Genomic DNA, 449,521 nt, shown 5'->3' with positions numbered 1-449,521 from the left:
CCGCAGGCGTACAGGCCAGGGATCGGTGCGTTGTCGGCATCCAGCACGCGGGCGTGCGTGTCGGTGACCAGGCCGCAGGTCGTGCTGCTGTCCCCCGGGTAGAGGCGCACCGCGTAGAACGGCCCCTGCGCGATCTCGCCCAGGCAGGGGTTGGGGCCGTGCGCCGGATCGCCGTCGCCCCGGCTGTAGATGTCCGCACCCTTGCGGAACTCGAGGTCGACGCCAGTGCGCGCATAGCCGTTGAGCCGCTCGACCGAGGCCTGCAGGCCGGCGGCGTCGATGCCCAATTTTTCGGCCAGCGCGGCCAGCGTGGGCGCCTGCACGAGGTAGCCCTCGCGGACGAAGGAGCGGTAGGGAAACGGGAACGGCCGCACCAGGCCTATGCCGTACTTGCGCAGAAATCGTTGGTCGCCGATCAGGTAGGCCGGCACCGCGCCGGCCGCGTGCATGGCGATCACGAAGTCGTGGTACGAGCAAGCCTCGTTGACGAAGCGCCGGCCGTGGGCGTCCACCACGATGGCGCCCGGCTTGCAGCGGTCCAGCCGGAAGTGCGGGTGCTTGACCACCTCGCCGTTCTTGCGGCGCAGCACGGAGACCGGTGCGCGGCAGTAGTCCGACACATTGCCCTGGGCCATGCGCCCACCCACGTCCATGGCGCGGCGCAGGCCGTCGCCCACGTTGCTCTCGGGCGGCAGGCCGATGTGCTCGGCGGCGTAGGCGGTGTGTGCCGCGCGCATCACCGGATCGCCCGAAAACCCACCCGAGGCCAGCACCACCGCGCCGGCGCGCACTTCCTGACGCACACCGTTCTCCTCGAAGACCACGCCGCTCACGCGGCCTGCGTCCTGGATCAGCCGGATGAACGGCGCGTTCACGCGCAGGTCCACGCCACTGTCCAGCGCCGACTTCAGCAGCATGCCGATCAGCGCGTTGCCGCGCTGGCGGCGCGTGGAGCGGCCGTACAGCAAAAGGTCCGAGTAGTGCTTGAACAGCCGCCGGGCGCTGTAGAGGAAGGCGCCGGGCGACTGCAGCGCCGCGCTCAGCTGCGCGAGGTCGCGGCTGTCGGTCTGCATGCCGTGGAACACGGTGATGGCGGGCAGCGGGTTCTTGATGAGCTTGTAGGCCTTGCCGAGTTGGCGGTCATCGAAGGGCTCGGGGTAGACCGTGCGCCCCTTGATGCCGGCGCCGGGCACGTCGGTGCGGTAGTCGGCGCCGCCGTAGAGGCGAAAGCGCACGCTGCTGTGCTGTTCGAGGAAGTCGACCGCCTCGATGCCGCCTTCCAGCCAGGCGCGCACCTGCGCGGCATCCATGCGCTCGCCCACGAGGTGGGCGAGGTAGGTCATGGGCGCCTCGGGGTCGGTTTCGGCCGGCACGTGGCGGTTGCCAGGCAGCCAGGCCGCGCCGCCGGAGGTGGCGCTGGTGCCGCCCACCTGGGCGGTTTTTTCCAGCAACAGCACACGGCGGCCCAGCGCGCGCGCCACGACGGCGGCCGTCAGGCCCGCGATGCCGGAGCCGACGACGACCACGTCGACGTTGGCGGAGAGATTCGGAAAGGTGGAGGCTTGCATGGGCGGGCCCTAGGTGGGGAAGGATTCGCGCCACAGGTCCAGCGCCTGCTGGACGGGCCGATCGGAATAGCTGAACAGCACGGTGTCTTCGTCGGCCTCCAGCTGGTACGGCATCCACGAAGGGCACACGAACACGTCGCGCGGCCCGAAGGCCATCTCGTGATCGCCCACGGTGCAACGCCCCCGGCCATCGACGACCGCGTAGACCGTGGAATCGGTGGCGCGGTAGGCGGCACCGCGAAAACCGCCGGGCAGCAGCTGCATGAAGGTGCCGATGGTGGGCATGGCCCAGCCGCCGGTCAATGGGTTGGTGTACTGCAACTTGTGGCCCCAGCAGGCGTGCGGGTCTTCGGCGCGCGCGAGCGTGTGCAGCGCCTCGCGCGTGCGGTCGTAGGGGTACCAGAACAGCGGCGAGGTGCGCGAGCGGCTCACGTGCTCGACCGGCTTGAGCGTCTGGCCGAAACGCGCGAGGTTGCTGCCCGCGTGGGCGTGCGGCACCTGGGTCTCCTGCGCCCCGTCCTCGCGGAACTGGGCGTCGAGCAACTCGACGATGGGCAGGTCCAGCCCGTCGAGCCAGACCATGGGCTCGCTGGAGAGGTTGCCATGGTCGTGGAAGGTCCAGGAGGGCGTGATGACGAAATCACCCACGTGCATGGTGACGCGCTCGCCGTCGACCGTGGTGTAGGCGCCATCGCCCTGCAGGATGAAGCGCAGCGCCGATTGCGAATGCCGGTGCGAGGGCGCGACTTCGCCGGGCAGGATCAGTTGCAGGCCCGCATAGAGGCTGTGCGTGACACGCGTCTGCCCGCGCAGGCCGGGGTTTTCCAGCACGATGACGCGGCGCTCGGCTTCGCGCGCGGTGATCAGGCGCCCGCTCTCCTGCAGCCAGGGCCACACCGTGTCCCACGACCACAGGTGGGGCAGGCAGGGCGTCTTGGGCGTGCGGGTCACCACGCCGTGCAGCACCTCCCACAGGGGCGCGCAATGCCCCGCATCGATGCGGCCGTAGAAGGCCGCGCGGTCGGCCTGGGCCGATGGGGCCACGCCCCGCACCACGGCGGCCGTCATGCCACGCACTCCGGCTGCGGCTGGGCGGCGCGCACCTGCACGCTGATCTGCCCCACGCCGTCGAAAGCACAATCGATGCGGTCGCCGGGCAGCACCGGGCCGACGCCCTCGGGCGTGCCGGTGAGCAGCACGTCGCCCGGGTGCAGCGTGTAGAACGAAGACGCGAACTCGATCAGTGTGCCGATGTCCAGCACCATGTCGCGGGTGTTGGCCGACTGGCGGGGTTCGCCGTTGACGGTGAGCCAGAAATCGATGTTTGACGGGTCGGCGATTTCATCGGCGGTGACCAGCCAGGGCCCGAGCACGGTGAAGCTGTCCACCGACTTGCGCAGGCTGCGCTCCTCGGGGCCACGCGCTGTCATGTCCAGACCCACCGCGTAACCGGCCACATGAGACAGCGCCTGCGCGCGAGTGATGTTGCGCCCGGCCTTGCCGATGACCACCGCCAGCTCCGCCTCGTGGTCGTTGCGCCGATCCAGGTGCTGCAGCGCCACGCCCTCATGGGGCCCGACCACGGAGCTGGTGGCCTTGAGGAACAGGCCGATCTGGCGGATCTCCTTCACCTGCTGGTGGTGGTGGATGTCGGCCTGGGCGCGCGCCTCGTCGAGGTGTCTGGCGTAGTTGACGGGTGCGGCCACGATCTTGCCGGGGTTGCGCCACCGGGCTGAGCAGGCGCGCGCCCGCCAGCGGGCGCGCCTTCGCGGTGGGGAGCAGGCGCTCGATCGCTTCGCGCACCTGCGCGAGATGGGCGATCAGCGGGTCCACGCGCGGCAGTGGGTAGCGCACCTGCGGCAGCACATCGAGTGCGGCCGTCACGTCGTACAGCGTCTGCTCGCGCACCACGCCCAGGCGGTCGTCGTCGTATCGACAGAGTTTCATGAGGGAACCTTGAATCGTTGCGAAAAAAGAAGTGCACTCGCTCAGTACTGCGAAGCCGGCACGCGCAGCACCAGCCCGTCGATGGCCCGGCTGACGGCCAGCTGGCAGGCCAGGCGGCTGCCGTCCTCCACGCCCACGGCGAAGGCGAGCATCTTGAGCTCCTGCTCGCCGCGCGGAGGCAGCCGGGCCATGCCCTCGGCATCCACGTACACGTGGCAGGTGGCGCAGGCGCAGGCGCCGCCGCAGTCGGCGTCGATGCCGGGCACGTTGTGCGCCACGGCGACCTCCATCACCGAGGCGCCTTCGTCGCCCTGGCAACGCAGCTGTTCGCCATCGGCGGTCTGAAATTCAATGTGGATCATGAAAAGCGGTTCCTGAAAACATCACACGGGTGCCGCCACGAGCGCCGACGCGGACGCGGACGCGGGTTGCAGCGGAAACAAGGGATCGGCCAGTTGCGCCGGGTTCACCGGCGTGCCGGTGCGGATGAGCGCGCGGCCGGCCATGAAATCGCCGGCCGCATCGAGCGCCTCGACGCACAGCACGCGGTCGCCACGCAGGTACCACACGGACTGCGCCACCGCGCGCTCGCCCGCGCCCTGGCGCAGCACCACGGCGTCGTGCCCCTGGGGCAGGCCCGCGACCTGGAGCCGGTGCGTGTACTGGTCCGACCAGAACCAGGGCACGGCGGGCGGTGGCGGCGCGCGGCCGGCGATTGCGGCGGCCGCCGCCTTGGCCTGGTCGATCGCGCCTTGCACGGACTCCAGCCGTGGCCGCGCACCGTCGCGCGACTCGGTGCAGTCGCCGATCGCGAACACACCGCTCGCGCTGGTCCGGCCCTGCTCGTCCACCACGATGCCCCGAGCACACTCGATGCCCGCGGCCTGCGCCAACTCGATGCGCGGCAACGCCCCGATGCCCACCACCAGCGCGTCGAAGGCCTCGGTCTGGCCGCCGGATGCCAGCCACACGCCCTCCTCCGAAGCCCGCACGCCGTCGAGCGACACGCCCAGGCGCAAGCGCACACCCTGGTCCTCGTGGACGCGCTGCACACGCCGCGACGTGGCCTCGCCCACCGAACGCTGCATCACGCGCAGCGCGGCCTCGAACACCGTCACGTCGATGCCTTGTGCCCGGGCCGCGGCAGCAACCTCCAACCCGACGTAGCCACCTCCCACGACGGCCAGCCGGCGGCAGCCGCCCAGGCCGGCGCGCAGCGCCTGCGCATGGGCCAGCGAGCGCAGCACGTGCACGCGCGGTGCATCCGCGGCCAGCCCTGGCAGGCGCCGCGCGCGCGCGCCGGTGCGCAGCACCAGCGCGGCATAGGGCAGGCGTTCGCCGTCGGCCAGCAACACCTCGGCCGCCTGGACATCGATGCCTTGCACGCGTGTGTCCAGGCGCAGCTCGCAGCGCGCGGTGTCGAAGAACGACAGGGGGCGCAGCAACAGTGCCGATGCGTCGCCATCGCGCAGGAAGGCCTTGCTCAGCGGCGGGCGCTGGTACGGCGGCGACGCTTCCTGCCCCAGCACCACCAAGGGACCTTGATGCCCGCCCTGCCGCAGCGATGCCACGAACTGGCAGGCCGCCTGCCCGGCCCCCACCACGACCACCGGAGCGCTCATGACAGGGCCACCGGCATGCGGCGGATGCCGCGAAAGCGCGCATTGGGGTTGAAAGCCAGGCCGGCGCGCAGGTCCATCTTCGGGAAGCGCCGCGTGATCGCCGGCAACGCGATCGCCGCTTCCAGCCGCGCCAGCGGCCGGCCCAGGCAGACGTGGATGCCGGCACCGAACGCCAGGTGCGGGTTGGGACGGCGGCCGAGGTCGAAGCGCTCCGGCTCGGTGAACACGCGCTCGTCCCGGTTGGCGGAGGCCTGCGCGATGACCACTTCGACACCGGCGGCGATGCGCGCGCCCGAGGGCAGCTCGATCTCGCGCGTGGTGCGCCGGCCCTGCAGCTGCAGCGGGCTGGTGTAGCGCAGGCATTCTTCGATGCCGGTGCCGACGATGACCTCGTCGCCGGCCATGCGTTCGAACTGGTCGCGGTTGCGCAGCAGCGCCAACGTGGACAGGCCAATCAGGTTGGTGGTGGTCTCGTGGCCGCCGTTGAGCAGCAGGATGCACATGTGCACCATCTCGTTTTCGCTGATGGACTGCCCGCTCTTCTCGGCCTTGACGAGCGCGCTGATGACGTTGCTCGGCGTCTCTTCCACCGGCCGCGCGCGCCAGGCGTTGATGTGCTCCAGCAGGTAGGCCTTGAAGCCGGCGGCGGCCTGGTGGCCGTCGGCGATGGCCTGTGGTGTCACGCGCGGGTTGAGCGGGAACAGCACCTGGGCCCCGAGGTCGCGGATGCGCGGACCGTCCGAGCGCGGCACGCCAAAGATGTCGCAGATCACCTGCACCGGAATCTGCGAGGCGAAGTCGGCCACGTAGTCGATTTCGCCGCGCCCATCGAGTTCGTCGAGCAGCTGGTCCACGATCTCGCGCACGCTCTGGCGCAGCCGCTCGATGCCCGTGGGCGTGAAAAAAGGATTGACGATGTCACGCAGGCGGTCGTGGTCGGGCGGATCGCGGAACAGCATGCTGGTGGTGTGGTGCTCCAGCAGCGGGCCTTCGCCGAACTTCTCGCGGTAGGCCGCGTCGCGGCTGACCACGCCCGAGAGGTCGCGCCAGACGGCCTTCACGTCGGCGTAGCGCGTCACCAGCACAGAACCATCGCTGTTGGCATGCACCGGCGTCTCGTCGCGCAAGGCGCGGAAGTACGGGTAGGGATCTTCGTAATACGCCGTTGGGAGCTGGAACAGGTCGAACGGCGCGGCCTGCTCGCGGGGGGCGGCCGGTGCCAAGAGAGAGGAATTCATGGAAAAGTCCTTGTCATGCGAGATGGGCGGGTGCGGGGTGGCGGGTGTGGAGAGGGCCGGCACGCGCCACCTGACTGTGGATCGCGTGGCCGACCAGCTCGGGCAGGCGGCGCGAGACGGGCAGCAGCCGCGCGAGGTCCACGCCGGTGTCCAGCCCCATGGCCGCGAACATGTGGACCGCGTCTTCCGTGCACGCGTTGCCACTGGCGCCGGGCGCGTAGGGGCAGCCACCCAGCCCGCCGAGCGCGGCGTCGAAGCGCGTCACACCGGCCTGCAGGCCGGCCAGCATGTTCGGCCAGCGCCATGCCACGGGTGTCGTGGAAATGCAGCGTCAGCGCCAGTTGCGGCAGCCGCGCGCGCAGCAGGGCCACCAGCTGCGTCACCTGCGCGGGATGCGCCATGCCGGTGGTGTCGCACAGGGTGAGCGCGCGCACCGCGCCCGCACCCAACCCGGCGATGCGCGCGGCCAGGCGCAGCACCTCCTGCGCATCGACCGCGCCTTCCATGGGGCAGCCGAAGGCGGTGGAGATCGACACCTGCACCTCGGCCTGCCCGGCGGTCACCGCCAGCACCTCGGCCAGCGCGGCCAGGCTGCGTTCGCGTGGCATGCGCAGGTTGCTCTGGTTGTGCGACTCCGAGGCCGACATCACGAAGTTGAGCGCATCGGCGCGCGCTTCCAGTGCGCGCGCCGCGCCCCTGGCGTTGGGCACCAGCACGGCGTAGCACACGCCAGTCTGGCGGCGGATGCCTTGCATGACCTCCTGCGCATCGGCCAGCGGCGGGATCGCCTTGGGCGAGACGAAGGCGGTCACCTCGATGCGCGCGAAGCCGCAGTCGCTCAGCGCATCGACGAGCGCGATCTTGTCGGCCGTGGGCACGAAGCGGGCTTCGTTCTGCAGGCCATCGCGCGCGACGACCTCGTTGAAATGCACCCGCGAGGGCAACGCAGTCATGCGCCCTCCTCCCGCTGGACCACACCGGCGCGGCACAGGGCCTCGATGCGCTGCGCGTTCATGCCCAATTCGCTCAGCACTGCTTCGGTGTCCTGGCCGTGGCGCGGCGCGTTGCGGCGATGGCCGCCCGGCGTGCGCAGGAGCTTGGGCACGATGCCGGGCACGTCGATGCGGGTGCCGTCGTCCATGCGCAGCGTCTCGATCATGCCGCGCGCGCGGGTAGTGCGGGTCGTCCGTGATGTCGGCCACGGTGTAGACGTGGCCGGCCGGTACCTGCGCCGCGTCCAGCGCGGCCAGCGCCTCGGCCCGGGTCAGTCGCGCGGTCCACGTGCCGATGGCGGCGTCGAGTTCCGGCGCCCGGGCCACGCGCCCGGCGTTGTCGGCCAGCGTGGCGTCCTCCGCCAGGTCGGGGCGGCCGATGACGGCCATCAGGCGGCGGAAGATGCTGTCCCCATTGCCGGCGATCAGCACATGACCACCATCGGCGCAGAGGTAGGCGTTGCTGGGCGCGATGCCCGGCAGAGCGCTGCCAGCCGGCTGGCGGACTTCGTTGAACAGGCTGTATTCGGGCAGCAGGCTTTCCATGCAGTTGAACACCGCCTCGTAGAGCGCCACATCCACCACCTGGCCCTGGCCGCTGCGGGCGCGTTCGTGCAAGGCCATGAGGACGCCCACCACCGCGTGCAGGGCAGCCAGCGTGTCGCCGATGCTCACGCCCACGCGCACCGGCACGCGGCCCGGCTCGGCCGTCAGGTGGCGCAGGCCGCCCATGGCCTCGCCGATCACACCGAAGCCCGGCTTGTCCTTGTACGGGCCGCTCTGGCCGTAGCCGCTCACGCGGGCCACGATCAGGCGCGGGTTGCGCGCCAGCAGCTGGACCGGGTCCAGGCCCCAGGCCTCCAGCACGCCAGGGCGGAAGTTCTCGATCAGCACATCGGCCGCGGCCGCGAGTTCGCGCACGATGGCCTGGCCTTCGGGCGAGCGCAGGTCCAGCGCGAGCGAGCGCTTGTTGCGCGACTGCACCTGCCACCACACCGAGGTGCCGTCCTTGAGCAGGCGCCACTTGCGCAGCGGATCGCCCGCGCCGGTGGGCTCGACCTTCACCACCTCGGCGCCGAAGTCGGCCAGGGTCTTGGCGGCGAAGGGGCCGGCGATGATCTGCCCGAGCTCGAGCACCTTGAGGCCGGCGAGCGCGCCGCCGGCAGGGGCATCGGCCGCGTCGGCGATCGGCTCGCCGTGGGGGAAAGAAGCTGTGTGGTTCATGGCGTCGGCAGTGTGTCCGCGCACCCTCACACTGTCCATTTGCGAATGGCCCCTTCGGTCTTCGCATTCCGCGAAGCGGCCGCCAGGTGCTCGACGAAATCCGCGAGGTCGGCATCGTCCTCGCGCGGCGCGCAGGCGATCAGCATCTGGCGCTGGGCCCACGGATCGGCCAGCGGTCGGACGCGCAACGGCATCGCGCGCACCATGGGCTCGGTCGCGCCCTGCGGCAGCACCGCGATGCCCAGGCCCGACGCCACCAGGTGGCAGGCGGCGTCGAAGCTGCGTACCTGCATGCGCAGGCGCAGCGGCTTGCCCGCTCCGAGCGCGGTCTGCTGCTGCTTGAGCAGGATGGCCGCACCGGTGTTCAGGCCGATCAGGTCCTCGTCCAGCACGTCGGCGAAGGCGATGGGCCCCGCGTCATGAGCCAGGCGGTGGTGGGCGGGCAGCAGCAGCACCAGCTCGTCCCGCCGGAAGGGCAGCACCTGCAGGCCATCGACGTTCGGCCCCTCGACCAGGATGCCCACGTCGGCCCGGCCCTGGCGCAGGGCGGCGACCACCGCCTCCGAAACCTGCTCCTCCAGGTCCACGCGCACGTGCGGCCGCAGCCGGCCGTACGCCGCCAGCGGTGTGGGCAGGAACTGGGTGATGGCGGCGGTGCTCGCGCACAGGCGGATGTGCCGCGTGATGCCCGAACGCCGATCGGCCAGCTCGGAGCGCAGCAGGTCCAGCGTCTGCAACAGCGCCATGCCGTGGCGCGCGAACACACGGCCCGCTTCGGTGGCCGACAGGCCCTTGGCATGTCGCTCGAACAGCGGCTCGCCAAACGCGCCTTCGAGTTCGCGGATGCGCCGGCTGGCCGCGGCCAGCGCCAGGTGCGCGCCCTGCGCCGCCGCGGTCAGGCTGCCGCCGTTGACGCAGTCCACCGCGAGCCGGACCGAGATGAGGTCGAAGCGCGCGAGGTTGCACATCGGCAGGGAAAACGCCGACTCGGACCACAGGACCGGCGATGTCGAAGGGCTGGTCATAACAACAAAGAAACAGTCAGGATGGTTTGTATCATACGTGGACAAGCGGCCTGAAGCACCCCGATCCGACTAGGGAAAACGCGGAAATACCTCGATAGAATGCCTCGATCAGGAAGCGGTAATGGGCCCGACGGGGGTCACCTTCCAAACAGACGTGTTTATTTCTTCCTTCCATGAGCACTCCCGACACGCCCTCCTCCACCCCGTCGCCGCGGCACCGGCGCACACAGGCCGAGCGCACGCAACTGACGCAGCAGAAGCTCGTCAAGGGCGCCATCGCGCTGCTCAGGCAGAAGCGCTATGCGGGCTTTCGCATCGCCGAAGCCGCCAAGGTGTCCGGCGTCTCGCGCGGTGCGCAGACGCATCACTTTCCGTCGAAGGATGCGCTGGTGCTGCAGGCCCTGGAGGCGACACTGATCGAGAGCCAGCGCAAGGCGCTCGAACGCATCGCGCGCGCGCGCACCAAGCCGACCCGGCTGATGCAGGCGCTGATCGAGGACAGCGAGGACTTCTTCCTGGGCGAGGACTTTTACGTCGCGCTCGATCTGATGATGGTCGGCGGCGATCAACCGCTGGGCGTGGAGGTCAAACGGTTGCTGCGCCAGTACCGCATCTCGGTGGAGCGGGCCTGGCTGGAGGTTTTCGTCGAGGCAGGGCATCCGGCCGCACAGGCCGAGGACGTCATCTTCCTGACTTTCGCCATGGCGCGTGGCTTGAGCGTGCGCAAGCTGATGAGCGGGGAAGCGGCGCACTTCCCGCGCCTGTTCTCGCGCTGGGAGCTGCTGGCCAGCGACATGCTCGAGCCCCCACCTGCGCCCAGGCGCAAGGCCTCCTGAAGACCCGCGGGCTCAAGAGGCCGGGTGCGGAAGCAAGGTCACTCCTCGCGGATCGCCGCGCCGCGCAGCCGCAAGGCGTTGCCGATCACCGAGGCCGAGCTCAGGCTCATGGCCAGCGCGGCGATCATGGGCGACAGCAACCAGCCCGTGAACGGGTACAGCAGGCCCGCGGCCAGCGGAATGCCCAGGGCGTTGTAGAGGAAGGCGAACGCCAGGTTCTGCTTCATGTTGGCCACGGTCGCGACCGAGAGCGAGCGGGCCGTGGCGATGCCGCGCAGGTCACCCTTGACCAGGGTGAGCTGGGCGCTGTTCATCGCCACGTCGGTGCCCGTGCCCATGGCGATGCCCACATCGGCGCGGGCCAGGGCCGGCGCGTCGTTGAAGCCGTCGCCGGCCATCGCCGACCACGCGGCCTTGCGCCTGGAGCTGCTCCACCAGCTGGAGCTTGTCGGCGGGTTTCACTTCGCCGTGGATCTCATCGATGCCCAGGCGCTGTCCCACCGCGCGCGCGGTGGTCAGCCCGTCGCCCGTGGCGATGATCACGCGCACATTCGCCCGACGCAGCGACTTCAGCGCATCCGCCGTGGTGGCCTTGACCGGGTCGGACACGGCCAGCAGGCCAGCCAGCGCCTGGTCCACCGCCAGGTGCATGACGCTGGCGCCCTGCGCGCGCAGCGCTTCGGCCTCGGCGGCCAGGGGCGAGGCGTCCACGCCCAGCTGTTGCATCAGCGCGGTGTTGCCCAGGGCCAGGCCCTTGCCGCCCACCACACCCCGCACCCCGATGCCGGACTCGGAGTCGAACTGCTCGGGCTTGTCCAGCACCAGGCCCTGTTGTTTCGCGGCGGCCACGATGGCGTGGGCCAGCGGGTGTTCGCTGCCCTGGTCCAGGCTGGCGGCGAGGCGCAGCACCTCGTCCTCGGAGAAGCCGCCATGGCCCACGGCGCGTTCGAAGCTCGGGCGGCCTTCCGTGAGGGTGCCGGTCTTGTCGACGATCAACGTGTCCACCTTGCGCAGGTTCTCGATGGCGGCGGCGTCGCGGAACAGCACCCCGTGGGTGGCGCCGCGCCCGGTCGCCACCATGATGGACATGGGCGTGCGCCAGGCCCAGCGCACAGGGGCAGGCAATGATGAGCACGGCCACCGCATTGATGAGGGCATAGACCCAGCTCGGCTCGGGGCCGAACAGGCCCCAGCCGAAGAAGGTGAGCAGCGCCGCCGCCACGACGCCCATCACGAAGTAGCCCGCCACCTGGTCCGCCATGCGCTGCATGGGCGCGCGCGAGCGCTGAGCCAGGGCGACCATCTGCACGATCTGCGAGAGCACGGTGTCCGAGCCCACGTGCTCGGAGCGCATCACCAGGGCACCGCTGGTGTTGAGCGTGGCGCCGATCAGCTTGTCGCCGGCCTGCTTGCTCACCGGCAAGGGCTCGCCGGTGAGCATGGATTCATCGACCGAGCTGCGGCCCTCGACCACGGTGCCGTCGGTGGGCACCTTCTCGCCGGGGCGCACGCGCAACAGGTCGCCCACGTGCACGTGGGCCAGCGGCACGTCTTCCTCCTGCCCTTCGGCCGTGATGCGCCGCGCGGTCTTGGGCGCCAGGCCCAGCAGCGCGCGGATGGCGGCCGAGGTCTGTGACCGCGCCTTGAGTTCCAGCAGCTGGCCCAGCAGGGTCAGCGAGATGATCACCGCCGCCGCCTCAAAGTAGACCGCGACGCGCCCCATCGACACAAAGGAGTCGGGGAACACCTGCGGCGCCACCGTTGCGCACCACGCTGTAGACGAACGCCGCGCCGGTGCCCAGCGCGATCAGCGTCCACATGTTGGGGCTGCGGTTCATCACCGACTGCGCGCCGCGCACGAAGAACGGCCAGCCGGCCCACAGCACGATCGGGATGCTCAGCACCAGTTCGATCCAGCTCTGCGTGGCGATGTCGAACCAGCCGAGGTTGTGGCCGAACATCGCCAGCACGGCGACCACCACCGTGAGGGGCAAGGTCCACCAGAACCGCCGCTGGAAATCCACCAGCTCCGGGTTCTCGTCGTCGTCCAGTTCGGGCAGGACGGGTTCCAGCGACATGCCGCACTTAGGGCAGTTGCCCGGGTGGTCCTGCCGGATCTCCGGGTGCATGGGGCAGGTGTAGACCGTGCCCGGCTTGCCTTGCGGCGCGGGCGCGGGCGCCGCGGGGTGGTGGTGATGGTGGTGATGTGCGTGCTGGTCCATGTCGGTTCCTCCTGAAAATTCGAATCCCTGGTGTTGGTCCTGTGCTCAGCGCTCGGGCTGGCCGGCCTGGTGCACCTGGACACCGCGCATCCAGGCCATGAGGTCGATGGGGCTGGAAGAACGTTCGCCGGCGGCCTCGTCGCGCGGCAGGCGCCCCTTCCGGAGTTGGGGCTTGTGCTCTGGCTGGTGCTGGGCCGGGCTGTGCAGCGAGAGCTTGTCGAGAATGGCGCAATGGGGCTGGTCGTTGCCATGGCAAGCCTGCACCAGCACCGACAGCCCGTCCATCATCTGCTCGATCTCGTGCCGCTTTTCTTCCAGGTCGGCCAGGTGACGTTGGGCCACGGCCTTGACCTCGCGGCTGCTTCGCCGCGAATCGCTCCACAGGCCGATGAGCTCGGCGATCTGCGCCACCGAAAAACCCAGCCGGCGCGACTGCCGGATGAACCGCAGCACCGAGACCTCGCGCTCACCGTACAGGCGGTAACCCGATTCGCTGCGCTCGGCCGCGGGCAGCAGGCCGATCTGTTCGTAATGGCGGACCATCTTGGCCGACACGCCGGCCGCGGCGGCCGCTTCGCCAATGTTCATCAAGGGGGTCATGGTGTGTTCCGTGAGGTCGGGTGGGGAATGGAATGTGGAATGAAGGGAGGATGCAGCTTGACACCGTGGGAAGGTCAAGGCCCCCACCGAGGGCCTTGACGAACGGTCGTCAGGCCGGTGGGTAGCCGGCTTCGCTGAGGGCGTCGATCAGCGCGGCGCGGTCTTCGTCGCTGCGCACCTGGACCTTGCGCTGCGGCAGATCGAGCTGGATGTCACAGGCCGCGTCGAGGCGCTTGAGGGCGATGCTCACCTTGGAGGCGCAGTGGCCGCAGGTCATTTCGGGGAGGTGGAACTCGTGCATGGAAGACTCCGTGAAAGTTGAGGGAATCCGCACTCTGGGCATTGCCACGGAGGCAAGGTCAAGTGGCGCCGGTGGTTGACCTGACCACCGTGTCAAGGCTGAGCATCCGAGGTCTCAACCTACCGGAGACCCCCTTGAACACCACCACCCTTGCGCTCACCGAGCACCAATTTCCCATCGAAGGCATGACCTGCGCCTCGTGCGTGACCCGCGTGGAGAAGGCCTTGAAGGCCGTTGCCGGCGTCAGCGAAGTCAGCGTCAACCTGGCCACCGAACGGGCCACCGTGAACGCCACCGCCACCACCACGGGCGCCAGCCTGGCGGCTGCGGTGCAAAAAGCCGGGTACAGCATGGGCGCTGAAACCTTTGAATTGACGATTGAAGGCATGACCTGCGCTTCGTGCGTGGGCCGCGTCGAAAAAGCCCTGAAGGCGGTGCCCGGCGTGCAGGCCGCCGAAGTCAACCTGGCCACCGAACGGGCCACCGTGAGAGCGGTGGGGACGTCACCCAATGCCCTGGTCGCCGCGGTGGACGCGGCCGGCTACCACGCCACACCGTTCGAGGAAGGCGCCGCCGCACCACCCGCGGCCCGCCCAGGCGAACCCTGGTGGCCCGTGGCGCTGGCCGCCGCGCTCTCGTTGCCCCTGGTGCTGCCCATGGTCGGCATGCTGTTCGGCGCCGACTGGATGATCAATGGCTGGCTGCAACTCGCGCTGCGCACGCCCGTGCAGTTCTGGCTGGGCGCGCGCTTCTACAAGGCGGGCTGGAAGGCCGTGCGCGCCGGTGCCGGCAACATGGACCTGCTGGTCGCCCTGGGCACCAGCGCGGGCTATGGTTTGAGCCTGTACCTGCTGTTCAAGCACGCCGAGCACGGCACCCCACACCTGTACTTCGAAGCTTCGGCCGTGATCATCACGCTGGTGTTGCTGGGCAAGTGGCTAGAGGCCCGCGCCAAGCGCCAGACCACCGCCGCCATCGCGGCCCTCAACGCCCTCAAGCCCGACGTGGCGCGGGTGCGCATGCCTTACGGCGATGTGGACGTGCCCATGGCGCGCGTGAAACTCGGGGACATCGTGGTCATCCGCCCGGGTGAACGCATCCCGGTGGACGGGATCGTCACCATTGGTTCCAGCCAGGTGGACGAATCGCTGATCACCGGCGAGAGCCTGCCGGTCGCGCAACACGCGGGCGACAAGGTCACCGGTGGCGCGGTCAATGCCGAGGGCCTGTTGCTGGTGGAGACCACGGCCGTGGGCGCCGAGTCCACGCTCTCGCGGATCGTGCGCATGGTCGAATCGGCCCAGGCGAAGAAGGCCCCGATCCAGCGCATCGTGGACCGCGTGAGCGCGGTCTTCGTGCCGGTGGTGCTGGTGATCGCCACGATCACCCTGCTGGGCTGGGGCCTGGCCACGGGCCAGTGGGAGCAAGCCATCCTGAACGCGGTGGCGGTGCTGGTGATCGCCTGTCCTTGTGCGCTGGGTCTCGCCACGCCCACCGCCATCATGGCCGGCACCGGGGTGGCCGCGCGCCACGGCATCCTGATCAAGGACGCCGAGGCACTGGAGGTGGCGCACCGCATCGACACGGTGGCCTTCGACAAGACCGGCACGCTGACCGAAGGCAAGCCGCAGCTGGTGTCGGCCCTGCCGGCAGCCGGCCATGAGGCGGCGCTGCTGTCGTGGAGCGCGGCCATCCAGGCCGGCAGCGAACACCCGCTGGCGCGCGCCGTGATGGACGCCGCGAAAGCGGCCGGCGTGCCCACGCTCTCGGCCGCCAAGGTGAGTGCCGTGCCCGGGCGCGGCATGTCGGCCGAGGTGCAGGGCCGCGCACTGCGCCTGGGCAGCCCGCGTTACATGCAGGAGCTCGGCGTGGACACCACCGCGCTGGCCGGGCCCTCGCAGCAACTCCAGGAAGAGGGCCGCACGGTGTCCTGGCTGGCCGACGTGACGGAGTCGCCGGTGCTGGTGGGCCTGCTGGCGTTTGGCGATGCCCCCAAGGTCAGCGCCATCACCGCGGTGAAGAGCCTTCAGGCCATGGGCGTGCGCACGGTGATGCTCACGGGCGACAACCGGGGCAGCGCGGCGGCGGTGGGCGGTGCGCTGGGCATCGACCACATCGAGGCCGAGGTGCTGCCGGCGGACAAGGCAGCGATCGTGAACCGGCTCAAGGCCGGCGGCCGGTCGGTGCGATGGTCGGCGACGGCATCAACGATGCGCCGGCCCTGGCGGCAGCCGATGTGGGCATCGCCATGTCCACCGGCACCGACGTTGCGCATGCACGCGGCCGGCATCACGCTCATGCGCGGCGACCCGGCGCTGGTGGCCGATGCGATCGACATCTCGCGCCGCACCTACCGCAAGATCCGCCAGAACCTGTTCTGGGCCTTCGCGTACAACGTCATCGGCATCCCGCTGGCCGCGGCGGGTTTGCTCAATCCGGTGGTGGCGGGTGCGGCCATGGCGCTCAGCAGCGTGAGCGTGGTGAGCAACGCGCTCCTGCTGCGAGGCTGGCGCGCGGGCAACGATCACGCTTCGTCTGTGCGTTGACCATGGAAGTCGGGGCGCACCGTGCGGTGCCACCGACTTCGCTCAAAGCCTCGACAGAAACAAAAAAGCCCACGTTACCGTGGGCTTCAATGACAAGCAAACGCTTGGTTTTTTGGTTGCGGAGGCAAGATTTGAACTTGCGACCTTTGGGTTATGAGCCCAACGAGCTACCAGGCTGCTCCACTCCGCGTCAAGCCTTGTATTCTATCACGCTTTGTCAGCGTCGGCCGCCGGGGCGGCATCTTCTGCACGATCCACCAGTTCGACCAGTGCCATCGGCGCGTTGTCGCCCACGCGGAAACCCATCTTCAGGATGCGGGTGTAGCCACCGGGACGGGCCTTGAAGCGCGGGCCCAGTTCGTTGAACAGCTTCACGACCACATCGCGGTCGCGCAGGCGGTCGAACGCCAGGCGGCGGTTGGCCAGCGTGGGTTCCTTGGCCAGGGTGATCATGGGCTCGACCACGCGGCGCAGCTCTTTGGCCTTGGGCACCGTGGTCTTGATGGCTTCGTGCGTGAGCAGCGAATTCATCATGTTGCGCAGCATGGCGAGGCGGTGCTCGCTGGTGCGGTTGAGTTTGCGAAGTCCGTGTCCGTGACGCATTTTTTCATCCTTTCAGTGTTTTGCCCCCAGCCGTATCAGGTACTGGGAGTTGGTCCGGGTCTGGCCTCCTTGGCCAGACGCTGCGGTCTTTAGTGCTTGTCCAGGCCGGCAGGCGGCCAGTTTTCAAGCTTCATGCCCAAGGTCAGGCCGCGCGAGGCAAGCACTTCCTTGATTTCGTTGAGCGACTTGCGACCCAGGTTGGGGGTCTTGAGCAGCTCGTTCTCGGTGCGCTGGATCAGATCACCGATGTAATAGATGTTCTCGGCCTTGAGGCAGTTGGCCGAGCGCACGGTCAGTTCCAGCTCGTCCACAGGACGCAGCAGGATCGGGTCGAATTGCTGCGAGCTGCGCTGTGCCGGGGCATCGAACGCCGAGAGCTCCACGCCTTCGAGCTGCGCGAACACCGCGAGCTGTTCGACCAGGATCTTGGCCGAGGCGCGAACCGCTTCTTCCGGACCGATGGAGCCATTGGTCTCGATCTCGAGCACCAGCTTGTCCAGGTCGGTGCGCTGCTCGACGCGGGCGCTTTCCACCGTGTAGCTCACGCGCTTGACGGGCGAGAACGAGGCGTCGAGCACGATGCGGCCGATCGAACGCGTCTGGTCGTCGTTGCGGCGCAGGCTGCCCGGCACATAGCCACGGCCCTTTTCCACCTTGATCTGCATGTCCAGCTTGGCGCCGGCAGACAGGGTGGCAATCACGTGCCCGGGGTTGACAATCTCGACGTCGTGCGGCGTCTGGATGTCGGCAGCCGTCACGACACCTTCACCATCCTTGCGCAGACTCAGCGTGACTTCGTCGCGGTTGTGCAGCTTGAACACCACGCCCTTGAGGTTCAAGAGCATGTTGACAACATCTTCCTGCACGCCGTCGATCGACGAGTACTCGTGCACGACACCCGCGATGGTGACTTCGGTCGGCGCGTGGCCGGTCATGGACGACAGCAGAACCCGGCGCAGGGCGTTGCCCAGCGTGCTGGCCATAACCACGCTCGAAGGGCTCGAGCGTGACTTTGGCGCGATTGGTCGAGACTTGCTCGACGTTGATGGTCTTGGGCTTCAGCAGATTGTTCAGCATTCAAACTTCCTTCAGGACCCTCGGCTCGTTACACCGATAAGGCAGACGGAGCATGGCCCGACCGCACCACGAGGATGCCGGCCGGGAACGGAATTAACGGGAATACAGTTCGACGATCAGCGATTCGTTGATGTCAGAGCCGAACTCATCGCGGTCGGGCGACTTCTTGAACACGCCTTCGACCTTGTCGGTCGACACATCGACCCAAGCCGGGAAGCCAATCTGCTTGGCCAACTCGAGGGCTTCGATGACGCGGCCTTGTTTCTTCGACTTCTCGCGCACCGCGATCACGTCACCGGCCTTCACCGAGTACGACGGGATGTTGACCGACTGGCCGTTCACCGTGATCGCCTTGTGCGACACGATCTGGCGGGCTTCGGCGCGGGTGGAGGCAAAGCCCATGCGGAACACCACGTTGTCCAGGCGCGCTTCGAGCAGGAACAACAGGTTCGCGCCGGTGTTGCCACGGCGGCGATCGGCTTCGGCGAAGTAGCGGCGGAACTGGCGCTCCAGCACGCCATAGGTGCGCTTGACCTTCTGCTTCTCGCGCAGCTGCACGCCGAAATCGGAGGTGCGCTGGCCCGAGGTGCGGCCGTGCTGGCCGGGCTTGGAGTCGAACTTGGCCTTGTCGCTGATCGAGCGGCGGGCGCTCTTGAGCAACAGGTCGGCGCCTTCACGGCGGGAAAGTTTGGCCTTGGGGCCGAGGTAACGTGCCACGTTGGTTTCCTTGGTTTCACTGCCGCAACCGGTTGTTGCGGGAGCCATCCCTCAGGGGAGATGGCGGTGGGCTTAGCAAAAATGCCACCGCAGGCGACTGCGGTGGCGCTCGAAAAAAGCCTTCAATTATACCGCGATCAGCGCGGTCGTGCCTCAGATGCGGCGGCGCTTCTGCGGGCGGCAGCCGTTGTGCGGCACCGGGGTCACGTCGGAGATCGAGTTGATGCGGATGCCCAGGGCGCCGAGGGCGCGCACCGAGGATTCGCGGCCAGGGCCGGGGCCCTTGATCTCGACGTCCAGGTTCTTGATGCCTTGTTCAATGGCGGCGCGGCCAGCCACTTCCGAAGCCACCTGGGCAGCGAAAGGCGTGGATTTGCGCGAGCCCTTGAAGCCCTGGCGACCCCGACGAAGCCCAGGACAGTGCGTTGCCCTGGCGGTCGGTGATGGTGATGATCGTGTTGTTGAACGAGGCGTGCACGTGTGCAATGCCGTCGGCAACGTTCTTGCGGACTTTCTTGCGAACGCGGGCGGATGCGCTGCTGGAGGGAGACTTGGCCATGAGGGTCCTTCTAACCGTTTATTTTTTCAGCGACTGGGCGGCCTTGCGGGGACCCTTGCGCGTACGGGCGTTGGTCTTGGTGCGCTGACCACGCAGCGGCAGACCACGGCGGTGGCGGAAGCCACGGTAGCAACCGATGTCCATCAAACGCTTGATGTTCATCGTGGTTTCACGACGCAGGTCACCCTCGATCGTGAACGTACCGACCTGGTCGCGCACTTTTTCGAGTTCCGCGTCGCTCAGATCCTTGATCTTCTTGGCGTAGTCGATGCCGCAGGCTTCGCAGATCTTGCGAGCGCGGGTGCGGCCAATGCCGAAGATTGCCGTCAAGCCGATTTCGGCGTGCTTGTGCGGCGGAATGTTGATGCCTGCAATACGAGCCATGTTGGGTCCTCTTAACTAACCGGTCAGCCTTGACGCTGCTTGTGACGCGGATCGGTGCAAATGACTCGCACGACGCCATGCCGTTTGATGATCTTACAGTTGCGGCACATTTTCTTGACCGAAGCCGAAACTCTCATAGTCTTCTCCTAGATATTCCTAAAACATTCAACAACTGACCATTCACTTCGAGCGGAACACGATTCGCGCTCGGGTGAGGTCGTAGGGCGTGAGCTCTACCTTGACCTTGTCCCCCGGCAGGATCCGGATGTAATGCATCCGCATCTTGCCGCTGATATGCCCCAGCACCACATGACCGTTTTCGAGCTTGACCCTGAAGGTCGCGTTGGGGAGGTTTTCAATCACCTCACCCTGCATCTCGATCACATCGTCCTTGGCCATAAGCGAAGTTCAAGGGGAGGTTTTGAAACTGGCCTTCTTGAGCAGCGATTCGTATTGCTGCGACATCATGTAATTCTGAACCTGGGCCATGAAGTCCATGGTGACCACCACGATGATCAACAGGGAGGTGCCGCCGAAATAGAACGGCACGTTGTACTTCAGGATCAGGAACTCGGGCAGCAGACACACGGCGGTGATGTACACAGCGCCAGCCAGTGTCAGCCTCAACAAAATTTTGTCGATGTAGCGGGCGGTCTGGTCACCCGGGCGGATGCCTGGAATGAACGCGCCACTCTTCTTCAGGTTGTCGGCCGTCTCGCGGCTGTTGAACACCAGTGCGGTGTAGAAGAAGCAGAAGAAAACGATGGCCGCGGCGTACAGCGCCACGTAGATCGGTTGACCGGGTGACAGCGCCGCCGCGATGTCGCGCAACCAGCGGGTCGAGTCACCGGTGCTCACCCAGCTCACCACCGTGGTGGGCAGCAGGATGATGGACGACGCGAAGATCGGCGGAATCACGCCAGCCATGTTCAGCTTGAGCGGCAGGTGCGAGGACTGGCCTCCGTACACCTTGTTGCCCACCTGACGGCGTGCGTAGTTCACCAGGATCTTGCGCTGGCCGCGTTCCACGAACACCACGAAGTAGGTGACCAGGATCACCAGCGCGATGATGAAGATCGACACCAGGATGTTCATGGCACCGGTGCGCACCAGCTCCAGCAGACCACCAATGGCGCTCGGCAAACCGGCCGCGATACCCGCGAAGATCAGGATCGAGATGCCGTTGCCCAGACCGCGCTCGGTGATCTGCTCACCCAGCCACATCAGGAACATGGTGCCGGCCACCAGGCTGACCACGGCCGTCAGGCGGAAGCCCATGCCAGGATCGATCACCAGACCAGGCGAACCTTCCAGGGCCAGGGCAATGCCCATGGCTTGGAAAATCGCCAGGGCCAGCGTGCCGTAGCGCGTGTACTGCGTGATCTTGCGGCGTCCGGCCTCGCCCTCTTTCTTCAGCTGCTCGAACGTGGGCACCACGTAGGTCATGAGCTGCATGATGATCGAGGCCGAGATGTACGGCATGATCCCCAACGCGAACACGGTGAAGCGCGAGAGCGCACCGCCCGAGAACATGTTGAACAGGCTCAGAATGCCGCCCTGCTGCCCCTGGAACAATTGCGCCAGTTGCGCGGGGTCGATGCCGGGCACAGGAATGTGTGCACCGATGCGGTAGACCACCAGCGCCAGCAACAGGAACACCAGCCGGCGACGCAGGTCGCCGAACTTTCCGGTTTTGGCCAGGGACGTGGATCCAGTTGCCACAGGAATCTTCCGTTCGAGTCCGATCAGGCCGCCAGGGAGCCGCCAGCGGCTTCGATGGCCTGCTTGGCACCCGCGGTCGCGGCGATGTCCTTGAGGGTCACGGCACGCGTGATCTCGCCGGTCTTGATCACCTTGACGCGCTTGGCCAGGTGAGGCACCAGGCCAGCCTGCTTGAGCACGAGCACATCGACCTCGCTCACGTCGAGGGCGTTGAGGTCGGCCAGCGTGACTTCAGCGTTGAACTGCAGTTGCGCCGACTTGAAGCCGCGCTTGGGCAGACGGCGCTGCAGCGGCATCTGACCGCCTTCGAAACCGACCTTGTGGTAGCCACCCGAACGGGACTTCTGGCCCTCTGGCCACGACCTGCCGTTTTGCCCAGGCCCGAACCGATGCCGCGGCCGACACGGCGCTTGGCATGCTTGGCGCCTTCGGAAGGCTTGATGGTATTGAGTTGCATGTCAGTGACTCCGATCAGACGATTTTGACCAGGTAGCTGATCTTGTTGATCATGCCGCGCACGGCGGGCGTGTCCTGCAGCTCGCTGACGCTGTTGAGCTTGCGCAGGCCCAGGCCACGGACGGTGTCGCGGTGGGATTGCTTGGTTCCAATGGGGCTGCGCACCAGTTGAACCTTGACGGTGTTTTGAGTGGTCATGATCGCTCCAATCAACCCAGGATCTCTTCGACGGACTTGCCACGCTTGGCAGCCACGTCGGCAGGGGTCGTCGAATTCTTCAGTGCGTCCAGCGTGGCGCGCACCAGGTTGTAGGGGTTGCTCGAGCCATGGCTCTTGGCCACGACATCGGTGATGCCCAACACTTCGAACACCGCGCGCATCGGGCCGCCAGCGATGATGCCGGTACCCTTGGAAGCCGGCAGCATCATGACGTTGGAAGCGCCGTGCTCGCCGTGCACGCTGTGGTGCAGCGAGCCGTTCTTGAGCGACACCTTGATCATGTTGCGACGGGCCTGTTCCATGGCCTTCTGCACGGCCACCGGCACTTCACGCGCCTTGCCCTTGCCCATGCCCACGCGGCCATCGCCATCACCGACCACGGTCAGCGCTGCGAAACCGAGAATGCGACCGCCCTTGACCACCTTGGTCACGCGGTTGATCGCGATCATCTTCTCGCGCAGACCGTCTTCGTTCGCTTCTTTGTTGATGTTTGCCGTAAATTTAGCCATTTTGTGTATTCCGTTTGATCAGAACTGCAGACCGGCTTCACGAGCCGCGTCTGCCAGGGCTTTCACCCGGCCGTGGTAAGCAAAACCGGAACGGTCAAACGCCACCTTCTCGATGCCGGCGGCCTTCGCCTTTTCGGCGATGCGCTTGCCCACCAAGGCAGCGGCAGCGGTGTTGCCACCCTTGCCAGCGCCACCGATCTGGGCACGCACTTCGGCTTCGGCGGTCGATGCAGCAGCCAGCACGCGGCCGCCGTCGTCGGAGATGACGCTGGCGTAGATGTGCAGGTTGGTGCGGTTCACGCTCAGGCGCACGGCGCCTTGTTGCGCAATGCGGATGCGCGTTTGGCGGGCGCGGCGGAGACGTTGCTCTTTTTTGGTCAACATGATCCTGGTCCTTATTTCTTCTTGGTTTCCTTGATCACGACCTTTTCATCCGCATAACGGATGCCCTTGCCCTTGTAAGGCTCGGGGGGGCGAACGGCTCGCACCTCGGAAGCGATCTGGCCCACGCGCTGGCGGTCGGAACCCTTGATCAGGATTTCGGTCGGCGTCGGGGTTTCCACCTTGATGCCGGCGGGCATGTCCATCACCACGGGGTGGGAGTAGCCAACCGTCAGGTTGAGCTTGGCACCCTGTGCCTGGGCCTTGTAGCCCACGCCCAGCAGCGTCAGCTTCTTCTCGAAGCCCTTGCTCACACCATTGACCATGTTGTTGACCAGCTGGCGCATGGTGCCGGACATGGCATTGGCTTCGCGCGATTCGTCCACGGGGACGAAGGTCAGCGTGCCGGCCTTGTTCTCAACCTTGACCAGCGTGTTCAGCGTCAGCGCCAGGGCACCCAGGGCACCCTTGACATTGATCTGGTTGTCCTTGACGGCGACTTCCACCCCGGCTGGGACGGTGACCGGCAGTTTTCCAATACGTGACATTAATTTCTCCTCAATGCCCGCATCAGGCGACGTAACACAGGACTTCGCCACCGACACCGGTAGCGCGTGCCTTGCGGTCGGTCATCACGCCTTGCGGCGTGGTGACGATCGGCCACGCCCAGACCGTTCTGAACCTGGGGGATGGCGTTGCGGCCACGGTAGACGCGCAGGCCGGGACGGCTCACGCGCTCGATGCGCTCGATCACGGGACGACCGGCGTAGTACTTGAGAGCGATCTCAAGTTCGTTCTTGCCGTCGGTGCTCTTGACCTGGAACCCGTCGATGTAACCCTCGTCCTTCAGGACCTGGGCGATCGCGGCCTTGACCTTGGAAGCCGGCATCGTCACAACGGCCTTCTCGACCATCTGTGCGTTGCGGATGCGGGTCAACATGTCAGCAATAGGATCACTCATGCTCATTTGTGGTTCTCCTAATGCTTACCAGCTGGCTTTGGTGATGCCGGGGATTTCACCGGCAAACGCCATTTCACGGACCTTGGCACGGGCCAGGCCGAAGTGGGCGAAGGTGCCACGCGGACGACCGGTGATCTCGCAGCGGTTGCGCTGACGGGTCGGGTTCGCGTTGCGGGGCAGCTTCTGCAGCGCCAGGCGGGCTGCATCGCGTTCTTCTTCGCTCTTCTTGGCGTCGTTGGACGTCGCCTTGAGTTCGGTGTATTTCTTGGCGAACTTGGCGGCGAGCTTCTCGCGCTTGAGTTCACGTTGGAGTAGTGCTTGTTTAGCCACGCGCCACCTCAGTTCTTGAACGGGAAACGGAAACCGGCCAGAAGAGCCTTGCACTCTTCGTCGTTCTTGGCGGTCGTCGTGATGCTGATGTTGAGACCGCGCAAGGCATCGACCTTGTCGTACTCGATCTCAGGGAAAATGATCTGTTCCTTGACGCCGACGTTGTAGTTGCCGCGGCCGTCGAACGAACGGCCGGAGATGCCACGGAAGTCGCGCACGCGGGGCAGCGCCACGGTGACGAAACGGTCCAGGAATTCGTACATGCGCGCGCCACGCAGGGTGACCATGCAGCCAATGGCCTGCTGTTCACGGATCTTGAAACCCGCGATGGCCTTGCGGGCCTTGGTCACGACCGGCTTCTGGCCAGCGATCTTGGTCAGGTCGCCGACGGCGTTGTCCATGACCTTCTTGTCGGCCACGGCCTCGCTCACACCCATGTTGAGCGTGATCTTGGTGATGCGCGGCACTTCCATCGTCGACTTGTAGCCGAACTTCTTCATGAGGTCCGGGGCGATGGTGTCGCGGAAAACTTCTTGCAAACGTGCCATGGTCATGCCACCTTGATTTCTTCGCCGCTGGACTTGAAGACGCGCACTTTCTTGCCGTCGGCCAGGAGCTTGATGCCCACGCGATCCGCCTTGCCGGTGGCGCCATTGAAGATGGCGACGTTGGACTGGTGGATGGGCATGGTCTTTTCGATGATGCCGCCGGTGATGCCCTTCATGGGGTTCGGCTTGGCATGCTTCTTGACGAGGTTCACGCCTTCGACAACCAGGCGGCTGTCGTCGCTGCGCTGCAGCACCTTGCCGCGCTTGCCCTTGTCGCGACCGGCAATCACGATGACTTCATCGCCACTACGAATCTTGTTCATGATGAGTCCTCAGAGAACCTCGGGCGCCAGCGACACGATCTTCATGAACTTCTCGGTGCGCAGTTCGCGCGTGACCGGTCCGAAGATGCGGGTGCCGATGGGCTCCAGCTTGGCGTTGAGCAACACTGCTGCGTTGCCGTCGAATTTGATCAGGGCGCCGTCCTGACGACGGATGCCCTTGGCGGTGCGGACCACCACAGCGTTGTAAACCTCGCCTTTTTTGACGCGGCCACGGGGCGCTGCTTCCTTGATGCTGACTTTGATGACGTCGCCCACACTGGCGTAACGACGCTTGGAGCCGCCGAGCACCTTGATGCACATCACGGACTTCGCGCCCGTGTTGTCAGCAACATCGAGTCGAGATTGCGTTTGAATCATTTGATTTAAGTCCCAACTTGAATCCCCCCCGCCACCACGGCCGGGAGTGATCAGTCTTGGGCCCGTCGTTGAAGGCTTGCCGGGCATTGCACCCGGCTCACCCCCTTCGGTGGGCAGATAGCTCTTCGCCTTTTCAAGCGAAGCCGCGAATTATGGCATGGATGCGGCCGGCGCGTCAACTGGGGATGCAGAAACCGGCAGATACCGGGCGCACAGGGCCTGGAAAGCCGCCAGTTCCGGGTCGCCGGACAGCTCTTCGGCCAGGATCGCCGCCACGGCGGGCGCCAGGCGGGCGGCCTCGGCGGCATCCAGGAACAGGACGCGCCAGCGCCGGGCCAGCACATCCTCCACGGTCTGGGCGTACTCGAAGCGGGCGGCATAGCGCACCATGGCCTCGGTCAATCCGGCACCCAGCAGGTTCGCCTGCCCCGGGCAGGCCCCCACCTGCGGGGCTTCGGTCCCATATAAGTGAAGACCGGGTGGCGCATACAGCGGCGTGACCGGGCTGGCGGTGGCCCCGGCGCCCAGCAGCACGTGGCCGGCGCTCTGACCACCGGCGCGGTGCGGCAGCAGGCGGCTGGCGAAGCAGCGCTCCAGCACGTCCTCGGCCATGGCGCGGTAGGTGGTCCATTTGCCGCCGGTGACGGTGACCAGGCCATTGGCATCCACCACGATGGTGTGTTCGCGCGACAACACCTTGGTGCCGCCCGCGGCCGCCTCGGGCGCCGCCACCAGGGGCCGCAGGCCGACCCAGAGGCTTCGGATGTCCGCGCGGCGCACCGGCCGGCTCAGCGCCTGGCTGGCTTCGCTGAGGATGAATTCCAGTTCTTCGGCGAAGGCGTCCGGTTCGCGCGGCAGGTCGCGGCGGGGGGTGTCGGTCGTGCCCAGCACCAGCTTGCCCAGCCAGGGCACGGCGAACAGCACCCGGCCATCGCGGGTCTTGGGCACCAGCAGGGCGTGGCCGCCGGGCAGGAAGTCGCGGTCCACCACCACATGCACGCCCTGGCTGGGACTGACCATGTGCGAGGGCGCCCCGCCCTGGTTCACCGCCGGCTGGGTGCGGTCACGCAGAGCGTCGACCCAGACACCCGTGGCGTTGACCACGCAGCGGGCCTGCAACGGGAAAGTGGCACCGCCGCGCCGGTCGGTCACGTCCAGCACCGACATCGGCTGATCGGCGCCCTGGACCTGGCGCACCGCCGTGACCTCGGCGTAGTTCAGCACACGGGCGCCCGCGGCTTCGGCGCTGCGCGCCAGCGCGAGCGCCAGACGGGCGTCGTCGAACTGGCCGTCCCAGTACTTCACGCCACCCCGCAGGCCGCTGGGCTTGACGCCAGGCAGGGCCTGCAGCGCCTGTTCCCGGTTGAGGAATTCGGTGCGCCCCAGGCCCGCGCCGCCGGCCAGCAGGTCGTACAGCTTGAGGCCGAGGCCGTAAAAAGGCGTCTGCCACCAGCGGTAGGACGGCATGACAAAGGGCAACGGCTGCGCCAGGTGCGGCGCGATGCGCAGCACCGTGGCGCGCTCGGCCAGGGCTTCGCGCACCAGGGCCAGGTTGCCCTGCGCGAGGTAACGCACACCACCGTGCAGCAGCTTGGTGGATCGCGAGGAGGTGCCACCCGCGAAGTCGTGCGACTCCAGCAGCACCACGGAGAAACCGCGCAGCGCCGCATCGAGCGCCACCCCCAGGCCCGTGGCCCCGCCACCGATCACGGCCAGGTCGTACACGCCATGGCGGGACAGCGATTCAAGCAGTTCTGCGCGTTTCATGGGAGAGTGAATGGTCCTCCGCACCAGGCGGCACGGAGGACGGTTGCTACAAAAGCCGATGCATCACATCAGCGGACCTTGCCATTCTTCCATGCGTTGAGCAGCTGGTCGTAGGCGATGGTCTCTCCCTTGGGCTTTTCATTGGCCAGCTTCTTCCAGGGCGCGGCCTTGTCGCTCAGGTACTTGTTGGGATCGCCCTTGGGGTTGAGCTTGGGCGCGCAGCGCTCCATGCCGGCGCGCTCCAGGCGGCTCATGACCTGGTCCATCTGCTCGGCCAGGTTGTCCATCGCGGCCTGGGGCGTCTTCTCGCCGGTCACGGCCTGGGCCACGTTCTGCCACCAGAGCTGCGCGAGCTTGGGGTAGTCGGGCACGTTGGTGCCGGTGGGCGTCCAGGCCACGCGGGCCGGGCTGCGGTAGAACTCGACCAGGCCGCCCAGCTTGGGCGCGAGGTCGGTCATGGCCTTGCTCTGGATGTCGCTCTCGCGGATCGGGGTCAGGCCCACGATGGTCTTCTTCAGCGAGGTGGTCTTGGCGGTCACGAACTGCGCGTACAGCCAGGCCGCCGCGGTCTTGTTCTCGTCGTGGCCGTTGAAGAACGACCAGGAGCCCACGTCCTGGTAGCCGTTCTGCATGCCCTGCTTCCAGTAGGGGCCGTTCGGGCCGGGCGCCATGCGCCACTTGGGCGTGCCGTCGGCATTCACCACCGGCAGGCCGGGCTTGGTCATGTCGGCGGTGAAGGCGGTGTACCAGAAGATCTGTTGCGCGATCTGGCCCTGCGCGGGCACCGGCCCGGCTTCGCCGAAGGTCATGCCGGTGGCTTCCTTGGGCGCGTACTTCTTCATCCAGTCGATGTACTTGGTGAGGGCGTAAACAGCGGCCGGCGAGTTGGTGGCGCCACCGCGCGAGACGCTCGCGCCCTGCGGGTTGCAGCCATCGGCCGAGGCGCGGATGCCCCATTCGTCCACCGGCTTGCCGTTGGGGATGCCGATGTCGGCGGTGCCGGCCATGGACAGCCAGGCGTCGGTGAAGCGCCAGCCCAGCGACGGGTCCTTCTTGCCGTAGTCCATGTGGCCGTAGATCGGCTTGCCGTCGATGGTCTTGACGTCGTTGGTGAAGAACTCGGCGATGTCTTCGTAGGCGCTCCAGTTCAGCGGCACACCCAGGTCGTAGCCGTACTTGGCCTTGAACTTGTCCTTCAGGTCCTGGCGCGCGAACAGGTCGGCGCGGAACCAGTAGAGGTTGGCGAACTGCTGGTCGGGCAGCTGGTAGAGCTTCTTGTCGGGCGCGGTGGTGAAGCTGGTGCCGATGAAGTCCTTGATGTCCAGGCCGGGGTTGGTGTACTCCTTGCCCTTGCCGGCCATGTAGTCGGTCAGGTTCATCATCTTGCCGTAGCGGTAGTGCGTGCCGATCAGGTCGGAGTCGCTGATCCAGCCGTCGTAGATCGATTTGCCCGACTGCATGGAGGTCTGCAGCTTCTCGACCACGTCGCCTTCCTGGATCAGGTCGTGCTTGACGGTGATGCCGGTGATCTCGGCGAAGGCCTTGGCCAGCGTCTTGCTCTCGTACTCGTGCGTGGTGATGGTCTCGGACACCACCGAAATCTCTTTCACGCCTTTGGCCTTGAGCTTGGCGGCCGCGTCGATGAACCACTTCATCTCGGCCGCCTGCTGGGCCTTGGTGAGGGTGGAGGGCTGGAACTCGCTGTCGATCCACTTCTTGGCGGCGGCCTCGTCGGCCCACGCGGGCAAGGCACCCATGGCCAGCAACGCGGCCAGGGCCAGGGTGGTGTGTCGCAATTTCATGTCGTCTCCTCTAGCGGTGTGCTTCCCCGGTGTGTGAGAGATCTCGGCCCCGGGGAAGCATTGGGCCGAATCCACAAAGAAAACCGGCTCGCTCAGCCCTTGCGCATCACCAGCAGCAGCCAGCCCATGGAGAGCACGAAGGCGATCCAGATGCTGGGCTCCTGCTCCAGCGAGAACCACTGGGCGAACCAGCCCGCCAGGCCGATGAAGGCCAGGTTGATGTAGGCCGCGCCGAGCAGGCCGATGAACAGGCGGTCGCCGCGCGAGGTGACCATGGGCAGGAAGCCCTTGCGCTCGACGGTGGGCGCCTTGACTTCCCACAGCGTCATGCCGGCGAGCATGAGCGCGATGCAGGTGAAGAACACGGCCACGGGTGTGGTCCAGACCATCCACTGAAACATGGTGAAGCTCCTCAGACGCGGCCCATCGCGAAGCCCTTCGCGATGTAGTGCCGCACAAACCAGATGACGATGGCGCCCGGCACGATGGTGAGCACGCCGGCCGCGGCCAGCGTGGCCCAGTCCATGCCGCTGGCGCTCACGGTGCGCGTCATCGTCGCCACGATGGGCTTGGCGTTCACGCTGGTGAGCGTGCGCGCCAGCAGCAGCTCGACCCAGCTGAACATGAAGCAGAAGAACGCCGCCACCCCCACGCCGGCCTTGATCAGCGGCAGGAAGATGGTGAAGAAGAAGCGCGGGAAGCTGTAGCCGTCGATGTAGGCCGTCTCGTCGATCTCGCGCGGGATGCCGCTCATGAAGCCTTCCAGGATCCACACCGCCAGCGGCACGTTGAACAGCAGGTGCGCCATCGCCACGGCGATGTGCGTGTCCATCAGGCCCAGCGTGGTGTAGAGCTGGAAGAAGGGCAGCAGGAACACGGCCGGCGGCGTCATGCGGTTGGTGAGCAGCCAGAAGAACACGTGCTTGTCGCCCAGGAAGCGGTAGCGCGAGAACGCGTAGGCCGCCGGCAGCGCCACGGTGAGCGAGATCACGGTGTTGATGCCGACGTAGATCAGGCTGTTGATGTAGCCCGAGTACCAGGACGGGTCGGTGAAGATGGTCCGGTAGTTGGCCCAGGTGAACTCGGCCGGCCACAGGGTGAAGGACGAGAGGATTTCCTGGTTGGTCTTGAAGCTCATGTTGACCATCCAGTAGATGGGCAGGAGCGCGAAGACCAGGTAGGCGATGAGGAAGAGCGTCCTCTTCCTGAAACGGCGCTTATCCATGACCCTGCTCCTTCTCCGACGTGCCCAGGCTCTGCATCCAGTTGTAGAGCACGAAGCAGAACAGCAGGATGATGAGGAAATAGATCAGCGAGAACGCCGCCGCCGGGCCGAGGTCGAACTGGCCGACCGCCTTGGTGGTGAGGTACTGCGAGAGGAAGGTGGTGGCGTTGCCGGGGCCGCCGCCGGTGAGCACGAAGGGCTCGGTGTAGATCATGAAGCTGTCCATGAAGCGCAGCAGCACCGCGATCATCAGCACGCCGCGCATCTTGGGCAGCTGGATGTAGCGGAACACGGCCCACTTGCTCGCGCCGTCGATGCTGGCGGCCTGGTAGTAGGCGTCGGGGATGCTGCGCAGGCCCGCGAAGGCCAGCAGCGCGACCAGCGGTGTCCAGTGCCACACGTCCATGATCAGCACCGTCCACCAGGCGTGCACCGGGTTGCCGGTGTAGCTGTAGTCCATGCCGGCCCACTGCAGGAAGTAGCCCATGAGGCCGATGTCGGCGCGGCCGAAGATCTGCCAGATGGTGCCGACCACGTTCCACGGGATCAGCAGCGACAGCGCCACCAGCACCAGCACGGCCGAGGACTTCCAGCCCTGCGCCGGCATGGACAGCGCCAGCGCGATGCCCAGCGGGATCTCCACCAGCAGCACCGCCAGCGAGAACTGGATCTGCCGCCACAGCGCCAGGTGCAGCTCTTCATCGCGCATCACGGCGGCGAACCATTCGGTGCCCACGAACACGCGGCGGTCGGGCGAAAGCACGTCCTGCACCGAGTAGTTCACCACCGTCATCAGCGGCAGCACGGCCGAGAAGGCCACGCAGAGGATCACCGGCAGCACCAGCCACCAGGCCTTCTGGTTCACGGGTTTGGTTGTATTGCTCATGCCACCAGCACCTCGTCCTTGTAAAAGCAGGTATGCCGCCCGAGCACGCGCAGGTGCACGGTCTCGCCCACCCCGGGCGCGCTGGCTTCGGGCGCCAGCCGGCACTTGAGGCGGTGTTCGCCCGCCTCGCAGGTCACCATCACGTAGGTGCCGATGTCCTGCACGCGCGTCACCGTCGCGGGCAGCGTGTCGGGCTCGCCCGCTTGGCCGATCGCCAGGTACTCGGGGCGGATGCCAAGCTTGACCGGCCCTTCGGGCAGCACCTGGCCGTTGGTGAGCGCCAGCGGGTGCTCCAGCACCACCACACCGCCGCGCACGCTGGTCGCGGGCAGGAAGTTCATGCCGGGCGAGCCGATGAAGTGGCCCACGAAGGTGTGCGCCGGCCGCTCGAACAGCGCCGCCGCCGCGCCCACCTGCACCGCCCGACCGCGCGTCATCACCACCACCTCGTCGGCGAAGGTCAGCGCCTCCACCTGGTCGTGCGTCACGTAGATCAGCGTGAGCTTGAGTTCGTGATGGATCTGCTTGAGCTTGCGCCGCAGCTGCCATTTCAGGTGCGGGTCGATCACGGTCAACGGCTCGTCGAACAGCACGGCCGACACGTCCGAGCGCACCAGGCCCCGGCCCAGCGAGATCTTCTGCTTCTGGTCGGCGGACAGGCCGGCCGCGCGCTGGTCGAGTTGGTGGCTCATCTCCAGCATCTCCGCGATGCGGCCCACGCGGTCTTTGATCTCGGGCTCGGGCACCTTGCGGTTGCGCAAGGGGAACGCGAGGTTCTGCGCCACGGTCATGGTGTCGTAGATCACCGGGAACTGGAACACCTGGGCGATGTTGCGTTGCTGCGGGCTCTGGCGCGTCACGTCCACGCCGTTGAAGCGCACCGTGCCTTGCGACGGCGCGAGCAGGCCCGAGATGATGTTGAGCATGGTGGTCTTGCCACAACCGGAGGGGCCGAGCAGCGCGTAGGCGCCGCCGTCCTCGAAAGTCATCTGCAGCGGCAGCAGCGCGTAATCCTCGTCCGCCTTGGGATGGGGCCGGTAGGCGTGCGCCAGGTCGAGTTCGATGCGTGCCATCAGCCCGCCCTCCCCGCGCGCGCCGGGGCCTGCACCAGCGGGCCCTCGGCATCGAAGACGAACAGCTGATCGGGCCGCAGGTACAGCGTGATGGGATCGCCCAGCGGGCAGTCATGCACGCCGGTGAGCTGGGCCACCAGCTCGCCCACGGCCGTGTGCACGTGCACAAACGTGTCCGACCCCGCGATCTCGGCCAGCTCCACGCGCCCGGGCACCGCCACGTCGCCGGGCCGCTGCACCACCCGCAGGCCACCGGCGCGCAGGCCGAGCGTGAGCCGCGCGGGCGCGTCGGCCGGCAAGGCCAGGGGCCAGACCTCGCCACCGGCCACGCGCACACCGCCCGCGACCGCCTCGGCGGCCATCAGGTTCATCGGCGGGTCGCTGAAGGCGCGCGCCACGCGAATGCTCCTGGGCGCATGAAACACCTCGGCCGTGGGGCCGTACTGCAGCAGCTCACCCGCGTCCATCACCGCCGTGTGGCCCCCGAGCAGCAGGGCCTCGCCCGGCTCGGTGGTGGCGTAGACCACGGTGGAGTCGCTGGTGGCGAACAGGTGGGTGAGCTCCTCGCGCAGTTCCTCGCGCAGCTTGTAGTCCAGGTTCACCAGGGGTTCGTCGAACAGCATCAGCGGCGCCTGCTTGCGCAGGGCCCGCGCCAGCGCCACGCGCTGCTGCTGGCCGCCCGAGAGCTCGGCCGGCAGGCGGTCGAGGAAGGGTTCGATGTGCAGGCGCGCGGCCAGCTCGCGCACGCGCTGGTCCACGCCGCGCTCGCCGCGCAGGCGCATGGGCGAGGCGATGTTCTGCGCCACTGTCATGGAGGGGTAGTTGACGAACTGCTGGTAGACCATGGCCACGTTGCGCTGGCGCACCGGCACCCGCGTCACGTCCACCCCGTCGGCCAGCACCCGGCCGATGGTGGCCGTGTCCAGCCCGGCCATCACGCGCATCAGGCTGGTCTTGCCGGCCTGGGTCGCGCCCAGCAACACCGTCACCTCCCGCGGGGCCAGGTTCAGGCTCAGGGGATAGAGGTGGGCCGTTGGCCCGACGGTCTTGCCCACGTGCTCCAGTGACAGCTGCATTCGAGTCCCAGTGTGAAAAAGCGCACACCCGAAAGCAGGTGGCGATTCGTTTTGCCGATTATGTTGTTCGTTTATGTTCCTTTTTATTCGGTACTTACCCTGAGGAGGGCCCAAAAGAATTCCGTTATGTTCGGGTGGCCTTTTCACCCACGACCGCCCGCCCCGATGAACCTCAACCCCCGCCACACCCAGCTGCTCGACGAAGTGCGCGCCCACGGTCCCCAGACCATCGAAGCCCTGGCCGAGCGCTTCGGCGTCACGCTGCAGACCGTGCGCCGCGACGTGCAGCGCCTGGCCGAGGCCGGCCTGCTGTCGCGTTTTCACGGCGGGGTGCGGCAACCGGGTTCGACCACCGAGAACATCGCCTACCGCCAGCGCCAGGCCATGCAGGCGGACGCCAAGACGCGCATCGCCCGCGCCGTGGCCCGGCGCGTGCCCAACGGCTGCTCGCTGATCATGAACATCGGCACCACCATCGAGGCCGTGGCGCGCGAGCTGCAGCACCACCGGGGGTTGCGCGTGATCACCAACAACCTGCACATCGCCTCGCTCATGAGCACCAACCCCGACTGCGAGGTGATCGTGGCCGGCGGCCTGGTGCGCGGCGCCGATCAGGGCATCGTGGGCGAGGCCACGGTGGACTTCATGCGCCAGTTCCGGGTCGACATCGGCTTGATCGGCATCAGCGGCATCGAGGCCGACGGCACGCTGCGCGACTTCGACTACCGCGAAGTGAAGGTGGCGCGCGCCATCGTCGAGCAGTCGCGCGAGGTCTGGCTGGCCGCCGACCACAGCAAGTTCAACCGCCCCGCCATGGTCGAGCTCGCGCGGCTGGACGACATCGACGTGGTCTTCACCGACGTGGCGCCGCCGCCACCGTTCGACGAGCTGCTCGCCCAGGCCAACGTCGAGTGCGTGCGCGCCGGCATCGGCACCGACAACGCCTGACCAACACTGTTCTCCCGGAAGACGCCATGACCTACCTGCTCGCCCTCGACCAGGGCACCTCCAGCTCGCGCAGCATCGTGTTCGACCGCCAGGGCCGCGTGGTCACCATGGCGCAGCGCGAGTTCCGCCAGATCTACCCGCAGCCGGGCTGGGTGGAGCACGACCCGCGCGACCTCTGGCAGACGCAGCTGGAGACCGCGCGCGAGGCCTTGAAGCAGGCGAAGCTGCGCGCCGACCAGATCCAGGCCGTGGGCATCACCAACCAGCGCGAGACCACACTGGTGTGGAACCGCCAGACCGGCGAGCCGGTGTACAACGCCATCGTCTGGCAGGACCGTCGCGCCGAGAACACCTGCGCCGAATTGCGCGAGCGCGGCGCGAGCGACACCGTGCTGCAGAAGACCGGCCTGCGCATCGACGCCTACTTCTCCGGCACCAAGCTCAAGTGGATCCTGGACCACGTGCCCGGGGCGCGCGAGCAGGCCGAGCGCGGCGAGCTCGCCTTCGGCACCGTGGACAGCTGGCTGATCTGGCAGCTCACCGGCGGCGAACGCCACGTGACCGACGTGAGCAATGCCTCGCGCACCATGCTCTTCAACGTGCATACGCGCGAGTGGGACGACGAGCTGCTGGCCCTGCTCGACATCCCGAAGCGCCTGATGCCCGAGGCCCTGCCCTCCAGCGCGCACTTCGGCCGCATGAAGGCCGAGTGGCTGGGCGCGCCGCTGGAGATCGGCGGCGTGGCCGGCGACCAGCAGAGCGCGCTCTTCGGCCAGGCCTGCTTCACCGCCGGCATGGCCAAGAACACCTACGGCACCGGCTGCTTCATGCTGATGCACACCGGCGAACGTTTCCAGGTCAGCGAGAACGGTCTCATCACCACCGCCACCGCCCAACCACCCGGGCCACAGCAGTACGCGCTGGAGGGCAGCGTGTTCATCGGCGGCGCCGTGGTGCAGTGGCTGCGCGACGGCCTGAAGGCGATCCCCTCCAGCAGCGAAGTGCAGTCGCTCGCCGAGAGCGTGCCCGACGCGGGCGGCGTGGTGCTGGTGCCCGCCTTCACCGGCCTGGGCGCGCCCTACTGGCAACCCGAGGCGCGCGGCAGCATCACCGGCCTCACGCGCGGCACCACCATGGCCCACATCGCGCGCGCCGCGCTGGAGAGCATCGCCTTCCAGAGCGCGGCCCTGCTCGACGCCATGAGCCGCGACGCGCTGGCCGCCGGCGGTGTGCCGGTGAGCGAACTGCGCGTGGACGGAGGCGCCTGCGCGAACAATTTGCTGATGCAGATCCAGGCCGACCTGCTAGGCATTCCGGTGGTGCGGCCGGCGGTGATCGAAACCACCGCGCTCGGCGCGGCCTACCTGGCCGGCCTGCACAGCGGCATCTACGGTGGGCTGGACGAACTCTCGAAACAATGGCGCGCCGAACGCACCTTCCACCCCACGCTCTCGCGCGAGCGCGCGGCCGAGAAGATGGCGCAGTGGGAACACGCCGTGCGCCAGACCGTCGCGCCCTGATGCGACGCGCGACAATGGCGCGATGAGCAACACCTCCACCCACCCCACCATCACCTTCATCGGCGGCGGCAACATGCCAGCGCCATCGTCGGCGGCCTGGTCCGCCAGGGCCATCCCGCCAGCGCCTTGCAGATCGTCGAGCCTTGGGACGAACAGCGCGCGAAGCTGGCGCAGCAGTTTCCCGGCGTCAGCGTGCTGCCGGCGGCCGGCCCCGCGCTCCAGCCCTCGGGCCTGGTGGTCTGGGCCGTGAAGCCGCAGACCTTCAAGGAAGCCGCGCTGGCCAGCGCGCCGCACCTGAAGGAGGCGTTGCACCTGAGCGTGGCCGCCGGCATCACCAGCGAGAGCATGGCCGGCTGGTTGCAGACGCAGCGCATCGTGCGCGCCATGCCCAACACCCCGGCCCTGGTCGGTCTGGGCATGACCGGCCTGTTCGCCCGCGCGGGCGCCAGCGACGCCGACCGCGCGCTGGTGGAGGCCGTGGTGAAGACCACTGGCGACCTGGTGTGGGTGGCCGAGGAGGCCCAGCTGGACGCCGTGACCGCGCTCTCGGGCTCGGGTCCGGCCTACGTGTTCTATTTCCTCGAAGCCATGCGCGACGCGGGTGCCCGCATGGGCCTGCCGCCCGAGGTGGCCTACCAGCTCGCGGTGGGCACCTTCGTCGGCGCGGCCACGCTGGCCCAGCGCTCGGACGACCCGCCGCAGACGCTGCGCGAGCGCGTGACGTCGAAGGGGGGCACGACCTACGCCGCGCTCACGTCTCTGGATGCCGCCGGCGTGAAGACGAAGTTCGAGGAGGCGCTGTTCGCGGCACAGACACGCGCCGAGGAGCTTGGTCGCGAGTTCGGGAAGTAAACGCTACGTTGTTTCTCTCGCTGCTCGCGGACGCGGCGCACTCTGCTCCGCGGCTGTCCTCCGGCCGGCTGCGCCGGCCTCCCCCTTTACGCCGCTGCGCAGAGCACGCCGCATCCGCGAGCGGGTGTCACAAACGAGAAAGCCGCTCCTGCGCCGGTGGGTGTGATGTGTTCTGCGCAGCGGCGTAAAGGAGGAGGCGGCACCAGCCGCCGGGGGACAGCCGCGGAGCAGAGCACATCACGCCCACCGGCACGCGAGGTCCAACGATCGAAACTCAAAGCAACCCGAGCACCACCCCCACGAACACCGTGAAGCCCAGCCAGTGGTTGAGCCGGAAGGCCTTGAAGCAGCCCTCGCGCGTGCGCTCCTTGATCAAGGTGAAGTGCCAGACCACCTGGGCCAGCGCCACCACCAGCATGGCGCCCCAGACCCAGGGATTCACCACCGCCCAGAGCGCGGCCGTCCAGATCGCCAGGAACATCAGGTAGAAACCCGTGACAGCGGGCACGTCCGCCCGGCCCAGCGTGATCGCCGAGGTCTTCATGCCGATGCGCAGGTCGTCGTCGCGGTCCACCATCGCGTACTCGGTGTCGTAGGCCAGCACCCAGAACAGGTTGCCCACCATCAGCACCCAGGCCAGCAGCGGCACCTGCGACTGCACCGCCGCGAACGCCATCGGCACGCCGAAGCTGAAAGCCACACCCAGCACCGCCTGCGGCATGGACACATAGCGCTTGGCATAGGGGTAGATCAACGTGATCGCCAGCGCGGCGAACGACATCAGCACCGTGAGCGTGTTGGTCGTGAGCACCAGCCCGAAGGCCGCCAGCGCCAGCACCGCGCCCACCGCAAGCGCCTCACGCGTCGAGACCTTGCCCGAGGTGACCGGGCGCTGCGCGGTGCGCTTGACGTGCTTGTCGAAGTCGCGGTCGGCCACGTCGTTCACACAGCAGCCCGCACTGCGCATGAGGATGGTGCCCAGCACGAACACCGCCAGCAGGTGCCAGCCCGGGAAACCGCCCGCGGCCACCCACAGCGCGGCCAGCGAAGGCCAGAGCAGCAGCAGCCAGCCCGCGGGCCGGTTCCAGCGGATCAGGTCGAGGTACAGCGACAGGCGCGACGGCGCGGGCGAGGTGGCGGCAACCATGGCAGGCGAATCACTCCTCGAGCAGCGAACGCAGCATCCAGGCGGTCTGCTCGTGCACCGTCAGGCGCTGCGTCAGCAGGTCGGCGGTGGGCTCGTCGCCCGCCTTTTCCACCACGGGGAACAGCTGGCGCGCGGTGCGCGCCACCGCCTCGTGGCCCTGCACCAGGATGCGCACCATCTCCAGCGCCTTGGGCGGCGTGGCCGGCACATCGGGCACCGAACTGAGCTTGCCGAACTGCGCGTAGCTGCCCGGCGCCGCGTGACCCAGCGAGCGGATGCGCTCGGCCACCGGATCGACCGCGTTCCACAGCTCGGTGTACTGCGTCATGAACATGGTGTGCAACGACGTGAACATCGGACCGGTCACGTTCCAGTGGAAGTTGTGCGTGGTCAGGTACAGCGTGTAGGTGTCGGCCAGCAGCTGCGACAGGCCCTTGGCGATGGCGGCGCGGTCCTTCTCGCCGATGCCGATGTTGATCGCGGGGGCGGTGACGGTGCCTCGGGGTTTTGGCGATGGTGTGCTCCTTGGGATGGTGAATGGAAAGGAAAAACTAGGACAGGCGTTTGACGCCCGGCAGCTCGCAGGCGTAGATGGCGTTGCGCAGTTCGGCGATGGCCTCGTAGCGCGTGAAGCTGCGCCGCCAGGCCAGCACCACGCGCCGCGTGGGCGCCTCGCCCTGGAACGGCAGGTAACGCACGTAGGACGAATCGCCGAAGTCCTGGCCCGGCGCGCTCGCGCCGTCCAGCGCCGAGGACGGCACCGACAGGCGCGGCACCAGCGTCACGCCCATGCCGGCGGCGACCATGTGTTTGATCGTCTCCAGCGAGGAACCTTCGAAGCTCTTGCGGATGCCTTCGGCGTCGTTCGAGAAGCGCGCGAACTCGGGGCAGACCTCCAGCACGTGGTCGCGGAAGCAGTGGCCCGTGCCCAGCAGCAGCATGGTCTCGCGCTTGAGCTCTTCGTTGGTGATGTGCTCCTGCTTCGCCAGCGGATGGGTGTGCGGCACGGCGGCCAGGAAGGGCTCGTCGTACAGCGGCGCGATGGCGAGGTTGGTGTCGGGAAAGGGCTCGGCCAGGATGGCGCAGTCGATCTCGCCCAGGCGCAGCTGTTCCAGCAGCTTGACGGTGAAGTTCTCCTGCAGCATCAGCGGCATCTGCGGCGTGCGGTCGATGACGTGGCGCACCAGGTCGGGCAGCAGGTAGGGGCCGATGGTGTAGATCACGCCCAGCCGCAGCGGCCCGGCCAGCGGGTCCTTGCCGCGCTTGGCGATCTCCTTGATGGCGGCGGCCTGCTCCAGCACGGTCTGCGCCTGGCGCACGATCTCCTCGCCCAGCGGCGTCACCGCGATCTCGGTGGCGTTGCGCTCGAAGATCTTGAGCTCGAGTTCCTCTTCCAGCTTCTTGATGCGCCACCGACAGCGTGGGCTGCGACACATAGCAGGCCTCGGCGGCCTTGCCAAAGTGCTTCTCCCTCGCCACGGCCACGATGTACTTGAGTTCGGTGAGCGTCATGGGGTGCTATTTTGCGCCCGTGGCCCGCGGCGTGCAGGGCGCCTCAGCCATTCACTCAGGCTTTCAGGTACTCGGCCTTGCCGCCGAGCCAGCGCGCGATGTGTTTTTCCGCCGCCGCCGGGTACTGGGTGAGCATCACCGGCGCGGCCTCGCGCGCCCAGTCGAGCAGGTGGGTGTCGGTCGCCAGATCGGCAAAGCGCAACAGCGGCGCACCCGACTGGCGCGCGCCGAGGAACTCGCCCGGGCCCCGGATCTCCAGGTCGCGGCGCGCGATCTCGAAGCCGTCGCTGGTGTCGGCCATGGCCTTCAGGCGCTCGCGCGCGGTCTCGCCCAGGCGCCCGCCATCGGGCGGCGTGTACATCAGCACACAGGCCGAGGCCGCCGCGCCGCGCCCCACGCGCCCACGCAGCTGGTGCAGTTGCGACAGGCCGAAGCGCTCGGCGTGTTCGATCACCATCAGCGAGGCGTTGGGCACGTCCACCCCGACTTCGATCACGGTGGTGGAAACCAGCACGCCCATCTGCCCACCGGTGAACAGCGACATCACGGCCTTCTTCTCGGCCACCGGCATGCGCGAATGCAACAGGCCGACCAGCACGCCGGGCAGGGCCTGCGACAGCTCGGCGTGCGTGGCTGTGGCGTTCGAGAGGTCGATCGCCTCGCTCTCCTCGATCAGCGGACAGACCCAGTAGACCTGCCGGCCCTGCCCGAGCTGGCCGCGGATGCGCTCGATCACCTCGGCGCGGCGACTGTCGGCCACCACCTTGGTGACGATGGGCGTGCGCCCGGGCGGCAGTTCGTCGATGGTCGACACGTCGAGGTCGGCGTAATAGCTCATCGCGAGCGTGCGCGGAATCGGTGTGGCCGTCATCATCAGCAGGTGCGGCTCCTGCTCGGTGCCGTCTTCCGCCACGCCCACCTTGCTGCGCAGCGCCAGTCGCTGCGCCACGCCGAAGCGGTGCTGCTCGTCGATGATGGCCAGCGCGAGGTGCTTGAACACCACCTGGTCCTGGATGACGGCGTGCGTGCCCACCACCAGCGCGGCCTCGCCGCTGGCGATCAGGGCCAGCATCTCGCCGCGCTGCTTTTTCTTCTGGCTGCCGGTGAGCCAGGCCACGCGCTTGCCCTGCGGCGCGAGCAAGGGCTCCAGCCAGCCGATGAGCTTGGCGAAGTGCTGCTCGGCCAGGATCTCGGTCGGCGCCATCAGCGCGCACTGCCAGCCCGCGTCGATGGCGATGGCGGCGGCCAGCGCGGCCACCACCGTCTTGCCCGAACCCACGTCGCCCTGCAGCAGGCGGTGCATGGGCACCTGGCGCAGCAGGTCGCGCGCGATCTCCTCGCCCACGAGGCGCTGCGCGGCGGTGAGCGCGAACGGCAGCGCGCCCAGCAGCTGCTCGTGCAGCCCGCCCGGCGCGGCACGCAGGGCCGGCGCGCGCAAGGCGGCGCGCTCCTGCTTGGCCGTGAACTGCGAGAGCTGCTGCGCCAGCAATTCCTCGGCCTTGAGGCGCTGCCAGGCCGGGTGGCTGCGGTCTTCCAGCGCGTCGAGCGACACGTCCGGCCCCGGGTGGTGCAGGTACTGCAGCGCGTCGCGCAGCGTCCAGGTGCCGCGCACCACGGCCTGCAGACCGCCCAGCAGCGCGGGCGGCAAGGTCTCGCTCAGGTCGGCGCGCTTGAGGCCGCTGCGCCACGGCCTTGCGCAGGTAGGCCTGCGGCAGCTGCGCGCTGGTGGGGTAGACGGGGGTGAGCGCGTCGGGCAGCTCGCCACCGGCCGCGTGGAACGCCGGGTGCACCATGGTCCAGCCCAGGAAGCCGCCGCGCAGTTCGCCGCGCACGCGCACCCGCTCACCCACCGCCAGCGTCTTCTGGTGCGCCGGGTAGAAGGTGAAGAAGCGCAGCGTGCAGGTGTCGGTGCCGTCGTCCAGCGTCACCAGCAGCTGGCGGCGCGGGCGAAAACTGATCTCGCTGTTCGTCACCGTGCCCTCGATCTGCGCCAGCTGGCCGTCGCGCGCGCCGCGCAGGCTCACGATGCGGGTCTCGTCCTCGTAGCGCAGGGGCAGGTGCAGGGCCAGGTCGATGTCGCGCACCAACCCGAGCTTGTGCAAGGCCTTCTGAGGGGCAGACAGGGGCTTGCGGGCAGGGGTGGCGTCGGGCATGGGACAATTCTGCCCGGTTCCCAACCCCTCCTTTTCACTTGGCACGGGCCTTGTTCGGCCCTCAAGCAGCATGACCGCTTCTTCTTTCCCCGACACCGTCGCGCGCCCCTTCACCGTCGCCGACTTCGACTTCCACCTCCCCCCCGAGCTGATCGCCCAGCACCCCGCCCCCGAGCGCAGCGCCTCGCGCCTGCTCGACGGCACCGGCTCCGCGCCGGTGGACCGCGTGTTCCGCGAGCTGCCCGCCCTGTTGAACGACGGCGACCTGCTGGTGTTCAACGACACCCAGGTCGTCAAGGCGCGCCTCTTTGGCCAGAAGGCCAGCGGCGGCCAGCTGGAAATGCTGATCGAGCGCGTGCTGCTGCCCCACGAGGCCAGCGACGGCACGGCGCACGAGGTGGTGGCCCACCTGCGCGTGAGCAAGAAGCCCCAGCCCGGCGGCCGCCTGCACATGGCCGGCGGCCTGAAGGGCGGCGGGTTCGACGCGGTCTTTCTCGGTCGCTGGCCCGACGAGCAGGGCCAGCTGTTCCGTTTCCGCCTGCACGGCCTGGCCGGTGACACGCCCTACGACCTGATGGCGCGCCACGGCCACGTGCCCCTGCCGCCTTACATCACCCACGCCGACGAGGCCGACGACGAGCGCCGCTACCAGACGGTGTTCGCGCGCGTGCCGGGCGCGGTGGCCGCGCCCACCGCCGCCCTGCACTTCGACGAGGCCGTGCTGGCCGCGCTCGACGCGCGCGGTGTGCGCCGCGCCAGCGTCACCCTGCACGTGGGCGCGGGCACCTTCGCGCCCATGAAGGCCGGGCGCATCGAAGACCACGTGATGCACCACGAGCGCTACGCCATTCCCCCAGAGACGCTGCAAGCCATCGCCGACTGCCGCGCGCGCGGCGGCCGCGTGGTGGCGGTCGGCACCACCACCGTGCGCACGCTGGAGAGCTGGGCGCGCTCGGGCGAGACCCAGGGCGACACCAACATCTTCATCACCCCGGGCTTCGGCTTCCGCGTGGTGGACCTGATGGTGACCAACTTCCACCTGCCGCAGTCCACGCTGATGATGCTGGTGAGCGCCTTCGCCGGCTACGACCGCATCCGCGCGCTGTACGACCACGCCATCGCCGGGCGCTACCGCTTCTTCAGCTATGGCGACGCCATGCTGCTGCGCCGCGCCTGAGGCACCCACCATGCGCCCCCTCCTCCTGGCCCTGCTCGCCCTGCTGCTGCCCCCCGCCGCGCCGGCCGCCCAGCCCCTGTACGCGGCCAAGGGCCGCTGCGACGGCCACCCGGGCATCGCGTTGAAGGTGCCCGATGGCTGGTGCGCGGGCCTGGTGGCCGATGCGCGCGATGGCCTGCGCATGCCGCGCCGCCTGCTGGCCGTGGCGCCGCACCGGTTCTGGATCATCGACATGGGCAACTGGGAGCCGCGCCGAGGCCGCCTGCTGGAGCTGCGCACCGACCTCGCGCGCGGCGAGGCCGGGCGCGTGCGCGTGCTCGCCAGCGGCCTGGACCGCCCGCACGGCCTGGCCCTGGGGCCGGACGGCCGCGTCTACATCGGCGAAGCCGGCACCGTGTGGCGCACGCCGGTGGGCGAGGCGCTGCAGCGGCAGGACGTGATCACCGGCCTGCCCACCGGCGGCGCGCACCCGCTCAAGGAACTGGCCTTCACGCCCGATGGCCGCCTGCTGGTCAACCTGGGCTCGGTCACCGACGCCTGCCGGGGCGACGACCAGCAGCAGCCTCAACCCTGCCCCGAACTCACCGGCCCGCAGCCGCGCGCCGCGGTCTACGTGGCCCGCTTCGGCGGCGCGGACTTCGCGCTGCAGAGCTTCCAGCCCCTGGCCACCGGCCTGCGCAACTCGCTCGGCCTGGCCAGCACGAGCGCGCGCGACGGCACGGTGCGCCTGTGGCAGGCCGAGAACTCGGTGGACTACACCGACGCGGCACTGCCCGCCGAGGAACTCAACGAACTGAAAGAAGGCGCGTCCTACGGCTGGCCCTACTGCGTGAGCGATGCGCGCGGCAAGGCCGTGCCGGCGCGCGGCTACGAAGGCCGGGCACGCTGCGCCACGCACACGGCGGCCCACGCGGCCTGGCCGGCGCACGTGGCCCCGCTGCAACTGCTCAGCGCGCCCCAGACCCTCACCACCGGTCCGTTCGCCGGTCGCCTGCTCGCCGTCTGGCATGGCTACCGCACGGGCGGCCACCGCGTCGTGGCCTGGCGGCTCGACGAACACGGCCGCCCCGGCGGTGCGCGCGAAGACCTGGTGAGCGGCTGGCACGCCCAGGTGGGCGTGCGCCCGCTGGGCACCCCCGCCGGCATCACCCTCGACGCCGAGGGCCGCCTGTGGATCGTCGAAGACCGCAACCGCAGCGTGATCGTGATCGCGCCCAGCCCACCCTGAACACCCGTCCCCCAAGAGACCCACCATGCTCCAGTTCGACCTGCTCACCACCGACCCGAACAGCCACGCGCGCCGCGGCCGCCTCACGCTCAACCACGGCGTGGTGCAGACCCCCATCTTCATGCCCGTGGGCACCTACGGCACCGTCAAGGGCGTGATGCCACAAAGCCTGCACGACATGGGCGCGCAGATCATCCTGGGCAACACCTTCCACCTCTGGATGCGCCCGGGCCGCGAGGTGATGCAAAGCTTCGGCGGCCTGCACGCCTTCGAGCAATGGCACAAACCCATCCTCACCGACTCGGGCGGCTTCCAGGTCTGGTCGCTCGGCGCGATGCGCAAGATCACCGAAGAAGGCGTGACCTTCGCCTCGCCGGTCAACGGCGACAAGCTGTTCATGTCGCCCGAGGTCAGCATGCAGATCCAGACCGGGCTGAACAGCGACATCGTGATGCAGCTCGACGAGTGCACGCCCTACGAGACCAACGGCCACCTCACCACCGAGGCCGAGGCGCGCAAGAGCATGGAGATGAGCCTGCGCTGGGCCAAGCGCTCGCAGGACGAATTCGCGCGGCTGGAGAACCCCAACGCGCTGTTCGGCATCGTGCAGGGCGGCATGTTCGAGCACCTGCGCCAGGAGTCGCTGGACGCACTGGTCGAGATGGACTTCCCTGGTTACGCCATCGGCGGCGTGAGCGTGGGCGAGCCCAAGGAACAGATGCTGCAGATCATGGCGCACACGCCGCACCGACTGCCAGCGCACAAGCCGCGTTACCTCATGGGCGTGGGCACGCCCGAAGACCTGGTGCAGGGCGTGGCCGACGGCGTGGACATGTTCGACTGCGTCATGCCCACGCGCAACGCGCGCAACGGCACGCTGTTCACGCGCTTTGGCGACCTGAAGATCCGCAACGCGCGCCACAAGACCGACCACCAGCCGCTGGACGCCACCTGCACCTGCCACGCCTGCGCCGGGAAAAGCGGCGTGAGCTGGGCCGACGGCGGGCGCGACGGCTTCAGCCGCGCCTACCTGCACCACCTGGACCGCTGCGGCGAAATGCTCGGCCCCATGCTGACCACCATCCACAACCTGCACTACTACCTGAACCTCATGCGCGAGGTGCGCGAGGCGCTGGACGCCGGCACCTTCAGCGCCTTCCAGGCGAAGTTCAAGACCGATCGCGCGCGCGGGGTCTAGCTCTCGACCTTCGCCGCCGGTTCACCACACGAGTAGCAGTACCGCGCGAACGCGCTCTTGCGCGCCTGGCAGGCCGTGCAGTGGTTGTGCAGGCCCATGCCACAGTGCGGGCAGAAGTCGTTCTTCGGGTCCTTCAGGTCCACCGCGCGCTCGCAGCCCGGGCACACGCCCTTGGCCAGGCGGGTCTGCGCGAGGTCGTAGTCCAGCTCCTGGCGGCGCTGCCGATCGGGCAGCGCCTCGGTCTGCTGCTGGCGCTCGAGGTAACGCTGCAGCGCCTGGATCGCGTAGCGCCCCCCAATCACCGTGAGCACGATGCCCACGATGTAGCGCACATAACCGCCGTAGCTCGGCAGGTAAGGCACGAGCTCGACGAAAAACGCGAACAGCGCGAAGAAGATGAAGCCCCAGACGAAGGGCCAGTAGGTGCTCTTGCGCTGCTTCGCGAACAGCCAGCCCGCCACCACCAGCAGGGGCAGCGTGAGCGCCAGCCGGTAGAGGAACACGCGCAGCTCCTGCGCGCGCTGGGCCGATTCGTAGGACTGGCGCGCGTCTTCCTGCATCTGCTGCAGTTCATCCTGGGCGCGCTGCTGCACCTGCCGCGCGTCAAGCGCTGCCTGACGTTGTGACTCCACCGCCGCAAGCGCCTCGCGCTCGGCCTGGCGGTAACCGTCGAGCTGCCGCGTGCGCTCGATCAGTTCCGGGTCCTGCTCGGGCCGCTGCGTGGCCTGGCGGGTATTCAACCAGTTGCCGAAGGTGTCGCGTGCCGCGCGGTGGTTGGCCTGCGCGGCCTGGTGCTGAAGCTGCGCCTGATCGAGCGCGTCCTGGGCCTCGCGCGCCCTGCGTTGCGCGGTCTCGATGACCTGCCGAACCTGCGGCGCACGCTGCGGGTCCAGAAAGTCGTCGAGCGTGCGCTGCTGCTCGACCTGCGGCAGGTCGCCCACGATGGTGCTGCCCAGCCCCACCAGGAACCACGCGAACACGAAGGCCACCAGCCAGAGGCCTCGGTGGAACCACTTCTCCGACCAACGCAATGCCTTGCCCATGTTCAGTCCTCCAGAAAGTTGCACCGTTTTACAACGCCAGCGCCTGCGGCGCGGACGCCATGCCGCTGCGAGAGAGCCATTCGAACACCGAATCCACCGTCACGGTCTCGATGCGGTCGGCAAACCGCTTCTCGTTCGGGTGGTCGTCGAAGGCCACGTTGGCCGTGCCGGCGCGCGCGCCGAGCCGCGTGAACGCGCCCAGCTTGAGCGTGGTCGGCTGGTAGCCCTTGAAACGCAGCCAGGCCTGGGCCTGTTCGCGCGTGCCGACACCGCTTTCGGCCGCCATCGCGAGGGTTTCGATCGCCCACTGGTTGGACTGCTGGTAACGCTGGCCCCAGGCGTAGCTCACCAGGTTGTAGGGCCGCGCGTGCAGGGCCACCGAGCGCCGGGGGTCGTTCAACAGCTCGAACAGCGGCGCCTGCAGGGCCGGGGCCGGCACCACCCACGCGGCTTCCTGGCGCCACAGGTCGTCCAGGAAAAACTCGCCCAGGCCCTGGCGGTACAGGTCGCCGGTGGCGGTGCCGCACTGGTTGAGCTTGTGCAGCACGCGCCAGGGCCCTTGCGCCGTCTTGTAGGCCCAGCCCAGGTGCGAGTAGCGCAGCTGGTACTTGCTCAGGTCCTGCCCGGCGCGGCCCAGCACCACCACGCGCGCGCCGCTGCGGGCGTGCTCGGCGTCCAGCGCCTGCGCGGTCCTCTGCGCCAGCGCCATGCCCTGCTCGATGGTGTGCGCGGTGAGCGGCTTCTGTTCGCAGGATCGGCCGGCGTGGGCCACCGCCGTGAACATCAACGCGGCAGCGCATCCGCAAGCGAAACGCAGCGCGGCCTTCATTGCGTCACCCGTTCGTTGTGCAGCAGGGCGCGGCCCAGCTCGTTGGGGATGAAGGCCAGCACCTCGCCCGCCGCCGAGAGCAGCACGCCGGTGCCGATCACGCTGACCGCCACGACGGTGCCCACGCCGACCACCACACCCGAGGCCGCGCGCCCGGCGACCTCCACGCTGGCGCGGGCGCCGTCGGAAGCGCGTTCCAGCACATAGACCGTGCCGCGCGCGGTGCTCTCCACCGTTTTCACCACCAGCACCGCACCGGCGGTGGAGAAGGCCACCGGCAGCACGCTGACGGCCGCCGCGCCCGCCGAGGCGGTGACGACGACGGACGCCACGGGCAACAGGGACAACGCGGCCGAGGCCTCGCTCTGCGCCCGGGCCGGGGCGCTGGCCAGGGACAAGGCCAGGCAGACGCTGGCGAGCAGCGACATCGATTTCAGTTTGAACGTGTTCATGGAAGACTCCGGCTGAAAAAGAAAAGAAGGGGTGGGTCGGTTCATTCGGCGGTGCCGGCGGCGCGTTCCTGCATCGCCTGCTGACGGCCGCGAATCTGGGCCTCGCTCAGGTCGGCCTCGTGGCGGTCGCGCAGGGTCTTGGCCAGCGTGAACGCCGAGGTGACGAGGTAGAGCCAGCTCACGCCCAGGTAGGCGCGGTAGGTGTCGTTGATCTCCATGCGCATCAGGCCCCAGCCGGTCAGGCCCATGGCGACGGCAAAACCGCCCCAGACCACGATGCGCCACATCGGCGTTTCGGCCTCGCCACTGAGCGCGGCCTTCTGGCCATCGCGCACCGCCTTGGACAACACGAACACGGTCGAGAGACAGAACACGTAGCCCATCACCATGAACGCGCGGTCCAGCGACTGCCCCGGCAGCCAGGCCAGGCCGGTGGCGCACAGGAAGACGGCGACACCGAACGAGACCCACACCTGCAGTTGCCAGGCACGGGTGTCGCGCATCACGATGAGGGAAGAACGGTTCGAGGCCATGTGAAAACCCTTGGGGTTGTTGAGGAGCCGCGATGGTGCCGCTGGCGCGCCTCGAAAGACCCGGGAAACTCGACCTGTATCGAAAAATGGCTGATCGGGTATCGATTTGCGATACCCGATCAGCCATCAGTGCAGCAGCTGGGCGACGCGCGCCTGCAAGGCCTCGGGCGTCACGGCCGAAGACGGCATCGGTTCGCCCACGTTCAGCCCGACGCGGTTGAACAGGCCGCGCCGGAACGGACGGACCATGGCGGTCTTCTCGCCGTGGCGCACCTCGACCCTACTGAAGAAGGAACCCCAGAGGTTGGTCAGCGCCATCGGGATCACCGGCACCTGCAGGCCATCGGCCTCGGCGCGTTCGAGGATCTTCATCACGCCACCCTTGAACGGCTGCAGCTGACCGTCGGCCGTGATGCCGCCTTCGGGGAAGATGGCCAGCAGCTCGCCCTCGCGCAGCACGGCGGCGGCGGCGTCGAACGCGGCCTCGTAGGCCGCCGCGTCTTCCTTCTGCGGCGCGATCGGAATCGCCTTGGCCAGCCGGAACAGCGCGCCCAGCACCGGCACGCGGAAGATGCGGTGGTCCATCAGGAAGCGGATCGGGCGCGGGCTCGCGGCCATGAGCAGCACCGCGTCGACAAAGCTCACGTGGTTGCAGACGATCACGGCCGCGCCGTCGGTGGGGATGTGCGCGTCGCCCGTGACCTTGAAGCGGTACACGCAGCGCGAGGCCACCCAGGCCACGAAACGCAGCAGGTACTCGGGCACCAGCATGAAGATGTAGAACGCCACCACCGCATTGGCCAGGCCCACCAGCAGGAACATCTGCGGGATCGTGAAACCCGCGCCGAGCAGGGCGCCCGCGATGAGCGCGCTGGCGATCATGAAGAGCGCGTTGAGGATGTTGTTGGCCGCGATGATGCGCGCGCGGTGCGTGGGCTGGCTGCGCATCTGGATCAGCGCGTACATGGGCACGCTGTACAAGCCGGCGAACAGGCTGAGCAGGGTCAGGTCGGCCAGCACGCGCCAGTGGCCCGACACCGCCATGAACTCGGCCACGCCCTGGCTGGCCACCGGCGGCAGGCCGCGCGAGGCGAAGTACAGGTCGATGGCGAACACGCTCATGCCGATGGCGCCCAGCGGCACGAGGCCGATTTCCACGTGCCGGCGCGAGAGCACCTCGCACAGCAGCGAGCCGGTGCCGATGCCGACCGAGAACACGATGAGCAGCAGCGAGGCCACCTGCTCGTTGCCGTGCAGCACCTCCTTGGCGAAGCTGGGGAACTGGCTCAGGAAGACCGCGCCGAAGAACCACATCCAGCTGATGCCCAGCACCGAGCGGAACACCACCGTGTTGCCGTGCGCGAGTTTCAGGTTGCGCCAGGTCTCGGTGAAGGGGTTCCAGTTGATCTTCAGGCCCGGGTCGGTGGCGGGCGTGGCGGGCACGTAATGCGCCGTCACCCGGCCGAGCACGGCCAGCGCCACGCAGCTGAAGCCCACATGGTGCGCGCCGATCTCGGGCACGGCGATGATCAGGCCGCCGGCCAGGTTGCCCAGCAGGATGCGCAGCGAAGGTGCCCATCTCCACCATGCCGTTGCCGCCGGTGAGCTCGCGCTCGCCCAGGTGGTGCGGCAGGTAGGCGAACTTCACCGGGCCGAACAGCGTGGAATGCAGACCCATGAGGAAGGTGCAGGCCAGCAGCAGCACGATGTTCGTGCTGAAGAAGGCCCACGCGGCCAGGGCCATGATGAGCACCTCCAGCCGCTTCACGAAGACGATCAGCGTCTTCTTGTCGTACTTGTCGGCGAGCTGGCCGCTGGTGGCCGAGAACAGCAGGAAAGGCAGGATGAACAGGGCGCCGATCACCAGCCCGGCCAGGGTGGGGGGCAGCCAGGCCACCTGCAGCTGGTAGGTCACCAGCACGGTGAAGGCGAACTTGAACAGGTTGTCGTTCGCCGCGCCGAGGAACTGCGTCCAGAAAAACGGCGCAAAGCGGCGCTGGCCCAGCAGCGCGAACTGGCCGCCTTCGTGGGCCGGGGCGTGAGACGGATGGGCCACGGCGGACGTGGCGGTGGATGGGCTCATGTGCATCTCCTCCTGTTGGGCTTGTGCGGCGGATTCTGCCGCACGGCGCAGTGTCATGCTCCCCACCCCATCGGGCATCGTCTTCCGATACAGTCGATCCAGACCAAACCCCAAGTACCGCATCTCGATACCGGACACCCCATGAGCACCACCGCCGACCTCGTTCTCGCGCTCAAGAAGGAACTGAAGGCCGCGCAGATGACCTACGCCGACCTGGCGCAGGCCATCGGCATGGCGGAGTCCAGCGTCAAGCGCATGCTGGCCGGCGGCGACATGTCGCTCTCGCGCGTGGACGAGATCTGCCGCGCCCTGAAGCTGGATTTCGCGGAGCTGTCGCGGCGCGTGGCCGACACCCAGCCCCTGCTGCGCGAGATGTCGCAGGACCAGGAACGCGCGGTGGTGGCCGACAAGAAGCTGCTGCTCGTCGCCATCTGCGTGCTCAGCCAGTGGACGCTGGAGCAGATGACCGCGCAGTACCGGCTGAGCGAGGCCGAGTGCGTGAAGTACCTGGTGCAGCTCGACCGCATCGGCATCATCGAGCTGCGCCCGCTCAACCGCTACCGCCTCAAGCTGGCCAAGACCTTCCGCTGGCGCCCTCATGGCCCGGTGATGAACTACTTCCGCGAGCACGCGCTGCTGGACTATTTCGCCGGCGGCTTCGACGGCAGCGGCGAAGGCGTGATGCTGGTGCACGGCTCGGTCAGCCGCACGCTGGCGCCGGCCTTCCTGGAGCGCCTGCAGCGCGTCGCGCAGGACTTCGCGCAACAGCACCAGACCGACCAGAAGCTCAGCGAGAAGGACCGCGAGGGCTACACGCTGGTGCTGGCCATGCGCAGCTGGGAGTTCGAGGCTTTCACACAGCTGCGGCGCTGAGGCCGGCATGAACACCTCCGTGCCCCGCCACATCCTGCCCGTGCTGGTGCTGGCCCAGTTCCTGGGCACCTCGCTCTGGTTCGCGGTCAACGCCGTCATGCCCGACCTGCAGCGCGAGCTGGGCTGGCCCACCAGCGCGGTGGGCACACTCACCTCGGCGCTGCAGTTCGGCTTCATCGCCGGCACGCTGGTGTTCGCGCTGCTGGCCATCGCCGATCGGTTCGCGCCGCGCCTCGTGTTCCTGGTGTGCTCGCTGGCCGGTGCGGCCTGCACCGTGGGGGCCTGGTGGATGGTTCGCGACCACACCGCCTTGCTGGCCTGGCGCTTCGCCACCGGTTTTTTCCTGGCCGGGATCTACCCGGTGGGCATGAAGATCGCGGCGCAGTGGTACACGCGCGGCCTGGGCGGTGCGCTGGGCCTGCTCATCGGGGCGCTGGTACTGGGCTCGGCCAGCGCGCACGCGCTGCGCGCGCTCAGCGGCGCCCTGCCCTGGCCCACGCTCATGCTGGGCGTGGCGGCGCTGGCCGCCGCGGGCGGCCTGCTGCTGTTCTTCGGCACCAGCGACCCGCCCGGCGCAGCCCAGCGCGTGACCACGCTGCAATGGCGCGCCCTGGCGACGCTGTGGACGGATGCGCGCGTGCGCAGCTCGGTGCTCGGTTACTTCGGCCACATGTGGGAGCTCTACACCATGTGGGTGATGGTGCCGCTGGTGCTGCGCAGCGCGCTTCGAGGGCACGGGGCTTTCCTGGACCGCGTTCCTCGTGCTGGGCGCGGGCGCCATCGGCTGCGCGGGCGGGGGCTGGCTCGCGCCGCGCTGGGGCAGCGCGCGGGTGGCGGGCACGCAACTCGCGCTCAGCGGCGCCTGCTGCCTCGCCGCGCCCTGGGCCCTGGGCGCGCCGACCCCGCTGTTCATCGGCTGGCTGCTGCTCTGGGGCATCACCGTTTCGGGCGACTCGCCGCAGTTCTCCACGCTGACCGCTCGCAATGCACCACCGCAGGCCGTGGGCAGCGTGCTCACGCTCACCAACAGCATCGGCTTCGCGATCTCCATCGCGAGCATCCTGCTGTTCGTGTCCCTGGCCGAACACGTGCCGCTGGGCGCGCTGCTGCCCTGGCTGGCGGTCGGGCCCGCGCTGGGGCTGTGGGCCTTGCGCCCGCTCTGGCGGGAGGACGCCCGCGCGCGCTGAGCACGGCGCGTGCGCTGGCGAACAGACCGGGCCGGGCACAGGTCCTACCGTGGAAACCCACCCGCCACGAAGAACCCCATGCCCCGGCCCCACCTGCTTCCTCCGCCGAACTGGCGCGCCCGCACCGCCGTGGGCCTGACCGCGCTGCTGGCGCTCGGCGCCTGCGCCGAATCGGCCCGCCACAGCGTGGCCGAGGGCACGGGCCCGAACCCGGTCCTGCCGGCACCGAACAAGACCCTGATCCCCACGGTGAACGTGGCGCCCGTCGTCGGCTGGCCCAGTGGTGCGGCGCCCACCCCCGCGCTGGGCACGCGCGTGACGGCCTTCGCGCGCGACCTGGCGCACCCGCGCTGGCTGCTGGTGCTGCCCAACGGCGACGTGCTGGTGGCCGAGTCCGCCGCGCCCCCCAAGCCGGAAGGCAGCGGGGGCGGTTTCAAGGCCTGGGTCACCGGCCTGTTCATGAAGCGCGCGGGCGCGGCCGTGCCCAGCGCGAACCGCATCACCTTGCTGCGCGATGCCGACGGCGACGGCGTGGCCGAGTTCCGCTCGGTGCTGCTCAGCGGACTGCACTCACCCTTCGGCATGGCCCTGGTGGGCGAGCGCCTGTTCGTGGCGAACGCCGACGCGGTGCTCGGCTTTCCATACCGCACGGGCGACACCACCATCGGCGCGCCCGGCACCCCGCTGGTGGCCCTGCCGGCCGGCATCAACCACCACTGGACCAAGGGCCTGATCGCCAGCCCCGACGGGCAGCGGCTCTACGTGAGCGTGGGCTCCAACAGCAACGTGGGCGAGCGCGGCATGGCCGCCGAAGAAGGCCGCGCCGCGATCTGGCAGGTGGATGTGGCCACGGGCGCGCACCGCCTCTTCGCCACCGGCCTGCGCAACCCCGTGGGCATGGCCTGGGACGCCTCGGGCCGCACGCTGTGGACGGTGGTGAACGAGCGCGACGAGCTCGGCAGCGACCTGGTGCCCGACTACCTCACCTCGGTGCGCGACGGCGGCTTCTACGGCTGGCCCTACAGCTACCATGGCCAGCATGTGGACGCGCGCGTGCAGCCGCCGCAACCCGCGCTGGTGGCGCCACGGCGATCGCACCCGACTATGCGCTGGGCCCGCACACCGCGTCGCTCGGCCTGGCCTCGTCCCGTGGCAGCGCCTTGCCCGCGCCGTTCGTGGGCGAGGGCATGTTCATCGGCCAGCACGGCTCGTGGAACCGCCAGCCGCACAGCGGCTACAAGGTGATCTTCGTGCCCTTTCAGGCGGGCCGCCCCGCCGGCATGCCGGTCGATGTGCTGACCGGCTTCCTGAATGCGGATGGCAAGGCCCAGGGCCGGCCGGTGGGCGTGGCGATCGACCGGCGCGGCGGCTTGCTCGTGGCCGACGACGCGGGCAATGTGGTCTGGCGGGTGAGCAACGAACGCTGACGCCAAAAAACGAGGGCCCGACCGGCAGACACCGGTCGGGCCCTCGTCGCGGTGAAGCGAGCGGAATGGCTCGTCAGCGCTTGCGGATCAGGCCGACCACGATCGAGACCAGGGCCATGACCAGGAAGACCACGAAAAGCAGCTTGGCGATGCCGGCCGCGCTGGCGGCGATGCCGCCGAAGCCCAGCACAGCGGCAATCAGGGCGATGACAAAGAAAACCACGGCGTAGTGCAGCATGGTGGGCTCCTGTGTGAGGCCGGTGGTCCGGCCTTTTGGTGGGTTCACAACGACCACCGTTGTGATGCCTTCACTGTAGGGACACCGGTGCTCGAAAGCTGCAAGCCCGAGCGCCGTTGTCTCGTAGGACGGCACCGACACTTCGCGCGCACGCCGCCTACTGGATCAGGCCGTTCTTCAGCGCGTAGTAGGTGAGGTCGCTGTTGCTCGTGAGCTTGAGCTTTTCGAGCACCCGCGTGCGGTAGGTGCTCACGGTCTTGATGCTCAGGAACATGGACTCGGCCATGTTGCCGATGGTCTCGCCCTTGGCCAGGCGCAGGAACACCTGCAGCTCGCGCTCGGACAGCAGCTCGTGCGGCGGGCGCTCGGCATCGCCCGCGGCGTTGTCGGCCAGCAGCTCGGCCACGGCCGGGCTGATGTAGCGCCGGCCGCGCGCCACGGTGCGGATGGCGGTGACGATGTCGTCGGGCGCGCAGTCCTTGTTCAGGTAGCCGCTGGCGCCGTAGCGCAGCAACGTGGTCGCGTACTGCGCTTCGGGAAAGCCGCTGAGAATGAGCACCGGCAGATCCGGAAAACGCGCCTTGATGGCCTGCAGCGCGTCCACGCCGCTGTGGTCGGGCATGGAGATGTCCATCAGCAGCACGTCCACCTCGCCGCCGCGCACGAGTTCGAGGGCCTCACGACCGTTGTTGGCCTCGCCCGTCACTTTCAGGTCCACGTGTTCGCTCAGGAACTGGCGCAGGCCCGACCGCACGATGGCGTGGTCGTCAACGATTCCGACTTTGATCATGGTGTCCTTGATGCTCTTTTGTGGGGGCCGCAAGCAATTTAACAGGCCGGCTCCCCGGGGGCAGTCAGACGGCTCCTACAACCCCGCCCCGCGCATCGGCCATGTCCTACACACGCTCGGCCCGCCGCCCGACATCCGGCAGCCGGCGGATTTCCTACAGTGACTCCACGGTCTTCTGACCGGTACCTGCAACCCAACCACAAGGAGTCGCCATGAACTGGGATCGCATCGAAGGCAACTGGAAACAAGTCAAGGGAAAGATGGTCGAGCAGTGGGGCAAGCTCACCGACGACGATTTCGACGTCGTGGCCGGCCGCCGTGAACAGCTCACCGGCAAGATCCAGGAGCGCTACGGCGTTGCGCAAGGACGAAGCCGAACGCCAGGTGGCGGACTGGGAACGCCGCGTCAGCGACGACTGGTTCGAAAACCCCAACGACCGCAAGCCGCACTGACCTGCGAATTTGCTTCATTCACCTTCGTCGGCCTGACCGGCGATCTGAAAGGACAACATCATGAAACGCAACACCCGACTCGCGGCCCTCGCGGCCGCCGCCATGCGCCACCAGCCTGATCGTGGCCTGTGCGCAGAAGGAAGACGAAACCGTGGGCCAGCGCATGGACAGCACGGTGGAGCAAACCCAGGCAGCGGGCGCTGAACTGCGCGCCGATGCCAACAACGCCGCTCAGGACGTGAAGGCCGCCGGCAACGAAGCCGCCGACAAGATCGCCATGGGCGCCGCCGACGTGGCCATCACCGCCAAGGTGAATGCCGCCCTGGCCGGCGACTCGCAACTGAGTGCGCTCAAGATCAACGTGGACACCACCAATGGCCACGTGGAACTCAAGGGCACCGCACCCGACCCCGCCGCCCGAGATCGCGCGACCGTCCTGGCCGCTGCCGTCGAAGGCGTGGTGAAGGTGGAAAACCGCCTGACCGTCGAGGCCAAGGGCTGACCAGCCCCCAGACCCATCTCTCTCTCTCTGAATTTCAAATGACCACCACCGCCACCGGCGGGCCCCGTCCACAGGGGCTCGCCGGTCGCTCCAAGAACCCAACCCCGAGGAGAATCCCATGAAACTGTCACACACCCTGCTGCGCCATTGCCGCCGCCACCGCCGTCGTTCAGATCACCGGCTGTGCCGTGGCCCGCGATCAACAGACCGTCGGCGCCTACGTCGACGACGCCACCATCACCACCCGGGTGAAGGCCGCCTACGCCAAGGATCCGGTCGTGGCCGCCACCTCCATCCATGTGGAGACCCTCAACGGCACGGTGCAGCTCTCGGGCTTTGCCAAGTCCGCCGGTGAAAAGAGCGCGGCCGAGCGCCTGGCGCGTGAAGTCAACGGGGTGAAATCCGTCAAGAACGACATCGCGGTCCGCTGACCGCGAGCGACGGCCGCCGCGTGTAGGATTCCGCCTACACGAAAATCAGCGGCCGTGAAGGCGCGGGAACGCACAGGCGCGGCAAGATGGCCGCGTTTGTGCGTGAAGGCATCCTGGATGCCATTCGCCCGCACCGGATATCCTTGGAACGCTCACGCCCGCCTGCCCCATGTCGCCGCTCAGAACCTACATCGTCGAGGACAACAAGGTCATCTATGAGAACCTGGTGTCCACGCTGGAAGAGCTGGCCAATGTGGAAGTGGTCGGGCACGCCAGCGACGAAGAGACGGCCGTGCACTGGCTGCAACAGGGTGATCGGTTCGACCTCATGATCATCGACATCTTCCTGGTCACCGGCTCGGGCCTGGGTGTGCTGAAAGCCGCCCAGGAGTCGAATGTGCCGGCGCGCCGGGTGGTGCTCACCAACTACGCCACACCCGATATCCGCAAGCGCTGCGCGCTGCTGGGGGCGGACCGGGTGTTCGACAAGTCGTGCGAACTGGACGACTTGATCGCCTATTGCGAACGCATTTCCGACGGCTCGGCCACCGCGCCCGGCGGTCTTCAGTAGGTCCGGCCCGCCCCTCCAATGCCCTCCCCCCCTCCCATCCCTGGGCGCCGCGCACCCTGGCGAACCCCGCTGGCCATCGCGCTGGCGGTGTTGCTGGCGCTGGGGGTGTTGGCCGGGGCGGAGTGGACCTACCAGCGTGCCCTGGACTCCCTGGCCAGCCTGGGCGCGCGCGACACCGCGCGCAACGCCATCCAGACCGTGATGCGCCGCCTGCTGGACATGGAAACCGCCCAGCGCGGCTACCTGCTCACCGGCCGACCCCAGTACCTCGACCCCTACCAGGCCGCCGAAACCGACATCGCGCATGCCATCAGTCGCTTGCGCGAGCACTACCGCAGCGACCCCGATCTGCTGCGCCTGGTGGACAGCCTGCAGGAGCGCGCGCGCGAAAAAACCTCGGAGGTCACCGAGACCATCGCCCTGTACAACGCCGGCTCCCACGCCGCCTGGCACGGGCTGATGCTCACCGACATCGGCCGCGAGAAGATGGAAGGGGTGCGCCGGGTGGCCGACGTGCTGATGGTCACGGAAGAGCGCCGCCTGGGCATCGAGCGCGCGGCCATCTACCGCACGCTGGCGGTGGGCCACATCGGCGTGTACGTTCTGACGCTGTTGAGTCTGCTGGCCTACGTGTTCTTCCTGCGCAAGAACGCCGCCCTGCAGACCAGCCAGATCGAACATGCCCGCCATCTGCAGATGGAGCGCGATTCGCTGGAGAGCCAGGTGCGGCTGCGCACGGAAGAACTCGCGCAGCTCAACCTCGGCCTGCAGGAGATGCGCGACGGCGAGCGCAGCGGCCTGGCGCGCGCGCTGCACGACGACCTGGGCGCCCTGCTCACCACCGCCAAGCTCGACCTCACGCGGTTGCGCCACTCGCTGCACACCACCGACCCGGAGGTGACCGAGCGGCTGCGGCACCTGAGCTCCTCGCTGGACGAAGGCATCGGGATGAAGCGGCGCATGATGGAAGAGCTGATGCCATCGGCCCTGCACAACCTGGGCCTGCAGGCCGCGATCGAGCACCGCGCCACCGAGTTCGAGCAGCAGACGGGCATGACCATCGACCTCGCCTTCATGCCCGTGACGCTGGACGTGCCGTCCGAACAGGCGCTGTTCGCGGTGGTGCAGGGCGCGCTGTCCAATGTGGAGCGGCACGCCAGCGCCACGATCGTTTCGCTGCGCCTGGCCCAGGAAGGCATCCACGCGGTGGTGGAGGTGCAGGACAACGGACTGGGCTTTGCCGACCGCCAGGGCACCACCTCGGCCAGTGGACTGAGGAACCTGCGCCACCGCATCGAGTCGCTCGGCGGGCAGTTCAGCGTGCACTCCGTGCCGGGCTCGGGCACCCGCGTCATGGCGCGCCTGCCCTTGCGCCAGCGCGATCCGGCCCCGCCCGGTGCCCCACGTGCTACAACCTCGGGATGATGATCAAGTCCTCCATCGAACGTGTGGCGCGCAACCGCTTCGGGATGCCCATCATCCTGGCGCTGGCGCTGATCATGCTGGTGGTCAACGAAGCCAGCTACCAGCATTCGCGTTCGACGCTGATGCAGGGCATCACGCTGAGCGATGCGCGCCAGCAGGCCGCCCGCACCCTGCAGGCCCTCACCGACGCCGAGGTCGCGGTGCGCGCCTTCATGCTCAGCGCCCAGCAGGCCGACCTGAGCAACTACCGCGAGGCCATCAACGAGATGGAGGGGGTTCAGCAGGATGCGTTCAAGCGGCTGGAAGAGCTGGACCCCAAGCGCACCGTGTCGGTGGTGAACGTGCGCAAGCGGATCGAGGAGCGCACGGCCACCTTGAACCAGTGGGTGAGCATGACTGAGCAGGGCCGGCGCATGGATGCCCAGACACTCGCCGTGAGCGACCAGGGCCGCCTGCGTTATGCCGAACTGCGCCAGGAGTTCGAATTCGTGCTCGAACGCGCCGCCGCGATCCAGAAGACGGCGCGGGTATCGCTCTACGACGCGATGATGATCAACCGGCTGGCGATCCACCTGCTGGTGCTGGTGGCCTGGGTGGCGCTGATCCTGTTCATGCGCCAGTTGCGCGACAACGACCGGCGCCAGTCCGAGGAACACCAGCGGCTGGCGCACGCAGGTGGCCTTGCGCACCACCGCACTGCGCAACCTGGCCGGCCACCACGTCAACGCCCGGGAAGACGAGCGCGGGCGGGTGGCGCGCGAGCTGCACGACGAGATGGGCGGCCTGCTCACCGCGATGAAGCTCGACATCGCGCGCCTGCGCCGCGTGCCCGCCCTGCCGCCCCCGGCGCTGGAGCGCCTGGCCAGCATCGAACAGCGCCTGACCGAGGGCATTGCCGTGAAGCGGCGCATCATCGAACACCTGCGGCCGTCCTCGCTGGACCAGCTGGGCCTGATCCCCGCGCTGGAAATGCTCTGCCAGGACGCGGCCGGCCGCATGGGCATCGAGGTGGAGATGCACCTCTCGCCGGTCGAACTCGGCAAGGACGCGGAACTCACCGTGTACCGGCTGGTGCAGGAGTCCCTGACCAACGTCCAGAAGTACGCGCGGGCCCACCGCGTGTGGGTGGGACTGGCCCAGGAGGACAGCACGGTGCGCGTCTCGGTGCGCGACGACGGCCAGGGATTCGACATCGACAGCGTGCCGGCGGGCCACCACGGCCTGCTGGGCATGCGGGTGCGGGTGGAGTCGCACAGCGGCCAGCTGCACGTCCACAGCGAGCCGCGCCAGGGCACCCTGGTCGAGGCCGAGCTGCCGGCGAAGACCGTGGACACCCCCGCCGCAGATCCGGCCTGAACGCGCCGCCCTGCCCGCCGGCCCATGTCCCGCTCACGGCCCACCCACCCGCTGCCGCACCGGCTGACCCACCTCACGGCCTGGGAGCGGCAGGCGGTGGCCTTGCTGCCGGCGGTGCTCGTGGGCGCCGCCAGCGCCACCTGGGCCTCCCTCCCCGGCCCCGCCCCCTGGCTCATGGCCTGGATCGTGTACTGCGCCACCTACGTGGGTCTGGTCTGGCACCTCGCCGCGCGGCTGGACGCAACCGCCACCCAGCAGCGCGCGCAACGCGAAGACCCGGGTGCCGCGATGCTGTTCGTGCTGGTCACCGCCGCGGCTTGCGCGAGCCTCGTGGCGGTGGCGATGAACGTACAGGCCACACAGGCGCTGCAAGGCTGGCAGCGCGCGTCCAGCCTCGGGCTCATGGCCTTGTCGCTGGCCGGGGCCTGGCTGCTGATCCAGGGCGTGTTCACGCTGCACTACGCGCGGGTGTATTACCGCAGCCAGGGCAGTGCAGACACGCCGGACCGGGGGCTCGGCTTTCCCGACGGCAAGGACCCGGACTACCTCGACCTGCTGTACTACAGCGCGGTGATCGGCATGACTTCTCAGGTGTCCGACGTGAGCATCCGCAGCCGCGGCATGCGGCACCTCACGCTGGTGCACGCCCTGCTGTCGTTCGCGTTCAATCTGATCGTGCTGGCCACGGCGGTCAACGTGTTCGCCAGCGCCGGGCGCTGAGAGCCGCCCGGCTCAAGGCGTGAGCGTGGTGGCCAGGGCCGAGACGGCGGTGTTCATGCCCGCCACGGCCCGCACGAAATGGGCCTCGACGTCGAACCAGGGATGGACCGCTGCCGCCGACACGGCGATCACCAGGGTCGCGAGGTAACCCACGATGGCAGGTGCGGGCATGTGCATGAGGTCCTCCGTGAATGGCTTCGGCGTTCCAGAGGGCATCCTTCGCGCGTGGTTCCACTGTAGGGACGGCTGGCCCGCCGCCCCACCGGACAACGGCGGCTTGGGGTGTCGGACGTGTCCTACAAAAGCGACAGGCGGCGGCCTGTAACCAGCGTGTAACTGGTTTCACGGATAATTGAAACCAAATTACAAACCGGCCTCGCGGCCCCTTCTGGAGACAGCTTCCATCATGTCCATGCGCGCCACCAAGATCGTTGCCACCCTGGGTCCTGCCTCCAGCGACCCCGACCTGCTGGAGCGGATGATCCGCGCCGGTGTCAACGTGGTCCGGCTCAACTTCTCGCACGGCACCGCCCAGGACCACATCGACCGCGCCGAACTGGTGCGCGCGGCGGCCCAGCGCGCGGGCCGCGAGGTCGGCATCATGGCCGACCTGCAGGGGCCCAAGATCCGCGTCGGCAAGTTCGCCCAGGGCAAGGTCATGCTGGAGCCGGGCATGCCCTTCGTGCTCGATGCCTCGCGCACCGAACCCGGCGACATCGAGGGCGTGGGCCTGGACTACAAGGAGCTGCCGCGCGACGTGAAGGCCGGCGACACCCTGCTGCTCAACGACGGCCTGATCGTGCTCACCATCAACAAGGTGGTCGGCCCGGCGGTGCACACCACCGTCAAGCTCGGCGGCGAGCTGTCCAACAACAAGGGCATCAACAAGCAGGGCGGCGGCCTGACCGCCCCCGCGCTGACCGCCAAGGACATGGACGACATCAAGACCGCCATGGGCCTGAAGGCCGACTACGTGGCGGTGAGTTTCCCCAAGAACGCGACCGACATGGAACTGGCCCGCCAGCTCTGCAATGTGGCTGGCGCCGCCCTGGCCCACAAACCGGCGCTGATCGCCAAGATCGAACGCGCCGAGGCGATCCCCGAACTGGCCGCGATCCTCAAGGTGTCCGACGGCATCATGGTCGCGCGCGGCGACCTCGCGGTGGAAGTGGGCAACGCGGCGGTGCCCGGCCTGCAGAAGCACATGATCCGCCTTGCGCGCGAAATGGACAAGGTGGTCATCACCGCCACGCAGATGATGGAGAGCATGATCGTCAACCCGGTGCCCACGCGCGCCGAGGTGAGCGACGTGGCCAACGCGGTGCTCGACGGCACCGATGCGGTGATGCTCAGCGCCGAGACCGCCGCCGGCCGCTTCCCGCTGGAAACCGTGATGGAGATGGCCAACATCTGCTCGGAAGCCGAAAAGGCCGAGTACCGCGAACTGTCTGCCGACTTCCAGGGCAAGACCTTCAAGCGCATCGACCAGTCCATCGCCATGGGCGCGCTGTTCACCGCCCACCACCTGGGTGCCAAGGCCATCGTGGCGCTGACCGACTCGGGCTCCACCGCGCTGTGGATGAGCCGGCACAACGTGCGCATGCCGATCTACGCCATGACGCCCAACCTCTCGACCCAACGCCGCATGACGCTCTATCGCAATGTGCGACCGCTGCTCATGGACAACAGCACCGATCGCGACTCCGCGCTGCTGGACGCCGAGGCGCACCTGAAGAAGCGCGGCATCGTGCAGACCGGCGATGTCTACGCCATCACCGTGGGCGAACCCATGGGCCAGCCCGGCGGCACCAACACGCTCAAGATCTGCCGCGCGGCTTAAGCGAGCCCCCCCGCCGCGCTGCGCGCGTCCCCCTCAAGGGGGGCGCACCCTGGGACCGGCAAAGCCGGATCCTCGTGTGCCCTGGCCGAAAGGCAGCGCCTACTCAGTCAAACCGAAGCGAGACGCCGGTCACGAACATCGTGTCGGCCTTCTTGAGGTTGGTCCCGGGGTCGCTGTCGTAGCGGTAGCTCAGCCCCGCCGACAGGTTGAGCGTCTGTGTCATCGCGACCGTGAGGCCCGTGTCCAGCACGGCGCGGTATTTGCCCGAATCCCGCAAGTCCGGGTACAGCGAGAACTTCTGGCGCAGGCTGGTGGTCTCGGTGAGCTTGTGGCTGGACTCCTCCGCCAGCACCAGCTCCAGGCGGCCGTACCGGTCGCGCATGGCGCCAGCGATGTCGGTGGACCGGATGTAGCGGTCGTAGGTGTAGCCCAGACCGACCGACACGTCGAAGAAGCCCCGCTCCTCCTGCCACACGTGCCGGCCCACACCACTGCGCACCGAGGTCCGGCTGGAGATGTTGGCCAGCCGGTCGCGCAGCAGCTCGCCCGAACCGAAGCCGAACCAGTCCACCGAGAAGTCGCGGTTGTACTGGGTGCGCAGGCCGTAGCGCTCGGTGGTGTCCACGCCCGAACTGCGCGCGCGGTCGGCCTTGGCGGCCCAGGTCCACTTGTCGTCGTCGGTCTCGCGCGCGCCCTCGGCCGCGAGGTTGAGCGTGCCGGCGTTGTTGTTGCCCGAGGAGATGTTGGCGCCGGCGGTCAGCAGGTAGCGCCATTGGCGATCGGGTTTGAGCGTGACCTGGGCCTGCGAGAGCGCTGGCGCGAGCAGGGCCGAGACGGCGGTCAGTGTCGCGATCAGGGGGCGGCAGGGCATGGCGAGTCCTTTCTTGTTGTTCCGGAATGGCAAAGTGATCCTTAAGAGGGTTCGCCTTGGCGGGGCCGCAGTTCCCCGTGTTTTGTGACGAAAGGTTTCGATTCGCCTTGAATCCACCCACCGCCCGGCCGCGTAAAACCCGAATGACCACCCATTCACCGATCCCCACGCCACGCCGTCGCCTGCTGGCAACGCTCGCGCTGCTGCCGTGGCTGCAGGCTTGCTCGCCGCTGCGCCTCATCAATGCCACCGTCAGCAGCGACACGCACACGGTGCTGCGCGACCAGGCCTACGGCAGCCACGCGCGCCAACGGGCCGACGTGTACATCCCCGCCCCTGCCATCACCGCCGCGCCCCTCGCCGTGTTCTTCTATGGCGGCAGTTGGAGCAGCGGCGACCGGGCGGACTACCGGTTCGTCGGCGAGGCCCTGGCCTCGCGCGGCATCGTCACCGTGGTGGCCGACTACCGTCTGAGCCCCGATGTGCGCTACCCGGTGTTCCTGGAGGACGGCGCCGACGCGGTGCGCTGGGCCGCCGACCACGCGGCGTCGTTCGGCGCCTCGCGCGAACACGTCTTCGTGGTGGGCCACAGCGCGGGCGCCTACAACGCGGCCATGCTGGCGCTCGACCCTCGCTGGCTGGCGCGCGTGGACCTGGCCCCGCGCCAGTTGGCCGGCTGGGTGGGCCTGGCCGGGCCCTACGATTTCCTGCCCATCGGCAATCCCCAGGTGCAGGTGGCCTTCGAATGGCCCCACACGCCGGCCGACTCGCAGCCCCTGTTCCACGCCAACGCGGGCCATGCCACGCCCCGGCGCGTGCTCCTGCTGGCCGCCCGGAAAGACACCCTGGTGAACCCGCAGCGCAACACGCTCGCCATGGCTCGGGCGCTGGAAAGGCGAGGCACGCCGGTGGACGTCGAGCTGTTGGACCGCGTCAACCACACGACGTTGATCGGTGCGATGGCACGCCCGCTGCGCGGACTGGCGCCGGTGCTGGATCGCGTCAGCGGTTTCCTGAACCGGCCACCGGCCTGACCGGCCAGGCGGCGCGGCACCGCGCCAGCCACGCGAAGCCCTGCCGGGCCGTCACCGCGCATGCCGCCCCCAGCAGCAGGCCCACGGCGATGTCCGACACGAAGTGCAGGCCCAGGAACACCCGGCTCCAGGCGATCGCCAGCGCCACCCCGCCCGCCACGGCCAGCCAGCGGCGTGGGCGCGACGGTGCGAACAGCGTGAGCGCCAGGGCCCAGGCGCCCGCCACCGCCGCATGAAAGCTGGGAAAACTCGCCGTCGCCGCATGTTCGAGCCACTGCCCGCCCAGGCCCAGTTCGAAGGGCCGGGCCACGTGCACCGTTTCGCGGATGCCGCGCACCGCCAGCCAGGCCAGCACCATCGCCAGGCACATGCCGAGGAACTGCCGGCGCCCGGTTGGACCGAACAGCAGCAGGGGCACCAGGCCCAGCACCGCCAGGGCGGGCAGGTCGGTGGACACCCAGCGCGCCAGCGCGAGCAGCCAGGCCGGCGTGTCGGCCGTGGCGTTGATCCAGAGGAAAAGCAGGGTGTCGAGTTGGGTCATGGCAGGGTGGAAAGTTCGACCCAGTCTGGCCGGCGCACATTAAGGGCGTGTGAAATGACACAAGTCCGTCACCTCCGGCCAACAGGTCGAAAGTTAAAATGCCGGGTTACACCACGGTTACCAACTGATTAAGGGGAATCTCATGGCGCTCGTTTCCATGCGCGAACTGCTCGACCACGCCGCCGCCAACGGCTACGGCATTCCGGCTTTCAACGTCAACAACCTCGAACAGGTGCAGGCCGTGATGGCCGCCGCCGACGAAGTCGGCGCGCCGGTGATCCTGCAAGCCAGCGCCGGCGCCCGCAAATACGCCGGCGAGCCCTTCATCAAGCACCTGATCCAGGCCGCGATGGAGGCCTACCCGCACATCCCCCTGGTGATGCACCAGGACCACGGCACCTCGCCCAAGATCTGCGAAGGCGCGATCAACCTGGGCTTCGGCTCGGTGATGATGGACGGTTCGCTGATGGAAGACGGCAAGACCCCGGCCTCGTTCGACTACAACGTGGACGTGACCCGCAAGGTGGTGGACATGGCGCACAAGGTCGGCGTCACCGTGGAAGGTGAGCTCGGCTGCCTGGGCAACCTGGAAACCGGCGAAGCCGGCGAGGAAGACGGCATCGGCGCCGAAGGCAAGCTGGACCACAGCCAGATGCTGACCGACCCCGAGGAAGCCGCCGTCTTCGTCAAGGCCACCCAGCTCGACGCCCTGGCCATCGCCATCGGCACCAGCCACGGCGCCTACAAGTTCAGCCGCAAGCCCACCGGCGACATCCTGGCGATCAGCCGCGTGAAGGAAATCCACAAGCGCATTCCCAACACCCACCTGGTGATGCACGGTTCCTCGTCCGTGCCGGCCGAGCTGCTGGCCATCATCAACCAGTACGGCGGCAAGATGAAGGAGACCTACGGCGTGCCGGTCGAGGAGATCCAGGAAGCCATCAAGCACGGCGTGCGCAAGATCAACATCGACACCGACATCCGCCTGGCGATGACCGGCGCGGTGCGCAAGTTCCTGGCCGAGAACCCCGACAAGTTCGACGCCCGCGAGTGGCTCAAGCCCGCGCGCGAAGCCGCCAAGCAGGTCTGCAAGGCCCGTTACCTGGAGTTCGGCTGCGAAGGCCAGGGCAGCAAGATCAAGGGCGAGAGCCTGCAGGTCGTCGCGGCGAAGTACGCCAAGGGCGAACTCGCCCAGCTCGTGAACTGAGCGTCCACCGCTCCCTCGAAAACGCCACCACCGCCGGTGGCGTTTTTCATGGCGCTCAATCCTCCCATGCAGCGGCCTGGATGGCCGCCACGATCTCGCGGCCCGAGCGCACCAGCGCAGGCCCGAAGTTCTCGTGCAGCAAGGCCCCCTGCAGGCGCGAGGCCGGCCCGCCCACGGTGAGCGCCAGCGGCTCGCGGCCGTCGCCCAGGTCGATGCCCACGCCGATCGCGGCGATCTCGCTCTCCCATTCGGATTCCGACGTCACGCAGCCGCGCTCGGCGTGGTCGGCCTCGGCGCGCCGCAGCCCGGCTTCGCGCACCGGCCACAGCGCCGCGTTTTCCGCCTGCAGCCGGCCGGCGATCAGCGCCCGCATGCCCGGTGGTGTGGCGCACCAGATCGCACGCCCCATCGCGGTCTCGGCGAACGGCAGGCGCGTGCCCACGTCCAGCCCGAGGATGAGGCGCGCCGTGCTGCGGCAGTGCGCTACATAGACCACCGAGGTGCCATGCCGCACACCCAAGGAGATCGCGGCCTGGGTGTGCTCGGCCAACGTCTCCATGAACGGCCGCGCGATGCGCCCGACCTGGAAGTTGGACAACACGCTGAAGCCCAGCGAGAGCACCGCCGGGCTCAGCGCGTACTCGCCAGTGGCCGCGCGGTGCCGCAGGTAGCCCAGGCTGGTCAGCGTGAACGTGAGGCGCGAGACGGTAGCCTGCGGCAACCCGGTGCGGCGCGCGAGTTCCTGGTGCGCGAGCCAGCGGTCCGACGGGCCGAAGCTGCGCAGCACCGTGAGCCCGCGCGCCAGGGCGGTGACGAAACGGCGGTCCTCGGCGGGATCGATGTCGGCCAGCGGGGTCGCTGGCGTGTGGCGCTGGCGCCCCATGGGATGTCTCCTTTTTCTGCAGATCGGAATACGGCACCTCCCGTATTCCGCGCATCGGAATTCTGAGGCTCTTTCGTCGGATGCCGGATGCTCGGTTTCCCTGAATGGCATTTACACGGCCAAGGCGTGGACCGTATATTGATCTTCATCTTCTTGTTTTCCGCCAAGCGGAATCAAACACCATGCCCTCGCAAACGGCCCACTGGCCGCCCGGCCTGCCCCGGCAACTCACGCTGCCGCAGACCAACCTCTTCTACAACCTCGAGGTCTCGGCCACGCGGTTTCCCGACAAGCCCTTCATCGTCTTCTACGACACGCCGCTGAGCTACGCGCGCTTCCTGCGCGAGGCCGAGCACATCGCCGGGCACCTGCAACAGGTGTGCGGCGTGAAGCCGGGCGACCGCGTGCTGCTGTGCATGCAGAACAGCCCGCAATGGGCCCTGGCCTTCTACGGCATCCTGCGCGCCAACGCGGTGGTGGTGCCGGTGAACCCGATGAACCGCGAGGAAGAGCTGCGCCATTGCCTCAGCGACAGCGGCGCGCAGGCGGCCTTCGTGGCGCAGGACCTGTTGCCGCAGCTGCGACCGCTGCTCACCACCGAGGCCGAGGGCGAAGGCCTGCGCCACCTCGTGGTCGCCACCTACAGCGACCACCTGCGCGTGCCCACCGAACTGCGCGTGCCCGACTTCGTGGTCGCGCCGCGCTCACCCATCGAAGGCCCCGGCCTCGTGGCCTGGGCCGACATGGTGGCCGCCGCCCGCGCGCCCGGGCCGCTGACCACCGGGCCCGACGACCTCTGCGCCATGCCCTACACCTCGGGCACCACCGGCCTGCCCAAGGGCTGCATGCACACCCACCGCAGCGTGATGAGCACGCTGGTCGGCGGCGTGCGCTGGTTCGGCACCTCGCAGGACGCGGTCTGTCTCTCGGTGCTGCCCTTCTTCCACGTCACCGGCCTCTCCGGCAGCCTGAACGGCCCGCTGTACGCGGGCGCGACCCTGGTGGTGCTCTCGCGCTGGGACCGCGAGGTCGCCGCGATCTGCATGCAGCGCTACCGCGTCACGATGTGGCAGGCGATCTCCACCATGGTGATCGACTTCCTCGCGCACCCGCAGCTCGACCAGTTCGACCTGGCCAGCCTGGCCTGCGTGCGCGGCGGCGGCGCGGCCATGCCCGACGCGGTGGCCGCGCGCCTCAAGGCGCTCACCGGGCAGGACTACATCGAGGGCTACGGCATGTCCGAGACCATGGCCGCCACCCACATCAACCCCACGCACCGGCCCAAGCCCCAGTGCCTGGGCCTGCCGGTGTTCGACGTGGACGCGCGCGGTGCTCGACCCCGACACCCTGACCGAACGCCCCGCCGGCGAGACCGGCGAGATCGTGGTGCACGGGCCGCAGCTCATGCAGGGCTACTGGCGCAACCCGCAGGCCACCAGCGAGGCCTTCATCGAGATCGACGGCCAGCGCTTCCTGCGCACCGGCGACCTCGGCCACGTCGACGAAGAAGGCTACTTTTTCATGACCGACCGGCTCAAACGCATGATCAACGCGAGCGGCTTCAAGGTCTGGCCGGCCGAGGTGGAGGCGCTCATGTACCACCACCCGGCGATCCAGGAAGCCTGCGTGATCGGCGTGCGCGACGCGCGCCGCGGCGAGACCGTCAAGGCCCTGGTGGTGCTGCGGCCTGGACAGCGGGGCCAGGTCAGCGAACAGGACGTGATCGACTGGGCGCACGGCCACATGGCCGCCTACAAGAGCCCGCGCATCGTGGAATTCGTGGAAACGCTGCCCCGCTCGGGCAGCGGCAAGGTGATGTGGCGCGAACTGCAGGCGCAGCAGGCCGCGCGCGACGCACAGACACCCCATCCCTCCTGAGCAACCGCCCACCCGGCATCACCACAGAAGGAGACAAGGCATGCAACACCCCTCATCACCCCCCTCGAAGCGCCGCCGCGCGCTGCTGCTGGCCAGCGCCGCCAGCGCGGGCCTGGCCCCGTTCGGCCTCGCGCAGGCGCAATCGCCCGCGTACCCGAACCGCCCCGTGACCATGATCATTCCCTGGCCCGCCGGCGGCTCGACCGACCGCCACCTGCGTGCGCTCGCCGAGATCGCCAGCAAACACCTGGGCCAGCCCATCGTGATCGAGAACCGCCCCGGTGCCGGCGGCACCCTGGGCCCCAGCACCATGGCGCAAACCGCCAAGCCCGATGGCTACACCATCGCCCAGTTCCCGCTCGGCCTGCTGCGCATGCCGCACATGCAGAAGACCAACTGGGACCCGCTGACCGACTTCACCTACATCATCGGCGTCTCGGGCTACACCTTCGGCCTCACCGTCAAGGCCGACTCGCCCTACAAGACCTTCAAGGACTACATCGAGGCCGCGCGCAAGCAGCCCGGCGCCATCAACTACGGCTCCACCGGCACCGGCAGCAGCCCGCACCTGCTGATGGAAGAGCTGGCCGGCAACGCCAAGGTGCAGCTCACGCACGTGCCCTTCAAGGGCAACGCCGACCTGCAGGCCGCCCTGCTCGGCGGCCATGTGATGGCGCAGAGCGACGCCAGCGGCTGGGACAAGTACGTGGACGGCGGCCAGATGCGCCTGCTGGTCACCTTCGGCGAACAGCGCACCCAGCGCTGGCCCGAGGTGCCCACCGCGCAGGAGCTCGGCTACGGCGTGGTGTCCACCTCGCCCTATGGCCTGGCCGGCCCCAAGGGCATGGACCCGGCCGTCACCAAGGTGCTGCACGATGCGTTCAAGAAGGCCATGGAGGACCCCAGGCACATCGAGGTGCTGGGCCAGCTCAACCAGGCCATGTGGTACCGCAGCGGCGACGACTACCGCAAGTGGGCGGCCGAGACCTACGCCAAGGACAAGACCCTGATCGAGCGCCTGGGGCTCGCCGCCAAATAGGCGCCGCACCGGCGGACTCGACTTTCGGCCCCATCCCGCCGCCAACTTGCGATAATCTCCCGGAATGGTTCAAAGCCCGTTGGCTGTTCAACGGGCTTTTTTCTTGTCCTGCTTTTTTCCGATCCGATCATGACCTCTGCCTTGCACACCTCGGCCCTGACCTCCCTGCCCCTGCTGGCGCGCGGCAAGGTGCGCGACAACTACGCCGTGGGCGACGACCGCATTCTGATGGTGGCGAGCGACCGCATCAGCGCGTTCGACGTGATCATGGGCGAACCGATCCCCGGCAAGGGCGAGCTGCTCACCCGGCTCTCGCTGTTCTGGTTCGACCAGCTCGGCCCCAAGGGTTTGAACATCTGCCCGATCCACCTCACCGGCGACGCACCCGAGAGCGTGGTCTCGCCCGCCGAGGTGCCGCAGGTCACCGGCCGCTCGATGCTGGTGCAGCGCCTCAAGCCGATCCCGGTGGAAGCCGTGGTGCGCGGCTACCTGGCCGGCAGCGGCTGGAAGGAGTACCAGGAAAGCCGCTCGGTCTGCGGCGTGAAGCTGCCCGAGGGCCTGCAGAACGCCTCGCAATTGCCCGAGCCCATCTACACGCCCGCGGCCAAGGCGGCCATGGGCGAGCACGACGAGAACATCACCTTCGAGCGCACGGTCGAGATGATCGGCCCCGAACTCGCCGCGCAGATTCGCGACGTGTCGATCGCGCTCTACAAGGCGGCCGCGGCGATCGCGCTGAAGAAGGGCATCATCATTGCCGACACCAAGTTCGAGTTCGGCCTGGACAAGGCCGGCAAGCTGGTGCTCATGGACGAGGTGCTCACGCCCGACAGCTCGCGCTACTGGCCGGCCGAGAGCTACGTGGTGGGCCAGAACCCGCCCAGCTACGACAAGCAGTTCCTGCGCGACTGGCTGGAGACCGCGCAGGTCAGCGGCAAGCCCTGGGACAAGACCCCGCCCGCGCCGCGCCTGCCGCGCGAGGTGATCGAGAAGACCGCCGCCAAATACCAGGAGGCGCTCACGCGCCTCATGAACTGATCAGCTGAGAACCACGCTGGAGAGGCGGCGGCGGTAGGTCGCCACCGTCGGGTCTTCCGGCGGCACCTGGCCTTCGGCCACCTTGGGCTTGGGTGGGTCGATCACGTCGAGGATGGCGATGAAGGTCTTGCGCGCCAGCTCCTCTTTCCAGGCCTTGTCGCGCATCAGGATCTCCAGCAGTTCGTCCATGGCCGCCGTCCACTGGCCGTAGGCCATGAGCAGTTGCGCGAGCGCGAAGCGCGATTCGAAGTCGCGCTTGTTGGCGGCGATGGCGGCCTGCAGCTCCGCCGCGCGGGCATCGGGGTCGGCCACCTCGGCCTGCGCATCGCGCGCGGCCATCCAGCGCTGCAGCGAGTCGAGCCGGCGCACGCCCGCGGCCTTGGCGATCACCGGGGCGAACGCCACCTTGGCGTCGTCGTCCTGCCCCATCTCCAGCAGCAGCTTCACGAGGTCGAAGCGCGCGTCGTCGTTGTCCGGTGCCGCCTGCACCGCCTCGCGCATCTTCTCCAGCGCGCCGTCCAGATCGCCCTGGGCGAGCGCGTCCTGCGCATCGGGCTCCACCGCCTCGGCCTCGGCTTCGTCGCCGCCGGGGGGCAGGTGCTTGTCGAGGAAGGCCTTGATCTGGCCCTCGGGCATCGCGCCCATGAAACCATCGACCGGCTGACCGTTCATGAGCAGCACGCAGGTGGGAATGCTGCGGATGCCGAAGGCGGCGGCGAGCTGCTGCTCCTGGTCGGAATCGATCTTGACCAGCTTGAAGCGGCCGGCGTAATCGGCCTCCAGCTTCTCCAGCAGCGGGCCGATCACCTTGCAGGGGCCGCACCACGGGGCCCAGAAATCCACCAGCACGGGGGTGTGCATCGAAGCCTCGATGACCTCGGCTTCAAAGTTGGCGACGGTGACGTTGATCATGGGAGCGGCCTGGGCAAACGTAAAATCCACACTTTACCGGAGACGCCATGCCCTGCCATGCGCGCGACCGCTCCAGCCCCCCGCGGGGGGCGCACCGGCCAGAGGCACCGTCATGAACTCCATCCAAGTGGGTGTGCTCATGGGCTCCAGCAGCGACTGGGACACCATGCAGCACGCCGTGCAGATCCTGCAGGACTTCGGCATCGCGCACGAGGCGCGCGTGGTCTCGGCGCACCGCATGCCCGACGACATGTTCACCTACGCCGAGGCGGCCGCCGGGCGCGGGCTCAAGGCGATCATCGCCGGGGCCGGCGGCGCGGCGCACCTGCCGGGCATGCTGGCGGCCAAGACCGTGGTGCCGGTGCTCGGCGTGCCGGTGGCGCAGCAAACACCTCAGTGGCGTGGACTCGCTGCACAGCATCGTGCAGATGCCCAAGGGCATTCCCGTGCGCAGCCTTCGCCATCGGCGCGGCCGGCGCGGCCAACGCGGCGCTGTTCGCCGTGGCCCTGCTGGCCAGCCACGACCCCGAGCTGCGCCACAAGCTCGACACCTTCCGCGCCCAACAGACCGCCGCCGCCCGCGCGATGACCCTGCCCGCATGAGCCTCAAGACCCTTCTCCCCGGCAACCCTTCCGTGCACAGCGGCCAGCAGACCACGCTGGGCGTGATGGGTGGCGGCCAGCTCGGCCGCATGTTCGTGCAGGCGGCGCAGGCCATGGGCTATTTCACCGTGGTGCTCGACCCCGATCCGGCCAGCCCCGCCGGCCTGGTCAGCCACCACCACATCAAGACCGCCTACGACGACGAGCAGGGCCTGGCCCAGCTGATGCAGCGCTGCGACGCCATCACCACCGAATTCGAGAACGTGCCGGCGCACGCCCTGCTCACGCTCGCGGCCCAGCGGCCGGTCGCCCCGTCCGCCGCCTGCGTGGCCGTGGCGCAGGACCGCGTGAAGGAGAAGGCCCACTTCGAGCACTGCGCGCCCATCAGCGGCGTGGCACCGGCGCCGCACGCCGTCATCACCACCGACGCCTCGCTCAAGGCCGTGCCGGCCGATCTGCTGCCCGGCATCCTGAAGACCGCGCGCATGGGCTACGACGGCAAGGGCCAGGTGCGCGTGTCCACGCGCGAGGAACTCGCCGCCGCCTGGGACGACCTGGACAAGGTGCCCTGCGTGCTGGAGAAGCTGCTCCAGCTGCGCGCCGAATGCTCGGTGATCGTGGCGCGCGGCGCCGACGGCCAGGTCGTGAGCTTCCCGGTGCAGAAGAACACGCACCACGACGGCATCCTCGCCCTCACCGAGGTCTTCGACGGCGCGCTCGATCCCACCCTGGCACAGCGCGCGCAGGCCAGCACGGTGGCGATCGCGAACCACCTGCAGTACGTGGGCGTGCTGTGCGTCGAGTACTTCGTGGTGCAGAACGCCGATGGCGCGCTCGACCTTGTGGTCAACGAAATGGCGCCGCGCCCGCACAACAGCGGCCACTACACGCAGAACGCCTGCGACCTGTCGCAGTTCGAAGCCCAGGTGCGCGCGCTTGCCGGCCTGCCGCTGCCCACGCCGCGCCAGCACAGCCCGGCCATCATGGTCAACCTGCTGGGCGATCTCTGGTTCGCGCCCAATGCCGTGCGCGCGCAAGCCAGCAGGACACCCGTGTCGCCGCCCTGGGGCGCGGTGCTGGCCCTGCCCGGCACCCACCTGCACCTCTACGGCAAGCTGGGCGCCCGCCCGGGCCGCAAGATGGGCCACCTCAACATCACCGGCGCCAGCGTGGCCCAGGTGCGCGAGACCACCGCGCAGGTGCTGGCGCTGCTCGGCCTGCCCGCGCTCGGCGCCTGAGGCGCGCCATGCCACCGCCGCTGCTGTCCGCGCAAGACCCCGCCGCCATCGAGCGCGCGGCGCAGCGCCTGGCCGACGGCTCGCTGGTGGGCATGCCCACCGAAACCGTCTACGGCCTCGCGGCCGATGCCGACAACGCCACGGCGGTGCACCGCATCTTCGAGGCCAAGGGCCGCCCGGCCGACCACCCGCTGATCGTGCACCTCGCGCCCGGCCCGGGCGCGCACGGCTGGCGCGCCGGCGTGGACCACTACGCGCGCGAAGTCCCCGCCTTTGCCGCCGCGCTCATGCACGCCTTCTGGCCCGGCCCGCTCACGCTGATCCTGCCGCGCCGCGAGGGCGTGGCTGCGGTCGCCGCCGGCGGGCAGGACTCGGTCGGCCTGCGCTGCCCGGCCCACCCCGTGGCCCAGGCCCTGCTGAGCGCGGCCGCCGCGCGCGGCGTGAGCGGCGTGGCGGCGCCCAGCGCCAACCGCTTCGGCCGCGTGAGCCCCACCACCGCCGCGCACGTGGCCGAGGAGTTCGCCAGCCTGGCGGAAGACGAATTGCTGATCCTCGACGGCGGCGCCTGCCCGGTGGGCATCGAATCCACCATCGTCGACTGCACGCGCGGCCACCCCGTGCTGCTGCGCCCCGGCATGATCACCGTCGCGCAACTTGAAGCGGCCTGCGGCCAGCCCCTGCGCGAGCGCGACGAGGCCGCGCCGCGCGCCTCGGGCACGCTGGAATCGCACTACGCGCCGCGCGCCAAGGTGCGGCTGATGGACGCGCATCAGCTGCGCTCGGCCTTCCAGGTGCTGGGCAACGACGCGAAGCACATCGCGCTCTACGCGCGCAGCCCCGTGGAGCCCGCGCGAAGCGTGCCGCGCCGGCGCATGCCGGACGACGCGGCCGCCGCCGCCCAGGAACTCTTTGCCGTGTTGCGCGAGCTGGACGCCACCGGCGTGCGCCTCATCTGGGTGGAAACGCCACCGGAAGACCCAGCCTGGGACGGCGTGCGCGACCGGCTGAGGCGCGCCGCGGCATGAGGAGGAACACCCCCCTGCGCCGCTTTGCGGCTTCCCCCCTCTGTGGCGCGCCTTCGGCGCTTCGAGGGGGGACGGCATCTCGGGCCGGCGGAGCCGGACCCTTGATGCCCCTGGACGGGGCTGCTTCATCCGATGCGGGTCGCGCTCCGGCGCGGTGAACGCGGGGTTCAGTCCGGCAACGACGCCGTCCACTCCAGCAAGGCATCCAGCGCCGGTCGCGCAGCCGGTGCATTCGGGTGGTTGATGAAACCGACCACCACATAACGCGCGCCATTGGCCGCGTTGACGTAGCCGGCGATGCCGGTGACGTCGCGCAGCGTGCCGGTCTTGACCCAGGCGTTGCCGCGCGCGGCGCTCTGGCCACCGCGCGCCAGCCGCGCCGCGGTGCCGCTGACGCCTGCGATCGAAAGCGACTGCACGAACTGCACGCCCTGCGGGTGGCGCGCGGCGTGGCGCAGCAGGCCCGCCAGCGCCTCGGGCGTGATGCGCTCCTCGCGCGAGAGGCCCGAGCCGTTGTCGAGCACCGGCCCCGGCATGCGGGGGCCGAAGGTGCGTTTCCACCAGTCGGTCACGACCTCGCGCGAGTATTCGAAGCGCGCCGGGCGTGAGGGCACCAGCCGGGCGGCGGCCGAACCCGGGGCCACCATGGCCAGCACGGGCGTGGCCGTCTGCGGCGGCGCCAGCTGGCCCAGCGTGAGGAACACCTGCTGCGCCATCACGTTGTTGCTCCACTGGTTCACGTCCACGATGACCTCGGACAGGGGCAGCGAGCGCGCCTCGTGCAGCAACTGCACCTCGGCCGGCATGGTGCCGTCGCGCACCTGGCCGGTGATGGAGCCGCCGCTGGCGCGCCACAGACCTTCCATCGCGCGCGCGGCGTAGCTCGCGGGCTGCTGGTAGGCCACGGGCCACTTGAGTTCGCCGCAGACCTGCGGGTAGCGGCCCTCGAAGCGGATGCTGTTCGGGTCGTCGAAGCGGGCCTGCACGGTGCCGCGCCAGTCCCCGCAGGCGGTGCCGCGCGAGAGCGGCACGGAGGCGTCGACCGCCAGGCCGGCCATGGGCGGCTCGCTGACCACGCGGGCCACGCCGTTGGCCAGATCGGGCTGGAAGGTCAGGATGACCGACTTGAAGTTGACCAGCAGCGCGTCGGGCGTGGCGTTGTAGGGCCGCAGGGCCTCGCCGTCGAAGGCGCCGGGGTCGATCGCGGGCAGCTCGAACGCGCTGTGATCGAGCACCATGTCGCCCAGGATCACGCGCACGCCCTTGGCCTGCAGGGCCAGGTAGGCCTCCTGGATGCGTTCGAGCACGAACTTGGGATCGCCGCCCCCGCGCACGTACAGGTTGCCGCGCAGCACGCCGTTCTCGACCGTGCCGTCGGTGTAGAAGCGGGTGTTCCAGGTGAAATCGCTGCCCAGCAGGTCGATGGCGGCGTAGGTCGTCACCAGCTTCATCACCGAGGCCGGGTTCACCGGGGTGCTGGCGCGGTGGCGCAGGCGCTCATGGGCGTCGGGATCGACCGAGATCACCAGCGCCGACAGCGCGCTGGCCGGCACCTGGGCCCGGCTCATGGCCCCCAGCACCGCGGGCGGCAGGGGGTCGCTCCGGCCCGCCATCTGGGCGCACGCGGGCAGCGCCAGGCCGGCCAGCAGGCTCAGCACCAGCCCGCGCACCGGGCGCAAGGCGGTCACACGGCGGAGGAAGTCGATATCGAACATGGTGTTTCATTATGAAACGGCACCGGGGGAAGAACCGGCCACGGCTGTGTGAATGGCCGTTGCGGTGGATGGCCGGCGGCGCGCCCCCACCCCGGAAGCGGGGGCACCCGGTGCCCGATAATCCCGGGATGCCTTCCGCCTCGCGCCTGCTCGCCCTTGAAACCAGCACCGACACCCTCTCGGTCGCCCTGGGCAGCGGCGCGCCCGACGGCCCGCTGTGGCAGCACAGCGGCCCGGGCGGCGCGATGGCGTCCACCACCCTGCTGCCGCTGGTGAAACAGCTGCTCGATGCCTCGGGCTGGGCCCTGAACAGCCTGGACGCCGTGGTGTTCGGCCGGGGGCCGGGCTCGTTCACCGGCCTGCGCACCGCCTGTGCTGTGGCCCAGGGCCTGGCCTACGGAGCGCAGGATGCGGCCCGCCCGCGGGGCCTGCCGGTGCTGCCGGTCGACACCCTCCTCGCCCTGGCCGAAGAGGCCCGCTGGAACCACCAGCACGCCGGCCAGACCCCGCCCAAGCGCATCGCCGCCCTGCTCGACGCCCGCATGGGCGAGCTGTACGTTGCGCACCTACGCCTGCGCGCCGGCAGGGCTGTCACCGCTGGCGCCGGCCCGCCTGTGCGCGCCGGCCGACCTGGGCGCACACCTTCAGGCCGATGGCGCCACCCTGCTCGCGGGCAACGTGTTCGACAGCTATGCCAGCGCCCTGGCCGAACTGCCAGGCACCCGCCTGCCGTCCCTGCCCACGGCCGCCGCGCTGCTGCGCCTGGCGCCCGGCCTGCTGGCCGCGGGCGCGGCGGTGGCCGCGCGCGATGCCCTGCCGCTGTACGTGCGCGACAAGGTGGCCCAGACCACCGACGAGCGCGAACGCCTGAGAGCGGCCTTGGCGGCCGTCACGCCCTGAGGCTCACGATGGACACCACCGTGAACGCCCTGCTGCGGGCCATGACCCCCGGCGCCACCCAGCCCCCGCAGGCGGTGCTGCGCACTGCCGGACACCGTGCGCCCCCCGGCCACCCGCGAACGCCGCATCGCCTTCGAGCCCATGACCGAGGCCGACCTGGACGCCGTGCGGGCGGTGGAAGTCACGGCCTACGCCCACCCCTGGTCGCGCAAGCATTTCCACGATTCGCTGCAGGCCGGCTACCCGGCGGTGTTGCTGCTGGGCGAGGCGCTGCCAGGTGAACAGGCGCAGGCCGTGCGCGCCGACGGCCGCGTGCTGCTGGGTTACCTCGTTGGCAGTGCCGGGCGTGGACGAGGTGCACCTGCTCAACATCACCGTGGCGCCGGCCCACCAGCGCCAGGGTTGGGCGCGCTTCATGCTCGACGCGCTGGTGCTGTGGTCGCGCGGCCAGCAGGCCCAGTGGCTCTGGCTGGAGGTGCGCCAGAGCAACGAAGCGGCGCGCCGCCTGTACGAGCGCTACGGTTTCTCGCAGGTCGGCCTGCGCAAGGGCTACTACCCGGACGGCCACCTGCGCCGGGAAGACGCCATCGTCATGAGCCTGAACCTGATGGCGGCGCGGGGCACCCGATGAGCGACGACGTGCTCGACACCTCCTTTGTTCCGCTGCTCGATGCGCGCCAGCGCGCCATGCTGGCCGAGATGGGCGTGCGCGTCTGGGCGCCCAGGCCGGTGCCGCCGGCCGTGGCGGCCCCCGTGGTGGAGGCACCCCAGGCCGCCGCCGGGACGCCCAAGGTCGCGGCGCCACCGGTCACCGCGCCTTCGCGCCCGGTGCCAACCCCAGCCCCGAGCAGCGCGCCGCTCGCGCCCGCCGAAGCCCCTCCCGCCCGCCCCAGCCACGTGGACCGCATGGACTGGTCCGAGCTGCGCGAGACCGTGGCCAACTGCCAGGCCTGTGGCCTGTGCAAGGGCCGAAAGAACACCGTGTTCGGCGTCGGCGACGTGCAGACCGACTGGATGATCGTGGGCGAAGCGCCCGGTGAAAACGAAGACCTGCAGGGTGAACCCTTCGTGGGCGCGGCCGGCCAGCTGCTCGACAACATGCTGCGCGCGGTGGGCCGCAGCCGCCAGGGCGAGGGGGTGCAAGGCGCCTACATCGCCAACGTGCTCAAGTGCCGACCGCCCGCCAACCGCAACCCGCAGCCCGAGGAAGTGGCGCGCTGCGAGCCCTATCTGGTGCGCCAGGTGACGCTGGTCAAGCCCAAGGTCATCGTGGCGATGGGGCGCTTCGCGGTGCAGTCGCTGCTCAAGACCACCGAACCCATCGGCCGCCTGCGCGGCCGGGTGCACCGCTACGAAGGCGTGCCGGTGATCGTGACCTACCACCCGGCCTACCTGCTGCGCACCCCCGGCGACAAGGGCAAGGCCTGGGCCGACCTGTGCCTGGCGATGCACACGCTGGACAACGCCTGAGGAAGGCCACGCGATCCGGTGCCGGGCCGCCCCAAGCCGGATCAGTCCCCTCGGGGGGCAGCGACCCGCGCAGCGGCGGAGCGTGAGGGCCACAACACCGACGCGATCGCCACCATCACCAGCGCGACGGCGGCCCAGTCCTGCCAATGCAGCACCTCGCCAAGCCACCACGCGCCGGTGAAGACGCCCAGCACGGGGATGAACATCACCGACAGCGTGGAGGCGATGGGCGGCAGGTCGCGCGCGAGCGAGAGCCAGGCCACCTGGGCGAAGGCGAACACGCCCAGCGCGTTGAAGACGATGGCCCACCAGATGCCCGGCGTGGGCCAGACCCAGGCCGAGCGCTCGAAGGTCAGCGACAACACGGTCATCCACACCGTGGTGAGCGCCGTGAGCCAGAACGAGATGGTCAGCGTGGGCGTCGGAATCGTCGTGCGGCGCATCATCTGCGTGCCCACCGCCCAGGTGGCGGCGGCCACCAGCATCATCACCACACCCAGCGGCTTGCCCGAGAGCTGCGTGAGTTCGTGCCACAGCAGCAGCAGCACGCCCAGCGCCGCCGCCGCCACGCCGCCCCAGGCCCGGCCCGCCAGCCGCTGGCCGAACCACCAGCTGCCCACCAGCGCCGAGAACACCGGCATGGTGTAACCCAGGATCGCGGCGCGCCCGCTCGACAGCGTCTGGATCGCCAGGATCGCCAGCGTGTGCCAGAACAGCATGTTGAACACCGTGAGCACCGCCAGCTCCCGCCAGTGCTCGCGCGGGATGCGGAAGGGCACGCGCCGCCACCACAGGAACAGGCCCAGCACCGGCAACCCGATCCACATGCAGATGGTGCGGAAGGTCAGGGGTGGAAAACCCGTCACACCGAACTTCATGATGGGCCAGTTGACGCCCCAGACGAGGGTGAGCAGGACGAGCAGGACGAGTTGTTGTCGGGACAGGGCGTGCATGGGCGTGATCTTAGGCGGCGCGGGGGGGCGGTGTCCGTCGCGGGACCGCCAAGACCTCGCGGCAGGCGGCCAACTAAAATCGGCCCATGACCTTTCTCGACATGCTGCGCACCGCCGAGCGCCAGAACCGTTCCCTGCTGTGCGTGGGCCTGGACCCCGATCCCGCCCGTTTCCCCGCGCACCTGAAGAACGACGCCTCCCGCATCTACGACTTCTGCGCCGCCATCGTCGAGGCCACGGCCGACACGGCGATCGCCTTCAAGCCGCAGATCGCCTACTTCGCGGCGCACCGCGCGGAAGAGCAGCTGGAGCGGCTGATGGCGCACATGCGCCGCGTGGCGCCGCAGGTGCCGGTGATCCTGGACGCCAAGCGCGGCGACATCGGCAGCACCGCCGAGCAGTACGCCATCGAGGCCTTCGAGCGCTACGGCGCCGACGCGGTCACGCTCTCGCCCTTCATGGGCTTCGACTCGGTGCAGCCTTACCTGCAGTACCACGGCAAGGGCGCGTTCCTGCTCTGCCGCACCTCCAACCCCGGTGGCGACGACCTGCAGAACCAGCGCTTCGCTTCCATCGACGGCGAACCGCGCCTGTACGAACACGTGGCGCGCCTCGCGCAAGGACCATGGAACCTCAACGGCCAGCTCGGCCTCGTGGTGGGCGCCACCTACCCCGCCGAGATCGAGCGCGTGCGCGAGATCGCGCCCACGCTGCCGTTGCTGATTCCCGGCGTGGGCGCGCAGGGCGGCGATGCCGTGGCGCACCGTGAAGGCTGGCCTGCGCACCCAGGGCGATGAGACCACCGGTCCCATCATCGTGAACTCGTCGCGCGCCATTCTGTATGCGTCGGCCGGTGCGGACTTCGCGGACGCGGCGCGTCGGGTGGCGCAGAAAACACGAGACGAACTGCGCGCCGCGCGCACCTGAATTTCGACGGATGGCCGCCGGGCAAACCCCGGCGGTAGCGCCGTCGGGCGGGTGCCGCGAACGCGCCACACCCACTTGTAACGACTTGAAATTCGGCCTTTTCCGCTGAAGGCGCCTCCCTACACTCGCGCTCGTCGAACCGAGGAGGGATCGTCATGATGGACATCGAAGAAGCGCCTGAACAAGCGGCCGATGCGAGCGCGGCCGACGCACACCAAGAACCAGGTTCTTCGCCGGAGAACCCCACGCCAGCATCCCGGCACGCGCTCACGCCGCTGGCGGCGGCCGCGCTGCTCGCGGCTTGTGGCGGCGGTGGTGGTGGCGGCGGCACCGCCGACGCGGCACCGGCGGTGGGCGTGATCGACTTTCCCATCGCCGGCTACAGCCACATCAACCCCACGAACGACGCCGAGGCCGCGCGTTTCCTTCAGCAGGCGCAGTTTTCCTCCACACCGGCGGAGATGGCCGAGCTGCGTGGCATGGGCTGCGCGCAATGGCTGTCCAACCAGTTCGCGCGCTACCAGGGCATCACCGGCTGGAACTGGCTGGAGGCCCGGGGCTATGGCGCGGTGGACGCCAACAACTACTTCTTCACCTACTACCCGGCCGACTTCATGATCTGGAACCAGCTCCTGAGCGGGCCGGACATGATGCGCAAGCGCGCCGCGCTGGCGCTCTCGGAATTCTTCGTGGCCTCGCTCGCCTCGGCCGAGTTCACCTGGCGCTCGCACGCCTACGCGAGCTGGTGGGACACGCTGGCGCGCAACGCCTTCGGCAACTACCGCGAGCTGCTGGAAGACGTCACGCTGCACCCTGCGATGGGCTACTTCCTCAATACCAAGGGCAACCAGAAAGAGAACGCCAGCACCGGCCGCGTGCCCGACGAGAACTACGCGCGCGAGGTGATGCAGCTCTTCACCATCGGCGTGGTCGAACTCAACCTCGACGGCACGCCCAAGACCAGCGGCGGCGTGCCGCTGGAGAGCTACACCCAGGCCGACGTGACCGGCCTGGCGCGCGTGTTCACCGGCTACAACTTCGACACCTCCGACGGCGTGCGCCATCCGGTGGACAACTACACCATCGAGTCGAAGGCCTTCGCGGGCAAGCGCATGTCGTTCAACGCCAACCGGCACTCCAACCTGGAAGCCCGCTTCCTGGGCACCACGGTGCCGGCCAACACACCGGGACCCACCGCCCTGCGGATGGCGCTGGACACCCTGTTCAACCACCCGAATGCCGGCCCCTTCTTCGCGCGCCAGATGATCCAGCGCCTGGTGACCAGCCACCCCAGCCCGGCCTACGTGGCGCGCGTCGCATCGCGCTTCAACGACAACGGTGCGGGCGTGCGTGGCGACCTGAAGGCGGTGTGGGTGGCGATCCTGCTCGACGACGAGGCGCGCGGTCCGGCCTCGCTGCAAAGCACCACCTTCGGCAAGCTGCGCGAACCCATGCTGCGCTTCATCCAGTGGGCGCGCACCTTCGGCGTCACCTCGGCGGCCGGCAGCTGGAAGATCTTCGAGCTGAACAACACGGCCACCCAGCTCGGCCAGAGCCCGCTGCGCTCGCCCTCGGTGTTCAACTTCTTCCGGCCGGGCTACGTGCCACCAGGCACCGCGCTCTCGGCCGCGGGCGCCACCGCGCCCGAGTTCCAGCTGGTCAACGAGTCCACCGTGGGCGGTTACCTGAACTTCATGCAGGGCGTGATCGAGCGCGGCATCAACTGCCCCGAGCCCGGCGCGCCGCAGGCCGCCTGGACCAACTACGCCTACGACGTGCAGGCCAACTACAGCCGCGAACTCGCGCTGGTGGCCGATGCCACGGCGCTGGTGAACCACATCTGCCTGGTGCTCGCCGCGGGCCAGGTCTCCAGCGCCTCGCGCGCCACCATGGTCTCGGCGCTCAACGCCACGCCGGTGACCACGGCCAGCAGCGACACCGTCAAGCGCCGTCGCATCTGGGCCGCCATCCTGATGGTCATGGCCTGTCCCGAATACCTGATCCAGAAATAAGGGGCCCGACATGCACTTCATCCAGCCCGATCTGCACACCCGCCGCGCCTTCCTGCGCCGCGCCGGCCAGCTGGCCTTCACCGGCGCGGCCCTGCCCACCGCGCTCAACCTCGCGGCCATGGCCGACGCGGCGGCGTTCAACGCCACCGACTACAAGGCCCTGGTCTGCGTGTTCCTCAACGGCGGCAACGATTACGCCAACACCGTCGTCAACTACGACACCGCCAGCTACGACCAGTACAGCGCCATCCGCGGCGGCGGCGCGAACCGCACGGCCGGCGGCATCGCCCTGGCGCAGGCCGCGCTCACGCCCACCGTGCTCAACCCCACCGTGGCCCTGCCCGGTGGCAAGCAGTACGCCTTGCACCCGGCCATGACCGGCTTGGCCGGCCTGTTCAACAGCGGCGTGGCGGCGGTGCAGCTCAACGTCGGCCCGCTGGTGGCGCCGGTCACGCGCCAGCAGTACCACGGCAGCAACCGCGTGGCCTACCCGCTGCCGCCCAAGCTGTTCTCGCACAACGATCAGCAGTCGGTCTGGCAATCGTCGCAGCCCGAAGGCGCCACCACCGGCTGGGGCGGCCACATCGGCGACCTGGCGCTCTCGGCCAACACCAACCGCGTGCTCACCTGCGTCTCGGTCACCGGCAACACGGTGTTCCTCTCCGGCGACCAGGCGCTGTCGTACCAGGTCAGCACCAACGGCGCGGTGAAGATCAGCGCGGTCAACAACAACGTCTACAACTCGGCCGCGGTGCGCGCGGCCATCACCTCGCTGGCGCTGCAGACCCGCACCCACGTGCTGGAGAACGAATACAACCTCGTCACCGCGCGCGCCGTGGGCGCCGAAAGCGCGCTCACCTCGGCGCTGGCCGCCTTCCCGGCCACCGACGCACCGTTCAACGCCTTCCCCACCGCCAACGGCCTGGCCGACCAGCTCAGGATGGTGGCGCGCCTGATCGCCGCGCGCACCCAGCTGGGCAACCAGCGCCAGGTGTTCTTCGTCTCCATCGGCGGCTTCGATCTGCACGACAACCTCATCGGCGGCCAGGCCACGCTGATGGACCGTGTGAGTTCGGCGCTCACCGCGTTCTACAACGCCACGGCGGCGCTCAACGTGGCCGACAAGGTCACCACCTTCACCGCGTCCGACTTCGGCCGCACGCTCAGCTACAACGGCGACGGCTCCGACCACGGCTGGGGCAGCCACCACTTCCTGGTCGGCGGCGCGGTGCGCGGCAAGGCCTTCTACGGCAAGGCGCCACCGGTGAGCGTGGGCAACTCCACCACCGACGCCAACGACCAGTGGCACGTGGGCCAGGGCCGGCTGCTGCCCAGCACCTCGGTGGACCAGTACGCCGGCACCCTGGCCACCTGGTTCGGCGTGCAGGGCGCCGAGATGAGCGGCATCCTGCCCAACCTGGGCAACTTCAACAGCGTCGACTACCCCACCAACCTGGGCTTTATGCTCTAGAGGGCTCCCCCCGCGCCGCGCCTGCGGCGCGTCACCCCTCAGGGGCAACACCTGCGGCCCGGCAAAGCCGGTTCCGCGGTGTTCCCGACCTGACACCGCCCTCCGGTGAAGTGCCCCTAAGATGGCCCGACTTCTTCAGCGAGCCTCTGCATGATCGACCTCTATACCGCCGCCACGCCCAACGGGCACAAGGTGTCCATCGCGCTCGAAGAGCTGGGCCTGCCCTACACGCTGAAGGTGCTCAAGCTGAGCGAAGGCGAACAGCGGCAGCCCGACTACCTGAAGATCAACCCCAATGGCCGCATCCCGGCCCTCGTGGACCACGAGGCCGGCGGTTTCGCGGTGTTCGAGTCCGGCGCCTGCCTGATCTACCTGGCCGAAAAAACCGGCCGACTCATGCCGTCGGACATGAAGGGGCGCTCGCTCGTGATGCAGTGGCTGATGTTCCAGATGGGCGGCATCGGACCCATGATGGGCCAGGCCAATGTGTTCTTCCGCTACTTTCCCGAGAAGATCCCGGCCGCGATCGACCGCTACCAGGGCGAATGCAAGCGCCTGTTCCGCGTGCTCGACGGCCACCTGGCGCAGCACGAGTACCTCGCGGGCGACTACTCCATCGCCGACATCGCCAACTGGGCCTGGGTGCGCACCCACCGCTGGTCCGGGGTGGACATCGGCGACCTGCCCCACCTCAAGCGCTGGCGCGACGCGATCCGTGCGCGCCCGGCGGTGCAGCGCGGCATCGAGCGGCCGGCCTCGACCATGGACCTGGAGCGCGACGGGGAACAGGGCGCGCAGCGCTTCGCCGAGGACGCCCGGCGCCTGATGGAAACCGGCCAGAGCCTGAAGGCGGGCGGGGGTGGTGCATGAAGCTGTACGTGTCGCCGCGCGCCCCCAACCCGCGCCGGGTGCTGATGTTCCTGGTCGAGAAGAACATCAACGGGCTGGAGCTGGTCAACATCGACCTCAACGCCCAGGAGCACAAGACCAGCGGCTACCGCGCCAAGAGCCCGCTGGCGCGCGTACCCGCGCTGGAGTTCGACGACGGGCGCGTGCTCACCGAGACGCGCGCGATCTGCACCTGGATGGAAGGCCGCTACCCCACGCCCAACCTGATGGGGCAGAACGCCGAGGAACGTGCCTTCATCGAGATGGCCGACCGGCGCGTGGAGTGGTACTTCATGCTGCCCATGGCCAACGCCATCCGCCACACGCACCCGGGCCTGGCACCGCTGGAGCAGCCGCAGTTTCCCGATTTCGGCCACTCGCAGGTTGCGCAAGGCCCGCGAGACCGCCGCCTGGCTCAACGCCGAGCTGCAGCGCCAGCCCTGGGTGGCCGGCAACCGCTTCACCATCGCCGACATCACCGCGTTCTGCACCGTCGAGTTCGCGCGGCTGATGCGCTTCAAGCCCGCCGACGAGGGCTTCCACGCGCTGCAGGCCTGGCGCGACCGCGTGCGCACGCGCCCCAGCGCCCTGGTCTGAAGCCCTGGCTCAACCCCAGGGCGTGGGTGTGCGCGCCAGCGCGCGCTCCATGGCCGGCAGGGCCTGCAGGCCCGATGCCAGCTGGTCCCGCAGCGCCGCCTGCCAGCGCTCGACCCAGGGCGTGCGCCAGGCCTTCGGGCACGGTGCCAGCAAGGCCTGCGCGGTGCTCAGGTCGTTGAGCTGCCCCAGCAGCTCCTGCGCATCGGCCAGGGCCTCGGTGCTGCGCTCCAGCCGCCTGGGCGGCAACACGCTGGCCAGGAATTCCTGCGCATACCGCAGCTTCTTCAAGACGATGCGCAGTTCGTGCCTCCCCTCCGGTCCGAGCCGGCGCGCGCGGCGCGCTTCGGCTTGCAGCGCCATGTGGCGCTGGCGCAGCGTGTCGCGCGCCCAGTCGGGCAGGCTCTGCGGAGCTTCGCCACGGGCCTGCAAAGCCAGCACGGCCCGGGTGAATGCCAGCATTCGAAGCGCGTGCTCACATCCACCCAGAGCATCGGCCGCGCGCTGGTGGGCCGCCTGGCGCTGGTCCCGCACCCAATCAAGCAAAGCCTGCTCGGCGGGCGCCATCGCGGCGCCCGGCACGGCCTCGGGTTGCCACGCGGGCAGGCGTTCGGTGGCGAACACATCCCAGTTGCGCGCGTCGCCGAGCTGGCCCGCGAGGGTTTTCCACTCGGCCGCCCAGTGCGCGACGAAACGGCGTGGCAGGTGGGCCCGGAACAGGCGCAGGCCGGTGCGCAGCCGCCGCAGGGCCACCCGCGCCTGGTGCACGAACTCGGGGTCGGGCACGGCGCCATCCGGCCCGGGCGGCCGCACGCCGGCCTCGTTGGCCTGCAGGTGGCTCAGGCAGCTCAGCGCGGCGGCCTGGAAGGCCTGCACCGGCGCCATCTGCGCATCCAGCGCGAGCGGCTCGGCCTTGCTGGGCCGCAGGCGTTCGCCGGTGAAGAGGGCATAGCCCCGCTCGGCCTTGCTGCGCTGGGCCGGCAGCAGGCGCAGTCCCTGGGCGGCCTGCCCGCTCGGGCCCAGGGCCAGCGTGTGCGCCAGGTCCAGCAAGGCATCGACCGGGCCGCTGAGCAACTCCAGCTCCAGTTCCAGAATGGCCTGGCGGTGGTTGCCCTCGGCGTTGCCGGTGGTGATGGCGCCCTGGTCCAGCGCCACCTCCACCACCGCGCCGCCGTGCGACAGGGTCCAGCTGCGGCGCGTGAAGTCGGTGCGGAACACCGGCACCAGCTGCCACGCCACACACAGCAGTTGCTGCGCCAGCGCCTCGTCGTCGACCAGGGCCGCGAAGTCGAAGCGGCCCGGGCGGCAAGCGGCCTCCCATTCGCCGCGGCGCGACAGGCCCCCCACCGAGGTGCCCGCCGTCTTCACCGTGAGCAGGGTGCGGCGGCCCACGCGGCGCTCGCGCACCGCCAGGCGCTGCGCGCGCAGGGTGAGGGTGGAGGTGTCGAAATAGGTGTTGAACAGGCGCTCGCGGCGCGGCGCCTGCCCGCTCAGCAGCGGGTGCGCGAGCAGGCGCGGCAGGTCCTCGGGGTGCAGTTCGAGCTTGAGTTCGGTTTCCTGGGGCATGGGGTCGTTGGGGCACGGGGGGAGCGGCGAGTCTGCCAGCACCGGGGAAATTCATCTACCGCGCCACGCGGCGAGCCCGCCACAGCCTTACGCCTTGTAACGCCGACGGCCACGCGCCACGCCAGAATCGCGACAGGCCGCGCCCCCTCGGACCCGGTCGTTCGACACAACACCCCACAAGCCCACGACATGACTCTCCCACCGCGCACGCGCCTCTCCATCGCCTTCCTGAGCCTGATGCTGCTGGGCAGCCTGCCGGCCCTGGCCGAAAAACCCGAATGGGCCGGCAAGCAGGGTGGCAAACACGACAAGCATGAAAAGCACGAGAAGCACCGCGACGACCACCGCGATGACCGGCGGGACGACCGCCGCGACGGGCCACGCTCGCCCTCGTCCAGCGTGTCGGTGAACATCCAGATCGGCGGCTACTTCGGTGAGCCCCAGCGCCGCATCGCCCACGATTACTACGAGCCCCGGTTCAAGGCCGGCAAATGCCCGCCGGGCCTGGCCAAGAAGCACAACGGCTGCATGCCCCCCGGCCAGGCGAAGAAGTGGCGCATGGGCTATCCGTTGCCGCGCGACGTCGTGTACTACCCCGTGCCCAACAGCGTGTCGGTGCAGATCGGCCTGCCCCCCTCGGGCTACAAGTACGTGCGCGTGGCGGCCGACATCCTGATGATCGCCGTGGGCACGGGCATGGTGGTGGATGCGATCGAAGACCTCGGCCGGTTCTGAACTCGCGATGCGCTGCCCTGTCCTTGCTGCCGCGGCCACGCTGTCCGCGCTGCGCACCGGGGCGGGCGCGGCAGCGCCTCCCACCGACACCGTGGCCCTGGAAGCCAGCCGCGACTACCTCGTGGGCGCCGCCGTGGTGTCGTCCGCGCCGCAACTCGGCAGCGATGTCGAGCAGCGCCTGCGGCTGCGCCCGATCTGGGCCTTTCAACTCGGGCGCTTCCGCTTCGCCACCTCGGGCGCCAGCGCCCTGCTCAGCCAGGGCCGCCAGAGCGTGGACACCGGCGTGAGCACGGTGCTGGCCGGCAACGACCGCTGGTCGCTGAGCACCTCGCTGTCGATCGACGAGGGGCGCTCGTGGGACGACGACGCCGTCTTCCGCGGCCTGCCCGACGTGCGCGCCACGCTGCGCGGCCGCGTCGGCGCCAACGCGGCCCTGAGCCAGCGCTGGACCTACTCGGTGCGGGCCTCGCAAGACCTGCTGGGCCGCGCCGGCGGCCTGCGTGTGGACCATGGCCTGAGCTACCGCCACCCCGTTTCTTCGCAGACCCACTGGGACCTGTCGCTGGGTGCGGGCTGGCCAACGGCACCTACCGGCAGACGCACTACGGCGTGGACCCGGCCCCGGCGGCCGCCACGGGTGTGCCGGCGTTCGCGATCGGCTCGGGCTGGGACACGGTCTCGCTGGGTTGGCGCATCACCTCGGCGCTGAACCGCCACTGGGTGGCCTACGGCGGCGTGGGCGTGTCGCAGCTGCAGGGCGCGGCCGCGCGCAGCCCGCTGGCGGGGCGCCAGACCGCCTACGGCGCCACCGTCGGCCTGGCCTACCGCAACAACTAGGCCTCTAGACCGTCAGCAGGCGGCGCAGGTAGCGCCCGGTGTGGCTGTCGGGGTGCGCCGCGATGGTCTCGGGCGTGCCCTGCGCCACCACCGTGCCACCGCCCGAGCCCCCTTCGGGCCCCATGTCGATGACCCAGTCGGCGGTCTTGATGACGTCGAGGTTGTGTTCGATCACCACGATGGTGTTGCCCGCGTCGCGCAGCTGGTGCAGCACCTTGAGCAGCAGTTCGATGTCGGCGAAGTGCAGGCCGGTGGTGGGTTCGTCCAGGATGTAGAGCGTGCGGCCGGTGTCGCGCTTGGAGAGCTCCAGCGCGAGCTTGACGCGCTGCGCCTCGCCTCCCGAGAGCGTGGTCGCGCTCTGACCGAGCTGGATGTAGGACAGGCCCACGTCGAGCAGGGTCTGCAGCTTGCGGTGCAGCGTGGGCACGGCGCTGAAGAAGGCGTGCGACTGCTCCACCGTCATGTCCAGGATCTGCGCGATGTTGCGGCCCTTGTACTGCACGTCCAGCGTCTCGCGGTTGTAGCGCTGGCCGTGGCAGACCTCGCAGGGCACGTACACGTCGGGCAGGAAGTGCATCTCCACCTTGACCACGCCATCGCCCTGGCAGGCCTCGCAGCGCCCACCGGCCACGTTGAAGCTGAAACGGCCCGGGCCGTAGCCGCGCTCGCGCGCGGTGGGCATCTCGGCCATGAGTTCGCGGATGCCGGTGAACAGGCCGGTGTAGGTCGCCGGGTTGCTGCGCGGCGTGCGACCGATGGGCGACTGGTCGACGTTGATGACCTTGTCGAAGTGTTCGATGCCTTCGATCGCGTCGTGCGCGGCCGGCTCGTCGTGCGATCGGTAGAGCGTGCGCGCCACCGCCGCGTACAGCGTGTCGTTGACCAGGGTGGACTTGCCCGAGCCCGAGACGCCGGTGACGCAGGTCAGCAGGCCGACCGGGAACGCCACGCTCGCGCCCTTGAGGTTGTGCCCGCGCGCGTTGACGACGCGGATTTCCTGCAGCTCGCCCAGCGTGGCCTGGTGCGCGGCCTCGCGCGCGGCGCGGCGCTCGGCCGCCGGGCTGGGCGGGAAACGCGGCTTGGCGGGCGCGGCCTTCGGGGCATCGCCCTTCTTCACCACCGGCAGCCAGGGGGTGCGGCGCGCGGGCACGGCGATCTGGCGCGTGCCGCTGAGGTACTGACCAGTAAGCGAATCGGCCGTGGCCATGACCTGCTCGCAGGTGCCTTGCGCCATCACGCGCCCGCCGTGCACGCCCGCGCCCGGGCCCATGTCGATCACGTGGTCGGCGGTGCGGATCATGTCCTCGTCGTGCTCGACCACCAGCACCGTGTTGCCGAGGTCGCGCAGGTGCTGCAGCGTGGCGATGAGGCGGTCGTTGTCGCGCTGGTGCAGGCCGATGCTGGGCTCGTCGAGCACGTACATCACGCCGGTCAGGCCACTGCCGATCTGGCTGGCCAGGCGGATGCGCTGGGCCTCGCCACCCGAGAGCGTGTCGGCGCTGCGGTCCAGGCTGAGGTAGTTCAGGCCCACGTCGTTCAGGAATTTCAGGCGCTGGCGGATCTCGTTGATCACGCGCGCGGCGATGTCGCCCTTGGCGCCGTGCAGCTCCAGTTGCTGGAAATAGGCCAGCGCCTCGCCCAGCGTGACGTGGCTGATCTTGTAGATGGGCTGCTTCTGTTCACCCTCGCCCACGAACACGTGGCGCGCCTCGCGGCGCAGGCGCGAACCGCCGCACTCCGGGCAGGGCTGCACGGCGCGGTAGCGCGCCAGTTCCTCGCGCACGGCGGCGCTGTCGGTCTCGCGGTAGCGGCGCTCGAAGTTGCGCACGATGCCTTCGAAGGGGTGCTTCTTGCTGATCTTCTTGCCCGCGCGCTCGCCGGATTCGAGCGCGTAGCTGAACTTCACCTCTTCCTCGCCCGAGCCGTAGAGCAGCACCTGCTGCACCGCGTCGGGCAGGCTCTCCCAGGGCGCCTCGGCGTCGAACTTGTAGTGCGCCGCGAGGCTCTCGATCATGGCGAAGTAATAACCGTTGCGCCGATCCCAACCCTTGATGGCACCGCTGGCCAGGCTCAGCGAGGGGAAAGGCGACCACGCGCGCGGGGTCGAAGAATTCGGTGTGGCCCAGGCCGTCGCAGGTCGGGCAGGCGCCCATGGGCGAGTTGAACGAGAACAGGCGCGGCTCGAGTTCGCCCACGGTGTAGTGGCACAGCGGGCAGGCAAAGCGCGCCGAGAAACCGTGCTCGCGCGGCACCGCGCCAGGGGTTTCCGGCGCGTCCATCTCCATCGCGATGGCCCGGCCGTCGGCCAGGCGCAGCGCGGCCTCGAAACTCTCGGCCAGGCGCTGGCGCAAGGGATTCACGCCCTCTTCCTCAACGTCGACGCGCACCTTGATGCGGTCGATCACCACGTCGATGTTGTGCTTCTCGGTTTTCTTCAAGGCCGGCAGCGCCTCGGCCTCCAGCACCGCGCCGTCGACGCGGAAGCGCACATAGCCCTGGGCCTGCATGTCGGCGAAGAGCTCGGTGAACTCGCCTTTTTTCTCGCGCGCCACCGGGGCCAGGATCATCAGGCGCGTGCCCTCGGGCAGCGCGAGCACCGTGTCCACCATCTGCGCCACGCTCTGCGAGGTCAGCGGCAAGCCATGGTCGGGGCAGTGCGGCGTGCCCGCGCGCGCGAACAGCAGGCGCAGGTAGTCGTGGATCTCGGTCACCGTGCCCACGGTGGAGCGCGGGTTGTGGCTGGTGGCCTTCTGCTCGATGGCGATGGCGGGCGACAGGCCTTCGATCAGGTCCACGTCGGGCTTGTCCATCAGTTGCAGGAACTGCCGCGCATAGGCCGACAGGCTCTCCACGTAGCGGCGCTGCCCCTCGGCATAGAGCGTGTCGAACGCCAGGCTGGACTTGCCCGAGCCCGACAGCCCGGTGATCACCACCAAAGCATGCTTGGGGATGTCGAGGTCGATGTTCTTGAGGTTGTGCGTGCGCGCACCGCGCACCGACAGGAACGCGCTGGCATGCCGCAGGGCGGCGCCCAGGTAACGGGGGGATGGCTCGCCCACGGACGGCGGCGTCCCGGGGGTGTCGGCGCCGGTCGATCCAGGCAATTTCAGGTCCGGGGGAAGGTTCTGGTTCAAGGCGCGATGCGGGGTTCAGGGCAACCCGACATGATAAGCCGCCACGCGGTTTTGCGCCCCTCCGCCCGGCGGGCGCCGGCCTTTCGCCGACAATACGCCGTCCCCCTGTCTCCCCTGCCCGCCCTGCCGGCCTCCGCTGCCTTGTCCACCCTGAGCCCCTCCCCCGCCAACGCGGCCACCACGCCGCCCGACGCCGCCCGCATGACCCCCGCCGAGCGCCGCGCCAGCGCCTCCCTGGCCCTGGTGTTCGCGCTGCGCATGTTGGGCCTGTTCATCGTGCTGCCGGTGTTCGCGCTGGAAGCCGCGCGCCTGCCCGGCGGCGAGGACGCGGCCCGGGTGGGCTTCGCCATGGGCCTGTACGGGCTGACGCAGGCCTTTCTGCAGATTCCCCTGGGCCTGGCGTCCGACCGCTTCGGCCGCAAACCCGTGATCGTGGCCGGCCTGCTGCTGTTTGCCCTGGGCAGCGGCATCGCCGCCTGGGCGCCCGACCTCACCTGGCTGGCCATCGGCCGCGCGGTGCAGGGCGCGGGCGCCATCTCCGCCGCCGTGACGGCCTTCCTGGCCGACGTCACGCGCGACAGCGTGCGCACCAAGGCCATGGCCATGGTGGGGGCCAGCATCGCGCTGATGTTCGCGCTCTCCCTGGTGCTGGCGCCCGCGCTGGCGGCCTGGGTCGGCCTCTCGGGCATCTTTGCCCTCACCGGCGCGCTGGCGCTGCTGGCCATCGCCGTGGTGATCTGGGTGGCACCGCCCGAACCGCGCGAACACCGGCCCTCCGACCTGCAGCAGTTGCGCGCCGGCCTGGCCGAGGTGCTGCGCCACCGGGGCCTGCTGCGCCTGAACCTGGGCGTGTTCGTGCTGCACGCGGTGCAGCTGGCGATGTGGATGGCGGTGCCGGCCCTGCTGGTGGCCGCCGGCCTGCCCAAGGCGGACCATGCCCAGGTCTACCTGCCCGCCGTGGTGGCGTCCCTGCTGGTGATGGGCGGCGTGCTCTTTCCCATGGAGCGCCGGGGCCGGCTGCGCGCGGCCTTCCTGATCGCCATCGCCCTGATCGGCGCGGTGCAGCTCGCGTTGTGGGCCCTGGCCGACGCCTCACCCGGCCTGTGGACCCTGGGCGGGCTGCTGTTCGTGTTCTTCATCGGCTTCAACACGCTGGAAGCCAGCCAGCCCAGTCTGGTGTCCAAACTGGCGCCCGCGCACGCCCGGGGGGCGGCGCTGGGCGTCTACAACACCCTGCAGTCCGTCGGCTTCTTCGTCGGCGGCGCGGTGGGCGGCTGGCTGGCGCGCGCGCACGGCGCGCCAGGCCTGTTCGCGGTCTGTGCCGTGGCGATGCTGGTGTGGCTGGTGGTGGCCTGGCCGATGCAGGCGCCGCCGCCCTCAGCGGCCCGGCGCTGAACCCTCGCCGGGCGGCGGCGGCGCAGCCGCCACACCATCGCGCATCGAGCGCATCATCAGCTGCGACATGGTGCTGTAGAGCGGCCGGCTGATCATGCGCGAGATCAGGCTGGCCAGCAGCGCGCAAGCCATCAGGCTGAGCACCATGCTGTGGCCATCGGTCATCTCCATCACGATGATCATGGCGGTGATCGGGGTCTGCGTCACGGCCGCCAGGAAACCGCACATGCCCAGCGCGATCAGGGCCGCGCCGTGCGGAGAATCGAGCAGCCAGGCCACGTCCGCGCCCACACCGGCGCCGATCGACAGGCTGGGCCCGAACAGCCCGCCGGGCACACCCGCCCACGACGACAGCCACGAGGCCACGAACTTCAGGCCCGTGAACACCAGCGGCTGGTGCGACGCGCCCGGTGTGCCGACCTGTTCCAGCATCACCTTGGTGTGTTCGTGGCCCCCGCCCACGGCCGTGCCGTCGCTGATCACGGCGATCACCGCCACCGCGAAGCCGCAGATCGCCGCGAAGGTGACCGGGCGCTTGCGCCGGTAGGCGCAGAAGCGGTCAGGCAGGCCGATGAACGAGGCCAGCATCAGGCGCGACATCAACCCGCCCAGCAGCCCGCAGCCCACGGCCACCAGCGCGCCAGGCAGGAACAGGCTCCACGACAGGGCCTCGGCCCGCACCCGCCCGAAGTACGACAGGTTGCCGAACGCCGAGACCGCCACCAGGCCGGCGATCACGATGGCCGCCAGCATCAGGCCGCTGTTGCGGTCCTGCAGGCGCCGGGACAGCTCTTCGATGGCGAACACGATGCCGCCCAGCGGCGTGTTGAAGGCCGCGGCGATGCCGGCCGCGCCGCCAGCCACCAGCAGTTCGCGGTGGGTGATGCCCGAATTCGGCGACAGCCAGCGGCGCGCGTGCAGCATGACCCCGGCGGCGACCTGCACCGACGGGCCCTGACGGCCGATCGACAGCCCGGCCAGCACACCGCCGGACACCGCCACCATCTTGACCAGGCTCAGCCGCAGCGAGACGAAGCGCGAGCGCTCGCGCAAGGGGGTGGCCGGGTCCAGCGCGGTCAGCACCTGCGGCACACCGGAGCCGGCCGCCCCGGGGGCCCAGCGGCGGATGGCCCAGACCACCAGCGCCGTGAGCGCGGGCGTCCACACCAGCGGCGCCCACCACCAGCCGCTGCGCAAGCCGCTGTACAAGGCATAGGCCCCCTCGGCCAGCAAGGTGAACGCCACCACCGCGAGGCCCGCCAGCACGGCATAGACGATCACCACCGCGCGGTCCAGCCATTGACGCCCCCCGCCCATTTCGTCGCGCAGGTTCTGCAGGAAGTCCGGTTCGCCTTTCATGGGGGGCCAGTGTATCGACCGATACGGGCCGGCGCGCCGGCACTTGCGGCACAATGTCAGGCCGCGTCCCGGCCGCGCCCGGGCCCGCCCTCTCTTCAGGACATCACCACCATGGCATCCGTCAACAAAGTCATCCTCGTCGGCAACTGCGGCCGCGATCCCGAAATCCGCTACCTGCCATCCGGCCAGGCCGTGGCGAACGTCAGCGTGGCGACCTCCAGCCGCCGCAAGGACAAGAACAGCGGCGAGATGATCGAAGACACCCAGTGGCACCGCGTCACCTTCTACGACCGCCTGGCCGAAATCGCCGGCGAGTACGTGAAGAAAGGCCGCCCGATCTACGTCGAAGGCCGCCTCAAGTACGGCAAGTACACCGACCAGTCCGGCGTGGAGAAGAACACGGTGGACATCATCGCCACCGAACTGCAGCTGCTCGGCGGCCGCGAAGGCATGGGCGGTGGCGGCGGTGAAGAAGGCGGTGGTGGCGGCGGCTACTCGCGCCCCGCCGCGGCCCCCCGAGCCCCGGCACCCGCGCCGCGCCAGGCCCCGGCGGCCGCGCCCGCGCGCCAGTCCAGCGGCTTTGACGACATGGACGACGACATCCCGTTCTGACGCCGCCCCGCCAGGTTTCACGATCAGGCCCGCACGCGCCTCGGCGCTGCGGGCCTTTCGCTGGCCCCTCAGCCCACCCCGAAGTGCGCGGGCAACTGCAGGGCCACGGCGTAGAGGGCATGGCGCGTCATGCAGGCATGTGCCTCCCGCATGAGCAGGTTGCTGCGTTGCCATTCCTGGCCGGCCACGGCCTGAGCGAACGCCATCGCGCCTTGAGATCCGGTGTGACACCCGGGCTCGGCCAGTTGGCGCACGCGACCGGCGCGCGCCCATCGGGCTTGCGCCAGCTCCCAATCCATGACCGCCTGCAGGTAGGTCTCCCTGGCTAGGGCAAAACGATCGCTCGCCGAGGTGCGATGCCCATCCGGCGTCTTCGAAATGGCCTCATCCCCTTGCCGTTGCGCTTCGAGCGCCAGCCGGTCAATCTCGGCAGGCGCCGCCGGGATGAAGTTGGTCCCATTCGTGTCCAACTGGGCCGGCAACAGGCGCGTCACCCGCGTGAAGTGCCGGCCCGCCGCCTCCCACATCGCCGTGCGCCATCTCCACCGTGCATCGCAAGTCCGCCAGCATTTCCGTGAGCTTGCGCTGCTCCGTCCCTGGGCCCAACCCAGCGTCCCCCCTTGCCGTGAGGAGGTGGGCCAGGCTTTTCAAGGTCTGCTGGGTGTTCAGGCTGCCCATCAGCCGCCGCCGGGCCGTGTCCACCTCGTGGCACGCGGTCAGCACGCACAGGAGCCGCCCGTTGAGCCGCCGCAGATCGGCGGGCTCGTGCGCATCGCGTTCGGCTTCACGCACGTACACGTGCTGCAGCACGTCCCGAAACGCCATGCCCGTGACGCCGCGCCCGGCCGCACCGCCCATGGCCTCGGGCGCGCCTGCCTCGTGCCGCCCAGGCCTCCCCCACCCCTCTCCCCTGTGGTGGGTGGCACCAAGCCCCCCACCCTCGTCGAATGCATCGAACATGCCGAGGTCTTTCCCGAATCAAGTTGGATTGAAACCAAGGGGCATCACCATCCGGCGCGATCCGACCATCGCCGGCATGAGGTGCCCATCGGCACTTGCTGCGCGGAGCCCGTCTCTGGTGGACCGTTCAAGACACCCGCGCGCGGAAATTTATAACACTGTTTTTCTACAAAACCCATGCTTTTCCGGCATGAAATGAACAAAAAGGTTATCGAAATCCAAAAAGGCCGGCGTGCCATGGACCGTTCCGGCGCCCCATGCATGGACGAAGGTGGCCCGCATCCCAGGCACTGGCATGATGTCGGACTTCGCAGCCCCGCTGCCGGCCCCACTCCCAGCCATGAACACAGCCACCATCCCGCCCGACGCGCCCGCGACCGCCCAACCGGCCCGGGCGCGCCGCGGCGCCCCGCGCAACAAGGCCCCACGCACCGATGCGCGCCCACCCCGCCAGCACCCGGTGCTCGACCAGTTGGCCCAGCTCGCGCCCGGCCTCTTCGGCGAGGTGCTCAAGCCGCTCAAGCGCGGCATCTACCAGGACCTGCTCGACGCCCACCCAGGCGTGCTGGACGCCGAAGGACTCAAGGCCGCGCTGGCCCTGCACACCCGCTCGTCGCGCTACCTGACCGTGGTGGCCTCGGGCCAGCCGCGCCACGACCTCGCCGGCCAGCCGGTGGAGCCCCTGGCGCCCGAGCACGTGCACCATGCGCTGATCGAGGTCTTCCGCCGCCGCCAGGGCCGCTCGCCGGAAGACCTGGTCCCCAAGCTGCGCCAGCGCATCGTGCAGGCCTTCGAGGCCTCGGGCCTGGGCCGTGAGGCCTACGCCACGTTGGTGATGGGGCGCGACGAGACCGTCAACGCCATCACCGCCGACGCCCTGGCCGAAGCGGCCAGCCGCGCCGCGCGCGACGAAGCCCTGCTGCGCGCCTTCGACGCCAGCGGGCAGACGGTGGAGGCCTTCGCCGACATGTACGGCATGCCGGTGCACGAAGCCCGGCGCACGCTGGAGCGCGCCCGCGCCCGCCAGACACCCCGCGCCGCATGAGCCCCGCGACGACCACCGAATCACCCTACGCGTGGTGGCGGCTGGTCGTCTCGCTCGTGCTCATGACGCTGGGCGGCGTGGGCATGTACTCGGTCACCGTGGTGCTGCCTCGCATCCAGGCCGACTTTGGGGTGGATCGCGGCGCCGCCTCGCTGCCCTACACGCTCACCATGGTGGGCTTCGGCGTCGGCGGCATCCTCATGGGCAAGCTGTCCGACCGTTTCGGCGTGATGGTGCCGGTGCTCGGTGGCGCCGTCGGCCTGGGCCTGGGTTTCATCGCCGCCGGTGCGGCCACCACGCTCTGGCAGTTCAGCCTGGCGCAAGGCCTGCTCATCGGCCTGCTCGGCACCTCGGCCACCTTCGCGCCGCTGGTGGCCGACACCTCACGCTGGTTCGACCGGCGCCGCGGCATCGCGCTGGCGATCTGCATGAGCGGCAACTACGTGGCTGGCGCGATCTGGCCGCCGGTGACGCAGCATTTCATCGACCACGGCGGCTGGCGCGAGGCCTACACCTTCATCGGCGTGTTCTGCCTGCTCACCATGCTGCCGCTGGCCCTGGTGCTGCGGCGGCGCCCGCCTCCTGAAGCAGCGCCGGTGCCGGTCGCTGCGCCCGCCAGCGCGACCGTCGCCCAAGGCGATCGGCCGCTCGGCCTGTCGCCCGGCACGCTGCAGGCCCTGCTGTGTGTGGCCGGGGTGTCGTGCTGCGTTGGCCATGTCCATGCCGCAGGTGCACATCGTGGCCTACTGCACCGACCTGGGTTTCGGCGCCGCGCGCGGCGCCGAGATGCTCTCGGTGATGCTGGGCATGGGCGTGGCGAGCCGGCTGATCTCCGGCTGGATCTCCGACCGCATCGGCGGCCTGCGCACGCTGCTGCTGGGTTCGGTGCTGCAGGGCGTGGCGCTGCTGATGTTCCTGCCCTTCGATGGCCTGGTGCCGCTGTACCTGATCTCCGGCCTGTTCGGCCTGTTCCAGGGCGGCATCGTGCCGAGCTACGCCCTGATCGTGCGCGAGCACTTCGCGCCCATGCAGGCCGGCGTGCGCGTGGGCACGGTGCTGATGGCCACGCTGCTGGGCATGGCGCTGGGCGGCTGGATGTCGGGCGCGATCTTCGACCTGACCGGCTCCTACCAGGCCGCCTTCCTCAACGGCATCGGCTTCAACCTGCTCAACGTCAGCATCGTGTTCTTCCTGCTGCGGCGCGCGCGGGCGCGCGGCATCGGCCTGGGCCGGTCGTCTCAGGGCATGGTGAACACGGTGAGCACGCCGGTGTAACCGTAGAGGCTGTGGTGAGCGATCTCGCCACCGGCGAAGAAACCCACCAGCGGCACATCGCCGAGCGCGCGGCGCACCACCTGAAGCTCGGCGCTGGGGCTGCCGAAATGCGGCCCGCCGCGCCCCGAGCAGCTGACGTACACCGCCCCGGCGATGCGACGCGCGGCATGCGGGCCGGCCTCCACGTCGGTGGACGAGAGCGCCGTCGCCATCGACAGGCCCAGCTCTTCGGGTTCGAGCTCTTCACGCACCTCGGCGCACACGCGCACGAGGTCGGCGCGCGCGGCCTCGGCGTTGCGTTCGCAGAAGGCCAGGCGCGTGCCCACCGGCGCCACGTCGGCAATCGCGATGCCGCGCCGCCCCGGGTCCAGGCCGATCAGGTGGCGCACCAGCACCTCGGTGCCGAACTGGCCGCGCACGCGCGGGGCGGGCGCTGAGGACGCGCTGTGCTCGGGCAGCGGCGGCGAGAGCCCCACCAGCGTGGCGCGCAGGCGCGGCATGGCTTCTTCGGGTTGCTCCAGCGAGATCACGCGCTCGCGCAGCAGCACGTCCAGCGCGGGTTCGTCGTCGAGCATCAGCACCAGGTTGCCGTCGGACGCGGTGACCGTGCGCTCGCGGTCCACCGGCTGCGCCCCCTGCGTGACGCGCGAGACCAGGCCCACGTCCGCCCCGAAGGCCACGCCGCTCAGGCCGCCATGGAACACCCCGCTGGCCGCGCCCTGGCCGTCGAGGGTGCCCGCGCTGCTGAGCGAAAACTGCACGCTCTGGTGCCGGCTCGCCGCCAGCCCACCGAACACGTAGCCGCTGCGCGTGCGCTCGGCCATTTCGGCAATGAGTTCGGCCAGCTCGGGCGTGCCGCCGTCGGCATGCACCAGCGCCGTGTGCGCCTCGAAACGGTCGGCGATCGCCGGCCGGCCACTCGTGGAGAGTGGCGCCACCCCGCTGAACACACGGTACTGGCCCGGGTGCAGATCGCACAGCATCACGCACATCGCGGGCTCGTCGAAATACTCCACGTTGTTGGCCGCGATGCCCACGCCCACGGTGCCGGCCCAGTCGATCGCCTCGGACGACAGCTCGGCACTCAGGTGCTTGAGGATGGCCTCGGCTTCGTCGGCGTAGTGGTCGGTGATGTAGAGCAGCCCCAGGCAGGGCGACTTGGCGTATTCGGGCAGCGCCATCTGCGCGCGCAGTTGCGCGAGCACGAGAGCGGCGGCCATCCGCCATTGCGGGTGGGTGGCGTGGGCGTAAGGAAAGAGTTTCATGAGAAAAAAGGCGGCGCGCCGCGAACACGGCGGCGTGGGAGGTTCAACGTCGGCTGGCGGCCTTGCGGGCCGGGGCCTTCCTGGCGGCCGGCTTGGCGGCGGATTTCGCGGCAGGGCGCTGGGCAGAAGGGCTGGCGGCCGGCCGAGCCACCGCCCGCGCGGCAGCGCGGCCCACGCCCCGGGCGGCCTTGCCGGCCATGCCGGTGGCGGTCTTCAGGGCCTGGTCGGTCAGGCCGCTGGCGACTTGCCGCGTGGTATCGAGCGCGGTCTGCTTGGCAGCGTCTTTCATCGCGTTGCTCGCGATCTGCTGGAACTGCTGCGACAGCGCGCCCCACCACTGCATCGGGTCCACCACGCCACCGGCGGCCGGCGCGGCGGTGGCCGCCGTCTTGCGGGCCGGCTTCTTCTTGCGCGGCGCCGGCGCAGGCGCGGCTTCGGGCTCGGCAGGGGTGCCGTAGGTGCGCGGCGGCACTTCCAGGCCGGCGAACGGCGTGGGCGCGGCGGCGGGTGAACCGGTGAAGCCGGCCAGGGTGTCGGCGGCCTTGATCTTGAGCGCGTTCGCCAGCATCGCCCATGCTGAAGTTCATGGTCTTGAGCGTGGACAAGGTCATCTTCTGCACCTCCAGCGCCTGGATGGTGGCCCCCAGCGCCTTGGCGTTCTGGTCCAACCAGAAGTGCACGGCCTTGAGTTCCTCGATGCGTTTCTCGAGGTCTTCCACGTTGAAGGTGGGCGCCACCCAGCTGCCGAGGTTGGGCAACTGCGGGATGTTCTGGCTGATGCCCTGCGCCACCCCGCCGGCCGCCTGGCCCGCGAGGTTCTGCAGGAACTCGAAGCCGGGAACGAATTTGCCGAAACCGCTGCCGGGGGCGTCGCTCATGGAGATCTCCTGTCGTGCCGTCTAGGTCTTGTCTGTCTCAGCCGTCCACGCCGTAGCGGGGTGCGCGGCGCTCACGCAAGGATGCCACACCTTCGCGCACATCGGGCCCGGCAAAACCCATGAATTCGAGCGCCAGGGAGGTGTCGAACGCGGGGCCGGCCTGGCGCAGCCAGTTGTTGAGCGAGTACTTGGTCCAGCGGATCGCGGTCTGGCTGCCACTGGCAAGGCGGTCGGCCACTTCATAGGCCTTGTCGAGCAGGGCCGCGTCCTCCACCGCGAGCGAGACCAGGCCGATGCGCTCGGCCTCCTCGCCGCTGATGGGGTCGCACAACATCAGGTAGTACTTGGCCTTGGCCAGGCCGCACAGCAGGGGCCAGACGATGGCCGCGTGGTCACCGGCCGCCACGCCCAGGCGCGTGTGGCCGTCGACGATCTTGGCGCTCTTGGCCGCGATCGAGATGTCGGCCAGCAGGCCGGCCACCAGGCCCGCGCCCACGGCCGGGCCGTGCATGGCGCTGACGATGGGCTTGTCGCAGTTGATGACGTTGTAGACCAGGTCGCGCGCTTCCTTCCAAACGCGCGTGCGCACCTCGAAGTCGGTCGCCATGTCCTGCACCAGCGCGAGGTCGCCGCCGCCGGAAAAACCCATGCCGCTGCCGCGCAACACGGCGCAGCGCACGCTGTCGTCGCGCCCCACGTCGCGCCAGATCTCGCTGAGCTCCCAGTGGCGATCGTGGCCGGCGGTGGGCAGCTTGCCGTTGCCGCCCGGGCCGTCGGCGCGCATCTGGATGTCGAGCACGGAAGGCACGCCGTCCACGGTGGGGCCGCGGCGGGTGATGGCGAGGGTCTGGTAGCGGCTGTAGTCCACGGGGCTGCTCATGCGGGTCTCCTGAAGGGCTGGGGTTCTGTCGGTCATTGTGCTCGACCGCGCGCCAGCGTCTATGCTGGCGGCCATGAACCCGTCCACCGCTGCGCTGCACACCCGCAGCCTGTTCCATTTCGCCTTCAACGTCACCGACCTGGACGCGGCGCGCCGCTTCTACGGCGGCGTGCTCGGCTGCGCCGAGGGCCGCAGCACCGACACCTGGGTGGACTTCGATTTCTTCAGCCACCAGATCTCGCTGCACCTGGGCGAGCCGCTGAAGACGCAGCGCACCGGCCGCGTGGGCGAGCACCTGGTGCCCATGCCGCACTTCGGCCTGGTGCTGCTGCTGCCGGAGTGGCAAGCGCTGGCCGCGCGGCTGCAGGCCGCGGACGTGGACTTCGTGCTGCCACCCCAGGTGCGCTTCGAGGGGCAGCCCGGGGAGCAGTGGACGATGTTCTTCTGCGACCCCTTCGGCAACCCGATCGAGGTCAAGGGCTTCGCGTCGATCGAGCAGGTCTACGCTGTTTGAACGCTGGCCTCAGGCCAGCGGCGCGATTTTCTGGTCGATCGCGCCGAACACGGACTGGCGTCCTTGCCCTTCATCTCGATGCGGATGGTGTCGCCGAACTTCATGAAGGCGGTCGAGGGCTGGCCGTCCAGGATGGTCTCGATCGCGCGCTTCTCGGCGATGCAGCTGTAGCCCTTGGGCCAGTCCTTGCGGCCGTCCACGTCCGTGCCCTTGTTGCTCACCGTGCCGCTGCCCACGATGGAGCCGGCGCGCACGTTGCGCGTCTTGGTGATGTGGGCCACGAGCTGGCCGAAGTGGAAGGTCATCTCCGGGCCGGCCTCGCACATGCCGACCTTGCGGCCGTTCCAGGTCGACTGCATGGTCAGGTGCACGCGGCCACCCTGCCAGGCGTCGCCGAGCTCGTCGGGCGTGACCGCCACCGGGCTGAACGCGGTGGCCGGCTTGCTCTGGAAGAAACCGAAGCCCTCGGCAGTTCGGCCGGGATCAGGTTGCGCAGCGACACGTCGTTCGCCAGCATCAGCAGGCGCACGCCCTCCAAGGCCTGCTCGGGCGTGGCGCTCATGGGCACGTCGCCGGTGATGACGGCGATCTCGGCCTCGAAGTCGATGCCGAAGTCTTCACTGGCCACCACCACGTCTTCGCAGGGGCCGATGAAGTCGTCGCTGCCGCCCTGGTACATCAGCGGGTCGGTGTAGAACGACGCCGGCACTTCGCTGTTGCGCGCGGCGCGCACCAGTTCCACATGGTTGATGTAGGCCGAGCCGTCGGCCCACTGGTAGGCGCGCGGCAGCGGGGCCATGCACTGGGCGGGGTCGAACGGGAAGGCGTGGCGCGCCTTGCCCTGGTTGAGCGTGACGTACAGGTCGTGCAACTGGGGGCTGATGAAGTTCCAGTCGTCCAGCGCCTGCTGGAGCTTGTGGGCGATGCCGGTCGCATAATGCGCCGTGCTCAGGTCGCGGGAGACCACCACCAGTTGTCCGTCGCGCGAGCCGTCTTTGTAAGTGGCGAGTTTCATGCAAGTCTCCTGCTGTCAGGTTGGGGTCAAAGCGGGCACATTGTCCGCCTGGGGGCGGATCGGTGGCACACTCGGTGGATGTCTTTGAATTACGGATAGTGAAATTGATTCACCTATTCGTAAATACGGGATTCTAGACGAAAGCCCCGTGAACCGCTGCAAGACCCGCCACCGGCCCGGGGAACCCACCGCCCGACCGACCGTCCAACCTTCGTGACCCTGATTCACATGCCTGTTGCCCAACGCCCCGCCATCGACACCGAAACCCGTGACGACGCGGAACCGTTGCGCGCGGGCATCCAGTCGGTGGAAGTGGGCTTCGAGCTGCTCGATGCCCTGTCGCAGGCCGACGGTGCCCTGATGCTGCGCGACCTGGCCGCCGCGGCTGGCATGAGCGCGGCCAAGGCCCATCGCTACCTGGTGAGCTTCCAGCGCATGGGCCTGGTGGTGCAGGACCCGGTGAGCACGCGCTACGACCTCGGCCCCGCCGCGCTGCGCATCGGGCTGGCCAGCCTCGCGCGCCTCGACGCCGTGAAGTTCGCGCGCGAACGCATCGATGGCCTGCTGGCCGAGACCGGCCACACCCTGGCCATCGCGGTGTGGGGCAACCAGGGCCCCACCATGGTGCACTGGATCGAGGCGCCTCAGACGGTGCCCGTCACCCTGCGCCTGGGCGACGTCATGCCGCTGCTGACCTCGGCCACCGGCCGCTGCTTTGCCGCCTTCATGGGCAGTGAAGGCCGCGACGCCCAGCGCATCGCCCCCATGGTGCGCGACGAACTCGCGCGCCTGAAGAAGCTGCCGCAACATGGCGATCTGCCCCTGGTGGACGTGCCCCAGTCGCCGCAGGAGGTGCAGGCCCTGCTCGAAGACACCCGGCGCCGGGGCTTGGCGCGCGTGGTGCACAGCCTGCTGCCCGGCGTGGGCGGCTTCTGCGCCCCGGTGTTCGACGCCCAGGGCCGGCTCGCGCTGGGCCTGGTGGTGCTCGGCTCCGTGCGCAGCGCTGGACACCGACTGGCAGGGCGCCACCGCCACCGCCCTGCTGCGCTGCGCTCGCCAGCTCAGCGCCGACCTGGGGCACCGCCCCGCCCCTTCCAGCCCGTGACCCAAACGCCCTTGTCACCTTCTGCCTCGCCACGCGGGTCGGTGCTCACCGCGCTGGTGGCGCTGGTGCTGGGCCTGCACCTGGTCCTGCTCGCCGGCGGCATCACGCTTCAACTGCCCGACACCGCCCGGGCGCCAGCGCCCCCGGCCACCGGCGCCAGTGCATCCGCCGCGAACGCCGAACCGCCCGCCACCGCCTCCACCCCGGCAGCGCGCCCGCAGCCGGTGCAAGTGAGCACCGTGCGCTGGATCGTGCCCGCCGCCCCGGCGCCCGCGCCGCGCCCCGAACCCGCGCCCCGGCCCAAGCCCGTTCCGAAGGCGGCGCCCACGGCCCGCCCCGCCCCGGTTCCCGAACCCGTCGCCGTGGCCCAGGCAGCGCCCGAACCCGCCGAGGCCGTCGCCCTCGCGCCGGCTGAGACGCCGGCCATCGCTTCGCAGGAAGTGGCCGTGAGCGAGCCTCCGGCGCCGGCACCCGAAGCGCCGGCAGAAGCCGTGGCGGCGCCTGCTGCCACGCCCGAAACACCCCCAATCAGCGAGCCCACCGGCACCACGCCGTCGGCAGCAACCGACGGCAAACCCAGCGCCCCCGTCGCCCTGCCACCCGCCACGCCGCCGCCCAGCACCCGCCTGCACTACGACGTGACCGGCAACGTCAAGGGCATCGGCTACAAGGCCCAGGGCACGCTGGACTGGGCCGTGGCCGACGGCCGCTACGAGGCCCGCATGGAGATGCGCGTGCTGCTGCTGGGCAGCCGCTCGCAGACCAGCATCGGCCGCATCGGCCCCGAAGGCCTGATGCCCGAGCGCTTCGCCGACAAGAGCCGCAGCGAGAAAGCCGCCCATTTCGATGCGGCGCAACAGCGCATCCGCTTCAGCAGCAACGCGCCCGAAGCACCGCTGCAGCCGGGGGCGCAGGACCGCCTGAGCCTGTTCCTGCAGCTCGCCAGCCTGCTGCAGGCACGCCCGCAGGCCTACACCACCGGGCAGACGGTGGACATGCAGGTGGCCGGCACGGGCGACGCCCCCGTCTGGCGCTTCGACGTGGGCGAAGAATCGACGATTTCGCTGCCAGCGGGCGAATTCAAGGTGCGCCACCTGGTGCGCCAGCCGCGCAAGGAATTCGACAGCACGGTCGAAATGTGGCTCGCGCCCAGCCTGCACCACCTGCCCGTGCGCCTGCGGGTGAAACAGTCGAACGGCGATGTGGCCGATCAGCAACTCAGCCAGATGCCGTAAGGCAAACACCTGTAGGACAAACACCCATCTGTGCCAAAAAAGACACGCATCTTGAAGTCCGGGGGAACGTCGCCACGTAAAGCTGCATCTGACCTATAAATCGGCGCGTATTTGCCGATATAAGGTTGTCAGGAACGCAGATTTTTTCTATTCAAGGATTTCAGTCATGCACATGCTTTACGACTCGGATGCCTTCGCTGTGGTCCACATCCTGGCCAATGCGCCCGTCGAGGGCGACAACGAAGTGGCCGACGGCCCGCAGATTCCCCGCCACGGTTTCGAGATCGTGGACAAGCGCTCGGGCAAAGAGGTGTACCTCGACGGCTCCTGGGCCGAGATGTTCCAGCTCCAGATCACCGCCTGGCAGCAGAGCACACCGTCCCAGGAAGAGGTGGAAGACACGCTCGAGGGCTATGCCACGCTGGCCCAGATGCCCGTGGTCATGCACTGAACGAACGCGCTTCCTCTGAAAAAAGGCCGCTGCACCCCAGCGGCCTTTTTCATGTCGGGCCGTGGCGCCAGCGGTACAGCGGCTCGGCCAGCACCAGCACCGCCACCAGCCGGCAGACCTGGAACGCCGTCACCACCGGCACGCCCAGCTGCAGCACCTTGGCGGTGATGGCGATCTCGGCAATGCCGCCGGGCGCGGTGCCCAGCAACAGCGTGACCGGGTGCAAACCCGTCAGCTGCGCCAGCACCCAGCCGAAGCCGGCGCACAGGCCCATCATCACCAGTGTGGCGAAAGCCACCGACGCCAGCCAGCGCGGCGCCGTGTGCACGAAAGTGGGCGTGAAACGCACGCCCAGGCTCACACCGATCACCAGCTGCGCCGCGTTCGACAGGCTCTGCGGGATGGCCGACAGGGTGTGTCCGCTCAAGGTCACCACCATGGTGACCACCAGCGCGCCCATGAACCAGGGGTTGGCGCGGCCCAGGCGCTGCATGGCCAGCGCGCCCAGCAACGTGAGCCCGGCCAGCGCCAGCAGCCCCAGGGCTTGCACGTCCCGCACGCCCTGCGCCCCGGTGTCGAGCCCGCTCACGCCCCCGAACTGCAGGGCAAACGGGATGGTGACCGTCACCAGCAGCACCCGCAGGCTGTGCGCGGCCGCCACCAGATCGGTGCGCGCGCCCTGGCGCTCGGCGATCAGCGTCATCTCGGACGCGCCGCCGATCGCGCCAGCGAAATAGGTGGTGCAGCGCAGCTCCGCCGGCGTCAAGGCCACCAGATGCCCCGCGTGCAGCCAGCGCAGCCAGGCTGCAAAACCCAGACCCAGGGCCAATGCCCACGCGATGCCGAGCGCGATGGCCCACCAGAGGCTGGCGCACGAGCGCGCCCACGGCCGGCGTGAAGTACAGGCCCAGCGCGGTGCCGATCACCCACTGCCCGCTGTTGCGCAAAGGCGTCCAGCTCTCGGTGCGCATGCCCAGCACCGACACCAGCGCCGTCGCCAGCAGCGGGCCGATCATCCAGGGGATGGGCGTGCGCAGCCAGCGGCACAGCAGGGCGGCGGCCAGGGCGATCGTCAGGGTGAGGCAGACGCGCGGCCACGAATCGGGCCGCCAGACAGGCAGAAAGGACACGCGGAAAGGGAAGGTGAAGGGGCCTCGGGTGCGCTTAGTATCCACGCATGACCTGTCGAACCGCTGTCGCCATTGCCCTGGGCCTGTCCTTGCTCGCGGCCTGCGCGCACCGCCCACCCACCACCGTGCCGGCCCTGCTCGACCGCGTGCTGCCCGCGCCGGTGTTGCTGCTCGGCGAGCAACACGACGCCGCCGAACACCAGGCCCTGCAGCGCGACGTGGTGCTGGCCCTGGCCCGGCGCGACCAGCTGGGCGCGGTCGTGATGGAAATGATCGAACAGGGGCGCAGCACGCAAGGCCTGCCCAGCGACGCCGACGAGGCGCGCGTGCGCGAGGCCCTGGGCTGGACCGAGCAGAGCGGCTGGCCCTGGCCGGTGTACGGCCCGGTGGTGATGGCCGCCGTGCGCAGCGGCGTGCCCGTGATCGGCGGCAACCTGCCGCGCGCGCAGATGCGCGGCACCATGGGCCAGGCCGAGCTGGACGGCCTGGTGAGCGAGAGCGTGCTGCAGCGCCAGCGCGACGGCATCCGCGAGAGCCATTGCGGCCTGCTGCCCGAGAGCCAGATCGCGCCCATGACCCGCATCCAGCTCGCGCGCGACCGGTCGATGGCGCAGACGGCCACGCAGGCCCTCATCCCGGGCAAGACGGTGCTGCTGGTGGCCGGCAACGGCCATGTGCGCGAAGACCTCGGCGTGCCCCTGCACCTGCCCGCGTCCGTGGGCCACAAGGTGGTGATGGCGCAGGCCGGCACCTCCAAGGACGCCAGCGCACCGCCGGCCGACGCGGTGTGGCAGACCCCCGCGCTGCCCCCGCGCGACCACTGCGCCGAACTGCGCCAACAGATGAAGCGCTGAATCCAGGGGCACCAAGGGTCCGGCTCCGCCGGCCCCAGGTGCCGTCCCCCCACCGGGGGGAAGCCGCGCCAGCGGCGCAGGGGGGTTACCCCAGCCTTTTGATCGCGTCGGCCAGCGTGCCCACCATGGTCTCGATCTGCGCGCGATCGACGATGTAGGGCGGCGCGAACACCAGGTTGTCGCCCGCGTTGCGCACCAGCACGCCCCGGTGGTAGCAGTCCATGAACACGTCGAACGCGCGCTTGCCGGGCAGGCCCGGCTGCGGCGTGAGCTCCACGGCGGCCGCCAGCCCGAGGCTGCGGATGCCGATCACGTGGGGCAAGCCCTTGAGCGCGCTGTGCATCGCGTCGCCCAGCACCGGCCCCATCTCGCCCGCGCGGGCGAACAGGTTTTCCTCGCGGAACAGGTCCAGCGTGGCGATGGCCGCCGCGCAGGCCACCGGATGGCCCGAGTAGGTGTAGCCATGGAAGAACTCGATGGCGTGGTCCGGCGCGCTGCCGTGCGCGCCCATCATGGCGCCGTAGATGCGGTCGGTGCAGACCACGCCGCCCAGCGGGAACACGCCGTTGGTCACGGCCTTGGCGAAATTCAGCATGTCGGGCTGCACGCCGTAGTAGTCCGACGCGAAAGCCGTGCCCAGGCGGCCGAAACCGGTGATCACCTCGTCGAAGATCAGCAGGATGCCGTGCTTGTCGCAGATCTCCCGCAGGCGCTTGAGGTACCCCTGCGGCGGCACGTACCAGCCCGCGCTGCCGGCGACGGGCTCGACGATCACGGCCGCCACGTTGCTGGGGTCGTGCAACGGCAGGATGCGGTTCTCCAGCTCCAGCAGCAGGTCTTCGTCCCACACCGGTTCGGTGTTGTGCACGTAGGCGTGCTTGACCGGGTCGTGGATGAAGCGCAGGTGGTCCACGCGCGGCAGCAGGGCGGCGCCGTAGACCTTGCGGTTGGCCGGGATGCCGCCCACGCTCATGCCGCCAAAGCCCACGCCGTGGTAACCGCGCTCGCGGCCGATGAAGATGTTGCGGTGGCCTTCGCCGCGCGCGCGGTGGTAGGCCAGCGCCACCTTCATCGAGGTGTCGGCGGCCTCGCTGCCGGAGTTGCAGAACAGCACCTTGTTCAGGTCGCCCGGCGCCATGGCGGCGATCATCTCGGCGGCGCGAAAGGCCTTGTCGTTGCTGACGCTGAAGGCGGTGCTGTAGTCCAGCGTGTCCAGCTGCTGCTTGATGGCTTCGTTGATCGGCTTGCGGTTGTGGCCGGCGCCCACGCACCACAGGCTGGAAATGCCGTCGATGACCTGGCGGCCGTCGTGCGTCGTGAAATACATGCCGTCGGCCGCCACGAAGACCCGGGGGTCTTTCTGGAAACTGCGGTTGGGCGTGAAGGGCAACCACTGGTTGTCCATGCGGAAATCGTTGTAGGCCATGCGGGCGTCTCCTGCGGCAAAAGGACGGGGAAGCGGCATTTTGTCACCGCCTCCCGCCTCCAGGGGCTCCATTGCGCCGGGTTCGGCCAGGCCCACCGCGCCTTGCTGCGACAATTCGCACGCCATGAATCACACCTACGTTCTTACCCTGTCCTGCTCGGACCGCCCGGGCATCGTGCACGCCGTTTCCGGCTTCCTGCTGGAGCACGGGGGCAACATCGAAGAAGCCGCGCAGTACAACGACCACGCCACAGGCCTGTTCTTCATGCGCGTGCAGTTCGCCTGCGGCCAGCTCACCCAGGACGACCTGCGCCTGCACCTGAAGCTGTTCGCCGAACCGTTCGCCATGCAGTGGAGCCTGCACCCGCTGGCCGAGCCGGTGCGCACCGTCATCTTCGTCAGCAAGGAAGGCCACTGCCTCAACGACCTGATGTTCCGCTGGAAGAGCGGCCTGCTGCCGCTGGACATCCGCGCCATCATCAGCAACCACCGCGACTTCTACCAGCTCGCGGCCAGCTACAACGTGCCCTTCCACCACATCCCGGTGACCGCCGCCACCAAGCCGCAGGCCGAGGCCAAGCAGCTGGAGATCATCCAGAACGAAGGCGCCGAGCTGGTGGTGCTGGCGCGCTACATGCAGGTGCTCAGCAACAACCTGTGCCGCGAACTCTCGGGCAAGGCGATCAACATCCACCACAGCTTCCTGCCCAGCTTCAAGGGCGCCAAGCCCTACTACCAGGCGCACGACCGGGGCGTGAAGCTGATCGGGGCCACCGCCCACTACGTGACGGCCGACCTCGACGAAGGCCCCATCATCGAGCAGGACGTGGCCCGGGTGGACCACACCGACGCGGTGGAAGACCTCACCGCGCGCGGCCGCGACACCGAAAGCCAGGTGCTGGCGCGCGCCGTGAAATGGCACAGCGAACACCGCGTGCTGCTCAACGGCCACAAGACCGTGGTGTTCAAGTGAACGCGATGCCGCAGGGCCGCCCCAAGGCCGCTCAGCCCCCTCGGGGGGCAGCGACCACGCGTCAGCGGTGGAGCGTGGGGGCGCCATGACCATCCGGATTCCTCCCATCCAGTGCCTGCTGACCTTCGAGGCGCTGGCGCGCCTGCGCAGCGTGACGCAGACGGGGGAGGAACTGAACGTGACGCCCAGCGCGGTGAGCCACCGCGTGCGCCAGCTGGAGCAGATCCTGGGCACCAAGCTGTTCGGCCGCGCCGATTTCTCGCTCACCACCGAGGGCAGCGAATACCTGGCCCACGTGCGCGAAGGCCTGGGCATCCTGCAGCGTTTTCCGGGCGGCAACACGGCGCCGGGAAAACGCAAGCTCAAGCTGGCCGTCACACCGACTTTCGCGCGCTCGATCCTGATGCCGCGCCTGCGCCAGTTCACCGAGGCCTATCCGGAGATCGACCTGACGCTGCAGGTCTCGATCCCGCTGCTGGACGTGGTCGCCGAGGACGCCGACCTCACGGTGCGCTACGGCACCGGCCGCTACGCCGACGTGGAGCACATCTGCCTGCTCAAAGACGAAGTGACGCCGCTGGCGTCTCCCGCCTACATCCGCGAGAACGGCCCGTTCGACACGGTGGAAGACCTGCAGCGCGCCGCCCTGTTGCGCAGCCCGCTCGAACCCTGGCGCACCTGGTTCGCGGCGCACGAACTCGACTGGCCCGAGCCGGTCGAGGGTTCGTCGTTCAACGACATCGGGCTGATGTGCGATGCCGCGGCTCAAGGCCTGGGCGTCGCCCTGGTGCGCCTCAAGCTGGGCGCGCCCTGGATCGAGAACGGCTCGCTGGAACGCATCTCGGCACGCAACATCCCATCGCCCCATGCGCACTACCTGTGCTGGCAGGCCGGTGCGATGGAGCGGTGGGAATGCGCGGCGTTCGCCGAGTGGCTCAAGAAGAGCGTGAACTGACGAGCCCGGCGGCGGATCGCGGGTTTATTCGATCGCCAGGCGCTGGGCCGCGGCGGCGGTCTTCTTCGGCAGCGTGAGCTGCAGCACACCGTTCTCGTACTTCGCTTTCGCGGCGCTGTTGTCCACGTCGACCGGCAGCTGGAAGCTGCGCGAGACGGCGCCGTAGTAGCGTTCGCTGCGCAGCAGCTTGCCACCCTCGGTCTGGCTGTCCTGCTGCTTGATCTCGGCGCGCAGGGTCACCAGCTTGCCGTCGACGTTGACGTGGATGTCGTCCTTGGACACGCCGGGCACTTCGGCCTGCAAGGTGTAGGCCTCGGGCGTCTCTTTCACATCGACGCGGATCTGCGCCGGCAGGCCGTCGCCGTGCAGCGGCTTGACGTAGAAGGCGGGAGCGACGTCGTTGAAGAAGTCGTCGAGAAAACCACGGCGGGCAATGAGGCTGTTCATGGCAAGAAACTCCTGATGGATGATGAGGTTCCAGGGCGCGACAGGCGTCCTGCGGTGAACACAACTTGATGCCACCGCCCGCCGATTTCAAGGGCCCTTCGTCACCGCCCGCCGAAGCGTTCACAAAGCGCTGCAAGTTTCTTCAATCCGGCACGCAAGCTTTGGCCTAGACTGGAGCGGCCCTTGATCCGACCCGCACCGGCCCCACATGAACGCACCCGCCCGCCCCGCCGAAAACACCTCCCTGCAACGCGCGCAACGGCAGGCCGACGTGGTGCGCGCGCTGCAGGCCGTGGTGCCGGCGCACGCACTGCTCTGGCAGGCCGAGGACACGGTGCCCTACGAATGCGATGGCCTGACCGCGTACCGCGAGCGCCCGCTGGTGGTGGTGCTGCCCGAGACCGAGGGCCAGGTCGCTGCCGTGCTCAAGGCCTGCCACGGCCTGGGCGTGCCGGTGGTGGCGCGCGGCGCGGGCACGGGGCTCTCGGGCGGTGCCATGCCGCACGCGCTGGGCGTCACGCTGTCGCTGGCGAGTTCAACCGCATCCTGCGCATCGATCCGCGCTCGCGCACCGCGGTCGTGCAGGCGGGCGTGCGCAACCTCGCGATCTCCGAAGCCGCCGCCCCGCAGGGCCTGTACTACGCGCCCGACCCCAGCAGCCAGATCGCCTGCACCATCGGCGGCAACGTGGCGGAGAACTCGGGTGGTGTGCACTGCCTCAAGTACGGCCTGACCTTGCACAACGTGCTGGCCGTGCGCGGCTTCACCGTCGAGGGTGAGCCCGTCACTTTCGGGGGCGACGCGCTCGACGCACCCGGCCTGGACCTGCTGCCCCTGGTGATCGGCAGCGAAGGCATGTTGGCCGTCACCACCGAGGTCACGGTCAGGCTGGTGCCCAAGCCGCTGCTGGCGCGCTGCATCATGGCCAGCTTCGACGACATCCGAAAGGCCGGCGACGCGGTGGCCTCGGTGATCGCGGCCGGCATCATCCCGGCCGGCCTCGAAATGATGGACAAGCCCATGACCGCGGCGGTGGAGGACTTCGTGCACGCGGGCTACGACCTGAGCGCTGAAGCCATCCTGCTGTGCGAGAGCGACGGCACGCCGGAGGAGGTGGAAGAAGAGATCGGCCGCATGAGCGCGGTGCTGCGCCAATGCGGCGCCACCGCCATCGCGGTCAGCCGCGACGAAGCCGAGCGCCTGCGTTTCTGGAGCGGGCGCAAGAACGCGTTCCCGGCGAGCGGGCGCATCAGCCCGGACTACATGTGCATGGACTCGACCATTCCGCGCAAGCGCCTGGCCGACATCCTGCTGGCCATCGCCGAGATGGAGAAGAAGCACGGGCTGCGCTGCGCCAACGTGTTCCATGCGGGCGACGGCAACCTGCACCCGCTGATCCTGTTCGACGCCAACGACGCCGACCAGTTGCACCGCTGCGAACTGTTCGGTGCCGAGATCCTGGAGACCAGCGTCGCCATGGGCGGCACGGTCACCGGCGAACATGGCGTGGGCGTGGAAAAGCTCAACAGCATGTGCGTCCAGTTCTCCGCCGAGGAAAACGCCCAGATGTTCGCCGTCAAACGGGCCTTTGATACCAATGGGCTACTGAATCCGGGCAAGGTCATCCCGACCCTGCAACGTTGTGCTGAATACGGTCGGATGCTGGTGCGCGCGGGGGCTTTGGCGCACCCTGAGCTACCGCGTTTCTAGCTGTCAAATATCACGCTGGAGAAAGAGGGCCCTGGGGTACAGTTGTGCCGGATGAGCACCCTTTTTCCCTCGGAGGACAAACGCGTTGACAGCCACAGAACCGAACGCTCGGCTGTGGAGCGTGAGCGTGCGTTGCTTCTGGAGCTGGAAACCCTGCGAGCGGAGAACGAGCACCTGCGCCGCAGCTACGCGCAGCGGCTCAGCGGCCAGCCCGACAGCACCGACCTGAAGCGCCAGGCCGACCTGCCACTGCCTCTGGAAACCGCGCTGGAAGCGGCCGCCTTGGACCGGGCTCCGCACACCGCGCAGATCGAATACGAAGCGCTGTTCTCGGCCCTGGCGCAGCGTCTTTCCCATCGGCGTCTTTCGCACCGACCACGCGGGCGTGCTCACCCACGTGGACGAGCAGCTGCAGGCGATCTTCGCGCTGAAGAAGCAGGACTTCCCCAACTTCGGCTGGTTCAGCCGCGTGCACCCCGACGACCTGGAACGCGTGCAGCAGCACTGGTTTCGGGCGATCTCCGAGGCCGAAACGCTCAGCGTGGAGTTCCGCCTGGTGCGCCCGGGCAACGAGGTGGTCCATGTGCTGGTGCGCAACGCACCCTTGCGCGATGCCAACGGCGCCGTCGTCAACCAGCTCGGTTTCATGCAGGACATCACGCCCATGCGCACGCTGGAAGCCGACGCGCGCATCAAGGACGAGCTGAACCGCCAGATCATCTCCAGCAGCCCCGACTGCACCAAGGTGCTCGATCTGCAAGGCCGCGTGGTGCAGATGACGGCCCAGGGCTGCCGCCTGGTCGAGGTGGACGATTTCGAACAGGTGCGCAACAGCGAATGGGTCACCTGGTGGCCGGACGACGGGGCCTTGCTCTCGCGCGAAGCCCTGGAGAGCGCGCGCCAGGGCAAGAGCGCGCGCTTCGTGGCGTTCGGCAACACCTTCAAGGGCACACCCAAGTGGTGGGACACGGTGGTCACCCCCATCTGCGATGCGCAGAACCGGCCCGTGATGGTGCTGGCCGTCTCGCGCGACATCACCGCGCTGCACCAGCAGCAGGAAGAGATCCAGCGCTTCAACGTCGAGCTGGAAGCCCGCGTGCGGCAACGCACCGACGAACTGGCCGAAGCCAAGGAGCGCATCCACCAGGCCCTGCGCGATGCCCAGGCCCTCTACAACCAGGCGCCCTGCGGCTACCACTCGGTGGACGCCGACGGCGTGTTCGTGCTGATCAACCGCACCGCGCTGGACTGGCTGGGCTACGAGCGCGACGAGGTGGTCGGCAAGCTGCGCTTCCACGACATCGTGCCGCCCGAGCACCAGCACCTGGTCGGCGAGCGCCTGGCGCGCATGACGCGCGGCGAAAAACTGGAGGCCGCCGAGTTCCCGATCCGCCGCCGCGACGGCAGCACCTTCCTGGCCCTGCTCAGCAGCACCGCGGTCGTCGACGAAAACGGCCGTTTCGTCCGCACCAACAACACCCTGGTGGACATCACCGAACGCAAGGGCGCCGAGAACGCCCTCGCGGGACAGCGCAATTTCCTGCAGGCCATCACCAACAGCGTGCCGGTGCAGCTGGCGTTCTTCGACCGCGACCTGATCTGCCGCTTCGCCAACGCCAGCTACGCGCGCTGGGTGCAGGGCGATACCGAGCAGCTGATCGGCATGCACCTGAGCCAGATCGCGCGGCCCCAGGATTTCGAGGCCTCGCGCCTGAACCTGGCCGCCGCGCTGTCCGGCGAAATCCAGCGCTTCGAGGGCAAGCGCGCTTTCCCCGATGGCCACAGCTTCTACGCCGGCATCGAATACACGCCGTACTGGCATGCGGGTCAGGTGCAGGGGATCATCATCCAGATGATCGACCTCTCCCAGCGCAAGGCGTCGGAAGACCTGGTGCGCCAGGCCAACGGCCAGCTCAACAGCGCACTGCGGCAATCGCAGGACCTCTACAACAACGCGCCCTGCGGCTACCACTCGCTCGACGTCAACGGCATCTACGTGTCCATCAACGACACCGAGCTCGACTGGCTGGGCTACCGCCGCGACGAGGTGGTGGGCAAGATGGCCTTCCGCGACATGATGGCGCCGCGGCACACGGATCTGCTGGAGCACCGCATGCAGAAGATCCTGAAGGACGATGCCTTGGAGGCCGTGGAGTACGAGATGCGCCGCCGCGACGGCAGCACCTTCCACGCCCTGCTCTCGTCGTCCGCCGTGCGCGATGCCGACGGCCGCTTCCTGCGCAGCAACACCACGGTGGTGGACATCACGCTGCGCAAGGCAGCCGAGATGGCGCTGCGCGACAACCAGCGCTTCCTTCAGACCATCACCGACCACGTGCCTGGCCTGATCGCCTACCTCGATGCGGGCCTGCATTTCCGGTTCGCCAATGCCGAGCACCTGCGCGTCTATGGCATGGACCCCCAGTACATCATCGGGCGGCACATCGGTGAATGCGTGAAACCCGACGTCTGGGCCGACATCGAGCCTCGCATGCGGATGGCGCTGGCCGGCCAGCCCCACCACTTCGAGACCTGGCGCCCCACCATCGATGGCCAGCAGATCTTCGTGAGCGCGAGCTACCTGCCCGACTTCAATGACGAAGGCAAGGTGCAGGGCCTGTTCGTGCAGATCATCGACATCACCGACCGCAAACGCATCGAAGAGCGCGTCGTCCACCTCAACGAGGAACTGGAGCAACGCATCAGCGAGCGCTCGCTGGAACTGCTGGAGAGCGAACAGCGTTTCCGCCTCATGGTGGACAACCTGCGCGACTACTGCATCTTCTTCATGGATGCCGACGGCATCATCACCGATTGGACCGACAGCGCCCAGCGCATGGACGGCTATTCGCCCACGCAGATGCTGGGCCGCCATTACGGCGTGCTGTTCGATCCGGTCAACCCGGACCATGGCAAGGTCAGCGCCATGCAGATGCTGCGCCTGGCGGCCTCACGTGGGCAGCACGAGCTGCACAACTGGCACACCCGCAAGGACGGCTCGCAGTACTGGTCGCACTCGGTGCTCATTGCCCTGCGCGACGACAGCGGCGAACTCAAGGGCTTCGCCAAGGTCAACCGGGACATGACCGACGCCAAGCGGCTCGACGACCTGATGCGCAACATCAACGACGAGCTGGAGAACCGGGTGGTCGAGCGCACCGAGCAGCTGCTCGCCGCCAACAAGGACCTGGAGTCGTTCTCGTACTCGGTCTCGCACGACCTGCGGTCGCCCCTGCGCCACATCTCCAGTTTCGTCAGCCTGCTGGAGGAACACCTCGGTGGCCAATGCGACGAGGTGAGCGCCCGCTACCTGAGCACGATCGGCAATTCAGCCCGGCACATGAGCCAGCTCATCGACGGCCTGCTCGCGTTCTCGCGCCTGGGGCGTTCGGCCGTGAACCTCACGGCGGTGGACTTCACCCTGCTGGTGGATGCGGTGGTCGGCCAGATCGGGCACGACACCGAAGGCCGGGTGGTCGACTGGGTGGTGGCGCCCGACCTGCCCGTGGTGCAGGGCGACGCCCTGCTGCTGCGCGAGGTCTGGGCCAACCTGTTGGGCAACGCCTACAAATACACCCGTCCGCGTGAAAGAACGCGCATCGAGGTGGGTTGGAGCATGGACCCTGTTGTCGGCTATACCTTCTTTGTTCGTGACAATGGCGTGGGTTTTGACACAAAATACGCCCAGAAGCTGTTTGGCGTTTTCCAACGCCTGCATCGCGCCTCGGAGTTTGAAGGCACTGGCATCGGCCTGGCACTGACGCGGCGCATCATTGAGCGACACGGCGGCACCATCTGGGCTGAAAGCCAGCTCGGAGAGGGCAGTGTGTTCTATTTTTCGCTACCTTTTGAAGGCGCCCATGGGTTCGAGTCTCCTCCCGACTCCATGCCGGCCGCCCTGGAACCATGAGCAAAAACGCCGACGCCATCCTTCTCGTTGAAGACAATCCCGACGATGCCGAGCTGACCAAGCTGGCCTTGGCGCGCCATGGGCTGGACGGGCGGGTGACGCACGTCTCGGATGGCATGCAGGCCCTGGACTACCTGCACCGCCGCAACGGTTTCACCAACCGCTCGGGCAGCAACCCCATGCTGGTGCTGCTGGACCTGAAGATGCCCCTGCTGGATGGCATCGGCGTGCTCCGGGAAATCAAGGGCTCGGACAACCTGCATCACATCCCCGTGGTGGTGCTGACCTCCTCCACCGAGCCGAGCGACCTGCTGCGCGCCTACGATGCGGGCACCAACGCCTACATCGCCAAGCCCACCGAGTTCTCGCAGTTCCTCAGCGCGATGAAGCACGTATGCGAGTTCTGGATCAACATCAACCAGACCGCGCCGCAACTGCCCAGCGCGGGCGTGCGCACCACCGGTTTCGGCGACCTGATCTGATGAACCCGGGGCCCTCCTCGGGCCTCACCAGGTGTCGATGAATCGCCCCGGGCGGGGCTCTGACACCTTCGCCCCCGCCAGTCCCCTGACCAGCCAGTCGCGCGTGAGCGCCGGGTCGATCACGGCATCGATCTCGAGCGTGGTCGCCATCTGCACCGCCGAGCCATTGGCGACCTGCTGCGCCAGCAGCCGGTCGAACAAGGCATCGCGCCGCGGCCCCTCCGGCTCCGCTTCGAGCTCCTTGCGATAGCCCAGGCGCACGGCGCCTTCCAGCCCCATGGCGCCGAATTCGGCCGTGGGCCAGGCCACGGTGAAGGCCGGCGAATGGAACCCACCGGCCGTCATGCCCATGGCGCCCAGGCCGTAGCCCTTGCGCAGCACGACGCTGAAGAAGGGCACACGCAGGTCCGCCGCCATCACGAACAGGCGGCTGACGTGCCGCACCTGCGCCCTCGCTTCGATGTCCGGCCCGACCATGAAGCCGGGCGTATCGACTAGGCTCACGATGGGCAGGCCGTGTGCGTTGCACAGCTGCATGAACCGCGCGGCCTTGTCGGCGGCGTCGGCGTCGATCGCACCGCCCAGATGCAGCGGGTTGTTGGCGATCAGGCCCACCGCGCGCCCTTCGATGCGCGCCAGCGCGGTGTGGATGCCCACGCCGAAGCCGGTGCGCAGCGGCAGCAGGCTGCCGACATCGACCAGCCCTGCCATCGCCGCCTGGGTGTCGTACACACGCAGCCGGTTCTCCGGCACCACGTCGCGCAGGGCCCGGGCATCGGGTGCGCGTCCGCCGTCGACCGGGCCCTGGAAGAACGACAGGTATTGGCGGGCCACCGCCACCGCCTGCGCTTCGTCGTCCACCAGCACGTCGATCACGCCATTGGCGTGCTGCACCGGGCTCGGGCCGATCTGCTCGGGCCGGAACACGCCCAGCCCGCCCCCTCCACCATGGCCGGGCCACCCATGCCGATGTTGCTGCCCCGGGTGGCGATCACCACGTCGCAGCAGCCCAGCAAGGCGGCGTTGCCCGCAAAACAGCGGCCACTGACGACGCCCAGCACCGGCACCTGGCCCGAGAGGCGCGCGAACGCGGCGAAGGTGCCCACATGCAGGCCGGCGACGATGGGCATGTCGGTGTCGCCCGGTCGGCCACCACCGCCTTCCGCGAACAGCACCACCGGCAGGCGCTGCGCCAGCGCAAGGCCCAGCAGCCGATCGGTCTTCTGGTGGTTGCGCATGCCCTGCGTGCCCGCCAGCACCGTGGCGTCGTAGGCCATCACCGCGGTGCGCGACCGCTCGGCGCCGTGTTGGGCGGCATTGACGGAACCGATGCCGGTCACCATGCCGTCGGCCGGGGTGTGGGCGATCAGGTCGTCTTCGCTGCGGCGCTGGCGCTGCGCGGCCACCGCCAGCGCGCCGTACTCGATGAAGCCGCCCTCGTCGCAGAGGTCGGCGATGTTCTCGCGCGCGGTGCGCTGGCCGAGGGCGTGGCGGCGCGCCACCGCCTCGGGCCGGGCCGCGTCGAGCGTGCGGGCCTGGCGGTCGAGCAGGCGCTGCAGGTCGGGCCTGAGCGCGGCCGGCCCGGCCTGGGCGGTCTCCTGCGGTGCGGTGGTGGGCGGGGTGGCGGCGCGGGCGACCGGCTCGGTGCGCAACAGGACGTCGCCCTGCTGCACCGACTCGCCCGGGGCGAACAACAGCTCCAGCACACGGCCAGGCGCTTCGGCACGCAGCTCGTGCTCCATCTTCATGGCTTCGAGGATCACCAGCACGTCGCCCTGGCGCACCGGGTCACCAGGGGCGACCAGCCATTGAACGATCTGAGCGGCCAGGGGAGAGCGCAAGGCATTCATGCGCCGATTCTGCGCGGCGCCAGGGCGCGCAGAGGTCAATCGGGAGACAGGAAAAGAGCCGGAGCGAGGAGCTCCCTTTCCAGAGACACCGAGGGTCCGGCTGTGCCGGCCCGAAGTGTCGCCCCCCTTCAGGGGGGTGGCGCCGCAGGCGACGCGGGGGGTGCTTTCAATAGATGTCGGAGTCGGCCCACTGGGACGAAGGACCGTCCTCGGCCGTCACGGGCACGTTGAGGTTCAGCACGAAGACGACTTCACCCCCGAAGCGGCCCACGCCCAGGCTTTTCATCAGCACCTGCTCCTGCTCGGGGCGCTCCATGCGCAGGAAGCAGATGGCCTGCTTGGTGCCTTCGTGCATGGCGGTCAGGATGTCGAGCCGCGTGATGCGCCCGAACTCACTGCACAGCTGGTGCAGTGCGGATTTCAGGCTGGAGACGTCGCTGTATTGCCTGAGTTCTGCGAGTGTGCTCACAATCAACTCCCTCAAAGTTCAAATCGGCGGTGGTGGCGATGCGGTGGCGCGAAAGTGTTGTGAAAACGGAGGCTTGGCATCGGCGATGGGGGCCATGTTAGAACATAAGCAACAAAATCTAACATTTATGTTACAAAAATTCCCCACATTTGGGGAGGTCGTGCGGAAGTTCACACGCCTGGGGCGACCTTACGCCCGCCATGTGTGCGGCAGATGACAGACGGTCTGTATGCTGCACCCTCGACCACCGAAACCCCTTGCCATGCGCCCTGGATCCGACAACCGCCCCCCTTTGGTCGCCGACACCGCGATGGAGCGCACCGGCGCCTGGACCGTGCCTCACCAGCGCGGTGAGCTCGATCGCCTGGCCCAGATCGCCACGCAGCTCGCGGGCACGGGCGCGGCGCTGCTGGTGGACCTGTCCCATGCGCCGCCCGAAGTTCTGGGCTCGCACGGGCTCGACCCGGATCAGGCGGCCAGGGCCCTGGAGGCCTGCACCGCGCTGCTGCGCGAGCGCGCCGATGTGGAGCGCTGGCTGCCCGAGACCGCCAGCCCTTGGCGCCACGGACATTGGCTGCCGGTGTTCGATGCGGTGGGACAGTCCGGCCTGCTGCTGCTCGACCACGGCCCGCGCGAACAGCCGGCGATCGGCACGCCCCTGCTGCAGTTGCTGTCGCAACACGCCGCCGATGTGCTGGCGCTGGCGCGCCGCTGCGAACAAAGCGAGCAGTACAACGCCAACGTGCTGCGCGAAAGCGAAAGCCGGCTCAACCTGACCGAGCACACGGCCGGCGCGGGCAGCTGGTCGTTGCAGCTCTCCACGCGCGAGGTCGTGCACTCGGACGAGTTCGCCACCATCCTCGGACTGGCCGATCACCGGCAGGTGCGCAACCTCGAGGACATGGTGCAGCGCTACTCCCCCGAGTGGCGCAACGGCATCCGCCAGCGCCTGGAGCGCTGCGCGCAGTACGGCGAAGGCTTCGACGAGGAGATCCAGGTGATGGTCGAAGGCGGCGCGCCCAAGTGGGTGCGCACCGTGGGCACCGCCGTGCGGCGCGCCAACGGCCAGATCGTGCGCATCCAGGGCGCGATCCAGGACATCTCGGCGCAGAAGCAGGCCCAGCAGGACACGCTGCGCCTGGCGATGCGCCTGACCACCACCCTGGCCAGCATCACGGAAGCCTTCGTCACGCTGGACCGGCAGTGCTGCTTCACCTACCTCAACCAGGAGAGCGAACGGCTGCTGCAGAAGACCACCGCCGATCTGCTGGGGCTGGAGGTCTGGCAAGGTTTCAGCGCCGGCCTCTCGCAGCGCCTGAAAGACCAGCTCACGAAATCGCTCAACACCAACCGCCGCGTGGAGCTGGAAGACTTCTTCCCCACGCTGGGCAAATGGCTGGAGGTTCGGGCCTACCCGTTCGCCGAAGGCCTGGCGGTCTACTTCCGCGACGTCACCGAACGGCGGCGCTCGCAGGAACAGCTGATGCTGCTGGAGACCAGCGTGTCCCGGCTCAACGACATCGTGGTGATCGCCGAGACCGGCGCGGGCAGCGACGACCAGGAGCCGCGCATCGTGTTCGTGAACGACGCCTTCGAGCAGCACACCGGCTACAGCCGCGCCGAGGTGCTGGGGCAGACGCCGCGCATGTTGCTCGAACTCGACCCGGCCATCCCCAAGCTGCGCGAACTCGCGCAAGGCCTGCAGCAGACGCAACAGGCGCGCACCGAACTGATGGTGCGCCGCAAGAACGGCGCCATGTTCTGGGTGGAGCTCGAGGTGGTGTCGGTGCAGGCCACCGCCGAAGAGGTGACGCACTGGGTGGCGGTGGGCCGCGACATCACGCAGCGCAAGACCGCCGAGGACATGATCCGCCACCTGGCGTTCTACGACGCGTTGACCGACCTGCCCAACCGCCAGCTGCTGCTGGACCGGCTGCAGCAGGCCCTGGCGGCGAGCGCGCGCTCGGGCCAGCACGGTGCGCTGATGTTCATCGACCTGGACAACTTCAAGATCCTCAACGACACGCTGGGCCACCACATGGGCGACCAGCTGTTGCAGAAGGTGGCCGCGCGCCTGACCAAGAGCGTGCGCAAGACCGACATGGTCGCGCGCCTGGGCGGCGACGAGTTCGTGGTGATGGTCGACGACCTGAGCACCGACCCGGACGCCGCCGCCTTCAAGGCCACCGCCCTGGCCGAGAAGGTGCTCAACACGCTGCGAGAGCCCTTCCAGCTCACCGGCCACCAGCATTTCGCCACCCCCAGCATCGGCGTGACCTCGTTCAACGGCCAGCAGAGCGACGTGGGCGAGCTGCTCAAGCAGGCCGACCTGGCGATGTACCAGGCCAAGTCGCTGGGCCGCAACACGCTGTGCTTCTTCGACCCCAACATGCAGGCCACGGTGAGCGCCAACGCCACCGTGAGCTCCGACCTGCGCGTGGCGCTGAGCGAGCAGCAATTCGTCGTGCACTACCAGCCGCAGGTGGACCGCGTGGGCGTGATCACCGGCGTGGAGGCCCTGGTGCGCTGGCAGCACCCGCAGCGCGGCCTGATGTTCCCGGCCGATTTCATTCCCGTGGCCGAAGACACCGGCCTGATCCTGCCGCTGGGCCAGTGGGTGCTGGAGAAGGCCTGCGAGCAGCTCGCGGCCTGGGCCGACCGGGCGCAGACCGCCAACCTGAGCATCGCGGTCAACGTGAGCGTGCGCCAGTTCCGCCATCCCGATTTCGTGGACATGGTGATGGCCGCGATCACACGCACCGGCATCCGACCGCACAAGCTCAAGCTCGAGCTCACCGAAAGCCTGCTGGCCGACCGCATGGAGATCACCATCGACAAGATGGGCATGCTCAAGGCCTTGGGCGTGACGCTCTCGCTCGACGACTTCGGCGTCGGCTATTCCTCGCTCTCGGTGCTCAAGCGCCTGCCGCTGGACCAGCTCAAGATCGACAAGGGCTTCGTGGCCGACGTGCTCACCGACCCGAACGACGCCGCGATCTCGCGCGCCATCATCGCGCTGGCACAAAGCCTGAGCCTGCAGGTGGTGGCCGAAGGCGTGGAAACGCAGGAACAGCGCGACTTCCTGGCCTACCAGGGCTGCGACCAGTTCCAGGGCCACCTGTTCGCCAAGCCCCTGCCCATCGAGGCGCTCGACGCCCTGCTGCAGAACCCGACCGCGGGCATGCTGGTGCTGTCCTGAACGGCGGCAGCCCCACCCCTCACCAGTTGGTGATGGTGGGGTTCTGGAAGCTGTAATGGTTGGGCAGGGCCAGGTTGGAGAACGAGAACGACAGGCTCACGTCCAGCGCCGTCACCTGGTGCCACCAGCCCAGGGGCAGGAACACCGTCTCGCCCGGCTCGACGATCACCTCGAGCACCGTGGCCTGGCTGAACAGCGGATAACGCGCGAGGTCCGGCCGGTCCAGATCGATCGGGCTGTAGACCTCGAAGTGGTTGTAGAGCAGCGGCGTCTGCAAGGGTGAGATGAAGCGCCAGCGCTTGCGCCCCACGATCTGCGTGTGGCACAGCATGAGCGTGTCGTGGTGCAGCGGCGTGACCGTGCCCGCCGGGCCGAACCAGAACGAGGCGCGGCGCGCCAGCTGCGAGGGGTCGCAGAAGGCCGGCAGGCTGCCGATGTCGGCCAGGATGGGCGCGAATTCGGGCCGCGCCAGCATCTCGTTGTTGGCGGTCAGGTAGTAGTCGTTGGTGGTGCCGCCGGCCAGCACCTGATCGACAAAATTCGCCAGGCCCACGCTGCGCCGGTGGTCCAGCTTGTTGACCTCGTAATTCGGGTCCGCGCTGCGTTCGGCCTGGATCTCCACCTGCAGGTGGCCGAAGCGCTCCCGCAGGTCCTGGGGCGACCAGCGTTGCAGGGCGGGCCAGTCGCGCGCCACGCCGGTGAGCACCAGCGGGCGGCTGCCCACCACGTATTTCTCGACGAACTCGTCCAGCGGCACGTCGCCGCGCTTCTCCACCTGCCCATAGCACGGGTTCAGCTCCAGCAGCTTCTGCTGGTTGGCCATCACCGATTCGAGCTTGGTCTGCAGCTGCTGAAACTTGCGCGCGGCAAGGAACGCCGGGTCGCTGTCCATCGCCCGGATCGCGGGCTCGCACTCCGCCGGGTCCAGGCCCGCCTCGGTCATGGTGACCAGCATGGATTCGGGCGTGCAATGGCGCAGCCTGTTCTCGGCGATCCATTGCAGCCAGCCCGCGTCGAGCGGGCGAAAGGGCGCCGCCTCCAGGGGCTTGGGCGCGGCGGGAATGGTGGGCGGGCTCATGGCGGCGGCCAGTATCGCACCGGCCGGGTGTCGAAACGTGTCGGAGGGTTACCCGGTGAACAGCGCCACGTTGCCCCCGGCCGCCGTGGTGTTGATGGTGAGCGTCTGCTCGGCGCAGAAGCGCTGCAGGTAGTGCGGACCGCCCGCCTTGGGCCCGGTGCCGCTGAGGCCTTCGCCCCCGAAGGGCTGCACGCCCACGACGGCGCCGATCATGTTGCGGTTCACGTAGACGTTGCCCACGCGCGCCGCGCCGGCCAGCGCCAGTGCGCGGCTGTCGATGCGGGTCTGGATGCCCAGCGTGAGGCCGTAGCCCAGCGCGTTGATCTGCTGGATGACGCCCATCGGGTCGCCGCCCCAGCGCACCACCTGCAGCACCGGGCCGAAGATCTCCTGCGCCACCTCGGCGATGTCACCCACCTCGTACATGCGCGGCGCGACCAGCTGAGGCAGGGCCGGCGAGCGGTTCGCGTCGAGCAGCGGCCGGGCCTGGGCATTCAGGCGCTGCAGATGGCGGCCGATGCCCTCGAAGGCTTCGGCATCGATCACCGGCCCCAGGTCGGTGGCCAGATCGGCCGGGTCGCCCGCCACCAGCTCGCTCGCCGCGCCCTGGATCATCGCGATCACGCCATCGGCCACGGCCTCGTGCACGCACAACAGGCGCAGCGCCGAACAGCGCTGGCCCGCGCTGCGGAACGCGCTCTGCACCACGGCATCGGCCACCTGCTCGGGCAGGGCCGTGCTGTCCACCAGCATGGCGTTGATGCCACCGGTCTCGGCGATCAGCGGCACGATGGGGCCGTCCTTCGCGGCGAGCGCGCGCTGGATCAGCTTGCGCAGCCTGCGTCGACCCGGTGAACACCACGCCGGCCACGCCGGGCTGCGCCACCAGCGCCGCGCCCACGGTATCGCCCGGGCCGTGCAGCAACTGCAGCGCGTCGGTAGGCACGCCCGCCGCGTGCAGCAGCTTCACCGCTTCGAGCGCGATGGCGGGGGTCTGCTCGGCCGGCTTGGCCAACACGGTGTTGCCCGTGACCAGCGCCGCCGCCACCTGGCCGGTGAAGATCGCCAGCGGGAAATTCCAGGGGCTGATGCAGACCCAGGCGCCGCGCCCTTCCAGGCGCAGCGTGTTGCTCTCGCCGGTGGGCCCGGGCAGGGCCTGCGGTGCCATCACGCGCTCGGCGTCGTTCGCGTAATAGCGCAGGAAATCGATCGCCTCGCGCACCTCGGAGACCGCGTCGTTCCAGCCCTTGTGCGCTTCCTTCACCAGCAGCGCGCACAGCCGCGGCATCTGCTGCTGCATGGCGTCGGCCGCGCGGCGCAGCGTGGCCGCGCGCTCGGCCAGCGGCGTGTGGTTCCAGCCGGCGAAGGCCCGCACGGCGGCATTCACGGCGGCTGGTGCGTCGGCGGCGCGGGCCTCGGCCACCGCAGGCACCACCAGCGCCGCGTGCGCGGCCTGCAGCGGCTCGCGGTGCGCGACCACCGCGAGGTCCAGCCCCTCGCTGTTGGGGCGCGCCGGGCCGTACAGGTCGGGCGGCAAGGGCAGCGGGGACGCGAGGGCCTCGGGCCGGGACTGTGCCAGCGGCGACACCAGCAGCTCGTCCATGCCCACCGACTCGTCGGCCAGCTGGTGCACGAACGACGAGTTCGCGCCGTTCTCCAGCAGGCGGCGCACCAGGTAGGCCAACAGGTCACGGTGCGCGCCCACCGGGGCGTAGACGCGGCACGAGACGGCCGGGTTCTTCAACACCTCGCGGTAGATGCCTTCGCCCATGCCGTGCAGGCGCTGCAACTCGAACGGCGTGCCCTGCTTCGCCGCCATCTGCAAGATGGCCGCGATGGTGCCCGCGTTGTGCGTGGCGAACTGCGGGTGGATCGCGTCGTGCGCCGCGAACAGGGCCCGCGCGCAGGCCAGGTAGCTCACGTCGGTGTGCGGCTTCTGCGTGAACACCGGGTAGGCCGGCAGGCCCAGCTCCTGCGCGCGCTTGATCTCGGCGTCCCAGTACGCGCCCTTGACCAGGCGGCACATGAACTTCAACCGGTGCTGCCGCGCCAGGCCCGCCACGTGCTCGATCAGCTCGACCGCCCGCGTCTGGTAGGCCTGCAAGGCCAGGCCGAAACCCTGCCATTGGGGGCAGTGTTGCGCCACCCGGGTCGCCAGGGCCTCGAACACGGCCAGCGAGAGTTCGAGCCGGTCCACCTCTTCCGCGTCGATGGTGAGGTTGAGGCTGGCGGCGGCCGCCGCCTCGCACAGCGACCACACGCGCGGCACGAGCTCGCGCATCACGCGGTCGTGTTGCGCGTCCTCGTAGCGCGGGTGCAAGGCGCTGAGCTTGATCGAGATGCCGTCGTTCTGGCCCGGGTGCCGCGCCGGGTCGGCGCTGCGCGCGATCGCCGCGATGGCGTTGCGGTAGCTCGCGAGGTAGCGCAGGGCGTCTTCGTCGGTGCGGGCGCCCTCGCCCAACATGTCGAAGCTGAAGCGCAGGTTGGCCTGGCGCCTGCGCGCCGAGGCGGCCTCCTTCATGCCCTCCTCGATGGTCTGCCCCAACACGAACTGGCGGCCCAGCAACTGCACCGCGCGCAGCGTCGCGGCCACCACGGTCTTGGCGCCCAGCTTGGCCATCAGACCGGGCTCGCTGCCCGCGTGCGGCAGGAAATGTTTGGACATGGCGATCGCCGTGGACGAGAGGCGCGCCAGCGTCGAGTCGGCCGCGCCATCGAAGTCGGCTCGGCCCAGCTGGTCGGCGGTGAGGGCGATCGCGGTCTCGGCGTCGGGCACGCGCAGCAGCGCCTCGGCCAGTCGCATCAGGGCCAGGCCCTCGGCGCTGGAGATCGGGTACTCCTTGAGCAGGCTCTCCATGGCCCAGAATGGCGGCGGGTTCTCGCGCACCGCGCGCACCCAGGGCGCCGCATGGTCCGCGGCTGCTACCCAATCCAGGGCACCGCGCAAGGCGCTCAGGCGCTGGGCGAGAACGCCGGCTTCGGGGCGGTAAGGGAACGGCAGGCGGTCTTGGGCACGGGGCATTGGAACACTCCAGAAAGGCGGGCGATCGGTGAATTCACGCATGGTGCCGCCGAATCAACCGAGTTTTTCACCAAAAATATCAGCTCCAACCGGATAATTCACCACCATGTCCGACACCCAGGAACCCGATCGCATCGACCTGAAGATCCTGCAGCTCCTGCAGGCCGACGGCCGGCTGACCAACCTCAAGCTGGCCGAGGCGGTGGCCCTGTCACCCACCGCCGTGCTCGCGCGCACCCAGCGCCTGCAGCGCGACGGCTACATCCTGGGCTACGAGGCGCGGCTGAACCCGCTCAAGCTCGGGCGGGGCATGATGGTCTTCGTCGAGGTGCTGCTCGACCGCACCACGCCCAACGTGTTCAACGAATTCAAGGCCGCCGTGCAGGTGCGCGACGAGATCATGGAATGCCACATGGTCGCCGGCGGTTTCGACTACCTGCTCAAGACCCGCATGGCGGACATGGCCGCCTACCGCGACTTCGCCGGCAGCGTGTTGTGGCAGCTGCCCGGCGTGCGCGAGACAAGAACCTACGCGGTGATGGAAGAGGTAAAGAACAGCTCGCGGCTGCCCTTGTGATCCATTGACGCCGCCGTTGACACGCCCACCCGGCGCCGCACAATGGCACTCTCACCCATGGGAGCCGCCATGCACCACACCACCATCACCCCCCTGTTGCTGGGCGTCACGCTGGCCGCCACCACCGCGCACGCCCAGAGCATCAAACCCGGCCTGTGGGAAATGACCCAGAAGGTCGGTGGCAGTGCCCAGATGGACCAGGCCATGGCGCAGATGCAGCAGCAGATGGCCAGCATGCCGCCCGCGCAACGCAAGCAGATGGAGGACATGCTGGCCAGACAGGGCAAGGCCATGCCCACGCCGGGCTCGGGCGGCGGCATGGCCGATGAAGGTCTGCATCACGCCCGAGATGGCCGCGCGGCAGGACATGCCGATGCAAGGCGATGGCGACTGCACCAACACCGTCACCTCGCGCAGCGCCACCGCGCTCAAGATGAGTTTCGTCTGCAAGAAGCCCCCGTCCTCGGGCGAAGGCACCTACACCTTCAGCGGCGACGCCGCCTACACCGTGAAGATGGTGATGAACACCACGCACCAGGGCAAGCCCCAGACCATGACCATGGAGGGCCAGGGCAAGTGGCTGTCGGCCGACTGCGGGACGGTCAAGCCAAGGAAGTGAGTTTGGCGGGGCGGCCGCCGAACACGGCGCGCCCCACGCGCACCATGGTCGAGCCGGCGGCGATGGCGGCCTCGAGGTCGTCGCTCATGCCCATGGACAGCGTGTCGAGTGCCAAGCCCGCGCCATTGAGTTGATCAAACAACTCCTTCGCCTGCAGGAACACCGCGCGCTGGGCTTCGAAGGTCTCGGCCGGTTCGGGGATGCACATCAGGCCGCGCAGGCGCAGGTTCGGCAAGCGCGCCACCGCCTGCGCCAGTTCGCGCAGTTCGGCCGGCGCCACGCCTGCTTTCGTGAGGCCACCGTCCACATTCACCTGCAGGCACACCTGCAAGGGCGGCAGTCCTTCGGGGCGCTGTTCACTCAGGCGCTCGGCGATCTTGAGCCGGTCCACCGATTGCACCCAGTCGAAATGCGCGGCCACCAAACGGGTCTTGTTGCTTTGCAGCGGGCCGATGCAGTGCCATTGCGTTGGCGTCGGCGCAACAGCCGACTCGCGCAGCGCGAGGATCTTCTCGACGCCCTCCTGCACGTAGTTTTCGCCAAAACACCGCTGACCGGCGGCCTGCGCCTGACGAACGGCGTCCGGTCCGAAGGTCTTGGAAACCGCGAGCAAAACCACCGCCTCCACGGGGCGTCCGGCATGTGAACAAGCACGCGAAATGCGCTCTTTCAGCCCTTGGAGATTGCGTTCAATGGTCGTCATAATCTGCCGTCATACCTCAACACCGCACGGGACCCCGGGATGGATATCACCCAACTGCTGGCTTTCAGCGTCAAGAACAAAGCATCCGATCTTCATCTCTCGGCCGGTCTTCCACCCATGATACGGGTGCATGGTGATGTGCGACGCATCAACGTCGAACCGCTGGACCACAAGCAGGTCCACGGCATGGTGTACGACATCATGAACGACAGCCAGCGCAAGCAGTACGAAGAGTTCCTGGAGTGCGACTTCTCGTTCGAGATCGAAGGCCTGGCCCGCTTCCGCGTCAACGCCTTCAACCACAACCGCGGCGCTGGCGCGGTGTTCCGCACCATCCCGAGCAAGATCCTCACGCTGGAGCAACTCAACGCACCCAAGATCTTCGGCGACCTCGCGCTGCGCCCGCGCGGCCTGGTGCTGGTGACCGGGCCCACCGGTTCGGGCAAGTCCACCACGCTCGCCGGCATGGTCAACCACCTCAATGAAACCGAGTACGGCCACATCCTCACGGTGGAAGACCCGGTGGAGTTCGTGCACGAGTCCAAGAAGTGCCTGGTCAACCAGCGCGAGGTGGGCCCGCACACGCTGAGTTTTTCGAACGCGCTGCGCTCGGCGCTGCGCGAAGACCCGGACGCGATCCTGGTCGGCGAAATGCGCGACCTCGAAACCATCCGCCTGGCGATGACCGCCGCCGAGACCGGCCACCTGGTGTTCGGCACGCTGCACACCTCCAGCGCGGCCAAGACCATCGACCGCATCATCGACGTGTTCCCGGCCGAAGAGAAAGACATGGTGCGCGCGATGCTCTCCGAATCGCTGGTGGCGGTGATTTCGCAGACGCTGTGCAAGACCAAGGACGGCTCGGGCCGTGTCGCGGCGCACGAGATCATGCTGGGCACCAGCGCGATCCGCAACCTGATCCGCGAGGCCAAGGTGGCGCAAATGTATTCGGCCATCCAGACCGGCAACAGCGTGGGCATGCAGACGCTGGACCAGAACCTCTCGGAGCTGGTCAAGCGCAATGTGATCAGCCCGGCGGAGGCGCGCGGCAAGGCGAAGATCCCCGAGAACTTCCCAGGCTGAAATGACGACACCCACGCTCCACCGCTGCGCGGGTCGCTGCCCCCCAAGGGGGCTGGCCTTGCTTGGGGCGGCCCTGCGCGGCGGCCGTCGCTGCTGATCAAAGGACACTCTCATGGAACGCGACCAGGCATCCAAATTCATCAACGACCTGCTGCGCCTCATGCTCAGCCGCTCGGGCAGCGACCTGTTCCTGACCGCCGATTTTCCGCCAGCGATCAAGGTCGACGGCTCGGTCGTCAAGGTGTCGCCGCAACCCCTGAACGCCACGCACACGCTGGCGCTGGCGCGCGCCATCATGAACGACAAGCAGGCCGCCGAATTCGAGCGCACCAAGGAGTGCAACTTCGCGATCTCGCCGCCGGCCATCGGGCGCTTCCGCGTCAACGCCTTCATCCAGCAGGGCAAGGTCGGCATGGTGCTGCGCACGATTCCCGCCGTGCTGCCCACCATCGACAAGCTCGGCCTGCCCCAGGTGCTCAAGGACGTGGCGCTCTCCAAGCGCGGCCTGTGCATCCTGGTCGGCGCGACCGGCTCGGGCAAGTCCACCTCGCTCGCGGCCATGGTGGACTGGCGCAACGAGAACACGCACGGCCACATCATCACGGTGGAAGACCCGATCGAGTTCGTGCACCCGCACAAGAACTGCGTGGTGACGCAGCGCGAAGTGGGCCTGGACACCGACAGCTGGGAGGCCGCGCTGAAGAACACGCTGCGCCAGGCGCCCGATGTGATCCTGATGGGCGAGATCCGCGACCGCGAAGCCATGGAGCACGCGATCCAGTTCTCCGAGACCGGCCACCTGTGCCTGCGCAACGCTGCACGCCAACAGCGCCAACCAGGCGCTGGACCGCATCATCAACTTCTTCCCCGAAGAGCGCCGTGCCCAGCTGCTGATGGACCTGTCGCTGAACCTGCGCGCGCTGGTCTCCCAGCGCCTGGTGCCGCGCCAGGACAACAAGGGCCGGCACGCGGCGGTGGAGATCATGCTGAACTCGCCGCTGATCTCCGACCTGATCTTCAAGGGCGATGTCGCCGAGATCAAGGAGATCATGAAGAAGAGCACCCAGATGGGCATGCAGACCTTCGACCAGGCGCTGTTCAACGCCTTCGAGGCCAACCTCATCACGCTCGAAGACGCGCTGCGCAACGCCGATTCGCTCAACGACCTGCGGCTGCAGATCAAGCTCAACAGCCAGCGCGCCAAGTCGCTGGACCTGGCAGCGGGCACCGAGCACCTCACCATCGTTTGACCCACCCCCGCGCCGCGCTGGCGCGCGTCACCCCCTCAAGGGGACAATGTCTGCGGCCCGGCAAAGCCGGTTCCGCGACATTTCTTGTATTGGAAGCTTCTTCACATGACCAGCATCGCCGAACGCACCTACGAATCCACCCCTGCGCGCAAGGTCGCCTTCATCGGCCTGGGTGTCATGGGGTACCCCATGGCCGGGCACCTGGCGCGCGCCGGCCACGCTGTGACGGCCTACAACCGCTCCAGCGCGAAGGCGGCCGCTTGGGTGGCCGAGTTCGGCGGGGCGCACAAACCGACGCCGCGCGAGGCGGCCCAGGGCGCCGACATCGTGTTCGCCTGCGTGGGCAACGACGACGACCTGCGCTCCATCGTGCTCGGTGCCGACGGCGCTTTCGCCGGCATGTCGCCCGGCGCCGTGTTCGTGGACCACACCACCGCCTCGGCCGACGTGGCGCGCGAGCTGCATGGCGCGGGCAAGGCATTGGGCATCGCTTTCGTGGATGCCCCCGTCTCGGGTCGCCAGGCGGGCGCGCAGAACGGCGCCCTGACCGTGATGTGCGGCGGTGAGGCGGCCGCGTTCGACGCCGCCAGGCCGGTGGCCATGGCCTTCTCGCGCGCCTTCACCCGCATGGGCGAGAGCGGCGCCGGCCAGCTCACCAAGATGGTCAACCAGATCTGCATCGCCGGCCTGGTGCAAGGCCTGTCCGAAGCGATCGCCTTCGGTCAGAAGGCCGGCTTGGACATGACCCAGGTGCTGGACGTGATCGGCAAGGGCGCGGCCCAGAGCTGGCAGATGGACAACCGGGGCAAGACCATGGTGGCCGACAAGTTCGACTTCGGCTTTGCCGTGGACTGGATGCGCAAGGACCTGGGCCTGGTGCTGGACGAAGCCAAGCGCAACGGCGCGCGCCTGCCGGTCACCGCGCTGGTGGACCAGTTCTACGCCGACGTGCAGGCCATGGGCGGCCAGCGCTTCGACACCTCCAGCCTCATCAAACGCTTGAAGTAGGCTCCCCCCGCGCCGCCTTCGGCGTCACCCCCCAGGGGGCAACACGTGCGGCCCGGCGAAGCCGGTTCCGCCGTGTTCTGGAAGGGGCCGCGCCTCTTCGAGCGGCGTTATTTGGCGGGGTTGGTCGGTGCCGGCTGCTTGGCGGCGCCGATGTTGGCGAGTTCCTGCTCGGAGATGATTTCGAACACGCGCACCACGCGCGACACGTTCTGCGTGTTGCGCGCGATGTCGGTGGCGCGGTCGGCTTCGCGCTGCGTCACACGGCCCATCAGGTACACCGTGCCGCGTTCGGTCAGCACCTTGAAGGCGCTGGCCGAGAGGTCCTTGGCGTCCACCAGCGAGGCCTTCACCCGGCCGGTGATCAGCGTGTCGCTCGCGCGCTCCTTGAGCGAGGGGCTGTTGGTCACGCCCAGCTCGTTGATGACCTCGCGCACGTTCTCCACGCCGGACACGATCTGCGTGACCTTGGTCTTGATCGCCTCGCTGGAGGCCTCGCCGGTGATCAGCACGCGGCGGTTGTAGCTGGAGAGGTTGTAGCGCGCGTGCGCGTCGCCCAGCTCGTCCTTCAGGCGGTTGGACGCCCTCAGCTCGATGCCCTGGTCGTCGAGCTGCGCGCCCGAGGTGCGGCGGTCCACCGCCACCAGTGCGGTCACGGCCGCGCCGCCCACCACCAGGGGCGCGCAGGCGCTCAGCGTGGCGCCCAGGGCGGCCACGGCGAGCGCGGCGGCGGCGATGCGGTGAAAGGAAGGGGTGTTCTTGATCTGGCTCATGAGGCACTCTCCATAGGGGTGTTGGACTCGTCGGGCAGGCCCAGCAGCTGGGCGTCCACGCCGTCGCAAATGCAGTGCAGCACGAGGTGATGCACTTCGAGGATGCGGGCCGGCAGCTCGTGCGGCACGCACAGGTGCACGTCGGTGTCGCGCAGTTGCATCGAGAGGCGGCCGCCGCGCGCGCCGGTGAGCGCCACCACGACCATTTCGCGCTCGTGCGCGGCCTCCACCGCCGCCAGCACGTTGGCCGAATTGCCACTGGTGGACAGCGCCAGCAGCACATCGCCGGCCTGGCCGAGCGCGCGCACCTGGCGGGCGAACACCGCGCGGGCATCGAAATCGTTGGCGATGCCGGTGAGCACCGCCGCGTCGGACGAGAGCGAAAACGCCGCCAGCTCGGGCCGTTCGCGTTCGTAGCGGCCCACGAAGCTGGCCGCGAAGTGTTGCGCGGCCGCGGCCGAAGCGCCATTGCCGCAGGCCAGCACCTTGCCGCCGCCCGTGACGCTGGCCAGCACGGCCGCGATGGCCGACTCCACCATCGGTGCCAGGGACTGGGCGCACTGGTACTTCAGGTCGGCGCTGTCGATGAACTGTTGCTGGATGCGTTGCAGAAGCATGGCGCGATCATAGCGGTGAGGGGTGTATCCATTTGCTCAGAATGCCACGGAGGCATCGAAGGCGGCGCGCAGCCACTCGATGCGCACCGGCGTCGGCGCGTCGAACGCGCCATCGATCAGCACCACATCGAAGCGGCATGCAGGCTCTGAGCCGAGCCGCAGCAAAAAGTGCCGCGCCGCGAACACGATGCGGCGTTGTTTCACCCCGGTGATGCTGGCGCCGGCCCCGCCCTGGCGCTGGCTGGCGCGCTGGCGCACCTCGACGAAGACCAGCGTGCCATCGGGCTCGCGCATAATCAAATCGACTTCGCCACCGCCCCGGCCCGGGGTCCTGAAGTTGCGCCGCACCAGCGCCAGGCCATGGCGCCGCAGGTGGACCAGGGCCGCATCCTCCGCGGCGTCGCCCCGGTCCTTGGTGGTCTGTTTCGCCGCGCCGCTCCCCGAGGGCGCCGCCTGTTTTCTGGATGTCCACATTGTCTGCAAGCACTCCATCCCTGTTGGCCGCCGCCCGCGACGCGGCGGGGCACCAGCATTATCCGCAGGGCGCGCTCTACATGGTCGCCACCCCCATCGGCAACCTGGCCGACATCGGGTTGCGCGCGCTGCAGGTGCTCTCGCTCGTGGACACCGTGGCCTGCGAGGACACGCGCCACACCGCCGCGCTGCTGCAGGGCTACGGCCTGCACAAGCCGCTGCTGGCGCTGCACGAACACAACGAGGCCGAGGCCGCGCAGACCGTGGTGCAACGCCTGCAGGAAGGCCAGCGCATCGCCTATGTGAGCGACGCCGGCACACCGGGGGTGAGCGACCCGGGCGCGCGCCTGGTCGCCGCCGTGGCAGGCGCCGGCCTGCGCTGCCTGCCGATCCCGGGCGCCAGCAGCATCACCGCGCTGCTCAGCGTGGCCGGGCACAGCGGCTGGGACGGTCGTTTCGTGTTCGCTGGCTTTCTCTCGCCCAAGGCGGCCGAGCGCCAGCGCGAGGTGCAGCAGATCGGTGCCGATGCGCGCGCCTGCGTGCTGCTGGAGGCGCCGCACCGCATCGAGGCTTTGGCCAAGGACCTGGCCTCCCTGGGCCCACGCACCCTGACCGTGGGGCGCGAGCTGACCAAGCAGTTCGAGGAGATCGCGCCCATGCCCGCCGAGGCCCTGCCTGGCTGGCTGCAGGCCGGCGCGCACCGCACGCGCGGCGAGTTCGTGTTGATGGTGCACCCGCTGGCGGCCGAGGCGGCCGAAGCAGGCGCGGTGGACGCGGCGGCGCTGCGCACGCTGGACCTGCTGCTGGCCGAACTGCCGCTGAAGACCGCCGTGCGCCTGTGCGCGGAGATCACCGGCCAGCCACGCAACGCCCTGTACGAGGCCGCGCTGGCCCGGCGGGCCGATCAGTAGATCACGCGCGCCGTGTGGTCGGGGCCCGATCGGGCGCCCGGTTCGCGGGTCGGGGCCTCGGGCACCTCGGTGGCCTCGACATCGACCACATCGCCCATGGGCCGGCGCACACCGCCCGCGCCACCCGGCCACACGCCCTGCGTGTAGCGCTGCGAGGTCTGGCGAAAACGGCTGAACACCACCGCCGGGGCGGGCTTGCGGCCGGTCACCAGCGACCAGAGCGAGACGCCGACCATTACCACCAGGGACGCCAGCAGCAGGCTGAGCACGAAGACCAGGGCGGCCAGGGCCAGCGCCAGCCGGATCACGCCACGCAGCACGCGGCCAAAGAAGTCGAAGAGTCCGTTCATGGATGAGAGAGCCTCCTGGCCCCGAGGGAGTTCCTGAACTGGCGCGAACACCAGGCATGCCACCCGGCATGGGGCAAACAGCGGGCAGATGGGGGCATTCTGGCGGTTTGCAAGCCACCTCGCGGTATGCTCCCGCGTGTGAAACCGATCTATCAGTACTTCTTCCGCGGCCTGATCACCTTCCTGCCGGTGGCGCTCACGGTCTACGTGCTGTACCTGTTCATCGTCTGGGTGGAAACCATCGCCATGTGGGCGATCCGACCGCTGGTCGGCGACTTCTACCTGCCTGGCCTGGGCATCGTGATCGGCGCGGCCATGATCTTCGGCCTGGGTTTCCTGATCTCCCAGCCCGTGACGGCGCGCATGCTCTCCTGGGTGGAGCTGCCGTTCACCAACCTGCCGGTCGTCAAGAGCATCTATTCCTCGCTCAAGAGCTTCGCCGACTACTTCGCGCCCAACAAGAAGGACGCGCAGCAGCAGGTGGTGATGCTGAAGATGCCGGACAACGAGATGACCATCGTCGGCCTGGTGACGCGCCAGAACATGGCCGGCCTGCCGCCCGGGCTGGCCGAGCTGGACCACGTGGCGGTCTACCTGCCCATGGGCTACATGATCGGCGGCTACACCGTGTTCGTTCCGCGCAGCTGGACCACGCCGATCGACATGTCGGTGGAAGAGGCCATGCGCGCCTCGCTGCTCGCCTGGATGGGCACGAAGTAAGCCCCCCGCGCCGCCTTCGGCGCCCCCCCAAGGGGGCAACACCAGCGGCTTGGCAAAGCCAGTTCCGCGCTGTTCCGGACCGTGGAACTTGCGCTCGGACAGACCTTCCAATCAGGCTGCCGTCTTAGGAGACTTGCATGAGCACCCATCCCCTGCGCCGCCGCCTCCTCATCGCCAGCGCCGCCGCCGTGGCCGCGCCGGCGTGGCTTTCGCCCGCGCTGGCGCAGGGCAAGTCCCTGCGGCCCACGCCGAGCCAGACCGAAGGCCCGTTCTACCCGGTCACGCTGCCGGCCGACAGCGACGCCGACCTGCTCAGGAACGGCAAGGCGGTCTACAGCAAGGGCCAGCCGACCTGGGTCGAGGGCACGGTGACCGACCTTGCCGGCGTGCCGGTGGCGGGCGCGGTGGTGGAGATCTGGCAATGCGACCACGAAGGCCGCTACCACCACCCGGGCGACGGCGGACGGGCCGACCCGGCGTTCCAGGGCTTCGGCCAGGTCACGGTGGGCCGCGATGGGCGCTACCGTTTCCGCACCCTCAAACCCGTGCCCTACACCGGCCGCACGCCCCACATCCACGTGAAGGTGCGGCTGGACCGGCAGGAGCTGCTCACCACCCAGCTGTACGTGGCGGGCGACCCCGGCAACGAGCGCGACGGCCTCTGGCGGCGCATGAACGAAGAGGCCCGCGCCGCCGTCACCGTGCCCTTCACCCCCGGCAGCGACGGCCTGCGCGCCACCTTCCCCATCGCCGTGCAGGCTTGAAGCCGGGCGGCTAAGCTCGCCGCATGGATTCATTGACCCAGATTGCCCTCGGCTCGGCCGTGGGCGTGGCCGTGATGGGCCGGCGCACCGCCGCGTGGAAGGCCGCGTTGTGGGGCGCCATCGGCGGCACCCTGCCCGACCTCGACGCCTTCATCAACCACGGCGACGCCATCCTCAACATGACGCGCCACCGCGCCGAGAGCCATGCGCTCTTCGTGCTCACGCTGGCCGCGCCGGTGCTCGCCTGGATCGTCTCGCGCGTGCACGGCGAGGCCGCGCTGTTCAGGCGCTGGTGGCTGGCGATGTGGCTGGTGCTCATCACCCACCCGCTGCTCGACACCATGACGGTCTACGGCACACAGCTGCTGCAGCCGTTCAGCGACTACCCGTTCGCCGTGGGCAGTGTCTTCATCATCGACCTGGCCTACACCCTGCCACTGATCGTGGGCGTGGTCGCGGCGCTGCGGCTGAAGTCCGCGCGCGGCCTGGCCTGGAACACCGCCGGGCTGGTGCTCAGCACGCTCTACCTGGGCTGGAGCGTCGGCGCGCAGCAGCACGTCATGCGGGTGGCGCAGGCGTCCCTGCAGGCCGACGGCATCGCGGCCGAGCACCTGCTGGTCACGCCCTCGCCGTTCAACACCGTGCTCTGGCGGCTGGTTGCGCCACCACGCCCACCGAGTACCGCGAGGGCTTCTACTCGCTGCTGGACGACAGCCCGCGGATCACCTGGACGGTGCATGAGCGCGGCGCGGACCTGATCGCGCAACACCGCAACGAGCCCTACCTCGCGCGCATGGCGGCCTTCACCCACGGCTTCTACAGCGTGTCGGCCACCGAGGGCCATCTGTTCGTGACCGACCTGCGCATGGGCCAGGAGCCGCACTACACCTTCCGCTTCGACCTGGGCACCGACACCGAGCGGGCCAACGGGGGCCACCGCCCCACCCTGAACGGCTCTCGCCCGGACCTCGCCACCGCGCTGCCCGGTCTGTGGCACCGGCTGCTGGGCAACCGGCCGCCGTCACCGGCGAGCTAGAGCAGCCACTCGATCGGCAACACCGACAGCAGGCCGATCCAGGCGCGTTGCCCCAGTGAGCTGCCCGGCTCGCGGGTGTGGCGGATCTCCTGGCCGTCGCGGCGTTCGATCCACACCAGATCGCCCCGCTCATCGAGCCGCACCGCGTACGCCGTGGCCGGCACCTCGCGGTCGAAGGCCTCGGCGACCGCGCGCGCCATGGCCGGGCTGTCGATGATGAACCCCAGCTCGGTGTTCAGGTGCGCCGAGCGCGGATCGAAATTCATCGACCCCACGAACACGCGCTCGCCGTCGAGCGCGAAGGTCTTGGCGTGCAGGCTGGAGCCCGAACTGCCGAACACGCCCGAGCGGCCCATCACCACCGCGCTGCGGCGCATCTCATACAGCTCGACGCCGCCGCGCAGCAGGTCCTGGCGGTAGCGCGCGTAACCCGAGTGCACGGCCGACACGTCGGTCGCCTCCAGCGCGTTCGTCAGGATGCGCACGCGCACGCCCCTGGCCGCCAGGCGCTCGAAGACCGCCACGCCCGCTGCGGTGGGCACGAAGTACGGCGAGATCAGATCCAGCGAGCGCACCGGCGGGCGCGCCAGCACCTGGGCCAGCTGGTGGGTCACCAGCCCCTCCTTCTCGGCCAGCCCCAGGCCTTTGCGGGGATCGTCGCTGACCATCTCCACGCGCGCCCACTGGGGCACGATGCCCCCCGTGAGCAGGTCGGACACGAAGCGCGACTCGCGCAGGGCCTGCAGGTAGCGCGCGGCGCGCGGATCACGCTCGGCCTGCACCGCGGCGTCCGGTGCCGCCACCACCGTCCCGGCCGGGACGATGCGGTCGATCGGGTAGGCCGAGGCGCTGGCCCAGTAGCGGTCGAAGTCGGCCGACAGCTCGGGCACCACCGCCCCGGTGGCCAGCACGTCGAGATCGGCGAACAGCACGCCATCGGTGGCGCCGAAGTACTCGTCGCCCACGTTGCGCCCGCCCATGATGGCGGCCTGGCTGTCGGCGACCAGCGCCTTGTTGTGCATGCGCCGGTTGGCGCGGCTGAAGTGCGTGAGGTAGCCCAGCGCCTTGGGCTGGCGGATGGAGAACGGGTTGAACAGCCGCACCTCGATGGCCGGGTGCCGGTCCAGCGCGAGCAGCTTGCCGTCCATCGCCGACGCCGTTGTCGTCCAGCAGCAGGCGCACGCGCACGCCGCGGTCGGCCGCCTCGCGCAGCGCGTTGAGCAAGAGGTTGCCGGTGATGTCGTCGCGCCAGATGTAGTACTGCACGTCCAGCGTGCGCTCGGCCGCGCGCACCAGCAGCACGCGCGCCGCGAACGACTCCAGCGCATCGGCCAGCGGCAGGATGCCGGACTCGCCGGGATGGGCCAGCGCGTCAGCGCTCAGCACGCGGCCCAGCGCCGTGGCGGCGGCCTCGGCCGGCGCCAGGGCCCGGGATTCGGTGCGCCCTTCCAGCGGAGGCAGGGCACAGCCCTGGAGCAGGGCAGTCAGCAACGCCATCATCCACCCACCTCGTTGGAAGATCCCCATGGAAGGCACGCTCATGACGGCGCGGCGGAGGCGTTCAGCCCATCAGCAGCGTCACGCAGACGATCACGACGCCGATGCACAGGTTGACGAACACCCAGCTGCGGATGGACGCCATGGCCGCGCCGGCCGCGGGCCAGTCGCTGGCGGCCACGGCGCGCGTGAGGCGCCTGAACAGCGCGAAGCGGATGTGGCCGAAGATCAGGATCATCACGATGCCCAGCGTGGCCATGATGGTCCAGTCCAGCGGCATGTTGAAGGCCAGGCCGGCCTGCACCGTTTCCTTGGCCGTGCGGCCGATCATCCACAGGCCCGTGCGCCAGCACCACCAGCGAGGCCCACAGCACCACCGAGAAGAAGCGCTTCATCACGGCCTGCAGCAGGCGCAGGCGCACCGGCGGCTCCAGCGCCTGCACCGAGGGGCGCAGAAAGAAGTGCGCGAAGGCCATGCCGCCCACCCACAGGATGACGGCCAGCACGTGGATGAGTTTGAGGGCGGAGAAGATCATGCGCGGGGCTTTCTGTGAGGAAGGTCAGGCTTCGGTCAGCACGCCGTCCACGCGGCGCTGCAGCCGGTAGGGCGGCAGGCCCTTGAGCATGCGCCGTCCGTAGGACTGGCGCAGCAAGCGGGCATCGTAACAAACGACCACCGCCTCGTCGGCCTCGGTGCGCAGCGCGCGCCCGGTCCATTGCAGCAGGCGCGCGCCGGTGGCGGGCACCACGAGTTCGCTGAACGGGTCGCGGCCCTGGCTCTTGAGCCAGTCGGCGCGCGCCTGGCCCACAGGGTCGCTCGGCGAGGCGAAGGGCAGCTTGGTGATGAACACCCATTCGCACAACTCGCCGGGCAGGTCCAGCCCCTCGCCGAAGGACTGCAGGCCGAACAGCACCGAGGGCTTGCCCTCGGCCACGCGCTCGGCGTGGCGGCGCAGCAGCACGGTGCGCGAGGCCTCGCCCTGCACCAGCACGCGGTCGCGCAGCGCGCCGTGTTCGCCGCGCTCGAGCAGGCCCTGCGCCTGGCGCATCTGCGCGCGCGAGGTGAACAGCACCAGCGCGCCGCGCTCGACCTCGCGCAGGTCGGCCATCAGCAGGGCCAGCATCTCGCGCGTGTAGCTGTCCACGTCCTTGGGGTCGGCGGTGGTCTGCACCACCACCAGGCGGCCCTGGCGCGCGTGGTCGAACGGGCTCTGCACCTCGCGCGCGGCCACCGCGCCGTCCCAGGCCAGGCCGGACTCGTGCAGGAAGTGATCGAAGCTGCCGCAGGTGGTGAGCGAGGCCGAGGTGACCACCGCCGCGCGCACCTGGTTCCACAGGTGGTTGCGCAGCAGGCTGCCGGGCTGCAATGGGCAGGCGTGCGCGGTCAGCGTGACCAGGCCGTGGCTCACACCGGCCTCCAGCCACTTGGCCAGGGGCGGCTGCCCGTCGCCCGCCGCCTGCTGCCAGTAGCTGGCGGTTTCCTGCGCGCTCTGCAGGCGCGGCGCGAGCACGCCCAGGCGGCTGTAGAGCTTGGCGCAGCGCGCCGCGTCGCCCGGGTTCTCGCGCGCATTGGCCTTGAGCTGGGTTGCGCAGCGCCTCGAACACCTTCAGCAGGCTGCTGGCGTTGGCGTGCAGCTTGCCCACCACCTCCAGCCACTCCGCCGGCAGCACGCCGCCGTCGAAACGGTCCACCACCGGCGCGCCGGCGTCGTTGAAAGAACCGCCACCGGCGCGCGCGGGCGAGCGGCCGGCGGACCGGCCGGTGAGGTCCAGCCAGGCCGGCAGCGAGCCGATGCGCTGCATCGCGAGCCGCGCCAGCTCGGTCTGGGCGCTCTTGAGTTCCTTGGTGAACGCGGCCACATCGATGGTGGGCTTGTGGTCGATCGCGGTTGCGCACCTCGTCCACCGCGCGCGGCAGCTTGTCCAGCCAGTTGCGCACGCATCAGGTCCATGGAAGCGGTGAACTGCCCCTGCGCCACCGAGCCCAGGTGGTGGGCCTCGTCGAACACGAGGTAGCAGTCCTGCGGCGCGGGCAACGCGTGCAGGCCCAGGGTGGAGAGCAGCAGGTCGTGGTTGACGACGATCACCTGCGCCTGCGCCAGTTTGGCGCGCGCCTGGTAGTAACTGCAGCTGTTGTAGCTGGGGCAGTGGCGCGCGGTGCAGGTGTGGCGCTCGGCGGCCACGGGCGCCCACAGGCTGCCGTCGGGCGGGTCGTCCAGCCGGTCGCGGTCGCCGTCCCAGCTGCCGCCGTCCAGCGCGTTGGCCCAGGCGGTGTACTGCACGCCGCGCTCCTGCCAGCGCGCCGCGGCGGCGGCCGAGGCCACGGCCTGCGCCGCCATGCCGGCCGCGCTGGGGTCGCCACCCCCATCGTCGCTTTCGAACAGGTCGGCGCTCGCCGCGTCGCCCCCGCTGAGCTGGTCCAGTTTGAGGCGGCACACATAGCGCCCGCGCCCCTTGGCCAGCGCGAAACTGAAGGGCTGCGGCAGCGTGGCGGCCAGCGCGGGCAGGTCCTTGGCGATCAGCTGTTCCTGCAGCGCCACCGTGGCGGTGCTGATGATCACGCGCTTCTGCTGCGCCAGCGCGAGCGGAATCACCGTGGACGCGTAGGCCGCCGATTTGCCCACGCCGGTGCCCGCCTGCACCACCGCGATGCCGCGCGCGGGCAGCGCCGCGTCGCTCGCCACCGCGCCGTCGCCCAGGGTCACACCCGAGAGCGTGTGCGCGATGTGGGCCGCCATCTCGCGCTGGCCCGGCCGCGCGCGGTAACCCGGCGCGTGCGCCACCACGTGGTCGAACGCGGCCAGCGCGATCGCCTCGCGCGCCAGCGGGCCGGCTACCGGCGCGGCGGATGCGCCGGTGTCGGCGGAAGAGGGCTCAAGGGTGGGGGTGGACATGCGAACGCGAAAACAAACGCCGATTGTCCCAGACCGGGCCCGATGTCACCCGGCCATGGTGCAATGCACCACCCTCCCCCCTGACAATGTGATCCATGGCCCAGCCCCCCCGCCCCGGCAAACACCCGATCGACCTCGCTCTGCAGGGCGGCGGCTCGCACGGCGCCTTCACCTGGGGCGTGCTCGACCGCCTGCTGGAAGACGACACGCTGGAGATCGCCGCCGTCAGCGGCACTAGCGCGGGGGCCATGAACGCGGTGGCGCTGGCCTCGGGCCTCATGGACGGCGGGCGCGAAGGCGCGCAGCGCGTGCTGCGCCAGTTCTGGACGCGCGTGGCCGAGCTCTCGCCTTTCCACCGGCTGCAGACCAGCCCGATCGGCGTGCTCATGGGCCCGGCCACCGACTGGCTCGCGCCCTGGCTCAAGCCCTGGACCGAGCCGCTGCAGCAGGCGGCCGATGCCTTCGGCCACACGCTCTCGCCCTACCAGCTCAACCCGCTCAACCTGAACCCGCTGCGCGACATCCTGGTCGAAACCATCGACTTCGACCGCGCGCGCCGCTGCCACAAGACGCAGCTCTTCATTGCCGCCACGCAGGTGCGCACCGGCGCGCTGCGCGTGTTCGGCCAGCAGGAACTCACGGCCGACATGGTGCTGGCCTCGGCCTGCCTGCCGCTGCTGTTCCAGGCGGTGGAGATCGAGGGCGAGGCCTACTGGGACGGCGGCTACGCGGGCAACCCCACGCTGCTGCCGCTGGTCAACGAGACCCGCGCCGACGACCTGCTGCTGGTGCAGATCAACCCCACGCAGCGCGAGAGCGTGCCCACCAGCGCGCGCGACATCCTCGACCGCATCAACGAAGTGACCTTCAACGCCAGCCTGGTGAAAGAGCTGCGCACACTGGCGCTGCTCAAGCAGGTCATCGGCGAGCAGCGCTCACCCGGCAGCCCCGCGCTGTTCCAGCGCGTGCAGCGGCTGCGCGTGCACCTGATCGAGGGCGGCGACTCGCTCGCGGCGCTGGGCGCGGGCAGCAAGACCAACACGCAATGGGCCTTCCTCTCCAACCTGCACGCCATGGGGCGCGAAGCGGCGGACCGCTGGCTGCATGCGCACCGCAAGGACCTGGGGCAACGCAGCACGCTGGACCTGGGGCCGGTGCTCAAGGACGTCTGAGCCGCGCGCCCCGCCAAGGGGGTCGGACTCAGGCCGCGAAGCGCATGGAAAAGTCGGCGGCGGTGACGTCCTTGACCAGCGCGCCCACCGAGATGCGGTCCACCCCGGTCTCGGCATAGGCGCGGATGTTCTCCAGGTTCACACCGCCCGAGACCTCCAGGCTGCACCGGCCGCCGGCCATCGCCACCGCGCGGCGGACCGACGCCAGCGGCATGTTGTCCAGCAGCACCATGGTCACGCCGATCGCCAGCGCCTCTTCCAGCTGCGCCAGGGTTTCCACCTCGACCTGGATGAAGCTGGCCTGAGGCGCCAGCGCCTGGGCGGCGCGGAACGCGGCCGGGAGGCTGCCGGCCGCGTGGATGTGGTTTTCCTTGATCAGCACCGCATCGAAGAGCCCCATGCGGTGGTTGTGCCCGCCGCCGCAGCGCACGGCGTATTTTTGGGCCTGGCGCAGGCCGGGAATGGTCTTGCGGGTGTCGAGCACGCGGGCGGCCGTGCCCTGCACCCGATCGACGAAGACCGCCGTCCGGGTCGCGATGCCGCTGAGGAACTGCAGGAAGTTCAGACAGGTGCGTTCGGCGGTGAGCAGCTCGCGCGCGCCACCCTCGACCTCGAAGATCGCCTGCCCGGGTTCGCAACGCCCGCCGTCGGGCACCCGCCAGGTCACCGTGGCAGACGGGGCCAGCTGGCGCAGCGTGGCCCGCACCCAGGGTTCGCCGCAGATCACAGCGGCCTGCCGGCAGATCACGACAGCGCGCGCACGCCGGTCGCCGGGCACGATGCCGGCGGAGAGATCGCCCGCGCCCACGTCCTCGGTCAGGGCGCGTTGCACGTCGGCGTCGATCTGGGTGGGGGGAATGTCGAGGTCCATCATCGTCGGCAGAGAAGGGAGAGAGAGAGAGAGAGAGAAAGGGGGCTAGGAACGTCGCCGCAGGACCACCGGCTTGCCGCCCAGCTGGGCCTTGCACATCCAGTGCGCCAGGGCGGAATCGAGGTGGGTGGCATGGCCGGGGAACCAGTCTTCCAGCGCATCGGCCAGGCGCCGGCAGGGCGCCATCTCGCCCTGCAGCAGCAGAGCGCGCACCTCGGCGGCCGAACGGAGCACGGCCGCGTGCTCGTCCACATGGCACTGGCGGGGCGGAAACCCGCTCTCTCCCATCCAGCGGTCCTCCTCGCCGAAGTGCGCGGCCAGGTGATCGATCATGGCGTCCAGCGCCACCAGCAGGATCTCGTCGGGCGCGCGCTGCAGGTCGCCCAGGCAGGCCACGAACTCCTCGTGCCGGTGGTCCATGGGTGGGTAACCGAGCAGGAGCTCGTCGCTCCAGGCCAGGGGGCCCTGTTCGGACACGGGCGTGGGCGGGAGGGCGTCCTGGTTCACTTGAACAGCAGCACCGTCGCCAGCACCGTCAGAAAGGCCAGCAGCAGCGCGCGAAAGCGCGTCTCGCTGAGCCGGTAGCGGATCTTCTTGCCCAGCGCGAGCCCGAGCAGCATGGGCAGCACGGTGGCGCAGGACACCAGCAGCTCGAAGGCGCCGAAGCGGCCGTACCAGATCATGGCCGAGTACATGAACACCGAACCGAAGAGGTAGATGACGCTGATGCTGCCGATGAACTCCTCGCGCTTGAGGTTCAGCGCCATCAGGTAGGTGATGAGCACCGGGCTGGTGAGGGACGACACCCCGCCCATCACACCGGCCGTGATGCCGGCCAGCACGCTGGCCGCGGTCTCGTGGCGCGGCGCGATCCGCACGTTGGGCCGGGTCGCCATCAGCAGCACGGAGACCAGGATCGCGCAGGCGAACATCACGTTCATCTGGTCGGCCGAGAGGCTGGAGGTCAGGCGCACGGTGAGCACGACGGACAACAGCTGCGACATGATCAACCAGCGAAAGCGCTTCACGCTGTAGATCGGCGAACCGCGCTCGATGGTCTGGACCACGTTGGACCACAGCACCGGCACCACCATCAGGCCGATGGCCTGGGCCGGCGGCACGAAGAGGGACAGCATGGGCACGGCCAGCATGCCCATGCCCACGCCCATCGCGCCCTTGACGATGCCCGCCGCCAGGACGATGACCGCCCCCGCCAGCAGGAACACCAACCAGGCGGCGGGCTGGAATTCACTCATTCGATGGACCATGGCAGGCGGCGGCGCGGCCGGCCTCAGATGCTGTAGCTCTCATAGGTCGACGGGTGGAACAGCTCGGCGAGCTCGACCTTGCGGGCCGACAGGCCTTGCGCATGGTGGTGGTGCAGGAAGGCCTCGAGGGTCCGGGTGTTGGGCGCCACGCCGTAGGACCAGAAATCGTTGCCCAGCAGTTCGCGCGCGGCCTTGAGCTGCTCCTCCACGAACGGCAGCGTGACCTTGGTGGCCGAGGTGTCGGCCAGCAGCTCCAGCGCGCGCGCCTTGGATTCGCTGAAGGCCTTGAACAGCGCGGCGGGCAACCAGGGGTGCCGCTGCACCAGCTCCTTGCGCACACCGACCACGTGCATGATGGGGAAGATGCCCTTGCGGGCGTAGTAGTCCTTCGCGGCCGCCGTGGGGTCGTCGAACAGCCAGCCCACCTGCGGGTTGCTCAGGGCGGGACCGCTCGGCGGGCGCGGCGCGATGAAGGCATCGATCTCGCCCTGGTCGAGCAGGTCGGAGATGGTGCGGCCTTCCGGCGCGCTCGTCACGTCGACGCCGGGCGGCAGGTTCAGCTTGATCTTCTCGGGACGCCCCGGCGTGTCGATGCCGCCGCGCACCCACTTCACGTCCTCCGGCCGGATGCCGAAATCATCCTGCAGGATCGAGCGGGCCCAGACGATGGCGGTGAGCTGGTACTCGGGGATGCCGATGCGGCAGCCCTTCAAGTCCTCGGGGCGCCGGATGCGGTCCTTGCGCACGTAGATCGAGGTGTGCCGGAACGCGCGCGAGAGAAAGACCGGGATGGCCACGTAGGGGCTGTCACCGGCCGAGTGCTTGACGAGGTAGCTGGAGAAGGACAGCTCGGTGACGTCGAAGTCGCGGTTGCGCATGGCGCGGAAGAACATTTCCTCCGGGCTGAGCAGCATGTAGACCGGGTCGCAGCCATCGATCTGGACGCGGCCGTCGAACAGGGCGCGGTTGCGGTCGTAGTCGCCCATGGCGACGGAGATTTGCAGTTGGGACATGGTGGGGTTTCTCAAAGGTCGATTTCGATCACGGAGCTCTTGGCGCGGGAGACGCAGATCATGATTTCGCTGTCGTGCTGGTCTTCGTCGAGCACGTAGTCGCGGTGATCGGCCACACCGGCCACGAGCCGGGTGCGGCACGAGCCGCAGGTGCCGCTCTCGCACGAGCTGGGCACCAGCACCCTGGCTTCGCGCAGCACATCCAGGATGGTCTTGCCGCAGGGCACGTCGAACATCTGGCCGGTCTTGCAGAGCCGGACCTTGAACGGGATGTCGGTGTGCGCATCGGAGACCTCGCTGGTGCCGAAGTCCTCGAAATGCACCGTGCCACTCGGGCGGCCGCGCGCCAGTTCCTTCACCGCGTCCATCAGGCGCCGGGGGCCGCAGCAATAGATGTGGGCGTCGGCCGCGCAGGCCTGCATCGCGGCCGCGAGGTCGAAGCGCTGCGCCGGGTCGGCGTGGTTGTGGTGCACGGTGGCGTGCGGCGCCAGATCGGGGGCCAGCAGTTCGTCGCGGTAGGCCGCCGACTCGGGCATCTGCGTGAGGTACAGCACCTTGAAGGCCCTGCCGCGCTGCCGCAGGGCGCGCGCCATGGACAGGATGGGCGTGATGCCGATGCCGCCGGCGATCAGCCAGTACGAGGGCGCCTCCATGCCCAGCGGGAAGTAGTTGGCGGGCGGCGACACCGAGACCGGGTCCCCCCGCTGCACCTGGTCCACCAGGCTGCGCGAGCCCCCCAGGCCCTGCGCCTCGCGCTTGACCGCGATGCGGTAGAGCGCCGTCTCGCCCGGGCGGTTGCAGACGGAGTAGCGCCGCGTGAGGCCGTTGGGGGTGAGCAGCGTGATGTGGGCGCCGGGTTCGGCGGGTGGCAAGGCACCGCCACCGGCCCGCGCCAGTTCGAACTCGTGCACATCGCTCGCGATGCACTGTTTGCCCACCACCTGCAGGCTCATCCAGCCGTTGTCCACGGTGGACGGGGTCGGGGCCGTGGCGACGGCCAGGTCTTCATTGCTCATACGGGAACCGCTCTCTGTTCGTTCAGGGCCACGTCGGCGTTCTGCTCGGAGGACTCGAGGGCCGCCAGACACACTTCCAGGTTGGCCATGCCCCACAGGCCGTCGTGCACGGCGGCCGCGCGGCCGCGGATCGCATCGCCCCATTCGTCGAGCACGAGCTCGCGCGGGCTGCGGTCGGTGGGGAAGCGGAGTTCCTCCACGCCGTCGCGGTCGTACACCTGAAGCCCTTGTGGCGACTGCCGGATGTCGCCGCCCTCGCAGCTGACCAACGTGATGCCGAAGAAGGGGTGGAAGGGCGCCTGATCCGGAATCACCTGGCCGGCGCGCGCCTGCTTGGCCTGGAGTTCGGCGGCGGCGTCGCGCGCGCCGCCGGCGCCGCGGCGCTGCACGCTCCAGCCCTGCTCGGGGGCGGGGAAGCCCCATTCCGACAGCCCGCCGAGGATCTCGGTGGTCTGGAAACCACCGTAGCCGTTGTACACGGCGGTCGGCCACCGCGCCGTTCTCGAAATCGAGGTAGACGCAGTGCGCGCCGATGGCGCGCCGCCCGCGGTCCAGGTCGAAGGCGCGGGCGCGCACGCGGCGAACCTCGCCGCCGCACAGCAGCCGCAGGATGTCGAACTGGTGCGAACCCTGGCGCAGCGTCACGCCACCCCCTTGCCGGGCATCCAGCTCGTCAGGGCGGCGCGGGCGGTAGATCCAGTCGGTGAAGCACCAGTTGTGGGCCATGCGCACGCCTCCCAGGCGGCCCGAGGCGATCACTTCGCGCATCTTGCGGATGGGCAGGTCGTAGCTGTGGGAATGACCCACCAGCAGGACCACGCCGCGCTCGCGCGCCGCCCGCACCATGGACCGCGCGTCGTCCAGCGCGATGGCCATGGGCTTCTCGACCAGCACGTGCAGGCCCGCCTCCATGGCCTGCAGCGCCTGGGCCGTGTGGTATTCGGTCGGCGAGGCGATGCAGACCGCGTCCAGGCGCGGGCCTTCGGCCAGCAGCTGCGCCAGCGTCGCGTGGCCCGGCACACCGTACTTCGCCTGTGCCGCCAGACGGGCGTTTTCGTGCGGTTCGACGAAGGCCGCCAGCTCGAATTCGGGGTGTCGGGCGATCGCAGGGACGAAGGCCAACCCGGCATTGCCCATTCCGAGCATGCCGATGCGAAGGGGAAGGGACATCACGGTTCTCCGTCGAGGCCCAGGTCGTCGTCACCGTCCACCTGCCGGGCGGCGTCCCGACTCAGGTTGTCGATGATGGCCAGCAGGGTGCGCCGCGTCGTGGCCAGGTCCTCGGCCGGCACGCCCTGCGAGGCGATGGCGTTGACCTCCTCCGCGCAGATGACGATGGCCGAGCGCAATGCCACGCCCTTGGGCGTGAGGAAGACGCGGTTGTTCTTCTTGTTGCCCGGCACCTTCTGGCGGAAGACATAGCCCTGCGCCTCCATGCCCTTGAGGGCCGTGATGGTCGAGGGCTCGGTCACGCCGGCCTGCTCGCTGAGCTGGCGCTGCGTCAGGCCGTCGCCGCGCCACAGGATGCGCAGCAGGGTCCAGTGGCCGTAGAGCACATCGTGCTGCTTCAGCCGGCGCGAGAGGCTGCTGGAGGTGCAGCGGAACGCGGTCTTGACCAGGTGGGCCAGGCGCTCGTCGTTGAGCACCCCGCGCCAGTCGGCGGCAATGGCTTCTTTTTCCCTGTTGTTTTCTGCTTGAGACATGGCGATCGGTTGGCTTGAGGCGGGGTCGGGGTGGATGGAAGCGTCAGTCCGGGCTGATGCAGATGCATTTTTCGGGGTTGATCCTGACATACAGGGGCTCACCCACCATGGTCTTGAGCGAGGGGTGCGCGCGCGCCATCAGGGAACGGTCGCCGAGTTTGACCTGAAAGTCGATGAACTCGCCCAGGAACACCTTGGCGTCGACCGTCGCGGCCAGCACGTTCTCGCCCACCGGCGCCAGTTCGCTGAGCTCCACGTCCTCGGGCCGCACCGAGAGCAGCACCCGCGCGCCCACGGGCAGCTTTTCGTAGGCGGTGACCCGCAGCACGCCGATGCCGGTCTTGACGTCGCACAGGTTCTCGCCCACCCAGGCCCGCACGTCCCCTTCGATGAAGTTGGTCAGGCCCACGAAGTCGGCCACGAAGCGGTTGGCCGGGCGCTCGTAGATGTCGCGCGGCGAGCCGATCTGGCGGATGCGGCCTTCGCTCATCACCGCGATCTCGTGCGACAGCGCCAGCGCCTCGCTCTGGTCGTGGGTGACGTAGATGGTGGTCAGGCCGAGTTCGCGCTGCAGGCGCTTGAGTTCGAAGCGCATGCGCTCGCGCAGCTTGGCGTCCAGGTTGGACAGCGGCTCGTCGAGCAGCAACAACTCGGGCTCCATGGCCAGCGCGCGCGCCAGCGCCAGGCGCTGCTGCTGGCCGCCGGAGAGCATGGTCGCCTCGCGGTCCGCGAAGTTCTCCAGGCCCACCACCGTCAGCACGCGCATGACCTTGTCCTCGATCTCGCGGCGGCTGAATTTCTTAGAGCCCACCTCGAGCGGGAACGCCGCGTTCTGGAACACGTTCATGTGCGGCCAGATCGCGTAGGACTGGAACACCATGCCGAAGTTGCGCTTGTTGGGCGCGATGAAGACGCCGGTGCTCGAGCAGTAGACCGGCTGGCCATTCACCGTGATCTTGCCCGACACGGGTTTCTCCAGGCCGGCCACCGAGCGCATGGTCGTGGTCTTGCCGCAGCCGCTGGGCCCGAGCAGGGTGAACAGTTTGCCCCGGGGCACCTCGATGGAGATGTCCTGCGCCGCCTTGACGATGCGCCCGTGGCTGTCCTTGTATTGCGTGTTGAGGTTGCTTACGCGCAGCATGTGCTTGTCTCCAGTTGCTTGTTCATCAGATTTCCTTCACCCCGAAGCGGCGTCCCACGTACTGGGCCAGGATCACCAGCATCAGCAGGGCCAGGATGAACACCACGCCCAGCGCGGACAGCTCCACGAACTGCCCGTTCTCCCACAGCTCCCAGATCACGATGGCGATGACCTCGTTGCCCGGGCTGTACAGCAGGATGGAGGCCGAGAGCTCGCGGATCGAAACGATGAAGACGTAGATCCAGCCGGCCAGCAGGCCCGGCTTGAGCAGGGGCAGGAGGATGCGGTAGAACATCGTGCCCCAGCCCGCTCCGCTCATCTGGGCCGATTCCTCCAGCTCCTTGTGGATCTGCAGCATCGACGTGCTGTTGTAGCGCATGCCGTAGGGCATGAACCGCGTCACGTAGACGATCAGCATGATCCACAGCGTGCCGTAGACGCCGATGTTGAAATTCAGGTAGAAGACCATCACCGCCAGGCCCAGCACCAGGCCCGGGAAGACCAGCGGCAGGGAGGCCACGTTGTCCAGCAGCCAGCGGCCGGGCAGTTTGGTCTTGATCACGATCCAGCACACCACCGAGGTCATCAGCATCACGATGGTGGCGCTGCCGAAGGCCAGCAGCAGGCTGTTCCACACCGAGTTGGCGATGGTCGGGTGGTCCCAGAGGAAACGATAGGCGTCCAGGCTCATGTTGCGCGCCGCTTCCATGGAGGGCACGGCGTAGTAGCTCTGCAGCGACGACCACAGCAGCACCAGGAAGGGCAGCAGCACGATCAGCGCGAAGTACAGGATGAACACCGCGGCCGTGACATAGCGCCAGGCGCCCAGGTCGACCACGCGCGGGCGGAACCCCTTGCCCGTGACGGTGGCGTACTTGCTGCCCTTGCCGGTGAGCCGGGACTGCAGGTAGATGCCCGCCGTGGTGATGAGCAGCAGCGTGGTGCCGTACGAGGACGCCAGGCCCACCTGGCTCGGATACTGGTGCACCGCCTGGTAGATGGCGGAGGTCAGCACCGGCGTGCCCACCGGAATGCCCAGCAGCGCGGGCACCTCGAAAGCCTCGATGGCGCGCACGAACAGGATCAGCATCGAGGCGAAGATCGCCGGCCAGGTCAGCTTGAGCGTCACGCGCCAGAAGATCTGGCCGATGCTGGCGCCGCTCATCAGGGCCGACTCCTCCAGCGAGGGGTCCATCGAGCGGAACGCCGCCGTCATCATCAGGAAGGCCATGGGCGAGTAGTGCAGGCCCTCGACCCAGATCATTCCCCAGATCGAGTACACGTTGACGAACACGTGGTCGGTGGCGAACCAGCTCTGCAGCAGCAGGTTGATCAGGCCGATCTTCGGGCTGCCCAGCAGGATCCAGGAGATCGTGAACATGATGCCGGGAATGATCAACGGGATGATCGAGAGCGCGAAGAACAGCTTCTTGAAAGGCGTGTTGGTGCGCTCGTTCATCCAGGCCAGCATGCCGCCCACGCCAAAGGCGAACACCGCCGTGCCGCTGGCGAACACCAGCGAGTTGCCCATGAGGTGCAGGGTGTCGGTCGAGCCGTAGGCCCGGGCGTAGTTCTCCAGCGTGAAGCGCGAGGCCTCGCCCGCGGTGTCGGGCGTGAAGAAGCTCTGCCAGATCAGGAAGCCCAGCGGCATCAGGGCCAGGTACGCCACCGCCAGCAGGCAGGCCCCGATCACCAGCCACTGCATGTTCAGCGCCCCGCCCAGCCTGCGCCAGGGCGGCACCCTGGCCGGGCGGGCACCGGCGGCGTTCAGCGAAGTGCTCATGTCGGTGATCACTTGGCTTTCTTGACGATCATCTCGTCAAAGGTGGTCAGCCAGGCGTTCTGCATGTCGATGGCCTTGGCCGGATCGATGTAGCGCAGGGCGTCGTCGCGCAGGGGGTGGGGCAGCTTCTTGTGCGTGGTCACATAGCTGAACTCCTGCAAGATGCGCTGCCCCTCCTCGCTGACGATGAAGTCGTAGAACAGGATGGCCGAGGCCGGGTTCGGCGCCTTCTTCAGCAGGGCCACGGTGCTGGGCTGGGCGATCACGGGCTTGAGCGTGAAACCCTTGATGGGCGCGCCCTTGGCCTTGAGCTGCTCGGGGTTCCAGTTGTAGACCGTCAGGGCCAGCGGCACCTCGCCGGAGGCGACCATGGTGGTCAACAGGGAATGCCCCTTGCGGGCGGAGATGCCGTTGGTGCGCAGCGATCTTCTTGAAGATCTCGCGCCCGCGCTCCTCGCCCATCTCCAGCAGCAGGGTGCCGAACCAGCCGTGGTTGTTCGCCTCGATGCCCAGGCGCCCTTTCCATTTCGGGTCCTGCAGGTCCTCGTAGCTCTTGGGCAGCTCGGCTTCCGTGATGCGGCTGGTGTTGTAGGCCGCGGTCCAGACGTCCAGGGTGACGCCGACCCACTCGCCGTGCGCCGGTGTGGCCTGAGGGATCAGCTCCGCCGTGAAGGGGGAGCGCACGGCCTGCAGCAGCTTCTCGCGGTGGGCCGCCTCGTTCTCGGGCGCGTTGTTCTGGACGATGTCCACCTCGAAGCGGTTGCCGCGCGACTCCGTGATCACGCGCTGGAGAATGGCCTCCGAGCCTGCGCGCCAGGCGCGGGTCTTGATGCCGTACTTCTTGGTGAAGGCCGCCATCACGTTGGTGAGCGCGGGATACGAGTGGTACACCGTGATCCCGTTCTCCTTCTTGGCCGCCTCCACCAGGCGCGCCTGCCGGTCGGGGCCCTGGTACAGGGCCAGTTCACTCACGCTGCCCTGGGCCAGGGCACCCTGGGCACCGAGCACCACGAGGGCGCTCGCCACCACTTTCTTCAGAATCTTCTTCATTGCTGTGTCTCCTTCATCATGGGGTCCAGGCGGTGTTCCCGGCGCGGCTCGCAACGGCTGGATGGCTCGCCTCTCAGCTCTTCTGGCGGATAGCGCGCCGTCGCAGGTATTCAAAGTTGATCGTGTATTGCTCCGTCTTGGTGATGGTGTCGTGCAGGCGCTCGATGCACGCCCGGTCGAACTCGGCCCCGGCGGCACCGGCCGCGTCGGCCAGCAGCTGGATCTCGCAGGCGTTCTCCAGCAGGATCGCCAGGATGGTCGACTCCTCGACGCTGGCGCCCACCACCGCCACACCATGATTCCTCATCAGCACGGCCTTGTGGGGACCCAGGGCTTTGGCGGCGCCGGCCCCCATTGCGTGCGTGCGGATCAGCTCGATGGTGTCGGTGTACACCGGCAGGCCATCGAGGAACGCCACGCTGGGCTGGCTGATCGGCCGCATGGTCCGCCCCGTGGCCGAAAAGGCCACGGCGTGCGTGGGGTGCGTGTGGATCACGCTCATGACATCGGGCCGCGCCTTGTAGATTTCGGAGTGGATGTACACCTCGCTGTGCTTTCGCCCGCCGCCCCCGATCTTCTCGCCATCCAGGTTGCAGATGACGATGTTTTCGTGGGTGATCTCGTCGAAGCCGAAGCTGTGCGGCTTCATGTAGAAGTGGGTCGGGTCGCCGGGCACGCGCACCGACACGTGGCCGCGCGTGAGGTCGCCCTGGCCCGCGGCCTCGAGGATGAGCCCCGAGTCGATGAGCACCTGCCGGGCGTCTTCCGCGCTCAGGCCGCCTCGGGTCTGCGCCGGGTTAGCCATGCTGCGCTTCCAGTGCGGCTTCGGTCGCTTCCCGAAGCCTGGGGTTCTCGAACACGTTGACCAGGTCCTGTGCGATGGGCGAGTACTTGGCGTGGGTGCGCAGCATGAAGCTGGCGAAACCGTCGCTGTTGTGGTGCTTCTTCTTCTCGTTCGGCAGGTCGATGCAGGCGTTGCGCGCGGCATCGCGAACGATGCCGATCGGGTCCTGGCCCTGCTGCATCTTCTTGATCTCGCGCCGCAGCACGCGGCGGTAGGTGGCGATGCCCTTGTCCGACGCGCCCAGGTTCTCCAGGGTGCGGTCGGCGATCGCGCCCTGGGTGATCCAGGCCATCATGTCCTGGCCGTCCACGTTGTCCACGATGAACTCGCCTTTGTCGTCCTTGAAAGGCACGTCGTAGGTGTGCACCTTGTCCAGCAGGCGCTGCGGCACCGAGACACCCTCGGGCGGCACGTAGGCGTTGTACCAGAGGTGCAAGGTGTTCTCATCGTCCATCGGCACCCGGATCTGGAACGAGAAGTAGCGCGACTTCTCGTCGCCATTGCCCACGGCCAGCATGTTCGGGAACACGACCGGATGGCCAATGCGCCAGTCGTCGCCATCCTCCGAATGTCCCTCCAGCAGGCGGTGCTTCGTGATGCCGAACTCGAACTCGCGGAAATCGATCTTCACATGGTGGGCGCTGATCGCGACCTTGATGCCTTCCTGCTCCTTGAGGAACTCGTAGTGGTGCCCGTGCAGCCACTCGGTGTGGATCGGATCGAGCGAGTTCTCCATCACCTGAAGCCAGTTCACCGGCAACTCCGCGCGACCCAGCATGCGGATCGTGCCGCCGGCGACGAAACCGTCGAAACGCGGCAGCAGCGGCGCGGGCTGGGGGCCCAGGTAGGCGAACACGAGGCCACCCAGCTCCTGCACCGGATAGGCATCGATGCGCAGCCTTGTCGCGGAACGCGCAGTTGTCGACCTCGTTCGGCTGCTCGATGCACTTGCCAGCCACGTCGAACTGCCAGCCGTGGTACGGGCAACGGATGCCCTCGGCCGTGGGGATGCCGTGCAGGAACGACGCGCGCCGGTGGGGGCAGCGCTCCGCGATCAGGCCCAGTTCGCCCTGGCGGTTGCGGAACAGCACCAGGCGTTCGCCCAGCAGCCGCACCGGCCTCGTCCACTTGCCGTCCATGTCGGCCACCGCGCAAATCGGGTGCCAGTACCGCCGCATCAGCTCGCCCATGGGTGTGCCTTTGCCCACCTGGGTCAAGAACTGGTTGCCTTCAGCCGTTTCCATCGCTCATCTCCTATCGAGGGGTTTGGTCAGATTTAAGAAAATACTTAGCTATCTATCATTTGTCGATCGCCAGTGTAAAGGCGCCACATCCCTTGAATCAACGCCATTTTTGGGCATTTTTTTAGGGGTTTACCCTGATGATTTTAAATACACCGGGTATTTTTACTTAGATAGAAAATTTTGTTCTTCTGCCTACAATCCGCCCGCCTTCCGCACGGTGTGGAAGGCGGGGGCCCTGACGGGCTCCGACCGAACCACAAGGAGATATCCCTCATGAAAAAGAGCTTGATGGCTCTGGCCGTCCTGGCCTGTACCGGCAGCGCCATGGCGCAAACGAACGTCACCCTCTATGGCCGCATCGATGCCTCGCTGGGGGCGACGAAGCTCAACGGCGTGAGCACCACGCAGCTCTACAGCGGCAACCTCACCAACAGCCGCTGGGGCATGCGCGGCAGCGAAGACCTGGGCGGCGGACTCAAGGCCCTCTTCCAGCTCGAGACGGCATTCAACGCCGACGACGGCACCGGCGCGGCCGGTTTCTCGCGCCAGTCCTGGGTCGGCCTGAGCGGCGGCTTCGGCTCGGTCCGCATGGGCAAGGCCGACAGCATCTACAAGGACATCTTCGACCTGGGCAACACCTACAACATCTCGGCCGACTCGCAGTTCAACTCCGCCGTCGAGGCCTACCGCGCCGGCCTGGCCGCCTACGTCGCCCGCCCGAACAACCAGATCCGCTACGACTCGCCCAGCTTCGGCGGCTTCAGCGCCGGCCTGACCTACGCGCTCGATGAGGACGTGGCCGGCACACCCAAGGTGACTGCCATCGGCGCGCGCTACCGCGCCGGCAACCTCGACCTGGGCGTCGCCCACCAGGACGAAGACCAGCCGCTGTTGGTCAACGACCGCCAGCACACCACCGTCGGCGCCACCTACAACTTCGGTCCGGCGCGCCTCTCCGCGCAGTACCAGAACGTCAAGGCCGGCGACAACCGCAAGGACAACGAGATGGCGCTGGGCGTGAGCGTGCCGCTGGGCAACCTGGAGCTGACCGCCGGCTACTCGCGCAGCAAGGCCAAGAACGCCGCCGGCGCCACCAGCGGCAAGGGCGCGGCCTTCGCCCTGGCCGCGACCTACGCCCTGTCCAAGCGCACGCGCGTGTACGGCGGCTACCTGGACGGCGAAACCGAGAACGCCGCGGGCGTGACCACCCGCGACTACCGCCTGTACGCCGTGGGCATCCGCCACGATTTCTGAGCGCGCCCCCACTCCAAGGCTTCAAGCCTGCCAGCCCTCACGGGTTGGCAGGCTTTTTTTCGACCCACTCCGAGACGGCGGTGCGCCTGTCAGTGTCCGCCGACAGACAGGTGATTGGCACGGGTGGTAGCCTGACGCCTGCAACCTTCACCGGAGAACCGCCATGGAACATGCCATCGAACACGAAGAAAGCGGCTCGCGCGGCGCCTTCCACGTCCTGCGCAGTGGCCAGCGCGTCGGCGAGATGACCTACAGCCGCACCAACCCTGCGCTGGTGGTCGTGGACCACACCTATGTAGACCCCAGCCTGCGCGGCCAGGGCGTGGCGCAGCACCTGCAGGACGCGATGGTGGCCTGGGCCCGCGAGACGGGCAACAAGGTCGTGCCCGTCTGTTCGTACGTGAAGGCCCAGTTCAGCCGCGACCCGTCGATCCGCGATGTGCTGGCCTGAGCCCGTTTCCTTTTTCTCAACCACCCTCCCCCATCCCATGGCACAACACACCATCCAGCACCAGGAACAGGATTCCAAAGGCGCCTTCTACGTCGAACAGGGCGCGCAACGCATCGCCGAGATGACCTACAGCCGCACCAACCCCACGCTGATCGTCATCGACCACACCGAGGTGGACGAAAGCCTCAAGGGCCAGGGCGTGGGCCGCCAGCTGCTCGACGCGCTGGTGGCCTGGGTGCGCTCGAACAACACCAAGGTGATCGCGCTGTGCCCGTTCGCGAAAGCGCAGTTCGACAAGGACCCGTCGATCCGCGACGTGCTGCGGGCCTGAGGGGCCGGGGTGGCCCCGCTGCTGTACAGCTACCGCCGCTGCCCGTACGCGATGCGCTCGCGCATGGCGCTGCTGGTGGCGGGCATCGAGTTCGACGCGCACGAGATCGTGCTGCGCGACAAACCCGCCGAGATGCTGGCCCTCTCGCCCAAGGGCACGGTGCCCGTGCTCGTGCTGCCCGGCGGCGAGGTGCTGGAGCAAAGCCTGGACATCATGCGCTGGGCGTTCTCGGCGCACGACCCGGCGGGCTGGTGGGCGCGCGCGCAGAGCCCGGCCCATCTGGAGCTGCTGTCCTTGTGCGACGGCGCCTTCAAGCACCACCTGGACCGCACCAAGTACCCCGAACGTTTCGACGGTGCCGACCCGGCGCGGCACCGCGCGCAGGCGGTGGACGCGCTGCTTCAACCCCTGGACGCCCGCCTGCAACAGAGCGCCCAGCTGGGCGGCGACCGCCCCTGCGCCACGGACCTCGCCATCTTTCCCTTCGTGCGCCAGTTCGCGGCGGTGGACCCGGCCTGGTTCGAGGACCGCTTGCCCCTGTCCGCGCTGAAAGCCTGGCTGGCCGGGTGGTTGTCGCACCCGCTGTTCACCGCCGCCATGGCGAAGCTGCCCAGTGGTCAGGTGACGAGATTCCCCGCCCCGCCGGCGCTCACGCCGCCACCAGCAAGCCCCGCAGCAATTCGCTGACACCGTCCCACACGATCTGCACACCGAGGCAGAGCAGGATGAAGGCCGACAGCCGCAGGAAGATCACCGTGCCGGCTTCGCCCAGGGGTTTGAGCAGGCGGTCGGCATAACGGAACGCCAGGTAGAGCAGCACGCCGATGACGAACAGCGCCAGCACACCGCCGCCCATGCGGGCCAGCGAGAGCGCGAAGCGCTGGTCGTGCAGGGCCACGCCCACGGTGATGGCCGCCGCGATGGAGCCCGGGCCGCAGCTGATGGGAAAGGTGAGCGGGTAGAACGCCTGCCGGCGCGCCTGCTCGGGCGTGAACGCCTCGGCCAGTTCGGCTCGGCTGTCCTGGGTGGCGTGGCCGGCGTTGAGCAGGCGCCAGGCCGAGGCCGCCACGATGAGCCCGCCGCCCACGCGCACGATGGGCAGGGAGATGCCGAAGAAGTCGAGCACGTAGGAGCCCACCAGCATGGAGCCGATCATGAGCGCGAACATGTTGCGCGCGATGCGCCGCGCCAGCAGCGCGCGCGTGGACGGCGAGGCCCCTTCGGTGAGGCCGAGGAAGATGGGCGCGGTGGCCGCCGGGTTCAGGATCGGCAGGATGGCGGCGAACACGAAGAGAAAGCTCTTCCCGAACGCCAGCAGAAGTTCGAGGGTCATGCGCCCGATTGTCTCAAGGCGCGCGCGGCGGCTCCACCAGGTCGCGCATGCGCCGGCGCAGCGCGCGCTCGCGCCGCTGCTCTTCGTCCCAGTCGTCGCGCACGCCGCGCCACAGGGCGATGGCCATCAGCACGATCACCACGGTGAAAGGCAGGGCGAACACGATGGTGGCGGTCTGCACGGCCTTGAGGCCGCCGGCCAGCAGCAGGCTGATGGCAATGCCCGAGATCAGCAGGCCCCAGGCGATCTTCACGCGCGCGCCGGGGTTCTCCTCTCCACCGGTGCTCATCATGCCCAGCACCAGCGTGGCCGAGTCGCCCGAGGTGACGAAGAACAGCAGCACGAGCACGGTGCGCAGCGCCGGACATCAGCGCGGTCATGGGCAGCGCCTTGAACATCGCGAACAGCGCGGTGGAGACGTCGGCGCGCACCGCGTCGGCCACGGGCACGCCCTGCATGATCTCGAGATGCAGCGCGGTGCCGCCGAACACCGAGAACCAGACGAAGGCCGCCAGGCTGGGCGCGAGCATGGTGCCCAGGACGAACTCGCGGATCGTGCGGCCGCGCGAGACGCGCGCGATGAACAGGCCCACGAAGGGCGACCAGCTCACCCACCAGGCCCAGTAGAAGATGGTCCAGCCGCCCACCCAGGTGCTGTCGCGAAACGGTGTCATGCGCAGGCTCATGCGCACCAGCTCGCTGACGTAGCTGCCCAGCGTGGAAGTGAAGGCGTCGATGATGACCACCGTGGGGCCGACCACGAACACCACCAGTGCCAGCAGGGCGGCAAGCACCAGGTTGATGTTGGAGAGCCACTTGATGCCCTTGGTGACGCCGCTGACGGCCGAGGCCAGGAACAACACGGTGGTCACCACGATGATGCCGACCTGCTGGGCTTCGCCCACCGGCAGGCCCAGCAGCGCGTGCAGGCCGCTGTTGATCTGCAGCGCGCCCATGCCGAGCGAAGCCGCCACGCCGAAGGCGGTGGCGATCACCGCGAGCACGTTGACCACCGGCCCGAGCCGCTGCAGCGGCGCCCAGGGCAGCGCCTGCACCGCCGTGCTCACCAGCGCGGTGCCGCCCTTGCGGAACTGGAAGAAGGCGATCGACAGCGCGACGATGCTGTAGACCGCCCAGGGGTGCAGGCCCCAGTGGAAGAAGCTGTAGCGCATGGCCGCGTTGGCGGCTTCCGGCGTGCGCGCCGCGATGCCGGGCGGCGGTGTGCCGTAGTGCGAGATCGGCTCGGCCACGCCCCAGAACACCAGGCCAATGCCCATGCCGGCCGCGAACAGCATGGCGAACCAGCTGCCGATGGAGAACTCGGGCTCATCGTCCTCGCCACCGAGCTTGAGATCGCCATAGCGGCTGAACGCCAGCACCAGCGCGAACACCACCAGGCCCAGCACCACCCACAGGTAGAGCCAGCCGAAGTCGCGCGTGATGACCGCCAGCGCACCCTGGAACAGCACGTCCAGGGAATCGGGGGCGATGACGCCCCACAGAACGATGGCCAGGATCACGCCGGCCGAAACGATGAGTTGCATGAAAGGGTCCTCCTCAATCTCCACCGTCCTGCGGTGTCGGGGTCTCGGGCCGGGCCGCCACCATGCGGCCGGCCTGGGCCTGCAGGGCATCCACCATGGCGTCGAGCTGTTCGAGCTGAGGGCCATCGAGGTCGGCCACCAGCTCGCGGTTGATCGCCGCCACGCGCGGGTAGATCTCACCATACAGCCGTCGGCCCTCGTCGGTCAGGAAAACGTGCACCTCGCGCCGGTCCGACGGGCGAGGCTGGCGCACCACGAGTTTCTTGGTCACCAGCGTGCTCAGGGTGCGCGAGGTGCGTGCGCGGTCGAGCATGGCGTGTTCGGCCAGCTGGGACGAGAGCGCGCCCTCGCGCTCGGCCAGGAAGGACAGGATGCGCCACTCGCGCCGCGTGATGCCGAATTCGCTCTCGCACATGTGCACCACCAGCCGCCCGGCGGTGATGTGGATGCGGTAGAGCCGGTACAGCAGCAGGTCGGCCTGCCGCTGCGGCGCCGTGATTCGGTTGCTCATCAGGGAAAACACCCGCAATGATTGATTTCTGCAATTGATTGTCGCTGCATAGGATGCTGGGTTGCTCGGGAAATTTCCCCCTCTGGAGACCCACCATGCCCCCCCGCCGACGGCTGCTGTTGTCCCTCACCGCCGCGCTTGCCGCGTCCACCGCCCTGCCGGCCCAGGCCCAGGCCCAGGCCTTCGAAGGCCCCCTGCGCATGGTGGTGCCTTACGCGCCGGGTGGTTCGTCCGACCGCGTCGCGCGCCTGGTGGCCGACAAGCTCGGGCCCAAGCTGGGCCTGACCGTGGTGGTGGAGAACCGCACCGGCGGCGGTGGGCGCATCGCGGCCCAGCAGCTCAAGGCCACGCCGGCCCACCAGAACGTGCTGCTGCTGGCCGAACCCGGCGCTGATGCTGGTCGCGCCGCTGGTGTTCAAGGACGCGGGCTACGACCCCGACAAGGATTTCCAGCCGGTGTCGCAGGCCAGCAGCTACGAGTTCGCGGTGGCGGTGGGCGCGGGTGTGCCGGTGCGCGAACTCAACCACCTGCTGGCCTGGCTGCGCGCCAACCCCGAGCAGGCCAACTTCGGCGTGCCGGCCACTGGCAGCCTGCCGCACTTCTTCGGCCTCATGGTGGGCGAGAAGGCGGGCGTGAAGGCCCAGGTGGTGGGCTACCGGGGCTCCGGCCCGCTGCTGGCCGACCTGATGGGCGGCCAGGTGCCGGTGGCCTTCGACACCTTCGACACCCTGCTGCCGCAGCACGAGGCCGGCAAGATCCGCATCCTCGCCGTCTCCAGCGCCAAGCGCTCGCCCTTCGCGCCCGCCATCCCCACCTTCAAGGAAGCCGGGCTGGACCTCGGCGCCGACGGCTGGAACACCTTCTTCGCCCCCGCCAGCATGCCCGCGGCCCGCGCGGCGCAGTTCGGCCAGGCGATCCGCGAGGTCATGCAGGACCCCGAGACCGTGCGCCGCTTCAACGACGCGCGCCTGGGCCCGGTGGCCAGCACGCCCGAGCAGACGCGCCGCATGCTCGCGGCCTACCGCGCTCAATGGGCCCCTGTGGTGCAGAAGTCCGGGTATCAGCCGTGAACACCCCCCTGCGCCGCTGCGCGGCTTCCCCCCTCCGTGGCGCGCCTTCGGCGCTTCGAGGGGGGCGGCATCTCGGGCCGGCGGAGCCGGACCCTTGGTGCCCCTGGTGGGCATTGTTTCGATTCAAACGGCTAGGTTTCTTTTTTCCTTTTTTCTGTCTCCATGAAGATCACCGCCTTCCGCCTCGCCCTCACCCTGCTCGCGGCCACCGCCGTTCCCTTCGCTGCCGCCCAGGACGGCTACCCGAACAAGCCGGTGCGCTTCGTCAACAACTTCCCCGCCGGCGGCCCCTCGGACCTGCTCGCGCGCTCGGTCGCCGCCGTGCTGCAGGAGACGCTCAAGCAGCCCTTCGTGGTGGAGAACAAGGCCGGCGTGGCCGGCAACATCGGCGCCGCCGACGTGGCGCGCGCGCCGGCCGACGGTTACACCGTGCTGTTCGGCATCGACACCACCTTCACCGTCAACCCCCACCTCTACGGCAACATGCCGTTCAAGCGCGGCGACCTCAAGCCCCTGGTGGTGATGGCCTCTTCCGGCCTGCTGGTGGGCGTGAACCCGGCCACCGGCATCAAGAACCTGGCCGGCATGGTCGAGATGCGCCAAGACCAAGGGGCTGAATTTCAGTTCGGCCGGCAGCGGCAGCCCGGGCCACCTCGCGGTGGAGGTCATCAAGGAAGCCACGCGGGCGAAGATCACCCACGTGCCCTACCGCGGCAACACGCCGGCCGTCACCGCCGTGCTCTCGGGCGAGGTCGACGGGGGCGTGCTCGCCACGCCCGGCATGCTGCCGCACGTGCAGACCGGCAAGATCACCGCGCTGGCCGTCACCAGCCGCCAGCGCTCCCGCCTGGCGCCCGAGCTGCCCACGGTGGCCGAAGCCGGCCTCAAGAGCCTGGAGCAGGAGGTGCTCTACATCGTGATGGTGCCCGCCGCCACCCCCGACGCGGTGGCGCAGACGCTGCAGAAGGGCATCGTGGACGCGCTCAAGCGGCCCGACGTGCAGGCCCGCATGACCCACCTGGACCTGTTCTTCGAAGGCCTGACCGGCGCGCAGGCCAGCCAGCGCCTGGACGCGCTGTACAACCGCTACGGCCCGATCGTCAAAGCCACCGGCATGAAGGTGGAGTGAGCACACCATGACCTCAACGCAGCAACGCCCCAACCTCATCTACATCGTCTGCGACGACCTCGGCTACGCCGACCTCGGCTGCTACGGCGGGCGCGAGGCCGACTTCGGCGCCGTCTCGCCGCACATCGACCGCCTGGCCGCCGGCGGCGTGAAATTCACCCAGGGCTACGCCAACTCGCCGGTGTGCTCGCCCACGCGCTTCGCGCTCATCACCATGCGCTACCAGTACCGGCTGCGCGGCGCGATGGAAGAGCCCATCAACAGCCGCAGCAAGGGCAGCACCACGCTGGGCCTGCCGCCCGAGGTGCCCACCTTGCCGTCGCTGCTGAAGAAGGCCGGTTACCACACCGCCCTCATCGGCAAATGGCACCTGGGCTACCCGCCCTCGTTCGGCCCGCGCCGCTCGGGCTACGACGAGTTTTTCGGCATCATGGCCGGCGGCGTGGATTACTTCACCCACTGCTCGTCCAGCGGCGAACACGACCTCTACATCGACGAGCAGGAGCACCACGAGGTGGGGTACCTCACCGACGTGCTGTCGCAGCGCGCGGTGGACCACGTGCGCCAGCGCGCGGCCGACGCCAAGGCCGGCAAGCCCTTCCTGCTCAGCCTGCACTACACCGCGCCGCACTGGCCCTGGGAGACGCGCGACGACGCGCACGTGGCCTCGGACGTGGCGAAGAACCTGTTCCACCTGCACGGCGGCGACGTGCAGACCTACCGCCGCATGATCCACCACATGGACGAAGGCATCGGCCGCCTCATGGCCGCGCTGCGCGAAGAAGGGCTGGAAGAGAACACCCTGATCGTCTTCACCAGCGACAACGGCGGCGAGCGCTTCTCGGACAACTGGCCGCTGGTGGGCGGCAAGATGGACCTCACCGAAGGCGGCATCCGCGTGCCCTGGATCGCGCACTGGCCCGCTGCCATTCCGGCCGGCACGGTGAGCACCCAGCACTGCATGACCATGGACTGGTCGGCCACCCTGCTCGCAGCCGGCGGCGGCCAGGCCGACCCGGACTGGCCCCTGGATGGCGTGAGCCTGCTCCAGGTGCTGCGCGACCCCGCGCAGCGCTTCGAGCGCCCGCTCTACTGGCGCATGAACCACCGGGGCCAGCGCGCGCTGCGCGAGGGCGACTGGAAATACCTGCAGGTGGATCGCCACGAGTACCTGTTCAACATCGGCAAGGACGAGCGCGAGCGCGCCAACCTCGCCGCGCGCGAGCCCGAGCGGCTGGCGCGCATGCGCGAACAGTGGGTGGCCTGGGACGCCAGCGTGCCGCCCATCCCGGTGGATGCGACGGTGAGCCTGGGTTATTCGGCCAAGGACATGCCGCAGCGTTGAGCCGCCGGCAGCAAGCGCTCTTCGGACGGGCCGAACAGGTCCAGCTGCCAGCTCGCCTCATTGGCAATCCGGATCAGCACGTCGTGAATGCAGGGATACACCTCCTCGGGCAGCAGGCGCTGGAGCCGGGCGATGCGCTGCACGCAGCCCCGCAGCTGCTCGCCATCCATGGGGCCGAGTTTCAGCTCGGCGACGTCCACCACCTCGATGCGGTCCAGCGGGCCCACGACCGGGTCGCGGCACAGACCCTGGAACTCCACCTTGAAGCCGTGGGACAGCCACGATTCGCCCCTTGCCTGCTCTTTCAAGTGCGCCAACACGGCCTGGAACCGGACGATGGTGTCTTCAGGGGTCCCATCCGCGCCCCCTCGATCCGAGCGCCAGAGTTCGGCCAGGACCGCCGAGCTGTCACGCGCCCCGGGCCACTGGGGCCCCAGGTGCGCGACCGACGGGGGAAGCGCCGCCCGCCTGCCCGTCAGGAACTGGACGATCTCGGGCCACGCGCCCTCCGCCATGCGGCCTTCTTCGTGGTGCCGGATCACCGCCGCCAGGAAACCCCGGAGGTGGTCGTTGGCGGCGAGGACTTCGGCCTGTTGCGCGGGCAGGCCCGCCAGGCGCTGTTTCCATCCACCGGCAGGATCGGCATCCGCCTCCGCATGTGCGAGGGCATGGTGAAAGAGCTGGAAGATGCTTGACAACATGGCGCGAATCCTTGGTGCGGGGCGACAGAAACGCCCACAGAATGAGCCACTCTCGCCTCGCGGTTGGCGCTGTGGGTCCGCCTGGGCGGAATCAGGAACGAATCAAGCGATCGCGCGCACGAACCGCCTGGGCCCCGCCGGCAGGCCACGGTCGATTCAGTAGGATCGGGGCATGTCACGTTTCCACCGCCTGTTCCCCTTCCTCCGCTGGCCGCGCCCCGACGCCGCCCTCCTGCGCGGCGAGGCCCTGGCCGGCCTCACGGTCGGCCTCATGGTGATCCCGCAGGGGGTGGCCTACGCCGCGCTGGCCGGCATGCCGCTGGTCACCGGCATCTACGCCTCGCTGCTGCCGGCGCTGATCGCGGTGCTGTTCAGTGCCTCGCCTCGCCTCTCGGTCGGGCCCACCGCGCTCACCTGCCTGCTGGTGGGCGCCTCGCTCAGCGGGTTGGCCGAACCTGGCAGCGCGCAATGGGTGGCGCTGGCGGTGTGGCTCGCCCTGCTCACCGGCCTGCTGCAGATCGCGCTGGGCTTCGCGCGCTTCGGCTGGCTGCTCAACCTCGTGAACTCCCCCGTGCTCATGGCCTTCACGCAGGCCGCGGCGGTGCTCATCATCGCCTCGCAACTGCCGGCCCTGCTCGGTTTCGCGGGCTGGGACACGCTGTTCACCCAGCCCCACGTGCACTGGCCTTCGCTGGCCTTCGGTGTCGCGCAGCTTCGCGCTGCTGGTGCTGGCGCGCCGCTGGCGGCCGGGCTTTCCGACCGTGCTCACCGTGGTGGTGGCGAGCGCGGCCATCAGCTACGCCGTGGGCTTCGAGGCGCTGGGCGGCGCGGTCATCGGCTCGCTGCCGCAGGGCCTGCCCGCCGCCTACTGGCCCGGCTGGCCGGGTTGGGCCACGCTCGGCCAGCTGGTGGTGCCCACGCTGGTGATCACGCTGGTGAGCTTTCTGGAAACCGCGTCCAGCGCCAAGGTGGACAACGGACAGCGCGGCCAGCGCTGGGACCAGGACCAGGACCTGATCGGCCAGGGCCTGGCCAAGCTGGCCTCGGGCCTGAGCGGTGCGTTCCCCACCAGCTCCTCGTTCTCGCGCTCGGCGCTCAACCTGTACGCGGGCGCCAAGACCGGCTGGGCCACCATCTTCTCGGTGATCGTGGTGCTGATCACCCTGCTGCTGTTCATCCCGCTGTTGCACCACGTGCCGCTGGCGGTGCTGGCCGCCATCGTGCTGGTGGCGGTGATGGGCCTGATCAAGCCGCGCGCCTTCAGCCAGCTGTGGAAGCTCTCGCGCGTGGAGACGGTGATCGCCGGCATCACCTTCGCGGTGACGGTGCTGGCCGCGCCTCGCCTGTACTGGGGCGTGCTGGCGGGCGTGCTCATGGCGCTGTCGCACTTTCTCTACCTGCGGCTGCACCCGCGCATCATCGAAGTGGGCCTGCACCCCGACGGCAGCCTGCGCGACCGCCACCTCTGGAAACTGCCGCCGCTGGCGCCGCGCCTGTACGCGCTGCGCATGGACGCCGCGCTGGACTTCGCCACCGCCAACGGCTTCGAGCGCGCGGTGTCCGAACACATCGCGGCCCACCCCGACACCCGCCACGTGATGCTGATCGCGCACCCGATCAACTGGATCGATGCCACCGGCGCCGAAGCCTTCGGCCGCCTGCGCGAACAGCTCGACGACCAGCGCATCGAACTGCACCTGGTCGGCATCAAGCTGCCGGTGGAGAACGTGCTGCGCCTGGCCGGGCACCTGGAAGCGGGCCCGCGCCTGCACCTCTACCGCACCGAGGCCGACGGCCTGCGCGCGGCCGATGCGCTCACCGAGGCGGCGCCCACCGTGCAGGGCGCCGCCCCGGCCTGAGCCGGCCGTCCGTGGCTTACTGCAGTTCGATCGTCTGCTTCACGAGCTCCTCGCGCGTGAGGCGCGGGAAGCTCTCGGCGTACATGTAGCTGTAGCCCTCGTTCTGCCACTTGGCCAGGTCGATCACGGCGGCCGGCACGACGGTGATCACGTCGTAGAACTCGTCGGGCTTGTAACCGCGCGAACGCGCCGCGTTGCTGCACACGCGGATCGTCACGCCCGCGTCCTTCAGCGCCTTGAGCTCCTCGTACATGTCGGGGTAGGCCGCGCGGTTGAGGCGCGAGAAGGCGTGCAGCTCGTTGCCGTGCGCCACGATCACGATGTGCGATTTCGCCGGGTCGCCGTATTCCTTGATCGCGCGCAGGTGGTTCTTGATGTAACCGAACGCTGCCTTGCCCTCGAGCGGCTTGGCGAAGTTGAAGTCGTACAGCGCTTTCTGAGGGGCGTAACGCGTGCCGTCAAAAGGCGACGGGTCTTGAGGGCCGGCCCAGGCGGCGGTGCTCAGCAAGGCGGCGAGCGCCAGCGGGACAAGACGGGTGTTGATGATGGTCTCCTGTGGTGGGGGAGCCCGAGGTTAGCTTGAAAATCCGGATATTCGAAACAGCTTCTTTAATGCCTGCAGAATCACCCGCCTGCGCCCCGCTCTTGCGCCAACCGACCCACGGACCGATTCATGGAACTGCCCCGACACCAACTCAGCATGACGGTGCTGATGACCCCCGACACCGCCAACTTCTCGGGCAAGGTGCACGGCGGCACCGTGCTCAAGCTGCTCGACCAGGTGGCCTTCGCCTGCGCCAGCCGCTACGCGGCGTCCTACGTGGTCACGCTCAGCGTGGACCAGGTGATGTTCCGCCAGCCGATCCAGGTGGGGGAACTGCTCACCTTCCTCGCGGCCGTGAACCACACCGGCACCTCGTCGATGGAAGTCGGCATCAAGGTGATCGCGGAGAACATCCGCACCCAGGCGCAGCGGCACGTGAACAGCTGCTTCTTCACCATGATCGCGGTGGACGACCACGGCAAGCCCCAGGCCGTGCCGCCGCTCGAACCCGGCACGCCCGACGAGCACCGCCGGCACGCGGCGGCCACGCTGCGCAAGACCATGCGCCAGGAAATGGAACAGCGCTACGCGGCGATCCGCTGAGAAGGCCTCAGGTCCGCACTTTGCCGTCGCCGGTGAGCATCGACAGCTCCGCGAAGCTGGACGCCACGTGGTCGTTCGGGCCCAGCGAGACCTGGAAGCCGCCGAAGGATTGTTCGCCGATGGCCTCCATGCCGTTGATGAAGCTGTCGCGCGTGACCCGCGAACCCGCGCGGCGCAGGCCTTCGCTGAACAGCTTCGCCGCGAGAAAGCCCTCCATGCTGGAGAAATTGGGCTGCACCTTGTTGCCGCCCTTGCCGATGGCCTCGATGAACTCGCGCGTGATCGGGCGCGACGCGCTGTACGGCGTGGGCACCACCTGCGAGACCACCACGCCCGCGCCGTCCTTGCCGAGCTCGTCGGCCAGGGCCTGCGTGCCGACGAAGGACACGTTGTAGAAGGTGCCGCCGTAACCGGCCGCGCGCGCGGCACGGATGTAGGCCGCGCACGACTTGTAGGCGCTGATCTGCACCACCGCGTCGGGCTTGGCCGCATTGATGGTGGCCACGGCCTGCGCCACATCCACCGAGTTGCGCTCCACCGTGGCCGTGGCCGACGGGCTTGAGGTTGCGCGCCGTCAGCGCGAGCACCGTGCCATCGAGGCCGGCCTTGCCGTAGGCGTCGTTCTGGTGGAACACCGCCACCTTGTTCAGGCCGAGGTTGGTGAGCTGGCGCACGATCAGCGCGGTCTCGTCGTTGTACGAGGCGCGCAGGTGGAAGGCGAGCCGGTTGAACGGCTGGCGCAGGCCCATGGCCCCCGTGAAGGGCGCGATGAACGGGGTCTGCGCCTTGGTCGCCAGCGGCAGCGCGGCCAGGCTGGTGGGCGTGCCGATGTAGCCGAACAGCGCGAACACCTCGCTGGCCAGCAGCTTCTGGGTGTTTTCGGCGCAGCGGTCCGGCTCGTAGCCGTCGTCGAGCTGCACGATCTCGATGCGCTGGCCGCTCACGCCGCCCTGGCCGTTGAGCTGGTCGAAAAACAGCTTGGCCCCGGCGTGGAACTGGATGCCCAGCTGCGCCGCCGCGCCCGTGAACGCGGCCGACTGGCCAAGCACGATGCGGTTGCCCGACTGCGCGCGCAACGCGGGCGCGCCCAACACGGCGGCACCGGCCACGAGGCCATTGAATTGGCGGCGCGAAAGGCCGGGCATGGGCGGGGAGGACTGCATGTGGGGCTCCGTTTATAGGTATCGAACGGGGGCGTCACACCAGGCGCGACCCCACGTTCCATCCTATCGAGTACCCCTCCCGCGTATGCCTTCACCGGGCGCTCGGATTCAACCGCTCATCGATTCCGGCGCCCCAGCCTCGGTTGCGTTGCCGCACCGAAGCTGGGGACACCCTCCCTCAGGGCGGGCAGACGCCGGGCAGCGCGCCCAGGATGGCGGGGCGGAACAAGGACGCGGCGGAGCCGGCATCGTCCGGCCCGATGGTGTTGTCGGTGAACGTGCAGCCGTAGGTGGGGGCGGCCACGGTGGCCGGGGTGCTCACGTCGTCACCGGCTGGCGGCGGCCCGCCCTCGGCCCAGGCCACCATGTCCGAAAACGCCCGCACCTGCTCGGCCACGGTGAAATCGCAATGGCTCGCGCCCCGGATCGCACGCTGCACCAGCAGATTCCCGTTGCCCTTGGCCACCGCGCGTTGCCGGTAGATCTGCTGCATGCTGAAAGGCACGAACAGATCGCCCAGCGTGTGGATGGACACCACCGGCACTTTGAAGTCGCCGTGGATCGCCGGGATCCAGCGCAGGCCGTCGCGGCGAAGCCGGTTCGCGTCGGGCGCGGCCGTCAGCTTCTGCACCGAGGCGTTCAGGGCGGTGGAGTTCGGCACGTCGCCGTCGATCATGTAGGTGTAGGCGTTGGTGTCCAGCACGTTCTTGTTCAGGATGCCGTTGACCGTGCCATCGCTGCCAAAGACGCCGTAGGCCGACTGGAAGCTGCGGCCGAACGCCACCCCCTGATCGAACAGCGGGCGATCGCCGCCGGTGAGGTTCTCCACCACCGACAGGTACCTCACGCCCAGCGGGTTGCTCGGCACGATGTTGGCATTGTTGTAGGTGGTGAACAGGGCGGTGGTGACCAGGCCCTGGATCTCCGACCACTTGTTGGTGGGGTAACTCGGCACGCCCGCGATCGCCTGGGCCGCGACCTGCATGCCCGCGAAGCGGTTGAAGAGCTCGGCATCGCCCATCACGCCGCACATGGGCGCGGCGCCGTTATAGCGCACCTTGTTCTTCGCCGTGGCGTAGGTCTCTTCTTCGATCGCGGCCCCGGTGACGTGCCCGCCCATGGAATGGCCCGTGATGTACAGCTTCGTGGGCGCCGGCAGCGGGCGGCCTCGGGCCGCCGCAATCTGGTTGAAGGCGAGCGCGAGCGCGTTGGTGTCCTCCACGCCCGCGCGCACGTCGTACGAGTTCTTCGAGTAGCTCGACGCGGCCCAGGCGTAACCGTTCTCGATCAGGTAGCGCCGGATCGTGGGCGCCGTGACGTTGAGCGACGGCACTTCACCCACATAACCGTGCGCGTACATCACCAGCTTGCCGTTCCAGGTCGCCGGCACCTCGATCTGGTAGGACGCGCCATTGAGCACGCCGGCCCATCGGTCCGTGCCGACCGCCACGCCGGCCATGACGGCAAAGGTGGTGGCGCCCGGCGCGGCCGGTGTGTAGACCTTGCTGTCCTGAGCGCGGGCCTCTTCCGGAACCACCGGCGGAGGCGGCGCGGGCTCGTTGCCACCGCCTCCTCCACCACACGCCGCGAGCCATGCCGTGCCCGCCAAAACCGCCAAACGAAGTCTGATAGGTGTTTTCAAGCTTGTCTCCTGTCGTTGTTGGGAACCGATGCCTGCCCGCGCATGGCTGAGCAGGGAGTCGGTTATGCGACTGGAGATCGCCCGAACCCATAGTGAATACCCGGTGCCAGTCGCCCAGGCGACGCGGGCCCCACCACCGGTCGGGCACCGCTTGCCAAGGCTCAGGTGCGTGCCACACGCGCCCAGAGGGCGGCGGCGTTCTCGGGCACGTCCGCGCCGCGCCAGGCAATCACCTGATCGGGCCGCACCAGCAGCAGGCCTTCGTCCAGCAGGTCGCCCGCCTCTTCCGCTTTCAGCAGCAGCACGGCCACGTCCAGCCTCGCCGCGCGGCCCGCCTCGGCCAGGCGCGTGGCCTCGGCCCCTGCGTGGGCCGGCGCCAGCACCGTCCACTCGAAGCCCAGCAGGTCGTACAGCGAACGCTCGCCCTCCAGCCAGCGGTGCGGCAGGCGCCCGCCCGGCTGGGTGGACGGGTGGTAGGCGTTGGCCTGGTCGGGCGGCACCCGGGCCGGGTCGCCGAACACGGTGGGCGAGGCATCCACGCGCTCGCCGAATGTGACGCCCGGGATGTTGAACTCGCGCCGCACGTGCGCGCCCAGCACCTCGCTGGCCTGCGCGCGCAGGGCGTCGCCCGTGGCGCCCTCGGCCTCCAGCTCGGGCGTCACCTCGAACAGGCCCACCGAATCGGCGAACTCGCGCGCATAGGCCGTGTTGCGCAGACCGATGGGGCGGCGCTCCTGCTCATAGCTGTCCAGCAGGGAGGCGTGCGCCTGCCCCTTCACCACCGCCGCGAGCTTCCAGCCCAGGTTCACCGCATCGCCCACCGCCGTGTTGTAGCCCAGGCCCCCGGTGGGCGTGAACAGGTGGGCCGCGTCGCCGGCGATGAACACGCGCCCGCGCTGGTAACGCTCGGCGACCAGCGAATGGCCCGCGATCCACACGCCGGTGGACAGCACCTCGAAGTCGATGTCCATGCCGCTGGCCTCGGCGAAGATGCGGCGCGCGTCGGCGTGTGTCCAGTCCTCCGGTGTCTCGTGCGGGTGCACGGCGGCGTGGAAGGCGAACTCGCCGCGCCCGTCCACCGAGGCCATGAACACGCGCCGCTCGTGGTTCACCGAGACGTACATCCAGGCGATGTCGTGCGGAAACCGCTCGTAGAACGCCGGCGCACGCAGGTAGATCGCGAACATCTTGCCGCCCATGAACTGGCGCTGCAGGCCGGTGGCGCCGCCCATCTCGATGCCCAGCGCGCCGCGCACAGCGCTGCGCGCGCCGTCGGCCCCCACCAGGTAACGCGCCCGCACCGTGACCGCCGGGCCGCCTGCGGCAGGCGCCACCTGCGCCACCACCTCGTCGCCGGTGTCGTCGAAGGACTGCAGCCGCCAGCCAAAACCGATGCGCCGGCCGGTGCGCTGCTCGGCATGCTCGCGCAGCACGGCTTCCACGTACTTCTGCGACACGCGGTGCGGCAGCTCGGCCGCGCTCCACGAACCGGCCAGGGACTTGATCTGCTCGGTGGCCTGCGCGGCGGTGGGCAGGCGCAGGCGCGCCAGCTCGTGCCGCGCGAACCGGGTGAAGTAGGCGATGTCGGTCGGGTGGTCGCCGGGCAGGCCCAGCGCGCGGATCTGCCGCGCGATGCCGATGCGGCGGAAGTGCTCCATGGTGCGCGCCTGCGTGGCGTTGGCCTGCGGGTTGAAGGCCGTGGTGGCCTTGGGGTCCACCACCAGGCACGGTACATTGCGCAAGCCCAGTTCGTTGGCCAGCATCAGCCCACAAGGACCCGCACCCGCGATCAGCACGTCCACCCGCAGCTCGCCCCCTTCGGCCTGCGCCTGTTCCAGCGTCGAGAATTCCGCCACACCCGTCTCCATCGTCGATTTAATTAGGCAACCTAAGCAAATCCATTGTACGCATGAAAACCGAAACCCCTCAACCCCGGCGCCGCGCGCCCGATGCCTGGCGCCTGGGCAACGCGGGGCGCGTGCTGGGCAACGCCGTCACGCGCTTCGAGTCGCGCGTGCTCGAACTCATGGCCGCCGCCGGCCATGCGGACACCCGGCTCTCGCACGTGAACCTGACGCGCCACCTCGACCTGGAAGGCACGCGCATCACCGAGCTGGCGCGCCGCGCCCGCATGACCAACGCCGCCATGACCGAACTGATCGACCAGTGCGAAGGCCTGGGCCTGGTGCAGCGCGAGGCGGACCCGACCGACAAGCGCGCTCGCATGGTCAAGTTCACCGAGGCGGGCCGAGAATGGCTCAAGGCCTTCGGCCTGGCGGTGAAGAAGGCCGAGCGCGAGATGCTGAAAGACATCGGCCCCGAAGCGGCGGAGGTGCTGCTGCGGGGCCTGGCGCGTTACGCGGGCACGGTGGAGTCGATCCGCGTGGCGGACGAAGGCGCTTTGCTCAGTCGATCACCACGTTCGCGTCCTTGACGAGCTTGCCGAACTTCTCGGTTTCGGCCTTGATGGTCTGCGCCATCTGCTCCGGGCTGTCGCCGATCGGGTCGGCGCCGATGTCGGCCATGCGCTGGCGGAACTCGGGCGACTTGATGATCTTCACCATCTCGCTGCTCAGGCGCGCCTGGATGTCCTTGGGCGTGCGCAGCCGGGGCGAGCACCCCGAACCAGGTGCCGATGTTGAAGCCCTTGAGCCCCGCTTCGTCCAGCGTCGGCACGTCGGGCAGCGCGGGCGAGCGCGTGGCGGTGGTGACGGCCAGCGGGCGCAGCTTGCCGGCCTTGATGTGGGGCAGCACCGGCGTGATGGTGTCGAATGACAGCAGGATCTGACCACCCAGCAGATCGGTCGCCAGCGGGCCGCTGCCCTTGTAGGCGATGTGCGTGAGCCTGGCGCCGGTGTTGTTCTGGAACTGCGTGCCGATCAGGTGCTGGGCCGTGCCGTTGCCGTTGGAGCCGTAGTTCGCCCGGGCCGGCTCGGCCTTGAGCAGGGCCACGAGTTCGTTCACGTTCTTCGCCGGCGTGGCGGCGTTGACCACCAGCACGTTGGGCACCATGGCAATCGTGGTGAGCGGCGCCAGGTCTTTCTGGAAGTCGTAGGGCAATTTCTTGTAGACGCTGGTCGCGATGGTGTGGTGCACCGCGCCCACCAGCAGCGTGTAGCCATCGGGCTTGGCCTTCGCCCCGAAGTCCGCGCCGATGGTGGCGCCCGCGCCCGGCTTGCTCTCGATCACCACCGGCTGCCCCAGGCTCTGCTGCAGCCGCTCGCCCAGCGCGCGGGCCAGCACGTCGGTGGTGCCCCCGGCCGGGAACGGCACGATGAGCGTGATGGGCCGGTTCGGCCAGGCCTGGGCCATGGCGCCGGTGACCGTCATGGCGGCGGCCAGGGCCGCCCCCTGAAGGACGAGGCGGCGCGGGATGGGTCGGGCGTTCTGCATGTCTGTCTCCTGTTGCACGGTGTGCGTGTGAACCGCCGGACGAACCGTCCGGTCGTGGGCGCGGGATTGCGCCGGGAACCATCAAGGAATTCAGGCGGCCTTGCGCTGCAGGCTCGCGGTGAGCAGCTCGCACACGGCCTGCGTGACCTGCGCGGTGGTGGCCTTGCCGCCCAGGTCGCCGGTGTGCAGCGCGGGGTTGGCCGTGACCTGCTCGATGGCCCGCATGAGGCGTTGCGCCGCATCGAACTCGCCCAGGTGTTCGAGCAGCATCACGCAGCTCCAGAAGGTGCCGACCGGGTTCGCCAGGCCCTTGCCCATGATGTCGAAGGCCGAACCGTGGATGGGCTCGAACATCGAGGGGTAGCGGTGCTCGGGGTCGATGTTGCCGGTGGGCGCGATGCCCAGGCTGCCCGCGAGCGCGGCGGCCAGGTCGCTCAGGATGTCGGCGTGCAGGTTGGTGGCGACGATGGTGTCCAGCGTGGCGGGGCGGTTCACCATGCGGGCCGTGGCGGCGTCCACCAGTTCCTTGTCCCAGGTCACGTCCGGGAACTCCTTCGCGATCTGCACCGCGATCTCGTCCCACATCACCATGGCGTGGCGCTGGGCGTTGCTCTTGGTGATCACGGTCAGTTGCTTGCGGGGGCGCGACTGCGCCAGCTTGAACGCGAAACGCATGATGCGCTCCACCCCCGCGCGGGTCATCATGCTCACGTCGGTGGCGGCCTCGATCGGATGGCCCTGGTGCACGCGGCCACCCACGCCGGCGTATTCGCCTTCGGAGTTTTCTCGCACGATCACCCAGTTCAGGTCCTCGGCCTTGCAGCGCTTGAGCGGTGCGTCGATGCCCGGCAGGATGCGCGTGGGGCGCACGTTGGCGTACTGGTCGAAGCCCTGGCAGATCTTCAGGCGCAGGCCCCAGAGGGTGATGTGGTCGGGGATGTGCGGATCGCCCGCCGAGCCGAACAGGATCGCGTCCTTGCCGCGCAGCGCGTCCAGGCCATCGGCCGGCATCATCTCGCCGTGCTGGCGGTAGTAGTCGCCACCCCAGTCGAAGTCCTCGAACTGGAAACGGAAGGCGTGGCTGGTGGCGGCCAGCGCCTCCAGCACCTGCTGGCCGGCGGGCACGACTTCCTTGCCGATGCCGTCTCCGGGAATGGTCGCGATCGCGTAGGTCTTCATAACGGTCTCTCTGATGGGGTGGGTCGATGGGTGGACTGTAGGGATTCGACGGTTTTCCGAAACACCGCTAAAGTGAATCCATCGTTAACCTGGATTCAACAGTGAGACCGCCATGAGTTCCGCCATCCAGCCCGCCGACCTGGGCTTCTTCTCGGTGCTCGCCAGCGCCGGCAGCCTGAGCGCGGCCGCGCGCGAGCTCGGCATCACCACCCCGGCGGTGAGCAAGCACCTGGCGCTGATGGAGTCGCGCGTGGGCGTGGCCCTGCTCAACCGCACCACGCGGCGCATGAGCCTCACGCCCGAGGGAGAGGTGTATCTGCAGCACGCGCGCCGCATCCTCGGCGAGATCGACGACATGGAGGAGCTGCTCGGCGTTTCGCGGTCCACGCCCACCGGCCTGCTGCGCGTCAACGCCACGCTGGGCTTTGGCCGCAGCCACGTGGCGCCGCTCATCTCGCGCTTCGTGCGCAAGCACCCGCAGGTGGAGGTGCAGCTGCAGCTCTCGGTGAACCCGCCGCCGCTCACCGACGACGCCTTCGACGTCTGCATCCGCTTCGGCGCGCCGCCCGATTCGCGCATGATCGCGCGCCAGATCGCGCCCAACCGGCGCCTGCTCTGCGCCTCGCCCGCCTACCTTGCCCGACACGGCGTGCCCAAGGTGCCGCACGACCTCACCCGACACAACTGCATCGGCATCCGCCAGGGCGAGGAAGCGTATGGCGTGTGGCGCCTCTCCAGCGGGCGCGGCAAGACGGTGAGCACCGAGGCGGTGAAGACCCGCGGCAACCTCACCACCAACGACGGCGAGATCGCCGTCAACTGGGCGCTGGACGGCCACGGCATCCTGATGCGCGCCGAATGGGACATCGAGCGCTACCTGCGCAACGGGCGGCTGGTGCAGGTGCTGCCGCAATACTTCACGCCCGACGCCTCCATCCACGCCGTCTACCCGCAGCGCCATCAGCTGGCCGCGCGCGTGCGGGCCTTCGTGGATTTCGTGGCGCTGGCCTTCACACAGCAGGCCGCGGTGAGCAAGTAGGCGAAGAGGCGCGCGGCAAGTTCCTGGGCCGGCCCGATGCGGCGTCTCCCCCATGTGTGCATCGGCTTGCGGGCCGGCGCGCATAGACTGCCTTCACCTCCATCCAACGGGAAGGACCACACCATGGTTGCGCAACGCGAACGCCGACGACATTCCCCCTGAACTGGTGCGGGCCATCCAACAGACGCAGGTCGAGCGCGAGCGCGTGCGCCAGGCGCACCCCGAACTTTTCGCCGCGGTGTCGGGTGCCATGTTTCGCCGCGACCCCGTCGAGATCAACTACCACTTCAACACCGACGAGTACGACGCGGAAGCGGGCACGGTCATCCCGAGGCTGCGGGACTGCCAGTCCGCCCAGGAGGTGCGCACCGTGCTGCACGAGGAGTTCGTGCGCTGGTTCGGCGCGGAGACGGCCGGGCCGCGCGAGCGCTATCTCGAGCTGTCGCAGGACATCTGGGCGCTGTGGACGGCGCCCGCGACCTGACCGGCTGCACGGCAGCCAGGGTATCCAGCGGACGGCATTGCCTATATTCTTCGTCAGGGCCCGGCCGCGCCGCCGCCCGCCTTCCCCCTCAACGAAGCAGGAGACCCACATGATCGACAAGGCTCAGGCCGACATGGCCAAAACGCTCTGGGAACAATCCAAGGCGGCCGCCCAGCAGGCCCACGAAGCCTGGTGGATGGTGCTGAAATCCCAGAAGGCGCTGCTGGACTCCATGCGCGGGGTGGGCATGCCGTTCGAGGTGGCGGCGGACCAGTTCGAGAAGCTGATGCAGTTCCATGCCGAGCAGCACAAGGCCGCGCTGGACTACATGGACAAGATGTCCGTCGACTACGGGCGGGCCGTCGCCAAACAGAAGAAGTGACGCGGCCCGCCCTGCGGGCAACGTTCATCTCCGTCCTGACCCTGCTGCTGCTCGGCGGTGGGTGGCCCGCCCAGGCGGTGGAGCATCCCACCGACCTGCGCCAGTTCCTGGAGCGGCGCGAGGAATGCGACCACTGGCGCGGTGAAGCGGGCTATGACAAGGCGCGGCAGGCCGACATCGACCGCGGCGTGTGCCGCACCTGCACGGGCACGGACGCCGAACTCGCGCGGCTCAGGAAGAAGTACCGGGCCAACCCCGGCGTGATGGACGTGCTGGATGAGCTGGAGGACCGGATCGAAGGGCCCGACAAGGCCGCCTCGACGCGCTTCTGCCGCCGCATGCAAAAGCCGAAGCCGCCCTGAAACGTTTCTTGACCCTTTGTCGATTCCGGCCACCCTGCTTCGTCGTAGAGAAAGGTGAGGCGTTTGGGCGCCCACCTTCCCTTGTCCCCTACCCCAGGAGATTCAGCATGAAATACATCGATGGATTCGTGGCCGCCGTGCCCAGCAACAAGCAGAAGGAGTACCTCGAACACGCCCGCCTGGCGGCCGTGGTCTTCAAGGAGTTCGGCGCGCTGAACGTTGTGGAGACCTGGGGCGACGACGTGCCCGACGGCAAGCTGACCTCGTTCCCCATGGCCGTGCAGCGCAAGCCGGACGAAACCGTGGTCTTCTCCTGGATCACCTGGCCCTCGCGCGCCCAGCGCGACGAGGGCATGAAGAAGTTCATGGAAGACCCGCGCGTGAAGGACATGAAGATGCCCTTCGACGGCCAGCGCATGATCTACGGCGGCTTCGAGGTGATCCTCAACGCCTGACCGCCAGCGCTCAGGCACCTGCCGCGCAGTGCCGCGGCAGGAAGTCCACCAGCCACTTCATCTGCGCGGCGTCGTGCGCATCCACGCCATCGAGCACCAGAACGCCCTGCGCGTCGCCGGTGGGCGCCACGCGCACCGCGTGGCTGCCGGTGTTGGCGTCCTTCTCCACCACGGCCACGGAGCGCCGCAGCGCCACCTGCACCGGTTCGCGGTCGCGCAGGAAGCGCCTGGCCTGGGCCTGCAGCACGCAGCCCGGCAGCAGCTCGTAGTGCCAGTGGTGGTCGAGCTGGCGCCGGTGGCCCAGGTGGTGCATGGCACCCAGGGCCTTGTCCAGCTTCATGTCGTGGCTGAGATGGAGCGCGCCGTCTTCGCTGGGGTAACCGTCGGCGCAGGCTGCCAGCAGCGCGGCCTGCGCCAGCAGCAGCGCCCGCCTCACTCCTCGCGGCCGCCGGCGATGCCCAGCAGGGCCAGCAGGCTCTGGAAGATGTTGAACAGGCTCAGGTACACGCCCAGGGTGGCGGTGATGTAGTTGGTCTCCTCGCCGTCGCGCACGCGCTTGAGGTCGTACAGGATGAAGGCCGAGAAGATGCCGATGGCCAGCACGGAGAGCGTGATCATGAGCGCGCCGGACTGGATGAACACGTTGGCGATGCCGGCCACGAGCAGCATGATCATGCCGATGAACAGGAACTTGCCCATGTTGCCCAGGTCGCGCTTGATGACGGTGGACAGCGTGGCGATGCCGAGGAAGATCACGCCGGTGCCGGTGAAGGCGGTCATGATCAGGCCCGCGCCGTTGGCCAGGCCGAGCACCGAGCCGATCAGGCGCGAGAGCATCAGGCCCATGAAGAAGGTGAAGGCCAGCAGCACGGGCACGCCGGCGGCGGAGTTCTTGGTCTTCTCGATCGCGTACATGAAGGCGAAGGCGCCGCCCAGGAAGACGGCGATGCCGAGGAAGCCGGTGAGCGGCGCGGTGATGCCGGTGGTCACGCCGATCCAGGCGCCCAGCACGGTGGGGATCATGGAGAGCGCGAGCAGCCAGTAGGTGTTGCGCAGCACGCGGTTGCGTTCAACGGCAACGGCATGGCCGGCGGCGGCGGGGGAAGAGAGGTCGAGATGCGGGTTCATGGGGGTCCTTGAGAAAAGCAATGGAAGGGTGAGTGAGAGAAAAAGAAGTGGTGGTCAGGTGCCCTGGCGCGCGGCCAGGGCCTGCCGCTTGGCGCGGGCGCGGATGTTGAGCGCCTCGACCGCGAGCGAGAAGGCCATGGCGGCGTAGATGTAGCCCTTGGGCACTTCGCGGTCGAAGGCTTCGGCGGTGAGCGCCATGCCAACCATGACCAGGAAAGCCAGGGCCAGCACCTTGACGGAGGGGTGGGCGTCCACGAAATTGCCGATCGGCCGGGCCGCCACCAGCATCACGCCGACCGACACGACCACGGCGGCCACCATCACGCTGATCTGGTCGACCATGCCCACGGCGGTGATGACCGAGTCGAGCGAGAACACGATGTCGATGATGGCAATCTGGCCGATGATTCCCCAGAACAGCTTGCTGCCGGCGGCCTTGAGCTCGGCGCTGTCGGTCGCGGCCGGGCCGTGCTGCTCGCGCGCCTCGACCTCGACGAAGATTTCGTGCGAGGCCTTGTAGAGCAGGAACAGGCCGCCCAGCAGCAGCACGATGTCGCGCCCGCTGATGCCCTGGCCGACCACGGTGAACAGGTCGGCCGTGAGGCCCATGACCCAGCTCAGGGTGAACAGCAGCGCCAGCCGCGAGAGCATGGCAAAGCCCAGGCCGAGGCGGCGGGCCTTGTCGCGCAGGTGCGGCGGCAACCGGCCCACGAGGATCGAGATGAAGATGATGTTGTCGATGCCGAGCACGATTTCGAGCGCGGTGAGCATCGCGAACGCGATCCAGACATTGGGGTCGGTGAGTAGTTCCATGGAACGGGGCGCCAGCGGCCTGGCGAAAAAGGGGACACCTGGGCGCCGGAGCGGCCTCAGGGCCGCGCGGCGGAAACGGTCAGGCGAGGGCGAGCTGGCCGCGGGGCGGTCGCTGGAGCCCGTCGAGCACGGGCGGCGTGAGGTCATGCGCCGGGGGCGGCGACGGTGTGCGCAGGTGTTCGCCCGGGCCGGACGTGGCGATGGGCGCGTCCAGGCACTCGGGCAGGTCGGCCTGGGCATCGGCCAGGCCGTGCTCGGGCCAAGGGTCGGCGCTCAGGCCGTCGTCGGGCGTCGGCTGGACGGCAGCGACCGCCTCGATCACCAGGCTCTGCGCGTGGCTGGCCTGAACGGCCTCCACCCCATGGGAAGGCCCGAATGCCCACGCACCCACACTCAGGAAGAGGTGCAGGGCGAAGACGGCGGCAAGCCAAGGGCGCATGGTCGGGCCAGTATACCGGCGCCCCTGTTCGGGCGTGTGATCAGCCGGCCGCCGGGCGGGTGGCCTGGCCGCGCTGCAGCAGCGCCATCGCCACGGCGGCGCAAGCCGAGAGCGCGAGCATCAGCCAGCCCAGGTTCACCGCGCCGTCGTGCGGCACCAGGCCCACCACGAAACCGCCCACCGCACCCATGAGCTGCTGCATCAGGCCGGCCACGGCGGCGGCCGCGCCCGCCAGCGCCGGCAGCAGGCCCACGGTGCCGATGAGGGTGGGCGGCACCAGCAGGCCGTGCCCCATGCCCAGCAGCAGCAGGGGCAGCGAGAGGGCCAGCGGCGTGTCCACCCCGGCCAGCGCGAGCGCGAGCATGAGGCCGATGCCCAGCAGCGAGCTGCCCTGCCCCAGGCGCATCACGGTGCGTTCGCCGATGCGGTGCACGAGATGCGTGGTGAGGTAGTTGCCGACGATGTAGGCCAGCGGGACCAGCATGATGTAGTACCCGATGCCCGCCGGGCCCACGCCGTAGCTGCCGAGCACGATGGGCGCTCCCGCGAGGAAGGCGTAGAAGGTGGCGGTGGTCATGGAGAGCAGGGCCACGTAGAGCAGGAAGCCGGGGGCGCGCGCGAGTTGCGCGTAGGACGAGGCCATGTCGCGCAGCCAGTGCGTCTGCTGCGGTTCGGCTGGGGCGGTGTGGTCGGGCAGGCCGCGCCAGGCGGCGATGAACAGCACGAGGGACAGCCCGGTCAGCAGCACGAAGTTGGCCTGCCAGCCCAGGCGCACATGCAGCTGCCCGCCGATGATGGTGGCGCAGCGGCGGGACCAGGCCCATGGCGCATGCCGATGTAGGCCATGACGCGGGTGCGCTCGGGGCCGTCGAACAGGTCCTGCACCATGGCGCGGCCGACCACCATGCCGGCGGCACAGCCCGCGCCCTGCAGCACGCGCGCGGCGGTGAGCATGAGCAGATCGCCCGCGAGCGCGGCCAGCAGCGAGCCGAGACCGCCCAGCGCGATGCCGAGCAGCAGGATCTTCTTGCGCCCGAGGCGGTCGGACAGCGGGCCATACAGCAGTTGCAGGCCGCCATAGGCCACCACGTAACCGCTGAAGGTGAGCTGCACCGCGGCCTGGCTGGAGCCGAAGATCGCACCCCACTCCTGCATCGAGGGGATGCAGATGGTCATGGCCAGCAGGCCGAAGGCGAGCTGGGCGACGAGGTTGGCGATCAGGGGGCCGTGGCGGGGGGCGGTCATGCGTCTGGGTCTTGGCGGGGCAACCGGGCATGGTGCCATAAAGCTTCTCGCCTCTGTGTGGGCAAGGTCGGGTGGTCCAGGCACACAAGGCTTGCGTGCACAGGTGTGTTGCGGTCCCCACCCTCGGCCCACCGCGAAGCAGCCGAGCGCAAAGAGAAAAAACCCACAACACACCCCCCACGGGGGAACCCTCGAGGCCCTGCAAACTCATGCCACTAAACTCGAAGCCACATGCACGTCTCCCTGATCTTCCTCGTCGCCCTCCCCTTCGTGGGCAGCCTCATCGCTGCGCTGCTGCCCGCGAACGCGCGCAACACCGAGTCCACACTGGCCGGCGCCATCGCGCTCTTCTGCACCGTGCAGGCCGCGATGTACTTCCCTGAAGTCGCCGCCGGCGGCGTCATCCGGCAGGAATTCGTCTGGCTGCCCTCCCTCGGCTTGAACTTCGTGCTGCGCATGGACGGCTTCGCGTGGATGTTCTCCATGCTCGTGCTCGGCATCGGCTCCCTCGTGGTCCTGTACGCGCGCTACTACATGTCGCCCGACGACCCCGTGCCGCGCTTCTTCTCCTTCCTGCTCGCCTTCATGGGCGCCATGAGCGGCGTCGTCCTCTCGGGCAACCTGGTCCAGCTGGTGCTGTTCTGGGAGCTCACCAGCCTCTTCTCCTTCCTGCTCATCGGCTACTGGCACCACCGCCGCGACGCGCGGCGCGGCGCGCGCATGGCCCTCACCGTGACCGGCGCGGGCGGCCTGTGCCTGCTGGCCGGCGTGCTCGTGCTCGGCCACATCGTCGGCAGCTACGACCTCGACGTCGTGCTGCGCGCCGGCGACGTGGTCCGCGCCCACCCGCTCTACACCACCGCGCTCATCCTCATCCTGCTCGGCGCGTTCACCAAAAGCGCGCAGTTCCCGTTCCAGTTCTGGCTGCCGCACGCCATGGCCGCGCCCACCCCGGTCTCGGCCTACCTGCACTCGGCCACCATGGTCAAGGCCGGCGTGTTCCTGCTGGCGCGGCTGTGGCCGGTGCTCGCGGGCACCGACGAGTGGTTCTGGATCGTCACCTGCTCGGGCCTGATCACGCTGCTGATCGGCGGCTTCGCGGCCATCTTCCAGAACGACCTCAAGGGCCTGCTCGCCTACTCGACGATCTCGCACCTGGGCCTGATCACCACGCTGCTGGGCATGAACAGCCCGCTGGCCGCGGTGGCCGCCGTGTTCCACATCATCAACCACGCCACCTTCAAGGCCTCGCTGTTCATGGCGGTGGGCATCGTCGACCACGAGGCCGGCACGCGCGACATGCGCCGCCTCTCGGGCCTGGCCCGCTACATGCCGGTGACCGCCACGCTCACCGTGGTGGCCGGCGCGGCCATGGCCGGCGTGCCGCTGCTCAACGGCTTCATCTCCAAGGAGATGTTCTTCACCGAGGCCGTGTTCGTGAGCGCGGCGCCCTGGTTCCAGCGCCTGCTGCCCACGGCGGCGGTGATCGCCGGCATGTTCAGCGTGGCCTATTCGCTGCGCTTCACGGCGCGCGTGTTCTTCGGCCCCGACACCTGCGCCAACCTGCCGCGCGTGCCGCACGAGCCGCCGCACTGGATGCGCGTGCCGATCGAGGTGCTGGTGCTGGCCTGCCTGGTGGTGGGCATCGTGCCGCAGTGGTCCATCCAGCACATCCTGGGCACGGCCGCCTCGCCGGTCGTGGGCGGCACCCTGCCCGAGTTCGACCTGGCCGTCTGGCACGGCTTCAACCTGCCGCTGTGGATGAGTTTCCTCGCGCTGGCCGGCGGCATCGTGCTGTACCTGCTGCTGCGCAAGCCCCTGCAGAGCGGGCGCATCCAGCGCGCACCGCTGGTGGGGCTGTTCAACGGCAAGCGCCTGTTCCACCACACCATGGCCCGGCTCACCGCCGCCGCCCGCAGCGCCCTGCGCCTGCTGGGCACGCGGCGCCTGCAGCCGCAGCTGTTCCTGCTGGTGCTGGTGACGGTGGTGGGCGCGGTGGCCGCGTTCCGCCTGGCCGTGCCCAACCCGGTGCTCTCTCCCGGCGATCGCACGCTGCTGCCGTTCTCGCCCATGTTCGCGCTGCTCTGGGTGGTGGGCGTGGGCGCGGCCATCGGCGCGGTCTGGCAGGCCAAATACCACCGGCTCACCGCGCTGGCGCTCATGAGCGTGTCCGGCCTCACCACCGTGATCACGTTCGCCTGGTTCTCCGCGCCCGACCTCGCGCTCACGCAGCTTTCGGTCGAGGCGGTGACCACGGTTCTGATCCTGCTCGGCCTGCGCTGGCTGCCCAAGCGGCTGGAGGTGCAGGACGCCCGCGAACCGCTGTGGGATCGCGCCAAGGCCAAGGCCCGGCGCTCGCGCGACCTGCTGCTGGCGCTGGCCGCGGGCGCTGGCATGACCGGCCTGTCCTACGCGGTGATGACGCGCGACTTCCCGCAGAGCATCTCGCCCTTCTTCCTGGAGCGCGCGCTGCCCGAAGGCGGCGGCACCAATGTGGTCAACGTGATGCTGGTGGACTTCCGGGGCTTCGACACGCTGGGCGAGATCACGGTGCTGGGCATCGTGGCGCTCACGGTGTACGCGCTGCTGCGCCGCTTCCGGCCCGCGCCCGAGAGCACCGAACTGCCGCCGCAGCAGCTGGCCCTGCCGGCCGACCTGGACACCGACCTGGTGAACCCCCAACTGGCCGAGGACACCGCGCAGGGTTACCTCATGGTGCCGGCGGTGCTGGTGCGCCTGCTGCTGCCGATCGCGGCGGTGATCGCGGTCTACCTCTTCATGCGCGGCCACAACGAACCGGGCGGCGGCTTCGTGGCCGGGCTGGTGCTTTCCACCGCCTTCATCCTGCAGTACATCGTCTCGGGCACGCAATGGGTGGAGGCCAACATGCAGCTGATGCCGCAGCGCTGGATCGCCGCCGGCCTGCTCACCGCCACCGCCACCGGCCTGGGCTCGTTCTGGTTCGGCTACCCGTTCCTGACCACGCACACGGCCCACCTGCACCTGCCGCTGCTGGGCGACATCCACGTCGCCAGCGCGCTGTTCTACGACATCGGCGTCTTCACCCTCGTGGTGGGCGCCACCCTGCTCATCCTCACCGCGCTGGGCCACCAGTCGGTGCGCGGCCACCGCCAGGCCAAGGTCGAGCAGGAAAAAGAAGAAGGAGCTCACTGATGGAACTCGTCATCGCCATCGCCATCGGCGCCCTCACCACCTGCGGCGTGTGGCTGATGCTGCGCCCGCGCACCTACCAGGTCATCATGGGCCTGTGCCTGCTGGGCTACGGCGTCAACCTGTTCATCTTCGCCATGGGCCGGCTCTCGGTGGACAGCGAACCCGTGCTCACGCCCGGGCTGGAAGCCACGCTGCTGCAGTACGACGACCCGATGCCGCAGGCCCTGGTGCTCACCGCCATCGTGATCGGCTTCGCCATGACCGCGCTGTTCCTGGTCGTGCTGCTCGCGCAGCGCGGCTTCTTCGGCAATGACCATGTGGACGGACAGGGGGACGCGGAGTGACGGGAGGATTGATCCAGTCGATCACCGCGGCGCTCATGCCGCACCTGATGATCGCGCCCATCCTGCTGCCGCTGGTCACGGCCTGCCTGCTGCTGTTCGTGGGCGACCGGCGGCACCGCACCAAGGCCACCATCAGCCTGAGCGCCACCGTGATCAACCTGGCGGTGGCCGTGGCGCTGCTGCTCTGGAGCAAGCAGGGCGAGGGGCCGAGCGCGTTCGGCGTCTATTTGCCCGGCAACTGGGACGTGCCCTTCGGCATCGTGCTGGTGCTCGACCGCCTCTCGGGCCTGATGCTGCTGCTGGCCGCGATGGTGGCGCTGATGGCGCTGCTGTTCGCGCTGGCGCGCTGGCACAAGGCCGGCGCGCACTTCCACCCGCTGTTCCAGATCCAGATCATGGGCCTGAACGGGGCCTTCCTCACCGGCGACCTGTTCAACCTGTTCGTGTTTTTCGAGGTCATGCTGGCCGCGTCCTACGGCCTGCTGCTGCACGGCTCGGGGCCCTCGCGCGTGAAGGCGGGCCTGCAGTACATCTCGATCAACCTGGCCGCGTCCTCGCTGTTCCTGGTGGGCGCCTCGATGATCTACGGCGTGACCGGCACGCTGAACATGGCGGACCTGGCCGCGCGCATTCCGGACGTGGCCTCGGCCGACCGCGCGCTGCTGCACACCGCCTGCGCCATCCTGGCCGTGGCCTTCCTCGCCAAGGCCGCCATGTGGCCGCTCAACTTCTGGCTGGTGCCGGCCTACTCCAGCGCCAGCGCGCCCTCGGCGGCGATGTTCGCGCTGCTCACCAAGGTGGGCATCTACGTGTTGCTGCGCCTGTCCACCCTGCTCTTCTCGCCCGAGGCCGGCCATTCGGCGGGCTTCGGCAGCGAGTGGCTGGCCTGGGGCGGCATGGCCACGCTGGCCTTCGGCGCCATCGGCATGCTGGCTTCGCAGCGGCCCGCACGGCTGGCGGGCTTCTCGGTCATCGTGTCCTCGGGCACGCTGCTCGCGGTGCTGGGCTTCGCGCGGCCCGAGCTCACCGCCAGCGCGCTGTACTACCTGCCGAGTTCCACCCTGGCGGTGGCGGCCTTCTTCCTGCTGGCCGAGCTCATGGACCGCTCGCGCACCGACCCTGCGAGCCAGCGCGCGCCGGAAGACGAAGAGGACCACCTGCCGTTCGCCCTGGCCGACCTGGAAATCGCCAAGACCGCCAACCTCGACGAGGACGAGGAAGTGCTGATCGGCCGCGCGATCCCCGCGACCACCGCGCTGCTGGGCCTGGCCTTCATCTGCTGCACCGTGCTGGTGGCCGGGCTGCCGCCGCTCTCCGGCTTCATCGGCAAGTTCGCCATGCTCTCGGCGCTGCTGCCGCTGCAGAGCGGCACACCAGCGGTGAGCGCGGCGAGCTGGACGCTGATGGTGCTGGTGATCACCTCCGGCCTGTTCGCGCTGGTGGCGCTCTCGCGCACCGGCATCCGCTTCTTCTGGGCGCCGATGGAGCGCGGCGGGCACATGCTGCGCGTGGCCGAGTACGTGCCCATCGCGGTGCTGATCGGCCTGTGCGTGCTGTTCACGGTGCGCGGCGAGGCGGTGATGCGCTACACCGCCGCCACCGCGAGTTCGCTGTACCACCCACGCGGCTACATCGACGCCGTGTTCTCGGCCCAGCCGTTGCCCACCCCCACCAACGCCGAGCGCCTGGGCGTGCCCGTGCCGGAGAAGCAGCCATGATGCGGCGCCTGTTCCCCGCCCCCCTGCTGTCGCTCGCGCTGGTCGCGCTGTGGCTGGTGCTCAACAACCCCTACAGCCTGGGCCAATGGCTCATGGCCCTGGTGCTGGGCTTCGCGGTGCCGCTGCTCACGCAGTCGCTGCGCCCGACGCCAGTGCGCTTCAGCCACCCCTGGGTGGCCGTCAAACTCTTTCTGCGCGTGGGCGTCGACGTGATCGAATGGAACTGGCGCGTGCTGCGCGGCACGCTGGGCCGCGGCGAGCACATGCCGCAGGGCGGCTTCATCACCGTGCCGCTGGACCTGCGCGACCCCAACGGCCTGGCGGTGCTGGCCGCCATCATGTGCGTGATCCCGGGCACCATCTGGTCCGAGATCGCGCTGGACCGCAGTGCGCTGCTGGTGCACATCTTCGACCTCAAGGACGCGCCGCACGAAATCGCGCTGATCAAGCAGCGCTACGAGCGTCCCCTGATGGAGATCTTCGAATGAGTCCCTTCCTCTTTGGCGCTATCGTCTTCGCGCTGGCCTGTTACGTGCTCGCCATGGCGCTGGGCCTGCTGCGCCTGTACCGCGGCCCCTCGGCGCAGGACCGCGTGCTCGCCATGGACCTGATCTACACCATCGGCATGCTGGTGCTCATGGTGCTGGCGATCCGCTACCGCAGCGCGATGTACTTCGAGGCGGCGCTGCTGATCGCCGTCTTCGGTTTCGTGAGTTCGGCCGCCATGGCCAAGTTTTTGCTGCGCGGCGAGGTGATCGAATGATGATGCCGGCCGGTGTCTCGCTCTGGGCCGAAATCCCGGTGGCGCTGCTGCTGATCCTCAGCGGCATCTTCACGCTCACCGCCGCCATCGGCGTGGTGCGCTTCAAGACCTTCTTCCAGCGCATGCACCCGCCCGCGCTGGCCTTCAGCTTCTCGGCCTGGTGCGTCACGCTGGCGAGCATCGTTTACTTCTCGGCGCAGGACGAACGGCTCTCGCTGCACGCCTGGCTGATCATCATCTTCCTCTCGCTCACGGTGCCGGTCACCACCATCCTGCTGGCGCGCACCGAGCTGTTCCGCCGCCGCATCGGCAACCCGGGCACGGGCGAGATCCCGCCCTCGCTCAGCCACGTGGTGCCCCGGCCCACCGACGGCGACGAAGCGCGCGCCGGGGACTGAGCGCGGCGGGCGCGCCCGCCTCAGGCTTTCTTCTTGCGCGGGCGTGGAGCGGGGGCGGCCTCGGGCGGCTCGTACTCGTTCACGAACGGGAGGTTGGCCGTGGTGCGCACCAGCAGGTCCAGCAGCGTCTCCACCTCGCTGGCCGACAGGCCCTTGAGCAGGCGGCGTTCGCGCTCCAGAGCGGCGCGGATGACCTCGTCGTGGACGGCATACCCCTCGGGCGTGAGCGCCAGCGTGTGCCGGCGCGGGCTCTCGGGGTCTTCCTCCACCGTGAGATAGCCCTTGGTTTCGAGCTTGCGCATCTCGCGGCTGACGGCGCCCTTGTCCAGCCCGATGACCTGGCAGACGCGCACCGGCGAGATGCGGGGCTCGACCGCCAGCATGGCCAGCACGCGCCACTCGATGATGCCGATGCCATAGCGCTGGAGGTACAGCCGCGAGGCCCCGCTGGAGAGCCGGTTGGCCAGCACCGTGAGGTGGGAGGTGACGTAACCCGCGAGGTTGAGCACCTTGCGCCCTTGTCGCACCGCCGTGTTGCTGCGCCGAGTCGCCATCGTGAGTCCACTTTCCGGGTGTTGAACGTGGGCCGTACTGTACCCGGCGCGCGGACCGCGCCCCGCCCCGCTGGCTCAGCGCGTGAGGAAGCGCAGCGGCGCCAGCACCAGCTGGGGGAAGAACACCAGCAGGAACAGCACCCCGAGCTGCGCGAGCAGGTAGGGTGAGACGGCGCGGATCACCGACTCCAGCCGCACGCGGGAGACGCCGCAGACCACGTTGAGCACCGTGCCCACCGGCGGCGTGATGAGTCCGATGGCGTTGTTCATGATGAAGAGCACGCCGAAATACACCGGGTCGATGCCGGCCATGCGCACCACCGGCATGAGCACCGGCACCAGGATCAGGATCGTGGGCGCGAAGTCCAGCGCCGTGCCCACCACGATCACCAGCAGCATGATGACGATCAGCAGCAGCGTGGGCGAGTCGGCCAGCGGCTGCAGCATGTCCGCCACCACCATGGGGATGCTGGCGGCGGCGATCAGCCAGGCCGTGACCTGCGCCGCGGCCACCAGGAACATCACCACGGCCGAGGTCTTGCCAGCCGCGAGCAGCAGCGCATAGAGCTGCGCCACCTTGAGCTCGCGGTACACCACGAAGCCCACGAAGAGCGCATAGAACACCGCGACCACGGCCGCCTCGGTGGGCGTGAAATAACCGCCCTTGAGGCCGCCGACGATGAGCACCGGCAGCAGCAGCGCCCACACGCCCGCGAAGGTGGCCGACCAGCGCTCGCGCATCGACACTTTGGGTTCGCGCGGCATGTCGTCGCGTTTGGCCTGGTACATCCATGTGCCCACCAGCGCCACCGCCATCAGCAGGCCAGGCACGATGCCGGCGATGAACAGGCTGGTGATGGACACGTTGCCGACCACGCCGAACATCACGAAACCGATGGAGGGCGGAATGATGGGCGCGATGATGCCGCCCGAGGCGATCAGGCCCGAGGCGCGCGGCATGTCGTAGCCGGCCTTGCGCATCATCGGGATGAGCAGCGCCGCCACGGCCGCGGTGTCGGCGATGGCCGAGCCCGAGAGCGAGGCCATGATGACGCAGGCGAAGATGGCCACGTAGCCCAGGCCGCCCTTGAAGTGCCCGACCCAGGCGCCCGCCACCGCGACGATGCGCCGCGAAATGCCCCCGGCGTTCATGAGCTCGCCGGCCAGCACGAAGAAGGGAATCGCCATCAGCGGGAAGCTGTCGGCGCCGGACAGCATGTTCTGCGCCAGGATCTGGGCGTTGAAGATGTCCATCCAGGCCATCATGGCCAGGCTGGAGACCATGAGCGCGAAGGCGATGGGCATGCCCAGCGCCATCGCCGCGAGCAGCGCAAAAACGAAGATGAGGACGATCATGGGAGGGGCGCTCAGGCGGCGTCGGTGAGTTGCGGGTCGGGCAGGTCCTTGCCGCGCAGCAGGGTGACGATGTTGGCGAGGACCATCACACCGATGGAGGCCGCGCACAGGTAGGCGACCGAATAGACGATGGCCAGCGAGAGGCCGGTGACCAGGCCGATGTTGGCCAGCGTTGATGCCGTGCTGCAGGATCAGCCCCCAGAGCAGCACGGCGCAGCAGGCGAGCACCAGCAGCTGGGAGAGCATCAGCGCCACCCAGCGGGTGCGCCCGGTGAGGCGGCGCACCACCATGTCCATGCCCAGGTGGCCGCCTTCGCGCATCGCCACGATGGCGCCCAGGAAGGTGAGCCAGATGAACATGAAGCGCGAGAGCTCTTCCGAGGTGTTGATGCCCGAGTCGAACACGTGGCGCAGCACCACGTTGCCGAACACCATGACGCACATGGCGGCCAGGCACAACACCATGACCCCCTCGAGCGCCTTGAAGTACCAGTGGATGAGGGTTTTCATGGGGTGCGTTGCCGAGCTTCAGAAGGAAAAGATCTTGCCTGGGTTCATCAGGTTGTGCGGGTCCATCGCGTGCTTGATCTGTCGCATCAGCGCCACCGGCGCCTCGCCCAGCTCGTCGAGCAGGAAGCCCTGCTTGTGCAGGCCGATGCCGTGCTCGCCGGTGCAGGTGCCGTCCATCGCCAGCGCGCGCGCCACCAGCCGCGCGTTGAGCGCCTCGGCCTGCGCCACCTCGTGTTCGCTGTCGCCGTCCACCAGCATCTGCACGTGGAAGTTGCCGTCGCCCACATGGCCGACGATGGGCGCGATCAGGCCCGACTGCGCGAGGTCCTGCGCGGTCTGGTTCACGCAGTCGGCCAGCTGCGAGATCGGCACGCAGACATCGGTCACCACGCTGCGGCTGCCCGGGCGCAGCTGCAGCGCGGCGAAGTAGACGTTGTGCCGCGCCTCCCACAGGCGCGTGCGCTCTTCGGGTGTGTGAGACCACTGGAAGCTTTCGCCCCCGAGTTCGCCCGCGATGGCCTGCACCAGCTCGACCTGCTCGCGCACGCCGGCCTCGCTGCCGTGGAACTCGAAGAACAGGTGCGGCTGCTCGGGCAAGCCGGTCTTGCTGTAACCATTGAGCGCGCGGATCGCCACGCGGTCGACGAATTCACAGCGCGCGATCGGCACACCCACCTGGATGGTCTGCACCACCGCCTGCACCGCCGCGTCGATGCTGGGAAAGGCGCACACCGCGGCCAGGATGGATTCGGGCAGCGGGTGCAGCTTCACCGTGGCCTCCACCACCACGCCCAGCGTGCCTTCGGAGCCCACGAACAGGCGCGTGAGGTCGTAGCCGGCGGCGCTCTTGCGCGCGCGCCGCGCCGTCTTCACCAGCTGGCCGTCGGGCGTGACCACGGTGAGGTTGACCACGTTCTCGCGCATGGTGCCGTAGCGCACGGCGTTGGTGCCGCTGGCGCGCGTGGCGCACATGCCGCCGATGGTGGCATCGGCCCCGGGATCGATCGGGAAGAACAGGCCCTTGTCGCGCAAGGCGGCGTTGAGCGCCTTGCGCGTCACGCCGGGTTGCACGGTGGCGGTCTGGTCCTCGTCGTGGATCGCGACGAGCTGGTCCATCTGCTGCAGGTTGAGCGTGACGCCGCCCCGCACGGCCAGCGTGTGGCCTTCGAGCGAGGAGCCCGCGCCGTAGGGCACCAGCGGCACCCGGTGCTCGCGGCACAGGCGAACGATGGCGAGCACCTCGTCGGTGTGGCGCGCGAAGGCCACGGCGGCCGGCAGCATGGGCGCGAAGATGGATTCGTCGCGGCCGTGGTGCTCGCACACGGCGGGGCTGGTGGACAGGCGCTCGCCGAGCAGCTGGCGCAGGCCGTCCAGCACGGCGGCTGGCAAGGAAATCGAGGCGGTCATGGCAAGGCCGACCGGGCGCGTGGCCCGGTCGTGTGAGGGAAGGAACAGCGCCTGGGAAGGCGGGCTTACTTCGACGCGGTGCGCACCTTGGCGATCTCGCTGCGCACCAGGGTCATGAACTCGGGGCCGATCTTCTCCAGGTGCGGCGCGATCGCCGGCGGCACGCGGTCGCGGATCGCCTGCAGGTCGGCGGGCGAGAACTGCGTGACCTGCACGCCCTTGTCCTTCATGCCCTGCAGCGCGCTGCCGGCCTCGGCGGCGGTGGACTTGCGCTGGAACGCGGTGGCGTTCTTCGCGGCGGTGTTCATCGCCTTCTGCTCATCGGGCGAGAGGCTGTCCCAGTATTTCTTCGACACCGCGAAGATCAGCGGCGAGTAGACGTGGCCCGAGAGCGTCATGTACTTCTGCACTTCGTAGAAGCGCTGGGTGTACATCAGCACCACCGGGTTCTCCTGGCCGTCGAAGGCCTTGGTCTCCAGCGCCACGAACAGCTCGGACCAGGGCAGCGGCGAGGCGTTGGCGCCGATGGCCTTGAAGGCGTCGAGCGTGAGCGGGTTGGGCTGGGTGCGCAGCTTCAGGCCCTTGAGGTCGTCCAGCGTGTTGACCGGGCGTTTGGAGTTGGTGATGTGGCGAAAGCCGTTCTCCCACCAGCCCAGCACGTGGATGCCGACCGCAGCGAGCTTGGCGTTGAGGTGGGCGCCCACCGGGCCGTCGAACACGGCGTGCGCCTCGGCCTCGGTGTTGAAGAGGAAGGGCACGTCCTGGAAGCCGAGCTCCTTGACCTGGCCCAGCATGGCGAGCGCGCTGCCGGTGTAGAACTCCTGCACGCCGCCCTGCAGCGCGGCCAGCATCTGCGGGTCCGGGCCCAGGGCCTGGTTGGCGATCACGGCGATCTTCATCTTGCCGCCGCTGGCCTTCTCCATCTCGGTGGCGAACTGCTTCGCGGCCTGGCCGGCCGGGTGGGCGTCGGCCATGCCGTGGCCGAAGCGCGCGTTGCGCGCCTTGAAGTCCTGCGCCAGCGCGGCGGTGCTGCCGAGCGCGGCGAAGGTGGTGAGGGCCATGGCGGCCAGCAGGCGGTTGAGCTTCATGCGGTTGTCTCCTCTTTGGGGGCGGGGTGGTGAGGGGTGGGCGCGGGCGCGCGCGCCTCGATGCGGTTGCGCAGCAGGCCGATGCGCTCGATCTCGACTTCGCAGACGTCGCCGGGCTGCATGTACAGGCGCGGCTCGCGCGCATGGCCGATGCCCGCGGGCGTGCCGGCCACGATCAGGTCGCCGGGCTCCAGGGTGATGGCCTCGCTGATGGTCACGATGAGCGAGGCCACGTCGAACACCATGTCGCTGGTGTTGGCCGACTGCACGGTCTGGCCGTTGAGGCGCGTTTCCAGCCGAAGGCCGCGCGCGCCGGGCGGCAGCTCGTCGGCCGTGACCAGCCAGGGGCCGAAGGCGCCGGTGCGGTCGAAGTTCTTGCCCATGGTCCACTGCGGCGTCTTGAACTGGTACTCGCGCACGCTGCCGTCGTTGAAGACCGAATAGGCCAGCACGTGCGAGAGCGCGTCCTCGTGGCGGATGCACGAGCCGCCGGTGCCGATCACCGCCACCAGCTCGCCTTCGAAGTCCAGCGAGTCCGACAGGCCCGCGTGCTCCAGCGGCGCGCCGTGCGGCACCACACTGGTGTTGAAGCGCGAGAACAGCGTGGGGTAGGCCGGCTGCTCGAAGCCGCTTTCTTCGGTGTGGTCGCGGTAGTTCAGGCCCACGCAGATGATCTTGCGCGGCTCGGCCACCGGGGCCAGGAAGCGCACGGTGGCGAGATCCACCACCGGCTGGGCGCGCATCGCGGCGGCGGCGGCGTCCAGCGCCGGGCGGCCCGCGCGGATCGCGGCGTCCAGCGCGCCCGGGTAGGCGGCGGCGCCTTCGGTGGCGCCATGCCAGCCCCCGCTGGCCGGGTCCTGCACCGCCCAGCCTTCATGCCCGTCCCGCTGGAAACGCAACAACTTCATCGAATGCTCCTCTGTGTGTGAATGTGTCTGGGTCGGGACTCTATCACCAACGATGTATCTTTCAACAAATAATCTATTCTTTTCTCATTGGTACATTCCCTCATACAATCTCGCCTGCCATGACCACCCCCGCCGCCAAACTCACCCAGGCCGAGACCGTCTGCCAGCTCATCCGGGCGGAAATCCTGGAGGGCCGCCTGCTGCCGGGGGCCAAACTCAACATCAAGGCGCTGGAACAGCGGTTCGAGGTCAGCCTGGGCGCCATCCGCGAAGCCCTCTCGCGCCTGGGGGCCGAGGGCATGGTGGTCGCCGAGTCCCACCGGGGCTACCGCGTGGCGCCGGTCAGCAGGGAAGAGCTGCTGGATCTCACGCGCACGCGTGTGGAGCTGGAATCGCTCTGCCTGAGCAAGGCCATGCAGCACGGCGACGTGGAGTGGGAGATCCGCATCGTCGCGGCGGCGCACCGCATGGAGCGGCTGCAGGACATCCCCTCGGACGAAGAGGCGCGCAAGGCGCCGGCCTGGAACCAGGCCCACGGCGCCTTCCACGAAGCGCTGGTGAGCGCCTGCCCCAGCGTGTGGCTGCTGCGCATGCGCGAGCTGCTCTACGCGCAAAGCGAGCGCTACCGCCTGCTCTCGGTGCCGCTGGACACCGACCACCACCGCGACGTGAAGGCCGAACACAAGCGCCTGGTGGACGCGGTGCTCGCGCGCGACGAGCCCGCCGCGCTCAAGGCGCTGGAAGAACACTTCTTCGCCACCGTGCAGATCATCCTGCGCTCGCCCTTGCTGAAGTAAGCCGCGCGGGCCGGAACTTCCCGGCGCCGCGCCACGTCCCACCGGCTTTCACGCCCCAACGGGAGGCCACCATGTTTCCTCCGCCGTTCCGCGGCAACCGCCGCCAGTGGCTGGGCGCCGCGCTCGGCGCACCGCTGGCCGCGGCCTGGCCGGCCTGGCCGGCCTGGGCCGCCAACCCGGCGGCACCGGGCCTGCTCACGCGCCGCATCCCGGCCAGCGGCGAGGCCCTGCCCGTCGTCGGCCTGGGCAGCTGGATCACCTTCAACGTGGGCAACGACCCGCAGGCGCGCGACGCCTGTGCCGAGGTGGTGCGCGCCTTCTTCGAGGCCGGTGGGCGGCTGATCGACAGCTCGCCCATGTACGGCTCCTCGCAACCCACCATCGGCCACGCGCTGGCGAAACTCCGGCACCCGGCCGCGCTGTTCTCGGCCGAGAAGGTGTGGGTGGGCGACGCGGCACGCGGTCACGCGCAGATGGAAGCCTCGCGGGCCTTCTGGGCGTGCCGCGCTTCGACCTCATGCAGGTGCACAACCTGCTGGGCTGGGAAGGCCACCTGCCGCGCCTGTTCGAGATGAAGGCGCAAGGCCGCCTGCGCTACGTGGGCATCACCACCTCCGAAGGCCGGCGGCACACCGAGCTCGAGCGCGCCATGCGCACCCAGCCGATCGACTTCGTGCAGCTCAGCCTCAACCTGCTCGACCGGGAGGCCGAGCAGCGCCTGCTGCCGCTGGCGCAGGAGCGCGGCATCGCGGTGCTCGCGAACCGGCCCTTCCGCGAGGGCGCGCTGCTGCGCGATCTCGCGCGCCACAAGCTGCCGGGTTGGGCGGCGGAGATCGGCTGCGACGGCTGGGCGCAGGTGGCGCTGAAGTTCGTGGTCTCGCACCCGGGCGTGACCTGCGCGATCCCCGCCACCAGCCAGGTCGCGCACCTGCGGCAGAACATGGGCGCGGCGCGCGGCCCCCTGCCCGACGCGGCGCTGCGCGCGCGCATGGCGCGCGACGTGGCCGCGCTGTAGGGCCACGCCATGAGCGAATGGTGGACCTACCGGTCGGCGGATTTCCTGATGTTCGCGCCGCGCACCTACTGGCGGCTGTTCGAGCTGCAGAACGCCGCGTGGTGGCCGGCGCCCTGGGTCTTCAGCCTGCTGGCGATGGCGCTGGCGATCGGCCTGTGGCGCCGCCCTGCCCAGGCCGCGCGCGTGGGCCTCATCGGCGCGGCGCTCGCGTGGGCCTGGGTGGCCTGGAGCTTTCTCTGGTGGCGCTACACGCCGATCAACTGGGCCGCGAGTGCCTTCGCCATCGCCTTCGCGCTGCAGGCGCTGGGCCTGCTCGCGCTCGCTTGGCGCCGGCCCCACGCCACCACCTCACCGGGCCGCCGCCGGCTCGGCCTGGGCCTGCTGCTGTGGGCGGTGGGGCCGCATCCCGCGCTGGCCCTGGTCTTCGGCCGCCCGTGGTCGCAGGCCGAGGTGATCGGCCTGGCGCCCGATCCCACGGCCATCGCGACGCTGGGCCTGCTGCTCTGCCTCGACGCCCACCCGCGCGCCCTGCCTTGGGCGCTGCGCGCCGGCGCGGTGGCCTGGCTGTTGCTCAGCGCGGCCACGCTTGCCACCCTGGGTTCGGCGCAGGCCGTGGTGCCACTGGCCGCCGCGCTGCTGGCGCTGGTCAGTCCCGGCCCGCGCGGCGCTGTTCGCGCAGCATGAACAGGTACAGCCCTTCCACCTTCTCGCGCGCCCACGGCGTCTTGCGCAGGAAGCGCAGGCTGGACGGGATGCTCGGGTCGATGTTGAAACAGCGCACCGGGATGCGCTCGCCCAGGCCGTCCCAGCCGTAGTGGTCCACCAGCGCGGTGAGGATCGCCTCCAGCGTGAGGCCGTGCAGCGGGTTGCGCGGCTGGGCCGAAGGCGCGGGGGTGTCGCTCATGCGAGCGCCGCCTCCAGCGCGTCGACGAACATCGCGGGCACGTCGAAACCGGTCTGCTGCTGGATCTCCTGGAAGCAGGTCGGGCTGGTGACGTTGATCTCGGTCACCTTGTCGCCGATCATGTCCAGCCCCACCAGCAGCAGGCCGCGCGCGGCCAGCGTGGGGGCGATGGCCTCGGCCACGGCGCGGTCGGTGTCGCTCAGCGGCTGGGCCACGCCCTTGCCGCCGGCCGCGAGGTTGCCCCGCACCTCGCTGCCCTGCGGAATGCGCGCGAGCACGAAGGGCGCGACCTGGCCGCCGATCAGCAGCAGGCGCTTGTCGCCCAGCACGATCTCCGGCAGGTAGCGCTGCACCATCACGCTGGTGGCGCCGCCCTGGTTCAGCGTCTCGATGATGGAGCCCAGGTTCATGCCGTCGGGCCCGACGCGGAAGATGCCCATGCCGCCCATGCCGTCGAGCGGCTTGAGGATGATGTCCTTGTGCTCGGCGTGGAAGGCGCGGATGGCCTCGGGCCGGCGCGTCACCAGCGTGGCCGGCGCGAACCGCGCGAACTCCATCAGCGCGAGTTTTTCCGGGTGGTCGCGCAGCGCGCGCGGGCTGTTGAACACGCGCGCGCCTTCGCGCTCGGCCTGCTCCAGCAGGTGCGTGGCGTAGAAGAACTCGCTGTCGAACGGCGGGTCCTTGCGCATCAGCACGGCATCGAAGCTGTGCAACGGCTCGCGGCCTTCGCGCGTGGTGGTGAACCAGGCATCGGCGTCACCGGTGAGCGTGACGTGGCGCACCTGCGCCGTCACCGGCTGGCCGCTCTGCCACTGCAGGTGCTCGGGCTCGCAGGCCGCCAGCGTGTGGCCGCGCCGCTGCAGCTCGCGCATCATGGCGAAGGTGGTGTCCTTGTAAATCTTGAAGGCTTCGAGCGGGTCGGCGACGACGAGGATCTTTTTCATGGCGTTGTTCGTTCAGGGCTTTTGCGAGGTGAGTCCGTACTGTTGCACAAGCAGCGCGACGGCGCCGGCGACCACGCCCCAGAAGGCCGAGCCGATGCCGCCGATGACCACACCGCTGAGCGTGACGAGAAAGGTGATGAGCGCGGCCTCGCGGTGCGCGTCGTCCTTGAGCGCGGCGTGCAGGCCGCCACCGATGCTGCCCAGCAGCGCGATGCCGGCGATGCCATGACCAGCTCGCGCGGGAAGGCGATGAGCAGGCCGGTGATGGCCGCGCCGAAGAGGCCGATCAGCACGTAGATGCCCCCGCACACCACGGCGGCGGTGTAGCGCTTCTTCGGGTCGGCGTGCGCTTCGGGGCCCATGCAGATGGCCGCGGTGATGGCGCTGAGGTTGAGCGCGAAGGCGCCGAAGGGCGCGAGCACCAGCGTGGCCGCGCCACTGAGCGTGATGATCTTCGAGATCGGCATGTCGTAACCCGCCGCGCGGATCGCGGCCACGCCCGGCAGGTTCTGCGAGGCCATGGTGACGACGAACAGCGGCAGCGCCAGGCTGGTGAACGCGGCCAGGCTGAAGACGGGCATGGTGAACACCGGCATGGCAAGTTCGAAGCTCACCGCGCCGCCATTGAACTGGCCCCGCGCCACCACGTAGGCGATCGCCACCGCCAGCGTGAGCGGCACCGCATAACGCGGCAGCAGGCGCCGGCCCAGCAGGTAGGCCAGCAGCATCAGCACCACCAGCGGCAGCGCGGTCTGCGCGGCGGCGAAGGCCTGCAGGCCGAAGCGCGCCAGCACGCCGGCCAGCAGGGCCGAGGCGATCGCCATCGGAATCTTGTTCATCACGCGCTCGAACCAGCCGGTGGCGCCCACCAGCACGATGAGCGCGGCGCTGATGAGGAAAGCCCCCACGGCATCGGCCATGGTGAAGCCGCCGGCCAGGCCCGCCGTTGCGCAGCACCGCCGCGCCCGGCGTGCTCCAGGCGATCATGACGGGCTGGCGCAGCACCAGCGAGGGAATGGCCGAGCACAGGCCCATGCCCAGGCCGAGCGCCCACATCCACGAGGTGATCTGCGCGGGGGTGGCGCCAAACGCCTGCGCGGCCTGGAAGACGATCGCCACCGAGCTGGTGAAGCCCACCAGCACGGCCACGAAGCCGGCCGTGGCGGCCGAGAGGTTGACGTCTCGAAAAAAGGAGGGGGACGCGGTGGAAGACATCGGGCGATTGTGCCGGGCGGCGGCACAACGCACGGGGGCCACCGGCAATGGCCCCGGAACCCTGCTCGGCGGGCGCCGACAGAACCGAACCGCCAGGCCCCGCACTACTTCCTGACGGGTCGCGCTCGAGACGGCCCGGCCGTTCAACCAGGACCCCACCATGCGCTATGCCGCCTTGATGCACAAGCTCTTTGAGCAAACCCAGCTGGACAACTGGCAGGGCACCGCCCGGACCCCTCACTTCGAGGTGGACGGCGCCATCGTCGGACTGATTCCCAAAGGCGATTCGGGTCTCGTCGTGTACGTCGACCTCGGCCATCAACCCGGCAACGAGATCCAACTGCTGGAGTACAACGCCCGCGCCAATGACGAGGTGTCGGGCTGCTTCGTGGTCGTGCCCAACTCGGGGAAGGTGGCGTACCGCTTCGACGTGCCCCTGGACGCGCTGGAACGCACCCCCTCCTTGCCGGCCTGGCTGCAGGCGCGCGTCAACCAGGCCCGCACCGCGCTGGCCAGCGCCTGAGCCCCTCATGAACCCCATCATCAGAAACGCCCTCGGCACCTGCCTCCCCGGCGTGGGCAGCGCATTCGTCAAGGTCCACGCCAAACCATTCGCCCAGCTGTTGTTCAGCGAGACGAGGCGCAACCCCGAGGGCGCGCTGTCGAAGACCGGCCACATCGCCTTCCGACTGAACGCCACGGAATTCACCTCGCTCCAAAGCTTCCTGGGCCAGCCCGCAGACGCCGAACGCCCGGGGTCCATCGGCCATCAGCCCGACAACCACACGCCGGTGCGTCGCCGCGACACCATCCACACCGACATGGGTGGGAAAGACGTCGAATACGAGAACCTCACCTGGCTTGCGCTCCCCCGGTGGGCAGAACAGCGCTTCGACAACACCCCTCGGTCCACGGGCGTCGGTGAACTCACCCCCCAACACCTCGAAGCACTGGCGCGGGTCATCGGGGGTAAAGAATTCGGCCTCTACTCCCTGCGCGGTGACAAGCCCATCGACATGCTCAGCGCCGAAGACCTCCGCGCATTCCTGATCGACGGCAAAGCGCCCCGGCACGCTCCCAACTGCGTCGACTTCGTCAAGGCGGTCCTGGTGGCATGGGCCCGACTGGAGGGCTCTCCCGGGCCGTGATGCATTTCGCCGCCTCACTGGCCGACTGCCGCTATCCCCAGGATGTCGGCGCATTGGCCCAGGTGCATTTCGGGGCGGACGACAACGGCATCATCCAGTTTCGACCCGGCAAGGGCGTGGCGGCCCCCGAACGACTCGACAACCAGCGCTTCCACGGCCAGTTCCTCGAAGCGTCCGGGCTGTCCAAGGAGGTCTTTGACAGGATGTGCGCCGACCTGGCGGCCAAGGGGCTGATCTTCGGCGAGGTCTTCGAGCACGACGAGACCTGGGGCACCACCTTCTTCAACGGGCTCGGCAAGCGGTTGCGGGCGTGCCAGCCGCACCAAGGCGTGGCGGCCATCTGCTACCACCAGGACACCTACAAGGGTGGCATCACCCACGTCTCGCTGATGGCGTTCGCCCCGGATGGCGGCGCATCGGTCTGCCACCACGAGTCCATCAGGGTATCGGCCCAAGACCCTGTGAGCAACCTGATGCCGGGCATCGTCGGGGTGCCGTCCAACACCTACGACACCACGGACCTTCACCAGCGGGTGCTGGGCGACAAGGCCCGTGAGCTCACCACGTTGCCGATCCGGCACTCGTACGACCTCTCCGGCCCGCCCATGGTCCAGTTCGCCCACCTGAACAACTGGGCCGCCTTGCGCGAATTCAACGATCGCACCGCGCACGAGAGCTATGTGAACGCCCGGTCGCTCGCCTACGGCACCGATCCCGACCAGCATCTGCTGGAAAAAAAAGGCGCCTTCGGCCGCGGCCTGACGACCACCGTCTCCGTGCCGGGCCAACGCTTCCGACACGAACCCCTGATGCTGCCGCCCGGCGAGACCGAAACCTCCTCCGCGGGTGCCTGGACCAACAACTGCGCGGCCCACACCCTGCGCTGCCTGCAGGCCGGCGGCTGCACGGCCCTGCCGACATCGCGCGAGCCTGTGGGCGAGTGGCGGCTGAGTGAAGTCGCCGAGGTGCTTCTGAAGGCGGGCCTCATGCCGTGCACCGCCCCGGAGGTCGCGCACATCATGGACGACGCCGGTTACAGATACGATCCCGACGAGGGTGTCGTCGTCGATGCCGGCTCGTTCCTGACCCTGGCGTACCACTGGTCCATGTCGCCCGTCGGCTCACCGGGCGTCTACCCACCCGATGTGCCGCGCAACGAGGTCCAGGACAAATCCCTCGCCGAGGCCGTGCTGAGGAAGCGGCTGGACCGGCTGAGCAAGACCATCTCGGACCACCAGGCGTCCTTCCGGAAAATCTGACCCCTAGATCTCCACCTTCGAGCCCAGCTCGATCACCGCGTTGCTCGGCAGGTTCAGGAACTCGGCCGCCGCGCTCGCGTTGTGGTGCATCTGGGCGAACAGCTTCTCGCGCCAGGGCGCCATGCCGCTGCCGATGGTGGGCACCACCACATCGCGCGAGAGGAAGTAGCTGGTGGTCATCGGGCCCATGTCGCAGCCGCGCCCGCGCATGGCCGACAGCGCCTCGGGCAGGTCCAGGTCGTTCTTGAAGCCGTAGTTCACCACCACCTGCCAGCAGTCGTGCCCCAGCGGCTCGATCTCCAGCCGCTTGTTCAGCCCGATCCAGGGCACTTCCTGGCTGCGCACGGTGACGAACAGGTTCTGCTCGTGCAGCACCTTGTTGTGCTTGAGGTTGTGCAACATGGCGTTGGGCACGGTGCCGATGTCGGCCGTGAGGAACACCGCCGTGCCCTCCACCCGCACGGGCGGTGCGATGAACAGCGCATCGAGGAAGCTGTTCAGCTCGATCGATTCGGCGTGCTGCGCCTCGGTCATGAGCGAGCGGCCGCGCTTCCAGGTCATCATGAGCGTGAACACCGCGCCGCCGATGAGCAGCGGGAACCAGCCGCCGGCGAACAGCTTGAGCAGGTTGGAGCTGAAGAAGGCGAGGTCCACCAGGAAGAAGAAGCCGGTGGCCAGCACGCACAGCCACAGCGGGTACTTCCAGCTGTAGCGCACCACGTAGAAGGTGAGCACCGTGGTGATGAGCATGTCCAGCGTGACCGCGATGCCGTAGGCCGCCGCGAGGTTGCTGGACGACTTGAACATTACCACCGCCAGCACGATGGCGGTGAACAGGCTCCAGTTCACGAACGGCATGTAGATCTGGCCGGTGTGCTTCACGCTGGTGTGCTGGATCTTCAGGCGCGGCAGGTAACCGAGCTGGATCGCCTGCTTGGTCACGCTGAAGGCGCCGGTGATCAGGGCCTGCGAGGCGATCACCGTGGCCATGGTCGCGCATGATCACCAGCGGCAGCAGCAGCCACTCGGGCGCCATGTTGAAGAACGGGTTCTTCACGGCCGCCGGGTCGGCCAGCAGCAATGCGCCCTGGCCGAAGTAGTTCAGCGTGAGGCAGGGCATGACGACGGAGAACCAGGCCAGGCGGATCGGGCGTTTGCCGAAGTGGCCGAGGTCGGCGTAGAGCGCCTCGGCGCCGGTGACGCACAGCACCACCGCGCCCAGGATGATGAAGCTGGTGCCGGGCTGCGCCCACATGAAGCGCAGCGCGTGCAACGGGTTGAGCGCGCCCAGGATCTCGGGATGGCCCACGATCTGCGACACGCCCAGCGCCGCGATGGTGAGGAACCAGGCCAGGGTGATCGGGCCGAAGAAGCGGCCGATGCCGCTGGTGCCGCGCTTCTGCACCGCGAACAGCGCGAACAGCACCAGCAGGGTGATGGGCACCACGTAGTGCTTGAAGTGCGGCGAGATCACCTCCAGGCCCTCGACGGCCGAGAGCACCGAGATCGCCGGCGTGATGACGCCGTCGCCATAGAACAGCGCGGTGCCGAAGATGCCGATGGCCAGCAGCGTCTGGCGCAGGGCGGGCCGCTCCTTCACTGCCATGGAGGCCAGCGCGAGCATCGCGATCAGGCCGCCTTCGCCGTTGTTGTCGGCGCGCAGCACCAGCACCACGTACTTGAGGGAGACGATGACCGTCAGCGTCCAGAACAGGATGGACAGGATGCCGTAGACGTTGGCGTGGGTGAAAGGCACGTGGCCGGAGCCGAAGACCTCCTTGACGGCGTACAGCACGCTGGTGCCGATGTCGCCGTACACCACGCCGATGGCGCCGAGGGTGAGCGCAGCCAGTGACGATTTGGAAGCGGACACAAAACAACCCCGGCCTGTTGGCACGGGGTTCGGTTGTCGAGGGAACGCGATTGTGCGCCCGCCGGCGGGGCCTTGTCTGCCGGCTCAGCGCTCTAAACGGCGGCGCCCGCGCCGAATGTTGCGCCGCAGCAACTCACTCGTAGACTTCGGCGTCCGGGTCGGTGGCTTCCAGCTCGTAGCTCGCCGCCAGCATCGGCCAGGCGGCCGATCACGCCGTACATGTAGAAGCGGTTGGGCACGCTCGCGCCGGGCTTCTGGCCGGGCTGCGGCAGCTGCGCGCTCTGCTCGAAAGCCAGCGGCACGTAGCTGGAGCCGGGCGCGTTGAGGTTCTCGTCCACGCCGCGGTCGGCGTGCACGCGGTAGAAGCCGCCGACCACGTAGCGGTCCATCATGTAGACCACGGGCTCGGCCACCGCGCTGTTGATGCGCTCGTTGGTCAGCACGCCTTCCTGGATGATGACCTCGTGCACCTCCTGGCCGGCCTGGCCCACGGCCATGCGGGCCTTGGTCTTGGCCGAGAGGTTGTCGATGTCCTTGGCGTCGCGCACCGTCAGGATGCCCATGCCGCCCGTGCCGTTGTCGGCCTTGACCACCACGAACGGCTTTTCGTTGATGCCGTATTCCTTGTACTTGCGGCGGATCTTGCCCAGCAGCGCGTCGGTGTTGCTGCGCAGGCATTCCAGCCCGGCGTCCTCGTTGAAATCCACCTGCCCGCACTGGTTGAACATCGGGTTGATCAGCCAGTGGTCCATGCCCAGCAGCTTGCCGAAGCGCTTGGACACCTCTTCATAGGCCTTGAAGTGGTGGCTCTTGCGCCGCGTGCCCCAGCCGCCGTGCAGCGGCGGCAGCAGGTACTGCTCGTGCAGGTCTTCCAGGATGCCCGGCACGCCCGCGCTCAGGTCGTTGTTGAGCAGGATGGTGCAGGGGTCGAAGTTCTTCAGGCCCAGGCGGCGCTTGCTGCGCAGCAGCGGCTCCAGCACCACCTTGTCGCCGCCGGGCAGCTCGATGGTGGTGGGGGCCTTGATGTCGTTGGAGAGCGAGCCCAGGCGCACATTGAGCCCGGCCATGTAGAAAATGCGCTGCAGCTGCGCCAGGTTGCTCAGGTAGAAGGTGTCGGTGGTGCTCTCGGGCACCAGCAGCAGGTTCTTGGCCTCGGGGCAGATCTTCTCGATCGCCGCCATCGCGGCCTGCACCGCCAGCGGCAGCATCTCGGGCGTGAGGTGGTTCCAGCCGCCGGGATACAGGTTCGTGTCCACCGGCGCCAGCTTGAACCCCGCGTTGCGCACGTCCACCGAGGTGTAGAACGGCGGCGTGTGCTCCATCCACTCGAGGCGGAACCAGCGCTCGATCACCGGGGTGGACTCGAGGATGCGCTGCTCGAGCTCGTTGATGGGGCCGGTCAGGGCGGTGACGAGGTGCGGGACCATAGGGGGAGGGGTATTGGCGGCTGGGGAGGCAACCAGTGTAATGGGGGCGCATGACGCCAATTTCAAGCCGGTTCCAGCGCCTGGAAGCGGCCCCACAACGGCCCGAGGGAGGGTTCCGATGACGATTTTCGCCCTGATGACCGCCCTGGCCGCCTGGTTCAGCGTCTGGCGGCCACCCGAGAGCACCGGCCTGCGGGTGCTGCTGATGGGGGTGTTCCTGCTGCTGGGCGCCCTGTTCGCCCTGGCCGGCGGCTTCGCCTACTGGTGGGACAGCGGCATGCGCCCGACCCGCGCCAGCCCCTGGCTGCTCATCTGGGGCCTGCTGACCCTGGCCTCCCAGGCGGGCAACCTGCTGCGCGCGGTGTTCGAAGGGGAAGGCGGGACGGACTGGCCGGGGCGGCGCTGAGGCTCAGTTTTTTTCCCAATAGGTCTGGGCATCATTCCGGCTCCAAGGCGGCAATACAGCCTTCTGGATTTCCACTCCGTCCAAAGCGGTAAAGGTCTTTTTGAAAAGAGCCACATCTCTCTCGTAGGCGTCCGTGATTTCAATATCGAAAGTCCCGGTCGAAGCCCCCGCAATCGCCTGATCAATCAATGGGATAACAGGGCCTGCACGGAATTCGTTGTCCCGTCGTTCGCGAATCACCGCATTGACCGCCCCAAGGTAGTGAGCGCCGGCGGTTGCCAAGGGCAGTTCGGAGTGCAAAGGCACGAAATAAGTGCCCAGTACGGGAAACGCAGCGCTCATGGCGTTGAGGCCACGAAGGGTGTACGCCGCACTATCGACCGTGAAACGCAATAGGTAGGTCACGCTTCCGTCTTCTGCAGGTGAGACGACACGGCCCTTGCCGTCCATCCGAAAGGCCACCTGCTCAGGTTTTGCCACGCCTCCACGCGCATCCAGAAGAACACCAAGCACATCTGGCTTCCACCTCGGCTTGTGTTCATTGTTCACGCGCACCGACATCAGATACAGCGGTTTCGAGGGATCAACTTTGGGGGCCCCCTCGGCCAGAGGCATGGGCAAGGAAGCACATGCCGTTGTCAGGGCCGCAAGCGTGGCCGCGAAGAAAATCTTCATCTTTTTTACTCAATTTTTGTTAAACAAGTTGAGTATTTTAGACGAAAAGTTCTAATTAATTATCAAATCAGCCTGGTCCAAAACGCGCCAGCGAGCGCGCCTTCGCCCTGGCCGCCTCCACCTCGCGGTTGCGCGGCGCGGCCGTGGTGCGCAGCGAGGCCATGAGTTCGCGCGCCGTCGCGGCCACCTGCTCCACCGCGCGGTCGAACGCCGCTTCGTTGGCCTGCGACGGCACGTTGAAGCCGCTGAGCTTGCGCACGAACTGCAGCGAGGCGTCGCGGATCTCCAGCTCGGTCGCGGGCGGCTCGAAATTGAACAGGGTCTTGATGTTGCGGCACATGGTCTCTTCACTCCTGGTGAACGCCCTCAGGGGCGGTCGGCGACGGTCCGGTAGGGCGGGCGCGCCGAGGGGTCGTGGCGGATGATCGCGCTGGCCTGCTGCACGTGCGGCAACGCCCGCGCAAAGGCCTCGGCCTGCGCCGCCACGGCCTGGCGCCGGGCACAGCCCTCGATGTACACCACACGCCCCTGCACCGTCACCCAGAGCGTGCTGGCGGCGGTGAACGCGGGGCGCCGTTTCAGGGCCTGCCGAAAGGCGGTGGCGATGTCCTGGTCGTAGGCGAAGGCGTTGGGGCGATCACAGGCTTTCGCGAGCCAGCAGGTCGTGCCCTTCTCGGCGCGCCGGTGCGTCTGGGCCAGCCGCTCGCGCTCGGTGATGAACGGCCCCGCCGGCCGGGGGCAATCGGGCACGGCGGCCGAGATCTGGAAGAACGGGTCGTTGAACCAGTTCTGCACCGCTTCGCCCGCCACGGCCCCACCCGCATGCGCCAGGGCCAGGAATGCCAGCAGGCGCACCGGGCGTTTCACGGCCGGTCTTTCAGGGCGTCAGCCCCGCACTTCGCCCTCGCCCAGCACCACGTACTTGAGCGAGGTCAGGCCCTCCACGCCCACCGGGCCACGGGCATGGAACTTGTCGGTGGAAATGCCGATTTCGGCGCCCAGGCCGAACTCGAAACCGTCGGCGAAGCGGGTGCTCGCATTCACCATGACGCTAGCCGAATCCACTTCGCGCAGGAAACGCTGGGCGTGCACGTGGTCGGTGGTGATGATGGCGTCGGTGTGGTGGCTGCTGTAGCGGTTGATGTGGGCGATGGCCTCGTCCACGCCCGCCACCAGCTTGATGCTGATGACCGGGGCGAGGTATTCCTCCGACCAGTCGGCCTCGGTCGCCTCCTTCAGGTTCGCGCCCGGCACCGCCGCCAGGATCGCCCGGCTCTCGGCGCAGGCCCGCATCTCCACGCCCTTGGCGGCGAAGATGGCGCCGATCTTCGGCAGGAAGTCGGCGGCCACGCCGCGCGCCACCAGCAGGCTTTCGGTGGCGTTGCAGGGGCTGTACTTCTGCGTCTTGGCGTTGTCGGTCACCTTCACCGCCAGCGCGATGTCGCAGGGCTCGTCCACGTAGGTGTGGCAGTTGCCGTCCAGGTGCTTGATGACCGGCACCTTGGCCTCGGCGCTGATGCGCTCGATCAGCCCCTTGCCACCGCGCGGGATGATCACGTCCACGTACTGCGGCATGGTGATGAGCTGGCCCACGGCGGCGCGGTCCGTTGTCGGCACCAGTTGCACCGCGTCGGCCGGCAGGCCGGCGTCCGTCAGCGCGCGCTGCACCAGCGCGGCCAGGGCGCGGTTGGATTCGATGGCCTCGGAGCCGCCGCGCAGGATGGCCGCGTTGCCGCTCTTGATCGACAGCGAGGCAGCCTCGATCGTCACGTTGGGCCGGCTCTCGTAGACCATGCCGAACACGCCGATGGGCACGCGCATCTGGCCCACGCGGATGCCGCTGGGCATCTGCTTCATGCCGCTGATGTCGCCAATGATGTCGGGCATGGCCGCGAGCTGCTCGCAGCCCTGGGCGCAGGTCTCGATGACCTTGGGCGTGAGCTTGAGCCGGTCCACCATGGGTTCGCTCAGGCCATTGGCGCGGGCGCGCTCCAGGTCCTTCGCGTTGTCCACCTGCAGCGCGTCCACGTTGGCGCGCAGCAGCGCGGCCAGGCCGCGCAGAGCCGCCAGCTTGGTGGCCGCGCTGGCCTTGGCGATGAGCGCCGAGGCCGCCTTAGCCTGCAGCCCCAGGGTGTTCATGAGTTCGGTGGTGTTGGTCGCGTTCATCCCGACGATTTTCGCAGAGGCGCGCGCCCTTGGGGCAAGCGGGGTCAAGCCCCGGCGCCGGGCTGGTGCGCCGTCAGCACGTGGGTGCGCACCATGTCCAGGCTGGGGCGAACGATGCCCTGTTTGTCCGTCCAGACCTTGGGCGTGAGCCCGCCCGAGAGGCTGAGCGACTCGCCGTCGCGCAGCGCCACCAGCGCCCGGCCCACCGCCTCGTCGAACGCGATCACGTTGACGATGAATTCCTCGTCCGCCCGGTTGCGGGCCAGCACGCGGGCCACGATGTAGCCGCGCCCGGCCTTGTCCACGCGGCGGGAGGCCTCGCCCATCAGGCGCCCGGCGACCAGGCCGTCGATCATCGCGCGGGCCTCTCGAAACCGGCGGCGATCCAGGCCTGCGCGCTGTCCACGTTCAGCTTGAAGGTGGGCGGCACGGGCACGCAGGCCAGCTCGGCGTCGAACTCGTCGAGCGCGCGCAGCGTGGCGGTGGCGCCCTCCTCGTCGGGCACGATCGCCAGGGCGACGCGGATGCGCTGCCCGTCCACCGCCACGGTCACGTTCTTGTTCAGCTCCGCGTGCCGCTGCTGCTCGGAGCGGCGGATCACCTCTTTCGCGGTCTTCACCAGGGTGTTGAAGGCCGCGGTGTCCAGCGGCTTGGGATTCTTCTTGTCGCGGCCCATGGTCCAGGGGCCGACCAGCGCCGGTTCGGCCCCGTTGTCCAGGTACATGGCGACGGCCCAGCCGTCGTCGTCGTCGTTCTTGATGACGCGGGCGGTCCAGTGTTCGTCGCTCCAGACGCGGGCTTCGTGAATGGGTTCTTGGGTATCGGATGTCATGAAAGGCGATCGGTCAAGGGCCGAACAGGATAACGCCCTTCACTTCACCGGCATCGGCGTGGCGCGGTCCACCGCCACCACCGCCACCGAGTTCTGCGGCGAGCCTTCGATCACGCGGTCGGAGTACGTGAGGTAGACCAGCGAATGCCGCTTGGCGTCCACCATGCGCACGATGCGCAGCCGCTTGAAGATCAGGCTGGTGCGCTCGCTGAAGATCTCTTCCTGTTCCTTGATGGGCTTGGCGATGGCGATCGGCCCCACCTGCCGGCAGGCGATGGACGCCTCGGACTTGTCCTCGGCCAGGCCGAAGGCGCCTTTGAGGCCGCCCGTCTTGGCGCGCGAGATGTAGCAGGTGACACCCATCACGCCGGGGTCGTCGTAGGCCTCGACCACGATCTTGTGGTCGGGCCCGATGAACTTGAACACCGTGTCCACCGAGCCGATCTCTTCGGCATGGGTGGCGGTGGTAGCCGCGGCGGCGAACAGCAGGAGGCAAGGAGCGAGGAACTGGCGCATGGTGGGCTTTCCGGAAGGGTGGCGAATGCCCACACGGTAGCAGGCGCGGCAGGCCGGGCACACCCGACGGGACTCAACTGGCCTCGGTCTCGCGGACGCGGTAGCGCTCGAAGATGGGCGAAGAGGTGCTGCGCAACGCCAGCTCGGCAGAGATCGCCATCAGCGCCGGCCCGAGTTCCTGCATGCGCGATTCCGTCAAGCGGATCAGCGGGCCTGCGATCGTGATCACGCCGATGGCGGCTTCGCCCGGGCGCTGGATCGCAGCCGCCATGGCACTCATGCCGGGCGCGAACATTTCATTGATCGTGCTGTAGCCGCGACGGCGCGTGTCCTCAAGGATTTTCGCGAGCGCCTTCACAGTGTTGGGCGCCTTGGGCCCGAACTGCTCACGACTGCCAAAGCCCTGGCGCGCCACGATCTCCAGCGCCTGGTTCTCGGGCAGGGTGGCGCAGCCATGCATGGCCTGCCGAGCTGCACGACAGGCGCACATCGGTGCCCGTGTCCGGGTCGTAGCGCAGGCCCGCCTTGGCGCCCTGCGCCTTGGCAACGAAGGTCAGGCGTTCGCCGTCAACGATCGCCAGGCGCACAAGCTCGCCCGAGATCTCGGCCATGCGGTCGATCAGCGGCTGCGCGATGTCGACGATGCCGGACCCGCTCAGGTAGTTGAGACCCAGTGCGGCGAGCTTGGTGGTGAGCGCGTAGTCGCCGTGCTCGCGCATCTGGCGCACCCAGCCGCAACGCACAAGGTCGCTGAGCATGCGGTGGCATGCGCTGCGCGGGATGTTCAGGTCGTCCGCAATCGAGGCCAGAGGCTGGCCTTCGGGGCGCGCCGCGAGGTATTCAAGGGCGGCGAGGGATCGGTCGAGGTTGATGGCCATGGATTCCACTATTGCAACACATGCCAAAAATGGAATAGGATTCCAAATGGAATAACATTCCCATTGACACTGTCAAATTCGATTCTGACGCCATTTCAAGGAGAGCACACGTGAAAATCAAGGTATCGCTGGCCGCGCTGGCCGCCGCTCTTTCGTTGGGCCTGGCCAGCGGGGCGGCTGCGCAGGACATCCAGGAACGCACCATCAAGTTCGGCCATCTGAACAATGCGGGCCATCCCACCAGCCTGGGCGTGCGCAAGTTCGCCGAGATCGTCGCCGCCAAGACCGGCGGAAAGATCAAGGTGCAGGAGTTCGCGTCGTCCCAGCTCGGCAACGAGCTGCAGCAGCAGGCGGCCCTGCAAGGCGGCGTGCAGGAGATGCTGGTGGCATCGACCACCTCGCTCAATGGCATCGTCAAGGAATTTGGCCTGCTGGACTTCCCCTTCCTGTTCGCCAATGAGCGGCAGGCCGATGCGCTGGTGGACGGCCCGCTGGGCAAGATGCTCAGCGCCAAACTGCCGGAAAAGGGCCTGGTGGTGCTGGGCTTCTTCGATCTGGGGTTCCGCAACGTCACCAACAGCAAGCGGCCCATCACCAAGGGCGCTGATCTGGAAGGCCTGAAGCTGCGCGTGATCCCCAACCCGGTGTTCCTGGAAACCTTCAGGACATTCAAGGCCAACCCCCTGCCGATGCCGTTTGCCGAACTGTATGGTGCGCTCGACAGCAAAGCGGTCGACGGGCAGGAGAATCCCTTCGCGGTCATCGAGTCGAGCAAGTTCTACGAAGTCCAGAAGTACGTGAGCGGCACCAACCACGTCTACGCGACCAACCCCATCCAGATCAGCAAACGTTTCTGGGACCGCCTCTCGCCGGTGGAGCAGAAGATTCTTCAGGAAGCCGCCACCGAAGCCCAGAACTGGCAACGTGTCGTCAGCCGGGAGGTGTCAGGCAAAGCGCTGGGCGAGCTCAAGGCCAAAGGCATGATCTACAACGACATTCCAGCCGCCGAACTGGCCCGCATGCGGGCCGACGTCCGTCCCGTCTACGACAAGTTCTCCGCCGCGTACGACCCCGCGGTCGTCACGCTCTTCAGAGCCGAACTGGAGCGGGTCTCCAAGCTCTGAACCCCATGAAAATCCTTGTCCTGCACGGACCGAACCTGAACCTGTTCGGCCGGCGCGAACCCCATATCTACGGCACCACCACGCTCGCGGAGATCAACGACCGCCTGCGTGCGCTCGCGGTGGAACTGGAGGTCGAGCTTGAGATTCACCAGTCCAACCACGAAGGGGTGCTGGTGGACCGCTTTCACGACAACATCGATGTGGCGGCCGGCGCGCTGCTCAACCCCGCGGCACTCACCCAGCACGGCGTATCGCTGCACGACGCGATCAAGGCCATGCCATTTCCAGTGCTCGAGATCCACATGTCGAACATCGGCGCGCGCGAGCAGTGGCGACATCACTCGATCATCTCGCCCGCGGTGAAGGCAACGATCCAGGGCCTGGGCTGGCGCTCGTACACCGCGGGCCTGCGCGCGCTCGTCGAGCTGGTGCGCGAAGCGCGCGCCACCGCCTGACAGCGGGCACGGCGAAGCCAGGAAACACCATGGCGCTGCTGGGTCAAGGAGCCGTGGCGATGTGGTGGGACATTGCGCCCGCCTTCAGGGCCGAATTCGAGGACTGGCACACGCACGAGCACTTCCCGGAGCGCATGGCGATACCGGGATTCCACCGCGGCTCGCGCTGGTCCGCTGCCGATGGCGGCGAAGGCTTCTTCGTGCTGTACGAACTCGAGGCCTATGAGACCCTGGCGTCACCTGGCTACCTGGGTCGACTCAATGCGCCCACCACTTGGTCCGCGAAGATGATGCCGCATCACCGCCACATGGTGCGCAGCCAGTGCCATGTACTCGAGAGCTTTGGCGGCGCGCTGTCGCGCCACGCGCTCACGGTGCGCCTTTCACCGAGCGAAGGTGCCGCCGAGCGGCTGCGTGATCATCTGCGCACACAGGCCAACGCGTTCAGGTCGCGCCCCGGCGTCTCGGCCGGACACCTGCTCGTCCACCAGGCCCCCAAAATCGAGACCACGACAGAGCAGAAAATTCGCGGGGGACCGGACCTCGCAGCCGACTGGATCTTCATCGTCTGCGGCTACGACCTCGCGTCACTGCAGGCCCTGGCCGGCACGGAGCTGTCCGATGCGGTGCTTACCGGCGCGGGCGCAAAAATCGGCGCGGTGCGCGGTCTGTATGCACTGTCGCACACCAACACCGCCACCGACGTCGACTGAAGGAGGGGCGCTGTCAGGCAACGCCACCGCTTCAGCGCAGGCCGAAGAAACTCAGAATGACGCCAATGACGACGACCAGGCCCACGATGTAAATGATGGTGTTCATGAGGTGTGCTCCTTGTAGAGATACCCCATCGTAGGGAGCCTGGATCGTCTGGCATGTCAGCCGCCGCGATGCCTCTTTGTAGGACGGCGCGCACGCCGTCCGCGCAGGCATCAGAGGTTGCCCTTGGTCCACGGGCCCACGATGCGCCACCGTGATGCCGGGCGTCTGCAGGTTGGCGAACAGGATGCGGCCGGTCGGGTCGAAGCAGGCGCCGCAGAACTCGTAGCCCCGGTAGTCCGCCGCGCCCACCGTCTTGCCGGCGGTGGCGATCTGGCCGGCGTCCAGGCTGAGGTTGTTCTTGCACAGGATGTAGGCCTCGCCCGCCGGATTCAGGCCCAGCAGGCGCGAGCCGGTGCCGAAGGCGTCGGTGGAGCCACCGCCGTCTTCGCACAGCACCACGCCGCCGCGCGGGCTCACCGTCACGTTGTCGGGGTTGTTGCCGGCGGTCTGGTGGCCGCTGACGAAAACCGCGCGCAGGCGCATGGTCGAGATCGTCAGCTCCCACACCGCGCCCTCGCCCTGGCCCACGCGGCCGTTGCCGTCGACACCGGCGGCGGTGTCCACGATGAACAGCTTGCCGCCCGAGTACCAGATGCCTTCGCCCCGGCTCATGCGCGCGCAGCCCTGGCTCAAGGCCTGGTAGGTCGGGCCGGCCGCGAAGCCGATGCTCACGCCACCGGGCTGGCCGACCACGACCACCGGGTCGGCGTCCGGGTCGGCGATGTCGACCCACTCCAGCTCGTACTCGTCGCCGATGTCGGGGTTCAGCAAGCCCTGGTCGTTGGCCTGGGCCAGCGTCGAAGGCCGCGCCTGACGCACCAGGGTCTTGATGCGCGCGGCCTGCAGGCGCCCGCCGTGGTGCAGGCTGCCGAGCTGACCCGAGGTGTCGTCCGGCACGTAGCGGAAGAAGGCTGCCACATTGCGGTTGTCTTCGGTCTCGTAGACGTGGCCCGTGGCCGGGTCCACCGCGACCGCCTCGTGGATGAAGCGGCCCATGCCCACGATGGGCTGGGCGATCGACTCGGCCGCGTCGTCGGCCACCTCGAACACGTAGCCGTGCTTCTTGCCGCCGATGCCCGAGAAGTCGTAAATGGTTTCTTCGCAGGTGAGCCAGGTGCCCCAGGGCGTGGGGCCGCCCGCGCAGTTGCCCAGGGTGCCGCTGAGCGAGCCCACCGAGCCGGCCCATTGGCCGTCGCGGAAACAGCAGGTTGCTGGTGCCGCCCGCGGGGTAGCCCACGAAGGGCGCGGGCGCGGGTGCGGCGGGGTTGGTCACGATGCCGCCCGCGCCGATGCGGATCGGCTGGCCGCCGTAGAACACGGTGATGATGCCGTTGACCTCGGTCGTGGCGTAGGCATGGGGCGCCTGGATGGCCTCGCCCGGCGTGCGCCCCAGGCCGCGTTCGTGGTTGCGCACCAGCACCAGTTCGCTGCTGCGACCCACGCGGCGCGAAGTCACCACGGCCATGCCGTCGTGGTTGCCCGGGGTGGGGAAACCGTCGCTCATGGCGTCGCCCGTCCAGCCGTGGCTGCGGTAGCTGAAGCCGGCCGGCAACTGCAGCAGCGGCAGGCCGGTGGTCATGTCGTTCACCGGCGAGACCGGCCCATAGGGCGACACGGCGGAGACCGCCTGCTTGCCGGTGGCGGCGCGCGCGTTGCTCGCGTAGAGCGCGCCCATCAGGCCGGTGAAGCGCGTGGCGGCGATGGCGCCGGAGCCTTGCAGCAGGCGGCGGCGGACGGGGGAGAACGGGACGGAAGACATGGCATGACCTCGTGGGGTTGTGGGTTTGCCACCATCTTCCGCCGCGCTCATTGCCGTTCTGTCGCACACCGGCCCGAAGCGAATGGGCCGTTTGGTGCCCCCCGGATCAGCGCGTGCCCGCCCCCACCAGCATCTCGCAAGGGCCCACGAAACCACCCGCCTCGGTTTCGAAGCGGGCCAGGGCCTGCTCGATCTCCGTCCACGTGTCGGCGCGTTCGTCCTCGCTCAGGCCCGCCAGCATCTGGTGCAGGGCCCCGAAGGACTCGCGCTCGAACCGCACGCACTCGGCGGCCGTGGGAAGGTGCACGGGGGAATCGACCCTGCGCACCTCCACGTCCCGAAAACCCGCCTGCTCCAGCGTCTTCGCCAGCACGCCCTCAGCGCCCAGGGAGAACGGGCCCGGTTGCCCTGGCAGGGGCGGCGGCAGCTGCGCGCGGCGCCGGATGATGCCGACCGGCACGGCGAAGAAAGGGTTGCGCTCGGCGGTGGAATACACCACCGCGGCGAACCGCCCGCCCGGCTTCAAGGCATGGCGGATGCCGGCGAGCGCGCGTTGCTGGTCGGGGAAGTAGATCAGACCGACGCGCGAGACCGCCGCGTCAAAAGAGGCGCGAGGCAAAACGTCGTGGCGCTCACCATCGAGTTCCAGGGTGTCCACGTTCGACAGGCCGGCCTGCTCGGCCGCCGATTTCGCGTGGCGCAGGATCGCCGGGGAGATGTCGGTCGCCAGCACGTCGCCATTCGCGCCCACGCGGCGCGCGGCGACCAGGGTCTGTTCGCCCGCGCCCGCCGCCACGTCGAGCACGCGCGAACCGGGGCCGACGGCCGCCATGTCCAGCATGGCCTCGGTCGCCGGGCCCAGCCAGCGGGCCAGCAAGGGCGCCCATCGGTCCCAGGCTTCGGCGGCGTTCTCCCACTGCGCGCGCGTGGACTGGCGGAACTTCTCGGCATCGAAAACAGCCGGGGCAGCGGGGGAGGCAATGAGGGTCTCGGTCATGGCAGTGCTCCTTGAAAAGACCGGTGCGAGTTGCACGGTCGGTCTTCAAGTTAAGCCCGATGCCAGGCAGCCTCAAGTCCAGAATCTGGAGTAGGCAAGCCGGCGGCACACCGATAGACTGGCCCGCATGATCGACTACATGCAGTTCTGTACCGTCGCCCGAGGCGCCGAGGTATTGGGCGAGCTGTGGACACCCCTCGTGGTGCGCGAGCTGCTCTGCGGCAGCCACCGCTTCAACGACATTCACCGCGGCGTGCCGCGCATGTCGGCCACGCTGCTGACGCAGCGGCTGCGCAAGCTGGAAGAGATCGGCGTCGTCGAGCGGCGGCGCGTCGAGAAAAACTGGGAATACCACCTGACGCCCGCAGGCGAAGAACTGCGGCCGATCGTCGTCGGCATCGGCCATTGGGGCGCGCGCTGGATCGGCAGCCGGCTGCGGCACGAGCAACTCGATGCAGGCTTCCTGATGTGGGACATTCGCCGCTTCGCGCGCCTGGAAGCGTTTCCCGACGGAGAACGCACCGTCGTCCACTTCCGGTTCAGCGATGCGCCGGCGGCCGAGCGGCAATGGTGGCTCGTGGTGGAGCACCACGAGGCCGACCTCTGCCGCGACGACCCTGGTCACGACGTGAGCGTGCTGGTCGACTCGACGGTCCGCGCACTCACCGAAATCTGGACCGGTGACAGCGACCCCGAACAGGCCATCCAGTCCGGGAGCCTCACGGTGCAAGGCGCGGGCCGCAACGGCCAGCGGCTCTGGCGCTGGTTGGGGCGCAGCATGTTCGCCCCGACGCGCATGGCGCAGCGCTGAAGGCGCGGCTACTTCCCGACCGGCGCGATGGCGCCGATCGGCGGCCTGCGCCGCGACCGCCACCGCATCAGCACCGGCAGCAACAGCATCAGGCCGCCACTCAGCCAGAGACCGATGGAAATCGGGCTGCCGACCAGGATGCCCGCATCGCCGTTGCTGATGGACAGCGCGCGGCGCAGGTTCTGCTCCATCAGGTCGCCCAGCACGAAGCCCAGGATCAAGGGCGCCATCGGCACGCCCTGCTTGCGCAACAGGTAGGCCGCGAAGCCGAGCCCCACCATGAGCATCAGGTCGAAGGTGGTGGCGTGCACCGCGTACACCCCCACGCTGCTCACGGCCAGGATGGACGGCACCAGGAACCAGTTGGGCACGCTGAGGATGCGGGTGAAGAAACCCACCATGGGGATGTTCATCACCAGCAACATCACGTTCGCCAGGAACAGCGAGGCGATCAGCCCCCACACCAGCGTGGGCTGCTGCGTGAACAGCGCCGGGCCCGGCGTGATGTTGTAGAGCGAGAGCGCGCCCATCATCACGGCCGTGGTGCCCGAGCCGGGGATGCCCAGCGTGAGCATGGGCACGAAGGAGCCGGTGGCGGCGGAGTTGTTGGCCGCCTCGGGCGCGGCCACGCCACGGATGTCGCCCTGGCCGAACGTGCCCTCCTTGTCGGTCAGCCGTTTCTCCATCGAGTAGGCCATGGCGCTGGCGATGGTGGCGCCCGCACCGGGCAGCACGCCCACCACGAAGCCCAGCACGCTGGAGCGGACCGTGCCCCACCAGGTGGCCGCCATCTCGCGCAGGTTGAACAGCATGCGGCCGGTCTGGGTGATGACACCCGCGCTGCTGTGGTGTTCCTGCAGCATGAGCAGGATCTCGCTGATGGAGAACACCCCGATCACGACCACGACGAACTGGATGCCGTCGGAGAGGTGGATGTCGCCACCCGTGAAGCGGTACACGCCGGAGTTCGAGTCCAGCCCCACGCAGGACATGGCCAGGCCGATCATCGCGGCCACGCCGGCCTTCACGGGCGCATCGCCCATCAGCCCCGCGATGCAGGCGAACGCGAAACACATGAGCGCGAAATACTCCGCCGGGCCGAACGACAGCGCCCACTGCGCCAGCAGCGGCGCCAGCAGCACGATGCCCACCGTGGCCAGCAAGGAGCCCACGAACGAGCTCCAGGCCGAGATCGACAGCGCCACGCCACCCAAACCCTGGCGCGCCATCGGGTAGCCATCGAGCGCCGTCATGATGGCGCCCGCGTCGCCCGGCACGTTGAGCAGGATGGAGGAAATGCGCCCGCCGTACTCGCAGCCGATGTAGACCGCCGCCAGCAGGATCAGCGAGGTCTCGGGCGGCAGCTTCATCGCGAAGGCCAGCGGCATGAGGATCGCCAACGCCGTTGATGGGCCCCAGGCCGGGCAACAGCCCGACGATGGTGCCGATGAACGAACCCAGCGCGGCGATGACCAGGTTGACGGGGCTGAACGCGACGCCGAAACCCTCCATCAGGTGTTTGAGCACATCCATCTCACAGACCTCCCAGCCACGCGGCCAGCGGGCCGACGGGCAGCACCACGTCGAGCACCTTGTCGAACAACAGGTACAGCACCAGCCCCAGCGCCGCACCGCCCGCCAGCGCCTTGCGCCAGCTGCCGCCAAACGCCATGCCCACCGGCACCGTCATGAGCGCCGTGGCCAGCGCGAAACCCAGGGCCTGGAACAGCGCGGCATACGCCAGGATCGCGCCCGCGCACCACAGCGTGGGCACCCAGGGCACGCCCTTGAAGGTCTCCGCCCCCTGCGTGGGGCGGAACATCAGCCACAGCCCCGACAGACCCAGCCCCACGGCCAGCAGCAAGGGGAAGGCGCGCGGGCCCAAAGGCTCGTAGGAAAAAGCGGCGGTGTAGTCGTGCGCCGCCGCGGCCATGCGCACGGACGCGAGGGCACACGCCGCGCCAAGTGCTCGATCGCTCATGGCCTTACTTGGCGGGCGTGGTGGCCAGCCCGAACTCGTCGGCGAGTTTGCGGTAGCCCGCCACCTGCTTCTTCACATACGCGTCCAGCTCGGCCCCCGTCATCGCGAGCGGGAACAGGCCGCGCTCCGCGCGCATCGCGTTGTAGGCCGGCGTGGCCATCATCTTGTTGAAGGTGTCGACCCAGACCTTGTAGTCCGCGTCGCTGACCTTGGGGCCCAGGTAGAAGCCGCGGATGATGGGCCACTGCACGTCGAAGCCCTGCTCGGTCGCGGTGGGGATGTTCGCCATGTCGCCGCTCAGGCGCTTGTCGTGCATCACCGCGAGGATGCGCACCTTGGCGCCCGCCTTGATCTGCTGCTGGGCCTCGGCCGCGTCGCCCGTGAACACGTGGATGTGGCCGCCCTGCAAGGCCGTGAGCGCCTCGCCGCCGCCTTCGAACGCCACATAGCGCATGGACTTGGGGTTGACGCCACCGGCGCGCGCGGTCAGCGCGGCCTTCATCCAGTCCTGGCTGCCCACCGTGCCGCCCGCGCCCAGCACCACCTTGGTGGGGTCGGCCTTCATCGCGGCCATCACGTCCTTCAGGGATTTGAACGGCGACCCTTCGGCCACCACCACCGCGCCGTAGTCGGTGCCGATGGCGGAGAGCCAGCGCACGTCGTTCTCGGTGTAGCGGCCGAACTTGCCTTGCGCCAGGTTCAGCAGCGAGCCGCCGGAGAAGGCGATGATGGTGTTGGCGCTGTCGGGGCGCTGGGCGATCACGGTGTTGTAGGCCACCGCGCCGATGCCGCCGGGCATGTAGGTCACGCGCATCGGGTCGGCGATGAACTTGCCGTCCACCAGCGTGCTCTGCACCAGCTTGCAGGTCAGGTCAAAACCGCCGCCGGGTTTGGCGGGTGCGATGCACTCGGTTTTCTCCAGGGCGCCGGCCGCGTGCGCCGACAGGGCGCCCGTCGCGAAGGCGGTCATCGCCAGAAGAAGGCGGGTGGGAAATTTCATGAGAGTGTCTCCTCGGTAGGGCGGTTCGATGGCTGAATGCCCGCGCAATCTCGGCGTGGCAGGCCACTGTAAAAAACGCGCACTTTCAAGACGCTTTCAGCGCAACCGCGAATCTCCAAGGGTTAACCCGCAAACTCCGCAGGCAAGGCCAGCACCACCACCAGCCCGCGCCCATCGGGGCCGGGCCGCACCTGCATCGTGCCCCCGTGGCGCAGCACCACCGAGCGCGCGATGGACAGACCCAGGCCCGAGCCCGGCAACTGCCGGCCACCGCCGCCCCGAAAGAACCGCTCCCCCGGCGCGCTGCAGCTCCTCCGCCGGCATGCCCGGCCCATCGTCCACCACGCTGAAACACACCTGCCCTCCCTCGCCGCCCAGGAACAGCGTGACGTGGCTGCCCTCACCCCCATGGCGGATCGCGTTGTGCAACAGGTTCGACAAAGCCTCGTTCAACAGCGCGGGCTCGCCCTGGAACGGCAGCGTGCGATGGGCGCGTGCAGGCCCAGGTCCACCCCCTGCTGCCGCGCCACCGGCCACCAGCGGCGCATCAGGTCTTCGGCCATCACCACCGCGTCCAGCGCTTCGGGCGCGGGCGGCGCGCTGTCGGCCTTGGCGATCGCCAGCATCTGGTTGGTCTGGCGGATGGTCTCGTCCAGCTGCGAGCGGATGTCGTCCACCACCGTGCGCAGCGCGGCCGGGTCGTCTTCGCGCAGCGCATAGGCCACCTGCGTGGACAGCGTGGTCAACGGCGTGCGCAGCTGGTGCGACGCGTCGTCCACGAAACGCCTCTGCTGCTCGCTCTGCGCGCGGTTGCGCTCCACGTGGTGGTTGATCGCGCCCACCAGCGGCAGCAGCTCGGCCGGCACGTCGTCGCTCGCGATCGGCGTGAGGTCTTGCGGCGAGCGCGACTCCACGTCCTGCCGCAGGCGTGCCAGCGGCTGCAGTGCCCAGGCGATGGTGAGGCCGAACAAGGCGCTCGCCACCACCACCAGAAAAAAGTCGCGCGCCACCGACTGCATCACCAGCGCGTCCTGAAAATCGTTGCGCGCCTCCAGCGTCTCGGCCACCTGGATCACCACGCGCTGCGAGCCCGCCTCGCCCGTGAGCGGCGGCGACAGCTCGCGCGCGTAGCTGCCCACGCGCACCGCCTCGCCGAAATACTCACCGTCGTAGAACTGGGGCACACCGGTTTTCAAAGGCTGGGGCGGCGCGGGCAGCCCCGGGCTGCCGATCTCCACCAGGCCGTCTTCCGAGGCCACGCGGTAATACACCTTGCCGTTGGCGGTCAGCTCGAAGAACTCCAGCATGCGGTACGGCAGCTCCACACCCAGGCCACCGCTCGCGGTGGAAATGCTCGAGTCGATCGACTTCACCGCGCCCAGCAACGAGCGGTCGTAAGCCGCGTCCGCCGCGTCGCTGGCCGTGCGCCAGGCCAGCCACAGCTCGGCCGAGAACACCAGCAACATGCCCGGAATCAGCACCACCAGCAGCGCCCGCCGGATGCTCGACCGCAGCCAGCGCCGGGGCGGCTTCATGGCGCGCATTCCAGCAGGTAGCCCATGCCGCGCAGCGTGGTGATGCGCACCGGCGAAGCCTCCAACCGCTTGCGCAGGCGGTGCACCAGCACCTCGATCGCCTCGGGGTGCACGTCGCTCTCATCGGAAAACACGCGCTCCACCAGCTCGCGCTTGGACAGCGGCTCGCCGCTGTGCTGGATCAGCGCGCGCATCACCGCGTGCTCGCGCGGCGTGAAGGTCAACACCTCCTGCTGCAGGCGGAACTGCCGGCTCGCGCTGTCGTAGCTCAAGGGGCCGCACGCGAAGCGCGCGTGGTCCACCCCGTGCGAACGCCGGATCAGCGCCGTCAACCGGGCTTCCAGCTCCGCGAGTTCAAAAGGCTTGGCCAGGAAATCGTCGGCCCCGCCGTGCAGGCAGCTCACGCGCTCCATCAAGGAATCGCGCGCGGTGAGGATCAGCACGGGCAGGCGCTGGTCCGCCTCGCGCAGATCGGCCAACACGTCGTGGCCCTCCACCCCGGGCAGGCCCAGGTCCAGGATCAGCGCGTCGTAGCGCGTGGCCTTGAGGCTGCGGCGGACCAGGCGACCGTCGTTCACCCAGTCGATCAGGAAACCGTTCTGCGCCAGGGCCTTGGTGAGCCAGTTGCCAAGATCGGCATCGTCTTCGGCGAGCAATATCCGCATGGTGAGGTGTCTCCTGGATGCGGAGCAGAGGATACCCGCAGGCAGCCGCGCCGGGCCGCCGATCAGATCTCCAGGCTCGTCACCTTGTCCGCACAGTCGTACAGCGCGTCGACGGTGAGCGACAACACCTTGAGCTGGCGCCGCATCTCGTCGTTGAGTGTCTGCTTGAGCACGGCGCGCTGCACGTCTGGCGGCGCGGCGTTCTGAACACCTCGCTTCACCGGCTCCACGAGCGGGTCTTCCAGCGAAGCGCGCGTGTCCATGAGCAGCGACAGCTGCCCCACCTGTTCGTTGGTCTGGACGACGAGGGCGAGGAGATGGGTGAAGAGTTGCTCGGCTTGGGCACGGGTGGATGCGCGGCGAGGGGTTTTGGCTTTTGCCATGGGTGGGCTTCCTGCGGTCGGTTGATGACAACCGCCCCCTCCTTTGTGATGAAGGCGACGGCTCGACGCAGCGGTTGTTTTTCTGGCTTCCCAACCAGGTCACGCCTGTTTTGGCGCGACGGCGGAGTATAGCTAGGCGAGCAACCAGAAAGCATTCGAGCCAACCCGTAAATACTGTGCGCCATGAGCCACTGGACTCTTCCATGTAGACGCCTGAAGCGAGTGGAGCTCTTTAAAGGATAGATAGCTCAACTCGCCCCTTTGCGCTCCGGCTTGGCTCCATCATCAGCTAGGATGGTTGCCGTCAACCAAGAGTGAACTTCTTTAACTCGATCAGTGTTGCTCTTAATCGGAAATTCACCTAAGGCTTTCAGGAGGATCCGTGAATCGCGCCGTCCCTAAGGATTTGTCAGATTTCGCTGCGCAAATGACATTGCACAACGTGAATCTTTCTATTGTTCCCGATACTGATGACTATCCTTGGTTCATTCGAGAGTTTCAGAGGCAACTCCTGGCACTGGAAGAACGGTGCGAACTGCTGCTACCCAACATTAGGGATAACAATGAAAGCATCGCCATTTTCTCCGACTACGGTGGAGAAAGTCATGATAGCAAGTATCTCACCTATAGTTTTTTGATCTGCGCTTGGAATCAAACAGGGCTTTTCACCAGGGAAATGGAGGCATTGCGCAATGATGTCGGTCTAAACACTCCGTTTAAAGAAATTGCGTTTAAAGATCTTCGATACGGCCCTATTCACAGATCACTAGATAGGTATCTAAAAAATCTCAGCAACTATGTCAATGGCTACCTATTAACAGTTGTGATTGAAAAATCTGCCAAATCCATATTCGGAGCCGACCACAAGTCGACACTCGATTTCGCAACAAAAACTCTCTTTGAAAATGGATTCGGAAGATGGAAGCCGAGAAGTTGCCGAGAAAATTTTGCGCATTACTCACTTTGTCGCCTATTTAGTTGCACTTCTATCGAGACCCGGGCAAAAAATAATTTGGATGACGGACAATGACTCTATTGCACCTACGGGCGAGCGCTTCATGGATGTGCTAAATTTATTCGAAAACCTCCTCCGACATTATTGCAAACATAAATTCTCAACTATTGGAGGGGCTGTTCCATTCAAAGAAAAAACTGCAGAATTTCTTGATTTGCTTAGTGCCCCGGACATCGTCGCAGGCTCTATTGAGCACTATTTCAACCGGTTTCATGGAGCAAACGGGGAACCACTCATCAAGGAGGAAGTGGGCCGCGTCCTTCGTTGGTTAAGTCACCAGGGTGTAGCGCTTAAAAAGCACACTACGATCATCCGGAGGAATAGTGAGGGGCTGGTGAGCGGTACGCTTAAATTTGAACTGAAGGAGTCAAACCCCGATGCAATCTTTGTCCCGGTGGTCGTAAAACAAAATCCAATCTAACCTTTTAGTCACCATGACGTCACACAATTGGCCTCGTGATCGGATAGACGGGTGACTACTTCAAATAGTCGACTGCGGCTCTTCCCTTGAAGCGACGGACCTAAGCAAGTCGGGAAAGCTAGTGGGACTGTTGAACGGCTCGCCTCTGTCTGAAGCTGTCATTTGACGACTACGCCCGAGGGGCTACCCGCCTTGATGAGATCAAGGCCTTTCCCAGCACAAGCCCAGCCTTCAGAACGGATAGTGCCTAGGCGTCGTCTGCATCGTGATCCACCGCAGCTCGGTGAACTCATTGATCCCCGCCTTGCCGCCAAAGCGCCCGATCCCCGAGCCCTTCACGCCGCCAAACGGCATCTGCGCCTCGTCGTGCACAGTGGGGCCGTTCACGTGGCAGATGCCGGAATCGATCTTGCGCGCCACGTTGAAGGCGCGCGCGATGTCGCCGCCGAACACGGCGGACGACAGGCCGTACTCGTTGTCGTTGGCGCAGGCAATGGCCTCTTCCACGCCGTTCACGCGCACCACGCATTTCACGGGGCCAAACGTTTCCTCGTGGTAGATGCGCATGGCGGGCGTCACGTGGTCGAGCACGGTGGCGGGCATGAGGGTGCTGTCGGCCTTGCCACCGCAGAGCAGCTTGGCGCCTTTGGCGAGGGCATCGTCGATGAGGGCGTTGCAGTGGTCCACCGTGCCCTGGCCGATGACGGAGCCGAGCACCACGGGCTCGGGCTTGCGCGGATCGCCCAGCGGCAGGGCCTTGGCCTTGTCGCTGAATTTCTTCACGAATTCGTCGGCGATTTTCTGGTCGACGATGAGGCGCTCGGTGCTCATGCAGATCTGGCCGCTGTTGGCGAAACAGCCGAAGGCCGCGCCGTTGACGGCGTCTTCGATGTTGGCGTCGTCGAGGATGACCATGGGGGCCTTGCCGCCCAGCTCCAGCACCACGGGCTTCAGGTATTTCGCGCAGGTCATGGCGATGATCTTGCCGACCTTGGTGGAGCCGGTGAAGTTCACGCGGCGCACGGCGGGGTGGGCCACCATGGCTTCGACCACGGCGCCGGCGTCGGCCGGGGCGTTGGTGATGTAGTTCACCACGCCAGGGGGGAAGCCCGCGTCCTGGAACGATTCGACGATGAGCTGGTGGGTGCGCGGGCAGTTTTCGCTGCCTTTGAAGATGACGGTGTTGCCGCAGGCCAGGGGCACGCAGATGGCGCGCACGCCGAGGATGATGGGCGCGTTCCACGGCGCGATGCCGAGCACCACGCCGGCGGGCTGGCGCACGCCCATGGCGAGCGAGCCGGGCACGTCGGACGGGATGACCTCGCCGGCCACTTGCGTGGTGAGGGACGCGGCCTCGCGGATCATGCTGGCGGCGAGCATGTTGTTGAAGCCGGCCCACATGCCGGTGGCGCCGGTTTCGGCGGCCACGGCTTCGATGAACTGGGGCAGCTTGGCTTCGAGCGCGTCGGCGGCCTTGAGCAGCAGGGCGCGGCGCTCGTTGGGGCCGGTTTCGCTCCAGGTCTTGAAGGCTTCGGCGGCGGCTTCCACGGCCATCACGGCGTCGGCCGGGCTGGCGGCGGGGGCGCGGGTGGCGACGCTGCCATCCAGCGGGTTGCGGCGTTCGAAGGTGGCGCCCTTTTCGGCCGTGACTTTGAGGCCGTTGATGAGCATGGACAGGTCGGACATCGGGTTTTCTCCTGGGTGTTTGGGTTGTTCAATGGGTGGCGGCAGCCACGGCCACGGCCTTGCGGCGTTGCACGGCGTCGGCCGCGCTGGTGGTGCCGCTGGCGGGGTCTTTGTCGGCGCCGAGGTAGGCCTCGCGGATGACGGTGGAGCGCGCGAGCAGTTTCGCGGGGCCGCTGGCGACGAGCGTGCCGCGTTCGAGCACGTAGCCCCGGTCGGCGACGGCGAGGGCCTTCTTCACGTTCTGTTCGACCATGAGCACGGTGGTGCCGGCGTCGGCGATGCGGCGCACGATGGCGAGCAGCTCATCGACCATGCGCGGCGCGAGGCCGAGCGAGGGCTCGTCGAGCATGAGCAGGCGCGGCGCGCACATCATGGCGCGGGCCACGGCCACCATCTGCTGTTCGCCGCCGCTCATGGTGCCGGCGAGTTGCGTGGCGCGTTCCTTGAGTTTGGGGAAGTCGGCGAAGGCCTGTTCGAGCCGTTGGGCGCGCGCGGCCTTGGGCACGAGCCAGCCGCCGAGTTCGAGGTTTTCCGTCACGGTCATCTGCGGGAACAGCTGCCGGCCTTCGGGCACCAGGGCCACGCCGGCCTGCACGATCTCGTGGGTTTTTTCGGCGAGTTCCTGGCCGTCGAGCAGCACGGTGCCGCTGCGCGGGATGAGACCGTTGAGCGCCTTGAGCAGCGTGGTCTTGCCCGCGCCGTTGGGGCCGAGCACGACGGTGAGGCCAGGCTGAATGTCGAGCTTGATGCCGCGCAGCACGAGGAAGGCGCCGTAGCCGGCGGACAGGCCGTCGACCTTGAGGCGCGCGCGCGCGCCGCCGCCGAATTCGAAGGGGGTGGGTCGGTACCACATCATGCGGCGGCCTCTTCTTCTGCTGCTTCGTTCATCTCGTCGCCCAGGTAGGCCTCGATCACTTCGGCGTTGCGCACCACTTCGGCGGGCGTGCCGTCGGCGATCTTGCGGCCCTGGTGCAGCACGATCACGCGCTCCACGTGGCGCAGCAGGGTGGTGACGGCGTGCTCGATCCAGACCACGGTGAGGTCGAGTTCGTCGCGCAGGCGGCGGATGAGGCGCGCCATGTCCTCCACCTCGTTTTCGGTGAGGCCGGCGGCCACTTCGTCGAGCAGCAGCAAGCGCGGGCGCGTCGCCAGGGCCATGCCGATTTCCAGCAGGCGCTGTTGCGAGGGCGTGATGGCGGCGGCGGGCAGATCGGCCTGCGCGCTCAGGCCGATGAGGCCGAGGATGCTTTCCGGCGTGCGCAGCACCCAGGGCACCGAGGCTTCTTCGCCCCACAGGATGTACTTGCGCGGGCGGCGGCCGGCGAACTTGAGGCCGAAGGCGATGTTGTCGCGCACGGCCATGTCGCCGAAGACGCGCGGCGTCTGGAAGGTGCGCGCCAGGCCATTGGCGGCGAAGCGGTGCGGGCCCTGGCCGGCGAGTTCGCGCCCCTGCACCGAGAGCGCGCCGCTGGTGGGCTTGGTCACGCCCGAGATGGCGTTGAAGAAGGTGGTCTTGCCGGCGCCGTTGGGGCCGATGATGCCGACCAGCTCACCGGGCAGGAAGCGCGCGCTGACGGCGTCCACCGCCGTGAGGCCGCCGAAGCGCACGGTGACGTCGCGGGCGTCGAGCAGGGCTTGCCGTTCAGTAGACATGGCTGCGCTCCCGCTGGTCTTTCTCGCGCTGCTTGCGGCGTTTGGTTTCGCCGCTCAGGTCGTCCTTGATGTCCGCCCACCAGGCCTTGGCGCCGTCGCGCCAGCCGCGGAAGGTGTCGGTGCGCAGCGAGGCCAGGCCGCCCGGCAGGTAGAGCACGGCGAGGATGAGCAGCAGGCCGAGCGACATCATGTAGACCTGCGGCACCTGCAGGCGCAGGGTTTCGGCGAGCACGCTGAAGACGATGGCCGCGATGAGCGGGCCCCAGAGCGTGGCCGCGCCACCGATGAGGGCGATGAGCACGGTCTGGAAACCGATGAAGGGGTTGAAGACGGTGTGCGGGTCGATGTAGGTCCAGCGCACCGACATGGCCGCGCCCACCGCGCCGGCCACCGCCGCCGTGAGCGCGAAGCCGGCGATCTTGACGAGGCGGGTGTTCACGCCCAGGGTCTGCGCGCGCTGTTCGTCGGCGCCGATGCCGAGCATCGCCAGGCCGAAGCGGGTGCGGCGGATGGCGATGGAGAGCGCCACCGTGCCCACCGCGAGCAGCAGCACGGTGAAGTAGATGGTGTCGCGCTCGGGCACGACCATGAGCACGCGGCCCACGGTGCCGGTGACGGATTTTTCGAAGTAGCTGATGGCGTGGCGGATGAGCTCGGTCATGCCGAAGGTGAGCACGGCGAAGTAGGTGCCGCGCAGGTGCAGCACGGCCGCGCCCATGACGATCGCCACGCCGGCCGCGATGAGCGCGCCCAGGCCGATGGCCTGCGCCCAGGACACTTTCTCGAGCAGGATGGCGCTGGCGTAGGCGCCGATGCCAAAGAAGGCCGAGGTGGCGAGCGAGAGGTAGCGCGTGGTGCCGCAGAAGAGCGCCCAGCTGGAGGAGAGCGCGACGTACATCAGGCAGGTGAGCGCCATGGAGACGACGAACTCGCTGGCGAAGCCGGGCAATGCCACGGCCCAGCCGGCGAAGCCGAAGAGGACCAGCAGGTCGCGGATGAGGAACTGGCGGGAATTCATGCTTTGCGACTCTTTCGAGCGAAGAGTCCTTCGGGCCGGAGCAACAGCACGCCGATGAAGACGACGTAACTCAGCAAGGCCTTGAGTGAGGGGTTGGTGAAGTGCATGCCCAGGGCTTCGATGACGCCGAGCAGCAGGCCGCCCGCGAGCGCGCCGCCCATGCTGCCGAAGCCGCCGAGGGTGATGACGATGAGCGCGGTGACGGTGTAGGGCTCGCCCATGGAGGGGCTGATGGTGTAGGCCATGGAGAGCAGGCAGCCCGCCACGCCCGAGAGGCCCAGGCCGATGCCGAACATCATGGGGTGCAGGCGCTTGGTGTTGATGCCCATCAGCTGCGCGCCGGTGGGCGACTGCATGAGGGCGCGCACGCCCTTGCCCAGCAGCGTGGTGCGCAGCAGCAGGATGAGCGCGCCCGAGAACAGCAGGGCCAACCCGAACACCACCAGCTTGTTGACGGCGAACTGCGCGCTGCCACCCGGCAGGGGAATGGCCAGCGGCTGCGTGAGGTAGTCGTAGCCGCGCAGGTCACCGCCCCACACGTAGGAGATGAAGTTCTGCACCAGGAACATGAGGCCGAAGGCGACCATGAGGCCACGGGCCTCGAACACGTCGAGGTTGGGCGAGGTGGCGGTGAGGCGGCGGAAGCACAGCCAGTGCACCGCCACGCCGAGCGCGAACAGCAGGCCGAACGAGACCGGGATCATGAGCAGCGGCGAGAGGCCGAAGGAGGTTTGCACCATCCAGGTGAGGAAGGCCCCCACCATGAGGAATTCGCCGTGCGCGATGTTGAGGATGCGCATGAGCCCGTACTGAAGGTTCAGCCCGAGCGCGACGAGTGCGTAGACGCCTCCGGTGATGAGACCGGAGGCGATGAGTTCTAGCCAGGCAGAGAAAGACAAGTGATCACTTCCAGGCCGGTTTGCTGGGGTTCAGCTTGGCGGTGGCGACCTTCTGCGGCCACACCACCTCGAACTCGCCGTTCTGCCACTGGCCCACGGTGCCGGGCGTGCCCACGTTCTCGCTGCCGCTGAACTTGATGTCGCCGATGATGGTTTTGTGGGTGGTGTTGGCGACGTAGTCGCGGATGGCCTTGCGGTCCAGGCCCTGCGCCTTCACCGCGTTGGTGAGGATTTCCAGGCCGGCCCAGCAGGCGCCGCTGGCCCAGCGATCGGGTTCCTTCTTCTGGCTGGCGACGTGGGCATCGAAGTAGGCCTTGGCGCCCGGGCTGGTCTTGCCGTTCCACGAGCCCATGCCGAGCACGCCTTCGGCGCCGGCGGGGGTCATGACGTTCTTGTAGAGCGGGAAGGCGGTGCCCACCGAGGCGTAGAAGAACTTGGGGTTGAAACCGATTTCCTTGGCCTGGCGGCTGGCGAGGATGGTGTCGGGCGGGTAGGTGAAGCCGACGAAGGCATCGGGGTTCTTGTCCTTGATGCTGCGCAGCGTGGGCGAGAGGTCTTTCACGCCGCCGGGGTAGCTGGTTTCCTGCACGAGGTTGATGCCGGTGCCTTGCAGCGCGACCTTGAGGGCGGAGTAGTTTTCGAGCCCGAAGAGGTCGTCCACGTAGACGACGGCCACGGTCTTCACGCCGTTGGCCTTGAACATCTCCACCAGCGCGTCGCACATGGGCTTGGGCTGCTGCAGCAGGAGGAAGAAGTAAGGCAACTTCATCTCGGCCAGGCGGCGCGAGAGCGCGGTGGGCGCGAGGAAGGGGTAACCCAGGCGGTTCGCCAGCGGGGCGACGGCGAAGTTGGCGTTGCTGCCCCAGGGCGGGAGGACGAGGTCGACCTTGTCGCTGCCCATGAGTTTTTCGTAGGTGCGCACGACGGTTTCCATGTCGCTGCGGTCGTCGCTGCTGATGAGCTCGATCTTGCGGCGCACGCCTTTCACATCGAGGCCGCCCGCAGCGTTCTGCTGTTCGGCCCACAGCAGGTAGTTGGGTTCCTGGCTGACCTGGGCACCGCCCGTCCACGGGCCGGTGCGCGACATGGAGTAGCCGACGCGCACGGGCGCGGATTGCGCGAGCAGCTGGGGCGCGAAGGACATGGCGCCCACCGTGGCGGCGGCGCTTTGAATGACCAGACGGCGATTGGGATGGGCCATGGTGTGTCTCCTGGAGTTGTGGTGGACCAAGCCGCATCGTAGGGAGAACCGGGGCGCGCCGCTATGCTGGCCGTGCACTGCCTGCTTGTCGGAATGTGCACGCCGATTCGGGTTAACCCTTGACCTCGCGCGCCGCGCCTGGGCGGACCGCGCCCGATAATCCGGCCCATGACCGCCCCCACCCCGTCATCCACCATGACCACCGATGCCGTCGCCCCGGGCGAGCGGGCGGCGATCTGGCGCGACTGGGTGTGGACGCATTTCGGGGGCCTGGAGTCGGACCTGTATGGCGACGTGGGTTTTGATGGCCACATGCATGCCTCGCACGCGGGCGACGTGGTGTTGACCAAGCTGGAGGCGAACCGGCACCGGGTGCTGCGCAGCCCGCAGCTGGCGCGGGGCAGCGAGCGGGCCTATCTGAAGATCGTGGCGCCATGGCAAGGCAGTGCGGGGGTGCAGCAGCACAACCGCGAGGCCTGGGTGCGGCCGGGTGGCTGGGCGATTTACGACACGACGGGCAGTTACGAGATCGCGAACCCGGAGCGGGTGGAGCATTTGATCGTGATGTTGCCGAAGGAGCAGCTGGCGGAGCGCGGTTTGCGGCTGGAGCCTTTGATGGCGCGGCATGTGGGCGGCGTGAGCGGGATCGCGCGGGTGGCGCTGGAGACGATGCGCACGACGTACCAGGAGTTGCCGGGGATGAGCGAGAACGCGGCGCGGGGGGCGGGTGAGCTGATCGTGGAGTTGGTGCGTTTGTCGTTGCAGGAGTTGTCGGGGCGCGAGAACGGCACGACGCAGCTGGAGGCGTTTCGCGATCGCATCCGTGAGCACATCGGGCAGCATTTGCGCGATCCGTCTTTGACGTTGGACCACATTGCGCAGGCGCTGAATTGCAGCAAGCGGCATCTGCACAAGGCGTTCAGCGCGGAGGACGATACGCTGGCGCATTACATCCAGCGGCAGCGCATCCAGGCTTGCATGCGGGAGCTGGCGCATCCTTCGCGGGCGCATCGCACGATCACGGAGATCGCATTTTCCTGGGGCTTCAACAATGGGGCCCACTTCAGCCGCGTGTTTCGCGAGCACACGGGGCAGTCGCCGAGCGATTTCCGGGAGTCGGCTTTGCGGTCCAGTGCTTCGGCTGCTTGAGGTTTGTCGCTCTCATTGCGTTTCTAACTGAGACCTCGCGTCAGGCCAGTGGCGGGATCCGACTGCTCCGGCCCTGCTCGCGGGCGTCTGCCTAGGTCCGCCCCCTCCCCTTCGTCAACACCGTTGTTGGCACGCCCCCTCTGCGGCAACCGCGAATGGGGGCCTGCGCATTCGGACGCCGCCACTGTCCTGCGAAACAACGTAGGCACACCCAGCTTGGTACGCCACCACTTCTTTGGGGCGGGTGGTTTGGTCATGAGGGCGCTGGCCCCATTCGCGGTTGCCACAAAAGCTTGCGCGCTCACCCGGTGTTGATGAAGTGATGTCTGCGCGCTCGGGCAGTCGCCCGCGAGCGGCCGGCGCCAGCATGACCGGACCACCCGACCTCGCCAACCCCTTGGAGTGAAAAACTACCGTACCGAGCAGGCCAAAGAAACCTTCATCGCCATCTGTTGCAAAGCCTGCCAGGGATCGGCCGGCCAGGTAGGCACCTTGAGGCCCTTGACGATGCCATCCACCGTGTGCGCATCGTCGAGCCAGCGCGAGAGGGTGGCGATGCTGAGCAGAGGAATCGCCCGCTCCATGAGCTTCTCCTTCACCCCCCACACCCGGTTCTCGCGCAAAGCCATCGGCAACGGCCGCCCCGCATCCATCGCGGTGCGGATGCGGTGCAGCGTGCGGATGTCTTCCGACAAAGCCCAATGCACCAACACCGGCGCCTCGCCCTCCGCCTGCAAACCGTCCAGCATGCGCTGCACCCGCTGCACCTGCCCCCCCAGCACCGCCTCGGCCAGCTTGAAGGCGTCGTAGCGGGCCACGTTGAGCACCGCCCCCTCCACCTGCTCGAAGCTGAGCTCACCCGCGGGATGCAACAGCGCGAGCTTCTGGATCTCCTGGTGCGCCGCCAGCAGGTTGCCCTCCACCCGGTCGGCGAAGAACTGCAGCGTGCGCTGCCCCTCCTCGCCCGAGGCCACGCGTTGCCCCTGCTGCTGCAGGCGCTGCGCGATCCACTGCGGCAAGGCCTTGCGGTCCACCGGGTCCAGCTTCACCGTGGCGCCAAAACTCTCCAGCGCGGCGAACCAGGCGCCCTTCTGCGTCGCCATGTCCAGGCGCGGCAACAGCACCAGCGTGAGCGTGCTGTCGTTGCCCTGCGAAGCCTCGGCAATCTGCTGCAACACCTGCGAGCCGTCCTTGCCCGGCTTGCCGGAAGGGATGCGGATCTCGATCAGCTGCTTGTCGGCGAACAGGCTGATCGAGCCGCCACTGGCCAGCACCTCGCCCCAATCGAAATGCGCGCCCGCCACGGTGTGCACCGTGCGCTCGGTGTAGCCCTGCTCGCGCGCCACCGCGCGGATCGCATCGGCCGCCTCCTGCACCAGCAAGGGCTCGTCGCCGTGCAGGGTGTACAGGCTCTTGAGCCCGCGCTGCAGTTGGGCGGTGAGTTGGGGTGCGGCGATCTGCATGGGTCTCGCGGGGCGCTGTTCGTCAGAGGGATTTCACCGCCGCCATGCGGCGCACGACCTGCTGCACGGCATCGCTCACCATGTCCCGATACAGCAGCTCTTCTTCGGCCGCCTTCGAGAGCACGACCGTTTCGTTGAAGCTCAGGTCGCGTTCGAGCAGCAGCTCCGTGTCCTCGATCAGTTCCTTGTCCATCGCCGTGCGCAAGCGGAAGGTGAAGCGCGTGCGCAGCTGCAGTTCGCGCACCTGGCCAGCGGCCGTCTGGCCCACGGCGATGCGCTCGCGCTGGTCGGCAACCACGGTCAACACCACGTCGGCGGGTGCCGCACCGCTCACCACCTGCAGGCCGTTGGTGAGCAGCGCCTTCCGCAACTCGTACGCCACGGGTGTGCTCGCGGCACTGGCGAAGCGCACGGTCTTGAAGGCGAAGGTGGGCGCCTGGCGCAGCTTGAAGCCGCAGCCGGCAACGCCGCCCGTCAGCACCACGGCGCCCGCCGCCAGTTGCAACAGCGCGCGGCGGCGCGTGGCGGAAGGGGACGAAGGGAGCGCGCGGTGGGTTGGCATGTATCGACTTTCAGATGACCACGTTGACCAGACGGCCGGGCACGACCACCACCTTTTTCGGCGCGGCGCCCGCGGCCTGCTTGATGAAGGCTTCGCTGGCCAGCGCCGCCGCCTCGATGGCGGCCTTGTCCGCGGCGGCGGGCACGGTCACGCTGCCGCGCAGCTTGCCGTTGATCTGCAGCATGAGTTCGATCTCATCGCGCTGCAGCGCGGCGGGGTCGGCTTCGGGCCAGGGCGCATCGAGCAGCTCGCCCGCGTAGCCCAGGTCGCTCCAGAGCGTGTGCGCGATGTGCGGCGTGGCCGGGTAGATCGAGCGCAGCAGGATGCCGAAGCCTTCGGCCAGCGCCGCGTTGTCGCCCGCGGAGCCGTCGGGCTTGAAGTCTTCCAGCGCGTTGAGCATCTTCATCGCGCCCGAGACCACGGTGTTGTATTGCATGCGCTGGTAGTCGTAGTCCACCTGCTTGAGCACGGTGTGAATTTCCAGCCGCAGCGCCTTGGCGGGCTTGGACAATGCCTGGCCCGCCACGCCGGCGGCGAGCGCGCCCAGGCCAGCGGTGGCCGAGAGCTTCACGCCGAAGGCCCACACACGGCGCAGGAAGCGGTAGCTGCCCTCCACCGCCGCGTCGTTCCACTCCAGCGTGGCTTCGGGCGGCGCGGTGAACATGGTGTACAGGCGCGCGGTGTCGGCGCCGTATTTCTCGATCAGGTCCTGCGGGTCCACGCCGTTGTTCTTGGACTTGGACATGGTGCCCACGCCCTCGTAGTCGATCGGCGTGCCCACGGGCAGCATGCCGTCGCCGCTGGTGGCGGGGTTCTTGAGCTTGGCGCCCACGACCTTGCCGGTGTCGTCGAGCACGTGCTCCACGTCGTGCGGCCAGAAGTAGTCCTTGCCGCCCTTGGCGGTGCGCCGGCTGTAGATGTGGTTGAGCACCATGCCCTGCGTGAGCAGGTGGGTGAAGGGCTCGTCCACCTTGACCAGGCCGAGGTCGCGCATGACCTTGGTCCAGAAGCGCGCGTACAGCAGGTGCAGGATGGCGTGTTCGATGCCGCCGATGTACTGGTCCATCGGCATCCAGTAGTCCGCGCCACCAGCGACCATCTGCTCGTCGTTGGTGGGGTCGCAGTAGCGCATGAAGTACCAGGACGAGTCCACGAAGGTGTCCATGGTGTCGGTCTCGCGGCGCGCGGGCGCACCGCACACGGGGCAGACCACGCCGGCGTGGAAGCCCTCGTGCTTGTGCAGCGGGTTGCCCGAACCGTCGGGAATGCAGTCCTGCGGCAGCACGACCGGCAGGTCCTGCTCGGGCACGGGCACGGCACCGTGTTCGGCGCAGTGGATGATGGGGATGGGGGTGCCCCAGTAGCGCTGGCGGCTCACGCCCCAGTCGCGCAGGCGGAAGGTGGTCTTCTTCTCGCCCATGCCCTTGCCGGCCAACAGCTCGGCGACCTTGTCGACGGCGGCCTTGTAGCCCAGGCCGTCGAGCACGTCGGAGTTCACGCACACGCCGCGCTGCTTGTCGCCGTACCAGTCGGCCCAGGTGTCGGTGCTGAAGGTTTCGCCATCCACCGCCACGACCTGCTGGATCGCGATGCCGTACTTGTTGGCGAACGCGAAGTCGCGCTCGTCGTGCGCGGGCACGCCCATCACGGCGCCGTCGCCGTAGCTCATGAGCACGTAGTTGCCGACCCACACGTCCACCTCCTTGCCGGTGAGCGGGTGGGTGACGGTCAGGCCCGTGGCCATGCCCTTCTTTTCCTGCGTGGCGAGTTCGGCTTCGGTGGTGCCGCCGGTTTTGCACTCTTCGATGAACGCGGCCAGGGCCTTGTTGCCTTCGGCCGCGTGCGTTGCGCAAGGGGTGTTCGGGCGCCACGGCGCAGAAGGTCACGCCCATGATGGTGTCGGCGCGCGTGGTGAAGACGTACATCCGGCCGCCGCCGATGGGCGCGCCACCGGCGTCCTGGATCGTGTGGGGGAAAGCGAAGCGCACGCCCTCGCTCTTGCCGATCCAGTTTTCCTGCATCAGCCGCACCTTGTCGGGCCAGCCGTTGAGGGTGGCCTTGGGGTTGCCGATCTGCACGTGGTCGAGCAGCTCGTCGGCGTAGGCGGTGATGTTGAGGTAGTAGCCCGGGATCTCGCGCTTCTCGACCACGGCGCCGGTGCGCCAGCCCTTGCCGTCGATCACCTGCTCGTTGGCCAGCACGGTCTGGTCCACCGGGTCCCAGTTGACGACCTGGGTCTTGCGGTAGGCGATGCCCTTTTCCAGCATGCGAAGGAACAGCCACTGGTTCCACTTGTAGTAGCTCGGGTCGCAGGTGGCGACTTCGCGCGACCAGTCGATGGCCAGGCCCATGGCCTGCATCTGCTGCTTCATGTACGCGATGTTTTCGTAGGTCCACTTCGCGGGCGGCACGCCGTTCTTGAGCGCGGCGTTCTCGGCCGGCAGGCCGAAGGCATCCCAGCCCATGGGCATGAGGACGTTGTGGCCCTTCATGCGCAGGTGGCGCGCGAGCATGTCGTTGATGGTGTAGTTGCGCACATGCCCCATGTGCAGCTTGCCGCTGGGGTAGGGCAGCATCGAGCAGGCGTAGAACTTCGACTTGCCCGCATCCTCGCTCACGCGGTAGGCGTCGATGGCGTTCCAGTGGGCGTGCGCGGCGCGCTCGACTTCCTTGTGGGCGTATTTGTCTTGCATGAACCAGGGGCCGGACCAGCCGGGGACGGGGTGAAAGGAGAGAGGGCGCGCGGTGGCGCGGGGAGATGCGGGATTTTAGGCCTTGGCCCGATCCGCACGCCCGTGCCCCGGCATTCAGCGCGCGGCGGGGGGCGCGCTGTCGGCCACGAAGCCGATGCGCGAGAGGCCGGCGCTCTGCGCCAGGCCGATCAGCTGCACCACGCGGCCATAGGGCGCGGCGGCGTCGGCGCGCAGCTGCAGCTCGGTGGCGGGGTTGCGCCGGGCAGTCTCCTGCAGGCGCTGGCGCAAGGCGTCCTCGGCCAGGGGTTCGTCGTTCCAGTGCAGCTGACCCTGGGCGTCCAGGGCCAGGGAAACAAAGGCATCGGCCGCCGCCGGGGCGGTGGCGGGCACCTCGGCCTTGGGGAGTTCCAGGGCCAGCCGGCTGGCCATGAAGGGGGCGGCAATGATGAAGATCACCAACAGCACCAGCATCACGTCCACCAGGGGCGTGACGTTGATATCACTCATGGGCCGGTCGCCCGTGGGGCGCTCCAGCCTGCCGAAGCTCATGCCCCCACGCTCCGCCGCTGACGCGGGTCGCCGCCCCCCGAGGGGACTGACCTGCCTTGGGGCAGCCCGGCGGCAGGTCTCACGATGGACTCCCTGAATGCGCCAGCAGCTCGCGCAGGTCGCGCGCGAAGCCTTCCAGGTCGGCCTCGATGCGGGCGATCTGGCGGCCCAGCACGTTGTAGGCAAGCACGGCGGGAATCGCCACCGCCAGGCCGGCGGCGGTCATCACCAGCGCCTCGCCCACCGGGCCGGACACCTGCTCGATGCGGAAGGGCCCGTCCAGCCCGATGCCGGTGAGCGCGTGGTAGATGCCCCAGACGGTGCCCAGCAGGCCCACGAAGGGCGCGGTGGAGCCCACGGTGGCCAGCAGCACCTGGCCGAACTGCAGGCGGTGCAGCACGCGGTGCAGGGCATCGCGCAGCACACGGGTGAGCTGCTGCGAGCGGTCGCCGGCAGCGGCCAGGGTGTGGGGTGCTGCGCTGTCCAGGCCGCGCGCGGCCTGCAGCAGGGGCAGCACGATCCGCTGCGGGTCGAAACGGCCCAGGCGCGCCTGGGCGTCGTCCAGGTCGCTGGCCTGCCAGAAGGCGGCGGTGCTCAGGCTCAGGTCGGCTGCGGCGCGGCGCAGCAGCCAGGCCTTCCAGAGAATGACCACCCAGCTCGCGACCGACATGGCCAGCAGCAGCAGGGCCACGGCACGGCCGAGCGCGTCGGCCTGGCTCAGGGTTTGCAAAAGCCCGACCGGGGCGCTGGCGTCCATGGCGCTGGGGTTCTTCTGCCGGGACCCGGGCTCAGCGCAGGCTGAGCACGTCGAACATGTCGTACAGCCCGGCCGGTTTGCCCGCCAGGAAGCGCACGGCGCGCAGGCTGCCCTGCGCGTAGGTGGTGCGGCTGCTGGACTTGTGCGTGATCTCGATGCGCTCGCCGGTGCCCGCGAACAGCACGGTGTGGTCGCCCACGATGTCGCCGCCGCGGATGGCCGCGAAACCAATGGTCGACGGGTCGCGCTCGCCGGTGACGCCTTCGCGCGCGTAGACCGCGCATTCCTTGAGGTCGCGGCCCAGCGCGTCGGCGATCACCTCGCCCATCTTGAGCGCGGTGCCGCTGGGCGCGTCCACCTTGTGGCGGTGGTGCGCCTCGATGATCTCGATGTCGTAGCCCGTGGCGATGGCCTTGGCCGCCATCTCCAGCAGCTTGAGCGTGACGTTGACGCCCACGCTCATGTTGGGCGCCATGACGATGGGGATCTGCTTCGCGATCTGCGCGATCTCGGCCTTCTGCGCGTCGGTGAATCCGGTGGTGCCGATGACCACGGCCACGCCCAGCTTCGCGCATTCGCGCAAATGCGCCATCGTGCCCTCGGGGCGGGTGAAGTCGATCAGGAACTGGCTGCCCGAGAGGCCGGCGGTCAGGTCGGCGGTGATGCGCAGCACCACTGGCCTGCCCCGCAAAGCCCGCCGCGTCCTGGCCGATGGCCGGGCTGCCGGCGATGTCGAGGGCGCCGGTCAGGGTGCAGTCGCCGCTGTCGCGCACGGCTTCGACCAGCATTTGGCCCATGCGGCCGCTGGCGCCGGCCACACACACGCGCAGGGCGGCGTTCAAGGCGGCGCTCAACGTGCCGCTCCCGAGCTCTCCAGCGGTGGGTAGACGGTGTCGGGCGATGGCGCCGGCGGCGTCGGCTCGGGCGCCAGGGGGGTGTTCTTGTCCTGGAAGGATTTCAGCTGGGCCTCGGTGGCCTGCAGCGGCGGCACCTTGCCGAACTTGCGCCGCGCGTCGAGCGAAGCCACGAATTCCACCTCGCTGGGCAGCTCGTCGCCTTCAAAACGTTCGAGCGTCTCGCCCTTGAAAAACGCCGTCAGCTTGCGCTGCTGGGGCTCCTGGCCCTGGCGGCGGAAGGTGAATACGTAGTCCCAGCGGTCGGCATGGAACACGCTGGACAGCAGGGGCGAGCCCAGGATGTCGCGCACCTCGGCCCGCGACATGCCAGGCTTGAGCGCCTGCGCCTGCTCACGCGTGACCACGTTGCCCTGCACGATGTCGATCTTGTAGGGGGTGATGATGGTCGGGACGTAGCTGCAGGCCGAGAGCGAGGCCACGGCCATCAGCGCGCACAGGGCGTGCGCCAGACGCGGGGGACGGCTTCGTGGAACGGGCGCGGCGGGGTGAGAGGAAATGCATGTGGGCTGACCCTGGAGGCGTAACGCCGTGTGCCGCACAGGGGAAAAATGCGGCAGCCGGCGGACGCTGGCGATATGATCCGGTCATTGTAGCCCCGGGGTCCTGCACCGGAGGGCACCCACCCCAGGGGTCGGCGATGCCCGGTGGCGCTCATTTGCGCCTGTTTCAACCCCTTGCACCTGCCTGCCATGACCAACATCGAAGAACTCAAGAGCACGGGGCTCAAGGCCACCCTGCCCCGGCTGAAGATTCTGGAGGTGTTCCAGAACGCCAAGCAACGGCACATGACGGCCGAAGACGTGTTTCGCGTGCTGCTCGAAGAACGCTCGGACATCGGCCTGGCCACGGTCTACCGCGTGCTGATGCAGTTCGAGCAGGCGGGCCTGCTCACGCGCAGCAACTTCGAGTCGGGCAAATCGGTGTTCGAACTCAACGAAGGCCAGCACCACGATCACCTGGTCTGCCTGGACTGTGGCCGGGTCGAGGAGTTTTTCGACGCCGAGATCGAGAAGCGCCAGCAGATGGTGCGCCAAGGCCCGTGGCTTCGTGCTGCAAGAGCACGCGCTGTCGCTCTACGCCAATTGCAGCAAGACCGACTGCCCGCACCGGGGCAACGTGCACCGCGTCACCTGACGAACGCACCCGGGTTTTCTTCTCAAGAAGCGCCGCGGAACTGGCTTTGCCAGGCCGCAGGCACTGCCCCCTGGAGGGGGTGACGCCGCAGGCGGCGCGGGGGTGTTCCTTCTACTCACTGCGCGACATGGCCGCGCGGTGGCGTGAGACGAACTCCTGGTAGGTGTCGATGCCGCGCAGCTGCAGGATGGTGTTGCGCACGGCCGCTTCCACCAGCACGGCGATGTTGCGGCCGGCCACCACCTGGATCACCGCCTTGCGCACCGGCACGCCCAGCACGTCCTGGTACAGCGGCTCGTGGGGCATGCGCTCGTAGTCCCGCTCCATGGTTTCTCGGCGCACCAGGTGCACGATCAGCGAGAGCCGCATCTTGCGGCGCACCGCGGTCTCGCCAAAGATGGCCTTGATGTCGAGCAGGCCGATGCCGCGCACCTCGAGCAGGTTCTGCAACAGCTCGGGGCAACGGCCCTCGATGCTGGTCTGGTTGATGCGGTAGAGGTCCACCGCGTCATCGGCCACCAGGCCGTGGCCGCGCGAGATCAGTTCCAGGCCCAGTTCGCTCTTGCCCAGCCCGGATTCGCCGGTGATCAGCACGCCCATGCCCAGGATGTCCATGAACACACCGTGCATGGAGGAACGGTCGGCGAAGTGGCGCGAAAGATAGGCACGCAGCACGTCGATGACAAAAGCCGCCGACTCCTGCGTGGAGAACATCGGGATCTGGGCCCGCTCGCACATCGCGGTGAGGGCGTCGGGCGCGGTCTGCCCGTCGGCCACCACCAGCACCGGCGGCTCCAGCGTGACGATGCGCGCCACGCGGCGTCGGTTGTCGTCCTCACTGGGGCTGGTGAGGTAGGCGACTTCGCGCTCGCCGAACACCTGCACGCGGTAGGGGTGGATGTAGTTGAGGTACCCGACCAGATCGGCGCCGGAACGCGCGGCGCGAATGGCAACCTCGTCAAAACGGCGCTCGGAGGCCCCGAGGCCGGCGATCCACTGCCATTTCAGGGCGTCGCGATGGTCCTCGAACAGGACATCGGCGCTGACGACGGTGGGTTTCAAGGCGAGTGGCGCAGCCGCAGGGCCGCCCCAAGGCTGGTCAGCCCCCTTGGGGGGCAGCGACCCGTGAAACGGTGAAGCGTGGCGGCTCAAAATTCAGGCGGCGGCGTGGGCCGACTGCCAGGACGTGATCAGCTTGTGCAGCTCGGCAGCATCGGTGGAGGTCTTCATCTGCTCGCGCAGGGCACTGTCGCTGAGCATCTCGGCGATCTCGGACAGGATTTCGAGGTGCTTCTGCGTGCGCAGCTTCGGGCACCAGCAGGAAGATCATGAACTGCACCGGCTGCTCGTCGGGCGCGTCGAAGCCGATCGGGCTGGCGAGCTGGAACACCGCGGCCAGCGGCTGCTTGAGACCCTTGATGCGCCCGTGGGGGATTGCCACGCCATGGCCGAGCCCGGTGGAACCGAGGCGCTCGCGCGCGAAGAGGCTGTCGGTGATCAGGGCGCGGTTGAGTCCGTGCTCGGTTTCAAACAGCAGGCCTGCCTCTTCGAATGCGCGTTTCTTGCTGGTGGCGTCAACGCCAACGAGCACTTGCACGGCGGGCAATATGGCGGAAAGTCGGTTCATGTGGGCCCTTTCGGACCGCAAATTATGCCGAGTTGGTGTCCCTTGGCTAGACTGCGGGCACAAAAAAGCCGCTTGACATATCAAGCGGCTTGCTGCAATGCAACATTCTTCACGCTCCCGGCGCCGGGAGCCGTGAGCGGGGTCACATCAAACGTTTGACCGTACCGTGGTGATGGTCTTGCGTCTTGTCCTTGTAGCGCAGCACCTGGCGGTCCAGTTTGTCGGCCAGTTCGTCCACCGCCGCATACAGATCGGCATGGACGCTTTCCGCAAACAGGTCGCGCCCTTTGACGTGGACATTGCACTCGGCCTTTTGTCGCAGGTCCTTCTCCTTGAGGTTGTCCACCGTCAACAGCACCTTGATGTCGACCACTTGATCGAAGTGTCGGGAGATGCGTTCCAGTTTGGTGGTGACGTAACCGCGCAAGGCGGGGGTGACCTCGAGGTGGTGACCGCTGATCGTCAGGTTCATAGATGAGCCTCCATTTGCTCCGGGTTGACACAAGCCGCCTGGGGCAAGACCTCCCGACGGCCACGGGGATGTCTTGAGACCACTATGCCCATGAATGCTCGCCGGCGCAAGCCACACGGGGCAACAAAGCGTGATAAACCGATGAAACGCCGCAGTGCCAGAAGCGTAAACTGGCAGCCACACGGGAGTTGGCACGCGACCGAGGGGTGGCCTCAGGTACGAATTTCTTCATGCCCGACACCGTCGACACGTTGAAGCTGGAACAGCGCCTGTTGCAGGAGCAGGTAAGCATTCTCTTGCGCCACCTGCCGGGCATGGCGGTGGGCACCGTGTTGCTGGCCAGTGGCGCCGCCTGGCTGCTGATCCTGCAGCATCAACCATCGAACTTGGTGCTGGGCTGGTGGGCAGGGATGGCGCTGTATTCGGCCTTGCGCCTGGTGCTGTACGGTGGCCGGCACCGATACCCCGTCACCGACGCCAACGCCCGCCGGTGGGCGCTCGTGCTGGTCGCGGCCTCGGGCGGCGCCGGCCTGATGTGGGGCTCGATCACGCTGCTTTTCTTCACCCCCGATGACCTGTACACGCAGGCCATCATCGCGATCGTGCTGTGCGGCATCCTCTCCAGCGCCACCCAGTCGATCGGATCGTACTGGCCCGCGCACCTGGCGTTTGCCATTCCCTGTTCGCTGCCATTTTCGATCCACTGCCTGATCGAGGGCGGTTCGGCCTTGACCATCCTGGGGCTGCTGTCGCTGCTGTTTCTGGTGTTCACCGCCTCGTTCGCGCGCAGCATTCCCCTGTCGCTGCGGCAATCGATCCAGTTGCGCATGGAGAACGAGGCACTGATGGACCACCTCACCCGGGCCAAGGAGCATGCCGAAGCGTCCGAGCGCCGAAAGACGCGGTTTCTCGCCGCGGCCAGCCACGATCTGCGGCAACCCATCCACGCCATGGGCCTGTTTGTCCCCGCGCTTCAGCGCCTGGTGCGGCACGCTCGGCCGTCCCCTCAGGCGCTGGCCGATATCGCCGATCGCATGCATTCGGTGCTGGAGAGCATGGGCCAGTTGCTGCAGGTGCTGATGGAAATCTCCCGGCTGGACTCTGGCGCCGTCATGGTTCGAAGGGCCCCCTGTGCGATCAACCCCGTCCTGTTGCAGGTCGGCGAGGTCTTGCGCGGCCAGGCGAAGGCAAAGGGCCTTCGGCTTCGACTGATGGAAACCCCTCTGTGGGTGCAGGCCGATCCCGCGGTCTTGCACACGGTTCTGCTCAACCTGGTCGGCCAACGCGGTGCGCTACAGCGAGCGCGGCGGGGTGCTGGTGGGTGCCCGGCGACGGGGCGACGAGGTGGAGATTCAGGTCTGGGACACCGGCATCGGCATTCCGGAAAGCGACATGCCCCGGGTGTTCGACGAGTTCTACCAGGCCAGCAATGCGCGCCGGGCATCGGCGCAGTCGCGTGGTTTCGGCCTGGGCCTGTCGATCGTCCATCGCTCGGCGGAGTTGCTGGACGCGCGCCTCAACGTGCGCTCGCGCGTGGGCCGGGGCTCGGTGTTCTCGGTGTTCCTGCCACGCTGCGATCCCGTGATCGAGGCGCCCGCCCCCACCAGGACATCTGCACCGGCTGCGCCCACTCAGGTGGTGCTGGTGCTGGACAACGACGAGCAGGTGGTTCGCGCGCTCACGCATTTGCTGAGCGGCCTGGGCCATCGGGTGCTGGGCGCACAGACGATGCGCGACGCCCTCGTCCTGGCATGGAACAACAGCGCCTCGATTTCGCTGATCGTGGTCGACTACCACCTGAGCGAGACCTTCGATGGCCTTCAGGCCATCTCCCGACTTCGGGGCATTCTCGAACGCGAGGTGCCGGCCCTGGTGATCACCGGCGACGCGAGCGTGCACTTGACAGACGAGGACCTGCGGCAGGACATCACCCTGCTGAACAAGCCCGTCGATCCCCGCGCGCTGCAGCGCTGGATGGCCGAGGCCGCCCCATCGGCGGCGGCGATTGTTTAGGATGTGACGGTTCACACCTTTCGACACCCCTTTGTCCCTCGACACCCTCATCACCCACAACACGCTGCTGCCTGCGTCACCCGAATACGGTGACGGCGCCTGCGCGCTGGTGCTCATGGGGGGCGGCGCGCGCACCGCGTACCAGGTGGGCGTGCTCAAGGCCGTGGGCGCCCTGCTGCGCAGCGCGAGCGACCGCGGGCCCGGCGGTGCCGGTCTTTCCGTTCCAGTGGCTGTTCGGCACCTCGGCCGGTGCGCTCAACGCGAGTTACCTGGGCAGCATCGCCACCCAGGGCCTGCCCGCGCTGTCGCAACTGGCCACGTTCTGGAGCGGCCTGCGCTCGGAACGCGTCTACCGGCTCGAAGCGCCCGGCTGGGTGCGAGCGAACCGCGTGGTGGCCGGGCTCACACTGGCGCGGCAGGTGCGCCGGCACCGAGCACTGCTCGACACGCTTCCGCTGGTGGACACCCTGCACCGCGCGATCGACCTGCAGGGCCTGGAACGCGCGCTGGAGCAACGGCTGATCCATGTGCTGGGCGTCACGGCATCGAGCTACACGACCGGCGAGCACTGGACCTTCTGCCAGACCCGGCTTGCGCACCCGGTGCAGCCCTGGCACCGGCCGGGGCGGCGCTCGGAGTTCCAGCCCATCACCATCGAGCACCTGATGGCTTCGAGCGCCATCCCCTTCCTGTTCCCGGCCGTGCCACTGTGGGTGGACGGGCACAAGGAGCATTTCGGCGACGGTTCGATGCGGCAGCTCTCGCCGCTCTCACCGGCGATCCAGTTCGGCGCGCGCCGCATCCTGGTGATCGGTGTCGGCCAACCCCAGCGCGCCGGCCTGGCCGCGCGCAACGGCAGCGAGCCCACCGCAGGCACCATCGCCGGCCACGCCATGGCCAGCGTGTTCCACGACACCCTGCAGGCCGACGTGGAGCAGACCCAGCGCGTGAGCCAGACCCTGGCGCGGCTGCCACCAGCCCTGCGCCACCGCCTTGCCCTACCGGCCGGTGGAGGTGCTGGCGATCCAGCCCAGCTTCTCGCTGGACGAGCTCGCGAGCAAGCACATCCGCGAACTGCCCGCGCCCACCCGCAACACGCTGGCGGGCCTGGGCGCACTGGACACGCGGCGCGGCGCGGCCGGCAGCGCAGCCGCGCTGGCGAGCTACCTGCTCTTCGAACCGGGCTTCGTCAACGCCCTGATCGAGTTGGGCGAACATGACGCCTGGCGGCGAAAGGACGAACTGATGCGCTTTTTTGGCGCATCCGAAGACCTCGGGGCCGGCACCGCAGTGCCATAATTCGGCCTGTTTCACACATGGAGACCCGCATGGAAAGCACGCCCCCCAGTTGCGTGCTTTCAGCCACCCCCGCGACCGTCTGAGCGCCGCCCCCGAGCGGCTTTGGGTCAGGCGGCCGGACGGCTGAAAGCAGCACCCGAACCGCCCCCGAGGCCCGCGGAGCCGGCCTCGACCCTTTGCCAGACAGCACGAAACCGCCGGGAGCGCCGTCATGCTCAACGTATTCACCCTGGCCAATGGCCGCCTGTTCCAGGAAGAAATCGAGTCGCTCGAAGAGCTGGCCCGCTTCAAACCCATCTGGGTCGACCTGGAAGACCCCACCCCCGAAGAACGCCGCTGGGTCAAGCAGCACTTCGGCCTGTCGATTCCCGAAGACGCGATGGACGAGGACATCGAGGAATCGGCGCGTTTCTTCGAGGAAGACAACGGCGAGCTGCATGTGCGCTCGGACTTCCTGATCGACGACGACGAAGACCCGCGCGCAGTGCGCGTGGCCTTCATCCTGAACGAGCACAACGACACGCTCAAAAGCCGGGGCGTGCTGTTCTCCATCCACGACGAGGACGTGCCGGTGTTCCGCCTGCTGCGCATGCGCGCGCGCCGCATGCCGGGCCTGATCGAGGACGCCAAGGACGTGCTGCTGATGCTGTTCGACGCCGACGCCGAGTACTGCGCCGACACGCTCGAGGACATCTACGACGAGATCGAGACCGTGAGCAAGAAGGTGCTCGACAGCAACGCCTCGGACAACCTGCTGAGCGAGGCGCTCTCGGCCATCGCGCGGCACGAGGACATGTCGGGCCGCATCCGCCGCAACGTGATGGACACCCGCCGCGCGGTGAGTTTCATGATGCGCAGCCGCATGCTCAGCGTTGAACAGTTCGAGGATGCGCGCCAGATCCTGCGCGACCTGGACTCGCTCGACAGCCACACGGCCTTCCTGTTCGACAAGATCAACTTCCTGATGGACGCGACGGTCGGTTTCATCAACATCAACCAGAACAAGATCATCAAGATCTTCTCGGTGGCCAGCGTCTCGCTGCTGCCCCCGACGCTGGTGGCCAGCAGCTACGGCATGAACTTCGACTTCATGCCCGAGCTGAAGTGGCACTACGGCTACCCGCTGGCGCTGGCGCTGATGGTGCTGTCGGCGGTCTTGCCGATGCTCTACTTCCGCAAACGAGGCTGGTTGAGGTAGACCTGCTCAGCGCTGCGTCAGCAGCGCGTCGATGACCGCGCCGCTGTAGCGGCTCGCCACCTCGCGCAGGAAACGCGGGAAATCCACATGGGCCGCATCGTCGGCCCGGTCCGAGATGGTGCGCACCACGGCCAGCGGCACGCCGTAGTCGTGGCAGACCTGGGCGAACGCGGCGCCTTCCATTTCCACCGCGAGCGCATCGGGCAACGCCCCACGCAGGGCCAGGCTCTCGGCGGTGGTCGAGACGAACCGGTCGCCGCTGATCAGCAGGCCCTGGTGGCAGCGGGGCGTCTCCAGACCAAAGGCCTGCATCACCTCGGCACCGAGGCGTGCGGGCAATTCGTGCAGCACCCGCTCGCTCGCCTGCACGAGCTGCGTGGTCAGCGTGGGGTCGGCATCGAAGCGGGAGCGGCCATAACCCGGCACCTCGTGGCGCGGAAAGAGCGGCAAAGCGTCCATGTCGTGCTGCAGGAAGTGCCGGGCCACCACCACATCGCCCACGTTCACGCCCGGCGCCAGCCCGCCGGCCACGCCGGTGAACACGATGCGCTGCACGCCGAAGCGCTCGATGAGCACAGCGGCGGTGGTGGCCGCCGCCACCTTGCCGATGCCCGAAAGCACCGCCACCACGTCGTGCCCGTGCAGATGCGACGCCAGAACGCGCGCCCGCCCACCACTTGCTGCTGTTCGTCGGGCATGAGCGCGAGCACGGCGGCCAGCTCTTCGTGCAGGGCGCTGACGATGGCGATGGTGGTCACGGAACGGTCCCTCCTGGACGGGCAAAAGAAAAGGCGGCCGAAGCCGCCTTGCATTGTGGCGCAGCGCGCCGGGGCGTCACTTCTTGTCGCGCAACTCGCGCCGCAGGATCTTGCCCACGGGTGTCTTGGGCAGTTCGGTGCGGAACTCCACCACCTTGGGCTGCTTGTAGCCGGTGAGGTTGGTCTTGCAGTACTCGCGCACCTGCGCCTCGGTGAGGCTCTCGTCCTTCTTGACGATCACGAGCTTGACCGCCTCGCCCGACTTCTCGTCCGGCACGCCGACCACGGCGCATTCCATCACGCCGGGCAACAGGGCCACCACGTCCTCCACCTCGTTGGGGTACACGTTGAAGCCGCTGACCAGCACCATGTCCTTCTTGCGGTCCACGATCTTGAAGTAGCCGCGCGCGTCCATCACGCCCACGTCGCCGCTCTTGAAGAAGCCGTCGGCCGTCATGACCTTGGCGGTCTCGTCGGGGCGCTGCCAGTAGCCCGCCATGACCTGCGGGCCCTTGATGGCGATCTCGCCCGGCTGGCCCATCGGCACCTCGTTGCCATCGTCGTCCAGGCACTTCATGTAGGTGTTGGGCAGGGGCACGCCGATGGTGCCGCTGTACTCGGTGCTGGTGGTCGGGTTGCAGCTGGCCGACGGGCTGGTCTCGCTCAGGCCATAACCTTCGCAGATCGGGCAGCCGGTCTTCTCCAGCCAGAGCTTGGCCACCGCGCTTTGCACCGCCATGCCACCACCCACCGAGACCTTGAGGTTGCTCCAGTTGACGGTGTTGAAGTCGGGGTGGTTGGCCAGGCCGTTGAACAGCGTGTTGACCGCCGGGAAGCTGTGGAAAGTGTGCTTGCTGAGCTCCTTGAGCACGGCCGGCAGGTCGCGCGGGTTGGGGATCAGGATGGTCTTGCCGCCCGTGCGCATGGCCAGCATCATGTTCACCGTGAACGCAAAGATGTGGTACAGCGGCAGGGCGCACACGCTGGTGGGCTGCTCGCCAGCCGGCACCTTCTTCATCACGGGGTCGTTCCAGGCCTCGGACTGCAGCACGTTGGCGATCACGTTGCGGTGCTGCAGCACCGCGCCCTTGCTCACGCCGGTGGTGCCGCCGGTGTACTGCAGCACGGCCATGTCGTCGGGCTTGATCTCGGGCCGCTTGAGCGTGCCACGCGTGCCCTTGGCAATGGCGTCGTTGAAGCGCACCGCCTGCGGCAGGCTGTAGGCCGGCACCATCTTCTTGACGTTGCGCACCACGTAGTTCACCAGCGCGCCCTTGAGCAGGCCCAGCTGGTCGCCCATGGCCGTGAGCACCACGTGCTTGGTCGGCGTGTTGGCGATGCACTGCTGCAGCGTGTGCGCGAAGTTCTCGATGATCACGATCGCCTTGGCGCCCGAGTCCTTGAGCTGGTGCTCGAGTTCGCGCGGCGTGTACAGCGGGTTGACGTTGACCACCACGAAGCCTGCGCGCAGGATGCCGGCCACCGCCACCGGGTACTGGGGCACGTTGGGCATCATGATGGCCAACGCGGTCGCCCTTGACCAGTCCCAGGCCCTGCAGGTAGGCCGCAAAGGCCTGCGAGAGGCTGTCGGTCTGCGCGAAGCTGACGTCCTTGCCCATGAAGCTGTAGGCGGTGCGACCGGCGTGCTTCTGGAAGCTTTCCTCCATCAGGTGCACCAGCGAGGGATATTGCGCCACGTCGATGTCGGCAGGCACGCCGGCGGGATAAGCCCCCAGCCAGGGACGGTTGGCCGTCGGTTCGCTCATTCAGAATCTCCTCGTTCTTGTGGATACAACAACCGGGCATTGTCAGTGGGAAGCAAGGCACGGGGCCTCGTGTTTTTCCCTTACGCGGTTCTGACAGCCCACTCTAAAACCCGCGACTGGCTGCAAGCATGCTACAAAAACCGAAGGGCCGGTGTCGCCACGGGCCCTTCGGGTATCGCTCGGAAATGGACGCTTTCGATTTACTCGACGGCCTTGGTCATGTCCTCGACGACCTTCTTGGCGTCGCCGAAGACCATCATGGTCTTGTCCATGTAGAACAGCTCGTTGTCCAGGCCCGCGTAGCCGGCGGCCATGGAGCGCTTGTTCACGATCACCGTCTTGGCCTTGTAGGCCTCCAGGATCGGCATGCCGTAGATCGCGCTGCCCTTCTGCAGGGCGGCCGGGTTCACCACGTCGTTGGCGCCCAGGATGATGGCCACGTCGGCCTGGCCGAACTCGCCGTTGATGTCCTCCATCTCGAACACCTGGTCGTACGGCACCTCGGCCTCGGCCAGCAGCACGTTCATGTGCCCCGGCATGCGGCCGGCCACCGGGTGGATGGCGTACTTCACGGTGATGCCCTTCTCGGTGAGCTTGTGCGCCAGCTCCTTCACCGCGTGCTGAGCGCGTGCCACGGCCAGGCCGTAGCCGGGCACGATGACGACGGTCTCGGCGTTGCCCAGGATGAAGGCCGCGTCGTCGGCGCTGCCGCTCTTGGCCGTGCGCTGCACGCCGCCGCCGGCCGCGGCCGCCGTGGCGTCGCCACCGAAGCCGCCCAGGATCACGTTGAAGAACGAGCGGTTCATCGCCTTGCACATGATGTACGAGAGGATGGCACCGGAGGAGCCCACCAGCGAGCCGGCGATGATCAACATGGAGTTGTTCAGGCTGAAGCCGATGCCGGCGGCCGCCCAGCCCGAGTAGCTGTTGAGCATGGACACCACCACCGGCATGTCGGCGCCGCCGATGGGGATGATGATGAGCACGCCCAGGATGAAGCCCAGCGCGATCACCAGCACGATGTCCATCCAGCTCTGCGAATGCCAGAAGCCGAAGATGAAGAAGGCCGTGGCCAGGCCCAGCACCAGGTTGAGCTTGTGCTGGCCGGCGAAGGTGACCGGTGCGCCCTGGAACAGGCGGAAACTTGTACTTGCCCGAGAGCTTGCCGAAGGCGATGACCGAGCCCGAGAAGGTGACGGCCCCGATGAAGGCGCCCAGCGCGAGTTCGATGCGGTTGCCGCCCGGGATCGCTTCGCCCTTGGCGACGATGGCGAAGGCCCAGGGCTCGGCCACCACGGCCACGGCGATGCAGACCGCGGCCAGGCCGATCATGCTGTGCATGAAGGCGACCAGCTCGGGCATCTTGGTCATCTCGACCCGGTTCGCCATGAGCGCGCCGATGGCGCCACCGACCACCAGGCCACCCAGCACCCAGACCATGCCCTGTGCCTTGCCGCCGGAGAGTTCGACGATGAGCGCGGCGGTGGTCAGCACGGCGATTGCGCATGCCGGTCATGCCAAAGATGTTGCCCCGGATCGAGGTGGTGGGGTGCGACAGGCCCTTCAAGGCCTGGATGAAGCAGACGCTGGCGACCAGGTACAGCAGCGTGACGAGGTTCATGCTCATTTGTGCGCTCCCTCAGCTGCGGGCGCCTTGCGCTCTTTTTTCTTGAACATCTCCAGCATGCGCCGGGTGACCAGGAAGCCACCGAAGACGTTGACCGCGGCCAGCGCCACGGCCAGCACGCCCATGGTCTTGCCCAGGTGGGTTTCCGTGAGCGCGGCGGCCAGCATGGCACCCACGATCACGATGGCCGAGATGGCGTTGGTCACCGCCATCAGCGGCGTGTGCAGCGCGGGCGTGACGTTCCACACCACGTGGTAGCCCACGTAGATGGCCAGCACGAAGATGATGAGGTTGAGCACGGTGGGGGATACGGCGTCCATAGGAGTCTCCTCGCTTCAGGTTTTCTTGATCTCGTTGATGCGGTTGCCCTCGCCGAGCAACACGACACGCGGCTTCCACTGCGGCACGGCCGCGTCGTCCACCGGGGAGTAGGTGCAGATGATCAGCAGGTCGCCCACGTGCGCCTTGCGCGCGGCCGCGCCGTTGAGCGAGATGGCGCCCGAACCTCGCGCGGCCTTGATGATGTAGGTCGAGAAGCGCTCGCCGTTGTTGACGTTGTAGAGCTCGATCTTCTCGTACTCGCGCATGTCGGCGGCATCCATCAGGTCCTCGTCGATGCCGCAGGAGCCTTCGTAATGCAGGTCGGCCTCGGTCACGGTCGCGCGGTGCAGTTTCGCGCGCAGCATCACACGGCTCATTTGCGCTTGACCTCGCCGCCTTGCGCCATCAGGCAGGCCGCCACGATGTCGTCTTCCATGTCCACGTGCAGCGCACCGTCCTTGTTGACGATGAGCTTGAGGAAATCGAGCACGTTGCGCGCGTACAGCGCCGACGCATCGGCACCGACCATGGCCGCCAGGTTGGTCTCGCCGACCAGCGTCACGCCATGTTTGACCACCGTCTTGTCGGCCTCGGTCAGCGGGCAGTTGCCGCCCACGCCGTCCGCGCCCTTGCCGGCGGCGATGTCCACGATCACGCTGCCGGGCTTCATGGACTTGACCATGTCCTCGGTGATGAGCACCGGCGCGGCCCGGCCCGGGATGAGTGCGGTGGAGATGACCACGTCGGCCTGCGCCACGCGCTTCGCACCTCGGCCTTCTGGCGCTCCAACCAGGACGGCGGCATCGGGCGGGCGTAGCCGCCCACGCCTTCGGCGGCTTCCTTCTCTTCGGCGGTCTCGTAGGGCACGTCGATGAACTTGCCGCCCAGCGACTCGACCTGCTCCTTCACGCTCGGGCGCACGTCGGAGGCCTCGATCACCGCGCCCAGGCGCTTGGCCGTGGCAATGGCCTGCAGGCCGGCCACGCCCACGCCCAGGATCACCACGCGCGCGGCCTTGACCGTGCCCGCCGCCGTCATGAGCATGGGGAAGAAGCGCTGGTAGTGGTGCGCGGCGACCATCACGGCCTTGTAGCCGGCGATGTTGGCCTGCGAGGAGAGCACGTCCATGCTCTGCGCGCGCGTGGTGCGCGGCGCGGCTTCAAGCGCGAAGGCGGTCAGGCCGGCCGTGGCCAGGCGCTGCAGGCCCACGGGATCGAAGGGGTTGAGCATGCCGACCACGGTGGCGCCGGGTTTCATCAGGGCCAGCTCGTTGTCGAACGGCGGGCGCACCTTGAGCACCAGGTCGGCGCCCAGGGCGCCGGCCGCATCGGTGATCTCCGCGCCCACGGCGGTGTAGGCCGCGTCGGTAACGCTGGCGGCCACGCCCGCGCCCGATTGCACGCGCACGGTGTGGCCTTGCGCCACGTACTTCTTCGCCGTCTCCGGGGTCACGGCCACTCGGGTCTCGCCCACTGTGGTCTCAGCGGGTACGCCTATCAGCATGAATATCTCCTCACCCACAAGTTGAATGTGAAAGTCGGGCGAGCTTACCCGAAAGCGCCCGATTCGGCCCATGCCTGCGCGCCGCAAAGCCCATAATGCGCGCCATGAACACCCGATGGAAACCCAGCGTCACCGTGGCCGCCGTCATCGAACGCGACGGGCGCTTCCTGCTGGTCGAGGAGCACACGGCCGACGGCCTGCGCCTGAACAACCCGGCCGGCCACCTCGATCCGGGCGAAGGCCCGCTCGAAGGCGTGGTGCGCGAAACGCTGGAAGAGACCACCCACGCGTTCACGCCCACGGCCCTGGTGGGCGTGTACCTCTCGCGCTTCCAGCGCCCGGGCCGCGCGGGCCAGCCGGACGAGGACATCACCTACCTGCGCTTCGCCTACAGCGGGGAACTGGGCGAGGCGCTGCCCGGCCGCGCGCTGGACGCCGGCATCGTGCGCACCCTGTGGATGACACCCGAGGAAATCCGCGCCAACGCCGCGCGCCTGCGCAGCCCGCTGGTGCTGCGCTGCATGGAAGACCACCTGTCGGGGCAGCGCTATCCCTTGTCGCTGGTGTTCACCGACCCCTCGGTCGCCCCCTCGGTTCGCTAGGGCCTGTCACCCCTCACGGGGCAGCGGGGGCCACGTCGCTTCGCATACAGTGAACGTCCATCGCCGATGCCCCGCCCATGAACGAATCCCCCGAAACGTCCGCTCCGACCGCCCTGCCCCAGGGCCTGCTGCCCGCCGACGACGCGCTGCGCGCCGAGTTGCACAACGAGGTGCACGCGCGGCCTTCCGCGCGCATCCGGCTGCCCGCGCTGGTGGTGTTCGTCGCCGTGCTCAACGAGGGCGTGAGCCGCGAGCAGGAACGTGAGCACCTGCGCCGGCTGCCGGGCCAGCAGGGCCTCTCGCCCGAGCAGATGCAAGGCAACTTCCTGCGGCTGCGCTTTGGAGAGCACACGCTGAAGTGGGAGCGCCACACCGAGTTCACGCGCTACTCCCTCGTGCAGGCCCTGCCCGCCGAAGCCGGGCTGGGCGCCAGCGATCCCGACCTGCTGGAGGCCCTGGTGACGCCACCGGGCTGGCTGCGCGACATTCCCGGCCGGACCATCGCGGCGATCCAGCTCGTGATGCTGCACGCCGAGCTGCCGGAGCAGACGCCGTCGGCACAGGCCAGCCTCATGGGGCCGGCCCAGCGCTGGTTCGGCCACCGCACCGTGGTGGCCTCCCAGCTGGGCGGCGGCCACTCGTGGGCGGTGACCGACTTCCACCTGCAGCCCTCGGGCTTCGAACGCGTGCTGGTGATCGCGCCGCCCCACGTCAGCGAAACCCGGGCCGGGCGCATCTCGCAGCGCCTGCTGGAGCTGGAGACCTACCGGCTGATGGCGCTGCGCGGCCTGCCCGTCGCCAAGGCCCTGGGGCCCACGCTGACGCAGGCCGAAGCGCAGCTCGCCAGCATCACCGCGCAGCTGGAAAACAAGTCGGCCTCGGAACAGGATCTGCTCGATCAGCTGGTATCGCTCGCCGCGCGTGTGGAGCGCGCCACGGCCGAGAACACCTACCGCTTTGCCGCGACGCGCGCCTACGACGCCCTGGTCACACAGCGCATCGCCGAACTGCGCGAGCGGCCCATCCCGGGCACGCAGACCATAGGCGAGTTCATGCAGCGGCGCCTGTCACCGGCCATGGCCACGGTGGCCGCGAGCGCGCAGCGGCTCACGTCCCTCTCCGAGCGCGTCTCGCGCACCAGCGCCTTGCTGCGCACCCGGGTGGACATCGTGACCGAGGCGCAGAACCAGCAGCTGCTGGAGAAACTCACGCGCGGCCAGGAAATGCAGCTGCACCTGCAGACCACGGTGGAAGGCCTGTCGATCGCGGCGATCTCGTACTACGTGATCAGCCTGCTGCTCTACCTCGCCAAGGGCGCCAAGGCGGCGGGGCTGCCGATCCAGCCGGAAATGGCGGCGGGCGCCCTGATTCCCCTGGTGCTGTGGGCCGTGTGGCGCACCACGCGGCGGATTCACGCCCGGCTCGGGGCGTCGCACAAGGCCTAAGCCGTCACGGGCCGGGCATTCACCGGCGATGCCTGGAAAGACGCGGCGTCGGTCGTGATCACGCCACCACCCAGGCAGACCTCGCCGTCGTACAGCACCGCGCTCTGGCCCGGGGTCACGGCCCATTGCGGGTCGGTGAAGCCCAGCGCAAAGCCCTGATCGCCCTCGGCCTCGAAACGGCAGGGCGCATCGGCCTGGCGGTAGCGCGTCTTGGCGGCCAGGGTGGCGGCCTCGGGCGCATGGCCGGCCACCCAGCTCGCGTCCTGCGCGCGCAGGCGAGGCGTGAGCAGCCAGGGGTGGTCGTGGCCCTGCACCACCCACAGCGTGTTCTTCTCGACGTCCTTGCGCGCCACGAACCACGGCGCATGCTCGTTGCCGCCCTTCTGCGCGCCCTTCTCGCGCACACCGCCGATGCCCAGGCCCTGGCGCTGGCCCAGGGTGTAGAAGCTCAGGCCCACGTGCTGGCCGAGCACGCGGCCCTTGGCGTCCTTGATCGGGCCGGGCTCCTTGGCGATGTAGCGGTTGAGGAAGTCGCGGAACGGCCGTTCGCCGATGAAGCAGATGCCGGTGCTGTCCTTCTTCTTCGCGTTGGGCAGGTTGATCTCGGCCGCGATGCGGCGCACCTCGGTCTTGGGCAGCTCGCCCACCGGGAACAGCGTCTTGGCCAGCTGCGCCTGGTTCAGCCGGTGCAGGAAGTAGCTCTGGTCCTTGAGCGGGTCCTTGCCCTTGAGCAGCTCGAACGCCCCGGCGCGCTCACGCACCCGGGCGTAGTGGCCGGTCGCGATCTTCTCGGCACCCAAGCGCATGGCGTGGTCCAGGAAGGCCTTGAACTTGATCTCGGCGTTGCACAGGATGTCGGGATTGGGCGTGCGCCCGGCCTGGTACTCGCGCAGGAACTCGGCGAACACGCGGTCCTTGTACTCGGCGGCGAAGTTCACGTGTTCGATGTCGATGCCGAGCACGTCGGCCACGCTGGCGGCGTCCAGGAAGTCCTGCCGCGTCGAGCAGTATTCGCTGTCGTCGTCGTCTTCCCAGTTCTTCATGAAGATGCCGATGACCTCGTGCCCCTGCTGTTTGAGCAGGTACGCGCTCACCGCGGAGTCCACGCCCCCGCTCAATCCGACCACCACGCGCTGTTTGCTTGCCATGGGGCGATTATCCCAGCGTGGCCATCCACCCACGGGTTCCGGGGTGACTGGAGCCGCGCTTGGCCGTACAGTGGGGCGCATGGGTTTTCACCACAGCGTCGGCACACAGAGCCACCGGTTCGACGACCTGCGCACGCTGCTGGCGCGCGCCACGCCCCTGCGCTCGGGCGACCAGCTGGCCGGCGTGGCCGCGGCCAGCAGCCAGGAGCGCGTGGCCGCGCAGATGGCGCTGGCCGAACTCCCGCTCTCGCACTTCCTGCACGAGGCGGTTGTGCCGTACGAAGACGACGAGGTCACGCGGCTGATCGTGGACACGCACGACGCGGCGGCCTTCGCGCCGGTGGCGCACCTCACGATGGGCGATTTCCGCAACTGGCTGCTGGGTGATGCGGCCAGCTCCGAGGCGCTTGCCGCGCTGGCCCCCGGCCTCACGCCCGAGATGGTGGCCGCGGTGAGCAAGCTCTGCCGCGTGCAGGACCTGGCCCTGATCGCGCGGAAATGCCGGGTGGTGACGCGCTTTCGCGGCACCATCGGCCTGCCGGGGCGGCTCGCCACGCGCCTGCAACCCAACCACCCGACCGACGACCTCGCCGGCATCGCGGCCAGCCTGCTCGACGGCCTGCTGCACGGCAGCGGCGACGCGGTGATCGGCATCAACCCCGCGAGCGACAACCTGCCCCAGGTGATGCGCCTGTTGTCCATGCTCGACGAGCTCATCACCCGCTACGCCATGCCCACGCAGAGCTGCGTGCTCACCCACGTGACGAACACGCTGCAGGCGATCGAACGCGGCGCGCCGGTGGACCTGGTGTTCCAGTCCATCGCCGGCACCGAGGCCGCCAACCGCGGCTTCGGCATTCACCTCGCGCTGCTGGCCGAAGCGCGCGCCGCGGCGCTCTCGCTGCAACGCGGCGCGCTGTTCGACGACGGCCGGCGCGGCGAGCACGTGATGTATTTCGAGACCGGCCAGGGCAGCGCCCTCTCGGCCGGCGCGCACCACGGCTGCGACCAGCAGACCCTGGAGGCACGGGCCTACGCCGTGGCACGGCATTTCCAGCCCTTGCTGGTCAACACCGTGGTCGGCTTCATCGGCCCGGAGTACCTCTACAACGGCAAGCAGATCCTGCGCGCCGGGCTGGAGGACCATTTCTGCGGCAAGCTGCTGGGCCTGCCCATGGGCTGCGACGTGTGCTTCACCAACCACGCCGAGGCCGATGCCGACGACATGGACGCGCTGCTCACCCTGCTCTGCACGGCGGGCGTGCACTTCATCATGGGCGTGCCGGGCGCCGACGACATCATGCTCAACTACCAGAGCACCTCGTTCCACGACGCGCTGGCCATGCGGCAGCTGCTGGGCCTAAGGCCGGCGCCCGAGTTCGAGGCCTGGCTGCAGCGCATGGGCGTTACCGAAGCCGGCGACGTGCTGCGCCTGAACCCCACCCTGCCGGCCGCGTTCGCGCCGGCCATCGCCCGGCTGGGCCGCAGCGCATGAGCGCGCCGGTGATCCCCGCTACCTGGGCGCGTTTGCAAGGCTTCACCGACGCGCGCATCGCACTCGGCCGCGCGGGGCACAGCCAGCCCACCGCCGCGCACCTCGCCTTCCAGCTGGCGCACGCCCAGGCGCGCGATGCGGTGCACCTGGCCTTCGACCCCGGCGACCTGGCCGGCGCGCTGCAGGCGCTCGACCTCACCAGCCTGCACCTGCACAGCGCCGCGCCGGACCGCGCCGCCTACCTGCAGCGCCCCGACCTCGGGCGGCGGCTGGACGCCGCCTCGCGGGAGACCTTGCAGCGCTGGCACGCCGACCACGCCAAGATCGAAACACCCGACCTGGCCTTCGTGATCGCCGACGGCCTCTCGGCGCTGGCCGTGATGCGCCACGCCGCGCCCCTGATGGCCGCGCTCCTGCCCCGGCTGCGCGCCGACCCGACCCACCGCTGGACGGCGGCGCCCGTGGCCCTGGTCGAACAAGGCCGAGTGCGATCGGCGACGAGATCGGCGAAGCCCTGGGCGCGCGCACCGTGGTCGTGTTGATCGGTGAGCGCCCCGGCCTGAGTTCGCCCGACAGCCTGGGCGTCTACTTCACCTGGGCACCCCGGCCCGGCCGCCGCGACGCCGAGCGCAACTGCATCTCCAACGTGCGCGACGCCGGCCTGCCACCCGCGCGCGCCGCCGCGAAACTGCACGCGCTGCTCGCGCAGGCCCGCCAGCGCCAGCTCACCGGCATCGGGCTCAAGGACGAGACGGACGACGGCCCCGCGACCCTGCCGCCCGGCTGAGTGCGGCATGTGGCGCGTGGCACACTGCGCCGATGCCGATCACCATCGATCCCGCCGAGGTCGAGTTCACCGCCATCCGCGCCCAGGGCGCGGGCGGGCAGAACGTGAACAAGGTCTCCAACGCGGTGCACCTGCGCTTCGCGGTGCACGGCTCCTCCCTGCCCGAGGCGGTGAAGGAGCGCCTGCTCGCGCTGAGCGACCAGCGCATCACGACCGAAGGCGTGGTGGTCATCAAGGCGCAGACCAGCCGCAGCCTGGAGCAGAACAAGGCCGAGGCGCTGGAGCGGCTGCAGGCCCTGGTGGACAGCGTGGCCACGGTGCCCAAGGCACGCAAGGCCACGAAACCCAGCTTCGGCGCCAAGCAGCGGCGGCTGGAAGGCAAGGCGGCCCGCTCCGGCGTCAAACAATTGCGCGGTCGCGTGCGCGGTTTGGACTGATGGCGGCCCGTTTTTGACGGGTTAAGGTTTTTTTACGATTCCTTTAAGCGCTATTTAGCGGCACGGCGAGGCGCGGATTCCTAGACTGACTCTCCATGATTCGCCGCACATGGGGTGCGGTGGTCATCCCGAGACAAGGCCGGGCCATTCGCCTGCCAAAGGAATCCACACCATGCAATCCCACGCCCTCGAAATGGCGCACGTCGTCGCCACCGCCCGCACCGGCCTTGGCCGCTTCAACCTCTATGCCGGCATCCACAAGGCCTTGCGCGCCTTCATGGCCGACACCCTGCTCACGGTCGGCCGCACCGACCCCACCGACGGCGCGGAGTTGGCGCGCACCGTCGCGCAGGTGGTCGAGCTGATGGCGCTGTGCGCCAACCACGTGGCGCACGAGAACGGCTTCGTGCACCCGGCGCTGGAGGCGCGCTGCCCCGGCGTCTGCGACCGCGTGGCGCAGGAACACGATGGGCACCTGCACCACATCCAGCACCTGAGCGACGCCGCCCAGGCCCTGCCAGGCTGCGACGCGGACGAGCGCGAAGCCGGCCTGCACGCGCTGTACCTCGCGCTCGCCCTGTTCGTGGCCGACAACCTGCAGCACATGCACACCGAAGAGACCGCCCACAACGCCGCGCTCTGGGCCGCCTACACCGACGCCGAACTAGTGGACGTGCACAACGCCCTGGTGGCGACCATCCCGCCGGCCGAGATGATGCTCGTGATGCGCTGGATGCTGCCCAACCTGAACGCGCCCGAACGCCTGGGTGTGATGCAGGAGATGCGGGCGGGCGCACCGGCACCGGTGTTCGAAGGCATGCTCGACGCCACGCGCGGCATGCTCAACGCGCACAACGCGATGAAGCTCGCGCGCGGGCTCGGCCTGCCGCCCGTGCCCGGCTTGCGCACGGTCTAGGCCGCCACCTCTTCCAGCTCGACCGGGCGCAGCGCCTCGAAGCGGAAACACCCCCGCCCCGTCTTCTGGATGCGCAACTGCGGGCACTGCTCGGCCAGCCGGCGGTGCAGCAACAGCAGGCGGGCTTCCAGGTTGTCGGCCACATCGGGCAGGCGCAGCGAGGCATCGAGCCGCAGCTCGCGGTTGGTGAACTCGCTGCGGCCCTGGCGCTGGCCGTCCTGCAGCAGTTTCCACAGGATCGCCCCCGCCACACCCTTGATCAGGTAGCTGTTGTTGACGAACACGCTGTCGTTGCTGCGGTAGTGCCGCACGCGCAGCGCGGGACCGGCCGGCACCGGTGCCGCGGTGGCGGCGGCGCTCGGGGTCTCCTCTTCGGTGCAGGCCGCTTCAGACGCCTGCATCAGGTCGATCACGGCGCCGAGCTGCCCACCCAGCGCCACCAGCAGGTCCTCGTCTTCGTAGCTGAACCGCAGGTCCAACGGGCTTTCAACAAAGAGCACGCCGGTCACGCGGCCGGCCGACAACAGGGGCACGGCCAGCTGGCTGTGCGGCTCGGACAGGCCGGGGTACGGGATGTCGGTGCCGGCCGGGACGCTGCCGTCGCCGCTCACCAGGCTGTCGCGCATGGCCCGGCTGTAGAGGTAGGCGCTGGCCATGTGGCCGATGCGCACCGGCGTGCGCTCGCGCGCGGCCACGCCGATCACACCGTCGCCCAGGGCGATCTCCGACCCCACGCCCGAGGTGGCGTAACCCCGGCTGCGCAGCGGTGTAGAGGCGCTGAGAGGCCGCATCGAGGATCAGCAGCATCGCGTGCGGCATGGCCAGCTCGTTCTCCAACACGTCCAGCGTGGCTTCCAGCACCGCGCCCAGGCTGCGCGCGCTCGACAGGCGCGCACTGGCCCGGCGCAGCACCGCGAGCGCCGCCGGCGGGGGAGGCGGCAGCGGCAGCGGTTCGGCCAGCGGCTCCTGCGGCAGCCGCTCCACCTCGATCACCTCATGGATGTCCGAGCCACGCAGGCGGAACACCTCGGCCATGCCGGTGTGGGAGGCGATGCCGGCGAGCTGCGCCTTCATGCTCTCGAACACCGGCCCCTCCTCTTCGGTGCGCAGGTAGCGCAGGTGCAGGCGGTAGAACACCGCGTTGAGCGGGTTGAGCACCAGCAGCGTCGAGCGCGGGTGGGCCAGCAGGTTCTGGCGCGTCTTGTTGAAGAACTGGAACGACAGCGCGACGTGGCCCTCGTCCACGTAATAGACCTGCGAGATGTAGGCCACGTTGGGCGTGCCGTCGGCCGCCGTGGTCGCCACCATGGCGGGAATCACCCCTTCCAGACAAGGCCTCACCTCGGCCAGGTCCACCGCCGTCATGCGCGCCCCGCGATCGGCTGGCCGGCCTTGCTGCCCGGCGTCTGGTCGAAGGCTTGTTCGGGCTCGAACTCGATCGCCACCACGTCGTCGAGGCGGTGCGTGAGCATGGCCCGCGCGTAGGCGCGGTCGAAGCCGAGCAGGGCCAATTCATGCTCCATGCCGCGCAGGTAACGCTGCAGCACCGCCGCTTCGTCCTCGCGCGCCTCGCGCAGGCGGGCGGTGCGCGTCTTGAGCTGCACGGTCTTGTGGGTGCTGGGCTGGCTGAACACCGCGGCCAGGCGCCCGCTGCGGGCGATGTCGCGCAACAGTTGCGCGGACTGGCTGCGGCACAGGTACACCGTGATGAGGCGGCCTTGCGGCCCGACCTGGCTGCCCACGGCCCGCATGACGCTGGGCGTGAGGTCCGGCCCGCAGCTGCTGACGATGACGGAAACCCCGGCATCCATCATGGCCAGGTGTTCCAGCGTCAGCAGGGGGGAGCGGGGGGGTTCCAAGGGCGGCCACCAAGGGTGCACAGGACGCCGCGATCATAGCGACGGCGGCGGGCCGCGCCAAGCGGGTCAGGGCCTTGTTATTTCGCACGATCGTGCTAAAGTCGCGCCATGGACGCCCGGACCCAGAAGAGTGAAATGACGCGCGCCGCCATCGTGGGCGCGGCGCTGGACCTGGCCGCGTCCGACGGGCTGGAGGCCATCACCCTGCAGGCGGTGGCCGACCGCATCGGCATCTCCAAGAGCGGCGTGTTCTCGCGCGTGGGTTCGCGCGAGGCCTTGCAGAAGGCGGTGATCGAAGAGTTCGGCCGCCGCTTCATCGGCGACGTGTTCGTGCCCGCCATGCAGGCGCCCAAGGGGCTGCCGCGCCTGAGCGAGATCGTGCGGCGCTGGCTCATCCGCCTGCGCGACGTGGAGGCTCACACCGGCTGCCTCTACACCTCCGGCGCCTTTGAACTCGACGACCGCGAAGGCGAGCTGCGCGACCTGCTGCTGGGCGAGGTCACGCGCTGGCGGGCCGCGCTGCGGCGCACCGTGCTGCAGGCGATCGAACTCGACCACCTCCAACCCGACACCGACCCCGAACAACTGGTGGGCGAGATCTGCAGCCTGGCGATCGGGCTGGTCCACGACGTGCGCTTCCTGCGCGATCCGCGCGCCGCCGAACGCGCCCAGGCGACCTGGGCCCGCCTGGTCAAGACCTACGAACACTGACCGCTTCTCTTTTTTGCCTCAATTTCGCACGATTGTGCGATTTACCGGAGAACGCCATGAGCACCACCCCCTTGCAAACCGCTTCCACCTACTACCAGGCCAACCCGGGCACGCGCTGGCTGCGCTGGGCGCTGGGCCTGTCCGAAAAGCTCTGGCCGGCGCTGGCGGTGCGAGGCGCCTACCGCGTGTTCGGCACGCCACTGCCGCCCAAATGGCTGCACCGCCGCCAGCCCGCGCTGGCCGCCTGGCGGGCCACGCCCTGGCCCTTCGAGCAGGCCAGCATCACGCTGTACGAGCCGCCCGGCGCGCCCGGCCCCGTGGTGCTCCTGCTGCATGGCTGGGGCGGCCACGCCGCGCAGATGCTGCCCCTGGCGCAGGCCTTGATGAACCAGGGCCTGCGGCCCGTGCTGGTGGACCTGCCCGCGCACGGGCGCAGCCAAGGCAGCACCAGCAACCTGCCGCAGTTCGCGCGCGCCATCGAGTACCTCACCGCGCGCCTGCAGCAGCAGGGCCACGAGGTGCGTGCCGTGGCAGCGCATTCGCTCGCCGCCAACGCCCTGGCCTATGCGGCCGCGCGCGGCCTGCCCGTGGCCCGGCTCGCGCTGCTCGCGCCCCCGGCCTCGCCCCATGCGTACACCCGCCTGTTCGCGAAGGTCTTCGGCCTGAGCGAGGACACGCGGGAGCGCCTGCAGCAGCGGGTGGAGGCGCGCGAGGGCATCCTGATGCGCCAGTTCGAGCCGGCGGCGGTCGGCCCGCGCGTGGCCGTGGCGCACGCTGATCGTGCACGACCGGGAGGACCGCATCAACCGGTTTGCCGACGCCGAGGCCTACCGCGATGCGATCGCCGGCGCGCGCCTGATGGCGACCGACGGCCTGGGCCACACGCGGCTGTTGCGCGACGAGCAGGTGGTGAACGCCGTCGTGGCGCACCTGCGGGGCTGAGCCGCCCCGCCGCGCGGCTCACTTCATCGCTTCGCTGGGTGCGCGGCTGTGCGCGTTGTTGGTGTCCACCAGCAGGCGCAGCAGCTTCATGAACTCGCCGCGCTGGCGCTCGGACAACGGCGCCAGGATGTGCTCCTGCACCTGCAGCATGGCCGGCACGGCCTCGGCCAGCAGCGCGTTGCCCGCGTCGGTCAACACCAGCTGGCGCGAGCGCCGGTCTTCGGGTGAGGTGCGCCGCTCCAGCCAGCCGCGCGACTCCATGCGGTCGACCACGCCACCCGTGGTGGACGCGTCCAGCGCGATGGTGCGCGCCAGCGTGCGCTGGTCGATCCCGGGGTGGTTGCGCAGCGGTCTGCAGCGCCGCGTACTGGACCGGCGTGAGTTCAAGTTCGCCCAGCTCCCGAAGAAAGATGCCGACCGAAATCTGGTGCAGCCGCCGGATGTTGTGGCCGGGCTGATCGTCGATGTCGATGGCCGGAGGCTGGCAGCGCTTCATGAGAGGGGGGGCGGAAGAGAGTCGGGCAGTCGGAGGACGGGAGGGGCTTGCCGGAATCCTAGCATCGCCCATACAATAAGTACACTTATCGTCAGCATGCCTTGCATGTGAAGGAGACAACCCATGACTTCGCCCTCCCAGGAACTCCCCGTGCTGGTGGCCGGTGGTGGCATCGGCGGCCTGGCCGCCGCGCTCGCCCTGGTGCGCCAGGGTTTTCGCGTCAAGGTGCTGGAGCAGGCGCCCGAGATCGGCGAGATCGGCGCCGGCATGCAGCTGGGCCCCAACGCCTTTCACGCCTTCGACGCGCTCGGCGTGGGGGAGCAGGCGCGCAGCCGGGCGGTCTACACCGACTTCATGGTGATGCACGACGCGCTCGACGAGTACCAGGTCGGCAAGATCCCCACCGGCGAGGCTTTCCGCCAGCGCTTTGGCAACCCCTATGCGGTGATCCACCGCGCCGACGCCCACGGCTCGCTGCTTGAAGGCGTGCAGGCCAGCGGCCAGATTCAGTTCCTCACCTCCACGCGTGTGGAGCGCATCGAGCAGGACGCCGCGGGCGTGACGGTGCACGACCAGCACGGCACGGCCCACCGCGGCCTGGCGCTGATCGGGGCCGACGGCGTGAAGTCCGTGGTGCGACAGCAGTTCGTGGGCGACGAGGCCCGCGTGACCGGCCACGTGGTCTACCGCGCGGTGGTGGACAAGGCAGACTTCCCCGAAGACCTGCGCTGGAACGCGGCCAGCATCTGGGTCGGCCCGAACTGCCACCTGGTGCACTACCCGCTGCGCGGCGGCGAGCAGTACAACGTGGTCGTGACCTTCCACAGCCGCGAGGCCGAAGAATGGGGCGTGAAGGAAGGCAGCAAGGAAGAGGTGCAGAGCTACTTCCAGGGCATCTGCCCCAAGGCGCGCCAGCTGATCGACCTGCCCAAGAGCTGGAAGCGCTGGGCCACGGCCGACCGCGAACCGATCGGCCAATGGAGCTATGGCCGCGTCACGCTGCTGGGCGACGCCGCCCACCCGACCACGCAGTACATGGCGCAGGGCGCCTGCATGGCGATCGAGGACGCGGTGACGCTGGGCGAGGCCCTGCGCGTGAACCACAATGACTTCGAGAAGGCGTTCGACCTGTACCAGCGTTCGCGCGTGGCGCGCACCGCGCGCATCGTGCTGAGCTCGCGCGAGATGGGCCGCATCTACCACGCCAGCGGGGTGGAGCGCCTGGTGCGCAACGACCTCTGGCGCGGCCGTTCGCCGGAGCGCTTCTACGATGCGATGGAGTGGCTGTACGGCTGGAACGTCGAGAACTGTCTGGCCCCTCACTGAACCCAGGAGACCCCATGAACGACCTCGGACGACTCGAAGACCTGCCCGCCGACTACGTGGCCGAGCTGCGCGCGCTCAACCTGGTGCCGCTGTGGCCCAGCCTGCGTGGCGTGCTGCCGCCGAAGATGCCGTCGCGCCAGACGCAGGCCACGCACTGGGCCTATCAATCGATCAAGCCGCTGCTGCTCAAGGCCGGCGAACTCACGCCGATCGAGAAGGCCGAGCGCCGCGTGCTGGTGCTGGCGAACCCAGGCCACACGCTGGAGAAGATGCAGGCCAGCGCGGCCATGTACCTGGGCATGCAGCTGCTGATGCCGGGCGAATGGGCGCCCAGCCACCGCCACACGCCCAACGCGGTGCGCATGGTCGTGGAAGGCGAAGGCGCCTGGACCACGGTGGACGGCGAGAAGTGCCCGATGTCGCGCGGCGACCTGATCCTCACGCCCACGGGCCGCTGGCACGAGCACGGCCACGACGGCGACCAGCCCGTGATCTGGCTCGACGTGCTCGACCTGCCGCTGATGTATTACCTGGAGGTGAGCTACCACCTCAACGGCGGGCGCCAGGAAACCCTGCCGGGCCGCGGCGACCGGGCCTATGCGCGGCCGGGCGTGGTGCCCACGCCGGTGTTCGGCCGCAGCGGCAAGCGCTACCCCATGCTGCGTTATCCCTGGGTCGATGCCAAGGCCGCGCTGGAATCGATGGCGGCCGACCGGCCCGACCTCGACGCCGTGCAGGTGACCTACACCAACCCCGAGTCCGGCGAGGACGCCGAGAACGTGCTGGGCTTTCATGCCCTGATGCTGCGTCCGGGCCAGGCGCTCACGCTGCCCGCGCGCTCGCCCGCGGTGATCTACCACGTGATCGAAGGTGCGGCCCGCGTTGCGCACCGACGCGCAGGGCTTCGACCTGGTGGTGGCCGACACCTGCTGCATTCCCGGCTACACCGCCACCACGCTCACCAATGCCTCGGCCAGCGCCCCGGCTTTCCTGTTCATCGCCGACGAGTCGCCGCTGCACCGCAAGCTCGGCGTCTACGAAGTGCGCCCCGACAACCAACCCGCCATGCCCTGACCCGGCCTTGAAGACCCATGACCACCTACCTCTTCCCCCGCCCCCCGTCGCTTCGGTTCCCGTGCGCGGCAAGACCGAACAATTCCCCGTCAACCGCCTGTTCTTCGTCGGCCGCAACTACCACGCGCACGCGGTGGAAATGGGCAAGCCGGTGGACAAGACGGCCGAGCGGCCGTTCTACTTCACCAAGGCCCCGCAGACGCTGGCGCTCTCGGGCGCGACCACGCCCTACCCCAGCGAGACGAACAACTACCACTTCGAGATGGAGCTGGTGCTGGCGGTGGGCAAGGCGGGCTTCCGCGTGAAGGCGGAGGACGCGCAGGACATCATCTACGGCTACGCCTGCGGCCTGGACATGACGCGGCGCGACCTGCAGCTGGTGGCGCGCGACAAGGGCCGCCCCTGGGACCTGGGCAAGGACGTGGAGCACTCGTCCGTGTGCAGCGAGATCGTGCCCATGCCGGGCGTGGTGATCGAGCGCGGCGGCATCGAGCTGGCCGTCAACGGCGCCGTGAAGCAGAAGTCCGATGTGGACAAGCTGATCTGGAACATCCGCGAGATCATTGCCGACCTCTCGCTGTTCTACCACCTGCAACCCGGCGACCTGATCTACACCGGCACGCCCGAAGGCGTGGGCGCGGTGCTGCCGGGCGACAAGATCACCGGCAGCGTGGAGGGTGTCGGCACGGTCGAACTTACGGTCGGCCAAAAATCTTGACATCCCCCCGCGCCGCCTTCGGCGTCACCCCCTGAGGGGGCGCACCTGGCGGCCCGGCAAAGCCGGTTCCGCGGGTGCTCTGGCTGCGGTCCCTGGCGCTGGCTAAGATGCTGGCGTCATGCCCTCTTCTCCCTCGTCCTCCCGCACCGTGCGCTGGCTGCTCTGGCTGGCCGGCACGGTGTCGCTGGCGCTGGGCCTCATCGGCGTGGTGCTGCCGGGCCTGCCCACCACGCCTTTCGTGCTGCTGGCCGCGGCCTGTTACGCCAAGGCCTCGCCCCGCCTGCACGGCTGGCTGCTCAACCACCGCTTCCTCGGCCCCATGGTGCGCGACTGGGAGCAGCACCGCAGCCTGACCCGGCGCACCAAGACGGTGGCGATCGGCTCCATGGTGGTGATGGTGAGCCTCTCGGCCTGGGGCTTTCGCCACCAGCCCTGGGTGCTGGCCGCGCTGCTGGCCGCCGCCGCCATCGGCCTGGTCGTGGTGGCGCGCATCCCCACGCGCGAACGCCCCACCTCCTGAGCCGCCTCAGACCGGCTGGCGCGGCGGCAGGCCCCAGACCTGGCGCAGCACCGACAGCGCCGCGACGATGGCCGGGTCGTGCTCGGCGGTCTTGGGGTAGATGAAGCTCAACAGGGCGGCCACGCGCGTGTGCGGCCAGATCACCAGCTCCTCGCGCTCGGCGGCGGGCACGGCCATGTCCTCGCGCAGCAGCGCCAGCCCCAGGCCCGCGCGCACCAGGCTGTAAGGCGCCGACGCATCGTCGGACTCCACCACCTGGTTGGGCAGCAGGCCCTGGCGCGAGAACAGGTCGCGCAGCAGCGTCTGCACATGGCCGGCGTGCGGCGTGCCGATCCAGGGCAGGTCGGCGATCTCGCGCCAGCCCGCGTGCAACAGCCGATCGCGGTAGGCCACCGGCGCCACCACCCGGTAGTGCAGCGTCTGCAGGGGCAGCCCGAGCACGTCGCGCGGGATGTGGGGACCGATGTAGAACGCCGCCTGCAGCGTGGAGGTCGCCACGCCCTCGCGCAGCGTCTCGGCGTCGCCCGAGCGGGTCTTGATGTCCAGCAGGGGCAGCGCCGCCACCAGGCCGCCGAGCAAGGAACCCAGCCGCAAGGCGTCCGGGTCGCCCAGCGTGCCGATGATCAGCGAGCCGGCCACCTCGCCCTGCAACTCCTTGGCGCGGCCGATCAGCGAGCCGGCGGCGGCCAGCACCTTCTCGGCCTCGGGCAGCAGGCGCTCGCCGGCGCGCGTGAGCGCGATGCGCCCGGGCCGCCGGTCGAACAGCGAGACGCCCAGCTCTTCCTCCAGCGCCTTGATCTGCCCGGTGACGGCGGGCTGCGTGACGTGCAGGGCCTCGGCCGCTCGCGTGAGCTGGCCGATCTTGGCCACCGTGACGAAGGCACGCAGCTGGTAGATCTCCATGCGGGCGGGCGCTCAGTGCGTCAGGAAGCGCGCCTGCGAAGGCTCGATGCCCAGCCGCACCTCGGCCCCGGGCGGGAACAGCGAGAGGCCCGAGAAGTGCGCCTGGTTGGCGACGATCAGGGTCTCGCCCACGCGCACGCGGTAGCGCGAGGTCTCGCCCAGGAACTCGGAGCTTTCCACCCGGCCGTCGAGCCAGATGCGCGAGGCGTCGCCATGTTCGTCGCGCACGCGGATGTGCACGGTGTGCGGCCGGAACGACAGCGACGCCGGCCCGGTGCCCGGGCTCTCCTGGTTGCGCGGCAGCACCATCTCGCCCAGGCCGTCGGCCTGGAAATGCAGGGTCTCGCCGTTGACGTGCGTCACCCGGCCCTGCACGAGGTTGGCCGTGCCCACGAAGCTGGCCACGAAGCGGTTGGCCGGGAAGTCGAACAGCGCGGCGGCCGTGCCCACCTGCTGCAGCACGCCCTTGTCGAGCACGGCCATGCGGTCGGCGGTGGTCATGGCCTCTTCCTGGTCGTGCGTCACGAAGATGGTGGTCAGGCCCAGCGTGCGCTGCAGGTTCTTGAGCTCCTCGCGCATCTGCACGCGCAGGTTCTTGTCGAGGTTGGACAGGGGTTCGTCGAGCAGCAGCAGCTTGGGCTCGATCACCACCGTGCGCGCCAGCGCCACGCGCTGCTGCTGCCCGCCCGAGAGCTGGCTCGGCCGGCGCTGCGCGTAGTCCTGCAGACCCACCAGTTCGAGCGCGGCCCCGACCTTGCGGCGCAGCGAGTCCTTGGGCTCCTTGCGCTCCACCAGACCGAAGGCCACGTTGTCCCACACCGTCATGTGGGGCCACAGCGCGTAGTTCTGGAACACCATGCCCACGTTGCGCAGGTGCGGCGGCGTGCCGGTGATGTCCTTGCCGTCGATCAGCAGTTCGCCGCGCTGGTGCTGGTTGAAGCCGGCGATGAGGCGCAGCAGCGTGGACTTGCCGGAGCCCGAGGGGCCGAGCAGGGCGAAGAACTCGCCCGGCTCGATGCGGATGTTGACGTCCTTGAGCACCTCGGTGCTGCCGTAGCTCAGGCTGATGTGGCGCGCTTCGAGGGAGACCTTGTTCAGATGCATGGCTGTCTTTCGATGTGTCTGTCGTTCAGGGCTGCGCGGCGCGGGTGGGGGCGCGCGATTTCTCCACCACGCGGTGCGAGAGGTAGGTGCCGATGGCCACCACCACCACCGCCACCACGCCGAGGGCGGCGCCCGGTCCGCGCCCGGCGATGCTCTGCATGTAGAGGTAGATGCCATAGCTCATGGGCGCCTGGCTCTGCGCCGAGGTGAGCAGGATGGTGGCCGAGAGCTCCACCGCGGCGGTGATGAAGCTGGTGACGAAGCCGGCCAGGATGCCGCCCATCATGAGCGGCACCATGATGCGCCGCACCGTGCTGACCTTGCCCGCGCCCAGGCTCTGCCCGGCCTCTTCGAGCGAGATGTGCACCTGCTGCAGCGCGGCCATGCAGGAGCGCAGCGCGTACGGCAGGCGGCGCACCGCGTAGGCGATCATGATCAGCACCCAGGTGCTGATCACCGGCGTGTCGGTGAACGGGATGTCCACGCCCTTGAACATGCGCAGGTAGCCGATGGCCAGCACCAGGCCGGGGATGGCCAGCGCGATCGAGGCGATGTAGTCGAGCCAGCGGCGCGCGGGCAGCTCGGTGCGGAAGATCAGGTAGGCGATGAGCGTGCCCAGCACCACGTCCAGGCTCGCGGCCATCAGGCAGTACTTGAGGGTGTTGACCACCATCAGCTTGGAGTCGGTGAAGATGGTGGCGTAGTGCTCCAGGGTGTAGCTGTCGGGCAGCACCGAGAAGCTCCACACCTTGGAGAAGGACATCAGCAGGATGCCGATGTGCGGCGCCAGCGTGACCAGCAGCACGAAGCCCACCCAGGCGTAGGCCAGCACCGAGGCCCAGCCGCGCAGCGTGCGGCGCTGCAGCGAATTGCCGCCCTTTTGCAGCGTGGAGTAGTCCTTGCCCTTCATGACGCGCGAGGCCATCCACAGCGCCAGGATGGACAGCACGATCATGATCACGCTGATGACGTAACCCAGCGGGTCCTCGATGCCCACCGAGGTGATGCGCAGGTAGGCCTGCGGCGCGAGCATGTTGGTCACGCCCATCACCAGCGGCGTGCCCAGGTCGTCGAACACCTTCACGAACACCAGCGCCGCGCCGGCCAGGTAACCCGGCAGCGAGAGCGGGAAGATGATGCGCCAGAACAGGCGCCAGCCCTTGGCGCCGAGGTTCTGCGCCGACTCTTCCATGGCGCCGTCGATGTTGCGCATCGCGGCCACGAGGTTGAGCAGGATGAAGGGGAAGTAGTGGATGCTCTCGACGAAGGTCACGCCGACCAGGCCGTCCATGATGGGCACGGTGAAGCCGAACGCGTCGTTGAGCAGCAGGTTGACCGAGCCGCTGCGCCCGAAGATGAGCTGCAGCGCGACCGCGCCCACGAAGGGCGGCATGATCAGCGGCAGCACGCCCAGCGTCTGGATCAGCAGGGCGCCGCGGAACTCGAAGCGCACCGTGAGGTAGGCCAGCGGGATCGCGATCACCGAGGCGAAGAACACCGAGGCCAGCGCCACCACCAGGCTGTTGATGAGCGATTCGCGCAGCAGGCTCTGGCCGAAGAAGTTGCTGAAATGCCCCAGCGTGGGCGCGCCGGTTTCCGTCACGAAGGCGGTGTAGATCACCTCCGCGATCGGCAGCAGCAGAAACAGGAACAGGAAGGCAAACACCAGGCCGGCGAGCAGCCAGTGGCCCCACACGGTGGGGGGGCGCAGCCGGCGCGGCGCGGGCGCGGCGGAACCTGTCAGGACAGCGGACATGGGCAATCTTTCCGGGAAGGGAGGGACCCGCGCGCGGCAGGCCGGCGCGCGGGCGTCACGGGGCGTTCAGGCGCTCACTTGGCCAGCGCGCCGGCCTGGTTGGCCAGGTCGCGCGCGCGCTCGTAGTTGGCCTTGGCCTTCGAGCTCCACAGCTCTTCGAGCCCGGTGAGCTGCTTGGCCACTTCCACGTCGCGCTTGTTCTGGCGGAACAGGTTGAGGAATTTTTCGTCCTTCACCATGCCCTCGGGCACCAGCGACGAGTAGGCGAAGCTGCGGGCCTGGCGCAGCAGCTCGCTGCCGTGCGCGTTGGGTTTGGCGTGCAGCTTGCGGTCGGCCTCGTGGATGGCGCGCGTGGCGGCCTGCAGCTCCTTGAGGCGGAAGGTCACCATCTGGTCGAACAGGCTCACCACCACCTGGTAGCGGTTGCTGGAGAGGTCGGTGTTGAACTGCACCTTGGCGCGCTTGGCGATTTCCTGTGCGTCGGGATAACCGGCCGGCGCCTTGTTGCCGAACGAGGCGTTGGGCAGCACCGGCAGGCGGCTGATCTTCGGGTCGAACAGCAATTCCTGGCCTTCGCGCGAGAGCGTGTAGGCGATGAACTTCTTGGCCTCGTCGGCGTTCTTGCCGCCGCTGATGAGCGCGATGTTGGCCGGCACCACCGCCGTCACCGAGGGGTAGTGGAACTCCACCGGGTAGCCCGAGTACTTGCCGGCCAGGCCGAAGAAGTCGATCACCATGCCGACGCCGTACTGGCCGTTGTTCACGCCATCGGGCACCGCGAAGCTGCGGTCGGTCACGGCCGCGCAGTTGCCCGCGATCTGCAGCATCTGCGTCCAGCCCTTTTCCCAGCCTTCGCCCTGCAGGATGGTCTCGACCGTGAGGTGGGTGGTGCCCGAACGCGAGGGCGAGGAGATGGCCACGTGGCCGAAGTAGGCGGGCTTGGTCAGGTCGGCCCACTCGCGCGGCGCGGGCACCTTGTTGGCCTGCATGTAGCGCGTGTTCCACATCAGGCCGTAGCCCGCGAGCGCCTGGCCGTAGTACAGGCCGTTGGGGTCGTTGATGGGGTAGTTGCCCACCTTGGCTGGCACCTGCGCGTTCTTGACTTCGGGCGCGGCCTGCAGCAGCTTGTCGCGCGCCAGCACTTCGAAGGCATCGGGCGCCGAGGCCCACATCACGTCGGGCCGCTGGCCCACCGCCAGCTCCTTGATGTAGGCGATGCTGGCCGTGGTGTTCTTGTTGAGGATCTCGATCTTGATGCCGGGGTTGGCGGCTTCAAACGCCTTCTTGTAGGCCTCCGTCAGTTCCTTGGGAAACGAGGTGAGCACGGAGACCGTGCCGGCTTGCGCCGCGGACCATGCCGTCACCAAGGAAAGAACCACCACCTTCAGTGCTGCTGTCTGTCGTGCCATGCCTGTCTCCATCGTTGTGTTTGCGACGGGACCAATTTAGCAACAGAAAGCGCGCGCGACCAATCATGGTTTCTGATAGGCCGCATAAACCGCGGCGAGAGTCGGGTAAACCCCGAGCGTTCCGCAGAGGCTTATGCCTTGGCTCGGCGCTCCAGCACTTCAAACGCCGGCAGGGTCTTGCCTTCGAGCACCTCGAGGAAGGCGCCACCGCCGGTGGAGATGTAGCCCACGTCCTTCTCGATGCCGTACTTGGCGATGGCCGCCAACGTGTCGCCACCACCGGCGATGCTGAACGCGCTGCTCTTCGCAATGGCGTCCGCAATCGTCTTGGTGCCGCCCTCGAAGGCCGCGAACTCGAACACGCCCACCGGGCCGTTCCACACGATGGTGCCGGCCTGCATCAGCTGCGCCGCCAGCTTGGCTGCCGTCTCCGGGCCAATGTCCAGGATCAGGTCGTCGTCGGCCACCTCCGTGGCCTTCTTCACCGTGGCCGGCGCGTCGGCCGCGAAGGCCTTGGCCGTCACCACATCGGTGGGGATCGGCACCTCGGCGCCGCGCGCCTTCATGGCCTCGATCACCGCCTTGGCCTCGCCCACCAGGTCGGCCTCGGCCAGGCTCTTGCCGATCTTCAGGCCCGCGGCCAGCATGAAGGTGTTGGCGATGCCACCACCCACGATCAGGTTGTCCACGTTGTTGGCCAGGCTCTTGAGGATGGTCAGCTTGGTGCTGACCTTGCTGCCGGCCACGATGGCCACCAGGGGCCGTTTCGGGGCCGCGAGCGCCTTGGCGATCGCGTCCATCTCGGCGGCCAGCAGCGGGCCGGCCGAGGCGATGGGCGCGGTCTCGGCGATGCCGTAGGTCGTGCCTTCGGCGCGGTGGGCGGTGCCGAAGGCGTCGTGCACGAAGATGTCGCACAGGGCGCCGAGCTTCTTCGCCAGTTCGGGGCTGTTCTTCTTCTCGCCCACGTTGAGGCGGCAGTTCTCCAGCAGCACGACTTCGCCGGGGGCGACCGAGAAGTCGCCGTCGATCCAGTTGGCGACCAGGCGCACCGGGCGGTCCAGCAGTTCGCCCAGGCGCGCGGCCACGGGGGCCAGCGAGTCCTCGGGCTTGAAGGCGCCTTCGGTGGGGCGGCCCAGGTGGCTGGTGACCATCACGGCCGCGCCGGCGTCCAGCGCCATCTGGATGGCCGGCAGGCTCGCGCGGATGCGCGTGTCTTCGGTGATGCGGCCGGCGTCGTCCTGCGGCACATTGAGGTCGGCGCGGATGAAGACGCGCTGGCCCTTGGCTTGGCCGCTGGAGCAGAGGTCGGAGAAACGGATGAAGGACATGGTGGGCGGGTGGGTCGTCAGAAAGAAGCCCGCATTGTAGGAAACGCGGCCCCCCATGCCCGTCGGCCGCTCAACCCGTGTGCACGAGCGCGACCGGTGGCTCGCCGGGCGAGCGGGCCTGCGACGCCGCGCTGCAGGGCATCAGCGCGTCCAGCGCGGGCTGGTAGGCGCGCGTCTGCACGTCCATCAACCCCAGCACGGAATGGAAGACATGGTCGTGCGAGATCGGCGCCGCCGCGTGCCCGCGCAGGCAGCCCATCGACAGGCCGGTGCGGCGCTGCAGGCCGGGCGAGAACCAGCTCACCATGGGCACCTGGGTCTGCTGCGTCGGCGCCAGGGCGTAGGGCACGCCATGCAGGTAGATCCCGTTCTCGCCCAGCGACTCGCCGTGGTCGGACACGTAGATCAGCCCCGTGTCCTCGCTGCCGCGATCGGCGCGCGCCTTCAGCCATTGCAGGGTCTGGCCCAGGAAATGATCGGTGTAGGCGATGGAGTTATCGTAGGCGTTGACCAGCTGCTCGTGCGGGCAGTCGGACAGCGTGACGCTCTGGCACTCGGGCTGGAACGGCTTCTGGTCGGCGGGCGCGCGTTTTGCGTACGCCGGACCATGGCTGCCCATCTGGTGCATCACCACCACCACGCCGCGCGCGCGGCGCTGCGGATCCAGCGCGGCGAGGCGCTGGTCCAGGCCGTCCAGCATGGCGGCGTCGTAACACTCACTGCCCTCGCACAGGCCGGGCACGGCGTGGTCGCCCGCGTAGGCGTTGGGCACGCGGTCGCACACGCCCTTGCAGCCGGCCTGGTTGTCGATCCACAGCACGGCCAAGCCGGCGCGCTGCAGCACGTCGAGCAGGTTCTCGTGTTCGGGGGTCTTGTCGCCGCCCTGCGCGCGCGTGAGCGGCGAGAAGATGCAGGGCAGCGAGACCTGGGTGTTGGTGCCGCAGGAACTCACCTGGGCGAAGTTCACCAGATCACCTTGCGCCTGCCAGCGCGCGAGCGTGGGCGTGGTGTTGCGCGCGTAGCCGTTGAGCCCGAAGTTCTGCGCGCGCGCGGTCTCGCCGATCACCAGCACCAGCAACGGTGGCCGCGGCTGGTGCGCATAGCTCGCGCCCAGGGCCGCGTCCTGACCCACCGGTTGCAGCGGGCGCACCTGGCGCGGCAGCTGGTCCACCGCCAGGCGGGCGCCGGCGTACACGGTGTTGAGCGGGTTGGCCATGTAGCGCAGGTCCTTGTGGTTGCGCATGAGCGAGGCCAGACCCTGGTAGCTCATCAGCGCCGCCGCCACCAGCAAAGCGAGCGCGGCCAGGGCCCCCGTGAGGTTGCGCACGGCTTGCGGCCCCGGGCTGCGCAGGGCCAGTGGCCGGCGCCAGAGCGCCCACAGGGGCAGCCCGGCCACCAGCAGCACCGTGCCCGGCAGGGCCCACGAGAGCAGGTCGCGCACCTCGCGCACGTCGGTGTGCACCACATTGGCGAGCATGGTGGGGTCGATCACCACCCCGTACTGCCACATGAAGTGGGTGTTGAACGCGGCCACCAGCAACAGCGCGCTGGCGGCGGGCCGAAACACGCGCGGCCAGGCCAGCAGCGAGAGCAGCGCCGCCAGGGCACCCACCAGCAACAGGCCCAGCCCGACGATCAGCGCCAGGCGCTGGGTGGGTGTGCCGCCGAGTCCATCGATGCGCTGCCACAGCGGCAGGTTGCCCAGGCTGGCCAGCCACAGGGCCAAGCCCCACACCGCCACCCTGGGGCGTGTGCGCGCGCCGGGCGGGGAGAGATGGAACGTGGGGAAAAAGCGGGGAAACGCAAAGGGCAACGAGAGCTGCATGGCCGGCATCCGAATGCCAGCACATGCCGGCCCCGCCACTGTGCGCAGCCGACGTTAAATCAACCTTATGCGCGCGGCCAGCGCAGCGTGAAGCGCGTCGTCATCGGCGCTTCGCCCTGGTCGCGCTCCAGCCGCGCGCCCATCTGTTCGGCGATGCGCTCCACCAGGCGCAGGCCCAGCCCCAGGCCACCGCGCTCGGCGGCCAGGGGGGCCGCGTCGGCGCGCTGGCCGTCGTCGCTCACCGAAACACCCAGGTCCGCGCCGGTCCGCCACACCGCCACCGCCACCTGCGAGCCGCTGGGCGTGTGGCGCAGCGCGTTCTCGATCAGGTTGCGCAGCGCGAGTTCCAGCAGCATGGGCTGGGCCTGCACCACCACCGGCTCGTCGGGCTGCGACAGGGAAAGCTCGTGGCCGCTCTCGTAGGCCGAGGGGGCGTGGGCCGCGATCAGCCGCGCCGCGAGTTCGCCCAGCGCCACCTGCCCCGCGACCAGGGGCCCCGCACCCGCGATGGCGTTGCGCTGGGCGCGCGCCAGTTCCAGCAGCTGCGAAAGGATGCGGCCCGCGCGCAAGGCCTCCTGCTCCAGTTGCGCCAACCGCTCGGGGGACGGGTCGTGCTGCGCCGCGCCGGCCTGCAAGGCGAGCGCGGCCAGCGGCGTGCGCAGTTCGTGCGCCACGTCGGACGCGAACTCGCGCTCGCGCTGGGCGCGCGTCTGCAAGGTGTCGACCAGCGCGTTGATCGCGGCCACCGTGCTCGCGAACTCGCGATGGCGGTGCTGCGTGCCCAGGCGCTGGCCCGCGAAGCCGTCGAGCGCGGCCACCTCGCTCGAGAGCTGGTCGAGCGGGCGCAGGCCGCGGCGGATCGCCCACCACAGCAGCAGGCTCACCAGCGGCAGCACCAGCAAAGCGGGCAGGGCCACGTGCTCCGCGATGTCCTTGCCCAGTTCGTAGCGCTGCTTCAGGTCCATGAGCACGATCACGCGCCGCACCCGCCCTTCCTGCGTGGCCTGGGCCGAGTAGGCGCGCCACTCGGGCACCAGGCCCGGGACCTTCACGCGCACCGTGGCGAAGCCCTGCGCGGGCAGGGCCGCCACGTCCAGCCCGCCCACCATGCCATGGGTGTCGGCGACCAGGCGGCCGTCGTCCCAGGCCACCACGGCCACGTCCTGCAGGTACTCGTGCTGCAGGTCGGGCACCTCGGCCGCGGCATGGGGTTCGAGCCGGTAGGGCGTGGCGCTCAGCCAGAGCTTGGCCACCGCCGTCATCTGCCCGTCGGAGAACTGGCGGGCCTCGCGGAAGGCGGTGGACCAGGCGAAGGCGATCAGCGCCAGCCACACCACCACCAGCACCCCGAGCGCCCAGGCCAGCAGGTAGTGGCGCAGGGTCTTCGCGCGCGCGGCCACGGCCTTGTTCATCGCCGCGCCGCTTTCGCGGGCGGCGCGGGCGCGTCCAAGGGCACGAAGTAGCCCACGCCGCGCACCGTCTTGATCAGGGACTCGCCGAGCTTGCGGCGCAGGTGGTGGATGTGCACCTCGATCGCGTTGCTCTCCAGGCCTTCGTCGAAGCCGTACAGCGCCGATTCCAGCCGCGCCTTGGACAGCACCTGCGGCCGCGCCTGCAGCAGCGTGAGCAGCAGCGCGAACTCCTTGCCGCCCAGCGGCACCGGCTCGCCCGCGCGCCGCACGGTGTGGGCCGCCGGATCGACCACCAGCTCGCCGTGCTGGATCAACGGGTTGCTGCGCCCGCCGGCGCGCCGCAGCATGGCGCGCAGCCGGGCGAGCAGCTCGTTCGCGTCGAAGGGTTTGACGATGTAGTCGTCGGCGCCGCTGTCCAGGCCGCCGATGCGGTCGCTCACGCCGTCGCGCGCGGTCATGATCAGCACCGGCATGTCGTGGCGTGGCAGGTCGTCCCGCCCCGGCGCGGGCGCGGGCCGGCGGCGCAGCCGGGCCAGCAGGTCCAGGCCTTCGCCGTCGGGCAGGCCGAGGTCGAGCAGCATGACGTCGAAGGGTTCCACGGCGAGGGCCAGCCAGGCCGCGTCGAGCGAGGGGCAGGTGTCCACCGCATAGCCCGCCTGGCGCAGCGAAGCCTGCAGGCCGCTGGCAATGCCGGGGTCGTCTTCCACCACGAGAGCGCGCATGTGTTTGAAGGGGACGCGGGGTCCGTTGAGGCTGAATCCGTTCATTATGGGTTCGCGCCTTAGCACCGCCTTAAGGCGCATTTAACCTGGGGCTTCCACAGTGCCGCACCATGCACGCACTGTCTCGCCCCCGCTGGGTCACCGGCCCCTTCCGATCGTCCCCCGCCACTTGGCTGCTCGGCCTGTTCACCCTCACCCTGCTCTGGGACCTGGGCGGCCTGGACATGGCGGTGATGCGCGCCATCGGCACGCCGCGCGGCTTTGCGCTGCAGGACAGCTGGTGGCTCTCTCGCGTGCTGCACGACGGCCTGCGGCAGGCCATGACGGGTGGCTGGCTGCTGCTCTGCGCCTGGGCCTGCTGGCCCGGGCTGCAGATGCCCCGGCGCGAACGCTGGACCGTGGTGGCGCTGGCCACGCTGTCGCTGCTGGTGGTCAACCTGGTGAAGAACACCAGCCTGACCAGTTGTCCCTGGGACCTGCAGGCCTTCGGCGGACCGGCGCGATGGGTGTCGCACTGGGCCTGGGGCGTGGCCGACGGCGGCCCGGGGCGTTGTTTCCCGGGCGGCCACGCGTCCAGCGGTTTCGCGTTCATCGGCCTGTGCCTGCCCTGGCTGGACGCGCCGCCAGGCACGCCCCATCGCCCGCGCGCGACCGGCCTGCGCTGGCTGGCCGCCGTGCTGTTCGTGGGTCTGTTGGCGGGTGCGGTGCAAACCCTGCGCGGTGCGCATTTCCCCAGCCACACGCTGTGGACGCTGCTGATCTCCGCCGGCGTGTCGTGGGCGGGCTGGCGGCTGGCCCAGCCGTGGCTGACCCCTTCGAAGAGCGCACGGCCTGCGCCGGCCGTGGGGGAGGCCGATCACCCACCTCGCCGGCCCCGCCCGACCCACCTCCTCGCCGTGCTGCGCCCCCTGCTCATGCCCATGGCCTGCATGCTGGCGGTGCTGTGGCTGTCGCGCGCCGGGCTGGCCTGGTGGCAGGCCGACCGCATCGCCCAGGCCCAGGCGGCGCCATTGGTGTGGTGGGAAGGCTTGCGCTTTGACGCGGTGCTGATGGGCCTGGCCTGGGTGTTGCCCGCCACGCTCACGCCCTGGATGCGCCACCCACCGGCGCAGCCAGCGCGCGTGGGGTGTCTTCCTGCGCGTGTACGGCGGCATCGCCCTGCTGCTTGTGGTCTTCATGGAACTGGCGCACCCCGGCCTTCGTGCTGCAGTACGACAGCCGGCCCAACTACCTCTTCGTGGAGTACCTGGGCTACGCGAAGGAAGTGGGCGGCACGCTGATCAAGGACTATTGGGCGCACCTGCTGACCACGGCGGTGCTGCTGCCCACCATCGGCTGGGCCTACGTCCGGCTGACCCGCCCCGCGCCGCACCCACCCGCGACCTTGCGGGTCTGGCAGGCCGGGCTGCTGTCGGCGCTGCTGTTCGTGGCGCTCGCGCTCTGCGCGCGCGGCGCGCTGGGGCACCGCCCGGCCAACCCCGCCACGGCGGCCGTGACCACCGACCACCTGGTCAACGAGTTGCCCCTGAGTTCGCTCTACACCGTGACGTACGCGATCTACCAGTCGCGCAAGGCCGAAGAAGGCGGCATCACCTACGCCGAGATGCCGCAGGAGCGCGTGATCGACATCGTGCGGCGAGAAACCGGGCTGCCGCCCGGCGCCTTCACCGACCCCGCTTCGCCCCTGCGCCACACGCTGACCAGCCCGCACCCGCGCGAGCGGCCGCTGAACCTGGTGATCGTGCTCGAAGAAAGCCTGGGCGCCGAGTTCGTCGGCCGCCTGGGAGGCCTGCCGCTCACGCCGAACCTGGACCGGTTGGGCGACCAGGGCATCTGGTTCGACCAGCTCTACGCCACCGGCACGCGTTCGGTGCGCGGCATCGAGGCGGTGGTGGCGGGTTTTCCGCCGACCTCGGCGGTGAGCACGGTGAAGCTGGCGAAATCGCAGCGCGACTTCTTCACGCTGGCCAGCTTCCTGAAGCCCAGGGGCTACGAGTCCACCTTCTACTACGGCGGCGAATCGCACTTCGACAACATGCGCAGCTACTTCATGGGCAATGGCTTCGACCGCGTGGTGGAGCAGAAGGACATGCCCGCCAGCGCCTTCATCGCCACCTGGGGCGCGTCCGATGGCGACCTGTTCGATGTGGCCCACCAGCGCTTCAGCCAGCAGCCCGCCGACAAGCCCTTCTTCGCCCTGGTGTTCAGCTCGTCCAACCACGCGCCCTTCGAATTCCCGGACGGCGGCTTCGAGCTGCACGAGCAGCCGAAGAACACCGTGAACAACGCGGTGAAGTACGCCGACCACGCCCTGGGGCGCTTCTTCGACAAAGCGAAGCAATCCGCCTACTGGGACAACACCCTCTTCCTCGTGGTGGCCGACCACAACTCGCGCGTGTACGGCCCCTCGGTCATCCCGATCGAGCGCTTTCACATCCCCGGCCTGATCCTGGGCGGCGCGGTGCGCGCACCCGAGCGCATCCGCACGGTGGCCAGCCAGATCGATCTGGCGCCCACGCTGATCTCCATGATGGGCCTGAGTGGCGAGGTTCCGCTGACCGGCCGCGACCTGAGCGACCCGGCGCAGCGCACCCGGCCCGGCCGCGCCATCCTGCAGTTCGACAAGATCCAGGCCTACATGGAAGGCTCCCACGTGGCGGTGCTGCAGCCCGACAGCCCACCCCGGCTCATGAGCTACCTGGATCGCCAGTTGAAGGACAGCACCGAGAGCCACCCTGCCCTGGTGGACAAGGCGCAGGCGCATGCGCGCTACGCGCAGTGGGCCTACCAGAAACAATGGCACCGTTGAAAAACGGTGCCAGGCCTCACCAGCCCAGACCCAGGCGCAGCGGCAGGTAGACCGCCATGCCGCAGACGATGGTGCCGAGCACGCCGCGCTTCCAGAAGAACCAGGCCATGCCGGCGGCCGCGGCGAACAGGCGCGCGTCCTTCCAGGTGGTGATGAGCGCGCCCTGGTTCATCACGATCTCGGGAACGATCACCGCCGCCAGCGCCGCGATGGGCGCGTACTGCAGGCCGCGCTGGGCCCAGTGCGGCAGGCTCCAGGGCTTGCTGGAGATGAAGAAGAAGCCGCGCGTGATCACGGTGATGCAGCCCAGCGCGACGATGGTGAGCAGGGTCCAGGGGTCGAGGTCAAACATGGTGTGCCCCCTGCCCCGGCGCCTGGGGCCTGAATTTCTCGAGCACCAGGCAGATCGCCACCGCGCTCGCGATCGCCACCAGGATGTTGAGCTTGAGCGGCAGCGCCCAGGCCGCAACCGCCGCCGCGCCGGCCACGCCGGCCGAGACGAAGCGCAGCTTCGATGAGGCCAGCGAGCACAGCACGCCCAGCAGCGCAAGGATGCCGGCGAAGCCCAGGCCCCAGGCCACGGGGATCGCATTGGCCAGGGCAATGCCGGCCAGGCTCGCGCCCATCCAGGCCACGTAGTTCACCGCGCAGTTGCCCATGAGGTAGGCCTGCTGCTGCGCCAGCTCTTCCTCGTTGGTGCCCGGGTGCGGATAGCGGCGCGCGAAGAACACGTAGCTCAGGTCGCCGGTGATGTAGCCCTTGATCAGGCGCTCCCAGCGCGGCAGGTGCATCAGGTAGGGCCGCAGGTGCGCCGAGAACACGACGAAGCGCAGGTTCACGCAGAAAGCCGCCGCCAGGATCACCCACAGCGGTGCGCCTGCGGCGATCATGGGCACGGCGGCGAGTTGCGCGCTGCCGGCGTAGACGATCAGCGTCATGAGCACGGCCTCCAGCGCCGACAGGCCGGACTGCACCATCGCCGACACCGGTCATCAGGCCCCAGGCACCGATGCCCATGCGCACCGAGACCTGGTCGCGCACGCCATCCCAGTACTCGGGGCGGTCGCGGTATTCACGGCGGTGGAACATCAGGGCGCCTCTTTCGGCGAGGGCGCGGCGTCCAGCACCTGACCGGGTGCGAGCGCAAACCCGCGCAGGAATTCCGCCGCCGCGAGGCGCTTGCCGCCCGCGCGTTGCAGCTCGGTGAGCACCAGCACACCGCCGCCGGCGGCCACGCGGATGCCATCGGCATCCACCGCCAGCACCTGGCCGGGCGTGCCCTGCGCCGCTGCGGCCTCGGCGTGCGCGGACCACACCTTGATGGCCTCGCCCGCCAGCGCCGTGGCCGCCCCCGGGAAGGGGTTGAACGCGCGGACCCGGCGCGCCAATGTCTCGGCCGGCGCGGTCCAGTCGATCGCGGCCTCGGCCTTTTCGATCTTGTGCGCGTAGGTCACGCCCTCGGCGGGTTGTTTCTCGGCCTTCAGGCCACCACAGGCGGCGATCTCCAGTGCTTCCACGATCAGGCGCCCGCCCAGCGTCGCCAGACGGTCGTGCAGGCTGCCGGTGGTGTCCTGGGCCTGGATGGGCAGGCGCTCGATCAACAGCATGTCGCCGGTGTCCAGGCCGGCGTCCATCTGCATGATGGTCACGCCGGTCTGCGCGTCGCCCGCCTCGATGGCGCGATGGATCGGCGCCGCGCCACGCCAGCGGGGCAGCAGCGAGGCGTGGATGTTCAGGCAGCCCAGGCGTGGCGTGTCCAGCACCCACTGGGGAAGGATGAGCCCGTACGCGGCCACCACCATGGCATCCGCCTGCGCGGCCTCGATGGCGTCACGCGCCGCCCGCGCGTCGTCGGGGTACTTGCCGTCCAGCCGCAGGCTGCGCGGCTGCGCCACGGTGATCTGCTGTTCCTGCGCGAGTTGTTTGACGGGCGAGGGCTGCAGTTTCATGCCGCGCCCCGCCGGCCGATCGGGCTGGGTCAGCACCAGTGGCACGCGAAAGCCGGCGGCGAGCAAACGCTCGAGCGCCACACGCGCGAATTCCGGCGTGCCGGCAAAAATGAGGTTCATGAAGAAGAAAAGGGACCGATGGCGCGACGCCGCGCGGCATCAGGGATGGGACACGGCGTCGACGGGATCGCCGAGCACCTGGTCGTCGGAGAACATCAGCTGCCGCACCACACCCGAGGGGTCCAGGTGCACATGCACCAGGCGCGGCCGCGTGGCTTCCAGGAAGCGGTAGCTCCAGACCTCGCCATCGAAGCGCGCCACGCGCTCCACCATGGCCGGGCGACCCATGCCGCGCAACACGTCTTCGCGCGTCCAGCGGCCGATCTCGATGTGCCGCAGCAGCCAGCCCGCGTCCATCACCTGCTCGTACCGCACCAGGCGGCCATCGGGTCCGAGATCGAGGTTGTGCACCCAGGGGCCCGAGGGCTGACCCGAGTACTGCAAGCGCGTGCCCGCGGGCAGCGTATGAACCAGCGTCGGCCGGCCCAGCCGGGTCTCGATCTCGCTGCGCGGCGTGCCCGTCGCCACCTGTTCGGGCATCAGTGAACAGCCCGCCAGTGCCAGCGCGCTCACCACGACCAGGCCACGCAGCGAAGAAGCCAGAGAGATGTTCATGCGCGCAATGCCTCTCGTTGAGCCTTGACCAGTTTGGATTTGATGCGATCGCGCTTGAGCGGCGAGAGGTACTCCACAAAGACCTTGCCGAGCAAGTGGTCCATCTCGTGCTGGATGCACACCGCCAGCATGCCCTGGGCATCGATCGTGCGCTCCACACCGTTGCCGTCGAGCGCGCGCACCCGCACGGCGATCGACCGCTCCACGCCGTCGTAGATGCCGGGCACCGACAGGCAGCCCTCTTCGCCCTTGCGCTTCTCCGGGCTGGCCCATTCGATCTCGGGGTTGATCAGCACCAGGCGCTCGTCGCGCGTCTCGCTCACGTCGATCACGATCAGGCGCTCGTGCACATCCACCTGCGTGGCCGCCAAGCCAATGCCATTGGCGTCGTACATGGTCTCGAACATGCGCTCGATCAGCGAGCGGATGCGATCGTCCACCGCCTTGACCGGCTGGGCCACGGTGTGCAGGCGCGGGTCGGGGTAACGCAGGATGGGCAGAAGCGACGGCGAATTCATGAAAATCGGGTGGGTTCGGGACAGGTCCAGGCAGGGGCCTCCATTGTCGCGGGGCGACGGCTGGCGGCAAGCCGGTGACAGGCGGAAGACGATGTCGCTATTTTCGCCACTTTTGCGACGGCGCGTGAAATCCCTCCGCCATATACGTTGCCCAATCAATGGCTTGGGCGCAAAATCAAAAGCGACTTGTCAAGACGCGATCGCCGCTCAGGGGCCACTTCATGCCATTGCAAACCCGCCAGTCCGCCGAATTTTTCTTCTTGCGCCAGCGACGTTCGCTGGTCTGCGCCGCCGCCGTGCTGCGCCACCTCGATCACCGGCAGCGCCTTGGCGCAGAACTTCCCGATCACCTCCGGGCAACGCGCCACCGCCGACCAGGTGGCGCAGAACGGCGTGCCACTGTCCGAACTCGCGCCTAATGCGCCCGACAGCTACACCATCAAACGCGGCGACACCCTGTGGGCGATTTCCGGCGTGTTTCTCAAGACGCCGTGGCGCTGGCCCGAGCTCTGGGGCATGAACCGCCAGGACATCCAGAACCCGCACCGCATCTACCCCGGCCAGGTGCTGTACCTGATCAAGTCCGGCGACCGCGCCATCCTCAGCACGCGCCCCGCGGGCAACGGCGACCCGGCCACCGTCCGCGTGTCGCCCCGCACCCGCTACGAAAGCCTGGGCGACTCGGCGATTCCGCCGGTGTCGCTGCAGGCCATCGAGTCGTTCCTGACCGAACCCATGATCGTCGACGAAGCCACCTTCGCGCGCGCACCGCGCATCGTTGCGCACGCAGGAAAACCGCGTGCTGCTCACCCGGGGCGACCGCGCCTATGCGCGCGCCCTGTACGGCGACGGCCCGCAGAACGAACCGCTGCGGGTCGTGGACGGCAAGTCGATCGACTACCGCGTGTTCCGCAACGCCACCCCCCTGCGCGATCCCACCACGAGCGAAATCCTGGGCTACGAAGCCCAGTATCTGGGCAAGGCCCAATTGGTGAGCGGCGAGACCCAGCGCCCGGCCGCCGACGGCAAGGCCCCGGCCGAGATCGTGCCGGCCTCCATCGACATCGTCGCGGCCAAGGAAGAGATGCGCATCGGCGACCGGCTGTTGCCCGAACCGGAACGTGAACTCAGCCACTTCGTGCCACGCGCGCCCGACACGCCACAAAGCGGCCAGATCGTCTCGGTGTATGGCAACGCGGTGCGCTATGCGGCCCAGAACCAGGTGGTCTCCATCAACCGCGGCCGCGCGCACGGCATCGAGCGCGGCCATGTGCTGGCGCTGCAGCGCGAAAGCAGCCTGATCACCGACACCACCGATCAGACCCGCCCGCAACTGCGCCTGCCCGGTGAGCGCAACGGCCTGATGATGGTCTTCCGCACCTTCGACAAGGTGTCCTACGCGCTGGTGCTGCAGATCACCGACGGCGTGAAGGTCGGCGACCGCTTCGTCAACCCCTGATCGGCGCGATGCCCCGACCCGAGTTGGCCGCCTGGTTGCGGCTGCTGCTCACGCCAGGCGTGGGCCTCGACTCCGCGCGAAAGCTGCTCGCGGCCTTTGGCCTGCCCGAAGCGGTCTTCGCCCAACCGGCCTCGGCCTGGCAGGCGGTCGTCGGTGCCCGCGCGGCGAGCGCGCTGGAGCAGCCCCCCGAAGACCTCGAGGCGCAGGTGGATCGCACGCAGGCGTGGCTGGCCGACGCCGCGGACCGCCACATCCTGACCCTGGGCGATCCGCTCTACCCGCCCGATCTGCTGCAGATGGCCGATCCGCCGGTGCTGTTGTACGTGCTGGGCGACGTGCAGGCCCTGCACCACCCCCGGCGGCTGGCCATCGTGGGCAGCCGCAACCCCACACCCCAAGGCGAAACCAACGCCCGCCAGTTCGCGCAAGCACTTGGGCAGGCCGGGGTCTGCGTGGTCTCGGGCCTGGCCCTGGGCGTGGATGGCGCCGCGCACGATGGCGCGATGCTGGGCGGCGCTCCCACGGTGGCCGTGGTGGGCACCGGGCTGGACCGCGTCTATCCCAAACGCCACTTGGCCTTGGCCCACCGCATCGGGGCGCAGGGCGCGATCGTCAGCGAGTACCCCTTGGGCACCCCCCCGCTGCCAGCCCATTTCCCGCAACGCAACCGCATCATCGCCGGCTTGTCGCAAGGCACGCTGGTGGTGGAAGCGGCCGTGCAGTCCGGCTCGCTGATCACCGCGCGGCTGGCGGCGGAGCAGGGTCGCGAGGTGTTTGCGATCCCGGGCTCGATCCATGCGCCGCAATCGCGCGGCTGCCACGCGCTGATCCGCCAGGGCGCCAAGCTGGTCGAGTCGGCGCAGGACATCCTGGAAGACCTGCGCTTCGCCGAACCGGTACCGCCGGACGACAGCGCCGGGCCGGGCAGCGACCACGGCGCCAAGGAAGACAGCCTGTTGCGGGCCATGGGCCACGATCCGGTGAGCCTGGATGCCTTGCAGGCCCGCACCGGCCTGGACACGGCGCACCTGCAGGCGCGCCTGCTCGAACTGGAACTGTCGGGAGAGGTGGCCCGCCTGCCGGGCGGGTTGTTGCAACGGCAGGGCCAGGGCTGAGCCCCGGCAGGCCCGCTCAGTTGAGCAGGCGCTCGGGGTTGGCCTCGAGCTTGGCCATCGCGTCGCGCGTGGCGCGCACGGTGAGGGCCTCTTCCTCGCTGGGCACCAGCAGGCCAGCCTGCAGGTAGGACGCCACACGCATCGCCTGGATCAGGAAACAGCGCCCACCGTTGGTCACGAACAGGTAGAGCTGGCCACGCTCGCTGCGCCAGGCCAGTTGCACGCTGTTGAGCTTGCCGTTGTGGTCCAGGCCGAACCACGAACCGATCTGCAGCTCCACCGCCCAAGAGCGCATCGCCTCGTTGGGCTGGCTGCCTCCCTGGTTGATCACCTCGATGTTGCTGGCGTCCACGCCGGTGATCATCTCGATGCTCTCGGTGTCCAGGTCCAGGTCGCCCACACCGTTGGCCGGCAGGTAGTCTTCCAGGTTCGCCAGCCGATCGGACAGGTTGTCCAGGCTTTCCTGCGAGATGGGTTCGGTGCGCGACATGAAGGCATCGGCCAGCGTGTCGCTCACCGACTTGATGTGCTGGTCCTGCAGCGAGGTGGGGAAACCCAGCAGCCCCATGCCATGGCGCAGGCGCTGCAGCAGGCCGGGCAGTTGCTGGATCACGCGGGCGCGGTCGTTGCGATTGGGCTTGGCGCTGGCCGCCCACAGCAGGTCGGACGCGACCTGCTTGAGCGAGGTCGTCTCTTCGTGCTTCAGGCCGTACTTCACGCTGGCCACGGCCAGCACATCGACCCACACCTTGAACAGGAAATCGCGTACCTCGTCGCGCACCGGCACATCGTCCAGCAGCTTGCGCAACTCGATCGTGTACTGCACCGACAGGGTTTCCTTCTGCTCCACCTGCTGCGCGACGCTCACGAAGCGGCTGGCGCTGCCTTGCTCGCTGAGGTAGGTGGAGAGGAATTTCTGGAACTCGTCGAACACCAGCTGGAACACGCGTCGCCCGGTTTCGGGGTATTGCTCGATCACCTGCACCACGCGCTTGATCTCGGCCTCCAGCGCGGCCGAGCCGACGTTGGACTCGAAGCCCATCACACAGGAGCCCATGCGGTCGATCAGGCGGCGCGCCGGGTGCTGCAGGGCGCTGAAGAACTCGGGTTCGGCCAGCGCAACACGCAGCACCGGGATCTGCAGCCGCGCGAACCAGACCCGAACGCTCGGCGGAATGCGCTCTTCGGCCAGGATGCTCTGGAACATCAGCGCCACCACCTCGATGGTGGCCTTTTCGGTCGGCGTGCTCGCGGCCTGCTTGAGTTCGGCGGTGCGCTGGCGCAAGGAGGTGGCGACCCGCTCCACATGCGAGGCGTCCACATACACCGCGCCCACACCCGAGGAGCCGGACACGTAGAGACCCGCGGCCACGCTGGGCGACGCCACCTGATGCTGGATCGCCTGCTGCAGACGGGGCGAGGGCGGCAACAGCTGTGTGGCCTCGAAATCGCCACCGACGCGGTCGATCAGCATGCGCTTGAGACGCCCGACCACGCCCTGCGCCCGCATGCGCGCCCGCGCCAGCGGAGACGTGCCCGTCATGAGCCGGGTTTCATCGTGCACACCCATGCCGGACGATGGTGCGCCCGCGCGGCCAGCACCGAAGTTCGATCCCGGCCCCATGCCGGACACACCGCCAGGCGCGGAGGCGGGCATGGACGCCGGCCCGCCGGCCATTCGCTGTCCCGCCGTCATCGGGCGCGGCGCGGTGGTGGCCGCCGCCGACGCGTCGCGGCGCACCACCGGACCTTCGCTGCGGCTGCCCGGCACCCGCTTGACCAGGGCCTGCAGGTCGATTTCCTTCATCACCCCGCTGGCCACCAGAAACTCGTTCGCGGCCTTGTAGGCCTCATGCAGCTTGGTGCGCATCACCGGCGCCAGCGCGTCCTGCACCAGCACCCAGGCCTCCCGCGTCATGTGAGCGTCCAGCCACTGGTCCACCAGGATGCGCGCGGTGACGCCGGGCAACAGCACGTCGCCCCGAGGCAGCTCCAGCCGGCCTTCCAGGTGCTGGATGCGCAGGCGCAATTCGTTGAGTTCGGTGGACGACTTGTCGAGCACCTGCATTGGCCAGGCGCGAGGCCAGGATCTGGTCGTCGATCGCGCCTTCGGCCACCAGCTCCAGCTGGCCCGAGACACTGGTGGGACTGCCGGAGTTGGAGAAGCGCGGCAGCAGCGAACGCTGCAGCGCCTTGCGGCTCTGGTTGAGCCAGGTGGTCTGGTTTTTCTGGAACCCGGTCCATGCGTCGCGACGGGCCTGCATGTCGCGCGCCGAGCCCGCCTGATCGAGGATCGAGGTCAGCCGCGTGTCACAGACCTTGACCCATTCGGGAAGCGCCCGTCCCACATGAACCACGAAGAGTTCACGTGCCTGTTTGGCCAGGGATGAAACGTGCTGATCGGGCGGCGACACAATGTGTGCAGTATGACACGATTGGATTCATCCACAGGCGCCAAGCGCGCGAGGCGCGCTGTATAAGGCGCGCGCTTTCGCGCTTAAACGACAGCACCGGCGTTCGGGTCGTCCGGATCGCCTTCGGTTTTGCTGCTGGTCTTGACCAGGTCTTCGCGCTTGATGCCCAGCCACATCGCCATGGCCGCGCCGACGAACACCGACGAGTAGATGCCGAAGCAGATGCCGATGGTCAGGGCCAGGGAGAAATAGAACAGCGTGGGGCCGCCGAACACCAGCATGGACAGCACCATGGCCTGCGTGGACCCGTGGGTGATGATGGTGCGGCTGATGGTGGAAGTGATCGCGTGGTCGATCACCTGCTGCGTGTTCATCTTGCGCTGGCGCCGGAAGGTCTCGCGGATGCGGTCGAAGATCACGACCGACTCGTTGACCGAATAGCCCAGCACCGCGAGCACCGCCGCCAGCACGGCCAGCGAGAACTCCCACTGGAAGAAGGCGAAGAAGCCCAGGATGATGACCACGTCATGCAGGTTCGCCACGATGGCCGAGACCGCGTACTTCCATTCGAAACGGAACGCGAGGTAGATCATGATGCCCACGATCACCAGCCCCAGCGCCAGCAGGCCGTTGGTCACCAGTTCCTGGCCCACCTGCGGGCCGACGAACTCGGTGCGGCGCAGCTCCACGGCGGGGTTCTGCGCCTTGAGGGCCGCGAGCACGGTCTCGCTCTGCTGACTGGAGGTCTTGCCCGCCTGCACCGGCAGGCGCAGCAGCACGTCGCGCGAGGTGCCGAAGTTCTGCACCGGCACATCGGCGTAACCCAGCGATTCGATGACCTTGCGCACCGAGGTGAGGTCGGCCGGCTGTTCGTAGGCCACCTCCATGACGGTGCCGCCCGTGAACTCGACCGACAGGTGCAGGCCGCGCGTGGTCAGGAAGAAGACGGCGGCGATGAAGGTGAGGAAGGAGATCGCGTTGAGCAACAACGCGTTCTTCATGAACGGGATGTCGCGGCGGATGCGGAAGAATTCCATGGCGTGAGGTCCTGATCAGTCGGCCTTGGCCGTGGCGTTCTGGGCGTCGGGACGCCAGACGGTCCCGATGGAAACGGTCTTGAGCTTCTTCTGACGGCCGTACCAGAGGTTGACCACGCCGCGCGAGAAGAACACCGACGAGAACATGCTGGTGAGGATGCCCAGGCAGTGCACGACGGCGAAGCCGCGCACCGGGCCGGAGCCGAAGATCAGCAGCGCGATGCCCGCGATCAGCGAGGTGACGTTGGAGTCCAGGATGGTGGACCACGCGTGGTCGTAGCCCGCGTTGATCGCATCTGCGGCGAAGCGCCCCGGCGCAGTTCCTCGCGCACGCGCTCGTTGATCAGCACGTTGGAATCGATGGCCATGCCCAGGGCCAGCGCCATGGCGGCGATGCCGGGCAGGGTCAGGGTGGCCTGCAGCATGGACAGCAGCGACACCAGCAGCAGCACGTTGAAGCCCAGCGCGATGCTGGAGAACACGCCGAACAGGGCGTAGTAGATGCACATGAACACCACGATCGCGATGAAGCCCCACAGCACGCTGTGGAAACCCTTGGTGATGTTCTCGGCACCGAGGCTCGGGCCGATGGTGCGCTCTTCGATGATTTCCATCGGCGCGGCCAGCGAACCGGCGCGCAGCAGCAGCGCGGTGTCGTTGGCTTCCACCGTGGTCATGGCGCCCGAGATCTGGACCCGGCCACCGCCGATTTCGCCGCGGATCACGGGCGCGGTGACGACCTCGCCACGGCCCTTCTCGAACAGGATGATGGCCATGCGCTTGCCGACGTTCTCGCGCGTGACGTCGCGGAACACGCGCGCGCCCTTCGCGTCCAGCGTGAGGTGCACGGCCGCTTCCTGGGTCTGGCTGTCGAAGCCGGCCTGGGCATCGGTGAGGTTCTCGCCAGTCAGCAGCACTTCGCGCTTGACGACCACCGACTGGCCGCCGCGCTCCGGATAACGCTCGGCACCGAACGGCACCGGCCCGGTGCCGCGCGCGGCCGCCTGGGCTTCCATGCTCTCGTCCACCATGCGCACTTCCAGCGTGGCGGTGCGGCCCAGGATGTCCTTGGCCTTGGCCGTGTCCTGCACACCCGGCAGTTGCACGACGATGCGGTCGGCGCCCTGCTGCTGGATCACCGGCTCGGCCACGCCGAGTTCGTTGATCCGGTTGTGCAGCGTGGTGATGTTCTGCTTGAGCGCCTGCTCCTGCACGCGCCGCGCGGCTTCGGGACTGATGGTGCCCACCAGCCGGAAGTCGGCCGTCTCGGTGACCTGCAGGTCGGCGAACTGGGTGCGGATCAGGTCGCGTGCCGCGCCCAGGGTCTGGGCGTCACCGGCGCGCAGCTCGATGGTCTGGCCGCTGCGGTTGATGCCGCCATGCCGCAGGCCCTTTTCGCGCAGCAGGGTGCGCAGGTCGGTGGCGAGCACGTCGGCGCGCCGCTGCAGGGCGGCCTGCATGTCCACCTGCAGCATGAAGTGCACGCCCCCGCGCAGGTCCAGGCCCAGGTACATGGGCGAGGCGCCCAGGGAAGCGAGCCAGGCCGGTGTGCGGGGCAGCAGGTTGAGGGCCACCACATAGCTGGCATCGGCCGGATCCGGGTTGAGCGCTTTCTCCAGGGCATCGCGCGCCTTGAGCTGATCGTCGGTGCTGTCGAAGCGGGCCTTGACCGAATTGGCATCGAGCTGGATGCGCGTGCTCTGCACGTTCTGCGCCGCCAGCGCCTGCTCCACCCGAATGACCGTGCTGGGCTCGATGCGCACCGTGGACCGGGCCGCCGAGACCTGCACGGCGGGCGACTCCCCGAACAGGTTGGGCAGCGCATAAAGCGCACTGATCAGCAGGGCGACCAGGATGATCGCGTACTTCCACAGCGGGTAACGGTTCATGGTGAAGCCGGGCCTGAGGCCTGGAGTTGTTCAGCGGAGGCGAAAGCGCATTTCAAGGGCCCGGTCCGACACAGCGGCGCCGGGCCGGCTTGCTCAGACGCTCTTGATCGTGCCCTTGGGCAGCACCTGCACGACGGCGGTGCGTTGCATCTGGACTTCCATGCCGTCGGCAAGTTCCACGCCCACATAAATCTCGCCGATCTTGGACACCTTGCCCAGGAAACCACCGGCGGTGACGACTTCATCGCCCTTGCGCAGGGCCGAGACCATGGCCTTGTGCTCTTTCTGGCGCTTCATCTGGGGGCGGATCATCACGAAGTACAGCACCACGAACATCAGCACCAGGGGCAACATGCCCAGCAGGGTGGATTGGGTGTCGCCAGCGGCTGCGGCTTGGGCGTAAGCGGAGGAAATGAACACGGGAGGTCTCCAACAGGTTCGGGGTCAGGACAACGCCAAAGGCCCGGGGCCGCCTGGATGAGGCGACGCCGGGCACTCCGGACTCAACCGTCGATTGTATGCCGGGGTGGTTCCGCGGATCAGGCGACGCGGGCCAGGTTCGGCGCCGCTTCGGGCTGGCGCCATTGCTGCAGCAGGCCTTCCCGGCGGCTGCGCGCGGCGGCGAGGTGACGCTCCTTCACATCGCCAAAGCCCTTGATCTGCTCGGGAAGGCGCGCGATCTCCACCGCCAGGGCGTGGTTCGTGCTGGTCAGGCCGGTCAGCAGGGCCTCGACATCGGAGCGGTACTGCCCGATCAGGGCCCGCTCGGTGCGGCGCTCTTCGGTGCGGCCGAAGATGTCCAGCGAGGTGCCACGCAGGCCCTTGAAACGCGCCAGCAGCTTGAACACCTTGAACATGAAGGGGCCGAACGGCTGCTTGACCAGCTCGCCCCGCTCGTTCTTCTTGGCGATCAGCGGTGGGGCCAAGTGCACCTTGAGCTTGTAGTCGCCTTCGAACTGGCTGGCCAGGCGGGCGTGGAACGCCGGGTCGCTGTGCAGGCGGGCGACCTCGTACTCGTCCTTGTAGGCCATGAGCTTGAACAGGTTGCGCGCCACGGCTTCGGTCAGCGTGGTCTTGCCCAGCGAGGCTTCCGACGCGCGCACGCGGTTCACGAAGTGCCGGTACTGGTCGGCGTAGCCGGCATTCTGGTAGCCGGTGAGGAAGTCGACGCGGCGGGCGATCAGGTCGTCGAGCGAGTCGCGCTTCTTGAACTGGATCACCTGCTCGCCCGCCCCGGCCTTCTGCCACAGCGCGGCCACGGCCTGCAGGTCGTGCGCGGCGCGGCGGCCCCATTCGAAGGCCGCCTTGTTCTTGTCGATCTGCACCGCGTTGAGTTCGATGGCGCGCATCAGCGAAGCCAGCTCCAGCGGCAGCCAGCCCTTCTGCCAGGCGTAGCCCAGCATCATGGGGTTGGTGTACAGGCTGTCGCCCATCAGGCGCGTGGCCGCCGTCTCGGCGTCGAACGTGCCCACCGCATCGGCCCCCAGGCTGTGCACCAGCGCGTCCACGCAGGCCTGCGCCGGGTTCTGCCAGTCGGGGTTCTTGACGAAGGCCGCGGTGGGCGTGGCGTTCACGTTGAGCGCCACGTGCGTGCGGCCGGCGCGCAGGCGGGCCCAGGTTTCCTTGTTCGCGCTGACGATCGGGTCACAGCCCAGGATCAGGTCGGCCGACGCGGCCGACACGCGGGTGGTGCGGATGTCGTCCTGCCGTGCGCCGATGAGCACATGGCTCCAGGTCGCGCCGCCCTTCTGCGCCAGACCCGCCGCGTCCTGCGTCACGATGCCCTTGCCTTCCAGGTGCGCGGCAACACCCAGCAGCTGGCCGATGGTGATGACACCGGTGCCGCCCACGCCGGCGACGATGATGCCCCAGGCCTCCGCGTCCAGGGTGGGCAGCACGGGCAGCGGCAACGCGCCACCGGTCCATTCGAGCTTGGCCCCGCCTTTTTCCTTCTTGCGCAACTGGCCGCCTTCGACAGTGACGAAGCTCGGGCAGAAGCCCTTCACGCAGGAATAGTCCTTGTTGCAGGTGCTCTGGTTGATGGTGCGCTTGCGGCCGAATTCGGTCTCCAGTGGCTCGACGGACAGGCAGTTGGACTGCACGCCGCAGTCGCCGCAGCCTTCGCACACCAGCTCGTTGATCACCACGCGCTTGTCCGGGTCGACCATGGTGCCGCGCTTGCGGCGGCGGCGCTTCTCGGTGGCGCAGGTCTGGTCGTAGATGATGACCGTGGTGCCCTTGATCTCGCGGAACTCGCGCTGCACGGCATCGAGCGTGTCGCGGTGCTGGATCGCAATGCCCTCGGGCAGGCCCTTCACACTGTCGTACTTCTCGGGTTCGTCGGTGACGATGGTGATCTTCACCGCGCCTTCGGCGCGCATGCTCTGCGCGATCTGGACCACGCTGTGGCCTTCAGGGCGCTCGCCCACCTGCTGGCCGCCGGTCATCGCCCACGGCGTCGTTGTAGAGGATCTTGTAGGTGATGTTCACACCGGCCGCGATGCTCTGGCGCACCGCCAGCAGGCCGCTGTGGAAGTAGGTGCCGTCGCCCAGGTTGGCGAACATGTGCTGGTCGTGGCTGAAAGGCTGCTGGCCGACCCAGGGCACGCCTTCGCCGCCCATCTGGGTGAAGCCCACGGTGGCGCGGTCCATCCAGATCGTCATGAAGTGGCAGCCGATGCCGGCCATGGCGCGCGAGCCCTCGGGCACGCGCGTGCTGGTGTTGTGCGGGCAGCCCGAGCAGAACCACGGCTGGCGCTCGGCGCCGGCCACGCCCTGCGTGAGCAGGGTCTGCATCGACTGCTCCTGCGCCGTCAGGATGGCGAGCTGGGCATCGATGCGCGCCATCACGTCCTCAGGGACGCCGCCGATCTTCTTGAGGCGCTTGGCCACGGCGCGCGCGATGATGGCCGGTGAGAGGTCGGCGTTGGCGCGCAGCAGGGTGCGCGCGCTGGGGTTGGGCATGCTCCATTCGCCACCGCTGAAGTCGCCCTCGACCTCGTCGAACTTGCCCAGCACGTTCGGGCGCACGTCGGGGCGCCAGTTGTAGAGCTCTTCCTTGAGCTGGTACTCGATGACCTGGCGCTTCTCTTCCACCACCAGGATCTCGCGCAGGCCGGTGGCGAACTCGCGCGTGGTCTGCGCCTCCAGCGGCCAGACCACCGACACCTTGTGCAGGCGCAGGCCGATGCGGCGGCAGGTCTCGTCGTCCAGCCCCAGGTCCAGCAGGGCCTGGCGCGTGTCGTTGTAGGCCTTGCCGCTGGCGATCAGGCCGAAGCGGTCGTTCGGCCCGGCGATCACGTTGTGGTTGAGCTTGTTGGCGCGCACATAGGCCAGCGCGGCGTACCACTTGTAGTCGAACAGGCGGGCTTCCTGGTCGAGCGCGTGGTCGGGCCAGCGGATGTGCAGGCCACCGGGGGGCATCTCGAACTCGGGAATGACGATGTTCACGCGCCCGGGATCGATTTCGGCCGTGGCGCTGGATTCGACGATCTCCTGGATCGTCTTCATGCCGGCCCACACGCCGCTGAAGCGGCTCATCGCCAGGGCGTGCAGGCCCAGGTCCAGGATGTCCTGCACCGAGGTCGGAAAAAACACCGGCAGGCCGCAGGCCTTGAAGATGTGGTCGCTCTGGTGCGCGGCGGTGGAGCTCTTGGCGACGTGGTCGTCGCCGGCCACGGCGATCACGCCGCCCCAGGGGGTGGTGCCGGCCATGTTGGCGTGCTTGAAGACGTCGGAGCAGCGGTCCACGCCCGGGCCCTTGCCGTACCAGATGCCGAACACGCCGTCGAAGCGGTTGCTGCCCGCTGGCGCGAAGCCCAGTTGCTGGGTGCCCCAGAGCGCGGTGGCGGCCAGTTCCTCGTTCACCCCGGGCTGGAACACGATGTTCTGCGCCTTCAGGTACGGCGCCGCCTTCTGCAGCGCCTGGTCGTAGCCGCCCAGCGGCGAACCCCGGTAGCCGCTGATGAAGCCCGCGGTGTTCTTGCCCAGCAAGGCGTCTCGCTGGCGCTGCAGCATGGGCAGCTTCACCAGCGCCTGCACGCCGCTCATGAAGGCGCGACCGTGATCGAGTGCGTATTTGTCGTCGAGGGTGACCGTCTCGAGCGCGCGGCGGATGTGGTCGGGCAGGGGGGCGTTCATCGGCTTGTCTCCGTGGGGATGTGGGGCCTGCTTCGTGGGCGGGTCGTGAACGGGGTGTGCAACGGGTAGATGCACGCCTCCAGTGTGGCGCACAGTGTATGCCCCAGTGCGCGATAGGTGTTTGCGTTTCATGCCTGTTTTCACGATGATCGAGAAAGATTCATTCTCAAAACAGGCCATCATGGAAACACTCGACAAGTTTGACATCGCCATCCTGCAAGAACTGCAAAGCGACGGCCGCCTCACCAACGCCGAGCTGGCGCAACGCGTGGGCCTGTCGGCCGCACCGTGCTGGCGGCGCGTGCGGGCGCTCGAGGAGTCGGGCTTCATCCGCGGCTACCGCGCGGAGATCGACCGCGAAAAGATCGGCCTGGGCGTGCTGGCCTTCGTGCGCCTGGACGCCGACCGCAACAGCGGCGACGTCACGCGCACCCTGGAAAACGCGATCCGCCGCATCCCCGAGGTGGTGTCCTGTCATTACATCAGCGGCTCCGGCACCTTCGAGCTGCAGGTGGTCAGCCGCGACCTGAACCACTTCAGCCAGTTTGCCCGGGAGGTCCTGCTCAACCTGCCCAACGTGAAAGACCTGCACACCAGCTTCTCCCTGGGCGAGGTGAAGTCCGGCAGTGCACTTCCGTTGCAGCACCTGGTAACCAGAAGTACGAACACGGCAAAAGGTGCGTGAACTTGAGCACTTTTTTCGCCGCTCGTCTTCGTTTTTTTACCGCCGGTTAACAAAGTCGCCGTAAGTGCTTGAAAAGTGTGAAATTTTTCCTCGGCCACATATTGATCCGCGAAGTGACTTTCCGTAACATCCGCCCATCACCCACCCGTGGGCCGCGTACCTAAAAGTGCTCAGACCCCACTTCTGCACCGTCCTGAAGGAAACGTCGTGAAAAAAGCCCTGTTGCTCCAATCCGCCCTGGCGCTGGCCTTGCGCACCCCGCTGATGGCTTCGGCCGAATCCCAGCTCGTCACCGGCGCGGGCAGCGCGGTGGCCCGCCTGGACTTCCGCGTGACGATTCCCCGGGTGCTGTTCCTGGCCGTGGGCACCGGTGCCGGCGCCTTCGCGACCAACACCACGATCGACACCGTGACCTTCGACTACACCAGCAACCCGGCCGCCGTCGGCACGGGTGCGACCGCCGGCGCGGTCACCGGCAACGTGGTGCCGGTCCGCGTGGTGGGCAACAACGGCCAGGTCACCCTGGCCGCGTCCACCACCGGCGCGCTGACCAACGGCACGGCCGACACCATTCCCTGGTCCGAGATCTCGGCCACCAGCAACCTGGCCGCGCTGCCCAGCCCGGCCATTCCGAACACCGGCGCGGGCGCGGCCTCCAACGTCACGCTGTCTTCGGGCACCAAGATCACCGACCGCACGGCCAACTGGACCTTCAGCTACGCCAACTCGGCCGTGGTGGCACCCGGCACCTACGGCACGACCAACGGCCGCGTGACCTACACCGCCTCCATGCCCTGAGTCTGCGCGGCAGACCTTGAGAGGGCGGCCCCACCGCCGCCATCGGCCTCCCGGAGGGTTTGCCCCGTGCAACCCTCCGTCGCCATTTCAGGCGCCAAGCTTTTTCGGACAGCCACGGTCAGCCAGACACCATGAAGCGCACGACAACCCGATCCAGCCAGGCCCGCCTCGCGGCGGCCGCCGGCCTGGCTTTGTTGTGTCTGGCGGAAATGGCCGCCGCGCACGCCTGGTCGCTGACGATCACCTCCGGCAGCCGCCGCCTGTTCCTGCACGTGGGCAACGGCGCCATGAGCGGCACCAGCGGCACCTTGAATGGCACGGCCGGCACCAGCGGGCCCGTCAACCTGGTGCAGGTCACCGTGCCGGCGGCGCAGCTGGGCAATGGCACGGACCTGGCCATGACCAGCGACAGCACGCAGTCCACCAGCCTGTACGCCGACGGCTACACCACCTGCCCCACGCCCGCCAGCCAGGTCATGGTGGGCGCCGGCTACCGCCGCAACAGCGGCTCGGCCAACGCCACACTCACCGTCTCCTCGCCCACCAGCCTGACCAACGCGGGCGGCGACACCATTCCCTTCACCGAGATCAGCTGGACCGTGTCGGCCCCGGGCAGCGGCGCGCCCAACGTGATCCCGGCCGGCACCTTCAACGGCGGCACGCAGACGCTGGCGACGGTCCCGGGCAACACGTATTTCGAGAACTGCCACTCCTACGTCTACGCCAACAACGCGGTGCGGGCAGCCGGCACCTACAACGGCCGGGTGACCTACACCCTGAGCAGCCCATGACGGCTTTCCGACGCTTCGCCCTGGCGACGCTGTGTGGCCTGCTGACCAGTACCGCCTGGGCCAACCCGCACCGCCTGGACGACTCGCTGAGCCACACGGTGCCACCCAACGTGCAGATGCAGTGGCTGCCCCTGAAATCGGGCCAGCCCTTCGCGGGCGGCATGGAAGCCTGGCTGCGCGTCAACATCCGCATCGACACGCGCGACTGGATCGGGCGCAGCGGGCGCATCTACATGGTGCTGCCGCGCGACGAGGCCTCCACCGTGGAAGCGGTCTGGACCACCCAGGGCCGCCTGCAGGCGGGCCGGCTGGTGTCGGGCGAGCGCGCGCTGGTGCATGCCGGCCCGATCACCACCCCCACGCTGGAAGACCAGTTGCAGGTGCGCCTGCGCTCGAACGCCGACTGGCAGTCGAACAGCCGCCGCCTGAATTTCCATTTCGAACTGGATGCCGACTGATTCCGCCATGCGCCCTGCATTCCTGAGCCTCTTTCGCTGCCCCGCCCTCGCGCTGGGCGCCCTCGCCCTGGCCAGCGCCTCCCACGGCGCGTTCGCGCAGGGCTTCGCGGCCTACATCACGCCCCCGCGCTTCGAGGTGCAGGTCGCGCCCGGTCAGAACCTGCGCCAGGTGGTGGAGATCCAGCACGTGGGGCAGCAAAAAGGCAACTACCGCATCTACACCAACGACTGGACCTTCCTGCCCGACAACTCGGTGGCCTTCAGCGACGCGCTCGCCGCCGACAGCTGCCGGCCCTGGGTCGCGGTCGAGCGGCGCGAGCTGACGATCGAGCCCGGCGCGCGCTACCGCTACCGCTTCGAGATCACGCCCCCGCCGGGCACGCCGGCGCGCGAGTGCCGCTTCGCGCTGATGATCGAGGGCCTGGAGCCCGCGCGCGTGCAGGGCGACCTCAATTTCCCCGTGGGTGGCCGCATCGGCGTGATCGTGTACGCCACCATCGGCGACGCCACCCCGAAGCTGGAGATCACCGGCACCCGCGTGGCCCAGGTGGATGGCCAGCCCAGCGCCGTGGTCGAGGTGCGCAACCTGGGCAATGCCCACGGTCGCCTCGAAGGTTTCGTCAACGGCACCGACGCCAGCGGCGCGCGCTTCGAGATGGCGCCGGCCGACCTGCCCATCCTGCCGGGCGAGACGCGGCGCATCGCGATCACGCCGGTCGCCGAGAACGGCAAACCCACGCCCACGGTGCGCTTTCCGCTGACGGTCAAGGGCAACCTCGAATGGGGCAAGAACCGCCTGCCGCTGGACGCGAGCTTCGCTCCATGAGGGGGCTGGTGCCGCGCCCGTCCCATTGCCTGCTGGCGCTCCTGGGTGCATCGACCCCCTGGCTGGCGGCCTGGGCGCAGAGCGCGGCCCCACCTCCCCCCTCCCCCACCAGCGCACCCGCCTACGAAGACCGGGTGATCGAGGGCCTGCCGCCCGAACCGGCGGAGGACGCCGAGGCCTATGCCTACGACCGCCAGGGCTGGCCGCGTTTTCTGCGCCTGGAGACCCGCCTGGGCACCCAGCCCTTCGACGCGGCGCGCAAGACCCGCATCGGCTATGGCATCTACGGCCTGCTGGAGACGCCCAACCACGGCTCCCTCTCCATCGACGGCACCTACGCGCCCAGCGACAGCAGCGGCACGCTCACGCTGCGCCAGCGCGCGATGCCGCTCTCCGGCGGCTGGCTGATGAGCAACGAGCTGGGCGTGATCAACCCGCCCACGCCCGGCATCCTGCGCCTGCCCGCGCGCATCTACCTGCCTTCGGCCATCGTGCAGGGCATCAGCACCGAGTGGGAGAACCCCGGTGCCGGTCTGCAACTGCAGGCCAGCACCGGTGAACCCGGCCGGCTGGACTTCCTCCCGGCCAACGGCTTTCGCAAGCTTCCGGGCCAGCGCACCTCGTTCGGTGGGCAATGGCGCCTCAACGCGGACGGTGCGAACCCCCTGTCCCACCAGGGCTGGACGCTCGCCCTGCAGCACGAGGACGCGCGCAAGGTCTCCAACCTGGACGTGCCGCTGCAGGCCAGCGACATCGTCGACGCCAACTCCACCCTGCTGGCGCTGCGGCACGAAGGTGCCGAGCACCGCATCCAGGGCCAGGTGCTGCGCACCCAGGCCAACAACCTGAACGGCGCGCGCAGCGGCTTCTGGGTCGACGGCGAATGGGACGACGGCCCGCGCCGGCACGGCCTGGGCGCCTACCGGCTCGAGCAGGACCTGAGCTGGGCCAACCTGCCGCTGGCGAACGACCTCGTGGGCGCCTACGCGCGCACCAGCTGGCGCACGCGCCAGTGGTCGGCCGAGGGCTCGGTGGACTGGCTGGACTCGATCAGCGGGCGCAGCGGCAGCGGTTTCTTCGCCACCGGCTCGGCGCGCTGGCGCCTCAACCGCGACCACACCGTGGGCGCCGGCACCACGGTGCGCCGCTTCGACGGCGACGCCTGGAGCAGCTACGGCGACTGGCGCTTCCAGAACGGCTGGGGCCACAGCGGCCTGCGCCTGGAGTTCGTGCACAGCGACAACGAGGCCAACTCGCGCTGGCTGACCTGGGACCAGGAATGGCTGGTGCCGCAGAGCTGGGCCGTCTCCACCAGCCTGGGCACCGGCGCCTACGACGCCTACCAGGGCCGCCCCCGGGAATCGGTCTGGAGCGCCGCGCTCAGCGTGTCCGCGCCGATCACGAACAAGGCCAGCCTGCGCGGCAACCTCAACACCGAACACAGCAACACCGGGCAATCGCGCCACAGCCTCAACCTGGGCGGCCACTGGCGCATCGACCCGCGCTGGAGCGTGGAGGCCAACTACAACCGCTCCACCGGCCGCAGCCGCTTCAACCCCTCGCTGGACCCGCTGGCGCCGCCGCTGGCCATCGTGATCCCCGAGTCGGACCGCTCCTTCTACGCCGTGCTGCGCTACGAGCTCGAAGCCGGCAGCCGCAACGTGCCGCTGGGCGGCCGGGCCAGCGACGGCGGCGGCCGCATCGTCGGTACGGTGTACTTCGACGCCAACCGCAGCGGCACCCAGGAAGCCAGCGAACAGGGCGTGCCCAACGTCACCGTCTACCTGGACAACCGCTACGCCGTGCGAACCGACAGCCAGGGCCGCTTCGAATTCCCCTTCGTGGCCGGCGGCCCGCGCACCGTGAGCGTGCGCGGCGAGACGCTGCCACTGCCCTGGAACGTGGTGGACCAGGGCCAGGCCAAGGTCGACGTGCGCCTGCGGGAAAGCGCCTCTGTCAGCATTCCGGTGCAGCGCAGCGAGTGAACCCGCGCCGGGCATGCCCTTGCGGCGCGCCAGCCTTCCCCGAGCAGGGGTATTAAGTTTGGAGGAAGTGGGCCGATAGTGGGTCATGCCCCCCCACCGCCTCGCCCTCCCCGCACTGGCCGCCAGTGCCCTGATGCTGGTCCCCGCGACCAGCATCGGCGAGAGCGTGCTGGTGCCTCAGGGCAAGGCCGGCGCCTCGCTCGACTTCCGCATCGTCATCCCGCCCATCATGCGGGTCATTGAAAACAGCCACCCCCAACTGCTCGACACCGCCGACGGCAAGGCCAGCGCCGAACAACGCCTGGTGGTGATGTCCAACATGAAACGGGGCTTCTGCGTCTCGCTGCGGCGCGCCGCGCCCCAACTCGGCACCTGGGAGCTGCAAACCGCCCCACAAAGCGGCGTTCAGCTCAGCCCGGTGGCCGACGGCTACCGCCTCTGCGGCACCCGCCCGGGGCAATACACCGTGCTGCTGCAGCACCGCTTCGGCACCGGCGACAGCCGCGCCAACGCGCTTCACTGGCCGGTGCAGACCGACATCTCGGCCATTTAACCGTTCGTCGTGGCCGCTGGTCCACGAAAACGGGTTTCGGGATGTAAACCCCTCATCCGCGCGCAAACGGCCATTCAACAGGTCAATTGCTGCACTGCGCCATTTTGGTCTGCACTTATGACTTGATCACTCCGCCGCGTGCGGTTTGATGCCATTACGCTGCCACACCCGGCGGATGGTGGTGGCGCCCAGACCCAGGTAAGAGGCCAGCGTGCGCGTGCTCCACTGCGCGGCTTCGGCCGGTTGTTCGTGCAGCGTCGTGCTCACGATATGCGACTCGAGCGCCGACGTCACGCTCGGTGTGCGCCCCGAACGCGGCGCGTCCTGCAGCAGGACCTCGAGGCCGCCTTCGATGAAGCGCCGCCGCCACAAGGCCACCTGCCGCCGATCGAGCTTGACCTCGTCCGCAATGTCCTTGTTCTGCCACCCTTGCGCCGCCAGCAGGATGACGCTGGCGCGCTGCTTCACGCGGGCCTCGACCCGCCGTCCCTGGGCCAGCGTGCGCAAGGCACGCTCGGTTTTTGCATCCAGCTCGATCGCTTCGGCCACTCGCATCGCTTCACCTCCTGGCGCATTGTGAGTCCGCTCAAGAACATAAGTTCCATCAATTAAGGCGCACACCCCTCGCACGGCACTTGGCCTCGCATCGAAGCAAGGTTCAGTCCTACACAAGCCTCGTGGCTTAACTCAAAGCTCGTTACATCTCGCGCTTTTTCGTGGCCTAAAAAGAAAAGGCGAACGCAGCGCTGCATGCCTGCGAACCGTCAACGAACCCAGGGAGTGCACCTATGCCGTGCTTCAGTCACCCGTTATTCCTGTGCGCCGCGCGCGCTTTCCGAGTGCATTCCATGCACCGGCATGGGGCCCCGCCATCGGCCCGTTCCATCTTCAGCGGGCGCTGACTGACATGGCCCGCGCGCGCACCCATCCCCGGGAGAGGCCGTCACCCTCGCCCGCGCCCACCGAAGCCGGCCCGGGCGTCGTCGTCCCGCTCTACAACGAACACGACCTCGCCCGCAGCCTCACCCCCTGGGCCGATCTCGCGCGGCGCCAGCAGAAGGTCAAGGCCTGGCTGGTGCTCACCGATCTGTGCGTGCTCGCGCTGTGTTTCGTGGCGGGCCGCCTGCCCGCGTGGCTGCGCGACGAGATCAGCCTCTCGCAGGCCATGAACGTGTGGTGGGCCGCCAATGGCCACCTGCGCCTCACGCTGTTCGCCGCGGTCGCGCTGACCATGGTGAGCTGGATGTGGACCGTGCAGGGCCACTACTCGGCGCACCGCCGCAAGCCCTGGTGGGACGAGACCCGCCAGCTGATCCAGGTGATCGTGCTCGCGGCCTTGCTCGATGCCATGGTCATCTACCTCGCCAAGTGGCCGCTCTCGCGCCTGTGGACCGGCGCCACCTGGGGCCTGGTGCTCGTCCTGCTGCCGCTGTCGCGCCTGGCCGTGCGCCACGGGTTGCTGCGCGCGGGCCTGCTCGCGCAACCCTATGTGCTCATCGGCCACCCCGACGACGTGGAGAAGGCCGCGGCCGCCCTGGCCAGCGAGCCGCTGCTGGGCTACAAGCCGGTGGCTGTGGTCTGTCCCGACCCCGGCGCGCGGCTGGTCCAGCTCGGCGGCGGGCACGTCGCCGCACCGACCGCGCTGACGCCGGGCGTGCGCGAGTTCCTCGCCCGGCCCGGGCCCCACCAGCTGGTGGGCGTGCTCGGCATCCGGGACAACAACTGGCTGCGCGAACTCGCCGAGGAACTCATGCTCACGCGCGACGACCTCGTCATGGTGCCCGCGCTCGGCGGCCTGCCCATCTACGGCATGGAAGTCTCGCACTTCTTCAGCCACGACGTGCTGCTGCTGCGCGCGCGCAACAACCTCAACCGGCGCGGTCCGCAGGTGCTCAAGCGCGCGCTCGACATCGTGGGCGCCACCGCCCTGCTGGTGCTGCTCGCGCCGCTGTTTGCCTGGGTCGCCTGGCGCATCAAACGCGACGACGCGGGGCCCGCCTTCTTCGTGCAGAAGCGCGTGGGCGTGGACGGCCAGCTGTTCGACTTCATCAAGTTCCGCAGCATGGTGATGGACGCCGACGGCGCCCTGGAGCGCTGGAAGACCGAGAATCAAAAGCTCTACGTGCAGTACCTGGCCAGCAACTTCAAGCTCGCCAACGACCCGCGCATCACGAAGATCGGCCGCCTGATCCGCCGCACCAGCATCGACGAGTTGCCCCAGCTCATCAACGTGCTGCGCGGCGACATGAGCCTGGTCGGCCCGCGCCCGCTGCTGGCGCGCGAGCTGGACGAGTACGGCAAGAGCATCGCCGCCTACGGCAAGGCCCGCCCCGGCATCACCGGCCTGTGGCAGATCAGCGGCCGCAGCACCAGCACGTTCCAGCACCGCATCAACATGGACCTCTGGTACGTGCGCAAACTGGTCGCTCTGGTACGACCTCGTGATCATGCTGCGCACCGTGCGCGTGGTCCTCAGACAAGAAGGAGCCTGCTGATGAACACCCCTGACACCATTTACGTCGCCGGTCACCGCGGCATGGTCGGTTCGGCCATCGTGCGGCAGCTGCGCGCGGCCGGCCATCCCGCCAGCCACATCGTGACGCGCACGCACGCCGACCTCAACCTGACCGACCAGGCCGCCGTGCGCGCCTTCTTCGCGCGCACCAAACCGCAACAGGTCTACCTCGCCGCGGCCAAGGTCGGCGGCATCCACGCCAACAGCGTGTTCCCCGCCGACTTCATCTACCAGAACCTCATGATCGCGGCCAACGTGATCGAGGCCGCCTTCTGCAACGGCGTGCGCAAGCTGCTGTTCCTCGGCTCGAGCTGCATCTACCCCAAGCTCGCGCCGCAGCCCATGAGCGAGCACGCCCTGCTCACCGCGCCGCTGGAAGCCACCAACGAGCCCTACGCCGTGGCCAAGATCGCCGGCATCAAGCTCTGCGAAAGCTACAACCGCCAGTTCGGCGCCAGCCACGGCGTGGACTACCGCAGCGTCATGCCCACCAACCTCTATGGCCCGGGCGACAACTACCACCCCGAGAACAGCCACGTCATCCCCGCGCTGATCCGCCGCTTCCACCAGGCCCGGATGGCGGGCACGCCCGAGGTCGCCATCTGGGGCAGCGGCAAGCCGATGCGCGAGTTCCTCTACGTCGACGACATGGCCGCCGCCTGCGTGCACGTGATGAACCTGGCCAAGGCCGACTACGAGCAGCACACCCAGCCCATGCTCAGCCACATCAACGTGGGCTCCGGGTCGGACCTGACCATCGCCGAGCTCGCGCACAGCGTGGCCCGCATCACCGGCTTCGAGGGCGGCATCCGCTTCGATGCCAGCAAGCCCGACGGCACGCCCCGCAAGCTGATGGACAGCAGCCGCCTGCACAGCCTGGGCTGGCAGGCCAAGGTCGATCTCCCCGCCGGCCTGGCCCTCACGTACCAGGACTTCCTGCAGCACGCCGCCGCCCACTGACCTTCGCGAGCCCAACACCATGACCCAGAACCCGCCCATCCCCCACACCCAGCCCAAGGTCGCGCTCATCACCGGCGTCACCGGGCAGGACGGCTCCTACCTCGCCGAGCTGCTGCTCGAAAAGGGTTACATCGTGCACGGCATCAAACGCCGCAGCAGCCAGTTCAACACCCAGCGCGTGGACCACATCTACCAGGACCCGCACATCGACGACGCGCGCTTCCACCTGCACTACGGCGACCTGAGCGACACCAGCAACCTGATCCGCATCGTGCAGGAGACCCAGCCCGACGAGATCTACAACCTCGGCGCGCAAAGCCATGTGGCGGTGAGCTTCGAAAGCCCCGAATACACCTCCGACGTGGACGGCCTGGGCACGCTGCGCCTGCTCGAAGCGATCCGCATCCTCGGGCTGGAGAAGAAGACCCGCTTCTACCAGGCCAGCACCTCCGAGCTCTACGGTCTGGTGCAGGAAATCCCGCAGAAGGAAAGCACGCCCTTCTACCCGCGCAGCCCCTACGCCGTGGCCAAGCTCTACGCGTACTGGATCGTGGTGAACTACCGCGAGGCCTACGGCATGTACGCCTGCAACGGCATCCTGTTCAACCACGAATCCCCGCGCCGCGGCGAGACCTTCGTCACCCGCAAGATCACGCGCGGCCTGGCCAACATCGCCCAGGGGCTGGAGCCCTGCCTCTACATGGGCAACCTGGATTCGCTGCGCGACTGGGGCCATGCCAAGGACTACGTGCGCATGCAATGGATGATGCTGCAGCAGGCACAACCCGAAGATTTCGTCATCGCCACCGGCGTGCAGTACAGCGTGCGCCAGTTCATCGAGATGAGCGCGCGCGAGCTGGGCATCACCCTGCGCTTCGAGGGCCAGGGCGTGAACGAACAGGCCATCGTGCAGGCCGTCGAAGGCGACAAGGCGCCGGCGCTGCGGCCGGGCCAGGTGATCGTGAAGGTGGACCCGCGCTACTTCCGCCCGACCGAGGTGGAAACCCTGCTGGGCGACCCGGCCAAGGCGAAGAACACGCTGGGCTGGGTGCCCCGGATCGCGCTGCAGGACATGGTGACGGAGATGGTGGTCTCCGACCTGGCCGACGCCCAGCGCCACGCCCTGCTCAAGCACCACGGCTACGCCGTGGCCGTCTCCAGCGAACACTGAGCACCCGGTGCCGATCCCCATGTCCGCCCCCTTGCGCACCGCCCCCACCCGCCGCGCGTCCATCGCGCGCCGCATGGCCTCGGGCGCGGGCGCCTACGGTTATGCGCAGGCGGTGAGCATCGGCACGCAACTGGTGGCCTTGCCGGTCTTCCTCCACCATTGGGACATCGCCACCTACGGCTACTGGCTGGCCCTGACGGCACTGCCCTTCTACCTGTCGATGGCCGACGCCGGCATCTCCACCGCCTCGTGCAACCGGATGATCGGTCTCATCACGCAGGGCCAGAAGGCGCGCGCGGCCGGGGTGTTCCAGAGCGCCGTGGCCTTTCTGCTGAGCGTCTCGCTGCTGGCCCTGCTCGCGGTGGGCGCCGCGCTGCTGCTGTTGCCCGACACCACCTTGCAGGCGCCGCAGTGGAAGGCCGTGCTCATGCTGCTGTCCCTCAGCGTGGTGCTCAGCCTGTTCTGCAGCCTGGCCGAGGTGGTCTACAAGGCCACCGGCGGCTACGCGGCGGGCACCTACCTCGTCACCACCGGGCGCCTGGTCGAATGGGCCGGTGGCCTGGCCGGTCTGGTGCTCACGCAGACCTTCATCGGCGTCGCCAGCTCGGCCCTGCTGGCCCGGCTGGGCTACACGGCGCTGAGCATCGGCCTGAGCCAGCGGCGCACCGATTTCCTGCGCTGGGGCGTGGCGCGCGCCAGCTGGGCCGACGTGCGACAGACCGCCGCGCCGGGTGCGCTGTTCTTCTCGATCTCGATGACCAACGCGCTCAGCCTGCAAGGTTTCACCCTGCTGGTGGCGGCCACGCTGGGCCCCGCCGCCACCGCCGTGTTCAACACCTACCGCACCGTCGCCCGGGTCGTGGTGCAGGTCACCAACGCGCTGAGCAACCCGCTCTGGCCAGAGCTCACCGCCCTCAAAGGCCAGCAGGACGACCACGCCTTCTGGAAGCTCTACCGCCGGGCCAAGCACCTGGGCCTGCTCATCGCCGCCGCGGGCGCGCTGCTGGTGTACCTGGTGTCGCCCTGGCTGCTCGAGGTCTGGACGCACGGCCAGATTCCCTTCACCGCCACCAGCATGGCGCTGTTCCTGCTCTACGCCGCCGTGTGCTCGGCCACCCAGGTCCCGCGCGTCGTGCTCATGTCCATCAACCGCCATGCCGGCCTGGCCGCGCAGAGCCTGATGGCCGCCGTGGTCTCGCTGGTGGTGGCCTGGCTGGTCTGGCGCAGCGCCGGCATGACGGGCGTGGTGGCCGCCATGGTGCTGGGCGAGGCCCTGGTCTGGCTCACCGCCACACGCGCCGTGCGCCGCCTGCACCGCCAGCACCGGCTTCAGGGCCCGCCGGCCACAGGGGTCGCCGCATGATCATCGACCTGAACCACGCCCCGCCACCGGAGACCGCGCAGGACGTCGTCATCGTCGGCGGCGGCACGGTGGCCCTGTTGCTGGCCGTGCTGCTCGAGCGCCAGGGCCAGCGCGTGACGGTGCTGGAGAGCGGCGGCGGCGGTTTCGAAACGCCGGCCCAGGCGCTCAACGACGCCACCGTCGTCGGTCGGGCCCACAGCGGCATCGCCGTGGCGCGCGGGCGCGCGCTGGGCGGCACCTCCAACCTCTGGGGCGGCCAGCTCACCGGCTTCGTGCCCTCGGATTTCGAGGCCCGCGCCGGTGTGTCGGACGCGCCCTGGCCCATCACCTACGAGGAACTGCTGCCCTGGTACGAGGCCGTGGCCAAGGAACTGCGGCTGGCCGACGCGCTCGACGAGCACACGCCCCAGGCGCGCAAGCTCTTCGGCGGCGGCTACCCCGACATTCCCGGGTTCACGCTGTTCCTCACGCGCTGGCTCAAGGAGCCCGCCATGGCGCGCCACTTCCGCGAGCGCCTGCAGAACGCGCCCAAGCTCACGGTGCTGCTGCACGCCCACGCCACGGGCCTGGACCTGTCGCCCGACGGCGAGCGCGTCAGCACGGTCCGCGTGGCGCGGCCCGACGGCAGCCTCACCGCCATCGCCGGCCAGCGCGTGGTGCTGGCCAACGGCACCATCGAGATCGCCCGCCTGCTGCTGGCCAGCGCTGCCGAGCAGCCCCAGGCTCCCTGGGTCGGCAACCCCTGGGTGGGCGCCGGCTTCCAGGACCACCTGGAAATGCGCGGCGGGCGCGTGCACCCGCTGGACAAGCCGCGCTTCCTGCGCACCTTCCAGAACATCGTGCTCGGCGGCCACAAGTACCAGCCCAAGCTGCGGCTGGCCAGCGCCAGCGCCGGCGCGGGCGCCCTCGCCGCCGACCCGGCGCTGCAGGTCACCGGCTATTTCGCGTTCGAGTCCAGCATCGCCGAGCACCTGCAGCACCTGAAGGTGATGGCCAGGTCGCTGCGGCGCGGCGCGCTGCCGCGCCAGGGCCTGGGCGAGCTGTTGCGCCACCTGCGCGGCATGGGCAGCGCCTGGCTGCCGATGGTCGTGCAGTACCTGCGGCACCACCGCATCCACAACCCGGCCGACCGCGGCGTCTGGCTCGTCATGCACGCCGAGCAGCTGCCGCGCCACGACAGCCGCATCACCCTCGACCCGCAGCGCAAGGACCGCTTCGGCATGCCGCTGGCCAAGCTGGACTGGCGCATCGGCGGCCAGCCCGAGCTGCGCGCCATGGCCGGCTTCATGCGCCGCATCGGCGACAGCCTGCAGGCGGCCGGGCTGGCGCGGGTGGAGATCGACGCGCTGCTCGCCAACGAGGACGCGCGCGCGCTGGACCAGGCCACCGACACCTACCACCAGTGCGGCGGCGCCCGCATGGGCCACCACGCGCGCGACGGCGTGGTCGACCGCGGGCTGCGCGTGTTCGGCACGGACAACCTCTACGTCGCCGGGGCCGCGGTGTTCCGCACCTCCAGCTACGCCAATCCCACCTTCACCGCCATGGCGCTCACGGCCCGGCTGGCCGAGCAGCTGCGCCCGGAGGTCCCTGTATGAACCTCACCGCCAACGACCTGATGACCCAGCGGCTGGGCTTCGGCTGCGGCCGCCTCAACGGCGGCGCCGACAAGGCGACCTCGCTGCGCCTGATCCACGCCGCGCTGGACCAGGGCATCCGCCACTTCGACACCGCGCCGCCCTATGGGCTCGGCGCGTCCGAATCCGTGCTGGGCGAGGCCCTCAAGGGCCGGCAGGAGGACGTGACCGTGGTGACCAAGGCCGGGCTGGCCCGCCCCGCCTCGCCCGGCCTGATGCAGAAGGCCCGGGCCGTGGTCAAGCCGCTGGCCCGCTGGGTGCCCGGCCTGCGCCAGGCCGTGCTCAAGGGCATGGCCCGGCGCGCCCCCGCCGGCAACTTCGACACCGGGTTCATCGCCCAGTCCTTCGAGGCCAGCCTGAGGCAGCTGCAGCGCGAGCGCGTGGACTGCCTGCTGCTGCACGAGGCGCAGCCGCACCACACGCTGGCCCCCTTGCGGGAGCTGCTCGATCGCTACGTCGCCCAGGGGCAGCTCGGTGCCTACGGCAGCTCCACCGGCGAACCGATGAACCAGCTCGTGCGCTTCGGCGCCGTGTCGCAATACCGCAGCCCGGCCCCGGGCGCCGAGTGGACACCGGTGGCCGCGGACGACGTGCTGCACGGCGCCCTGCGCTTCGTGGCGCCGGCCATCGGGCCCGCGATGGCGCGCGACCCCCAGCTCAAGGCCCGGCTGGCCAGCCTGCTGCCCGAGGGCACCGACCCGGCCAGTGCCACCGGATCGCTCGCCCTGGCCTATGCGCTGGCCCGCTTCGAGAGCCGGCTGCTCATCTCCACGCACCAGCCGCAGCGCCTGACCCGCACCGTCGACGAACTGCGGCACATCACGGCCTCGCCCGAATGGCTGCCCGCCATGTCGGCCCTGCACTGCGCCTTCAAGCGGGCGCCCGCGCCATGAACCCGCTGCTGCGCCTGCTCTCGCTGTGGCTGCTCGGCCTGGCCGTCTACCTGGGCGGCTGGTACGTGGAAGGCCCGGCGTTCCAGGCCGTGCAGATGGGCTCGGTCGCGCTGTTCATCGGCGCCGGTTTCCTGGCCCTGCTGGCGGGGGACACGCGCCGCATCGAGCTCAGCACCGCCGAGTACATCGTGGGCGGCGCTTTCCTGTTCGCCATGCTGGTGGCCTTCGCGCGCGAGAACACGATGTCGGTCGCTTACGGCGCCATGTTCCTGATGGTGCTGGTCTCGGCCGCGGTGCTGGCGCGCCAGCCCTGGGGGCCCAGCGTCGACCAGGTGTTCCGGCGCGTCTACATCGCCCTGATCGCCTCCGTGCTGGTGGTCCAGCCGGCCGACTACCTGACCTCGGTGGTGGGCACGGTCGAGCGCAGCGTGGGGCTGGTGCGCTTCACGCCGCTGGGCATGCACCCCAACCTCGCCGGCCTGGTGTACGGTGGGGGCAGCCTGCTGTTCTTCCAGCACTTCCTCGGCAGCACGCGCGCCCACCAGAAGCTGTTCGCGCTGGCGATGTCCGGGCTGTGCCTGAGCATGGTGCTGGCCGCGTCCGCGCGGGCCAGCCTGCTGGCCCTGGGGGTCACGGGCGCCGTCGCCGTGCTGCTCATCGCCTGGCGCGGCTCCCGCCGCGCGCGCACCGCCCTGGGCCTCGCGGCCGTCGGCGCGCTGGCCCTCGGCCTGGCCAAGGCGGGCGCCATCGCCGGCTACCTGAGCACCATCCTGGACCTGGACTCGCCCACGCGCGGCACGGCCTCGGGCGCGACGGGCCGCGAAGACCTGTGGCGCGACGGCATCGAGCTCGTGTTCTCCGACCCGGTGCTGTTCTTCACCGGCCGGGGCGTGCGCGCCGCCGGCCCCGAGGTGATCGGCTTTCCGGTGGAGAGCTCCTACATCAACCTCGCGCTCGAACACGGCGTGGTGCTGGGCGGGCTGATCGCCCTGACCTTCCTGTTCACCGCATGGCGCGCCCTGCGCCGCGGCTTCGACACCGGCGCGATGAACCCGGCCCTCTTCCTCAGCGGCTCGATGCTGTTGTTCGCGCTGGTGCAGTCGGTCTTCAACCGCTACCTGATCGCGGTCGGCAACCCCTTCTCGCTGCTGATCCTGTTGCTGCTCCTGCAACTCAACCTCGGCCCGCCCCGGCTTCGCGCCGCGGCCCTTCCTCCATCGCCAGGCCCCGTCCTGCGCCACCCCGCGGGATTCTCACCATGACCTACGTCTTCTGGCATTCCTACCTCATGTTCCACCAGGCCGCGTACATCCGTGCCCTGGCCGAGCTGCCCGGCAACACCGTGCACTGGTGCGTGACGCAGGACCTGCCCGCCTACTACCGCGACCGCGGCTACCCGGTGCCCGACACCGGCCAGGTCCAGGTGCACCGGGCGCCCACGCCGGCCCAGACCGCCGAGCTCGCTTCGTTGCCCGGCTCGGTGCAGGTGTTCTTCGGCCTGCGCGGTTTCGCGCTGCCGCTGGCCGCCTTCCAGGCCAGCCTGGGCGCGCCGGTGCACCGCTTCCTGATGACGGAGAACCGCTACGAGCCGGGCGCGCGCCTGCTGCCTCGCTGGCTGGCCTACACCTGGGACGCGCTGCGCTACCGCCGCCACCTCAGCGGCGTGTTCTGCATCGGCCACTCGGGCCGCTACGGCGGCGCGCGCTTCTTCTCCGCCTGCGGCTACCCCCGCGAGCGCATCGTGCCCTTCGTGCACGTGGTGGACTGCACGCCGGTGCGGCACGCGCCGGTGCGGCGCGGGCACAAGGAGATCCTCTACGCGGGCCAGCTGATTCCGCGCAAGCGGATCGATGTGCTGCTGCAGGCGTTCAGCCAGCTCGCCGTGCCCTCGGCCCACCTGCGCATCATCGGGCAGGGCCAGGAGGCCGCGAACCTCCAGCAGCTCGCCCATGAACTCGGCATCGCCGAGCGGGTGGATTTCTCGCCGGCCCTGCCCAACGCCGAGACCGTCGCGGCCATGGCCGCCGCCGACGTGCTGGTGCTGCCCAGCCGCTTCGACGGCTGGGGCGCGGTGGTCAACGAGGCCTTGATGGTGGGCACGCCGGTGATCTGCAGCAACCGCTGCGGGGCCAGCGACGTGATCGAGAACGGGCGCAACGGCTACGTGTTCGAGGCCGGCAACGCCCGCTCGCTGCGCGAGCGCCTGCAAAGCATCTGCCAGGACTTCCACTGGAACCGCGCCGCGCTGGCGGCCGCCGAGTCCACCCGCCTGGGCGGTGCCGCGGTGGCCGCGCGCTTTCAGAAGAACGTCCTGCGCCTGCTGGCCGCCGAGCCGGCCAGCCTGGCCTGGAAACCGGAGGTGTCCCAATGAACATCGGCATTCTCACCTTCCATTTCAGCGACAACTACGGTGCCGCGCTGCAGGCCTATGCCCTGCGCCGCTGGTTGACGGAGCGGGGCCACCGCGCCAGCTTCATCGACTACCGGCCCGCGCACATCGAGCGCGGCGGGCGCCTCTGCGTGCCCACCTCGCCGGCCAAGCTCAAGGCCGACCTGAAGGTGGTCTACCTGGCGGTGTCCTCGTTCCTCCACCAGCACTTCGGCCACCGGGGCCAGCGGGAGAAGTTCGTGCGCTTCCGGGAACATTTCCTGGGCATCTCCACCGATGCCGCGCCCACGGACAACGGCGCCTCGCTCGCCGCGGCGCAGGCCTACGACCTGATCGTGGCGGGCAGCGACCAGATCTGGAGCCCGTCCCAGCATTTCGGTTTCGACCCGAACTACTTCCTGGCCTTCGCGCAGTCGTTCCGGGCCCGCAAGATTTCATACGCCGCGAGCTTCGGCCGCGACCGCGTGTCCCCGGACGAGGCCGCGCAGCTGCCCGAGCTGCTGCACCACTTCGACGCGATCTCGGTGCGCGAGGCCTCCGGCGCCACGCTGGTCGAGCGCACCACCGGGCAGCGCCCCGCCAACGTGCCCGACCCGACCCTGCTGCTCAACAGCTACGCGGAACTGACCGACCCGGCGCCCACCGCCGGCCCCGGCACCGAGCCCTACCTCTTCTGCTACGGGCTGCGCTCGCCCGACAACATCCGCCAGACCGCCGAGCTCGTGGCCAGCCAACTGAGCTGCCCCATCCTCTCGCCGCACAACCCGCACCGGCGCTGGGTCGAGATCGGCCAGACGGTCTATCCCGATCCGGCCGAGTGGGTGGCCCTGGTCAAGAACGCGCGTTTCGTCGTGACCAACTCGTTCCACGGCACCGTGTTCTCGCTGCTGTTCAAGAAGCCCTTCATCGTGGCCGGGCTGACCGGCGACAAGGCCGCCGCCAATGCCCGCGCCATCCACCTGCTGCGGGCCGTCGGTCTGGAAAACCGTTTCGCGGCGTCGTTCTCGGCGCAGCAGACCGAGGCCCTGATGCGCACGGCGATCGACTGGGCCGCCGTGGACCAGCGGCTGGCGGACCTGCGGCAGGCCGGCAACGAATTTCTGAACGGGCAACTGAAGGCGGTGGCGCCATGAACCCCATGAGCGACTTCGGCGCGCTGAGGTACCGCAACCGGTTCAGCTCCACGGACAAGCTGCGGCGCTGGGCCTGGGAGCTGGTGTGGCTGCTCGGGTTCCGGCCCACGCCGCGCTGGGCCCTGCACGGCTGGCGGCGCTTCCTGCTGCGCTCGTTCGGGGCCCAGGTCGGCACCGGTTGCCGCATCGCGCCCTCGTGCCGAGTCTGGGCGCCGTGGAACCTGAGCATGGGTGAGTTCTCGGCCCTCGGCGACGGCGTGGACTGCTACAGCATGGACCGCATCACCCTCGGCTCCAAGGTCGCGGTCAGCCAGCGCACCTTCCTGTGCGCCGGCTCGCACGACATCCGCTCCCTGTCCCGGCCCCTGATCACCGGCCCCATCACGATCGAAGACCACGTGTGGATCGCGGCCGAAAGTTTCGTGCACCCGAACGTGGTGATCCGGGAAGGCGCCGTCATCGGCGCGCGCTCGGTCGTGACCAAGGAGGTGCCGGCCTGGTCCGTCTGCGCCGGCCACCCGTGCCGCAAGCTCAAGGACCGCGTGGTGAGGGAGCGCCACCATGTTTGACAAGCTGCTCAAGGTGGCCGGCATCTTCAGCGAGGCCTTTCGCGACGCCGTGCTGTTCCTGCGCTTCAACTCGTACTCGCCCTTCGTGGACCCGTCCCGGCGCGCGTTCTACAAGATCCTCATCGAAGCCCACACGATCGAGAAGGGCCTGTCCCTGCCCAACCCGAAACCGCTGTTCGGCAAGGACAAGATCCGTTTCGTCATGAACGCGCTGTCGCGCTACGACATCCGGCACTCACCGATTCCCGCCCACATGTCGCTGGGCGCGCTGGACGCCTACGTGAACTTCCACGCCAAGGCGGGCCTGAGCGACCCCTTGCTCGACGAGATCTCGGGCTACCTGAAAGCCTGGGAAGCCAAGCTGCCCAGGCCCTGGAAGGGCGGCACGCGGGACTACTCCTTCCTGGGCCAGCCGCTGAACAACCTGCAGCAGCTGATGGCCAGCCGCTCGAGCATCCGCACGATGCGGTCCACGCCGCAGCACCCCGACCGCATCCTGGAGGCGATCGCGCTCGCGCAGCTCGCGCCCTCGCAATGCAACCGCCAGTCCTCGCGGGTCCATGCCTACCAGGACCCCGCCCTCATCCAGCAGCTGCTGGCGCTGCAGGGCGGCTCGCGCGGCTTTGCGGAAACGGTCGGCAACCTGTTCGTGGTGAGCTCGGAGATCTGCGCCTGGGGCGGGCCCGGGCAACGCAACCAGGCCTACGTCGACGGCGCGCTGTTCGCCATGTGCCTGATGTTCGCCTGCCGCTCCATGGGCTGGGGCGCCTGCCCGCTGAACCTGGCGATCGACCACAAGACCGAGGCCGCGATCCGCCGCACCGGCGGCATCCCGGCGGGCGAGCGGCTGATCATGATGATCGCCTTCGGCGAGCCGGTGGCGCCCGACACCAAGGTGGCTTTCTCGCCGCGCAGGCCCGCGGCGGAGATCGCCACCCTTCACGCCTGAGGAGCCCCCCCGATGAGCATCACCGCCGTCATCCTGACCTACAACGAAGCCCTCCACCTGGAGCGCGCCATCCGCTCCATCCAGGCGTCCACGGACCAGATCGTGGTGGTCGACTCCGGCTCCAGCGACGGCACCGCCGAGATCGCGCAACGGCTCGGGGCCGAGGTCCACACGCACGCCTTCGTCAACCAGGCCCGGCAGTTCCAGTGGGCGCTCGACACGCTCGACATCCGCGGCGAGTGGGTGCTGCGCCTGGACGCCGACGAGATCATCGAGCCCGACCTCGCGCGGGAGATCGGCGAAAAACTGCCGCGGCTGCCGGCCGAGGTGGTGGGCGTGAACCTCAAGCGCAAGCACATCTTCATGGACCGCTGGGTGCGCCACGGCGGGCGCTACCCGCTCGTGATGCTGCGGCTCTGGCGCCATGGCAAGGGCCGCGTGGAAGACCGCTGGATGGACGAGCACGTGGTGGTCTGGGGCGGGCGCACCGTCACCTTCGACGGCGGCTTCGCCGACCACAACCTGCACGACCTGAGCTACTTCACCGACAAGCACAACAAGTACGCCACGCGCGAGGCCATCGAGGTGCTCAACCAGCGGCTCGGCCTGTTCGCCCGCGACGAGGCGCTCAGCGCGCGCAGCGCCTCGTTCCAGGCCTCGTTCAAGCGATGGGTCAAGGAGCGTGTCTACAACCGCATCCCGTTCACCGTCAGCGCCACGCTGTATTTCCTGTACCGCTACATCGTCCAGCTCGGTTTTCTGGACGGCCGCAGCGGCCTGGTCTACCACTTCCTGCAGGGCTGTTGGTACCGCTTCCTGGTGGGCGCCAAGGTCATGGAGCTGGAACGGGCCGTGGCCCACCTGCACGACGACAAGGCCGCCATCTGCGCCGAATTGAGCCGACTGACCGGGCACAAGCTGGTGGCCCGAAGCGACACCGTGGCGCCCACCGACGTGCGCGACCCGCAGCTCGCCCCCCGACTTTGAAAAGGACCGGCATGCACACCCCCACCCCGTCCCAGTTCATCACCGCCCTGTGCCTGGCGTGGCCCGCCTGGGCGCACGCCAACGACGCGCTGATCTGCCAGGACGCCTCGACGCCGGAGGGCGCCACGCAGGTGGGCGCGCTGCAACCGCTGTTCCGCGATTGCCCCCGGGTCGACGACGTGGACTTCACGGGCCGGGCCGACGGGCGCAAGTACTACAACGGCCTGTACTTCACGCCGCCGAAAGACCGCAGCCTCTACGAGCAGGCCGACGATGGCGTGGTGCTGCAGCGCGGCGGCGTGATCGCCGACCGCGAAGATGAGCTCGCACCCCGGCCAGTTCCCCCTGCTGCGCGGCGACCGGCCGTTCTACATCGAGGCGCAGGTCGCGATCTCGTCCAACCACCGTGACAACTTCCCGGCCATCTGGCTGATGCCGATCGAGCACAACCTGCGCATGGAGGACGTGTACGAAGGCGATCCGAAAAGTTTCGAGCGCTGGTTCGAGCTGGACATCGACGAAGGCGGCTTCGGACCCGGCGGCCACCACACCGCGATTTCCTGGACCGGCATCTACCCCAACTACAAGAAGATCCAGAACCCCAACCCGACGTCGAAGGAACCGCTGGACCGCACCCAGCCCAACGTCTTCGGCGTCTCCTATTCCCCCGACACCCTCACCGTGCGCTGGTGGCTCAACGGCCGGCAGGTGCTGGAAGCGGGCCCACCCTACGTGCCCGAGATCGCCCGGCGGCAGAACTTCTACCTGATCGTCTCCGCGCAAAGCCACAAGAACGTCAGCCACTACCAGATGAAGTTCATGGGCGTGCGCGCCTTCGTGGGTGGCGCGGTGGCATCGAAAGCGAAAGGCCGGCCGTGAAGCTGCTCATCTACGGCATCAACTTCGCGCCCGAACTCACCGGCATCGGCAAGTACACCGGCGAGATGGCGCAGTGGCTGGCCGCCGCGGGGCACGAGGTGCGTGTGATCACCGCGCCGCCCTACTACCCGGCCTGGAAGGTGGGCGAGGGCCACAGCGCCCGGCGCTACCGCACCGAGTCGTGGCAGGGTGTTCGGGTGATGCGCGCGCCGCTGTGGGTGCCGCACCAGCCCGGCGGCCTCAAGCGCCTGCTGCACCTGGGCAGCTTCGCCCTGAGCAGCCTGCCGGTGCTGTGCGCGCAGTGGCGCTGGAAACCCGACGTGGTGTGGGTGGTGGAGCCGCCCCTGATGTGCGCACCCGCCGCGGTGGCCTTCGCGTCCCTGCGCGGCGCCAGCAGCTGGCTGCACATCCAGGACTACGAGGTGGACGCCGCGTTCGACCTGGGTCTGATCCAGGGCCCCACGCTGCGCCGCTGGGTCGAGCGCGCCGAGCGCTGGCTGATGCGCCGCTTCGACCGCGTCTCCACCATCTCGGGCCGCATGGTGGACCGCGCGCGGCGCAAGGGCGTGGCGGCCGAGCGGGTGCTGCACTTCCCGAACTGGGTCGACATCAGCGGCATCACGCCGCTGGCCGCGCCCAGCGCCTACCGCGCCGAGCTGGGCCTGGCGCCCGACGCCGTGGTGGCCCTCTACTCCGGCAACATGGGCAACAAGCAAGGCCTGGAGACCCTGGCCGAGGTGGCCCGCCTGCTGCAGGACGAGCCGCGCATCCAGCTGGTGCTGGGGGGCAACGGCTCCGGCCGGGCCGATCTGCAGGCGCGCTGCGCGGGCCTGCCCAACGTGCGCTTCCTGGACCTGCAACCGCTGGACCGCCTGAACGACTGGCTGGGCCTGGCCGACGTGCACCTGCTGCCCCAGCGCGCCGATGCCGCGGACCTGGTGATGCCGTCCAAGCTCACCGGCATGCTGGCCAGCGGCCGCGCCGTGCTCGCCACCGCGTTGCCCGGCACCGAGCTGTGCCGGGTGGTGGTGCAGGACGCCGCCTGCGGCCTCGTGGTACCGCCCGAGAACCCGGCCGCCCTGGCCGACGCGCTGCGCGCACTCGCGGCCGACCCGGTGCGCCGCGCCGAATGGGGCGCCAACGGCCGCCGCTACGCGGAGGCCGAGTTGAGCCAGGACGTGGTCCTGCGCCGCTTCGAAATGCAATTGCTGGCCTTGGGCCAGAAAGGGGAAACGCTATGCGCCACCAGCTCTTCATGACCCTCCGGCCCTGGGTGTTCTGGGCCACCGGGATGCTGATCCTGGCCGCGGCCGGGCCGCTGCAGGCCCAGACCCAGACGCCCGTGGCGGCGGACGCCGCGAAGGCGCAGGCCGTGCCGGCCAGCGCGCCGCTGGACCCCAACGGGGCCACCCTCGGGCCCACGCCCTCACCCGCCGAGGGCGTGGACGCGAACTACCGCATCTCGCCCAACGACCTGATGGCCTTCGACGTGTTCGGCGTGCCCGACATGAAGCGCGATGTGCGCGTGAACGCCTCGGGCGAGGTTTCGCTGCCGCTCATTGCGCCAGGTGCCGGTGGCCGGGCTCACGGCGCAGGCCGCGGAGCGGCTGATCGCCCAGCGCTACCAGGAGAAGTACCTGCAGGACCCGCAGGTCTCGCTCTTCATCAAGGAGTTCACCACGCAGCGCGTCGCCATCGAAGGCGCGGTGATCCGGCCGGGCATCTACCCGGTGACGGGCCAGCTCACCTTGCTGCGCGCCCTGGCCTTGTCGGGCGGCTTCGCGCCCTACGCCGACATCAACCAGATCGTCGTCTACCGCCACGGCAGCAGCGGCGCGCGCGAACAGTTCACCTACGACCTCGACAAGGTGCGCGCGGGCCAGGAGAAGGACCCGAACATCCGCTCGGACGACGTGATCGTGGTCCAGCGCAACGCCCGGCGCACCGCGCTGAGGGATTCGCTCTTCAGCGACATCCTGAGCACGCTCAACCCTTTCAAGTGACGGGAGATCCGCCATGCGCAGCCGACCAACACCCCCTGCCCTTCGTGCCCGACCCGAGGGACGCGCTGGGCCCGCACCGCGAGGCCGCGCCGTCCGAGCGGGCGCGCTCCCGCGGCGAAGCCATCGCGCTGACCGAGGACCGCATCGACCTGCGGACCCTCTACCGCGCGCTGGTGCGGCGCAAAGGGACCATCCTGGGCATCGCCGTCCTGGGCACCCTGGCCGCCGGCGTGTACACGCTGAGCCTCACGCCGCAGTACGAGAGCTCGGCCATGCTGCAGATCGACCGCGCGGCGCAGAAGGTGGTGGGCTTCAACACCGAGGTCGAGGTGGAGGAGGGCCCGCTGTCCGATCAGCTGCAGCTGCGCACCCAGGTGGAGCTGCTCAAGAGCCGCAGCCTGGCCGAGCGCGTGATCGATGAAATGGGCCTGCACAAGCCGGGCGCCATGAGTTCACCGCCCTCACCGGACGTCGCCGAAGCCGCCGGGGTGGTGAGCGGCACCGGGCTGCTGGACCAGGCCGCGGCCCTGGCCCGCCAAGCGTGGAGCCAGCTGCACGCGCTGATCGCCCCGGTGCCGTCCAGCCCCGAGTCGTTCAGCCGGGCGGGCACGTTGGCGCAGTTCCAGCAGGCGGTCACCGTGGAGCCGGTGCGCAACTCGCGCCTGGTGCAGGTCAGCGTGCGCAACGCCGACCCGGATCTGGCCGCCGCCATCGCCAACACCATCGCCAAAGCCTTCATTGCCATGCACATCGAGCGCCGGCTGGACTCGTCGATCTACGCGCGCCAGTTCCTGGAGGAGCAGATCCGCCAGAGCAAGGCCAAGCTGGAAGCAAGCGAGCGCGTCATCAACGAGTACGCCAAGAAGAACCAGATCCTGAACCTGGGCGACAAGGGCAGCGCCACCACCCAGACCTTCGTGGACTTCTCCACCGCGCTGACCCAGGCGCAGCAGGAGCGCATCAAGGCCGAGACGCTGTACAACCAGGTCCGGCTCAACCCCGAGAGCGCGCCCCAGGCGGTGGTCAACGAGGCCATCCGCGCCTACAAGGAGCAGCGCGCCCGGCTCGAGGCCGACTACGCCAAGAACCGCAGCGTGTTCAAGCCGGACTACCCCGCCATGGTGCAGGCGCGCGCCCAGATCGCCGAGCTCGATGGCCGCATCAAGACCGAGGTGAACAACATCCTCTCCAGCATCCAGGGCCAGTACATGGCCGCCGTGAAGGCCGAAGAGCAGCTCAAGAACAAGGTGGCCGCCAGCCGCAGCGAGGTGCTCACCGTGCAGGACCGCAGCGTGGACATGAACCTGCTCAGCCGCGAGCTGGACACCAACCGGCAGGTGTACGACAGCCTGCTGCAGCGCCTGCGCGAGGTGAGCGTGACCGCGGGCATCACCACCAACAACGTGAGCATCGTCGATCAGGCGGCGGTGCCGCGCTTCCCGGCCTCGCCCAACCTGAAGATCAACATCGGGCTGGGCCTGGTGCTGGGCCTGTTCCTGGGCATGCTGGCCGCCCTGCTGCGCGAGCAGATGGACGACTCGGTCAAGAGCGCCAACGACATCGAGGGCTCTTACCAGCTGCCCCTGCTGGGCCTGATCCCGTTCACCCGGGGCCCCCGGGTGCGCCGCGAACCGGTGGCCCTGCTGGCGCACCGCGAGCCGCGCAGCACCTTCGCCGAGTCCTACCGCTCGGTGCGCACCGTGCTGCAGTTCGGTTCGCCCGACGGCCCGCCCCAGCGCTTCATGGTGACCAGCTGTGGCAACGGCGAGGGCAAGAGCACCACCGCGCTCGCGCTGGCCATCAACTTCGCCCAACTCGGCCAGAGGGTCCTGCTGATCGATGCCGACATGCGCAAGGGCGGGCTGCACAAGATGCTCAAGCTGTCCAACGAGCGCGGCCTGTCCAGCCTGCTGGAGGCCGACCGCGCGATCCAGGGCGTGATCCAGGAGACGGCGGTGGCGAACCTGGGGGTCATCACTGCGGGCCCCACGCCGCCCGACCCGGTGGAGCTGCTGATGGGGCCCCGGCTGGGCGCCCTGCTGGAGCAGGCGCAGGCCCTGGGCTACACGCAGGTCGTGATCGACGGGCCGCCGCTGCTGGGCCTGGCGGACGCGATCGTGCTGGGCAACCAGATCCCCAACATCGTGCTGGCGGTGAAGGCCGGCGGCACGCGCAAGGACAGCATGAAGGACGCGCTGCGCCGCCTGCGCACCGCCGGCCTCGCCCCCATGGGCGTGGTGCTCACGCACGCCCGCAACGAGTACAGCAACGACCACGCCTACGCGGCCTACTACGGCCACGGCGCCCCGCCCGCGCCCAAGCCGGCACCGGTGCGCAGCCCGGCCCCCGTCGCGTTGCCGCCGGGCACCCGCATCGAGCCCACGCTGGACCCATCCGCCGCCTGACATGACCCCGCCCGACGGGAGACGCCTGCTGCCGGCCCTGCTGGCCTTCGAGCGCGCGCCCGGCCGCTACCCCGTGGCGCTGCGCGAACCGCGCCCGCTGTTCGCGCACATCGACAGCGTGATGCGCCTGGCCGCCGGGCGCCCGGTGGAGGGCCTGCCGGCGGCCGCCGCCCACAACCCCGAGCTGCGCCGCGCGGCGCGCTTCTTCGTGCGCACGGTGATGCTGCGCCCGGGCTCGGACCCCTACACCCTGCTGGGCCTGACGCCGGACTTCGAGCCGGCGCAACTGCGCGAGCACTACCGGCTGATGATCCGCCTGACGCACCCGGACTTCGAAGCCGCGGGCGAACGCTGGCCCGCCGGCGCGGCCACGCGGATCAACCTGGCCAACGACCTGCTGTCACTGCGTCAGCGCGGCCACAAGGCCCACAGCTGCAGCGGCTGCTTGAGCGCGGCGGCCGTGAGATAGGCCTCGTCGCTCCAGCCGCCCCAGCCCATGAACAGGTCGGCGCGCACCGCGCCCACGATGGCGCCGCCCGTGTCCTGCGCCATCACCAGGCGCTGCGCGTTCATCGTCGGGCCCTGGGTGCGCAGCCATACCGGCGTGCCATAGGGAATGCTCTGCGGATCGACCGCGATCGAGCGCCCGGGCGTGAGCGGCACGTTCTGCGCACCGCGCGGGCCGAAGCGCGCGTCCAGCTCCGACAGCGCCTCTTCGCGGAAGAACACGGTGCGCGGGTTGCTCCACAGCATCTCGTTGAGGCGCTGCGGGTTCTGCAGGGCCCAGGCCTTGATGGCCGACCACGAGGCCTCGTTGATGGCGCGCTGGTCGAGCAGCCAGCGGCCCACGCTCTGGTACGGATGGCCGTTGTGCGCCGCGAAGGCCACCCGCACCTGGCGCGTGCGCCCGTCGGCCTCGGCGATGTTCAGGCGGCCCGAGCCCTGGATCTGCAGGATCAGCGCGTCGATGGGGTCGGCCAGCCAGGCCACGGCGCGCCCCTGCAGCGCGGCCTGCGCGGCGGGCAGCGTGTCGATCTCCTGGCGGCTGTGCCAGGGCTGGCCGGGCCGCAGCCCCGGCGGCGGGCCATAGAGCGGCACGCGGTAGGTGGCGGTGGGCACGCGGCTGGCGGCCATGATGGGCTCGTAGTAACCGGTGAGCAGGCCGGCCGGCAGGCTGCCATCGACCTCGGTGACGCGGTAGGGCAGGAAGCGGCGCATCACCCAGGCCTGCTGCTCGGCGGCGGTGGCGATGGAGAGCTGGCGCACTTCGGCGCACAGGCCCGCATGGCCCGCCACCGGCCGCTCGCAGCCGCGCACCCAGGCGTTCCACACCTCGTGCAGGCTGTCCTGCCCCCAGCCGGGCAGCTCGCTCCAGCGCACCGGCACCCAGCGGCTCTTGCCGCGCTGCATCGGGGCGGGCAGCACCGTGTCGTCGGGCGCCGCCACCACCGGGGGCACCCCGGTGACCGGAGGCGGCATGGGGGGATAGGTGCGGGGGTCGATCGCGCAGGACGCCAGGCTTCCTACAATCAGGGCGCTCCCGATCCAGCGCAGCGCCCTCTGGCCGCTGCCGTTCTTTCCACCCCTCGCAGAAACGCCATTCCTTCCCATGACCCTGTTGTTGCTTGAAGCGCTTGGCGCGCTGGTGTTGCTGGTGTTCATCGTGTGGTGGACCATGTTTTCGGGTCGCAAGAAAGGCGAGTTGCCCGAGGAAGCGGCGCCACGCGAGAAGGACGAAGCCCCGCCATCCCGGCGCGACTGAGGCGAACGCCGCCGCTCACGGCGGGCGCAGCACGTTCGCCAGTTCGACCGCGGACTTCACGCCCATCTTGTCGAACACGCGCGAGCGGTGCACCTCCACCGTGCGCACGCTGATGTTGAGCTGGTCGGCCACCAGCTTGTTGGGCAGGCCGGCGATCACCAGGTCCATCACGTCGCGCTCGCGATCGGTCAGGCTGTCCAGGCGCTGCTGCAGCTCGCGCTGGATGCGCTGCTGGGCCAGCACCTGCGCCGAGCGGTCCAGCGCCTGCTCGACGCGGTCGACCAGCGCGTTGTCCGAAAACGGTTTCTCGCAGAAGTCGAAGGCGCCGCGCTTGACGGCGTCGACCGCGGTGGGCACGTCGGCGTGGCCCGAGAGAAAGATCACCGGCACCGCAGCCTTCCAGGGCAGCTGCTGCATGCGCTCGAACAGCGTGAGCCCGCTCATGCCCGGCATGCGCACGTCGAGCACCACGCAGCACGGCGCCTCGGGCGCCTGGGTCCACACGGCGGCCTCGGCCTGGAAGGCCTCGGCATGGTCGTAGCCTTCGCTGAGCAGGCGGCGCGTGCGCAGCAGCCAGGCCAGCGCCTGGCGCACCTCGGCGTCGTCGTCGACGAGGTAGATCTTCGCGTCGGGATGCTGCGTCATGCGCCCGATGATAGAGGAGCGACCTGCACCGGCGCCGCGGGCAGGGTGAAGCGGAACACGGTGCCGCGCGGCTCGTTGGGCTCGTGGGTGAGCGCGCCGCCGTGCTGCTCGATCACGGTGCGGCACAGGCTCAGCCCCAGGCCCATGCCTTCGGCGCGGGTGGTGAAGAAGGGCGTGAACAGCTTGGCCTGCACCTCCTCGCTCAGCCCCAGGCCATGGTCGGTGACGGCGAAGGCGACCCAGGTCTTCTGCGGCAGGCCGCCCGGCGCGAGGCCCGAATGCAGGCGCGCCTGCCCCACCTCCAGGCGCAGCACGCGCAGGCTCATGCGCGAGGACGGATCGGTCAGCGGCATGGCCTGCATGCCGTTGCGCGCGAGGTTGAGCAGCACCTGTTCGACCATGGTGCGGTCGCACAGCACCGAGGGGCACTCGGGCGCGACCTGGATCTGCAGGCGGATGCCCTGCTTCTTGGCCTGCAGGCTCAGCAGCGGAAGGATGGCGTCGATCAGGCTCTTGGGCGTGACCGCCTCGCGCACCTGTTGGCGCCGCCGCACGAAGTCGGCCACGCTCTTGATGACGCGCGCCGCGCGCTCGGCCTGCTCGCCGATGCGCCGCACGGCCTGCATCAGGTCGGCCTGCACCGGGTCGGCCACCGCCGCGCCCGAGCCCTCGGGCTGCTCCAGCAGGTTGAGCGTGCCGCTGGCGTAGCTCGAGATCGCGGCCAGCGGCTGGTTGAGCTCATGGCTCAGCAGCGAGGCCATCTCGCCCATGGTGCGCCAGGCGCGCGGTGGCCTGCAGGCGCTCCTGCGAGGCGCGGTTGAGGTCTTCCACGCGGCGCTGCTCGGTCAGGTCCAGGATGGCGCTCATGAAACCGGTCTGCTTGCCCTGCGCATCGATCAGCGGCGCCTCGATGATGAGCACCGGGAAGCGCGTGCCGTCGGGCCGCTGGAACACCGACTCGTAGCCCTCGCGCGGCAGCACCTGCCCGGCCAGCCGCACCATCTGGCGCTGCTGGTACTCGTCCACCAGCTCGGGTGCGCACCAGGGCGCCGGCAGGCCGGTGCCGACGAGCTGTTCGGCCGTGAGGCCCACCATGTCGCAGAAGGCCGGGTTCACGTAGGTGATGCGGCCCTGCATGTCGCGCGCGCGCAGGCCGGTCACCAGCGAGTCTTCCATCGCCTTGCGGAACGCCAGGGATTTGGCGACCTCCATCTCGGCGCGCTGGCGGCGGCGGATGTCGCGCCCGAGCAGGAACAGCACCGACAGCAACGCCAGCGACAGCGCGCTGACCATGGCGGTGAGCACGTTGGGGAACAGGCCGCGCAACAGGCGCGGGCTCTGCAACTGCAGGATCAGCGTGTGGCCCGGCAGGTCGAGCACCTGGCGCGCGGTGAGGGTGCGGCGCGTGCCGGTGACGATGCTGTGCAGGGCCAGGCGCGTGCCGTCGGCCTCGTTGAAGGCCAGCCCCCGGCCGCGCAGCAGGTCGCGGTTGGTCAGCTCCGAGAGCAGGCCGGGCAGCGAATAGGTGCGCACCAGGAACCCATTGGGCAGGCCGGCGCGCGCCACCGGCAGGCACATCTCGATCAGTTCCAGGCCCTTGCCGTGGCGCAGCGGCCAGAAGTAGCTGCTCGAGTAGGCCGGCCCGGACAGCCGCCGCGCGTGGTCGCAGGCCAGGCGCACTTCGGGCAGGGCCTGGTCGCGGTCCAGGTAACCGAACAGCTCGGGGATGAAGGGCGTGTCGCGCGCGGCGGTCACCTGTTGCGCGTTGTCGCGCCATTCGAGCCGAACGATTTCCCGGTGCTGCGCCATCAGCTCGGCCGCCGGGAAGGCCCAGGAATCGGCCGTGGGCGCCACGCTGTGCAGCGACTGCAGGGTCTGCACGTTGCGCACCAGGCTGCTGCGGATGTCGCTCACGAGCGAGGCCGCGTCCTGCTCCAGCGCGGTCTGGTCGCGCGACTCTTCGTACTCCGCGGCCAGGAAGATCAGCACCCCCAGCAGCGTCACCACCAGCAGCAGCAGCGCCGCCCACAGGCGCCAGCGGAGCGAGCGAAGGCTTTCGCGCCACGCGCGGATGAAGTGCGGGCGCTCCATGGTCGACAGGGTCAGAGGCGGCGGTGCTGCAGCGAAGGCAGTTGTTCGCGCACGCTGCGCAGGCGCTCGATGTCCAGGTCGGCCAGCACCACGCCGGGGCCTTCGGCCTGCAGCGCCATCACCTCGCCCCAGGGGTCGATCACCATGCTGTGGCCCCAGGTGCGGCGGCCGTTCTCGTGCACGCCGCCCTGGGCGCTGGCGATCACGAAGGCCTGGTTCTCGATCGCGCGGGCGCGCAGCAGCACCTCCCAGTGCGAGCGGCCGGTGGTGTAGGTGAAGGCCGCCGGCACGAGCAGGATGTCGGCGGCGAGCATGCGGTAGAGCTCGCCAAAGCGCAGGTCGTAGCAGACGCTCTGGCCCACGCGCCAGTCCTGGCCTGCGTGGTCGCGGCACTCGAACACGGTGGGCGTGTCGCCCGCGACCAGCACCGTGGCCTCGTCGTAGTGCTCGGTGCCGTTGTCGTAGCGGAACAGGTGGATCTTGTCGTAGCGGCTGGTGCTCTCGCCGCGCGGGTCGTAGACCACCGAGGCGTTGGCCGCGTGGCTGGGGTCGTCGGTTGCGCATGGGCAACGTGCCGCCGACGATCCACATCTTGAGGTCGCGCGCGGCGTCGGAGAGGAAGTCCTGCACCTTGCCCAGGCCGGGCGTTTCGGCCAGCACCAGCTTGTCCTCGTCCCTGGCGCCCATGAAGCAGAAGTACTCGGGCAGCACCGCGAGCTCGGCCCCACCCGCGGCGGCCTGGCGCAGCAGGCGCAGGGCTTCGCTGAGGTTGACGTCCAGGCTGATGCCCGAAACCATCTGGATGGCGGCGACTTTCATGCGGTGTCCTTTCGGTGAAGCCTGACAGCTTACTGCAGCACGGGCGTGGGGTCGCGCGGTGCCGCGGCGGCCGGTGAAGCCCGCTCGACCTTGTCCACCTGCGGGTCGGCCCAGCTGCCGGTGATGCGGAACTCCTGCGTCGTCGCCGACTGCAGCGGCTGACGCAGCAGGAATTGCGCCAGGAAGGTGCCCAGGCCGATGGCCGGGTTGATGGCGGTGGCGATCAGCGAGGCGGTGCCGGCGTTGATCTCGGGCACCACCACCACCTTGAGGTCCTGCTGCTCGCGCGCGATGTCGGCGCTGCCTTCCATCAGCACGGCCGCGTTCACGCCCTTCATCTGCAGGTTGTTGGTGTGCAGCACGCCCCGCTCCAGGCGCGCGTCGCCGCGCACGAAGTCGAAGGCGAAGCCTTCGGAGAACACATCTCGGAAGTCGAGCACCAGGCGGCGCGGCAGGGCCTGCAGGCTGAGCACGCCCAGCAGGCGCCCGGCGCCGGGGTCGACCTTGAGGAACTGGCCGCGCTCGATGTCGGCGTGGATCTGGCCCGACAGGCTGGGGTAGTCGATCGCCAGCGGCGAGCCGATCCAGCCGATGTTGCCCTCGAGCCGCCCCTTGCCGCCGCGCACCAGGCCCTCGCGGCCGAAGCGGGTGAGCAGCTGGCCCGAGTCGTCGATGTCGAGCCGGAAATTGAGCGCGGTGCGGCGCTGGCCGGCCGCACCGGCCCCGGCGGCGACCCAGTTGCCGGTGGCGCTCAGGCGCGCCTCGGGCGAAGCGACGCGCAGCCGGGTCAGGCGCCATTCGCTGCCGCGCAGCGGCCCGCCGCGGTTGATGGCCTCGACCTCCACGCGCCCCAGGTTGCGGCCGGCGATGGTGAGCTCGTCCACCGCGATGTCCAGCGAGGGCACGCTGGTGGTGGGCTGCTCCAGCAGCTGTTCGACCTCGGTCGCCGCCGAGGGCTCCAGCTGCAGGCGCTTGAGGCGCGCGTACACATTGCCCGCCGTGCCCGGGCCCGACTGGCGCACCGACACGTAGCCGTTGAGCTCGTTGGCGTCGATGTTGGCCTGCCACTGCGCGCCTTCGCGCGAGCCCCCCAGCACCACGCGGTGGAATTGGCGCCCGCGCACCGTGAGGCGGTCGGCGCGCACCGCCAGCGTGGTGGGCAGGTAGGCCAGGCTGGCGTTCTGGTCGCTGACCGGGCCCACGCGCGGCAGCACCGTGGCGCCGGCCGTGGCCGCCGTGCGCACGTCCACCCCCGTGGTGGTGTTGAACGCGCGCTCCCAGGCATCGGTGTCGAGCTGCGCGAGCTGCACATGGGCGGCCACGCCCTCGGGCGGCAGGGACGCGGCGGTGTTGTCGCCCTCCACGCCGACCGCGATGGCGCCGCGCAGCACCCGCGGCTCGCCGCTGCCGAGTTCGCGCTCGTACTGCAGCGAGGCCACCGGCGCCAGCGAGGAGCCGAGCTGAATCGCCAGCCGGTCGGTGCGCGCGCTCTCACCCGCCACGTTGAGCACGTGGTTTTCGTAGCGCAGCGGCAGGCTGGCCTCGGCCGCCTTGTTCAAGGGCGCCGGCAGGTTCAGCGCCAGGCCCTGCAGGTTGCTCGTCACCTGCAGCTCGGGCACGCCCGCGCGAAAGCCGAGCTGGGCCGTGTAGGCCGTGCTGCCGCTGGCGTGCTGGAACAGGCGCGAGACAAAACCCAGCCCGGCCTCGCGCAGGCCGTCGGCGCTGGCCAGGCCCTGGCCCCGGAACTGCACCTGGGCCGCGCCCTTGGCATCGACCTGCATGCCGCCCTCGAAGCGCAGGTCGCCGCCGTACACCCGGGCCTGGGCCGCCTTGACCGAGAAACCGGTTTCGCTGAAGGCCAGGTTGCCGCTGGCGCGCCCGAGCAGGGGCGCATCGGGACTGATCTGCAGGTCGTTGCCGTCGAGCTTGACGGTGCCGCTGACCTTGGTGGCGTGGGGGTCGGCCAGCGGCAGCTGGAGCGCGAACCCCACTTGCGCTGCCCCGGCGCCGGTGCGGGCCCGCGCCAGCGCCTGGCCCGTCATGGCGTTGAGCGGCGAGCCCTGCACGAAGCCCAGTGCCTCGTTCGCCGGCCCCTGGGCCTGGGCGTTCACTTGCAACACACCGTCGTGGCCCAGGTGCTCGATGCCCACCTGTCCCTTGCTCAGGCGCACGCCGGGCGCGTTCGCCACGCCGCCTTCGAGCGCGCTGAGCTTGAGCGAGGCGCGATCGAGCAGCAGCTCGCCCGAGACACCGCGCAGCGCGGGCCAGGCCGCTTCGCCCGCTTTCTGCAGGTAGGCCGGGATGTAGTCGAAGTCCACGTTGCGCAGCGGCGCGCTGATGCGGAACTCGCCGCGCTCGCCGGGTTTCTCGAAGGGCACGTGATCGACCAGCCCCTGCACGCGGAACTCGACCCGGTTCGAGCTGCCGCCGCGCACCGCCTCGCGCACATAGTGGCGCGCATCGGCATTCACGGTGAGCGGCAGGTAGCGGTGCACGCGCGTGGCGTCGGCGCGGGTGAGCGTGGCGGTGAGGTCGAGCACGCCCGGAAAACGCGAGGCGGCCGAGCCGGCCGGCACCTCGCTGGTCTGCCAGCGCACCTGGGCCGTGCCCTCGGCATCGGCGTTGCTCAGGCGCACGTTGTCGAGCTGGGCTTCGATGCGCTCGCCCTGCACGCGCCAGGAAAAATCGACCTCCAGCTGATCGACCGGCACGCTGGGGTCTTCGAACACATCGGGCAGTTCCACGGTGCCGTCCGCCACGCTGATGTGCGCCCGGCCGCCCGCCTGGTTGAGGTCGAAGTCCACCGTGGCGCCCGAGATGCCGGGGCGACCGGGCAGCGGGAAACGCCCCGAGATGGACATGCGGCCGCTGGGTTCGCCCGCGACCGACAGGCCGCTGACCCGCCCCTTGGCCTGGTAGCTCGCCAGGTCCCAGCCCGACGGCGGCGCCGCGCCGGCCGCGCGCTGCCAGCGGGCCGAAAAGCCGTCCACCCGGCCCACCGGCCGCAGCTGCTCCAGCCGCTGGTGCGCTTCGGCCGGCAGGGGCAGGCGGCTGGCGAGGGCCGCGAGCGCGCCCAGCTCCAGCCGCTCGGCGCTGAGCTCGGTGCTCGCGCCCTGCTGCCCGGCCAGGGCGGCCGTGTGCTGCAGGCGCAGCCGGCCGCTGGGCCACTCCACGCCCTCGCGGGTGCGGAAGCGCAGGTCGTCGGTGGCGCATTGAAGCCCGCTTCGGACCACTGCGCGGCCAGCCGGCCCTGCAGTTCGTCGATCGCCAGGGCCGGCAGCTCGGGGCCGAGCTGGGCTTCCACGTCGCGCAACGCCAAATCGGTCGTAGCGCCCGCCACGGCCCCGTTGACCACGTCGGCCCAGGCGCGCAGCGCGCCTTGCCCGGCGCGCACGTCAACGCCCCAGGTCGACAGGTCCGCGTAGGCCCGCAGGCGCGCCACGTCCACATGGCTGAAGTCCGCGTACAGCTCGCCGCCCCAGTTGTGCCAGATCGATTGACCGGGCGCGCGGCCACCGAGCTCGATCAGGGGCTCGCGCAGGCGCCCCCGCACGCTCAGGCCCTCACCCCATTCGGCCGGCGGCGTGGCGTCGAGCCGGAACTGGTGCGTGCGGGCTGTGTTGCGCACCACGAAGCTCAAGGCCCCCAGGGCCAGCGGGGGTTGGGCGCGCAGCTCGTCCGTCCAGCGCACGGTGCCGTTCTGGATGACGAACTCGCGCAGGGAGAAGAACCAGTCGGCGGCGCGGCCGTCCTGCTGGCCCGGGCCCGCGATGTCGAGCCCGGCCACCTCGATGCGGCCCTGCGCGGTGCGCCGCACGTCCAGCACCGGCTGGTCGATCACGACCTGTTCGAAGTTGCCGTGCCAGAGGGAGCGCACCGACACCGCGGTGCGCACCAGCGGCAGGTGCAGGGCGACGCGGCCATGGGGATCGAACAGCTGCACGTCGCGCAGCTCGAAAGACGGCATGAAGGCGGGCAGGAAACCCAGGCCGCTGGTGGTGTTGTCGGCCCGGATCTCGCCCACCTTCACCGGAGCACCCACCGTGCTGCTGGCCCATCGTTCCAGCTCAGGGCGCCATTCGCCGATTCGGGGCACAATCCACCAATTCAGCGCTGCCCAGGTCAGCACGAAGAGGCCCCAGGCCAGGAACACGAGCCACAAGCAAAGCCGGGCCACCACCGAAAGTGTCTTGAGGGTTCGCGTGGCAGGGGCGATGGGAGCCGGGCTTTGATTCATGTCCACCGCAAATTATGACGGCCAGCCATTTCACAGGTTCCACAGCGGAAGCGCCCGTTTTGTCATCAAATGTGAACCCCTGTCCGCCGCTCTCGGCCCAAGACCGCCAGGCCGAGCACTCGCGCTTCGTGCAGCGGGTGCGCCGCCGCTACGCCACTGAACTGCCCTGCCTTCCCCCGGGAGAACCCGTGCTCGCCAGCATGCGGGCCTGCCTGGGCGTGCTGCGCGAGCGCGGCCTGCCGGTGCCCGCCGCCCTGCGCGTGCTGCGCCAGCTGGTGCTGGAGCGCCTGGTGGTGCTCGACTGCGAGCAGGGCGCGCCGCTGGCCGTGGTCACGCGCGCCGTCACCGAACTGGCCGAACTCGCGCTCGACGAAGCCTGCACCCTGGCCTGTGCCGATCTGGACGAGCTGCACGGCGCGCCGCAGTTCACCACGCCCAAGGGCGAGCTGCAGCGCGCGCAGCTGTGGGTGATCGGCATGGGCAAGCTGGGCGCGCGCGAGCTCAATGTGTCGAGCGACATCGACCTGATCTACGTCTACGACCAGGACGGTGAGACCGCCGGCAACGCCCAGGGCCGCCAGCGCATCAGCAACCACGAGTACTTCGGCAAGGCCGTCAAGCACATCTACAACACCGTGGGCGAGACCACCGAACACGGCAACGTGTTCCGCGTCGACCTGGCCCTGCGGCCCAACGGCAACTCCGGGCCCAGCGCGGTCTCGCTCGGGGCGCTCGAAGAGTATTTCCTGGTGCAGGGCCGCGAGTGGGAACGTTTCGCCTGGCTCAAGAGCCGCGTGATCGCCCCCACCGCCTGCGTGCAGGACCGCAGCGCCAGCGCGCTGCGCGGCACCGTGCTGCCCTTCGTGTTCCGCCGCTACCTCGACTACGGCGTGTTCGATGCCTTGCGCACGCTGCACCGGCAGATCCGCGACCACGCGTCCAAACGCGCCGCCGGCAACCCGGGGCGATCGAACGACGTGAAGCTCTCGCGCGGCGGCATCCGCGAGATCGAGTTCACCGTGCAGCTGCTGCAGGTGGTGCGCGGCGGCCAGTTCCCCGAGCTGCGCACGAGGCCCACGCTGGATGCGCTGCAGCGCCTGTGCAAGGCCGGCCTGATGCCGCCGGCCACGGCCACCGCGCTGGCGCAGGCCTACGAATTCCTGCGCCGGGTCGAGCACCGCATCCAGTACCTGGACGACCAGCAGACCCACGTGATGCCCACGCGCGACGACGACCTGGCCTGGCTCGCTGCCACGCTCGGTTACCCCGACGTGTGCGCCTTCCTGCACGCGCTGGATGCGCACCGCGAGCTGGTGGCCCAGGAGTTCGACACCCTGCTCGGCGGCCCCACCAACGGCGGCTGCAACGGCAAGGGCTGCGGCAGCAAGAAGAACGGCGCCAACGGCCGCAGCGCGGTCGACGACCTGCAAAGCGTGCTGGAGCAGCTGCCCCCGGCCTTCGCGGCCCGCGTGGGCCAATGGCTCGAACACCCACGCGTGCTCGCGCTGCGCGAGGACACCCGCGCGCGCCTGGTGCGGCTGGTGCAGCGCACCGGGGCCTGGATCGACGAAGGCCGCGTGAGCGAAGAGGCCGCGCTGCGCATGGCCGACTGGATCGAGCCGCTGCTGCGCCGCGAAAGTTACCTCGCCCTGTTGCAGGAACGGCCCTCGGTGCACGAGCGCCTGCTGCGCCTGCTGGGCGCGGCCAAGTGGCCCGCGCGTTACCTGATCAAGCACCCCGGCGTGATCGACGAACTCGCCAGCCAGCAGCTGCTGACCGACCGCTTCGATGCCGCGCAGTTCGAGGACGAGCTGGAGGCGCGGCGCACCGCACTGCGCTCCACCGGCGAGGACGATGAAGAAGCCCTGCTCAACCTGCTGCGCCGCGCGCACCACGCCGAGGTGTTCCGCACCCTGGCGCGCGACGTGGAGAAGGTGCTCACCGTCGAACAGGTGGCCGACGACCTCTCCGCCCTGGCCGACTCGGTGCTGCGCACCACCGCGCGCTGGTGCTGGGCCCGCCTCAAGAGCCGCCACCGCGACGAGCCCAGCTTCGCCATCATTGGCTACGGCAAGCTCGGTGGCAAGGAACTCGGCTACGGCAGCGACCTGGACATCGTCTTCGTCTACGAGGACGAACACGAGAACGCCCCCGAGATCTACGCCGCCTTCGTGCGCAAGATGATCAACTGGCTCACGGTGAAGACCGGCGAGGGCGACCTGTTCGAGATCGACACCGCGCTGCGGCCCAACGGCAACTCGGGCCTGCTGGTCACCAGCTTCACGGCCTACGCCAACTACCAGCAGCAGCGCGGCAGCAACACCGCCTGGACCTGGGAACACCAGGCCATGACGCGCGCGCGTTTTTGTGCTCGGTGGTGTGGCCGAGAGCCCGCCGCCGGGCCGCCCGCCGCAGAGCGGCGGAGCGTGGGGGCTCTCCCTCGCCGGCCGCTTCGACGCGGTGCGCGAGGCGGTCATCACGGCCGAGCGCGACGCCGCCTCGCTGGCCGCCGAGATCGTCGCCATGCGCGGCAAGGTGCGCGCGGCGCACCCGGTGCGCGGCGAACGCTTCGACGTGAAACACAGCCCGGGTGGCATGGTGGACGTGGAGTTCGTGGTGCAGTACCTGGTGCTGCTGCACTCGCGCGCGCACCCCGAGCTGCGCGCCAACACCGGCAACATCAACCTGCTGCGGCGCGCCGAAAGCGCGGGCCTGCTCGAGCCCGGCATGGGCGAGGCCGCGGCCCGCGCCTACCGCGAGCTGCGCCAGATCCAGCACACCGCGCGGCTGGACGAAGCGCCCACGCAGGTCGATGCGGCGCAGGTCGAAGAAGCCGCTCGCGCGGTGCTGGCGATGTGGCAACACGTGCTGGGCCGCGTCGCGTCGACCGCTTGAACGGTCGACCCGCCGTGACACCGTGGCACGGCAGCTGGTTGTGGCTTTGCGGCCTGCATGCCGCGCTCAGCCTTCTGGTGTGGTGGTCCCCTCCCGGCGTGGCCGACGCGCTCACCTGGCGCGCGGGCGAATGGACGGCACGGCCCTGGACGCTGTGGAGCAGCGCCTGGGTCCACCTGAACCGCCCCCATCTCGTGGGCAACGTGCTGGCCATGGGCGGCGTGGCCGCCGCGGGTTGGGTGCTGCGGCCCGGTGCGCGCTGCACGCTGGCGTGGCTGCTGGCCTGGCCGACTCACGCAGGTCTCGCTGCTGCTGTGGCCGCAGGTGGGCTACGCGGTCGGCCTCTCCGGCCTCATGCATGCCGGCGTTCTGGTGCTGGCGGTGCAGGTCGCGCTGCGCCGCCTGCCCATCCGTGGCGCGCGGTTCTGGGGCGGGCTGCTGGTCGTGGTGGTGCTGACCAAGGTGCTGCTCGAACGGGGCTGGTCCCAGCCCATCGTGTGGGACGCCGACAGCCACCTGTCGGTGGTGCAGGCCGCGCACGTCACCGGCGCCTTTTGGGGCGTGGTGCTGGGGCTGGCGGAACCCCTGCTGAAGCGCCCACGAAAAAGCCCGCCGTAGCGGGCTTTCAGGCACGGGGCGCGCAGGGCCTCAGGCCGCCGACGGTGCCGCGGTGACCGAGACCGCCTTGCGGAAGCGGTTGAGCTCCTGCACGGTCTTGAAGCTCTGCTCCATCAGCAGGCTCATGTTGTGCAGGATGCGATCGACCACGCGCGTTTCCCACACCGCATCGAAGTTGATCTGCTTGTCCAGCCAGTGCTCCAGCCACTCGGGATTGGGCAGGCGGCTCTGGATGGTGTCGTTGGGGAACAGGTTCTTGTTCACGTGCAGGTTGGTCGGGTGCAGCGCCTGCGCGGTGCGGCGCGCGCTGGCCATCAGCACGCCCACCTTGGCGAAGGCCGAGCGGGCCTCGTTGCCGAACTTGCCGATCGCGCGCTTCATGTAGCGCAGGTAGGCGCCGCCGTGGCGGGCCTCGTCCTGGCTGAGCGTGCTGTAGATCTGCTTGATCACGGGTTCGGTGTGCCACTCGCTGGCGCGGCGGTACCAGTGGTTCAGGCGGATCTCGCCGCAGAAGTGCAGCATCAGCGTCTCCAGCGGCGGGGCCGGATCGAACTCGAAGCGGATGTCGTGCAGCTCCTGCTCCGTGGGCACCAGCTCGGGGCGGAAGCGGCGCAGGTACTCCATCAGCACCAGCGAGTGCTTCTGCTCTTCAAAGAACCAGATCGACATGAAGGCCGAGAAATCGGAATCGTCGCGGTTGTCGCGCAGGAACATCTCGGTGGCCGGCAACGCGGCCCACTCGGTGATGGCATTCATCTTGATGGTCTGCGCCTGTTCATCGGTCAACGCGCTGGCGTCGAACTTGTCCCAGGGGATGTCCTTGTCCATGTCCCAACGCACGGATTCGAGTTGTTTGAAGAGTTCAGGATAGAGCATGGTGGTCTTTCTTAACGCGGACATTCTATGCGGCGGGCTTTCACGGCAATGACAAACCACCCCATCGTTCGGGACTTGCCCCCTCGGAAAGTTCCGATGGCACCGGTTTGAATCCACCCAGCCGCCACCTGCGTAGTGGAGATCAGACGCGCTTGAGTTTGCGACAGGCCCATGTTGGAATGAATTTTTTTGACCCCCTGGAGTTGCCGCATGAAGAACCTTGAATTCCTGGGCCTGGCCCTGGCCCTGTCCGTCGCGCTGGTATTCGCCACGGTGCCGCCCGCCGCGGCCCAGACCACGCCCGCGCCCACGAGCGCCAGCTGCCCCGCGCTGCTGCAGCACCGCTTCGACCGCCTGCAGGACGAAAAGCCCCAGTCGCTGTGCCAATACAGCGGCAAGGTGGTGCTGGTGGTGAACACCGCGAGCTTCTGCGGTTTCACCAAGCAATACGAAGGCCTGGAGGCGCTCTACGCGCGCTACCAGTCCCAGGGTCTGGTGGTGCTGGGCTTCCCGGCCAACGACTTCGGCAGCCAGGAGCCGGGCAGCAACCAGGCCATCGCCGACTTCTGCGAGAACACCTTCGGCGTGAAATTCCCGATGTTCAGCAAGACCAGCGTGGTCGGGCGCGACACCAACCCGCTGTACCGCCAGCTGGCTGAAAAGACGGGCGACCACCCGCGCTGGAATTTCCACAAATACCTGATCGCGCGCGACGGCCAGACCGTGCGCAGCTACGCCAGCGGGGTCGACCCCAAAAACCCCGCATTCGTCAAGGACATCGAAAAGTTTCTATCGACCAAATTGTGACTGATGAGTCACAATGAAAACCAACAAGTATTTCAACGCGAGTTGCCACCATGCCCCTGCCCAGCCATTCCCGCTCTGCGCGCCCGACGACCGGGGCATGGAACTTTTCTCGCGCACCGGGCGTCGTAAACAGCAGGCCGGACAGCGTGCCGGCCGCCGATTTCCGTTTTGTACTGCGAAGCCTTCCGGGTCTGCGTGATCCGGCTGCAATCCCGAGGCGCTTCTCCTCCTCCTCCCTCCCTCCCTTGTTCGTCTGGGGGCGCTTCGCAGTCTTTTGTATTGGCCTCCGTGGCCGCCGCACCCGTCGGTGCGCGGCCCACCGGCCGTGAGGTCCGTCCATGCAGCCGGGCCTCTTCCCCACCTCCGTCTCTCCTGCGCGCGCCGCCATCTCCCGGCCTTCGCGCGTGGCGATCGTCGGCTCGGGCATTGCCGGCCTGGCCGCCGCCCACACCTTGCAGGGCCTGGCTGACGTCACGCTGTACGAGGCGGGCGACCATTTCGGCGGCCATGCCCACACGGTGGACGTGACCCTGACCGATGCCTATGGCGTGCCCACCACCTTTGGCGTCGACACCGGCTTTCTGGTGCTCAACGAGCGCACGTACCCCAATCTGCTGGCCCTGCTCGCCGCGCTGGAGGTGCCGACCGCCCGCGCCGACATGTCGTTCTCGGTCCAGGTGCCGGGTGCCGGGCCCGGCGGCGACGCGCTCGAATGGAGCGGCAGCGACCTGTCTTCCGTGTTCGCGCAGCGCCGCAACCTGGCGCAACCCACGCTTTCTGCGCATGCTGGCCGACATCGCGCGCTTCAACCGCGTCACCACCCGCCTGGCCGAACGTGGCGACGACCTGCGGCCCGACAGCCCCCTGCTGCAACCACTGGGCGATTTCCTGCGCGAACAGCGCTTCTCGGCCGAATTCCGCGACTGGTACTTCCTGCCCATGATGGGCTGCATCTGGAGCTGCCCGACCGACCAGATGCTGGCCTTCCCGGTCGCCACCATGGTGCGCTTCTGCCACAACCACGGCCTGATCCAGGTCAGGAACCGGCCGCAGTGGCACACGGTCGCGGGGGGCGCCCGCCAGTACGTGAGCAAGATCCTGCGGGGGGTGGGCGACCTGCGCCTCCTCACGCCGGTGCAGCAGGTGCTGCGCGACGACGAGGGCGTGCGCGTGGTCTCACCCGGCCATGTGGACCGCTTCGACGCCATCGTGATGGCCTGCCACAGCGACCAGGCGCTGCGCCTGCTCGGCGATCAGGCCTCGGTGGCCGAACGCGAGCTGCTCGGCGCCATCCGCTACCAGCCCAACCGCGCCGTGCTGCACACCGATGCCTCGGTGCTGCCGGAGAACCCGCGTGCCTGGGCGGCCTGGAACTACGAGCGCGCGCCCAGCGCCGATCAGGAATCGGCCAACGTCTGCCTGCATTACCTGATCAACCGCCTGCAGCCGCTACCGGTGCCGCAACCGGTGGTGGTCTCGCTCAATCCGCAGCGCGAGATCAACCCCACGCAAGTGCTGGGCGAGTACGCCTACGAGCACCCGGTGTTCGACCTCGGTGCCATTCGCGCCCAGGCCGGCGTGCCGGCCTTGCAGGGCCATCGCCACACCTGGTTCGCCGGTGCCTGGACCGGCTATGGCTTTCACGAGGACGGGCTCAAGTCGGGCCTGCAGGCCGCGCGTGGCCTGATCGATGCGCACCACCTGGTGCCGCTGGCCAACGAGCGCGAGCTGCGCCGGGCCGCGCTTCCCGGGGTGTTCGCATGAACGCGGCCGTGGCGCAGCTGGGCTTCGGCCAGGTGCGCCACACGCGCCACCGGCCCCGGCACCACGCGTTCGCCTACGCCACCTGCTTTCTGATGCTGCCCATGCGCAGCCTGCGCGCGCACGGCCCCGGCGCGCTGGCGCGCAACCGAAGTGCCGCGCTGAGCTTTCACGACACCGACCACGGCGATGGCCGCGCCGACAGCCTGGGCTGGCTGGACGAGGTGCTGCACCAGCACGGCATCCACGACGCGCAGGGCGAGGTCTGGCTGCACACCTACCCGCGCATGCTGGGCTACAGCTTCAAGCCGGTGAGTTTCTGGTACTGCCATCGCCCCGATGGTTCGCTGCGCGCGGTGCTCGCCGAGGTGAACAACACCTTTGGCGAACGCCATTGCTATTTGCTCGACGCGCCCCGCTATGGCAACCCTGCGAAACCGCCAAGGTGTTCCACGTCTCGCCGTTCTGCCCGGTGCGCGGGCGCTACCGTTTCGTCTTCATGCGCACGCAAGGCCCCACCGCCCGCACCGTGGCGCGCATCGACTACTTCGATGGCGTGGGTGAGGCGGCCCTGCTCAACACCAGCGTGAGCGGTGAACTGCTGCCGCTCGATGCCCGCACGCTGCGCCGCGCGCTGTGGTCCCACCCCGCCATGACCCTGGGCGTGATCGCCCGCATCCACTGGCAGGCCTTGCGCCTGTGGTGGCAGAAGGCCCCGTTCTTCCGCCAGCCGCCCGCGCCGGGCGACTTCGTGACCGCCGCCGTGCCCTCGGCGCCCACCGTGACCGCCGAGCCGCGCCAACCATGAACAGCACCACCGCCTCCCGCCGCCCCGTGGACTTCGAACTGCCGCGCAACACGCCGGCCGCCGCGCGCACCGTCCTGCAACTGCTGCAGCGCCTGGTGCACGGCAGCCTCACGCTGCAGCTGCCCGACGGCTCGGTACAGCGCTTCGGGCAGTCCGACGGACCGCACGCGAGCATGAGGCTGCACAACTGGAACGTGTGCAGCGCCACGCTGAAATCGGGCGACATCGGTTTCGCCGAAACCTACATCGCCGGCGACTGGAGCACGCCGCACCTCACCTCGCTGCTCTCGCTGCTGGTGCGCAACCGCCGCGAGGTCGAGGACATGGTCTATGGCTCCTGGCTGGGCCGCCTGGCCTACCGCGTGCGGCACCTGCTCAACCGCAACTCCAAGGCCAACAGCCGCAAGAACATCCACGCGCACTACGACCTGGGCAATGCGTTCTACTGCCTGTGGCTGGACGAGACCATGAACTACTCGTCGGCCTGGTTCGAGACGCCGGACCAGCCGATGGTGATGGCGCAGCACGCCAAGGTGCGCCGCGCGCTGCGCCTGGCCGGTGTGCGCCCGGGCGACCGCGTGCTGGAGATCGGCTGTGGCTGGGGCGCCCTGGCCGAGAAGGCCACCACCGAGTTCGATGCCTCGGTGGTCGGTGTGACGCTGTCGACCGAACAGCTGGCCTTCGCGAAACAGCGCCTGCAGGCCATCGGCCGCCAGGATCGCGCCGACCTGCGGCTGCAGGACTACCGCGACATCCCCGACGCGCCGTTCGACGCCATCTGCTCGATCGAGATGGTCGAGGCGGTGGGGCGCTCGTATTGGCCGACCTACTTCCAGACCGTGGCCCGCCTGCTCAAGCCCGGTGGCCGGGCCTGCATCCAGAGCATCGTGATCGCCGACGCGCATTTCGACCGCTACATCAAGGGCACGGACTTCATCCAGCAATACATCTTCCCGGGCGGTTGCCTTCCCTGTCCACGCGAGCTGCGCGCCCAGGCCGCGCAGGCGGGGCTGGAAGTGGTCGACGAGTTCGCCTTCGGCCAGGACTACGCGCGCACGCTGTCGATCTGGCGCGAGGACTTCCTGCGCGAACAGGAGCGCGTGCTGCAACTGGGCTTCGACCAGCGCTTCCTGCGCATCTGGGAGTTCTACCTCGCTTATTGCGAGGCGGCGTTCGAGCAGCAGAGCGTGGACGTCGTGCAGTACACGCTGCGCAAGCCGGCCTGAGGCCCGCGCCATGCCCACCCGCCCTCTTCACCTGTCCGTGGCCCTCGCGCTGCTGGTGGGGGGGCCCGCAAGCGCGCAGCCCGCGCCAGCCCCCATGCTGAGCGCGGCGCTGCAAGACCAGACGCTCAGCGGCAGCGCCCGCCTACGGTACTGGGGGTTCGACGTCTACGACGCGCGCCTGTATGTCGCGCCAGGCTTTGACATCCAGCGCTTCGAAGTCCAGCGCTTCGGCCTGGAACTGAGCTACCTGCGCGGCTTCAAGGGCGCCGACATCGCCGAGCGCTCCATCGAGGAAATGAAAGGCCTGGCCCGGCTGGACCCCGCGCAGGCCCAGCGCTGGCAAGCCGCGATGAGCGCCCTGTTCCCCGAGGTGCGGCGCGGCGACCGCCTCACCGGCGTGCACGTGCCGGGCAGCGGCGCGCGCTTCTACGTCAACGGCCAGTGGCTCGGCGAGATCGCCGACGACGCCTTCTCGCGCCGGTTCTTCGGCATCTGGCTCTCGCCCAGGACCTCGCAGCCGCGCCTGCGCGAGGCCCTGATCCAGTCCCTGGGCGGTCCGCCGCGCGCGCCATGAGCGAACCCGCCGCCCGCTTCATCGGGCCAGGCGCCTGGCGCCATGGGCTGCGCTACGGCCTGCTGGGCCTGCCGCTGGCTTTCGTCGCGTTGCCGCTGTACGTGATCCTGCCCAACCACTACGCGCGCGCGTTCGGCGCGCCGTTGGCGGCCCTGGGGGCGGTGCTGCTGGCCGCGCGGCTGATCGATGCCGTGCTCGATCCCTGGATCGGGCGCTGGTGCGACCGCCTCTTCGCGCGCTCGATCGCGGCGGTGTTGGGCGCGGCGGCCGGGGCCGCGCTGGTGCTCGCAGGCGGGCTGTGGGGTCTGCTGTTTCCGCCGGCCGCCGTGCGCGAGGCCGGCAGCGCGACCCTGCTCGGCTGGGCGGGCGGGCTGATGGCCCTCACCTACATCGCCTACAGCGTGATCTCGGTGGCGCACCAGGCCTGGGGCGCGCGCCTGGGCGGCGACGAGGCCCAGCGCAGCCGCGTGGTGGCCTGGCGCGAAGGCCTGGCCTTGCTGGGCGTGCTGATCGCCGCCGTGCTGCCCGCCACGCTGGGACTGGGCGCCACGGTCTCGGCCTTCGCCGTGCTGCTGGCGCTGGGCTGGTGGGCCTGGAGCCGCTCCACGCGCCCGCTCGACCGGTCCATGCCACCGCGGCGGGTGGCCCCTCCCCGCTGCGGCAACCCGCGTTCCGGCGCCTGCTCGCGGTGTTCGTGATCAACGGCACCGCCAGCGCCGTGCCGGCCACGCTGGTGCTGTTCTTCGTGCAGGACCGGCTGCAGGCACCGGCGGCGGTGGAGCCGGCCTTCCTCGCCACCTACTTCCTGTGCGCCGCGCTGTCCATGCCGCTCTGGGTGCGGCTGGTCGCCCGCCTCGGTCTGGCGCGCACCTGGCTCGCGGGCATGGGCGTGGCGGTGGCGGTGTTCGTCTCGGCGGCCCTGCTCGGCGCGGGCGACGTGCTGCCCTTCCTGATCGTGTGCGCCCTCTCGGGCGTGGCGCTGGGCACCGACCTCGCCCTGCCCGGCGCGATGCTCGCCGGCCTGATCGGCCGGCTGGGTGAACGCGGCCAACGCGAGGGCGCGTACTTCGGCTGGTGGAACTTCGCCACCAAGCTCAACCTCGCGCTGGCCGCGGGTCTCGCCCTGCCGCTGCTGGCCTGGTTCGGCTACGCCCCGGGCACGCGCGACCCCACCGCGCTGCAAACCCTGACCATCGCCTACTGCCTGCTGCCGTGCGCGCTCAAGCTGCTGGCCGCAGGCACGCTGTACGCGCTGATCATCCGGCCCGAGCAAAGGCTAGCGCCACCGCGCCCCTCCCTGTCCACGAACTGAAAGACCGCCATGCAACGACGCCATTTGCTCGCCGCCGGCATCGCGGGCGCCGCCGCACTCTCGGGCTGCGCAGGCCCGCAGATCGCGCAGTACGCGGGCGAAAAACCGGTGCTCGACCTGCGCAGCTATTTCAACGGCACGCTCGACGCCTACGGTGTCTTCACCGACCGCTCGGGCGAGGTGATCAAACGCTTCACCGTGGTCATGCGCTGCCAATGGAACGGGGACGACGGCGTGCTCGACGAGGCCTTCACCTACTCGGACGGCACGACACAGAAGCGCGTGTGGCGCATGAAGCACCTGGGCAACGGCCGCTTCAGCGGCACCGCCGACGACGTGGTGGGCACCGCGCTCGGTGAGCAGCAGGGCAACGCCTTCCGATGGGGCTACACGCTGCGGCAACCGGTGGACGGCAAGACCTACGAAGTGCAGTTCGACGACTGGATGTACCTGATGGACGACCGCGTGATGCTCAACAAGGCCACGATGAGCAAGTTCGGCATCCGCCTGGGCGAGGTCACGCTGTCGTTCGTGAAGCGCCGGCCATGAGCACCCCCAGGACCTTCGTCGATGCGCCCATGCCGCCCCCTCGGGCGGCGAGCGGTGCGCGCGGCTTCTCGCTGTTCGGTCCCATGAACCCCCGCATCACCGACTGGCGCGGTCTGCGCGTGTGGCTGATCGGCGCTTCCAGCGGCATTGGCGAAGCCACCGCCTCGGCCCTGCACGCGCGCGGGGCGCAGGTGCTGCTGTCGGCTCGCAATGCGCCCGCGCTGAACGCTTTCGTGGCCGCGCACCCGGCCGCGCAGGCCTGGCCGCTGGACGTGACCGATGCCACCGCGGTCATGCGCACCACCGACCAGATCCTCGCTCAAGGCCCGCTGGATCTGGTGCTGTACTGCGCCGGCCACTACCGCGAGATGCGCGCCACCGACATGGACCTCGCCGACCTTCGGCGCCACGTCGACATCAACTACCTCGGCGCGCTGCACGTGCTCGACGCCGCCGTGCCCGCGATGGCGGCGCGGGGCCATGGGCACATCAGCCTGATCAGCAGCGTGGCGGGTTTTCGCGGCCTGCCCAAGAGCCTGGCCTACGGCCCGACCAAGGCCGCGCTCACCCACCTCGCCGAGACGCTGTACCTGGACCTGCAGCCCCTGGGCCTGGGCGTGAGCGTGGTGCATCCCGGCTTCGTGAGCACCCCCCTGACGGCCCGCAACGGCTTCACCATGCCCGCGCTGATCACACCTGCACAGGCGGCCCAGGCCATGCTGGCCGGCTGGGGCCAGGGCGCGTTCGACATCCACTACCCCAAGCGCTTCACGCGCTGGATGAAGCTGTTGCGCCTGCTGCCCTACCGCGCGTACTTTCCGGCGGTGCGCCGCGTCACCGGGCTATAACCCGTTCATGTCCACCGACCACCGCGCCGCCATCGACCACCTCTGCGACTGGTTCGAGTCGCTCTCCCCCGGCTCGCTCGCCCGGCTCGGCGAGTTCTACACGCCGGACGCGCGCTTCAAGGACCCGTTCAACGAGGTGCAGGGCATCCCGGCCATCACACGCGTGTTCGAACACATGTTCGACAGCCTCACGGCGCCGCGCTTCATCGTCACGGGCCGGCTGGTGGACGGCGCGCAATGTTTTCTGGTGTGGGAGTTCCGCTTTCGTTTTCAGCGCTTTGACACCGTGACCGAGCAGGTGGTGCGCGGCGGCTCGCACCTGCGGCTCGCGCCCGACGGCCGCGTCAGCGACCACCGCGACTATTGGGACGCGGCGGAAGAGCTGTACGAAAAACTGCCTGTGCTGGGCGGGCTGATGCGCTGGCTGAAGAAGAAAGCGCAGGAGTGAGCGGCTTTCGGCCAGGATGCCGCGGAACTGGCTTTGCCAGGCCGCAGGCATCGCCCCCTGGGGGGTGACGCGCCGCAGGCGCGGCGCGGGGGGTTAGGCCGGCCTCGTGTCGACGAAGCTCTGGCGCAGGTTGAGCTTCTCGGCCAGGCGGGCCAGGTTGGGGTACGGCGAGCGCCAGTCGATGCTGGCGAAGCGGAAGTCCAGGTAACCCAGCGCGCAGCCCACGGCCACGTCGGACAGGCTGAAGTGGATGCCCGAGCAGAACGCCTTCTCGCCCAGGCCCTGGCTCATGGACTTCAGGCTGGCGTCGATCTTGGCGCGCTGGCGCTCGATCCACGCCTCGCTGCGCTCGCCATCGCCACGGCCGGGCCAGGTGGCTTCGAGCCGGGCCAGCACGGCGGCGTCCAGCAGGCCATCGGCCAGGGCTTCCCAGGTCTTGACCTCGGCGCGTTCTCGGCCTTGCGTGGGAATCAGCTTGCCCACCGGTGAAAGGGTGTCGAGGTACTCCACGATCACGCGCGAGTCGAACACGGCCTCGCCGCCTTCCATCACCAGGCAGGGCACCTTGCCCAGCGGGTTGGAGGTCATGATGGTGGTGTCGGCGGACCACACGTCTTCCAGGATGAACTGGTAGTCCAGTTTTTTCTCGGCCATGACAACGCGCACTTTTCGCACGTAGGGGCTGGTGATGGCGCCGATGAGTTTCATGGGGAATGGAATGGTCGTTGGACTGGGGAACACGATTCTAGCCAGCGCCAGGGGCACCCCCTCGGACAGCGGACACGGCGCCCGGCGGTGGGCCCGCCGCCGGACGGGCCTCCTACAATCGTGGGATGCGCCCGACCACCTCTTCTTCCGCCACGCCCGCCCACACCATCCCCGGCGCCCCCAGCGCCATTTCCGCCCTGTCGCCGCTCGACGGCCGTTACGCCGGCCGCCTGGCCAGCCTGCGCCCCTTCATGAGCGAGCAGGGCTACATGCACCGCCGCGTGCAGGTCGAGATCGCTTGGTTCATTGCGCTCTCCGACGCCGGCCTGGCCGAGTTCAAGCCGCTCTCGCCCGGCGCGCGCACCTACCTGCTGGGCCTGGTAAAGAACTTCAGCGAAGCCGATGGCCAGGCCATCAAGGACATCGAGAAGGTCACCAACCACGACGTGAAGGCGGTCGAGTACTGGATCAAATCGCGCTTCGAAGCGCGTCCTGAACTGGAGAAGGCCGCCGAGTTCGTGCACTTCGCCTGCACCAGCGAAGACATCAACAACACCAGCCACGCCCTGCAGCTCAAGGGCGGGCGCGACGCCGTGCTGCTGCCCGCGCTGGACGCGGTGATTGACAAGCTGCGCGAAATGGCCCACGCCTACGCGGCCGTGCCCATGCTCAGCCGCACGCACGGCCAGACCGCCAGCCCCACCACCGTGGGCAAGGAAATCGCCAACGTGGTGGTGCGCCTGAGCGCCGCACGCGACCGCATCGCCGGCGTCAAGCTGCTGGGCAAGATGAACGGCGCCGTGGGCAACTACAACGCCCACCTGAGCGCCTGGCCCGAGTTCGACTGGGAGGCGTTCAGCCGCAACGTGATCGAACAGCCCGAGCCGCTCGGTCTGGGCCTGACCTTCCAGCCCTACAGCATCCAGATCGAGCCGCACGACTACATGGCCGAGCTGTTCGACGCGGTCGCGCGCACCAACACCATCCTGATCGACCTCTCGCGCGACATCTGGGGCTATGTGAGCCTGGGCTATTTCAAACAACGCCTGAAGGCGGGCGAGATCGGCTCGTCGACCATGCCGCACAAGGTCAACCCGATCGACTTCGAGAACGCCGAAGGCAACCTGGGCCTGGCCAACGCGCTGCTGCGCCACCTCTCCGAGAAGCTGCCCATCAGCCGCTGGCAGCGCGACCTGACCGACTCCACCGTGCTGCGCAACATGGGCGTGGCCCTGGGCTACGCGGTGCTGGCCTACCACTCGATGGGTGTGGGGCTGGGCAAGCTCGAACTCAACGAGGAAGCCATCGCCGCCGACCTCGATGCGTCCTGGGAAGTGCTGGCCGAGCCGATCCAGACCGTGATGCGCCGCTACGGCGTCTCGGGCGCCTACGAAAAACTCAAGGAAGTCACGCGCGGCAAGACCGTGACCGCCGAGGCGCTGCACGAACTCATCCGCAGCCTGGACATTCCCCAGCCCGAAAAAGACCGCCTGCTGGCCATGACCCCGGGCAGCTACGTCGGCAAGGCCACCGAGCTGGCGCGGCGCGTCTGACTACCGCCCGGAACCGGGCTCTTCCAGCGCGCGCTCGGCGTAGCGGTTGAAGCGCCAGGCGTCGCCTTCGATGGTGATGCGCCGCCAGCTGGCGCGTTTCTCACCGGGGGTCATCTCGGTCCAGCGCTGCACTTCGTCGAAACGCCGGCCACAGCCCTTGCAGACCTCGTCGCCCTGGCTGGTCGAGCAGATCGCGATGCACGGCGTGTCGGGCGTGGTTTCGTACCAGGCCAGCCAGGCCTCGCGGGCGCGGGCGGGCAACGTGGCCTCGTCGGCCTCGGTCTCGTGGAACCAGATCATCAGCGCATACACCTCGGCCAAAGCGCGAAGTTCCTTGCACAGGGAGACACCGTCTGGCGAGGGTGAGCGCTCACGCCAGTAGTTGATCGCGGCTTCGATGTCGGTGATGTGGATGCCGGCCATGGGGTGTGGATCATAGCCAGTCTGGCCCTTCGATGAACGCACCGGCAACCGGAACCAACCCCGGCCTTGTGGTAACTGCGTACCCGTCCCAGGCACCGGACGCGGTAACGGCCCGCTACAATCGCGGGTCTCGAAGGGGAGTAGCTCTCCGCTCCAGCGCTTGCCGCTGGACATTCGGGTTGTCGTCAATACGAAGCCACCGCTTCCGGCAACCCGGGCCCGGCAATCACCTTGCCGGGCTGAGCAAGACCTTTGATAGGCCCCATGGGCCGATCAAGGCATGTCCATCCCCTTCGCCAGCGCAGTTGCGCCATTGCGGGCGGATGACACAGCGCCTTCCGATCGACCATGGTGGTCGATACATGAGAAGAGAAGGCCGGGCGGATGGCGACGAGATCGGCTCGCGCCCCCACCCATTTGGACAAACGACAACGAGGAATTTATGGATTTCCTGACATCGCCCGCGTTCTGGGTCGCCCTGGGACAGATCATCATCATCGACATCCTGCTGGGTGGCGACAACGCGGTCGTGATCGCGCTGGCCTGCCGCAAGCTGCCGCCCGCACAGCGCACCAAGGGCATCATCTGGGGCACTTTCGGCGCCATCGTGCTGCGGGTCATCCTGATCGCCTTCGCGATGACGCTGCTGACCGTGCCGTTCATCAAGCTCGTCGGCGCGCTGCTGCTGGTGTGGATCGGCGTGAAGCTGCTGGCCCCCGATGACGAGGCGCACGGCGACATCCAGGGCAGCGACAAGCTGTTCGCCGCCATCAAGACCATCATCGTGGCCGACCTGGTGATGAGCGTGGACAACGTGATCGCCATCGCCGGTGCCGCTCAGAACGCGGGCGAGCACTCGTTCCTGCTGGTGGTGCTGGGCCTGCTGATCTCCATTCCCATCATCGTCTGGGGCAGCACCATGGTCATCAAGCTGATGGCCCGTTTCCCGATCATCATCACCCTGGGCGGCATGCTGCTGGGCTGGATCGCCGGTGGCATGCTGGTCACCGACCCGGCCTTCGTCACCCCCGACAAGTGGACCTTCATGCCCAAGCTCGGCACGGTGGATGAGAAGGGCATGGCGGTCATCTCCGACACGCTGTACTGGTCGGCCCACGTCGTCGGTGCGCTGTTGGTGCTCGCACTGGGCAAGTGGATCTCCTCCCGCCGTCCGCCGGTGGTGCACGAAGGCTGATCCGGCCTTCCGAGGTCCTGACACAGCAGGGCGGCGTCCGACAGGGCGCCGCCCTTTTTCATGTCGGCGGGCGGCCGGTGCTATGCTGGTCCGCATGAAACTCATCCTGACCTGGCTGCTCGCGGCCTGCGCCCTGCTGGTGGTGGCCTACATCTACCCCGGCGTGCAGGTGCAGAGCTTCACCTCCGCCCTGATCGCCGCGGCGGTCATCGGCCTGTTCAACGCCGTGCTGCGGCCCATCCTGGTGATCCTGACCTTGCCCGTCACCATCGTCACGCTGGGCCTCTTCCTGTTCGTCATCAACGCCCTGATGTTCTGGGCGGCGTCGGGTGTGCTCGATGGCTTCCGCGTCAACGGCTTCCTGGCCGCGCTGCTGGGCTCGTTGATCTACTCGGCGTTGATGCTGCTGGTGAGTTCCGCCATGCGCTCCATCGGCTCGCGCTGAGCCGATCGGTCGGCCCGTCACCGGGCCTACTTCTCTTCGCGCACAGACTCGCGCAACTGCGCCTCGACTTCACGACGGCGGCTGTCCACGATGGCCAGTTCCATGCCGTCCGCGCGTTGCGCGGCGGGCAGCGCCTGGGCCGCCTTGAAGCGGTCCACCGCACCACCGAAGTCCAGGTGGGCGGCACGCGCCTCCGCCTCGGCACGGATGGCGCGCATGGTCTGCCCTTGCACGGCATAACCCCGTGACAGCGTTTGCCAGGCCACCGCGTCGCGCGGCTGCAGCGCCACCCAGGCCTGCAAGCGGCTGACCGCGCGCTGCGGCTGACCGGTTGCGCAGCGCGGCCTGCGCACCGAGCAGGGCACTGGCGCGGGAGGTTCCCGCCAGGGCCTGGTCGCGCAGTTCCGCCAGCAGGGCCGCCTGCGCGGGAGGCAGGGAAGGCACACCGCCCGCGACGGGCGACAGCAAGATGTCGAGCAGCAGCGCATCCACCGTGGGGCGCGCCTCGGGCGCCACCGCCGTGCGCAACTGCTGCGCCAGCTCCAGAGCCAGATCGCGCTGTCCCAGGCGCAGTGCCGAGAGCGCGGCCGCGTAGCGGTCGCCGGGCGAGGCATTGGCCGATCGGCCATTGGCGAGCCAGGCGCGCTGCCGATCAGGACCGTTCTCCGCCAGCACCCTGGCGCGCGCCGACACCAGCACGTGCACGCTGCGCGAGGGCATGGGCAAGCCCACGGAGGCGCTGGACGCGCCCCGCGCGCCTGGCAGGTCCAGACGCAGGCCCAGGGGAGCGGCCGGTGCGGTGGCGCCGCTGGCATCCGGCGTGGTGGCCTTGATCGGGCCCACCTGGCCGCCTGCCGCCGCGGCCGGCCCGGCGGGCACCCGGGACCGCATGTCGGCAATGCGCTCCCCCGTCAACGGGTGGCTGCGCAGGTAGGGGAACGAGCCGTCGTCGTAGCGCGAGGACTGCTGCATCTTGTCGAACATGCTCACGAAGCCCAGGCCGTCAAAACCGGCGCCCGTGAGGACGCCAAAACCCACGCGGTCGGCCTCGCGCTCCATGTCGCGCGAGAAGTTCAGCTGCGTCTGTGCCGCGACGGCCGTGCTGCCCGCGATCGCGGCGCTGCGCAACCTGCGGGTTGGACCCGGCCGCCAGCGCGCCCAGAATCATCGCCCCCATCATCCACGGCGCCATGCGCTCCTCGCGCGTCATCATGCGGGCGATGTGGCGCTGCGACACGTGGCTGAGCTCGTGCGCCATCACCGAAGCCAGTTCCTCGGGCTTGTCGGTGATCGCGATCAGGCCCAGGTTCACGCCAAGGTACCCCCCTGGCAGGGCGAAGGCATTGACGCGCTTGTCGCGCGAAACCACCAGCTCCCAGGCCAGGCGCTCGGCCAGTTCGGGCGGCACGTCACCTCGATCGCGCGCCGCGCCCAGCAGGGGCTGCCACAAGGCCTGCAGGTAGTCGCCGAGCACCGGATCGTCCAGGTAGTCCGGATCGCGGTAGATGTCGCGCGCGATGCGGTCCCCCAGGCGCCGTTCGGCCGCGATGGACATGCCATCGCCGTCGCCCAGGCTGGGCAGCGAGGAGGTGGACGTGCCGTCACGGACCGGCTGGGCGATCGAGGCCGGTGTGGGCAGCAGCATCGACGCCATGGCCAGCACGCCCAGGCCCAGGGCGGTGCGTCGAACAGGGGAAAGCAGCGACTTCGGTAAAAAACGCATCCCCGTATGATGCCGCCAACGCCCGACGGTTCTGTAAAGCCCGCGAAACAAGCCCCCATGACCGATACAAAAGCTTCCTCTCCCCTGACTCACTTCGACGCCCAGGGCCAGGCCCACATGGTCGACGTGGCGGCCAAAGCCAGCACCCACCGGGTGGCCGTCGCGGAAGGCCGCATCACCATGTTGCCGGCCACGCTGGCGTTGATCCAGGCGGGCACCGCGAAAAAGGGTGACGTGCTCGGCATCGCGCGCATCGCCGGCATCCAGGCCGCCAAGAAGACCAGCGACCTCATTCCGCTGTGCCATCCGATCGCGCTGACCCGCGTGGCGGTGGAATTCGACATCGAACCCGAGTCCCACAGCGTGCGCTGTCTTGCAACCGCCGAATGCACCGGTCAGACCGGGGTGGAAATGGAAGCCCTGTCAGCGGTGTCGGTGGCGCTGCTCACCATCTACGACATGTGCAAGGCCGTGGATCGGGGGATGGTGATGGGGGGGGTGCGACTGGTGGAGAAACGCGGAGGGGAAGAGCGGGAGTTTTACGGCAGCCGCTTGACCTCTCACTCTCAATAGGGGTCCACAGGCAGAAAGAGCACGGGCCGTGCATCCAGCGGCGAGAGGATGGCGGTCCAGAACGCATGTCGGCTGGCCACCGGCAAGTAGCGCACGCCGTCCAACTTCAACCCCGCCGACGCCAGGCCGGCCTGAACCACCGGCGCGGCCTCGGGTTTGGCGGCAAGCAACGCGCTGAGCGGCTGGGCGGCCGACTGAATGGCTTGTGTCTGCGTGTCATACCCAACCCAGAGATCGGCACGCGCACCGATGTCCACGCCTTGCAAGGCCGCCATCGTCACCTCCATCCTTTCGGTTGCCGAGGCAAACGGACGCACCGCCACCAGCTCGGGGCCACGAACCGGCAGTGAGCGGAATTCGGGCGCGCTCTGAGCCAGCAAGCCCGGGTCGACGTCGATCGCGTGAATCACTCTCAGGCGATCGATCTCGAAGGCCAGGTACACCGGCCGGGCCTGGAACACGGTCCAGGCGCCATACGACAAGGCGCCGACCTGCACGAGCGCAATCAGGGCCACGTCCATGCGCAGCTCTTTGAGCGGCTTCTTCGCGGCCGCGACCGCGAAGGTGCACACGGGACCCAGCACGACGTCCACGGCCGCCACGAGCAGGAACAGGTTCAAGCCGCCCGCCAGCACCCGGTAAGGGTGGGGGTACCAGACGAAGAAGATCAACCCGCCCACCACGAGCAGGATCAGGGCACTGACCAGGAAATGCCCGATGGCCCACTTGAAGCGGTATCGAAGAGCAGCGTGCATGGCGGAGGGACTCACGGGGTTGGCAAGGAAACCTGGGGATTGTCGGACGGCGCAAGGGGCAGGGGCTCGGAGCGATCCACGGTTTCCGGGGCCAACTGGAAAGAGGTGCTGCGTCCGGCATAGTCCGGCCAGTTCAACGAGGCGAGCGAAGGATGAGTCTTCTGATCGCGCGCCCAGATGTCCTGCATCGTCGAAACAAGGTCAGCGCCCATGATGGCGTTGAGGCGCATCATCCAGACGCGCGCAGTTTCTGTCTCACCGGCAAGCGCATGCGCCTTGGCTGCCGCGTAGTAGGCCGGCGGGGAGTTCACGCTGCGCGCCGTGTCCGAAATCCAGAGGAGTTCCTGCTCGCTCATCCCCGGCCGCAGCGGCAGGCGGTACAGCACCAGTTCATCGTGAATCTGGTTGAGCACGCGCGGCTCGTGCACTTCAATGTCCGGCCGCTGGCCCACGCGGCTGTTCTCGAAGCGCCACTCGGTGTAGCGCTCCTGATACGGGAAATAATCGGCCGACATCCAGCCTGCCACGCCCAAGGTCAGCAGTCCGACCATGCCCCACGACCATCGGGGCAGCGAAGGCCCCTTCGACGTGGCGTCCATTGGCATCAACCAACCTGCGAACAAAGCGGCAGGCACCATGAAATAGAGAAACTGGTGTGGCAGTTCAAGCATGGCGTGCACACCCAGCGCCGCCAGCACGGCCAGTGCAAAAACGTTGTCGGGCCGTTTCGGCAGCTCCAGCAGCCGCTTGCTCAGCCAAAGGCCCAAGGCGCCCAGCAGCATCAGCCCGAGGGGGATTCCGAACCACAGCAACACGTCGAGGACGGCGTTGTGCGCATGAGCGAAACGCTGGCCGATGTACAGCTCGGGTTGAAGATGCGCCACGGCCACGTAGGCAAACCCGCCATCGGTCAAACCGTAGCCGAACCACGGGCGCTCAAGCAGGGCCGCGCCAAAGGCCCGCCAGGCGTCGATGCGGGCACCATCGATGGCCGTGAGACGCGTTTCGGCGTTCTGAAGTGCCCCCAGGCCCAGCCAGCTGGCCACATCCTTGAAATTCAACAGCCACAGAATCAGCAGCGCCAAGCCCGAAAACCAGACCGTGCCAATGGCCCGCCTCCCTTCACCCTTCAACACCAGGGCCAGCAGTCCGGCCACCACGGCCATCTCCAGCAAGCCCGCGCGCGACTGGGTCAACCCGATGCCGATGCCGATCCATGCGAACAGCAGAACGAACATGCCCTGTGACAGCAGGCGACGGTGCCGGAACCACGTGAGGCCGATCAGACCCCAGACCTGGATGGTCGCCAACTGGTTAGGCTGCAGGATCATGCCCGAGGGACGCTGACGATCGTTGATGGGGGTGACCAACAGCAGCACCAGGGAGTCGAAATCGCTGGAGTACCACTGCAACCACTGGATCCATTGCACCGGCACGTTCAACGCTGCGCCCAGGGCCAGGGCCGCGAAAACAATGTCCAGCAGCCGGTGGTGCCGGTTCGACCGCGCAGCATGACCGAGCAGAAAGGCCACCAGGACGGCGGCCACGTAAGCCGATGACACCGCCGCCGTGCCCGCTTTGGGCATCAAACCGCCGAGCCACTGCCCCCAAGGCACCAGGATCAGCAGCCCCAGCACGCCAACGAACGCCGACAGGGGCACGCGCCAGCGGGTTTGCCAAGCCACCACAATGGCCATCAAGCCCAGCGCAACCGCCATCGCGACCTCATGGTGAAAGGCGTTCCAAGGCAATTGGTGGTTGGGCACCGTCCAGATCAGCGACAGCACGAGCACCGCGAGCGTGTTCTCGATCAGCTGGAAGCGCGTGTAGTGAAGTGGCATGGCACAACAGAAGGTCAAGAAAAAGGGCCGCAAAGCGGCCCTTCATGCTGAAAATGCGCTTGGCTTAGCCGCGGCAGGAGCCGGGCAGGAAGCGAGGATTCATGCCATTGGTGCCCGTGGGGCCGCAAACCCAGCGGGTGATGACCGCACCCGCATGCGTAGCGCCATCCAAAGCCACGGTGTCAGACACAAACGGCGCCAGCTGGATTTGGTTGTTGGTGCCGATGCCACCACCGATGTTCGCGGCGTTGCCGATGATCGTGATCACGCCGTCTCCATCGGCAGAACCGGATTGCACCATGCGTGTCGGCACGATTGCGCAGGAACCGGAGATGGCCGAGCTGATGTCGGTGCCAGGTGCTGCGGCTTGAACCGTCTCGGTGATGGAAGTGCGGCACGACGATGCGGCCAGCACGACTTCCGACACGCGGGCACGCACCGTGTAGTCCTGATAGGCCGGCAACGCGACGGCAGCCAGAATACCGATGATCGCCACCACGATCATCAATTCGATCAGGGTGAAGCCTTTTTGGACGGCGCGTTTCAATTTCATGGAGAACTCCTTGGGGCAGGGTTGGGGTAAAGACGCATCCTTATCAGCAGACACCGTGCCAGCCCGAAATGCCGCGCTTTTTGAGGTCTTTTTAGCGCTTTACCCTGCATCAGTGACATTTGGTGACCCCTGCATCGACATGCGACCGACAATTTTTGTCACCTCGCCCTCAGGCAACGGCTTTTTGTCACAGTTCGAAGGTCTGCCCCGCGCTGAGCCAGCGGATGTCGTGGCGCGCATCGCCCGTGTGGTTGGGCGCTTCGTCGAAGCGGCGGATCTCTTCCATGATCAGGCCGGTTTCCGCCGGCTTGGTGTGGGTGATGTAGATCGGATAGCGCTGGCGGCCATCGATCTGCTCCAGTTCCTGCGCCAGCAAGCTGGGGGCCAAGTGCAGGCTGCGCTGCGCGAGGGCGTGCTCCCGGTCGCTGAAGGCGGTTTCGATCACCAGCAGGGCCACGGGGAGCTGGTTGACGCGCTGCCAGAACGCCGGGTTGCGCCCGGTGTCGCCACTGAAGACCCAGTGACCCGAGGCGCTGGCGGCGGCAAAGCCGACCGCCGGCACGGTGTGCACCGCAGGCAAGACCTCGACCGACTTGCCGCCGACATGGAGCACCTCGCCGACCGCAATGGACACGAAGCGCATGAGCGGCGTGTCCACACTGGGAATGGCGGAGAAGTCGGGCCAGATCAGGTTGTTGAAGATGTGCACCTTGAGCGCGGCGATGGTGCCGGGCAGCGCGTGCACCTGTAGCGGCGCAGCGCCACTGGCCAGGCGCCGGGCGGCCACGGCATCGAGCATGAGGGGCAGCGCGGCCACGTGATCCAGGTGCGAATGGGTGAGCAGGACGTGGTCCACCCGCGCCATCTCATCCAGGGTCAGATCGCCCACGCCGGTACCGGCGTCGATCAGGACGTTGTCGTCGAGCAGAAAGGACGTGGTGCGGCAACCATGGGCGATGGCGCCAGAGCACCCCAGTACGCGGACCCTCATTTGGCAGCTTTGGCAGTGGCATGGCCGGGACCGCCGGCACATTGGATGGGGAAACTGGCTGCCTCAACCCGAACAAGCCGGGTTGGCAACCGACTGCCGAAGGCTACCCGTTTGACCAGGCGCCGGAAAGGACTTTTTTGGCATTTCTGCCGATGGCCGCCATGCCCAGGCATGGCTCGGGTTCGTCTCAGTGCTGGACGAACTGCATCTGCGTGCCGGCCAGTTCCAGCAGGTCGCCATGGTGCAGGTTCACGGCGTCGGTCCCGATGGGGCTGCCGTTGATGGTGGGCTTCTGCGTGCCTTCGACCAGGGCCACCACATAACCATGGGGCCGGCGCGTGATGGCCGCCACCGCCACACCGGGTTTGCCAATGGTGGTCACCACCTTGACCAGAGGCACTTCACGGCCGGCCGCGGTGCCGGACATGACCTTGATCGCGGCGTTGCCCAGCGGTGCGCCCTGGGAGTCGCCGGCCTCCACCACGGAGCCGGCGTTGATGACGGTGGTCTTTTCGTAGGTTTCGCTCGCGCCTTCGTGCACGAACTTGATCTTGTACTTGCCGATTTCGACGGCATCGCCGTTCTGCAGCTGCTGCTTCTTGATCGCCTTGCCGTTGACGTAGGTGCCGTTGGTGCTGTTGAGGTCTTCCAGAAACACGTCCATGCCCGACATCTGCATCACGGCATGCTCACCGCTGACCGCGAGGTTGTCGATCACGATGTCGTTGTAAGGACGCCGGCCCAGCGTGGTGCGGTCTTTCGTGAGTTGCACTTCCTTGATGACGACACCGTCGATGGAAACGATCATTTTCGGCATGGCCGACTCCTCTGGAACCTATTGATTGAATTCTGAAATGGCGCTGGCGATTACTTGCCGAGCATCCGCGAGAGCAGGCCTTTGCGGATCGGCTTCGATCGAGCATACGCCAGTATCACCGAAATATTGTCGCGTCCACCGCAGTCGTTGGCCCCGTCCACCAGGGCCTGCGCCTTTTCCTCCAGCGTGCCCGCGGTCACCAGAATGGCGGCAATGCGCTCGTCGCTCATCATGTCGCTGAGCCCGTCGGAACAGAACAGATAGAGGTCTTCGTCCTCGACCCGGTACTCGTTAACCTCGAGCAACACCGTGTCTTCCACCCCCAGGGCGCGGGTGACCAGGTTCTTGTGGGTGGCGTACTGGGCCTGCTCCAGCGAAATGAGCCCGGCGTCGATCTGCTCCTGCAGCAAGGAGTGATCCCGCGTGATCTGCACGAAGCTGCCGGCGCGCAGGCGGTAGCAGCGCGAGTCGCCCACATGGCCGATCATGGCGCGCGCGCCATGGAACACGCCCATGACCAGGGTGGTGCCCATGCCGGCGTATTGCGCGTTGGAATTCGCGGCGTTGAAGATGGACCGGTTGGCGTTGTCGATGCAGATTTCCATGGCGCGCTTGAGTTCGCGCGCGCTGGCCTCATGCCCCCCCTCGGACATCCATCGCCCGAGCTCGGTCCGGATGAAGGTGGTCGCCATCGCGCTCGCGACTTCACCCGCGTTGTACCCGCCCATGCCATCGGCCAGCACCACGATCTGGTTGTCGGGATCGAGGGCCACGGAGTCCTCGTTGTTGTCCCTGACCAGACCCGGATCTGTCAGACAAAAATACTCAAAAATCATATTGTTGGATTTATAAGCGGATATCGAAGCTGACTGTCTCGGGCTCGCGCGACGAAACCGGCACCGGCGTGACAACTGTGGCAAGCACCGCGTTTTCATGGCCGTGCCCATGGGAAGCGGGCACGGTCTGAGGCGCCATGTGAACGTCGGGGGACGTCGACAGGGCGGCGATGGTCTTGCGGAGGTCGGCGGCGATTTCGAGCCCTGTCTGGTACCTTTCCGCAGGCGATTTCGACAGGGTCTTGCTCAGTATATCGGCCAGTTCCGGCGGCAATTCAGGACGTCGTTCACGCACATCGGGCGCGGGCTGGTTGGCGATCTGGTACATGAGCGCGGCCATCGAGTCGCCGCGCAGCGGCAAGCTGCCCGTGAGCAACTGGAACAGCATGACCCCCAGCGAATAGAGGTCCGAGCGGCCGTCCACGCGCTGGCCGGCCAGCTGCTCGGGCGACATGAAGCTCGGGGTGCCCAGCACCATGCCCGTGCGGGTCTTGCTGGACCCGGTGATGCGCGCGATGCCGAAGTCGGTGACCTTCACCGAATCGGTGGCGGGGTCGTACATCACGTTGGCGGGCTTGATGTCGCGGTGCACCACCTGCTGGCGGTGCGCATGGTCCAGCGCCAGCGCCACGCGCTCGCCGATGGACAGCACGGCCGCGACCGGCAACAGCTGTCCGTCGCGGGTGTGCGCCGCGAGGTCGCGCCCCTGCAGGAACTCCATCGCGATGTAGGCCAGGTCATGCTCTTCGCCCGCATCGAAGATGGTGACGATGTTCGGGTGCTGCAGCCGCCCGGCCGTTTCGGCTTCGCGGAAGAAGCGTTCGCGCACATCGGCCAACTCCGCGCCTTCGAACTCGGCGCTCAGCGCCAGCGTCTTGATGGCCACGGTGCGCCCGATCTTCGGATCCAGGCCCTGGTACACCACGCCCATGGCGCCCTTGCCCAGCTCCTTCTCGATCCGGTATCGGCCCAGCATGGGTTTTTCGACACGCTCATCGCCGAGCACCAGCGTTCCGCCTGGATGCGACGAGCCCGGCCCCAGCACCACCGTGTTCGAAAGATGCCTGGTCCGCTGAAGGCGTGCCACCACATCGGCGTCGGTGCGATCGAGCCGGGTCATGTGCTCGTACACCGCTTCGGCCTTGTTGAGCTGGCGCTTGCGCTCGAAGTCCAGCGCGAGGTGCCGGAGGTTGTCCATCAGCGCGGGACTGAAGGGCACGCGGCGCAGGCGGTCGAACGCCATGTCGAGCTGACCCTGGCCCTGCAGCGCCAGACCCATCATGCGGTTGGTTTCGGCCGACTCCTCGTCCGCCTTGATCTTGCCCGCTTCCGTTGCGAGGAAGCGCCGGGTGGTGAGCGCGAGGTGCCCGATCAGCAGCAGCGCGACCGGGAACACCAGTTGCAGCCAGATCGCGGCCGACGCCAGCAGTTGATATTCGGCCCCCAGCAGGAGCAGGAACAGCCCAGCGGTCACCGCGGCGCCCGCAGCGGCGGACAGGCGCGGCAGCAACGCCACCAGATGCGCCACGACCACCAGCAACACGCCCAACACCGCCAGGCCACCCCAGGCCGGCTGGGCGATGAAATGCCCATTGAGGAGGCTGGAAGTGATGTGCGCGAGAATGGCAGCGGGGGACATCGCCGGCGACACCGGGGTGGTGAAGAGCGTGCCCACGCCCGCGGCGGTCGCGCCGATGATGACCACCTTGTCGGTGTATTTGCTGGCGGGAATGCGCCCGGAGATCACGTCGTAGAAGGAGTCCACCGTGAAGGCGGGCTTGCCGTCGCGATCGGCGTAGAACTGCGGCAGCAGGCGCGCCGCCTCGTCGGTCGGCAGGCGGGTCGGGCCCAGCTGCACGCCCTCGCCCGGCCACAGGCGGATGTCCTCCATGCCCAGGTTCAGGCTGTGCGCCGCGACGCTCAGCGCCATGGACGGCACCGCGTAACCATCGAAGTCCACCAGCAGCGCTTCCCGACGCACCGCGCCGTCGGCATCCTGAATCTGGTTGAGGTGGCCCACCGCCCGGGCGGCCTCCCCCACGGCGGGCAGGGGCTGTTGCGTGCGTTGCGCCGGCAGGCCAAAGCCGCTGTCGTCGGCCAGCGCGCTGCGCTGGGCGAAGGCGGGCAAAGGCGCGTCGGGCCGGCCCAGCGGCTCACCCAGGGTGAACACCGAAGGCACGATCACGTTGCCCGCGCGCGCCATGCTGGCGACCAGCCGGGCGTCGGTATCCAGGCGCTGCTCGGCCTCGCCAATGAATCCCAGCAGGCGCTGGCGCGACACGGCGCCCAGATCGGGCAGCGGTGTGGCGCCGGGTGCCGTGCCGTCGAGCTGGCCGCGCAAGGCCCGCAGCTGGGCCAGGCCCCGGTCGGTCTGCGGTTCGAAGAAGAAGGCGGTGTGAGCGACGGTCTTGGCCTTGGCCGCGCTGAGCTGGTCGATCAGCTCCGCATGCACCTCGCGCGACCAGGGCCACCGCCCGATGTTGGCGATGCTCTGGTCGTCGATCGCGATGATGGCGATGCGCTCACTGGGCTGGCGGCTGCTGGCCGCGCTGGCGACGTCGTAGAAGCGGCGTTCCAGACCGTCAAACAGGTCGGTCGAAGCGTGCAGCGCGAAAACGGCGAGCACCACCCCAAGGCCCAGGAAGGCGTCGGATCGCCAGATCCGGCCTCGGCCTTGCAGGGGTTTCGTCTTGCGGGTGGACACGTCGCGCATTCTCCGGGTGGGTTCGCCTGCAGGTCGCCGCGAACTGCCCAAAGGTCAGAGACAAGCGCACCGTCGGTGCCAGCAAATCGCCGGCATCCTGGATGTTGCATTTTGTTGCAATCAGGTTCGGCCGAGCAAGCGCCTTTGTGGATTCGGCACCTCAATTTCCGTGCGGACATAAAAAAAGGCAACGCAAGCGTTGCCCTTTTCACACCCGCGGGGTGACTCAGAGCTGGGCCTTGAGCAGCTTGCCCAGTTCCGACGGGTTGCGCGTGATGATGAAGCCGGACTCTTCCATGACGGCAAGCTTGGCATCGGCGGTGTCGGCGCCGCCGGAGATCAGCGCGCCCGCGTGGCCCATGCGCTTGCCGGGAGGCGCCGTCACGCCCGCGATGAAGCCCACCACCGGCTTCTTCATGTTGGCCTTGCACCAGCGGGCGGCGTCGGCCTCGTCCGGGCCGCCGATCTCACCGATCATGATCACGGCGTCGGTGTCGGGATCGTCGTTGAAGGCCTTCATCACGTCGATGTGCTTGAGGCCGTTGATGGGGTCGCCACCAATGCCTACGGCGGTCGACTGGCCCAGGCCCACTTCCGTCAGCATGGCCACGGCTTCGTAGGTCAGCGTGCCGGAACGGCTCACCACGCCGATGCGGCCCTTGCGGTGGATGTGGCCGGGCATGATGCCGATCTTGATCTCGTCGGGCGTGATCAGGCCGGGGCAGTTGGGGCCCAGCAGCAGGGTCTTCTTGCCGCCGGCGGCTTCCTTGGCCTTCATCTTGTTGCGCACTTCGAGCATGTCGCGCACCGGGATGCCTTCGGTGATGCAGACGGCATGTCCAGGTCGGCTTCCACGGCCTCCCAGATGGCGGCGGCGGCGCCCGCGGGCGGCACGTAGATCACCGACACGGTGGCGCCGGTCTGCGTCGCGGCTTCCTTGACGGAGGCGTAGATCGGGATGTTGAAGATCGACTCGCCGGCCTTCTTCGGGTTCACGCCGGCCACGAAAGCGTTCTTGCCGTTCGCGTATTCCTGGCACTTCTCGGTGTGGAACTGGCCCGTCTTGCCCGTGATGCCCTGGGTGATGACCTTGGTGTCTTTGTTGATGTAGATGGACATGATGTTTCTCCGGGCTTACTTGACGGCAGCAACGATCTTGGTCGCCGCTTCGGCCATGGTGTCTGCGGCGATGATGGGCAGGCCGGATTCGGCCAGCAGCTTCTTGCCCAGCTCTTCGTTGGTGCCCTTCATGCGCACCACCAGCGGCACGGACAGGTTCACGGCCTTGCAGGCGGTGATCACGCCGGTGGCGATGGTGTCGCACTTCATGATGCCGCCGAAGATGTTGACCAGGATGCCCTTGACGTTGGGGTTCTTGAGCATGATCTTGAAGGCTTCCGTCACCTTCTCGGCGGTGGCGCCACCGCCCACGTCCAGGAAGTTGGCGGGCTCGCCACCGAACAGCTTGATGGTGTCCATGGTGGCCATGGCCAGGCCGGCGCCGTTGACCAGGCAGCCGATGTTGCCGTCCAGGCTGATGTAGGCCAGGTCGAACTTGGAGGCTTCCACTTCGGCCGGGTCTTCTTCGTCCAGGTCGCGGTAGGCCACGATCTCAGGGTGGCGGAACAGCGCGTTCGCGTCGAAGTTGAACTTGGCGTCCAGCGCGATCAGGTTGCCCTTGGAGTCGCAGTTCAGCGGGTTGATTTCCACCAGCGACGCGTCCGTGTCCATGTAGCACTTGTAGATCTTGGAGAAGATGTCCGCGGCCTGGTCGACGGAGGCGCCGGTCAGGCCGATGGCCGCGGCGACCTTCTTGCTCTGCTCGGTGGTGATGCCGGTCAGGGGATCGATCATCTCGGTGATGATCTTTTCGGGCGTGGTGTGCGCCACTTCCTCGATGTCCATGCCGCCCTCGCTCGAAGCGATCAGGGCCACCTTCTGCGTCGCGCGGTCGGTCACCAGCGAGACGTACAGTTCGTTCTTGATGTCGGCGCCGTCTTCGATGTAGAGGCGGCGAACCTTCTGGCCTTCGGGGCCGGTCTGGTGCGTCTTGAGCTGCATGCCCAGGATTTCGCCGGCCAGGCGCTTGACGTCGTCCACCGACTTGGCGCCTTCACGCCACCGCCCTTGCCACGGCCACCGGCGTGGATCTGGGCCTTGACCACCCAGATCGGGCCGCCGAGCTTTTGAGCGGCTTCCACCGCCTCTTGCACCGTAAATGCCGCAATGCCGCGGGGCACGGGCACACCAAACTGGCGCAAGATTTCCTTGCCTTGGTATTCATGGATCTTCATGAGGTGTCTCTCAGGAACAGGTAAAAGAGTGACGGCCGAACCGGGGTGGCCGCTGGGTGGGCACTGAAAACAGCAACCCGGGACTGTATCATGGTGCAACGCACCAAAAGCGCGCATTCGACGCGCGGGTTTGGTAATCCCCCTGAATCCAACTGACAAGGCAGAGCGGCCATGGCCAAGGTTTTCATCGACGGCGAAGCAGGCACCACCGGATTGCAGATTCGCGAGCGCCTGCAAGGCATGCCGCAGATCGAACTCGTGAGCATCGCACCCGAGCGCCGCAAGGACCCGGTCGCCAAGCGCGAGCTGATGGCGCAGGTCGATCTGGTCATCCTCTGCCTGCACGACGACGCGGCGCGCGAATCGGTCGCCATGATCGATGCCCTGCCCGGCCGGCAGCCCAAGGTCATCGACGCCTCCACCGCCCACCGCACCGCACCCGGCTGGGTGTTCGGTTTCCCCGAACTCGCGCCGGGCCAGCGCGACGCGGTGGTCAACGCCCGCCGCGTGCGCAGACCCGGGCTGCTATGCCAGCGGCGCCATTGCCCTGCTGCGCCCGCTGGTCGACGCCGGCCTGCTGCCCGCCGACTACCCGGTCTGCCTGCCCGCCGTCAGCGGCTACTCGGGCGGCGGCCGCACCATGATCGAGGCCTACGAAAAAGGCGAAGCCCCGGCCTATGAGCTGTACGCCCTGGGCCTCAAGCACAAGCACATCCCGGAAATCCTGGCCTACACCGGCCTCACGCGCCGGCCCATCTTCGTGCCATCCGTCGGCAACTTCGCACAGGGCATGTTGGTGCAGTTGCCCCTGCACCTGGACACCCTGCCCGGCCAGCCCACGCTGGCCGACCTGCACGCGGCCTACGCAAAGCACTACGCGGGCAGTGAATGGGTGAGCGTGCAACCGGCGACCGAAGACGGCAAGCTCGACGCCCTGGCCTTGAACGACACCAACCAGCTCGAAATCCGCGTGTTCGGCAACGGCGAGGCGAAGCAGGCGGTGGTGGTCGCCCGGCTGGACAACCTGGGCAAGGGCGCCAGCGGCGCCGCGGTGCAGAACCTGAAGCTGATGCTCGGCCTGTAAGGCTGAGCGGCGGGTTGTCGAAACGCCCGGCCCTGGTTCGTCGTACCCCAGGATGGCGCCGGATCTCGGCGCGGTCCACCGCCGAACCTCGAGGAAACCCCATGCCTGCCACTCCGCCAGCCATCGAGATCGCTCCACCCCGGGCCACGCGCCGCGAATGGGTGGCGCTGGGCGTGATCGCCCTGCCCTGCCTGGTCTATGCCATGGACCTCACGGTGCTCAACCTCGCGCTGCCCGCCATCAGCGCCGACCTGCGGCCTTCGTCCGCGCAACTGCTCTGGATCATCGACATCTACGGCTTCATGGTCGCCGGCCTGCTGATCACCATGGGCACGCTGGGCGACAAGATCGGGCGGCGCCGGCTGCTGATGATCGGGGCGATGGCGTTCGCGGCCGCCTCGGTGGCGGCGGCCCTGTCCACCACCGCGCAGGCCCTCATCGCCACGCGCGCGCTGCTCGGCATCGCCGGCGCCACGCTGGCGCCGTCCACGCTCTCGCTCATCTCCAACATGTTCCGCGACGAGCGCGAGCGCCGCATCGCCATCGGCATCTGGATCTCGAGCTACTCGGTGGGTGGCGCGATCGGCCCGCTGGTGGGTGGCGTGATCCTGCAGTACTTCGCCTGGCCCGCGATCTTCTGGGCCGCGGTGCCGGTGATGTTGCTGCTGTTGGCGGTGGGCCCCTTCCTGCTGCCCGAGTACCGCGACCCCGAGGCGGGCCGGCTCGACCTGGGCAGCGTGGCGCTCTCGCTCACCGCCGTGCTCGGCGGCGTGTTCGCGCTCAAGCAGGCGGCCGAAGGCCATGTGGACGCGCCGACCTGGGTGGCTGCGGCGCTCGGCCTCGCGGCGGGCGTGGCCTTCGTGCGGCGCCAGCGCCGCATCGCCTACCCGCTGCTCGACCTGCGGCTGTTCGGCCAGCCCCGCTTCGCGGCCGCCATCTGCACCTATGCCCTTACCTCGTTCGCGATGTTCGGCGTCTACATCTTCATCTCGCAGCACCTGCAGCTGGTGCTGGGCCTCTCGCCCCTGGTGGCGGGCCTGTGCACCGTGCCCTGGGCCCTGTCGTTCGTGGTCGGTTCGATGCTGACACCGGCCATCGCGCAACGTTGTTCGGCGCCCCGCACCATGGTGACGGGGCTGGCGGTGGCAGCGGTCGGCTTCGCGGGCGTGGCGCTGGTCGATGGCCCCCATGGCCTTGCCGCGCTGGTCGTGGGCATGACGCTCATGGGCATCGGCATGGCGCCGGTGTTCACGCTGGGCAACGACATCGTCATCAGCTCGGCGCCGCCCGAGCGCGCGGGCGCGGCATCGGCCCTGTCGGAGACCAGCGCGGAGCTGTCCGGCGCCCTGGGCATCGCGGTGTTCGGCAGCATCGCCACGGGCCTCTACCGCGCCGGCATGGCGGGCCAGTTGCCGGCGGGCCTGCCCCAGGAGGCCGTGGCCGAAGCCTCGACCCTGGGCGGCGCGCTGCGGGTCGCCGAAAGCCTGCCCGCGCCGCTGGCCGAGGCCCTGGGGCTGGCCGCGCGCACCGCCTTTGTCGATGGGCTGCAGGCCGCCGCGGTGCTGGGCACGGGCATCATGGTGGCCAGCGGCCTGCTGGCCTGGCGCATGCTGCGCCCGCCCCGGGCGCCGGGCGGCGCCTCGGCCACCCAGCCACGCTGACGCGCGCGTTCAGTCCTCGCTGTCGTCGGCCGGAGCGCCCTTCACCACGCGCCGCACCACCTCGGCGCCAAAGCCGCGCGTGAGCAGGAAACGCATCTGCTTGCCGCGCTCGGCGGCGTCGGCCGGCGGTCCGGCGAAGCGCTTGCGCCAGACCTCGCGCGCGCGCGCTTCTTCTGAGCCCTGCAGGCCCGCCACCGCCTCGGCCACCGCCTGCGGGTCCAGCCCCTTGGCCTGCAGTTCCTGGCGCACGCGAGACGCGCCCAGGCGGGCCGAGCGCCGGTGCAGCACCGACTCCAGCACGCGCTGCTCGTTGATGAAGCCTTTGGCCTCCAGCTCGTCCAGCGCTTTCGCCAGCTCGCCGGGCTCGGTTTCGTGCACGCTCAGCTTGCGCTGCAACTCGGCGCGTGAATGTTCGCGCCCGGCGAGCAGGCGCAGCGCACGGCCTTTGAGGGAAATCTGGTCGAAGGCCATGCGCGCAAGGGCGGGGATCAGGCCGCCGGCGTGGCGTCAACGTCCTTGGCCTTGGCCGCCTTCTCGGCCTTTTCGGCCTTGCCGCCCTTGGCGGGCGCCGGCGCTTCGTCCACCGGCAGCAGCGGCACGCCCAGCTCGGTGCGCACCTTGTTCTCGATCTCCACGCGCAGTTCGATGTTCTCGCGCAGGAATTCGCGCGCATTGTCGCGGCCCTGGCCGATCTTCTCGCCGTTGTAGGCGTACCAGGCGCCCGACTTCTCGATCACGCGGTGCACCACGCCCAGATCGAGGATCTCGCCCTCGCGGCTGATGCCTTCGCCGAACAGGATGTCGAACTCGGCCGTCTTGAAGGGTGGCGAGACCTTGTTCTTGACCACCTTGACCTTGGTCTCGTTGCCGATCGCTTCCTCGCCCTTCTTGATCGTGCCGGTGCGGCGGATGTCCAGGCGCACCGAGGCGTAGAACTTCAGCGCGTTGCCGCCGGTGGTGGTTTCGGGGCTGCCGAACATCACACCGATCTTCATGCGGATCTGGTTGATGAAGATGACCATGCAGTTGGTCTTCTTGATGTGCGCCGTGAGTTTGCGCAGCGCCTGGCTCATCAGGCGGGCCTGCAGGCCGGGCAGCGAATCGCCCATTTCGCCTTCGAGTTCGGCCTTGGGCGTGAGCGCGGCCACCGAGTCGACCACGATCAGATCGACCGCGCCGGAACGCACCAGGCTGTCGACGATCTCGAGCGCCTGCTCGCCGGTGTCGGGTTGGGAAATGAGCAGGTCCTGCAGGTTCACACCGAGCTTCTGCGCGTACTGGATGTCCAGCGCGTGCTCGGCATCGACGAAGGCGCACTGGCCGCCGAGCTTCTGCATTTCGGCAATGACCTGCAGGGTCAGCGTGGTCTTGCCCGAGGATTCCGGGCCGTAGATCTCGACCACGCGGCCCTTGGGCAGGCCGCCGACGCCCAGGGCGATGTCCAGGCCCAGCGAGCCGGTGGAGACGACCTGGATGTCCTCGATCACCTCACCCTCGCCCAACCGCATGATGGTGCCCTTGCCGAACTGCTTTTCGATCTGGGCCAGCGCGGCCTGCAAGGCCTTGGCTTTTTCGCTGTTGAGGGGGTTGTTCTTGACGGCTGCGTCCATGAGGGGCTCCTGAGCGGGTGGTAGAGGTTCGCAAAGCCTGTAAATGCGTACAGGCTGGATGCTTGAGCAGGAGTTTACAGGCAGGTTGAATTCGAACAAGGCGTTATTTGGTCAGTTTGCCTTACCATCAGCGAATGCCCGACACCGCCCCTGTTTTGCCCGACGACCGCTGGCGCGGCGGCCACCTGGGGCGCCTGATGGGCCTGGCGCTGCGCCGCTTCGACGAGCGCGTGCTCAGCCTGATGGCGCACGACGCCAACGTGCCGCTGGCGCTCTCGCACCTGGCGGCGCGGGCGCAGGTGGGCGCCGCGCACATCCACATCACGCGCCACCTGGGCCTGCACGGCTCGCGCCTGACCGAGCTGGCGCACCAGGCGGGCATGAGCAAGCAGGCCATGGGCGACCTGGTGACGCAGTGCGAGGCCTGGGGCCTGGTGCGGCGCGAGGCGGACGCGCGCGATGCGCGGGCACGGCGCATCGTGTTCACCGACACCGGCCTGCTGTGGCTGGAGGCGTTCCGCCAGGCCGTGGCCCAGGCCGAGGCGGAATTCCGCGCCCAGGTGGGCGACGCGGTGGCCACCGTGGTGGCGCTCGGCCTGGAGGCCTATGGCTCGGAATCACCCGGCGCGCGCGCGGCCGTGCCACCCCGCTGAACACCGTGCCGCAGGGGCCTGCGCGGCCTAAAATGGTTCGCCCGATGCCGGGCATCCCCGATGAAGCGCTGCCCCGGCAGCCACCCAGGAGACCTTCCCATGCGCATCCTGATTGCCGAAGACGACCACGTGCTGGCGGACGGCCTGCTGCGCAGCCTGCGCGCCGCCGGCGCGGCGGTGGATCACGTTACCAGCGGCACCGAGGCCGACGCCGCCCTGCTGACCAACAACGAGTTCGACCTGCTGATCCTGGACCTGGGCCTGCCCCGGCTGCACGGCCTGGAGGTGCTCAAGCGCCTGCGTTCGCGCGGCTCCACGCTGCCGGTGCTCATCCTCACCGCGGCCGACAGCATCGAGGAGCGCGTCAAGGGCCTGGACTACGGCGCCGACGACTACATCGCCAAGCCGTTCTCGCTGCAGGAACTCGAAGCCCGCGTGCGCGCGCTCACCCGGCGCGGCATGGGCGGCTCCACCAACACCATCCGCCACGGCCCGCTCGAATACGACCAGGCCGGCCGCGTTGCGCACCATCGACGGCAAGATGGTCGAGCTCTCGGCGCGTGAACTCGGCCTGCTGGAGGTGCTGCTGCAGCGCGCCGGGCGCCTGGTGAGCAAGGACCAGCTGGTCGAGCGCCTGTGCGAGTGGGGCGAAGAGGTGAGCAACAACGCCATCGAGGTCTACATCCACCGCCTGCGCAAGAAGATCGAGAAGGGCCCGATCCGCATCGCCACCGTGCGCGGTCTGGGCTACTGCCTTGAAAAAATCGCCGGCTGAAACCGAGGCTTTGATCGAGGCCGCACCGCCGCCGGTGGCGGGCCGCCCCATCCCGAAGTCGTTCGGCCTGTTCCAGCGCGAACAGCGCAGTCTGTTCGGCGAGATCCTGGACTGGATGCTCACGCCGCTGCTGCTGCTGTGGCCGCTGTCGCTGGCCCTGACCTGGTTCGTGGCCCAGGGCATCGCGAGCAAACCGTTCGACCGTGCGCTGGAGTTCAACCTGCAGGCGCTCACGCAGTTCGTGGCGAACCAGAACGGGCAGATCAGCTTCAACCTCAACGCGCAGGCGCGCGACCTGCTGCGCGCCGACGACAGCGACCTCGTCTACTACCAGGTGATCGACCCGCGCGGCAAGCTCGTCAGCGGTGAGCTGGACTTTCCCCGCCCGCGCGAGGACGAGACGCCCGAGGCCGGCCGCGTGCTGCTGCGCGACGACGTGGTGCGCGGCGACGAGGTGCGGGTGGCCTACACCTGGCTCGAACGCAACGACGCCCAGCACCTGGTGCTGATGCAGGTGGCCGAGACGCGCGGCAAGCGCTCCACGCTGGCGGCCGAAATCATCAAGGGCGTGATGGTGCCGCAGTTCGTCATCCTGCCGCTGGCCGTGCTGCTGGTGTGGCTGGCGCTGGTGCGTGGCATCCGCCCGCTCAACGAGCTGGAGCAGCGCATCCGCGCGCGCAAGCCCGACGACCTGAGCCCGATCGAGGAGTCGGCCATCCCGCAGGAGGTTGCGCCGCTGGTGTCGTCGATCAACGACCTGCTCACGCGCCTGAAGGCCTCGCTCACCACGCAGCGGCGCTTCCTGGCCGACGCGGCGCACCAGCTCAAGACGCCGCTGGCCGGCCTGCGCATGCAGGCCGAACTGGCCCAGCGCGAGAGCAACGCGGAGGAAATCCACAGCTCGCTCAAGCAGATCGCGCGCTCCAGCTCACGCGCCACGCACACCGTGAACCAGCTGCTCGCGCTGGCGCGCGCCGAGACCACCGGCCGCACCCTGCCCAGCGCGCGCGTGGACCTGGCGCGCCTGGTGCGCGGTGTGGTGCAGGACTCGGTGCCGCGCGCGCTGGAACACGGCATCGACCTGGGCTGCGAAGGCCCCGAGGAGGTGCCGGAAGACTGTCTGATGGACGGCAACCCCATCCTGCTGCAGGAGATGGTGCGCAACCTGGTGGACAACGCGATCAACTACAGCGGGCGCGGCGGCGTGGTCACCGCGCGCGTGCTGATCGACCCGTTCAGCGGCGTGCAGATCCTGCAGGTGGAGGACAACGGCCCGGGCATTCCCGAGAGCGAACGCGAGTTCGTGCTGCAGCCGTTCTACCGCGCGCTGGGCACCAACGTGGACGGCTCGGGCCTGGGCCTGACCATCGTGCAGGAGATCGCGCAGCAGCACGGCGCCACGGTGCTGATCGACAGCGCGCACCCCGAGCGCAACCCGCCCGGTCTGCTGGCCTCGGTGCGCTTCACCCCGAAGACGCCCCGACTGCCGGCCTGAACGTTCAGGCCTTGGGCTTGTAGATGTTGAGCATCAGCTTTTCGCGCTCGACCGCGCGCGCCACCGGCGGCAGCGCGGCGAAGCGCTGGGCCAGGTCCCAGGTCGCCGGCTGGGTGGTGGGATCGATGCCCGCAAAACCGCCCCAGCGCAGCAGCGTGAGCGCGTAGGCGTCCAGCGCGCCGGGGCGCTCGCCCATCATCCAGGGCGAGGCCTGCCTGGCCATCACCTCGATCTCGTCCAGCAGGCCCTTGTAGGTCTTGGCGGCGTGGGCGCGGATCGCCTGCTTGGCGGCCTCGTCGTCGGTGAACTTGTCCGGCATGAACACGTGCGTGAAGGTGGGGTGCACGGTGTTGTTCATCCAGGTCAGGGTCTGCAGCGCGCGCGTGCGCGCCAGGCCGGACGCCGGCAGGATGCCCGCCTCGGGCAGCTTCGCATCGAGGTGCAGCAGGATGCGCCACGATCTGCGTGATCACCTGGCCATCGTCCACCAGCACCGGCACCTGGCCACGCGGGTTGATCGCCAGGTACTCGGGGCTGCGCTGCTCGTTCTTGTGCAGCTTGACGCTGTGTGGCTCGAACGCGGCGCCGGAGAGCTCCAGCATGCTGTGGGGCACGAAGGAACACGCGCCGGGGGCGAAATAGAGAGTCAGGCTCATGCGGAAATCCTTTTGGAAACAATCAGGTCAGGTGCTGGCCCACGATGCCCGCGATCTCGAACATGGTGACCTGCGGCTTGCCGAACACGGCGGCGAGCTTGGCATCGGCGTTGACGCGGCGCTTGTCGGTGGCGTCCTGCAGGCCGTTGGCCTTGATGTAGTCCCACAGCTTCTTCACCACCTCGGGGCGGGACACCGGGCCTTCGCCGATCACCGCGGCCAGGGCGGCGCTGGGCTGCTTGCCGCTGGCCGCCGTGGTCTTGCGCGGTGCCTTGGGCGTCTTGGCCGCCGCGGCTTTCTTGGCCGCGGGTGCCTTCTTGGCGGGCGCGGCCTTCTTCGCCGGGGCGGCCTTGGCCGGCGCGCCGGCGGCGGTCTTGCGCGGCGGGAACTTGCTCGCGCGCGGCTCGAACTCGAAGTTCACCTTGCCGGCTTCCTTGTCCCAGGCCAGGAAGGCCTTGAACGCGCGGCGCGTGCGCATCGAAACGAACTTGTCGAGCAGGTCGGTCTTGCCGGTCTCCAGCAGCTTGCTCATCTGTTCGCGCGCCACCGGCTGTTGCAGGATGATCTTGCCACTCTTGAAGTCGCAGGTCGGCGTGGGCTGGGCCAGGGTCGGCACCGATTTTTCGCACACGTAGTTGCTGCCGTGCTCGTGCACCGGGCTGCCGCACTTGGGGCAGGCGCCGAGCGACTCGCTGCCGGTGAAGTCCACCAGCTCGCCGCTTTCTTCGCCCTTCTTGTCGTCGCCGAAGTCGAACTCCAGCTTCCAGTTCTTTTCTTCTTCGTTGAACTTGATCACGATCTCGGCCACGAAGGGCCAACCCGCCTTGGAGCGGAAACCTTCGAGCGGGCCGATCTTCTTGTCGCGCAGCAGCTGTTCGGCCTCCTCGGGCTCGAAGGTGCGCCCGGCGGGCGACTTGCCGAACGAGAAGCCGCAGCCCTCGCTGTTGCCGTCGGCGCCGGTGCAGGTGTAGCGGCGGTAGTTTTCCTTCACCACGCCGCCGCAGTTCGGGCAGGGCGTGGACAGCGTGGCGTAGTTGCCCGGAATGGTGTCGCGGTCGTATTCCTTGGCCTTCTTCACCATGCGCTCGGTCATGGCGGCGATCTCGCCCATGAAGGCGGCGCGGCTGAGCTGGCCATGCTCCATCTGCGCGAGCTTGTACTCCCACTCGCCGGTGAGCTCGGGCTTGGAGAGTTCTTCCACGCCCAGGCCGCGCAGCAGCGTCATGAGCTGGAAGGCCTTGGCGGTGGGGATGATCTCGCGGCCTTCGCGGAACATGTACTTCTCGGTCAGCAGGCCTTCGATGATGGCCGCGCGCGTGGCAGGCGTGCCCAGACCCTTTTCCTGCATGGCTTCGCGCAGCTCGTCGTCGTCCACCAGCTTGCCGGCGCCTTCCATGGCGCCCAGCAGCGTGGCTTCCGAATAGCGCGCGGGCGGCTTGGTCTTCAGGCCCTTGGGCTCGACGCTCTCGGTGCGCACGGTCTCGCCCTCGCGCACGGGCACCAGGTTCTGGCCCTTGTCACCGTCCTTGGCATCGGCCACGTCCTCGGCGGCCTCCTTGCCATAGACGGCCATCCAGCCCGGCTTCACGAGCACCTTGCCTTCGGTCTTGAAGTGGTGGTTCAGCACCGAGCTGATGCGCGTGGTCACCATGAACTCGGCGCTCGGGAAAAACACCGCCAGGAAGCGGCGCACGACCAGGTCGTACAGTTTCTGCTCGGCTTCGCTCAGGCCGCTGGGCGCCTGCAGCGTGGGGATGATGGCAAAGTGGTCGCTGACCTTGCTGTTGTCGAAGATGCGCTTGCTCGGGCGGATGTAGCTGTTGTCCAGCGCGGTCTTCGCGTGCGGCGCGAGGTGCTTCATGCCGCTGCCGGCCAGCATCTCGAAGGTCTGCCTGACGGTGGGCAGGTAGTCCTCGGGCAGGGCGCGCGAGTCGGTCCGGGGGTAGGTCAGGGCCTTGTGGCGCTCGTACAGGCTTTGCGCCAGTTGCAGCGTGGTCTTGGCCGAGAAGCCGAAGCGGCCGTTGGCCTCGCGCTGCAGGCTGGTCAGGTCGTACAGCAGGCCGCAGGCCTGGGTGGTGGGCTTGCTCTCTTCCTTGACGCTGGCGGCCTTGCCCCGCACCGCGTCGGCGATCGCCAGCGCCTCGCGCTGGGTCCAGACGCGGTCGGCGCGCAGCTCGGCGTCGGCATCGTCACCGGTGGGCTTCTTGAAGTTGGGATCGAACCACTTGCCCGGGTACTCGCCGGCTTCGGCCAGGAAGCTGGCGTGGATTTCCCAGTAGTCGCGGCTCCTGTGGGCGCGGATCTTTTCCTCACGCTCGACCACGATGGACAGCGTGGGCGTCTGCACCCGGCCGACGGTGGTGAGGAAGAAGCCCCCGTCGCGCGAGTTGAAGGCGGTCATGGCGCGCGTGCCGTTGATGCCGACCATCCAGTCGGCCTCGGAACGGCTGCGCGCGGCATCGGCCAGGCCCAGCATCTGCTCGTTGCTGCGCAGCTGCTCGAAGCCGTCTCGAATGGCCGCGGGCGTCATCGACTGCAGCCACAGGCGCTGCACCGGTTTGCCCAGCGGCTGGTAGCTGCCGTTCTTCAGGCCGCCTGCGTACTGCTCGATCAGGCGGAAGATCAGCTCCCCCTCGCGGCCCGCGTCACAGGCGTTGATGAGGCGCGACACATCCTTGCGCTTGACGAGCTTGACCACCGCGGACAGCCGCGACTTGGTCTTGTCGATCGGCTTGAGTTCGAAGTACGGCGGCAGCACCGGCAGGTGCGCGAAGCTCCACTTGCCGCGCTTCACGTCGAATTCCTCCGGCGCAGCGATCTCCACCAGGTGACCCACGGCGGAAGTCACCACGTACTTGTCATTCTCAAAGTGGTCATCGTGCTTGTCGAACTTGCCCGCCACCGGGGTAAGCGCTCGCACGATGTCTTGGGCCACGGATGGCTTCTCGGCAATGACCAGGGTTTTCATCTCTACAATCGGCTTTCCACGCGCGTGTACACGCGCACATGGGCACGCGCACACCCGCGCGCACCTGCATGAAACAACCTTACCAAATATTTCGGCCGTGACGAAAAGCCCCCGCCAGACGCAGCCGCGCCCTTCTTCCACCAAGACCAAGGCCGCCGCCCCCGCCGCCAGCCGCCGCATCCAGACCCGGCGCTCCGGCGTGCATGGCAAGGGCGTGTACGCCGTGGTCGATCTGGCCGAGGGCGAGACGCTCATCGAATACGTGGGCGAGATCATCACCTGGGAGGAGGCGCTGCGCCGCCATCCGCACGACCCGAGCGACCCGAACCATACGTTCTACTTCCACATCGATGAAGAGCACGTGATCGACGCCAAGGTCGGCGGCAATTCGGCGCGCTGGATCAACCACAGCTGCAAGCCCAACTGCGAAGCCGACGTGGAAGACGGCCGGGTGTTCATCCGTTCGTTGCGCCCCATCCAGGCCGGCGAGGAGCTGTTCTACGACTACGGCCTGGTGATCGACGAGCCCTACACGCCCAAGCTCAAGGCCGAGTACCCCTGCTGGTGCGGCGCCAAGAAGTGCCGCGGCACGCTGCTCGCCCCCAAACGCGCGGGACGCGCGTCCAAGCTCGGCTAAGGACCTCTCCCCTCGCATGGCAGACACCCTGACCCGTCACGCGGAAGCGGTCTGGGAAGCCGTGGTGCCCCTGCTGCCGGGCTTCACGGTGGAGGTGCTGCCCAGCATCGACTCCACCAGCAGCGAGCTCATGCGGCGCGCGCGCAGCGGCCTCATGGAGCCGGTGCTGCTGACCGCCGAGCAGCAGACCGCGGGGCGGGGCCGGCTCGGCAAGGGCTGGCACAGCAAGCCGGGCCAATCGCTCACGTTTTCCATCGCCCTGCCGCTGGCGCCATCGAACTGGTCGGGCCTGTCGCTCGCGGTGGGCGTGAGCCTGGCCCACAGCCTGCACCCCGACGTGCGGCTGAAATGGCCGAACGACCTCTGGCTGCACCAGCGCAAGCTCGGCGGCATCCTGGTGGAGACCGCCAGCACCGGTGACGCGGCGCAGGGCCAGCGCATGGTGGTGATCGGCGTGGGCATCAACATCGCCCGGCCCGAGGCCTCGGCCGTGGCCGCCCTGGTGCCCGACGGCTCGACCGTGGCCGCCATGGCGCCGGCCGGACTGGCCGAGGTCAGCGTGGGCATCACGCCCGGCGAGGTGCTCGAGCGCGTGGCGCCGCCGCTGGTGCAGGACGTGCTGGCGTTCGCCTCGCAAGGCTTTGGCGCCTTTGCGCAGCGTTTCGCCGGCCTGGACGCCTTGCAGGGCCTGGCCGTGCAACTCTCCGATGGCACCCGGGGCACGGCCTGCGGGGTGACCCCCGACGGTGCCCTGCAGGTGTTGACCGACCAGGGCATGTTGACCGTCACCAGTTCAGAAGTGAGTGTGCGCCCGTGTTGAGGTGGGCGGTCATCGTGCTGGTGCTGGCCGACGCGGGCTATTTCGCCTGGACCCAGGGCTACCTGGGCGGCCTGGGCCTGGCCCCGATCGAGCAGCGCGAGCCCCAGCGCCTGGCGCAGCAGCTCAGGCCCGAGGCCTTGCGCCTGCTCAATGGCCCCAAAGGAACGTCGGCCGACACCACCACTGCGCCGGAGCCCGAGACCGCGGCACCACCGGCCGCGCTGCCGGCCGCGGCGGTGGAAGCCGCACCGACGCCACCGGCCGCGCCCACCCCGACCCCGCCCACAGCGGCCGCCCCAGCGAGCGATGGCCCGCGCGCCTGCTGGCAGGCCGCCGGCTTCACCGAAGCCCAGGCTGAGCTGCTGCGCGCCGAACTCGCGCTGCTGGGCCTGACGGCGAACGGCTGGCAACTCAACGAGACCCGCAGCAGCGGCCGCTGGATCGTCTACATGGGGCGCTACGACAACACCGAGCAGGTGGAGCGCAAGAAGGCCGAGTTGCGCGGGCTGGGCGTGCAGTTCCGAGAGCTCACCGCGAATGGCCTGGCCCCGGGGCTGGCGCTGGGCACCTACTCCACCGAAGCCGCCGCGCGGCAGGCGCTGCAGCAGACCGAGCGCGACGGCGTGCGCACCGCCAGGGTGGCGCAGGAACGGGCGGAAAGCGTGTCGTTCGCGCTGCGCCTGCCCGCCATCACCGACGCCCAGCGCGCGGCAGTGGAAGGGTTGCGCGAGGCCATGGCCGGCAAGGCGCTGCGCCGCTGCAGCTGAGCCGACCGGCGGGCTCGGCTCAGACCCGACGGCGGCGGCGCTGGCACAGCGCCACGGCGATCACCCAGGCCCACAGGCTCAAACCCCAGAGATGGCCAGCGGAGCCACCACCTCCCCCGCTGCTGCTGGCGGCGAGCACGGGCATGGCCGCCACCGCGCGCACGGTGTCTTCACCCGTGCGGCCGAAGTTGTCCACCACGGTGAGCGAGAACACATAGCTGTCCTCCGCCACGAGCGTGCCCTTGGCCACCGCGCTGCTGGCCGACGAGAGCGTGACCGGCGGCCCGCTCACCTGCACCCACTGGTAGGACACGATGCTGCGACCGGGAATGGGCACGCTCTGGCTGCCGTCGAGCGTGATCACCGTGCCCGGCTCGACCTCGCCCACCGGCTTGATCACGACCGCCGGGCCGGTGGCCAGCTGCACCGAGGTGTTGGCGTCCAGCAGGCCGGCGCCGCAGGTGGTGGTGGTGCAGCCGCAGACGGCGCCCGCGCCCGGGGTGCCGCACGCGGCCAATCCCGTCACCACGTGAGGTCGGGCCCCCGCCTTCATGCGCTCGATGAGCTGGCGCGGGCTCAGGAAGGGGTTGACCGCCAGCATCAGGCTGGCGATGCCCGCGGCCTGTGGCGCGGCAAAGCTCGTGCCCTGCTTGTAGCCATACATGTCGACCCCTGGCGTGGTCGTGCCGCTGTTGTCGGTCGAGTACAGCAAGGTCGATGGGCCGGCATCGGTCGAGCCCCCGGGCGCGGCCAGCGCCACGCGGGTGCCGAAACTGGAGTACTCGGCCTTCGCCCCATCCTTGCGCACCGAAGCCACGGTCATGACCCGGCGGCAGTCGGCCGGGCGGGTCAGCGTGGTGTTCGAATTGCCGGCCGCCACGACGATGAGGGCGCCCGCGTTGGTGACCGCGTCGATGGTGGTCTGGTAGCCCGGCGTGCAGGCCGAATCGCCACCAAAACTGAGGTTGATCACGCGCGCCGGGTTCGGGTTGATCGGCAGGCCCGAGACCGGCAGGCCGGCCGCCCAGCGCAGGCCGTCGAGCAGGTCCGACAGGTGCGCGCCGCATTTGCCCGAGACGCGCACCGGCAATACCTTCGCGCCCCAGTTCAGGCCCGCGACGCCCTGGGCGTTGTCGGTGGCGGCGGCGATCTGCCCCGCGATGAAGGTGCCGTGCCAGGTGCTGTTGGACAGGTCGCAGCCCGCGAACAGCGGATTCGCCAGGTCGGCTGGGTGCACCCAGTCACCCGGGTCGCTCGGGTCGGGGTCGCGCCCGTCGCCGTCGTTGGACACGGCCAGCTCACTCACCAGGTCGTAGCCGGGCAGCAGCTTGCCGGCCAGATCCGGGTGTCCCGCCCGGATGCCGCTGTCGACCACCGCCACGACCGCCGTGGACCCGGAGGTGCTGCCGGTCGTGTCGCCCCAGGCGGGGGGCAGGTTCAGGCCCGTCAGGTTCACCAGATCGGGCGTCTGCAGGTGCCATTGCTGGGGAAACAGCGTGTCGCTGGGGGTGACGGGCGCGCCCAGGCGGGGCACCAGCACATCGGGCTCGACCCAGGCCACATCGGGATGCAGGCGCGCGCGGCGCACGGCGTTGTCCAGCGCCTGGCGACGCAAGGGCCGATCGAAGCGCAGCAGGCGGGCGTTGCCTGCCTCGCCGGCTTGGCCCGACGGCAGCCCGACCTCGCGCGCCCAGCGGGTCAGGCGCTCGCGGCCCTGGCGGGCGTTGCGGTCCCATTGCGAACGGGCCCGCTCACGTCCGGAGGCCCAGGGCCCCTGGTCCGTCGCGGTGTTCGATTCGAGTTCGTCGCCCTTGAAGCCGATGATCAGGCCGGCCGCCTCACGCCGGCTGGACGGCTCCTGCGCCATGGCGGGAGTGGCAATCAGGCCCGCCAGGGTGGCCGTGCACAGGAGCAGTGCTGGAAACAGTCGCCGCATGGAATGGGGAGGGCCGGAAGGGCAAGCGAGGCAAGGTGGGGGATGTGTCGAAACATTTTGACATGCCGGTCTTTCGCATGGCCTTTATCCCCTGGCGATTCGGCATTTCCGCACAGCTTTACAACACCCGCGCTCAGCGGCCGGCCAAAGGGGCGGCGGCGGGACGCAGCGCCTCGAACCAGTCGAGCGCCTCGTTCCACAAGGGCAAGGCCTTGGGCCGGAAGTAGCCCATGTGGCCGATCGGCCCCAGGCCCGCGCGGCGCGGGTCGATGGTGACGGCCCGCACCGAGGTGTTGCGGTAACCGGCCATGAAGGCATCGCGCGAGGCCGGTGGCGCCCAGGCGTCGTCCAGCGCGTTGGCGGCCACGATCGGGAAACGCACCTGGCCGAAGCGTTCGGTGGTGGCCTGCATCTGCGGGTCGTCGAAGAAGTAGCGCGGAAAGCGGCACCAGCCGCGCCACTGGCGGTACACGTCCAGCGGCAGGTCCTCGCCCATGCCCAGGCGGCTCCAGGGCAGGTAACCGGCGAACTTGGTCCACACCGGCCCCAGCACGCGCCACATGAACAGCACCCTCATGCGCTCCAGCGGTGGCATCCAGCCGTGCCAGCCGGCGCCGGTGGCGAAGGTGTAGGCGCCGTCCACCCAGTCGTGGTGCGGCAGCAGGCCCAGGGCATGACCGCCGTACGAATGGCCGACCAGGTACAGCGGCATGCCGTCCTGGCGCATGGCTTCGACGGCGGCGGCCAGGTCGAGCCGGCCCCAGTCGAGGTAGTCCATGCGAAAGCCCTTGAGCGTGGGCGGGGCCGACTCGCCGATGCCCCGGTAGTCCAGCGTGAGCACGTCGAAACCGCGGCGCGCGGCGTGTTCGGCGAAGCGCTTGTAGAAGCCCTGTGGCACGGCGGTCGCGCCCCCGATCACGAGGTGGGCGCGGGCCGGCGTGGGGCTGCGGTAGCGGCGGGCCGAGAGCGGATAGCCGTCGGCGGCGGTCAGCAGGAGGGTTTCGATGCGAACGTCCGGGGGGGTGCTCATGGGGATCTCCTCAAGTGGTGCCCGTTTCGCGCGGGCGGCGCGCGGCGAGCAGGCCCAGCAGCGTCTGGACGGCCTGCTGGATGGGTTCGGTGCTGTGGGCCACGCGCGCCTGCAACAGCCCGCCTTCGTAGGTGGCGACGATCAGCGCCGCCACACCCCGGGCCGACTCGCGCGGCTCGCCGGCCTGTTCCAGCGCCAGCGCGATGCGCTCGCGCAAGGTGGCAAAGGCCCGCGCCAGGGCCTCGCGCAGCGCGTGGTCGTCGGGCGTGCTCTCCAGCGCGACGGTCGCCAGCGGGCAGCCGGCGTGAAAGCCCGTGCTGCTCAGGCGCTGGGTCGCGCCCTGCATCCATTGCCGCGCGGCTTCGATCGGGTCGCCCTCCTTCGCCAGCAGGCCGTCCAGCCAGCCCAGCATGCGCGCGACCACATCGTCGATCGCGGCCACGGCGAGTTCGGTCTTGCCGCCGGGAAAGTGGTGGTACAGCACGCCCTTGGGCGCGCCGGCCTGGGCCAGCAGTTCGGTCAGGCCGATGCCGTGCAGGCCGCGCCGGCGCAGGGCGTCGGTCATGGCGGCGATCAGGCGTTCGCGGGTGCCGGGGGTGGGGGTGTCGGTCATGGGGCGCAATCTATAGACCGGTCGGTCTAGTGTCAATGCGCGCTTGTCGCCGAGGTGAACCGGGCAAGAAAAAAGCGCCCGAAGGCGCTTTTTCAAGTCGAGTGAGCTTGCGCTTACTTGGCGACAACGCGAACCATTTCGAGGCACTTGTTGGAGTAGCCCCATTCGTTGTCGTACCAGCTCACGACCTTGATGAAGGTCTTGTCCAGCGCGATGCCGGCGTCGGCATCGAAGATCGAGGTGCGCGTGTCGCCCCGGAAATCCGTCGCCACCACCTTGTCGGTCGTATAGCCCAGCACGCCCTTCAAGGCGCCTTCGCTCTGCGCCTTCATCTCCGCACAGATCTCTTCGTACGTCGCGTCCTTGTTCAGCTCCACCGTCAGGTCCACCACCGACACGTCGCTGGTCGGCACCCGGAAGCTCATGCCCGTGAGCTTCTTGTTGAGCTCGGGAATCACCACGCCCACGGCCTTGGCCGCGCCCGTGCTGCTGGGGATGATGTTCTCCAGGATGCCGCGGCCACCGCGCCAGTCCTTGTTGCTCGGGCCGTCCACCGTCTTCTGCGTGGCCGTGGCCGCGTGCACCGTGGTCATCAGGCCGCGCTTGATGCCCCACTTGTCGTTGAGCACCTTGGCGATCGGCGCCAGGCAGTTGGTGGTGCACGAGGCGTTGGAGATGATGGCCTCGCCCTTGTAGGTCTTGTCATTCACGCCGTAGACGAACATCGGGGTGTCGTCCTTGGAAGGCGCCGAGAGGATGACCTTCTTCGCACCCGCGTCCAGGTGCTTCTGGGCCGTGACCTTGTCCAGGAACAGGCCGGTGGATTCGATCACCACGTCGGCGCCGACTTCGTTCCATTTGAGGTTGGCGGGATCGCGCTCCTGCGTCAGGCGGATCTTCTTGCCGTTGACGATCAGCGTGTTGCCTTCGACCGAGACCGTGCCCTTGAAGCGGCCGTGCACGCTGTCGTACTGCAGCATGTAGGCCAGGTAGTCGGGCTCGAGCAGGTCGTTGATCGCCACCACTTCAATGTCGTTGAAGTTCTGGATGGCGCTGCGCAGCACGTTGCGGCCGATGCGGCCGAAGCCGTTGATGCCGATCTTGATCGTCATGTCTCGTCTCTCCTGGAGGGTTTCAAAAAAGGGTTAACCAAAATTCACTTCGCGAGCACGGCGCGCACCGTGTCCGCCACGTTCTGCTCGGTGAAGCCGAAGTGCTTGAACAGCACCGGCGCCGGGGCCGATTCGCCGTAGGTGTCGATGCCGACCACGGCGGCCACGCCGTACTTCCACCAGCCGTCGGTGGTGCCCATCTCGACCGCGATGCGTGGCACGCCGGCCGGCAGCACCGAGGCCTTGTAGGCGGCGGTCTGGCGGTCGAAGGTGGTGGTGCTGGGCATGGAGACCACGCGCACGGCGATCTTGTGCTCGCGGGCCAGCAGCTCCTGCGCCTTCAGGGCGAGCTGCACTTCGGAGCCGGTGGCGATGATCACGGCCTGCGCCTTTTTCTTCAGGCCCACCTCGGCCGGCTCGGCCAGCACGTAGGCGCCCTGGCTGATGTGGCCCAGGTCGTTCTTGGGCGCGTAAGGCAGGTTCTGGCGGCTGAGCAGCAGCGCGGTCGGGCGGCTGGCGTTCTCCAGCGCCACAGCCCAGGCCACAGCGGTCTCGGCCGTGTCGGCGGGGCGCCACACGTCCAGGTTGGGGATCAGGCGCAGGCTGGCCGCGTGCTCGATGGACTGGTGCGTCGGGCCGTCTTCGCCCAGGCCGATGGAGTCGTGCGTGAACACGTGGATCACGCGCTGCTTCATCAGCGCGGCCATGCGGATGGCGTTGCGGCTGTAGTCGCTGAAGGTGAGGAAGGTGCCGCCGTAGGGGATGAAGCCGCCGTGCAGCGCCACGCCGTTCATGATCGCGGCCATGCCGAACTCGCGCACGCCGTAGTTGATGTGGCGCCCGCCCTGGCCCTGCTCGTTCTTCACCACGTCACCGGCCATGTTGAAACGCAGGCTGGGGGTGGACTTGGTGTTGGTGAGGTTGGAGCCGGTGAGGTCGGCGCTGCCGCCCAGCAGCTCGGGCAGCGCGGCGGTGAAGGTCTCCAGCGCCAGCTGGCTGGCCTTGCGGCTGGCCAGCGGTTTCGGCCTTGGTGTGCGCGCCCACGGCGGCGTCCACCGCGACCTGCGCGAAGTTCTTCGGCAGCTCGCCCTTCATGCGGCGGGTGAACTCCTGGCCAGCTCGGGGAAAGCGGCCTTGTAGGCGGCGAACTTCCCGTTCCAGTCGGCCTCCACGGCCTGGCCGGCGGCCTTGGCGTCCCAGGCGGCGTACACGTCCTGCGGCACCTCGAAGGGCTTGTGCATCCAGCCCAGGGCCTCGCGGGTCAGCTGGATCTCTTCGCCGCCCAGCGGCTCGCCGTGGGCCTTGGCGGTGTTGGCGCGGTTCGGGCTGCCCTTGCCGATGTGCGTCTTGCAGATGATCAGCGTGGGGCCAAAGGTGCCCATGCTGGCCTTGTTCTTGGCGTCGGCGATCGCGCGGTCCACGGCGTCGGTGTCGTGGCCGTCGATCGGGCCGATCACGTTCCAGCCGCTGGCGGTGAAGCGCAGCGCGGTGTTGTCGATGAACCAGGGCGTGACCTGGCCATCGATCGAGATGCCGTTGTCGTCGTACAGCGCGATCAGCTTGTTGAGCTTCCAGGCGCCGGCCAGGGCCACGGCCTCGTGGCTGATGCCTTCCATCAGGCAGCCGTCGCCCAGGAACACGTAGGTGTGGTGGTCGACGATGGCGTTGCGCATCGCGGTTGAATTCGGCCGCCAGCAGCTTCTCGGCCAGCGCCATGCCCACGGCGTTGGTGATGCCCTGGCCCAGCGGGCCGGTGGTGGTTTCCACGCCGGGGGTGATGCCCACCTCGGGGTGGCCGGCGGTCTTGCTGTGCAGCTGGCGGAAGTTCTTGAGTTCGCCGATCGGCAGCTTGTAGCCCGTGAGGTGCAACAGCGCGTAAATCAGCATGGAACCGTGGCCGTTCGAGAGCACGAAACGGTCGCGGTTGGCCCACTGCGGGTTGGTCGGGTTGTGGCGCAGGTGGCGCCCCCAGAGGGCGGCCGCCATGTCCGCCATGCCCATGGGCGCGCCGGGGTGGCCCGAGTTCGCCTGTTGCACCGCGTCCATGGCCAGGGCGCGGATGGCGTTGGCCTGGGTCTGGGCGGTCACGGCCGAAGCGGCGGGGGCGGTGCGGGTGGGGGTGCTGGCGGCGTCGGACATGGGGTGCTGGGGGAGGGTATGAGGAAGGAACAATTGCGCGGCGGCGCAAAACAGGGGATTTTATCGGGCCGCCCGGACCGGCGCCCCCGACGGCCGGCCGAGCCGCGCGCAGGCGCTCATAATTCCGGATGCGTCGGGCCCTGTGAACCCGGTACGCCCACCGTCCAACACCCATGACCCGACTTGCCACCGCCCCCATCCCGGCCATGCTGCTTGCCGCCGGGCGTGGCATGCGCATGCGCCCCTTGACGGACGAAACGCCCAAGCCTCTGCTGACGGTGCAGGGCCGGCCCTTGATGCAATGGCCGATGGAGGCCTTGCTGGCCGGCGGCTTCCGGCGCCTGGTGGTCAACACCGCCTGGCTGGGCGAACAGATCGACGCCTTCTGCGCCGACTGGCAGGCGCAGCACCCGGGCACCGAGGTGACCGTCTCGCGCGAAGGCCAGGACTTCGGCTACGCGCTGGAGACCGCCGGGGGCATCGCGCGCGCGCTGCCGCTGCTGGGCGATGTGTTCTGGGTGCTCGCGGGCGACGTGTACGCGCCGGAGTTCGCCTTCACGCCGACCAGCGTGGCCCGCTTCAAGGCCAGCGGCCTGCTCGCCCATCTCTGGCTGGTGCCCAACCCGCCGCACCACCCACGCGGCGATTTCGGCCTGAGCGCCGAGGGCCTGGCGCTCAACGAGGCCGAGATGCGCCACACCTACAGCACCATCGGCCTGTACCGCCGCGAGCTGTTCGAGGCGCCCTGGTGCGAGATCGTGCCGGGCAACCCGCAGGGCACGGCCGAGCCGCTGGCGCCGCTGCTGCGCCGCGCCATGGACGCCGGCCTGGTGAGCGCCGAGCTCTACACCGGCCCCTGGGTGGACGTGGGCACCCCAGAGCGACTCGCGGAACTGAACACCGCGGGCTGATCCCCACGCCCCACGGCGCGCGCCAAAACGCCGACAATGGCCCGCATGGACTCCACCACCCACACCACCCTGTACGCGGAGCGCCGTGCCCGCGTGGCCGCCCAGCTCGGGCCCGGCGGCATCGCCATCGTGCCCACCGCGCTGGAACGGCCGCGCAACCGCGACACCGATTTCATCTACCGGCACGACAGCTACTTCTATTACCTCACCGGTTTCACCGAGCCCAATGCCTGGCTGGTGATCACCGCCGAGGGCCAGACCACGCTGTTCTGCCAGCCCAAGGACCTGGAGCGCGAGATCTGGGATGGCATCCGCCTGGGCCCCGAAGCCGCACCGGAACACCTGGGCGTGAGCGAGGCGTTTTCCGTCGCCGAACTCGACCAGCGCCTGCCCAAATTGCTGGAGAACCGCCAGACCGTGTGGTACCCCTTCGCCACGCACGCGGGGCTGGAGAGCCGCATCAACGGCTGGCTGCAACCGGTGCGCGCGCGCGTGCGCTACGGCGCGCTGTGCCCCGAATCGCAGCGCGACCTCTGCGGCATCCTCGACGAACTGCGGCTGGTGAAGGACGCCTTCGAGCAGGCCACCATGCGCCGCGCCGCTCAGATCAGCGCCAAGGCCCACATCCGCGCCATGCAGCGCAGCGCGGCCATGCTGCGCGCCGGGCAGGACGTGCGTGAGTACCACCTCGACGCCGAGCTGCTGCACAGCTTCCGCGAACACGGCTCGCAGTACCCGGCCTACGGCAGCATCGTGGCCGCCGGCGCCAACGCCTGCGTGCTGCACTACCGCGCCGACGCCGCGCCGATCCGCAGCGGCGAGCTGGTGCTGATCGACGCCGGCTGCGAACTCGACGGCTACGCCAGCGACATCACCCGCACCTTTCCCGCCAACGGCCGCTTCACCGGCCCGCAGCGCACGCTGTACGACCTCGTGCTCGCCAGCCAGGACGCCGCCGTGGCCGCCACCAAGGCCGGCGCTCGCTTCGTCGATCCGCACGAGGCCACCGTGGCCGTGCTGGCCCAGGGCCTGCTCGACGTCGGCCTGCTGGACCGCAACAAGGTCGGCAACGCGCAGGACGTGATCGCCCACCGCGCCTACTTCCCGTTCTACATGCACCGCACCGGGCACTGGCTGGGCATGGACGTGCACGACTGCGGCAGCTACGTGGAGCCCTCCGAGCTGGGCAGCGTGAGCGAGCGCCAGGACCCGCTCAGCGGCGAGACCATCAAGGACCGGCCCAGCCGCGTGCTGCGCCCCGGCATGGTGCTCACCATCGAGCCCGGCCTGTACGTGCGGCCAGGCGAAGGCGTGCCCGAGCATTTCTGGAACATCGGCATCCGCATCGAGGACGACGCCATCGTCACCGCGACCGGCTGCGAACTCATCTCGCGCGACGTGCCGGTGAAGGCCGACGAGATCGAAGCCCTGATGCGCGCTTGACGCAGGTCAAGAGCACCGCCGATGGGCCCATCGGCGGCCGGGTCTTGGATATAGAGCAGGAATCATTCTCATTTACACTGTGAGACCCACCGGCGCTGCCGGCCCGATTCCTTCACTCCAAGCCCTTCCGCCATGAAACCCACCCTGCTCGTTCTGGCCCTGTCGGCCACCCTGTCCCTGCTGCACGCACCGGCCCACGCCCAGGCCGCCGCTCCCGCGGCCACGAGCGCACCCGCCGCCGCGACCTACGCCACCGTGCCACGCACTACGCCGCGCTGGTGCACGCCAACTACAGCGACACCCTGGCCGCCGCGCAGGAGATGCAGACCACCATCAAGGCCTTCGTGGCCGCGCCCTCGGCCGACGGCCTGGCCGCCGCGCGCAAGGCCTGGCTGGGCGCCCGCGAGTTCTACGGCCAGACCGAGGCCTTCCGCTTCTACAGCGGCCCGATCGACGACGACAAGGGCCCGGAAGGCCAGATCAACGCCTGGCCGCTGGACGAAGCCTATGTGGACTACGTGCAGGGCAAGCCCAAAGCCGGCCTGATCGCCAACACCAAGTTCAAGATCACCAAGACCAACCTGGCCAAGTTCAACGAGCGCGGTGGTGAAGAGAACATCAGCTCCGGCTGGCACGCGATCGAATTCCTGCTGTGGGGCCAGGACCTGAGCGAAACCGGCCCGGGCAACCGCTCGTTCGAGGACTATGTGGACGGCAAGACCCCCAACGCCGACCGCCGCCGCCAGTTCCTCACCGTGGCGACCGAGCTGCTGGTGGACGACCTGAACTTCCTGGTCAAGGCCTGGGCGCCCGGCCAGAAGAACTACCGCGCGCGCTTCGAGAAGGGCGGCAAGGAATCGGTGCGCAAGATCATCGTGGGCCTGGGCTCGCTCTCGCGCGGCGAACTCTCGGGTGAGCGCATGGAAGTGGCGCTGAACTCGCAGGACCAGGAAGACGAACACTCCTGCTTCTCCGACAACACGCACCGCGACATCGTGACCAACGCCACCGGCATCCAGAACGTGTGGCTGGGCCAGTACAAGAAGCGCGACGGCAGCGTGCTGCAAGGCCCGGGCGTGCGCGACCTGGTGGCCGCCAAGAAGGCCGACCTGGCCGAGAAGACCACCGCGCAGATCGCCGCCTCGGTGGCGGGTGCCGAAGCCATTCCCGCCCCGTTCGACCGCGCCATCGCCAAGGGTTCGGCCGGCCGCCCGGCGATCGAGAAGACCGTCGCCAGCCTGGTGGAACAGTCCAAGCTGCTGGTGGAATCGGCCAGCGCGGTGGGCATCGCCAAGCTGACCCTCGTGGAGCCTTGATTCGGAACACCCCCCTGCGCCGCTGCGCGGCTTCCCCCCTCTCTGGCGCGCCTTCGGCGCTGGGAGGGGGGACGGGGTCTCGGGCCGGCGGAGCCGGACCCTTGACCCCTCTGGATTGACGTTTCTTCTGTTGTCTAGGCCTTCATCATGTCGCTCCTTCCCACAGCCACGCGCCTTGCGCTCGCCATGGGGGTCCTGTTTTGCGGCTCCACCGCGCTCGTCCTGCACGCCGACGAAGCGCCCGACCCGTTGGGTGAGAAGACCGGTGGCGCGACCACGGTCTACGCCACCGGCAAGAACGCGTTCTCGTTTCCGCTGGCCGACCTGGACGATCCGGGGCGCACGCGCTTCGTGATCGGCAACTCGTTCTTCAAACGCAACTGGGTGGAGGCACCGGCGTCGACCACCGCGCGCGACGGCCTGGGCCCGCATTTCATCGCGCGGTCCTGCGCGGGCTGCCACGTGCTCGATGGCCGGGGCGAGCCGCCGGCCTGGAAGAACACGCTGGGCCCCGAGCCCGAAGGCACGGTGGCGCTGCTCATGCGCCTGTCGGTGGCCGGCACGCCCGACCCCAAGGCCGGCGTGCGGCCCGACCCGGTGTACGGTGACCAGTTCAACAACGCGGCGATCCAGGGCGTCAAGCCCGAGGGCCGGGTCGAGATCCGCCAACAACCCATTCACGGCCGCTTCGCGGACGGCACGCGCTACACGCTGCAAAAGCCGATCTACAAGCTGACCGACCTCGCCTACGGCCCGTTCGCACCCGGCCTCATGGTCAGCCCGCGCATCGCACCGCAGCTCGCCGGCATCGGCCTGATCGAAGCCATTCCCGATGCCGAGATCCTGCGCAACGCGCGCGAACAGGCGGCCGCGCCCGGCCCCATCAAGGGCCAGCCCAACCGCGTGTGGGACGTGTTCGCGCAGGAAGAGCGCCTGGGGCGCCTGGGCTGGAAGGCCAACGTCGCCACCCTCGCGCACCAGACCGCCGGGGCTTTCCATGGCGACATCGGCATCACCTCCAACGCCTTCCCGCACGAGACCTGCACGCCCACGCAGAAGGACTGCCTGGCCGCGCCGCACGGCGGCGGCAAGACCACAGGCCGCGACGGCATCGTGCCGGCGGCCAACGCGACCGCGCTGAAACCCGAGATCGACGACGAGACCCTGGGTCAGGTGATCTTCTACCAGGCCACGCTGGCCCCGGCGGCGCGGCGCAACGTGAACGACCCGCAGGTGCTGCGCGGCCAGGCGCTGTTCGCGCAGGCGCAATGCGCGGCCTGCCACCGCCCGAGCTACGTCACGGCCGAAGGCCCGTTTCCGCCGCTCACCAGCCCCGCCCTCAAGGGCCAGCGCATCTGGCCCTACACCGACCTGCTGCTGCACGACATGGGCCCGGACCTCGCCGACGGCCGCCCGGACTACCTCGCCAGCGGCAGCCAGTGGAAAACCCCGCCGCTCTGGGGCATCGGCCTCATCAAGGACGTCAACGGCCACACCCGCCTGATGCACGACGGCCGCGCCAACGGCGTGCTCGAAGCCATCCTCTGGCACGGCGGCGAGGCCCAGGCGTCCAAGGAGCAGGTGCTCAAGATGAAACGGGCCGACCGCAGCGCGCTCGTGAAATTCGTGGAGTCGCTATGACAACGTCTGCTTTTGCCTTCCTTCGCAGCGCCACCGCGCTGGCCCTGGGCCTCACGCTGTCCGGCCTCGCGGCGGCGCAGAACGCCCCCATCGTGGCCGCGCCCTACTACTCGGCCGAGCAGGCCCTGCAGGGCGTGTACACGCACCACCTGCCGCCGCTGGCGCGCGACTTCCAGGCCCAGGCCGATCGCCTGGTCGAGACCACGGCCCAACACTGCAAAGGCCAGGCCACGCTGCCGGCCTTGCGCGCGCAATGGCAGGACACGCTGGTGAGCTGGGAGACCCTGTCCACGCCGGCCGTGGGGCCGCTGATCGCGCGGCGCTCGCAGCGCCAGATCGACTTCTGGCCCACCCGCCCGGACCTGCTGCGCCGCTCGATGGAGAAGGCGCCCAACACCCTGGCGGACATGGAGCGCGTGGGCACGCCCGCCAAAGGCTTTCCCGCCTTCGAACTGCTGCTGAACCAGTGGGTCGGCAGCCGCCAGCCCGCGCCGGCCCCGGCCTGCCGCTACGCCGAGCTGGTGGCGCAGGGCATCGCCGCCGAGGCGCGCGCCTTGAACGACGAACTCGGCCAATGGGCCACGAAGGAATGGGACGACGAGCCCGAGGTCACCACCGCCTCGCTGGCCGAATGGGTCAACCAGTGGCTCGCCGGCCTGGAGCGGCTGCGCTGGGCCCACATCGAAAAACCCATCACCACCCACCAGACCACCGGCAACGCGGCCAAGGGCGCGCCGGTGCCCTACGCCCGGCTCGACCGCGAGAGCAACCTGCGCGACTGGCGCGCGCAATGGCAGAGCCTGCGCCAGCAAGGCCGCCTGCCCCCCGGTGCGCAACCACCCGCCGCCGGCCAGGCCCTGGTGCCGATGGAGGCCCTGCTCATGGGCCGCGGCCAGCTCGCGCTGGCGCAGAAATGGGGCCAGGCGCTGGACCAGGTGACGGCGGGCATGGACAAGCTCACGCCGCGCTCGAGCGAGCGCGAGCTGCTCGCGCTCACGAAGTCGATGAAGGCCGTGACCGTGCTGTTCCAGAACGAGGTCGCGGCCGCGCTGGATGTGCCACTCGGGTTCTCGGATGCCGATGGAGACTGACACCGCCTTCTTGTTGTCGCGCCGCCAGTGGCTGGTGGCGATGGCGGCCATGGGCCTCGCGCCGGCCTGGGCCGCGCGCAGCGCGGGCACGCGCCTGATCTCGGCCTGGCAGACCTCGAACGAACACCGCATCGGCGTGATCGCGGTGGACGGGGCGCGCTGGTCGGTGCAGCGCTCGCTCGCCGTGCCCACGCGCGCGCACGGCCTGCTGCTCGAGGCCGGTGGCAGCGTGCTGGCCGCCGCGCGCCGCCCGGGCGACTGGCTGCTGCGTTGGCATCCGGTGAGCGGGCAGACGCAATGGCACTGGATCGAGGACGACCGCCGCTTCAACGGCCACGCCGTCGCCAGCCCCGATCGCCAGACGGTCTGGACCACCGAAACCGACCTCGACACCGCGCAGGGCCGCCTGGCCACGCGCGACGCGAAGACGCTGGAGAAGTCCGCCGAGTGGGCCACGCAGGGCATGGACCCGCACGAGCTCATCGTGCTGCCGCAGCGCATGGGCGAGATCCCGGCCGGCAGCCTGCTGGTCGCCAACGGCGGCATCCCCACGCTGCCCGAGACCGGGCGCAGCAAGCGCCAGCTCGACCGCATGGACGCCTCGCTGGTGGCGCTGGACCCGCGCGACGGCGCGGTGCTGGGTCAGTGGCGCCTGGACGACCCCTACCTGAGCATCCGCCACCTGGCCTGGGACCCGGTGTCGCGCACCGTGGGCATCGCGCTGCAGGCCGAGCACCCCGATGCCGAGGCCAAGCGGCGCGCGCCGGTGTTCGCCGCGTGGAACGGCCAGCGCCTGCAGGCCTCGCTGGCCCAGCCCGCGGTGCAGGGTTATGGCGGCGACATCTGCGCCCTGCCCGAAGGCGGTTTCGTGGTGAGCTGCCCGCGCGCGGACGCACTGGCCCTGTTCGGCGCTGACGCGCGCTGGTCGCAGAACCTCGCGCACCGCGAGGCCTATGCGCTCGCGGCCGACCAGGGCCACTGGTGGGCCAGCGGCGCCGAAGGCGTGTGGTGCGCGCCCGAAGGCACCGAGGCCCGCACCAGCACGCGCGGCGGCGAGCGCCTGCAGATCGACAACCACTGGGCCGTCTGGCCCCAGGCCTGAGGCGGGTACCCGCCTCCACACCAGCCTGTCAGCGGGTGGGGTGGCAGAATCAGGCGCCCGGCACGTTGGCGGCCGGAAGGGTGATCGCAAGCTGCCCATGAACACCGTCGCACCGCACCTGGCGAATGTGCTGTCCCGCTCGCCCAACTTCCACCTGGACCAGGTCACGACCTTGGGCGGCCGGTGCCGGGGCCGCCTCATTCACTGCACCTTCGAGGCCCACACGGTGGACATCCCGCCGCTGGACGAGGTGGTGCTGCTGGCCGCCAACCAGTACCGGCTCAAGCGCGCGCTGTTCGATTTCGGCTGGGGCTTTCGCGACCACTTCAGCAGCCACCCGCACCCACTGCACCTCTTCCCCGCGGGCAACGCCTACCGCTGGCTCAAGGACGGTTTCGCGGACGTGACCCTGCTCGCGCTCTCGGCCACCGACCTGGCCGCGCTGCTCGACGAGCTGGGCCACCGCAATCCGAACGACGGCCTGTGGGAGCTGTCGCAGCGCGGCTTCGCCAACCCGATGATCTACCAGGCGCTCACGCAGTTCATGCAGCAGGCCTCGGCGGACAGCCCGCAGATCCTGGTGGACAGCTACTGCACCGTGATCGCCAACGAGCTGGCGCGGCAATGGAACACGCGCGCGCCCGCCGGCCCGGCGGTGCGCAAGCTGCCCTCGGCCCAGCTCGCGCGGCTGATCGACCACATCAAGGAACAGCTCGCGCAGGACCTGAGCCTGGACGACCTGGCGGCCCAGACCGGGCTCACCAAGTACCACTTCATGCGCTGCTTCAAGGCCTCCACCGGCCGCTCGCCGCTGCAGTACGTGACCGAGTTGCGCGTGGCGCAGGCGCGCCGCCTGCTGGAGACCACGTCGCTGACGATGGAGGTGGTGGCGCGCCAGAGCGGCTTTTCAAACGCCGAGCACCTGGCCCGCGTGTTCGGCAAGGCCACCGGGCTTTCACCGCGCGCCTACCGCACGGCCCTGGGCGAGGTGCGCGCGCCGCGCCGGCACTGAGGCCTAGCCCCGCCGCTGGCGGCGATGCTGGGCGGGCGTGGTCTGAAAGTGTTTCTTGAAGGCGCTGGCCAGATGGCTCTGGCTGGAAAACCCGCTCTGCACCGCGATCTCGGCGATGGGCTCCGTGCCGTCTTCCAGCAGGCGCCTGGCGTGCTCCAGGCGCCGCAGAAGGATGTACTGGTGCGGGCTCGTGCCCAGGTGCGCGCGGAACGACCGCCACAGCTGGGTCGCGGGCAGGCCGGCACGCTCGGCCATGGCCTCCAACGAGAGATCCTCCGCCAGATGGTCCTCGATGTGATCGAGCAGCCGCCGCCAGCGGTGCACGCGCGGCCCGGGGACCGTGGCACTCTTTCGTGGCGTCAGGCTGGAATGGTGGCTGAGCAGCCGGCTCGCCAGCATGTGGGCCAGGTGATCGGCCTGGTAAGGGCTGGCGGCGTCGCCCTCGCACAGCAGCTCGAGGGTGGTCTCGGCCAGGTGGGCGATCACCGGGTCGTGCGTGCACAGCCGGGGGATGAGCTCACCGACCGACGAAGAACGCCGGTAGAGCTCGTCGGCCACCTGCCGAAAGATGGCGTCGTGGACATAGAGGTGCAGGATGCGGGGGCGGCCCGAGATCGCCCATCGGCTCGTGGATGCGCCGGGCAACACGCTGAACTGGCGCGGCCTCAGCACCGCTTCCCGGCGCACCCGGGACAGCGTGCGCGCCACCGGGCTGGCCGTCGACACGCAGTAGGCGATGCCTGCGGTCGACGCCACCGGCAGGTCCGCGCTCCAGGGCGCCTCCTGGACCAGCGAGGCATACAGGCCTCGCCACCGCAGGGATGCGCTCTCCCGCAGGAGCTGAACTTCCGAGCGCTGCGCGATGCCGTGGGTCTGGCCGGGCAGAAAGACATCATCCGGCCACGGAAGGGAGGGTGTGCTCATGGAACGATTTTGACAACGGCGAAGCGATTCCGATAGACCCGTTGGGGACCGCCCGCAGATGATCCGGCCACCGCAAGGTTCGCGGGGTTCTCACACAGGCTCACACCATGACCACTTCCTTTGAATCCGTGCGCGTCGCTGCCGTTCATGCCGCCGCGCCCTTCCTCGATCTCGAGGCCGGTGTTCAACGCACGATCGCGTTCATCCAGCAGGCCGCGGCCGGCGGCGCCCGCCTCGTCGCCTTTCCGGAAACCTTCCTGCCGGGGTACCCGCACTGGATCTGGTCCCACACCTCGAAGTACGCGGCGCCGCTGTTCGCGGAGCTGTACCGCAACGCCATCGAGTTCCCGAGCCCGCAGGCGGACCAGATCGCCGCGGCGGCCCGCGAGGTGGGCATCTGGGTCTGCCTGGGGGTCAATGAACGGGAGGGCGGCACGCTGTACAACACCATGGCCTGGTTCTCGCCGCAAGGGCGGCTGGTCGCCCGGCACCGCAAGCTGCACCCGACCAATGCCGAGCGCACCGTGTGGGGACGCGGCGACGGCCGCGATGTCTTCGTGGTGGACACCGGCTTCGCCAAGGTGGGCGGCCTGATCTGCTTCGAGCACAGCATGGACCTGAACCGCCATGCGCTCGCGGCCATGGGCGAACAGATCCACGTCGCCTCCTGGCCGGCCATCAACGCCACCCATGGCGACCCCAACGCGAGCGACTTCGACCACTACTCGACCACGCTGGCCGCCGCGCATGCGATCTGCGCCCAGACCTACGTGATCCTGGTGCAGGGCCGCGTGTCGGAAGAGATCGTCGAGCGGCTCGGCATGAAGCCGGGCCCGGACGCCCCCACCGAGGGCGGTGGCATCAGCGGCTTCATGGGACCCAACGGCAAATGGCTCGCCGAGCCGCACCGCGACACCGAAGCGGTGATCTTTGCCGATCTCGATCTGTCCATGATCGCGTTCGCCAAGTTCTTCGCCGACGGCGCGGGGCACTACAGCCGGCCCGACGTCTTCAGCTTCGACGTGAACCGCGCGCCGCAGACCGCGCTGCCCCAGTCCTCCGTGGTCCAGGGCACGGTGCGGGCGATGGAGGACGCCTGAACCGATCAGCCGGCGTGCAGCCGCTCGTGGCCGGCGGCCGCGCGCAGCACCAGCGCGTCGTCGAAGTGGCGGCCGATCAGCATCAGGCCCACCGGCTTGCCGTCGGTCTCGCCGCAGGGCACGCTGATGGCGGGGTGGCCGGTGAGGTCGAACGCGCTGGTGTTGCGCCAGCATGGTCCAGCTGTGCTGGATCACGGCCGCCACGCCCGCGTCGGCCGGCGGGATCGGCAGCGTGGGAAACGGCGTGGTCGGCATCAGCAGCAGGTCGCGGCCCTCCAGCGCGTCGTCGTAGGCCTGGCGCAGCCGGCGGCGCAGGTTCTGCGCCTTCGCGTAATAGCGGCCCTGGTACTGCTGGTGCACGTAGGCGCCCAGCAGCATGCCGATCTTGAGCGTGTGCGGCATCTCGTTGGCGCGCTCGCGCAGCCCGCCCAGCGCGGTCATGAGCGCGAGCGGGTAGGCGCCCGTGGTCAGGTGGCCCGCGCCCTGCCCGCCGTACAGCGTGTGGTACGTGCCTTCGTTGGCGATCGCGCTCCAGATCGCGAAGCCGTGGCGGTGCCACGGCACCGACACCTCGTCCACGATCGCACCGGCCGCGCGCAGGGCGTCGATGGCGGCGCGCACCGCCGCGTCGGTGCCCGGGTGCGATTCGGGCAGGCCGAACGACTCCTTCACCACGCCGATGCGCAGGCCTTTCACATCTTGGTCCAGCCCCTCGGTGTAGCGCTCCACGCGCACGTTGCGCTGGCGCCCGTCGATGCCGTCCTCGCCGGCGATCACCTCCAGCAGCAGGGCCACGCCCGCCACGTCGCGCGCCATCGGGCCCACGTGGTCGATCGTGTAGTCCAGCCCCATGACGCCGGTGTAGGGCACCAGGCCGTAGGTGGGCTTGAGGCCCACGATGCCGGAGAACGAGGCCGGGATGCGGATCGAGCCCGCCTGGTCGGCGCCGATCGCCAGGTCCACCTCGCCCGCCGCGAGCAGCGCCGCGCTGCCGGTGGTGGAGCCGCCGGGCGTGTGGCCCGGGTTGCGCGGGCTCTCCACCGGGCCGGTGGCGCTGGTGGCGCTGCCGCCGGAGAACGAAAAATACTCGCAGACCGACTTGCCCACGATGTGGCCGCCGGCATCGAGGATGCGCGTGACCAGCGTGGCGTCGCCGTCGGGCACAAAACCTTCGAGCAGCGAGGCGCCGTTCATCATCGGCACGCCCGCGATCTGCACGTTGTCCTTGATCGCCAGGCGCAGGCCGGCCAGCTTGCCCTGGGCCGCGCCCTGGATGTCGGTGCGCATCCACCAGGCGCCCCAGGGGTTGTCCCGCGGCTCGGGACGGCTGCCGCCGGCGCGCGGGTAGTGCACGGGCAGGGGCTCGTTGGGCAGGCGGTCCAGGGCCCGGAACTCGGGCACCAGCGGCGCCAGCATGTCCAGCACGGTCTGCGCATAGTCCGCGTCCACGTCGATGCCCAGCTGCGCGCCCAGGCGGTGCAGGCGGTCCTTGTTCGGCAGGTTGAATGCCATGGTGTTCCTCTGAAAAAACGGGTTGACGGTCAGCCGGCGAACTCGGCCGATTCGACGAGCGCCGCCATCGCGGCGGCGTCGCTGGCGCGCGCCTCGCGCACGGTGCGGCCCTTCTCCAGCACGACGATGCGGTCGGACAGGGCGCGCAGGAAGTCCAGGTTCTGCTCCACCAGCACGATGGAGAGCCGGTGGCGCTGCCGCAGCGAGCGCAGCAGCAGCACCATGTCTTCGATGATGGAGGGCTGGATGCCCTCGGTCGGTTCGTCCAGCAGCACCAGCTTCGGGCGCGTGCACAGGCAGCGCGCGAGCGCCAGGATCTGCTGTTCACCGCCGCTGAGCAGCCCACCGGGCCGATCGAGCAGGCGCGGCAGCGCGGGGAAGTCGGCCAGCACCTCGTCCACCACCTGCATGGCCTGCCGCCCGCCGTGCACCGAAGCGGCGAACAGCAGGTTCTCGCGCACCGAGAGCAGCGGGAAGATGCGCCGGCCCTGCGGCACGTAGCCGATGCCGCGCGCCACGCGCCGGTGCGTCGGCAGGCGCGCGATGGACTCGCCCTGCCAGCGCAGCTCACCGGCGCTCACTGCGATCTCGCCCACGATGGCGCGCATCAGCGTGGTCTTGCCCATGCCGTTGTGGCCGAGCACGCCGAGCACCTCGCCGTCGTCCACGCGCAGCGCGATGCCGTCGAGGATGTTGATGCGGCCGTAGCCGCCGCGAACGCCTTGCAGTTCAAGCACGGACATGCTCCTCACGACCCAGATACACATCGCGCACGACCGGATCGGCCAACACCTCGGCCACCGGCCCGTCGCGCAGCACCGCGCCCCGGTGCAGCACGGTCACGCGGTCGGCGATGCGGCGCACGAAGCGCATGTCGTGTTCCACCACCACCACCGCGCGCCCGGCGCGGATGGAGAGGATCAGCTCGGCGGTGCGCGCGGTCTCCTCCTCGCTCATGCCTGCCACGGGTTCGTCCAGCAGCACCAGCTGCGCGTCGGTGCGCAGCACCATGCCCAGCTCGACCCACTGCCGCTGGCCGTGCGAGAGCGTGGCGAGCTGGCGGTCGCGCACCGCGCCCAGGCGCAGCTGCTCCAGCACCTCGTCGACCACGGCGGCCACGGGCCGCCGTTCGCGGTGGCGCCCGGCCGCCACGCGCAGGCTGGCGCCCACCGTGAGGCCGTCGAACACGCTGGGCACCTGGGTCTTCACGCCCACGCCCAGGCGCGCGATCTGGTGGCGCTCCAGGCGCCCCACGTCCTGGCCCAGGATGCGCACCCGGCCGGCGCTGGGTTTCTGCTGGCCGGTGAGCGTCTTGAACAAGGTGCTCTTGCCGGCGCCATTGGGGCCGATCAGGCAGCGCAGCTCGCCGCGCGCCACCTGCAGATTCACCCGGTCCACCGCCACCACGCCGCCAAAGCGCACCGTGAGGCTTTCGGTGTCCACGGCCCACACCGGAGGGACTTGCACCGCGTTCATGCCGCGCTCCCGGGGTCGCGCCGCAGGCGCTGGCGCAACCAGGGCAGCAGGCCGGCGGGCAACAGCAGCACGCACAGCACGAAGATCACACCCAGCACCAGGTTGGTGTCGGCCAGCCGGGTCTGGCCCAGCCAGGTGGTGAGCCACTGGATCAGCACACAGCCCACCACCGGCCCGGCCAGCAGGCCCACGCCACCGACCTGGGCCCAGATGATGATCTGCGCGGCGAAACCGATGCCGAACACATCGGGCCCGACGAAGCCGCCCCAGGCCGCGTGCAGGGCACCGGCCAGCCCGGCGATGCCGGCACCGATGACGAACACCCCCAGCTTGTGGGCGCGCGCGTCGTAGCCCAGCAGCTCGGCGCGCAGCTCGTGCTCGCGCACGGCCGCCACCGCCTGGCCGAAGCGCGAGCGCACCAGCCAACGCAGGCCCGCGTACACCAGCACCAGCACGCCGGCCGAGAGCAGGTAGAGCTGCACGAAGTCCAGCTCCTGCCCGCCGGGCAGGGCGGGTGGCGGCACGCCGGGAATGCCGTTGTAGCCCCCGAGCGCCACGCCGCCCAGGCGGAAGTCCGCGCCCGAGACGGTGTTGACCAGGTGGAACAGGATCAGGGACGCGGTGAGCGTGATCACGCCCAGGTACACGTCGCTGATGCGCCCGTAGAACAGGAAGTAACCCATCAGCGCCGCGCCCACGCAGGGCACGGCGACCGACGCCGCCAATGCCACGGCGCTGCCATGGCCGCCCAGCGCGAGCACCGCGTAGGCGTAGGCGCCCAGGCCGAAGAACACCGACTGGCCGAAGCTGAAGATGCCGGCCACGCCCCAGACCAGCGCCATGCTCAGCGCCAGGATGGAGAGGATCACGTAGACGTTCAGGCTCACCAGCGTCGGCCAGCTCGACCACCCCGGCCACACCGAACAACACCAGCAGGCCACCGGCCCACAGCAGCGGCTGGAACTTGCGCAGCCCCCAGTTCACAGCGACCTCCGGAAGAAGCGACCGGTGATGCCCGAGGGCATGAGCCGCAGCAGCACGATGGCCGCCACCAGCAGCGCCACGTGGCCGGCCACCGGGGTGGCCCAGCGCGTCACGGCCTCGCTGAGCGTGCCGAACAGGGTGCTGCGCAGCCACCGTGCCGGTGATGGCGTTGGCGCCGCCGGTGATCACGGTGATGAAGGCGCGCGTGACGTAGGCGGTGCCGATGGTGGGCACGGCGCCGGTGAGCGGTGCCATCACCGCGCCGGCCAGGCCGCTGACGGCCGCGCCGGCCGCGAAGGTCCAGGCGTACACGCGCGAGGTGTTCATGCCCAGGGCCTCGGCCATGGGAGCGCTCTGCATGGTGCCGCGCGCCAGCAGGCCGATGCGCGTGCGCCGCAGCACCCACCAGGTGGCCGCGACCAGCACGATCGCCACCCCGATGATGAGCACGCTGTACCAGGAGTCGCGGTGGCCGCCGAGCGTGAAGCTGCCCAGGGGCGAGACCACGCCGCGCTGCTGGAAGCCGAAGGCCCAGGTCGCCAGGCCGATGAGCGCCAGGCTCACGCCCCAGGTGGCGAGGATGGTGTCGAGCATGCGGCCGTAGAGGTGGCGGATGATGAGCCGCTCCAGCGCGTAGCCCACCAGCCCCACCACCAGCGGCGCGATCACGAACATCGCGAGCCAGATGTTGAGGCCGGCCTGGACGCAGAGCACCAGGGTGTAGCCGCCGATCATGAGGAACTCGCCGTGCGCGAAGTTCACCACGCGCATCATCCCGAAGACGATGGCCAGGCCCAGGCTGGTGAGCACCAGCAGGGCGATGGCGTACAGCAGGTGGAAGGACAGGACGAGGTGCTCCATGCGGTGCTCAGATCCGGGGCTCGAACTGCTGGTTGGTCGCGGGGTTCTTCACGAGGTCGCACTGCCCCACCATGTCGATCGCGGTCACGGCGCTGGCCTTCTCCAGCACGCGGTAGCCGCCGTCTCGCACCTCGGCCAGGTACATGTCGTAGCTGCAGTGGTGGGTGGCCGCGTCCAGCGACACCTTGCCGTGCGGCGCGTCGATCGACAGACCCGACTCCAGCGCCTTCAACACGGCGTTGCGATCCAGGCTGCCGGCCTTGGCCACGGCGGCGGCCCACAGGCGCAGCGCCACGTACTCGTTCATCGTGGTGTTGCTCACGTAGTCCTTGTTGCCGGCGTCGCGGTAGGCCTTGATGAAGGCCTTGTTCGAGGGCAGGTCCAGCTCCTCGAAGTAGTTGGTGCAGACGATCACGCCGTTGGTGATCTCCTTGGGCATCAGCAGGTGCTCGCCCACGTCGCCGAAGGTCTGCGAGGCCAGGGCCACCTTGCCCTTCATGCCCGAGGCCGCCCACTGGCCGTAGAAGCTGCCGTGCGCCGGGCCGACGAAGCTGTTGATGATCGCGTGGGGCGCGGCGGCCTGGATCTTGGCGATGGTGGCGTTGAAGTTGGCCGCGTCCATCGGAAAGAGTTCGACCCCCACCACCTCGCCGCCGTGCTCGGCCGCGAGCCGGCGGATCCACTTGGCCGAGAGCTGGCCGAAGTTGTAGTCGGCGCCGAGCACGTAGAGCTTCTTGCCGTGGTGCTTGATGAGGTGCGGCACGATGGTGCGCAGCGCATGGCTGGGTGTGACGCCGGTGAGCACCGTGTTGCGGTCGCACACGCCGCCTTCGTAAGGCATGTTGTAGAAGTAGGGCACGTTGGCGCGGCGCAGCACCGGGCGCACCACCTCGCGCGCCGCGCTGGTCACGCCGCCGAAGGCCACGACGGCCTTGTCGCGCAGCGCGAGCTGCTGGCCGAACTGGGCGTAGAGCTGGTTGTTGGACTGGGTGTCGTACTCGACGATGCGCAGCTTGCGCCCGAGCAGGCCGCCCGCGGCGTTGATCTGGGCCACGCCGAACTTGAGCACGTTGCTCTTGCCGCGGCCGAAGGGCTGCAGGGGACCCGACATGTCCTGGATGCTGCCGATGACGATGTCGTTGCCCTGGGCGCGCGCCAGGGAGGTCAGGCTGGCGAGCGGCGCGGCCAGCAGGCCGCAGGCCATCGAGCCCGTGAAAGAACGGCGGTTCGGATTCAAAGCGTTGCTCCTTGTCGAAAGCCCGGCGGGCCCGTGTGGGGAGCGACGATATTTCAGCCGTGCGACGTGGCGAATGCCTTGGAGGGGGTGCGACCGAACTTCAGCGCAACTTCGGCAGGGTCGGCGCAATTCCTGCCGGAAACGGCGCTACTTGGCGGCTTCGCTGGCGCTGCCGGCGTAGAGCTCGCAGGCCTGGCCGGTGCGGCGGCACTGGCCGTCGGCCTCCAGCCAGGGATGGGCGTGGCCCACACAACCGGTCTGGCAGATCACGCTGCTGGCCTCGGCCATCGCCTGGGCTTCGGCGCGCCCGGCCAGCGGGCGGGCGCGGCGTGACAGCGGCTTCATGACGCCGGCCACGCCCAGGCCCCAGAGCAGGCTGGTGCGCGAGACGATGAGTTGCGCGCGCAGGTGCAGCACCTCGTCTTCCAGCGCCGACACGCGCAAGGCATGGGCGCGCAGCTGCTCGCCCACGCGGCGCTGCAGGCCGGCCACCTGGCGGGTCAGCACACCGTGCTCGATGGCGATCTCGCGCGCGGCCGCGCTGTCGTGGCGCGTGAGCAGGATCGATGGCGGGGTCTGTGTCATGGGCGGTCCTTCCCGGGCAACGGCGGCGCGCCGGCCGCGATGAGCAACTGGGGCACGCCGTCGGCCGCGCGCACGGTGCTGGCCTGCACCTGCCACACGCGCCGCACCAGCGCGGGCCGCAGCACGCGCGCGGGCGGGCCGCTGGCCTGCAGCACCCCACCGTCGAGCACCCACACGCGGTCGGCGTAGCGCAGGGCGAGGTTGGGGTCGTGCAGCACGGCGAGCACGCCCACGCCCTGCTCGCGCGCCCAGCGCTGCACGGTGCTCAGGGTCTCGTGCTGGTGGCGCAGGTCGAGCGCGGCCGTCGGTTCGTCGAGCAGCAGCCAGCGCGGCGCACCGTCGGCGCGCGGCGCCCAGATCTGCGCCATCACGCGCGCCAGCTGCGCGCGCGCGCGTTCGCCGCCGCTCAGGCTGCTGATGCTGCGCTCGGCCATGCCGGCCACACCGGTGGCCTGCATCGCGGCCTGCACGATGGCGGCCTCGTTGGGAGACGGTTGCAGGTGGTGCGGGTAGCGACCGAGCTCCACCACGTCCCGCACGCGGAAGTCGAAGGCCACGGCCGTCTCCTGCGGCAGCACCGCGCGGTGGCGCGCGAGCTGGTGCACGGTCGCGGGCGTGACCGCCAGGCCGTTGAGCGTCACGCGGCCGCTGTCGGGCGCGCGCAGGCCCGCGAGCACCGAGAGCAGGGTGGACTTGCCCGCGCCGTTGGGGCCGAGGATGGCACCGACCTCACCGGGCGCGAGTTGCAGCCGCACGCCCTGCAGCAGGGTGCTGGGGCCGGCGCGCACGCCCACGTCCAGCGCGCACAGGCCCTGCCCCTCGTCCAGGGCGGGCGTGTCGATGCCGGGTTCGGCGTCCTCGTCGTCGTCCAGCCACAGCGGGCGTTCGCCGGCCGGCAGTTCACCGCAGGCGCTGCGCCAGTCGGCGTCGAGCAGGCGCGCGTTCACAGGCGCCTCCCGTGCGCGCCGCGCAGCAGGAGCAGGAAGAAGGGCACGCCCACCACCGCGGTGAGCACGCCCAGCGGCAGCTCGGCCGGTTGCAGGAGGGTGCGCGCGACCGCGTCGGCCAGCAGCACCAGCACCGCGCCCAGCAGGGCCGAGCCGGGCAGCACCCAGCGGTGGTCGGGCCCGGCCACCAGGCGCACCATGTGTGGCGCCACCAGGCCGATGAATCCGATGATGCCGGTGGTGGCGGTGACCGCGCCCACGGCCAGCGCCGTGACCACGATGGCGATCTGCTTCACGCGCTCGACCGACACGCCCAGCAGCACCGCCTGCGCCTCGCCCAGCGCGAGCGCGTTGAGCGGGCGCGCCAGCCGCAGCCCGATCCCTCCGGCCACGAGCGTGATGCCGCCCACCAGCGCGACGGCGCTCCAGCGCGCGCCGCCCAGGCTGCCGAGCAGCCAGAACTGCAGGTTGCGCAGCTGTTCGTCGGTGCGCCAGGAAACTCAGCAGGCCCAGCCCCGCGCCGGCCAGCGCGTTGACCGCGATGCCGGCCAGCAGCATCAGCCCCACGCGCGTGCCGCCTTCGCCGCGCGAGAGCAGGTAGATCAGCACGGTGACCGCCAGGCCGCCGCCGAAGGCCATGAGCACCAGCGTCCAGCTGCCCAGCGAACGCGGCAGGTCGGGGAACCAGAGGTTGCCCATGACGATGGTGGCGCCCGCCGCGAGCGCCGCGCCGCTGCTCACGCCGATCAGGCCCGGGTCGGCCAGCGGGTTGCGGAACAGGCCCTGCATGAGCGCGCCGGCCAGGCCCAGGCCGGCCCCGGCGGCCAGGCCCAGCACCAGGCGCGGCAGCCGGATGTTGAAGAACACCAGCTCGGCGCCGCTGCCGCCGGGCGCGGTGGTGGTCACCGCGCCCAGCAGCACGCCCGGCAACTCGCTCAGCGGCAGGCTGTAGGCGCCCTGGCCCGCCGCCCACAGCAGCGTGAGCATCAGCAGCGCGCCCAAACAGAGCAACAGGCTCGGGCCGGAGAGGCGGCGCGGCGTCCAGCGCAGGGCCGCCACCGCCGGCGCGGCCGCGTTCACGAGCGGTCCTCCATGCGCTGCTCGCCGGGCTGGCGCTGCGCCGACACGTCGGGCCACCAGGCCACGCGGTCGATCAGGTGCAGCACGTTGCCGTCGATGTCGCTGAGCGTGAGTTCCCACGCGCCCCAGGGCTGCCAGCGCGGCGACTCGCCTTCGAAGCGGTGCGCGTGCAGCGGCTTGCGCCCGCCCAGGCCGGTGCGGCAGGGGCGCAGCACGGCCGCGCGCAGGCTGGCGTGCAGCACGTGGATGCGCGGCACCTCGACGCGGTGGTGGCCGGGCGCGAAGCCCCGGTCGCCCGGCGTGGGCCGTTCCCAGCGCCCAGGCGTGGCGGCGCAGGCCCAGAGCTGCACCTGCAGCGGGCCGTGCGCCACCAGCGCGCACACGCCGGGAATGTGCTGCCGGCATTCGAAGCCCAGCACCTCGGTGTAGTCGGCCACCGCGCGGTGCAGGTCGGGCGTGCGCACGTTGGCGAGGTCGTGGCGCACGGCGTTCATGTCTTCACCACCTGGTCGTGCAGGCGCCCCACCACCTCGGGCAGGCGCGGGCCGAAGCCGAGCAGCTCCAGCGCGTCCAGGTGCACCAGGGTCTTGGCGGACGTGCGGCGCTGGAAAGCCGGCGTGAGCGCGAGTTCGGGGCGCTGCCAGAACTTCGCTTCGCCGCCGATGGCTTCGATGCCTTGCGTGGTGGTCAGGATCAGGTCGGGCGCGGCCTGCGCCATGGCCTCGGCCGTCATCGGCCGGTAACCCTGGAAACCGCCGAGCGCGTTGCGCGCGCCGATGAAGCGGATCAGCGCATCGGCCGCCGTCTTCTCGCCCGAGACCTGCGGGCTGCCGCTGTGCGAGAGCACGAACAGGATCTTCGGCCCCGGACCCTTGGCGGCTTGCACGCGCGCGCTCACGGCCTGCCAGCGCGCATCGAGCCGGGCCTGCAGCTCGCGCGCGGCGGCTTCGCGGTTCGAGGCGCGGCCCACGGCGGCGATCTTGCGGCGCACCTCGTCCCAGGTGTGGTCGGACGCCACCAGCTCCACGCGCACACCGGCGCTGCGCAGCTGGTCGATCACCACCGGTGGGCCGGCGTCGGTGCCGGCGATCAGCGCGTCGGGCCGCAGCGCGAGCAGGCCTTCGGCCGAGAGCTGGCGCATGTAACCCACCTTGGGCGTGGCCTGCGCCGCCGCCGGGTACAGACTGGTGGTGTCGGTGCCGACCAACTGGTCCTGCGCGCCCAGCGCGTAGACCACCTCGGTGATGCCGCCGCCCACCGTGATGAGACGCGGTGCAGGGGGGGCCGCCATCAGACCCAGGGGCGACCCCGCTGCCGCCATGGCCGAGAGGGCCTGCAGCGCGCGCCGGCGCGAGAGGGAGGAGGAATTGAACATCGGGGGTTCCCTGGAAACTGGAGAAAAGGCGTTCAGGGCAGACGGCCCACCGGCGCGAAGCCGGGCGTGTTCTGCCCGATGTGCCAGCACACGCCCGAGGGGTCGATCACCACGAACTCGGTGATGCCCCAGGGCTGCGCCGTCACCGGCGTGATGCGCGCGCCGTAACGGCCCGCGAGGTCCTGCGCCTCGACGTGCGCGCGCCAGGCGTGCACATCGGTCACCAGCAGGTGCATGACGAGGTTCTCGGCCAGCGCCTGTTCGTAGAAGTCCTGCAGCAGGAAGGGACAGTCGCCGACGCAGAAGTACGCCACGCCCCCACCCTCGGAACGCTGGGTGAAGCCCAGGTCGGCGTAGAAGCGCTTGGACAGCGCGAAGTCCTTCGCCGGCACGAAGGCCTTGATCTCGACGGCCTGCAGGGCGGCGGCGGCGGTGCTCATGCGGTCACCGCGCCGCTCGGCTGACCCGCGGCGGCGGCCTGCAGGTGCGCGACGATGTGGCGCCAGGCCTGCAGCTCGCTCTGGCCGGGCTTGCGCGCACCGAAGAACATGGCCATGAGTTCACCGCGCGCGTCGAAGGCCTCCACCGAGGTGACGACGCCGTCGCTGGTCGGCTTCTCGACCACCCACACGTCCTGGATCAGGTCCTCGCGCAGGTGCAGGTTGAAGCCGGGGTCGAGCACGTTGAGCCAGGCCTTGCCCTGGATCTCCATCGGCTCCACGCGCTTCACCGGCCCGGTGTGGATCTGGATGCAGCCCGGGCTGCCCACGAAGACCATGATGGGCGTGCCATCGAAGGCCGCTTCCATCAACAGCTCGCGCACCGCCGCCTTTTCCACGCGGTGCGTGTAGCGGCCCTCGACCAGGCGAAAGCCCTGCTGGCGCTCCAGGCCGAACTGCTTGAGCAGCGGGAAGAACTGGTGCGTGTCGGTCATCGCACCCCAGGCGGTGCCGAACGCGTTGGCGTCCACCAGGGGCTGGGGCGAGGCCGTGCCGGCCGTGTCGCGCGCCACGAATTCGATGTCGCGCTGATCGTCGCTGTGCGCGGCGATCACGCGCTGCCACGCGGCCAGGTCGGTCTGCTCGCGCACGTAGATCTTGTGCACGGCCACGCCGTGGCGGTCGAAGAACTGCAGGCTGGGCGTGCCCATGCCGGGCTGCGACTTGAGCGCCTCGGCCACCACGAAGCCCGCGTGCCACTGGTTGAAGAACAGGCGCAAGTCGATCTGCTCGCCCAGCGCCAGGCCCACGGGCCCGCTGGCCGAGACCTTCTGGTACACGCCGGTCTTCTCGTGCACCACGCTCTCGTTGCGCGTGAGGGCCATCAACGGGCCGCAGGCTTCGAGCGACTGCAGCAGGCCCAGCCAGTCGGGCTTGAGCGCGATGGCCTGCAGCGGCGCGCCGTGCGCGCCGCGGTGCGCGGCGATGGCCGCGCCTTCGCTCAGGCCCAGCGCTTCGGCGGCCTCCTTGGCCCGCAGGCCGCTGGCGCGCATGCCCTGGAAGGCGGTTCGGATGTCGTGGGCATTCATGTGCTTCTCCTGGAAGTGGGGTGGGGCCGGCGCGCGTCGGTCGGTCACTGCACGCGGGCGGGAACGGGGTGCCACAAGGGCGTGGGCGTGGCTTCGACGGCCATGGCCTCGGCGGTGTGCTCCAGCTCGAGCTGCCAGCGCGTGCGCAGGTTCGCCAGCATGGTCTGCATCGGCGGCGAGAGCTGCGGGTGCGCCGAGAGGTACAGCAGGTTGGACACCAGCTTGCGCGCCATGCACGGGCGGTGCGGGCAGTCGCGCGCGCTCTGCGCGTAGCCGGTCATCAGCGCCAGGGTGCCCGCGAGCAAGGCCTCCACGCTGGGCAGGGTGTACTCCTCGTCGGCGGTCGTCTCGGTGTGGTGGTCGGCTGCGGCGGGCATGGTGGCTCCTGTGAGGTGGCTAGAAGTCGGTGACGAGCGCCACCGAGAAGCTGCGGCCTGGCGCGGTGTAGGCGTCGAGCACGGGCGAGTTCGCGGCCACGCCGACGACGTTGGTCCACTCCCAGTACTTGCGGTCCGTCACGTTGTGGATCGCGGCGCTGAGCCGCGTGGCCTTGCTGACCTGCCAGCTCGCGCGCAGGTCCAGCGTGGTGGACGAAGGCGGTGCAAACTGGTTGGCCAGGTTGGCGTAGTTGATGTCGCTGGTGGACTTCTTCATCGTGTGCGCGACCACGGCGCCCAGCTTCCAGTCGCCCACGCGCTGGTCCACGCCGAGCAGCAGGCGCGCCGGGTTGACCGTGTTCAGCGGTGCGCCCAGGCGGGTGTCCTTGCCCTTGGTCTGCGCATAGGCCAGGCGCAGGTCGGTGGCCGGGCCGAGCGCGAACTTGCCCTTGAGTTCGAAACCGCTCAGGCGCACCTGGCCGCGGTTGACGGCCTGGTAGGTCAGGGGGTTGAGCGGGTTGCCCGCCTGGCCGCCCACCACCACGAGCTCTTCGATGAAGTCCTTGTAGCGGCCGGTGAACACGGCGGCCTCCCACTGCACCGGACCCACCTTGTCGCGCGCGCCGAGCTCCAGCGTGCGGCTGCTCTCGGGTTTGAGGTTGGGGTTGGGAATCGTGCGGTAGCTCGCGAGCGTGTTCTGGAAGTAGTTGTTGAGCTGCAGCGCGCTCGGCGCCTTGAAGCCGGCCGCGAGGTTGGCGAACAGGTTCAGCTCGGCGCCAGGGCGGAAGATCGCGCCCAGCTTGGGCGAGAGCGCCGAGTCCGACAGACTGGCCGGCTGCAGCGGGTACAGCGGACTGCCCTTGGCCTTGAGATCGAAACGGTCGTAGCGCAGCGCCGGGATGATGCTCCAGCGCTCGCTGGCGAACTCGCTCTGCACGAACAGCGCGGTGTTGGTCTCGCTGGTGGACGGGAAGCGCTTGAGCGGGTAGCTCTCGTAGGCGGGCGCACCCACGCCGGTGACGATGTTGTCCATCTTCGCGACCGACACGTCCACGCCGTAGACCAGCTTCTGCCCCCAGTCGGCGCCCAGCGATCGGGCCTTCTCGGCCTGCAGCACGCCTTGCCAGAGCTTCTCGGTGTAGGTCACGTCGCGCACGCGGTAGGTGGGCGCGGCGCTGCGCCGCTCGGTCGAGACCTCCTGCGATTCGGCCTGCTGGTAGCCCACGGTGGCGCGCAACTCGTCGGCCCAGGCCGAGCTCACCTTGAAGCGGCCGTCCCAGCTCAGGCGCGTGCGCTCCATGTCGGTGGTGCCGTCCACGTCCTGCGTGGTGACGCCCATGCTGGTCGCGCGGGCCGTGTAGGCCTCGACCTCGCCCGACTTGTCCACGTGTTCCAGCGTGAGGGTGTGGCGCTGGCCCGCGCCGGGGGTGAGCACCACCTTGCCCAGCAGCGAGACGTTCTTGTCCTTCTGCGGGTTGGGCGCGGTGCGCGTGCTGTTGAGCGATTCGTTGGTGCCCTGGTTGTCCAGCTCGCCGCTGCGACCGACCTGCACGCTGCCCAGCCATTGCAGCGTGTCGTTCGGCGCGCCGACCAGCGTGACACCGACGCCGCGGCTGTCATCTTCGCTGTCGGCCTTGAGCCCCACGCGGCCACCGAAGGTCTTGCCCGGCTGGAGCAGGTCCTTGGGTTCGGTGGTGAACATCGCGACCATGCCGGCCAGGCCATCGGAACCATACAGCGCGGAGTTCGCGCCCCGCACGATTTCCACGCGCGAGATCAGGCCCAGGTCGTAGTAGTCGCGGCCGAACGAGGCCGAGCCGAACACGCCGCTGGAGAGTTCGCGCGGCACGCGGATGCCGTCGACCGTGAGCAGCACGCGGTTGCCTTCGAGACCCCGCAGGTTGAAGCCCGCGTTGCCATCGCGCCCGGTCGAGCCGGTGACGCCGCCGAAGCGCTGCGGCGCGCGGCGCACGCTCATGTTGGGCACCTCGCGCACGAGGTCGCGGATGTCCTGCACGCGCGCGGGGTCGAGGTCCTCGCCCGTGATCACGTCGATGCTGGCGGGCACCTCCTCGATCGCGCGCTCGCTGCGCGAGCCGCTCACCACCAACTCGCGCAAGGTGGATGCCTGAGCCACCTGGGTGGCCTGGGGCGCGGTCTGGGCCAGGGCCGGACCGGACAGCAGGGCGAGGCAGGCCAGGCAGAGCGGGCTGAGTCGCAGGGAAGAAAGGGAAAGGGAGACGGGGGAGCGCAAGGGGGTCAAGACGGCACCTGGATCCAGAGGGTGGAGGACAAGGCTGGCGTCACGACCTCAGGCGGGCTGCCGGGTGCGGGCTGGCTGGAGGATCGATTATATGCGAACGATTCTCATTTGCAAGACGTACCGATTCTCAGCACTGAATTGATAGCGCGCTCCGCGCACAATGCGCGCCTGTCAACCAAAAACGAAAGGAGTGGTCCCATGAAAGGCGACGCCCAAGTCATCACCCATCTGCAAGCGCAGCTCAAGAACGAGCTCACCGCCATCAACCAGTATTTCGTCCACTACCGCATGCTCAAGCACTGGGGCCTGGACAAGCTGGCGGCCAAGGAATACGAAGAGTCGATCGGCGAAATGAAGCACGCCGACAAGCTCATGGACCGCATCTTCACGCTCGACGGCCTGCCCAACCTGCAGGACCTGGGCAAGCTGCACATCGGCGAGGACGTGCCCGAGATCCTCAAGAGCGACCTGGGCCTGGAAACCGGCGCGCAGAAGACCATCAAGGACGGCATCGCCCACTGCGAATCGGTGCGCGACTACGTCTCGCGCGACCTGCTGCAGACGATCCTGGACGACACGGAAGAGCACATCGACTTCCTGGAAACCCAGATCGACCTGCTGGACAAGGTGGGCATCCAGAACTACCTGCAGAGCCAGATGGGCTCGGTCAGCTGACCGCTCCCGCCCCAGGCCGTTCCCTTCTTGCCACAGAGCCCCGCCTTTTCGCGGGGCTTTTTTTGGTCTTTTGAATACGATCAATTATCATTTGCGCACACGTTCACCTTGAACCACCCTTTTTCCGTCCCGCCCAGCCCCATGATCGTTTGCGTTTGCCACCGAGTCAGTGACCAGACCATCGCACGTTGTGCGCGGTCCGGCATGGCATTCGACGACATCCAGCTCGAGCTGGGCGTGCGCCCCCAGTGCGGCCAGTGCGAGTCCTGCGCGCGCACCCTGTGGTCGGAGTGCACACCCCACCAGTCGGTGGTGCACCTGCAGCTGCACCCCACCACCCTGCCCGCCCAGGCCGCTGCGGCCTGAGCACCGCAGGGCTTTCCCCCTCCTGACTTTCCCTGCCCGGCCCGCATCGGGCGAAATCGCTGCCGCATACTGCGGCTGGTGGTGTTGGCCTTCGCCATTCCTTCCCGAAAAGTCACAGGCACCCGAACGCTTTACGCGGTTTCACTCACTAGGGTTTTCCCGCCCGGCGCTTTAGAATGCGCAATTCCTTTCCGCATCGCAAGATAACGACCCGCTGGAGACAAGAGCATGAGCATGGAAAACAGCCCTGAGAACAAGCGCGCCGAGCTGCGCCGAGCCGCCCTCGAATACCACGAGTTCCCAGTCCCCGGCAAGGTGTCGATCGCCGCCACCAAGCAGCTCACCAACCAGCGCGACCTCGCCCTGGCCTACTCGCCCGGTGTGGCGGCGCCCTGCGAAGAGATCGTGGCGAACCCGGTCAACGCCTACAAGTACACCGCCCGCGGCAACCTCGTGGCGGTCATCACCAACGGCACCGCCGTGCTCGGCCTGGGCGACATCGGCCCGCTGGCGGCCAAGCCGGTGATGGAAGGCAAGGGCGTGCTCTTCAAGAAGTTCGCCGGTGTCGACGTGTTCGACATCGAGATCAACGAGAAGGACCCGGTGAAGCTGGTCGAAGTGATCGCCGCGCTGGAGCCGACCTTCGGCGCGATCAACCTCGAGGACATCAAGGCGCCGGACTGCTTCTACGTCGAGCGCGAACTGCGCAAGCGCATGAAGATCCCCGTGTTCCACGATGACCAGCACGGCACGGCCATCACGGTGGCGGCGGCGATGCTCAACGGCCTGAAGGTCGCGGGCAAGGACATCGGTCAGGTCAAGCTGGTGACCTCGGGCGCGGGCGCGGCGGCGCTGGCCTGCCTGAACCTGCTGCTCAAGGTCGGGCTCAAGCGCGAGAACGTGTTCGTCACCGACCTGGCCGGGGTGGTCTATGAGGGCCGAGAGGAACTCATGGACGACGACAAGCGCCAGTACATGCAGAAGACCGACAAGCGCAAGCTCGCCGAAGTGATCGTCGGCGCCGATGTGTTCCTCGGCCTCTCGGCCGGCGGCGTGCTCAAGCCCGAGATGGTGGCGTCGATGGCGGCCAAGCCGGTGATCTTCGCGCTGGCGGACCCGAACCCCGAGATCGCACCCGAGGACGCGCACGCGGTGCGCAACGACGTCATCATCGCCACGGGCCGCACCGACTACCCGAACCAGGTCAACAACGTCCTGTGCTTCCCCTACATCTTCCGCGGCGCGCTCGACGCGGGCGCCTCCACCATCACCGATGAGATGGAGATCGCCGCGGTGCACGCCATTGCCGAGCTGGCGCAGGCCGAGCAGAGCGAGGTGGTCGCGGCGGCCTATGCCGGCGAGAAGCTGGCCTTCGGTCCCGAGTACCTGATCCCCAAGCCGTTCGACCCGCGCCTGATGATGAAGATCGCGCCGGCCGTGGCGCAGGCCGCGGTCGACAGCGGCGTGGCCCAGCGGCCGGTGCCCGACATGGCGGCCTACCGCGAGAAGCTGCAGAGCTTCGTGTTCGCCTCGGGCACCATCATGAAGCCGATCTTCTCGGCGGCGAAGGCCGCGGCCCGCAAGCGCGTGGCCTACGCCGAAGGCGAAGAAGAACGGGTGCTGCGCGCCTGCCAGATCGTGGTGGACGAAGGCCTGGCCCGTCCCACGCTGATCGGCCGCCCGGCCATCATCGCCCAGCGCATCGAGAAGTTCGGCCTGCGCCTGCGCGAGGAACTGGACTACGACGTCGTCAACGTCGAGCAGGACGACCGCTACCGCGACTTCTGGCAGACCTACCACCGCATGACCGAGCGCAAGGGCGTGACCCAGCAGCTCGCCAAGATCGAGATGCGCCGGCGCCTCACGCTGATCGGCGCCATGCTGCTGCACAAGGGCGAGGTGGACGGCCTGATCTGCGGCACCTGGGGCTCCACCCAGCACCACCTGAAGTACATCGACCAGGTGATCGGCAAGCGCGAGGGCGGCAGCCCCAGCACCGCCCAGGACGTGCGCATCTACGCCTGCATGAACGGCCTCATGCTGCCCGGCCGCCAGGTGTTCCTGGTCGACACACACGTCAACTACGACCCCACGCCCGAAGAGCTGTGCGAGATCACGGTGATGGCGGCCGAGGAAATGCTGCGCTTCGGCCTGCAACCCAAGGCGGCCCTGCTGTCTCACTCCAACTTCGGCTCCAGCGACGAACCCAGCGCCATCAAGATGCGCCGCACGCTGGCGCTGCTGCGCGAGCAGGCGCCCTGGCTGGAGGCCGACGGCGAAATGCACGGAGATGTGGCACTGGACCCCAACGCGCGCCACACCCTGATGCCCAACTCCACGCTGAAGGGCCCCGCCAACCTGCTGGTGCTGCCCAACATCGATGCCGCCAACATCGCCTACAACCTGCTCAAGACCGCGGCGGGCGGCAACATCGCGGTCGGGCCGGTGCTGCTGGGGGCCGACAAACCGGTGCACATCCTCACCGCCAGCGCCACCGTGCGTCGCATCGTCAACATGACAGCCCTCACCGTGGCGGATGCCAACGTCTCGCGTTGATGCCTCCCAAACAAGCAAGCGCTAACTTTTACACACATTCTCGGCGCGGAGATTTGCTGAATATTTCAGCAGGCGCTTGCTTTTCCCCCCCGGCTCAGGCACACTAGCGCGCTTGGATTTCAGGGTTAACCCGCCCTCCAGTGCGACGCAAAATAATGCTTTGGCATTGCTTTCAGAAGGTGCTGGCGGCGGGTTGATGTCTTCAGGAGCTGGGAATTTCATGGGTCTGAAACAGATCCGGGCTCGTGTCGGGAAGGCCAGGGGAGTGGCCCTCGCCGCCGTTCTGGCGGCGGTACTGGGCACCATTGCGGTGCAGGCCCGCGCCCCGAATGCTTCATGGTCCGATCCGGGTGCCGCGTCGGTGGTGGTCACGGGACTGCCGCCGCAAGGTCAGGACGTGATGAACCAGATCCGGCAAGGCGGGCCCTTCCGATACGACAAGGACGGCTCGGTGTTCGGCAACCGCGAACGCCTTCTGCCCAGCGAGAAGCGCGGGTACTACCGGGAATACACGGTGCCCACGCCGGGTCTGAACCACCGGGGAGCCCGGCGGATCGTGTGTGGCGGGTTGAAGCCCCGGGCCCCTGAAGCGTGTTATTACACCGAAGACCACTACAGCAGCTTTCGGCTGATCGTGCAGTGAACCTTCGGTGGTGTGAACGGATTTTTAACTTTGACCTTAGAAAGAGACGCGGAGATGGACACGCCACTTCGTAACGTACGCCCCAACATCGTTCAGTCGATTCGCGCCCATGGCGTGAAAGACCTGCAGGCCGCGGCCGAGCACCTGGGGCATCACTTCCTGTACGCCAACCTGGCCAAGGCCCAGAGCAAGCAGGACGTGTTGGAGTTGATCGCTGCCCAGTACACCTTGCCGTCGCACTTCGGCAAGAACTTCGACGCGCTCTACGACTGCATGACCGACATGGTCCACAAGTCGGGCCCGCAAACCGGCTTCATCGTGGTGCTGGAGCACATTCCGGCGCACGCCAAGTTCGACAAGGAAGCGCGCGAGCAGCTGCTCGACATCTTCCGCGACGCCGCCGACTACTGGTCGGACCGAAAGATCCCGTTCCGCTGCTTCTATTCGTTCTCCGTGGCGCGCGCGCCCAAGGGCGAAGAGCCGATCGAAGTGCAGACCGACGAGCCCATGCCCACCGACAAGATTCTGGACGTGAGCCCGATGGCGCTGCGCATGAGCAGCCCGTTCAACGCGGGTTACTGGCTGGCCGCCGCCTGATCGCGGTCGTCCCGCTCGCCCAAAAGCCGCTGCAGCCCAGCGGCTTTTTTCATGCCTTTGTGGGGGTGGCCTGCGCCAGCGCGACGTATTCGCTCACCGGCACCTCTTCGGCCCGGCGTTGCAGGTCGAAGTCGCCCGCGAAGCCTTGTTCGTCGAGCCAGCGGCCCAGGGTGTTGCGCAGGATCTTGCGGCGCTGGCTGAACGCCACCTGAACCATCGCCCCATAGCGGGCCACGTCCAGCGCGGGCGGCGCGGCCAGCGGCACCATGCGCACGATGGCGCTGTCCACCCGGGGAGGTGGATCGAAACTCTCCGGCGGCACGAACAGCACGTTGTCCATCGCGTAGCGCCACTGCAGCATCACCGACAGGCGGCCATAGTCCGCCGTGGCGGGGCGCGCCACCATGCGGTCGATCACCTCTTTCTGCAGCATGAAGTGCTGGTCCTGCACGACCGCGACTTGGTCGAGCAGGTGGAACAGGATGGGCGTGGAGATGTTGTAGGGCAGGTTGCCCACCACGCGCAGGCGCCGCTCGGTGTCCAGCCGCTGGGCCAGCGCGCTGAAGTCCACCTTGAGCACGTCCGACTCGATCACGTCGAGCTGGCCGTGCTCGCGCAGGCGCACGGCCAGGTCGCGGTCGAGCTCGATCACCGTCAACCGGCCCAGGCGCTCCACCAGGGGCTGCGTGAGCGCGGCCAGGCCAGGCCCGATCTCGACCATGGCGTCGCCCGGCGCCGGCGCGATGGCGGCCACGATGGCATCGATGATGGCGCTGTCGGTCAGGAAGTGCTGGCCGAACCGCTTGCGGGCGATGTGCTTCATGCGATGGCTGGCGTCGCGCCGCGCGGCAGTGGCCTCACGGCTGCGGCGGGTCGCGGTACTCGACGTAGGCCCGGCTGCGCGTGTCCTGCGTCCAGACCCGCAAGGCGTCTTCGAGCTTCTTCTCGCGCGCCAGCCCGCGCACCATGTCGCGCTGTTCGCGCTGCGTGAGCGTGGCCTGCCGGCGCTCGTCGACGCGGATCAGGTGCACCCCGAAACGCGACACCAGCGGTGCCGACATCTCGCCCGGGCGCAAGGCGTTCATGGCCTGCTCGAACTCGGGCACGAACATGCCCGGCCCGGCCCAGCCGAGGTCGCCGCCCTGGCTGGCCGAGCCGTCCTGGCTGTGCTCGCGCGCAAGCGCTTCGAAGTTGGCCTGGCCGCTGGCGATCTGCTGGCGGAAACCGGCAAGCCGCGCGACCGCGTCCGCCTGGCTCAGTTGCGGCCCTGTGCGCAGCAGGATGTGGCGCGCCCGGGTCTGCGTGACGACGGCGTCGGGCATGCCCGCCTGCTTTTTCTCGATCACCTTGAGCACGTGAAAGCCGGCCGGGCTGCGCAACGGTCCGGCCACGCCGCCCGCGTTGAGCGTGCGCGTGGCGTCCACGAACAGGGTGGGCAGGCGATTGGCGGGGCGCATGCCGAACAGGCCTCCGTTGGCCCGCTCGGGCGCATCGGACGACTCGCGCGCGAGCTGGGCGAAGTCAGCACCGGCGCGGGCCCGATCGGCCACCCCTTGCGCGCGGGCCTGCAGTTCCTGGATGCGCTCGGGCGTGGCGCCCTCGGGCACCGCCACCAGCACGTGGGCGAGGTTGAGCTCCAGGCTCGCGAGGTCGTTGTTGCCACGCTGCTCGCGGATGAAGTCGTCGATGTCCGCATCGGTCACGCGAACGCGGGAATCAACCTGGCGTTCCTGCACGCGCTGCAACAGGATCTGGTTGCGCAGGTTGTTGCGGAAGCGGTTGATGTCGATGCCTTCGGCCGCCAGGCGGCGCCGAAGCTCGTCGGGGCTGAGCTGGTTCTGCGCCGCGATGGCCTGTTCGGCCTGCGTGACGGCGGCTTCGTCGACCGTGATGCCGAGCTCGCTCGCCTGTTGCGTCTGCGCCCGCTCGTTGATGATCTGTTCCAGCACCTCGCGCACCAGCACGTCGCGCGCCGGCATGGCCGTGCCTTCCTGGGCGATCTGCTGCTCCACGCGCAACAGGCGCTGGCGCACCTCGTTGTTGGTGACCGGCTCGGAATTGACCAGGGCAACGATGAAATCGGCCGTGCCCTGCTGGGTCGGCGTGGCGGCTGCGGTGCTGCGCGGCAGGTTGAGCTGGCCCGTGGACCGCAGGCCTTGCGCCTGGGCGGTGCAGGCCCACATGAGGGGCAAGCACAACAACCAGGTGGACAGGCGTGAGGGGGCGGTGTGGCGATCAGTCATATTGTTGGAACCGGCTGGGCGGGTTGATGTCTTCGCGCAGGTACTGGTAGCGCGGCACGTTGTCCTTCAGCGTCTTCAACGGATTGGAGCCGAGGCGGGAGAAGCCGGAGAACTCCAGCTGGAACAGGATACGCTGATTGGCGGAGGAGGCGCTGCGCTGCAGCCGCTCCAGCACGACGCGCCCGATCCAGCAACCGGCATCGTACTCAAAGCCTGCCACCAGATCGACCACCTTGCGGTCGGGCACGCTGTAGTTGATGCGGCCCACGCTGTACCACTGGCCCGCGCCCAGGCCACGGCCGGGGACGCCAGTTTTCGCGGGCGTTTCCCACAGGTCGTTGAGCGGCCACTGCCAGCCGAAGTCGTACTGCTCGCTGCTGCCGCGCTGCAGGCGGTAGGCCGCGCTGAACACGCGGTAGCGGCTGGGCATGTAGCGCACACCGAGCGTGGTGCGGACCGACTCGCCGGCACCTGGGCTGTACTGGAAGTTGGTGTCGACGGTCCAGCGCGGCGTCCACTGCACGCGCGTGCGCCAGCAGGACGTCGCTCAGACGATCCGTCACTGGCGCACCACCCGACAGGGCACTGGTGTTGGGCAGGAAGACGTTCTGGTCGCGGATCAGGTAACGCTGGGCCAGCCCGACGCGCACGATCTCGGCGCCGGAATCCGGATCGAGCAGGCGCGAACTCGCGCCCACGGTGAAGGCGCGCGTGTCCGAGATGCGATCGTTGCCGCCGAACACGTTCTCCGAGAAGATGGTCGCGAAATTGAAGTCGTTCGCGGCCGAATCGTAATTGGGCAGCAGGCGCTGGTCGCGGTAGGGCGTCCAGGTGAAGAAGGCGCGCGGCTCCAGTGTCTGAACGAACGCGCGGCCAAAATAGCTCGTGTCGCGCTCGAAGATGAGGCCGCTGTCCAGGCTGACCGTGGGCAGCACGCGCGAAGCGGTGCGCGAGCCGTCGGCCAGAGGGTTGTCGAAGTGGTACTGCGTGGCGTGCAGTTGCGCGCGTGGCTTGACGAACCAGCCAGGCGTCTCCCAGCGCCGGCTGAGCTCGGCAATGGCGATCGAGCGCGAACCGTTGGGCTGGCGGGTGAGCAACGGGTTGGACTCGAAGCGGGTGTACTCGCTCAGCACCGAGTAGTCCCAGCCGCTCACGCCCCCGATGCGGCCATCGCCGCGGCTGTAGCGCACGGCGACGGAGGGCAGGCGGTCATACGGCGGCGTGATGGGGGCGTCGATGTCCTGCAGGGTCTGCCAGGTGTAGACGCCAGCGCTGACGGCCCAGGGGCCAAGGCCCCAGCTGTAGACTGCATTGCCCGGGAGCAGGCGGTTGGTAAGCGTGCCGAAAGCGCGTGGGAAATCGCGCCAGTAGTTGTCGTCGCTCACGCGGTTGAGGTCCAGCGACAGGCCAGCCGAGCCGCCCAGGCCCAGGCTGGTGTTGCTCAGGTTCTGGTTGTGCTGCAGCGAATAGCCCCAGCGGTCGGCATCGCGCAAGGGATCGGACGGCAGGAACGCCCCACGCACCTGGCCCACGTAGCTCGGCTGCAGGTAGCGCACCTCGGCACCCAACTCCAGGCCTCGCTTGCTCATCAGCGTCGGGTAGATCGTGGCATCGAGGTTGGGCGCGATGTTGAGGTAGTAGGGCAGCGTCAGCTCGAGCCCATTGATGTTGTCCAGGTTGATCGTGGGCGGCAACAGCCCCGACTTGCGCTTGTCGGTCAGCGGAAAGCTGAAGCGCGGCCAGCCCAGGATGGGCACGCCCTTGAACTCCAGCACCCCGCCGGTGGCGGTGCCCATCTCCTCCACGTTGTCGAAATCGATGCGCGTGGCCCGGACCAGCCAGGCGGGCATCCAGTCGGCGCCTGGCGTGCGCGGGCAGGTAGAGTAGCGGGCCTGGTGCGCTGTCGCATGGTCCTCGCCCAGGAAGTCGAGCCGGCTGGCATCGCCCTTGCCTTCGTTCTGGAGCAGTGTGAAATTGGGTTTTTGGAACTGGCCTTTGAAGGTGTCCACGTTGATCTGCAGCTCGGGACCTTCGAAACGATCGCCATTGCGGTTGATCAGCACGTTGCCGGTGGCCTTGGCCTCGCTGTCGCGCTGGTCGAATTCCAGCCGATCGGCACGGATCACGGTGTCATGCCGGCGCAGTTCGGCATTCCCCTCGACGGTGGTGACGCTGTCGGTCTGCCCTTCGATGCGATCGCCCCGGACGAAGGTCGGCGCCTGCTGGCGCGCGTCCTCCGGCAGACTTTCCTGCAACAGGCGGCTGGGCTTGAGGTGCACGGTGGCTTCATCGCCATCGCCCGACTGCGCGCGCACGGCGCCGGGCACGAACAGCGCGCCCCAGGCCATCACGGCCAGCAGCACATGCACCGCGCGCGCCACAGGCGCCGCCACGAATTGCGGGTTGGCGAGGACTCCGTGCGGGCGCTTGGAGGGCAACGGATCGGTGCGGCGGTTCAAGGGTGGAATTCGGTGGTCCGGCTGCCAGAACGGGCCCGGAGGCCAGTCGCCGCGATGCAGGGGGTTTGTAGAATCAAGGGCGATTATCCACTGCCCGACACCCGGACAGGTCGCACGGCCACCCACGTCCCACCACCCGCCTCCATGAGCCCGTCCCACCCCGCCGTCACCTGGGCCGATCCGGTTCGGGAAGCCGCCTTTCACGCCTGGATACAGCCGCTGGCCGCCCGCCTGGGCCTGCTGCCCGGCACCCTGCGCCCCGCCTCGGCCGACGCGAGCTTTCGCCGCTACCTGCGCCTGGACGCGCAAGCCGGCGGCAGCCTGATCGTGATGGACGCGCCACCGGCGCAAGAGAACTGCCAGCCCTTCGTGCACGTGGCCGGTCTGCTGCGCGAGGCCGGCCTGCTGGTGCCCGAGATCCTGGCTTGGGACGAACCGCAGGGCTTCATGTTGCTGAGCGACCTCGGCCACCAGACCATGCTCGACGGCATCGACGCCGAGAGGCCGCAGGCCAACCACGCGCGCTACATGCAGGCGCTGGACGCGCTGCTGGCCTGGCAGCTGGCCTCCAAACCCGGTGTGCTGCCGCCCTACAACGACACCCTGCTGCGCCGCGAGCTGCAGCTCTTTCCCGACTGGTACCTGGCGCAGCACAAAGGCCTCGCGCTCGATGCCACGCAGGCGCAGACACTGCAGAAGACCTTCGACACCATCGTCGCGCACAACCTCGCGGCGCCACAGGTCTACGTGCACCGCGACTTCATGCCGCGCAACCTCATGTTGCCGCTGCAACCCGGTGATACACCCGCGCGCCAGCTCGGCGTGCTCGACTTCCAGGACGCGGTGCACGGCCCCATCACCTACGACGTGGCCAGCCTGATGCGCGACGCCTTCCTCAGCTGGGACGAGGACTTCGTGATCGACGTCACCGTGCGCTACTGGGAAAAGGCGCGCGCGGCCGGCCTGATGGACTTCGAGGACTGGCACAGCGACTTCGGCGCTTTCTACCGGGGCGTGGAGTGGATGGGCCTGCAGCGCCACCTGAAGGTGGCCGGCATCTTCGCGCGCCTCACCCTGCGCGACGGCAAACCCAAGTACCTGGCCGACGCGCCGCGCTTCATCGGCTACATCCGACACACGGCGCACCGTTACCGCGCGCTCGGCCCGTTCCTGAAGATGCTCGACGAGATCGAAGGCCTGCAGGCCGCCTCCGGCTACGCCTTCGGGCGCGTCTGAGCATGCCGCGCTTCCACTGCCCGGCGCCACTGCTCGAGGGCCAGCCCCTTGCGCTGCCCGCCGCCGCGGCGCGCCATGTGCAGGTGTTGCGCCTGCAACCCGGTCAGACCATCACGCTGTTCAACGGCCAGGGCGGCGAGTGGGACGCCACCATCACCCGCATGGGCCGCAGCGACGTGGAGGTAGTGCTCGGCGCGCACCACGCCACCGAACGCGAGCCCGCCCGCGCGGTGCACCTGGCGCTGGGCATGCCGGCCAACGAGCGCATGGACTGGCTGGTGGAGAAAGCCGCTGAACTCGGCGTCGGCCAGCCTGCAGCCGCTGCACACCTCGCACAGTGTGCTGCGCTTGAGTGGCGAACGTGCGACAAAAAAACAGGCGCACTGGCAATCGGTGGCGGTGGCGGCATGTGAACAGTGCGGCGGCAACCGCGTGCCCACGGTGCACCCGGTGAGCGACTTCGCTTCATGGCTGAAGGCGCTTGCGCCCGCCGATGCGGCAACCCCCTCGCTGCGCTGCCTGCTCTCGCTGGCCGAAGGCACGCAGCCGCTGGCGAACGCCTTGGCACAGGCACCGGCCCAGGCGCCGGTCTGCTTCCTCAGCGGCCCCGAAGGGGGCCTGAGCCCGAGCGAAGATGCGCTGGCCCGCGCGGCCGGATTCCTGCCTGTCACGCTTGGGCCGCGCGTGCTGCGCGCCGAGACGGCCGCGCTCGCGGCGCTCACGCTCGCGCTGGGCTGACGCGCTCAGGCCGGCGCGAGCCGGAACACCTGCACGACACCGGCCAGGCGCCGGGCCTGGTCCTTGAGGCTCTCGGCCGCAGCCGCGCTCTCCTCCACCAGCGCCGCGTTCTGCTGCGTCATCTGGTCCAGCTGCGTCACCGCCACGTTCACCTGCCCGATCCCGTCGCTCTGCTCTCCCGCCGCCGCCGTGATCTCCCCGATGATGTCCGAGACCCGCTGCACCGAGCCCACGATCTCGCTCATCGTCTGCCCCGCATCGGCCACCAGCCTGGAGCCCGTCTCCACCTTGTCCACGCTCGCGCCGATCAGCCCCTTGATCTCCTTGGCCGCCTGCGCGCTGCGCTGCGCCAGGTTCCTCACCTCACCGGCCACCACCGCGAACCCACGGCCCTGCTCCCCGGCCCGCGCGGCTTCCACCGCCGCGTTCAGCGCCAGGATGTTGGTCTGGAACGCGATCCCGTCGATCACGCCGATGATGTCGCTGATCTTCTTGCTGCTGTGGTTGATCTCGTCCATGGTCGTGACCACCTGGCCCACCACTTCACCGCCGCGCACCGCGATCTCCGCGGCGCTCGCCGCCAGCTGGTTCGCCTGGCGCGCCGCATCCGCGCTCTGGCGCACCGTGCTGGTGAGCTGCTCCATGCTCGCCGCCGTTTCCTGCAGGTTGCTCGCCGCCTGCTCCGTGCGCGCGCTCAGGTCCTGGTTGCCCGAGGCAATCTCGCCGCTGGCGATCTTCACACCATCGACGCCCTCGCGGATCTCGCTCACGATGCGCGCGAGCCCACTCTGCATGCGCTCGATGCCGGCCAGCACGCGCGCGATCTCGTCGCGCCCCAGGGCCTGCACCTGCGTGCTCAGGTCGCCGCCGGCCACGCGCTCGATCGCGCGCGCCGCCTCGTCCAGCGGGCGCGTGATGCTGCCGCTGACCACGTAACCCAGGCCGAGCGCGAGCACCAGCACCGCCAGCGCGGCCAGCACCGTGACCCACATGGCTTGCCGTTGCAGGCGGGCCAACGCATCGACCATGCCGTCCACGCGCACGCCGACCGCGTTGCTGATCTCGACGAAGGCCTCGTCGGCCGAGCGCACATCGGCCTTGGCCGGCTCCATGGCGCTGTTGGCGCGCCAGGGGTCGTTGATCTCGCCGCGCGTGATGCCCAGGTGGATGGCGTTGACCGCCTCGCGGTACTTCGCGAGGCCCGCGGTCATGCGGTCGAGCGCGGCCTGCTCCTGCGTGTGCAGGCCGGGCCGCAGCTGGGCCAGCTGCCCCAGACCCAGGTCCACCTGCTGTTGCCAGGCCGAGTGGTAGCGCTGCAGGGCCGTTTCGTCGGCCAGGTTGAGAAAGAGGTCCTTCTCATAGCGCCGCATGTTGCCCACGGCGGCGCGCACGTCGCCCAACGACCGCAGGGCGGACACCTCGACCTGCACGAGTTGCTGGCTCGCCGAGACGGCGCGGTCCAGACTGAAGAGCGCCGACAGCGCCACGGTGAGAATGCCCAGCGCGCACAAGGCCAGCAGCAGCGCGAGTTTGGCGCGCACGGAAATGTAGGAAAGCCAGTTCATGGGAGGTCTTTGAGAAGCGGGTGGCGCGAATGCCACCCTTGCTCCTGCTTCGACGCCCGACCGGGCTTCTTGAGCACCGTTACCGCATGCCACCCCGGTGCGGATGGGCTTTCATCAAGCGGTCATGTGCCGGCCGCCGAAACCCCCACGGCCCGCGCCAGCGCCGCGCGAGCGAGCAAGCGGGTGGAGTCCAGCGTGGGCAGGGGCGAGTTCGCGTCGCTCATGATCAGCGGGATCTCGGTGCACCCCAGCACCACGGCGTCGCAGCCCTCCTCGGTCTGCAGGCGCGCGAACACAGCCTGGAAGCGCGCCACGCTCTCCGGCTTGAACACCCCGCAGACCAGCTCGTCCATGATGATGCGGCCGATCTCCTCGCGCTCGGCCACGCTGGGCCGCACCGCCTGCACACCCACCGCGGCGAGCTTCTCGGGATAGACCTCGCTGTCCACCAGCCAGCGCGTGCCGGTGATGCCCAGGCGCCGGTGGCCGGCCTGCACCGCCGCTTGCGCCACCACCTCGGCGATGTGCAGCCAGGGCAGCGGCGAGCGCGGCTCGACATGGTGGAACGCCTGGTGGATGGTGTTGTCGGGGCAGATCAGGAAGTCCGCGCCGGCGGCCGCCAGCTTGTGGGCGGACGCCAGCATGAGATCGGCCACGCCGCGCAGATCGCCCCGGTTCAGACAGTCCACGTAGTCGGCGAGAGAGAGCGAATGCAGCGAGACCTCGGGGTGCGCGTGCGGCCCGAGCAAGGCCGCGCCTTCGACGCAGATGGTGCGATAACAGAGGGCCGCCCCTTCGGCGGAGCAGGCCACGATGCCAATGTGCTGGGTCTTGCGCATACCGCATTGTATAAACGATGACTTATGAACAAAAACCTCTGGCTGCTGGCCGGCGCGCAAGGGCTTTTTCTCACCAACAACGTGGTCTTCATCGCCATCAACGGTCTGGTGGGTCTCGCGCTCGCGCCCCTGGGCTGGATGCGCACGCTGCCGGTGATGGGCTATGTGCTGGGCGGCGCGCTGTCCACGCCCCTGGTGGCGCGCACCCAGAGCGCCTTCGGGCGGCAGGCCTCGTTCCAGATCGGCCTGCTGGTGGCCCTGGCCTCGGCCCTGCTGTGCGCCTGGGCGGTGATGGACCGGAACTTCTGGCTGCTGGTGGCCGCCACCGTGGTCGCGGGTTACTACAGCGCCAACGGCCAGCTCTACCGCTTCGCGGCGGCCGAGCTGAGCGCGCCCGCGTTCCGCGACAAGGCGGTCTCGCTGGTGCTGGCGGGCGGCCTGGTGGGCGCGGTGCTCGGGCCCAACCTGGCCGTGCGCACCAAGGACTGGCTGGGTGCGCCGTTCGCCGGTGCGTATGTGGCGCTGGCCCTGGTGGCCCTGCTCGCCATGGCGCTCATGGCCTTTCTGCGCTTCCCGCCCACGCCGGCCCCGGTCGCCGGCGCCGACCGGGGCCGCCCGCTCTCGGTGATCGTGCGCCAGCCGGTGTTCATCGTCGCCACCGCTGGCGCGGCGCTGGGTTTCGGCGTGATGAACCTGCTGATGGCCGCCACGCCGCTGGCCATGCAGGTCTGCGGCTTTGCGTTCGATGACGCGGCCCTGGTGCTCGAATGGCACGTGATCGGCATGTTCGCGCCGGGTTTCTTCACCGGCCATCTGATCGCGCGCTTTGGCGTGCTCACCATCATGGGCGTGGGCGTGGTGCTCAACATCGCGTGCATCCTGGTGGCGCTCTCGGGCGTGGACCTGCAGCAGTTCCTGATCGCGCTGTTCCTGCTCGGTGTGGGCTGGAACTTCCTCTTCACGGGCAGCACGACGCTGTCGCTGCAGGCCTACCGACCCGAGGAGAAGAACCGCGCGCAGGCCGCGATCAACTTCTGCGTGTTCGCCACCATGGCGCTGACCTCGTTCGCCTCCGGGGCGCTGGTCACCACCCAGGGCTGGCAATGGCTCAACATCGGCTCGCTGGTACCGGTGGGTCTCACCGGACTGGCCCTGGTCTGGCTTGCCTGGGTGCGCCGGCAGGCCCACAATCCCGCCTGACCGCGCGCCCATTCCGGGCGCCCATCACAGGGAACAATGCCATGGGACTTCTGGATTCATTGATCGGTGCCGCCGCCGAGGCCGCTTCGGGCTCGCTGCAGGGACAACAACGGGGCCCCTCCGCCTCCGCCAACGGCCTGCCGGGTGGGATGGACCCGCAGATGCTCATCGCCCTGGTCGGCTCGCTGCTCGCGAGCTCGGGCGGTTTGCAAGGCCTGCTGGCCAAGCTGCAATCGGGCGGCCTCGGTGACGCGGTGCAATCCTGGATCGGCACCGGCGCGAACCAGCCGGTGTCGGGCGACCAGCTCGGCAGCGCGCTCGGCCCCGACCTGATGGGCATGATCGCCTCGCAACTCGGCGGCAGCCCCGCGCAGGCTTCGGGCACCTTGGCCGACCTGCTGCCCGGCCTGATCGACCAGCTCAGCCCCAAGGGGCAGTTGCCGGCCGACAACGACCTGGGGGGTCTCGGTGGGCTGGGCGCCCTGCTCGGCGGGGGCGGTGGTCAGGGTGGCGGCGCTGGCGCGGCCGACCTGATGGGCCTGTTCGGGCTCACACCACCCCGCCGCTGAACCTCGGCTCAGGCCTGCGCGGGCGCGACCACGTCCAGCCAGGCCTTCAGGGTGCCGTACACGGCCGAGGGATCGGCCTCGTTGAAGATCTCGTGGTACAGGCCTTCATAGACTTGGGCATGCACCTTGTCGCGCGGCGCGGCGGCGGCAAACGCCTTGCTGCCCGCAGGCCGCACCAGGCTGTCGGCCCCCGCATACAAAAGCAGCGTGGGCACGCGCCACTGCGCGGCGGCAGCCACCACGGCCGGGCCGTTGCTGTCGATGAACTGCGCCAGCCGCGCGCTGATGCGGTCGTGCACCAGCGGGTCCTTCTTGTAGGCCTCCACCACCGCTGCGTTGTGCGAGATCTTGCTCGCGTCCAGGCCGTTGGAGATGGCGAAGTTGGGCGCGAAACGGTAGAGCAGGGAAATCAGCTTTTTCTGCAGTGCGCCGATGCCAGCGTCCAGCGCGGGCGATGACAGCACCAGCGCGTCGACAGGCGCCATGCGCCGCTGCACGAAGGTGGACGCAACCAGCCCGCCCATGCTGTGGCCCATGAGAATGAGCGGGCAGGCCCAGGGTTCGGCGATGTGGTTGCGCGTGTCCTCCAGCACCTCGGCGAGGTCGTCGAGCAAGGTGTCGTCATCGGGCAGCACACCGCGCGCGCCACCCGACTCGCCGTGGCCGCGCTGGTCGTACGCGCGCACGCAGAAGCCCCATTCGTTCAGGCGCTGCGCCACCGGGTCGTAGCGCCAGGCGTGTTCACCCAGGCCGTGCACGATCAGCACCACCGCGCGTGGGCGCCAGCGCATCGGCAGCGGCCAGTCGAACAGGGCCAGGTTCAGGCCATCGCGGAGGGTGAAAGGCGCCTGGGTGGTGTCGGACATGATGGCGGCTCAGGGCATGCGGGCCATGACCTGGGCCACCGTGGCGGTCAGGCGCTGCGCGTAGTCCAGGTGCAGGAACTCGTTCGGACCGTGCGCGTTGCTCTTGGGGCCGAGCACGCCGCAGACCATCATCTGCGCGGTCGGAAAACCCTTGCTGAGCATGTTCATGAGCGGGATGGTGCCGCCCTGGCCGATGGTGCCGCAGCCCGCGCCGAAGTGGGCTTGCGAAGCGTCCTGCAGCGCCTGCTCGAACCAGGGCGCGGTGGTGGGGGCGTTCCAGCCGCTGGCCGCGCCTTCGCCCTCGAAGGTCACGCGCGCCTGGTAGGGCGCGTTGTCCTCCAGCAGGGCCTTGAGTTCCTGCACGGCCGCGGGCGCGTCCACCAGCGGCGGCAGGCGCAGGCTGAGCTTGAACGCGGTGTAGGGCCGCAGCACGTTGCCGGCGTTGCGCAGCTCGGGGAAACCGTCGGCGCCCGTGACCGACAGCGTGGGCCGCCAGGTGCGGTTGAGCAGGGCCTCCACCGGGTCGGTGGTGGTGGGCAGGGTGAACACGGTGGAACCACCACAGTCGTGGTGCGCCCAAGGGAAGCGCTTGTGGATCTCGTCGCCCAGAATGGCGGCGGTGGCGCGCGCCTGCTCGATGCGCTCAGCCGGCACCTCGCAATGGAAGCTGGCGGGCAGCAGGCGGCCGGTGGCGCTGTCTTCCAGCCGGTCCAGCACCTGGCGCATGATGCGAAAGCTCGACGGCACCAGGCCCGAGGCATCGCCCGAGTGGATGCCCTCGGTGAGCACCTCCACCTTGAGCACGCCGCTGGCGATGCCGCGCAGGCTGGTGGTGAGCCAGAGCTGGTCGTAGTTGCCGGCACCGCTGTCCAGACAGATCACCAGACCCACGTCGCCCAGGCGCGGGCGCAGCGCGTCCACGTAGGGCAGCAGGTCGCCCGAACCGCTCTCTTCACAGGTTTCGATCAGCCCGACGATGCGCGGGTGCGCCACGCCCTGGGCCTTGAGCGCCTGCAGCGCGGCCACGCTGGCGTAGACCGCGTAACCGTCGTCGGCGCCGCCGCGGCCATAGAGCTTGCCGCCGTCGATCTTGGGCGTCCAGGGGCCGAGGTCGTTGCGCCAGCCGGTGAACTCGGGTTGTTTGTCGAGGTGGCCGTACATCAGCACGGTCTGGCCGGAGGCGGGGGCCGGTGTGCCGTCGCGCCCGGCGCTGGCCGGCACCTCGAAGAACAGCACCGGCGTGCGGGGCCGGCCCTGCGCGTCGTTCAGGCGCACGATCTCCAGCTGAAGACCTTCCACCTGCTGCGCCCGCACCCAGTCGGCCGCGCTCTGCAGCACGCGCTCCAGCAGCCCATGGGCGGCCCAGTCGGGGTCGAAGGCCGGCGACTTGGCGGGCACCTCGATGTAGCGCGTCAATTCGGGGATGATGCCGCGCGACCAGCTCGCCTCCACATGGGCCTGCAAGGCGGCCGGGTCCAGGGGCGGCGAGGCGTGGGGCAGGCGAGCGTTCATGGCGTCGGTCTCCGGGTGCGCGGGCGGTGAGGCGCCGGCATGCCGGGACGAAAATCCCCGGGGCCGGTACAGGGGAAACAGTATAGGCACGCCCGTGGCTTGTACACGGTACGAGGACCCTGTTTCGGCCCCCTGCGCGCGAGGTTGCGGCGACCAGCGGCCGCCTTTGGCTTACAGGCGGAACAGCTGCACGACACCGGCCAGGCGCCGGGCCTGGTCCTTGAGGCTCTCGGCGGCGGCCGCGCTCTCTTCCACCAGCGCCGCGTTCTGCTGCGTCATCTGGTCCAGCTGCGTCACCGCCACGTTCACCTGCCCGATCCCGTCGCTCTGCTCTCCCGCAGCCGCCGTGATCTCCCCGATGATGTCCGAGACCCGCTGCACCGAGCCCACGATCTCGCTCATCGTCTGCCCCGCATCGGCCACCAGCCTGGAGCCGGTCTCCACCTTGTCCACGCTCGCGCCGATCAAGCCTTTGATCTCCTTGGCCGCCTGCGCGCTGCGCTGCGCCAGGTTGCGCACCTCGCCAGCCACCACCGCGAAGCCACGCCCCTGCTCCCCGGCCCGCGCGGCTTCCACCGCCGCGTTCAGCGCCAGGATGTTGGTCTGGAACGCGATCCCGTCGATCACGCCGATGATGTCGCTGATCTTCTTGCTGCTGTGGTTGATCTCGTCCATGGTCGTGACCACCTGGCCCACCACCTCACCACCGCGCACCGCGATCTCCGCGGCACTGGCCGCCAGCTGGTTCGCCTGGCGCGCCGCATCGGCGCTCTGGCGCACCGTGCTCGTGAGCTGCTCCATGCTCGCCGCCGTTTCCTGCAGGTTGCTTGCCGCCTGCTCCGTGCGCGCGCTCAGGTCCTGGTTGCCCGAGGCAATCTCGCCGCTGGCCACGTCGATGCCCCCGCTGGACTGCTGCACCTGGCCGACCAGGGTGCGCATCGAGGTCTGCATGGCCGAGAGCGCGCCCATCAGGCTGTTGGGATCCTGCGCGGGCGGCGTGGCGCCGCTGAGGTCGCCGTCGGCGATGCGGCGCAAGGCGCTGCGCGCCATGGCCGGGTCGCCGCCGATCTCGCGCTTGAGCGTGCGCTGCACCACCAGCCCCAGCACCACGGCGGCCGAGAGGGCCAACAAGGCCAGGCCGATGGCCAGCGCGCGGGCGCGGTCGGCCTCGGCGTTGACCTGTTCGTGCGTCTGCGTCGACAGCGCCTGCGAGGCCTTGCCCAGCTGCAGCAGTTCGCCGCGCAGCTTGCGCCAGGCAGGCGTTTCTTCCGTGTTGAGCATCTGCACCGCATCGGGTGCGCTGGTCTTCAGCAGGGCCAGCACCTTGTCCTGCGCCTGGGCCTGGGCCGTGCGCAAGCCGGCCAGTGGGGCCAGACCCGCTTCGGCGGGCGTGCCCTTGGCGGCCGCGAGCGTGGTCTGGTGGGCCGCGTCGAAGGCCTCGCGCGCCGCCTCCAGGTTCTTGTAGGCCTGCTGGTTGCTCGGGTCGAGCACGATGTTGCGCAGCGCCTGGCCCATCTGCAGGCCTTGCGCATACATGTCCTGCAGGCCGCTGGCCGTGGCCTGCTCGGTCTTGATGTAGTGGTCGAAGCGCGACTGCGTCTGCGCCAGCGACCAGATGCTGCCCGCCAGGCCGGCCACGAAGAGCGCGGCCGGCGCGACGAACGCCAGAAGAAGGCGTTGGTTGAAGTTCATGGCGTGCCCCTCGCGGCGCTCAGGCGCGCAACATCGGGGTGCCGTCGTCGATGCGGAAGAACCGCACCGCTTCGGCCAGGCGACCGGCCTGGTCCTTGAGGCTCTCGGCGGCGGCCGCGCTCTCTTCCACCAGCGCCGCGTTCTGCTGCGTCATCTGGTCCAGCTGCGTCACCGCCACGTTCACCTGTCCGATCCCGTCGCTCTGCTCGCCGGCGGCGGTGGTGATGTCGCTGATGAAGGCCGACACCTTCTCGGCGTTGGCCACGATCTCGCCGATGGTGCTGCCGGCCTGCGCCACCAGGCGCGAACCATCTTCCACCTTGCCCACGCTGGTCTCGATCAGGCCCTTGATCTCCTTGGCCGCCTGCGCGCTGCGCTGCGCCAGGCTGCGCACCTCGGCCGCCACCACGGCGAAGCCCCGGCCCTGCTCCCCGGCCCGCGCGGCTTCCACCGCCGCGTTCAGCGCCAGGATGTTGGTCTGGAACGCGATCCCGTCGATCACGCCGATGATGTCGCCGATCTTCTTGCTGCTGTGGTTGATCTCGTCCATGGTCGTGACCACCTGGCCCACGACCTGGCACCGCGCACCGCCACCTCGGCGTTCGCCACGGCCATCTGCGTGGCCTGGCGCGCGGCATCGGCGCTCTGGCGCACCGTACTGGTGAGCTGTTCCATGCTCGCCGCCGTTTCCTGCAGGTTGCTCGCCGCCTGCTCCGTGCGGCTGGAGAGATCCTGGTTGCCGCTGGCGATCTGCTGGCTGGCGGTGCCGATGCTGTCGGTGGAGCTGCGCACCTCGCCCACGATGCGGGCCAGCGAGGCCTGCATGTCGCCCAGCGCGCGCATGAGCGCGGCCGTTTCGTCCTTGCCTTCGCGCTGGATCGTCCGCGTGAGGTCGCCCTTGGCGATCGCGCTGGCCAGATGCTGGGCTTCGTCCAGCGGGCGGCAGATGCTGTTCATGTTGGACAGCGTGGTCGGCACCACCACCAGGGCAGCGATCGCCACGGCCAGGCCGAACAGCATCAGGGTCTGGTCGTTGGCGCTCTTGCCCGCCTGGCGGGCACTGGCGGCATCGGCCATCAGCACCTCTTCCAGCTGCTTGAGGCTTTGCAGCAGGTCGCCGTAGTTGGCGTGCGCGCGGCCCAGCATGCGGTTCGCCACCGTCGCCGAGTCGTAGCCGGAGGACTCCAGCTGGTTCGTCACCGGCCCCACGGCCGCGACGTACTTTGTGAGGTGCGACTGCATCTCGCGCACCAGTTCGTTCTCGCCCTCTTCCTTGCCGGCCTGCAGCACGTCCATCTGCTTCTGGGCCTCGTCACGGGCGGCCTGCCACTGGGCTTTGGCCTTGAGCACGGCCTCGGGCTTTTCGTAGGCAATGATCATGTCCTTCTCGTGGCGGCCCATGTCGCCCAGCGCCACCTGCAGGCGCGAGAGCGTGAGCGTCTCTTCGAAGGTGCGTTCGACAAAGTCCTCGTTCAGCGCGTGCATGCGCGCCATGCCCCACCAGCCGGCGGTACCGACCAGCAGCAGCAGCATCAGGACCACGCCGATGGCGGCCCTCATGCGGATTCGGATGGAAAACTGGCGCATCAAGTGTTGCATGACTGTCTCTTCGTCTTGTTGATTGAAAGGATGCGGCGGGGTCAGGCGCCGCCCGTGTTCATGAGGAATGGGCGTCCGTGCGGAAGATCTGCACCACACCGGCCAGGCGCCGGGCCTGGTCCTTGAGGCTCTCGGCGGCGGCCGCGCTCTCTTCCACCAGCGCCGCGTTCTGCTGCGTCATCTGGTCCAGCTGCGTCACCGCCACGTTCACCTGCCCGATCCCGTCGCTCTGCTCTCCCGCAGCCGCCGTGATCTCCCCGATGATGTCCGAGACCCGCTGCACCGAGCCCACGATCTCGCTCATCGTCTGCCCCGCATCGGCCACCAGCCTGGAGCCGGTCTCCACCTTGTCCACGCTCGCGCCGATCAAGCCTTTGATCTCCTTGGCCGCCTGCGCGCTGCGCTGCGCCAGGTTGCGCACCTCGCCAGCCACCACCGCGAAGCCACGCCCCTGCTCCCCGGCCCGCGCGGCTTCCACCGCCGCGTTCAGCGCCAGGATGTTGGTCTGGAACGCGATCCCGTCGATCACGCCGATGATGTCGCTGATCTTCTTGCTGCTGTGGTTGATCTCGTCCATGGTCGTGACCACCTGGCCCACCACCTCACCACCGCGCACCGCGATCTCCGCGGCACTGGCCGCCAGCTGGTTCGCCTGGCGCGCCGCATCGGCGCTCTGGCGCACCGTGCTCGTGAGCTGCTCCATGCTCGCCGCCGTTTCCTGCAGGTTGCTTGCCGCCTGCTCCGTGCGCGCGCTCAGGTCCTGGTTGCCCGAGGCAATCTCCACCGACGCCGTGTTGATGCTGTCCGTCGCGCTGCGCACCTGGCTCACGGTCTGGATCAGCGAGTTCTTCATCGCACCCAGGGCGTTGAGCAAGTCGCCCAGCTCGTCCTTGCGGTCGGTCTGCACCGGCACCGACAGGTTGCCATCGGCCACGGCCGAGGCGATCACCACCGCCTGGTGCACCGGCACCGTCACCGAGCGGGTGATGCGCCAGGCCAGCAGGGACGCCACCACCACCGCCAGCGCGGCCAGCGTCACCAGCCAGGTCACGTTGCGGCTCACGGTGCGGGCGGAATCGGCCATGGCGGCCTGCACCAGGCTGCGCTGGGCGGCCAGCATCTCGTTCTGGGCACCGCTGTAGCGGTCGGCGGCCGGCAGCACCTGGCTGGCCAGGATCTGGTTGGCGGCCACGAGGTCACCCGTCTTGAGGGCGTCGAAGAAGGTCTTGCGCACCGCGATGTACTCGCCGCGCACCGTCGAAATCTTGGCCAGCAAGGCCTTGCCTTCGGCGCTGGTGATCTCGGCTTCCAGCGTCTTCTGCAGTTCGCTGATGCGCGTGGACGTCTGCGCGATCAGCGGCTTGAAGTAGGCATCGACCTCCGGGTCGGCGCGGGGACTTGCGCACGGCGAGCGCGCGGCTGATGTTCAGCGTCGTGCCGGCGGCCCACTCTTCCGTGACCGAGGCGAGGTGCTCGAGATGGATCACGCGCTCGGTGGCCGCCTGGGTGGCGCGAAGGCCGCTCCAGCCCAGCGCGGTGACGGCCAGGAGCAGCACCAGCACGCTGAGAAAACCCAGGCCCAGCCGATGACCGACCTTGAATTGATGGAAAGACATGGGAAAGAGGAATCCGTGTGGGTGAGAAGAATCGATCAGAAGCTTTCCCAGTCGCCTTCGCTGCCGGCCCTGGGAGCGCTGGCCACGGCAGGCGCGGGACGGACCGGTGCCGCCACCGGCTCCACGGGCCGGCTGGCCTTGGGCTTGGCCGGGGTCGGCTGGGCCACCACCACGGGAACGATCGCCGCCTTGGTGGGCACTGCGGCCATGGCCTTGGCGGGCGCCGCGGACGTGGCCGGTTTCACCACCGAGGTCAGCACCGGTGCCGATGCCGGCGGCGTGGCGACGGTGCGCCACGGGCGACGGCTCGGCGGGGCGTTGGTGCTCGGCGTCGCCGGTGCGGAACACGCGCACCACCTGGTCCAGCCGCTTGGCCTGGTCCTTGAGGCTCTCGGCCGCAGCCGCGCTCTCCTCCACCAGCGCCGCGTTCTGCTGCGTCATCTGGTCCAGCTGCGTCACCGCCACGTTCACCTGCCCGATCCCGTCGCTCTGCTCTCCCGCCGCCGCCGTGATCTCCCCGATGATGTCGCTCACCCGCTGCACCGAGCCCACGATCTCGCTCATCGTCTGCCCCGCATCGGCCACCAGCCTGGAGCCCGTCTCCACCTTGTCCACGCTCGCGCCGATCAGCCCCTTGATCTCCTTGGCCGCCTGCGCGCTGCGCTGCGCCAGGTTGCGCACCTCGCCGGCCACCACCGCGAACCCACGGCCCTGCTCCCCGGCCCGCGCGGCTTCCACCGCCGCGTTCAGCGCCAGGATGTTGGTCTGGAACGCGATCCCGTCGATCACGCCGATGATGTCGCTGATCTTCTTGCTGCTGTGGTTGATCTCGTCCATGGTTGTGACCACCTGGCCCACCACTTCACCACCGCGCACCGCGATCTCCGCGGCGCTCGCCGCCAGCTGGTTCGCCTGGCGCGCCGCATCCGCGCTCTGGCGCACCGTGCTGGTGAGCTGCTCCATGCTCGCCGCCGTTTCCTGCAGGTTGCTCGCCGCCTGCTCCGTGCGCGCGCTCAGGTCCTGGTTGCCCGAGGCAATCTCCACCGACGCCGTGTTGATGCTGTCCGTCGCGCTGCGCAGCTCGCGCATCATGCCGAGGAAGCGCTGGCGCATGCTCTCGACCTCGCGCACCAGGCGGCCGATTTCGTCGCTGCGGCTGGACTGGAAGGCCTGGCTCAGGTCACCCTGCGCCACGGTGGTGACGGCGGCGGTCAGCTGGGCCAGCGGCTGGCTCACGTTGCGGCGCACCAGCAGGTACATGCCAGCGCCCAGGGCGGCCGTGGCCACGGCCAGCATGGCCCACAGGGCGTACATGGTGCGCCAGTAGCTGGCCATGGCTTCCTTGTCGGACACCTCGGCCACCACCCACCAGCCCGACTGGGACTGGCGCTTGACCGCCCACGGCCGCTCGATGGACGCGTTGAACAAAGGCGTGGCCTCGCCCACGAACACCTCCGGCGATGCGCGCATTTCGCTGAGCATCGCGGCAGCGCCGGGGTTCACCTCCAGCACCTTCTTGCCCGCGGCTGTGGGGTGCGAGACGAACACCGCGTCCTCGTTCGATCCGGCGGGGTCGATCACATAGCTGCCACCGCTCTCGAAGAAGCGCGCTTCGTCCACGAGCTTGTCCAGCGCGGTCTGGAAGTCGGCCATGTCGAAACCGATGAACAGGATGCCGACCACCTTGCCGGCGTCGTCCTTCAGGGCCTCGTAATGCGTCATGTAGGGCTTGCCGAACAGCACGGCGCGGCCGGTGTAGGTCTTGCCTTCCAGCATCAACGGGTAGGCCGGGTGCTTGCGGGCCAGCATCGTGCCCATGGCGCGCTCGCCGTTTTCCTTTTTCAGCGAGGTGCTGATGCGCTCGAAGTCATCGCCCTTGCGCATGAAGATCGTCGCCGCGCCACCGTTGGTGCGGCCGAAGGTGTCGACCTCGGAGAAGTCGTTGTTGAGCAGCATGCCCCAGCCCTTGAGCATGCCGGCCTGCACGTCGAGCTCGAACTTGTCGGCGAACTTCTGGCGGAACGGCTTGTAGGCCCGGTCCGTCATCATGCGCGCCGTGGTGTCGAAAGCGTCGATCGAATTGCCCACGGACAAGGCCTTGTCGCCCGTCCACTGGACCATGCGCTCGCGCGAGGATTTTTCCGCCATGACGGACATGACGCCACTGATCAGCACCAGCACCACGGACAGCAGGGCCACGGCGAGCAGGGCGACGCGGCGCGCCACCGAGCTTTGTCGGTTGTCGGTTGGTCTCATCTTCGGAAGCTCCTCGTCGCGGCCCGGGCCGCGGGCTTGTTATTGAAGTGCCTGGGCGCTGTCCATCAAGCCCATGTCGCTGCCGGACATGAGGGCTTCGATGTCCATCAGGATCAGCATGCGTTCACCCACGCTGGCGATGCCGGTGATGAAGCTGGTGTTGACGTTGGTGTTCATCTCGGGTGCCGGCTTGATCAGGTCGCCGGCGAGCTCGAGCACGTCGGAGACGGAGTCGACCACCGCGCCGACCACGCGGCCGTGCACGTTGAGCACGATCACCACGGTGAAACCGTTGTATTCCACCTTGTCGCAACCCAGCTTGATGCGCAGGTCCACCACCGGCACGATCACGCCGCGCAGGTTGACCACGCCCTTGATGAACGCCGGGGCGTTGGCGATGCGGGTGGGCTCTTCGTAGGAGCGGATTTCCTGCACGCGCAGGATGTCGATGCCGTACTCCTCGCCACCCAGGCGGAAGGTCAGGAATTCGGCGCTGGCAGCTTGTGCGGCGGCGGCCCTGGCACTGTCGTGGCGGGCAAGGTGGTTGGCTTCGTTGCGCATGTCCATGGATCGGGTCCTCAGTTGACGGGTTGGTCCCAGGAATATCGGCCAGCGCGGCGGCGGCTGAAGGCGTAAAAAGGCCGACAAACCCGCCCCAATCACCGCTCGCCAGGCACATCGAGTACCAAAGTACGCAGAAGCGGCCCCGCGCCGGCTCAGGGTTTGTCCCTGAGGCGTCGGTGGCCCCGCCGGCCATCTGGTAACTTGGACCGATGAACGACACCACCCCGCCTGGCCCGCAACACCTGGCCGCCACCCGCTGGATCGAAACCGACCACCCCGCCGTGCGCGCCTTCGCCCGGGAACACGTCCACGGCGAGACACCGCGCGAGAAGGCGGTGTCGCTGTACCTCGCCGTGCGCGACGGGCTGCGCTACGACCCCTACCGCATCGACATGTCCGACGCCGGCATGAGCGCGAGCCGCGCGCTGGAACAAGGCCACGGCTGGTGCGTGCCCAAGGCCGTGCTGCTGGCGGCGGTGTGCCGCGCCGAGGGCATTCCCGCGCGGCTGGGCTTTGCCGACGTGCGCAACCACCTCTCCACCGAGCGCATGCGCCACACCATGAAGACCGACGTCTTCGTCTGGCACGGCTACACCTCGCTGTGGATCGACGGCGCCTGGCGCAAGGCCACGCCGGCTTTCAACATCGAGCTGTGCGACAAGTTCGGCCTGTTGCCGCTGGAGTTCGATGGCGAGGCCGATTCGATCTACCACCCCTTCGACCGCGAAGGCCGCCAGCACATGGAGTACGTGAACGAACACGGGGCCTTCGACGACCTGCCCCTGGCGCGCATGCGCGAGGTGTTCCGCGAGGTCTACCCCGACATGCCCACCGACGCGCAGCCGATCGAGGGCGACTTCGGCGCCGACGCCGCGCGCGAAGCCGGCCGGGCCTGAGCCGGGCCGCCGATCAGCTCGAGAATCGGAACACGGCCGTGCTGGCCATCAGGTTGGGCAGCACGCGGACCTCGCGGCCTTCGTGCAGGCCGAAGCTGTCCTCGATGGTCAGGCCGTTGCGCCGCGCCAGCACCTCGAAGTCGGCGTGCGTGCCGACGCGGATGTTGGGCGTGTCGTACCACTGGTAAGGCAGGCGCTTGGTGACCGGCATGCGGCCCTGCAGCACGTGCAGGCGGTTGGGCCAGTGCGCGAAGTTGGGAAAGGCGACCACGCCCAGGCGACCCACGCGCGCGGTCTCGCGCAACATGGTTTCGGCGTTGCGCAGGTGCTGCAAGGTGTCGATCTGCAGCACCACGTCGAACGCGTCGTCACCGAACATGGTCAGCCCGTCTTCCAGGTTGAGCTGCAGCACGTTGACGCCGCGCCGCATGCAGGCGAGCACCTTGGCGTCGTCGATCTCCACGCCATAGCCGCTGCAGCCACGCGCGGCCTGCAGATGGGCCAGCAGGGCGCCGTCGCCGCACCCGAGGTCCAGCACGCGCGAGCCCGGCGGCACCAGGCGGGCGATGGCGTCCATCAATGGCTTTTCGCTCATTTGAAAACCTCCGTGCTGCGCACTGCGGAGCGAGCTTGCTTGGGGCGGCCCGGCGCGGCGCTCATGCCTTGCCTCCCGCGATGGTCTGTTCAAAGTAGGCCCGCACCGCCTGCAGGTAACGCGGATCGTCGAGCAGGAAGGCGTCGTGGCCGTGCGGCGCATCGATCTCGGCGTAGCTCACGTCGCGCTGGTTGTCGAGCAGGGCCTTGACGATCTCGCGGCTGCGCGCGGGTGAAAACCGCCAGTCCGTGGTGAAGCTCACCAGGAAGAACTTCGCCTGGGCGCGCGCCAGCGCGGCCGTGAGGTTGCCATCGAACGCGCGCGCCGGGTCGAAATAATCGAGCGCGCGGGTGATCAGCAGGTAGGTGTTGGCGTCGAAGTACTCGCTGAACTTGTCGCCCTGGTAGCGCAGGTAGCTCTCGATCTGGAACTCCACGTCCTGCGTGGAGTAGCGGTAGGCCAGTTCGGCCGCCGCCGCGGGATCCTGGGCGTCGCTCGAGCGCAGGCTGCGCCCGAACTTCTCGTTCATCACGTCGTCGCTCAAGTAGGTGATGTGGCCGATCATGCGGGCGATGCGCAGGCCCCGGCGCGGCAACGTGCCCTCGCGCAGGTAGTGGCCGCCGTGGAAATCGGGGTCGGTCACGATGGCGCGCCGCGCCACCTCGTTGAAGGCGATGTTCTCGGCCGTGAGGTTGGGCGCACTGCGCCACCACCACCGCGTGGCGCGCGCGCTCGGGGTACTGCAGGGTCCAGCTCAGGGTCTGCATGCCGCCCAGGCTGCCGCCCATCACCGCCGCCAGCGTCTGGATGCCCATGGCGTCGAGCAGGCGGGCCTGTGCATCCACCCAGTCCTCCACCGTGACCACCGGGAAATCCGCGCCCCAGGGCGTGCCGGTGGCGGGGTTGTTGTGGGTCGGGCCGGTGGAGCCGAAGCAAGAACCCAGGTTGTTGACCCCGATGACGAAGTACTTGTCGGTGTCGACCGGCTTGCCCGGGCCGATCATGTTGTTCCACCAGCCCTCGCTGCGCGCCAGCGGCTGGCCGCTGTCGTCGGCGTACCAGCCCGCGACATGGTGCGAGGCATTGAGCGCGTGGCAGATCAGCACCGCGTTGGACCGGTCGGCGTTGAGCGTGCCATAGGTTTCCACCACCAGCTCATAGGCCGGCAGGGTGGCGCCGGAACGCAGCGGCAGCGGTTCGGAGAATGGGAATGTCTGTGGCGTGACGATCAAGGCCTTGTCCTGCGGGCGCCGTTCGCCCAATAAAAAAACCCGGTGCCGCCAAGAGCGAGACCGGGAATCTCCCCTTTAGCGGCATTTTTAAAGCGCCCGCAATCTGGAACAAATCGGCGCTGGGCGTCAGTATAAATTGATCCGACGGCCCCTGCAGCCGCCGGCCAGGGCCCGCCAAGACGGGTTTTCCCGCTGTTTTCGCCTCCCTGTTGTTGCCGCGCATCGGGCTTACCACACCTTTGCACATCCTGAAAAATAGTTAGTGTTTGCAGGACATTCAGCGCATAATCCCTCGGCGAGCGTGGAAAACGCTCGTTTTGACAAGTGATCGGTTGGTTTCGCGTGCTACAGGTTTTTGTGTGCTAACGGGGCTCCATCGCTATTTTTCTCTGTGTTATTAGGAGTCCCAACCATGGGCAACAAACTGTACGTGGGCAATCTGCCTTACACCGTGCGCGACGAAGACCTGCAACAAGCTTTCAGCGCCTATGGTTCTGTCAACAGCGCCAAGGTCATGATGGAACGCGAAACGGGTCGCTCCAAGGGCTTCGGCTTTGTGGAAATGGGCAGCGATGCCGAAGCGCAAGCCGCGATCGAAGGCATGAACGGTCAATCGCTGGGCGGTCGCAGCCTGGTGGTCAACGAAGCACGTCCGATGGAAGCCCGCCCACCCCGCAGCGGTGGTGGCGGCTTCGGCGGTGGCCGCAGTGGCGGCGGCGGCTTTGGTGGTGGTGGCGGTGGTGAAGGCGGCTTCCGCAGCCCCTACGGCGGCGGTGGCCGTCGTGAAGGCGGTGGCGGTGGTGGCCGCGGCGGTTACTGATCGCCCGCACCCGTCGGCCTGAACCGGCGCCTGGCGCCTGTCGACACGACACAAAAGCCCTGTGGCATCTGCCCCAGGGCTTTTTTCATGGCCGCCTCAGCGGGTGGCGTCCCGCTCGCCCTGACGGTGCTTGCGCGGGCGGCCGGCGAGCAGGCGGTCGAACCAGGGGTTGGGCAACAGCCGCAGCAGCTTGGCGACCACGCCCATCTGCCAGGGAATGACGCGGTAGCTCGTGCCCGCGCCGATGGCGTCGAACGCGCGGTCGGCGAAGGTTTCCGCGGTCAACAGAAACGGCATGCGGTAGCGGTTCTGGCGTGTCAGCGGCGTGTCCACATAGCCCGGCAGCAGGGTGACAACGGCCACACCACTGCCCCGCAGCTCGCCCCGCAGGCTCTCGCAATACGCCACCACCGCGGCCTTGCTGGCGCAGTAGGCGCCGTGCCCGGGCAGGCCCCGGATGGCGGCCACGCTGCCGATGCCCACGAGCGCGCCGCTGCCGCGCGCGGTCATGGCCGCCACGAAAGGGTGGAAGGTGGCGGCCAGGCCGGTGTTGTTGGTGGCGAAGGTGCGCGCCATCACGTCGATGTCGCTCCGGTCGGCGGTGTCCATGCCGATGCTGATGCCGGCGTTGGCGATGACGACGTCGGGCACGCCTTGCGCGGCCAGGCAGGCCTGGCCGGCGGCGACGATGCTGTCGATGTCGGCCACGTCGGCGCCATACACCTGGCAGCGCGCGGCGTCGAAGCCCTGTGCCTGGGCCCAGGCCTGCATGTCCTCGGTGCGGCGCGCCACCAGCGCGAGCCGGTAACCCGCCCGCGCGAAGCGGGCCGCCAGGGCCTGGCCGATGCCGCTGGAAGCGCCGGTGATGAACACCAGCGGGCCGGAGACGGTGGGGGTCGGGTGCATGGTGGGGTGGGCCTGGGTGGGGCGCTCAACGCGGCGCCAGCTGCACTTTCACGCGGCCCTTGAAGCGCGCGACCTGGTCCTCGCCGGTGTAGTCCAGGGTGTCGGCGACCAGGCGGTCGCTGCCGCGCAGCAGCGTGACGGGCTGGTCGGAGACGATGCGGTCCGGCTCCAGGAACACGTGCAGGAATTCGCCACGGAACTCCAGCCGGGGCTGGGGCTGGCCATTCAGGTCGTTGCCGGCCTCGCGCACGATCACCGCGTTGCCCCGGAGCACGAACTCGGTGTTGTCGCCATTGGTGGTCACCAGGCGCGCGGTGGCCAGCGTGGGCAGGCCTTGGTCGCCGATGTGGCGGATGCGCGCGTCGTCGATCTCGACCATGTCGGTGGCAGGGTAGTGGCGAGCCTCCACGCCTTTGACCTCGGTCTTGAGCGTGCCCTTGGCATCGAAGGCCTTGACCGAGAAGCGGCGCATGAAATAGTCGGGCTCTGTGCTCACCGGGCGCTCGGGCTCGGCCGACTCGGGCGCCGGCGTGGCGCGCAGCAGCCAGTAGGAGGCGAGTGCGAGCAGGCCCATGAGCAGCACGGGCAGGTAGATCGAGAGGTTGTCCAGCAGCTTGCGCTTGCGGCGTGGCGCGCGCGGCGCATCGATCGTCTGGTCGACGGTGTCGAAGAAATCGAGCGGGTCGGACGTGCTCACCGCGCGGCCGCCTCCAGCTCACGGGCATACGCGCCTTGGGCCACCAGCAGCAGGTCGCACAGCTCGCGCACGGCGCCCGCCCCGGGCTGGCGCTCGGTGACGTGGTGGGCCACGGCGAGCACCTCGGCGTGCGCGGTGGGGGGGGCGGCGGCCAGCGCGGCGCGGCGCAGCAAGGGCAGGTCGGGCCAGTCGTCGCCCATGGCGGCGGCGGCGCCCCAGTCCAGGCCGAGTTCGGCCAGGATGGCCTCGGCCGCCGGGGCCTTGTCTTCGGTGCCCAGGCGCGCATGCACCACGCCCAGGGCGGACAGGCGCAGGCGCAGGGCGGCGGAGTCGCGCCCGCTCACCACGGCCGGCGTGATGCCGGCGCGCTTCAGCAGCTGCAGGCCCAGGCCGTCGAGCGTGTGAAAGCGTTTCAGCGTTTCGCCCGCTTCGCTGAAGTACAGGCTGCCATCGGTCAGCACCCCGTCCACATCGAAGAAGACCACGCGCACCGGCTGGGCGCGCAGCAACAGGGCGGGTGGGAAACTCGAGCACCGGGCGCAGGGGTTCCACGTTCAGATCACCTTCGCGCGCATGAGGTCGTTGCTGTTGAGCGCGCCCTGCAGGCGTCCGGCGCCGTCCACCACCAGCACGCTGGTGATGCGGTCGGCTTCCATCAGACCCGCGGCTTCCACGGCCAGCGCGTCCGGGCGCACGGTGCGCGGCTGGGGGTGCATCACGTCGCGCGCCACCAGCGTGCGCAGATCGGCGCCGCTGCCGGTCTTCTCGATCAGGCGGCGCAGGTCGCCGTCGGTGAAGATGCCCACCACGCGCTCACCGCTGTCGACGATGGCGGTCATGCCCAGGCCCTTGGCGCTGATCTCGCGCATGAGCTCCATGAGGCCGGCGTCCAGGCCCACGCGCGGGGCCTCGTCGCCGCTGCGCATGACGTCGCTCACGTGGGTGAGCAGCTTGCGCCCGAGCGCGCCGCCGGGGTGGGAGCGCGCGAAGTCGTCGGCCTTGAAACCGCGTGCGTCGAGCAGGGCCACGGCCAGCGCGTCACCGAGGGCGAGCTGGGCGGTGGTGCTGGCGGTGGGGGCCAGGTTGTGCGGGCAGGCCTCCTTGTCGACCGAGGCATCCAGCACCACGTTGGCGTGGCGGCCCAGTGTGGAGTCGGGCCGGCCGGTGATGGCCAGCAGCGGCACGCCCATGCGCTTGATGAGCGGCAGGATGGCCGTGAGCTCTTCGCTTTCGCCGCTGTTGCTGATGCCCAGCACCATGTCGGCGCTGGTGATCATGCCCAGGTCGCCATGGCTGGCCTCGGCCGGGTGCACGAACATGGCCGGCGTGCCGGTGGAGGCCAGCGTGGCGGCGATCTTGCGGCCGATGTGGCCGCTCTTGCCCATGCCCATGACCACCACGCGCCCGGGAATGCCCAGCACCAGTTCGATGGCTCGGGCGAAAGACGCGTCCAGGCGCTGGGCCACGGCGGTCACGGCTTGTGCCTCGATGCTCAGGGTCTCCTGCGCCAGGGTCAGGGCCCGGGCCGGGTCGAAGGAAGGGGGCAGGGTCATGGGCGCAATTATCGCCGCCGGCCCGCCGCCGCGTGGTGGGTCAGCCATTACCATCGCTTCATGAATTCGCTCGACCTCGCCCTGCTCTATCTGCTGGCCGCCGTGCTGGCCGTGGTGGCGTGCCGCACCTTGCGCCTGCCGCCGATGCTGGGCTACCTGGTCGTGGGCGTGGTGATCGGGCCGAACGCGCTGGCGCTGGCGCAGAACTCGAGCGGTGTGCGCTACCTGGCCGAGTTCGGCGTGGTGTTCCTCATGTTCGTGATCGGGCTGGAATTCAGCCTGCCCAAGCTGCGCGCGATGAAGCGGCACGTGTTCGGCCTGGGCATGTCGCAGGTGGTGTTGACGGTGCTGCTGACCACCGTGGGCTCGCTGCTGCTCACCCTGGCCTTGCCCACCTGGTGGAACGTGCCCTGGCAGACCGCGCTGGCGCTGGGCGGCGTGATGGCGATGAGCAGCACCGCCATCGTGATCAAGATGGTCGCCGAGCGGCTGGAGCTGGAATCGGAGCACGGCAAGCGCGTGCTGGGCATCCTGCTGTTCCAGGATCTGGCCGTGGTGCCTCTGCTGGTGATCATCCCTGCCCTGGCCTCGGAACCCGAAGAGCTGCTGCGCGCACTGGGCTGGGCCACGCTCAAGGCCGTGCTGCTGCTCGGCCTGCTGCTCACCGGTGGGCAGCGGCTCATGCGCTGGTGGCTCACGCAGGTGGCGCGCCGCAAGAGCGACGAGCTCTTCATGCTCAATCTGCTGCTCATCACCCTGGGCCTGGCCTGGTTGACCGAACACGCCGGGCTCTCGCTCGCGCTGGGCGCCTTCGTGGCCGGCATGCTGATCTCGGAGACCGAGTTCAAGCACCAAGTGGAGACCGACATCCGGCCCTTCCACGACGTGCTGCTGGGCCTGTTCTTCATCACCATCGGCATGATGCTGGACTGGCGCCTGGTGCTGGACCGCTGGCCGCTGGTGCTGTTGCTGCTGTCGGTGTCCATGGCGTTCAAGCTCGCGCTCATCACGGGCGTCACGCGCGCCTTCGGCGCCCCCATGGGCGTGGCGCTGCGCACCGGTCTCTATCTGGCGCAGGCCGGCGAATTCGGCCTGGTGCTGCTCACGCTGTCCGGCCAGAACAACCTGGTGCCACCGCAGCTGTTCAACCCCATCCTGGCCAGCATGGTGATCTCCATGCTCGCCACGCCGGTCGCCATCCTCTACGCCAACAGCATCGTCACGCGCCTGGTGGGCAGCGACTGGCTGATGCAGTCGGTGCAGATGACCAGCATCGCGCGCAAGGCCATCAACGCCGACAAGCACGTGATCATCTGCGGCTACGGCCGCTGCGGCCAGAACCTGGCGCGCCTGCTGGAGGCCGAACACATTCCCTACATGGCGCTCGACCTCGACCCCGACCGCGTGCGGCAGGCCGCGGCCGCCGGCCATTCGGTGGTGTTCGGCGATGCCGCGCGCCTGCAGGCCCTGATGGCCGCCGGCCTGCACCGCGCCAGCGCCGTGGTGGTGACCTACCTGGACACCCCCAGCGCGCTCAAGGTGCTGCGCCACGCGCACGAGCAGGCTTCGCACGTGCCGGTGGTGGTGCGCACGGTGGACGACGCGGACCTGGAAAAACTGCGCACCGCCGGCGCCACCGAGGTCGTGCCCGAGGCGATCGAAGCCAGCCTGATGCTGGCCAGCCACGCGCTGGCGCTCGTGGGCGTGCCGATGCGGCGCGTGATCCGCGTGGTGCAGGACCAGCGCGATGCGCGCTACAACCTGCTGCGCGGCTACTTCCACGGTGCCGACGACGACGGTGCCGACGAGATCGACCACGAGCGCCTCAACACCGTGACCCTGCCCCCGGGTGGCCGCAACGTCGGCAAGACCCTGGGCAGCCTGGCGCTGCACGCGGTGGGCGTGCGCGTGGTGAGCCTGCGCCGCGCCAGCGGCAAGCCCCAGTCCCCGAGCGACGAGACGGTGTTCGAAAGCGGCGACACGGTGGTGATCAGTGGCAAGGCGCCCGCGCTGGCCCTGGCCGAAGAGAAGCTGCTCTCGGGCTGAGCACGCCACTTCGTCGGCTGGCAGGCACCACACGCCGGAAGCCCTGGCGGGCAGCGGGCCCGGGAAATCAGAATGCGCCCAGGGCCGATCACGGCCTCCCGTTCCAGCCCATGGCTTTGTACAAGGGTCGCCATGGTCTGCGCCCCGGCCGTTGTGCCGGGGCTTTTTTTTGCGCCACCGCAGATAATGGCCGCTCCCTCACGGACCGAGCCCATGGACACCTCCGCCTTCCTGAAATCCCACATCCGCACGGTGCCCGACTGGCCCGCACCGGGTGTGCAGTTCCGCGACATCACGCCGCTGCTGCAAGACCCCAAGGTCTTTCGCGTGCTGATCGACACCTTCGTGCACCGCTACATGGACACGGCGCTGCGCCCCACCGTGGTGGCCGGACTCGATGCGCGGGGTTTCATCATCGGCTCGGTGCTGGCCTACGAACTGGGCGTGGGCTTCGTGCCGATCCGCAAGAAGGGCAAGCTGCCCTTCACCACGGTGGAAGAAACCTACGAGCTGGAGTACGGCAGCGCGACGGTGGAACTGCACACCGATGCCGTGAAGGCAGGCGACCGGGTGGTGCTGATCGACGACCTGATCGCCACCGGCGGCACCATGATGGCCGGGCGCCGGCTGCTGGAGAAGCTGGGCGCGCAAGTGATGGAAGGCGCGGCCATCGTCGACCTGCCGGAACTCGGTGGCTCGGAGAAGCTGCGCGCCTCCGGCCTCAAGCTCTTCACGCTGCTCGATTTCGCCGGCCACTGAGCGACCGGCCGGCCCCTCAGAGCTTGCCGTACTGGGTTTCGCTCAAGGCCCCGAAATCGCTGTGCGACTCCGGCACCGGCAGCTGCGCCTGCGCTTCAGCAGGGGAGCGGTAGGGTGGCTTGGCCACGCTCTGCAAGGCAAGGCGAAACGCCTCCACCTCGTCTTCCCCCACCACCTGCGCGGGCGCGCTCGACGGCGTCATGACGGGCCGGGGAATGGCCGTGGGGCTGGGCATCGGGCTGGTGACCTTGGCTTCAGGCACCAGACCCGGCGTCATCGGCACCGCCTCGCGGCGGGTCTGGGCCGCCACGGCGGCCTTGAGCGCCATGCCGACCTGGTCGTGCACGGCCTTGCGGCGCCAGTAGACGGAGCGCACGTCCATCTCGTGCCGCGTCTGGGCACTCTGCTGGATCCAGCGCTCGATCTCCAGCAGGTATTCATCGGGCATGGCCTTGGCGGGCAGCGCGAGGTCGACCAGCACCAGGAAGCTGTCGCCGTTGGCGTCCAGCGTGAGCACCTTGAACTCGTAACTGGTGGACAACACGCCCGCGCGGATGAGCGACTCGCGCACCACCGCGAACAGCTGCTCACGGCGCAGGATGCGGCGCCCGCGGCGCGGCGAGATCAGCGGCAGCGTGGTCTGGCTGAACTTCTTGCGCGCACGGGTGAAAGGACCCTTGTCGGGTGTGGCGGATTTTTTGGCCTGTAGCCAGCTCATCAAGGACATGGGCAAAGTGTGCGCCAGGGACGCGCGCGCAAAAGGTTGAAAAAGCAACACAGGACGGCCTTGATTCCGTTCGTGCCCGCGGCGCTCAGGTCACGGCGACCCGTTTGGGCCGGTTGTACATGCGCCGAGCCAGCACCGCCGACATGGCCACGCTGAGGTCCAGCGCGACATCGGGGTGGCGCGAGGAGAGTTCCCGAAAACGCAAAGGGGTCAGACACCAGAGCCGGCAATCGCTGCCCGCGTGCACCGTGGCGCTGCGCGGCAGGTGGCTGAAAAACGCACCCTCGCCCAGCAACGAGCCCGCACCGACCACGGCGATGCGCACGCGCTCGCGCGAATCCTCGTAGTGCACGGTGAGGGTGCCGCTCTCCACGAAGTAGACCGTGCGGTCCTTCACCCCTTGCTCGATCAGCACCTGCCCCTGCTGCAGCGCCACCGGCTGCAGGTAGTTGGCAGCTGCACCCACTGGGGGTCGTTGAGGTTCAGGGGCACGGCGTCCAGCGCGCTGCTCAGCCGCATGGACTGGGCCAAGCCTTGAATGTCAAAGCGCACGGACGTGGGCAACTGGGCGTTCATGCGGTCAAGATAACCGCGCACGACCGGCGCGCGCAAGCCTGTTCTTACCCGTGCTTACAGTTGCACTCTCGGCGGTCTCAGAGCGGCACCGAGCGGTGCGCTGGCTTCATTTGCCGATGCAAAAACGCGAAAAGATTTCGCCCAGCAGGTCGTCGGCGGTGAACTCGCCGGTGATCTCGCTCAGGGCCTGTTGCGCCAGGCGCAGCTCCTCGGCCAGCAGGTCCAGGTGCTCCGCGCGCGCCTGCAGCAAGGCGTTCGAGGCGTCGAGGTGATCGCCCACGCGGCGCAAGGCCTGCAGGTGCCGTTCGCGCGCCATGAACAGGCCGTCGCCCGCGTGCTGCCAGCCCGCCAGGCTCAGCAGGCGCTGGCGCAAGGCCTCCAGGCCGGTGCCGTGTTTGGCCGAGATCGCCAGTGTGTCGGCCTGCGCGTCCATCACGACCGCCGCGGGCGCCTGGTCCAGCTTGTTCCAGACGTGCAGCACCGGCACGTCGGCGGGCAGGGTGCTGGCCAGGCTGGCCGCGATCGAGGCATCGGCCGTCTGGTAGTCCGCCCCTTCGCTGCGGCTGAGGTCGTGCACGAACAGCACCGCGTCGGCGCGCTGAATGCGCTCCCAGGCGCGCTCGATGCCGATCTTCTCGACCTCGTCCACATCGGGGCTGTCGCGCAGGCCGGCGGTGTCGATCACGTGCAGCGGCACGCCCTCGATCTGGATCGTCTGCTGCACCACGTCGCGCGTGGTGCCGGCCACGGGTGTGACGATGGCCAGCTCGGCCCCGGCCAGGGCATTGAGCAGCGAACTCTTGCCCGCGTTGGGCTGGCCCGCGATGACGACCTGCAAACCGTCGCGCAGCAAGGCGCCTTGGCGCGCCTGGGCCTGCACCTCGGCCAACGCGTCGCGCAGCCGTTGCAGCTGGCCCGTGGCATCGGCCTTCTGCAGGAAGTCGATGTCTTCCTCGGGGAAGTCCAGCGTGGCCTCGACCAGCATGCGCAGGTTCACCAGCGCGTCGCGCAGCGTGTGCACGCGGCCCGAGAACACACCGGCCAGCGAACGCGAGGCGCTGCGCGCGGCGGCCTCGGTGCTGGCATCGATCAGGTCGGCCACCGCCTCGGCCTGCGCGAGGTCGAGCTTGTCGTTGAGGAAGGCGCGTTCGGTGAACTCGCCCGCGCGCGCCAGCCGCAGCGTGGGCGCGGTGTCGCGCGCCACCTCCAGGCAGCGCGCCAGCAGCAACTGCAACACCACCGGCCCACCGTGGCCTTGCAGCTCGAGCACGTCTTCGCCGGTGTAGGAGTGCGGGCCGGGAAACCACAGGGCCAGGCCGTGGTCGATGGGCTGGCCCGTGGCATCGGCCAAGGGCAGGTAGGTCGCCTCGCGCGGCCTCAGGTCGCGCCCCAGCAGGGCCAAGACAAAAGCCGCCAGGCCCCGTCCCGACACCCGCACGATGCCCACGGCCCCACGACCGGGCGCGGTGGCGATGGCAACGATGGGGTCACGCGAGGCAGCGAGCATAGGAGGCGAGCATAAAAGACAAAGGGCCCGCAACGCAGGCCCTTCACAGAAGAGAAACACACCCTCCAGAGGCGTCGAGGGTCCGGCTCCGCCGGCCCAAGACGCCGTCCCCCTTTTAGGGGGAAGCCGCGTCAGCGGCGCAGGGGGTCATCCGATCACGGGGTCAGGCCTTGAAATTCGGCATGCTGAACTTCAGCGGCACGCCCATGCTCTTGTTGATCACGGCCTGTTGCGCGATGGTCAGCACGTTGTTCGTGATCCAGTACAGCACCAGGCCGGACGGGAAGAAGAAGAACATGACCGAGAACATCAGCGGCATCAGCCACATCAGCTTGGCCTGCAGCGGGTCCGGCGGCAGCGGGTTGAGCGCGGTCTGGATCAGCGTGGTCACGGCCATCACCAGGGGCAGGATGAAGTACGGATCGGGCGAGGACAGGTCGGTGATCCAGCCCACCCAGGGCGCGTTGCGCATTTCCACGCTGGACAGCAGCACCCAGTAGAGCGCGATGAACACGGGGATCTGGATCAGGATGGGGAAGCAGCCACCCAGCGGGTTGACCTTTTCCTCGCGGTAGATCTTCATCATCTCCTGCTGCATCTGCTGCGGGTTGCCTTTGAGGCGCTCGCGCATTTCCATGATGCGGGGATTGATCTTCTTCATCTTGGCCATGCTGCGGTACGCGCTGGCGTTGAGCCAGTAGAACGCGGCCTTGATCAGCACCACCAGCAGCACGATGGACCAGCCCCAGTTCGCCACGTAGCCGTGGATCTTCTCCAACAGCCAGTACAGCGGTTTGGCCAGGATGGTGAGCCAGCCGTAGTCCTTCACGAGTTCCAGGCCGGGGGCGATGGTCTCGAGCACTTTCTCTTCCTGGGGGCCCAGGAACAGGCGCGACTGCTGGCTCTGGCTCTGGCCCGGTTCGATGGCGGTCAGCGCGGTGATGCTGCCCACAGCGAACAGGTTGTTGTCGATCTTGCGCGCGAAGTTCTCGCGCGCGACGCCATCGCCCAGCAGCCAGGCCGAGGCGAAGTAATGCTGCACCATCGCCACATAGCCGTCGCTCGCCGACTTGACGAACTCGGCCTTGTTCTTCTCGATGTTGGCGAACTCGATCTTCTGGTACTTCTTCTCCGCGGTGTAGACCGCCGGCCCGGTGAAGGTCGAGTAGAAGGGGGTTTCGCTGCTGAGCTTGCTGCCGTCGCGCACCAGCTGCAGATAGAGCTGGGGCGTGACCGCCTGGCTGCCCACGTTCTGCACCTCGTGCTGCACGCCGATGTCGTAGCGGCCGCGCGTGAAGGTGTAGGTCTTGACCAGCTTCACACCGCCGACCTCGGCCGATTCAAAGCGCACCTGCAACTCGTTCTGGCCGTCGGCCAGGGTGGTGGGGTTGCCCACCAGCGCCATCGGCGTCTTGTGGGTGGGGAAGTTGCCACCGATCAGGCCGGTCTGGGCCACGTAGATGTGCTCGCCACCCTGGGCCAGCAGCGTGAACGGGCGCTCGGTCTTGTCCTTGCTCTGGCCGGTGGCCTCGGCGTGCTTGAGCAGCTCGGCGCCGATCAGCGAACCGCCTTCGCTGTTGAACACCAGCTTGAACAGATCGGTGGTGACTTCGTGGCGCTGGGCCACGGCGCCGGGCGCTGCGGCCGGGGTTTCGCCGACCGGCGTCGCACCGCTCTGCGCCGCCGTCGGCACGCCGGCGTTGCTGCCACTGCCGCCGGCCGGCTGGCTGGTGGACGCGGCGGGCGCGGTCACGGCCGGCGCGGCGCCGGGGAAGAAGGTGGGCTTGTGGCGCATTGTGAATCTGCCACTTGTCCCAGATGAGGACCATCGACAGACCAAAAACCACCCACAGGATGGACCGACGGATGTCATTCATGACGGGTTCTTCTTTTCGCAGGAAGGTGAAATCAGGCTGGAGAACAGCGTGGGCAGGGAGGCGGGCACCGGGTCATGGCACCCGTCGCACCACGGGTGGCAGCGGACCAGGCGCCGCAGCGTGAGGTAGGTGCCGCCCAGGGCACCATGGCGCTCCAGCGCACCGATGGCGTAGAGCGAGCAGGAAGGTTCGAAACGACAACCGCTGCCGAGCCACGGGCTGAGCAGCAGACGGTATCCCTTGACCAGGCCCAGCAGGCCCTGGCGCGGCCAGTCAGACAGCATGTCGGATCTCCGCAGGCGGTGCCGCGCGTGGCGCGGAACGCGGCGGCGCGAGCAGCTGCTCCAGCTCGGCGCGCACCGCGCGCTTGAGCGCGTCGGAGGTGGCGCTGACGAACTGCTGGCGGCTGAACTCGCTGCGCAGGCGCACCACGAGCGCCGCCTGGGGCAGGCTCGCGGCCCGGTGGCGGGCGACTTCGTAGATCTGACGGCGGATCGCATTGCGCGTGACGGCGCGCTTGGCCCAGCGTTTGGGCAGCAGCACCCCCACCCAGGCGTCGGCCACGGGAAACAAGGCCCTGCCCTCGTGCGCGCTGGAAAGCGCGGCGCGGTGCAGGGCAAAGTGGGGGGTCTTGGCCACGGGGGCGCCCGCCATGACGGCCTGGAACTGTTGCCGGGACCGCAGCCGCTGGGTCACCGCTGAACCGTCCGGGTCACGCGGTGAGGGAGCCGGGCGAGTCGGCGCCGGCAGAACACGCGCAGCCTCAGACGGCCAGGCGCTTGCGGCCCTTGGCGCGGCGGGCGTTGATCACGGCACGGCCCCCGCGGGTTTTCATGCGGACGAGGAAGCCGTGGGTGCGGGCGCGGCGGATCTTGGAGGGCTGGTAAGTGCGTTTCATGGTGCTCTGTAGAAATCGGGGAAACCCGCAATTATCGCAAATAAACCCGATGTCCGGCAAGCACTTGGCGGTGGGAGCCGCCGCATCACTTCAAGCGGCCGGGCTTCGCGACCGACTGCCCACCCCCTGCCAACGGTGATTTCCCTGCCTTGTGGATAAGTCGCGGCGCGCACTACAATCGTCGGATTGCCCCGAGACATTTGTCCACAACCACAACGGCTTCACCGCTCCCAGCATGATCGAGGGCATTCCCCCTGATGCGTCCCTGACCGCTCCCCGGCCGGACGCCCTCTCGCTCTGGTCCACCTGCCTGGACCGGCTCGCGCAAGAGATCCCCGAACAACAGTTCAACACCTGGATCCGGCCCCTGACCGCCACCGTCGCGCCCGACGGTTCCAAGGTGGTCGTGGCCGTGGCGAACCGGTTCAAGATGGACTGGATCCGGGCCCAGTACGCGTCCCGCATTTCGGCCCTGCTGGAGACCCTCCAGGGGGTCCCGGTGACACTGGAGTTGGTGCTTGCTCCGCGCGAAACGCCCAGCCGCACGTCGCCAGCGCCGCGCACGGTGCAAGACCAGGTGCTGTCCGAGCTGCCCGACCTGGCGCCGGCCGAGGTCGCCGCGCCCAGCGGCCCCAAGACCCGGCTGAACCCGGCGCTCGCGTTTTCCACCCTGGTCGAGGGCTCGGCCAACCGCATGGCGCGCGCCGCGGCCATGCACGTGGCCGGCAGCCTGGGCCAGCTGTACAACCCGCTGTTCATCTACGGCGGCGTCGGCCTGGGCAAGACCCACCTGGTGCATGCCATCGGCAACCACCTGCTGGCCGACCGTCCACAGGCCAAAGTTCTGTACATCCACGCCGAGCAGTTCGTCTCCGATGTGGTCAAGTCCTATCAGCGCAAGACTTTCGATGAGTTCAAGGAACGCTACCACTCGCTCGATCTGCTGCTGATCGACGATGTGCAGTTCTTCGCCAACAAGGAGCGCACCCAGGAGGAGTTCTTCAATGCCTTCGAGGCGCTGCTGGCCAAGAAGAGCCACATCGTGCTGACCAGCGACACCTACCCCAAGGGCCTGGCCGACATCCACGAACGGCTGGTCTCGCGCTTCGACTCGGGCCTCACGGTGGCCATCGAGCCGCCCGAGCTGGAGATGCGCGTGGCGCATCCTGATCAACAAGGCGGCGGTGGAGAACGCCGTCATGCCCGAGGAAGTGGCTTTCTTCGTGCGCAAGAACGTGCGCTCCAACGTGCGCGAGCTCGAAGGCGCGCTGCGCAAGATCCTGGCCTATTCGCGCTTCAACCAGAAGGAAATCTCGATCCAGCTCGCGCGCGACGCGCTCAAGGACCTGCTGTCGATCCAGAACCGGCAGATCAGCGTGGAGAACATCCAGAAGACGGTGGCGGATTTCTACAAGATCAAGGTTGCCGACATGTACAGCAAGAAGCGCCCGGCCAGCATTGCGCGGCCGCGCCAGATCGCCATGTTCATTGCCAAGGAACTGACCCAGAAGAGCCTGCCCGAAATCGGCGAACTGTTCGGCGGGCGCGACCACACGACCGTGCTGCACGCGGTGCGCAAGATCGCGGCCGAGCGCCAGCAGAACACCGAGCTGAACCAGCAGTTGCACGTGCTGGAACAGACGCTCAAGGGATGAGCGGGAAGACCCGGGGGCCGTTTTGCGGAAGCCGCTCACAAAAAGGCGAAAATAGCGAGGATTTGGCCCAAACAAGGAAAAGGGCCAACCGGGAGGCAGGAACCGGCCGACAAGCAACCAGAGAAGAAAGAGTCTGACATGATCGTTTTGAAATCGACCCAGGACAAGGTTTTGGCCGCGCTGCAATCGGTCGCGGGCATCGTGGAACGCCGCCACACCCTGCCGATCCTGGCCAACGTCCTGCTTCGCAAGACCGGCTCGCAGGTGCAATTGACCACCAGCGACCTGGAAATCCAGATCCGCACCACCGCCGAACTCGACGGCGACAGCGGCAACTTCGCCACCACGCTGGGCGCGCGCAAGCTGATCGACATCCTGCGCACCATGCCGGGCGACCAGACCGTGAGCCTGGAATCGAACGCCGGCAAGCTGATCCTCAAGGGCGGCAAGAGCCGCTTCACGCTGCAGAGCATGCCCGCCGAAGATTTCCCGCTGGTGCAGGAATCGGCCAGCTTCGGCCCCGTGTTCTCGGTGCCGCAGAAGACGCTCAAGAGCCTGCTGAGCCAGGTCTCGTTCGCGATGGCGGTGCACGACATCCGCTACTACCTCAACGGCATCCTGTTCGTGGCCGAAGGCAAGCAGCTCAGCCTGGTCGCCACCGACGGCCACCGCCTGGCCTTCGCCTCCAGCACGCTGGACGTGGAAGTGCCCAAGCAGGAAGTCATCCTGCCGCGCAAGACCGTGCTCGAACTGCAGCGCCTGCTGTCCGACAAGGAAGGCGCGATCGAGATGCAGTTCGCGGCCAACCAGGCCAAGTTCAGCTTCGACGGCATGGAGTTCGTCACCAAGCTGGTCGAGGGCAAGTTCCCCGACTACAACCGCGTGATTCCCAAGAACCACAAGAACATCGTCACCCTGGGCCGCGCGCCCCTGCTGGCCAGCCTGCAGCGCACCGCCATCATGACCAGCGAGAAGTTCAAGGGCGTGCGCCTGAACGTCGAGCCCGGCGTGCTGCGCGTGGCCTCGAGCAACGCCGAACAGGAAGAGGCCGTGGACGAACTCGACATCGACTACGGTGGCGACACCATCGAGATCGGCTTCAACGTGACCTACCTGATCGACGCGCTGCAGAACATGTCGCAGGAGATGGTCCGCATCGAGCTGTCCGACGGCAACAGCTCCGCGCTGGTCACCAACCCCGACGACAACGCCTTCAAATACGTTGTCATGCCGATGCGCATCTGAGGTCCAACCCCCTGGTTGCTCCCGCATTCCAAACCCGCGAACACCGCGGGTTTGGCGTTTACTGAGATCGAGAAATTCCACCATGTCCGACGCCAACAAGCCCGCCGAATCCGTCAACACCGGTGAGGCGCAAGCCGAAAGCTCCAATTTCCAGCCCACCATCGACGCCCACCAGGCCGGTGCCAGCGAGGGCTATGGCGAAGGCTCGATCCAGATCCTGGAAGGCCTGGAAGCCGTGCGCAAGCGCCCGGGCATGTACATCGGCGACACGTCCGACGGCACCGGCCTGCACCACCTGGTGTTCGAGGTGGTCGACAACTCCATCGACGAAGCCCTGGCCGGCCACTGCGACGACATCGTGGTGACCATCCACACCGACAACTCCATCAGCGTGGTGGACAACGGCCGCGGCATCCCCACCGGCGTGAAGATGGACGACAAGCACGAGCCCAAGCGCTCGGCGTCCGAGATTGCGCTGACCGAACTGCACGCCGGCGGCAAGTTCAACCAGAACAGCTACAAGGTCTCGGGCGGCCTGCACGGCGTGGGCGTGAGCTGCGTGAACGCGCTCTCGCAGTGGCTGCGCCTCACCGTGCGCCGCGAAGGCCATGTGCACCTGCTCGAGTTCGCGCGCGGCTTCGTGCAGAACCGCGTGATCGAGACCACGCCCACCGGCGTGGAGATCTCGCCCATGCGCGTCACCGGTGCCACCGAGAAGCGCGGCACCGAGGTGCACTTCCTGCCCGACTACGAGATCTTCCGCGAGAACGCCGATTTCCACTACGAGATCCTGTCCAAGCGCCTGCGCGAACTCTCCTTCCTGAACAACGGCGTGCGCATCCGCCTGAAGGACGAGCGCAGCGGCAAGGAAGACGACTTCTCCGGCGCCGGCGGCGTCAAGGGCTTCGTCGACTTCATCAACAAGGGCAAGACCGTCCTGCACCCCAACGTGTTCCACGCCATGGGCGACCGCCAGAGCGACCAGGGCACCAACATCGGCGTGGAAGTCGCGATGCAGTGGAACAGCGGCTACAACGAGCAGGTGCTGTGCTTCACCAACAACATCCCGCAGCGCGACGGCGGCACCCACCTCACCGGCCTGCGCGCGGCCATGACGCGGGTGATCAACAAGTACATCGAAGAGCACGAGCTGGCCAAGAAGGCCAAGGTGGAAGTCACCGGCGACGACATGCGCGAAGGCCTGTGCTGCGTGCTGTCGGTCAAGGTGCCCGAGCCCAAGTTCTCCAGCCAGACCAAGGACAAGCTGGTCTCCAGCGAAGTGCGTGGCCCGGTCGAAGACATCGTGAGCCGCCTGCTGGCCGACTACCTGCAGGAACGCCCGAACGACGCCAAGATCATCTGCGGCAAGATCGTCGAAGCCGCGCGCGCCCGTGAAGCCGCGCGCAAGGCCCGCGAAATGACGCGCCGCAAGGGCGTGCTCGACGGCATGGGCCTGCCCGGCAAGCTCGCCGACTGCCAGGAAAAGGACCCGGCGCTGTGCGAGATCTACATCGTGGAGGGTGACTCCGCCGGCGGCTCGGCCAAGCAGGGCCGCGACCGCAAGTTCCAGGCGATCCTGCCGCTGCGCGGC

374 protein-coding genes, 1 tRNA gene, 94 pseudogenes and 1 riboswitch (2 of these 470 cut by a window edge) are annotated in these 449,521 nt (G+C 68.8%); of the genes and pseudogenes, 199 read left to right on the top strand and 270 right to left on the bottom strand.

Annotated features, from left to right (window positions below; all coding sequences use genetic code 11):
• The 9 genes and pseudogenes from ACFJGX_RS07880 to ACFJGX_RS07840 all read right to left on the bottom strand — a co-directional run.
• On the bottom strand, positions 1-1,568 hold the 5' portion of the coding sequence (locus ACFJGX_RS07880) for an FAD-dependent oxidoreductase (RefSeq protein WP_382328156.1). Its footprint begins 199 nt before the window's first position; 1,568 of the gene's 1,767 nt are visible here — the first part of the coding sequence; its start codon is at positions 1,566-1,568; its stop codon lies off the left edge, out of view.
• Positions 1,569-1,577: 9 nt separating this feature from the next.
• Positions 1,578-2,636 (bottom strand): gentisate 1,2-dioxygenase, encoded by a 1,059-nt coding sequence (gtdA, locus tag ACFJGX_RS07875; RefSeq protein WP_382322099.1) that lies wholly within the window; start codon positions 2,634-2,636, stop codon positions 1,578-1,580.
• Positions 2,633-3,274: a fumarylacetoacetate hydrolase family protein gene (locus ACFJGX_RS07870; RefSeq protein ID WP_382322100.1), complete on the bottom strand. Its 642-nt coding sequence runs from the start codon at positions 3,272-3,274 to the stop codon at positions 2,633-2,635. The genes gtdA and ACFJGX_RS07870 overlap by 4 nt, the downstream gene beginning before the upstream one ends.
• A 282-nt stretch (positions 3,275-3,556) precedes the next feature.
• Positions 3,557-3,877 (bottom strand): 2Fe-2S iron-sulfur cluster-binding protein, encoded by a 321-nt coding sequence (locus ACFJGX_RS07865; protein ID WP_382322101.1) that lies wholly within the window; start codon positions 3,875-3,877, stop codon positions 3,557-3,559.
• A 21-nt stretch (positions 3,878-3,898) separates the two neighbouring features.
• A complete protein-coding gene (locus ACFJGX_RS07860) occupies positions 3,899-5,137 on the bottom strand; it encodes an NAD(P)/FAD-dependent oxidoreductase (RefSeq protein ID WP_382328154.1) in 1,239 nt (412 codons plus the stop codon).
• Complete coding sequence (locus ACFJGX_RS07855; RefSeq protein WP_382322103.1) at positions 5,134-6,375, bottom strand: cytochrome P450; 1,242 nt, start codon at positions 6,373-6,375, stop codon at positions 5,134-5,136. Before ACFJGX_RS07855 ends, ACFJGX_RS07860 begins: the two co-directional genes overlap by 4 nt.
• 13 nt (positions 6,376-6,388) lie before the next feature.
• Positions 6,389-7,328 (bottom strand): annotated as a pseudogene (locus ACFJGX_RS07850) (hydroxymethylglutaryl-CoA lyase).
• Between the two features lie 150 nt (positions 7,329-7,478).
• Positions 7,479-8,591, bottom strand: a pseudogene (locus ACFJGX_RS07845) (CaiB/BaiF CoA transferase family protein); the annotation flags it as partial.
• A gap of 26 nt (positions 8,592-8,617) precedes the next feature.
• Positions 8,618-9,616 carry a LysR family transcriptional regulator gene (locus ACFJGX_RS07840; RefSeq protein WP_382322106.1) on the bottom strand — a complete coding sequence of 333 codons (999 nt, stop codon included), beginning with the start codon at positions 9,614-9,616 and terminating at the stop codon, positions 8,618-8,620.
• Between the two features lie 173 nt (positions 9,617-9,789).
• Here ACFJGX_RS07840 and ACFJGX_RS07835 point away from each other — a divergent pair, with 173 nt between their 5' ends.
• Entirely contained in the window at positions 9,790-10,452 is a 663-nt protein-coding gene (locus ACFJGX_RS07835) for a TetR/AcrR family transcriptional regulator (protein ID WP_382322107.1), read from the top strand.
• 38 nt (positions 10,453-10,490) lie between these two features.
• Here the strand turns inward: ACFJGX_RS07835 and ACFJGX_RS07830 are convergent.
• The 3 genes and pseudogenes from ACFJGX_RS07830 to ACFJGX_RS07820 form a co-directional block, all read right to left on the bottom strand.
• Positions 10,491-12,674 (bottom strand): annotated as a pseudogene (locus ACFJGX_RS07830) (copper-transporting P-type ATPase).
• A gap of 45 nt (positions 12,675-12,719) precedes the next feature.
• The gene (cueR, locus tag ACFJGX_RS07825) at positions 12,720-13,274 is read right to left on the bottom strand and encodes a Cu(I)-responsive transcriptional regulator (RefSeq protein WP_382322108.1); all 555 of its coding nucleotides are present in this window, start codon (positions 13,272-13,274) and stop codon (positions 12,720-12,722) included.
• A 109-nt stretch (positions 13,275-13,383) separates the two neighbouring features.
• Positions 13,384-13,575, bottom strand: a complete 192-nt coding sequence (locus tag ACFJGX_RS07820) for a heavy-metal-associated domain-containing protein (protein ID WP_382153745.1) — start codon at positions 13,573-13,575, stop codon at positions 13,384-13,386.
• Positions 13,576-13,760: 185 nt separating this feature from the next.
• Between ACFJGX_RS07820 and ACFJGX_RS07815 the strand changes: the two are divergent.
• Positions 13,761-16,121 (top strand): annotated as a pseudogene (locus ACFJGX_RS07815) (heavy metal translocating P-type ATPase).
• Positions 16,122-16,234: 113 nt separating this feature from the next.
• Here ACFJGX_RS07815 and ACFJGX_RS07810 read toward each other — a convergent pair.
• From ACFJGX_RS07810 to ACFJGX_RS07685, 26 genes and pseudogenes are all read right to left on the bottom strand, one after another.
• Positions 16,235-16,311: transfer RNA gene (locus ACFJGX_RS07810), tRNA-Met, on the bottom strand.
• A 17-nt stretch (positions 16,312-16,328) separates the two neighbouring features.
• Complete coding sequence (rplQ, locus tag ACFJGX_RS07805) at positions 16,329-16,724, bottom strand: 50S ribosomal protein L17 (protein ID WP_297396129.1); 396 nt, start codon at positions 16,722-16,724, stop codon at positions 16,329-16,331.
• 89 nt (positions 16,725-16,813) lie between these two features.
• Positions 16,814-17,801 (bottom strand): annotated as a pseudogene (locus ACFJGX_RS07800) (DNA-directed RNA polymerase subunit alpha).
• 93 nt (positions 17,802-17,894) lie between these two features.
• Positions 17,895-18,518, bottom strand: coding sequence for a 30S ribosomal protein S4 (gene rpsD / locus ACFJGX_RS07795; protein WP_297396134.1), 624 nt, complete (start codon positions 18,516-18,518; stop codon positions 17,895-17,897).
• A gap of 153 nt (positions 18,519-18,671) precedes the next feature.
• Positions 18,672-19,077, bottom strand: a pseudogene (gene rpsK / locus ACFJGX_RS07790) (30S ribosomal protein S11).
• Positions 19,078-19,095: 18 nt separating this feature from the next.
• Positions 19,096-19,461, bottom strand: a complete 366-nt coding sequence (gene rpsM, locus ACFJGX_RS07785) for a 30S ribosomal protein S13 (protein ID WP_137917294.1) — start codon at positions 19,459-19,461, stop codon at positions 19,096-19,098.
• 23 nt (positions 19,462-19,484) lie between these two features.
• A complete protein-coding gene (gene rpmJ, locus ACFJGX_RS07780; RefSeq protein ID WP_009514917.1) occupies positions 19,485-19,598 on the bottom strand; it encodes a 50S ribosomal protein L36 in 114 nt (37 codons plus the stop codon).
• 43 nt (positions 19,599-19,641) lie between these two features.
• On the bottom strand, positions 19,642-19,860 hold the full coding sequence (gene infA, locus ACFJGX_RS07775; RefSeq protein WP_086118896.1) for a translation initiation factor IF-1: 219 nt from the start codon (positions 19,858-19,860) through the stop codon (positions 19,642-19,644).
• Positions 19,861-19,869: 9 nt separating this feature from the next.
• Complete coding sequence (secY, locus tag ACFJGX_RS07770) at positions 19,870-21,183, bottom strand: preprotein translocase subunit SecY (protein WP_297396159.1); 1,314 nt, start codon at positions 21,181-21,183, stop codon at positions 19,870-19,872.
• A 23-nt stretch (positions 21,184-21,206) separates the two neighbouring features.
• Positions 21,207-21,640, bottom strand: a pseudogene (gene rplO / locus ACFJGX_RS07765) (50S ribosomal protein L15).
• Between the two features lie 14 nt (positions 21,641-21,654).
• A complete protein-coding gene (gene rpmD / locus ACFJGX_RS07760; protein ID WP_159589446.1) occupies positions 21,655-21,837 on the bottom strand; it encodes a 50S ribosomal protein L30 in 183 nt (60 codons plus the stop codon).
• 11 nt (positions 21,838-21,848) lie between these two features.
• A complete protein-coding gene (rpsE, locus tag ACFJGX_RS07755) occupies positions 21,849-22,367 on the bottom strand; it encodes a 30S ribosomal protein S5 (RefSeq protein WP_159589444.1) in 519 nt (172 codons plus the stop codon).
• An 18-nt stretch (positions 22,368-22,385) separates the two neighbouring features.
• Positions 22,386-22,751 carry a 50S ribosomal protein L18 gene (gene rplR / locus ACFJGX_RS07750; RefSeq protein ID WP_382153742.1) on the bottom strand — a complete coding sequence of 122 codons (366 nt, stop codon included), beginning with the start codon at positions 22,749-22,751 and terminating at the stop codon, positions 22,386-22,388.
• A gap of 11 nt (positions 22,752-22,762) precedes the next feature.
• On the bottom strand, positions 22,763-23,296 hold the full coding sequence (gene rplF, locus ACFJGX_RS07745; protein ID WP_382325751.1) for a 50S ribosomal protein L6: 534 nt from the start codon (positions 23,294-23,296) through the stop codon (positions 22,763-22,765).
• A gap of 22 nt (positions 23,297-23,318) precedes the next feature.
• Positions 23,319-23,715, bottom strand: a pseudogene (gene rpsH, locus ACFJGX_RS07740) (30S ribosomal protein S8).
• Between the two features lie 18 nt (positions 23,716-23,733).
• Positions 23,734-24,039, bottom strand: a complete 306-nt coding sequence (gene rpsN, locus ACFJGX_RS07735) for a 30S ribosomal protein S14 (RefSeq protein WP_382153736.1) — start codon at positions 24,037-24,039, stop codon at positions 23,734-23,736.
• Between the two features lie 8 nt (positions 24,040-24,047).
• Positions 24,048-24,587 carry a 50S ribosomal protein L5 gene (gene rplE / locus ACFJGX_RS07730; RefSeq protein ID WP_297396180.1) on the bottom strand — a complete coding sequence of 180 codons (540 nt, stop codon included), beginning with the start codon at positions 24,585-24,587 and terminating at the stop codon, positions 24,048-24,050.
• A gap of 2 nt (positions 24,588-24,589) precedes the next feature.
• On the bottom strand, positions 24,590-24,910 hold the full coding sequence (rplX, locus tag ACFJGX_RS07725; RefSeq protein ID WP_066267894.1) for a 50S ribosomal protein L24: 321 nt from the start codon (positions 24,908-24,910) through the stop codon (positions 24,590-24,592).
• Positions 24,911-24,919: 9 nt separating this feature from the next.
• Positions 24,920-25,288 carry a 50S ribosomal protein L14 gene (gene rplN, locus ACFJGX_RS07720; protein WP_009514936.1) on the bottom strand — a complete coding sequence of 123 codons (369 nt, stop codon included), beginning with the start codon at positions 25,286-25,288 and terminating at the stop codon, positions 24,920-24,922.
• 150 nt (positions 25,289-25,438) lie between these two features.
• Entirely contained in the window at positions 25,439-27,055 is a 1,617-nt protein-coding gene (locus ACFJGX_RS07715) for an FAD-dependent oxidoreductase (protein ID WP_382322109.1), read from the bottom strand.
• Positions 27,056-27,123: 68 nt separating this feature from the next.
• Positions 27,124-28,857 (bottom strand): ABC transporter substrate-binding protein, encoded by a 1,734-nt coding sequence (locus tag ACFJGX_RS07710; RefSeq protein ID WP_382153730.1) that lies wholly within the window; start codon positions 28,855-28,857, stop codon positions 27,124-27,126.
• 92 nt (positions 28,858-28,949) lie between these two features.
• Positions 28,950-29,258: a DUF2160 domain-containing protein gene (locus tag ACFJGX_RS07705; RefSeq protein ID WP_382322110.1), complete on the bottom strand. Its 309-nt coding sequence runs from the start codon at positions 29,256-29,258 to the stop codon at positions 28,950-28,952.
• 11 nt (positions 29,259-29,269) lie between these two features.
• The gene (locus tag ACFJGX_RS07700) at positions 29,270-30,082 is read right to left on the bottom strand and encodes a carbohydrate ABC transporter permease (RefSeq protein WP_382322111.1); all 813 of its coding nucleotides are present in this window, start codon (positions 30,080-30,082) and stop codon (positions 29,270-29,272) included.
• Complete coding sequence (locus ACFJGX_RS07695; protein ID WP_382153722.1) at positions 30,075-30,968, bottom strand: carbohydrate ABC transporter permease; 894 nt, start codon at positions 30,966-30,968, stop codon at positions 30,075-30,077. The genes ACFJGX_RS07700 and ACFJGX_RS07695 overlap by 8 nt, the downstream gene beginning before the upstream one ends.
• Positions 30,965-32,041, bottom strand: coding sequence for an ABC transporter ATP-binding protein (locus ACFJGX_RS07690; RefSeq protein ID WP_382322112.1), 1,077 nt, complete (start codon positions 32,039-32,041; stop codon positions 30,965-30,967). The genes ACFJGX_RS07695 and ACFJGX_RS07690 overlap by 4 nt, the downstream gene beginning before the upstream one ends.
• Positions 32,041-33,117, bottom strand: coding sequence for an ABC transporter ATP-binding protein (locus tag ACFJGX_RS07685; RefSeq protein ID WP_382328151.1), 1,077 nt, complete (start codon positions 33,115-33,117; stop codon positions 32,041-32,043). Before ACFJGX_RS07685 ends, ACFJGX_RS07690 begins: the two co-directional genes overlap by 1 nt.
• Positions 33,118-33,282: 165 nt before the next feature.
• Between ACFJGX_RS07685 and ACFJGX_RS07680 the strand changes: the two genes are divergently transcribed.
• The 3 genes and pseudogenes from ACFJGX_RS07680 (at position 33,283) to proC (ending at position 36,437) form a co-directional block, all read left to right on the top strand.
• Positions 33,283-34,065 (top strand): DeoR/GlpR family DNA-binding transcription regulator, encoded by a 783-nt coding sequence (locus ACFJGX_RS07680; protein ID WP_382153716.1) that lies wholly within the window; start codon positions 33,283-33,285, stop codon positions 34,063-34,065.
• A gap of 26 nt (positions 34,066-34,091) precedes the next feature.
• Positions 34,092-35,585, top strand: a complete 1,494-nt coding sequence (gene glpK, locus ACFJGX_RS07675; protein WP_382328149.1) for a glycerol kinase GlpK — start codon at positions 34,092-34,094, stop codon at positions 35,583-35,585.
• A 22-nt stretch (positions 35,586-35,607) separates the two neighbouring features.
• Positions 35,608-36,437: pseudogene (proC, locus tag ACFJGX_RS07670) on the top strand (pyrroline-5-carboxylate reductase).
• A 274-nt stretch (positions 36,438-36,711) separates the two neighbouring features.
• On the opposite strand, the gene ubiA reads toward proC, so the two are convergent.
• From ubiA to ACFJGX_RS07645, 5 genes and pseudogenes are all read right to left on the bottom strand, one after another.
• The gene (ubiA, locus tag ACFJGX_RS07665) at positions 36,712-37,584 is read right to left on the bottom strand and encodes a 4-hydroxybenzoate octaprenyltransferase (protein ID WP_382322116.1); all 873 of its coding nucleotides are present in this window, start codon (positions 37,582-37,584) and stop codon (positions 36,712-36,714) included.
• Positions 37,585-37,594: 10 nt separating this feature from the next.
• The gene (locus ACFJGX_RS07660; protein WP_382328634.1) at positions 37,595-38,116 is read right to left on the bottom strand and encodes a Dps family protein; all 522 of its coding nucleotides are present in this window, start codon (positions 38,114-38,116) and stop codon (positions 37,595-37,597) included.
• 19 nt (positions 38,117-38,135) lie between these two features.
• A pseudogene (locus ACFJGX_RS07655) lies at positions 38,136-39,096 on the bottom strand (LysR substrate-binding domain-containing protein).
• A gap of 55 nt (positions 39,097-39,151) precedes the next feature.
• Complete coding sequence (gene recG, locus ACFJGX_RS07650; protein ID WP_382328147.1) at positions 39,152-40,861, bottom strand: ATP-dependent DNA helicase RecG; 1,710 nt, start codon at positions 40,859-40,861, stop codon at positions 39,152-39,154.
• Positions 40,839-41,249 (bottom strand): annotated as a pseudogene (locus tag ACFJGX_RS07645) (OB-fold nucleic acid binding domain-containing protein); the annotation flags it as partial. The gene recG and the pseudogene ACFJGX_RS07645, both read right to left, overlap by 23 nt.
• Positions 41,250-41,319: 70 nt before the next feature.
• Here ACFJGX_RS07645 and queA point away from each other — a divergent pair.
• Genes queA through tgt form a run of 3 tightly spaced genes read left to right on the top strand, consistent with a single transcriptional unit; the run spans position 41,320 to position 44,852 of the window.
• Positions 41,320-42,426: a tRNA preQ1(34) S-adenosylmethionine ribosyltransferase-isomerase QueA gene (gene queA, locus ACFJGX_RS07640; protein ID WP_382328145.1), complete on the top strand. Its 1,107-nt coding sequence runs from the start codon at positions 41,320-41,322 to the stop codon at positions 42,424-42,426.
• A gap of 10 nt (positions 42,427-42,436) precedes the next feature.
• Positions 42,437-43,654 (top strand): PQQ-dependent sugar dehydrogenase, encoded by a 1,218-nt coding sequence (locus ACFJGX_RS07635; protein WP_382322118.1) that lies wholly within the window; start codon positions 42,437-42,439, stop codon positions 43,652-43,654.
• Between the two features lie 25 nt (positions 43,655-43,679).
• Positions 43,680-44,852 (top strand): tRNA guanosine(34) transglycosylase Tgt, encoded by a 1,173-nt coding sequence (gene tgt / locus ACFJGX_RS07630; protein WP_382322119.1) that lies wholly within the window; start codon positions 43,680-43,682, stop codon positions 44,850-44,852.
• On the opposite strand, the gene ACFJGX_RS07625 is transcribed toward tgt, so the two are convergent.
• The 5 genes and pseudogenes from ACFJGX_RS07625 to ACFJGX_RS07605 all read right to left on the bottom strand — a co-directional run bounded on the left by ACFJGX_RS07625 (position 44,849) and on the right by ACFJGX_RS07605 (position 49,792).
• Positions 44,849-45,895: a serine endopeptidase gene (locus tag ACFJGX_RS07625; RefSeq protein WP_382328143.1), complete on the bottom strand. Its 1,047-nt coding sequence runs from the start codon at positions 45,893-45,895 to the stop codon at positions 44,849-44,851. The two genes, tgt and ACFJGX_RS07625, sit on opposite strands and share 4 nt — an antisense overlap.
• A gap of 28 nt (positions 45,896-45,923) precedes the next feature.
• Positions 45,924-46,724, bottom strand: coding sequence for a DUF2145 domain-containing protein (locus tag ACFJGX_RS07620; protein WP_382322120.1), 801 nt, complete (start codon positions 46,722-46,724; stop codon positions 45,924-45,926).
• On the bottom strand, positions 46,721-47,176 hold the full coding sequence (locus tag ACFJGX_RS07615) for a hypothetical protein (protein WP_382328141.1): 456 nt from the start codon (positions 47,174-47,176) through the stop codon (positions 46,721-46,723). Before ACFJGX_RS07615 ends, ACFJGX_RS07620 begins: the two co-directional genes overlap by 4 nt.
• Positions 47,177-47,217: 41 nt before the next feature.
• On the bottom strand, positions 47,218-47,709 hold the full coding sequence (locus ACFJGX_RS07610) for a YiaA/YiaB family inner membrane protein (RefSeq protein WP_382322121.1): 492 nt from the start codon (positions 47,707-47,709) through the stop codon (positions 47,218-47,220).
• Positions 47,710-47,835: 126 nt separating this feature from the next.
• Positions 47,836-49,792: pseudogene (locus ACFJGX_RS07605) on the bottom strand (MFS transporter).
• A 141-nt stretch (positions 49,793-49,933) separates the two neighbouring features.
• Here ACFJGX_RS07605 and ACFJGX_RS07600 point away from each other — a divergent pair.
• The 4 genes and pseudogenes from ACFJGX_RS07600 to ACFJGX_RS07585 all read left to right on the top strand — a co-directional run bounded on the left by ACFJGX_RS07600 (position 49,934) and on the right by ACFJGX_RS07585 (position 53,279).
• A complete protein-coding gene (locus ACFJGX_RS07600) occupies positions 49,934-50,665 on the top strand; it encodes a helix-turn-helix domain-containing protein (protein WP_382322122.1) in 732 nt (243 codons plus the stop codon).
• A 7-nt stretch (positions 50,666-50,672) separates the two neighbouring features.
• Positions 50,673-51,317, top strand: a pseudogene (locus ACFJGX_RS07595) (MFS transporter); the annotation flags it as partial.
• 109 nt (positions 51,318-51,426) lie between these two features.
• Positions 51,427-51,852: a hypothetical protein gene (locus ACFJGX_RS07590; RefSeq protein WP_382322123.1), complete on the top strand. Its 426-nt coding sequence runs from the start codon at positions 51,427-51,429 to the stop codon at positions 51,850-51,852.
• A 78-nt stretch (positions 51,853-51,930) separates the two neighbouring features.
• Positions 51,931-53,279, top strand: a pseudogene (locus ACFJGX_RS07585) (PQQ-dependent sugar dehydrogenase).
• Between the two features lie 73 nt (positions 53,280-53,352).
• On the opposite strand, the gene ACFJGX_RS07580 reads toward ACFJGX_RS07585, so the two are convergent.
• The gene (locus tag ACFJGX_RS07580) at positions 53,353-53,517 is read right to left on the bottom strand and encodes a DUF1328 domain-containing protein (RefSeq protein WP_382153673.1); all 165 of its coding nucleotides are present in this window, start codon (positions 53,515-53,517) and stop codon (positions 53,353-53,355) included.
• Between the two features lie 157 nt (positions 53,518-53,674).
• Entirely contained in the window at positions 53,675-54,307 is a 633-nt protein-coding gene (locus ACFJGX_RS07575; protein ID WP_291111933.1) for a response regulator transcription factor, read from the bottom strand.
• Between the two features lie 212 nt (positions 54,308-54,519).
• Between ACFJGX_RS07575 and ACFJGX_RS07570 the strand changes: the two are divergent.
• From ACFJGX_RS07570 to ACFJGX_RS07535, 8 genes and pseudogenes are all read left to right on the top strand, one after another.
• A pseudogene (locus tag ACFJGX_RS07570) lies at positions 54,520-54,760 on the top strand (CsbD family protein).
• A 121-nt stretch (positions 54,761-54,881) separates the two neighbouring features.
• Complete coding sequence (locus tag ACFJGX_RS07565; RefSeq protein ID WP_382328139.1) at positions 54,882-55,262, top strand: BON domain-containing protein; 381 nt, start codon at positions 54,882-54,884, stop codon at positions 55,260-55,262.
• Positions 55,263-55,408: 146 nt separating this feature from the next.
• Positions 55,409-55,693, top strand: a complete 285-nt coding sequence (locus tag ACFJGX_RS07560; protein WP_382328632.1) for a BON domain-containing protein — start codon at positions 55,409-55,411, stop codon at positions 55,691-55,693.
• A gap of 169 nt (positions 55,694-55,862) precedes the next feature.
• On the top strand, positions 55,863-56,264 hold the full coding sequence (locus tag ACFJGX_RS07555) for a response regulator transcription factor (protein ID WP_382322126.1): 402 nt from the start codon (positions 55,863-55,865) through the stop codon (positions 56,262-56,264).
• Positions 56,265-56,282: 18 nt separating this feature from the next.
• On the top strand, positions 56,283-57,689 hold the full coding sequence (locus ACFJGX_RS07550; RefSeq protein ID WP_382322127.1) for a CHASE3 domain-containing protein: 1,407 nt from the start codon (positions 56,283-56,285) through the stop codon (positions 57,687-57,689).
• Positions 57,686-58,114: pseudogene (locus ACFJGX_RS07545) on the top strand (CHASE3 domain-containing protein); the annotation flags it as partial. The gene ACFJGX_RS07550 and the pseudogene ACFJGX_RS07545, both read left to right, overlap by 4 nt.
• Positions 58,115-58,370: 256 nt before the next feature.
• On the top strand, positions 58,371-59,045 hold the full coding sequence (locus ACFJGX_RS07540; RefSeq protein ID WP_382322128.1) for a sensor histidine kinase: 675 nt from the start codon (positions 58,371-58,373) through the stop codon (positions 59,043-59,045).
• A 24-nt stretch (positions 59,046-59,069) separates the two neighbouring features.
• The gene (locus ACFJGX_RS07535) at positions 59,070-59,765 is read left to right on the top strand and encodes a DUF1345 domain-containing protein (RefSeq protein WP_382328137.1); all 696 of its coding nucleotides are present in this window, start codon (positions 59,070-59,072) and stop codon (positions 59,763-59,765) included.
• Between the two features lie 12 nt (positions 59,766-59,777).
• Here the strand turns inward: ACFJGX_RS07535 and ACFJGX_RS07530 are convergent, their stop codons facing one another.
• Positions 59,778-59,936, bottom strand: a complete 159-nt coding sequence (locus tag ACFJGX_RS07530) for a hypothetical protein (protein ID WP_382328135.1) — start codon at positions 59,934-59,936, stop codon at positions 59,778-59,780.
• Between the two features lie 235 nt (positions 59,937-60,171).
• Here ACFJGX_RS07530 and pyk point away from each other — a divergent pair, with 235 nt between their 5' ends.
• Positions 60,172-61,605 carry a pyruvate kinase gene (gene pyk / locus ACFJGX_RS07525; protein WP_291111957.1) on the top strand — a complete coding sequence of 478 codons (1,434 nt, stop codon included), beginning with the start codon at positions 60,172-60,174 and terminating at the stop codon, positions 61,603-61,605.
• Positions 61,606-61,708: 103 nt separating this feature from the next.
• Here the strand turns inward: pyk and ACFJGX_RS07520 are convergent, their stop codons facing one another.
• The gene (locus tag ACFJGX_RS07520) at positions 61,709-62,476 is read right to left on the bottom strand and encodes a YdiY family protein (RefSeq protein WP_382328133.1); all 768 of its coding nucleotides are present in this window, start codon (positions 62,474-62,476) and stop codon (positions 61,709-61,711) included.
• 143 nt (positions 62,477-62,619) lie between these two features.
• Here ACFJGX_RS07520 and ACFJGX_RS07515 point away from each other — a divergent pair, with 143 nt between their 5' ends.
• Positions 62,620-63,510, top strand: coding sequence for an alpha/beta hydrolase (locus ACFJGX_RS07515; protein WP_382322132.1), 891 nt, complete (start codon positions 62,620-62,622; stop codon positions 63,508-63,510).
• Here the strand turns inward: ACFJGX_RS07515 and ACFJGX_RS07510 are convergent.
• Positions 63,479-64,051: a phosphatase PAP2 family protein gene (locus ACFJGX_RS07510; protein ID WP_382322133.1), complete on the bottom strand. Its 573-nt coding sequence runs from the start codon at positions 64,049-64,051 to the stop codon at positions 63,479-63,481. The two genes, ACFJGX_RS07515 and ACFJGX_RS07510, sit on opposite strands and share 32 nt — an antisense overlap.
• Before the next feature lie 142 nt (positions 64,052-64,193).
• On the opposite strand from ACFJGX_RS07510, the gene fba reads away from it, so the two are divergent.
• Positions 64,194-65,258 carry a class II fructose-bisphosphate aldolase gene (gene fba / locus ACFJGX_RS07505; protein WP_382153638.1) on the top strand — a complete coding sequence of 355 codons (1,065 nt, stop codon included), beginning with the start codon at positions 64,194-64,196 and terminating at the stop codon, positions 65,256-65,258.
• Between the two features lie 55 nt (positions 65,259-65,313).
• Here the strand turns inward: fba and ACFJGX_RS07500 are convergent, their stop codons facing one another.
• The gene (locus ACFJGX_RS07500) at positions 65,314-66,141 is read right to left on the bottom strand and encodes an IclR family transcriptional regulator (RefSeq protein WP_382322134.1); all 828 of its coding nucleotides are present in this window, start codon (positions 66,139-66,141) and stop codon (positions 65,314-65,316) included.
• A gap of 182 nt (positions 66,142-66,323) precedes the next feature.
• Between ACFJGX_RS07500 and ACFJGX_RS07495 the strand changes: the two are divergent.
• The 3 genes and pseudogenes from ACFJGX_RS07495 (at position 66,324) to ACFJGX_RS07485 (ending at position 70,096) form a co-directional block, all read left to right on the top strand.
• A pseudogene (locus ACFJGX_RS07495) lies at positions 66,324-68,019 on the top strand (long-chain fatty acid--CoA ligase).
• A gap of 40 nt (positions 68,020-68,059) precedes the next feature.
• Positions 68,060-69,058 carry a tripartite tricarboxylate transporter substrate binding protein gene (locus tag ACFJGX_RS07490; protein ID WP_382322136.1) on the top strand — a complete coding sequence of 333 codons (999 nt, stop codon included), beginning with the start codon at positions 68,060-68,062 and terminating at the stop codon, positions 69,056-69,058.
• Between the two features lie 129 nt (positions 69,059-69,187).
• Positions 69,188-70,096 carry a phosphoribosylaminoimidazolesuccinocarboxamide synthase gene (locus tag ACFJGX_RS07485; RefSeq protein WP_382153627.1) on the top strand — a complete coding sequence of 303 codons (909 nt, stop codon included), beginning with the start codon at positions 69,188-69,190 and terminating at the stop codon, positions 70,094-70,096.
• On the opposite strand, the gene trxA is transcribed toward ACFJGX_RS07485, so the two are convergent.
• A complete protein-coding gene (trxA, locus tag ACFJGX_RS07480; protein WP_382322137.1) occupies positions 70,097-71,008 on the bottom strand; it encodes a thioredoxin in 912 nt (303 codons plus the stop codon).
• A gap of 112 nt (positions 71,009-71,120) precedes the next feature.
• Here trxA and purE point away from each other — a divergent pair.
• The 3 genes and pseudogenes from purE to ACFJGX_RS07465 all read left to right on the top strand — a co-directional run bounded on the left by purE (position 71,121) and on the right by ACFJGX_RS07465 (position 73,874).
• Positions 71,121-71,611, top strand: a pseudogene (gene purE, locus ACFJGX_RS07475) (5-(carboxyamino)imidazole ribonucleotide mutase).
• Positions 71,608-72,849: a 5-(carboxyamino)imidazole ribonucleotide synthase gene (locus ACFJGX_RS07470; protein WP_382322138.1), complete on the top strand. Its 1,242-nt coding sequence runs from the start codon at positions 71,608-71,610 to the stop codon at positions 72,847-72,849. Before purE ends, ACFJGX_RS07470 begins: the two are co-directional and overlap by 4 nt.
• Positions 72,850-72,857: 8 nt before the next feature.
• Positions 72,858-73,874: an L-threonylcarbamoyladenylate synthase gene (locus tag ACFJGX_RS07465; protein ID WP_382322139.1), complete on the top strand. Its 1,017-nt coding sequence runs from the start codon at positions 72,858-72,860 to the stop codon at positions 73,872-73,874.
• A 167-nt stretch (positions 73,875-74,041) separates the two neighbouring features.
• Here ACFJGX_RS07465 and dacB read toward each other — a convergent pair whose 3' ends face one another.
• Positions 74,042-75,589, bottom strand: a complete 1,548-nt coding sequence (gene dacB, locus ACFJGX_RS07460) for a D-alanyl-D-alanine carboxypeptidase/D-alanyl-D-alanine-endopeptidase (protein ID WP_382322140.1) — start codon at positions 75,587-75,589, stop codon at positions 74,042-74,044.
• Positions 75,590-75,600: 11 nt separating this feature from the next.
• Here dacB and tsaB point away from each other — a divergent pair.
• From tsaB to ACFJGX_RS07440, 4 genes and pseudogenes are all read left to right on the top strand, one after another.
• A pseudogene (gene tsaB / locus ACFJGX_RS07455) lies at positions 75,601-76,116 on the top strand (tRNA (adenosine(37)-N6)-threonylcarbamoyltransferase complex dimerization subunit type 1 TsaB); the annotation flags it as partial.
• A 31-nt stretch (positions 76,117-76,147) separates the two neighbouring features.
• Positions 76,148-76,489, top strand: a complete 342-nt coding sequence (locus ACFJGX_RS07450) for a hypothetical protein (RefSeq protein ID WP_382328864.1) — start codon at positions 76,148-76,150, stop codon at positions 76,487-76,489.
• 337 nt (positions 76,490-76,826) lie between these two features.
• Positions 76,827-77,120, top strand: coding sequence for a ribosomal protein S18-alanine N-acetyltransferase (rimI, locus tag ACFJGX_RS07445; RefSeq protein WP_382328630.1), 294 nt, complete (start codon positions 76,827-76,829; stop codon positions 77,118-77,120).
• Positions 77,117-77,959: a uracil-DNA glycosylase family protein gene (locus ACFJGX_RS07440; RefSeq protein WP_382328131.1), complete on the top strand. Its 843-nt coding sequence runs from the start codon at positions 77,117-77,119 to the stop codon at positions 77,957-77,959. Before rimI ends, ACFJGX_RS07440 begins: the two co-directional genes overlap by 4 nt.
• A gap of 41 nt (positions 77,960-78,000) precedes the next feature.
• Here ACFJGX_RS07440 and ACFJGX_RS07435 read toward each other — a convergent pair whose 3' ends face one another.
• Entirely contained in the window at positions 78,001-78,912 is a 912-nt protein-coding gene (locus ACFJGX_RS07435) for a DMT family transporter (protein ID WP_382322143.1), read from the bottom strand.
• Between the two features lie 86 nt (positions 78,913-78,998).
• Here ACFJGX_RS07435 and pyrF point away from each other — a divergent pair.
• The 6 genes and pseudogenes from pyrF to ACFJGX_RS07405 all read left to right on the top strand — a co-directional run bounded on the left by pyrF (position 78,999) and on the right by ACFJGX_RS07405 (position 84,807).
• Positions 78,999-79,839 (top strand): annotated as a pseudogene (pyrF, locus tag ACFJGX_RS07430) (orotidine-5'-phosphate decarboxylase).
• Positions 79,840-79,994: 155 nt separating this feature from the next.
• Entirely contained in the window at positions 79,995-81,851 is a 1,857-nt protein-coding gene (locus ACFJGX_RS07425; protein WP_382322145.1) for a DUF1800 family protein, read from the top strand.
• Between the two features lie 10 nt (positions 81,852-81,861).
• A complete protein-coding gene (locus ACFJGX_RS07420) occupies positions 81,862-83,322 on the top strand; it encodes a DUF1501 domain-containing protein (protein WP_382322146.1) in 1,461 nt (486 codons plus the stop codon).
• A 150-nt stretch (positions 83,323-83,472) separates the two neighbouring features.
• Positions 83,473-84,192 carry a glutathione S-transferase family protein gene (locus ACFJGX_RS07415; protein WP_382153601.1) on the top strand — a complete coding sequence of 240 codons (720 nt, stop codon included), beginning with the start codon at positions 83,473-83,475 and terminating at the stop codon, positions 84,190-84,192.
• Positions 84,189-84,371, top strand: a pseudogene (locus tag ACFJGX_RS07410) (glutathione S-transferase N-terminal domain-containing protein); the annotation flags it as partial. The gene ACFJGX_RS07415 and the pseudogene ACFJGX_RS07410, both read left to right, overlap by 4 nt.
• Before the next feature lie 223 nt (positions 84,372-84,594).
• Complete coding sequence (locus ACFJGX_RS07405; protein WP_382328129.1) at positions 84,595-84,807, top strand: glutathione binding-like protein; 213 nt, start codon at positions 84,595-84,597, stop codon at positions 84,805-84,807.
• Between the two features lie 9 nt (positions 84,808-84,816).
• Here ACFJGX_RS07405 and ACFJGX_RS07400 read toward each other — a convergent pair whose 3' ends face one another.
• Positions 84,817-86,370: a CHAD domain-containing protein gene (locus ACFJGX_RS07400; RefSeq protein ID WP_382328127.1), complete on the bottom strand. Its 1,554-nt coding sequence runs from the start codon at positions 86,368-86,370 to the stop codon at positions 84,817-84,819.
• Positions 86,371-86,559: 189 nt separating this feature from the next.
• Between ACFJGX_RS07400 and ACFJGX_RS07395 the strand changes: the two genes are divergently transcribed.
• The gene (locus tag ACFJGX_RS07395) at positions 86,560-87,105 is read left to right on the top strand and encodes a hypothetical protein (RefSeq protein ID WP_382322147.1); all 546 of its coding nucleotides are present in this window, start codon (positions 86,560-86,562) and stop codon (positions 87,103-87,105) included.
• Positions 87,077-87,942: pseudogene (locus ACFJGX_RS07390) on the top strand (MipA/OmpV family protein). Before ACFJGX_RS07395 ends, ACFJGX_RS07390 begins: the two are co-directional and overlap by 29 nt.
• 4 nt (positions 87,943-87,946) lie before the next feature.
• Here ACFJGX_RS07390 and uvrA read toward each other — a convergent pair.
• Positions 87,947-91,001, bottom strand: a pseudogene (gene uvrA, locus ACFJGX_RS07385) (excinuclease ABC subunit UvrA).
• Between the two features lie 276 nt (positions 91,002-91,277).
• On the opposite strand from uvrA, the gene ACFJGX_RS07380 reads away from it, so the two are divergent.
• Positions 91,278-92,471 (top strand): MFS transporter, encoded by a 1,194-nt coding sequence (locus ACFJGX_RS07380; RefSeq protein WP_382325757.1) that lies wholly within the window; start codon positions 91,278-91,280, stop codon positions 92,469-92,471.
• On the opposite strand, the gene ACFJGX_RS07375 is transcribed toward ACFJGX_RS07380, so the two are convergent.
• A complete protein-coding gene (locus ACFJGX_RS07375) occupies positions 92,454-93,830 on the bottom strand; it encodes a chloride channel protein (protein ID WP_382322148.1) in 1,377 nt (458 codons plus the stop codon). The genes ACFJGX_RS07380 and ACFJGX_RS07375 overlap by 18 nt on opposite strands.
• 111 nt (positions 93,831-93,941) lie before the next feature.
• Here ACFJGX_RS07375 and ssb point away from each other — a divergent pair, with 111 nt between their 5' ends.
• Positions 93,942-94,442 (top strand): single-stranded DNA-binding protein, encoded by a 501-nt coding sequence (ssb, locus tag ACFJGX_RS07370; RefSeq protein WP_291112021.1) that lies wholly within the window; start codon positions 93,942-93,944, stop codon positions 94,440-94,442.
• A 68-nt stretch (positions 94,443-94,510) separates the two neighbouring features.
• On the opposite strand, the gene ACFJGX_RS07365 is transcribed toward ssb, so the two are convergent.
• Positions 94,511-94,741 carry a hypothetical protein gene (locus ACFJGX_RS07365; RefSeq protein WP_382328125.1) on the bottom strand — a complete coding sequence of 77 codons (231 nt, stop codon included), beginning with the start codon at positions 94,739-94,741 and terminating at the stop codon, positions 94,511-94,513.
• 121 nt (positions 94,742-94,862) lie between these two features.
• On the bottom strand, positions 94,863-95,402 hold the full coding sequence (locus ACFJGX_RS07360; RefSeq protein ID WP_382328123.1) for a hypothetical protein: 540 nt from the start codon (positions 95,400-95,402) through the stop codon (positions 94,863-94,865).
• A 340-nt stretch (positions 95,403-95,742) separates the two neighbouring features.
• Here ACFJGX_RS07360 and ACFJGX_RS07355 point away from each other — a divergent pair, with 340 nt between their 5' ends.
• A complete protein-coding gene (locus ACFJGX_RS07355; RefSeq protein ID WP_382322150.1) occupies positions 95,743-96,447 on the top strand; it encodes a ProQ/FinO family protein in 705 nt (234 codons plus the stop codon).
• Between the two features lie 83 nt (positions 96,448-96,530).
• Positions 96,531-97,722, top strand: a pseudogene (locus ACFJGX_RS07350) (MFS transporter).
• On the opposite strand, the gene ACFJGX_RS07345 reads toward ACFJGX_RS07350, so the two are convergent.
• From ACFJGX_RS07345 to ACFJGX_RS07330, 4 genes and pseudogenes are all read right to left on the bottom strand, one after another.
• Positions 97,686-98,987, bottom strand: a complete 1,302-nt coding sequence (locus ACFJGX_RS07345; protein WP_382322152.1) for an FIST C-terminal domain-containing protein — start codon at positions 98,985-98,987, stop codon at positions 97,686-97,688. The pseudogene ACFJGX_RS07350 and the gene ACFJGX_RS07345 sit on opposite strands and share 37 nt — an antisense overlap.
• A gap of 43 nt (positions 98,988-99,030) precedes the next feature.
• Complete coding sequence (locus ACFJGX_RS07340) at positions 99,031-99,555, bottom strand: hypothetical protein (RefSeq protein ID WP_382328862.1); 525 nt, start codon at positions 99,553-99,555, stop codon at positions 99,031-99,033.
• 79 nt (positions 99,556-99,634) lie between these two features.
• Positions 99,635-99,865, bottom strand: a pseudogene (locus ACFJGX_RS07335) (PhaM family polyhydroxyalkanoate granule multifunctional regulatory protein); the annotation flags it as partial.
• 37 nt (positions 99,866-99,902) lie between these two features.
• Entirely contained in the window at positions 99,903-100,733 is an 831-nt protein-coding gene (locus ACFJGX_RS07330) for an enoyl-CoA hydratase/isomerase family protein (RefSeq protein WP_382325759.1), read from the bottom strand.
• An 85-nt stretch (positions 100,734-100,818) separates the two neighbouring features.
• Here ACFJGX_RS07330 and ACFJGX_RS07325 point away from each other — a divergent pair, with 85 nt between their 5' ends.
• Complete coding sequence (locus tag ACFJGX_RS07325; protein WP_382322154.1) at positions 100,819-101,259, top strand: VOC family protein; 441 nt, start codon at positions 100,819-100,821, stop codon at positions 101,257-101,259.
• A gap of 9 nt (positions 101,260-101,268) precedes the next feature.
• Here the strand turns inward: ACFJGX_RS07325 and ACFJGX_RS07320 are convergent.
• Positions 101,269-102,274: pseudogene (locus tag ACFJGX_RS07320) on the bottom strand (fumarylacetoacetate hydrolase family protein).
• Positions 102,275-102,502: 228 nt separating this feature from the next.
• Here ACFJGX_RS07320 and ACFJGX_RS07315 point away from each other — a divergent pair.
• From ACFJGX_RS07315 to ACFJGX_RS07305, 3 genes and pseudogenes are all read left to right on the top strand, one after another.
• Positions 102,503-103,379: pseudogene (locus ACFJGX_RS07315) on the top strand (IclR family transcriptional regulator).
• Positions 103,376-104,614 carry a DUF3108 domain-containing protein gene (locus ACFJGX_RS07310; protein ID WP_382328121.1) on the top strand — a complete coding sequence of 413 codons (1,239 nt, stop codon included), beginning with the start codon at positions 103,376-103,378 and terminating at the stop codon, positions 104,612-104,614. Before ACFJGX_RS07315 ends, ACFJGX_RS07310 begins: the two are co-directional and overlap by 4 nt.
• A 166-nt stretch (positions 104,615-104,780) precedes the next feature.
• Complete coding sequence (locus ACFJGX_RS07305) at positions 104,781-105,065, top strand: DUF3567 domain-containing protein (protein ID WP_382153555.1); 285 nt, start codon at positions 104,781-104,783, stop codon at positions 105,063-105,065.
• Between the two features lie 49 nt (positions 105,066-105,114).
• Here ACFJGX_RS07305 and ACFJGX_RS07300 read toward each other — a convergent pair.
• A pseudogene (locus ACFJGX_RS07300) lies at positions 105,115-106,186 on the bottom strand (AbrB family transcriptional regulator).
• 56 nt (positions 106,187-106,242) lie between these two features.
• Here ACFJGX_RS07300 and ACFJGX_RS07295 point away from each other — a divergent pair.
• Entirely contained in the window at positions 106,243-107,049 is an 807-nt protein-coding gene (locus ACFJGX_RS07295; RefSeq protein ID WP_382322155.1) for a ChaN family lipoprotein, read from the top strand.
• Between the two features lie 85 nt (positions 107,050-107,134).
• Here the strand turns inward: ACFJGX_RS07295 and ACFJGX_RS07290 are convergent, their stop codons facing one another.
• Positions 107,135-108,475, bottom strand: a complete 1,341-nt coding sequence (locus ACFJGX_RS07290; protein WP_382322156.1) for an aminotransferase class III-fold pyridoxal phosphate-dependent enzyme — start codon at positions 108,473-108,475, stop codon at positions 107,135-107,137.
• 124 nt (positions 108,476-108,599) lie between these two features.
• Here ACFJGX_RS07290 and purU point away from each other — a divergent pair, with 124 nt between their 5' ends.
• Both purU and ACFJGX_RS07280 read left to right on the top strand, forming a co-directional pair.
• On the top strand, positions 108,600-109,448 hold the full coding sequence (gene purU / locus ACFJGX_RS07285; protein ID WP_382322157.1) for a formyltetrahydrofolate deformylase: 849 nt from the start codon (positions 108,600-108,602) through the stop codon (positions 109,446-109,448).
• Positions 109,449-109,533: 85 nt separating this feature from the next.
• Positions 109,534-110,403, top strand: a complete 870-nt coding sequence (locus tag ACFJGX_RS07280; RefSeq protein ID WP_382322158.1) for a LysR substrate-binding domain-containing protein — start codon at positions 109,534-109,536, stop codon at positions 110,401-110,403.
• Between the two features lie 24 nt (positions 110,404-110,427).
• Here ACFJGX_RS07280 and ACFJGX_RS07275 read toward each other — a convergent pair whose 3' ends face one another.
• The gene (locus ACFJGX_RS07275; protein WP_382322159.1) at positions 110,428-110,850 is read right to left on the bottom strand and encodes an Hsp20/alpha crystallin family protein; all 423 of its coding nucleotides are present in this window, start codon (positions 110,848-110,850) and stop codon (positions 110,428-110,430) included.
• 208 nt (positions 110,851-111,058) lie between these two features.
• Here ACFJGX_RS07275 and ACFJGX_RS07270 point away from each other — a divergent pair.
• A pseudogene (locus tag ACFJGX_RS07270) lies at positions 111,059-112,560 on the top strand (FAD-linked oxidase C-terminal domain-containing protein).
• 3 nt (positions 112,561-112,563) lie between these two features.
• Here the strand turns inward: ACFJGX_RS07270 and ACFJGX_RS07265 are convergent.
• Positions 112,564-112,917, bottom strand: coding sequence for a hypothetical protein (locus tag ACFJGX_RS07265; protein WP_382328119.1), 354 nt, complete (start codon positions 112,915-112,917; stop codon positions 112,564-112,566).
• Between the two features lie 28 nt (positions 112,918-112,945).
• On the opposite strand from ACFJGX_RS07265, the gene ACFJGX_RS07260 reads away from it, so the two are divergent.
• Both ACFJGX_RS07260 and ACFJGX_RS07255 read left to right on the top strand, forming a co-directional pair.
• On the top strand, positions 112,946-116,470 hold the full coding sequence (locus ACFJGX_RS07260) for a PAS domain S-box protein (RefSeq protein WP_382328117.1): 3,525 nt from the start codon (positions 112,946-112,948) through the stop codon (positions 116,468-116,470).
• Complete coding sequence (locus ACFJGX_RS07255) at positions 116,467-116,952, top strand: response regulator (protein WP_291112066.1); 486 nt, start codon at positions 116,467-116,469, stop codon at positions 116,950-116,952. Before ACFJGX_RS07260 ends, ACFJGX_RS07255 begins: the two co-directional genes overlap by 4 nt.
• Positions 116,953-116,976: 24 nt before the next feature.
• Here the strand turns inward: ACFJGX_RS07255 and ACFJGX_RS07250 are convergent.
• Positions 116,977-118,793: pseudogene (locus tag ACFJGX_RS07250) on the bottom strand (carboxyl transferase domain-containing protein).
• 175 nt (positions 118,794-118,968) lie between these two features.
• Positions 118,969-119,271 carry an RNA-binding protein gene (locus ACFJGX_RS07245; RefSeq protein ID WP_291121781.1) on the bottom strand — a complete coding sequence of 101 codons (303 nt, stop codon included), beginning with the start codon at positions 119,269-119,271 and terminating at the stop codon, positions 118,969-118,971.
• A gap of 262 nt (positions 119,272-119,533) precedes the next feature.
• Here ACFJGX_RS07245 and ACFJGX_RS07240 point away from each other — a divergent pair, with 262 nt between their 5' ends.
• A complete protein-coding gene (locus tag ACFJGX_RS07240) occupies positions 119,534-122,470 on the top strand; it encodes an EAL domain-containing protein (protein WP_382322162.1) in 2,937 nt (978 codons plus the stop codon).
• A 19-nt stretch (positions 122,471-122,489) separates the two neighbouring features.
• Here ACFJGX_RS07240 and ACFJGX_RS07235 read toward each other — a convergent pair whose 3' ends face one another.
• Both ACFJGX_RS07235 and ACFJGX_RS07230 read right to left on the bottom strand, forming a co-directional pair.
• The gene (locus ACFJGX_RS07235) at positions 122,490-123,548 is read right to left on the bottom strand and encodes a cupin-like domain-containing protein (RefSeq protein WP_382322163.1); all 1,059 of its coding nucleotides are present in this window, start codon (positions 123,546-123,548) and stop codon (positions 122,490-122,492) included.
• Between the two features lie 48 nt (positions 123,549-123,596).
• Positions 123,597-126,570, bottom strand: a pseudogene (locus tag ACFJGX_RS07230) (L-glutamate gamma-semialdehyde dehydrogenase).
• Between the two features lie 106 nt (positions 126,571-126,676).
• On the opposite strand from ACFJGX_RS07230, the gene ACFJGX_RS07225 reads away from it, so the two are divergent.
• Entirely contained in the window at positions 126,677-127,147 is a 471-nt protein-coding gene (locus tag ACFJGX_RS07225) for an Lrp/AsnC ligand binding domain-containing protein (protein ID WP_297395587.1), read from the top strand.
• A gap of 51 nt (positions 127,148-127,198) precedes the next feature.
• Here ACFJGX_RS07225 and ACFJGX_RS07220 read toward each other — a convergent pair whose 3' ends face one another.
• Complete coding sequence (locus tag ACFJGX_RS07220; RefSeq protein ID WP_382328115.1) at positions 127,199-127,486, bottom strand: hypothetical protein; 288 nt, start codon at positions 127,484-127,486, stop codon at positions 127,199-127,201.
• On the opposite strand from ACFJGX_RS07220, the gene ACFJGX_RS07215 reads away from it, so the two are divergent.
• Complete coding sequence (locus ACFJGX_RS07215) at positions 127,473-127,766, top strand: DUF3617 domain-containing protein (RefSeq protein WP_382328113.1); 294 nt, start codon at positions 127,473-127,475, stop codon at positions 127,764-127,766. The genes ACFJGX_RS07220 and ACFJGX_RS07215 overlap by 14 nt on opposite strands.
• On the opposite strand, the gene ACFJGX_RS07210 is transcribed toward ACFJGX_RS07215, so the two are convergent.
• Entirely contained in the window at positions 127,750-128,469 is a 720-nt protein-coding gene (locus tag ACFJGX_RS07210) for a YggS family pyridoxal phosphate-dependent enzyme (RefSeq protein WP_382153514.1), read from the bottom strand. The two genes, ACFJGX_RS07215 and ACFJGX_RS07210, sit on opposite strands and share 17 nt — an antisense overlap.
• A 39-nt stretch (positions 128,470-128,508) precedes the next feature.
• On the opposite strand from ACFJGX_RS07210, the gene ACFJGX_RS07205 reads away from it, so the two are divergent.
• The 3 genes and pseudogenes from ACFJGX_RS07205 to ACFJGX_RS07195 all read left to right on the top strand — a co-directional run bounded on the left by ACFJGX_RS07205 (position 128,509) and on the right by ACFJGX_RS07195 (position 131,810).
• Positions 128,509-129,552, top strand: a complete 1,044-nt coding sequence (locus ACFJGX_RS07205) for a type IV pilus twitching motility protein PilT (RefSeq protein WP_291121788.1) — start codon at positions 128,509-128,511, stop codon at positions 129,550-129,552.
• A gap of 112 nt (positions 129,553-129,664) precedes the next feature.
• Positions 129,665-130,802 (top strand): annotated as a pseudogene (locus ACFJGX_RS07200) (PilT/PilU family type 4a pilus ATPase).
• A gap of 105 nt (positions 130,803-130,907) precedes the next feature.
• Positions 130,908-131,810, top strand: coding sequence for an NAD(P)-dependent oxidoreductase (locus tag ACFJGX_RS07195; RefSeq protein WP_382328111.1), 903 nt, complete (start codon positions 130,908-130,910; stop codon positions 131,808-131,810).
• A gap of 107 nt (positions 131,811-131,917) precedes the next feature.
• Here ACFJGX_RS07195 and ACFJGX_RS07190 read toward each other — a convergent pair whose 3' ends face one another.
• Genes ACFJGX_RS07190 through ACFJGX_RS07180 form a run of 3 tightly spaced genes read right to left on the bottom strand, consistent with a single transcriptional unit; the run spans position 131,918 to position 133,671 of the window.
• Positions 131,918-132,580, bottom strand: coding sequence for a BON domain-containing protein (locus ACFJGX_RS07190; RefSeq protein WP_382153509.1), 663 nt, complete (start codon positions 132,578-132,580; stop codon positions 131,918-131,920).
• The gene (locus tag ACFJGX_RS07185) at positions 132,577-133,197 is read right to left on the bottom strand and encodes an SIS domain-containing protein (RefSeq protein ID WP_291120132.1); all 621 of its coding nucleotides are present in this window, start codon (positions 133,195-133,197) and stop codon (positions 132,577-132,579) included. Before ACFJGX_RS07185 ends, ACFJGX_RS07190 begins: the two co-directional genes overlap by 4 nt.
• A gap of 36 nt (positions 133,198-133,233) precedes the next feature.
• Positions 133,234-133,671 carry a YraN family protein gene (locus tag ACFJGX_RS07180; protein WP_382163836.1) on the bottom strand — a complete coding sequence of 146 codons (438 nt, stop codon included), beginning with the start codon at positions 133,669-133,671 and terminating at the stop codon, positions 133,234-133,236.
• On the opposite strand from ACFJGX_RS07180, the gene rsmI reads away from it, so the two are divergent.
• Positions 133,671-134,582: a 16S rRNA (cytidine(1402)-2'-O)-methyltransferase gene (rsmI, locus tag ACFJGX_RS07175; RefSeq protein ID WP_382322165.1), complete on the top strand. Its 912-nt coding sequence runs from the start codon at positions 133,671-133,673 to the stop codon at positions 134,580-134,582. The genes ACFJGX_RS07180 and rsmI overlap by 1 nt on opposite strands.
• On the opposite strand, the gene ACFJGX_RS07170 is transcribed toward rsmI, so the two are convergent.
• The gene (locus ACFJGX_RS07170; RefSeq protein WP_382322166.1) at positions 134,576-134,932 is read right to left on the bottom strand and encodes a hypothetical protein; all 357 of its coding nucleotides are present in this window, start codon (positions 134,930-134,932) and stop codon (positions 134,576-134,578) included. The two genes, rsmI and ACFJGX_RS07170, sit on opposite strands and share 7 nt — an antisense overlap.
• A 126-nt stretch (positions 134,933-135,058) precedes the next feature.
• On the opposite strand from ACFJGX_RS07170, the pseudogene ACFJGX_RS07165 reads away from it, so the two are divergent.
• From ACFJGX_RS07165 to ACFJGX_RS07150, 4 genes and pseudogenes are all read left to right on the top strand, one after another.
• Positions 135,059-135,689 (top strand): annotated as a pseudogene (locus ACFJGX_RS07165) (DUF502 domain-containing protein); the annotation flags it as partial.
• 100 nt (positions 135,690-135,789) lie between these two features.
• Positions 135,790-136,416 (top strand): intradiol ring-cleavage dioxygenase, encoded by a 627-nt coding sequence (locus ACFJGX_RS07160; RefSeq protein ID WP_382322167.1) that lies wholly within the window; start codon positions 135,790-135,792, stop codon positions 136,414-136,416.
• Between the two features lie 23 nt (positions 136,417-136,439).
• The gene (locus tag ACFJGX_RS07155; protein ID WP_382328109.1) at positions 136,440-137,174 is read left to right on the top strand and encodes a metal-dependent hydrolase; all 735 of its coding nucleotides are present in this window, start codon (positions 136,440-136,442) and stop codon (positions 137,172-137,174) included.
• A complete protein-coding gene (locus ACFJGX_RS07150) occupies positions 137,150-137,452 on the top strand; it encodes a hypothetical protein (RefSeq protein ID WP_382322169.1) in 303 nt (100 codons plus the stop codon). Before ACFJGX_RS07155 ends, ACFJGX_RS07150 begins: the two co-directional genes overlap by 25 nt.
• Here ACFJGX_RS07150 and ACFJGX_RS07145 read toward each other — a convergent pair.
• The 4 genes and pseudogenes from ACFJGX_RS07145 to ACFJGX_RS07130 all read right to left on the bottom strand — a co-directional run bounded on the left by ACFJGX_RS07145 (position 137,449) and on the right by ACFJGX_RS07130 (position 141,843).
• Positions 137,449-138,952: pseudogene (locus ACFJGX_RS07145) on the bottom strand (phospholipase D family protein). The gene ACFJGX_RS07150 and the pseudogene ACFJGX_RS07145 sit on opposite strands and share 4 nt — an antisense overlap.
• A gap of 61 nt (positions 138,953-139,013) precedes the next feature.
• Positions 139,014-139,485 (bottom strand): annotated as a pseudogene (locus ACFJGX_RS07140) (CopD family protein).
• A gap of 24 nt (positions 139,486-139,509) precedes the next feature.
• Positions 139,510-140,460: a helicase C-terminal domain-containing protein gene (locus ACFJGX_RS07135; RefSeq protein WP_382322171.1), complete on the bottom strand. Its 951-nt coding sequence runs from the start codon at positions 140,458-140,460 to the stop codon at positions 139,510-139,512.
• Positions 140,461-140,556: 96 nt separating this feature from the next.
• Entirely contained in the window at positions 140,557-141,843 is a 1,287-nt protein-coding gene (locus tag ACFJGX_RS07130; protein ID WP_382328107.1) for a hypothetical protein, read from the bottom strand.
• A gap of 95 nt (positions 141,844-141,938) precedes the next feature.
• Between ACFJGX_RS07130 and ACFJGX_RS07125 the strand changes: the two genes are divergently transcribed.
• A complete protein-coding gene (locus ACFJGX_RS07125) occupies positions 141,939-143,015 on the top strand; it encodes a patatin-like phospholipase family protein (RefSeq protein ID WP_382322173.1) in 1,077 nt (358 codons plus the stop codon).
• A 28-nt stretch (positions 143,016-143,043) separates the two neighbouring features.
• Here the strand turns inward: ACFJGX_RS07125 and nadC are convergent, their stop codons facing one another.
• From nadC to ACFJGX_RS07050, 15 genes and pseudogenes are all read right to left on the bottom strand, one after another.
• On the bottom strand, positions 143,044-143,889 hold the full coding sequence (gene nadC, locus ACFJGX_RS07120; RefSeq protein WP_382322174.1) for a carboxylating nicotinate-nucleotide diphosphorylase: 846 nt from the start codon (positions 143,887-143,889) through the stop codon (positions 143,044-143,046).
• A gap of 42 nt (positions 143,890-143,931) precedes the next feature.
• Complete coding sequence (locus ACFJGX_RS07115) at positions 143,932-144,393, bottom strand: hemerythrin domain-containing protein (RefSeq protein ID WP_382328105.1); 462 nt, start codon at positions 144,391-144,393, stop codon at positions 143,932-143,934.
• Positions 144,390-145,142 (bottom strand): sulfite exporter TauE/SafE family protein, encoded by a 753-nt coding sequence (locus tag ACFJGX_RS07110; RefSeq protein ID WP_382322176.1) that lies wholly within the window; start codon positions 145,140-145,142, stop codon positions 144,390-144,392. The genes ACFJGX_RS07115 and ACFJGX_RS07110 overlap by 4 nt, the downstream gene beginning before the upstream one ends.
• Positions 145,143-145,177: 35 nt before the next feature.
• Positions 145,178-146,167, bottom strand: coding sequence for an ABC transporter substrate-binding protein (locus tag ACFJGX_RS07105; protein ID WP_382322177.1), 990 nt, complete (start codon positions 146,165-146,167; stop codon positions 145,178-145,180).
• An 11-nt stretch (positions 146,168-146,178) separates the two neighbouring features.
• A complete protein-coding gene (locus ACFJGX_RS07100; RefSeq protein WP_382322178.1) occupies positions 146,179-147,183 on the bottom strand; it encodes a PDR/VanB family oxidoreductase in 1,005 nt (334 codons plus the stop codon).
• Complete coding sequence (locus ACFJGX_RS07095; protein ID WP_382328860.1) at positions 147,180-147,662, bottom strand: hypothetical protein; 483 nt, start codon at positions 147,660-147,662, stop codon at positions 147,180-147,182. The genes ACFJGX_RS07100 and ACFJGX_RS07095 overlap by 4 nt, the downstream gene beginning before the upstream one ends.
• Before the next feature lie 37 nt (positions 147,663-147,699).
• Positions 147,700-148,320 (bottom strand): annotated as a pseudogene (locus tag ACFJGX_RS07090) (Gfo/Idh/MocA family protein); the annotation flags it as partial.
• Between the two features lie 32 nt (positions 148,321-148,352).
• Positions 148,353-148,886 (bottom strand): MarR family winged helix-turn-helix transcriptional regulator, encoded by a 534-nt coding sequence (locus ACFJGX_RS07085; protein WP_382153469.1) that lies wholly within the window; start codon positions 148,884-148,886, stop codon positions 148,353-148,355.
• A 43-nt stretch (positions 148,887-148,929) separates the two neighbouring features.
• The gene (locus tag ACFJGX_RS07080) at positions 148,930-150,027 is read right to left on the bottom strand and encodes an ABC transporter ATP-binding protein (protein WP_382322180.1); all 1,098 of its coding nucleotides are present in this window, start codon (positions 150,025-150,027) and stop codon (positions 148,930-148,932) included.
• 25 nt (positions 150,028-150,052) lie between these two features.
• Positions 150,053-151,810: an ABC transporter permease gene (locus ACFJGX_RS07075; RefSeq protein ID WP_382322181.1), complete on the bottom strand. Its 1,758-nt coding sequence runs from the start codon at positions 151,808-151,810 to the stop codon at positions 150,053-150,055.
• Between the two features lie 8 nt (positions 151,811-151,818).
• Positions 151,819-152,181 carry a substrate-binding domain-containing protein gene (locus ACFJGX_RS07070; RefSeq protein WP_382322182.1) on the bottom strand — a complete coding sequence of 121 codons (363 nt, stop codon included), beginning with the start codon at positions 152,179-152,181 and terminating at the stop codon, positions 151,819-151,821.
• A 103-nt stretch (positions 152,182-152,284) separates the two neighbouring features.
• Positions 152,285-152,668 (bottom strand): annotated as a pseudogene (locus ACFJGX_RS07065) (ABC transporter substrate-binding protein); the annotation flags it as partial.
• A gap of 265 nt (positions 152,669-152,933) precedes the next feature.
• The gene (locus ACFJGX_RS07060) at positions 152,934-153,665 is read right to left on the bottom strand and encodes a class II aldolase/adducin family protein (RefSeq protein WP_382328103.1); all 732 of its coding nucleotides are present in this window, start codon (positions 153,663-153,665) and stop codon (positions 152,934-152,936) included.
• A complete protein-coding gene (locus tag ACFJGX_RS07055; RefSeq protein ID WP_382328101.1) occupies positions 153,658-154,560 on the bottom strand; it encodes an RHO alpha subunit C-terminal catalytic domain-containing protein in 903 nt (300 codons plus the stop codon). Before ACFJGX_RS07055 ends, ACFJGX_RS07060 begins: the two co-directional genes overlap by 8 nt.
• Positions 154,561-154,687: 127 nt before the next feature.
• Positions 154,688-154,843 (bottom strand): annotated as a pseudogene (locus ACFJGX_RS07050) (Rieske 2Fe-2S domain-containing protein); the annotation flags it as partial.
• 378 nt (positions 154,844-155,221) lie between these two features.
• Between ACFJGX_RS07050 and ACFJGX_RS07045 the strand changes: the two are divergent.
• From ACFJGX_RS07045 to ACFJGX_RS07030, 4 genes are all read left to right on the top strand, one after another.
• Positions 155,222-156,202: a porin gene (locus tag ACFJGX_RS07045; RefSeq protein ID WP_382153453.1), complete on the top strand. Its 981-nt coding sequence runs from the start codon at positions 155,222-155,224 to the stop codon at positions 156,200-156,202.
• A gap of 163 nt (positions 156,203-156,365) precedes the next feature.
• A complete protein-coding gene (locus ACFJGX_RS07040) occupies positions 156,366-156,653 on the top strand; it encodes a GNAT family N-acetyltransferase (protein ID WP_382322187.1) in 288 nt (95 codons plus the stop codon).
• A 37-nt stretch (positions 156,654-156,690) separates the two neighbouring features.
• Positions 156,691-156,984, top strand: coding sequence for a GNAT family N-acetyltransferase (locus tag ACFJGX_RS07035; RefSeq protein ID WP_382328099.1), 294 nt, complete (start codon positions 156,691-156,693; stop codon positions 156,982-156,984).
• 51 nt (positions 156,985-157,035) lie between these two features.
• Positions 157,036-157,671, top strand: coding sequence for a glutathione S-transferase (locus ACFJGX_RS07030; RefSeq protein ID WP_382328628.1), 636 nt, complete (start codon positions 157,036-157,038; stop codon positions 157,669-157,671).
• Here the strand turns inward: ACFJGX_RS07030 and ACFJGX_RS07025 are convergent.
• The 3 genes and pseudogenes from ACFJGX_RS07025 to ACFJGX_RS07015 all read right to left on the bottom strand — a co-directional run bounded on the left by ACFJGX_RS07025 (position 157,634) and on the right by ACFJGX_RS07015 (position 160,372).
• Positions 157,634-158,317, bottom strand: coding sequence for a MarC family protein (locus ACFJGX_RS07025; RefSeq protein WP_382322190.1), 684 nt, complete (start codon positions 158,315-158,317; stop codon positions 157,634-157,636). The genes ACFJGX_RS07030 and ACFJGX_RS07025 overlap by 38 nt on opposite strands.
• A 13-nt stretch (positions 158,318-158,330) precedes the next feature.
• Positions 158,331-159,861, bottom strand: a pseudogene (locus ACFJGX_RS07020) (BCCT family transporter).
• Between the two features lie 13 nt (positions 159,862-159,874).
• The gene (locus ACFJGX_RS07015) at positions 159,875-160,372 is read right to left on the bottom strand and encodes a MarR family winged helix-turn-helix transcriptional regulator (RefSeq protein WP_382322191.1); all 498 of its coding nucleotides are present in this window, start codon (positions 160,370-160,372) and stop codon (positions 159,875-159,877) included.
• A 95-nt stretch (positions 160,373-160,467) separates the two neighbouring features.
• Here ACFJGX_RS07015 and ACFJGX_RS07010 point away from each other — a divergent pair.
• From ACFJGX_RS07010 to ACFJGX_RS07000, 3 genes and pseudogenes are all read left to right on the top strand, one after another.
• Positions 160,468-161,443: pseudogene (locus ACFJGX_RS07010) on the top strand (Bug family tripartite tricarboxylate transporter substrate binding protein).
• Positions 161,444-161,605: 162 nt separating this feature from the next.
• A pseudogene (locus tag ACFJGX_RS07005) lies at positions 161,606-162,572 on the top strand (Bug family tripartite tricarboxylate transporter substrate binding protein).
• A gap of 7 nt (positions 162,573-162,579) precedes the next feature.
• Complete coding sequence (locus tag ACFJGX_RS07000) at positions 162,580-163,917, top strand: sulfatase (RefSeq protein ID WP_382328097.1); 1,338 nt, start codon at positions 162,580-162,582, stop codon at positions 163,915-163,917.
• Here the strand turns inward: ACFJGX_RS07000 and ACFJGX_RS06995 are convergent.
• Positions 163,887-164,618, bottom strand: a complete 732-nt coding sequence (locus ACFJGX_RS06995) for a hypothetical protein (RefSeq protein ID WP_382322195.1) — start codon at positions 164,616-164,618, stop codon at positions 163,887-163,889. The genes ACFJGX_RS07000 and ACFJGX_RS06995 overlap by 31 nt on opposite strands.
• Positions 164,619-164,790: 172 nt before the next feature.
• Between ACFJGX_RS06995 and ACFJGX_RS06990 the strand changes: the two are divergent.
• Positions 164,791-166,477 (top strand): annotated as a pseudogene (locus ACFJGX_RS06990) (SulP family inorganic anion transporter).
• Between the two features lie 16 nt (positions 166,478-166,493).
• Here the strand turns inward: ACFJGX_RS06990 and ACFJGX_RS06985 are convergent.
• Positions 166,494-166,985 (bottom strand): DsrE family protein, encoded by a 492-nt coding sequence (locus ACFJGX_RS06985; RefSeq protein ID WP_382322197.1) that lies wholly within the window; start codon positions 166,983-166,985, stop codon positions 166,494-166,496.
• A gap of 165 nt (positions 166,986-167,150) precedes the next feature.
• Here ACFJGX_RS06985 and ACFJGX_RS06980 point away from each other — a divergent pair, with 165 nt between their 5' ends.
• On the top strand, positions 167,151-167,624 hold the full coding sequence (locus ACFJGX_RS06980; RefSeq protein ID WP_382153395.1) for an acyl-CoA thioesterase: 474 nt from the start codon (positions 167,151-167,153) through the stop codon (positions 167,622-167,624).
• A 7-nt stretch (positions 167,625-167,631) separates the two neighbouring features.
• Here the strand turns inward: ACFJGX_RS06980 and ACFJGX_RS06975 are convergent.
• The 3 genes and pseudogenes from ACFJGX_RS06975 to ACFJGX_RS06965 all read right to left on the bottom strand — a co-directional run bounded on the left by ACFJGX_RS06975 (position 167,632) and on the right by ACFJGX_RS06965 (position 172,285).
• A pseudogene (locus tag ACFJGX_RS06975) lies at positions 167,632-168,769 on the bottom strand (ABC transporter substrate-binding protein).
• A 196-nt stretch (positions 168,770-168,965) separates the two neighbouring features.
• Entirely contained in the window at positions 168,966-170,417 is a 1,452-nt protein-coding gene (locus tag ACFJGX_RS06970) for an alpha/beta hydrolase (protein ID WP_382325763.1), read from the bottom strand.
• Between the two features lie 173 nt (positions 170,418-170,590).
• On the bottom strand, positions 170,591-172,285 hold the full coding sequence (locus tag ACFJGX_RS06965; RefSeq protein WP_382322199.1) for an FAD-dependent oxidoreductase: 1,695 nt from the start codon (positions 172,283-172,285) through the stop codon (positions 170,591-170,593).
• A 53-nt stretch (positions 172,286-172,338) separates the two neighbouring features.
• Between ACFJGX_RS06965 and ACFJGX_RS06960 the strand changes: the two genes are divergently transcribed.
• A complete protein-coding gene (locus ACFJGX_RS06960; RefSeq protein WP_382322200.1) occupies positions 172,339-172,863 on the top strand; it encodes a MarR family winged helix-turn-helix transcriptional regulator in 525 nt (174 codons plus the stop codon).
• Here the strand turns inward: ACFJGX_RS06960 and ACFJGX_RS06955 are convergent.
• A pseudogene (locus ACFJGX_RS06955) lies at positions 172,835-173,822 on the bottom strand (Bug family tripartite tricarboxylate transporter substrate binding protein). The gene ACFJGX_RS06960 and the pseudogene ACFJGX_RS06955 overlap by 29 nt on opposite strands.
• Before the next feature lie 90 nt (positions 173,823-173,912).
• Positions 173,913-175,001, bottom strand: coding sequence for a tartrate dehydrogenase (locus ACFJGX_RS06950; RefSeq protein ID WP_382328095.1), 1,089 nt, complete (start codon positions 174,999-175,001; stop codon positions 173,913-173,915).
• A 112-nt stretch (positions 175,002-175,113) separates the two neighbouring features.
• Between ACFJGX_RS06950 and ACFJGX_RS06945 the strand changes: the two genes are divergently transcribed.
• From ACFJGX_RS06945 to ACFJGX_RS06925, 5 genes are all read left to right on the top strand, one after another.
• Positions 175,114-176,040, top strand: coding sequence for a LysR substrate-binding domain-containing protein (locus ACFJGX_RS06945; RefSeq protein ID WP_382322202.1), 927 nt, complete (start codon positions 175,114-175,116; stop codon positions 176,038-176,040).
• A gap of 127 nt (positions 176,041-176,167) precedes the next feature.
• Positions 176,168-176,524 carry a hypothetical protein gene (locus ACFJGX_RS06940; RefSeq protein WP_382328093.1) on the top strand — a complete coding sequence of 119 codons (357 nt, stop codon included), beginning with the start codon at positions 176,168-176,170 and terminating at the stop codon, positions 176,522-176,524.
• Between the two features lie 109 nt (positions 176,525-176,633).
• Positions 176,634-176,906, top strand: a complete 273-nt coding sequence (locus ACFJGX_RS06935) for a hypothetical protein (RefSeq protein WP_291116867.1) — start codon at positions 176,634-176,636, stop codon at positions 176,904-176,906.
• Positions 176,903-177,268 (top strand): hypothetical protein, encoded by a 366-nt coding sequence (locus ACFJGX_RS06930; RefSeq protein ID WP_382322203.1) that lies wholly within the window; start codon positions 176,903-176,905, stop codon positions 177,266-177,268. The genes ACFJGX_RS06935 and ACFJGX_RS06930 overlap by 4 nt, the downstream gene beginning before the upstream one ends.
• Positions 177,269-177,375: 107 nt before the next feature.
• Positions 177,376-177,723, top strand: a complete 348-nt coding sequence (locus tag ACFJGX_RS06925) for a DUF1428 domain-containing protein (protein WP_382153358.1) — start codon at positions 177,376-177,378, stop codon at positions 177,721-177,723.
• Positions 177,724-177,733: 10 nt separating this feature from the next.
• Here ACFJGX_RS06925 and ACFJGX_RS06920 read toward each other — a convergent pair whose 3' ends face one another.
• The 6 genes from ACFJGX_RS06920 to ACFJGX_RS06895 all read right to left on the bottom strand — a co-directional run bounded on the left by ACFJGX_RS06920 (position 177,734) and on the right by ACFJGX_RS06895 (position 181,348).
• Positions 177,734-178,159 (bottom strand): hypothetical protein, encoded by a 426-nt coding sequence (locus ACFJGX_RS06920; protein WP_382322204.1) that lies wholly within the window; start codon positions 178,157-178,159, stop codon positions 177,734-177,736.
• Entirely contained in the window at positions 178,156-178,851 is a 696-nt protein-coding gene (locus ACFJGX_RS06915) for a Bax inhibitor-1 family protein (RefSeq protein WP_382328091.1), read from the bottom strand. Before ACFJGX_RS06915 ends, ACFJGX_RS06920 begins: the two co-directional genes overlap by 4 nt.
• A 54-nt stretch (positions 178,852-178,905) precedes the next feature.
• The gene (locus tag ACFJGX_RS06910; RefSeq protein ID WP_382153348.1) at positions 178,906-179,664 is read right to left on the bottom strand and encodes a TerC family protein; all 759 of its coding nucleotides are present in this window, start codon (positions 179,662-179,664) and stop codon (positions 178,906-178,908) included.
• 79 nt (positions 179,665-179,743) lie between these two features.
• On the bottom strand, positions 179,744-180,103 hold the full coding sequence (locus ACFJGX_RS06905) for a hypothetical protein (protein WP_382322205.1): 360 nt from the start codon (positions 180,101-180,103) through the stop codon (positions 179,744-179,746).
• Positions 180,104-180,143: 40 nt separating this feature from the next.
• Entirely contained in the window at positions 180,144-180,878 is a 735-nt protein-coding gene (locus ACFJGX_RS06900; RefSeq protein WP_382328088.1) for an MFS transporter, read from the bottom strand.
• Positions 180,842-181,348: an MFS transporter gene (locus ACFJGX_RS06895; protein WP_382328086.1), complete on the bottom strand. Its 507-nt coding sequence runs from the start codon at positions 181,346-181,348 to the stop codon at positions 180,842-180,844. Before ACFJGX_RS06895 ends, ACFJGX_RS06900 begins: the two co-directional genes overlap by 37 nt.
• Positions 181,349-181,579: 231 nt before the next feature.
• Here ACFJGX_RS06895 and ACFJGX_RS06890 point away from each other — a divergent pair, with 231 nt between their 5' ends.
• From ACFJGX_RS06890 to ACFJGX_RS06865, 6 genes are read left to right on the top strand one after another with little or no spacing between them, the layout of a single operon-like run.
• Entirely contained in the window at positions 181,580-184,522 is a 2,943-nt protein-coding gene (locus ACFJGX_RS06890; protein WP_382322207.1) for a monovalent cation/H+ antiporter subunit A, read from the top strand.
• Entirely contained in the window at positions 184,522-184,866 is a 345-nt protein-coding gene (locus ACFJGX_RS06885) for a Na+/H+ antiporter subunit C (protein ID WP_382328084.1), read from the top strand. The genes ACFJGX_RS06890 and ACFJGX_RS06885 overlap by 1 nt, the downstream gene beginning before the upstream one ends.
• 35 nt (positions 184,867-184,901) lie before the next feature.
• Positions 184,902-186,584 carry a monovalent cation/H+ antiporter subunit D gene (locus ACFJGX_RS06880; protein WP_382328626.1) on the top strand — a complete coding sequence of 561 codons (1,683 nt, stop codon included), beginning with the start codon at positions 184,902-184,904 and terminating at the stop codon, positions 186,582-186,584.
• Entirely contained in the window at positions 186,581-187,072 is a 492-nt protein-coding gene (locus ACFJGX_RS06875) for a Na+/H+ antiporter subunit E (RefSeq protein WP_382153336.1), read from the top strand. Before ACFJGX_RS06880 ends, ACFJGX_RS06875 begins: the two co-directional genes overlap by 4 nt.
• The gene (locus ACFJGX_RS06870) at positions 187,069-187,347 is read left to right on the top strand and encodes a K+/H+ antiporter subunit F (protein ID WP_291116828.1); all 279 of its coding nucleotides are present in this window, start codon (positions 187,069-187,071) and stop codon (positions 187,345-187,347) included. The genes ACFJGX_RS06875 and ACFJGX_RS06870 overlap by 4 nt, the downstream gene beginning before the upstream one ends.
• Complete coding sequence (locus tag ACFJGX_RS06865; protein ID WP_382322209.1) at positions 187,344-187,745, top strand: Na+/H+ antiporter subunit G; 402 nt, start codon at positions 187,344-187,346, stop codon at positions 187,743-187,745. Before ACFJGX_RS06870 ends, ACFJGX_RS06865 begins: the two co-directional genes overlap by 4 nt.
• Positions 187,746-187,765: 20 nt before the next feature.
• On the opposite strand, the gene ACFJGX_RS06860 is transcribed toward ACFJGX_RS06865, so the two are convergent.
• The 6 genes and pseudogenes from ACFJGX_RS06860 to ACFJGX_RS06835 all read right to left on the bottom strand — a co-directional run bounded on the left by ACFJGX_RS06860 (position 187,766) and on the right by ACFJGX_RS06835 (position 193,568).
• Positions 187,766-188,299: a MarR family winged helix-turn-helix transcriptional regulator gene (locus tag ACFJGX_RS06860; protein WP_382328082.1), complete on the bottom strand. Its 534-nt coding sequence runs from the start codon at positions 188,297-188,299 to the stop codon at positions 187,766-187,768.
• Positions 188,300-188,374: 75 nt separating this feature from the next.
• The gene (locus tag ACFJGX_RS06855) at positions 188,375-189,655 is read right to left on the bottom strand and encodes a TRAP transporter large permease subunit (RefSeq protein WP_382328624.1); all 1,281 of its coding nucleotides are present in this window, start codon (positions 189,653-189,655) and stop codon (positions 188,375-188,377) included.
• Between the two features lie 249 nt (positions 189,656-189,904).
• Positions 189,905-190,090 (bottom strand): annotated as a pseudogene (locus tag ACFJGX_RS06850) (TRAP transporter small permease); the annotation flags it as partial.
• Between the two features lie 93 nt (positions 190,091-190,183).
• Positions 190,184-191,572, bottom strand: a complete 1,389-nt coding sequence (locus ACFJGX_RS06845; RefSeq protein WP_382322212.1) for an FAD-binding oxidoreductase — start codon at positions 191,570-191,572, stop codon at positions 190,184-190,186.
• A 65-nt stretch (positions 191,573-191,637) separates the two neighbouring features.
• Positions 191,638-192,660, bottom strand: coding sequence for a TRAP transporter substrate-binding protein (locus tag ACFJGX_RS06840; RefSeq protein ID WP_382153319.1), 1,023 nt, complete (start codon positions 192,658-192,660; stop codon positions 191,638-191,640).
• Positions 192,657-193,568, bottom strand: a complete 912-nt coding sequence (locus ACFJGX_RS06835) for a fumarylacetoacetate hydrolase family protein (RefSeq protein ID WP_382322213.1) — start codon at positions 193,566-193,568, stop codon at positions 192,657-192,659. The genes ACFJGX_RS06840 and ACFJGX_RS06835 overlap by 4 nt, the downstream gene beginning before the upstream one ends.
• 119 nt (positions 193,569-193,687) lie before the next feature.
• Between ACFJGX_RS06835 and ACFJGX_RS06830 the strand changes: the two genes are divergently transcribed.
• The 4 genes from ACFJGX_RS06830 (at position 193,688) to ACFJGX_RS06815 (ending at position 196,064) form a co-directional block, all read left to right on the top strand.
• Positions 193,688-194,365, top strand: coding sequence for a GntR family transcriptional regulator (locus tag ACFJGX_RS06830; protein WP_382322214.1), 678 nt, complete (start codon positions 193,688-193,690; stop codon positions 194,363-194,365).
• A 71-nt stretch (positions 194,366-194,436) separates the two neighbouring features.
• Positions 194,437-194,940, top strand: a complete 504-nt coding sequence (locus ACFJGX_RS06825; protein WP_382328080.1) for an aldo/keto reductase — start codon at positions 194,437-194,439, stop codon at positions 194,938-194,940.
• A complete protein-coding gene (locus ACFJGX_RS06820; RefSeq protein WP_382328078.1) occupies positions 194,883-195,380 on the top strand; it encodes an aldo/keto reductase in 498 nt (165 codons plus the stop codon). The genes ACFJGX_RS06825 and ACFJGX_RS06820 overlap by 58 nt, the downstream gene beginning before the upstream one ends.
• Before the next feature lie 9 nt (positions 195,381-195,389).
• On the top strand, positions 195,390-196,064 hold the full coding sequence (locus ACFJGX_RS06815; RefSeq protein WP_382322216.1) for a DUF6064 family protein: 675 nt from the start codon (positions 195,390-195,392) through the stop codon (positions 196,062-196,064).
• On the opposite strand, the gene ACFJGX_RS06810 is transcribed toward ACFJGX_RS06815, so the two are convergent.
• The 4 genes and pseudogenes from ACFJGX_RS06810 to ACFJGX_RS06795 form a co-directional block, all read right to left on the bottom strand.
• The gene (locus ACFJGX_RS06810) at positions 196,027-196,284 is read right to left on the bottom strand and encodes a VF530 family DNA-binding protein (protein ID WP_382153304.1); all 258 of its coding nucleotides are present in this window, start codon (positions 196,282-196,284) and stop codon (positions 196,027-196,029) included. The two genes, ACFJGX_RS06815 and ACFJGX_RS06810, sit on opposite strands and share 38 nt — an antisense overlap.
• Positions 196,281-197,228: a glutathione synthase gene (gene gshB, locus ACFJGX_RS06805; protein WP_382322217.1), complete on the bottom strand. Its 948-nt coding sequence runs from the start codon at positions 197,226-197,228 to the stop codon at positions 196,281-196,283. Before gshB ends, ACFJGX_RS06810 begins: the two co-directional genes overlap by 4 nt.
• A 12-nt stretch (positions 197,229-197,240) precedes the next feature.
• A pseudogene (locus ACFJGX_RS06800) lies at positions 197,241-198,148 on the bottom strand (benzoate/H(+) symporter BenE family transporter).
• An 85-nt stretch (positions 198,149-198,233) separates the two neighbouring features.
• A pseudogene (locus ACFJGX_RS06795) lies at positions 198,234-198,443 on the bottom strand (benzoate/H(+) symporter BenE family transporter); the annotation flags it as partial.
• Positions 198,444-198,603: 160 nt separating this feature from the next.
• Between ACFJGX_RS06795 and ACFJGX_RS06790 the strand changes: the two are divergent.
• Genes ACFJGX_RS06790 through ACFJGX_RS06780 form a run of 3 tightly spaced genes read left to right on the top strand, consistent with a single transcriptional unit; the run spans position 198,604 to position 200,850 of the window.
• Complete coding sequence (locus ACFJGX_RS06790) at positions 198,604-198,966, top strand: CesT family type III secretion system chaperone (protein WP_382322218.1); 363 nt, start codon at positions 198,604-198,606, stop codon at positions 198,964-198,966.
• Positions 198,967-198,973: 7 nt separating this feature from the next.
• Positions 198,974-199,591, top strand: coding sequence for a hypothetical protein (locus ACFJGX_RS06785; protein ID WP_382328076.1), 618 nt, complete (start codon positions 198,974-198,976; stop codon positions 199,589-199,591).
• Positions 199,588-200,850 (top strand): hypothetical protein, encoded by a 1,263-nt coding sequence (locus tag ACFJGX_RS06780; RefSeq protein ID WP_382328074.1) that lies wholly within the window; start codon positions 199,588-199,590, stop codon positions 200,848-200,850. The genes ACFJGX_RS06785 and ACFJGX_RS06780 overlap by 4 nt, the downstream gene beginning before the upstream one ends.
• 3 nt (positions 200,851-200,853) lie before the next feature.
• Here ACFJGX_RS06780 and ACFJGX_RS06775 read toward each other — a convergent pair.
• Positions 200,854-202,723 (bottom strand): annotated as a pseudogene (locus ACFJGX_RS06775) (potassium transporter Kup).
• Between the two features lie 133 nt (positions 202,724-202,856).
• Positions 202,857-204,150 (bottom strand): annotated as a pseudogene (gene gshA / locus ACFJGX_RS06770) (glutamate--cysteine ligase).
• A 118-nt stretch (positions 204,151-204,268) separates the two neighbouring features.
• Here gshA and ACFJGX_RS06765 point away from each other — a divergent pair.
• Positions 204,269-204,556 carry a hypothetical protein gene (locus tag ACFJGX_RS06765; RefSeq protein WP_382322220.1) on the top strand — a complete coding sequence of 96 codons (288 nt, stop codon included), beginning with the start codon at positions 204,269-204,271 and terminating at the stop codon, positions 204,554-204,556.
• A 3-nt stretch (positions 204,557-204,559) separates the two neighbouring features.
• On the opposite strand, the gene ACFJGX_RS06760 is transcribed toward ACFJGX_RS06765, so the two are convergent.
• From ACFJGX_RS06760 to ACFJGX_RS06725, 8 genes and pseudogenes are all read right to left on the bottom strand, one after another.
• Positions 204,560-205,231 (bottom strand): hypothetical protein, encoded by a 672-nt coding sequence (locus ACFJGX_RS06760; RefSeq protein ID WP_382322221.1) that lies wholly within the window; start codon positions 205,229-205,231, stop codon positions 204,560-204,562.
• A gap of 67 nt (positions 205,232-205,298) precedes the next feature.
• Positions 205,299-205,571 carry a DUF2277 domain-containing protein gene (locus ACFJGX_RS06755; protein WP_382322222.1) on the bottom strand — a complete coding sequence of 91 codons (273 nt, stop codon included), beginning with the start codon at positions 205,569-205,571 and terminating at the stop codon, positions 205,299-205,301.
• Positions 205,572-205,597: 26 nt separating this feature from the next.
• Positions 205,598-206,098 (bottom strand): BON domain-containing protein, encoded by a 501-nt coding sequence (locus ACFJGX_RS06750; protein ID WP_382322223.1) that lies wholly within the window; start codon positions 206,096-206,098, stop codon positions 205,598-205,600.
• A gap of 18 nt (positions 206,099-206,116) precedes the next feature.
• Positions 206,117-207,397 (bottom strand): glutamate-5-semialdehyde dehydrogenase, encoded by a 1,281-nt coding sequence (locus ACFJGX_RS06745; RefSeq protein ID WP_382328072.1) that lies wholly within the window; start codon positions 207,395-207,397, stop codon positions 206,117-206,119.
• Between the two features lie 44 nt (positions 207,398-207,441).
• Positions 207,442-207,753, bottom strand: a complete 312-nt coding sequence (locus ACFJGX_RS06740) for a single-stranded DNA-binding protein (RefSeq protein ID WP_382322224.1) — start codon at positions 207,751-207,753, stop codon at positions 207,442-207,444.
• Positions 207,750-208,229 (bottom strand): hypothetical protein, encoded by a 480-nt coding sequence (locus ACFJGX_RS06735; protein ID WP_382322225.1) that lies wholly within the window; start codon positions 208,227-208,229, stop codon positions 207,750-207,752. The genes ACFJGX_RS06740 and ACFJGX_RS06735 overlap by 4 nt, the downstream gene beginning before the upstream one ends.
• A 39-nt stretch (positions 208,230-208,268) precedes the next feature.
• On the bottom strand, positions 208,269-208,745 hold the full coding sequence (locus ACFJGX_RS06730; RefSeq protein WP_382322226.1) for a CreA family protein: 477 nt from the start codon (positions 208,743-208,745) through the stop codon (positions 208,269-208,271).
• A gap of 73 nt (positions 208,746-208,818) precedes the next feature.
• Positions 208,819-209,623: pseudogene (locus ACFJGX_RS06725) on the bottom strand (IclR family transcriptional regulator).
• 116 nt (positions 209,624-209,739) lie between these two features.
• Between ACFJGX_RS06725 and ACFJGX_RS06720 the strand changes: the two are divergent.
• From ACFJGX_RS06720 to ACFJGX_RS06710, 3 genes are read left to right on the top strand one after another with little or no spacing between them, the layout of a single operon-like run.
• Positions 209,740-210,747, top strand: coding sequence for a TRAP transporter substrate-binding protein (locus tag ACFJGX_RS06720; protein WP_382325765.1), 1,008 nt, complete (start codon positions 209,740-209,742; stop codon positions 210,745-210,747).
• 5 nt (positions 210,748-210,752) lie between these two features.
• Positions 210,753-211,202, top strand: a complete 450-nt coding sequence (locus ACFJGX_RS06715) for a type II 3-dehydroquinate dehydratase (protein ID WP_382153253.1) — start codon at positions 210,753-210,755, stop codon at positions 211,200-211,202.
• Positions 211,203-211,231: 29 nt separating this feature from the next.
• The gene (locus ACFJGX_RS06710; RefSeq protein ID WP_382322227.1) at positions 211,232-211,915 is read left to right on the top strand and encodes a hypothetical protein; all 684 of its coding nucleotides are present in this window, start codon (positions 211,232-211,234) and stop codon (positions 211,913-211,915) included.
• Between the two features lie 31 nt (positions 211,916-211,946).
• Here ACFJGX_RS06710 and ACFJGX_RS06705 read toward each other — a convergent pair whose 3' ends face one another.
• The 3 genes and pseudogenes from ACFJGX_RS06705 to ACFJGX_RS06695 form a co-directional block, all read right to left on the bottom strand.
• Positions 211,947-213,194, bottom strand: coding sequence for an alkaline phosphatase PhoX (locus tag ACFJGX_RS06705; protein WP_382328070.1), 1,248 nt, complete (start codon positions 213,192-213,194; stop codon positions 211,947-211,949).
• A 277-nt stretch (positions 213,195-213,471) separates the two neighbouring features.
• Positions 213,472-213,600: pseudogene (locus ACFJGX_RS06700) on the bottom strand (hypothetical protein); the annotation flags it as partial.
• Positions 213,601-213,886: 286 nt separating this feature from the next.
• Positions 213,887-214,777, bottom strand: coding sequence for a class I SAM-dependent methyltransferase (locus ACFJGX_RS06695; RefSeq protein WP_382322229.1), 891 nt, complete (start codon positions 214,775-214,777; stop codon positions 213,887-213,889).
• Between the two features lie 127 nt (positions 214,778-214,904).
• On the opposite strand from ACFJGX_RS06695, the gene ACFJGX_RS06690 reads away from it, so the two are divergent.
• Entirely contained in the window at positions 214,905-215,588 is a 684-nt protein-coding gene (locus ACFJGX_RS06690; RefSeq protein WP_382322230.1) for a winged helix-turn-helix transcriptional regulator, read from the top strand.
• Positions 215,589-215,596: 8 nt separating this feature from the next.
• Here ACFJGX_RS06690 and ACFJGX_RS06685 read toward each other — a convergent pair.
• The 8 genes and pseudogenes from ACFJGX_RS06685 to ACFJGX_RS06650 all read right to left on the bottom strand — a co-directional run bounded on the left by ACFJGX_RS06685 (position 215,597) and on the right by ACFJGX_RS06650 (position 221,152).
• Positions 215,597-217,121: pseudogene (locus tag ACFJGX_RS06685) on the bottom strand (tripartite tricarboxylate transporter permease).
• 1 nt (position 217,122) lies between these two features.
• Entirely contained in the window at positions 217,123-217,569 is a 447-nt protein-coding gene (locus tag ACFJGX_RS06680; RefSeq protein ID WP_382328068.1) for a tripartite tricarboxylate transporter TctB family protein, read from the bottom strand.
• A gap of 4 nt (positions 217,570-217,573) precedes the next feature.
• Positions 217,574-218,569 (bottom strand): Bug family tripartite tricarboxylate transporter substrate binding protein, encoded by a 996-nt coding sequence (locus tag ACFJGX_RS06675; protein ID WP_382153236.1) that lies wholly within the window; start codon positions 218,567-218,569, stop codon positions 217,574-217,576.
• 122 nt (positions 218,570-218,691) lie between these two features.
• Positions 218,692-218,829, bottom strand: coding sequence for an ATP-binding protein (locus ACFJGX_RS06670; protein ID WP_382328066.1), 138 nt, complete (start codon positions 218,827-218,829; stop codon positions 218,692-218,694).
• 97 nt (positions 218,830-218,926) lie between these two features.
• A pseudogene (locus ACFJGX_RS06665) lies at positions 218,927-219,106 on the bottom strand (hypothetical protein); the annotation flags it as partial.
• The gene (locus tag ACFJGX_RS06660) at positions 219,019-220,104 is read right to left on the bottom strand and encodes a sensor histidine kinase N-terminal domain-containing protein (RefSeq protein WP_382328064.1); all 1,086 of its coding nucleotides are present in this window, start codon (positions 220,102-220,104) and stop codon (positions 219,019-219,021) included. The gene ACFJGX_RS06660 and the pseudogene ACFJGX_RS06665, both read right to left, overlap by 88 nt.
• Positions 220,101-220,769, bottom strand: a complete 669-nt coding sequence (locus tag ACFJGX_RS06655; protein WP_382153229.1) for a response regulator — start codon at positions 220,767-220,769, stop codon at positions 220,101-220,103. The genes ACFJGX_RS06660 and ACFJGX_RS06655 overlap by 4 nt, the downstream gene beginning before the upstream one ends.
• Positions 220,770-220,831: 62 nt before the next feature.
• Positions 220,832-221,152 (bottom strand): hypothetical protein, encoded by a 321-nt coding sequence (locus ACFJGX_RS06650; protein ID WP_382322234.1) that lies wholly within the window; start codon positions 221,150-221,152, stop codon positions 220,832-220,834.
• Between the two features lie 382 nt (positions 221,153-221,534).
• Here ACFJGX_RS06650 and ACFJGX_RS06645 point away from each other — a divergent pair, with 382 nt between their 5' ends.
• Together ACFJGX_RS06645 and ACFJGX_RS06640 are read left to right on the top strand one after the other, a co-directional pair.
• Entirely contained in the window at positions 221,535-222,182 is a 648-nt protein-coding gene (locus ACFJGX_RS06645; RefSeq protein ID WP_382328062.1) for a hypothetical protein, read from the top strand.
• Complete coding sequence (locus ACFJGX_RS06640) at positions 222,169-222,588, top strand: hypothetical protein (protein WP_382328060.1); 420 nt, start codon at positions 222,169-222,171, stop codon at positions 222,586-222,588. The genes ACFJGX_RS06645 and ACFJGX_RS06640 overlap by 14 nt, the downstream gene beginning before the upstream one ends.
• A gap of 231 nt (positions 222,589-222,819) precedes the next feature.
• On the opposite strand, the gene ACFJGX_RS06635 is transcribed toward ACFJGX_RS06640, so the two are convergent.
• The 6 genes from ACFJGX_RS06635 to ACFJGX_RS06610 are packed head-to-tail and all read right to left on the bottom strand — an operon-like array spanning position 222,820 to position 229,045.
• A complete protein-coding gene (locus tag ACFJGX_RS06635) occupies positions 222,820-224,274 on the bottom strand; it encodes an aldehyde dehydrogenase (RefSeq protein ID WP_382328058.1) in 1,455 nt (484 codons plus the stop codon).
• A 28-nt stretch (positions 224,275-224,302) separates the two neighbouring features.
• On the bottom strand, positions 224,303-225,130 hold the full coding sequence (locus ACFJGX_RS06630) for an ABC transporter ATP-binding protein (RefSeq protein WP_382322236.1): 828 nt from the start codon (positions 225,128-225,130) through the stop codon (positions 224,303-224,305).
• Positions 225,127-225,927: an ABC transporter ATP-binding protein gene (locus ACFJGX_RS06625; RefSeq protein WP_382322237.1), complete on the bottom strand. Its 801-nt coding sequence runs from the start codon at positions 225,925-225,927 to the stop codon at positions 225,127-225,129. Before ACFJGX_RS06625 ends, ACFJGX_RS06630 begins: the two co-directional genes overlap by 4 nt.
• Positions 225,917-226,945: a branched-chain amino acid ABC transporter permease gene (locus ACFJGX_RS06620; protein WP_382328056.1), complete on the bottom strand. Its 1,029-nt coding sequence runs from the start codon at positions 226,943-226,945 to the stop codon at positions 225,917-225,919. The genes ACFJGX_RS06625 and ACFJGX_RS06620 overlap by 11 nt, the downstream gene beginning before the upstream one ends.
• Positions 226,942-227,844, bottom strand: coding sequence for a branched-chain amino acid ABC transporter permease (locus ACFJGX_RS06615; protein WP_382322238.1), 903 nt, complete (start codon positions 227,842-227,844; stop codon positions 226,942-226,944). Before ACFJGX_RS06615 ends, ACFJGX_RS06620 begins: the two co-directional genes overlap by 4 nt.
• Positions 227,845-227,848: 4 nt before the next feature.
• Positions 227,849-229,045: an amino acid ABC transporter substrate-binding protein gene (locus ACFJGX_RS06610; protein WP_382328054.1), complete on the bottom strand. Its 1,197-nt coding sequence runs from the start codon at positions 229,043-229,045 to the stop codon at positions 227,849-227,851.
• Positions 229,046-229,213: 168 nt separating this feature from the next.
• Here ACFJGX_RS06610 and ACFJGX_RS06605 point away from each other — a divergent pair, with 168 nt between their 5' ends.
• On the top strand, positions 229,214-230,194 hold the full coding sequence (locus ACFJGX_RS06605) for a helix-turn-helix domain-containing protein (protein ID WP_382328052.1): 981 nt from the start codon (positions 229,214-229,216) through the stop codon (positions 230,192-230,194).
• A gap of 410 nt (positions 230,195-230,604) precedes the next feature.
• Here ACFJGX_RS06605 and holA read toward each other — a convergent pair whose 3' ends face one another.
• The 8 genes and pseudogenes from holA to ACFJGX_RS06565 form a co-directional block, all read right to left on the bottom strand.
• Positions 230,605-231,657 carry a DNA polymerase III subunit delta gene (gene holA / locus ACFJGX_RS06600; protein WP_382322239.1) on the bottom strand — a complete coding sequence of 351 codons (1,053 nt, stop codon included), beginning with the start codon at positions 231,655-231,657 and terminating at the stop codon, positions 230,605-230,607.
• A 22-nt stretch (positions 231,658-231,679) separates the two neighbouring features.
• Positions 231,680-232,219 carry an LPS assembly lipoprotein LptE gene (gene lptE, locus ACFJGX_RS06595; RefSeq protein WP_382322240.1) on the bottom strand — a complete coding sequence of 180 codons (540 nt, stop codon included), beginning with the start codon at positions 232,217-232,219 and terminating at the stop codon, positions 231,680-231,682.
• Between the two features lie 10 nt (positions 232,220-232,229).
• Positions 232,230-234,026: a leucine--tRNA ligase gene (leuS, locus tag ACFJGX_RS06590; RefSeq protein WP_382328622.1), complete on the bottom strand. Its 1,797-nt coding sequence runs from the start codon at positions 234,024-234,026 to the stop codon at positions 232,230-232,232.
• A gap of 139 nt (positions 234,027-234,165) precedes the next feature.
• Positions 234,166-234,912, bottom strand: a pseudogene (locus ACFJGX_RS06585) (class I tRNA ligase family protein); the annotation flags it as partial.
• A gap of 114 nt (positions 234,913-235,026) precedes the next feature.
• Positions 235,027-235,461, bottom strand: coding sequence for an ExbD/TolR family protein (locus tag ACFJGX_RS06580; RefSeq protein ID WP_382153181.1), 435 nt, complete (start codon positions 235,459-235,461; stop codon positions 235,027-235,029).
• A 79-nt stretch (positions 235,462-235,540) separates the two neighbouring features.
• Entirely contained in the window at positions 235,541-236,218 is a 678-nt protein-coding gene (locus ACFJGX_RS06575) for a MotA/TolQ/ExbB proton channel family protein (protein ID WP_382153179.1), read from the bottom strand.
• A 31-nt stretch (positions 236,219-236,249) separates the two neighbouring features.
• Positions 236,250-237,015 (bottom strand): annotated as a pseudogene (gene dapB, locus ACFJGX_RS06570) (4-hydroxy-tetrahydrodipicolinate reductase).
• Between the two features lie 53 nt (positions 237,016-237,068).
• Positions 237,069-237,560 carry an outer membrane protein assembly factor BamE gene (locus ACFJGX_RS06565; protein WP_382328050.1) on the bottom strand — a complete coding sequence of 164 codons (492 nt, stop codon included), beginning with the start codon at positions 237,558-237,560 and terminating at the stop codon, positions 237,069-237,071.
• A 264-nt stretch (positions 237,561-237,824) separates the two neighbouring features.
• Here ACFJGX_RS06565 and fur point away from each other — a divergent pair.
• Positions 237,825-238,269: pseudogene (gene fur / locus ACFJGX_RS06560) on the top strand (ferric iron uptake transcriptional regulator).
• Positions 238,270-238,380: 111 nt separating this feature from the next.
• On the opposite strand, the gene hprK reads toward fur, so the two are convergent.
• The 3 genes and pseudogenes from hprK to hpf all read right to left on the bottom strand — a co-directional run bounded on the left by hprK (position 238,381) and on the right by hpf (position 240,368).
• Positions 238,381-239,331 carry an HPr(Ser) kinase/phosphatase gene (gene hprK, locus ACFJGX_RS06555; protein ID WP_291113686.1) on the bottom strand — a complete coding sequence of 317 codons (951 nt, stop codon included), beginning with the start codon at positions 239,329-239,331 and terminating at the stop codon, positions 238,381-238,383.
• Positions 239,332-239,424: 93 nt separating this feature from the next.
• Positions 239,425-239,896 (bottom strand): annotated as a pseudogene (locus ACFJGX_RS06550) (PTS sugar transporter subunit IIA).
• Between the two features lie 142 nt (positions 239,897-240,038).
• Entirely contained in the window at positions 240,039-240,368 is a 330-nt protein-coding gene (gene hpf, locus ACFJGX_RS06545; RefSeq protein WP_291113681.1) for a ribosome hibernation-promoting factor, HPF/YfiA family, read from the bottom strand.
• A gap of 230 nt (positions 240,369-240,598) precedes the next feature.
• On the opposite strand from hpf, the pseudogene ACFJGX_RS06540 reads away from it, so the two are divergent.
• The 4 genes and pseudogenes from ACFJGX_RS06540 to corA all read left to right on the top strand — a co-directional run.
• A pseudogene (locus tag ACFJGX_RS06540) lies at positions 240,599-241,414 on the top strand (hypothetical protein); the annotation flags it as partial.
• A gap of 241 nt (positions 241,415-241,655) precedes the next feature.
• Entirely contained in the window at positions 241,656-242,381 is a 726-nt protein-coding gene (locus ACFJGX_RS06535) for an ATP-binding protein (protein ID WP_382328048.1), read from the top strand.
• Between the two features lie 206 nt (positions 242,382-242,587).
• Positions 242,588-243,601 carry a patatin-like phospholipase family protein gene (locus ACFJGX_RS06530; RefSeq protein WP_382328620.1) on the top strand — a complete coding sequence of 338 codons (1,014 nt, stop codon included), beginning with the start codon at positions 242,588-242,590 and terminating at the stop codon, positions 243,599-243,601.
• Positions 243,602-243,891: 290 nt separating this feature from the next.
• Positions 243,892-244,878: a magnesium/cobalt transporter CorA gene (corA, locus tag ACFJGX_RS06525; RefSeq protein ID WP_382153164.1), complete on the top strand. Its 987-nt coding sequence runs from the start codon at positions 243,892-243,894 to the stop codon at positions 244,876-244,878.
• A gap of 6 nt (positions 244,879-244,884) precedes the next feature.
• On the opposite strand, the pseudogene ACFJGX_RS06520 reads toward corA, so the two are convergent.
• The 7 genes and pseudogenes from ACFJGX_RS06520 to ACFJGX_RS06490 form a co-directional block, all read right to left on the bottom strand.
• Positions 244,885-245,576, bottom strand: a pseudogene (locus ACFJGX_RS06520) (5'-methylthioadenosine/adenosylhomocysteine nucleosidase).
• A gap of 136 nt (positions 245,577-245,712) precedes the next feature.
• Positions 245,713-247,402: pseudogene (locus ACFJGX_RS06515) on the bottom strand (long-chain-fatty-acid--CoA ligase).
• A gap of 200 nt (positions 247,403-247,602) precedes the next feature.
• The gene (locus ACFJGX_RS06510) at positions 247,603-248,487 is read right to left on the bottom strand and encodes an NAD(P)(+) transhydrogenase (Re/Si-specific) subunit beta (RefSeq protein WP_382328618.1); all 885 of its coding nucleotides are present in this window, start codon (positions 248,485-248,487) and stop codon (positions 247,603-247,605) included.
• A pseudogene (locus ACFJGX_RS06505) lies at positions 248,475-249,023 on the bottom strand (NAD(P)(+) transhydrogenase (Re/Si-specific) subunit beta); the annotation flags it as partial. The gene ACFJGX_RS06510 and the pseudogene ACFJGX_RS06505, both read right to left, overlap by 13 nt.
• Positions 249,024-249,025: 2 nt before the next feature.
• The gene (locus ACFJGX_RS06500) at positions 249,026-249,349 is read right to left on the bottom strand and encodes an NAD(P) transhydrogenase subunit alpha (RefSeq protein ID WP_382322245.1); all 324 of its coding nucleotides are present in this window, start codon (positions 249,347-249,349) and stop codon (positions 249,026-249,028) included.
• Positions 249,350-249,364: 15 nt separating this feature from the next.
• The gene (panD, locus tag ACFJGX_RS06495; protein ID WP_291113658.1) at positions 249,365-249,727 is read right to left on the bottom strand and encodes an aspartate 1-decarboxylase; all 363 of its coding nucleotides are present in this window, start codon (positions 249,725-249,727) and stop codon (positions 249,365-249,367) included.
• Positions 249,724-250,853: pseudogene (locus ACFJGX_RS06490) on the bottom strand (Re/Si-specific NAD(P)(+) transhydrogenase subunit alpha). The gene panD and the pseudogene ACFJGX_RS06490 overlap by 4 nt, the downstream one beginning before the upstream one ends.
• A gap of 104 nt (positions 250,854-250,957) precedes the next feature.
• Between ACFJGX_RS06490 and ACFJGX_RS06485 the strand changes: the two are divergent.
• Both ACFJGX_RS06485 and ACFJGX_RS06480 read left to right on the top strand, forming a co-directional pair.
• Positions 250,958-251,455, top strand: coding sequence for an NUDIX hydrolase (locus ACFJGX_RS06485; protein WP_291113652.1), 498 nt, complete (start codon positions 250,958-250,960; stop codon positions 251,453-251,455).
• Positions 251,456-251,532: 77 nt separating this feature from the next.
• Complete coding sequence (locus ACFJGX_RS06480) at positions 251,533-252,900, top strand: DUF3422 family protein (RefSeq protein WP_382322247.1); 1,368 nt, start codon at positions 251,533-251,535, stop codon at positions 252,898-252,900.
• Here ACFJGX_RS06480 and mnmA read toward each other — a convergent pair.
• Entirely contained in the window at positions 252,897-254,048 is a 1,152-nt protein-coding gene (mnmA, locus tag ACFJGX_RS06475) for a tRNA 2-thiouridine(34) synthase MnmA (protein ID WP_382322248.1), read from the bottom strand. The two genes, ACFJGX_RS06480 and mnmA, sit on opposite strands and share 4 nt — an antisense overlap.
• Before the next feature lie 79 nt (positions 254,049-254,127).
• On the opposite strand from mnmA, the gene ACFJGX_RS06470 reads away from it, so the two are divergent.
• The 4 genes and pseudogenes from ACFJGX_RS06470 to ACFJGX_RS06455 all read left to right on the top strand — a co-directional run bounded on the left by ACFJGX_RS06470 (position 254,128) and on the right by ACFJGX_RS06455 (position 257,683).
• On the top strand, positions 254,128-255,543 hold the full coding sequence (locus ACFJGX_RS06470) for an ethanolamine ammonia-lyase subunit EutB (protein WP_382322249.1): 1,416 nt from the start codon (positions 254,128-254,130) through the stop codon (positions 255,541-255,543).
• Positions 255,540-256,330 (top strand): annotated as a pseudogene (eutC, locus tag ACFJGX_RS06465) (ethanolamine ammonia-lyase subunit EutC). Before ACFJGX_RS06470 ends, eutC begins: the two are co-directional and overlap by 4 nt.
• Before the next feature lie 32 nt (positions 256,331-256,362).
• Positions 256,363-256,767, top strand: a complete 405-nt coding sequence (arfB, locus tag ACFJGX_RS06460) for an alternative ribosome rescue aminoacyl-tRNA hydrolase ArfB (protein WP_382153132.1) — start codon at positions 256,363-256,365, stop codon at positions 256,765-256,767.
• Positions 256,768-256,939: 172 nt separating this feature from the next.
• Positions 256,940-257,683: a hemerythrin domain-containing protein gene (locus tag ACFJGX_RS06455; protein WP_382328046.1), complete on the top strand. Its 744-nt coding sequence runs from the start codon at positions 256,940-256,942 to the stop codon at positions 257,681-257,683.
• On the opposite strand, the gene ACFJGX_RS06450 is transcribed toward ACFJGX_RS06455, so the two are convergent.
• From ACFJGX_RS06450 to ACFJGX_RS06440, 3 genes and pseudogenes are all read right to left on the bottom strand, one after another.
• Positions 257,680-258,474, bottom strand: coding sequence for a GAF domain-containing protein (locus ACFJGX_RS06450; RefSeq protein WP_382322251.1), 795 nt, complete (start codon positions 258,472-258,474; stop codon positions 257,680-257,682). The two genes, ACFJGX_RS06455 and ACFJGX_RS06450, sit on opposite strands and share 4 nt — an antisense overlap.
• 406 nt (positions 258,475-258,880) lie before the next feature.
• A pseudogene (locus tag ACFJGX_RS06445) lies at positions 258,881-258,991 on the bottom strand (hypothetical protein); the annotation flags it as partial.
• A 53-nt stretch (positions 258,992-259,044) separates the two neighbouring features.
• Positions 259,045-259,542 carry a hypothetical protein gene (locus ACFJGX_RS06440; RefSeq protein WP_382322252.1) on the bottom strand — a complete coding sequence of 166 codons (498 nt, stop codon included), beginning with the start codon at positions 259,540-259,542 and terminating at the stop codon, positions 259,045-259,047.
• Between the two features lie 108 nt (positions 259,543-259,650).
• On the opposite strand from ACFJGX_RS06440, the gene ACFJGX_RS06435 reads away from it, so the two are divergent.
• Positions 259,651-260,253, top strand: coding sequence for a TetR/AcrR family transcriptional regulator (locus tag ACFJGX_RS06435; RefSeq protein ID WP_382322253.1), 603 nt, complete (start codon positions 259,651-259,653; stop codon positions 260,251-260,253).
• A 56-nt stretch (positions 260,254-260,309) separates the two neighbouring features.
• Positions 260,310-261,195, top strand: a pseudogene (locus ACFJGX_RS06430) (alpha/beta hydrolase).
• Between the two features lie 18 nt (positions 261,196-261,213).
• On the opposite strand, the gene ACFJGX_RS06425 reads toward ACFJGX_RS06430, so the two are convergent.
• A complete protein-coding gene (locus ACFJGX_RS06425) occupies positions 261,214-261,582 on the bottom strand; it encodes a MarR family winged helix-turn-helix transcriptional regulator (protein WP_382328044.1) in 369 nt (122 codons plus the stop codon).
• 232 nt (positions 261,583-261,814) lie between these two features.
• On the opposite strand from ACFJGX_RS06425, the gene ACFJGX_RS06420 reads away from it, so the two are divergent.
• The 4 genes and pseudogenes from ACFJGX_RS06420 to ACFJGX_RS06405 all read left to right on the top strand — a co-directional run bounded on the left by ACFJGX_RS06420 (position 261,815) and on the right by ACFJGX_RS06405 (position 265,329).
• Positions 261,815-263,017 carry a 3-hydroxybenzoate 6-monooxygenase gene (locus ACFJGX_RS06420; protein ID WP_382322256.1) on the top strand — a complete coding sequence of 401 codons (1,203 nt, stop codon included), beginning with the start codon at positions 261,815-261,817 and terminating at the stop codon, positions 263,015-263,017.
• Positions 263,018-263,031: 14 nt separating this feature from the next.
• Positions 263,032-264,091 (top strand): annotated as a pseudogene (locus ACFJGX_RS06415) (cupin domain-containing protein).
• A gap of 61 nt (positions 264,092-264,152) precedes the next feature.
• A complete protein-coding gene (locus ACFJGX_RS06410) occupies positions 264,153-264,809 on the top strand; it encodes a fumarylacetoacetate hydrolase family protein (protein WP_382322258.1) in 657 nt (218 codons plus the stop codon).
• 118 nt (positions 264,810-264,927) lie between these two features.
• The gene (locus tag ACFJGX_RS06405) at positions 264,928-265,329 is read left to right on the top strand and encodes a YbaN family protein (protein ID WP_382322259.1); all 402 of its coding nucleotides are present in this window, start codon (positions 264,928-264,930) and stop codon (positions 265,327-265,329) included.
• Between the two features lie 6 nt (positions 265,330-265,335).
• Here ACFJGX_RS06405 and ACFJGX_RS06400 read toward each other — a convergent pair whose 3' ends face one another.
• From ACFJGX_RS06400 to ACFJGX_RS06365, 8 genes are all read right to left on the bottom strand, one after another.
• Positions 265,336-266,232, bottom strand: a complete 897-nt coding sequence (locus ACFJGX_RS06400) for a LysR family transcriptional regulator (protein WP_382328042.1) — start codon at positions 266,230-266,232, stop codon at positions 265,336-265,338.
• Between the two features lie 12 nt (positions 266,233-266,244).
• Positions 266,245-267,330 (bottom strand): ABC transporter ATP-binding protein, encoded by a 1,086-nt coding sequence (locus ACFJGX_RS06395; RefSeq protein ID WP_382325771.1) that lies wholly within the window; start codon positions 267,328-267,330, stop codon positions 266,245-266,247.
• Between the two features lie 31 nt (positions 267,331-267,361).
• Complete coding sequence (locus ACFJGX_RS06390; RefSeq protein WP_382328040.1) at positions 267,362-269,092, bottom strand: ABC transporter permease; 1,731 nt, start codon at positions 269,090-269,092, stop codon at positions 267,362-267,364.
• Between the two features lie 74 nt (positions 269,093-269,166).
• Positions 269,167-270,501 carry an ABC transporter substrate-binding protein gene (locus ACFJGX_RS06385; protein ID WP_382322261.1) on the bottom strand — a complete coding sequence of 445 codons (1,335 nt, stop codon included), beginning with the start codon at positions 270,499-270,501 and terminating at the stop codon, positions 269,167-269,169.
• 131 nt (positions 270,502-270,632) lie between these two features.
• Positions 270,633-271,829, bottom strand: coding sequence for a phosphoglycerate kinase (locus tag ACFJGX_RS06380; RefSeq protein WP_382328038.1), 1,197 nt, complete (start codon positions 271,827-271,829; stop codon positions 270,633-270,635).
• Between the two features lie 70 nt (positions 271,830-271,899).
• A complete protein-coding gene (locus ACFJGX_RS06375; protein WP_382328036.1) occupies positions 271,900-273,654 on the bottom strand; it encodes a phosphoethanolamine transferase in 1,755 nt (584 codons plus the stop codon).
• A 65-nt stretch (positions 273,655-273,719) separates the two neighbouring features.
• Complete coding sequence (locus ACFJGX_RS06370) at positions 273,720-275,066, bottom strand: sensor histidine kinase (RefSeq protein ID WP_382328034.1); 1,347 nt, start codon at positions 275,064-275,066, stop codon at positions 273,720-273,722.
• A complete protein-coding gene (locus ACFJGX_RS06365; RefSeq protein WP_382322264.1) occupies positions 275,063-275,788 on the bottom strand; it encodes a response regulator in 726 nt (241 codons plus the stop codon). The genes ACFJGX_RS06370 and ACFJGX_RS06365 overlap by 4 nt, the downstream gene beginning before the upstream one ends.
• A gap of 110 nt (positions 275,789-275,898) precedes the next feature.
• Between ACFJGX_RS06365 and ACFJGX_RS06360 the strand changes: the two genes are divergently transcribed.
• The gene (locus tag ACFJGX_RS06360) at positions 275,899-277,068 is read left to right on the top strand and encodes a phosphatase PAP2 family protein (RefSeq protein WP_382328032.1); all 1,170 of its coding nucleotides are present in this window, start codon (positions 275,899-275,901) and stop codon (positions 277,066-277,068) included.
• Positions 276,990-278,597 carry an LTA synthase family protein gene (locus tag ACFJGX_RS06355; protein ID WP_382328030.1) on the top strand — a complete coding sequence of 536 codons (1,608 nt, stop codon included), beginning with the start codon at positions 276,990-276,992 and terminating at the stop codon, positions 278,595-278,597. The genes ACFJGX_RS06360 and ACFJGX_RS06355 overlap by 79 nt, the downstream gene beginning before the upstream one ends.
• Positions 278,598-278,613: 16 nt before the next feature.
• Here ACFJGX_RS06355 and ACFJGX_RS06350 read toward each other — a convergent pair whose 3' ends face one another.
• The 6 genes and pseudogenes from ACFJGX_RS06350 to ACFJGX_RS06325 all read right to left on the bottom strand — a co-directional run bounded on the left by ACFJGX_RS06350 (position 278,614) and on the right by ACFJGX_RS06325 (position 282,089).
• The gene (locus ACFJGX_RS06350) at positions 278,614-278,949 is read right to left on the bottom strand and encodes an AzlD domain-containing protein (RefSeq protein WP_291121731.1); all 336 of its coding nucleotides are present in this window, start codon (positions 278,947-278,949) and stop codon (positions 278,614-278,616) included.
• Positions 278,942-279,686: pseudogene (locus ACFJGX_RS06345) on the bottom strand (AzlC family ABC transporter permease). The gene ACFJGX_RS06350 and the pseudogene ACFJGX_RS06345 overlap by 8 nt, the downstream one beginning before the upstream one ends.
• The gene (gene fmt, locus ACFJGX_RS06340) at positions 279,686-280,666 is read right to left on the bottom strand and encodes a methionyl-tRNA formyltransferase (protein WP_382322268.1); all 981 of its coding nucleotides are present in this window, start codon (positions 280,664-280,666) and stop codon (positions 279,686-279,688) included. The pseudogene ACFJGX_RS06345 and the gene fmt overlap by 1 nt, the downstream one beginning before the upstream one ends.
• 39 nt (positions 280,667-280,705) lie before the next feature.
• Positions 280,706-281,221 (bottom strand): hypothetical protein, encoded by a 516-nt coding sequence (locus ACFJGX_RS06335; RefSeq protein WP_382322269.1) that lies wholly within the window; start codon positions 281,219-281,221, stop codon positions 280,706-280,708.
• Positions 281,218-281,739, bottom strand: coding sequence for a peptide deformylase (gene def / locus ACFJGX_RS06330; RefSeq protein ID WP_291121735.1), 522 nt, complete (start codon positions 281,737-281,739; stop codon positions 281,218-281,220). The genes ACFJGX_RS06335 and def overlap by 4 nt, the downstream gene beginning before the upstream one ends.
• Positions 281,740-281,894: 155 nt before the next feature.
• A complete protein-coding gene (locus ACFJGX_RS06325; RefSeq protein WP_382328858.1) occupies positions 281,895-282,089 on the bottom strand; it encodes a hypothetical protein in 195 nt (64 codons plus the stop codon).
• Between ACFJGX_RS06325 and ACFJGX_RS06320 the strand changes: the two are divergent.
• Together ACFJGX_RS06320 and dprA are read left to right on the top strand one after the other, a co-directional pair.
• Positions 282,052-283,198: pseudogene (locus tag ACFJGX_RS06320) on the top strand (LysM peptidoglycan-binding domain-containing protein). The gene ACFJGX_RS06325 and the pseudogene ACFJGX_RS06320 overlap by 38 nt on opposite strands.
• 8 nt (positions 283,199-283,206) lie before the next feature.
• On the top strand, positions 283,207-284,313 hold the full coding sequence (dprA, locus tag ACFJGX_RS06315; protein WP_382322270.1) for a DNA-processing protein DprA: 1,107 nt from the start codon (positions 283,207-283,209) through the stop codon (positions 284,311-284,313).
• 16 nt (positions 284,314-284,329) lie between these two features.
• On the opposite strand, the gene ACFJGX_RS06310 is transcribed toward dprA, so the two are convergent.
• The 6 genes and pseudogenes from ACFJGX_RS06310 to ACFJGX_RS06285 all read right to left on the bottom strand — a co-directional run bounded on the left by ACFJGX_RS06310 (position 284,330) and on the right by ACFJGX_RS06285 (position 293,793).
• On the bottom strand, positions 284,330-286,381 hold the full coding sequence (locus tag ACFJGX_RS06310) for a DUF1631 family protein (protein ID WP_382328028.1): 2,052 nt from the start codon (positions 286,379-286,381) through the stop codon (positions 284,330-284,332).
• 46 nt (positions 286,382-286,427) lie between these two features.
• Positions 286,428-286,661: pseudogene (locus ACFJGX_RS06305) on the bottom strand (hypothetical protein); the annotation flags it as partial.
• 149 nt (positions 286,662-286,810) lie between these two features.
• Complete coding sequence (gene secF, locus ACFJGX_RS06300; protein WP_382322271.1) at positions 286,811-287,764, bottom strand: protein translocase subunit SecF; 954 nt, start codon at positions 287,762-287,764, stop codon at positions 286,811-286,813.
• Positions 287,765-287,779: 15 nt separating this feature from the next.
• A pseudogene (secD, locus tag ACFJGX_RS06295) lies at positions 287,780-289,653 on the bottom strand (protein translocase subunit SecD).
• Between the two features lie 93 nt (positions 289,654-289,746).
• On the bottom strand, positions 289,747-290,073 hold the full coding sequence (gene yajC, locus ACFJGX_RS06290) for a preprotein translocase subunit YajC (protein WP_382328026.1): 327 nt from the start codon (positions 290,071-290,073) through the stop codon (positions 289,747-289,749).
• Between the two features lie 119 nt (positions 290,074-290,192).
• Positions 290,193-293,793 (bottom strand): annotated as a pseudogene (locus ACFJGX_RS06285) (indolepyruvate ferredoxin oxidoreductase family protein).
• 181 nt (positions 293,794-293,974) lie between these two features.
• Between ACFJGX_RS06285 and ACFJGX_RS06280 the strand changes: the two are divergent.
• The 7 genes from ACFJGX_RS06280 to ACFJGX_RS06250 all read left to right on the top strand — a co-directional run bounded on the left by ACFJGX_RS06280 (position 293,975) and on the right by ACFJGX_RS06250 (position 299,889).
• Positions 293,975-294,478: an Lrp/AsnC family transcriptional regulator gene (locus ACFJGX_RS06280; protein WP_382325775.1), complete on the top strand. Its 504-nt coding sequence runs from the start codon at positions 293,975-293,977 to the stop codon at positions 294,476-294,478.
• Positions 294,479-294,685: 207 nt separating this feature from the next.
• Positions 294,686-295,276, top strand: a complete 591-nt coding sequence (locus ACFJGX_RS06275) for a hypothetical protein (protein WP_382322272.1) — start codon at positions 294,686-294,688, stop codon at positions 295,274-295,276.
• Positions 295,277-295,407: 131 nt separating this feature from the next.
• Positions 295,408-296,067, top strand: a complete 660-nt coding sequence (locus tag ACFJGX_RS06270; protein ID WP_382153060.1) for a hypothetical protein — start codon at positions 295,408-295,410, stop codon at positions 296,065-296,067.
• Positions 296,064-296,525 carry a hypothetical protein gene (locus tag ACFJGX_RS06265; protein WP_382322273.1) on the top strand — a complete coding sequence of 154 codons (462 nt, stop codon included), beginning with the start codon at positions 296,064-296,066 and terminating at the stop codon, positions 296,523-296,525. Before ACFJGX_RS06270 ends, ACFJGX_RS06265 begins: the two co-directional genes overlap by 4 nt.
• A 7-nt stretch (positions 296,526-296,532) precedes the next feature.
• On the top strand, positions 296,533-297,351 hold the full coding sequence (locus ACFJGX_RS06260) for a hypothetical protein (protein ID WP_382322274.1): 819 nt from the start codon (positions 296,533-296,535) through the stop codon (positions 297,349-297,351).
• Positions 297,352-297,359: 8 nt separating this feature from the next.
• Positions 297,360-299,336, top strand: coding sequence for a hypothetical protein (locus tag ACFJGX_RS06255; RefSeq protein WP_382322275.1), 1,977 nt, complete (start codon positions 297,360-297,362; stop codon positions 299,334-299,336).
• A gap of 85 nt (positions 299,337-299,421) precedes the next feature.
• Positions 299,422-299,889, top strand: coding sequence for a hypothetical protein (locus tag ACFJGX_RS06250; protein WP_382328024.1), 468 nt, complete (start codon positions 299,422-299,424; stop codon positions 299,887-299,889).
• A 126-nt stretch (positions 299,890-300,015) separates the two neighbouring features.
• On the opposite strand, the gene ACFJGX_RS06245 is transcribed toward ACFJGX_RS06250, so the two are convergent.
• Complete coding sequence (locus ACFJGX_RS06245) at positions 300,016-300,438, bottom strand: helix-turn-helix domain-containing protein (protein WP_382322277.1); 423 nt, start codon at positions 300,436-300,438, stop codon at positions 300,016-300,018.
• Positions 300,439-300,796: 358 nt separating this feature from the next.
• On the opposite strand from ACFJGX_RS06245, the pseudogene ACFJGX_RS06240 reads away from it, so the two are divergent.
• The 18 genes and pseudogenes from ACFJGX_RS06240 to ACFJGX_RS06155 all read left to right on the top strand — a co-directional run.
• Positions 300,797-302,251: pseudogene (locus ACFJGX_RS06240) on the top strand (exopolysaccharide biosynthesis polyprenyl glycosylphosphotransferase); the annotation flags it as partial.
• A 132-nt stretch (positions 302,252-302,383) separates the two neighbouring features.
• The gene (locus ACFJGX_RS06235) at positions 302,384-303,364 is read left to right on the top strand and encodes a GDP-L-fucose synthase family protein (protein WP_382322279.1); all 981 of its coding nucleotides are present in this window, start codon (positions 302,384-302,386) and stop codon (positions 303,362-303,364) included.
• 19 nt (positions 303,365-303,383) lie between these two features.
• Complete coding sequence (gmd, locus tag ACFJGX_RS06230; protein WP_382322280.1) at positions 303,384-304,535, top strand: GDP-mannose 4,6-dehydratase; 1,152 nt, start codon at positions 303,384-303,386, stop codon at positions 304,533-304,535.
• A gap of 19 nt (positions 304,536-304,554) precedes the next feature.
• Positions 304,555-305,898 carry a lipopolysaccharide biosynthesis protein gene (locus ACFJGX_RS06225; protein ID WP_382328022.1) on the top strand — a complete coding sequence of 448 codons (1,344 nt, stop codon included), beginning with the start codon at positions 304,555-304,557 and terminating at the stop codon, positions 305,896-305,898.
• Entirely contained in the window at positions 305,895-307,496 is a 1,602-nt protein-coding gene (locus tag ACFJGX_RS06220) for a GMC oxidoreductase (protein ID WP_382322283.1), read from the top strand. Before ACFJGX_RS06225 ends, ACFJGX_RS06220 begins: the two co-directional genes overlap by 4 nt.
• Entirely contained in the window at positions 307,493-308,428 is a 936-nt protein-coding gene (locus ACFJGX_RS06215; RefSeq protein ID WP_382153030.1) for an aldo/keto reductase, read from the top strand. The genes ACFJGX_RS06220 and ACFJGX_RS06215 overlap by 4 nt, the downstream gene beginning before the upstream one ends.
• A complete protein-coding gene (locus ACFJGX_RS06210; RefSeq protein WP_382322284.1) occupies positions 308,425-309,690 on the top strand; it encodes an O-antigen ligase family protein in 1,266 nt (421 codons plus the stop codon). The genes ACFJGX_RS06215 and ACFJGX_RS06210 overlap by 4 nt, the downstream gene beginning before the upstream one ends.
• Positions 309,687-310,799: a glycosyltransferase gene (locus ACFJGX_RS06205; RefSeq protein ID WP_382322285.1), complete on the top strand. Its 1,113-nt coding sequence runs from the start codon at positions 309,687-309,689 to the stop codon at positions 310,797-310,799. The genes ACFJGX_RS06210 and ACFJGX_RS06205 overlap by 4 nt, the downstream gene beginning before the upstream one ends.
• Positions 310,796-311,950, top strand: coding sequence for a polysaccharide pyruvyl transferase family protein (locus ACFJGX_RS06200; RefSeq protein WP_382328020.1), 1,155 nt, complete (start codon positions 310,796-310,798; stop codon positions 311,948-311,950). Before ACFJGX_RS06205 ends, ACFJGX_RS06200 begins: the two co-directional genes overlap by 4 nt.
• A complete protein-coding gene (locus ACFJGX_RS06195) occupies positions 311,947-312,519 on the top strand; it encodes a putative colanic acid biosynthesis acetyltransferase (RefSeq protein WP_382153018.1) in 573 nt (190 codons plus the stop codon). Before ACFJGX_RS06200 ends, ACFJGX_RS06195 begins: the two co-directional genes overlap by 4 nt.
• The gene (locus ACFJGX_RS06190) at positions 312,512-313,468 is read left to right on the top strand and encodes a nitroreductase family protein (RefSeq protein WP_382328018.1); all 957 of its coding nucleotides are present in this window, start codon (positions 312,512-312,514) and stop codon (positions 313,466-313,468) included. The genes ACFJGX_RS06195 and ACFJGX_RS06190 overlap by 8 nt, the downstream gene beginning before the upstream one ends.
• A 12-nt stretch (positions 313,469-313,480) precedes the next feature.
• Positions 313,481-314,455: a glycosyltransferase family 2 protein gene (locus ACFJGX_RS06185; RefSeq protein WP_382322288.1), complete on the top strand. Its 975-nt coding sequence runs from the start codon at positions 313,481-313,483 to the stop codon at positions 314,453-314,455.
• Positions 314,456-314,466: 11 nt separating this feature from the next.
• Positions 314,467-314,865, top strand: a complete 399-nt coding sequence (locus ACFJGX_RS06180; RefSeq protein WP_382328016.1) for a hypothetical protein — start codon at positions 314,467-314,469, stop codon at positions 314,863-314,865.
• Positions 314,774-315,334, top strand: a complete 561-nt coding sequence (locus ACFJGX_RS06175) for a hypothetical protein (protein WP_382322290.1) — start codon at positions 314,774-314,776, stop codon at positions 315,332-315,334. The genes ACFJGX_RS06180 and ACFJGX_RS06175 overlap by 92 nt, the downstream gene beginning before the upstream one ends.
• A complete protein-coding gene (locus ACFJGX_RS06170) occupies positions 315,331-316,593 on the top strand; it encodes a glycosyltransferase WbuB (RefSeq protein ID WP_382322291.1) in 1,263 nt (420 codons plus the stop codon). Before ACFJGX_RS06175 ends, ACFJGX_RS06170 begins: the two co-directional genes overlap by 4 nt.
• 309 nt (positions 316,594-316,902) lie before the next feature.
• The gene (locus tag ACFJGX_RS06165; RefSeq protein ID WP_382328616.1) at positions 316,903-317,337 is read left to right on the top strand and encodes a polysaccharide biosynthesis/export family protein; all 435 of its coding nucleotides are present in this window, start codon (positions 316,903-316,905) and stop codon (positions 317,335-317,337) included.
• Positions 317,338-317,381: 44 nt separating this feature from the next.
• Positions 317,382-319,742, top strand: a complete 2,361-nt coding sequence (locus ACFJGX_RS06160; RefSeq protein ID WP_382322293.1) for a GumC family protein — start codon at positions 317,382-317,384, stop codon at positions 319,740-319,742.
• A gap of 1 nt (position 319,743) precedes the next feature.
• On the top strand, positions 319,744-320,211 hold the full coding sequence (locus tag ACFJGX_RS06155) for a DnaJ family molecular chaperone (RefSeq protein WP_382153001.1): 468 nt from the start codon (positions 319,744-319,746) through the stop codon (positions 320,209-320,211).
• Here the strand turns inward: ACFJGX_RS06155 and ACFJGX_RS06150 are convergent.
• Positions 320,151-321,419, bottom strand: coding sequence for a murein transglycosylase A (locus tag ACFJGX_RS06150; RefSeq protein ID WP_382322294.1), 1,269 nt, complete (start codon positions 321,417-321,419; stop codon positions 320,151-320,153). The genes ACFJGX_RS06155 and ACFJGX_RS06150 overlap by 61 nt on opposite strands.
• On the opposite strand from ACFJGX_RS06150, the gene ACFJGX_RS06145 reads away from it, so the two are divergent.
• The gene (locus ACFJGX_RS06145; protein WP_382152996.1) at positions 321,352-321,504 is read left to right on the top strand and encodes a hypothetical protein; all 153 of its coding nucleotides are present in this window, start codon (positions 321,352-321,354) and stop codon (positions 321,502-321,504) included. The genes ACFJGX_RS06150 and ACFJGX_RS06145 overlap by 68 nt on opposite strands.
• A 15-nt stretch (positions 321,505-321,519) precedes the next feature.
• On the opposite strand, the gene ACFJGX_RS06140 is transcribed toward ACFJGX_RS06145, so the two are convergent.
• The 4 genes and pseudogenes from ACFJGX_RS06140 to ACFJGX_RS06125 form a co-directional block, all read right to left on the bottom strand.
• Entirely contained in the window at positions 321,520-322,149 is a 630-nt protein-coding gene (locus ACFJGX_RS06140; RefSeq protein WP_382152994.1) for a response regulator transcription factor, read from the bottom strand.
• Positions 322,146-324,240 (bottom strand): annotated as a pseudogene (locus ACFJGX_RS06135) (nitrogen regulation protein NR(II)). The gene ACFJGX_RS06140 and the pseudogene ACFJGX_RS06135 overlap by 4 nt, the downstream one beginning before the upstream one ends.
• Before the next feature lie 11 nt (positions 324,241-324,251).
• Positions 324,252-325,059: pseudogene (locus tag ACFJGX_RS06130) on the bottom strand (carbon-nitrogen hydrolase family protein).
• Between the two features lie 29 nt (positions 325,060-325,088).
• Complete coding sequence (locus tag ACFJGX_RS06125; RefSeq protein WP_382322296.1) at positions 325,089-328,232, bottom strand: YhdP family protein; 3,144 nt, start codon at positions 328,230-328,232, stop codon at positions 325,089-325,091.
• 275 nt (positions 328,233-328,507) lie between these two features.
• Here ACFJGX_RS06125 and ACFJGX_RS06120 point away from each other — a divergent pair, with 275 nt between their 5' ends.
• The 3 genes and pseudogenes from ACFJGX_RS06120 (at position 328,508) to ACFJGX_RS06110 (ending at position 332,809) form a co-directional block, all read left to right on the top strand.
• On the top strand, positions 328,508-329,314 hold the full coding sequence (locus tag ACFJGX_RS06120) for a hypothetical protein (protein WP_382322297.1): 807 nt from the start codon (positions 328,508-328,510) through the stop codon (positions 329,312-329,314).
• Positions 329,311-332,191 (top strand): annotated as a pseudogene (glnE, locus tag ACFJGX_RS06115) (bifunctional [glutamate--ammonia ligase]-adenylyl-L-tyrosine phosphorylase/[glutamate--ammonia-ligase] adenylyltransferase). Before ACFJGX_RS06120 ends, glnE begins: the two are co-directional and overlap by 4 nt.
• 252 nt (positions 332,192-332,443) lie before the next feature.
• Complete coding sequence (locus ACFJGX_RS06110; protein ID WP_382328014.1) at positions 332,444-332,809, top strand: hypothetical protein; 366 nt, start codon at positions 332,444-332,446, stop codon at positions 332,807-332,809.
• Between the two features lie 30 nt (positions 332,810-332,839).
• Here ACFJGX_RS06110 and ACFJGX_RS06105 read toward each other — a convergent pair whose 3' ends face one another.
• Complete coding sequence (locus ACFJGX_RS06105; protein ID WP_291111587.1) at positions 332,840-333,685, bottom strand: ferritin-like domain-containing protein; 846 nt, start codon at positions 333,683-333,685, stop codon at positions 332,840-332,842.
• A gap of 210 nt (positions 333,686-333,895) precedes the next feature.
• Between ACFJGX_RS06105 and ACFJGX_RS06100 the strand changes: the two genes are divergently transcribed.
• The 10 genes and pseudogenes from ACFJGX_RS06100 (at position 333,896) to ACFJGX_RS06055 (ending at position 342,018) form a co-directional block, all read left to right on the top strand.
• Positions 333,896-334,492 (top strand): glutathione peroxidase, encoded by a 597-nt coding sequence (locus ACFJGX_RS06100; protein ID WP_382322300.1) that lies wholly within the window; start codon positions 333,896-333,898, stop codon positions 334,490-334,492.
• Between the two features lie 386 nt (positions 334,493-334,878).
• Positions 334,879-336,256: pseudogene (locus ACFJGX_RS06095) on the top strand (NAD(P)/FAD-dependent oxidoreductase).
• Positions 336,253-337,061 (top strand): annotated as a pseudogene (locus ACFJGX_RS06090) (DUF1365 domain-containing protein). The pseudogenes ACFJGX_RS06095 and ACFJGX_RS06090 overlap by 4 nt, the downstream one beginning before the upstream one ends.
• Entirely contained in the window at positions 337,058-338,287 is a 1,230-nt protein-coding gene (locus ACFJGX_RS06085) for a class I SAM-dependent methyltransferase (protein ID WP_382322303.1), read from the top strand. The pseudogene ACFJGX_RS06090 and the gene ACFJGX_RS06085 overlap by 4 nt, the downstream one beginning before the upstream one ends.
• A 10-nt stretch (positions 338,288-338,297) precedes the next feature.
• Positions 338,298-338,861: a chalcone isomerase family protein gene (locus ACFJGX_RS06080; RefSeq protein WP_382322304.1), complete on the top strand. Its 564-nt coding sequence runs from the start codon at positions 338,298-338,300 to the stop codon at positions 338,859-338,861.
• Positions 338,858-339,559 carry an MFS transporter gene (locus ACFJGX_RS06075; protein WP_382322305.1) on the top strand — a complete coding sequence of 234 codons (702 nt, stop codon included), beginning with the start codon at positions 338,858-338,860 and terminating at the stop codon, positions 339,557-339,559. The genes ACFJGX_RS06080 and ACFJGX_RS06075 overlap by 4 nt, the downstream gene beginning before the upstream one ends.
• Positions 339,556-340,173, top strand: coding sequence for an MFS transporter (locus tag ACFJGX_RS06070; RefSeq protein ID WP_382322306.1), 618 nt, complete (start codon positions 339,556-339,558; stop codon positions 340,171-340,173). Before ACFJGX_RS06075 ends, ACFJGX_RS06070 begins: the two co-directional genes overlap by 4 nt.
• A 9-nt stretch (positions 340,174-340,182) precedes the next feature.
• Entirely contained in the window at positions 340,183-340,722 is a 540-nt protein-coding gene (locus tag ACFJGX_RS06065; protein ID WP_382152960.1) for a DUF3833 domain-containing protein, read from the top strand.
• Between the two features lie 83 nt (positions 340,723-340,805).
• On the top strand, positions 340,806-341,570 hold the full coding sequence (locus ACFJGX_RS06060) for an SDR family NAD(P)-dependent oxidoreductase (protein WP_382325777.1): 765 nt from the start codon (positions 340,806-340,808) through the stop codon (positions 341,568-341,570).
• Positions 341,571-341,577: 7 nt separating this feature from the next.
• Complete coding sequence (locus tag ACFJGX_RS06055; protein WP_382322307.1) at positions 341,578-342,018, top strand: nuclear transport factor 2 family protein; 441 nt, start codon at positions 341,578-341,580, stop codon at positions 342,016-342,018.
• A gap of 93 nt (positions 342,019-342,111) precedes the next feature.
• Here ACFJGX_RS06055 and ACFJGX_RS06050 read toward each other — a convergent pair whose 3' ends face one another.
• Complete coding sequence (locus tag ACFJGX_RS06050; protein WP_382322308.1) at positions 342,112-342,726, bottom strand: glutathione S-transferase N-terminal domain-containing protein; 615 nt, start codon at positions 342,724-342,726, stop codon at positions 342,112-342,114.
• 125 nt (positions 342,727-342,851) lie between these two features.
• On the opposite strand from ACFJGX_RS06050, the gene purB reads away from it, so the two are divergent.
• Positions 342,852-344,279, top strand: coding sequence for an adenylosuccinate lyase (gene purB / locus ACFJGX_RS06045; RefSeq protein WP_382328012.1), 1,428 nt, complete (start codon positions 342,852-342,854; stop codon positions 344,277-344,279).
• Here the strand turns inward: purB and ACFJGX_RS06040 are convergent, their stop codons facing one another.
• A complete protein-coding gene (locus tag ACFJGX_RS06040; protein ID WP_291111565.1) occupies positions 344,280-344,702 on the bottom strand; it encodes a DUF3717 domain-containing protein in 423 nt (140 codons plus the stop codon).
• A gap of 442 nt (positions 344,703-345,144) precedes the next feature.
• Here ACFJGX_RS06040 and ACFJGX_RS06035 point away from each other — a divergent pair, with 442 nt between their 5' ends.
• Both ACFJGX_RS06035 and ACFJGX_RS06030 read left to right on the top strand, forming a co-directional pair.
• Positions 345,145-345,897 carry a TerC family protein gene (locus tag ACFJGX_RS06035; RefSeq protein WP_382152949.1) on the top strand — a complete coding sequence of 251 codons (753 nt, stop codon included), beginning with the start codon at positions 345,145-345,147 and terminating at the stop codon, positions 345,895-345,897.
• 94 nt (positions 345,898-345,991) lie between these two features.
• Positions 345,992-346,342 carry a phage holin family protein gene (locus ACFJGX_RS06030; protein WP_382322309.1) on the top strand — a complete coding sequence of 117 codons (351 nt, stop codon included), beginning with the start codon at positions 345,992-345,994 and terminating at the stop codon, positions 346,340-346,342.
• A 69-nt stretch (positions 346,343-346,411) separates the two neighbouring features.
• On the opposite strand, the gene ACFJGX_RS06025 is transcribed toward ACFJGX_RS06030, so the two are convergent.
• Positions 346,412-347,401, bottom strand: coding sequence for a hypothetical protein (locus tag ACFJGX_RS06025; RefSeq protein WP_382328614.1), 990 nt, complete (start codon positions 347,399-347,401; stop codon positions 346,412-346,414).
• On the bottom strand, positions 347,346-348,065 hold the full coding sequence (locus ACFJGX_RS06020; RefSeq protein WP_382328010.1) for a M48 family metalloprotease: 720 nt from the start codon (positions 348,063-348,065) through the stop codon (positions 347,346-347,348). The genes ACFJGX_RS06025 and ACFJGX_RS06020 overlap by 56 nt, the downstream gene beginning before the upstream one ends.
• Before the next feature lie 57 nt (positions 348,066-348,122).
• On the opposite strand from ACFJGX_RS06020, the gene moaC reads away from it, so the two are divergent.
• Positions 348,123-348,638 carry a cyclic pyranopterin monophosphate synthase MoaC gene (gene moaC / locus ACFJGX_RS06015; RefSeq protein ID WP_382328008.1) on the top strand — a complete coding sequence of 172 codons (516 nt, stop codon included), beginning with the start codon at positions 348,123-348,125 and terminating at the stop codon, positions 348,636-348,638.
• Here the strand turns inward: moaC and tfpZ are convergent.
• The 9 genes and pseudogenes from tfpZ to sucC all read right to left on the bottom strand — a co-directional run bounded on the left by tfpZ (position 348,632) and on the right by sucC (position 359,429).
• The gene (gene tfpZ, locus ACFJGX_RS06010; RefSeq protein ID WP_382322312.1) at positions 348,632-349,393 is read right to left on the bottom strand and encodes a TfpX/TfpZ family type IV pilin accessory protein; all 762 of its coding nucleotides are present in this window, start codon (positions 349,391-349,393) and stop codon (positions 348,632-348,634) included. The genes moaC and tfpZ overlap by 7 nt on opposite strands.
• Before the next feature lie 11 nt (positions 349,394-349,404).
• Positions 349,405-351,234 carry a Wzy polymerase domain-containing protein gene (locus ACFJGX_RS06005; RefSeq protein WP_382328006.1) on the bottom strand — a complete coding sequence of 610 codons (1,830 nt, stop codon included), beginning with the start codon at positions 351,232-351,234 and terminating at the stop codon, positions 349,405-349,407.
• 64 nt (positions 351,235-351,298) lie between these two features.
• Positions 351,299-351,787: a prepilin-type N-terminal cleavage/methylation domain-containing protein gene (locus tag ACFJGX_RS06000; protein WP_382322315.1), complete on the bottom strand. Its 489-nt coding sequence runs from the start codon at positions 351,785-351,787 to the stop codon at positions 351,299-351,301.
• 187 nt (positions 351,788-351,974) lie between these two features.
• Positions 351,975-352,778 carry a 3',5'-cyclic-nucleotide phosphodiesterase gene (locus tag ACFJGX_RS05995; protein ID WP_382152928.1) on the bottom strand — a complete coding sequence of 268 codons (804 nt, stop codon included), beginning with the start codon at positions 352,776-352,778 and terminating at the stop codon, positions 351,975-351,977.
• A 187-nt stretch (positions 352,779-352,965) separates the two neighbouring features.
• Entirely contained in the window at positions 352,966-353,595 is a 630-nt protein-coding gene (locus tag ACFJGX_RS05990) for an FHA domain-containing protein (RefSeq protein ID WP_382152925.1), read from the bottom strand.
• Between the two features lie 50 nt (positions 353,596-353,645).
• Positions 353,646-354,431, bottom strand: coding sequence for a Stp1/IreP family PP2C-type Ser/Thr phosphatase (locus ACFJGX_RS05985; protein ID WP_382322316.1), 786 nt, complete (start codon positions 354,429-354,431; stop codon positions 353,646-353,648).
• A gap of 10 nt (positions 354,432-354,441) precedes the next feature.
• Entirely contained in the window at positions 354,442-357,135 is a 2,694-nt protein-coding gene (locus ACFJGX_RS05980) for a CHASE2 domain-containing serine/threonine-protein kinase (RefSeq protein WP_382328004.1), read from the bottom strand.
• A 226-nt stretch (positions 357,136-357,361) separates the two neighbouring features.
• Positions 357,362-358,254: pseudogene (gene sucD / locus ACFJGX_RS05975) on the bottom strand (succinate--CoA ligase subunit alpha).
• A gap of 15 nt (positions 358,255-358,269) precedes the next feature.
• Positions 358,270-359,429 (bottom strand): annotated as a pseudogene (gene sucC / locus ACFJGX_RS05970) (ADP-forming succinate--CoA ligase subunit beta).
• 171 nt (positions 359,430-359,600) lie between these two features.
• Between sucC and argC the strand changes: the two are divergent.
• Together argC and ACFJGX_RS05960 are read left to right on the top strand one after the other, a co-directional pair.
• Positions 359,601-360,513, top strand: a pseudogene (argC, locus tag ACFJGX_RS05965) (N-acetyl-gamma-glutamyl-phosphate reductase).
• Positions 360,514-360,614: 101 nt separating this feature from the next.
• Positions 360,615-362,174, top strand: a complete 1,560-nt coding sequence (locus ACFJGX_RS05960; protein WP_382328002.1) for an MFS transporter — start codon at positions 360,615-360,617, stop codon at positions 362,172-362,174.
• A gap of 9 nt (positions 362,175-362,183) precedes the next feature.
• Here ACFJGX_RS05960 and recX read toward each other — a convergent pair whose 3' ends face one another.
• Both recX and recA read right to left on the bottom strand, forming a co-directional pair.
• Entirely contained in the window at positions 362,184-362,645 is a 462-nt protein-coding gene (gene recX / locus ACFJGX_RS05955) for a recombination regulator RecX (RefSeq protein WP_382152914.1), read from the bottom strand.
• Between the two features lie 17 nt (positions 362,646-362,662).
• Positions 362,663-363,784 (bottom strand): recombinase RecA, encoded by a 1,122-nt coding sequence (gene recA / locus ACFJGX_RS05950; RefSeq protein WP_382322321.1) that lies wholly within the window; start codon positions 363,782-363,784, stop codon positions 362,663-362,665.
• Between the two features lie 134 nt (positions 363,785-363,918).
• Here recA and ACFJGX_RS05945 point away from each other — a divergent pair, with 134 nt between their 5' ends.
• From ACFJGX_RS05945 to ACFJGX_RS05935, 3 genes and pseudogenes are all read left to right on the top strand, one after another.
• Entirely contained in the window at positions 363,919-364,437 is a 519-nt protein-coding gene (locus tag ACFJGX_RS05945) for a MarR family transcriptional regulator (protein ID WP_382328000.1), read from the top strand.
• Between the two features lie 99 nt (positions 364,438-364,536).
• Positions 364,537-365,212, top strand: a pseudogene (locus ACFJGX_RS05940) (response regulator).
• A gap of 115 nt (positions 365,213-365,327) precedes the next feature.
• Positions 365,328-366,707, top strand: a complete 1,380-nt coding sequence (locus tag ACFJGX_RS05935) for a sensor histidine kinase N-terminal domain-containing protein (protein WP_382163823.1) — start codon at positions 365,328-365,330, stop codon at positions 366,705-366,707.
• Between the two features lie 4 nt (positions 366,708-366,711).
• Here the strand turns inward: ACFJGX_RS05935 and ACFJGX_RS05930 are convergent, their stop codons facing one another.
• The 3 genes and pseudogenes from ACFJGX_RS05930 to ACFJGX_RS05920 form a co-directional block, all read right to left on the bottom strand.
• Positions 366,712-367,065: a hypothetical protein gene (locus ACFJGX_RS05930; RefSeq protein WP_382327998.1), complete on the bottom strand. Its 354-nt coding sequence runs from the start codon at positions 367,063-367,065 to the stop codon at positions 366,712-366,714.
• A 163-nt stretch (positions 367,066-367,228) separates the two neighbouring features.
• Positions 367,229-367,309, bottom strand: a pseudogene (locus tag ACFJGX_RS05925) (glutathione S-transferase family protein); the annotation flags it as partial.
• A gap of 76 nt (positions 367,310-367,385) precedes the next feature.
• The gene (locus tag ACFJGX_RS05920; RefSeq protein WP_382327996.1) at positions 367,386-370,331 is read right to left on the bottom strand and encodes a DNA topoisomerase III; all 2,946 of its coding nucleotides are present in this window, start codon (positions 370,329-370,331) and stop codon (positions 367,386-367,388) included.
• Positions 370,332-370,428: 97 nt separating this feature from the next.
• Between ACFJGX_RS05920 and ACFJGX_RS05915 the strand changes: the two genes are divergently transcribed.
• The 3 genes from ACFJGX_RS05915 to ACFJGX_RS05905 are packed head-to-tail and all read left to right on the top strand — an operon-like array spanning position 370,429 to position 372,555.
• The gene (locus ACFJGX_RS05915) at positions 370,429-370,968 is read left to right on the top strand and encodes an SET domain-containing protein (RefSeq protein WP_382322325.1); all 540 of its coding nucleotides are present in this window, start codon (positions 370,429-370,431) and stop codon (positions 370,966-370,968) included.
• A gap of 16 nt (positions 370,969-370,984) precedes the next feature.
• On the top strand, positions 370,985-371,788 hold the full coding sequence (locus ACFJGX_RS05910; protein ID WP_382322326.1) for a biotin--[acetyl-CoA-carboxylase] ligase: 804 nt from the start codon (positions 370,985-370,987) through the stop codon (positions 371,786-371,788).
• Entirely contained in the window at positions 371,782-372,555 is a 774-nt protein-coding gene (locus ACFJGX_RS05905; RefSeq protein ID WP_382327994.1) for an SPOR domain-containing protein, read from the top strand. Before ACFJGX_RS05910 ends, ACFJGX_RS05905 begins: the two co-directional genes overlap by 7 nt.
• Before the next feature lie 19 nt (positions 372,556-372,574).
• On the opposite strand, the gene ACFJGX_RS05900 is transcribed toward ACFJGX_RS05905, so the two are convergent.
• The 5 genes and pseudogenes from ACFJGX_RS05900 to tkt all read right to left on the bottom strand — a co-directional run bounded on the left by ACFJGX_RS05900 (position 372,575) and on the right by tkt (position 379,292).
• A complete protein-coding gene (locus ACFJGX_RS05900; RefSeq protein WP_382322328.1) occupies positions 372,575-374,491 on the bottom strand; it encodes a S8 family serine peptidase in 1,917 nt (638 codons plus the stop codon).
• Positions 374,492-374,624: 133 nt separating this feature from the next.
• Positions 374,625-375,521 (bottom strand): alpha/beta fold hydrolase, encoded by an 897-nt coding sequence (locus ACFJGX_RS05895; protein WP_382322329.1) that lies wholly within the window; start codon positions 375,519-375,521, stop codon positions 374,625-374,627.
• Between the two features lie 10 nt (positions 375,522-375,531).
• On the bottom strand, positions 375,532-376,134 hold the full coding sequence (locus ACFJGX_RS05890) for a TetR/AcrR family transcriptional regulator (RefSeq protein WP_382322330.1): 603 nt from the start codon (positions 376,132-376,134) through the stop codon (positions 375,532-375,534).
• A gap of 113 nt (positions 376,135-376,247) precedes the next feature.
• A complete protein-coding gene (gap, locus tag ACFJGX_RS05885) occupies positions 376,248-377,246 on the bottom strand; it encodes a type I glyceraldehyde-3-phosphate dehydrogenase (protein WP_382322331.1) in 999 nt (332 codons plus the stop codon).
• 44 nt (positions 377,247-377,290) lie between these two features.
• Positions 377,291-379,292, bottom strand: a pseudogene (gene tkt / locus ACFJGX_RS05880) (transketolase).
• A 299-nt stretch (positions 379,293-379,591) separates the two neighbouring features.
• Between tkt and ACFJGX_RS05875 the strand changes: the two are divergent.
• From ACFJGX_RS05875 to ACFJGX_RS05845, 7 genes and pseudogenes are all read left to right on the top strand, one after another.
• A complete protein-coding gene (locus ACFJGX_RS05875) occupies positions 379,592-380,296 on the top strand; it encodes an NDP-sugar synthase (RefSeq protein WP_382325778.1) in 705 nt (234 codons plus the stop codon).
• A 45-nt stretch (positions 380,297-380,341) separates the two neighbouring features.
• Entirely contained in the window at positions 380,342-381,739 is a 1,398-nt protein-coding gene (locus ACFJGX_RS05870; protein WP_382322332.1) for an aminopeptidase P N-terminal domain-containing protein, read from the top strand.
• 132 nt (positions 381,740-381,871) lie between these two features.
• Positions 381,872-383,055, top strand: a pseudogene (locus ACFJGX_RS05865) (imelysin family protein).
• 147 nt (positions 383,056-383,202) lie between these two features.
• The gene (locus ACFJGX_RS05860; RefSeq protein WP_382327992.1) at positions 383,203-384,696 is read left to right on the top strand and encodes a di-heme oxidoredictase family protein; all 1,494 of its coding nucleotides are present in this window, start codon (positions 383,203-383,205) and stop codon (positions 384,694-384,696) included.
• Positions 384,693-385,787 carry an imelysin family protein gene (locus ACFJGX_RS05855; protein WP_382322335.1) on the top strand — a complete coding sequence of 365 codons (1,095 nt, stop codon included), beginning with the start codon at positions 384,693-384,695 and terminating at the stop codon, positions 385,785-385,787. The genes ACFJGX_RS05860 and ACFJGX_RS05855 overlap by 4 nt, the downstream gene beginning before the upstream one ends.
• Positions 385,777-386,889 carry a DUF1513 domain-containing protein gene (locus ACFJGX_RS05850; RefSeq protein ID WP_382327991.1) on the top strand — a complete coding sequence of 371 codons (1,113 nt, stop codon included), beginning with the start codon at positions 385,777-385,779 and terminating at the stop codon, positions 386,887-386,889. Before ACFJGX_RS05855 ends, ACFJGX_RS05850 begins: the two co-directional genes overlap by 11 nt.
• A 97-nt stretch (positions 386,890-386,986) precedes the next feature.
• On the top strand, positions 386,987-387,901 hold the full coding sequence (locus ACFJGX_RS05845; protein ID WP_382322337.1) for a helix-turn-helix domain-containing protein: 915 nt from the start codon (positions 386,987-386,989) through the stop codon (positions 387,899-387,901).
• 3 nt (positions 387,902-387,904) lie between these two features.
• Here the strand turns inward: ACFJGX_RS05845 and ACFJGX_RS05840 are convergent, their stop codons facing one another.
• Positions 387,905-388,825, bottom strand: coding sequence for a helix-turn-helix domain-containing protein (locus ACFJGX_RS05840; protein ID WP_382322338.1), 921 nt, complete (start codon positions 388,823-388,825; stop codon positions 387,905-387,907).
• Between the two features lie 107 nt (positions 388,826-388,932).
• On the opposite strand from ACFJGX_RS05840, the gene ACFJGX_RS05835 reads away from it, so the two are divergent.
• Entirely contained in the window at positions 388,933-389,925 is a 993-nt protein-coding gene (locus tag ACFJGX_RS05835; RefSeq protein ID WP_382322339.1) for a carbon-nitrogen hydrolase family protein, read from the top strand.
• Positions 389,926-389,930: 5 nt separating this feature from the next.
• Here ACFJGX_RS05835 and ACFJGX_RS05830 read toward each other — a convergent pair whose 3' ends face one another.
• The 16 genes and pseudogenes from ACFJGX_RS05830 to ACFJGX_RS05755 form a co-directional block, all read right to left on the bottom strand.
• A complete protein-coding gene (locus tag ACFJGX_RS05830) occupies positions 389,931-390,047 on the bottom strand; it encodes a hypothetical protein (RefSeq protein WP_382327987.1) in 117 nt (38 codons plus the stop codon).
• A gap of 100 nt (positions 390,048-390,147) precedes the next feature.
• Positions 390,148-391,437 (bottom strand): annotated as a pseudogene (locus ACFJGX_RS05825) (amidase); the annotation flags it as partial.
• Between the two features lie 29 nt (positions 391,438-391,466).
• Positions 391,467-392,174: an ABC transporter ATP-binding protein gene (locus tag ACFJGX_RS05820; protein WP_382322341.1), complete on the bottom strand. Its 708-nt coding sequence runs from the start codon at positions 392,172-392,174 to the stop codon at positions 391,467-391,469.
• Positions 392,167-392,913, bottom strand: coding sequence for an ATP-binding cassette domain-containing protein (locus ACFJGX_RS05815; RefSeq protein ID WP_382325780.1), 747 nt, complete (start codon positions 392,911-392,913; stop codon positions 392,167-392,169). Before ACFJGX_RS05815 ends, ACFJGX_RS05820 begins: the two co-directional genes overlap by 8 nt.
• Positions 392,910-393,800 carry a branched-chain amino acid ABC transporter permease gene (locus tag ACFJGX_RS05810; RefSeq protein ID WP_382322342.1) on the bottom strand — a complete coding sequence of 297 codons (891 nt, stop codon included), beginning with the start codon at positions 393,798-393,800 and terminating at the stop codon, positions 392,910-392,912. Before ACFJGX_RS05810 ends, ACFJGX_RS05815 begins: the two co-directional genes overlap by 4 nt.
• A gap of 289 nt (positions 393,801-394,089) precedes the next feature.
• Positions 394,090-394,758 (bottom strand): annotated as a pseudogene (locus tag ACFJGX_RS05805) (branched-chain amino acid ABC transporter permease); the annotation flags it as partial.
• A 7-nt stretch (positions 394,759-394,765) separates the two neighbouring features.
• On the bottom strand, positions 394,766-395,995 hold the full coding sequence (locus ACFJGX_RS05800; protein WP_382322343.1) for an ABC transporter substrate-binding protein: 1,230 nt from the start codon (positions 395,993-395,995) through the stop codon (positions 394,766-394,768).
• A 147-nt stretch (positions 395,996-396,142) separates the two neighbouring features.
• On the bottom strand, positions 396,143-396,580 hold the full coding sequence (locus tag ACFJGX_RS05795) for a hypothetical protein (RefSeq protein ID WP_382322344.1): 438 nt from the start codon (positions 396,578-396,580) through the stop codon (positions 396,143-396,145).
• Positions 396,577-397,329, bottom strand: a pseudogene (locus ACFJGX_RS05790) (heme ABC transporter ATP-binding protein); the annotation flags it as partial. The pseudogene ACFJGX_RS05790 and the gene ACFJGX_RS05795, both read right to left, overlap by 4 nt.
• A gap of 194 nt (positions 397,330-397,523) precedes the next feature.
• A pseudogene (locus ACFJGX_RS05785) lies at positions 397,524-398,607 on the bottom strand (FecCD family ABC transporter permease).
• Entirely contained in the window at positions 398,604-399,101 is a 498-nt protein-coding gene (locus tag ACFJGX_RS05780) for a hypothetical protein (RefSeq protein ID WP_382322347.1), read from the bottom strand. Before ACFJGX_RS05780 ends, ACFJGX_RS05785 begins: the two are co-directional and overlap by 4 nt.
• Positions 399,098-399,982, bottom strand: a complete 885-nt coding sequence (locus ACFJGX_RS05775; RefSeq protein ID WP_382322348.1) for a hemin ABC transporter substrate-binding protein — start codon at positions 399,980-399,982, stop codon at positions 399,098-399,100. The genes ACFJGX_RS05780 and ACFJGX_RS05775 overlap by 4 nt, the downstream gene beginning before the upstream one ends.
• A gap of 32 nt (positions 399,983-400,014) precedes the next feature.
• Positions 400,015-400,422 carry a VOC family protein gene (locus ACFJGX_RS05770; protein ID WP_382322349.1) on the bottom strand — a complete coding sequence of 136 codons (408 nt, stop codon included), beginning with the start codon at positions 400,420-400,422 and terminating at the stop codon, positions 400,015-400,017.
• The gene (locus ACFJGX_RS05765; RefSeq protein ID WP_382322350.1) at positions 400,419-401,510 is read right to left on the bottom strand and encodes a hemin-degrading factor; all 1,092 of its coding nucleotides are present in this window, start codon (positions 401,508-401,510) and stop codon (positions 400,419-400,421) included. Before ACFJGX_RS05765 ends, ACFJGX_RS05770 begins: the two co-directional genes overlap by 4 nt.
• A gap of 44 nt (positions 401,511-401,554) precedes the next feature.
• Entirely contained in the window at positions 401,555-401,887 is a 333-nt protein-coding gene (locus ACFJGX_RS05760) for a hypothetical protein (RefSeq protein WP_382322351.1), read from the bottom strand.
• Between the two features lie 19 nt (positions 401,888-401,906).
• On the bottom strand, positions 401,907-404,150 hold the full coding sequence (locus tag ACFJGX_RS05755) for a TonB-dependent hemoglobin/transferrin/lactoferrin family receptor (protein WP_382322352.1): 2,244 nt from the start codon (positions 404,148-404,150) through the stop codon (positions 401,907-401,909).
• 198 nt (positions 404,151-404,348) lie between these two features.
• Between ACFJGX_RS05755 and bfr the strand changes: the two genes are divergently transcribed.
• From bfr to ACFJGX_RS05740, 3 genes are all read left to right on the top strand, one after another.
• A complete protein-coding gene (bfr, locus tag ACFJGX_RS05750; protein ID WP_382152838.1) occupies positions 404,349-404,825 on the top strand; it encodes a bacterioferritin in 477 nt (158 codons plus the stop codon).
• Positions 404,826-404,966: 141 nt separating this feature from the next.
• Positions 404,967-405,191: a bacterioferritin-associated ferredoxin gene (locus ACFJGX_RS05745; RefSeq protein WP_382327985.1), complete on the top strand. Its 225-nt coding sequence runs from the start codon at positions 404,967-404,969 to the stop codon at positions 405,189-405,191.
• Positions 405,192-405,419: 228 nt separating this feature from the next.
• On the top strand, positions 405,420-407,747 hold the full coding sequence (locus ACFJGX_RS05740; RefSeq protein ID WP_382327983.1) for an NADP-dependent malic enzyme: 2,328 nt from the start codon (positions 405,420-405,422) through the stop codon (positions 407,745-407,747).
• A gap of 21 nt (positions 407,748-407,768) precedes the next feature.
• Here ACFJGX_RS05740 and ACFJGX_RS05735 read toward each other — a convergent pair whose 3' ends face one another.
• Positions 407,769-407,969, bottom strand: coding sequence for a hypothetical protein (locus tag ACFJGX_RS05735; protein WP_382322355.1), 201 nt, complete (start codon positions 407,967-407,969; stop codon positions 407,769-407,771).
• Between ACFJGX_RS05735 and ACFJGX_RS05730 the strand changes: the two genes are divergently transcribed.
• Together ACFJGX_RS05730 and ACFJGX_RS05725 are read left to right on the top strand one after the other, a co-directional pair.
• A complete protein-coding gene (locus ACFJGX_RS05730; RefSeq protein ID WP_382152827.1) occupies positions 407,968-408,390 on the top strand; it encodes a ribonuclease domain-containing protein in 423 nt (140 codons plus the stop codon). The two genes, ACFJGX_RS05735 and ACFJGX_RS05730, sit on opposite strands and share 2 nt — an antisense overlap.
• Before the next feature lie 54 nt (positions 408,391-408,444).
• Positions 408,445-408,840: pseudogene (locus ACFJGX_RS05725) on the top strand (barstar family protein); the annotation flags it as partial.
• A gap of 196 nt (positions 408,841-409,036) precedes the next feature.
• Here the strand turns inward: ACFJGX_RS05725 and rsmA are convergent.
• From rsmA to ACFJGX_RS05705, 4 genes are read right to left on the bottom strand one after another with little or no spacing between them, the layout of a single operon-like run.
• Positions 409,037-409,810, bottom strand: a complete 774-nt coding sequence (gene rsmA, locus ACFJGX_RS05720) for a 16S rRNA (adenine(1518)-N(6)/adenine(1519)-N(6))-dimethyltransferase RsmA (protein WP_382322356.1) — start codon at positions 409,808-409,810, stop codon at positions 409,037-409,039.
• Between the two features lie 34 nt (positions 409,811-409,844).
• Entirely contained in the window at positions 409,845-411,170 is a 1,326-nt protein-coding gene (locus ACFJGX_RS05715) for a peptidylprolyl isomerase (protein ID WP_382327981.1), read from the bottom strand.
• Between the two features lie 52 nt (positions 411,171-411,222).
• On the bottom strand, positions 411,223-411,477 hold the full coding sequence (locus tag ACFJGX_RS05710; RefSeq protein WP_382327979.1) for a hypothetical protein: 255 nt from the start codon (positions 411,475-411,477) through the stop codon (positions 411,223-411,225).
• Entirely contained in the window at positions 411,437-413,689 is a 2,253-nt protein-coding gene (locus ACFJGX_RS05705) for an LPS-assembly protein LptD (protein ID WP_382327977.1), read from the bottom strand. Before ACFJGX_RS05705 ends, ACFJGX_RS05710 begins: the two co-directional genes overlap by 41 nt.
• A 144-nt stretch (positions 413,690-413,833) precedes the next feature.
• Between ACFJGX_RS05705 and ACFJGX_RS05700 the strand changes: the two genes are divergently transcribed.
• Both ACFJGX_RS05700 and ACFJGX_RS05695 read left to right on the top strand, forming a co-directional pair.
• Positions 413,834-414,925, top strand: a complete 1,092-nt coding sequence (locus tag ACFJGX_RS05700) for an aminoglycoside phosphotransferase family protein (RefSeq protein ID WP_382327975.1) — start codon at positions 413,834-413,836, stop codon at positions 414,923-414,925.
• A 2-nt stretch (positions 414,926-414,927) separates the two neighbouring features.
• Positions 414,928-415,663: pseudogene (locus ACFJGX_RS05695) on the top strand (16S rRNA (uracil(1498)-N(3))-methyltransferase).
• Between the two features lie 5 nt (positions 415,664-415,668).
• Here ACFJGX_RS05695 and ACFJGX_RS05690 read toward each other — a convergent pair.
• Both ACFJGX_RS05690 and ACFJGX_RS05685 read right to left on the bottom strand, forming a co-directional pair.
• Entirely contained in the window at positions 415,669-417,228 is a 1,560-nt protein-coding gene (locus ACFJGX_RS05690) for a methyl-accepting chemotaxis protein (protein WP_382322359.1), read from the bottom strand.
• Between the two features lie 122 nt (positions 417,229-417,350).
• The gene (locus tag ACFJGX_RS05685) at positions 417,351-418,067 is read right to left on the bottom strand and encodes an aspartate/glutamate racemase family protein (protein ID WP_382322360.1); all 717 of its coding nucleotides are present in this window, start codon (positions 418,065-418,067) and stop codon (positions 417,351-417,353) included.
• A 24-nt stretch (positions 418,068-418,091) separates the two neighbouring features.
• Here ACFJGX_RS05685 and ACFJGX_RS05680 point away from each other — a divergent pair, with 24 nt between their 5' ends.
• Both ACFJGX_RS05680 and ACFJGX_RS05675 read left to right on the top strand, forming a co-directional pair.
• Positions 418,092-419,267: an MFS transporter gene (locus tag ACFJGX_RS05680; protein WP_382327973.1), complete on the top strand. Its 1,176-nt coding sequence runs from the start codon at positions 418,092-418,094 to the stop codon at positions 419,265-419,267.
• Positions 419,268-419,308: 41 nt separating this feature from the next.
• Positions 419,309-419,836, top strand: coding sequence for a YidB family protein (locus ACFJGX_RS05675; RefSeq protein ID WP_291121853.1), 528 nt, complete (start codon positions 419,309-419,311; stop codon positions 419,834-419,836).
• An 8-nt stretch (positions 419,837-419,844) separates the two neighbouring features.
• On the opposite strand, the gene ACFJGX_RS05670 is transcribed toward ACFJGX_RS05675, so the two are convergent.
• From ACFJGX_RS05670 to ACFJGX_RS05640, 7 genes and pseudogenes are all read right to left on the bottom strand, one after another.
• The gene (locus ACFJGX_RS05670; RefSeq protein WP_382152802.1) at positions 419,845-420,702 is read right to left on the bottom strand and encodes an alpha/beta hydrolase; all 858 of its coding nucleotides are present in this window, start codon (positions 420,700-420,702) and stop codon (positions 419,845-419,847) included.
• A 9-nt stretch (positions 420,703-420,711) separates the two neighbouring features.
• Complete coding sequence (locus tag ACFJGX_RS05665) at positions 420,712-422,214, bottom strand: M20 family metallopeptidase (RefSeq protein ID WP_382322361.1); 1,503 nt, start codon at positions 422,212-422,214, stop codon at positions 420,712-420,714.
• 171 nt (positions 422,215-422,385) lie between these two features.
• Positions 422,386-423,906 carry a methyl-accepting chemotaxis protein gene (locus ACFJGX_RS05660; protein WP_382322362.1) on the bottom strand — a complete coding sequence of 507 codons (1,521 nt, stop codon included), beginning with the start codon at positions 423,904-423,906 and terminating at the stop codon, positions 422,386-422,388.
• Positions 423,907-423,925: 19 nt separating this feature from the next.
• Positions 423,926-425,505, bottom strand: a pseudogene (locus ACFJGX_RS05655) (methyl-accepting chemotaxis protein).
• 58 nt (positions 425,506-425,563) lie between these two features.
• The gene (locus tag ACFJGX_RS05650; RefSeq protein WP_382328612.1) at positions 425,564-426,805 is read right to left on the bottom strand and encodes a methyl-accepting chemotaxis protein; all 1,242 of its coding nucleotides are present in this window, start codon (positions 426,803-426,805) and stop codon (positions 425,564-425,566) included.
• Positions 426,702-429,377: a methyl-accepting chemotaxis protein gene (locus ACFJGX_RS05645; RefSeq protein WP_382327971.1), complete on the bottom strand. Its 2,676-nt coding sequence runs from the start codon at positions 429,375-429,377 to the stop codon at positions 426,702-426,704. The genes ACFJGX_RS05650 and ACFJGX_RS05645 overlap by 104 nt, the downstream gene beginning before the upstream one ends.
• Positions 429,378-429,416: 39 nt before the next feature.
• A complete protein-coding gene (locus tag ACFJGX_RS05640; protein WP_291115200.1) occupies positions 429,417-429,944 on the bottom strand; it encodes a chemotaxis protein CheW in 528 nt (175 codons plus the stop codon).
• 206 nt (positions 429,945-430,150) lie between these two features.
• Here ACFJGX_RS05640 and ACFJGX_RS05635 point away from each other — a divergent pair, with 206 nt between their 5' ends.
• The gene (locus tag ACFJGX_RS05635) at positions 430,151-430,837 is read left to right on the top strand and encodes a transglutaminase family protein (RefSeq protein ID WP_382322366.1); all 687 of its coding nucleotides are present in this window, start codon (positions 430,151-430,153) and stop codon (positions 430,835-430,837) included.
• Positions 430,838-430,850: 13 nt separating this feature from the next.
• Here the strand turns inward: ACFJGX_RS05635 and metW are convergent, their stop codons facing one another.
• A complete protein-coding gene (gene metW / locus ACFJGX_RS05630) occupies positions 430,851-431,432 on the bottom strand; it encodes a methionine biosynthesis protein MetW (protein ID WP_297402977.1) in 582 nt (193 codons plus the stop codon).
• A gap of 61 nt (positions 431,433-431,493) precedes the next feature.
• Positions 431,494-432,664 (bottom strand): annotated as a pseudogene (locus ACFJGX_RS05625) (homoserine O-acetyltransferase).
• Positions 432,665-432,718: 54 nt separating this feature from the next.
• A riboswitch (SAM riboswitch) is annotated at positions 432,719-432,794 on the bottom strand.
• A gap of 282 nt (positions 432,795-433,076) precedes the next feature.
• Here ACFJGX_RS05625 and ACFJGX_RS05620 point away from each other — a divergent pair.
• Positions 433,077-433,484, top strand: coding sequence for an RNA-binding protein (locus ACFJGX_RS05620; RefSeq protein ID WP_291115208.1), 408 nt, complete (start codon positions 433,077-433,079; stop codon positions 433,482-433,484).
• Between the two features lie 96 nt (positions 433,485-433,580).
• Here the strand turns inward: ACFJGX_RS05620 and ACFJGX_RS05615 are convergent, their stop codons facing one another.
• From ACFJGX_RS05615 to ACFJGX_RS05600, 4 genes are read right to left on the bottom strand one after another with little or no spacing between them, the layout of a single operon-like run.
• Complete coding sequence (locus ACFJGX_RS05615; protein ID WP_382322368.1) at positions 433,581-434,390, bottom strand: SDR family oxidoreductase; 810 nt, start codon at positions 434,388-434,390, stop codon at positions 433,581-433,583.
• Between the two features lie 25 nt (positions 434,391-434,415).
• On the bottom strand, positions 434,416-435,087 hold the full coding sequence (gene lptC / locus ACFJGX_RS05610; protein WP_382152771.1) for an LPS export ABC transporter periplasmic protein LptC: 672 nt from the start codon (positions 435,085-435,087) through the stop codon (positions 434,416-434,418).
• Complete coding sequence (locus ACFJGX_RS05605; protein WP_382327969.1) at positions 435,084-435,596, bottom strand: KdsC family phosphatase; 513 nt, start codon at positions 435,594-435,596, stop codon at positions 435,084-435,086. Before ACFJGX_RS05605 ends, lptC begins: the two co-directional genes overlap by 4 nt.
• Before the next feature lie 45 nt (positions 435,597-435,641).
• Positions 435,642-436,640 carry an SIS domain-containing protein gene (locus ACFJGX_RS05600; protein WP_382327966.1) on the bottom strand — a complete coding sequence of 333 codons (999 nt, stop codon included), beginning with the start codon at positions 436,638-436,640 and terminating at the stop codon, positions 435,642-435,644.
• A gap of 60 nt (positions 436,641-436,700) precedes the next feature.
• Here ACFJGX_RS05600 and ACFJGX_RS05595 point away from each other — a divergent pair, with 60 nt between their 5' ends.
• Positions 436,701-438,686: a monovalent cation:proton antiporter-2 (CPA2) family protein gene (locus ACFJGX_RS05595; RefSeq protein ID WP_382322371.1), complete on the top strand. Its 1,986-nt coding sequence runs from the start codon at positions 436,701-436,703 to the stop codon at positions 438,684-438,686.
• A 213-nt stretch (positions 438,687-438,899) separates the two neighbouring features.
• Positions 438,900-439,445, top strand: coding sequence for an adenine phosphoribosyltransferase (locus tag ACFJGX_RS05590; RefSeq protein ID WP_291115220.1), 546 nt, complete (start codon positions 438,900-438,902; stop codon positions 439,443-439,445).
• Between the two features lie 16 nt (positions 439,446-439,461).
• Here ACFJGX_RS05590 and ACFJGX_RS05585 read toward each other — a convergent pair whose 3' ends face one another.
• The 7 genes and pseudogenes from ACFJGX_RS05585 to rpmH all read right to left on the bottom strand — a co-directional run bounded on the left by ACFJGX_RS05585 (position 439,462) and on the right by rpmH (position 445,030).
• Positions 439,462-440,163 carry a hypothetical protein gene (locus ACFJGX_RS05585; RefSeq protein WP_382152765.1) on the bottom strand — a complete coding sequence of 234 codons (702 nt, stop codon included), beginning with the start codon at positions 440,161-440,163 and terminating at the stop codon, positions 439,462-439,464.
• Between the two features lie 94 nt (positions 440,164-440,257).
• Entirely contained in the window at positions 440,258-440,638 is a 381-nt protein-coding gene (locus ACFJGX_RS05580; protein WP_382327963.1) for a Crp/Fnr family transcriptional regulator, read from the bottom strand.
• Between the two features lie 216 nt (positions 440,639-440,854).
• Positions 440,855-442,255, bottom strand: coding sequence for a tRNA uridine-5-carboxymethylaminomethyl(34) synthesis GTPase MnmE (gene mnmE / locus ACFJGX_RS05575; RefSeq protein ID WP_382322373.1), 1,401 nt, complete (start codon positions 442,253-442,255; stop codon positions 440,855-440,857).
• 163 nt (positions 442,256-442,418) lie between these two features.
• Positions 442,419-444,132 (bottom strand): annotated as a pseudogene (yidC, locus tag ACFJGX_RS05570) (membrane protein insertase YidC).
• Positions 444,129-444,416: a membrane protein insertion efficiency factor YidD gene (gene yidD, locus ACFJGX_RS05565; protein WP_382327961.1), complete on the bottom strand. Its 288-nt coding sequence runs from the start codon at positions 444,414-444,416 to the stop codon at positions 444,129-444,131. Before yidD ends, yidC begins: the two are co-directional and overlap by 4 nt.
• Positions 444,406-444,786 (bottom strand): ribonuclease P protein component, encoded by a 381-nt coding sequence (locus ACFJGX_RS05560; RefSeq protein WP_382163813.1) that lies wholly within the window; start codon positions 444,784-444,786, stop codon positions 444,406-444,408. Before ACFJGX_RS05560 ends, yidD begins: the two co-directional genes overlap by 11 nt.
• 109 nt (positions 444,787-444,895) lie before the next feature.
• Positions 444,896-445,030: a 50S ribosomal protein L34 gene (gene rpmH, locus ACFJGX_RS05555; RefSeq protein ID WP_006299042.1), complete on the bottom strand. Its 135-nt coding sequence runs from the start codon at positions 445,028-445,030 to the stop codon at positions 444,896-444,898.
• A gap of 235 nt (positions 445,031-445,265) precedes the next feature.
• On the opposite strand from rpmH, the pseudogene dnaA reads away from it, so the two are divergent.
• The 3 genes and pseudogenes from dnaA to gyrB form a co-directional block, all read left to right on the top strand.
• Positions 445,266-446,685 (top strand): annotated as a pseudogene (dnaA, locus tag ACFJGX_RS05550) (chromosomal replication initiator protein DnaA).
• A gap of 138 nt (positions 446,686-446,823) precedes the next feature.
• Positions 446,824-447,930, top strand: a complete 1,107-nt coding sequence (gene dnaN, locus ACFJGX_RS05545; protein ID WP_297401592.1) for a DNA polymerase III subunit beta — start codon at positions 446,824-446,826, stop codon at positions 447,928-447,930.
• Between the two features lie 82 nt (positions 447,931-448,012).
• On the top strand, positions 448,013-449,521 hold the 5' portion of the coding sequence (gene gyrB / locus ACFJGX_RS05540; protein WP_382327959.1) for a DNA topoisomerase (ATP-hydrolyzing) subunit B. Its footprint extends 1,107 nt past the window's final position; only the first 1,509 of its 2,616 coding nucleotides appear in the window; the start codon lies at positions 448,013-448,015; the stop codon falls past the right edge of the window.

Origin of the sequence: Hydrogenophaga sp. UC242_50 (assembly GCF_042697355.1) — a bacterium.
In the GTDB taxonomy this organism is placed as follows: Bacteria; Pseudomonadota; Gammaproteobacteria; order Burkholderiales; family Burkholderiaceae_C; genus Hydrogenophaga.
The sequence above is the reverse complement of the archived record's forward strand: the minus strand, read 5'-3'. Positions and strand labels throughout refer to the sequence as shown.

Coding starts and splice junctions, on each gene's coding strand:
- gtdA (WP_382322099.1), bottom strand. CDS start 2,636: ATGACGGCCGCCGTGGTGCGGGGCGTGGCCCCATCGGCCCAGGCCGAC.
- ACFJGX_RS07865 (WP_382322101.1), bottom strand. CDS start 3,877: ATGATCCACATTGAATTTCAGACCGCCGATGGCGAACAGCTGCGTTGC.
- ACFJGX_RS07860 (WP_382328154.1), bottom strand. CDS start 5,137: ATGAGCGCTCCGGTGGTCGTGGTGGGGGCCGGGCAGGCGGCCTGCCAG.
- ACFJGX_RS07855 (WP_382322103.1), bottom strand. CDS start 6,375: ATGAATTCCTCTCTCTTGGCACCGGCCGCCCCCCGCGAGCAGGCCGCG.
- ACFJGX_RS07840 (WP_382322106.1), bottom strand. CDS start 9,616: ATGACCAGCCCTTCGACATCGCCGGTCCTGTGGTCCGAGTCGGCGTTT.
- ACFJGX_RS07835 (WP_382322107.1), top strand. CDS start 9,790: ATGAGCACTCCCGACACGCCCTCCTCCACCCCGTCGCCGCGGCACCGG.
- cueR (WP_382322108.1), bottom strand. CDS start 13,274: ATGACCCCCTTGATGAACATTGGCGAAGCGGCCGCCGCGGCCGGCGTG.
- ACFJGX_RS07820 (WP_382153745.1), bottom strand. CDS start 13,575: ATGCACGAGTTCCACCTCCCCGAAATGACCTGCGGCCACTGCGCCTCC.
- rplQ (WP_297396129.1), bottom strand. CDS start 16,724: ATGCGTCACGGACACGGACTTCGCAAACTCAACCGCACCAGCGAGCAC.
- rpsM (WP_137917294.1), bottom strand. CDS start 19,461: ATGGCTCGTATTGCAGGCATCAACATTCCGCCGCACAAGCACGCCGAA.
- rpmJ (WP_009514917.1), bottom strand. CDS start 19,598: ATGAGAGTTTCGGCTTCGGTCAAGAAAATGTGCCGCAACTGTAAGATC.
- infA (WP_086118896.1), bottom strand. CDS start 19,860: ATGGCCAAGGACGATGTGATCGAGATGCAGGGTGAGGTGATTGAAAAC.
- rpmD (WP_159589446.1), bottom strand. CDS start 21,837: ATGACCACTCAAAACACCGTCAAGGTTCAACTGGTGCGCAGCCCCATT.
- rpsE (WP_159589444.1), bottom strand. CDS start 22,367: ATGGCTAAATTTACGGCAAACATCAACAAAGAAGCGAACGAAGACGGT.
- rplR (WP_382153742.1), bottom strand. CDS start 22,751: ATGTTGACCAAAAAAGAGCAACGTCTCCGCCGCGCCCGCCAAACGCGC.
- rplF (WP_382325751.1), bottom strand. CDS start 23,296: ATGTCACGTATTGGAAAACTGCCGGTCACCGTCCCAGCCGGGGTGGAA.
- rplE (WP_297396180.1), bottom strand. CDS start 24,587: ATGGCACGTTTGCAAGAAGTTTTCCGCGACACCATCGCCCCGGACCTC.
- rplX (WP_066267894.1), bottom strand. CDS start 24,910: ATGAACAAGATTCGTAGTGGCGATGAAGTCATCGTGATTGCCGGTCGC.
- rplN (WP_009514936.1), bottom strand. CDS start 25,288: ATGATTCAAACGCAATCTCGACTCGATGTTGCTGACAACACGGGCGCG.
- ACFJGX_RS07715 (WP_382322109.1), bottom strand. CDS start 27,055: ATGAAACGCGCAGAACTGCTTGAATCGCTGTCCCGCCATGGCGTGTAC.
- ACFJGX_RS07710 (WP_382153730.1), bottom strand. CDS start 28,857: ATGAAATTGCGACACACCACCCTGGCCCTGGCCGCGTTGCTGGCCATG.
- ACFJGX_RS07705 (WP_382322110.1), bottom strand. CDS start 29,258: ATGTTTCAGTGGATGGTCTGGACCACACCCGTGGCCGTGTTCTTCACC.
- ACFJGX_RS07700 (WP_382322111.1), bottom strand. CDS start 30,082: ATGGATAAGCGCCGTTTCAGGAAGAGGACGCTCTTCCTCATCGCCTAC.
- ACFJGX_RS07695 (WP_382153722.1), bottom strand. CDS start 30,968: ATGAGCAATACAACCAAACCCGTGAACCAGAAGGCCTGGTGGCTGGTG.
- ACFJGX_RS07690 (WP_382322112.1), bottom strand. CDS start 32,041: ATGGCACGCATCGAACTCGACCTGGCGCACGCCTACCGGCCCCATCCC.
- ACFJGX_RS07685 (WP_382328151.1), bottom strand. CDS start 33,117: ATGCAGCTGTCACTGGAGCACGTGGGCAAGACCGTCGGGCCAACGGCC.
- ACFJGX_RS07680 (WP_382153716.1), top strand. CDS start 33,283: ATGAACCTCAACCCCCGCCACACCCAGCTGCTCGACGAAGTGCGCGCC.
- glpK (WP_382328149.1), top strand. CDS start 34,092: ATGACCTACCTGCTCGCCCTCGACCAGGGCACCTCCAGCTCGCGCAGC.
- ubiA (WP_382322116.1), bottom strand. CDS start 37,584: ATGGTTGCCGCCACCTCGCCCGCGCCGTCGCGCCTGTCGCTGTACCTC.
- queA (WP_382328145.1), top strand. CDS start 41,320: ATGACCGCTTCTTCTTTCCCCGACACCGTCGCGCGCCCCTTCACCGTC.
- ACFJGX_RS07635 (WP_382322118.1), top strand. CDS start 42,437: ATGCGCCCCCTCCTCCTGGCCCTGCTCGCCCTGCTGCTGCCCCCCGCC.
- tgt (WP_382322119.1), top strand. CDS start 43,680: ATGCTCCAGTTCGACCTGCTCACCACCGACCCGAACAGCCACGCGCGC.
- ACFJGX_RS07625 (WP_382328143.1), bottom strand. CDS start 45,895: ATGGGCAAGGCATTGCGTTGGTCGGAGAAGTGGTTCCACCGAGGCCTC.
- ACFJGX_RS07620 (WP_382322120.1), bottom strand. CDS start 46,724: ATGAAGGCCGCGCTGCGTTTCGCTTGCGGATGCGCTGCCGCGTTGATG.
- ACFJGX_RS07615 (WP_382328141.1), bottom strand. CDS start 47,176: ATGAACACGTTCAAACTGAAATCGATGTCGCTGCTCGCCAGCGTCTGC.
- ACFJGX_RS07610 (WP_382322121.1), bottom strand. CDS start 47,709: ATGGCCTCGAACCGTTCTTCCCTCATCGTGATGCGCGACACCCGTGCC.
- ACFJGX_RS07600 (WP_382322122.1), top strand. CDS start 49,934: ATGAGCACCACCGCCGACCTCGTTCTCGCGCTCAAGAAGGAACTGAAG.
- ACFJGX_RS07580 (WP_382153673.1), bottom strand. CDS start 53,517: ATGCTGCACTACGCCGTGGTTTTCTTTGTCATCGCCCTGATTGCCGCT.
- ACFJGX_RS07575 (WP_291111933.1), bottom strand. CDS start 54,307: ATGATCAAAGTCGGAATCGTTGACGACCACGCCATCGTGCGGTCGGGC.
- ACFJGX_RS07555 (WP_382322126.1), top strand. CDS start 55,863: ATGTCGCCGCTCAGAACCTACATCGTCGAGGACAACAAGGTCATCTAT.
- ACFJGX_RS07550 (WP_382322127.1), top strand. CDS start 56,283: ATGCCCTCCCCCCCTCCCATCCCTGGGCGCCGCGCACCCTGGCGAACC.
- ACFJGX_RS07535 (WP_382328137.1), top strand. CDS start 59,070: ATGTCCCGCTCACGGCCCACCCACCCGCTGCCGCACCGGCTGACCCAC.
- ACFJGX_RS07530 (WP_382328135.1), bottom strand. CDS start 59,936: ATGCCCGCACCTGCCATCGTGGGTTACCTCGCGACCCTGGTGATCGCC.
- pyk (WP_291111957.1), top strand. CDS start 60,172: ATGTCCATGCGCGCCACCAAGATCGTTGCCACCCTGGGTCCTGCCTCC.
- ACFJGX_RS07520 (WP_382328133.1), bottom strand. CDS start 62,476: ATGCCCTGCCGCCCCCTGATCGCGACACTGACCGCCGTCTCGGCCCTG.
- ACFJGX_RS07515 (WP_382322132.1), top strand. CDS start 62,620: ATGACCACCCATTCACCGATCCCCACGCCACGCCGTCGCCTGCTGGCA.
- ACFJGX_RS07510 (WP_382322133.1), bottom strand. CDS start 64,051: ATGACCCAACTCGACACCCTGCTTTTCCTCTGGATCAACGCCACGGCC.
- fba (WP_382153638.1), top strand. CDS start 64,194: ATGGCGCTCGTTTCCATGCGCGAACTGCTCGACCACGCCGCCGCCAAC.
- ACFJGX_RS07500 (WP_382322134.1), bottom strand. CDS start 66,141: ATGGGGCGCCAGCGCCACACGCCAGCGACCCCGCTGGCCGACATCGAT.
- ACFJGX_RS07490 (WP_382322136.1), top strand. CDS start 68,060: ATGCAACACCCCTCATCACCCCCCTCGAAGCGCCGCCGCGCGCTGCTG.
- ACFJGX_RS07485 (WP_382153627.1), top strand. CDS start 69,188: ATGACCTCTGCCTTGCACACCTCGGCCCTGACCTCCCTGCCCCTGCTG.
- trxA (WP_382322137.1), bottom strand. CDS start 71,008: ATGATCAACGTCACCGTCGCCAACTTTGAAGCCGAGGTCATCGAGGCT.
- ACFJGX_RS07470 (WP_382322138.1), top strand. CDS start 71,608: ATGAGCCTCAAGACCCTTCTCCCCGGCAACCCTTCCGTGCACAGCGGC.
- ACFJGX_RS07465 (WP_382322139.1), top strand. CDS start 72,858: ATGCCACCGCCGCTGCTGTCCGCGCAAGACCCCGCCGCCATCGAGCGC.
- dacB (WP_382322140.1), bottom strand. CDS start 75,589: ATGTTCGATATCGACTTCCTCCGCCGTGTGACCGCCTTGCGCCCGGTG.
- ACFJGX_RS07440 (WP_382328131.1), top strand. CDS start 77,117: ATGAGCGACGACGTGCTCGACACCTCCTTTGTTCCGCTGCTCGATGCG.
- ACFJGX_RS07435 (WP_382322143.1), bottom strand. CDS start 78,912: ATGCACGCCCTGTCCCGACAACAACTCGTCCTGCTCGTCCTGCTCACC.
- ACFJGX_RS07425 (WP_382322145.1), top strand. CDS start 79,995: ATGATGGACATCGAAGAAGCGCCTGAACAAGCGGCCGATGCGAGCGCG.
- ACFJGX_RS07420 (WP_382322146.1), top strand. CDS start 81,862: ATGCACTTCATCCAGCCCGATCTGCACACCCGCCGCGCCTTCCTGCGC.
- ACFJGX_RS07415 (WP_382153601.1), top strand. CDS start 83,473: ATGATCGACCTCTATACCGCCGCCACGCCCAACGGGCACAAGGTGTCC.
- ACFJGX_RS07400 (WP_382328127.1), bottom strand. CDS start 86,370: ATGCCCCAGGAAACCGAACTCAAGCTCGAACTGCACCCCGAGGACCTG.
- ACFJGX_RS07395 (WP_382322147.1), top strand. CDS start 86,560: ATGACTCTCCCACCGCGCACGCGCCTCTCCATCGCCTTCCTGAGCCTG.
- ACFJGX_RS07380 (WP_382325757.1), top strand. CDS start 91,278: ATGACCCCCGCCGAGCGCCGCGCCAGCGCCTCCCTGGCCCTGGTGTTC.
- ACFJGX_RS07375 (WP_382322148.1), bottom strand. CDS start 93,830: ATGAAAGGCGAACCGGACTTCCTGCAGAACCTGCGCGACGAAATGGGC.
- ssb (WP_291112021.1), top strand. CDS start 93,942: ATGGCATCCGTCAACAAAGTCATCCTCGTCGGCAACTGCGGCCGCGAT.
- ACFJGX_RS07365 (WP_382328125.1), bottom strand. CDS start 94,741: ATGGATTGGGAGCTGGCGCAAGCCCGATGGGCGCGCGCCGGTCGCGTG.
- ACFJGX_RS07360 (WP_382328123.1), bottom strand. CDS start 95,402: ATGTTCGATGCATTCGACGAGGGTGGGGGGCTTGGTGCCACCCACCAC.
- ACFJGX_RS07355 (WP_382322150.1), top strand. CDS start 95,743: ATGAACACAGCCACCATCCCGCCCGACGCGCCCGCGACCGCCCAACCG.
- ACFJGX_RS07345 (WP_382322152.1), bottom strand. CDS start 98,987: ATGAAACTCTTTCCTTACGCCCACGCCACCCACCCGCAATGGCGGATG.
- ACFJGX_RS07340 (WP_382328862.1), bottom strand. CDS start 99,555: ATGCTGGCGAACGCGCTCAAGATCAAGGCCGCCGACACCCTGGCCGGC.
- ACFJGX_RS07325 (WP_382322154.1), top strand. CDS start 100,819: ATGAACCCGTCCACCGCTGCGCTGCACACCCGCAGCCTGTTCCATTTC.
- ACFJGX_RS07305 (WP_382153555.1), top strand. CDS start 104,781: ATGCACATGCTTTACGACTCGGATGCCTTCGCTGTGGTCCACATCCTG.
- ACFJGX_RS07295 (WP_382322155.1), top strand. CDS start 106,243: ATGACCTGTCGAACCGCTGTCGCCATTGCCCTGGGCCTGTCCTTGCTC.
- ACFJGX_RS07290 (WP_382322156.1), bottom strand. CDS start 108,475: ATGGCCTACAACGATTTCCGCATGGACAACCAGTGGTTGCCCTTCACG.
- purU (WP_382322157.1), top strand. CDS start 108,600: ATGAATCACACCTACGTTCTTACCCTGTCCTGCTCGGACCGCCCGGGC.
- ACFJGX_RS07280 (WP_382322158.1), top strand. CDS start 109,534: ATGACCATCCGGATTCCTCCCATCCAGTGCCTGCTGACCTTCGAGGCG.
- ACFJGX_RS07275 (WP_382322159.1), bottom strand. CDS start 110,850: ATGAACAGCCTCATTGCCCGCCGTGGTTTTCTCGACGACTTCTTCAAC.
- ACFJGX_RS07265 (WP_382328119.1), bottom strand. CDS start 112,917: ATGGGAAAGACGCTGCGCCAGGGCCGAGAACAGCGCTTCGTATTCGAT.
- ACFJGX_RS07255 (WP_291112066.1), top strand. CDS start 116,467: ATGAGCAAAAACGCCGACGCCATCCTTCTCGTTGAAGACAATCCCGAC.
- ACFJGX_RS07240 (WP_382322162.1), top strand. CDS start 119,534: ATGCGCCCTGGATCCGACAACCGCCCCCCTTTGGTCGCCGACACCGCG.
- ACFJGX_RS07235 (WP_382322163.1), bottom strand. CDS start 123,548: ATGAGCCCGCCCACCATTCCCGCCGCGCCCAAGCCCCTGGAGGCGGCG.
- ACFJGX_RS07225 (WP_297395587.1), top strand. CDS start 126,677: ATGTCCGACACCCAGGAACCCGATCGCATCGACCTGAAGATCCTGCAG.
- ACFJGX_RS07215 (WP_382328113.1), top strand. CDS start 127,473: ATGAAGGTCTGCATCACGCCCGAGATGGCCGCGCGGCAGGACATGCCG.
- ACFJGX_RS07220 (WP_382328115.1), bottom strand. CDS start 127,486: ATGCAGACCTTCATCGGCCATGCCGCCGCCCGAGCCCGGCGTGGGCAT.
- ACFJGX_RS07210 (WP_382153514.1), bottom strand. CDS start 128,469: ATGACGACCATTGAACGCAATCTCCAAGGGCTGAAAGAGCGCATTTCG.
- ACFJGX_RS07205 (WP_291121788.1), top strand. CDS start 128,509: ATGGATATCACCCAACTGCTGGCTTTCAGCGTCAAGAACAAAGCATCC.
- ACFJGX_RS07195 (WP_382328111.1), top strand. CDS start 130,908: ATGACCAGCATCGCCGAACGCACCTACGAATCCACCCCTGCGCGCAAG.
- ACFJGX_RS07190 (WP_382153509.1), bottom strand. CDS start 132,580: ATGAGCCAGATCAAGAACACCCCTTCCTTTCACCGCATCGCCGCCGCC.
- ACFJGX_RS07185 (WP_291120132.1), bottom strand. CDS start 133,197: ATGCTTCTGCAACGCATCCAGCAACAGTTCATCGACAGCGCCGACCTG.
- ACFJGX_RS07180 (WP_382163836.1), bottom strand. CDS start 133,671: ATGTGGACATCCAGAAAACAGGCGGCGCCCTCGGGGAGCGGCGCGGCG.
- ACFJGX_RS07170 (WP_382322166.1), bottom strand. CDS start 134,932: ATGAACGGACTCTTCGACTTCTTTGGCCGCGTGCTGCGTGGCGTGATC.
- ACFJGX_RS07160 (WP_382322167.1), top strand. CDS start 135,790: ATGAGCACCCATCCCCTGCGCCGCCGCCTCCTCATCGCCAGCGCCGCC.
- ACFJGX_RS07155 (WP_382328109.1), top strand. CDS start 136,440: ATGGATTCATTGACCCAGATTGCCCTCGGCTCGGCCGTGGGCGTGGCC.
- ACFJGX_RS07130 (WP_382328107.1), bottom strand. CDS start 141,843: ATGTCCACCCCCACCCTTGAGCCCTCTTCCGCCGACACCGGCGCATCC.
- ACFJGX_RS07125 (WP_382322173.1), top strand. CDS start 141,939: ATGGCCCAGCCCCCCCGCCCCGGCAAACACCCGATCGACCTCGCTCTG.
- nadC (WP_382322174.1), bottom strand. CDS start 143,889: ATGATGGACCTCGACATTCCCCCCACCCAGATCGACGCCGACGTGCAA.
- ACFJGX_RS07110 (WP_382322176.1), bottom strand. CDS start 145,142: ATGAGTGAATTCCAGCCCGCCGCCTGGTTGGTGTTCCTGCTGGCGGGG.
- ACFJGX_RS07105 (WP_382322177.1), bottom strand. CDS start 146,167: ATGTCCCAACTGCAAATCTCCGTCGCCATGGGCGACTACGACCGCAAC.
- ACFJGX_RS07100 (WP_382322178.1), bottom strand. CDS start 147,183: ATGAGCAATGAAGACCTGGCCGTCGCCACGGCCCCGACCCCGTCCACC.
- ACFJGX_RS07085 (WP_382153469.1), bottom strand. CDS start 148,886: ATGTCTCAAGCAGAAAACAACAGGGAAAAAGAAGCCATTGCCGCCGAC.
- ACFJGX_RS07080 (WP_382322180.1), bottom strand. CDS start 150,027: ATGCTGCGCGTAAGCAACCTCAACACGCAATACAAGGACAGCCACGGG.
- ACFJGX_RS07075 (WP_382322181.1), bottom strand. CDS start 151,810: ATGAGCACTTCGCTGAACGCCGCCGGTGCCCGCCCGGCCAGGGTGCCG.
- ACFJGX_RS07070 (WP_382322182.1), bottom strand. CDS start 152,181: ATGGTCGCCTCCGGCGAGGTGCCGCTGGCCCTGACGGTCTACAACTGG.
- ACFJGX_RS07060 (WP_382328103.1), bottom strand. CDS start 153,665: ATGGCTAACCCGGCGCAGACCCGAGGCGGCCTGAGCGCGGAAGACGCC.
- ACFJGX_RS07045 (WP_382153453.1), top strand. CDS start 155,222: ATGAAAAAGAGCTTGATGGCTCTGGCCGTCCTGGCCTGTACCGGCAGC.
- ACFJGX_RS07040 (WP_382322187.1), top strand. CDS start 156,366: ATGGAACATGCCATCGAACACGAAGAAAGCGGCTCGCGCGGCGCCTTC.
- ACFJGX_RS07035 (WP_382328099.1), top strand. CDS start 156,691: ATGGCACAACACACCATCCAGCACCAGGAACAGGATTCCAAAGGCGCC.
- ACFJGX_RS07030 (WP_382328628.1), top strand. CDS start 157,036: ATGCGCTCGCGCATGGCGCTGCTGGTGGCGGGCATCGAGTTCGACGCG.
- ACFJGX_RS07025 (WP_382322190.1), bottom strand. CDS start 158,317: ATGACCCTCGAACTTCTGCTGGCGTTCGGGAAGAGCTTTCTCTTCGTG.
- ACFJGX_RS07015 (WP_382322191.1), bottom strand. CDS start 160,372: ATGAGCAACCGAATCACGGCGCCGCAGCGGCAGGCCGACCTGCTGCTG.
- ACFJGX_RS07000 (WP_382328097.1), top strand. CDS start 162,580: ATGACCTCAACGCAGCAACGCCCCAACCTCATCTACATCGTCTGCGAC.
- ACFJGX_RS06995 (WP_382322195.1), bottom strand. CDS start 164,618: ATGTTGTCAAGCATCTTCCAGCTCTTTCACCATGCCCTCGCACATGCG.
- ACFJGX_RS06980 (WP_382153395.1), top strand. CDS start 167,151: ATGGAACTGCCCCGACACCAACTCAGCATGACGGTGCTGATGACCCCC.
- ACFJGX_RS06960 (WP_382322200.1), top strand. CDS start 172,339: ATGAAAACCGAAACCCCTCAACCCCGGCGCCGCGCGCCCGATGCCTGG.
- ACFJGX_RS06950 (WP_382328095.1), bottom strand. CDS start 175,001: ATGAAGACCTACGCGATCGCGACCATTCCCGGAGACGGCATCGGCAAG.
- ACFJGX_RS06945 (WP_382322202.1), top strand. CDS start 175,114: ATGAGTTCCGCCATCCAGCCCGCCGACCTGGGCTTCTTCTCGGTGCTC.
- ACFJGX_RS06935 (WP_291116867.1), top strand. CDS start 176,634: ATGATCGACAAGGCTCAGGCCGACATGGCCAAAACGCTCTGGGAACAA.
- ACFJGX_RS06925 (WP_382153358.1), top strand. CDS start 177,376: ATGAAATACATCGATGGATTCGTGGCCGCCGTGCCCAGCAACAAGCAG.
- ACFJGX_RS06915 (WP_382328091.1), bottom strand. CDS start 178,851: ATGAACCCGCATCTCGACCTCTCTTCCCCCGCCGCCGCCGGCCATGCC.
- ACFJGX_RS06910 (WP_382153348.1), bottom strand. CDS start 179,664: ATGGAACTACTCACCGACCCCAATGTCTGGATCGCGTTCGCGATGCTC.
- ACFJGX_RS06905 (WP_382322205.1), bottom strand. CDS start 180,103: ATGCGCCCTTGGCTTGCCGCCGTCTTCGCCCTGCACCTCTTCCTGAGT.
- ACFJGX_RS06895 (WP_382328086.1), bottom strand. CDS start 181,348: ATGACCGCCCCCCGCCACGGCCCCCTGATCGCCAACCTCGTCGCCCAG.
- ACFJGX_RS06890 (WP_382322207.1), top strand. CDS start 181,580: ATGCACGTCTCCCTGATCTTCCTCGTCGCCCTCCCCTTCGTGGGCAGC.
- ACFJGX_RS06885 (WP_382328084.1), top strand. CDS start 184,522: ATGGAACTCGTCATCGCCATCGCCATCGGCGCCCTCACCACCTGCGGC.
- ACFJGX_RS06880 (WP_382328626.1), top strand. CDS start 184,902: ATGCCGCACCTGATGATCGCGCCCATCCTGCTGCCGCTGGTCACGGCC.
- ACFJGX_RS06875 (WP_382153336.1), top strand. CDS start 186,581: ATGATGCGGCGCCTGTTCCCCGCCCCCCTGCTGTCGCTCGCGCTGGTC.
- ACFJGX_RS06870 (WP_291116828.1), top strand. CDS start 187,069: ATGAGTCCCTTCCTCTTTGGCGCTATCGTCTTCGCGCTGGCCTGTTAC.
- ACFJGX_RS06865 (WP_382322209.1), top strand. CDS start 187,344: ATGATGATGCCGGCCGGTGTCTCGCTCTGGGCCGAAATCCCGGTGGCG.
- ACFJGX_RS06860 (WP_382328082.1), bottom strand. CDS start 188,299: ATGGCGACTCGGCGCAGCAACACGGCGGTGCGACAAGGGCGCAAGGTG.
- ACFJGX_RS06855 (WP_382328624.1), bottom strand. CDS start 189,655: ATGATCGTCCTCATCTTCGTTTTTGCGCTGCTCGCGGCGATGGCGCTG.
- ACFJGX_RS06845 (WP_382322212.1), bottom strand. CDS start 191,572: ATGACCGCCTCGATTTCCTTGCCAGCCGCCGTGCTGGACGGCCTGCGC.
- ACFJGX_RS06840 (WP_382153319.1), bottom strand. CDS start 192,660: ATGAAGCTCAACCGCCTGCTGGCCGCCATGGCCCTCACCACCTTCGCC.
- ACFJGX_RS06835 (WP_382322213.1), bottom strand. CDS start 193,568: ATGAAGTTGTTGCGTTTCCAGCGGGACGGGCATGAAGGCTGGGCGGTG.
- ACFJGX_RS06830 (WP_382322214.1), top strand. CDS start 193,688: ATGACCACCCCCGCCGCCAAACTCACCCAGGCCGAGACCGTCTGCCAG.
- ACFJGX_RS06825 (WP_382328080.1), top strand. CDS start 194,437: ATGTTTCCTCCGCCGTTCCGCGGCAACCGCCGCCAGTGGCTGGGCGCC.
- ACFJGX_RS06820 (WP_382328078.1), top strand. CDS start 194,883: ATGCAGGTGCACAACCTGCTGGGCTGGGAAGGCCACCTGCCGCGCCTG.
- ACFJGX_RS06815 (WP_382322216.1), top strand. CDS start 195,390: ATGAGCGAATGGTGGACCTACCGGTCGGCGGATTTCCTGATGTTCGCG.
- ACFJGX_RS06810 (WP_382153304.1), bottom strand. CDS start 196,284: ATGAGCGACACCCCCGCGCCTTCGGCCCAGCCGCGCAACCCGCTGCAC.
- gshB (WP_382322217.1), bottom strand. CDS start 197,228: ATGAAAAAGATCCTCGTCGTCGCCGACCCGCTCGAAGCCTTCAAGATT.
- ACFJGX_RS06790 (WP_382322218.1), top strand. CDS start 198,604: ATGCGCTATGCCGCCTTGATGCACAAGCTCTTTGAGCAAACCCAGCTG.
- ACFJGX_RS06785 (WP_382328076.1), top strand. CDS start 198,974: ATGAACCCCATCATCAGAAACGCCCTCGGCACCTGCCTCCCCGGCGTG.
- ACFJGX_RS06765 (WP_382322220.1), top strand. CDS start 204,269: ATGACGATTTTCGCCCTGATGACCGCCCTGGCCGCCTGGTTCAGCGTC.
- ACFJGX_RS06760 (WP_382322221.1), bottom strand. CDS start 205,231: ATGAAGATTTTCTTCGCGGCCACGCTTGCGGCCCTGACAACGGCATGT.
- ACFJGX_RS06755 (WP_382322222.1), bottom strand. CDS start 205,571: ATGTGCCGCAACATCAAGACCCTGTTCAATTTCGAGCCGCCCGCGACC.
- ACFJGX_RS06745 (WP_382328072.1), bottom strand. CDS start 207,397: ATGAACGCGACCAACACCACCGAACTCATGAACACCCTGGGGCTGCAG.
- ACFJGX_RS06740 (WP_382322224.1), bottom strand. CDS start 207,753: ATGATCGACGGCCTGGTCGCCGGGCGCCTGATGGGCGAGGCCTCCCGC.
- ACFJGX_RS06735 (WP_382322225.1), bottom strand. CDS start 208,229: ATGACATCCGATACCCAAGAACCCATTCACGAAGCCCGCGTCTGGAGC.
- ACFJGX_RS06730 (WP_382322226.1), bottom strand. CDS start 208,745: ATGCGCCAGTTCCTCGCTCCTTGCCTCCTGCTGTTCGCCGCCGCGGCT.
- ACFJGX_RS06715 (WP_382153253.1), top strand. CDS start 210,753: ATGAAAATCCTTGTCCTGCACGGACCGAACCTGAACCTGTTCGGCCGG.
- ACFJGX_RS06710 (WP_382322227.1), top strand. CDS start 211,232: ATGGCGCTGCTGGGTCAAGGAGCCGTGGCGATGTGGTGGGACATTGCG.
- ACFJGX_RS06695 (WP_382322229.1), bottom strand. CDS start 214,777: ATGACCGAGACCCTCATTGCCTCCCCCGCTGCCCCGGCTGTTTTCGAT.
- ACFJGX_RS06690 (WP_382322230.1), top strand. CDS start 214,905: ATGATCGACTACATGCAGTTCTGTACCGTCGCCCGAGGCGCCGAGGTA.
- ACFJGX_RS06680 (WP_382328068.1), bottom strand. CDS start 217,569: ATGAGCGATCGAGCACTTGGCGCGGCGTGTGCCCTCGCGTCCGTGCGC.
- ACFJGX_RS06675 (WP_382153236.1), bottom strand. CDS start 218,569: ATGAAATTTCCCACCCGCCTTCTTCTGGCGATGACCGCCTTCGCGACG.
- ACFJGX_RS06660 (WP_382328064.1), bottom strand. CDS start 220,104: ATGAAGCCGCCCCGGCGCTGGCTGCGGTCGAGCATCCGGCGGGCGCTG.
- ACFJGX_RS06655 (WP_382153229.1), bottom strand. CDS start 220,769: ATGCGGATATTGCTCGCCGAAGACGATGCCGATCTTGGCAACTGGCTC.
- ACFJGX_RS06650 (WP_382322234.1), bottom strand. CDS start 221,152: ATGGCAAAAGCCAAAACCCCTCGCCGCGCATCCACCCGTGCCCAAGCC.
- ACFJGX_RS06640 (WP_382328060.1), top strand. CDS start 222,169: ATGACGGACAATGACTCTATTGCACCTACGGGCGAGCGCTTCATGGAT.
- ACFJGX_RS06635 (WP_382328058.1), bottom strand. CDS start 224,274: ATGTCCGACCTGTCCATGCTCATCAACGGCCTCAAAGTCACGGCCGAA.
- ACFJGX_RS06630 (WP_382322236.1), bottom strand. CDS start 225,130: ATGATGTGGTACCGACCCACCCCCTTCGAATTCGGCGGCGGCGCGCGC.
- ACFJGX_RS06625 (WP_382322237.1), bottom strand. CDS start 225,927: ATGTCTACTGAACGGCAAGCCCTGCTCGACGCCCGCGACGTCACCGTG.
- ACFJGX_RS06620 (WP_382328056.1), bottom strand. CDS start 226,945: ATGAATTCCCGCCAGTTCCTCATCCGCGACCTGCTGGTCCTCTTCGGC.
- ACFJGX_RS06610 (WP_382328054.1), bottom strand. CDS start 229,045: ATGGCCCATCCCAATCGCCGTCTGGTCATTCAAAGCGCCGCCGCCACG.
- ACFJGX_RS06605 (WP_382328052.1), top strand. CDS start 229,214: ATGACCGCCCCCACCCCGTCATCCACCATGACCACCGATGCCGTCGCC.
- holA (WP_382322239.1), bottom strand. CDS start 231,657: ATGCAGATCGCCGCACCCCAACTCACCGCCCAACTGCAGCGCGGGCTC.
- lptE (WP_382322240.1), bottom strand. CDS start 232,219: ATGCCAACCCACCGCGCGCTCCCTTCGTCCCCTTCCGCCACGCGCCGC.
- ACFJGX_RS06580 (WP_382153181.1), bottom strand. CDS start 235,461: ATGAGCTTCGGCAGGCTGGAGCGCCCCACGGGCGACCGGCCCATGAGT.
- ACFJGX_RS06575 (WP_382153179.1), bottom strand. CDS start 236,218: ATGGACGCCAGCGCCCCGGTCGGGCTTTTGCAAACCCTGAGCCAGGCC.
- ACFJGX_RS06565 (WP_382328050.1), bottom strand. CDS start 237,560: ATGGCCGTGGCCTCGCTCTCGGCCTGCAGCTACGTCCCGACCATCATC.
- hpf (WP_291113681.1), bottom strand. CDS start 240,368: ATGAACCTGACGATCAGCGGTCACCACCTCGAGGTCACCCCCGCCTTG.
- corA (WP_382153164.1), top strand. CDS start 243,892: ATGCTCAACGTATTCACCCTGGCCAATGGCCGCCTGTTCCAGGAAGAA.
- ACFJGX_RS06500 (WP_382322245.1), bottom strand. CDS start 249,349: ATGGACGCCGTATCCCCCACCGTGCTCAACCTCATCATCTTCGTGCTG.
- panD (WP_291113658.1), bottom strand. CDS start 249,727: ATGAGCCGTGTGATGCTGCGCGCGAAACTGCACCGCGCGACCGTGACC.
- ACFJGX_RS06485 (WP_291113652.1), top strand. CDS start 250,958: ATGAACACCCGATGGAAACCCAGCGTCACCGTGGCCGCCGTCATCGAA.
- ACFJGX_RS06480 (WP_382322247.1), top strand. CDS start 251,533: ATGAACGAATCCCCCGAAACGTCCGCTCCGACCGCCCTGCCCCAGGGC.
- mnmA (WP_382322248.1), bottom strand. CDS start 254,048: ATGGCAAGCAAACAGCGCGTGGTGGTCGGATTGAGCGGGGGCGTGGAC.
- ACFJGX_RS06470 (WP_382322249.1), top strand. CDS start 254,128: ATGGGTTTTCACCACAGCGTCGGCACACAGAGCCACCGGTTCGACGAC.
- arfB (WP_382153132.1), top strand. CDS start 256,363: ATGCCGATCACCATCGATCCCGCCGAGGTCGAGTTCACCGCCATCCGC.
- ACFJGX_RS06455 (WP_382328046.1), top strand. CDS start 256,940: ATGCAATCCCACGCCCTCGAAATGGCGCACGTCGTCGCCACCGCCCGC.
- ACFJGX_RS06450 (WP_382322251.1), bottom strand. CDS start 258,474: ATGCGGCCTCTCAGCGCCTCTACACCGCTGCGCAGCCGGGGTTACGCC.
- ACFJGX_RS06435 (WP_382322253.1), top strand. CDS start 259,651: ATGGACGCCCGGACCCAGAAGAGTGAAATGACGCGCGCCGCCATCGTG.
- ACFJGX_RS06420 (WP_382322256.1), top strand. CDS start 261,815: ATGACTTCGCCCTCCCAGGAACTCCCCGTGCTGGTGGCCGGTGGTGGC.
- ACFJGX_RS06405 (WP_382322259.1), top strand. CDS start 264,928: ATGCCCTCTTCTCCCTCGTCCTCCCGCACCGTGCGCTGGCTGCTCTGG.
- ACFJGX_RS06400 (WP_382328042.1), bottom strand. CDS start 266,232: ATGGAGATCTACCAGCTGCGTGCCTTCGTCACGGTGGCCAAGATCGGC.
- ACFJGX_RS06390 (WP_382328040.1), bottom strand. CDS start 269,092: ATGTCCGCTGTCCTGACAGGTTCCGCCGCGCCCGCGCCGCGCCGGCTG.
- ACFJGX_RS06385 (WP_382322261.1), bottom strand. CDS start 270,501: ATGGCACGACAGACAGCAGCACTGAAGGTGGTGGTTCTTTCCTTGGTG.
- ACFJGX_RS06380 (WP_382328038.1), bottom strand. CDS start 271,829: ATGTCCTTCATCCGTTTCTCCGACCTCTGCTCCAGCGGCCAAGCCAAG.
- ACFJGX_RS06375 (WP_382328036.1), bottom strand. CDS start 273,654: ATGCAGCTCTCGTTGCCCTTTGCGTTTCCCCGCTTTTTCCCCACGTTC.
- ACFJGX_RS06370 (WP_382328034.1), bottom strand. CDS start 275,066: ATGAACAAGGCCGTGGCCGCGCGCGCGAAGACCCTGCGCCACTACCTG.
- ACFJGX_RS06365 (WP_382322264.1), bottom strand. CDS start 275,788: ATGCGCGCTCTCGTGGTGGAAGACGACCCCGGCATTGCCAGCGGCCTG.
- ACFJGX_RS06360 (WP_382328032.1), top strand. CDS start 275,899: ATGCACGCACTGTCTCGCCCCCGCTGGGTCACCGGCCCCTTCCGATCG.
- ACFJGX_RS06350 (WP_291121731.1), bottom strand. CDS start 278,949: ATGTTTGACCTCGACCCCTGGACCCTGCTCACCATCGTCGCGCTGGGC.
- fmt (WP_382322268.1), bottom strand. CDS start 280,666: ATGAACCTCATTTTTGCCGGCACGCCGGAATTCGCGCGTGTGGCGCTC.
- ACFJGX_RS06335 (WP_382322269.1), bottom strand. CDS start 281,221: ATGAACATCTCTCTGGCTTCTTCGCTGCGTGGCCTGGTCGTGGTGAGC.
- def (WP_291121735.1), bottom strand. CDS start 281,739: ATGAATTCGCCGTCGCTTCTGCCCATCCTGCGTTACCCCGACCCGCGC.
- dprA (WP_382322270.1), top strand. CDS start 283,207: ATGCCCCGACCCGAGTTGGCCGCCTGGTTGCGGCTGCTGCTCACGCCA.
- ACFJGX_RS06310 (WP_382328028.1), bottom strand. CDS start 286,381: ATGCAGGTGCTCGACAAGTCGTCCACCGAACTCAACGAATTGCGCCTG.
- secF (WP_382322271.1), bottom strand. CDS start 287,764: ATGGAATTCTTCCGCATCCGCCGCGACATCCCGTTCATGAAGAACGCG.
- ACFJGX_RS06280 (WP_382325775.1), top strand. CDS start 293,975: ATGGAAACACTCGACAAGTTTGACATCGCCATCCTGCAAGAACTGCAA.
- ACFJGX_RS06270 (WP_382153060.1), top strand. CDS start 295,408: ATGAAGCGCACGACAACCCGATCCAGCCAGGCCCGCCTCGCGGCGGCC.
- ACFJGX_RS06265 (WP_382322273.1), top strand. CDS start 296,064: ATGACGGCTTTCCGACGCTTCGCCCTGGCGACGCTGTGTGGCCTGCTG.
- ACFJGX_RS06260 (WP_382322274.1), top strand. CDS start 296,533: ATGCGCCCTGCATTCCTGAGCCTCTTTCGCTGCCCCGCCCTCGCGCTG.
- ACFJGX_RS06250 (WP_382328024.1), top strand. CDS start 299,422: ATGCCCCCCCACCGCCTCGCCCTCCCCGCACTGGCCGCCAGTGCCCTG.
- ACFJGX_RS06235 (WP_382322279.1), top strand. CDS start 302,384: ATGAACACCCCTGACACCATTTACGTCGCCGGTCACCGCGGCATGGTC.
- gmd (WP_382322280.1), top strand. CDS start 303,384: ATGACCCAGAACCCGCCCATCCCCCACACCCAGCCCAAGGTCGCGCTC.
- ACFJGX_RS06225 (WP_382328022.1), top strand. CDS start 304,555: ATGTCCGCCCCCTTGCGCACCGCCCCCACCCGCCGCGCGTCCATCGCG.
- ACFJGX_RS06220 (WP_382322283.1), top strand. CDS start 305,895: ATGATCATCGACCTGAACCACGCCCCGCCACCGGAGACCGCGCAGGAC.
- ACFJGX_RS06215 (WP_382153030.1), top strand. CDS start 307,493: ATGAACCTCACCGCCAACGACCTGATGACCCAGCGGCTGGGCTTCGGC.
- ACFJGX_RS06210 (WP_382322284.1), top strand. CDS start 308,425: ATGAACCCGCTGCTGCGCCTGCTCTCGCTGTGGCTGCTCGGCCTGGCC.
- ACFJGX_RS06205 (WP_382322285.1), top strand. CDS start 309,687: ATGACCTACGTCTTCTGGCATTCCTACCTCATGTTCCACCAGGCCGCG.
- ACFJGX_RS06200 (WP_382328020.1), top strand. CDS start 310,796: ATGAACATCGGCATTCTCACCTTCCATTTCAGCGACAACTACGGTGCC.
- ACFJGX_RS06195 (WP_382153018.1), top strand. CDS start 311,947: ATGAACCCCATGAGCGACTTCGGCGCGCTGAGGTACCGCAACCGGTTC.
- ACFJGX_RS06190 (WP_382328018.1), top strand. CDS start 312,512: ATGTTTGACAAGCTGCTCAAGGTGGCCGGCATCTTCAGCGAGGCCTTT.
- ACFJGX_RS06185 (WP_382322288.1), top strand. CDS start 313,481: ATGAGCATCACCGCCGTCATCCTGACCTACAACGAAGCCCTCCACCTG.
- ACFJGX_RS06180 (WP_382328016.1), top strand. CDS start 314,467: ATGCACACCCCCACCCCGTCCCAGTTCATCACCGCCCTGTGCCTGGCG.
- ACFJGX_RS06175 (WP_382322290.1), top strand. CDS start 314,774: ATGAGCTCGCACCCCGGCCAGTTCCCCCTGCTGCGCGGCGACCGGCCG.
- ACFJGX_RS06155 (WP_382153001.1), top strand. CDS start 319,744: ATGACCCCGCCCGACGGGAGACGCCTGCTGCCGGCCCTGCTGGCCTTC.
- ACFJGX_RS06145 (WP_382152996.1), top strand. CDS start 321,352: ATGACCCTGTTGTTGCTTGAAGCGCTTGGCGCGCTGGTGTTGCTGGTG.
- ACFJGX_RS06150 (WP_382322294.1), bottom strand. CDS start 321,419: ATGGTCCACCACACGATGAACACCAGCAACACCAGCGCGCCAAGCGCT.
- ACFJGX_RS06140 (WP_382152994.1), bottom strand. CDS start 322,149: ATGACGCAGCATCCCGACGCGAAGATCTACCTCGTCGACGACGACGCC.
- ACFJGX_RS06120 (WP_382322297.1), top strand. CDS start 328,508: ATGGCTGAAGTCCGCGTACAGCTCGCCGCCCCAGTTGTGCCAGATCGA.
- ACFJGX_RS06105 (WP_291111587.1), bottom strand. CDS start 333,685: ATGCTCTATCCTGAACTCTTCAAACAACTCGAATCCGTGCGTTGGGAC.
- ACFJGX_RS06100 (WP_382322300.1), top strand. CDS start 333,896: ATGAAGAACCTTGAATTCCTGGGCCTGGCCCTGGCCCTGTCCGTCGCG.
- ACFJGX_RS06085 (WP_382322303.1), top strand. CDS start 337,058: ATGAACAGCACCACCGCCTCCCGCCGCCCCGTGGACTTCGAACTGCCG.
- ACFJGX_RS06080 (WP_382322304.1), top strand. CDS start 338,298: ATGCCCACCCGCCCTCTTCACCTGTCCGTGGCCCTCGCGCTGCTGGTG.
- ACFJGX_RS06075 (WP_382322305.1), top strand. CDS start 338,858: ATGAGCGAACCCGCCGCCCGCTTCATCGGGCCAGGCGCCTGGCGCCAT.
- ACFJGX_RS06065 (WP_382152960.1), top strand. CDS start 340,183: ATGCAACGACGCCATTTGCTCGCCGCCGGCATCGCGGGCGCCGCCGCA.
- ACFJGX_RS06060 (WP_382325777.1), top strand. CDS start 340,806: ATGAACCCCCGCATCACCGACTGGCGCGGTCTGCGCGTGTGGCTGATC.
- ACFJGX_RS06055 (WP_382322307.1), top strand. CDS start 341,578: ATGTCCACCGACCACCGCGCCGCCATCGACCACCTCTGCGACTGGTTC.
- ACFJGX_RS06050 (WP_382322308.1), bottom strand. CDS start 342,726: ATGAAACTCATCGGCGCCATCACCAGCCCCTACGTGCGAAAAGTGCGC.
- purB (WP_382328012.1), top strand. CDS start 342,852: ATGCGCCCGACCACCTCTTCTTCCGCCACGCCCGCCCACACCATCCCC.
- ACFJGX_RS06040 (WP_291111565.1), bottom strand. CDS start 344,702: ATGGCCGGCATCCACATCACCGACATCGAAGCCGCGATCAACTACTGG.
- ACFJGX_RS06035 (WP_382152949.1), top strand. CDS start 345,145: ATGGATTTCCTGACATCGCCCGCGTTCTGGGTCGCCCTGGGACAGATC.
- ACFJGX_RS06030 (WP_382322309.1), top strand. CDS start 345,992: ATGAAACTCATCCTGACCTGGCTGCTCGCGGCCTGCGCCCTGCTGGTG.
- ACFJGX_RS06025 (WP_382328614.1), bottom strand. CDS start 347,401: ATGGAGCGCGAGGCCGACCGCGTGGGTTTTGGCGTCCTCACGGGCGCC.
- ACFJGX_RS06020 (WP_382328010.1), bottom strand. CDS start 348,065: ATGCGTTTTTTACCGAAGTCGCTGCTTTCCCCTGTTCGACGCACCGCC.
- moaC (WP_382328008.1), top strand. CDS start 348,123: ATGACCGATACAAAAGCTTCCTCTCCCCTGACTCACTTCGACGCCCAG.
- tfpZ (WP_382322312.1), bottom strand. CDS start 349,393: ATGCACGCTGCTCTTCGATACCGCTTCAAGTGGGCCATCGGGCATTTC.
- ACFJGX_RS06005 (WP_382328006.1), bottom strand. CDS start 351,234: ATGCCACTTCACTACACGCGCTTCCAGCTGATCGAGAACACGCTCGCG.
- ACFJGX_RS06000 (WP_382322315.1), bottom strand. CDS start 351,787: ATGAAATTGAAACGCGCCGTCCAAAAAGGCTTCACCCTGATCGAATTG.
- ACFJGX_RS05995 (WP_382152928.1), bottom strand. CDS start 352,778: ATGAGGGTCCGCGTACTGGGGTGCTCTGGCGCCATCGCCCATGGTTGC.
- ACFJGX_RS05990 (WP_382152925.1), bottom strand. CDS start 353,595: ATGCCGAAAATGATCGTTTCCATCGACGGTGTCGTCATCAAGGAAGTG.
- ACFJGX_RS05985 (WP_382322316.1), bottom strand. CDS start 354,431: ATGATTTTTGAGTATTTTTGTCTGACAGATCCGGGTCTGGTCAGGGAC.
- ACFJGX_RS05960 (WP_382328002.1), top strand. CDS start 360,615: ATGCCTGCCACTCCGCCAGCCATCGAGATCGCTCCACCCCGGGCCACG.
- recX (WP_382152914.1), bottom strand. CDS start 362,645: ATGGCCTTCGACCAGATTTCCCTCAAAGGCCGTGCGCTGCGCCTGCTC.
- recA (WP_382322321.1), bottom strand. CDS start 363,784: ATGGACGCAGCCGTCAAGAACAACCCCCTCAACAGCGAAAAAGCCAAG.
- ACFJGX_RS05945 (WP_382328000.1), top strand. CDS start 363,919: ATGCCCGACACCGCCCCTGTTTTGCCCGACGACCGCTGGCGCGGCGGC.
- ACFJGX_RS05935 (WP_382163823.1), top strand. CDS start 365,328: ATGCTCACGCCGCTGCTGCTGCTGTGGCCGCTGTCGCTGGCCCTGACC.
- ACFJGX_RS05930 (WP_382327998.1), bottom strand. CDS start 367,065: ATGAACAACACCGTGCACCCCACCTTCACGCACGTGTTCATGCCGGAC.
- ACFJGX_RS05920 (WP_382327996.1), bottom strand. CDS start 370,331: ATGAAAACCCTGGTCATTGCCGAGAAGCCATCCGTGGCCCAAGACATC.
- ACFJGX_RS05910 (WP_382322326.1), top strand. CDS start 370,985: ATGGCAGACACCCTGACCCGTCACGCGGAAGCGGTCTGGGAAGCCGTG.
- ACFJGX_RS05900 (WP_382322328.1), bottom strand. CDS start 374,491: ATGCGGCGACTGTTTCCAGCACTGCTCCTGTGCACGGCCACCCTGGCG.
- ACFJGX_RS05895 (WP_382322329.1), bottom strand. CDS start 375,521: ATGAGCACCCCCCCGGACGTTCGCATCGAAACCCTCCTGCTGACCGCC.
- ACFJGX_RS05890 (WP_382322330.1), bottom strand. CDS start 376,134: ATGACCGACACCCCCACCCCCGGCACCCGCGAACGCCTGATCGCCGCC.
- gap (WP_382322331.1), bottom strand. CDS start 377,246: ATGACGATCAAGATCGGCATCAACGGCTTCGGCCGCATCGGCCGCAAC.
- ACFJGX_RS05875 (WP_382325778.1), top strand. CDS start 379,592: ATGCTGCTTGCCGCCGGGCGTGGCATGCGCATGCGCCCCTTGACGGAC.
- ACFJGX_RS05870 (WP_382322332.1), top strand. CDS start 380,342: ATGGACTCCACCACCCACACCACCCTGTACGCGGAGCGCCGTGCCCGC.
- ACFJGX_RS05860 (WP_382327992.1), top strand. CDS start 383,203: ATGTCGCTCCTTCCCACAGCCACGCGCCTTGCGCTCGCCATGGGGGTC.
- ACFJGX_RS05855 (WP_382322335.1), top strand. CDS start 384,693: ATGACAACGTCTGCTTTTGCCTTCCTTCGCAGCGCCACCGCGCTGGCC.
- ACFJGX_RS05850 (WP_382327991.1), top strand. CDS start 385,777: ATGGAGACTGACACCGCCTTCTTGTTGTCGCGCCGCCAGTGGCTGGTG.
- ACFJGX_RS05845 (WP_382322337.1), top strand. CDS start 386,987: ATGAACACCGTCGCACCGCACCTGGCGAATGTGCTGTCCCGCTCGCCC.
- ACFJGX_RS05840 (WP_382322338.1), bottom strand. CDS start 388,825: ATGAGCACACCCTCCCTTCCGTGGCCGGATGATGTCTTTCTGCCCGGC.
- ACFJGX_RS05835 (WP_382322339.1), top strand. CDS start 388,933: ATGACCACTTCCTTTGAATCCGTGCGCGTCGCTGCCGTTCATGCCGCC.
- ACFJGX_RS05815 (WP_382325780.1), bottom strand. CDS start 392,913: ATGAACGCGGTGCAAGTCCCTCCGGTGTGGGCCGTGGACACCGAAAGC.
- ACFJGX_RS05795 (WP_382322344.1), bottom strand. CDS start 396,580: ATGACACAGACCCCGCCATCGATCCTGCTCACGCGCCACGACAGCGCG.
- ACFJGX_RS05780 (WP_382322347.1), bottom strand. CDS start 399,101: ATGAACGCCGTGCGCCACGACCTCGCCAACGTGCGCACGCCCGACCTG.
- ACFJGX_RS05775 (WP_382322348.1), bottom strand. CDS start 399,982: ATGTTCAATTCCTCCTCCCTCTCGCGCCGGCGCGCGCTGCAGGCCCTC.
- ACFJGX_RS05770 (WP_382322349.1), bottom strand. CDS start 400,422: ATGAGCACCGCCGCCGCCGCCCTGCAGGCCGTCGAGATCAAGGCCTTC.
- ACFJGX_RS05765 (WP_382322350.1), bottom strand. CDS start 401,510: ATGAATGCCCACGACATCCGAACCGCCTTCCAGGGCATGCGCGCCAGC.
- ACFJGX_RS05760 (WP_382322351.1), bottom strand. CDS start 401,887: ATGCCCGCCGCAGCCGACCACCACACCGAGACGACCGCCGACGAGGAG.
- bfr (WP_382152838.1), top strand. CDS start 404,349: ATGAAAGGCGACGCCCAAGTCATCACCCATCTGCAAGCGCAGCTCAAG.
- ACFJGX_RS05745 (WP_382327985.1), top strand. CDS start 404,967: ATGATCGTTTGCGTTTGCCACCGAGTCAGTGACCAGACCATCGCACGT.
- ACFJGX_RS05740 (WP_382327983.1), top strand. CDS start 405,420: ATGAGCATGGAAAACAGCCCTGAGAACAAGCGCGCCGAGCTGCGCCGA.
- ACFJGX_RS05730 (WP_382152827.1), top strand. CDS start 407,968: ATGGGTCTGAAACAGATCCGGGCTCGTGTCGGGAAGGCCAGGGGAGTG.
- ACFJGX_RS05735 (WP_382322355.1), bottom strand. CDS start 407,969: ATGAAATTCCCAGCTCCTGAAGACATCAACCCGCCGCCAGCACCTTCT.
- rsmA (WP_382322356.1), bottom strand. CDS start 409,810: ATGAAGCACATCGCCCGCAAGCGGTTCGGCCAGCACTTCCTGACCGAC.
- ACFJGX_RS05715 (WP_382327981.1), bottom strand. CDS start 411,170: ATGTGGGCCTGCACCGCCCAGGCGCAAGGCCTGCGGTCCACGGGCCAG.
- ACFJGX_RS05700 (WP_382327975.1), top strand. CDS start 413,834: ATGAGCCCGTCCCACCCCGCCGTCACCTGGGCCGATCCGGTTCGGGAA.
- ACFJGX_RS05690 (WP_382322359.1), bottom strand. CDS start 417,228: ATGAACTGGCTTTCCTACATTTCCGTGCGCGCCAAACTCGCGCTGCTG.
- ACFJGX_RS05685 (WP_382322360.1), bottom strand. CDS start 418,067: ATGCGCAAGACCCAGCACATTGGCATCGTGGCCTGCTCCGCCGAAGGG.
- ACFJGX_RS05680 (WP_382327973.1), top strand. CDS start 418,092: ATGAACAAAAACCTCTGGCTGCTGGCCGGCGCGCAAGGGCTTTTTCTC.
- ACFJGX_RS05675 (WP_291121853.1), top strand. CDS start 419,309: ATGGGACTTCTGGATTCATTGATCGGTGCCGCCGCCGAGGCCGCTTCG.
- ACFJGX_RS05670 (WP_382152802.1), bottom strand. CDS start 420,702: ATGTCCGACACCACCCAGGCGCCTTTCACCCTCCGCGATGGCCTGAAC.
- ACFJGX_RS05665 (WP_382322361.1), bottom strand. CDS start 422,214: ATGAACGCTCGCCTGCCCCACGCCTCGCCGCCCCTGGACCCGGCCGCC.
- ACFJGX_RS05660 (WP_382322362.1), bottom strand. CDS start 423,906: ATGAACTTCAACCAACGCCTTCTTCTGGCGTTCGTCGCGCCGGCCGCG.
- ACFJGX_RS05645 (WP_382327971.1), bottom strand. CDS start 429,377: ATGAGACCAACCGACAACCGACAAAGCTCGGTGGCGCGCCGCGTCGCC.
- ACFJGX_RS05640 (WP_291115200.1), bottom strand. CDS start 429,944: ATGGACATGCGCAACGAAGCCAACCACCTTGCCCGCCACGACAGTGCC.
- ACFJGX_RS05635 (WP_382322366.1), top strand. CDS start 430,151: ATGAACGACACCACCCCGCCTGGCCCGCAACACCTGGCCGCCACCCGC.
- metW (WP_297402977.1), bottom strand. CDS start 431,432: ATGAGCGAAAAGCCATTGATGGACGCCATCGCCCGCCTGGTGCCGCCG.
- ACFJGX_RS05620 (WP_291115208.1), top strand. CDS start 433,077: ATGGGCAACAAACTGTACGTGGGCAATCTGCCTTACACCGTGCGCGAC.
- ACFJGX_RS05615 (WP_382322368.1), bottom strand. CDS start 434,390: ATGCACCCGACCCCCACCGTCTCCGGCCCGCTGGTGTTCATCACCGGC.
- ACFJGX_RS05600 (WP_382327966.1), bottom strand. CDS start 436,640: ATGACCCTGCCCCCTTCCTTCGACCCGGCCCGGGCCCTGACCCTGGCG.
- ACFJGX_RS05595 (WP_382322371.1), top strand. CDS start 436,701: ATGAATTCGCTCGACCTCGCCCTGCTCTATCTGCTGGCCGCCGTGCTG.
- ACFJGX_RS05590 (WP_291115220.1), top strand. CDS start 438,900: ATGGACACCTCCGCCTTCCTGAAATCCCACATCCGCACGGTGCCCGAC.
- ACFJGX_RS05585 (WP_382152765.1), bottom strand. CDS start 440,163: ATGAGCTGGCTACAGGCCAAAAAATCCGCCACACCCGACAAGGGTCCT.
- mnmE (WP_382322373.1), bottom strand. CDS start 442,255: ATGCTCGCTGCCTCGCGTGACCCCATCGTTGCCATCGCCACCGCGCCC.
- yidD (WP_382327961.1), bottom strand. CDS start 444,416: ATGCTGTCTGACTGGCCGCGCCAGGGCCTGCTGGGCCTGGTCAAGGGA.
- ACFJGX_RS05560 (WP_382163813.1), bottom strand. CDS start 444,786: ATGGCGGGCGCCCCCGTGGCCAAGACCCCCCACTTTGCCCTGCACCGC.
- rpmH (WP_006299042.1), bottom strand. CDS start 445,030: ATGAAACGCACTTACCAGCCCTCCAAGATCCGCCGCGCCCGCACCCAC.
- dnaN (WP_297401592.1), top strand. CDS start 446,824: ATGATCGTTTTGAAATCGACCCAGGACAAGGTTTTGGCCGCGCTGCAA.